This is a genomic window from Massilia scottii (assembly GCF_030846495.1).
Taxonomy (GTDB): domain Bacteria; phylum Pseudomonadota; class Gammaproteobacteria; order Burkholderiales; family Burkholderiaceae_D; genus Telluria_A; species Telluria_A violaceinigra.
Map to the genome: position 1 here is coordinate 57,672 of NZ_JAVCWM010000001.1, position 461,373 is coordinate 519,044.

Below are 461,373 nucleotides of genomic sequence, written 5' to 3' on the forward strand. Positions count from 1 at the left end.
CCGGCCGCGCCGGCGAAGAAATGCTGCTGCGTGCCGTGTTCGCGCCACTCCATCGGGCTGCCGTCGCGCCCCAGGCGCAAGGGCACCTGGCAGCGCTCGGCGTGCTTTTGCAGCACGCGCAGGTCGAACTGCACCACGTTCCAGCCGATGATGGCGTCCGGGTCGTGCGTTGCGAGCCAGGCATTGAGGCATTCGAGCATGTGCGCGTGGCTGTCGCAGTAGTCGAGGGCGAAGTCGAGCGTGAAATCGTGCACCTTGTCGCTGCCGTTCGGCGGCCCCAGCATGTACACCTGGCGCTGGCCGCAGCCTTCGAGCGCGATCGAATACAGCTCGCCGCGCGAGGTGGTCTCGATGTCGAGCGAGACCAGCTTGAGGCGCGGGCGGTAGGCCGGCGCTGGCTTCAGATGGCTGCCCAGCGCCACGCCCGCCTGGCCGCCGTCCGGATCGTCGTGGAACCAGACCGGCGCCGTGATGAAGCGCTCCATCAGGTAGCGCTCGGGCGGGCGGATGTCGGCTTCGTACACATCGATGCCGTAGTCGCGCAGGCGCTTTGCCTGCTTGAGCAACTGGCGGTAATGCTGGCAATACAGACCGAATACGGGGCGCCGCTGGAAGTCGACCAGATCGAGCTCACGCAGTTCGCAACCGCGTTCACCTTGCAGCAGTGCGGCGACCTGGGTGCGCCACTGCTCGGGAATGAATGCCACCGACGGCTGCGCCGCCAGGCGGATCTGGCGCGGGCCCTGGTCCGTCGCCAGCCAGAAGTCCACTTCCGTGCCGGCGGCGGTATCGCGCCAGTGTCGGGTCAGAAGAAATCCTTGCTGCGGTTGATTCAAGTGACTACCTCTGAAATGCTGATGGGGCGGGTGAATGTGCGCTGTGTGCAACGTGCCAGTTGCCGGACGGCTCCGTATACTAAGCGAATGTGACGCAACAACATAGAGCGCTGCAAGTTTCCTCGAATGGCGCCAGCTCCATTGGCACGCGGCCGGGCCGGCGTGATCATTGTCAAAGCCGCGATAACCCACATCACGATAATAAGAGCCAGTCTCGGCAGATTGGGCGACGTGACCGCAGTGCCGGGCGGGCCCATTCCGGCGACCACTCTTACCGCGCACCGCGCCCCCCTCCAATGAACACGGTGATGAACAGGCTGTACGCCGACTACCTCATGCCCACGCGCCTTCCGTTGTACGAGGATTTTATTCGCGCGGCGGGCAATGCGGGGTATGTGCAAACGTCGGTGCGCCAGTATGTGCATGCTTTGCGCGAACAAGGCCCGCGTCGCCAGCAGAAAGTCGTTATTCACCGCCACGACATCGATACCGATCTCAGGACTGCTAGAAAACTATTCGAGATCGAGAAAAAATATGGTATCAAGGCCAGCTATTATTTTCGGCTTTCCACGCTCGACTTCGCGCTGATGAACGAGATCGAGGAATATGGCAGCGAGGCCAGTTATCATTATGAAGAACTGGCTACCTTCGCCAAGAAGCACCACATCAAGGATCCCGCCGTCATCCAGGCGCGGCTCGGAGACATTCGCGACGATTTCGCCCGCAATGTTGGTTCGATCGAGGATCGTTTCGGGCGCAAGCTGACCACCGTGGCCAGCCACGGTGACTTTGCCAACCGCCGCCTGGAGTTGAGCAACACCGAGATTCTCAAGGACCGCGCATTGCGCGAGCGCTGCGGGATCGAATGCGAGACGTACGACCGCTCGCTGCTCGACAACATCGACATGTACATTTCCGACCGCCCGTTTCCGCAATATTACCGCCCGCTTTCTCCATTCGATGCACTCGGACAGTACGCCAGAATCTGTTTTCTGACGCATCCAAGGCAGTGGGAAACAAACTGGATTGAAAATACCCGGGACAACCTGTTTCGTTTGTATGAAGGCGTGACCTGGTAGTCCGGACATACGGCGCATGGATTCATATCAGCATTGGCATTAAGCCGGCTCAGACAGCGAGCTCGGCAATCCCCCCGGACTTATTCCTCATCAAGCACCGGCATGATCGCGCGGACCACACTGGCTTGTCAGCGGGGACGTCCGTCCCCCGACATACAACCTTGAGATACTCACTATGAAAGCAGACTTCACATTGTTGGGGCATGCCGGCTTCCTGATCGAGACCGATCACGAGATCCTGCTGATCGATCCCTGGCTGAGCGAGAACGGTGCGTTTTTCGGCAGCTGGCATCAATGGCCGCCGAACAGCCACTTGCTCGGCATGGTGCAGCAACGCTGCGCCGACCGGGTGCTGAACATTTTCCTGAGCCATGCGCACCAGGACCATTTCGATGCATCGACGCTGCGCGCTTTGTCGAATCATCCGCGTTGCACGGTTTTCATTCCGAACTATAAAGATAAATATCTGCTCGACACGCTGCGCGGCATGCAGCTCCAGACCGTCGAACTGTCCGAGGGCGACCAGGCGGGCATCGGCATTCGCTTGCGCGTGTTCATCGATGATGGCGGCATCAATCAGGATGCCGCCTTGTTCGTCAGCACGCCCGATTTCACCTTTTTCAATCAAAACGACTGCAAGATGTTTGACCGGCTGGCGATGCTGAAACAGGAACTCGGCGACATCGACTACTATTCGGTGCAGTTTTCCGGCGCCAACTGGCATCCGGCCTGTTTCGAGATGCCGGCGGAGCAGCGTCAGACTCTGTCCAGGAAAAAGGCACTCAGCAAGTTCCACAACGTCCTGGGTGGCGTCCGGACCCTTGCTCCGCGCTTTCTCGTGCCGGCGGCGGGGCCGTGCTTTTTCCCGTTTCTCGATCCCGCGCTCAGCCTCGGCAGCGGAACGATCTTCGTTCATCAGGACCAGCTCGATCACTACCTGACGCAGAAAGGAATCGGCAACATCCTTTATCCGCGGCCGGGCGAGCGCATTGACGAGAGCGCGAACCGGATTCCCATCGCCGCCCCCACGCCCGCCGAGCTCGAACGCTACCGGGCCGCGCATCAGGACGTGTGGGAACACACCGCCGACACTTTCTCGGCGACGCGATTTGCGCACGTGCTGCAGCGGCGGCTGGATATCATGGCCGACATGGCCGTGCCACCGGACACGCCATCGATCGCGTTCAACTGGGGCCCGGGCGACGCCGACTGGCTGCAGGTGGACCTGGTCGGCAAGGTGCTGGTGGCATCTCCCCAACCGCGCCCGCCCTGCATTGTCCTGACAGCGAGCACCACATATTTTTCGCTGATGTGCACAGAGGCGCGCTGGCAAGACCTTGCATTGAGCCTGCGCGCAAGGCTCCAGCGGCTGCCGGACGTGTACAACACGGTCGCCAACATTTTCCTGTTCGCCGATGAAGCGAACCTGGCCAGCTCCCTGGAGCACAATTTCAACCTGTCGCAAGAGCGCATCGTGATCGAACACCTGGGGCGGAAATACGAGATCAACCGCTATTGTCCGCATCAGGGCGGCGACCTGGCTTACGCCACCATCGACGAGAACCTGCACGTGGTCTGCCCGCGCCACAGCTGGCGCTTCGATTTGCAGTGCGGGGGCATGTGCAAGTCGTCGGGCATGGGCATTGCCGCGGTCAAACTTGGCGGGACGAGCGAGGACGGCCTGGCCGGCGGCGCCGAGCCGCCTGAGTGATGGTGTGAGAGCAGTGGGGCGGGAACCCGGCCGACAAGGTCGAGATCGGGGCCTGCATAGGCTAGTCGAGGTCCAGGTAGCCGCGTTCCCGCGCCAACTCCTGGTTGTCGAAAATAGCCATCGCCGTTTTCATGCGCCTGAATCCGAATTTTCGATAAAACGGTTCCTTGCCCGGCACCGCATACAGCAGGATCTTCTTGTGCCCGTGGGACAGCGCGACCAGCTTGGCGACGATTTGCTTGCCCAGGCCACTGCCCTGGTATTGCGGCAAGACCGCAACGTCGCACACGTAGGAGGTGTCGACGCCGTCGGCCAGGGCGCGTCCCACGCCGACGATGCGACCGTCCTCATGCACGAAGCAACGGTAACGGCTGTTGGTGAAAACGATGTTCAGATTGGCGGCGCTCTTGTCGCCAAGCGCGACCTTGTAAAGCGCCGACAGTTCTTCCCAATCGACTGCATCGAGCGAGTCGGTCCATTCCAGTGCCATGCGGTTCCCCCAGTGAATTGTTTCGAAAGTTCTCACATTAACGCAATTGCAAGTGTTGCGCCAAGTGGCTGAACACAGTCGCGATCCGCCGCAAGTATCTGGACTCGGTATGCGTCAGCAACCATAGCTCGGTCTGGCATTCGTCGAGTACCGGGCTCAATTGCCTGAGGTCCGGGCGTGCTTGCGCCAGGAATAGCGGCAGTACGCCCACGCCCAGACCCATGGCCGTGAACTCGGCCACTGTGAGGATGCTGTTGACGCGATAGCGCGGCGCGACCCTGGGAAAATGCCTGCGTCGCCACACTACCGACGGATGCTCGGGCATGGCGTCGTCCGGGGCAATCCAGGCCAGCGATCCGGCGCGGTCGGGATCGAACTGGGTTGGCGCGCCATCTGTCGCCCCGAACAGGGCAACCCTGATCGGCCCCACGTGCTTGCCCACCACATGCGGCGGGGGGCGCTTGGTGACGCGCACGGCAATGTCGGCGTCGCGCTGCGTCAGGTTGGCCAGCTCGTTGCCGGTATGCAGCTCGAAACCCAGCTTCGGGTGCAGTACGGCCAAGGGCTTCAGGGCGGGCGCGAGCAAGCCATGCAGGATCGTGTCCGTCGTGGTCAGCCTTACCGTGCCGGCAACCTCATCAGGCTGGCTCTGCAGCAGCGCACGGGCGGCCTCGACCTGGGTCTCGATGTGTTCGGCATGGAGGGCGACCTGGGCCGCCATGTCCAGTGGCACGCAGCCTTTGCGCGATCGCTCGAACAAGCGTTGGCCCAGCCCCTTCTCGATGCGCTGGAGCACGCGAAACACTGTGGAGGCGTCCACGTTCAGGCGCGCGCCAGCGCCGGCGATGGTGCCGGCGCGCGCCAGAGCGAGGATCACCTGCATGTCCATTGCACTGAGCTGGTATTGCGTTTCTGCATTGATAGTCTGCATGTTTGCCTATTTTCATTGCAAATTCGAATCGATATATTACCTGCATTCACCCATCCGGAAGGAACAACCCATGGAAACCCGACCTCATCAAAGCGCGGCCGCGTATGGCATGACCCTCTTGCGTATCAGTCTTGGCATCATGTGGATCGCCCACGCGCTGCTCAAGCTGTGGGTCTTCACGCTGGCGGGAACGGCTGCCTACTTCGCCAGCGTCGGCTTGCCATCCGTGCTGGCCTATCCTGTTTTTGCGGCGGAACTGCTGGGCGGCCTGGCGCTGGTCGGCGGCGTTTATGCGCGCCAGGTTGCGCTGGCGCTGACACCGATCATGACTGTCGCCCTGTGGCTGATCGGTGACGGCGCGCTTGCTGCCATGCGCAGCCCGTGCTTCACCCTGCGCTGATCGGCTTGCACGATGAATCCGACACTCACACTCATCAGCCACGCGCTCTGCCCATACGTGCAGCGCGTCGCCATCGTGCTGGCCGAAAAGGGCCTGCCGTTCGAGCGCCGCGCTATCGACCTGTCGGCCAAGCCGGACTGGTTTCTTGCCATCTCGCCGCTCGGGAAAACGCCGGTGCTGCTGGTCGATGGCCAGCCGATATTCGAATCGGCGGCCATCTGCGAATACCTGGACGACGACTATGATCCGAAAATGCATCCCCGGCACTCCCTGATCCGGGCCCGGCACCGGGCCTGGATCGACGTCGCGTCGGCAACGCTGGCCTCGGTTGCCGGCCTGTACGGTTGCGCCGCCGATGACGCCTTGGGGGGCCGGGCCGATGACCTGAAGGCAAAGTTCGGCACGGTCGAACTGGCACTGGCCGGCAGCGAGCGCGCCGGCCCCTTCTTTTCAGGCGCGGATTTCGCGCTGGTCGATGCCGCGTTCGCTCCGGTATTTCGCTACGTCGACCTGTTCGGCCATCTTCCCGGCCTCGATTTCCTGGGGGCGATGCCCGAGGTAAGCCGCTGGCGCCAGGCATTGCAAGCGCGGCTGTCGGTGCGCAATGCGGTGGCCGACGACTATCCGCAGCGATTGCATGCGTTTGTGCTGGGTAAGCATGGCGCCTTGTCGCGCGCGCTGCTGTTGGCCCCTCCTCCTGTATCGGGGCGAGGCGCTTGAGGTTGACGGTTGCCGCAGGCGGATGGCTGCGGCAAGTGTCCCAGCACCTGGCGCAGCGCGCCGTGCGCCATCGCCACCTCGGGCGAATCGTGCAGCAAGATCAGATACTTGGCGCGGAATGCGCTGGCGGCCGCAGTACCGGGTCCGACCAGCTCCTCGATCTGCCCACGCCAGCCGGCGATGGCCTCGGTGCTGGGCGTTTCCGGCTCGCGCCCGGACAGCTTGTCGCTGCCGAAGTAGGCCGCCATCTCGGCGGCAACTTCCGCCGGGATATAACGGTGGCCGGCATGCACGCGGTGGATCGCGTCGGCCAGGTTGAGCCGGATCGCGCATTTGAGCAGGTAACCGGCGGCGCCGGCGCCGGCGCCGAGCGCGCGCATGGCCAGCATGGCGCCGTGCCCGTCCAGCACCGGCATTTGCAGGTCCATCAGGGTCACGTCCGGGCGCAGGCAGAGGAAGCGCTCGATGCCACAGTCCCGTATCATGCTGGCATTTTTCGCAACATGGAGTTTTTATGGGGGTATTTCGACGCTGGCAGCAGCGGGCGCTGGCGGTGCTTCTGGCGCTCGCCGCGGCGCTTCCGGCCACGGCCGCCGGTCCCGCCGCGACAACCAGCGCGCCGCTGCCGCAAGTCAAGCCGGCCCCGGCGCCGGCCCCGGCAATCACCCTGCATCACAGCAGCTGGACCGCGCGCGACGGCGCCCCGACCATCATTTTCGCCATGGCGCAGTCGCCCGACGGCTGGCTGTGGCTGGGCGCCAGCACCGGCCTATACCGTTTCGACGGCGTGAAGTTCGAGCGCTACGCGCCGCGCACCGGCAGCCTGGCCTCGCCGGGCGTGTCGGCGCTGCTGGCCCTGCCGTCGGGCCAATTGTGGATCGGCTACCGCAGCGGCGGCGTCGGGCTGCTCAAGGATGGCGCGCTGCGCCATTACGGCAGCGCCGAGGGCATGCCGCCCTCGTCGCCGCATGCGATCCGGCGCGACGCGCAGGGCCGCATCTGGCTCGCCAGCAAAAGCGGCCTGTTCCGGCTGAACGGCGCGCGCTGGGAAAAGATGCCCGGTTTCGAGAAACTGGCCAACCAGCCGCAGGCGATGATGTCGGACAGCCGCGGCCGCTTTTGGGTCGGCAACGTCGAGACCGCCTTCGTGCTCGAACCGGGCGCGTCGGCATTTCGGCGCCTGCCCAATGTACTCGACCTGAGCGGCAATCTGATCGAAGCGCCCGACGGCACGATCTGGAGCAATGGCGGGCGCAACGACAGCCTCGAAGTGGTCGACCGGCAGCCGCTCGGCGCGGCGCGTTTTCGCCGCGTTGGCGGCGAATATTCCTCGCACATGCTGTTCGACGCCGAGGGCGAGCGCTGGCTGCTGCGGCGCGAAGGCGTCGAGCGCAGCTTCAGCGTCGACGGCCACACGGTCACCCAGCGCCTCACCCCGCAGCAGGGCTTGAGCGGCTACATCGTGTTTACCGCGCTGGAAGACCGCGAAGGCAATATCTGGGTCGCCAGCAACAGCGGGCTGGACCGGTTCCGCCGCACCAAGCTTGAAGCCGCCGCCTTGCCGCTGTACTACGGCGGCGAAGCGCGCGCGCTGGCCGCCGCCGGCAACGGCGCCGTCTGGACCGACGGCTTTTTCGTGCCGGGCGCGCGCGCGGTGCCGATTCCCGCGGCCGAGATGCCCTCGAACGGCATCGCCGAGCTGACCTGCCTGTACCGCGACAACGATGGCATTATCTGGGCAGGCGGCCATCGCGGCGTGTCCTACCTCGATGGCAAGACCTTCACCAAGCTGCTCACACCGCCCGACACCGAAGGGCGGCCGGTGCACGCCATCGCCAGGGAAGCGGACGGCACCATGTGGATCTCGTTTAACGGCGGTGGCGTCTACGAGCGCCGCGACGGCGAATGGCGCAAGGTCGTGCCGTATGCCGACTACGCCTCGCGCGGCGCGACCAGCGTCACCGCCATGGCCGATGGCCAGCTATGGCTGGGCTACATCGGCAACCGGATCGCGCTGCGCGAGCAAGGCAAGTTCCGCCTGCTCGGTCCCGCCGAGGGCTTGCAGGTGGGCGTCGTGTTCCAGGTCTACCGGCATGACAGCCGGACCTGGATTGGCGGCGATAGCGGGGTGGCGTACTTCGACGGCAAGCGCTTTCATCCGCTGCTTGGCGTGAATGACGAAAAATTCATGGGCGTGTCCGGCATCGTGGCCTCCGCCAGCGGCCAGTTGTGGCTCAACGGCAGCGAAGGCATCAGCGTGATCGACGCCGCCGAGCTCAAGCGTGCTGTGGCCGAGCCGGGCTATCGCGTGCGCTTCGTGCGCTACGACCAGGAAGATGGCTTGACCGGTACCGCGCCGCAGATGGTGCCGGTGCCGTCGGCGGTGGCCGCCAGCGATGGCCGCCTGTGGTTTACCACCGCCAACAGCGTGGTCTCGGTCGATCCGGCCCGGCTGCGCCGCAACCTGCTGGCCCCCCACGTGGAAATGCGCGGCGTGACCGTGGAAGGCCAGAACTATCCCGCGCGCGACGGCTTGCGCCTGCCGGCCGGCACGCAGCGCTTGCAGCTCGACTACACCGCGCTGAGCCTGTCGATGCCCGAGCGCGTGGCGTTCCGCTTCCGCCTCGAAGGACAGGACGCCGGATGGACCGCCGCCGGCCCCGGCCGCAGCGCTTTCTTTACCGGCATGGGCCCGGGCGAGTACCGTTTCCAGGTACAGGCGTCGAACCAGGACGGGGTCTGGAGCAACACCGGCGCCATCTTCCAGTTCAGCATCGCACCGACCCTCACCCAGAGCGTCTGGTTCCGTGCCGCCTGCGTGCTGCTCGCGCTGGGACTGCTGTGGGCGCTGTACCGCTGGCGCATGCGCCAGCTGGCCTCGCGCATCCAGGGCCGGCTGCAGGTGCAGGTGGACGAGCGCGAGCGCATCGCGCGCGAGCTGCACGATACCTTGCTGCAGGGCGTGCAGGCGCTGATCCTGCGCTTTCACATGGCGGCGACCAAGGTCGGGCCCCACGAACCGGTCAGGCAACTGATGGACAGCGCGCTCGACCAGGCCGAGCTGATGCTGCAGGAAGGGCGCGACCAGGTACAGGACTTGCGCGCGCACGACCATTTCCAGGCGGACATGGCGGGCATGCTCGAACGCGAAGGCCAGCGCATGGCGCAGGAACGCGGCGTGCAGTTTGCGCTGCGCGAGGCCGGACGGGTGCGCGCGCTGCCGCCGCTGGTGGCGCACGAGGTGTACCGGATCGCGAACGAGGCGATGCTCAATGCCTTCAAGCATGCCAAAGCGAGCAAGATCGAGGTGGAATTGCTGTACGAGCGCAAGGAACTGACGGTCGTGGTGCGCGACAACGGCTGCGGCTTGCCGGCCGAGGTGCTGCGCGACGGCGGCTTGCCGGGCCACTGGGGCTTGCCCGGCATCAGCGAGCGGGCCGAGCGCCTGGGCGCGAACGTGCGCTGGACATCGGCGCCGGGGCAGGGCAGCGAGATGCGCCTGAGGCTGCCTGGAACGCTGCTGTGGCCGATGTGACGCAGGCACATGCATTGCTGCACGGCGATGAAGTGGCGGTACTGGGCGATGCGGGATACCAGGGCGTTGAAAAACGCGAAGAGAATCTTGAAACTAAAGTGACTTGGCACGTCGCAATGAAGAGAACCAAACGCAAGGCGCTGCCTGCCAACAAACTCGGCCGCATGACGGAAAAGCTGGAGCACTTGAAGGCAAGCGTGCGGGCCAAAGTTGAGCATCCGTTCCATGTCGTCAAGAACCTCTTTCGTCATCGGAAAGCGCGCTACCGCGGCTTGAAGAAAAACACTGCCCAACTGTTCACCCGGTTCGGCTTCGCGAACTTGATACTCGCGGGCCGGCAATTTACGGTCTCGGAAACCCGAACTCCGTCCTGACAATGAAAGGGCGAGAAAAACGCCCTTGAAACGGAAGAATTGGCCGCCTCAACTGTGTAGATATCGCCGATGCGGCTCGTCAGAAACGCGGCATCAAAAACTTTGCACCGCCAGCCAGAATCGTCAATAGATCAGCGCTTCCCTAAGCCTGGAATTGAGGTATGGCAGAATAACGGAGTTCCAGCTGGTCAGGCCATAAGCCAAGTACATTTTCACGTAGCCGGTACTTTGCCAAGTGGAGGGACGGAGTTCGGCGATGTAGAGGAAATAAGTGTGGAGCAGACCGACAAAATTGCTAAGATATTCAACAGTAAAACACAATCATAAAATAGTGCGGAACATCGCGCTTCCATTTTCGGCCCAATGTAGTTGCGAGTGGAAGTTGACAGACCGCATTGCGCCTTTCTCAGAGCACGGCCGGCCTGCATGTCACAACCTCAACGGAGTTTTCGGTGTGGTCAAGGGCGGACGAAGCCCGGCGCAGCGCAAGTTCCACTCCCCGTATTACTCAGTCCGCGCAGCCCAGAGGCCCAATTCAGGCCCAAGCTTTTGTGTGCGCTTCTGAAATAATTCGTGCAATAGTTGATTACCATATTTTTGATTCATTCGAACGATAAAGTCCGGCTCCACATCCGACGCAAAACCTAGCAACCCTTGAAGGCGATAAATGTCGTCGTCCGGCAGACGATTCAGCGAAAACTTATGGATCAGCGCGCTTATCTCCCGCTTTCGATCCCGCCCAAGTGATATCTGAGCTTGGTTATTAATTACAAGGCCCGTAACGCGACGCTGAAATTTTTTCGATAAGTGGACAGTCTTTTGGTCATTAAGAGTTAGAACAACATGCTCTAGGTCGGCGATCACTTCACGCAACTTAGCCTCAATCTTCAAACAACTGCCCTTAGCATTCGTTGAAAATGTCAAATCATCTGCGTAACGAGTATACGATAACTGATTAGCCGCAGCCCAAGAACTAATGAGGTCATCAAATTCAAACATAATGGCATTTGAAAGCATCGGAGAACTTGGCGCGCCAACACTGAGACACAGAGTGTTTTGACCAACATGCTTAATACAGGAGGCTTGCGCCATCTTTGAGATATCGTTGGCGTCGAATGTATCCGACAGCCGATTGGTCAAGAAAGAAAGGACATGTTCATATTTGATAGAAGAGAAAAAATTGCTAAAATCAAATTTCGCTATATAGGAATTTGAAACGTGAACTAGTACGTTCGCTTTGATGCTTGCGCCTTTTTTGTACGCCGTGGCACATTCGTGAACCGCTAGTGTTGAAAACACGTTTTCAATTAACCATTTCTGAATGAATTTCGTCTCTTTTGCAGGCTGAGCAATAGTTCGATAGCCTCCGCTACGCTTTGGAATAGCATACGTCTTGTACGTATTAGGTGACCGCTGGATTAGCCTCTCTAACTGATATTCAGTAATTCCAAGGGAGATGTGAAGTAACTTCGATAAATTGAGCATCATCGTTGCAATCCTATCGCCGCCTGCTTAATAGCCCGCGATCGATTCCTTTGCTTTGGATGAGAATTGTAGAAGGCTAGGCATTCCATCTGGGTTCTGATAGCGTCATGATGTTCCCCTTCTTTGAGAGAGAGGCGAAGTCTATGGTACTTGGATTTACCTATCATATAGAATGTTGCATCACTGTATGTCTCTTTTTTTAGCAAGCGAAACTTTTCCAACAGGAATAATTTTCTTCGCAGTTCCTCTCGAGTTAGTTGTACTTCGAACGAAACCAGATATGCGAGAATTTCCGTTTCCTTGACTGCAGTAAACAAGCTCACGATTTCGCAAACCAGAACCACGATATGAGAATTAAGGCTGTTTTTGAAGACCGGGCTCTTCGGAATTTTTTCCAATTCCTCCTGAAGATCCGTAACCACATCTTTAATAATTTCAGCTGAAATAGACACTGGATTTGCAACGTTCCACGGATAGTTGCGGACTGCAGATTCATTGTCATCACGAATGAATTTCAAAATTCCCAAATTAATGAAAGATCTTAAATTTTCGGCAGTGTCAAAGTCACGCGATTTTATCGCAAAAATTTTCTTGCTGAGCTCGGGTAATTGAGAAAATGCGCCAAGTTCTGCAATAGCTCCTGGACTTTCTAAGACAATAGCTACCAATGAGCATATTCCCGCCAAATCCTCTTCAAAACTCATCAAATTCTTGAATATGCCATCCGCATGCCAGTCAGTTATATCTTCTGGTCGGTATGTTTCGTATTCCGAGGTTGCATGCGTAATCGCATGTCGAAGAGATACAATTGGGGGCTCTGGGTCTTCCGGACGCTCCTTGTACTTGACCTTGCCTCCACATAGCAACACTATGTGAGTCTCGGTGAATTCTAATCTCGTGGCGCTTAGATTTATCTTATCTAACAGAATGGGGCGGGGGTCTAGCAAGTCTGACACAGAAAAATGTTCTCCACCTAGAAAAGCCGCAGCGGCAATTTGCGGACCGGAGTGAGTGCAGCGAGTGTAGGGCCGGAAATTGTCGCTGCGGCTCAAGTCCAAGCAATTAAATAGAGTCTGGCTAAGCGCCCGACTAAACTGCAATCGATTTGATGCAATTTTATTCGCGTAAAGAACAGTTAATTTTCGAATGTTTCATGCTCCGTGTCAAGGTATTCTTAAATAGTCATAATTTCCATCGTGCAATAATTTAATTGGGATTTCCGGCCCTATGCCGTTTTGAGGAAGTTGACAGGTCGTATTTTCCCCGCCCCGATCCGTTGCTCATTGGCAAGCTGCCACAGCAGCGGCGTTTTCGGTGCAGTCAACGGCGGACGAAGCCCGGCGCAGCGAACCCTTGACGGCACATCGTGGCCGCGACCCCGTCTGGCGAAACGACTTCCCCGCGCTGGGTGGCAGGTTAGGGGGAAATTCACTCGATTTCGCAGCATCACGTTTCCACCGCCGTGTAAAGTTCCACTAAAAACGGCATAGAGCCAATTTTTCTCGTCTACCGCGAAGCGAAAGATGGTCCTCGGGTATTTGGGTTGCCCATTCAGTTTGTTCGTGAAATATCAGCCAGTCCTGAAGGCGTAACTTTAGATGTCGCATCACGCTGTGCGAAACAACCGGAGCTGACCCACGCTGGATGGCGCGCCGACGATCTGGCTCCCGCCATAATAGCCATTAGAGACATCGCCTCGAAGGCAACGGAGCGGAAGTCTGCTTTGGTGTTGTGGATGAGGCTGTGAAGGCGCCTGATACAGAAAGTTCGTTGAATCTATCCGTCTTTATCGGGAAGCTAGGTCTGAGGGGCAGGGGAATACACTCTCGCTTGTATGGCACAGTGGGTCGGGCATGCGTATTAATAGAGCCGATATGGCGGGTCAAGATTACGTGTGAAATTGAATAATTCAAGGGTCAGCAGACCGTCCAGCTGACGCTTGGCGGTCTGCTGAATATTTTCGTTCAACTGAACTTTGAGCGGCCGCAATGGGGCGGAAGCCGACGTACGCGGCCGCAGTCCGGGCATTAAGATGACGGCCGTGTTTGCAGCCGGACTGATGCCATGGCCCGAGCACTTCTTCCCGAAGACCTTTGGCCGCTTATAGAAGCTCATCTTCCAACTCACCATAGATCGCCGAAAGGTGGGCGACCGCGAATCAACGATCGTGCAGCCCTAACGGGAATCTTGTTTGTCCTCAGAACCGGAATACCTTGGGAGTACCTGCCGCGTGAGCTTGGGTGCGGCAGCGGCATGACGTGCTGGCGTCGCCTTCACGAATGAATGCAAGCGGGTGTTTGGCAGAGCGTCCACGAGGCAGTCCTGCATCGGCTCCGAGAGTTCGACCAGATCATCTGGGATCGAGCCTGCATTGACGCAGCTAGCGTGCCGGCACCGGCTGGCCGGCGAGCATACTGGTCGGAACCCGACTGACCGCGGCAAACTCGGCTGCAAACACCATTTACTAGTAGATCAGCGTGGACTACCCCTAGCAGCCCGAATCACAGGCGCTCAGGTCCATGATTCGCGCCCGCTCATCCCTCTCGTAGAATCGATCCCAGCAGTTAAAGGGCTATTAGGCCGCGCGCGCAAACGTCCAGGTAAGCTAGATGCTGATCGAGCGTACGCTTCAAGAGCGTATCGGGCCTGACTGCGCCGGCGAGGAATCTCAGCACGGATCGCACGCTACGGCGTCGAGTCACGCGAAAGGCTTGGCCAATGGCGTTGGGTCGTTGAACGCACGCTAGGGTGGCTGCACCGTTTTCGCAGACTGCGCATCCGTTATGAACGGCGAGCCGACATCCATCAAGCCTTTCTTTCGCTGGCCTGCTCACTCATCTGTTGGAGGTACGTCGAGAGGTTTTGTTAGGCGCTCTAAGTCTGCTAAGCTGCGGCTCCCAATCACGTTCCACGAAACAACGATGTCCATCAAACTGAACCAGGAAACGGAGGAGCGCCTGCTGTCCTCCCTGCAGCGCTATTGCATGAAGAATTTCGATGAAGAAGTCGGTGTGCTCAAGGCGCGCCTGCTGCTCGATTTCTGCCTGCGCGAAATCGGCCCGTCCATCTACAACCAGGCGGTGCAGGATGCCCAGGCGGTGATGCAGGAGAAGATTTCCGAAGTCGATACCAATTGCTACGAGACTGAATTTGCCTATTGGCAGAAAAAGTAGCGCGCCGCGGGACCGCCGCGGCAGCTTGTTCAGACCCGGCGGTCCGCGATTTTTTGCATCACCGCCATCAAGGCATGCATATCGTACGGCTTGTTCAGCACCAGATCGCCCGGCGCCACGCCGGGATGAATCTGCCCGGTGGCGAACACCACCGCCAGGCCCGGCAAAATTTCGCGCGCTTTTTCCGCCAGCACATTGCCCGGCAACCCCGGCAGGCCGACGTCGGTGATCATGACATCGAACGGCGTACGCGCCATCGCCTCCAGCGCCGCCTGCGCATCGGTAACGTATTCGACGCCATACCCCATCAGCTTGAGCATCTCGAAAGTGATCTCGCCCACCGCGGCCTCGTCCTCGACCAGCAGCACGCGCAGCGGCGCCGGGGGCAGTACGGCAGGCTGATCGGGCAACCCGGCCAGCAGCTGTCGTTGGTTGGCCAGCACGTGGCGGATTTTCCTGGCCAGCGCTTCGCGCGTGTATGGCTTGCCCAGCAGTTCGACCCCGGCGTCGAGCCGGCCGCCATGCACGATGGCGTCTTGCGTGTAACCCGAGGTAAACAACACCGCCAGTTGCGGCAAGCGTTCGCGCGCGCGCCGCGCCAGCTCGGGACTGCGCAGCGGCCCCGGCATGATCACGTCGGTAAACAGCAGGTCGACGTGAACGCCGCTGTCGATCACGGCCAGCGCGCTGGCGGCGTCGCTGGCCCTGAGCACGCGGTAGCCCAGCTCGGTCAGCATCTCGACCACGGTGGCGCGCACCTGGTCGTCGTCTTCGGCCACCAGGATGGTTTCGGTGCCGCCGACATACACCGCGTCGACCGGCCTGGCCTGCGCGTCTTCCTCGTTGAACGAGCGCGGCAGGTAGATCCTGACGGTGGTGCCGTGCCCGGCTTCGCTGTCAATCTTCACATGGCCGCCCGATTGCTTGACGAAGCCATACACCATCGACAAGCCCAGTCCGGTGCCCTTGCCCTCCGGCTTGGTGGAGAAAAACGGCTCGAAGGCGTGCGCCAGCACCTCGGGCGTCATGCCCTTGCCGGTATCGCGCACGGCCAGCGCCACGTAGTGCCCCGGCGCCACCTCCGGGTGGGCGCTCGCATACAGGTCGTCGAGCAGCGCGTTGCCTACTTCAATGGTCAGCGTGCCGCTGCCTTCCATCGCGTCGCGCGCGTTGATGGCCAGGTTCAGGAGGGCGTTTTCCACCTGGGCCGTGTCGACCAGGGTGTTCCACAGATCGCCTGCAATGACGGTGTCGATCTCGATCGCTTCGCCCAGGCTGCGGCGCAGCATGTCTTCCATGCCGATCACGAACTGGCCGATCTTGACCACTTTCGGTTCGAGCGCCTGGCGCCGGCCGAAGGCGAGCAGGTAGCTGGCCAGCCTGGCACCACGGTCGACGCCCGCCATCGCGTTCTGGACCCGCCGGGCGGCGCGCGGATTGCCTTGCACATCTTTCGACAGCAATTGCAGATTGCCCGAGATAACCTGCAGCAGGTTATTGAAATCGTGCGCCACGCCGCCGGTCAGCTTGCCGATGGTTTCCATTTTCTGGGCTTGCTGGAGCGCCAGTTCGGTCTGGCGCATGGCTTGCGCCGCCTGGCGCTCGGCGCTGATGTCGCGCCCCACCGCATGGATGAACTGCTGGTCCGGTGCCGCGCTCCACGACAGGATGCTGTAGCCGCCGTCGCGCCGGCGGTAGCGGTTTTCAAAACGGAAGGTCAGCGCCCCCGTGCCCAGCGACGCCACCTGTTCCAGGGTCGCGGCGCGGTCGTCGGGATGAACCAGTTCCATGAACGATTGTCCAACCACGGTATCGGTATCCCAGCCCAGCACGGCGCTGAACGCCGGGTTGACCGCGACGATGGCCGCGTTGAAGTCGGCCACCAGCATGATGTCGGTCGACAGGCGCCACATGCGGTCGCGTTCGGCGGTACGGGCACCGACCTGCTCGGCCAGCGTGCTGTTGAGCCGTTCGAGCGCCAGCGAACTTCCCTTGTGGTCGTCGATGTCGGTGTTGGTGCCGATCCAGCTGAGCAGCTCGCCGCTGTCGCTGAAAATCGGCAGGGCGCGCACCAGGTGCCAGCGATAAGCGCCGTCGGCGCGCCGGATGCGGAACTCGGTTTCGTAGACCTCGCGCTCGGCGAGGGCATGGGCCCAGCGTTGGGCCGCGTCGGCAATGTCGGGCTGGTACACGATGGAGGTCCAGGCATCGCCGTCGAGTTCGCCCTGCGCGGCGCCGCAGTAGGCGTACACGCGGTCGTTGAACCAGTCCAGGTAGCCGTCGGCGCGGGCCGACCATACGTGGTTGGGGACCGCTTGCGCCCACACGCGGAACTTGAGCTCGTTGGCGCGAGTCGTCCGTTCGGCGTGGACCCGTTCGGTCACCTCGGCGCCCTGCACGAACACGCCGTCGATGACACCCTTGTCGTCGCGTACCGGCTGGTACACAAAGTCGAGGAAGACCTGGCGTGCCGGGCTGGTGGCGGTGGCCGCAAACGTCAACGGCAGCGCGGCGCCGTTGAAGGCGATCCCGCTGCCGAACACGCGGTCGAGGTGGGCAATGTAGCCCTGTTCTTCCGCTTCCGGCAGCACCTCGCGCACAGTCTTGCCGAGCACGTCGCGTTGGCCGACCAGGTCGAGGTATGCCTTGTTGGCGAGCACGAATTCGTGTTTTTTTCCCGTCAGCAGGGCCATGAAGCCGGGCGCCTCGTGGAACATGCTGTGCAGACGGCCCAGTTCGCCGCGCGCGTGGCGTTCGGCCAGCACCTTGCCGGTGGTATCGATGACGATCGCGATCGCGCCGGCGACCTGGCCGGCGTCGTCCACCAGCGGGGAATAGTCGAGGTTCAGCCAGAAGTGCTCCGGCACGCCGTTGCGGGTCCACGTCAATTCCTGGTCGCGGTAGGTCAGGGTGCCGCCGCCGAGCACCACCGCCAGCACGTTCTGGTTGAAGGCGGCGACGTCCGGGAAAGCCGCGCATACCGGCATGCCCAGAATGCCGGGGTGGCGGGTGCCGGCAAAATGGGCATAGCCGGCGTTGTAGAGCATGACCCCTTGCGGCCCCCACAGGATCGTCATGGGAACGGGCGAGCGCAGGATCAGCGCGACGCCCGTTTTCAGGGCTTGCGGCCAGTTGCCGATCGGTCCGAGCGGTGTGGCGGCCCAGTCGAGCGCGGCGAACGCCGCGCCCATGCCACCCCCGTCCGAAAGGAATGGGGGAAGCGTGGACGGGGCAGGGAAAGCGGTCATGAGTGGTGATCGGTGATGTGGCGAAGCGCGCGCAAGAGGTCCGGAAAACGCGAAAATCATTCCTTTCGCAATGATCCTCGACTGTCGTGTTTGCGGAACGGAAAATGGGTGAGACGCGGCGGCGCGAGCGCGCCGCCGGCGTGGATCACGAGCGGCGCGCCGCAGCGGCGCGCGGTGGCCGGCATCAGGGCATGCGGTCGATCAGGTCCTTGATCGTGCCCGGATTGACCGGTTTGACGAAATAATGGTCGAAGCCCGCGCCGAGCGAACGCTGTTTGTCGTACGCCTGGCCGTAACCGGTCAGGGCGATCAGCACCGCCCCCGAGGTGTCCGGCAGGCGCCGCAGGTTTTCCGCCAGCACGTTACCGTTCATGCCGGGCAGGCCGATGTCGAGCACGCACACCTGCGGGCGCAGTTCGCGCGCCAGGTTCAGGGCCGCGTACGGGTCGGTGGCGATGGTCACCGCGTAGCCGCACAGTTGAAGATAGGTGCCGAGCGTGTCGGCCGCGTCGGCGTTGTCGTCGACGATCAGTATCCGGGGGCGTTCTGTTGCCGACGGCGTCGGACTTGTGGCAAGGGTTTGTGGCTGCACTGTGTACACCTTTTGGTCTTCGGTTCGATCACGAATCGGTCAGGCAGGGCGCTTGTCGCGGCACCATGCGCAGTTCCGTAAATTGATATGTCATAGGCAATCTCGCGGCGCCGGGCTTGTGCTTGGACGGTCGGCCAGCCAGAAACCTCAACAATGTTCTTATGTTACGCTTTTTTACAAAATTGTTGCGTTCGCTTGAGCACTGCTGTCGCGCCTGTCGAGAGGGCCGCACGGGCGCGCTGTCGGGCCAGCCGGTCATTCTCGTCACTGAACCGCTGTATGACGAACAAGGCAAGCTGATCTTCATGCTGGGCGGCGCCATCGACCTGCAGCGTCCGCGCTTTTTCGGCCAGCTCGCAGCGCTCGGATCGGGCGCGACCGGCTATCTGTTCATGCTGACCGGCGCCGGCACCATCATTCATCATCCCAACAAGGAGCGCATGTTGCAGCGCGTGCAGGACGAGGCCGGCGGCGCCGTGGCCTCGACCGTGGCCGCGCTGGGCGGTTTCGAGGGCTGGGTCGAAGGCCCCACCAAGCGTGGCGTGCGCGCCCTGATCACCTACAAGCGCCTGCGCAAGACCGACTCGATTGTGGGCGCCGTGTATCCGGTCGACGAAACGTTCACGCCGCTGATCCATATGCGCCCGACCGCGCTGCGCGGCCATGTGGCAGGCATCGTCGACGGCAGCGCCGGGACCGCTGTGTTCAATGTGCGCGGGCGCGCTGAATTTAGCGAGCTCAGCCGCGCGTCCTACACGCTCTCGCAGCAGCGCCGCCAGGCCGAACTGAAGCTGGAAGCCCAGGCCCGTACCGACATCCTGACCGGCATCGACAACCGCCGCATGTTCGAGGAAACCTTCGCCGCCGCCCGGGGACGGGCGGCGCGCGGCAACACCGCCACTGACCGCCACGGATAATGCTTGATTGCAGGTAACTCCGGCGGTAAGCTCTGCCTATCGGTTTTCATCTTCAAGGAATTTACATGAGCACAGAATGCGACGGTTGCCCGGCATGCGCGCCCTTGCGCGCCAGACTGGCTGAAAAAGAACAGGACATCCTGAACCTGACCGAGTCGCTCACGCGTCACGACATCCTGACCGGCGTGCTCAACCGGCGCGCCCTGACCGAGCTGGTGGCCGAAGAGCTGCAGCGCTCCTCGCGCACGGGCCAGCCGTTCTGCTTCGCCATGATCGGCATCGATCACATGAAGGACGTCAACCAGCAGTTCGGCCACGACATCGGCGACGCTGTGCTCCAGGGCATCACCCGCTCGGCCACCGAATTGCTGCGTACGCTGGACCGCTTCGGCCGCATCGAGAGCGACCAGTTCGGCGTGATCCTGCCGGCCACCTGGCTGCACCAGGGCGTGCTGGCGATGAACCGCCTCACCGCCAAGGTCGCCGCTTTCGGCTGGGACACGCTCACGCCCGGCACCACGGTCACTTTCTCGGCCGGCCTGACCACCAATGCGCCGGCCGAAACGGCCGAGATGATGATCCAGCGCGCCGAAAAAGCCATGGCCGAAGCCAAGCAGGAAGGGCGCAACCGGACCGTGCAGATCGAGCAGGAATTGCCCGCGGGGCTGTTCGCCGCGATGGACGATATGTAGTTGATTTGATGTAATTAATCCGGCTTGCGCAGGCGCGCCAGCTTGCTCTCGAGCGAGGCCGCCGACACGGCGCCGAGATGCGAATCGGCAAGCCGGCCGCTGGCGTCGTAAAACAGGGTGGTCGGCAGCGCGCCCGACCCCACCTCGCGACCCATGGCCGAATTGGCATCGAGCACCACGTTTTCCAGCGTCGGTGCGCTGCCGTTCACATACGCCCGTACGGTGTGCGCATCTTCGCCCTGGTTGACGAAAACAAACACCACATTGCGCTCGCGTTGCTGGGCGGCGGCGAGCAGCGGCATTTCTGCGCGGCAGGGCGGGCACCAGCTGGCCCACAGATTGACCACCACCGGCCGCCCTTGCGCCAGCGCCGCCAGCGTGACCGGCGCGCCGGTGGGCGTGCTCAGCGCCGTCACGGGCAAGGGCTTGGGTTCGCTCAGGTTCAGCAGCAGCGGCGCCCCCGACGTGAACCAGGCCAGCGCCCCCGCCAGCATGCCGGCCGCCAGCGGATTGCGCAGGCGCGGGTTCTTCAGCATGCGCCAGCCGCCGTACGCCAGGCCGGCCAGCATCACCGCCCATGGCGTAAAGCCGCCATCGCGGATATCGATGATCGATAGCGGCGCCGCGCGGTACTGGGCGAACCAGGTGGCCACGAACACGATCCGGCCCGCCACCAGCCCGACCAGCAGCATGTCGAGCAGCACCTTGCCGGTCCGGACCTTCTGATGGCGCCCAACCCAGTTGCCGAGGCCGCATGCTATAAGTAGCGATATGAGCAGCAGCAGGTGCGCCGTCTGGAAGCTGAAGGGCCCGAGGCTGACGGTCATGGCAAGGTTCTTTTCATGGGGCGGGTCTGGATAAATAAACGTCAACATTGTCGCGCACACAGATTAGGCCGGGGTTAACGCAGGAACCGCGCCGCCACTGGCATAATCCGGTTCGCCCTTGGGCGCAGTCCGGGAGGAAGCATGCAAACATCACCACTGACCTCGATGCTGGCCGCGCTGCTGCTCGCGGCCACGCTGTGCGGCTGCGCCGGCCTGCCCGCGCTCGATGGCCGCACGCCCAGCCACTACATCGCCGCCACCGCCGCCACGCGCCTGGGCACGGCGCTGGCGCCGCTGAACGCAGCCCATCCCGGCATGTCGGGCCTGTATTCGCTGGCCAACGGGCGCGACGCCTTTGCCGCGCGCGCCATGCTGGCCAACGCCGCCGAACGCACCCTCGACATCCAGTACTATATCTGGCGCAACGATACCACCGGCATGTTGCTGTTCAACGCCTTGCGCGAGGCGGCGGCGCGCGGCGTGCGGGTGCGCCTCCTGCTCGACGATAACAACACGCGCGGCCTCGACCCGGTGCTCGCCGCGCTCGACGCCGACCCCAACATCGAAGTGCGCCTGTTCAATCCCTTCGTCACGCGCGCGCACCGCGCCGTCGGCTTCCTGTCCGACTTTACGCGCCTGAACCGGCGCATGCACAACAAATCCTTCACGGCCGATAACGCGGCCACCATTATCGGCGGGCGCAATATCGGCGACGAGTACTTTGGCGTGGCCGGCAGCCTGCTGTTCATCGATCTCGATGTGATGGCGGTCGGACCGGTGGTGGAGGCCGTCTCGCGCGACTTCGACCGCTACTGGAATAGCCGCTCGGCCTATCCGGTCGCTCTGCTGGTGCCGGCGGCCGCCCCCGGCAGCGCGGACAAGCTGGCCGTACAGGCCGGGCAGGGGGCGGCGGGCGCCGAGTACGTGGCGGCGCTGCGCGCTTCGCCTTTCGTCGCGCAGCTGGTCAACCGCAGCCTGCCGTTCGAGTGGGCCACGACGACGCTGGTGAGCGACGACCCGGACAAGGTGCTCGGCAAGGAGGCGCCTGAGTCCAAGGTCGCTTACCAGCTGCGCAAGCTGTTGGGCGACCCGACCCGGACGGTGGACCTGGTATCGTCGTACTTCGTGCCCGGTAAAACCTGGGCCGCCAATTTCGCGGCGATGGCGGCGCGCGGCATGGACGTGCACATCCTGACCAATTCGCTCGAAGCGACCGACGTGGCAGTGGTCCACGCAGGCTACGCCAAATGGCGCAAGCCCTTGCTGGAAGCGGGTGTGACGCTGTATGAACTGCACCGCGGCGTTGGCGGCGAGCGTGCGCCCGAAGGGGCAAAGGGCGGTAAGCTTGGCAGCTCCGCATCGAGCCTGCACGCGAAGACGTTCTCGGTGGACCGCAAGCGCGTCTTCATCGGGTCCTTCAACTTCGACCCGCGCTCGGCCGACCTCAATACCGAGATGGGGTTTGTGATCGAGAGCCCCGACATGGCTGCCCGCATGGCGAAGGCCCTGCGCGAGCGGGTGCCGGCGCGCGCTTACCGGGTGCGCCTGGCCCCCGACGGCGCCCTGTACTGGACCGAGCGCGTGGGGGATACGGAAATCCGCCACGACACCGAGCCCGGTACCGGCTTCTGGAAGCGCGCGGCGGTGAGCGTGCTGTCGCTGCTGCCGATCGACTGGCTGCTGTAATCAGCCTGCCGTGCCGTGCGCGGCCTGCAGGCGCTCGGCAAAGCGCTGGGCCGGCACGAAGCCGATGATGCGCCCCTGCGGCACTTCCCTGCCGCTGGCATCGAACAGGATGATGCCCGGTGGCCCGAACAGGCTGAATTTTTTCATCAGCGCGCGGTCGTCGGCGTTGTTGGCAGTGACGTCGACCTGGATCAGGCGCATTTTCTTCATCGAGGCGGCCACCGCGCTGTCGGGGAACGTCATCCGTTCCATCTCCTTGCAGGCCACGCACCAGTCGGCGTAAAAGTCGAGCAGCACCGGCGTGGTGGTATCGGCCAGCGCGCGTTCCAGTTCGGCGACGGTGCGGATGCGCGTGAACTGCGGGCCCGTTTCAGCGTGGGCGAGCGCGGTGCCGCCACCGCCGCGCAAATGCGCCAGCGGCTGCAGCACATCGCGGCCCGAGCTGGCCGCGCCGGCCAGCTCGAACAGGCCGCCGACCAGCATCACCACGCCCAGCGCCTTGCCGGCGTAGGCACCGGCGCCGCTGTGCGGCGGCAGCGCCTGGCCCACATGCAGGAACAGCGCGCACAGGATCGCAAAGCCGCCCCACAGCGCCATCATCACCGGTACCGGGAACACCGGCGACACCATCCAGATCGCGACCGCGATGAGCAGCATGCCGAACACCTTTTTCACGCCATTCATCCAGGCGCCGGCGCGCGGCAGCAGGCTGCCGGCCGAAAGACCGGTCAGCAGCAGCGGTACGCTCATCCCGAGCGCCATCGAAAACAGGGCCCAGCCGCCGATCCAGGCGTTGCCGGTCTGGCTGATGTACAGCAGCGCGCCGGCCAGGGGGCCGGCCACGCACGGACCGACGATCAGTGCCGACAGCGCGCCCATGATGAACACGCCCACGAAGCGTCCGCCGCGCACCGCGCCGCCGGTGCTGGAAAGGCGGGTTTGCAGCGCGCTTGGCAGCTGCAACTGGTAGACATCGAACATCGACAGCGCCAGTCCGACCAGCAGCGCGCCGAACGTCAGCAGCACCCATGGCTTTTGCAGCGCCCCGGCCAGGCCTTCGCCCGCCAGCCCGGCGCCCACGCCCAGCGCCGTGTAGACCAGCGCCATGCCGAGACAATAGGCGGAAGCGAGCAGCAGGCCGCGGCTGCGCGAGACCGTCCCTTCGCCGACAATGATCGACGACAGGATCGGCACCATCGGCAGCACGCATGGCGTGAACGACAGCAGCAGGCCAAACAGCAGGAACGCGCTGCCGATACGCCACAGGCTGCCGCTTTGCAGGGTGCGCTGGGCCAGCGTGGTGTCGTCTTCAGGAGCGGCGGCGCTGGCCGCGCTGTTGGCCGCGACACTGGCTGCTGGCGGCGCCTCCGCCTGGGGTGTCAGCACGCCAGGTTTGGCCGGATCGACCAGATAGGTTTTGCTGACCGGCGCGTAGCACAGGCCGGCGTCGGCGCAGCCCTGGTAGGCGACGTTCAGGGTGAAGGGTTTACCCGGCGCTGGGGCTAGCGCGACATCGAGCTGGCCCTGGTAGGTTTCCATCTCCTTGTTGAAGTTCTCGTCGAACTTGCGGATGCCGGCCGGCAGCGCCGGTGCGGGAATCGGCGCGTCGCCGGCGGCGCTGGTGAACGCCAGCCGCTCGCGGTACAGGTGGTAGCCCGGCGCGATGCTCCAGCGCAGGGCGATGGCGCCGCCGTCACGCACTTCGGTACGCAGCACGAACGCTTGTTCGGGGTCGAGGAAGTCGTCGGCCGCGGCGGCCTTGCCCGCCCAGCCGGCAAAGGCGAGCATGGCCAGCAGCGACAGCAGCCATCTCAGGAAGGGTGCGGATTTCATGGTGGTTCTCCAGTAGTTAAATCGGTGGTGGTCTTACACATCCTTGCGGAAGCACTGGCCTTGCTGGTCGATGGCGAGGTAGGCCATGCCTGAGTTGTCGAGGAAGGCCAGGCCATCCTCCTGCATCAGCATGGCGATGGTGGAACAGCTGCCGGCGGCAATCGCCAGGGGGCCGAGCACGCTGACCGAGCGCCAGTGCGACACCGGCATGCCGCTGCGCGGGTCGAGCACATGGCAATAACGCTTGCCGGCGATGTCGATGAAGCGTTCGTAGTCGCCGCTGGTGGCGAGCGCGCCGCTGGCAATCGGGATCGCGCCGGCCAGGCGTTCGGTGTCGCGCGGGTCCTGCACGCCGATCTCCCAGGGGGCGCCGTCGGGGCGCGGGCCGATGATGCGCAGGTCGCCCCCCAGGTTGACGTAACCGTGGCGCACGCCGCCGGCCGCCAGCAGCGCGGCCGCGCGGTCGGCCGCGTATTCCTTGCCGAAGCCGCCGAAGTCGATTTCCATGCCCGCCTTGGCCAGGCGGATGGCGCCATGCTCGCGCTGCACGTGCTGCCAGCCGACCAGCGGCAGCAGCGCGTCGAGTGCCGCCTGCGCCGGCAGCACGGGACGGCGAAAGTCCCAGGCGCGCCGTAGCACGCCCGAGGTGATGTCGAACAGGCCGCCGCTGCTGGCGTGCAGCACGCGGGCGTAGTCCAGCAGCGCATTGGTCTCGTCGTCGCAGACCACCGGATCGCGCCCGGCCGCATGATTGATGCGGTTCACAATGCCGCCGGTGCGGTAGCGTGAATAGGTGGCCTCGATGCGCAACACCTCGTCGATGGCCACCTGCGCCAGGCGGGCGCCATCGACGCCCGGCGCGATGGCCAGGCGCAGCTCGCAGCGGCTGGCCATGGCCTCGAACGGGAACGCTTGCACGTCCATTACCACTGCCGCGTGAGGCCCAGCTGGATGCTGTGGGCGCGCAGCGGCTCCAGTCCCGGGCTGCCTTTGTCGAACAGGCGCCAGCTGCCGCGCTGCTGGTAGGCTTCCAGCTTGACGTCGACGATCCAGTCGCGGCTGAGCTGCTTGGCCACCTTGATCCCCAGCGTGACGGCGCCGAAGCCCGACAGGCGCTGGTCGGCCGACGACAGGGCGTCAGGGTTGCCGGCATAGCCGGGCCGGAACGGCTCGCCCAGCACGCCGTCGTACACCGGGTCGAAGTAGAAGCGCGCCGCGCGCTGCGAATACAGGCGCGCCGACGGCGTGATGATCCAGCCCTGGCCGGCCGGCTGCACGTATTCGCCGCCGAAGGTGTGGGCGCGGATGCCGTAGGTGTCGGTGTAATAACGGTACGAGAGGCGGCTGGTGCCCCCGGTGGCGGCGTAATGATGGTTCCAGCGCCCCATCAGGGTGCTCTGGTTGCGCTGGCGCGGACGGTTGTCGAACGCCTTGTACGGGTCCGAAAAATAGCCGTGGCCGCGGTTATGGGTCACGGTCAGCTGCGCCAGGTCGTTCGGTCCCAGTACCTGGGTCACGCCGGCGAGGAAGTTCACGGTCTGGCGCGACTCGTCGCGCACGATGAAATTGACCGGGTTGATCGCATCGTCCGAGCCGCCCACGCCGAGCGACCAGGTGGTGTTCTTGTCTTCGCTCGACATGGTGCCGGTTACGGACAGGGCGCGCGAGTCGTAGTCATGCTCGGTCGAATAGGCCGCGCCCATGGTCAGGCTGCCGCGCTGGAAGTAGCGCGTGACAGAGGCGTCGCCGGCCTTGCGGTCGTCGCTCATGCGCGAGGCGCCCGATACGGCCGTGTGGTAGCGCGGCGACGCGCCCGAGACATCGTCGGCCGTCAGCGAAGCGGCCACCGACCAGACGCCGGCCACGGGCGCGATCAGCGAGACCGATGGCGCGCGCACGCGGATGCGGTCCATGCTGGACTGGCTCTCTTCGTAACTGAGCAGCTTGACGCTGATGGATGCGTGCTCCGGCGGCGTTTCGGCGTGCACCAGGCCTGGCAGCATCAGCGCCGCCGCCAGGATGGCGTGGCCGAGGGCCGCGGGTTGTGCGGGGAGGAGTTGGGTGGTCATGTGCTTGTTCATTCCTCTCAGTTGCAACCGCAGCCGCCGCCGCCGACACCGCTGCCGCCGGACGCCGCCTCGCGGCTCGCATAAATATGTTCATTGAAGCGCGTTTCGAGTCCATCGCCTTCCATCAGCATTTCCGGCTTGGCCAGCGTGCCTTTTTCCCAGGCTTGCACCGGGGTGATGGCCGAGCAGCCGGTGGCGCCGGCGGCCAGCGCCGCCAGGGCGCCGGCGCGCAGCAGGGTCATGATCGTCATTGTCATTTTTTCGCTCCCAGTGCAGCCTTGATTTTGGTTTCCAGCTCCTCGCGGTCGGCCGCCTTGAAGCCGCTATGCTCGAACAGCACCTTGCCGTCCGCGCCAATGAGGACGCTGCTCGGCATGCCCTTGATGCCGTAGCTGCGCGGCGTGGCGCCGGCCGGATCGAAGCCGATCGCGAACCTGGCCGGCGTGCTTGCCAGGAAGGCGCGCGCGTCTTCCACCTTGGCGTCGACGTTGACGCCGACGATCTGCAGGCCCTGCGCGCCGTACTTGGCCTGCATGTCGTTCATCCACGGGAACGACTGGCGGCACGGGCCGCACCACGATGCCCAGAAGTCGACATACACCACCTTGCCGGCGTATTTATCGAGTTTGACCGCGCCATCGGGCCCCGCGAGGTCGAACGCCGGTGCGGGCTTGCCCGCTTCCAGCGCGCTTGCCGGCACCGCCAGCAGCGCCAGGACGAGGGACGCGGCCAGTGCGCGGGTATTACGTTTGAAGTTGTTCATGCCAGTTCCTAAAGTGATCGGTCAGGACTGCGCCGGATTGCGCCGGCGCCAGAAGAGGACGGCGGCCGCCATCAGGGCCAGCAGGGCCAGCATCGGATCGCTGCCGCCGCGCACCGACGAACAGCCGCCGCCGCCCCGGTTTTGTGCCGGCGGCGCGTTGACCGGCGTGGCCGCGGCCTGCCCGGCCAGCGCGATGGTCCAGCTGCCGCCGCCATCCGCCTGCAGCACGACGCTGCCGTTGCTGGCGCCCGCCGTGGCCGGGGTGTAGCCGATCACCAGGTCGCACGACGCCCCCGGTTGCAGCGCAAACGGCAAGGCCGGGCAGCCGCTGGCGTCAGCCACGCGCGCGAATGGCCCGCTGAAGTTCGCCGACGACAGGCTGATGGCCGCGGTGCCGGCATTACTGAGCGTGAAGCGTTTGGATCCCGCACCGGCGCCGAAGTCGAACGATTGCGGGGCCAGCGTGAGTGCCGGCGCCGCGGCGATGGCGGTGCCGGTACCGGTGAGCGGCAGCGAAAACTGCGTGCCGCCGTCGGTGACCAGCAGCAGGCTGGCGCTGCGCGCGCCCGGTGCGCCCGGCTTGAAGCTGGTATCGATGGTGCAGCTGCCGGCGGGGCTGAGCGTGCCGTTGACGGCGCACGAGCCGCCGAGGATAAAGTCGCCGCCATTGGCGCCATCGATCACCAGGGTCGCGATCTTGAGCGCGGCGGTGCCGGGATTGCGCAGCACCGTCGTGTGCGGCGCTGCGCTTTTACCGACCTGGATCTCGCCGAAGCCGATGGGACCGGCGTCCGACAGGGTTGGCGTGGCGACAGCGGCGGTGGTGCCGGCGCCGCTGACGGCCACCTGCACCGACCCGCCGTTGTAGCTGGCCACCAGCGTGGCCGACACCGCGCCTTCGGCCGCCGCCGCGAACACCAGCGGCACGCTGCACGTGGCGCCCGGCGCCAGCGCAGCGCCGCAGTGAGTACCCGGCGCCACGCTGATGGCGGAGGACCCATTGACGGCGATCGAGGAGAATGTGAGTGCCACGTTGCCGGTATTGGCCAGCGTGACGTTCTGCGTTGCGCTGGCCGCGCCGATGGTCTGGCTGCCGAAAGCGAGCACGCTCGGCGTGGCGCTTGCCGCCGCCGCCGCGCTGGCGCCGCTGCCGGCCAGGCCGATGGTCACGTTGCCGTTGGCGGCATTCGACACCAGGTTCAGATTGCCCGAGAACGGGCCGTTGGCGGTGGGCTGCGCCCGTACCGTCAGCGCGCAGCTGGCGCCGTTCGCAAGCGGCTTGTTCACCGCGCAGTCGCCGCCCAGCGTGAAGGTGGCGCCGCTGGCGCCCGCCAGCGTGATGGCGCTCAGGGTCAGCGCGGTCTGGCCGCTGTTACTGACCGTGATGCTCTGGGGTGCGGACGCCACGTTGGTGGCCAGTGCGCCGAAATTGACGCTGGTGGCCGACACGCCGATGGTGGACTGGGGCGATGCGCTGCCGGTGCCGCTCAGGGCCACGCTGCTGGTGCCGCCGGTGCCGTTGTGGGCCACCGCCAGAGTGGCGCTGCGCACGCCGGCAGTAGCCGGCTTGAAGCTGACCAGCACCGTGCAATCGGCGCCCGCGGCGACCGCGCCGCCGGGGGCGCAGGTGCCGCCGGCCACGCTGAAATCGGCGGCGGCGGCGCCGGTCACGCCGATGGTGTCGATAGTGAGCGCGCCGGAGCCGGTGTTGGCCAGGGTGGCGCTCAGGGAGCTGCTGGTCTGGCCAAGGACGGTGCCGCTGAAGGTGAGGCTGGACGGGTTCAGGCTCGCCACCGGCGCCGCGATCACGCCCGGGTTGCCGATAAAGGCCGCCAGGTCGGCCAGGTCGACGGCGCTGAATTTGCCGGCGTAGATATTGCCCATGCCGCCCCTGTTGGCGGCAATCGCGGCGCTGATGGCGGCCGGATTATCGGCTGCGCTCAGGATATTGCTGACGTTCGCTGCCGGCGAGGCGCTGTGGCAGCGGGCGCAGGCCGCGCCGCCGCTGGGCGGGCCGTTCAGGTACAGGCTTTTGCCGTGCACGGCATCAGCCGCGTGGGCCTGGCCGATTGCCATCAGTGCGCACAGTCCGGCGCCAAGGCCGGATTGGTTCAGTCGAAATCCCGTCATTGCTACTCCTGGTTGATAGTTTAATAGGTGCTGAAACTGCAAAAACTCAGTGCGAAACCGTTACATAGCGCGTGGACCAGGGCGCACAGCCGCCAGTCGCGCCAGCGGCGGTAAAGCAGTCCGGATGCGAGACCGGGCAACAACACCGCCGCCATCGCCTGCCAGCCCGAGGCCACGTGCAGCAGGCTGAATGCGAGCGCCGGCACGCCCAGGACCAGCGCCGCATGCCGGCGCCGGCGCATCAGCCATTCCTGCAGGCCGGCGCGCATAATCCATTCTTCCAGCAGCGGCGCGAGCAGCAGCAGGCGAAACAGGCTGGCCGCCGAGTGATCGAGCAATTGGGGGCCGCACAAAGCGGGGAGGGCAAGCAAAATGCGGATCCTTGGTCGGTCTTGAGGTGGTCTTGTTGCTCGGTCAATACGAGCCCGTGCATAAAAGGTTCAATGCTTTTACAGAATATTTTGTAAAAATAGCCACGTGTAGAATCGCTCCCAGGGCTGGAACGCCATATTTTTTTCTCGGCAGCATGAACCTTTTCGCCGCGAGCAAGTATTCACCGCATAATTGGAGAAAATCGCAGGATGCTTAAACAATGGAGAGCGCGGGTCGCGGGCGCGCCGGCCACGCCGGCCGGCAGCGGCGAGACGGCGTTGATTGCCCTGATCGCGGGAGGGGACCGGGACGCCTTCCAGGCCCTGTACCGGATCTACTTCGGACGGCTGGCGCGCTTTCTGGACCGGATGGTGCGCAACGGCGCGCTGATCGAGGAGATCGTCAACGACACCATGCTGGTGGTGTGGCAGAAGGCGCATACGTTCGACCATAGCTGCAAGGTGTCGACCTGGGTGTTCGCCATCGCCTACCGGCAGGGACTGAAGGCGGTCAACATGCGCGACGAGCCGGTCGAATCGAATTTTGAGCTGGAAGCGGGCGACGTGCGCCAGGAGCCGGAGCACGCCATCGCCCAGCAGCAGTTGCAGCAGGGGGTGGGCGAGGCGCTCAAGGCGCTCTCGCTCGAACAGCGGGTGGTTGTCACCCTCACTTATTACCACGACATGGGCTACCAGGAAATCGCCGAGACGATGGGTTGCCCGGTCAATACCGTGAAAACGCGGATGTTTCATGCGCGGCAGCGCCTCAGGGTGCTGCTGTCCGCACATCAGGAAGAACTCTTATGAACCTGAACCAAGAACCGACCAGCGCATCGCACCAGGCGATGCGTGATTTGCTGCCGTGGTTCGTCAACGGCACCCTGGACGACGCCGAGGCGGAAAGCGTGCGCGCGCACCTGCCGCACTGCGCCCAGTGCGCGGGCGAAGTGGAATGGCAGCGCCAGTTGCATGCGGCGGCGCCGGGCGAGCCGTCCGGCCTCGATCCGGAACGGGCGCTGGCGCGGCTGATGCCGCGTCTGGGCGCCCAGGAGCGCGCCGCACCTCCCGCTGCCAGCGGCTTGCGCGCCTGGCTTGGCGGCGGCTGGATGCCATGGGCGCTGGCGGGGCAGGGCGCGCTGATTGCGTTGATGGCTTTCCAGGTGATCGCGCCCGGCGCCAAGGACGACGGCTACCAGGCACTGAGTAACGGCGCGAAGGCGCCGGCCGGCGCCATGGTGGTGATGTTCCGTCCCGACGCCAGCCTGCGCGACGTGCAGCGCATCCTGCAGGCCAGCGGTGCGCGCGTGGTCGACGGGCCGACCGTCACCGGCGCTTTCGTGCTCGGCGCGCCGCAAGAACGCCAGGCCGGCGCGCTGGCGGCGCTCAGGGCTGATCCCGCGGTGCAGCTGGCCGAAGCGCTCACGCCGCGGAGCGCACCGTGATGCGTTATCTGCTGGCGGCGCTGCTGCTGACGATGACAGTGGCCTGCCGCGCCGGCGGGCAGGACGCGCCGCCGGTGCCAGCGGCACCGGCCGCGGAACAGGGCGAAACGCGCCAGATCCTCGTGATGCTGCATTTGCCGGCACCGCACTTCCGGCCCGACGTCTCCTACGGCGCCAACTATCGCGACGACGCCGGACGCCTGGCGCGGCGCCGCATCGCCGAAGCGCTGGCGCGCGAACATGGCCTGACCATCCTCGAAGGCTGGCCGATGCCGGCCCTGAACGTGGACTGCTACCGCATGGCCGAACCGGCCGGCGCCGAGCCGGGCAAGATCGTCGAAGCGCTCTCGCGCGACGCCCGGGTCGACTGGGCGCAAGCGATCAACACCTTTTCGGCCCAGGCCAACGACCCGCTGTATCCGGTGCAGCCGGCCGCGCTGCAATGGCAACTGGGCGAAGTGCGCAAGGCCGCCACCGGGCGCAAGGTGCTGGTGGCGGTGATCGACAGCGGCGTCGAGGCCGATCATCCGGACCTGGCCGGGCAGATCGCCTTCCAGGAAAACTTCGTCGACGGCCGGCCCTATGCCGCCGAAACGCATGGCACCGGCGTGGCTGCGGTGATCGCGGCGCTGGCCGGCAACGGGGTCGGGATCGAGGGCGTGGCGCCGGACGCGCGCCTGATGGCGCTGCGCGCTTGCTGGCAGATCGCCAGCGGCGCCACCCGCTGCAACAGCTTTACCCTGGCCAAGGCGCTCAACTTCGCGCTGATGCACGGCGCGCAGGTGATCAACCTGAGTTTGTCGGGGCCGGCGGACCGGCTGCTGCGCGAACTGATCGACGTGGCCTGCGCGCGCGGCGTGCGGGTGGTGGGAGCGGTGGACGCGGCCAGTGCCGACGGCGGCTTTCCGGCGTCGCACCCCGGCGTGTTCGCGGTGGCGGCCGACAGCAGCCGGCAGCTGTCCGCACAGGTGCTGATGGCGCCCGGGCGCGACATCCCGACGGCGGCGCCGGGTGCGCGCTGGGGCATGGTCTCGGGGTCCTCCTATTCAGCGGCGCATATCTCTGGCATGATGGCCGTGCTGAGCGAGCTGCGTCCCGGGCTCACCTTGCCGCAGGTCCGCTCGAGCATCGTGGTGCAGCCGGGCGGCATCAACCTCTGCGCCACCGTCACCCGCCTCACAGGAAAATGTACATGCGTTTGCGTCGAGGTCACGCCGCCAAAAATCGTCCGCCTGCCCTGAACCACGCCGCTGGGCGCGGGGGTGTCGTTGCGTAGATGGCGTCTGGCGCTCGCGCTTGCGTGCTGCGTGGCTGGCGCCGACGCGCGCGCCCAGGCCAGCGGCAGCATGTCGGTGGTCTCCGATTATTATTACCGCGGCGTCGGCTACAGCAAGGGCGACCCGGTCCCCCAGTTCAATCTCTCGTTCGACACGCGCAGCGGCTGGTATGCGGGCACGTTCGCATCCATGCTCAAGATGAGCGGCACCTCGCGCGGCCTGTACGCGATCGGCTACGCCGGCTATGCGCGGCGGATGGCGGCGGGCGGCTCGTGGGAAGCCGGCGGGACGAACCATACCTTCACCACCATGTCGGCCCTGAACTACCGCGAAGTCTACCTGGGACTGGGCAGCGACCGGCTAAGCGGCCGCGTGTCGTATTCGCCCGCGTACATGGGCACGGCGATGCGCACCGTGTACAGCGAAGTCAATGGCGGCCTGGCCTTGAGCGACGATGTGGGCCTGTTCGCGCGCGTGGGCTATTTGCGCGCGGTGTCGGCGGTGCCGCGCTATACCTCCGGCACGCGGCTCGACGGACGCATCGGCATCGGCGTGAGCATCGAGGCGTGGAAACTGCAGGCGGCGTGGGATGCGCTGCATGCGGAGCAGGGCGCCTACGCCAGAACGGGCGACAGGGTCCGCTCGCGCAATGGGCTGGTGCTCACCGTCACCCGCTCTTTCTAGATCGCCGATTCATAATAGAAAAAGGGTCCGGGGATTTCTCCCCGGACCCTTCGTCCTGACGAATTTCTGGTGCGGCTGGCAGGAATTGAACCCACGACCCCTTGGTTCGTAGCCAAGTACTCTATCCAACTGAGCTACAGCCGCATAAGCAAAGATTATAGCAGCGTATTTCGGATTTGCCAAATCTTCCCAAGCATCTTGCGGGAAACAGCCGAATAATAAAACGGCGCCGCAAAGAAAAAAGGCCTGCAAATTTCTTTACAGGCCCTTCATCATGACGAATTTTGGTGCGGCTGGCAGGAATTGAACCCACGACCCCTTGGTTCGTAGCCAAGTACTCTATCCAGCTGAGCTACAGCCGCGTAAGCGAATATTATAGCAGCGTATTTTTTATTTGCCAAATCTTCCGGAAGATATTGCAAGCAACAGCCGAATAAAAAAAGGCTCCACAAAGAGAAAGGGCCTGCAAATTTTTTTGCAGGCCCTTCGTCAATACGAATTTTGGTGCGGCTGGCAGGAATTGAACCCACGACCCCTTGGTTCGTAGCCAAGTACTCTATCCAACTGAGCTACAGCCGCATAAGCAAAGATTGTAGCAGCTTCACCTTGTTTTCGGAACCCTTGATTTGCTGGCTCGTTCTTCCTGGTGCTTCTACCACTCTTCAGATCGCTTGCATTTCCGAAGAAGGCGCTATTGTAGGGGCGCCTGGGTTGTTTGTCCAGAGGGGAAACATAAAGAGGACAACAGCAAGTAATTTTCATCCCCGGCCGGGCATCTGTTAGATTACTCCTATTGCTGTGTGGAATGCACGAATGAAGCTCCGAGTCACCACCCGCCCGAACGCGACGCTGCTCCGGCTGGCCCTTGCCTGGCTGCTGGGGGTGGCGTGCATTGGCGCGGCGCCGGCGTCCCCGGTGCGCAGCCTGCGCTTCGAGCATATCGGCCTCGAACAGGGCCTGTCGCAGGAAACGGTGCAAAGCATCCTGCAGGACCGCCAGGGCTTCATGTGGTTCGGCACCCAGGCGGGCCTGAACCGCTATGACGGTTACCGCATGACCGTCTTCAAGAACGACCCCGCCGATGCTGGCAGCATCGCCGACAACTACGTTTCCGCTTCCTACGAGGATGAGCAGGGCCGCCTCTGGTTCGGTACCAAGGGTGGCCTGATCCGCTACGAGCGCAGCACGCAAAAATTTGTCCGCTACGCCAGCGCCGGCAGTGCCTCGGCCGGCTTGAACAACCGCGTGGTGTCGGCCATCGTCAGCGACGGGCGCGGCGGCCTGTGGCTGGCCACCGGCGAAGGGCTCAAGCACTTCGATCCGGCCACCGGCCGCTTTGCCACCACGCGCCACGATCCGGCCGACCCGGCCAGCCTGAGCGACGACCGGGTCAACGCCCTGGCGCGCGATACCGACGGCAGCCTGTGGATCGGCACCGCGCGTGGCCTGGACCGGCTCGCGCCGGGCGCGCGGCGGTTCGAGCGCTTCACCCTCGCCGCGCCGCAGGAGGCTGCGCGCAACCAGGTGCTGTCGCTCTCGCTCGGACCGAACCGCACTTTATGGATCGGCACCGGCGCCGGCCTGCACGCGTGGCGGCTGGGCGGGGCCGCGCCGGCACGGCGCCAGATCGGCAAGGAAGACGGCGTCGGCGCGGTGCGCGTGGTGTCGCTGTATCACGATCCCAAGGGCGGCCTGTGGGTCGGCACCGAACTCGATGGCCTGCTCTGGCGCGATAGCGCCGGCGACAGGTTTGTCAGCTACCGCCACCAGCCGCTGGACCGCCATTCGCTGTCGGATAACCGGATTGCGGCCAGCTTCCTCGACCGCAGCGGCACGCTGTGGGTCGGCAGCTGGTTCGGCGGCATCAACCGGGTCGATATCGCCAGCGGCGGCTTCAACCGGCTTGCGCATATCGCGGACGATCCCGCCAGCCTCAGTTCGAACAAGATCCGCACCATTGCCGCCGACGGCAAGGATACCCTGTGGCTGGGCACCACCGGCGGCGGCGTCAACCGGGTGGACGTGGCCAGTGCGAAGGTCACGCGCCTGCTTCCCGGCCAGCTGGTGACCGCGCTGGCGGTGGCGCCCGATCGCGTGTGGGTAGGCACGCCCACCGGCTTGTCGTGGATGGACAAGCAAAGCGGGCGCTCCACGCCGCTGCCGATCGGCAGCGACGCCACCACGTCGTACATCCAGCGCCTGATGATCGACCGCGCCGGCATGCTGTGGGTGCTCACGCGCGGCGGCGTGCTGCGCTACGATCCGGCCACCGGCAACCGGAGCGGCTGGCACCACGATCCGGACAACCCGCACAGCCTGGGCGACAACCATGGCTTCGCGATGCTGGAAGACCGCCAGGGCTTCATCTGGATCGGCACCGACAACGGCCTCGAACGGCTCGACCGGGCCACCAGCCGCTTTACCCATTACCGCTACGACCCGGCCGATCCGGCCAGCCTGCGCCACAGCCGTATCTATTATCTGTTCGAGTCGCGCAAGGGCCAGCTCTGGGTGGGCACGGCGGGCGGCCTGCACCGGGTCGAAACCGGTGCGGACGGGCAGGTGCGCTTTCGCTTTTTCGCGCTCAATGGCGCGGCCGCTTCCGATCCGATCGGCGCCATCCTGGAAGACGATGCGGGCATGCTGTGGGTCAGCAGCACCGCCGGCATGGCGCGCCTCGACCCGTCCAACGGCCAGGTCAAGCGCTACACCTCCAAGGATGGCCTGACCGATGGCTCGTACTTTGTCGGCTCGGCGGCGCGCCTGGGCGACGGCAGCCTGCACTTCGGCGGCATCAACGGACTGACCTCGTTCCGGCCCGAGGCGATCCGCGAAAACCCCTACCCGCCGGCGGTGGCGATCACCGACTTCCTGATCTTCAACCGCCCCCTGCGCACGGGCCAGAAGCTCGATGGCATCGATTTCGACGGTCCGATCGAGGACGCCAAATCGATCACGCTGTCGTACCGCGACACGGTGCTGTCGCTCGAATTCGCAGCCCTGCATTTTGCCGATCCCCAGCGCAACCGCTACCTTTACCAGCTCGAAGGCTTCGACCAGGGCTGGGTCAGCACCGACGCCGGCAAGCGCTTCGCCACCTATACCAATCTCGATCCGGGGAATTACGTGTTCCGGGTCCGGGCCAGCAACAAGGATGGGGTATGGAGCGAGGCGCCCACCGCGCTGGCGATCACCATCACGCCGCCGGCCTGGAAAACGTGGTGGTTCCGCATGCTGCTGGCGGTGCTGGGGCTTGGCCTGGGCTATGCGCTGATGCGCGTGCGGGTGCGCGCGCTGGTGCAGCAAAAATCCCTGCTGGAGCGCCAGGTCGGTACGCGCACCGCCGAATTGCAGCTGCAGAAGGACTCGGTCGAACGCCAGAAGGTGGAAGTCGAACACGCGCACCGCAACATCGCGCTCCTGAGCGAGATCGGGCGCAAGCTGACCGCCAAACTCGATAGCGAATCGATCATGCTGATGCTGTATGCGCACGTCAATGAGCTGATGGATGCGAGCGTGTTCGGCATCGGCCTGTATCGTCCCGAGCGCGCCAGCATCGACTATCCGTTTGCGATCGAGGGCGGCAAGCGCTATGCGCCGTATTCGCGCAGCATGGACAATCCGAACCAGCTTGCGGTGTGGTGCATCGTGAACGAGCGCGATGTCTTCATCAATGACCTGGAAAAGGAGTACGGCAACTACATTACCGACCTGTCGCTCACGTCCAGCGAAGACAATCTGGGCACGCTCGAAGACGGCTCGCTGCCGACGCCACCGCGCTCGCTGCTGTACGTGCCGATCGCGGTCAACGGCCGCATGCTGGGGGTGGTGTCGGTGCATAGCTACGTCGAGAATGCCTACGAGCGCATTCACCTCGACATGCTGCGCACGCTCGCCTCGTACGTCGGCGTGGCCTTCGATAACGCCGACGCCTATCGCCAGCTGCAGGATGCGCAAACGCAGCTGGTGTCGCAGGAAAAGCTGGCGGCACTCGGTTCGCTGGTAGCCGGCGTGGCGCATGAATTGAATACCCCGATCGGCAACAGCCTGCTGATGGCCAGCACGCTGCAGGAAAAGACCACCGAGATCGCGCAGAAGTTCGACGGCGCCAGCATCCGCCGCTCAGAACTGAAGGTATTCATCGATGCGTCGCAGGAGGCGTCGGAGCTGATCATGCGCAGCCTGTTCAATGCGGCCGACCTGCTCAACAGCTTCAAGCAGGTGGCGGTGGACCAGGCCAGCGCGAAGCGCCGCCGCTTTCATCTGGAGCAGGCGACGCACGAAATCATCGCCACCATGATGAACCAGGTGCGCAAGGCCGGCCACACGCTGGAGCTGGAGGTGGAGCCGGACATCGAGATGGAGAGCTATCCGGGACCGTTCGGGCAGGTGATGATCAACCTGATTAATAACGCGATGCTGCATGCGTTCGAGGGCCGCAGCGGCGGGGCGATGACGGTGACGGCCACGCGGCAGGGCACGGAGCGGGTGCTGGTGACCTTCCATGACGACGGCGTGGGCATCCCGGCCGAACACCAGGCGCGCATCTTCGATCCGTTTTTCACGACCAAGATGGGGCAGGGCGGTTCGGGACTGGGTTTGAATATCACCTACAACATCGTCACGTCGCTGCTGGAGGGGAGCATCCGCGTCGAGAGCAGTGCCGAGCGGGGCACGACCTTCTTCATCGACCTGCCGCTGTGCGTGGCGCCACTGGCGGCATAGAATACGACAAGCACGACACCAACAAGGATTGCATGACCATCATCACGACGATTGAAGATTTGCGGGTACTGGCGCGCAAGCGCGTGCCGCGCATGTTTTACGACTATGCCGACGCCGGTTCGTGGACCGAATCGACCTACCGCGCCAACAGCGACGATTTTGCGAAGATCAAATTCCGCCAGCGGGTGGCGGTCAACCTGGTCGACCGCACCACGCGCACCACGATGGTGGGGCAGGAGGTGGCGATGCCGGTGGCGCTGGCACCGACCGGCCTGACCGGCATGCAGCATGCGGACGGCGAAATCCTGGCCGCGCGCGCCGCCGAACGCTTCGGCGTGCCGTTCACCCTGTCGACGATGAGCATCTGTTCGATCGAGGATGTGGCGGCCCATACCACCAAGCCGTTCTGGTTCCAGCTGTACGTGATGAAGGACCGCGAATTCATCAACCGCCTGATCGACCGCGCCAAGGCGGCGCATTGCTCGGCGCTGGTGCTCACGCTCGACTTGCAGGTGCTGGGCCAGCGCCACAAGGATATCCGCAACGGCATGACGGCGCCGCCCAGAATGACGCTGGCCAATATCGTGAACCTGATGACCAAGCCGCGCTGGTGCATGGGCATCCTGCGCACGCCGCGGCGCGGCTTCGGCAATATCGTCGGCCATGCCAGCGACGTGTCGGACATGTCGTCGCTGTCGGCCTGGACCTCGCAGCAGTTCGATCCGGCGCTGTCCTGGGCCGATGTGGAATGGATCAAGCAGCGCTGGGGCGGAAAGCTGATCATCAAGGGCATCATGGATGCCGAAGATGCGCGCCTGGCGCTTGACTCCGGGGCCGATGCGCTGATCGTGTCGAACCACGGCGGACGCCAGCTCGATGGCGCCCAGTCGAGCATCGGCGCGCTGCCGGCCATCGTGGACGCGGTGGGCAAGCGCATCGAGGTGCACATGGATGGCGGCGTGCGCTCGGGGCAGGATGTGATCCGCGCGCTGGCCCTTGGCGCCAAGGGCGTGTATATCGGACGGCCGTTTCTTTATGGGCTGGGAGCGATGGGCGAGCAGGGCGTGACCAAGTGCCTGGAGATCATCCGTAACGAACTCGATCTGACGATGGCGTTTTGCGGCCTGCGCGATGTGAATGACGTCGACAAGCGAATTCTGTTGCCGGGGACGTTTTAAGGCCGGTCGGTCCCGCGGCGCGTATCAGACCACGTTAAGCGGTTTGCCGGCCTCGAACGCCTCCACGTTATCGATCAGCATATCGGCCAGGGTCTGCATCGCGCCGGCGCTGGCCCAGGCCACGTGCGGCGTCAGTATGAAATTCGGCAGCCGCAAGGCCAGCAGCGGATTGTCCGGCGATGGCGGCTCCGTGCTCAGTACATCGAAGCCGGCGCCGCCCATCACGCCGTCGCTCAGCGCCCGGGCCAGCGCCGCTTCGTCCACCAGGCCGCCGCGCGCCGTATTGATCAGGAGGGCGCCAGGCTTCATGCGCGCCAGCTGCTCCGCGCCGATCATGTTGGCCGTCTGCGCGGTCAGCGGCAGGTGCAGGCTGACCACGTCGCTGATGCGCAGCAGTTCGTCGAGCGTGACCACCTCGACCTCAGGGTCCTCCACCTTCGAGCGCGAGACCACGCAGACGCGCATGCCGAAAGCGCGCCCGATGGCCGCCACCTTCTTGCCGAGCGCCCCGTAGCCGACGATGCCGAGGCGGCTGCCCGCCAGGTCGGCTATCGGATGGCCAAGCAGGCAAAACTGGCTCGACCTTTGCCAGTGCCCCGCATCCACGTCGGCACCGTACGCCTTCAGATTGCGGCGCAGGGCGAGAATGAGGCTGAAACAGTGCTCCGGCACCGACACCAGCGAATAATCGCGGATATTCGACACCACGATGCCGCGTGCGCGGCAGGCGTCGAGATCGACGTTGTTGGTGCCGGTGGCGGAAATGGCGACCATTTTCAGGTCCGGCAACTGCGCGATGTCGGCAGCCCTCAGCGCGACCTTGTTGGTGATGGCGATCGTGGCGCCGCGCAGTCGCTCCACCACATCGCCGGCGTCGGTGGCGGCGTGCTCGCGCCACACATGCCCGAACGCGGGGCGGCGCACATGGGCGTTGAGACTGTCGCGGTCCAGAAAAACGATCGTATGCATGTCAGAGCCTTTGCAGTTGGAGTTGTGGATAGGTGAGGAACAGGTCGGCGACCCATTCCACGAACACGCGCACCTTGGCTGACAGGTGGCGGTTCTGAGGGTACACCACGTTGATCGGCAGCGGGGTGCTGGTCCAGTCGGCGAGAACGATTTCCAGCGTGCCGGCGGCGACCATCGATTCGGCCATGAAGCTCGACATCTGCACCAGCCCGAGCCCCTGCATGCCCGCTCTCATATAGGCGGTCGAATCGTTCACGGCCAGGCAGGCGGGCGCCGCGATGTTGATCGCTTCATCGCCGCGCGCGAAATCCCAGTCGTAGGTCTTGCCGGTCTTGGTGGAAAAGTAGTTGATGCAGCGATGGCTGGCCAGGTCGTTCGGGTGAGTGGGCCGCCCGTGCTGGTTCAGGTAGGCGGGCGTGGCGCAGGTGACGAAATGCAGAACCCCGACACGGCGCGCGATCAGCGCCGAATCGGGCAGGTTGCCGCCGCGGATGGCGCAATCGACGCCTTCTTCGATCAGGTCGACCGGACGGTCGCTGCATCCGAGGTCGACGCGGATGTCCGGGTAGCGATGGAAAAAGTCGGACAGCGCGGGAATCAGGAGGTCGTTGGCGATGCCGCTCGATACATCCACCCGCAGCCGTCCGCTCGGATTGGCGCGGTTGCGCGAGAGCGATTCCTCGGCTTCGCGCACGTCCGACAGGATGCGCAGGCAGCGCTCGTAATAGGCGGCGCCGTCGGCGGTCACGCTCACATGGCGCGTTGTGCGGTGCAACAACTTCACTTCGAGCGCCAGTTCCAGCGCCTGCACCAGGGTCGAGACGGTGGCCTTGGGCAGCTGCATGTTTTCCGCCGCGCGCGTGAATCCCCCGGCGTCGACCACCTGCACGAACACCTCCATCGCTTGCAATTTATTCATATTCCTCCGTATTGTTCAGAATCCTGAACAATCAATTCGCTCTTGCCCTCTTTATCAGATTGTAGAACAAGTTTAAAGTGACCGTACTGCATCAAAGGATGTAGGGACAACTGGAAGGAAAGGGGAACTTTTTATGCGTTATCAAAAAGCAATCATGATGGTCGCGACACTCGCGATGGCGATGCTGACGCTGACAGGTACCGCCCTGACCGACCAGTTTCCGCAGGCGGCGAGCGCCGAGAGCGTCGGTTTTGACGCACTCGCACATGATTTGTTCGGCGGCGCGCTGATGGCCAGCGCCGATGAAGAAGCCGGAGTGGCGGAATGAATCCCGTGGACGCGCCGGTGCAGCTGAAAATCCGCGACCTGGAGGTTGCGGGGGCCGAAGGCCCGCTGGCTGCGCGTCTGTATGCGGGCGGCGACGCAGGCGCCAAAAAGGATGGCCTGATCGTGTTCTTCCACAGCGGCGGCTTTGTCGGCGGCGACCTCGATGACGCCGACGAATTCCTGCGCCACCTTGCCAGCTGCTCGACGCAGTACCTGGTGCTGGCATCGTGCTACACACTGGCGACCGAGCGGCCGTTTCCCGCCGCCGCCGAAGATGCGCACGCGGTGCTGGCCTGGGCCAAGAAGCACAAGGCCAAGCTGGGATGGAGCGGCAAGCGCCTGGTGGTGTCGGGGATCGAGGCAGGCGCCAATCTGGCCGCCGTGTGCACGCTGATTGCGCGCGACCGGGGCGGCCCGGCACTGGCCGGCCAGATCCTGATCATGCCGATGCTCGACCCGGGCCTGTCGACCTGCTCGATGCGCGAGATTCCGCAGGACGCCAGCCAGGCCGGCGTGGCCGACAGCTGCGCCGCGAGCTACCGCGGCTACCTGCCCAATGCCGCCGACCGCACGCACCCGTATGCGTCGCCGCTGCAATCGAGCCGGCTCAAGAACCTGCCGCCGGCCCTGATCCTGTCGGCCGAAGACGATCCATTACGCGACGAGGCTGAACAATACGGCGCCAAGCTGACTACCTGCGGCGTCACCACCACGGTCAAGCGGATGGCGCCAGCGCCGCTGCAAGACCCGGCCGCGCGCAACGAATGTGCCTGCAAGGCCGTTGCGCTGCATGAAATCGGACATTTTTTACGCGGCCTGGACGCCCCGCCCAGCCCATCCTGACATAGCGCGTCACCAGTAACGCCATCACCAGTTAATACCGTGCAGCTGCGCTGAGAGACCCTCGCCGCAGCGTACGGACCCTTTTCGCCTTTTGCAAGACCGCAGGTCGCTGTAGCCTCGCTTACCGCCTGATTCATTAAATATTTTCATCATTAAGAGGAATAACATGAAAACCACTAATCGATTAATGACCTTCGCCCGGCCGCTGGCCGCCGCGATGGCACTGGCGGGGCTGGCGGCGCTGGCCGGTTGTGAAGATGCGAACAGCAAGGCCCAGCCGGCCGCGCCGGCAGGCCCGCCGATCACCGCCGCCACCGTGATCGAACGCTCGGTCAACGAGACCCAGGAGTTTTCGGGCCGCCTGGAAGCGGTCGACCGCGTCGACATCCGGGCGCGCGTCAATGGCTTCATCACGTCGGTGAACTTCAAGCCGGGCAGCGTCGTCAAGAAGGGCGATATCCTGTTCGTGATCGACCCGCGTCCGTACCAGGCCGAAGCCAATCGCGCCGAAGCGGCCGTCAGCTCGGCCCGCGCGCGCGCCGACCTGGCCAAGCTGGAACTGGCCCGCGCCGAGCGCCTGCTGGGCGACAAGGCGATCGCGCAGCGCGAGTTCGACGAAAAGGCCTCGGGCCTGAAGGAACTGGACGCCAACGTGCGCGCGGCCCAGGCCTCGCTCGAAGCGGCGCGCCTGAACCTGAGCTACACCAATGTGCACGCGCCGATCGGCGGGCGCGTCTCGAAAGCCGAAGTCACCACCGGTAACCTGGTCGATGGCACGGTGATCCTGACCTCGGTCGTGTCGAGCAATCCGATCTACGCCACCTTCGACGGCGACGAAGATACCTACCTGCGCGTCGGCCGCGTGGCCCAGAAGGGCGCGACGGTGCCGGTCAAGATCGGCCTGGCCAACGAAAGCGGCTTTCCGCACGAAGGCAAGCTCGAATTCGTCGACAACCGCCTCGATTCGGCCACCGGCAGCGTGCGCATGCGCGCCATGTTCGACAATACCGACAACACGCTCGTTCCCGGCCTGTTCGCACGCGTTCAGCTGAGCGGCAGCGACAGCACGCAAGCGAAGACGGTCCTGATCAGCGACCGCGCCATCGGCACCGACCAGAACCGCAAATTCGTCTACGTGATCGGCGCCGACAGCAAGGCCGAATACCGCGCCGTGACGCTCGGCCCGTCCATCGACGGCCTGCGCGTGGTGCGCAGCGGCGTCAAGCCGGGCGAGAAGATCGTCGTCAACGGCCTGCAGCGCGTGCAGCCGGGCGCGCCGGTGACGGCCCAGATCGTGGCGATGGACCAGGACAGCAAGACGCCGCAAGCGAAGGCGGACGATACCAAGGCAGCGGAACCGAAATCCGCCGAGGTCAAGCCCGAGCCCGAGCTGAAGGTCGCCGACGCATCGGCTAAAACCAAGGAATAATTCACATGAACTTTTCACGATTCTTTATCGATCGGCCGATTTTCGCGGCCGTCCTGTCGATCATCATATTCGTGGCCGGCCTGCTGTCGATCTTCGCACTGCCGATCTCCGAATACCCTGACGTGGTGCCGCCATCGGTGGTGGTGCGTGCGCAGTATCCTGGCGCGAACCCGAAAGTGATCGCCGAAACCGTCGCCGCGCCGTTGGAAGAGCAGATCAACGGCGTCGAAAACATGCTGTACATGTCGTCGCAGAATACGTCCGACGGCTCGCTGATGCTGACCGTGACGTTCAAGGTCGGCACCGACGTCGAACAGGCCGAGTCGCAGGTGCAGAACCGCATCCAGCGTGCCTTGCCGCGCCTGCCCGAGGAAGTGCGCCAGATCGGCGTGACCGCCGTGAAAAGCTCGCCCAACCTGACCATGGTGGTTCACCTGGTTTCGCCAACGGGCCGCTACGACGACGTCTACCTGCGTAATTACGCGGTGCTGAACGTGAAGGACCAGCTGGCCCGTATCCCGGGAATGGGCGACACCCAGCTGTTCGGCGCGGGCGACTACGCCATGCGCATCTGGCTCGATCCGCAGAAGGTGGCGGCGCGCGGCATGACCGCGTCCGACGTGGTGGCCGCGGTGCGCGAACAGAACGTGCAGGTCGCGGCCGGCGTGATCGGCGCCTCGCCGTCGAAAGGCGCCGAGTTCCAGCTGACCGTCAACACCCAGGGCCGTTTGACCTCGGTCGAGGAATTCGGCGACATCATCGTGCGCACCGGTTCCGACGGCGCCATTACCCACTTGAAGGATGTGGCGCGGCTTGAGCTGGGATCGAATTCCTATTCCTTGCGCGCTCTGCTGAACAACAAGTCGGCCGCCGCCATCGGTATTTTCGAAGCGCCGGGCGCCAATGCCCTGCAGCTGTCGTCCGACGTACGCGCCAAAATGGCGGAACTGAAGAAAGATTTCCCCGAGGGCGTCGACTTCAGCGTGGAATACGACCCGACCCAGTTCGTGCGCGCATCGATCAAATCGGTGATCCATACCCTGCTCGAAGCGGTGGCACTGGTGGTGCTGGTCGTGATCATCTTCCTGCAGACCTGGCGCGCATCGATCATTCCGCTGCTGGCCGTGCCGGTATCGATCATCGGCACCTTTGCGGTGATGCTGGGCTTCGGCTTTTCGATCAACACGCTGTCGCTGTTCGGGCTTGTGCTGGCCATCGGTATCGTCGTCGATGACGCCATCGTCGTGGTGGAGAACGTGGAACGCAATATCGCAGCCGGCCTGACGCCGCGCGACGCGACGGTCCAGGCCATGAAAGAGGTGAGCGGTCCGATCATCGCCATCGCGCTGGTGTTGTGCGCCGTGTTCGTGCCGATTGCGTTCGTGGCCGGCCTGTCGGGCCAGTTCTATCGCCAGTTCGCGCTGACGATCGCCATTTCGACCGTGATTTCGGCATTCAGCTCGCTGACCCTGTCGCCGGCGCTTGCCGCCGCCTTGCTCAAGCCGCACCATGCGCCGAAAGATCGACTGACGCGCGTGATGGACAAGCTGTTCGGCCGTTTCTTCGCCTGGTTCAACCGCTTCTTCGGCCGCGCATCGACCAAGTATGAAGGTGGTGTGAATATCGTCCTGAAACGCAAGGGCATCTCGCTGATGGTGTACGCCGTGCTGGCCGTGGCCGCCGTGTTCATGTTCAAGGCGGTGCCGAGCGGCTTCGTGCCGGCCCAGGACAAGCAGTACCTGGTCGGTTTCGCCCAGCTGCCCGATGCGGCCTCGCTGGACCGTACCGATGCCGTGATCCGCAAGATGTCCGACATCGTGGCCAAGGTCCCCGGCGTGGAATCGTCGATCGCCTTCCCTGGCCTGTCGATCAACGACTTTACCAATGCGCCAAACGCGGGCATCGTGTTCGTCACGCTCAAGTCGTTCGAAGAGCGCACCGGCAAGGGCCTGTCGGGTCCCGAGATCGCGGCGGAGGTCAATAAGCGCCTGGGCGCCATCCAGGACGCCTTCATCATGGTGTTCCCGCCACCGCCGGTCAATGGCCTTGGCACGGTGGGCGGCTTCAAGATGATGATCGAGGACCGCGGCAACGTGGGCTACGACGAGTTGTACAAGGCGACGCAGGCGGTGCAGATGAAAGCCTGGCAGGACCCGCAGCTCGCCGGCGTGTTCTCGAGCTTCCAGATCAACGTGCCGCAGCTGTTCGCGGACGTCGACAAGGTCAAGGCCAAGCAGCTCGGCGTGCCGCTGACGACGATCTACCAGACCTTGCAGATCAATCTGGGATCGCTGTACGTGAACGACTTTAACCAGTTTGGCCGTACCTACCAGGTGCGCGTGCAGGCCGACGCGCCGTTCCGTTCGCATGCCGACCAGATTGCCCAGCTCAAGGTCCGTAACGACAAGGGCGAGATGATTCCGCTGTCGTCGCTGATGCGCATCAAGGATACCTATGGCCCTGACCGCGTGCAGCGCTACAACGCCTACGTGTCGGCCGACATGAACGGCGGCCCGGCTCCGGGCGTCTCGTCGGGCCAGGCGCAGGCTGCCCTCGAGAAGATCGTTGCCGAAGTGCTGCCGAAAGGCGTGTCGTACGAATGGACCGAACTGACCTACCAGGAGATTTTGTCGGGTAACACGATGGTGCTGGTATTCCCGCTGTGCGTACTGCTGGTGTTCCTGGTGCTCGCTGCCCAGTACGAAAGCTGGACCCTGCCGCTGGCGGTGATCCTGATCGTGCCGATGTCGATCCTGTGCGCACTCGTTGGCGTCAAGCTGACCGGTGGCGACAACAACATTTTTACCCAGATCGCGCTGTTCGTGCTGGTGGGGCTGGCGTCGAAGAATGCGATTCTGATCGTCGAATTCGCCCGCGAACTCGAAGACCATGGCCGCACCATCGTCGAAGCCGCGCTGGAATCGTGCCGCCTGCGTCTGCGTCCGATCCTGATGACGTCGATCGCGTTCATCATGGGCGTGGTACCGCTGGTGTTTTCGAGCGGCGCCGGTGCCGAGATGCGCCATGCGATGGGCGTGGCGGTCTTCGGCGGCATGCTGGGCGTGACCTTCTTCGGTCTGTTCCTCACGCCGGTGTTCTACGTGCTGCTGCGTACCTTCGCCAAGAAGATGGAAAAGAAATCAAGCGTGGCAGTGCCTGCGCATCTGGAAGGAGCAGTGTAATGACTGATATGACGAGAACTATCACCAGGCGCATCGCGCCCCTGCTGGCGGCGCTGCTGCTGGTGGCCTGTTCCAGCGTGCCGGAACTGAAAGCGCCGGCGCTCGACATGCCATCGAGCTTCAAGGAGTCGTCCGAACCGCTGCAAGCGGCCGACGGCACGCGCTGGAAGGTGGCGCAGCCGGCCGAAGGGCAGGCGCGCGGCGAGTGGTGGCTGGCGTTCAACGACGCCAACCTGACGGCGCTGATCAAGGAAGCGACCGACGCCAATGCCAGCCTGGCGGTGGCCGCGGCGCGCGTGAAGCAGGCCAGGGCGCTGGCCGGCCTGTCCGCGGCGGACCGTTCGCCGCAGGTGGGGGCGGGCATGGGTGCGCAGCGCAGCCGCAATTCCGGCGTGTCGCGCGGCCTGGCCGACGATGCGGCGGTCGCTCCTGGCAATGTGTACCAGGCCAGGCTGACGGCCAGCTACGAGCTCGATCTGTTCGGCCGCGTGGCCGCCAATGTCAGCGCCTCGCGCGCCGATGCCGAGGCGTCCGAGGCGACTTACAAGTCGGTGCTGCTGGCCTTGCAGGCCGACGTGGCACAGACCTACTTCAAGCTGCGCGAAACGGACGCCGAACTGGCGACCCTGGCGCGCACGGTCGACCTGCGCACGCAAAGCGTGAAGGTGAACCAGAGCCGTTACGACAATGGCGACATCGGCGAATTCGACCTGGCCCGCTCCAGGACCGAACTGTCGACGGTGAAGGCCGAGGCGATCGGCTTGCAGCGTCAGCGCGTGCAGTACGAACACGCTCTGGCGGTGCTGCTGGGGAAACCGGCGGCCATGTTCAGCGCCGACGTCAACCCGCTGGTGGAATCGGCGCTGCTGCCGGCCATTCCGGCCGGGCTGCCATCGAAGCTGCTTGAGCGCCGTCCCGACATCACCGCCGCCCAGCGCGCGATGATCGCCGCGAACGCCCGCATCGGCGTGGCCAAGACGGCGATGTACCCGTCCCTGAGCCTGACCGGCGGCCTGGGTACCGAATCCGGCAGCGGCGGCAATCTGTTCAACTGGAGCGCGCGTTCGTGGGTGCTGGGCGCGCTGCTGTCGATGCCGATCATCGACGGTGGCCGCAACAAGGCCAATATCGCGCGCAGCGAGGCGGTGCTGGAGGAGTCGGTTGCCACCTATCGCCAGAACGTGCTGGTGGCCTTTGCCGAAGTCGAGGACAACCTGGCCGGCCTGCGCATCCTGGCTGGCCAGACCGAGCAGATCGACGCGGCGGTGGTGTCGGCACGCCGTTCGGCCGACCTGGCGCAGAAGCTGTACCAGGCGGGCCGTTCGAGCTATCTGGACCTGCTCGACGCCCAGCGCAACCTGGCGGCGGTAGAACGCAATGCGGTCCAGCTGCGCGGCGACCGCGCCGTGACAACCGTGGCACTGATCCGCTCCCTGGGCGGCGGCTGGCAGTAAGCATCAAGTAAAATTCCCACCATCGCATTGCCGCGGCATTCACGCCGCGGCAATTGCGTATTCACAGGGCAGGCCATACAATGGCCGCACATGCCCGCCACCTTACAAGACGAGCAGCTGATGCTGCGCTACCGCGATGGCGACCTGGTCGCCTTCGAGGAGCTCTATCGCCGTCACCACGCGGGCCTGTACCGCTTCGTCGCCTGGCGTTCGCCGCGCGCGGACTGGGTCGACGAGATCGTGCAGGACAGCTGGATCAACCTGCATCATGCGCGCAGCCGCTATGAGCCGCAGGCGGCGTTTCGCACCTATTTGTTCCAGATCGCCCGCAATCGCCTGCTCGACCTGCTGCGCCAGCAGCAACCGCTGCTGGCCGCGGAACTGGGGAGCGGCACGGATGGCCGCGACGTATTTGACTCGCTGGCCGATGCGGCGCAGGATGTGGTTTCGCCCGAAGTCGCGCTGGAACACAAGCAGCAGCACGACAGCCTGCACCTGGCGCTGGCCGGTTTGCCGAGCGAGCAGAAAGAGGCGCTGGTACTGCAGCAGTTTTGCGGCATGAGCCTTGAAGATATCGCCGCCGTGGTGGCAGCGCCGGTGGAAACGGTCAAGAGCCGGTTGCGCTACGCCATGCGGAAACTGCGCGAAGGGAGCCTGAGTGAACAACGATGACATGAGCGACGAGCAGTTCGACGCCTTCCTGCGTGGGGAAGACGATCTGTCGCGCCGTCTGCAGGGGTTGACCCAGCCCGCTTCCAGAGCGCAGCTCGATGCGGCGATCCTCGGTTATGTGAAAGCCGGGCTGGCGCAAGAGGCGCGTCCGGCCGCGGCCAATGACGCCACCGGCGGCGAGGCGTCGCCACGGCTGGCGCCGGGCCTGGGCAGGCGCTGGCGCATACCGGCCGGAATTGCGGCGGGCGTGCTCGCCGGGGTACTGGGACACCAGCTGTACCGGGGTGGCGCGGCACCGATGGAAAACGCGATGGTGGCAGCGGAGGTGGAACACGAGCGGCCTGCCGCGGCGATGGCGCCAGAGCCACCGCCAGTGGTGATTGCCGAGATGACGCCCGTGCCGCCACAACCCGTGGCGCCTGCGGAGGCGCCGTCGGCGCGACCGGCAGCGCCGGTGGCGATTGTCGCGGCACCGGCAGCGGAGCAAGCGCCACCAGTGGTGAGTGCTCCCGCGCCGTCGTTACAATCAGCGCCGCCAACGATCGCAGCGGCGCCACCAGCGCCGCCGCCCGCTGTGGCGGAAGCCACGGCGGACCTGCCCCAAATGAAAGCAAAGGCTGCTCCGCCCTCGGAACGTGTGGTTGCCGACGCGGAGCGCAATTTCGCGACTCAGTCCGAGCGGATCGCCGGGAATGTTGCGCCGTTGAGCCGTACGGCACGCGCGGCAAAGGATGACGCGGCCGCGCCGCGCGCCGATCAGGAAGCTGCGCACGCCAAGCGTGCGCGCGACTGGCTGTCGGTGATCGACGCCATGCTCAAGGCCGACCTGAAAAACGACGCGCTGGCCGAGTGGACCAAGTTCCGCGCCGCCTATCCCAACCATCCAGTGCCAGACGAGATGCTGGCCCGGATCGCGGCAATCAAGCGCTGAGGCTCTTCAGGGATTGACCTCGAACTCACCGACAAACACCGTTTCGCTGCGCTCTTTCAGGCGCAGCGTAATGGACTGCTCTTTCTGGCGCGGCGTACCGAACGCGGTAAACAGCTTGACCTGCAAGGTCGTGGCGCCCGCCACCACCTGCTGGCTGTTGCCGTAGTAGTTTGCCTCGATCCGGTATTTTCCTGGCGCGGCGCGGCGCAGCGAAAACTCCTCCGGCCCGTATCCCCCCATGAAATCGTTCGACATGCGCGCGCCCTGGCTCGACATCCGGTTTTCATAGCTCGATCTTTCGCCATCCGGCGCCGTCACCCACAGGTCCATATCGCTGTTGTCGGCGTCCCACGTCAGCACCACGCGCAAGTCGAGCGGCAGGTTGGCGCGCAGGCGCGGATCGATGCGGCGCACGTCCAGCGGCTTTGCAGAAGCCGCGACAATGGCATTCATTTCAGCCAGGACGATGGTCTCGACATCCGGAAAACGGCCGTTCCACGGGCGCTCGACGACCTCGTACAGCGTGTCGATGGCTTCCTGAGTGCGGCCGGTGGCCGCCAGCGCCAGGCCGAGGTCGCGCCAGGACTGCGGTTCTTCACCGGCCAGGCGCAGCACCTTCTCGAATACCGGCACCGCCAGTTGCGGCGCACCGGCCTGAAGCAGGCGATAGCCGAGGATGCGCAGCACCGCGCGGTTTTCCAGGTCCATCTCGGCCAGGTTGGACAGCACCCGCAGCGCCAGGTCGCGCTGGCCTTTCTCCAGCAGGATGTCGGCCGCGTCGAGGTAAAACGCGCTGCTGTTGGCGTAGTCCGGTTTCTGGTCGAGATAAATGGCGTACGCGGTGCCGGGATCGGCGTCGCGCAAGCGCTTGATGTAGGGCGCGTTCGGCACCCATTTTTTCAGGCCCATGCCGATCGCGGGCACGTTTTTCTCCTTCATTTGTTCACTCGCCAGGCCTTGCAATGCCGGCTTGAACTCCATCTTTGCATCCGCTGCCGGTGAAAACCTCGCCAGTTCGCCCGATACATTTGCCGCCGGTGGCGCGGAAGCCGCTGGCGCCGCCATCGCAGGCCGCAGGTATCCCTGGCTGGACTCCGGCGCGGGCTTCGCCCGCGCGCGTGGGAACGTGGTATTCCACCATGCCGTACGGTTCTGGAAATTCATCACTACCTCGTCAAGGTGCTTCACCCGCGCGGCGCGCCGATCGGCGCTGAGGTGCTCCTTACGCTTGCGCCAGGCGTCAATATAGTCGGCCGGCGGCTCGATCTCGTAGCGCACATAGTCGTCAAGCGTCTCAAGCACGATCAGCGACGTATCCCGCGTCGGGATGCCGAAGCGGCGTCCGATGCGGGCAATTTCGGCGCGATGCAGGTCGGCGTCCGCTTCGAGCGCGCGCAGGCGCAGTGCCGCCCATGTCAATGCGGCCAGCGGATGCTGCGGCGCGTCGGCGCCCACCTGCAGTTTGACGGTGTCGGTCTTTGCCCTGTTTGCCAGCGTGACGGACAAGATGGCGTCGGGCGCAAGCAGGCGCCCTGCGATGCGCAGCATCCCGCCGTCGACCGTGCCCGTGCCGGCTTGAATGTCGGTCGCGCCGGTCGCCGACACATGTTCGACGCGCGCCGGCATGAACGTCAGCGCAGTGGTAATGCTTCCCGGTGCGCGCTGATCGATCCAGATGAACTGGCCGTTGTGGCGTTCAGCCAGCGCGGCAAGGCGGCCGGTATCGGCCGACGGCGACGAGGTCAGTGCAAACAGCGACTGGTGCGGCGCCAGCACGGGCGCTTTGCCCGGTCCGTAGTTGGACAGGCCGTCGCTGAAGAGCAGGTACTGGTCGACATCCGCTTCCGGTTTCCAGTCATTGAGTGCGCTGGCGCCGTCGTAACGGGTGCTTTCCAGCGCGCACCGCAGTGCGCGCCAGTCACCGCCGCGGATATCGAACACTTGGCGCGCTTCCGGGCGGTCGCGCAAACGTGCCAGGCGCACTTGCACCGATCCGAGCGCGCGGAAGTACTGATCGAGGCTGGCCAGTTCGGCGTTGATGTCGCGCTTCTCGGCCGATCCGGAGCTATCCCACAACAGCCCGATGATACGCGCCGGCGTACGCCGCTCCATGGCTTGCGCAACCGGTATCTCTGCCAGGAACCACGATTCGCCGAGGCGTTTCTCTGTGTAGACGCGCGCTTTGCTGCCGGTGGCGGTTTGGACAACGATGTTTCCGCTGGCAGTCACGTCCTGGCGCCGCATCCGGGCTTCATATGCGCCCGCCCTGGAGTCGAAATGCAGCCCGGTTTCAAGGCCGTCCACCACTGGCGCCGTGGCGGCGCCGTTCACGCGGATGGTCACGTCCATGTTGCGCACCTTTCCGTATTCAAGCGGCAGCCGGTAGGTAGACCGGCCGCCATGGTGTGGCAGCGCTTCACCGTAGGTCAGCTCCACCGTGCGCGTACTGCGCGCCATGATCGGATACACGCGCAGCTTGAAGTTGTTCCCCTGCGTGACTTCGAGCAGGGCCGGGTCGACGCGGCGGCGCACGATTTCCTCGAACACGGCGCGGCCACGCTCCTTTTCCACAGGAACCGCAGGGCGCATCTTGCCGCCGATGTCGAGGGCAAAAGCGTTGATCTGCTGGCCCTCGAGCAGGGGAAACTGCAGCGTGCCTTCGAGCTGGCGCGGGTTCGGGTTGTAGAACACCATGCGCACGGTCGTCCGGGCCATGTTGCCGCTGATGACGGCATTGACGGTCAGCTGCTGCAGCTCGATCGGCTGGGCCGCCGTTTGCGTGGGCATCAGGCGCACCGGCCGTGGTTCAGGCATGAACCGGGTTGCGTGGGTGAGGGGGCAGGCGAGGAACAACAGCGCCGCGCTGAGGAATCGGTTGAACATGGGAGGCTCCGGTTGGCCGGTCGTGCCGGCATTGCCTGTGAAACGGAGCATCGGGAAAAAAGGGGTTGGAAAAGGCTTACAAAAAGAGGCAAGGCACACACTTTACCGGCGAAAGCAGGTTTCCTTAGGGAATTTCGTGAGGGTGCGCATGAAAATCCGGACGAAAAAAAAGACAGGCGACCTGTCTTTTTCTTCCGACTACCGGGACAACTTACTTCATTGCTGCGTCTTTTTTGGCTTCTGCATTGTCGACAGCTTTGTCGGCTTTGGCTTCTGCCTTGGCTTTTGTAGCCTTGGCACGCGCTTTGGCTTTCGATTTGGTGGCATCGGCGTTGGCTTCAGTGACGTCCGACTTGGCTTCGGCCTGCGCTTTTTCTACTTTTGCATCGGCTTTGGCATCGGCTTTGGCTTCTTTTGCGTCGGCTTTGGCGACTGCTTTCGTTTCTTTTGCTTCAGCTTTGACTGCTGGTGCGGTAGCAGCAGGAGCGGCAGGAGCCTGGGCAAAAACCGAGGTAGCGAACAGACCGGCGACCAGCGATGCGATAACTTTTTTCATGGTGTTTCCTCAGTATGGTTATATGGTGGAGCTATTCTTGGGTGCTACAGAGTCACTAACGCGGCCACATCTGCATCAGTTGACGCGATTTACAACTACTTACAATCGGCTCAGTTAGCTGGCGAACAGTCGTTCGGCCCGCCTGGCTCTAGACTCGGCAAAAAAACACCAAGCAAAGGTCGCCGCCATGCCGGATGCATTGAAGGTCTATAAGTCCAAGCGCAACTTCTCGATTACGTCCGAACCGGCCGAAGGCGGCGAATCGGCACCCGGTGCGCTGACCTTCGTCATCCAGAAGCACTGGGCCAGCCGGCTGCACTACGACTTTCGGCTGGAACTGGACGGCACCATGAAAAGCTGGGCCGTGCCCAAGGGGCCCAGCTACGATACCAGGGACAAGCGGATGGCGGTCCACGTCGAGGACCACCCGATATCGTACTCCAGCTTCGAGGGTACGATCCCGGAAAAGCAGTACGGCGCCGGCAAGGTGATCATCTGGGACAAGGGCACCTGGCAGCCGCTCGACGATCCGCGCAAGGGTTACGAGAGCGGGAACCTCAAGTTCGAAATGCACGGCCATAAAATGCACGGCAAGTGGGTGCTGGTGCGGATGAAGGGCAAGGGCGAAAAGCAGGAGCCCTGGCTGCTGATCAAGGAAAAGGACGATTACACCAGGCCCGCCGCCGAGTTCTCGGTCGTCGACGAGCTGCCCGACAGCGTCAGCAAACTGCCCATGCCGGGCGCCAAAGCGGTCAAATCGAAGGCCAGATCGGCAGCCACGGCGCCAGCGCCCGCAAAAACGGCGCCGAAGGCCGGCAGCCGTGGCATGCCCGCAGAGGCGGTCAAGGCCGCGCTGCCGGAGACGCTTTCGCCGGAACTGGCCACCCTGGTCGACCAGCCGCCGTCGGACCCTGCCAACTGGATCTTCGAGGTCAAGTTCGACGGCTATCGCGTGCTGGCCCGGATCGAGGGGAAGCAGGTGCAGCTGTTCACCCGCAATGGCCACGACTGGACCCACAAGCTCGAACCGCTGCAAAAAGAACTTGTCAAACTCAAGCTGCCCGATGGCTGGTACGACGGCGAGATCGTGGTGCATGACGAGAACGGCCGGCCCAACTTCGGCCTGCTGCAGCTGGCGTTCGATGGCTCCAATACCGCCGATATCGTGTACTTCCTGTTCGATGCACCGTACTTCAAGGGATACGACCTGCGCGGGGTACCGCTCGAAGCGCGCCGCGCGCTGCTCGGCGCCGCGCTCGAAAAGGGGGCGTCCGAGGTGGTGCGCTTCTCAGGCGAATTCGGCACCGATCCCGAGGAGCTGGTCGTTGCCGCCTGCAAGCTGGGACTGGAAGGGGTGATCGGCAAGCGGCGCGACTCGCGCTACGTCACGCGCCGTTCGCCCGACTGGATCAAGCTCAAATGCGGCCAGCGCCAGGAATTCGTCATCGGCGGCTATACCGACCCGCAGGGTTCGCGCGCCGGCATCGGTTCGCTGCTGCTCGGGATCCACGACAAGGATGGCGTGCTGCAGTACGCCGGCAACGTCGGCAGCGGCTTTACCCAGACCGTGCTGCGCGACCTGAGAGACAAATTAAGCGCCCTCGATACCGACGAGAGTCCGTTCCCGCCCAAGGCGGTCGCGGGCCGCAAGCATCACTGGGTCAAGCCCACGCTGATCGCGGAGGTCAGCTTTGCCGAGTGGACCAGTGCGGGGGCAATCCGCCACGCGGTATTCCAGGGCCTGCGCAGCGACAAGCCGGCCAGGGACATCCGGCGCGAAGTGGCCAAACATATGGAGGATACGATGCAGACGCAAACAACGACGGCGGCCAAACCCAAGGCCAGGGCCGCAACCAGGAAGGCGGAACCGGCGGCGCCGGAGAACAAGCTGCCGGCCACCCTGAAGGTGACCAATGGCGAGCGGGTGATCGACGAGAAAAGCGGCACCACCAAGATCGAACTGATTCGCTACTACGCGCTGGTCGGCGCGCTGATGATGGAACACCTCAAGGGCCGCCCGGTGTCGCTGGTGCGCGCACCGTCCGGCGTGGGCGGCGAGCTGTTTTTCCAGAAGCATGCGGAGGTGGACAAGCTGCCGGGCGTGAAGCAGATGGACCCGGCGCTCGATCCCGAGCATCCGCCGATGCTGGAAGTAGGGAGCGTGGGCGGCATTTTGTCGGCGGCGCAGTGGAATGTGGTGGAGTTTCATACCCAGAACGCGATCGGCAAAAGCTACGAGACGCCCAACCGCATGGTGTTCGACCTGGACCCGGGCGAGGGCGTCGACTGGGCCGCCATCCAGGAAGCGGCGCAGCTGATGCACGCTTTTCTCGACGAACTGGGGCTGCCGTGTTTTCTGAAGACCAGCGGCGGCAAGGGCTTGCACGTGGTGGTGCCGCTCAAGGGCGGGCTCGATTGGGATACGGTGAAGGATTTTTCGCAGGAAGTGGTGCGCCATCTGGCGGCCACGCTGCCGGATCGCTTTGCGTTCAAGAGCGGGCCGAAAAACCGGGTCGGCAAGATCTTCATCGATTACCTGCGCAACGGGCGCGGCGCCACCACGGCATGCGCTTGGTCGGCGCGCGTGCGGCCGGGGCTGGGGATTTCGGTGCCGGTTGGGTGGGATGAACTGGCCGCGCTCAAGTCGGGCGCGCAGTGGACCGTGCAAACCGTGCACACGCGGCTCGATCACGGCAATGAACCGTGGGCCGGCTACGCCAAGGCCGCCAGGACGCTGACGGCCGCCATGAAGAAGCTGGGCTTCAAGACGGACTGACGGTTGCGCGCGGGCCTGGGGAGCCCGCGCGCATGGCGCTTACCTGATGTTCAGCGCGGCCCGTACGCCGGCGCCATAGGCGCTGTCGGCCTTGTCGAAGTGCGCCAGCTGGCGCTGCAGGATTTCGTCGTTGACCTGGCTGAGGGGCCCGGCCAGGTTGGCGCACAGGTTCAGTTTCTCTTGTGGCGTGAGAAGACGGAACAGATTGCCGGCCTGGGTGTAGTCGTCTTCCATGCCACGGCCATCGAAGCGTCCGGCGCCGCCGCGCAGTTCCAGTTCAGGTTCGCCGTGACCCATGCCGCGCGGTGCGCTGCCAACCGCGTTGACGGTGGCGTAATTCTGCGCCGCGCCGCCATTGTGCACCGCCATCGTGCCATCGCGCTGCTGGTTGTGGAACGGGCAGCGTGGCGCATTGACCGGCAGGTGCTGGTGGTTGGTGCCGACGCGGTACAGCTGGGCGTCGTGGTAGGCGAACAGGCGGCCTTGCAGCATCTTGTCCGGCGAGTAGCCCATGCCCGGTACCGCGTTCGCCGGCGAAAACGCCACCTGTTCGACTTCGGCGTGGTAGTTGTCGGGATTGCGGTTGAGTTCAAAGATGCCGACTGGGTGCAGCGGGAAGTCGCGGTGCGGCCAGACCTTGGTCAGGTCGAACGGATTCCAGCCGGTGCGCGCTTCCCAGTCGTCCAGCTGCTGCTCGGTCGCCACCTGGAGGCGCACTTCCCACTGCGGAAACTCGCCGCGTTCGATGGCGCCGAACAGGTCGCGCTGGGCGTAGTCCGGATCTTCGCCGGCGATGCGCGCCGCCTCGGCCGCAGAGAGATTCTTGATGCCCTGGCGCGTCTTGAAGTGCCACTTGACGTAGACACGTTCGCCGGCGGCATTGATCAGGCTATAGGTGTGGCTGCCGAAACCGTCCATGTGGCGGTAGCCGTCCGGGGTGCCACGGTCGGAAAACAGCATCGTCACCTGGTGCAGGCTTTCCGGGGCCTTGCTCCAGAAGTCGAACATCATGTGCGCCGACTTCAGGTTGCTGCGCGGGCAGCGCTTTTGGGTGTGGATGAAGTCGGGGAACTTGATCGGGTCCTTGATGAAGAACATCGGCGTGTTATTGCCAACCAGGTCCCAGTTGCCTTCCTCGGTGTAGAAGCGCAGGGCGAAGCCGCGCGGGTCGCGTTCGGTGTCGGCGCTGCCGCGCTCACCGCCAACGGTGGAGAAGCGGGCGAAGGTCTCGGTTTTCTTGCCGATTTCGCTGAACAGTTTCGCTTTGGTGAGGTGGCGGATGTCATGCGTGACGGTGAAGGTGCCGTAGGCGCCCGACCCTTTGGCGTGTACCACGCGCTCGGGAATGCGCTCGCGGTTGAAGTGCTGGAGCTTTTCGATCAGGTGGAAGTCCTGCAGCAGCAAGGGCCCGCGTGGACCGGCGCTGATGGAGTTCTGGTTATCGGCGACCGGAATGCCGGCGGCGGTAGTGATCTGTTGGTCTTGGCTCATGCTTGCAACTCCTCAGTGGTGATTCGATGCGAGGAGTGTAGATGAGCCAACTATTTAGTCAAAGGTAATTAAATATATCCTACCGATAGGTATAAGCAATCGACGACAATTCGGCGGCTATTCTTTCTCGACGACGATGCCGCGACCATATCCGCCATGGGCGCGCGACAGCACCATGCACACCATATAGCCTTTTTCGCCTTTCGCCATGGTCTCGACCACGTTGCGTTGTTCGGCGTATTCCTCCGTCGCGCGCAATTGTTCCGCCGTCTTGCCGGATTTTTTAACTTGTTCGGCCAGGCGTTCCTTGTCGACGCTCAGCTTGGGGCACTTTGCGAGGGCGTAGTCGCCCGAGGCCATCGCGGAGGCAACCTGGGCTTGAATGGCATCCTGCTCGGTGACGTCGGCAAGCGCCGCGCCGGTGGTCAATGAGAACAGCGCGGCGGCTGCCAAGGTGGTAAATTTCATGGTGATGTCCTGTTAAACGTTGGCAGCTTGTTATCGGCAACTGCGCTGCGAAGCAATTAACATTATCACATGAATATCGTTGGTGTCAGATAGTCAGGCATCCTCGTTCTTGCGAATACCGCGCACGTTGAGGGCGAGGAGCCCAACGTTGAGCGCGATGAGCGCCCAGGCCGCTTCGCCCCAGCCCCAGGCGATCCACATCAGGTTCCCGACGATGAGCATCGAGAACGCCACGATGCGCTTGCCGGGCTTTTTGGACCCCATCCACCATGCGGCGGCAAGGCTGATTGCCATGGCCGGCCACTCGAGTAAAGCGAAAATCTCTTCCATGCGGCTCCTGTTGCTATTCCTGTCGTTTTACGCGGCCTTGCGCCGCGCCGGCGCAGCCTTGGCCGGTGCCGCCTTGGTCTTGGCCGCCGGCTTCGCGGCCGTTTTCGCCGCGCTCTTGGCTACGGCCCTGGTGCTGGTGGTTTTCGATGCCGTCTTGCGCGGTTTGGCCGGCGGCGCTTCCTCGTCCTCGTCGCCATCATCCTCGTCGTTGGCCGCCTTGCCCTTGCCGGGCTTTTTGCCCAGGCTTTGCTGCAGCAGCGCCACCAGGTCGATGACGTTGCCTTTGCTGGCAGGCGCCTTTTCCTTCTCCGGCATGGTGATGGTCTTGGTCTGTCTGGCCTTGACCTTCTTCTCGACCAGCGCCAGGATGTCCTCGCGGTAGGTGTCGTGGTACTGCTCCGGCTCCCAGTCTTCGCTCATGCCTTCGACCAGCGCCATCGCCATCTTCAGTTCCTTGTCCGAGATGGCGGCGGCTTTCGACTTGGCGGTCGGGATCTTCAGTTCATCGGCCGGACGAATTTCGTCGCTGTAGCGCAGCGTGTTGAGCACAATCGTGTCGCCCTCGCACACCAGCGCCGCCAGATGCTGCTTGACGCGGATGACCACCGTGGCGATGCCGATCTTGCCGACCTTGCGCAAGGTTTCGCGCAGCAGCGCATACACCTTGTCGCCGCCCTTGCCGGGCGCCAGATAGTAGGGCTGCTCGTAATACAGCAGCGGCACCGTCTCGGCATCCACAAACGCTAAAATGTCGATGGTGCCGGTCGCCTCGGGGTTCGCCCGGCGCAGGTCTTCCTCGGACAGCACGACGTATTCGCCGTCGCTGTACTCGTAGCCCTTGACGATGTCGTCCCACACCACTTCCTTGTTGTTCCCCTTGTTATAGCGCTTGAAGCCGACCGGCGAGAAATCGCGGCGGTCGAGCATGGTCAGGTCGAGCGCGTTGTCGCGCACGGCCGGATACATCTCGACCGGAATATGCACCAGCCCGAAGCTGATGGCGCCTTTCCATAGACTGCGTCCCATATGCCGGTCCTTTCCTTAGCTGCCTACGCTGCCGGTGACCGGCAACACGATGCCGGTGATATAGCTCGAACACACCGCCGAGGCCAGGAACACATACGCCGGCGAGAGCTCCTCCGGCTGGGCCGGACGGCGCATGTCGGTGCTCTGCCCGAACTCGGCGATCTTCTCCGGTGGCTGGTCGGCCGGATTAAGCGGGGTCCATACCGGCCCCGGCGCAATCGCATTGACGCGGATGCCCTGGTCCAGCAGATTGGACGCCAGCGACATCGTGAACGCGTGGATCGCGCCCTTGGTGGCCGAATAATCGAGCAGCTTGCCCGAACCCTGCAGCCCGGTGACCGACCCGGTGTTGATGATCGCCGCGCCGCGCTTGAGATAGGGCAGGGCGGCCTTGGCCATGTGGAAGTAGCCGTAGATATTGGTGCGCATCGTTTCATCGAAGCGCTCCTCGGTCAGGTCCAGCAGCGACTCCGCATGTTCCTGGAAGGCGGCGTTATTGACCAGCACATCGAGGCGGCCGAATTCGGCCACGACCTTGTCGACGGCTTCCTTGCAGAACGCCATGTCCTTGACGTCGCCCGCCACCGTGATGCAGCGCTGGCCTTCAGCCTCGATGCAGCGCTTGGTTTCCTGCGCGTCTTCGTGCTCGTTCAGGTAGAAAATCGCCACATCGGCGCCTTCGCGCGCGAACAGCACGGCCACCGCGCGCCCGATGCCGGAGTCGCCGCCGGTGATGATGGCCGTTTGCCCCTGAAGCTTGCCGCTGCCCTTGTAGCCTTCGGCCATGAAGCGCGGCTTGAGTTCCATCGACGCTTCGATGCCGGGTTTGACCAGATGCTGCGACGGCAGCGGCGGCGCCGGCTGCACCGGGCCGCCCGTCTGCACCGCTTCCTTGCTTTCTTCCTTGCTGGCCGAGGCGTCTTTCTGATCCTGCCTGCTCTGGATCGCGCGCTGCTTGTCGGCGACCGCCTCGACCTGTGAATCGAGTCCGTTCTCATCCGTATTTGCCATGGTGCTTCCTCCGTTTGAACGAGAAGTATCTGACCAGGGCGCCGCACTGACGGTGCGCCCGCGCACACACCGCACGTGTTGCTGTTTGCCGCTCTGGTGCTTTATGGCAAACTGTACGTCGGGCGGACGCAAGGTATGTTGCCAATGCGTATTTCTGCCGCATGCTTTCGAGCTCAAGGAGACCCGATGTCGCAGCAGATTGGACTTTATCTGAATCCGGTAGGACAGCGTCGGGTCGATTTCCAGGGCATGTACGCCGACATGTTCGCGCGCCTGTTCATCGCCGACGGCACCGAGCAGGCCAACCTCCTGCTGGGCCAGGAGCGGGTCGACCTGCTCATCATCGACCTCGAACGGTTCGACAGCAGCTTCGATCTCGACGGGCTCGGTGAACTGATCGCGTGCCGCGCCGGTGCGCCGGTGCTGCTCCTGTGTCCTTTCATCAGCGCCGGCTGGCTGCCTGCGCTGATGAAATTCGGTCCGCTGGCCTACGCCATTTCGCCGCTCGACGATGCCGACCTGCGCGGGGCGATCACGGCGCAGCTGGACACGCCCAGCGTACCCGAAACGCATGCGGACGACCTGCGCTCGCTGCTGGCCCTGAGAACCCGGCTGCAACAGGCGCTGGTCGATGTGGACGACCTTACCAACGTGGCCGAACAGATTTGCGTGGCACTGTGCGACGCTTCCGGCGCCGTGCACGCGTCGCTGTTCCGGATGGATGTACCGGGTGACCTGCAGCTCGAAGCGCAGTATTCGCCCACCGGGCTCAATCTGGCGCGTGTGCTTCACCGCAGCGACAGGCTGCTGCAGTCGCCGCTGCGGCATGCCTTTCCGGGCCTGGTCGCCGCCTGCAGCAACGAGATGGCCTTGCTCGACGCGCCAGCCAAGGCCGGCGAGCCGGAACTGGCTCTGTCCCTGGTCGACAAGGGTGTCGAGATGGTCATCGGGCTGCCGCTGGGATCCGCGCCGGGCAGCGCCCTGGCCGGGTCGCTGTGCCTGATGTTCGGGCGCGCGCGCCAGTTCAGCGGGGAGGAACTCGATTCGTTCGTGGCGCTGGCGCAGCTGGCCGGCTTCGGCCTGCGCATGGCCGCGATGAGCCGCGAGAACGAAGCCTTGCTTGGGCGCGTGACGCACCTGGCGACGGTCGACGCACTGACCGGCGTGGCCAACCGGCGCCACGGCGAGCACCTGCTCGAACTCGAAATCAAGCGCGCCCGCCGCTACAAGGTGCCGCTCGCGCTGATCGGTTTCGACATCGACCGCTTCAAGGCCATCAACGACCAGTTCGGCCATCCGGTGGGCGATGCCGCGCTGCGCACGGTGGCGGAAGTGACCCAGGCGGTGCTGCGTGCCAGCGATGTGCTGATACGCTCGGGCGGCGAGGAATTTTTGATCATCGTGCCGCATAACAGCGCGATCGACGCACTCAAGATCGCCGAGAAGATCCGCCTGGCGGTGGCCCAGACCGATATCGCGGGCTGCGACCGCCTCACCATTTCGCTCGGCGTGGGACAGCTGGCCGACCAGGAAAGCGCCGATGGGCTGATGCTGCGGGTCGATGCGGCGCTGGGCCGGGCCAAGCGCGCGGGGTGCAACTGCGTGGAACTGGCGATGTCGTAGCCACCGAGGGAGCGACGCAGCGCTGCTGTATAATCCGCCATCACCGGCGCAAAGGATAAACAGATCAAGTGGGCATGCTGCAGTGGTTAAGAAACTACCGGCGCGCGTTGCTGCCCGGTGATATCAGCGCCGGCATCGTCGTCGCCCTCATGATGATCCCGCAGGGGATGGCCTACGCCCTGGTGGCCGGCCTGCCGCCGGTCGCCGGCATCTACGCCAGCATTCTTCCTCCCATTCTGTACGCGCTGTTCGGATCGAGCATGACCCAGTCGGTCGGCCCCATGGCGATCATCTCGCTCATGACGGCTGCCGCCCTGGCGCCGCTCGCCGCGCCCGGCTCGGGCCTGTATATCGTGCTCGCCGCCCAACTGGCCCTCGCTTCCGGCGCCGTGCTGCTACTGTGCGGCCTGCTGCGGCTCGGCTACGTGGCCAATTTTTTCTCGCGTCCGGTCATGAGCGGCTTTACCATCGGCGCTGCCATCGTGATCGCCTTCGGCCAGTTGAAGGTGCTGGCCGGGGGCGCGCTGCCGCAGGTGCACGTGCCGAGCGCACTGCTGGGCGGCGTGGCGATCGTCTTGCTGCTGCTGGCAAAATACTACCTGGCGGCGCTGCTGCGCCGCGCCGGCCTGCCGGCCGGCGTTGCCGATATCGGCGCGCGCCTCGCCCCCATGCTGGTGGTGCTCGGCGCCACGCTGCTGTCGGCCGTGATGGACCTGCCGGCGCTGGGCGTGCAGTGCACCGGCGAAGTCGCCTCCGGCCTGCCTGGCCTGAACCTGGCCACTTCCAGTGCCCACTGGCGCGCGCTGCTGCAGCCGGCGCTGCTGATCGGCTTCATGATCTTTTTGCTGGGGATGTCGGCCGCGCAAACGCTCGCGCTCAAGCGCCAGGAAAAACTGCAAAGTAATATGGAGCTGGTCGGCCTGGGTGTGGCCAACATCGGCAGTGCGCTCACGGGCGGCCTGCCGGTCACCGGCAGCCTGTCGCGTTCGGGCGTGAATTTCGCGGCCGGCGCCAACACGCCGCTGGCGAGCATCATCACCGGCGTGCTGCTGGCACTGGCGCTGGTCGCGCCGACCGGCTGGCTGGCGCTGCTGCCGCTGCCCGCGCTGGCCGCCACCATTATCGTGGCGGTACTCGGCATGCTGGAACTGGACACCTTGCGCACCGCATGGCGCTACGACCGCGGCGACGCACTGGCCCTGCTGGCGACGGCGGGCGGCGTGATCGCGCTGGGCGTCGACTACGGCGTCATCCTCGGCGTGCTGCTCTCGCTCGGCACCCTGATCTGGCGCGCCAGCCGTCCGCATATCGCGGTACTGGGCCGCATCGCCGGCACCGAGCATTTCCGCAATATCGAACGCTACCCGGCCGGCACCGTGCCCGACGTGCTGATGCTGCGCATCGACGCCAATCTCTTCTTCGGCAACGTGGAAGCGGTCAACGCCCGCATCGAAGACGAGCTGGCGCTGCATCCGGCCACCCGCCACCTGGTGCTGGTGATGACGGCGGTCAGCTCGATCGATACCTCGGCCCTGTTCGGGCTGGGCGAACTGAATCTGGCACTGCGCCAGCGCGGCATCGGCCTGCATCTGGCCGAAGTCAAGGGGCCGGTCATGGACCGCCTGAAATCCAGCGACTTGATTGGCGCGATTAACGGCAGGATTTTCCTGAGCGCGGCGATGGCGTCGGACGCGCTGGCGCTCAAATGAGAGCGCACTTCGGCCAGCTGGGCTATGCGCTGGCGCCCGATGTGCTGTCGCCGGCCGAATGCGCGCGGCTGGGCGAGCTGGTTCAGCCGGTTGCATCGGTCTCGGGCGGCACGCGCTGCCTGCTGTCGCAACCGTGGTGCGCCGCGCTGGCCGCGCGCCTGCGCGCCGATCCGGCGCTGGCCGCCTGCCTGGACCCCGATGCGCTGGCGGTGCAGTGCACCTACTTTGAAAAGTCGGCGGGCCGCAACTGGCTGGTGCCAATGCACCAGGACCTGAGCATTCCGGTGGCGGCGCGCGTCGACGCACCCGCTCTGCGCGGCTGGTCAGTCAAGGAAGGGGCCGTGTTCGTGCAGGCGCCGCCGGCGCTGCTGCGGGAACTGGTGGCCGTGCGCGTGCACCTGGACCCGTGCAGCGTCGGCGACGGCCCGCTGGTGGTGGTGCCGGGGTCGCACCGCGCGGGCGTGATTGCGCCAGCCGACCTGCCAGCCGTCCGCGCTGCAACCCCGGCCGTCGCCTGCATCGCCGGCGTCGGCGGCGCGCTGGTGATGCGCCCGCTGCTGCTGCATGCGTCGTCAAAGGCGCTCGGGCAGAGCCGGCGCCGGGTGCTGCACTTTGTGTTCGGCCCGCGCACCCTGCCGCACGGGCTGGAATGGAACGTCGCCGTGTAATCGGACTAGTGACCCGGCGGCGCGCCTTGTGTACTATGCCGGTATCAGAAAAACCAGATCCGGAGACCGACGTTGGACGACTTCATCGAGATTTACGACAATGCCCTGACGAGCGAGCAGTGCGCGGCCATCATTGCGCGCTTCGGCGCCAGCGGCAAGGCCGTGCGTGGCAAGACCGGCAACGGCGTCGACACGGCCAAGAAAGACAGCTACGACCTGACCATTTCGGCGCACGAGGAGTGGCAGGACGTGGCGGGCATCATGATGCAGGCGGTGCGCGAGCATCTGTGCGCCTACATGAACAAATACCGCATGATGCTGATCGGCGCATTGTCGCCCCAGGTGATCCATCCGGTCACCGGCGAGCCGGTGACGCTGTCGCCGGAAAATTTCGACGAATGCGGCACCGCCCATATCGATGAGCTGATGCGCACCATGTACCGCGCCGGCCAGATCAACGTGCAAAAGTACGCACAGGCCAGCGGCGGCTATCATCACTGGCATTCCGAGATTTATCCGCAGAACGCGAGCTGCGAGAGCCTGCACCGCGCGCTGCTGTTCCAGTTCTACCTGAACGACGTGGAAGAGGGCGGCGAGACGGAGTTCTACTACCAGAAGCGCAGGATCGAAGCGCGCCAGGGGCGCCTGATCATCGCGCCGGCCGGCTTTACCCATTCGCACAAGGGCCACGTGGCATGCAGCGGCGACAAATACATCGCGACCTCGTGGATCCTGTTCCAGCGCGCCGAGGTGCTGTATGGCGCATCCGCTTAGCTTCTCACGTCAACTTCATATCGTCACATCATGAACCAATTTTTGCGCTACCTGATCGCCCAGGCCTACAACAACGCCTGGGCCAATCACCGCTTGCTGCGTGCCTGCTCCGAACTGTCCCAGGAAGAGTTTGAACTGGCCACGCGCACCAGCTTTTTCCCGTCGATCAAAATGACGCTCAATCATATTCTGACGGTCGACTGGTTCTATATCGACGCCATGGAACGCGCGGCGCGCAGCGACGAGCCCCATCCGGACTATTGCGCAGCCTTTTTCGAGCCGGAAGAACCGTTTGCCACCTGCGCCGAACTGTGGGCCGCCCAAAAATTGTGCGACCAGCGCCTGATCGCCTATTGCCGCCAGCTCGACGAGGGCACCCTCGCACGCGACGTCGGCATCCTGCGCGACGACGGGCTCAAACTCGACACGCCCGCGCGCCTGCTGGCGCACCTGTTCCAGCACCAGATCCACCACCGTGGGCAGGTGCATGCCATGCTCGCCGGGACTGGCGTCGCGCCGCCGCAGCTCGACGAATTCTACAGCCGTGGCGAGAGCGAAGAGCGGGCGCCGGATTTCGCGGAACTGGGCTTTACCGAGGCCGATGTCTGGGGTACTTGACTACCGTGACAAGCGCTAATCACCGTGTTAAATTGAGCTTGTAACCAAAAGTAAATAAACTGGCGCGTGCCGGCGGATCGTTCGCCGGCGCGACGGCTCCCTGCAACTTATGACAGGCTTTCACATGCATCGACCCAGGCGTAAGCACTTTCACGCCGCTTTCACAGTTGCCGCCCTGGCGGGAACGCCGGCGTACGCGCTGGAGACCAACATCAGCGGGCGGCTCGGCTTCGGCGCGAGCTTTCGCACCGAGGCATCGGCGCCGCATTTACTGGTTCCATATAACGCGGCGGCCGTAGGCCTGTCCGGGGTCGCCAGCGCGGGCCAGAACAGCGACGACGCCAACCTGAACTTCCGGCGTGGCGATGCCGTCTCGCGCACGCTCAAGGGCTATGTCGACCTGACGGCCGGCGAGGGCAGTCTCAGTGCGCTGGTACGCGTGAAGGCCTGGCACGATTTCGCCCTGAGCGACCATGCGCGCGCCTGGGGCAACAGCATCAATGGCTACGCCGCCGGGCAGCCGCTCGATGACGCCGGCGGCGCACGCCTGTCGCGTTTTTCGGGCGTGGCGCTGGGCGACGTTTTCGTCCAGCACAGCGCGCAGGCCGATGGCGTGCGCATGCTCGCGCGCCTGGGGCAGCAGTCGCTGGCGTGGGGTGAGCGCGGCGGTTTTCCGGGCGGCCTGTCCGCGATTAACGCGGTCGACTTCCCTGCGCGCCGGCGCGCCGACGCCGTGCCGCAGGAGTCCCTGGTGCCCGCGCCCATGCTGTTCGCGCGCGCAGAGGTGTCCAGCGGTTTCGGGGTCGAGGGTTTTTATCAAACCCATTTCCGGCCGTCGGCGATGGACTTGTGCGGCACCTTCTGGGCTACCACAGACTACGTCGCGCAAGGCTGCAACCAGGCCTTTGCCGGACCGATGCCCGTCAGCGACCGGGCACGCCTGGCGCGCGGCGCTTTCGTCAAGCGCATGGACAATCCCGAGCCGGTCGACGAGCGCCAGTACGGCGCCGCGCTGACCTGGAAGTCGGCGCCGCTGGCCCTGGATGTGGGCCTGTATCATGCGCGCTACACCAGCCGCAACCCGCTGCCGGGCGTGCGCAAGGCACAGCGGACCGGCACAGGCCTGATCGCGGGCGACCCGGATGGCAAGAATATGCGCTACTTCACCGAATACGTGGGCGGTATCGCCATGACGTCGCTGACGCTCGCGCACCGGCGCGCGCACGGGATCCTGTTCGGGGAGCTGACCCACCGTCCCAATCAGCCGATCCAGCTGCCGCCCGGAGACACCTTGCCGGCATTCCTCAATCCTGCGATTGTCACCTTGCTGCGCAAGGATGTCGATGCGCTCGCGCCAGGCGCGCTGTATCACACCTACGACCGCTATCGCACCTTTCAGCTGCAGGCGGGCGTGCAGCAGGATTGGCCGCTGGTGGGGGGGATTGCCATCAGCACGCTGGGCGAGGTCGTGGTCAAGCACGTCGCCGGGCTGCCCGATCCGGCAGTGCGGCGCTATGGCCGCGCCGACCAGTATGGCAATGGTCCCGTCAAAGGGGCTTGCCCGGTCACCAGCAGCGACGCCGCCCGCCAGTGCAGCGCCGACGGCTACGTCACTCCCAACGCCCATGCCTACCGGGTGCGGATGGACGCGCGCATGGCGCAGGTGGTGAAAGGGCTGAACCTGCACGCCTGGGCGCAACTGCAGCATGAAGTGAAGGGATGGTCGTACGACTTCCTGCTCAGCGAGGGCCGCCGCACGATGAACGTCGGGATGCGGATGGAATACCTGAAGCGCTACGCGGCCGAGGTGGCGTACCTGCCGGTGTGGGGTGGCGTGTACAACACGCAGGTCGACCGCGATGTCCTGTCGGTGTCGATGGGCGTGAAGTTCTAGTGACACGCCGATAGCGCACCGAACGCACCAAGCCGGTGCGAGCGCGCCGTCGCGGTGCGCCTGATCACCGGTTGCGGGCGCGCCGCACCGTGAACGTGCCCCGCGTGCTGGCACGCATCCTGCTCTTTCGACAGGTATGCGAGATTGCCACCAGACCGATCCGACCCAGAGTGCATGGCAAGCCAGCCTGCGGCTGCGCTTCGCCGACGATGCGGGCACCACGCGCCTGCTGGAGCGTATCCACAGCGGGCCGCTGCGCGTGCAAAAACCGTTGTATCCGGAAGGCCCGCGCATCTGCCACGCCATCGTCGTGCACCCGCCCGGCGGCGTGGTGGGCGGCGACCGGCTGGCGGTGGGCGTGGCCGCGGGCGACGCCAGTCACGCCTTTCTCACTTCGCCCGGCGCCGCCAAATGGTATCGCGCCAACGGCAAAATCTCGCGCCAGGATGTGCTGATCGAAGCCGGCGCCGGCGCGGCCGTCGAATGGATGCCGCAGGAAGCCATCTTCTTCAACGGCGCTCACGTGGCGCTGGAACAACGGGTCGAACTGGCGGCGAACGCCTGCTACATCGGCTGCGACATCCTGTGCTTCGGCCGGCGCGCCTCGGGCGAAACCTTCGACAGCGGCACCATCACCCAGCACACGCAGATTCGCCGTGGCGGCAAGCTGCTGTGGTGGGAGCAGGGCGCGCTGCACGGCGGCAGCGCCGCGATGCACAGCCCATTGGGACTGAACGGCGCCAGCGTCTGCGCCACCCTGGTCGGCGTCGGCAAGCCGGCCGGCGGCGCCCTGATCGACGCCATGCGCGCGCTCGATCCGGCACTTGGCATCACCCAAATCAAATCGGTGTTCGTTGCGCGCTACCTGGGCAACGACAGCGAAGGCGCGCGCCGTGCCATTTTCAGCGTGTGGCAGTTATTGCGCCCGCACCTGCTCGGGTGCGCCGCGCCGCTGCCGCGCATCTGGACTACCTAGACAAGAGAACACGATCCATGGACCTGACCCCGCGCGAAAAAGACAAACTGCTGATCTTCACCGCCGCCTTGCTGGCCGAACGGCGCATGGCGCGCGGCCTCAAACTCAATTATCCGGAAGCCGTGGCCCTGATCAGCGCGGCCATCATGGAGGGCGCGCGCGACGGCAAGACGGTGGCGCAGCTGATGTCCGAGGGCGCCGCCATCCTGACCCGCGCCGAGGTCATGGACGGCATCGCCGAGATGATCCCCGATATCCAGGTCGAAGCGACCTTCCCGGACGGCAGCAAGCTCGTGACCGTCCACAACCCCATTCCCTGAGCGCGGAGATGACGATGATACCTGGCGAATACCTGCTGGCCGACGGCGACATTGAGCTCAACGCCGGCCGCGCCACCCGCACCGTGGTGGTGGCAAACAGCGGCGACCGGCCGATCCAGGTCGGCTCGCACTTTCATTTCTTCGAGGTCAATACCGCCCTGCAGTTCGCGCGCAGCGCGGCGATCGGCATGCGGCTCAATATCGCCTCCGGTACCGCCGTACGTTTCGAGCCCGGCCAGCAGCGCACCGTGGAACTGGTGGCGCTTGGCGGCGCGCGCATGGTATTCGGCTTTAACGGCCTGGTGATGGGCGAACTGCCCCCGCACGGAGGCAACTAGCATGCCCTCGATCAGCCGCCGCGCCTATGCCGACATGTTCGGCCCCACCACGGGCGACCGCATCCGCCTCGCCGACACCGACCTGTTCATCGAGATCGAGCGCGACTTCGCCATCCACGGCGAGGAAGTCAAGTTCGGGGGCGGCAAAACCATCCGCGACGGCATGGGCCAGTCGCAGCGGCTGCACGCCGACGTGATGGATACCGTGATCACCAACGCCGTCATCGTCGACCATTGGGGTATCGTCAAGGCCGACATCGGCCTGAAAAACGGCCTGATCGCCGCCATCGGCAAGGCCGGCAACCCGGACGTGCAGCCCGGCGTGACCATGGCCATCGGCGGCGCCACCGAAATCATCGCCGGTGAAGGCATGATCGTCACCGCCGGCGGGGTCGATACGCACATTCACTTCATCTGCCCGCAGCAGATCGAAGAAGCGCTCATGAGCGGCATCACCACCATGATCGGCGGCGGGACGGGACCGGCGACCGGCACCGCGGCCACCACCTGCACGCCCGGGCCCTGGCACCTGCACGCGATGCTGGGCGCGGCCGACGCCTTTCCGATGAACCTGGGCTTCATGGGCAAGGGGAACGTCAGCCTGCCAGGGCCGCTGCAGGAACAGGTGCTGGCCGGCGCCATCGGCCTGAAGCTGCACGAGGACTGGGGCAGCACCCCGGCCGCCATCGACAACTGCCTGGCGGTGGCCGAGCGCATGGACGTGCAGGTGGCGCTGCATTCGGACACGCTCAACGAAGGCGGCTTTTTGGAGACCACGCTGGACGCCTTCAAGGACCGCACCATCCACACCTTTCATACCGAAGGCGCGGGCGGCGGCCATGCGCCGGACATCATCGCCGCCGTCGGGCAGGACAACGTGCTGCCGTCGTCGACCAATCCAACCCGCCCGTTTACCGTCAACACGCTCGACGAACATCTCGACATGCTGATGGTGTGCCATCACCTGGACCCGGCGATTGCGGAAGACGTGGCATTCGCCGAGTCGCGCATCCGGCGCGAGACCATCGCCGCCGAGGATATCCTGCACGACCTGGGCGCGATCTCGATGATGTCGTCCGACTCGCAGGCCATGGGCCGGGTGGGCGAGGTGATCATGCGCACCTGGCAGACCGCCCACAAGATGAAGCAGCAGCGCGGGCCGCTCGCGCCGGATTCGTCGCGCAGCGATAACTTCCGCGTCAAGCGCTACATCGCCAAGTACACCATCAACCCGGCCATCACGCACGGCGTGTCGCACGCGGTCGGCTCGCTGGAAGTGGGCAAGATCGCCGATATCGTGCTCTGGAAGCCGGCCTTTTTCGGCGTCAAGCCGTCGCTGATCGTCAAGGGCGGCATGATCGCGGCGGCCCAGATGGGCGACCCGAATGCCTCGATCCCCACGCCGCAGCCGGTGCACTACCGCATGATGTTCGGCGCCTTTGGCGGCGGCCTGAAAAAATCCTTCACGTTCGTCTCGCAGGCCGCCTACGACGCCGGCATCGGCGCGCAACTGGGTTTGACCAAGACGCTCATTCCCGTGCACGGCATGCGCCACCTGCGCAAGCGCGACATGATCCATAACGGCGCCACGCCGTACATGGAAGTCGACTCCGAAACCTATGAAGTGCGCGCCGACGGCCAGCTGCTGGTCTGCGAGGCGGCCGCCGTGCTGCCGATGGCGCAGCGCTATTTCCTGTTCTGAGAGGCCCTACGATGATGACATTGCACACCAAGCTGGCGCACGCCGAGCGCGTCGACGATGAACTGGTGCTGGCCTACGACCAGCGCGAAAAATGCCGCCTGCGCGCACGCCTCGCCGGCGGCGACGAAGTGGCGCTGTTCATGGTGCGCGGCACCGTGCTGCGCGACGGCGAGCTGCTGACCGGCGCCGAAGGACGCGTGGTGCGCGTTGTCGCCGCCAGCGAACCGACCTACGTGGTCCACTGCGACAGCCCTTTGACCATGGCGCGCTGTGCTTTCCACCTGGGGAACCGGCATACGCAGGCGCAGATCGGCGACGGCTTCCTGCGCATCCGGGTCGATCCGGTGCTCAAGGAGATGGTGGAGGGGCTGGGTGCGCGCGTGGTGCAGGAGAGCGCGCCGTTCGAGCCGGAGGCGGGGGCGTATGCGGGTGGAGGGCACAGCCACGGCCATGAGGGTCATCTTCTGGCACCGGTGCCGCTGCGCCAGAAGATTCACCGGCCCGGCGATCCGGCACCGGCATGAACGCCAGCGCGCTGCTGCATTTGCTGCAGTTTGCCAGCCCGGCGCTGCCGATTGGCGGCTACAGCTATTCGCAAGGGCTGGAAGCGGCGCTGGAGGCGGGCCTGGTCGTTGATGCCGACAGCGGCCGCGCATGGATCGCACGCTACCTGGACGAAGTCGTCGCGCAGTGGGATGGGCCCCTGTTCTGGCGCCTGCTCAAGGCGTTCGAGGCGCATGACGACGCATCGGTCGCCCTGTGGAGCGAGCGTTTCCTGGCCTCGCGCGACAGCGCGGAGTTTCGCGCAGAGACGATCCAGATGGGCTACTCGCTCACACGCCTGATCGCGGAGCTGGGGGTGGCCGACGTGGCGGCGCTCGGGCCGGAGGTGGCGCTGCCGACGGCCTTTGCCTGCGCGGTCGACGCGCTCGGCATCCCGCACGAGGAAGCGCTGCTGGCGATGCTGTTCTCAACGGTCGAGAACCAGGTGCTGGTGTGCGTCAAGTCGGTTCCGCTCGGGCAGGTGGCGGGCCAGCGCATGCTGTTGTCGCTGCGCGGCGAGATCGAACAGGCGGCGCGCCGCGCGCAAACGCTGGGCGACGACGCCATGTCGAACTGGTCGCCCGGCCTGTCCTTGCTGTCGATGCGGCACGAGGCGCAGCACGGCAGATTGTACCGATCATGATTATCAAGGAAGAGAGAGACGGCATGACATCAAATCCCCTGCGGGTCGGCATTGGCGGCCCGGTTGGTTCCGGCAAGACGGCACTGTGCGAGATGCTTTGCAAAAGCATGCGCGACCAGTTCGACATGGCGGTCATCACCAACGACATTTACACCCGCGAAGACATGGAGATCCTGCTGCGCGCCGGGGCGCTGCCAGCCGAGCGCCTGATGGGCGTGGAGACGGGCGGCTGCCCGCACACGGCGATCCGCGAGGACGCCTCGATCAACCTGGAAGCCATCGCGCGCATGCAGGCCGACTTTCCCGACCTGGACCTGATCCTGATCGAGTCCGGCGGCGACAACCTGGCGGCGACCTTCAGCCCCGAACTGTCGGACCTGACCCTGTATGTCATCGACGTGGCCGGCGGCGAGAAAATACCGCGCAAGGGTGGCCCCGGCATCACGCGCTCCGATCTGCTGATCATCAACAAGACCGACCTGGCGCCGCACGTCGGGGCCAATCTCGACATCATGGCGCACGACGCGCGGCGCCAGCGCGGCGAACGTCCCTTCATCTTCACCAACCTGCGCAGCGGCGAAGGCGTGGAGGCCGTGGTGGCCTTCATCCGCGAACAGGGCCTGCTCGATGCCAAATCAGGAGAAAACACGCCATGAAAAAGACGCTCGCCCTCGCACTGTGCCTGCTCGCGCTACCCGCCGCAGCCCATTCCGGACACGACGCCGTTGCCGGTTTCGCGGCCGGCTTTGCGCATCCGTTCAGCGGCATCGATCATCTGCTGGCCATGCTGGGCGTTGGCTTGTGGAGCCGGCAGCAGGGCAGGGGCGTGCTGCTGCCGGTGTTTGTCTTGATGATGGCGCTGGGCGCGGCCGTGCAGGTGGGCGGGCCGAACGAGGCAGGGCTGGCGGCTACCGTGGTGCTCATCGGCGCGCTGCTGGCTGGCGCCGCGCGCGTGCCGGCCGCGCTGGCGATGGCGCTGGTGGCCGGCTTCGCGCTGCTGCACGGCCAGGCACACGGCCGCGAGCTGCTCGGCGTCGCCAGCGCCGCGGGCTTCCTTGGCGCCAGTGGAGTGCTGCTCGCTGCCGGCTATGCGGCCGGCAGTGCGCGCGTGACGCGGCTGGCCGGCGCGGCCATTGGTGCCACGGGCGTGCTGCTGCTTGCCGCGATGGCCTGACCTGCCCGCCCTCCAGGGCGGCTTGCGTCGATTCTATAATTCGAGTATTATTGAATGATCGAAGTTATGGATATCCCATCATGCAAACCAAACAGGCACTGGCGGCGCTGAGCGCAGTCGCGCAGGAATCGCGCCTGGCGGTGTTTCGCCTGCTGGTGCAGGCCGGACCGGCCGGCATGGCCGCCAGCCACATCGCCACGCAGCTGGGCATCGCGCCATCGTCGCTGTCGTTCCACCTCAAGGAACTGACGCATGCCGCCCTGGTCACGGCGCGCCAGGACGGCCGCTTCGTGATCTACGCCGCCGATTTTGCGACCATGAATGCGCTGATCGGTTTCCTGACCGAGAACTGCTGCAGCGGCGCGCCTTGCACTCCCCCGACACTTCCCGAAAGCCCTCAATGACCATCACCATCTATCACAATGCGCGCTGCAGCAATTCGCGCCGCGCCCTGGAACTGATACGCGCCAGCGGCGCCGAGCCGCATGTTGTCGACTACATCGCCGAGCCACCCACGCGCGCCGTGCTGGCCGACCTGATTGCGCGCGCAGGGCTTGGCGTGCGCGACGCCATGCGCACCAAGGAGGCGGAATACGCCGAGCTTGGCCTGGCCGATCCGGCCGTGAGCGGCGATGCCCTGCTGGACGCCATGGTGGCGCATCCGACCCTGATCAACCGCCCGTTCGTGGTCACGCCGCTTGGTGTGCGCCTGTGCCGTCCCGGCGACCTTGTACTCGACATCTTGCCACCGAAGGGAGCCTGAATGGATATGACCCTGCCCAACCTGAGCGAAGCGCAGTTCGACCTGCCGAACCAGGACAAACTGGCGCCGCCGGTGCGCTTCGACCATCCGCCGCGCATCCTGCTGCTGTACGGCTCCCTGCGCGAACGCTCGTTCAGCCGCTTTCTCACCGAAGAAGCGGCGCGCATCCTGGCGCACATGGGCGCCGAAGTGCGCATTTTCGACCCGCACGGCCTGCCGGTGACCGACAGCGAAGCGGCGACGCACCCCAAGGTGGCCGAACTGCGCGCGTTGTCGCTCTGGTCGGAAGGGCAGGTATGGTGCAGCCCTGAGCGGCATGGCGCCATCACGTCTGTGATGAAGAACCAGATCGACTGGATTCCGCTCGAAGTCGGTGCCACCCGGCCGACCCAGGGACGCACGCTGGCGGTGATGCAGGTATCGGGCGGCTCGCAGTCGTTCAATACCGTCAATACCCTGCGCCTGCTCGGACGCTGGATGCGGATGGTGACGATTCCGAACCAGTCGTCGGTGCCGAAGGCGTACGAGCAGTTCGACGAGGCCGGGCGCATGAAGCCGTCGCCGTATTACGACCGCGTGGTCGATGTGATGGAGGAGCTGTTCAAGTTCACGCTGCTGGTGCGCGAGCGCAGCGATTATCTGGTCGACCGCTACAGCGAGCGGCGCGACGCCGCCCAGCGCGAAGCCTAAAGCGCGCGCATCACATACGGCCAGAACGTCAGCGCGCCGATCAGCACCGCGCCGACGGCCGCGATCAGCACGCCGCCGGCCGCGATGTCCTTGGCATGCTTGACGGCGATCGCATAGCCCGGCGAGACTACGTCGCACACGTATTCGACGGCCGTGTTGATGGTCTCGGCCACCCATACCGCGACCATCGCCACCACCAGCCAGCGCCAGTCGGCCGCGCTGACCTTGAAATAGAACGCCAGGCCGGCCACGATCATGGTCGCGATCAGGTGCAGCCAGGCGTTGTGCTGGGTTTTGAGCATGAAGACGATGCCCGCGATGGCGTAGCCGAAGCTCTTGGAGCGCGCCGCCAGCGAAAAGGGCTCCGGCGTGCCGACGTTTTTGGTCTCGTTCATGGTGGGTCCGTAGGTTTGATCAAGCGCCAATTTTGGGCCTGGCCCGGCCGCCGCGCCGCCAGTGTCAGCCACGACTTTAATCCGATCGCGCCGCCGATGACAGCGGCAATGAGCACGCAGCACGCCATTATCCACCTCCTTGCGGCTGCACGTGCAGGCTTGTGCGCCCGTTGAGCGTCAAGTCGAAGCGCGCCTTGCCGCCGGCGTTGGCCGTGATGGGGATGCCGTTGGCAAGATAAGGTGCGTTCGGTTGCAGGCCGCTCAAGCCGATGGCGTGGACGCCGTCGGCGTAAAGCACCGCGCGCAGGGCCTTGTGGTCGGCGTGGGCGCTGGCGACCAGGATGGCGGGGTAGGCCAGGCTGTCCAGCTGCGGTCCCGTTACCGGCTTCGGTGCGGCGATGACATCGCGAAAGCCGTCGCGCGCGCCGGCACGCGCCATCAGTTCCACGCCATGGGCCCATACGGACGCCTTGCGGCGGTGGATCACGCCATCCCTGAGCACACTCGGGCATTCTTTTTCCAGCGCGTCCAGGCAGGCGCTGTAGACGGCGCTGTCGCCCAGTTCCGCGGCCGCCAGGGCGGTGGCACTGTAGGCGCTGGCGCGCGAGAAGCCGTAGTTGCCCGTATCGATAGGCCAGAAGGCGCGGCGGCGGAATGCGCCGCTGCGGTCGAACAGCTGGCGGCGCAGCAGCAGCCATTGGCGGCGCGCCAGGTCGGGGGCGATCACGTTGAGGAAGAAGCACGGCATCGCCAGCGGCATCACGCCGCCGACGGCCGGCAGGGCCAGGCCGGTGCGGGCCGACTTGCAGGGGATGTAGCGCCCGAAGCCGTCGAGGAACTCGGCTTCCAGGTGATGACGGAAGTCCTGCGCGCGGGCGGCCCAGCGCTGCTCGTGATGCTGGGCGTCGAAGGCCATGATGGCGCTCGCGCCGATGGTATTGCAAAGCGGGTAGACCCAATTCGGTTCGCACGCGATCAGATAGTAGGGCGAGGTGCTGTACTCGTGCTCAAGGCGCTGCACCAGCGAGGCGGCATCATGCGCGTAGCGTTGGCCCGACGGGTGAGTGAGGGTAAAGCGCCCTGTCTCCGAAAAGTCGCGGCGTCCCGTGCTGGCACTGAACAGCGCCATTTGCAGCGCCACGAAACCGGTGTACATGATGTTTTCGCGCGCCACCGGGTCGGGATCGGCGCTCAGATTTCCCCACAGGTTTTCCAGCTTCCAGTACGACCAGACCTGGTGCTGCGCCTGTTTGTCGAGCAGCGCGATCTGGGCTTCGTGCATGTAGCCGCGAAAGGCCGGCGTGAAACGGGCCTGGGTCAGCGCCACGCCGTACGCCAGGAAGTTCAGCTGATAGCGGGTGGCGGCGGTTTGAAACTGGTCGATTTTTTCGAAGCCATTGAACTGGTCGAGCGGTTGCAGTGCGCGGTCGAGCGCAAAGCGCAGGCGCTGGAGGTGTTCGAGCGACATTTCGGGCGCGTGAGCGGGGGAGCTTTTGGCGTCGAAGATCAGGCCAAGGCGGCCGGTCTGGCTGGCCAGATAAGCATTGTCGATCCGCCTTTGCCGGCGCCCCAGTGCGAACCAAGTGGCCATGGCGACCGCCGTGGCACCCATGGCCAGCGCCAGAGCGGCAAAGACCATGTCGACGGTGGATTCGCGCAGCGCGCCATGGCGCATGGTGGCGGCGCCGATGGCCAATCCCAGCCAGACCAGGGGCGGCGCAAGGATATTTCCCGTGCCGAACCAGATCATCAGCGAGAATCCAAAAGCGGCCATGCCGGCGAGAGCGGCGAGCAGGTGGCCGATGCCATTCTGTGTGCAGATGTCGGCATGGGCCAGGAAGCCGCCGCCTGGCACGATCAATCCCATGCCGAAGATGCGCAGGTTTTCCTGGTGCGACAGGAACAGGAATGCCGATCCGGCGCCGAATAAAGCCAGATACAGAACGCACAGACGAATGATCCTTGCCTGCGTCACGGGGCCGAACAGGCGTTCATACGGCGGCAGGAGGGCAATGTCGGTGGGGTGAAATCGCATTCCTGCAGGCCGGTTGGATAAAGTGGTCATTTTACTTGAAATGCTGCGGGGAAATATCGTATTGCCGTGGCATTCAGCGCGGATCAATTCCATCTCGCAATCAGCATGTGTGTCTGCTTATATGTGCAGTAGGAAATAAAATGTATTTACTCTAGATATTTTAATTTACAATAAGCAATTAGTGCGACGGTGGTGTTCGGACGACAAGCCAACTGTTGCATCGTTCAGATTGCCCTCCGGAGTAAGTAATGAATTTTCAAGAAGGCCCTTTCGCAGGGGGGCTGGAGACATTTTTCCTGACGCCGTCGATCACGCTGCGCTCGGGCGTGCCGGCCAGTTTGCCCAAGTCGCAATACTGGCGCGAGCGGCTCAAGCTGCATGCGCGGGCGCTGTTGCACCGCCGTGTCACCGGGCAATGGTTGCGCGTGCTGAATGCGCATCCGGTGTTTTGCGACCTGGTCCGCGATTCCCCCAAGCTGCTGTACAAGATTTATCGCCCCTACCTGAGCAATGCGCTGTGCGTGGAAGCGCGGCTGCGCGTGCTGGCGATCCATTACGGCTTCGTGTTCAGCCGCGGGCTGGGGCCGATGATCGTGGCCGCCGCGCGTGCCGGCGTGCCGCTCGGATCGGTTGAGGGGAAAACCGGCACCACATACGAGCTGCAATTGCGCGCCGTATCCACCATGGAACGGGAAGGCGAGCTGGTGCTGCAATTGTGCGAAAGTGGTACGCCGGTGTTTTCGCTGGCGTTCACGTTTGCCGAGGAGGCGGGGGCGGCGATTGTGTGTATCGGCTGCATCCAGGGGCCCAAGGGCGGCGAAGGGCTTGAATCGATCCGCACGGCAACGCGCGAGTTGCACGGCGTGCGGCCCAAGCATTTACTGGTGACCCTGGTGCGGCAGCTCGGCCATGCCTTCGGTTGCGGCCGCGTGCGGCTGGTCGGGAATGCGAACCGCGTGGTGCACGGCGCGATTCGTCGCGGCAAGGTGTTGGCCGATTACGACCAGATGTGGAATGAGCTGGGTGCCGAACGTCGTGCCGATGGCGATTACGCTCTTGCGTGCGAGCCGGTGCAGGAACCCGATATGGAGCAGATCCAGTCGAAAAAGCGTTCGGAAGCGCGCAAGCGGCATGCCGTGGTGGTTGAGCTGGCCGATGCGCTGGTGGCCAGCCTTGTCATCCCCCAGCGCGCATGACTTGGATTACATCGGCCTCAGACTCAATTGAGCAACATTTCTTAATTGAGGTCTGACCCCGGTTAGGCAATATTTCTTAATTGAGGTCTGACCCCGGTTGAGCGGGCACTCCGGGGCGCACCGGGGCTGCAGGGCAACCAGCCCAGCTGGTTCCCGCGGGGATATGCTCCCCCTTCATGACCAGGGTCAAGGGACCCAGGCGGGCGTTGTCGTCGACCTTGGCGCTGTAGAGCACGGCACTGCGCGGTCCCATCGTCACTTTGCTGCCGATCTCCACATGGTCGATCTTCATCACCCGGTCTTCAAGCAGGTGCGTCTGCGGACAGGCAAAGGCGTTGAGCTCGCTGTAGTCGCCGAACGATACGCAGTCGAACCCGGCAATATCGGTCGTGTCCAGATAGATGCCGCGCCCCATTTTGCAGCCCAGTAAGGCCAATGCCACCGGTAACCAGGGCGTGCCGCGCAGATAACGCATGAAATTGGGGACGGCAATGCCTTCGTACAGATTGGTCACGCCTTCCGACACCCACACGAACGGCGTCCACATCGGCGCCGAGCGCTTGCGGTAGCGGCCCAGCAACAGTCATTTGAATGTGAGCACGAACAGGTAATTGCCGATTCCATACACCAGACCGGCGTGGCGCCGCCGCCCAGCTGGCCGGCCAGGGCGGCGCTGGTGACCACGCCGACGGCACTGGCGTCGTCCACGCAGACGTCAAGCCGGTCGACCGGCGTAGTGGTTGGGCGGTGCGGAGGGACCTCGGCGCCAGGCGTCAAGATAGTATATTTCCTTCCGACCGTGTTGCCGCGCGGCTCTTAGCTAAGGGAAGCTTAAGTACGTGTTCGTGAAGCGCTCGTCAAGGCGGCAGCGCCGTTCCGACTAGGGCGTCGGGCATGGGGTCGTGCGCGACGGGCTGGAGGCGACTGCGTTGCAGGCGCGCCTGAGCGCCGTCGTCAGGTTCAGCAACAGCCAGCCGGCCGACAGGCACATCGCCGCAGCCGCCGGCCGCGCCAGCAGCGCCGGCCACCAGCAAGCCGTCACCAGCAAGGCCACGGCCGCCGCGTGCAGCCAGAACTGGCGCTGCGCGTCCTGGTCGGCGATCAGCGTTTTGATCGCCGGCACGCGCTGGCCGTCGGCGGCGCGCTCCTGCAAATCGCGCCAGAGCAGGAAGGGCACGATCTTGTACAGCATGCCATTGATGGTCGAGTACAGGAAGCCGACCAGCATCAGGACGCCCATCGCCAGAAGACGCCCATCACCGGCCACCTGCGCCGGTACCGCCCACAGCGCCGCGCAGGCCAGCATGCTGGCCATCGCCAGGCGCCAGAACAGGGTCATGGCGTCGGCCTGCGGCCGTTTGCGGCGCGCCAGCAGGCGCAGCGTGGCCAGCGCGAACAGCGCATAGGCGGCCAGCAGCAGTACGCTGGCCAGTGTGTCGATCCACGCCAGGCGCGCGCGCAGCGCCGCGGCGCTCACGGTCCACACGACCAGCAGCAGAAAAATCGTCACGCCCAGGATCTGCGGCAGCGGCTTGTCGTACAGGGGCGTCACCTGGAACATGGGCACGACCTGGAACGACACGCCAACGAGCAGCAATCCCGCCCAGCCGAACACGCCCCACAGCGCGTGCACGTCGGTGGCCAGCATCAGCGGCAGCAGCGCGGCCGATGCCGGCCAGGCAAAGGCGCCCGCCAGCAGGGCGCCGAGGCACACGGTGACCACCAGACTGCCGAGGGCCAGCCTGACCGTGGCGGTCATCGGCAGCGCGCCTGGCGGCGGCATCTGCCACAAGGCCAGCGTGAGTGCGCCGATCAGCCACGCAAAGCCGGGCAGCAGCAGGAGCAGCGCCAGTTGGAACAGCCAGGGACGCGTGAACAGGAAGGCGCCCGCCAACGCCGCCGTGCCGCCAGCGAGCAGCGCGTGCACGCCGGGAGCGAGGAGGCGCACGCGCGGCAGCGTGACGCCGGCCACCACGGGCAGGATCTGGATCAGCGCGCCGGCCATCGCCATGCCCAGCGTGCCAAGCGTCAGCAGGTGGGTCAGCGCCAGGGTGGACGGCGACCAGCGCGAAGCCAGCGCGGGGGCGCCTTGCCACAGCAGCAGCGCGCCGGCCAGCAGCGCGAAGAGCGGCGTGGCGAGGAAGTAGCGCAGCACCGCGCCCAGCGGCGGCGACTGTTCGAGCGAGAGGGTGCGCTGCATGCGTCAGGCGTCCGGCGCGCGGCGCCAGATCCGCACTTCATATTGATAGTCGGGCAAGACGGTGGTGCTGTGGCCATAGCCGTTGTGCGCGAGGATGCGGTACAGCGGGCGCGGTTCGCGTTCGATCAGCATGCACAGGTGGTCGCTGGCCGGCAGCGTCTCGAGCGCGTCGAGCACGCGTTCGAGCGGCTCGGGTGGTTCCAGGCCGCGTACGTCGAGGTGGTGGACGTGGGGCGTGCCGGCGTTCATGCGGCGCTGGCCATCTCGTCCATCGCGCCGAACGCCTGCATGGCCGCGACCAGCTTGTGGCAGCTTGGCGCCAGTACGCGTTCGATCATCGGATAGAGTACGCCTTCTTCCTTTTCGCTGTGCTGGTACAGCACAATGCCCAGGGTGTCGGCATGATCGAGGAAGGCCTCGTTGTCGCGCTCGCGCAGCGCATTGGACAGGCGCTGCACCACGCCGCGGATGCGCAGATGCTCGCTGCGCATCGATGCGGTGGGCGCGCTGGCTGCGCCAATGGCGTTCTCGAAAGCGGGGAAGACGATCCGTTCCTCCATCAGCAAATGGCGTTCGAGCGCGTGGCAGAATGTGGCGAAGGCTTGTGCCGCCTCGCGCCACAAACCCTTGCGCACGGCGTGGCGCGCGCTTCCGAAGAGCGCATCGCAACGCACATGGTCGGCTTCGAGGTAGCTGCCGATAGTCTCCATCGTGTCCTCCTGCTGTTTGTCCATGGCGCCATTGTCGCCGCTTCGCATGCCGAAAATCCTTGATGCAGGTCAAAGATTTCCGGCATGCCGTCGGGCTACAGTGCAGTCCCCACCTTACGACGAATGAACATGATGTCAAATACTTCCGACGGCGCCACGCCGTTTGAACTGGTGTGCCCGGCCGGCAGCCTGCCGGCACTCAAGGCGGCCGTGGACAACGGCGCCGACTGCGTCTACCTCGGCTTTCGCGACGCCACCAATGCGCGCAACTTCGCCGGCCTGAACTTCGACGAGGCCGCGATCGAACAGGGCATCGCCTACAGCCACGCGCGCGGGCGCAAGGTACTGCTCGCGCTGAACACCTATCCGCAGCCGGCCGCCGGCGCGCTGTGGCGGTGCGCCATCGACCGCGCCGCCGGCGCCGGCATCGACGCCGTGATCCTGGCCGACCCGGGCCTGATGCGCTACGCCGCCGAGCGCTATCCCGCGCTGCGGCTGCACCTGTCGGTGCAGGGTTCGGCCACCAACTACGAGGCCATCAACTTCTTCCACCGCCATTTCGGCATCGCGCGCGCGGTGCTGCCGCGGGTGCTGTCGGTGGCGCAGGTGGAGCAGGTGGTGCGCAACACGCCGGTCGAGATCGAGGTGTTCGGCTTCGGCAGCCTGTGCGTGATGGTCGAAGGGCGCTGCGCGCTCTCGTCGTATGCCACGGGCGAGTCGCCCAACACGCACGGCGTGTGCTCGCCGGCCAAGGCGGTGCGCTGGCAGCAGACCCCGGCCGGGCTGGAGTCGCGCCTCAACGGCGTGCTGATCGACCGCTACGCCGACGGCGAGCAGGCCAATTATCCGACCCTGTGCAAGGGCCGTTTCGACGTCGCCGGCGAACAGTTTTACGCGATCGAGGAACCGGCCAGCCTGAATACCCTGGAACTGCTGCCGCAGCTGATTGAACTGGGCGTGAGCGCGATCAAGATCGAAGGACGCCAGCGCAGCCCCGCTTACGTGGCGCAGGTAACGCGCGTGTGGCGCGAGGCGATCGACCAGTACCGCGCCAGTCCGAAGCGTTTTTCGGCCAGGCAGGCCTGGATGGCCGATCTGAACAAGGTGGCAGAGGGGCAGCAGCATACGCTGGGCGCCTACCACCGCTCATGGAAGTAAGGGAGGCACTATGATGAAACTGGCCCTCGGACCGGTGTTGTACTACTGGCCGCGCGATACGATGATGGCGTTCTACGAGTCGGTGGCGGCAAGCCCGGTCGATATTGTCTACCTGGGCGAAACGGTGTGCTCGCGGCGCCACGAGCTGCGCCTGCCCGACTGGCTGTCGCTGGCGGCCATGCTGGCCGACGCCGGCAAGGAGGTGGTGCTGTCGACCCAGGCGCTGCTCGAATCGGGCAGCGACCTGACCAACCTGCGCAAGCTGACATCGAACGGCCGCTTCGCGGTCGAAGCGAACGACATCGGCGCGGTGCACTGCCTCGATGGCGCACTGCCGTTTGTGGCCGGGCCGCACCTGAACCTGTACAACGAGGACAGCGTGGCCCTGATGGCGCAGCTGGGCGCGCGGCGCTGGGTCATGCCGCTCGAAATGGGCCGCGCGGCGCTGGCGACGATGCTGCAAAGCCGTCCCGCGGGACTGGAAACCGAGGTGTTCGCCTACGGCCGCATGCCGCTGGCGTTTTCGGCGCGCTGCTTCACGGCGCGCCACCGCAACCTGGGCAAGGATGACTGCCAGTTCAGCTGCATGGCGCATCCGGACGGGCTAGAGCTGCGCACGCGCGACGCCGACACCTTCCTGATCCTGAACGGCACCCAGATCCAGTCGCACCTGGTGTACAACCTGCTCGGCGAGATGGCCGACATGGAAGCGATGGGCGTGGACGTGATGCGCATCAGTCCCCAGGCGCAGCATACCGATGCCATCGTCGCCTTGTTCGACCGGGCGCGCCTGGGCCAGATCGGCAGCGCCCAGGCGCAGGCCGGCCTGGCAGCGCTGATGCCGGCGGCGCCCTGCGACGGTTACTGGCATGGCAAGCCGGGCATGGCGTTCGACAAGCGGGAGGCGGCATGAAAGCGCACGTTTATCCGATCCTGCCAAAGCCGCTGGCCCGGGCGCTTGGCCACCTGCCGCGTTTTCCCGGCTCGCTGTTGTTCGCCGCCGGCTTGAGCCGCGTGCTCGGGCCGCAGCTGCCGGGCGACGTGCGCGCCGCGCTGGAAGGGCGCTCGATCAGCATCGGCGTCACCGACGCCGGGGTGCGCTTCGATGTGAGCTGGCGCGGATCGCGCTTCGTCGCCCTGTCGGGGTCCGGCAAGGCCGACCTGTCGATCGGCGCCAGCGCGCGCGACTTCTTGCTGCTGGCGCAGCGGCGCGAAGATCCGGACACCCTGTTTTTTTCGCGCCGCCTGACCATGGAAGGCGATACCGAACTGGGGCTGCTGGTAAAGAACACGATCGACGCGATCGATGTGGCGCTGTTCGACCCGGCGCGCCTGCTGCCGTCGCGCTGGCGCCGTGCGGCCTCCAACTGAAGGAAAGTGATGATGGATGCGGACAGGGCGGCGCTGCCGCTGGTGTACTCATGTTCGGGTTGTTCGAGCGCGGCGCAGATGGCCAACCATCTGGCGCTGGCGCTCGACCGCAGCGGTGCGGCCGAAATGTCGTGCATCGCCGGGGTGGGCGGGGGCGTGGCGCCGCTGGTCAAACTGGCCCGTTCGGGCCGGCCGGTACTGGCCATCGACGGCTGCCCGCTGGCCTGCGCGCGCCAGTGCCTGGCGCAGCAAGGCGTGGTGCCGGACCAGCATGTGATGCTCAATGAACTTGGGGTGCGCAAGCGGATGCATGCCGATTTCGACCGCGAGCACGCCGCGGAGCTGGCGGCGCAGCTGCGCAGCGATGTTGAGGCACTAAGAAAAACCCCGGTCGTTCCCGCGTAGCGTCCAGTTTCAAGGAAACTCCTCGAATGTCTTGGAACTGTGCAAAGGCAGAGGCCGGTTTCCGATAGCGCTAACTTAGAGCGCCTGACAAGATCCTGCAGTTGCCGTGAAAGCAACACCGCGTACACTGAGCCGTTCCGGATGTTCGCTATCGGCCAGGAGTAGTATGAAATCGCGCTATCGTCCAGCGATACTGCCTTTCAAAGACACCCCTTGGAAGGAGCCCGCTTTGATGTCACCAGGGTCTGGAGAAATGATGATGCCTTCTAATAAGCACGATAACCGCGCTGGGCCGCTTCCTCCGAGCTGGCTGTTTTCATTAATCACAGGCGCACTGACGGTCGTCGCCGCAGTCTTTGGCATGTATCTCGACGCCTGCGGTGGGATTGGCAAGGCCATGGCTTTTACCTTGATTCTGTTCGTCCTTTTCATGCCCGCAGTTCCTCAGATACTGATCGGCGTGACTGCGATTGTGCTCGCGGTGACCCTCTGCGTGCGCTGGGCGTCGACAAACGTATGGATGAACGAGCGCATTAGCCTGCTCGTTTTTGTTTTGCCGGTTCTGGGTCTCGTCGTGGGAGTGATACACGGATGGCAAATACCCTCATCGAACGCTTGCGTGCTTAAAACCTGAGCGCCAGCGGCTGTTTCGTATGCGAGTTGCGTAAGCGTTTCACAGCGGGAGTATCACATCAAAAATTACGGACAGGCTGTTGTCACTGTTGAAGATGAAGTAAGGCCTTCTGTTCTTTTTGAACAAAACGTCCGGTAAGGGGCGGTACCAGCCGGTCATGTGCAGTCTGCCATCTCTTCAGTTCGGCAACCTGTTATGCTGACGCGAGCAGCAGAGTTCGGCCAGAAGCGGACAGTTACTTGGATATTCCTTCTAGCCGCAACATCATATTAAGGTACTGAAATGAAATGGCGGGAACCGTGGACCAACATGTTGCGTCGCCAGGGGCCGTTTGATCCATTCACCAAACACGAAGTTAAGGGTGGCTTAATCTGGGCGGGCACGCTACTCTTTCTTGGGATGTTTTCGGCGTTCGCAAAAGATGGAACAATGGGTCACGTCGAAATGGCGCCGATCATATTCCTGTTGGGTTTTGGAATTTCGCTATTCGTTAGCTTTGCACACTGGGCGAGCCCTCTAACAGTTTCCTCAGGGCCTAACGGTATTGTGAAATCCAAAGGCGAGACTCACGCGTTAATTCCATGGACCACGGTGCAGGAACACCGATTTTTAGGAAGGGATGGAGTCCTTGTGCTCGAACTGGCCGTTAGCTATCAGAGCGAACCTGAAATCCTTTACCTGCCAGTGCAGGTGAACACTAAGGAAATTTCAGACGAAATCAAACAAATGACAAGTTTTATTCACTGATCCGGGTCTCGATGGTCCGCTATGGGGAGAGAGGCTGCAATTGCCGCTGTTTCGCCCCCCTCCGCTTCGAAATGTGGCAATGCGCCATTGTCGCGAGTATGATTCTCCTGGTCCGGGCCCAAGCATGGCTCTACGGCCATGGCCCCGTGCTGTCGGCCATTAGCAGACGGGCGTGTTTGACTAAATTCAAAAATGGCAGGTATGGTTAAGATAGCTTTTCTATGGTTGACCCTTGTAGCCACTGGTCTTGCGCAGGGACAAAGCAAATCACCTGCTCAATCCTCGCATATGCGAGTTCCGGTGCTTCTGCCGAGTGAGGCGGTGAAGCTCGCTGCGAGATATTTAGTGCAGACAAAAAAAATCCGTAAAGATAAATTGCGCGTTAGCGATGTGCAATATCGATATTTCTCGACGACTCCGGCGCCCTCTGGGGTTATTGAAATCGGCTGGACCATTGGTTTTGAGTGCGTGCCAGAGAAATTGGATTGTGGTTTTATAGTGGGTGTGTCAAATTCTGAGACGCCGAAAGTTGTTATGTATCCTGTTCGCTGAAACGAAGTAATATGCTGGGACACACAATCGGCTGGAGTCGGCCAAGAGCTGCCGTTGGGTGAAGGTTTTTATACATTGGGGAGAGGTGTGAAAGTTATTATTTATAACGACGAAATGTCAACATTGAACCTGATATTCAAGGAATACCCAGCCGGTGACCTATCTGTGCTTTGCCCCCAATGCAACGAAGTGCTTACGTAAGGCGTGCCCTGAGGCACGTGCCGGCCAATAGCAGTCAACCGAAAAGAGTCCGTGACATATGGAACTTGATGATCAAATGAAGCGACAAATCGAGGACTTTGTCGGCAGGAGTGTTGTTCCAACTGACAGGGTCGATGGCCTACTTAACCTGTCCGACGAGGTTGCGAACGACATCATTCAACTTGCGTTACAATGGGGCGGGCGTATACCCGCAATTTCATATTTAAGATTTCTCAGCGGCTGTACATTGGCGGAAGCCGTTGAGTTCATTAGTCGTTAACAGCCTGTTCACGGCCATGAGGGGTCGCTCACGCCGCGCATCTGGAAGCAGATGTTCGCCTACCCAAAAATACCTGAAAAACTGAATGATCCCGACAAAGAAAATTTCGCTTACCCTCATCGAGTATGCTGACCCGCTCATTCAAGACCTTGAAGAAGGGTATTCCAAGAATGACTTGGAGGCGGTATTGAAGCTGGCTGCGTGCGTATGGAATGCCTGCGTGGTGGATCAATGGCACAAAACTACCGAGAATGTCACTGCAGTAAGGCACCAGCTTACACATGCGCATCCAATGTCGGCAGCAATCGTAGATGCATTGATAGCACGCAAGAAGCAATTATTTGAACTCGACGTCAGGGGCATTACGAACGAATGCGTAATGTTAAAAAACGGGGAATTTGTCGTGCGCGCCGAAGCAAGGCTCGATGTTGAGCATATCGGCATAAAAGGCAGCTCCCATTGAATTGCCACGGTCGATACTTGATTTCCAAGTTGCATAGACGGGCAGCCTTGCAGGTGCGTGCCGGTGCCGTGACCGCGTACAATCGGCCAGAAGCCGTTATTCGAGGTAACAAACAGAGACTCAATCGGATTAAGTTATGTATGCGCTGAAAGTTCAAATAAACGACGAGAAACAGATTATCGCAGGTACGGATGACCTAAGCGTGCTGACCGCTACGGTCAATTGTATCGGCAAACTCGGAGATAAAACCAGACAAGCCCGCGAAGATGAAAGTCCTGACTTATTCGTAACCGTTGGAGGTCTCACTTCAAGGGCTTCCGAACTCCCTGACGAACACCTACGCTGGCTGGAACAGCGGCAGTTGAAGATTGGCGATTGCGTCTCTGTGCAAATCATCGACTGTCCGACAGCGGACGCGCCAGCTGGTGGTACGGAAGCAGAAAAACGCAAGCACGACGAGCGTGAATACTTTGACCATTGCAAAAGGGTTTACTTCGAGTTACGCGAAAAATTTGAACTATGAGACGGATAAGCGCGTTTGAGCACAGCCGGCAGGAGCGGGCGTCTCCATTGCACATCGAAGGTTTGAAATCAAACAAAGCGTAGCGAACACACTGCGCGTGAATGCAACCGGCCAGCCATGAAACCAGGACAATTGAAGCCAAATGAATTTGAAGTCGCCGTCCTTGAACGCATATCAGATAACTTGCCATGCATTCAGCCTTTTATTTTGAAACTTCATGTACTGTAACTATTCAGCCGCTACGCGGCGAGCAGCATCGGCTGGCCGATAAATGCGCGGCGTAGCACGTCAAGCATGCTGTGGCCCTGCTTGCGAAACGTGTCGAGGCAAGAGCGGATGACGCAGAAATTCTCGGCTCCTGTGATCGTGCGGAAGCAACCCGAGATCTTCTGTTTGACCTTCGGCATGCGGACGGCTCGTTCCGCGATATTGTTCGAGAACGGGACGGCCGGATCGGCAATGAAGCGCAGGATGGCGTCGGCATGCAGGCGGAAGCGGCGCAATAGGTCGTGGGCGTCGGACTGCTTGCAGCGGCCGGATTGCCCGTCAGGTTGGAGCTTGCGGGGGTTGATCTGCTCGCCTTCTGCCACGATGGCGTGGTAGACGGTGCTGAAAGCGGCGATGCCATCAGCGTCAAGGGGCAGGTCCTGGCACCGTGCTGCTCCGCTAAGGCGCTGGGCATTGAGCAGCAGTTCTGTCATGGCGACCGGCCAGGTTTGACCGGTCAACTCGTGAACGTAGACCAGTTCGCGCAGCAAATGGGCATTGCACAAAGCGTGCACGCCATCGTCGAGTTTCCAATAAGGAGCCCAGCAATCGTGCACCAGAACGCCGATCCGTTTAGGCAGAATGCCATGCGCGTTGATGGCTTCCAAGCCGCGCTTGGCATGCATCCCGTACCCCCGAGTTCGACAGTTGAACGCGTAAGTTATTGATTCATATAGGGGCGCTGTTTAAAAATGCCACTACAAGAAGGTCAGTTGCGTTTCGATGGTCGGTTTTTTGATCGTGAGCGCGGCGAGAATGCCTGTCTGCTCCTTGTTAATTGTTGAGATCCCCGTGACCGATTCAGTACCGTTCAGCGTGACGCGGTGGTGTTGAATGCGACGCAGCTTTTCCAAGGCGCGCTCGGGCGAGAGTGACGTGTCGCTGGCGTGCAAACGGGTGCGCATGACGCGATACAGAATCAGTGCCATGAAGCAAATCGCTGCGTGAGCGCGGATGCGTTCAGGCAGTCGGTGATAGATCGGTCCGATCTCAATTTCGGATTTGAGGACCCGGAAACCGCGTTCAATATCGGCTAATGATTTATACCGTTTCACAACGTCGGCAGGTGCCAGATCGGCGGTGTTCGTGACCAGCAGCAGTTTGCCGTCCATCAGGCGCGCATGCGTCAGCGCGCGCTCGTCGATCGAGTACGTGAACAACTCACTTTTAAGGTCGACCCGGACGATGCGCGCCAAGTGCGCTTCGCACACCTCGTGATAGAAGCGGGCGCGTGCTCCGCCATCGGAGAGTTTGCGTCCGCGCTTGCGTGCGCCGCCTTCCTGTCTGTCGAGTTTGCCCACCCATTGCGCCGCCTTTTGCTCCAGCGATTCAATGATGAGGTCGCGTTTGGCGCTCGCAGCCAGCGCCACCTGTGGATCATGAGCGATGATCAGGCGCAGCTTGTCCCACTGTGCCTCTCCCAACACTTCCTCCTTAGCGTTGACGCAAGTGGCGTCGTGGAACGGCGTCAGGATATCGACGAAATCGTTGCAGCGCCGCCCGGGAACGGCAAGGATGAATTCAAGTTTCCCACCGCCCGGCAGGGTGATGGCCTGCAGATCGGCCAGGTTGTCCGTCGAGAGTAAGCCGCGGTCAGCGACGGCGATGACGCGCTTGACGGGGAAGCGCTGGACGATCTTTTCAATGATGGGCTTGATGGTGGTCACCTCGGCGGTATTGCCATCAAATACCTCGTGATAGAGCGGCAAACCATCGGCCGTTTGCACCACGCCGAGCATGACCTGGCGGGCAATCAGGCCCTCCTTCGACATGCCGAATTTACGGATGTCCTCTTCCTGCTGCGACAGCCCGTCTGCGCGGATAGTCGTCATGTCGTAGAACACGACGGCAAGATCCCGATCGACCATCGGCCGCAGCAAACCGGCAAGCACCTGGTCGACTTCGTCTTGATGCTCGGCCATGGCGTCCATCGCGCGCAGCAGTTGATGATGCTCGATTTTCTCGGCCATGATTCCGGGAAAGGTGACGGTTTCGACCCAGCGCAAGACACCCAGTTTCGAGTCCGGGTCGCACAACCGGTTGAGCACCATCACACGGATCAGCGCCTCAATATCGATCGTGTGCCGGGTGCGGCGAAACACTTGGCGCAGGCGATCGAATCCGAGCGAATTCCACAACTCGGTCAGGGCCCAAACGTCGCCGTAGTCACGTGCGGATTCGAACGTCAGCGATGGTGTCGGCGCCGCCGGCGGGGCCGGTTTCCCGGTCACACGCAGCAGTCCTGTGATGACTGATTCGAGCTCGGTATTGAGCTGATCGAGCCGTCCCAATGTCGCGACAATGCCGTAATCTAATTTTCCCGGACACCTCAATAGGTGGAAAATACACCACCTGAGGCGTAATACATGGCGACAATAAAACGGAAGACCTTCGACCCCAGCTTGAAGCTGGAAGTGGTCCGAATGATCAAAGAGCAGGGGCAGAGCATCCAGAACGTCGGCGAGAGCATGAGTTTCGGTCCGACCGCGATTCGCCGCTGACGTGGAAACGACGGCGCAGGACTAGGCAGGCCGCAGCACGAAGCTCTCGAAGCGGGCCGCGATGCGCGCCAGTGCCGCTTCGCCCATCACTACGCCGGCCGTCGCATTCAGGCCCGCATCGGCGCAGCCCTGCGCGCGGAAGGTCTGGATGGCGTAATTGCGCACGCCGGCGTCGGCCAGCGTGCCCGCCAGCGCTTCCACCTCGGCTTCGGACAGCAGGGCCGGATGCAGCGTGGTCCGGCATTCGTGCGCCACGCCGCTGTCGACGATCATTTCCATGCAGGCGCGGGCCGGTTCGCCGCTGCCGAAGACGCCCGTCACGCGCTGGTACGCGTCGAACGGCGCCTTGATATCGAAGCCCACCCAGTCCACCATCGGCAACACCGCCTTCAACTGGCGCGGGTAGATGCACGCGGTGTGCAGGCCGACCGCAAGCCCCATCTCGCGCACGGCCACCATGGCGTCCGGCAGCGCCGGATCCATGGTCGGCTCGCCGCCGCTGAACACCACGCCGTCGAGCAAATCGGCGCGGCGCACCAGCAGCGCCATGACCGAATCCCACGTCAGCGGCCCGTGCTGGCGCAGCTGCAGATGCGGGTTGTGGCAGTAGCCGCAGCGCCACGGGCATCCCTGGATGAACACCGCGGCTGCCAGCTTGCCGGGAAAGTCGGTCGCGGTGAAGGCGGTGATGCCGCCCACCCGCAGCTCGCCGGCACCCATCTCAGCTGCGCGCCGCAACGGCGCGCTCGGTAAACCAGGTACGCTCGTGGAACTCGCCCTTTTTTCCGGTATTGAAGGACGACACAGGGCGGTGATAACCCATCACGCGGGTCCAGACTTCGCAGGGCTGGCGCTCGGCGTCGGTCAGGGTGATGGTTTGGGGAGCAAAGAAAACGGTTTGGCTCAGGTCTGACATGGACTACTCCTTGGGTGGTTACGCAACTTCGCGTTGCTTGCGCGCGATCAGATCGAGATCGCATTTGGGACAAAACGGATGGCTGCCTCCGAGGTAGCCATGCTTGGGGCAGATTGAAAACGTGGGTGTGACGGTGATGTACGGCAGGCCGAAGCGGCTCAGCGCGCGCCGCACCAGCGAGCGGCAGGCGTCGGCCGTGGACAGCGGCTCGCTCATGTACAGATGCAGCACGGTGCCGCCGGTGTATTTGCGCTGCAGCGGATCCTGGCGTTCCAGCGCCTCGAACGGATCGTCGGTAAAGCCGACCGGCAGTTGCGAGGAGTTGGTGTAGTAGGGCATGGCGTCGGTGCCGGCCTGCAGGATGTCCGGATGGCGCTTGCGGTCTTCGCGCGCGAAACGGTAGGTGGTGCCTTCGGCGGGCGTCGCTTCCAGGTTGTACATATGGCCGGTCTGGTCCTGGAACTCCAGCATGCGCGCGCGCACATGGTCCAGCAGGCGCAATGCGAACGCATGGCCCCATTCGCTGGCGATATCGTGTTCGCCCCACGTGAAATTGCGGATCATTTCATTGACGCCGTTCACGCCCAGGGTCGAGAAATGGTTGCGCAAGGTGCCCAGGTAGCGTTTCGTGTACGGGAACAAGCCATTGTCCATATGCCGCTGGATCACCTTGCGCTTGATTTCCAGGCTGTCGCGGCCAAGGTCGAGCAGGCGGTCGAGCGCCTCGAACAGGCCATCCTCGTCGTCGGCATGCAGGTAGCCGAGGCGGGCGCAGTTGATGGTTACCACGCCGAGCGAACCGGTTTGCTCGGCCGATCCGAACAGGCCGTTGCCGCGCTTGAGCAGTTCGCGCAGGTCGAGCTGCAGGCGGCAGCACATCGAGCGGATCATGTTCGGTTTCAGTTCCGAATTGAGGAAGTTCTGGAAGTAGGGCAGGCCGTAGCGCGCCGTCATCTCGAACAGCAGCTCGGCGTTGGGGCTGTGCCACGCGAAGTCCTCGGTGATGTTGTAGGTCGGGATCGGGAAGGTGAATACGCGTCCCTTGGCGTCGCCGGTCATCATGATCTCGATGTAGGCGCGGTTGATCATGTCCATTTCCACTTGCAGATCGCCGTAGGTGAACGGCATTTCCACGCCGGCGATGAACGGCACCTGCTCGCGCAGGTCTTCCGGACACACCCAGTCGAACGTCAGGTTGGTGAACGGCGTCTGCGTGCCCCAGCGCGAGGGCACGTTCAGGTTGTAGATCAGCTCCTGGATGTACTGCTTGACGCTCTCGTAACTCAAGGCGTCGGCGCGCACGTAGGGCGCCATGTAGGTATCGAAGGAACTGAAGGCCTGGGCCCCGGCCCACTCGTTTTGCAGGGTCCCGAGGAAGTTGACGATCTGGCCGATGGCGCTCGACATGTGCCTGGGCGGCGACGATTCGATCTTGCCCGGCACGCCGTTCAAGCCTTCGTTCAGGAGCGTGCGCAGCGACCAGCCGGCGCAGTAACCGGCCAGCATGTCGAGGTCGTGGATGTGCAGGTCGGCGTTGCGGTGGGCCGCGCCGACGGCGGGCGGATAGACGTGATCGAGCCAGTAGTTGGCGATCACCTTGCCGGAGACGTTGAGAATGAGCCCGCCCAGCGAGTAGCCCTGGTTGGCGTTGGCGTTGACGCGCCAGTCGCGCTGCTCCAGGTACTCGTTCATCGACGCCTCGACGTCGATCAGGCTTTTGCGGTCGCGCCGCAGGCTGTGGTGCTGTTCGCGATAGACGACATAAGCGCGCAGGGTGGCGCGGTGGCCGGCCTCGAACAGGGCTGCCTCCACGGCATCCTGCACCTGCTCGACGCCGGGGGTATCGGTGCACAGTGCGGACAGCGTGGGCAGGACCGCGTTCCATGTCAGCAGATGGGCAGTGCCGGCATCGAATTCGCCGCTGGCCAGCGCGGCGCGCTGCATGGCCGATTCGATGCGGGTGGCGTCGAACGGTTTGACGGCGCCGTCTCGCTTGCGGATTTGGGTAGGGAAGTGTAGCGGTGGGATGGTCATTTGCTCTCCGTGAAACACAATATGTGGTGCATGCAGAGAGGTTATTGACTATATGTAGTGGGGTCAACGGCGTTTTGAACCGATCGTAAAATCCTTGATCCAGGTTGGTTTTTGCCCGCTGGCGTGCCTGTTCGGGGACGTCGGCGCAAGCGGCGTTGCGATTCCCAATATCGATTCGGGAAATGCTATTCTCCCTGGTTTTTACGACGATTCTTGATAAGAAAAGGTGCTCATGCGACCCTCACGCGTGCTGACGTCCAATCGAAGTGCCTTTTTCGCCCGCCATGCCGGCTGCCTGCTTCTGATGCCGCTTGTATCCCTGTTCCTGTCCGGGTGTGCGTCTTCCACGCGGACCGGTTTGGCGCCGGCGAATGTGCACGACACATTGAAAGTGCTTGCGGAAAAGCACCATGTTTGCGCTGTGGCGGTTGCCGTCATCAAGAACCGGCAGCTCGATTCAATCGATTCGGCGACGGGTTGCTTGCCAGCCTACACGCCGGATGCAGACAGCGTTTTTCAAGCGGCATCGCTGAGTAAGCCGGTCTTTGCGTATGCTGTGCTGAAGTTGGTAGAGCAAGGAAGATTGGCGCTTGACGCGCCGGTCGTGAAGTATCTGCCGCAGGGCTATCGGCACCAGTTCGATCCGTCGAAAGCGGAGCCTTCCGCTCTGGTGACCGACCCGCGACTTCAGGCAATTACCGTCCGGATGGTGTTGAACCACACGTCAGGATTGCCAAATTGGGCCTCCGGGACACTGAATGTCGACTCGGCGCCCGGGATAAAATGGAATTATTCAGGGGAAGGCTACGTGCTGCTGCAGCGGGCTGTGGAGGCGGTCGCCAGTCAGCCGCTGGATCAATTCATGACCTCGCAGGTATTCAAGCCCCTGGACATGAACGACAGCGACTACGTACGGAACGAACGAATCGAGAAACACCTTCTGCCTGGGACGAAAGCGAATGGAGCACCCAGGGCCACGCTGGATTTAAAAAGCCCGAACGCCGCTTTTTCCCTCCACACCAGCGCGGCGGATTATGGAAAATTCATCGTCAAGGTGCTTAACGATGACGATGTGATGAAACAGATAACCGCATCACCCGCCACGGTCGATCCAAAACTGGGTCTCGGGTGGGGATTGGGCTGGGGAATTGAGCACGGTCCCGATGACGATTATATTTGGCAGTGGGGTAACAATACGGGCTATCGCGCATTCGCCATTGCCTCTGTGCGAACGGGAGACGGCTTTGTCATGCTGACCAACAGTGAAAATGGATTGGAACTGGCGCAACCATTGGCTCAAAAAATCCTGCCCGGTGAGCATAAGCTCTTCCAGTCTTCCATACTGGGTGTCGATGTTATCAATTTTTTCTGCAATACAGTGCGTGTGTGCCTTTAACTGATATCCGTCTTATGAGTAGCCCCCTATTTAAGCGCCAGGCGGATCTGCGCAACGAAGGCCGGATCGGGAAGTGGGCTCAGTTGCGTGCTGCTGGCCAGCAGTTTGCCATTCGCGTCGAGCAGGCACACGCGCGTGGTGTGGTTGATTTCGCCGTTGGTGACGGCGCGGTACTTGATCTGCAAGGCGCCCGCCATGGCCCGTGTATGCGTTTCATTGGCAGCCACCGCCAGGCGGAAGATGGCGGGATCGAGTTTGTGCGAGCTTGCCAGCTGGGCCAGGGAGTCGGGCGTGTCGTACAACGGATCGAGGCTGACCATCAGCACCGCCAGGCGCCCGGGCGCGGGCTTGACCTGGTCTACCGTGCGGCGCAGGTTTTCAATGATGATCGGGCAGGCAGCATTGCAGTCGCCGTAAAACATCGTTACCAGCAGGGGACGGCCGGCCAGCGCGCGCCAGTCGAACTGGCGGCCCTGGCTATCCTTGAGCGGCACCGACAGGCGGTAAAGCGATTCGGCGGGGAGCGGGTTGGCATGCGCCAGCGGGAGCGCGATCATGCTGGCGGCAAGCGCGCTTGTGCGCAGCAGGAGGCGGCGCAGGGGGTTAAAGGTATTCATGGCGATTGTCTCGGTGTAGGTGTGTGGCTGGCGTCGCCGCGGGCGCAGCGAAAGCCCAGGTAGCCGCCATCCTGCGCGCCTTCCATCGCGGCCAGAAGAGCGATGCGCATCAGCACAGCGTAGTTGCGGCGGTCGCCGAGCGACAGCGCCGCGCCGCCGCAGTAGTCGAGCACCTTGCGCGGGTCCTGGCTGCGGCTGTCGGCGCTGACGAACAGCGCGCTGTAGTCCTCGACCCATTCCCACACCAGTCCATGCATGTCGTACAGGCCGTAATAGTTGGGCGCGCTGGCGCGCACCCGGGACGGCGGCGTGCTGGCCGGATGGGCATACCAGTTCAGGATGTGCTCCAGCCATTGGGGGTCTTCGCGCGCGTCGGCGCGCGTGGCGTTGGCCGCGGCGGCGTATTCCCATTCGTACCAGCGCGGCAAACGCGCTCCCTCGCTGGCGCAAAACGCGTTGGCCGCGTGCCAGCTGACGTTGGTCACCGGCGCATCCGGCGCCAGCGTGCCGTGATCGGCGGCGCCGCGCCACGCTGCCAGATAGGTGGGCGCGGCCAGCACGGCCGGCGCCTGGCCGCGCTGCCATTGCGGATGCGCGAGGACGAAGGCGCGGAACTCGGCGTTGGTGACCGCCGTGGCGCGCATCGAAAACGGCGCCACGATGGCCGGTGCTTCCTTGCCGTCGGCCGGCATCACCGAACGCAGCTCGGCGCCGGGCAGCGCCACGTACTCGCCGGCGCCGGCCGTCCCGCACAGCATCGCCGCGCAGGCGAAGGTGGTCAGGTGGTGTTTCATGGCGCGCTCAATTGGCCTTGATCTGACGCATCTGCTTGACCTGGGCCGGCGTGATGACGGTTTTCCCGGCATTCAGGTCGGTGCTCACGTAGTTGATGACGGCGGCGACATCATCGTCATTGAGGTCCTGTGGTGGCATGACCGAGTTGTAATGCTCGCCGTTGACGACCATCTCGCCGCTGCGGCCATGCAGCACGATATGGGCCATCTCGTAAGGTCGCTGCTGGAAAAAGTCGGAATTGGCCAGCGGCGGGAACACACCGGGAACGCCTTTGCCGTCGGGCAGGTGGCACGAGGCGCAGGTGCTGTCGTAAACCGCCTTGCCGCGCAGGCGTTGCGCATCGGTGGCGGCGGGTACCGCAGCCCTGGCGACGACAGGCGGCGCTTTGGTTCCGGGCAGGGCGGTCTTGATGCCCTTGCCGTAAATATCGGGCCGTTCCGGGCCGCTCACCGCCATCAGGCCCACCGCGCCCTTGTTGAAGGCGCGCGTGAGCGAGTGGTCGACCAGGGTGAGGTTGCCCGGCACGCGCGGCACGAATTCGACGATGGTCGAGCCGCCGGCCGGCACCAGGGTAGTCTGCACGTTTTCCTGGAAGCGCATGCCGCCTTCGGTGTAGACCTTGTCGAAAATGGCGCCGATGACGTGGAAGCTCGAGACGGTGTTCGGTCCGCCCACGCCGAAGAACATGCGCACCTTGTCGCCGGCGGCGGCGGTCAGCGTGCCTTTGCCGGTGAGGGCGCCATCGGCGCCGTTGAACAGCACGTACGTCGGCCGTTCGTCGATCGCCTTTTGCATGTCGAAACCCTGCAGGCCGGGCGCGCGGTAGGCGCCGGTGGTGTAGAAGTCACCCTGCATCACGTAGTATTCCTTGTCGACCCTGGACATGCCTTCCTTGGGTTCGACCAGGATCATGCCGTACATGCCGTTTGCGACGTGCATGCCGACAGGGGCGGTGGCGCAGTGGTAGACGTACAGGCCGGGGGCCAGCGCCTTGAAGGTGAAGCTGGCCTGATTGCCCGGTGCGATCAGGGTTTGCCCGGCGCCGCCACCGGGACCGGTCACCGCATGCAGGTCGATATTGTGGGGCAGCTTGTTGCCGGCCAGGTTTTGCAGGTTCAGTTCAACCGTGTCGCCTTCGCGCACGCGGATCATCTTGCCCGGGACGGTGCCGCCGAAGGTCCAGAAGGTGTAGCGCGTGCCCGGCGCGATTTCGCGTTCGATTTCCTCGACGGTCAGGTTGACGACCACGCGCGCCGGCGTCTTGCGCGTGATCTGCGGCGGCAGTGCCGGCGGGGCCACCAGTTCCTGAACGATGACAGGCAGCGCCGGCTGCGCGGCATTGGCGGAGACGGAGCACAGGACGATGAAGGCGGAAGCGGTGGCAAGGCAGGTGCCGGCGAGGCGGAGAGGAAGCGAGCGCATGATGTGACCTTTTCTTTTTCTGTTGGACGTCGCGGAAGCGGTCGTCAACAGAATGCTAAGGTTTGCGTTCTGTAAATTCCTTGATGTGCATTACATTTTGGGGTAATTGGCGGCGGGTGTCAGCCGACGATGAAAACCCGGCGCGTCAGCGCGACCGCGACGATGTAGGCGACGGTGAGCAGGGCCGCGCCGAAGGCGATGGCGCGCACCTGTTTCGGGCGGCCGGGCTTGAGCGCGACCGCACCGAGCATGATGTACAGTACCAGCGCCACCACCTTGGCGCCGAGCCAGGGCTGGACGAACGGGTACTGGCCGCTCCACACCACCATGGTCAGGGCACTGGCCAGCAGCACCGTGTCGACCAGGTGTGGCGCTACCTTCACCCAGCGCCGCGCCAGCTGCGGCGCGTCGTTCAGCATCCAGACGCCGCGCAGCACGAACAGGCCGATGCTGAGCGCAGCGCAGCTCATGTGCAGGTGTTTGACGGCGAGGTACTCCATGCGTGGTCCTTTTTGTTCAGGCGATCCCGAAGTCGATGATGATTTCGCCCGGCGCGCGCGCCACGTAGGCGATTGTCACGCGCGAACCGAAATGGGCCTCGATCTGCGCCAGCAGCGGCAGCGGATCGTGGTCGTTATAAAAGCGCATGGTCTCTCCCGGCTCCAGCGCGGCCAGCGCACCGAAAATGGCGGCGTGGCGAAAGCGCTTGGCGACGCCGCGCGCGTCGAACGGGTAGAGGCCAATCGAGGCGGCCGATGAATCAGCGTGTGTCATGTTGATACTCCTTGTGTAGTGTAAACGATACAGCCCCCGGCAGGAAGTCCCTGCCGGGGGGAAAGACGTCAACGCGTGGTCGGTGCTACCGAGCCGACGACGTAATTGCTGCCGCGTGCCCCGGTGGCGAGCTTGAAGGCGAACAGCGCCAGGAACGCGCAGCCGACCGAGAACACCACGTCACCCGGCACGCGCAGCCACACCAGCGTTTCCATCAGCTGCGAGTGGACCACTTCCGGCGAGCGCGCATACCAGGTGCCCTGCGTGACGCTGGCCCAGGCCTGGTAGATCCCGGCCGGCATCAGCGAAATGAACACCATCATCGCCAGGCCGATGTTCAGGCACCAGAACATCGGTGCGAGCAGCTTGTCGGACCAAGCGGCGCGTTCGGTCAGGCCGCGCAGGCAGAACAGCATCAGGCCGATGCCGAGCATGCCGTAGACACCGAACAGCGCCGCGTGGCCGTGGGCCGCCGTCATGTTCATGCCCTGCATGTAGTACAGCGCGATCGGCGTGTTGATGGCGAAACCGAGCAGCCCGGCGCCCACCACGTTCCAGAAACCGACTGCGATGAAGCACAGGATCGGCCATTTGTAGGCCTGCACCCATGGTGCCGCCTTGGAGCGCTTGTAGTTGCGCCATGCTTCGACGCCGATCATTGCCAGCGGAACGACTTCGAGCGCGGAGAACATGGCGCCGATGGCGATGACAAAAGTCGGCGTGCCCGTGAAATACAGGTGGTGCAGGGTGCCCAGGATGCCGCCGAACAGGAACACGATGGTCTCCAGGACGATGGCGCTGTTGGCGGTGCTTGCGGCGATCAGGCCAAGGCGGGTGAACAGCAGCGCGATGACGGCGGTGGCGAACACCTCGAAGAAGCCTTCGACCCACAGGTGGACCAGCCACCAGCGCCAGTATTCGACCATGGCGTAGTGGGTGCGCGGACCCCAGGTCAGCGAGGTGGCGTAGAAGCCGCCGATGCACAGGGCGGCCAGGAACACCATGGCGATCAGGCCGCGGCTTTCGGATGGCTTGCGCAGGGCCGGCAGCAGGCCACGTCCGAGCAGCAGGACCCAGAACAGCAGGCCGACGAACAGCAGGATCTGCCACACGCGTCCCATGGAGGTGAATTCCAGGCCCTGGTTGCCGACCCAGAAGGTGAAGTCGTTACCGAGGTGCTGCAGGGTGCCGAGCCAGCCGGAGATGGTGGAGCCGGCCACGATGAACAGCAGCGCGTAGAACAGCACGTTGACGCCGAGCGCCTGGTATTTCGGTTCGCGCCCGGAGATCGCGGGGGCGATATACAGGCCGGTGGCCAGCCAGGCGGTGGCGATCCACAGCACGGCGAACTGGGTGTGGATGGTGCGGCTGACGACGAACGGCAGGATCTGGCCGAGCGGGAAGCCGAAGAAGCTCTGGCCCTCGACCGCGTAGTGGGCGGTGACGATGCCCATGCCGACCTGCGTCAGGATCAGCGCGATGACGACGTAGAAGTACTTGCGGGTCGCGCGCATCGATGCCGTCGGCTTCATGTCGAACAGCGGGTCGGCCTTGGGCGGCACGGGGTCTTCGCCTTCGCCGGCGCGGCCGTGATAGAAGATCATGGCGGCGATGGCGGCGATCATCAGGATCACGCTGGCGATCGACCAGATGCCGGCGCCCGCGGTGGGGCCGTTGCCGACCAGCGGTTCATGCGGCCAGTTGCTGGTATAGCTGATCGCCGTTTCGCCCGGACGGTCGGTGGCGGCTGACCAGGAAGACCAGAAGATGAAGGCGGGCAGGGCGCGCAGGTCTTCCGGATTGGTCAGGCTGCCGGCGCTCATGGCGTACTGCTCGCGCAGGGCGTCGAGTTTGGGGTCGGCGCCGAACAGGGCGCTGTAATGGGCCGCCACTTCACGCACGGCTTGTGCGCGTTCGGGCGAGAGCAGGACGATGCCGGTGCGCGCGTCCCAGGTATTGGCGCGCATCTCGCGCTTGAGGCGGTCGCTCAGGGCTGCCTGCTGTTCGAAGTCCAGTTGGGCGAACGGTTTGCTGAACTGTTTGGTGGCGTAGATCTCGCGCAGGGCCAGCGCTTCGCGGTGCAGCCAGTCGGCCGACCAGTCTGGCGCCAGATAGCTGCCATGGCCCCAGACGGAGCCGAGCTGCTGGCCGCCGGCCGAGAGCCAGGCTTGCTGGCCGCGCTGGACTTCGCCTTCGGAGAACAAGACGTCCCCCTGGCGGCTGGTGACTTGCTGTGGAATCGGGGGAGCGCTCAGGTAGATCTCGGTCCCGACCCAGCCGAGGACGGCGAAGGACAGGACGCAGATGACCGCGAGCCAGGTCCATAGTTTGCGTGAGGCGTGCATGGCGTGGTTTCCTTGTTATTAGAACGGCGCGGTACAGTCCGCTCCGTTAAAGAAAGATTCTAGATACATCTATTTAAACAAGCAAGTTAAATACTTCTTTTACGTGCTCACGACGCCATCTGGATCAATAGATGTATACTGGATGCCTCATTTAACCTGTCATCCAACCATTCCGACGCCGATGCGACTGACCGCCTATACCGATTACACCCTGCGCACCCTGATCTACCTGGGCATGCACCGCGATCGCCTGGCGACCATCCAGGACATCGCCGACGTGCACGGGATCTCGAAGAACCATCTGATGAAGGTGGTGTACCAGCTTGGCTTGTCGGGCATGGTGGAGACGGTGCGGGGCCGCAATGGGGGGCTGCGCCTCAAGCTGGAGCCGGAGCAGATCAATATCGGCGCCGTGGTGCGCCACAGCGAAACCGATTTTTACATGGCCGAGTGCTTCGATCCGGCCAGTAACGCCTGCACGCTGGCGCCGGCGTGCGCCCTCAAGGGCGTGCTGGGGGCGGCGACGGCGGCGTACCTGCGGGTCCTCGATGGCGTGACGCTGGCGGACCTGATTGCACATGGCGCGCCTCCAGGCGGACGCGCGGACAAGGCAATCATCGTCTGGAAGTAGGGCGCCCGCGCGTAGCTATGCCTGCGCGGTGTACACCATCGCAAAGCCGCCGCCCGGCGTGCGGAAGTTGGTGGTCTGACCCTGGTACACGCGCGCGGCCGTCCATTGCACCTTGCCGTCGTAGGTATAGCTGCGGATATCGAACTTGAGTTGATCCGGCGCCTCGGCGCTGCCGCCGGTGCGCGCCGGCGGCGCCATGATCGCTTGCGCGACGTAGTCGCCATCGAGGATGTCCTGCCAGGCGCGCTTGGTGAGCTTGTCGCCGCGGTAGGCCGCACGGCCGCCGTAGCCGGCCACCGGCTTGAAGAACCACTCGCGCCGCGTGCGCCACAGGCGCTCGGCCTGGTCGGCCCGCACCTGCTCCGTATGCGGAATCGAGCGCAGCAGGATCGCGCGCGTCTCAGCGGGCACGCCCAGCGCCGCCAGGTGCGCCTCGTCGGTCAGCAGCGCCAGATTGCGTTTGTCGGCGTACAGCGCGTGCGCGCGCGGATGCGGCGTGAGCACCACGGCGCATGCCAGGTAGGCGTCGCGCAGCGCCGCGTGGCCGGGCGCCTCTAACATGAAGTCGGTCAGGCGGTTGTACACCAGATCGACAATCAGGTCGCCGCGCCACAGGCTGCCGGCTTCCCAGCGCAGCATCGACGGGTCGACGATCAGCGCTTCGATGTCGTGGCGTGCAAACAGCTGGCGAAACAGCAGGAATTCGGGATACAGGTACTGGTTCTCGGGGTCGTCGTCGACAATGACGATGGTGCGCAGCGGCGTGCTGCGCCCGCCCAGGCGCCACTCGGCGCGGAACATGTCGACGATGGCCTCTTCCAGCGCCAGCGCGCGCGCCGCACCGTTGCCGGCCTCGCTGATCGCGCTGCACCCATGGCCGGCCCGCGCCAACGCCGCATTGAGCAGGGCGCCGCCCGCATTGGTGTTGATTTCGATGAGACCGATGGCGTCTTCGCCCACGTGAAAATCGTAGCCGTAAAAGACGCCGCGCGCGCCCGGATCGTGGCGCGCGATGGCCGGTGCGTCGGCCAGTACCGCGGCCTGCCAGGCCGGCAGCGCGATCACTTCTTCGATCGCGCCGATCAATTGCGCCATGCGCGCCGACTGCTCAGGCGACACGAACACCGGCAATGCGGCAAACAGATGCGGACAGCGTTCGCTGATCAATGCAAGCACTTCCGGCCCGTCGCTGCCGTTCTGCAGCGCGTCGGCCAGGGCCGCGGCGGAGGGGCCGGCGCAAAAGCAGCTGGCATTGAGCTGGGCGGCATCCTGGGTGGCGCAGCCGGGTTCGCAGCTGGAATCGGGTGTTGCAATGTCTTGCATGGACGGCCTCACGTAGTCTTGGTCTGTCGTTATACCTCAAAATCCGCAAACGCATCATTGATTCATGTCAACACAGCTTTCCTGCCGTGTGATGTCTAGTTCTTTTGGGCTAGAAGACTAGCCAGATTGCCGGGGAAAACTCACCCTCAGGCTAATAGTCGTGCTTTACGGCAGCACGTAAGCTTCCTGTATCAGGTCATCGGTCCGGGAGAACAACGTGTCTAGCAAGAATCAACAACAAATAGCGGTGCTGGCAAGCAGTACTTTTGCCTTCACCATCTGCTTCGCGATCTGGATGATGTTCGCGGTGCTCGGCATTCCCATCAAGGCGCAGCTGGGCCTGAATGAGACCGAATTCGGCTTGCTGGCGGCAACGCCGGTGCTGAGCGGCTCGCTGGTCCGTGTTCCGCTCGGCATCTGGACCGACCGCTACGGCGGGCGCATCGTGTTTTTCATCCTCATGCTGGTCACCGCGCTGCCGATCTGGCTGATCTCGCACGCCACCGCTTACTGGCACTTCCTGGTGCTGGGCCTGTTCGTCGGCCTGGCCGGAGGCTCGTTTTCGGTCGGCACGCCGTATGTGGCGCGCTGGTTCGGCAAGGAACGGCGCGGGCTGGCGATGGGCATCTTTGGTGCGGGCAACTCCGGCTCGGCCCTGACCAAGTTCGTCGCTCCGGCCATCATCGCCGCCTTCGGCTGGCAGATGCTGCCCAAGGTGTACGCGGTGGCGATGCTGCTGACCGCTGCCGTGTTCTGGTTCGGCACGTACAGCGACCCCGCCCACAAGATGCCGGCCGGCGTGTCGTTCAGGGAACAGATGAAGGTGCTCAAGGATCCGCGCGTGTGGCGCTACTGCCAGTACTACTCGGTCGTGTTCGGCGGCTATGTGGGCCTGGCCTTGTGGATGACCAAGTATTACGTCACCGAATACGGCTTCGACATGGGCCTGGCCGCGCTGCTGGCGGCCTGCTTCTCGCTGCCCGGCGGCGTGCTGCGCGCGCTCGGCGGCTGGATTTCGGACAAGTACGGCGCCTACAAGGTCACCTGGTGGGTCATGTGGGTGTGCTGGGTCTGCTTCTTCCTGCTGTCCTATCCGCAGACCAACATGATCATCAAGACCGTGACCGGCAGCACCACGCTGCAGATCGGCCTCACGCCGGTGATGTTTACGGTGCTGCTGTTCGTGGTCGGCGTGGCCATGGCGGTCGGCAAGGCATCGGTGTTCAAGTTCATCGGCGACGACTTCAGCGACAACATCGGCGCCGTCTCGGGCGTGGTGGGGCTGGCCGGGGGCCTGGGCGGCTTCGTGCTGCCGATCCTGTTCGGCGCACTGGTCGACCTGACCGGCGTGCGTTCGTCTGCTTTCATGCTGCTCTACGGCACGGTATGCGTGTCGCTGGTGTGGATGCATTTCAGCTTCAAGGACAGTGCGCGGCCCGCCGCGCCGGCCCGGCTGGCTGTCGTCGCCTAATTTAAAGGAGAAATCAAATGAGTAAATATGTCATTGCCACCTGGGAGCCCGAAGTACCGGCCTTCTGGCAAAAGAGCGGCAAGGCGACCGCCAACCGCAACCTGTGGATTTCGATTCCGGCGCTGCTGTTCGCCTTCGCCGTCTGGATGGTGTGGAGCGTGGTCGTGGTCAACCTGCCCAATATCGGCTTCAAGTACAGCACCAACCAGCTGTTCTGGCTGACCGCGCTGCCGGGCTTGTCCGGCGCGACCTTGCGCATCTTCTATTCCTTCATGGTGCCGATTTTCGGCGGGCGCAAGTGGACCACGATCTCGACCGCCTCGCTGCTCATTCCCGCCATCGGCATCGGCTTTGCGGTGCAGGACGTCAACACCAGCTACCCGATCATGCTGATCCTGGCCTTGCTGTGCGGCTTTGGCGGCGGCAATTTTGCCTCGTCGATGGCGAATATCAGCTTTTTCTATCCCAAGGCGCAGAAAGGCTACGCGCTCGGCATGAATGCCGGCCTGGGCAACCTGGGCGTGTCGGCGGTGCAGTTCGTGGTGCCGCTGGTGATCACCGCCGGCGTGTTCGGCGCATTGGGCGGCGAGTCCCAGCTGTGGGTCAAGGGCGGCGCCTCGAAGGCCATGTGGCTGCAGAACGCCGGCTTCATCTGGGTACCGTTCATTGCGCTCACCGCGCTTGCCTCCTGGTTCGGCATGAACGACCTGGCCTCGGCCAAGGCGTCGTTTTCGGAGCAGGCCATCATTTTCAAGCGCAAGCATAACTGGCTGATGTGCTGGCTGTACACCGGCACCTTCGGTTCCTTCATCGGTTATTCGGCCGGCTTTCCGCTGCTGATCAAGACCCAGTTCCCGGATGTCAATCCGCTCGACTACGCTTTCCTCGGGCCGCTGGTCGGGGCGCTGGCGCGGGTGGTGGGCGGCGTGGTAGCCGACAAGCTGGGCGGCGCGCGCGTGACCTTGTGGACCTTCGTGCTGATGATCGGGGCCGTGATCGGCGTGATCCAGTTCCTGCCGCATGGCGGCGCGGCGGGCAACTTCATGGGCTTTTTCTGGATGTTCATGCTGCTGTTCGCCGGTACCGGCGTGGGCAATGCCTCGACTTTCCGCATGATTCCGGTGATTTTCCTCACCGAACGCCAGCGTGCCGCCGAAGGCAAGGGCCATGCCGCCAAGGAGCAGGCCATTCTCGACGCGAATAAGGAAGGCGCGGCGGTGCTCGGCTTTACCTCGGCGGTGGCGGCTTACGGCGCGTTCTTCATTCCCAAGTGCTACGGCACCTCGATCGCCCTGACCGGCGGTCCGGACGCGGCACTGTGGAGCTTCGTCGGCTTTTACGTCTCGTGCATCGCGGTCACGTGGTGGTACTACGCGCGGCGCCGTGCGGACATGCCGTGCTGATAGCCGGAGCGGTCATGGAAAAGACCCGATTTTCGCCCCAGACCTTCCTGGCGCGGCTGCCGCTGTTCGATGCGATGTCGCCAGGCGAGCTGGACGCCATCGCGGCCGGCACCAGCGAGCGCCATGTGGCGCGCGGCGACATCATCTTCCAGCGCGGCGATACCTGCCGCGGCTTTCACCTGGTCATTTTCGGCCAGGTCAAGCTGGCTGCCGGGGTGGCCAACGGCGCGGAAAAAATCATCGAGCTGATCGGCCCGGGGCACAGCTTCGGCGAAGCGCTGATGTTCATGGAAAAGCCCTACATCGTCTCGGCCACGGCGCTGGCCGATTCGCTGCTGCTGCATGTGACCAAGGAAGCGGTGTTCGACGGTATCGCGAACGACCCGGGCTTCGCCCGCAAGATGCTGGCCGGCCTGAGCCGGCGCATGCACGGGCTGATCTGCGACCTGGAATCGGTCGCCTTGCAGTCGGGCACCCAGCGTGTGATCGGTTACCTGCTGCAGGACGAGGCGACCGGACAGGGCGCGCAGGTGACGCTGCCGGTCAGCAAAGCGGTGGTGGCGTCGCGCCTGAACCTGACGCCCGAACATTTCTCGCGCATTCTGGGCGATCTGACCATGCATGGATTGATCGGCGTGCAGGGCAGGAATGTCACGATCATGAATATCGACGGCTTGCGCGAGCACGCCGGCTGAACGGAGCAGGACATGCAAGACATCGAAAAGTTCGTACGCGGTTTCAGCCGCTTCCAGCAGCAGTATTTCAGCGAGGACCATGGCGTCTACGACACCTTGCGCGGGGGACAGCGTCCCAGCACCTTGCTGATCGGCTGCTGCGATTCGCGGGTCGATCCGATGCTGCTGACCGGCAGCGGTCCGGGCGACATGTTCGTGGTGCGCAATATCGCCAATCTGGTGCCGCCCTGCACGCCGGACGCGCCACCGGGCGTCAGTTCGGCCATCGAGTTCGCCATCTGCAACCTGGAAGTGGCGCGGGTGATCGTGCTCGGGCATGCGCGCTGCGGCGGCATTCGCGCCTTGCTGGCGCCCCAGCCGCTCGAACCGGAGCAGCGCGAAACCGGCTTTGTCGAGCGCTGGATGCGCATCGCAGAACCGGTACGGGTGCGCGTCATGCGCGACCTGGCGCACAAGAGTTCGGAAGAGCGGCACAAGGCGTGCGAACAGGCCAGCATCCTGCAGTCGCTCGACAATCTGCTGACCTACCCGTGGGTCAAACGCAGGGTGGAGGAGGGCAAGCTGGTGCTGCATGGCTGGTATTTCGATATCGACAGCGGCGCGCTGATGGGCTATTCGGCGCGCCAGCAACAGTTTTTGCCGATGGTGTGCCCGATCGATGCGGTCAAAGGGCGGGTGCTGCCGGCCGGCACGCCGTAAGCGCTACGGGATCGTCGTTTCCGCAAGAATTCAAATGGAATTGGCTCCCCGGCGATAAGTTTTTCCATATTGCTTAATTTATCGATGTCTACAATGAATGATGGCGGCCCCAGCCGGGCGCTGGCCTGCGATTAAGATGGCGCAAACACCGGCATTGAACTCCACAGAATAATGGATGAGGGTGGTTGGCAGTATTCCCGCTGTTTCCAGAGGGTTTGCATCCAATCGCTCCCCATTTGCATGAAGCTTTTCCTAAAGAAAGCACATGCTAATCGCCATCTATTCTGAGGAGTATATTATGTGGATCGGATCAATCGGGTTGGTCGCGGCGACCAAAAATGTTCCTAATGCCGAAACCGATAACCTCGTGCAGGCTAGCATTTTAAGAAATGGAACGGAAATCCGGGTGCTCAACCTGGATTATGCGGAGGTGGATGACCACGAACGCGGCGACAGCCGCGGCTACACCTACAGCGGGCCGACCAAACTGCCCCGCCGAAACGACCTGACGCCGGAACTGCCAGCCGGCATAGGAACGATTCCGATGCCCTATCCGGGCTACGGGCTCGAGTTTTCACACGGCTTGAGCGGGCACCTGCAGATTAAGCTGCGGGTTAACGGCGACGACATGTGGATCAAGGATAACATCGACCTGTATGTCAAATTCATCCGCCTGCGCGCCATCGATTTCGATACCCTGGCCTGGCTGGAAGATACTAACTGGACTTATATTGCCAGCTGGACCCAGGACGTCGCATTATCCACCGATGACGATGAAGGCGTTCCCACCTGGACGCTCAATTTAGGGTAAAGCCTTGTCTGCTGTATGCCGGGCCAACGGAATTGCAATTCATCTCGCATGGCTGGGATCTTTATTGTCCCAGCCAATTCGATTCGATTTATCTGAAATTCATCACGCCATCTGATAACGCTGGTTTTCCGCAAAATGCATCGAGGTCCCCATGTCGCGGATAGAGGCGCCAGGCGACGCGCTATGCGGCGCGCTAGTTTGATCATTCAACTTTTTACCGATCCTGCCGTTAATCATAAACGAGCACGGCAAACTGCCGTCTTTTGCCTATGAAGATCTAACGTTACGGCGTGCAACGCGCCAAGAAGGAGAGGTCATGAGCATTACCATTTCGAATACAACCCCCTCAAACGGCGCCACGCCGATTGCGCCACGAGAAGCGGGCCGCCGGCCGAACGAGGGCGTTCAGGCTGACGGCAGCATCAAGACCGACAAGGTGACCCTGAGCGGGCCGGCCGAAGCGCCGCTGACCTATGGCGTGCCGCGTGCGGCCGCGGCGGCGGTCGATACGCTGCCCGACCTCGACGCCTTGCTGGCCGAGTCGGACCGCCAGGCGCAGGAAGTCATCAACCTGATCCTGCCCGCGATCGAACAGCAGGGGCTGAATCTGTCCAAGGTGGTCAGCGGCGAGCAAAAGCTCTCTGCCGATCCGGCAACCATCGAAGCGGCCAAGGCGGCCACGGCCGACGACGGCGAGTTCGGCGTTGCCCAGGTGTCCGAGCGCATCCTCAATATGGCCAAGGGAGCGATCGGCGACGACCCATCCAGGCTGGCCTCGATCCGGGCTGCCGTGCAGCAGGGCTTTGACGAAGCCGCCGAGGCCCTCGGCGGAACGCTGCCCGAACTGAGCCAGAAAACCCGTGACGCCATCATGGCCACTTTCGACCGCTGGGAGAAGGACGGCATGTCACCAGCTGAGCCCATCAAGGCGGCCAATGACGATTCCGGCACCGCCTGAGTGCACGCTACGGTGAGCAGGCCCGGCCGGCCGACACCCGGCTTCGGGCATCATGTTGCTCACTTTTAGTTTCTCTTGCCGTCTGCCGGCGTATTGAAGACAATGCGAGGCTTATTCGACGAGAGAAAACTGTACCGATGTCCTTTTCGCCCGCAGGCACGCGCTCATGACGCAGCGCCAACCAACACACCCGGAAAGGTTGGCTGGCGGCATCGTCGGCCTGCTGGTCGGCGATGCGCTGGGTGTTCCCTACGAGTTTCACAAGGCAGCCGATATTCCGCCTGCCGCCCTGATCGATTTCACACCTGCGCCGCAGTTCCAGCGCTCCCACCAGGCAGTGGCCCCAGGAACGTGGTCCGACGATGGCGCCCAGGCATTGTGCGAGCATGCAAACCAAGCCCGCCGCGTCCATGGGCAGGCCCTTCCATGATATTCCTGACGCTTTGCTCGATTTGGGCAATCATCTCGCACGTGCCGGTCCTGCTCACCGCCTATGTCGCACAGTCCCTTGGTGTCGTGGTGGAAGGGGTGACGCTTGGGTTTGGCCCGATGCTGTTGACGCGAAAAAACTGGATACTGCGCGCGATTCCCATGAACTCGTCGGTTCGGTTCAAGGTAACGGATTCCATGCCGCTGTTAACCGCGCATGAAAAGAAGGGTGCGCTCGATGTCCAGCCAGCGTGGGTGCAGCTGCTGGTGTCGGTCAGCATTCCCGCCTGCCTTCTCGCTATCGCGTGCGTGTTGCTCGGTGTTGACGCTCTGCGCTATTTTGCCGGCGGGTTTGCTCAATTGGTGAGCGGTGCGCTGGAGCCCTTCTCCAGCGCCCAGACCTATTTGGCTTCTTATCATGCGGCGCTGGCGGATCAGTCGTTCGGTTTCGTGCTCGGTTTGACGGCGGCGAAAATGGCGGCGTTCCATCTGCTTCCATTCAGCAGCGTGGGTGGCTTTCAACTGGTCTTGACGGTCGTGCAGGCGTTCAGCGCGCGCACGCTGACGTTTCCGCGCACGGAGCGCCTGGTGCTGTGGCTCACCTTGCTGCTGGTGGCATCGTGGGCGTTGGCGGTCGTCATCTACGTGATGGCGCCGCCTTGAACGGGACAAGCCGCGCGCGCAATCAAACGTCCTGCGCGCCGCGAGGGTGATCGTGAGCGGGCCGGCGCCGCCGGCTCGCCGGTCTACTCGGCGCCGATCAGCACCGGTGACGGTTTCTTCCGGGCCGCAAGAGTGCCGTTCTTCCTGGCCACAGGCGCTCGCGTAGCTGCATGGCCTTGCGTTCCCATCTCATCAACCTTGAAAATCTTGACGGTCTCGACCAGATTGCCGGCTTGCTCCTCCAGCGATTCGGCAGCGGCGGCTGCCTCTTCGACCAGCGAGGAATTGCTTTGCACAACGGCATCCATCTGGACGATGGCCTGGTTGACCTGCTCGATGCCCGATGACTGTTCCTGGCTGGCCGTCGCGATCTCGCCGACAATCGCGGAAACGCGCTGGATGCTGGCCACCACTTCGTTCATGGTCGTGCCGGCGTGATCGACGAGCTTACTGCCCAGGTCCACCTTGTCGACCGAATCGTTAATCAATGCCTTGATTTCCTTCGCCGCACCGGCCGAGCGCTGGGCCAGGTTGCGCACTTCCGAGGCCACGACAGCGAAGCCGCGACCTTGTTCCCCGGCGCGTGCGGCTTCAACGGCCGCGTTGAGCGCAAGGATATTCGTCTGGAACGCAATGCTGTCGATCACGCTGATGATGTCGACAATCTTGCGGGCAGATTCGTTAATCGACCCCATCGTATCGACCACCTGCGAGACGACCGTGCCGCCCCTGATCGCCACCTCGGACGCGGACGAGGCGAGCAGGTTCGCCTGCCGGGCATTGTCGGCATTTTGCCTGACGGTGCTGGTCAGCTCTTCCATGGAAGAGGCGGTTTCTTCCAGCGAACTGGCCTGCGATTCGGTGCGCGCGGACAGATCGGCGTTGCCGACCGCAATGTCGTGGGTGGCGGCCGATATTTCGTCGGAACTTTCCCGGATCTTTTGCACGGTCTGCCTCAGGTTAATGCTGATGGTGTTCATGCTTTGCAGCAGCTCACCGACTTCATCGCTGCGCTCTTCCGCGGCCTCGCCGTTCAGGTCGCCCGAGGCGATCTTGCTGGCGGTATCGATCGCGTGGGTGAAGCCGAGCTTGATGTGGCGGTAGATCATGAGGACGGTGACCAGCGACAGGCACAAGGACACGCCAAGCACGCCAACCGCCACCCAGAAGGCGGTATCGGCGCGGGCGGCGGCGACCCGCACTTCCTCGCCGGTGCGTTTGTCGAGCATGGCGAGGAACTCGTTGACCGGCGCCATGATGGTCGCCTTGTTCTTGTGGTAATTGGCGTCGTGCATGATCTTGCGCGCCATGTCCATGTCGGGTTCGCGCTTCTGCGTGAACTTGCCGGTGCCGTCATCGAACAAGCCTTTGACGGCGTTCATGGCGATCACTTCGGTCTTGACCAAGGCATCCGAGTTGTCCTGGGCCTGCTTGAGCTTGGCGAATTCGGCATCGGTGAACCCCGCCTTGCGCATCAGGTCGGCCAGCGCGATGGCTGGTCCGTCCGGCGTCGGCTTGTCGACGCCGGCGGCGACGAAATCCCAATAGATGCGTTCGTAGTTTTGCGGACGCGCCTTGGCGCCGTTGCGGATCGCGAGAATGTCCATGTACTGGCGTTCGTAGGCAGCATCGCCCGACACGACGAAGGTGCGGGCAAGGCGGGTCAGGTCGTCTGAGCTCTGGCGCAGCTCGTCGGCAAGCAGGAAGGACTGGTAGCGATTTTCGCTGGCGAGCATGGTTTTTTCCTGCTCCGTGGAGACGCGCGAGAAGGCCATCAGGGAGCACACCGACAGCGCCACGCTGACGAGAAGGAACGCGGTAAAAATGACTCGGATCGAATAATTTTTTAACATGGGAGCTCCCGATGAGTTCAAACTTGTTCTGAGAATCCCGACAAGATTTCGCTGCCGCGATATCGCTTCTACTGCAGTGATAGATGCAGTCTCGCGAACTCATTGATCCATGTCAACACGTTGCAGAATTAATGGTTCGCGGGGATCCGGGCGAGCGGGGATGAAAAACGGCCTGCCGCTTGCGCTTTGCCCCGTGCCGGTCGGGTTTGCGGAAGCGGGAGCGCAGGCCATTGTTTAATCTATTGCCATGAGGCGTCGGCACAACACCTGTCCTCGTTCGCCCTCGCATACGTGTTGCCGTGACGTTGACAGGCCGTCCGGCCGCGCGCGGCGCCAACGGTCATCAATCTTCGCACCAACGATCCAATTGACCGCGACGCCACGACTGGATAACATCTCGTTCCTTGTTGAAACTTATATAATCTTCCCGCAGGGATAAAAGGCGATCGCATGGCCCATTTGAATATCGCCACTGGCGCTCCCACTACTGACCTCGAACGCGTGCTGCAAGAATCGTTTGCCTCATGCCGGCGCCACTATGACAAACGCCTCACGCTGGAACGCGTGCTGATCCATGTGATCGAGGACGACGCCGCCCGCGCGATATTGAAAGAATGCATGCCGGCAGGGAAGGTGGCCGAGCTGCATGGGAATATGCGCACCGTTGTGGCTGATCAGCTTGCTGAAGGGGCAAAAGCCTACCACTGGCCAAGCGGCTGGGGAGCGCGCCTCGCGCAATGCGTGCCGATCTGGACCGCGAAGTTGGATGATTTGCTGGAACGAAGAATATTACCTAGCGAGCATTTGAAGCAGGCGCTGTTGGAGGCGGCGGGCCGCGCTATCAACATGGCGAAGCCGGTCGATCTCGGCGTCTTTCTATTTGCCGTCGTCCACGATCGCATCGGCATTGCAGCCAGTGCCCTGGAAGAGCATGGCCTTGATCGCTACCGTCTAGTCTGTCGCATCGCGCACGGTGCGGCCACCGATGGCGCGGAGCGGGACGACGCGCTCGCGCCAGTCAGCGATGAAGCGCGGCTGGTAATTTTTAATGACGACTACATGCGGATGGCATTCGTGGTCGAGGTGCTCGAATCGGTCCTGGCCATGCCGCCGGACCAGGCGCAGGCATGCATGATGCAGATTCATCAAGAGGGCCAGGCGGACTGCGGCGTGTTCCCGCTGGCAATCGCACGCGCCAAAGTGGACGACGTCCTGGCGCTTGCGCGGGACCGGTGCGAACCCTTGCGCGCAGGCCTGGCCAGCGCTTGATGGATTACCAACGGCCCCCGGCACGCCGCATGGGGCCTGGCCTTATCGCTTGATGCGCACGTCCGGAGCGACCGCGTCGCGATCGCAGCGAGCCCTATGCTTGTGCAAACTGGCGCAATTCCCCATCCCGCCCAAACGCCAGGAACTGCCCGATCTGGCCCGTGTGGATATAAGTCACCATCATATTGAGCGGCGCTTCCGCCTCGGTCGAGGCCGGCGGCTGTCCATTTCGCCCCGACATGGTGGTGACGAACACGATATCCCACTCCTTGCCGGTGTGCTTCGACTCGGCCACCAGATCGGCAAAGCTGCCCAGTTCGTCGGCGGTCTTGTCCACGCACATGACCGGGGCCAGCGCGCCGCCGCGCTGCTCGGCGAAACCGGCGCGCTGGTCGGCGCCTGCGTCGTCGGGCAACTCCGCCCGGGCAAAGGCAAACAGCAGGCGCTGCGGTTGCGGCTGGGCGCGCGCGGCGTGGATCAGGTCGTCATAACTGGTGATGTTCATCGGTCGTTCCTTCAGGTTCATGTTCAGATAGCGCATGTATACCGTATCCATCCGGCACCCTCCATAGCCACAAAGGACTAGGCAGCCTAGTCCTTGTCGCCGCGCCGCACCACCTTCTTGCCAATATGCATCATGACTGCCGCTGCGTAGACTGCTTTCATCGGGTTGCGCCCTTGTCGAAGGCGCCGCTCTCATTCAAGCGGAGGCAGCATGAGTCATTTTCTGGATCGTCTGAAGTTCTTCAATCGCCCCAAGGAGACGTTTTCCGACGGCCACGGCGCCGTCGTCCACGAGGACCGTACGTGGGAAAACGCCTATCGCCAGCGCTGGCAGCACGACAAGATCGTGCGCTCGACCCACGGCGTAAATTGCACCGGTTCGTGCAGCTGGAAGGTGTATGTCAAGAATGGCCTGATCACCTGGGAAACCCAGCAGACCGATTACCCGCGCACCCGTCCCGACCTGCCTAACCACGAACCGCGTGGCTGCCCGCGCGGCGCCAGCTATTCCTGGTACGTGTACTCGGCCCAGCGCGTCAAATACCCGATGGTGCGCGGCCGCCTGATGCAGATGTGGCGCGAAGCCCGCCTGACCATGGATCCGATCGCCGCCTGGGCTTACATCAGCCAGGACCCGGAACGCGCCAAATCGTACAAATCGATCCGCGGCCTGGGCGGGTTCGTGCGCGCCAACTGGGATGATGCCAACGAGATCATCGCCGCCGCCAACGCCTTCACCATCAAAAAATACGGCCCGGACCGGATCGTCGGCTTTTCGCCGATTCCCGCCATGTCGATGGTCAGCTACGCCGCCGGCACCCGCTACCTGTCGCTGATCGGCGGCGTGGCCCTCAGTTTCTATGACTGGTACTGCGACCTGCCGCCAGCGAGCCCGCAAGTGTGGGGCGAACAGACCGACGTGCCGGAATCGGCCGACTGGTACAACTCCACTTTCCTGATGGTGTGGGGCTCGAACGTGCCGATGACGCGCACGCCGGACGCCCACTTCTACACGGAAGTGCGCTACAAGGGCACGAAAACGGTGGCCGTTTCCTCCGATTTCGGCGAAATGGCCAAGTTCGGCGATATCTGGCTGGCGCCGAAGCAGGGCACCGACGCGGCGCTGGCGCTGGCCATGGGCCACGTCGTGCTCAAGGAATTCCACGCCGAGGGCGGTTCGGATTACTTCCGGGGCTATGCCAAGCAGTACACCGACTTTCCAATGCTGGTCATGCTCAAGGAAACCAACGGCGCCCTCGTGCCCGATTACTTCCTGCGCGCTTCGCACCTGGCCGACAATCTTGACGAAACCAACAATCCCGACTGGAAAACCCTGGTCATCGATGAAGCGACCGGTGCCATCTGCGCACCGGCCGGCTCCATCGGTTTCCGCTGGGGCGAGTCGGGCCGCTGGAACCTGGAACAGAAAGAAGGCACCAGCGGCAAGGCCATCGACCCGCTGCTCTCGCTGATCAAGTGCAGCGATGCCGTCGCCGAAGTCGGCTTCGCCTACTTCGGCGGCAAGGATGCGAGCGACATGCTGATGCGCCGGGTGCCGGTCAAGAAGCTGGTGCTGGCCGACGGTACGACCGCGCTGGTGACCACCGTGTTCGACCTGACCCTGGCCAACTACGGCATCGACCGTGGCCTGGGCGGCGGTAACGTCGCTACCAGCTACGACGACGATATTCCCTACACGCCGGCATGGCAGGTCAAGCACACCGGTGTGAAGGCCGCCGACGTCATCACCGTGGCGCGCCAGTTCGCCGAAAACGCCGACAAGACCCAGGGCAAGAGCATGGTCATCGTCGGTGCCGCGCTGAACCACTGGTACCACATGGACATGACCTACCGCGGCATCATCAACCTGTTGATGATGTGCGGCTGCATCGGCAAGTCGGGCGGCGGCTGGGCCCACTACGTCGGCCAGGAAAAGCTGCGTCCGCAAACCGGCTGGACCCCGCTGGCCTTCGCCCAGGACTGGAACCGTCCGATGCGCCAGATGAACGGTACCTCGTTCTTCTACGCCCACACCAGCCAGTGGCGCCACGAAAAGCTGCACACGAGCGAAATTTCCTCGCCATCGGCCGGGGACGACGTCGCGCCCATGTCGCTGATCGACTACAACGCCAAGGCTGAACGCATGGGCTGGCTGCCATCGGCGCCCCAGCTCGAGACCAATCCGCTGGAAGTGACGCGCGCCGCGGCGGCCGCCGGCATGGACCCGGCCGCCTACGCGGTCGGCCAGATCAAGGCCGGCAAGCTCAATTTTTCCTGCGACGACCCGGACAATCCGGCCAACTTCCCGCGCAATATGTTTGTATGGCGCTCGAACATCCTGGGCAGCTCGGGCAAGGGCCATGAGTATTTCCTCAAGTACTTGCTGGGCACCCAGAACGCGCTGATGAGCGACGAAACCCACTGCGTCAAGCCGCGCGACGTGAAGATCCGTCCCGCCGCCGAAGGCAAGCTGGACCTGGTGGTGGTGCTGGACTTCCGCATGTCGACCACCTGCCTGTACGGCGACATCGTGCTGCCGACCGCCACCTGGTATGAAAAGGACGACCTCAACACGTCGGACATGCATCCCTTCATCCATCCGCTGTCGGAAGCCGTGCAACCGCTGTGGCAGTCGAAGTCGGACTGGGAAATCTACAAGGGCATCGCCGAGAAGTTCTCGGAAATCGGCGGCGAGTACCTGGGCACCCAGCAGGATCTGGTGCTGACCCCGCTGATGCACGATACCCCGGGCGAGCTGGGCCAGCCGTTCGATCCGAAGGATTGGCGCGCCGGCGAGTGCGAGCCGATTCCCGGCAAGACCATGCCCAACCTGACCGTGGTGACGCGCGATTACAAGGAGGTGTTCAAGAAGTTCACCTCGATCGGCCCGCTGCTCGAAAAACTGGGCAACGGCGGCAAGGGCATTGGCTGGAAGACCGGCCATGAAGTGGAAGTGCTGCGTGGTATCAACCGCACGGTAACGGAAGAGGGCGTCTCGCAGGGCCAGCCGCGCCTCGATACGGCAATCGATGCCGCCGAAATGATCCTGTCGCTGGCGCCGGAAACGAATGGCCACGTGGCTGTCAAGGCCTGGGCCGCGCTGTCGACCATGACCGGACGCGACCACACGCACCTGGCGCTGCCGCGCGAACACGATTCGATCCGCTTCCGCGACGTGCAGGCACAGCCGCGCAAGATCATCTCGTCGCCGACCTGGTCCGGGCTGGAATCGGAAGAGGTCAGCTACACGGCCGGCTATACGAACGTGCACGAACTGATCCCATGGCGCACCCTGACCGGGCGCCAGCAGTTCTACCAGGATCACCGCTGGATGCGCGATTTTGGCGAGGGGCTGTGCGTGTACAAACCGGCCATCGACACCAAGACCACGGCGGCGATGCTGGGTGCGGCACCGAACGGCAATAAGGAAATTGCGCTGAACTTCCTGACGCCGCACCAGAAATGGGGCATCCACTCCACGTATTCGGACAACCTGCGCATGCTGACCCTGTCGCGTGGCGGCCCGCACGTGTGGATTTCGGAGATTGACGCAAAGAACGCCGGCATCGTCGACAACGACTGGATCGAGGTGTTCAACGTCAACGGCACCTTGACGGCGCGGGCGGTGGTCAGCCAGCGCATCCCGGAAGGCATGACCTTGATGTACCACGCCCAGGAAAAGATCATCAACACGCCGGGTGCGGAATTGTCGGGCAAGCGCGGCGGGATCCACAACTCGGTCACGCGCACCGTGACCAAGCCGACCCACATGATCGGCGGCTACGCACAGCTGGCGTGGGGCTTCAATTACTACGGCACGGTGGGCTCGAACCGCGATGAGTTTGTGCTGGTACGCAAGATGGACAAGGTGGAGTGGCTGGAAGGCCCCCTGGTAGAAGAAAAGAATGGAGCACACGTATGAAGATCAGAGCGCAAATCGGCATGGTGTTGAACCTGGACAAGTGCATCGGCTGCCACACTTGTTCGGTCACCTGCAAGAACGTCTGGACCAGCCGCGACGGCGTCGAATACGCGTGGTTCAATAACGTCGAGACGAAACCGGGCATCGGTTACCCGAAGGAATGGGAGAACCAGGATAAATGGAATGGCGGCTGGAAACGCAACGCCGCCGGCAAGATCGAGCCGCGCCAGGGCGGCCGCCTGAAAATCCTCGCCAACATTTTCGCCAACCCGAACCTGCCGGCCATCGACGAGTATTACGAGCCGTTCACCTACGACTACGAGCGCCTGCAGAATGCGCCGCTGTCGGAAACGCCGCCGACGGCGCGGCCGATCTCTGTCTTGACCGGCAAGAAGATGGACAAGATCGAATGGGGCCCGAACTGGGAAGACGACCTGGGCGGGGAATTCGCCGCCCGCAGCAAGGACAAGCTGTTCGACAACATGCAGAAGGAGATGTACGGCACCTTCGAGAATACCTTCATGATGTACCTGCCGCGCCTGTGCGAGCACTGCCTGAACCCGACCTGCGTGGCATCCTGCCCGTCCGGCTCGGTGTACAAGCGCGAGGACGACGGCATCGTGCTGATCGACCAGGATAAATGCCGCGGCTGGCGCATGTGCATTTCCGGCTGCCCGTACAAGAAGATCTACTACAACTGGTCGTCCGGCAAGGCCGAAAAGTGCACCTTCTGCTATCCGCGCATCGAAGCGGGCCAGCCGACGGTGTGCTCGGAAACCTGCGTCGGCCGCATCCGCTACCTGGGCGTGCTGCTGTACGACGCCGACAAGATCGAAGCGGCGGCGTCGGTGCCCGACGAGCGCGACCTGTACCAGGCGCAGCTGGGCCTGTTCCTCGACCCGCACGACCCGGCCATCATCGCCGAAGCGCGGCGCCAGGGCATTCCCGATGCGTGGCTGGAGTCGGCCAAGAAGTCGCCCGTCTACAAGATGGCGGTCGACTGGAAAGTGGCCTTCCCGCTGCATCCGGAATACCGGACCCTGCCGATGGTGTGGTACATCCCGCCGCTGTCGCCGATCCAGGCTGCGGCCGAGTCCGGCAAGATGGGCATGAATGGCATTTTGCCGGACACCAGCAGCCTGCGCATTCCGGTGCAGTACCTGGCCAACCTCCTGACTGCCGGCGACCAGCCGCCCGTGATCCGCGCGCTCGACCGCATGCTGGCCATGCGTGCCTACATGCGCAGCAAGAGCGTGGACAAGGTCGAGAACCTGACCGTGCTGGAACAGGTCGGCTTGACCAAGGATATGGTCGAGGACATGTACCACATCATGGCGATCGCCAATTACGAAGACCGCTTCGTGATTCCGAGCAGCCACAAGGAAATGGCGGAAGACAGCTTCAACGAAAAAGGCTCGTGCGGCTTCAGCTTTGGCAACGGCTGCTCGGACGGCGTGACGGAAACTAGCCTGTTCGGCAAGAAAAAGCAGGGTTCGGCCATCTTCATGGCGATGCCCAAGTCACGCAAGAAAAAAGACGTTCAGGAGGCATGATGAAAACGACTCAACACTACCAGGTGCTCTCCAGCCTGCTGCTGTACCCGGAACCGGAGCTGATCGCGGAGTTGCCCGCGCTGGCGAACGCGATAGCCCATTCGCCGGCACTGCACGCGCCGCTGCTGCCGCTGTTCGCTTACCTGAGCGACGGCGCCCTGATCGACCTGCAGCAAAACTATGTGATGACGTTCGACCGCAATCCGTCGCATTCGCTGCATCTGTTCGAGCATATTCATGGCGAGTCGCGCGACCGCGGCCAGGCCATGGTCGACCTGATGGAAGAGTACAAGAAGCACGGCCTGCACATGACGGGCGACGACTTGCCCGACTTCGTGCCGCTGTTTCTCGAATTCCTGTCGCAGCAAACCACGGAGGAGGCCGCCCGCCTGCTGTCGGACGCGGTGCACGTGCTGGCCCATATCGGGCGCAAGCTGGCCGCCAACGGCAGTGCCTACGCCGGCGTGTTCACCGTGCTGGAGCATCTCAGTCCGGTGGCGGCGGAGGAACTGAGCGAGCCGCCGGTGCGCGACATGGACGAGGCGCTGGAAACCTTCGGTCCTGGCATGGACGGGGTCGAACCCCTGCTCAAGCCGACCGGCGCACCCGGCACGCATCCGATCAATTTCTACCCCCGCACGGCGCGCGCCGCTGCCAGCGTGTAAAGGAAGCATCATGGACTACCTGCATCAATTTCTGTTCGGGATTTATCCCTACATCGCGCTGGCGATCTTCCTGCTCGGGAGCCTGATCCGTTTCGACCGCGAGCAATACACGTGGAAGTCGGAATCGACCCAGGTGCTGCACCAGGGCAGCCTGCGGGCCGGCAGCATCATGTTTCATATCGGGATCATCGGCCTGTTCTTCGGGCATATGGCCGGGCTGCTCACGCCCGTGTGGGTGTGGGATACGCTGGGCGTGAGCCATGGCCTCAAGCAGCTGGTGGCGATGGTGGCCGGCGGCGTCATGGGGCTGCTGTGCCTGGCCGGCATCGTGCTGCTGCTGGTGCGCCGCTTTGCCAACGAGCGCCTGCGCCATGCGACGACCTTCAAGGACAAGATCGTGCTGCTGTGGATCCTGGCGACCTTGCTGCTGGGCCTGTCGTCGATTTTCGTCTCGGCCGGCCACATGGACGGGCACATGATGGTGCTGCTGATGAACTGGGCGCAGCACATCGTGACCTTCCGCGGCGATGCGGCCGCCTTCATCATTGACGCGCCGCTGCTGTTCAAGCTGCATCTGTTCATGGGCATGTCGCTGTTCGTGATCTTCCCGTTCACCCGCCTGGTGCACGTGTGGAGCGGATTCGGCGCGTTGACGTATCTTGGCCGCGCTTACCAGCTCGTGCGTAGCCGTTAATCAGGAGAATCATCATGGGTATTTCAGTCAATGGCGTGGATATCGACGATGTCGCGATCGAGCAAGAGCTGCCGCATCATCAGGCAGCGGACAATCCGCTCAAGGAAGCGGTGCATGAACTGGTGCTGAGGACCTTGCTGCTGCAGCAGGCCGATACGCTGGAGATTACCGGGGAAGATGACGATGCCCGCATCGACGCCTTGCTGGCGCTGCAAATCAAGGTGCCCAAGGCCGATGAGGCCGCATGCACGACGTGGTATCGCAACAATGCCCAGCGTTACACCAGCGGCGACATGGTCGAAGCGCGCCATATCCTGTTCCAGGTGACGCCGGGCGCGCCGCTGGAATTGCTGCGCGCCACCGGGGAAGCCGTGCTGGAAGAGTTGCAGGCGCATCCGGAGCGCTTCGACGAACTGGCCGCGGAGTATTCGAACTGCAGTTCCGGCAAGGTGGGCGGCAGCCTGGGACAGTTGTCGCGCGGGCAATGTGTGCCGGAGTTCGAGGAACTGGTGTTCCGCCTGCGCGAAGGCGAGCTGGCCGGGCGCTTGCTGGAGACGCGCTTCGGCTTGCATATCGTGCAGGCCTTGCGCCGGGTGGAAGGGCGGCTGTTGCCGTTCGAGGCGGTAAAAAGCGAGATCGCGGCCTATCTCGACCGCCAGTCGAGCCAGCGCGCAACGCACCAGTATCTGCATATCCTGGTGGGGCAGGCGCAGATCGAGGGCTTGAGCATGGAAGGCGCGGACAGTCCGCTGGTGCAGTAAGGCGCCAGGCCGGTAGCCTTGCTAGCGGGCCTCGGATGCGTGCCGGATGCCGTTCTTGTCGATCCTGCACAGCCATGTGGCGTCCGGGCACCAGGGCGGCGGCACGGTTACCGGTTCGGCATGGCCATCGGCGATGAGATCGTCAAGATTGCCTTGCTCATCGGTATCTTCATCGAAGATGGCGACGGGCATGCCCCGGTAAAATGAGACCGGCGCGCCGCAGGAGTCGGTTTCTTCGTCGCGGCGCGATAGTACGACCAGGTTGTACTCCAGCATGTCGCCAAAGTCGACACGAATGCGCGCCGTGCGTCCAGGTGCGGCCTGCGGCCCGTTCGCGGCCACGCCATCGCCAGCTCGCGCACAGGTGGCGACGGGATCGAGTGCGCTTATATCGTCGTTGCGCGCATAGGTGACCCTGCTCTGGTCGTACGGCTCGCCAGCGCAGCCCTGCACATGGAAGCAATCCTGGCATTCCAGCACAAGCTGCCCGGTGCCGACGGTTTTGTACATATAGGCATCGGATTGGCCGCACACAGGACAACACTGTTCGACGTGCACAACGAGCAACTGCTCAATCGCATCGTGAAGAGTGACGACGATGGAGTCCAGGTCCGTTTTGACTTCATATTGGCCGATGCGGGTTTTGAAGTGCCGGAAGGCATCATCCCGCATCCCCGACTGTGCGACGGGATAGTCCGCGGCCTTCATGCTGAAGTATTGAGCGAAGCGCCGGTGCGAAAACGGTTTGCTGCTGAACTGGGCGCGGTATTTCCTGAAGCCGGCGACGAGCGTGCTGAAAATGCGTTCCGGCTCGGCGTTATCGTCCAGCTTGAGCAATTGATCGCGCAGATCGTGCCATTGGGTTTTCATCAGTCTGCGCATCAAGCTATCCTGTGCGTCGTTAAACGTAGGGGCGGCGCGCCGGGTTGAAGACGTGCGGGTGATCGTTGTCGTCGAGCAGGTCGAGTAACTCGCCGAGGCCTTCCTCGCTGTTCCTGGCGAGCGCGTACTCGCTCTCCGCGATCAGGTGCACGCACAAGGTTGCAATCTGATGGCCGCCATGTTCAATATGTTCGAACAGTTCGCGGTCGGTGCGGATGATGGGCGGCAGGAACAGGAAGGTTTGAAACGGGCAGCCCTCCAGCGGCGGGGCCGGCAACGGTACCGTGTGGCCCTGGCCGAACCAGGTGCGGTCCGTGTCGGGCAGTTTCGCCAGCCAGCGCAAGGTGGAAAAATAGGCTGGATTAAGATCCGGCACATACCAGACCAGCTCGGTCGCCAGGGACTCGTCCAGGTCTTCACCGTCCGGCCCGGTCATGATCCGGTCGCTCATGCCGGACGTCACCAGCACGTAGCCCTCCTGATCCTCGGCATCGACGTCGCATTCTTCGACGAAATTGCGGCCAAACGCATAAATGTTGACGCGGAATGCGCGGTCCTCGTCCAGATCGATGTGATCGGGTTCGCCCAGTTCGTCGGCCATGGCGCGCAAGCGCGTGGCGGCCAGGGTGTCGTCATTGGCTTCGGCAACGCCGAACAGGATCTCAGATTTCTCGGCCATGGCTCGCTTTGTTGAAGTGTCGATGGCTCGACTATACAACGCAGAAAGCAAACCGTCGATGCCCGGTGTGTGGCGTGCGTGTTTCTTAAAAATCAAGGTAAGTAAAACCGATCTCCCATGGCCGCTCGACAGGGAAGCGCCAGATGATTTCGTGGGTGCTCCTCGCTTCCACACAATAATCGACCACCCGCACTTCATAAAACGGATTCGACACACTGAAACACGCTGCCCAGACCAGCCCGCGAGGGTTCACCACCGCGACAAAACCTTCGTTCCCCATCACGCCTTCGCCGCAGATCGCGTAAGCGTCGGTGCCGGAGATCGGCGCGCGGTGGATATAGGGAGTGACTTCGGTAAAATAGTGTTCCGGATCTCCCAAAAAACTGTCGATCGAGGTGACGCCGGCCGGACGAATATCGTAGCGCGCACGCCTGTCGACGTAATCCTCCTTTTCCTCCATGGCGAGCATGGTCCCGTCACCGGCGATGATGCCGATAAAATCGGGCAATGAATCGGTCTTCCAGTGTTCGGCAAGTGCGGCGTGGAAATGTTTGGCGTTTACATCGATGTTCAGCATGGCGGGGAAGGGATGGGAGGATTGGCGGGAGGCGTCACGGCCGGTCGACGCCTCCCCTGGCTGCTTCTATTCTCTGATTTGCAGGTAGGTTTGCGGGTAGTTGGCTTTGAACTCGCTCGCTCTGGTGCTCCACACGTCGTCCAGCGAAAAAGACGTACTTCGCCAGAAGGCGTCGCTGCGTGGCACGGTGCTGTTGGCGGCGTTCGCAAAGTCGCTGTCGTTGCGCGTCTTGAACGAGGCGCTGCCGAAATTGGACGCTTCCAGCGCCAGGCGGTAATCCCGGTTGGCCTGGTAGCGGACAGTTTCGTCGCTGTTCCAGTCGGCTACCGCGCTGTAATGGCTGATGATGTCCGGCGCATGGAACTCGCCCCAGTTGCCGAGGAACTCGACACGCTTTTTGTCCTCGGCATTGGCGAAGCGGAAGGCGTGGGTGCCGGCGCCGTCCTTGTGGTAGACCACCAGCGGGTGGCCCTTATGGGTCTGCAGCTGGCCAATGGCGCGCGTGGTGTATTTTCCGTGGGCGCTGGTCGATACATGCGAGACGAAGTCGGGCTGGTCGTTCACTTTGCCGGTCCAGACAATGACCGTCTCCACGTCGTGCCGGTGGCCGCCGAGGAAGGTGAGGCCGATGGCCTGGTCTTTTTCAAAATACAGCTCGTAAAAATGGGCGCAGCGTTCGACTTTGTCGGCGCCTTCGACGCTGGCCTTGCATAGCTGCCGGTGTACGGTGTTGGCGTAGACGGTCCAGTCGGCGTCGCGGCATCCACCGGAAACGGAACCGGTCGCATTCTTGCCCGGATTCTGCCGCAGCTGCTCGTTGCGGTGAAATGGCGTGGCCGCGTAGCAGCCATCCGAATCGAAGTCGAAGGTCGGATGAAAGTTCCTTACCTGCTTTTCATTGTATTTGGTGATGGCCGCATTCCACTTCGGGAAGTCGTCGGCATGCGCCGCCACGGCGCTCAATGCGATGCCGGAGGCCAGCGCGGCTTTACACCATGCTGATATAGTCGTGTTGACCGAGTTCGATTTTGTATTCATGGGATGCGCCTTTAAAAGACTGCCAATGTCGCGTGAACGTCGCTTGTATTCCGTGAGGCCTGCTCGACTGAGTTGCGGCTCAACCGAACAGGGTGCCGGTAAATACTACAGAATGTTTGTTACCGTTTCTTGACTTGGAAATGCTCTTGCGTGCGCTGCACGGCCAGTGATGCCGACCCCGCGAGCGCTACTCGACGGGTACCGCGGCTGAGACTCCGCGCAGCTTCAGCGCGTTGGCCAGCTCGTCGGAGTAGTCCAGATAACCGCTGGAATCGACACCTTTTTCGCACAGGAAGTGACGCACGAAATCCGGGGCGGTTTTTTGAAACTCCGGAATGGATACATCCGTCTCGGCGGCAAATTCGAGGATGTAGGCGTCGCCTTCTTCACCCTCGGGTATGCCGAACAGGATGAAGCTCGCTCCCTCATCCGGATCACCGGCAACGAAGGCCGGCACTTCCTCGTAACGGCCGGTGTCGTCGAGCGTGAATTCGATTCCGTCCATCGCGCGTCCGAGTTGGCGCGCCGTTTCTTCGAGAGACGCGGCGGCGGGAATTTCGACGATCGCAAGCATGCTGTTGTCTGACATTTGTATTGATCCTTATTCGACTGGCGTGAAATAGTGAGGGGCGTCCGGTTTATTAGCGATTTGCCTCTCGGTAAACACCCTGAAGACAGGCAGCTCACTCTTCATCCCACTGAGCACTTCCTTGCCTTCCAGCGTGGTTCGCAGCTCACGGAACGTATCCTTCAATGATCTGTCCAGTTTGCTGATATCCTTGAAGAAGACGTTCTTCTTGAACCCTTTGGCCAGTGTATTGCTGACGACAAGGAAATCGACGTCATATCCTTGCTGCCCTGTGTACGGCTCGCCGTTTTTGGTGGCGACGTGACCGTCGAATGCGACCCGCTCTCCCTGCGGCCCAAGCTTCGTATCGTTTTTCAAGCCATCGACCAGGCTGCCCCGGAAGCCAACCCGCGCATTCGGATCGAGCGCCAGGATGCGTTGAATCGATGGCTGAACCGCCGCTTCGATTTCGGCGACGATCAGGGCACGCTTTTCGGCGCCATGGGCGATCAATATTTGCTCGAACGACATTCCCGTATGATCGGCGCCGCATTGGCACGGCGTCAGCCCGAGCGGATCGACCCATTGGGTCGGATTCGGGGCGTAGGCATGCAGATTGTTGCCACCCTGCAGACCGATCGGGTCGCACGACACAAAGCGGCCGACGTCCGGATCGTAGTAGCGGAAGCGGTTGTAGTGCAAACCGGTTTCGATGTCGTGGTATTGGCCCTGGAAACGGATTGCCTGGAACTGGTCCAAACCATCCGGCAGCGCTGCCGTTCGCGGCGCCGTCTCTTCCAGTACCGCGCCCCATGCCTTGAACGTGGCGCCCCACGCGAGCTCGCCATCGGGTCCGGTGGCTTCGCGCGGCGTGCCGAGGTGGTCGGTATGCAGGTAGTGAAGAACAGGCCGGGCCTGGGCACCGGTTTCGCCACCCGTCGGCGCAGCGATATCGAACTGCGCCACCGGCACGAACGAATCCGGCTCGTAAATGTAGGTGCGGCTGTGGCCTTCGCGCGATTCGCCGAGCAGGCGGTTGCCGTCCCAGGCGAAGCGGGTCGTGCCGGCCTTGTCGCGCTTGGCGATGCGGCGCCCGAACGGGTCGTACGCATACTTCACCGTGTGCACGGCCGGCTGATCGCCCTGCGCATTGCGCGTGATGACCGCCTTGACCAGCTGATGCGCGCCGTTCCACTCGAAGCGCATTTGCGTGTGGCTGCCGACCAGCTTCTCGCTCAGATTGCCGTGCGCATCGTACTCGTAGCGCTTGTCTTCGAACACGCGCACGCGGTTGCCTTCGACCCGGCCCACGCCGGCGATGGTGTCATCGAGCAGATTATGCGCGGGGTCGAACGCAAAGCGCTCGTCCGAGCGCGGCTGCACCGCCGACAGAATGCGTCCGATCACATCGTAGCTGTATGCCGTGCGGCCGTTGCGCTTGTCGTCGATGGCCAGCAGGTTGCCGCTGTCGTCATATTCGTACTGGCGCGCGATCACGGGACCGGCGCCTTCGCCCGCGCCGATCTGGCCGGTTACCTGCGACAGCAGCCGCCCCGCGGAGTCGTAGCGGAACTGGCTGGTCAGGGCGCCGTGGGTGCGGCTGACCGGACGGTGCAGCTGGTCGCGCTCGATGTCGGTGACGACCTCGCCATCGATATTGATCTGGTGCAGATGGCCCGAGCCGTAGAACAGGTTGTTGAGCACCCGGCCATCGGGCAGCACGGTCTGGATCCGGTGGCCCATCTCGTCGTAGGCATGGCGCAGCAGCGTGGTGCCAGCGTCGCTGTCGGTCCGCTCGGCCACCAGCCGGCCCAGCGCGTCGTACTGCAGCGACACCTGCGCATCGGCATTGGCGGCCTGCGTCATCCGGCCCAGCTCGTCGTAGGCGTAGCGCAGGCGCAGCTGTTCCGCGCGCGCTTCGCCGGTCACGCGCGAGATGATCTTGTCGACCAGCTGGCCCGCGCTGTCGCGCACAAAGCTGGTGTCGATGCGGGTGTATTCGGTGCGCGCGCCGCTGCCGTGTTCTTCCTTGGCGACCAGCTGCCCGCCGTCGTCGTAGCGGTAGCGCGTCAGGCGCGCGTCGAAGCCGGTTTCCTCGATCAGGCGGTCGAGCGCGTCGTAGACGAAGCGGTGCACGTCGCCGTTTTCGTTGATCAGTTCGGCCATGCGCCGCACGTCGTCGTAACGGTATGCGAGCACGCCGCCGCGCGCATCGATGCGCTTGCGCGGCTTGCCGTCTTCGTCGAGCTCGTAGCTGGTGCGGTTGCCGGCAGCATCGATGCGCGCCAGCAGGCGGCCCAGCGCATCGTATTCGTAGCGCTCGGTCGTGCCGTCCGCCTGTACCGCGCTCATCAATCGTCCGGCGGCGTCGTACGCATACGAGGTGGCGCCGCCGTTGGCATCGGTCACGCGCAGCAGGCGCCCGTCCAGGTCGTAGCTGTAGTAGCTGCTCTGGCCCGAGCAATCGGTGTAGCTGATCAGTTGCGCGGCGCGGTTGAACGCCAGCCGCTTGACGCCGCCGGCGGCGTCGACCACCTTCACCGGCAGACCCTGTTCGTCATACTGGTAGGTGGTGCGCTGGCCGAGCGCGTCGGTCACGCTGTGCAGGTTGCCGCGCTCGTCGTAGCGCAGCGCGGTCGTGGCGCCGAGTGCATCGGTGATCAGGGCCGGCTTGTCGAACACGGTGTCGTACACGATCCCGGTGCCCTTGCCGCCGCTTTCCACCCGCACCACGCGGCTGCGGCCGTCATAGCGGTAACTGGTGCTTTGCCCGCCCGGATGGACGATGCCGATCAGGTTGCCGTTGCTGTCGAGGCGGCGCGTGGTCTCGCCGCCGATGGCGTCGACCATGCCGGTGAAGCGCCGTTTCTTGTCGAAGCGGTAGTGCTGCTGGCGCCCCAGGTTGTCGGTGACGACCGTTTCGCCGGCAAGGTAGCGGAAATCCCACGACATGCCATTGTTGGTCCAGTTGCGCGTGACCTTGCCGGTCCATTCATATTCATCGTATTCGTAGCGCGACACCAGCCCGCCCGGCTGCGCGTGCTCGACCATGACGTGATTGCTGTAGGCGAACTGGCGCACGACCTGGCCCATGCGGTTGCGCACCTCGGACAGGTTGCCCAGTTCATCGTACGCGTACTGCACCAGCACCTCATTGGTCGCTTCCTCGTAATCGACCGGGTCGCGCTGCACGCTGACGCTGCCCAGACGCATCTGTCCGCGATGCTCGATGAAGTCCAGCACGAACACGCGGCCGGCGCTGTCTTCAATCGATTCGGGCATGTGCCGCGCGTTCCAGGCGATGCTGATCTTGTTGCCGTTGGCGTCGACCATGCCGACCAGCACGGCGGTGTCGTACGCGCGTCCGAGCATGGCGAACTGATTGCGCAAACCCTTTTCATCGATCAGCTCGAAGCTGCGTTCGCCGGTGCGCTCCAGGGTGATTTTTTCCGACAGCGAATACAGCGCATCGCCCACGCGCGGCAGCGAGAAGGTGATTTCGCGATGAAACGCGTCCAGCACGACCACCTGGCCGTCGCTGATGTGCAGCGCGTCCGACAGCGGCGTGCTCCAGCCCTGGCCAAGCCAGCCCGCCTTGCGCTGCGCCGAGCTGTAGATGCGTTGCCAGACCAGGGGCAGGGCGGCGGGCAGCGCAAAATCGCGTTCGCTGTTGCCGGCCAGGATCTTGCTGCCCGAGATAGGGTTGACCGGATTGGCCACCAGCAGGCACACCGGGCAGGACTCGGCGGCTTCGCCTTCCTTTCGGGGTTTTTCCTTGACCGGCGCCGGGTTGTTCACCGGTTCGCCCGCCTGCTTGCTTGCCGGCGGCGCAGGTTTGGCTTTGGCGGCGGCCGCGGCGGAGTCGACATCGGCGGCGGCGCTACGCGGCTGCAGGGCCGGATGGTTGACCAGTTTGTCGCGGTTGGCGCCAACCCAGCTGGAAAACCTGGGTCCCAGCTTGCTGTTGCTCAAATGCTGCAGCAGCATGGTCTGTTTGGCTTGTCCGCGCGACAGATACAGCGCGATGGCCGACAGGATCGCGATGAACAGCAGCATCGTGCCTTGGGCAAACGCATCGACCGACTGCTGCATCATGGTGGCGGACTGCGCGCGCGCGCTTTCGGGCAGGCGGCCTGCCTGCCAGGCGAGGGCAAAGCCTTCGATCATCTTGACGGCCATGTCGGGGATGGTCTTGCCGATGTGGATGACCAGTTCGCCCAAGCCCATCCAGACCAGGACTTCGGTGCCTAGCTGGGCACCCAGGGCGGTTCCGGCCGCCGCGCCCGGCACCGCGCCGATACCGCCGCCCAGCGCGCCAAGGCCGCCACCGATGGCGCCGCCGAGCACGGCGCCGCCGCCCACATACAGGGCCACTTCCTTGGCCGCTGCCCACAGCACCACCCACACCTGCGACAGGTCAAGGCCGGCCAGCTGGGCCTTGAGCAATTCCGTAAAACGGTGTTCGGACCGGTCGAGCGCTGTGGAAACAAACATGCCGCAACGCACACTTTCAATCTGCAGCGTGGCATCTCCGATGCGTTCGAGCGACTCGACCATGTGATTCGAGAGGCGCCGCAGGCGCCGGTGCATGTCGCGCCGTGCCTGGTCGCCCGCCATCTCGTAGCTCTGCTGCATTTTTCGCAAGGTACTATTGAAACTGGTCCAACCGTTTGAATCGAAATGATTTGTCATGCGGGCTCGTGCTTGGTCGTGGTCGTCGGAAGGCTGAATTCAGTATCTAAAAATCAACATAATCATGCTAGTATATCCAATTTCCAAAACGATAAGCTTCCTTTTTTTACATGTTGCGCGGCCGTTCGAGCCTGTGCTGCGGTCGGAATCGATCTGTTTTTCACACTTGCGGGAGCAACGCCGGATGTCCTTTCACGCACCAGATAGCAAGCCCGGCCGTCTCGGTCATTCGGCATGATCATGAATATCAGCAAGCAAGCGGTGTGGGATGCGCTGCCGCGTTTCATCCGGCCGTCGCTGCTGGCGGAAACGGCGGCGGAACTCCCGTCCGGCTTGCCGGTGCCGCCGCAATGGGTGGCGATCCTGCAGGCGCAGCAGGCGAGCGGGCGCCTGGAGGCATCCGCCGGCTGGCGTGATTTTTCGGCGCAATTGCCGAACGTGGCGGCCTTTTTCGACAAACAGGCCAGGCCGCTGCTATTGCTGGCCGATGTGGACCGTGCCGTGTCGCTGCTGTATCCGTTTACCGCCGGCGGCGAGCTGTATGGGTATCGGGGGCATCCGCCGCTGGCGGCCGCGCCTGAACAGTTCCAGGCGGTGTGGCCGCGCATTCCGCAACAGTTCCGCGACTTTTACACCACGGTGCATAACGGCTGGACCTTTTTGTCCGCCAATTCCATGGGGCCGCTGCCTGTCGGGGACTGGGCTTACCTGTCCGATGACCGCTTCGATATCGATGACGAGACGGCTGCGGGCATGCCCGTCGATATCGGCAAGGTCCTGACCGTTTTTCACAACGGCGGTGGCGATTACCTGTGTCTGGATTTCTCGGCGCCTGAGGGCATCGCGACGGGATTGATCTGGTGGCATGACGATCCGGGGCACCCCGAAGTGGTCAACTTCTGGGCAGCGCTCGATGCCTGGATCGGCGTTTTCTTTGAGGACGTCGACAGCGTCCAGGCAGGAGTGTCCGCTTGATGCATTCCCGCGCGGAAAGCGACCTCGGACGTGTCCAGTCCTTGCGCCTCGTTCTCTACCGCATTTTGTTCACGCATGAGGTCACCGATTTTGCCGGGCTGGCGCAAACCCAGGCAAGCCTGATCAGGGCCGATCACGACGATGAGACGCTCGAACGGATAGCGGCAGCGCTGGCGTGGGCGACCAATCGCCCCAACTTCGATTACAAATCGCTGCTCCCATACTTGCCGCACTCCAGTGCCCGACTCTATGACTATCTGTGCAAACTGGCGCGGGCGCTGGGCGTGGCCTGAGCTGCGTTTTGATCCGACTGGAGAGCCGACGCCGCCAATGTCACGCCATCCCACGCCACGCGCGCTCCGGTGCCGGCTGCGCAGTGCGGCGTCAGACGGTGATATTGCCTTCGATCGAGTCGTCGAGGGTCTTGCCGATCACGGCGCCCACCAGCATCTTCACGCCCGCGACGGCCTTGCCGTGCTTGTTATCCCAGTAGTAGCCCTGGCCTGGCGTCACCTTAATGGCCGTGATGCGCGGATCGTCTTCGCCTTCGGTGAACCAGGTTTTCAGGATGAAGGTCCACAGTTCCTTGATCCTGGCCTTGTCGCGCGTGATCGTGGCCACGCCGTCGAGGACGAGGAATTCGGAATTGGTCGAGCCCTGGAAATACAGCTTCACGGCCGGATCGGCGGCGATCTCCTTATTCTTGTGGCTGTCGTCGGCGCTGAGAAACCACAGGTTGCCCTGTTCATCCACCTGGCGCACGCTCATTGGCCTTGCACTGCCTTCATGCCGGGTGCAGAAGAAGCAGGTTTCCGCGCTGTCGACTACATCTTTCAGTTTCTCGAGCGCTGCGCTGCCGCCCAAATCCTTGTAATTATCTTCCGGCTGGTTCTTGTTAATCGAGTCCATGTCTGTCTGCGCTTTCAGTGTCAAGACGTTCGATGCGCTTCGGTAGCGAAGCAGGCAGACTTCATGGTACGTAACAACGGCGCGGCGGTATGTGGCGCACCTAACCTACAGGGCAGCACGGCACGCAGCGCTTGACACGTTAACATCGCAAGGCAGTCGTCGCCGTGCGCAGCCGCGCGCGGCGGGCGATGGCGATTTTCGCGTGCTCTCGTACCCCGGCGGCGCGCTGATCGTCCAGGCGATGCATCCGGCTGCGGCCTGCGCTGCGGGAGACTGCCGCGACGGCTGGCGCGCGGGCAGTTGGGCCGGCTTCAGCGACGCGTTTTCCGATCCGGCGCCCTGGTAACTCCGTACGCTCGCAAGCTGGCCCGGCCTGTTCAGGGATGGCGGCTTGAGCCTGGTGGACCTGCGCGAACCGGCACATCCGGAAACAGGCACGCCCCTGTCGCTGATCCTGATCGGCGAAACGGGCCGCCTGCCAGCGGCATGACAGCATGGCGGTTATAATTCAGGAAAGATTGCTGAAGTTTCAATTCTTCATGCGCATCGGGCAAACCGCCGCAATCTTTCCTATCTCAACGTACGCCATGGAGCACACATGCTGGTTTTTTCCGTAACACTCACCGCCAAACCGGATGCAGGGCCGGCCCTGATCGAACTCGCCGCCATGCTGGCGCCGCTCTCGCGTGCTGAGCCCGGCTGCATTCGCTACGATTTCCTTCAATCGCCGCATACCCCGAACAAGTTCGTCTTTTTCGAGCTGTGGAAGAGCCGGGCCGATCTGGATGAGCACTTCCAGACGTCGCATTTCAAGACCCTCGCCGAGCAGTTGCCTGCGCTGATCGACGGCGAAGCCGAAGCCGTGAGCTATGAAACCGAGGGGCCAAAACCTGGCTTCTGATCGCAGGCAGGAAGCGGCGCGTCCGCTACAGGCGCGCCTGGCATATCAGCGCGTGGTCCAGTGCCATGCCGGTTTTTCCAGCTCGCGCATGCCCACCACCCGGGTCGCGCCAAACTCCTTTTCCAGGCAAATCGACTGATAGCCGCGCTGGTTCTCCGGCGATGCGATCAGCCCGCTGGCGTGCAGCAGTTCGCGCTCGCCGCCGCCAGGTCGTGGCCATCGTCGCTCAGCACCGGCGTGTCTGCACCGGTGCGGCATCTAGTCCTTTATGACTAGTCCAGCTAGCCCGTCATGGGCACATTCAAACCCATCCCATCCCGCTACAATCAGCCTGTCATCAATCTTCAGGGAGTAGGGCCATGCTGCGCGACCGGTACGGGCGATCGATCGAATACCTGCGCCTGTCGGTGACGGACCGCTGCGACTTGCGCTGCAGCTATTGCATCCCCAAAGGCTTCAAGGGCTTCGAGGAACCGCAGCACTGGCTCACCTTCGACGAAATCGAGCGCCTGGTGGGCGCCTTTGCCCGTCTCGGCACGCGCCGCCTGCGCCTGACCGGCGGCGAGCCGCTGCTGCGCCGCAACCTGGCCGACCTCGCCGGACGGCTCTCCAGCCTGCCCGGCATCGACGACCTGTCGCTCTCGACCAACGCCACGCGCCTTGAGCACCACGCCGCCGAGCTGCGCGCGGCGGGCGTGTCGCGCATCAACGTCAGCCTCGATTCGCTCGACCGCGCCTGCATGCATCAGATCACCGGGCGCGACAGCCTTGGCATGATCCTCGACGGCATCATGGCCGGCAAGGCGGCCGGTTTCGATCCGATCAAGATCAACATGGTCGCCCTGCGCGGCGTCAACGAACACCAGATCGACGCCATGGTCGCCTTTTGCATCGAGCACCAGTTCGTGCTGCGCCTGATCGAAGCGATGCCGATGGGCGCCACCGGGCGCGACGCCACCTGGCTCGACCTTGGCCCGATCGAACGCCACCTGCGCCGCCATTTCGGCCTGATCCACCAGCCGGCCACCCTCGGCGGCGGTCCGGCACGCTACCTGGCCACGCCGGACGGGCGCACCAGCGTCGGCTTCATCACCCCCATGTCCCAGCATTTCTGCGCCGACTGCAACCGCGTGCGCCTGTCGGTCGACGGCACCCTTTACCTGTGCCTCGGCCAGGAAGACAAGGTCGAGATGCGGCCCTTGCTGCGCGGCGGCGCCAGCGATGCCGAGCTGGAGCAGGCGATCCGCGCCGCCATCGAACTCAAGCCCGAAAAACACGAATTTCGCGAGCAACCCGGCAAAATCATCCGCTTCATGTCGCAGACCGGTGGATGAGCGCCATACTGGCGGCAACATTTTGCAGCGCGGCAGCGTATCATGGCGTCAGCAAGGAGCACCCATGACCCTCGACACCCTCATTCCGTCCCGCCACAAGCTCTCGACCAAGATCGTCGGCGCGCTGGTGGGTTTCCTCGCGCTCGCCCTGTTCGCCATCGGCGTGACGCTGTACCTGTCCTGGCAGCTCGAAGGCAGCGCGGCCGCCATCAACGATACCGGCAGCCTGCGCATGAGCAGCTACCGGCTGGCAATCCTGTTGTCGCAAACGGACGAGGGCGACGCCGCGAACGATGCGCCGCGCCAGGCCAGCGCGGGGCAGCAGATAGCGCAGATCGACGCCACCCTGGCCCAGTTGCGCCAGGGTGACCCGCAGCGACCGCTGTTCCTGCCGCCCACCAGTTCCATCCTCGGCGAATTCGAGCGCATCAACACCGAGTGGCAGCGCGAACTGCGTCCCGCCGCCCTGGCGCTGGCGGCCGGCCACGGCGCCGGCGACGGCGCGCTGCAACGCTACCTGGCGCGTACCGACCGTTTCGCGGGCCGCGTCAATGCGCTGGTCCAGTTGGTCGAGCGCGACAGCGAAGCCCGCACTTTCTGGCTGCGCGCCTCCCAGCTGGCCTTGCTGGCCCTGGCCCTGGTCGGCACCGTCAGCCTGGTCTACCTCATGTTCAGCCTGATCATCGAACCTGTCACGCGCCTGCACGAAGGCATGCGCCGCATGAAAGACAAGGATTTTGAAGTGCGCCTGGCGGTCGACAGCACCGACGAATTCGGCCAGCTGGCGCAGGGATTCAACCAGATGGCCGACCGCCTGCAGGCGCTGTACGGCAACCTGGCCGGGCTGGTGCAGACCAAGACGGCCGCGCTGGAACACCAGAACCGCGAGCTGGCCCTGCTGTACGACAGCGCCGCCTTCCTGCAGCGTCCGCAGCCGCTGGAACCGCTGTGCCAAGGGTTCTTGCAGCGCATCAGCGACTATTTTCATGCCGACGGCGGCTCGGTGCGCGTGCTCGATACCGGCCGCGACAACCTGCACATGGTGGTGCACCACGGCCTGTCGCCGCGCCTGGTCGAGCGCGAACACTGCATGAAGGTCGGCGACTGCCTGTGCGGCGAAGCGGTCCAGAAAAAAGTGACGGTGATCCACGACCTGCGCAAGCTCGACAAGAGTTACGAACTCGAATGCCACCGTGAAGGCTTCGCCACCGTCTCGGTGTTCCATATTTATGCGCATCAGCAGCACCTGGGCTTTTTCAATCTGCATTTCCGTTCGGCGCGCGTGCTCGACGCGCGCGAGCAGGGCTTGCTCGAAACGCTGGGCCAGCTGCTCGGCACCGCCATCGAAAACCTGCGCCTGGGCGCGCGCGAACGCGAAATGGCGGTATCGGAAGAGCGCAATCTGGTGGCCCAGGGCTTGCACGACAGCATCGCCCAGGGCCTCAACTTCCTCAACCTGCAAGTGCAGATGCTGGAGCAGTCGGTCGGTGACGGCAAGTTCGGCGACGTGGAAGAGATCGTGCCGGCCCTGCGCGCCGGCGTGCAGGAAAGTTACGAGGATGTGCGCGAGCTGCTGCACAACTTCCGCAGCCGCCTGGTCGAGGGCAACCTGATCGGCGCGCTGGAAACCACGGTCGACAAGTTCCGCCGCCAGACCGGCATCGCCGCCGAGCTGGTGGCCGACGTGGACGGCGCTCCGTTCCCGCGCGAGCAGCAGCTGCAACTGCTGTTCATCGTGCAGGAAGCGCTGTCGAACGTGCGCAAGCACGCGGGCGCCAGCCGGGTGCTGGTGCGCCTCGAAGACAAGCACGATTTTTTACTCAGCATCGAAGACAATGGCGTCGGCTTCGAACCGGCGCTGGTCGAAGGCCGCGGCGACAGCCACGTCGGCGTTCACATCATGCGCGAGCGCGCCCAGCGCATCGAGGCCACGCTGGCCGTCACGTCCAGCCCCGGCGCGGGCACCACGATCGCATTGACCTTGCCGCAGGAACGCCGCCGCGCCGCCTGATACGAATATAGATAGAGGAATCATGGACACCACGAATAAACCGATCCGCGTGCTGCTGGTGGACGACCACAGCCTGTTTCGCAGCGGCATACGCTCACTCCTGCAGCGCCACGCCGAGTTTGCCGTCGTCGGCGAGGCGGCCGACGGCGTCGAAGGCATCAAGCGTGCCCGCCAGCTGCAGCCCGACGTGGTGCTGCTGGACTTGAACATGCCCGGCATGTCCGGCGTCGAAACGCTGCAGCTGATGCGGCAGGATTGCCCGGATACGGCCATCGTCATGCTGACCGTGTCGGAAGAGTCGCACGACCTGGCCACGGCGCTGCGCGCGGGCGCGAGCGGCTACCTGATCAAGAACATCGACACCGATTACCTGCTGCGTGCGATCCGCCGCGCGGCCGCCGGCGAAACCGTGGTGGCCGAGGCCATGACCGGCAAGCTGGTGGCGCAGTTGCAGGCTGGCGGCCCGGGCGACGCTCCCGCGTCCGAGCTCGACAAGCTGACCCCGCGCGAGAAGGAAATCCTCGAGAGCCTGGCGCGCGGCGAAAGCAACAAGTGCATCGCCCGCAACCTGGACCTGGCCGAAAGCACGGTCAAGATCCATGTCCAGAACGTGCTCAAGAAGCTGAAACTGGCCAGCCGCGTGCAGGCCGCCGTGTTCGCCGTCGAGCACCGCCTCAAATAGCGTTGGGCACGCTGATCTGATCGGCAATATGGGCGGCACGGCCGGTGCCGCCGGCGCCGAAGAGCACACCGGCTGCCGTATGCGCGCGCCGCCTGCGGCTCAGCCGCCGCAGCCGCCGCAGCAGCCGCCGCTGGCTGGCGGCGCCACCGTAAAGCCGGCGGCGGCCACGGCCAGGCGCAGCTGATCGGCCGAGGCGCGCGCCTCGTCGTAGCCGACCCGCGCGCTGCCGGTGGCCAGGGTCAGGTGCACGGTCTCGACGCCGGCGACCGCTTCGAGGGCTTGGGCCACGGCCAGTGCGGCGCTCTGGTCCTGCATGGCGGGAATGGTGAGTAGGGCGGTTTGCATACGTTCTCCGATGAGTGGCGTGGTTGATGCGAACAGCGTAAAGCGCCGCACCGCCAGCCGTCCAGAAGCCCGTGCGATTTGTTCGAAAAGCATAATCTGCATCAAGAATGGCGCACTTCCCGGACGCTGCGCCCGCTCCACCGTCGGAACGCGCGCGATAGTCGTTGCCCGGGGCGGCGCCGTAAAGTAGTATATTGAATATATCTTTAAACAGGTGATGACATGAGTCTGCTGACAATCGACGAACCGGCCGCGCCGGTCCACCATGCGCCGTGGAGCGCGCAACACCCCGTGTGGGCGCTCGGCTTTCGGCCTTTCTACATCCTGACGGCCGCGTTCGCGGCGCTGGCGGTACCCTTGTGGCTGGCGCAATATCTCGGCTGGCTGACGTGGCCGCACGGCGGCCTGGGCTGGCACGCGCATGAGATGGTGTACGGCATGGCGATCGCCGTCATCATCGGTTTCCTGTTCACGGCCGGGCGCAACTGGACCAATCTGCCGACCCCGCACGGCGCCCACCTTGCGGCCCTCGCCGGCGTGTGGCTGGCCGGCCGTGGCGCCATGCTGTGCGCGCCGCCGCTCGCCGCCGCCGTGGTCGACCTGCTGTTCCTGCCGCTGGCCGCCTGGCCCATGTACCGGGTGCTGAAACAGTCGGGCAACAAGCGCAACCTGTTCCTGATCGCCTTGCTCGGTTTGCTGACCGTGGCCAATGCGCTGTTTCACGCGGCCACGCTGGGCTGGATCGCCGTCTCGCCGCTCACGCCGGTGCATGCGGCGATCCTGGTGATCGTCATCATCGAAGCGGTGATCGGCGGGCGCGTCATTCCCATGTTCACCACCAATGGAGCGCCCGGCACCAAGCCGGTGGTACGGCCCCGGTATGACAAAGTCGCGCTGGGCCTGACGGCCGGCGCCAGCATTGCCTGGGTAGTGGCGCTGCCCGGTGCGCTCACGGCCGCGCTGATGATGTCCGCCGCCTGCGCCATGCTGCTGCGCCTGGCGGGCTGGCAGCCGCAGCGTACGCTGCATGTGCCGCTGCTGTGGATTTTGCACCTCGGTTATGCCTGGATCGCGCTGGGATTTGGCTTGCTGTCGCTGGCCGCGCTGGGCATCGGTACGGCCAGCGCAGGCTTTCACGCGCTGGCGGTCGGGTCGATGGCCGGGCTGATTATCGGCATGATGACGCGCACCACGCTCGGCCACACGGGCAGGGTGCTCAGGGCGGGTCGCTCCGAGCCGGTCATGTATTTTCTGATCCAGGCCGGCGCCGTGCTGCGCTTGCTGGCGCAGTTCGTTCCGGATGCGTGGCGCAATGGCGCGTTGCTGGCCTCGGGTGTGTGCTGGAGCCTGTCGTTCGTGCTGTTTTTGCTGGTCTACACGCCGTATCTGTGGCGCGCCCGCATCGATGGGCGCGAAGGGTGAGGCGAAATGGTAGGATGTGGGTCCGTTCCACCAACTGAAGTGATCAAGAAAAAATGACGACCGTATTTGCCATGCCCGTGTTCGATGCCACGGTAATCTTTGAAGGAAATGAACTGTTCAAGGGAAAAGGTTCGGCCAGCATGTGGGCCGAGAAACTCGCCGCCGAGATTGGCGGCGAGGTCGGCGTGCAGAAAATCGGCACCGGCTGGGTGTTAACCGGCCGCGTCGATGGCGACGACTGCCTGTGGGGCATCCACGGGCAGCGCCTCAAGCGCGTGGTCAGTGCGCCTGCGCAATAGCATCGCTACGCACCTTTAACGCTTTTTCCAGCCCCGGATCGCGTTTGTAGACGTCTTCCGGGAACAGGGCCAGTCCTTCGCGGTCGGTCACGGCCGTGGAGTAGAACAGCACGACCGGAATCGGCTTTTTCAGGCTGACAGTTTTCATCGGCGCCGGTTTCATCAGCGTTTCGATGGCTTCCGGAGTCATTTGCGGCTGGTCGCCGAACACGAACTTGGCCAGGCCGAGCGGGTTTTCGACCCGGATGCAACCGTGGCTCAGGTCGCGCCGGCCGCGCTTGAACAAGCTCTGCGCCGAGGTCGAGTGCAGATAGATATTGTCCGTGTTCGGCATCGCAAACTTCACCGCCCCCAGCGCATTGCGCGGACCGGGACGCTGGCGCACACGGTATTGGCCGGCGCGCAGGCCGTCCAGCGTCTCTGCATCGACCACCGACACCGGGGCGCCACCGCCCAGCGGCACCAGTTCCATGTCATTCTTGCTCAGGTAGCCGTGATCGCGCGCCAGCTTGGGAATGATCTCGCCTTTTTCTATACTGCGCGGCACGTTCCAGTATGGATTGAATTCCACGTAACGCATCGAGCCGACGAACAGCGGCGTCGGCGTCTTGACGGCCGCGCCGACGATCACGCGCATTTCGATCAGCGGGTTCTTGGCGCCCGGGCCCAGTTCCAGCGCCCACAGGCGGAACGAGGGCAGGTTGACGGCGATCAGGCGCCCGTCAGGAAAATCGGGCAGCCAGCGCAGGCGCTCCAGGCCCAGTTCGAGCTGGCGCACGCGGCGCGTCAGCGGCACGTTCAGCGCCGACAGCGTGCCGGCCCCGATCACGCCATCGTCATTGAGCGCATGGCGCGCCTGGAAATGCTTGACGCCTTCGGCCAGGGCCGCCGTGTAGACGCCGGCGCTGGCGGGCGGCTCGGCCGGGGCGGTGGCGCTCAGGTCGCCCAGCTGGATCAGGCGCGCGCGCAGGATGGCCGCGCCCGCGTACGGCGCGCCCGGTTCGAGCTTCTTGACGCCATCGGGCAGCGGCGGCAGCGCCGTGAATGGCTGCTCGGCCAGTTTGCGATAGGTCGCCAGGGTCGCCATCACGCGCCGGTAGAGCGGGATGCGCGGCTCGGAGGCTGCCACGGCCAGGTCCAGCCGCTGGCTCAGCAGTGCTGAACGCAGCTGGTCGACCGGATCGGTCCTGGTCAGGCGCGGGTCGGGCAGGGTGGTGTGGTATTCGGAACGCACGCGCCCGACGCGCAGGTCGGCCAGGTAGTGCAGCATGGCTTGCGTCATGGCGGCGTCGAAACGGGCGCTGGTGCGCGAGGCCGGATCGGCCAGTTGGCGCGCCAGCCCGTCAGTGTTGTATTCGGCAGGCGAGAGACCATGCAGAGATGCACTTTGCAGCAGGGCGATGGCGGCGCTGGCCTGTTTATGGCCGCGGTCCTGCCAGGCTGGCGTGTAGGCGCGCGCCACGTAAAAGCGGGCCAGCCAGTCGCGTTCGTCATAGGGGCGGGGGGTGCGCGTGGTTACCGCCGCCGCAGTGATCGCCAGCGTGCGCAGCTCGGCCGCGATGCCCGTCAACGCCGGCTGGGCGGCGGCCGCAACAGGGGCCGCGGGCGCCGGAGCAGCCGCGCTGGCGCCGCCGCAGGGAAGCCAGACCACCAATGCCATGGCGATTGCGCTAAGGCGGAAGCTTCGTTTGCCGACGATCATTTAAGTTTCCAGATAGTAAAAATCCGACCATCTTAATCGAACATGCACCGGGTGACATGACTGTTGCCGGAAAAGTTATAAAAAAGGTAGCGTCAGCGCAACAACCCGACTGCTTTGGGGGATTGGACCGGCTTGAACCGACAACAGCATGCGCCCATTTCCCCGTCCGGGCAACGGCGCGCGAGCGGTATGCCACATTGCCGGGGCGATGCATCGTCAAACGGGGCTTGAATTGGCCTGCAAGGACGGCGTCGATGGCACGCGCCGGGGCGAACAGGCAAGCGACACTATCGAGTTGATGCATGGGCCATGCCGATCTGGAATGCGTCGATCCATATCTTGAAATCTGGAAAGAAAGGCTTCGGCGTACTTGTGCAGATGCTATGATTGTCTGCTATCGCACTCACTCATAGAAAAGCATGGGCAACGGATTAGAACTGGGAACGTGTCCGACCGGTTGTACAAGGACGATGCGGTGCTGCGCCTCAATCGCGGCAACATGCTGTACTGCTTCAGCGGACGCTTTTCCATCCGCGAGCGCGGCGACGGCGTGTATGCAGCCGGCCAGTTGCGCGCCGCCTGCGGGCGGTTGATCAGCGTGCGGCGCGACGCCGGGGCGCGCTTGCGCCTGTTGCGCAAGAACTGCACGGCCATCAAGTTTGTGTACGACGCTTCCATGCAAGCGCCCGGTGTCATGTTTCGCGACATGGCCGGTGCCGCTCCACTCACCATCCCCGTCACCGACGGACACGCATTCGAGGACCAGACTATGGGTATCTACAAGGTTGCCATCTACAGTTTTGCCGATGGGCCACGCGACGGCGTCGTGCTGACGCCCGTGAAACCGGTCGCGATCGGAACCATCTATGAATAGGCGCAACCTGTTTATCGCGGCGCTGGCCACGAGCCTGTTGGCCGCCTGCGGCGGCGGGGGCGGGGGCGGTGCTGCGCCGCCAGCCGGCGATGTCGTGCTGGCGCCGGTGACCACGCTGGCGGCGGGCGTCACGCAAACGGCGCAGCCCGAGGTGGACCAGTACATGCAGGGGCAACTGCTCGAGCAGCGCATTCCCGGCATGACGCTGGTGGTGGTCCGGGACGGCACCGTTGTCTACGGCAAGGGCTACGGCTACGCCGACCGCGAGATGGCGCGCCCGGTGAAACCGGAGGACCGCTTCGAAATCGGCTCGATCAGCAAGTCGTTCGCCGCCACCGCCATCATGCTGCTGGTAGAGGAGGGCAAGATATCGCTCGACGACAAGCTCGACAAATTCATCGGGGCGGTGCCGCCGCAATGGAGCGGCATCACCATTCGGCACCTGCTGAACCACTCCTCCGGCCTGCCCGAATACCCGGACGATTCGACCTTTGCGGACATTTTCGCCAACAAGATCCTGGGAGAAGACGACATGCTGGCCAGGTTCAGGGCGTATTCCCTGAGCTGGGAGCCGGGCACCAAGTACCGGTACTGCAATGTCGGCTACGATATTCTCGGCATCGTCGTGCGCAGGGTCACCGGCAAGGGCTATTTCGATTTCTTGAAAGAGCGGGTGTTCACGCCGCTGGGCATGCACAGCGCGCGTCTCGTCGCGCCGAAACCGGCGCGCGCGGACAGCGCCATCGGGTACGAGCTCAAAGACGGGAAACATGTCCCGTTTGTCACGACCGACGCGATGTCGGTCTACCTGGGCATGGCAGCGAGCGGGATCGAGCTCAGTGCCATGGACATGGCGAAGTGGGATGCTGCGCTGTACACCGACAAGATCCTCAAGCAATCGACCCTGGCCCTGATGTGGACCAATAACGTGCTGGTGCAGGCGGCCAATGCCGACAATACCGGCATCTACTACGGGTTGGGCTGGCAGCTGCGGACCCAGAACGGGAAGCGCTGGGTGTACCACTCCGGCGGCATGCCCGGATACGTCACCGACTTCATGCGCTACCCGGATCAGAAGCTGACCATCATCGTGTTTACCAACCTGAGTGACCAGCATGCGAATGCCCGCAACATCGTGCGCGCGGTCGCGCCCATGTTCGGCCAAACGCTCTAGCAGTCGCATGTGATGTGGGCATTCACGCCCGCAGTATGAGGGCGACAAAAGATGAAGCTGACGTCGGCGCGGCAACATCAGCGTCTCGTCATCGTCAGATTGACACCACCGCCGAGATCGATCCCCGCTGGCAGCGGCCAGCTTAGCGCCCCAGATAGGGAAGCTGGCCGCCGACACCGCTTGATCGCGGCAGAATGCAGCAATGCTCTGACCGCTTTGCGCATGCCGTTGCAGACGGCTACGCCACGCCGCTTCCTTTGGGGTTTGAGATTGCAGGTTGTCCATGTCCATGTCCGGCTCCGTGCTGTTGAACTCGGAGGGGATTGTGCCGGCCTCATACACCTGAAGATGCAACACCGCTCAGGAACCGGTTACTGCGCAACGGCGGCGCCAGTCCGCCACGCTGCTTCATTCAGGCATCGTCCACCGCCCGCAGGCGTTTTTAACTTGCGGGTGTAGATGAAGTCGCCGAGATAGACGGTGCGTCCGGCCGGGGCGATAAAGGCCGTCGCCTTCCCGCTCGGCTCGCCGTCGAGCCGGCCGTAGGCATAGTTGCCGGCCGGTACGTCGAACCCCACATACTGCACCGGCCCTGGCACCGCTGGGATACTGCCCTCGGTCCGGTTATAAAACAGGCAGCCGCCGGGCGGGCGGAGGCAAGAGCTAGCGAGAAGAGGGCATGGGGTCCGTGACAGGCGGGAGGATGCGGCGGGGGTGCCGCTCGCTCCCGGTGCGCATTAGAGCACAGCTGCCGCGTGGAGCCTAGTAGCCGATCTCCCGCAAGTAATCGGCGCGGGCGGCCAGGGCGGTATCAGCGAAGTCCGAGAACACGCCGTCCACCCCGAGCGCATAGAACTGCTTGTATTCGAGCTTGGGGTCGCCCTTGTAGTCGAGCGGCAGGCGCCGCTTTTCGTTGCGGAAGGTGTAAGGATGGACCAGCAGGCCGGCCTTGTGCGCGTCGGCCACCAGGGTGGTCGGCGCGGTGGTGGTGGTATCGGCTTCATTGACCTTGCCGTCGTTATTGACGTCGACCAGCTTGCCGTCGGCGCCGGTGCTGCCTTTGGTGCTGACGATGTAGCGCTTCCATGGGCCGATGGCGTTGGCGTAGGTCTTGATCTCGGCCAGGCCGGCGGGCGTGACCATGGCGCTGAACAGGCGCTTGTCGCCCGCCACCGCCCAGTCGTAGGGACGGTCGAAGGGCGCGGCGTAGGTGAGGGCGCCGGTTTTCAGGTCGACATCGTCGGCGTCGATCAATTGCACCATGCGCACGGTCGAACCCTTGCTGCGCATGTATTTCAGGCTGCCTGGCTCGAACGATTGCACGAACACCGGCGCGGTGCTGCTGTTCCAGCCGGCGGCGCTGAGCAGGGCCAGCAGCTTGTCTTCCAGCGGCAAGCCGTTTTGACGGTGGAAGGTTGGATTCTTGGTTTCCGGATACATGACGATGTTGCGGCCGCTTTTCTTGATCATGTCGACGATTTCCTGGATCGTCGCGATCTTGTAGCGGCCGTTGAACTGCTGCGCTCGTTCGGCGTCGGTGGAGATGCCGCCCAGGGTCTTGATCTCGGCCAGGGTGAAGTCGCCGGCGAACCAGCCTTCCTCGACCAGGCCATCGACGTTCATCTTGCGCTTGCGGCTGGCAAACTCCGGATGCGAGGCGACATCGGTGCTGTAGACCAGATTGGGATCGTGGCGGGCGATCAGGACACCGTCCCTGGTCGACACCACGTCAGGCTCGATGGCGTCGGCGCCTTGCTCGATGGCCATGGCGTAGGCTTCCACGGTTTCCTCCGGCAGATAGCCGCTGGCGCCGCGGTGCGCCACCACCAGCGGTGCCTTGCCGTCGAGGGTGTTGAGAACGACCGGATCGTCGCCGCCGCACGCAGCCAGCGCCATGGTTGCCGCGCACATGACTGCCAGATTTCGTTTCATTGCCATTGCTGAGTCTCCCTGTATTAAAGGCGGAATTCTAGGTGGTGGAAATGACAAGCTGATGACTGGCCATGAGGGGAGGGGATGCGGCGGAGCAAGCCCTGCGCAGAACCGGTGATCAGTAAACATTGCTGCATCGCAATAGCAAATGGTTGAAGATCGCTACCATTTGGTTTCCAGTAGGCAATCATTCGCCGACGTTCTCTCGCAGAAGACAGGAAAACCATGCCGCTTCCCGCCGCCAGCAATGTCCCGTCGACTGCTCATTTTATGCGTGTCGCGCTGCTGTTCTTTGTCCTGGTGCATGGGCGTGGGCATGCGGAGAATGACCTGCCGGAGGGAACGCTCGGCTGGTGGTCTTACACGGCGGGGGTGCTCAATCGGGATCTTTATGTGCCCGACCCGGTTACTGCTTGTCAAAGAACAGCGAGAAATCACACCGGACAGCAGCTTGTCCTGATGCGGCCGTACAAAGGCCGGCGCGACTTTTTTCAATGCTATTACAGGCTTTCTTCAGGAGGCAGCGTTTCCTGGTATGCGAACACCCACCTGCAATGTGAGCCCGGATACAAAACTTACGAACAGGGCGTTTGTCGCAAGGCGGGGCGGGAGATTCCTGTTCCCCTGAAATGTGGAGAGGCAGCGGGAAACCCGGTCCAGTTTGCCAGCGGCGCCAAAATCCAGCATGAAACCGACTTGGGCGGAGGCGTCAATGATGCACTGCGTGTCCAGCGCACCTACCGCAGCGTGCGCGAAAACGCACTTGGCCAATCAGCCGGCATGGGCTGGTCGTTTTCGTTCGAGCGTGTCTTTTCCGCGCCGCGAACAACGGGGAGCGCGACCCGGCCAATAGTGAGGGGCGCCTTGAGCGACGGCAGCGTTTTTCGATTCTTGCGGAAGGCCGACGGTCGCTATGAGTCAAGCTACGACAAGGGCATGACCCTGGACGTGCAAGGCCCTGATGACACCGTTTGGCTCCTGACGACACCGGGTGGGACGGTCGAACGTTACCTCCGGATCGGCGACGATTTCAGGCTCGGCAGCGTACACGCCCGTCATGGCATGGCGACGCACTACACCTATGATGAGAAAAATCAGCTCAGTAAAATTGTTGACAGCAACGGGCGCAGCCTGACGATCGCATGGGAGGGGGACCTCATCGCGTCGATCTCCAGCGCGACGGGCAGCGTACGCTACGAATATGCCCCCGCCGCCTTCGCCGGCGGCGTGACGATCGAAGGAATGGAGCGCCTGATCGGTGTGCACTTCCTCGACCGCTCCGGTACCGAGATTGCATCGCGCGCGTACCACTATGAAGATGCCGACGATCGATTCCTGCTCACCGGAATCACCGATGAACATGGCAAGCGCTTTGCCACGTACGCGTACGACGGCGACGGACAGGCTGTGCTGTCGGAGCATGCCGGCGGTGCACAGCGCTACACTTTCGCCTATCCCAGCCGGACCGGCCGAATCGTCACCGATCCGCTCGGCAGCAGCCGCGGCATCGACCTTGCGTACGACGCCAATGGCAGGAGCCGGATTACTGCGGAGAGCCAACCCGCCGGCGCTGGCTGCGCTGCGAGCGCTAGCGCCACGACCTACAGCGCTGCGGGCGATGTGACAAGCCGTACCGACTTTAATGGAAACAAGACCTGCTTTATCAGCGACCCCATCCGTGGGACCGAACTGGCACGTATGACCGGGCTCGCCAAAGATGCTGCGTGCCCCGCGAGCACCGATACCGCGCTTCCGGCAGGCCAGCGCAAGACGAGTACGCGCTGGCATCCGGATTGGCCACTGGCCAGCGGTATCGCCTCGCCAGGGCGCATGGAAACGACGATCTATAACGGGCAGCACGATGCCAGTGGAAAAGTAGTGGAGTGTGCCGGAGGCGCAGTGCTGCCCAATGGGAAACCAATTGCCGTCGTGTGCCGCGCGACCGTCCAGGCCACCACCGACAACAACGGGGTGCGCGGCTTCGCGGCGGCGCGAACCGGTCCAGTTCAGGAGTGGCGCTACACCTACAACCGCACTGGACAGCTGCTGACGAGTACCGGTCCGGTTGCTGCCAACGGCAAGGCCGAATCGTCCAGCATAGTCTATTACGCCGATACCAGCGCAAGCCATCATCCGGGCGACCTTGCGAGTGTGCGCAACAGCATTGGCGAGGTCACCAGTTTCCTCGAATACAGCCCGAATGGCTTGCCCACCAAAATCCAGCGTTCCAATGGCCAGATCGTTGAACTGGAATATGGTCCGCGCCAGCGCTTAATGTCCAGCACCGTTCGCGCGACAAGTGGGCAATCCGAAACCACGCGCTACGAGTATGACGTCGCGGGTCAGCTGATCCGTATGACCTCGCCCGACGGCTCGGCGCTAAGCTACACGTACGACGACGCGCATCGTATGACTGGCTTGCGCGACCGCGCAGGTAACAGCATCCACTTTACGCTCGATGCCATGGGCAACGCCGTGCGCCAGGAAGTGAAAGACCCGAGCGGCAAACTGGTGGCGCAGACCACGCGCGCTTTCGACTCGCTCAACCGCTTGCAGCGAGAACAGCGCAGTGTCAAGGATCCGGGCGCGCGTTTTGAATACGATGCGGTAGGCAATCTGACATCGAGTACCGATCAAATGGCGCGCGTCAGCAAGGGAACTTACGACACGTTCAATCGTCTGATTCAACAGACGCTGCCGGCGGCGGACGCCACGGGCAAACCCGCACTGATCGGCTACAGCTACACGCAGCAGGATCAGCTTGCATCCGTGCTCGACCCGCGCCGCTTGCGGACGCGCTACGTTGTCAATGGACTGGGACAGCAAACGGCGCTCATCAGCCCGGATACCGGCACCACAACCACGCAGTTCGATGGAGCGGGGAACGTGATTTCGAGCACCGACGCGGCTGGACGCAAGACCGCCTATCGATATGATGCGGCGGGCCGCGTCACCGGGATCGGTACCGGCACGTTCGAATATGGGGTGGCCGGAAGTTCCGCAGCGGGCCGAGTGACGGCGATGACGGATGAGGCTGGAAAAACGGTGTATGCCTACGATGGCATGGGCAGGCTCGTGAGGAAGGAACAGACGAGCGGCCCGGCGTCCAGGCGCTTCGTGACCGCCTACACCTATGGCAGCGAAGGAAGTGCCTTCGGACATGTTACTTCGATGACCTACCCGAGTGGCAATCGCATCGACATCACTTACGACAGCAATGGCAGACCGTCCGCGTTGAGTCTGATGCGCCCCGGCGCCGCGCGCACGACGATTCTGAGCGATGTGGCGTACCAGGCGTTTGGCCCCGTGCGCTCATGGTTATGGGGTAATCACAGCGTGGGCAGTCCCAACAAATACGAGCGCCAGTTCGATCTTGAAAACCGTCTTGTCAGCTATCCGCTTGGTCACCTCAAGGTCGGCGGATCGATGCGCACGCTCAGCTACGATCCCGCTGGGCGGATCGTGGCCAGCACGCATGTCGGTAGCGCCGCGTCAGGGAGGTTGGACCAACGTTACAGCTACGATGGACGTGATCGCCTGATCAGCTTCACCAGCGCCATCGCCAGCCAACGCTTCGAGTACGACGCGAACGGTAACCGGACCAAAGTTATTCTGGGAGCCAATAGCTACCTCAACACGATAGATCCCGGCAGCAATCGATTGACTGCCACTTCCGGGCCGTTGCCGGCAAAACGCAATATGTACGACGCCACGGGCAACCTCATCAGCGACAATACGATACGTTTCCTCTACGGCAACAACGGGCGTCTGAGCAGCGCGTCAGGCGGCGGTGCTGCAGTTCAATATCGCTACAACGGACTTGGACAACGGGCGATGAAGTCGGATGCAGCCGGTACAACGAATTACCTTGTCTATGACGAGGCGGGCCGCATTATAGGTGAGTATGACAGCACAGGTACGCCGATGCAGGAGACGATATATTTTGAAAGTTTGCCCATTGCCGTGATCCAACCCCTTTCTGCTGGCGCCGGAGAGAATGTGTACTATATCTATGCTGATCACCTGGCAACGGCCCGGGTGATAACGCGGGCCAGCGATAGTAAGATGGTATGGCGATGGGATGCGGCAAGCCCATTTGGAGAGGATCACCCCGATGAAAAGCCAAGTCGTCTGGAGCGTTTTACCTACAATCTGCGCTTCCCAGGCCAATATTATGATCGTGAGACCAATCGCTATTATAACTATTTTCGAGATTACGATCCGCTAACCGGGCGATATATTCAGAGCGATCCAATTGGACTGGCGGGAGGTATCAACTCATACGGTTACGCCGCTGCAAATCCGATATCATTTACCGATCCGCTAGGGCTTTCGGTGGAAGACGTTCGATATATTTTCAATCAAATGAAAAGCACGTTCCACGATATTAAACCACAAGGCCAGGTAAAGCTCGGAGAAATTCCAAAGCAGGACTTGGGTGCAACTGAGACTTGGTCGGGAGATATTGTTATCCCTTTAGCATACGCTCCCAAGAAATGTTTATCTCAAGATGAATGGGAAAGTTTGTTCTTTACTCTATTTCATGAAGGTATGCATAGTACTGATGGGTTTTTAGTGCGGTTGAGTACTCGAAATGATATAAGTGATTCACATCATTTGAAAATTCACAATCGAGTGTCCTATGAACGAATACGCCCAGTAGGGCAACCGGGACCTATGTGGGGAAAGCCGCGGGCTCAGAAGATTAATCGAGCTCAGCTTTATCAGCAATACGCTCAAAACTCTCCAGATTGTAGGTGCGTCCGATGAGAAAGAAATTACTTTGGTGTGGTTTGATTGGTTTCGTCATCTGTGTTATCGCTATCGCGTTTGTCTTGACGCGACCTTTACTAGACTCGGACGAGGATGCATTCCGCTCTATGACGACTCATTCCAATCTCTCGTTAATTGGGGGAAGTATCGAATTCTGGAAAGGTCAGCATAAGCGCGCCCCTACTGATGAGGAAAATTTTTCTGTACTTGAGATGACAACTAACACACCTCCAGACGGTTGGGGTCGACCCCTTGTGTACAAAAACCTGGAAGTTATAGGACACGGAAAATTCTTACTATATTCACTTGGTCCCAATGGGATAGACGAAAACGGTTCTGGCGACGACGTTGTGTATCGATCCAAATAACTTCTCATTAGCGGGCCACTAAGGCCTGATGCAGAATATTAACGATCCCTGCTATACAGGGCCAAATGTCGGCACGTTGGCCAGGGCGACTGTCGGCGGGGGCTTGAGGGCCCGGTGTCAGCAGTTGCTTGGAGTTGCTCTTTTGCCGGATCCGTGTCGAGGCAGGTTGGTCAACGTGCCCTTCCTGGCGTCCCGGGAGCGTCAGTGTCGAGTGCTGCAAGTATCATCGGACCAACGATTGGCGAGCGAAACAGCATGTGGATGCAGATGATGACAGATACAGTGCGTTCATGCGTATATTTTCTGATGGGGCTAGGAAGTCTGGCGATGTCGTTTTATGCCGCTTCTTTAGCTATCTCGTTAACGGAAATTACCCAACATTATTCTTCGAGTTTGTCACTTCGATTGACCATTGCCATTGTTTTCATTTTGATAGGGGCGGTAAATTTTTACACGGCTTATGGGCTCAAATTTGGCACAGTGGATGAAGTCGTTGGGTCACTCGATTCGGCAATCTTTCGTCGTTCTGGTAAAAACGTGCGGGAGGGAGTTCGCATTCAGTTAGTTAGGATTCTTGGCACCGACGACTTGAGCTTAACTGATGATGGAAGGCGCTTCCTTTTCATAAGCGGCTGTCGTCCTTGGGTGCGCAAATTGAGTACATTTCATTGTCAAAAGCTGTAATTCCAGAGGCGTGAGGATGGAGGAGGGTCAGAGACTGTCTTCAATTGCAAGCTCTTTTGATAGTAAATTTCGGTTGAGGGCTGATCTGTAATAAAGGCTGCCGAGCCTCTAATGAGGCAGTTGATGAAAGGTAAGTAATGTACTTGCCAATATTCTTAACAATATTATTATCGTCAGTAGCTGCATTTTTATGTCGGCATCTTAAAAGCCAAGCAACTAGGATTTTAATGGTCGTAGCGGCGTCATTCTGCGTTCCATATGCTATTTACTGGATGCCTGTTTGGTTTGGTGCAGCGGACGATCAATACTCATCATGGGCGCCTTTGTTTATTGGCATTTGCTTTGCCGCTGGCACAATAACTGGCGGGGCTGGACTGGTGTTGATGAGGTGGGCAGGGCAGCGCGCCAAAATCAACGCAAAGAAACATACTAGCGATGCGAGCGAACCGACATGAGGAAGTACTTCGGTTTTGCCGTCAACAGAAATCCGCTCGTTCAAATCCGACAACTAATCAGCCCATTTGAACAATTAAACAAGTTATTTCGGAGAACCAGGACTCATTTATCCAGACGCGTGGAATCGGGTACCCATTCGTAGCCAACTGGTTTGCGTTTCCTGATGGTGAAAAATCTACAAACTGCGCTCAAGCGGCAGCTTGGGCATTATCTACGGGCGGTATAAAAGGTATCCCCTCCGGTGCCGCTGCATGGACTGACTGTGCCAACGGGGATCCGTTTCATTTGCACCGCGCTTTCGGCACAAATGAAAATCCCGCACGATGACGCGGGGCGCAGCCTGAAACCAGTATCAGGGACGAATCCTCACGTCAACCGAAATGGCTGGCTGACGACGATCGGACGATCTGACGGGCACCTGCACGCTCTCGGCAGGGTAGTAAACGCGTTCTACACGCACTGGTACCACGGGCCGCTCATCCCGATGCGATGAGTGCCGTGCGGGCTTGCACTTGCGTTTCTCCTTGTATTCGCCATTCTTCTCCATCTTGCGCTCTACCTTGCAGTCGCCGTCCCAAAATTCTTCCTTGAACTCATGGCGCTCGTGATGCTGACGTTTTCCTTTGCCGCTTTCGTCCTTCCAGTCGTCTGCCGAGACAGCGCTGAAAAGGGTCAGAAATGCCAGCGGCACCAACATTTTTGCGAGATGATTCATAGCGCTTCCCCTGATTTTTTGTCGGGCTTCTGGTACCTCAGGGTTAAACGGACCAGGGCGAGCATTGTGTTAGCAACTGTTACACGCGTTTGTTCAATACGCTATTTTGCTCACGTGCGCTCCATCACCGTTGTGCTCACTGCCCGGGATGGATCATGAAGGTGCGAAACGATCAGGAACCGGCATACCCGGAATTACCCGTAAATGAGGTGCGCGCGAGGTCAGCACAGGCTATGATATTGCTCAATACCAGCACTCATCCAGCCGGGCAGCGCCTGGCCTCGAAAGGGCGGACCTTATGAAGATACGGCGTTGCGCAGTACTGTTCATCGAACCGCGCGAAGACCTGGGCATCGATTGGACTGCCCTGTTTTCCGGTACGGGGGCGCTGAGCGCCTCGCTGCGCTGGGTGGCGCTGGCGCCGCACCTGGACCGCGAAACCACCATCGACGCCGCCCAGGTGGCCGCCCTGGGCGCCATCGGCCAGACCGCCTGGACCGAACGCCTGGATGCCGAGCGCCAGCTCGGCGCCGCCATGGTCGACAGCCTGCTCGCGCTCGGCCTCCTGCTCGACGACGGCGCAGGCGACAACCCGGCCCGCGAACGCGACGCGCTGCTGCGCGAGCAGCACTGGCGCCCGCTATCTGCCGCCGCCCACATGTTCAGCCGCTGGGACGGCATGCAGGTCGACAAGGGCATGCATTTTCCCAGTTTCGAGGAACTGGTGCAGTCCTACGGCGCGCCGCCGGCGCCGGCCATCGGCCGTGGCGATCCGGAGGCGGCGATCAAGCTGCCCCCGCCCGCCAGCGGCCCGCTCGACGCCCAGCTGATGCAGCGCTACACCGGCCGCAATTACGATCCCGACGCCGTGCTGCCGCTGGACGTGCTGGCGCGCCTGCTGCAGCGTACCTTCGGCGCCCAGGCCGAGCGCATGGTGGCCCAGGAAGCGCTGGTATTCAAAAAGACCAGTCCCTCGGCCGGCGGCCTGCATCCGACCGAAGCCTACGTGCTGGTGCAGCGCGTGCCGGGCGTGGCGCCCGGGCTGTACCACTATCATGCGCTCCACCACGCGCTCGAACCGCTGACGATGCTCGATGCGGCAGCCGCCAGCGAGCTGGCGCGCCAGTTCGTGGCCGACCAGCACTGGTTCGTCGATGCCCCGGTCATGGTGGTAATGGCGGCGCGGGTGGCGCGCAATTTCTGGAAGTACCGCAACCACGCCAAGGCGTACCGCGCCCTGATGCTCGACGCCGGTCACCTGTCGCAAACGTTCTATTTGCTGGCCACCGAGGCGGGCATGCCGGGCTTCGTGACGGCGGCCATTAATGAGATGGTGATCGAGCGCGCGTTCGGGCTCGATCCCTTGTCTGACGCGGTGGTCGCTGTATGCGGCTGCGGTGTCGCAGCTGCGGGGCAGACCACGCTGGAGTTGCGTTTCGAAGAGTGAAACGCGGTGAAAACCCCGGCTCAGGCGGTGCCGGACAAAAAGAACGGAATCGCGCCGGCAGCGCTGTCCAGCTTGGACATGAAGGCCATCCGGTCAAGGGCAATCGCATCCTTGGCCGGCAGGCTGCGCCGGGTTGGAATCTGTCCGGCGTCGAGCTCAATGCCGAGGCTGCCGAGGGCGCCCACCGGGTCGCCCAGCAGGCGTGCGCGGAATACGTCGTCGCTGGACAATTTATGAAGCAGGGAGTCCAGGTCGCTATGCAGGTGGGTTGTCATGGTAAGGGCCTTTCGTGTAGGAAAATGACGAGTCACGTAGGTAAAGCACTTAGCCATGGTAGGACACTTATTGATCAGTATCAAGGTTTAGAAATCATAGCTGTGTGTTTTTCTCCTGACTGTTGGCTCCATCCATCACCTCGTCGAACAAGTGTAGGAAACCAGGCAATATTTCCATTGCAGTCTTGCCATCCTTTGCCATCAGGCACTCTTCCAGCTCACCCGCGGCGCTGTACAACTGCTGCGCCGAAAGGTTGCCGGCCGCACCCTTGACCTTGTGCACCAGCAGCGCCGCGTTGTCCAGATCGCCACCGTCGACGGCTTGCGCGATGGCCTTGCGGGTGCCTGCAAAATCCTTGGCGAACATGGTCAGCAGGCGCGTGAGCAGCGGGCCGTTGTGGCCCAGGCGCGCCAGCGCCGCTTCGACGTCGATGCCGGGCAGGTGGTCGGGCACGCCGCCCACCTCGGGCTGCGGCGTGCTCTCGGCCGGTACCCGGGTCGGATCGGCATGGATCCATCCGGACAGCACGGTGTACAGGATGGCCGGTTCGATCGGCTTGGACAGGTAATCGTTCATGCCCATCGCCAGGCAGCTGTCGCGGTAGCCGGCCACCGCGTGCGCGGTCATGGCGATGATCGGCAGCTCGGCGTGGCGCGGGTTGGCGCGGATCCGCGCGCTGGCCTGGTAGCCGTCCATTTCCGGCATCTGGATATCCATCAGCACCGCGTCGTAGCCGGTCTGGTCGACCAGGCGCACCGCATCGACGCCGTTGCCGGCCAGGTCCACATGCACGCCGGCGCGGCGCAGGATTTCGCTGGCCACCTGCTGGTTGACCAGATTGTCGTCCACCACCAGCACGCGCGCGCCGCGAATGTGTTCGGCCGCCTGGGACGGGAAGGGCGCCGCGTCGCGCCCGGGCACGGCGGCGTCGAAGCCCATGGTCGCCAGCACGCTGTCGAGCAGCTGCGAGGCGGTGACCGGCTTGACCAGGAAGGCGCCGATGCCGGCTTCCTCGGCCGCCGCCTTGATATGGTCGCGCGCGAAGGCGGTGACCATGATGATCGACGGGATCGACGCCAGGGTCGGGTCGTCCTTGATGCGGCGCGCCGTTTCCAGGCCGTCCATGTCGGGCATGTTCCAGTCCATCAGCACCAGATCGTAGGGTTCGAGCTGCAGCGCGAACAGGGCGGCGGCGCCCGAGCCGACCGCGCTGGCGTCAAAACCGAAGCTGCGCAGCTGCAGTTCGAGCATTTCGCGCGTGGGCGCGCTGTCGTCCACCACCAGCACCTTCTTGCCGCGCGCCCCGGCGCCGGCCTGCAGGCGCGCCGGGCCCTGCGCCGGCGCCACGTTCAGGGTCAAGGTGAAGTGGAAGCGGCTGCCGGCGCCAAGTTCGCTGTCGACGCCGATCTCGCCGCCCATCTTGCGCACCAGCTGCTGCGAGATCGCCAGTCCGAGCCCGGTGCCGCCGTAGATGCGGGTGGTGCTGGCGTCGGCCTGGGCAAAGGCCTGGAACAGGCGCTCCTGCTGCTCAGGGCTGATGCCGACTCCGGAATCCTCGACCGAAAAGCACAGGCGCACCTGGTTGTCGTCGCCGCTCCAGTCCTTGGCGCGCTCCACGCGCAGCTGGATGTGGCCGTGCGCGGTGAATTTGAGCGCGTTGCCGACCAGGTTGATCAGCACCTGGCCAAGCCGCAGCGGGTCGCCCATCAGGATCTGCGGCACGTCGGGCGCGGCCCAGATCACCAGTTCGAGTTCCTTTTCGGCGGCGCGCCAGGCGAACAGGTCGACGATGTTGGTCAGCGTGTCGGGCAGGTCGAACGGCACCACTTCCAGTTCCAGCTTGCCCGCTTCGATCTTGGAAAAATCGAGGATGTCGTTGATGATGTCGAGCAGGTTGTTGCCGGCCCGGGCGATCTTGCGGAAGTAGTCGCGCGGCTTGGCGTCCAGCTCCAGGTGCGTGCCCAGGCCCGCGAAACCGAGGATGGCGTTCATCGGCGTGCGGATTTCATGGCTGATATTGGCCAGGAACTCGCTCTTGGCGCGCGTGGCCGCTTCGGCGCGCGCGCGCGCCTGTTCGATCAGGCGCAGCGCATTGGCCTTCTGAAAGGCCGACACGAACGGTTCCTTCAGGGCCTTGAGCAGTTCCAGGTCGCCTTCTTCGAGCGGCACCTGGGGCGCGCGGTTCTCGAACACCAGGAAGCCTTCGACGCGGTGCTCGATGCAGATGCGCACCGCCAGCTGCGCGTGGCCCGCGTGCCCCGGGATGACGCCGGCGCGGGTCAGGTAAATGTCGGTGGTGATCATCTCGCCCGCGTTGACATAGCGCGCTTCGGCCTCGATCAGGTCCATGCGCTCTTCGACCGGCGTGCCGCCGGCCCGGTCCCACACCGCGCGCACGGCCAGGGTGTCGGTGTCGGCTTCGCGCACCAGCGCCCAGGTGGCGTCGATGCCCTTGATGAACATCGATTCGCGCAGGATGGTGTGCAGCAGCGCGTCGAAGTCGAGCTGCTCGTTGATCGACTTGACGATGGCGTTGAGCTTTTCCAGGTGCTGGGTGCGCGAGTACACCAGCGCCTGCAGGGCCGCGCGGCTGCGCTGCAGCTGGCCGACGCGCCAGCGGTACAGGCCATACGCCGCCGCCGCGCCGGCCAGCACGTAGCTCAGGTAGGCCCACCAGGTCTGGTGCCAGGCCGGCAGCACGCGCACCCGGATCGACAGTTCCTCGTCGGCCCACACGCCGTCGCGGTTGGCGCCGCGCACGCGCAGGCGGTAGCTGCCGGGCGGCAGGTTGCTGTAGGCCGCCACGCGCCGGTTGGCGTCGTTCTCCACCCAGCTCTGGTCGTAGCCTTCGAGCAGGAAGGCGTAGCGGTTGCGTTTGGCGTCGGAAAAGTCGAGCGCCGCCACTTCGATCTCGAAGCCCTTGATCCCGGGCGGCAGGATCAGGCGGCTGTCGCGCTGGGCCAGCACCTGCGCGCCCGCCACCGGATGGCCGTCGGTGCGCAGGGAACTGATGGCCAGCGGCGGGCGGAATTCCCAGTTGGCCAGGCGCTCCGGATGGATCACCGTCAGCCCGCCGGTGGCGCCGAACAGCAGGTCGCCTTCCGGCGTGGCGGCGGCCGCGCCGATGAAGTAGGTCGGAAAACCCAGGCCCTCGGCCCGTGCCAGCGGACGCGCCTTGAGACTGCCGCTGTCGATCACGGCGATGCCGTTGCCGGTGGCGGCCCACATGCGCGCGCTGCGGTCCAGGCGCAGGGCCGACACCGCGGTGCTGGGCAGGCCGTCGGCGAGGCCGAGGCGCCGGAACACCGGCGCGCCGAGCGGGGTGCGCATTTCCAGCACATTGATGCCGCCGCCGTGCGTGGCCACCCACAATCGCCCGCGTCCATCCATGGCCAGCGCGCTGATCACCGGGTCCGACAGGGCGCTCTCGTTGCTCGGATTGGCGAGGATCTGTTCGATCTTGCCGGTGATGGGGTCGAGCCGGTTCAAGCCGTTGCGGGTGCCGATCCAGAGCGCGCCGCCCGGATCGGTCATCAAGGCCTGGATGCGGTTGTCGGACAGGCCTCCCGGGCCGGTGACGTACGACGTGAGCGTATTGGCCGCCGGGTCGTAGCGCAGCAAGCCCTCGAAGGTGCCCAGCCACAGCTGCCCGGCCTGCGGCGCGATGGTGCCGATGCGCGGATAGGGGTTCGCCTGCGGCAGCGCGACGCGCTCCACGCGCCGGCCCTGGTCGAGGGTGCGGTACAGCCCGAGCTGGGTGCCGATCCAGGCGTCTTGCGGGGTGGCCTCGGCCATCGCCAGCAGTACGCGGTTGGGCAGGGCGCTGTCCAGGCGCGCCGGGTCGGGGCGCAGGGCGGCGCTGCGCGTGCCGTCCGGGTCGACCAGGTCCACGCCCTGGTCGGCCAGGCCCAGCCAGACGCGCCCGCCGGAGTCGGTCATCAAAGCGGTGACGGCCGCTTCCGGCATGCCGTGGGCGCCGAAGACGGCGGCCACCGCGCGGTTGTTGGGATCATGGAAATCGACGCTGCGCTCGTTGCTGATCCAGATCAGGCCACTGCGGTCGCGCAGCATGGCGGCGGTGCGGTCGTTGGCCAGGCTCGATGGCACGGCCGCCTGGTGCAGGATGCGGCGCGCGCGGGCGCTGTCGGCCTCGATGTCGATGATGCCGCCGCCGTAGGTGCTGGCCCACCAGCGGCCGGGCACGATCTCGGTGATGGCCAGCACCATGTTGGCGTGGGGGTCGCTGACCCCCACCAGTTCCATCATCCTGCCGCGCGCGGCGCCGGCATCGACCACGCCGATGCCGCTTTTCAGGGTGCCGAAGGCGATCTGCCCGCGGCTGTTTTCGCCGAACGAGAGCACCGCGTCGCGCCAGGGAGCGTCGGCGCCGTCGGGGCCCACCGGCACTGCCGTGAACTGGCCGCTGACGGCGTCGCGCCGCGCCAGGCCGCTGCTGGTGCCGATCCACAGGTTGCCCTTGCGGTCCAGGTGCAGGGCGCGGATGCGGCTGTCCGGCAGGCTGCCGGGCACGCCCGGCTCGTGGCGGTAGTGGCGCACCGCGGTGCGCGCCGGGTCGACGTAATCGAGGCCCGAGGGCGTGCCGACCCAGACGCCGCCCATGCCGTCGCTGGCAATGGCATTGATGGCGGCATCGGCCAGGCCGTTGGCGCCGGCCGGAAAGCGGATGAAGCGCTCGTTGACCTTGTCGTACATGGCCAGCCCGCCGGTGGCGGTGCCGATCCACAGGCGCCCGCGCCGGTCCACGTGCAGGGCCTGGATGAAATCGGCGGGAATCGAATACGGGTCGCTTGCGTTATGCACGAAGGCGAGCATGCGGTAGCCATCCCAGCGGCCGAGGCCGCGCTGGGTGCCGATCCAGATGAAGCCGTCGCCATCTTGCGCCAGCGCCATCGCAACCGGATGCGGCAAGCCCTGCTCCAGGCCGATATGCTCGAACAGCGGGGTGGCCAGTTTTTCCCAGCGGTCGGGAGCGGCCGCCGCTGCCGTCGAACTTGCTGTAATGCAAATAAGAAGGTAGAGGGCGGCGATCAATGGCACCAGCCAGTGGCGCCCGTGCAGGCGGTGCGGGAGGGTGGTGGGCGTCATCGCTGATCCGCGCGCCATGAGCGGAGAGCGCGCCGGAGGGCGCGGGTATGGCGACGGACTGATGTGTCGTGGACGTTCAAGTCGGGACGCGCTCCTGTCGGTGGAATCGGATGCCGCGGCGTCCCCCGGACGGGCTCGCCTTTCCTGAAAGCATACGCACTTGTCCGGGCACTGTCTATTCGCTGAGCGGTTCGCATATTCCTTTGGCAATATTGCGCTGCCGTTTAGCGCCCAACATGTTGCGATAATCCAAAACGAAGTCATAACGGCAAGCACCGCGCGGCGCAACAGGTGAAATTGCCATCGGTTACTGCCGAAAAAAACCTCGAAGAAAATCCGAACCTTGGCGCTTGATGGGCCTCAAACCAAGCTTTCACGCTTTTGGAAGAGGAACTTCGCATGAGTAAGATTGCCATGATCACTTTGGAGCATCGCGCCGTGTTATTTGCCTGCAGCGGTTTTACCTTGTTACTTGGCGCCTGCGGTGGCGGCGGCGGGGAGAGCGAACGCGCTCCCGCTGCGGCCCCCACGCTGGCCCCCACGGCGGCCGCCAGCGTGCCCGCCGCCACGCCGCCGGCCGATCCCGTTCGTCCCGATCCGGCCGGCGTCGGCGCGGTCGACGCCGCCAGTGCCAGCGCGGCGCCGGTGCCTGACGTGGCGCCCGAGTCGTTCGCCATGTCCGGCTACGCGCCGGCCGACCAAGACCAGGCGCGCGCCACCGGCAAGCAGGGCCGCGCGCTGTATGTGTCGCCGCACGGCTCCGACGACAATGCCGGCACCGACACGCGACCCTTCCGCACGCTGGCGCGCGCCGCGCGCGCCGTTGCGCCGGGCGTGACCGTGTTCGTCGCCCCGGGCACCTACAGCGGCGGCATCCGCACCACCGCCAGCGGCCAGCCGGGCGCCCGGATTGCCTATGTGTCCACCGAACGCTGGGGCGCCCGGATCGTGCCGCCGGAGCGCTCGGCCAGCAAGGCCGCGTGGGACAACCGCGGCAACTACGTCGATATCGTCGGCTTCGACGTCGACGGCAGCGCGCACCGGGGCGGCACGCGCTGGAGCTCCGGCATCTACAACGGCGGCTCGCATGACATCATCCGCAGCAACCATGTGCATCACATCGCGCAGAAGGTGGCCTGCACCAGCAACGGCGGCGCCGCGATCGGCGTGGACGGGTATTATCGCGGCGTGCAGGCGCAAGTGATCGCCAACCTGGTGCACGACATCGGACCGGCCGGCTGCCGCTTCGTGCAGGGGATCTACGTCAGCACCACGGGCAGCGTGAAAAACAACGTGGTGTACCGCGTCGCCGAAGCGGGCATTCATTTGTGGCACGACGCGCGCAATGTGGTCGTGTCCAACAACACCGTGACCGGCTCGAACACCGGCATCGTCGTCGGCGGCGGCGACTTTTATCACACGTCCGGCCCGAACGACCATACGGCGGTGTACAACAACATCGTGTACGACAACAGGATGGGCATCTCGGAGCAGGGGCGCACGGGGCGCAACAACAGCTACCGCAATAACCTGGTCTACAAGAACAGCCGCTACGACTGGCGTCTGAAAAATGGGTTGACGCACAGCGGCACGGTCAGTTCGGCGCCGCTGTTCGTGGGCGACATCAAAGTCGCCTTGCCCAACTTCAGTCTCAGCGCGAGCTCGCCGGCGATCGGGCGCGCCACCCCGATGCACGCCGCCCCGACCGATTTTAACGGCCGTCCGCGCAATGTGTTTTCCGGCTTCGACATCGGCGCCTACCAGCATTGACTATGCGCGCCAGCGGCCATCGTCCCCGGCGGCGATGGCCGCTGGCGCACAATCCGCGTTCGATATTTTTCTTTACATCCGCTTCAAGGCCGGGTTAGTATCTGCGCCTTCGCAAGAAAACCTCACTACTGAATCGAGAACCTGACGTGCCTGTACACAGCCAACCTATCTGCTGACGATATCGGATTGACCTGCCCGGATTAGCGCCCGGTAGGCTGTGCATGCCGCTTTCCCACGACCGTTGCTGTCGTGGCGTAGTTCTCCCTTTGTCGTCAGCTCCTATCTACACCATGGAGCGCATCATGACGAACTTCGTTCACAATCTGGAATTACATAAATACCCTTCCACCCGTCACCTGGAAGGCTCGCAGCTGCAGCAAGGCGACGACGGTTTCGACAAACCGGGCAAACGCAACGATCCGCGCGCGGCCTATGCCGCGCTGGCCGGCCGCTATATCGTCGTCGAAGAAAAGCTCGATGGCGCCAATGCCGGCGTGAGCTTCAGCGAAGGCGCCGAACTGCTGCTGCAAAGCCGCGGCCACTACCTGGCCGGCGGTGGGCGCGAGCGCCAGTTCAGCATCTTCAAGCGCTGGGCCGCCGCCCACGAGAGCGCGCTGATCGAGCGCCTGGGCGAGCGCTACGTCATGTACGGCGAGTGGATGGGCAAGAAGCACAGCGTCTTCTACAACCATCTGCCGCACCTGTTCTGCGAGTTCGACATCTACGACCGCGAAAAGCAGGTCTTCCTGTCGACCGCCGCGCGCGCCGCCTTGCTCGATGACGCGCCGGTGCTGGCGGTGCCGGTGCTGTATGCCGGTGTCGCGCCACGCAAGCTGGCCGACCTGCTGGCATTGATCCGCTTTTCGCTGGCGAAGACTCCGGCGTGGAAGAACGACTTTGAAGCGACCGTCGCACGCGAAGGGCTGGACCTGGCGAAATGCTGGGCCCAGGCCGACAAGTCCGGCCTGGCCGAAGGCCTGTACATCAAGGTCGAGGAAGACGGCGTGGTCACGGCACGCTACAAATGGGTGCGCAGCGACTTCGTGCAGGCCATCCTGGATTCGAAGATGCACCACTCGCAGCAGCCCTACGTGCCCAATCAGCTGGCGCCCGGGGTCGACATTTACGCACCGCGCCTGACGACGACATGGGAAGACCTGGGCCTGGTAACCGAAGGAGGCAAGTGATGGACAATCTGACCTACAAGGCCATGGCGGCGCACGTGCCCGCGCCCGGCCAGACGCCCGACTGGGCCTGGTTCCTGCACGCGATTCCCGAACTGGCCTTGCTGGCATCGACGCCGCAGGACCCGTACTACCACGCCGAAGGCGACGTGTGGATTCACACGCGGATGGTGATCGAGGCGCTGATGCGCGGGCCGGACTACATCGACGGCAGCGACGAGGAGCGCTTCATCCTGTTCTACGCCGCGCTGCTGCACGATATCGCCAAGCCGGCGACGACTGTGATCGATCCGGACAGTGGCCGCATCGGGCAGCCGGGCCACTCGAAGCGCGGCGCGATCGATGCGCGCATCCTGTGCTGGCATGCAGGCGTGCCGTTCGCCGTGCGCGAGCATATCTGCCGCATCATCACCGTGCACCAGCTGCCGTTCTTCGCGCTGGCGGGGAACAAGAACGGCCAGTCGGCCGAGTTCCTGATCCGCAAGCTCTCGCATGAACTGGACCTGCGCCTGCTCTCGGCGATGGCGCAGGCCGACATGGAAGGGCGCTGGTACGAGAAAAAGGACGACTGCCTGGTCGATATCGAGCTGTTTCGAGAAATGGCGCGCGACGAAGGCTGCTACGGCACGCCCAAGACGTTTGCGGATACGCACACGCGCCTGTCGTACATGCGCGGCGCCGGCATCGCGCCCGATTTCACCCATCACCGGAACCCGGGATCGCGCGTGACGGTGATGTCGGGCTTGCCGGCGTCGGGCAAGAACCACTGGGTGGCGGCCAACCGGGCGCGCTTGCCGGTGGTGTCGATCGACGACGCGCGCGAAGAACTGGGGCTGCGCCACGGCGCCAACGAAGGCGCGGTGGCGCACCGGGCGGTCGATTTCGCCAAGGAGATGCTGCGCGAAAAAGCGCCGTTCGTGTGGAACACCACGCACCTGAGCGCGCAGATGCGCAAGAAGACGCTCGACCTGCTGTATGCCTACGATGCCGAGGTCGAACTGGTGTACCTTGAACAGCCGCCGCAGGTCATCTTCAAGCGCAATACGCAGCGCGATACCAGCCTGCCGAACAAGGCGATCGAGCGCATGCTGTTCAAGTGGGAGGTGCCGCTGCCGACCGAGGCGCACGTGGTGCGCTATTTCTCCTAGCTGTGCGCGACCCTGACGGCCGGCGCGCATGCAGGAAACAATGATGTCCCGGTCCTGCCTGACAAGCCGGTCACGGATTCATTCGAAGCCGCCGGCATACCCGACCACGGAACAACGTCGTGTTCACACGGCCAGCATCCAGTGAGGCGTGCATGAATATCCGAGCAGTCTGCGCGCACCGCTCGCCACAATCGCCGGCTCGTCCAGCGAGCGGTAAGCGGCGGCCAGTTCCAGCCCTGCCATGGCGGGAGCCAGGCGTTTGCGCAGCCGCGGCGACTGTGGCCCCAGATGTGCATGCGCCCAGGCGATCAATTCGGCGGTGGCAGGGGCAGGGGCCAGCGACAGGAAGAAGATCATCTGGCGCCACGCGTAAGCGGCGTTCTTGACCGCGCGCAGTTCAGCGTGGCTGTTGTCGCGCCGGACCTGCTGGTCGCGGCAGATCCACTCGAAGCATTGCTGCGCCATGCCGTAAAACCGCGGCCGCAGTTCGTCGACCAGTCCGAGCGACGATACCAGTGTGGCCAGGTTCTGGGTGGTGAGGATCTGCTGCTGCTCGATAATCATGGCATTGCCGGCCACGCGGCCATTGCCGTAGGGGATGCCCGCGCGCTCCTCGCACAGGCGAAGGAGCTCTTTTTTGTCGCTTGAAGCCTTGCCCGTCGCCTTGGCCGGCTTCACGAGTTCACGCAAGCGGCCGCGCTGCCGGACATCGATGCCGTAGTAGCGGCAGTACAAACTATCGTCCAGCAGCGCCGTCGCGTGCGCGGCCACCTTGGTGAATTTGGGCGAGAACGCGCCCTCGAATATATCGGCGGCCAGTTCATCCACCAGCGGCAAGTCCAGTCCCGCGTTCGCCGCCAGCGCGCTCATTTCCTGCAACAGCGGATTAGGGATCATCGTGTGGGGGAACGAAGTCAGTGTCAGCACGGTGATTTCTTCGAGCGTCCTGCGGGCGAGTGTCCGAGGCTGCAGGCCGTGCTGCCGCTCGGCGTTGACGGCGGCAAGCCACGGCAGCTCGTGCAGTTGCACCTGATGCTCCAGATTCTGCAACAGCAGGGAGCGGCGGCGACGGAATGCCTGGTACAGCGCGCCGTAAAGGTGTTTCAGCGAGGGGTCTTCGATCGCAGCGCCGTTGATGGCGGCGCTCAACTGCGGCAGCACGCAGCCCAGCGCCTCGGCCGAGCGGACGACGCCGCGTTCGACCAGCGCGGCGATGGTATCGATGTGGCAGCGCTGGAGCTTGGCCAGCAGGGAGGAAGGAATCGCGCTGCCGGCGCCTTCGCCGAGATTGGCCGCTTCCGCCGCGGTGACTGTCACGCCGACCGGAGCCAGATCATCGATTCCGCCTTCCTGCGGGTAGGCACGCAGGCGCTCGGCCAGTACGCCGGCCAGCAGATGGTGCGGCACGCCTCGCACCTGCCTGGCCTGCTCGCTGCGCAGCGCAGCGCATTGGGCCGATCCGGGAAGGCCGCGTTTGCCGATATACCTGGCCAGGATGAGACGGATCTTGCCGACGTCGCGCCCCGTCAGCGTGGCCGGTTCCTTCACGCAGATGCGCAGATAGTCGAGCAATTGCGCCACGCTGTCGTCTTTGTGCCGGGTCACGCTCTGCCCGTACCACTCGTGCAGCAGGGCCTCGCCGCGCGTGTGCCATTGGGCCGGATAGTGGCGGCACGGCCAGCCGCCGGCGATGCGGAATTTGCCGGTGACGCCGTCGCGCCATGCGCCGCTGGCATCGATATCGATCGACGGCGGCTCACCCTCGACGCTATCGATAAACAGCTGGACCACGCGGTCATACAGCGGCAGCAGCACGCGCACGGTATCGCGCTGCGTCATGATGCGGCGGTTCGGTGCGCGCCGTTCGTGCAAGGCCAGCGCCACCTCACGCACGGGCTTGAGAAAGACGCGCTCGCCGAAGCGGCGTGCTTGCGCAGCGGGCGCCGGAAAAAAGCGCAAGCGGTCGAACCAGGGCGCGATGGCACTGAGCACCTCGCGCGCCGCATCCGCTTTGCCATGGCGGGTGAGCCAGGCCACGACCAGCAGGGCGCCTTCCTCGGGCACGTTGACGTCGTAGCAGCCTGAGTCGAGCAGGGCGTACAGGTCCGCCATCCCGTCGTCGGTCAGCAGGCGCGCGTTGAGCCAACGGCGCGCATCGGGCGCGGGCGCCATACCGGCCGCGGCCAGTGTCTGCAGTTCGTGGTCGAGCAAGGCGCCGCCGGCCTTGAAATCGCCCGTGGCGAAGCCGCCCTTGACGATATCGGGCGTGACCCAGGCGGGAACCCCGGCCAGCGGAGTGCGCGAGCCGACGTCGATCGATCCCGTCAACATGCCGGCCATGACCTGCTCCCACTGCCGCGCCTTGTCGCGCGCGCGTTCGCGCACCTGCGGGTCAGGGTGGTCGGTGTTGGTACGCAGGGCGGCAGCCAGTTGCAGTGCCGCGTAGCCGGGCGCAATGCGGAGAGGTTCCGCGCCGGAAGCGTCGTTATCCACGTGGTATCCATTGAAATGAAGTGTTGGGGTCCGGAAGCTGGAATCGAACCAGCACCTACTCAGTTAAAAGCCGAGTTCTCTGCCATTGAGTTATTCCGGAATTGTTTGCATGGACGCGGCGCCCAGCAGCATTGATGAAAATCAATGCTCAGACGACCACACTAGCAGCTTTGCCAACTTTACTCAATGCACTGGCGAAAAATGTTTTGTTTTATGGCGCCGTTGAGTCGACCGGCGCATACAGTCCTGCCGCGCGCAGCGCCTCGCGCATGGCCATCACAGTGGCCATCTGATAACAGCTGATTTTGGAGTCGGTGCTGTTGTACGCCCCGTCCACGACGCGGATGCGGCAGCCGCTGAGATAGTCGCCGTCAAACGCGTCTTCTGCCAGCACGTGCTTGATGCTGCTGATTACCGCGTCGAGGAACATGACAGGAATCTGTTCCTCCGACACTTCCCAGCTTAATGTGCAGCCGTATTCCGGTACTGGTTCCAATACCAGATCGATCACGCCGAAACGCCCGGGAGGCCCCATCTGGCGCACGAACCTGCCGGTACCCGTGCAGCGCGTGTGCAGCGGGACGCCACGAGACCCTGGTGTAAGCAGGTAGATTTCCATCAATGCCGCTCCGCTGCCTGGCGCGACTCGATTGCCTGAACTCCGTCGCACAAAGGGCAAAACGAGGTGAAGGTGTCAAGCACGGCGTCGGCCGGCATGGCCGGGAAAATCGCCTTGATCAAATCGGACGGCGCATCGAACAGTTCCGCGAAGCCGCACTTGCCGCATCCGTGGATAAGCCAGGATGGGCGTTCCTTGATGTACTTCTCGCTGACCATCAGCGGGTGGCCGGTGCCGGTGGCGATGAAGCGGATCGATTGATTGATGCGCACCGTTTCCAGCTGCGTTGGAGCGATGATGACGCGTCCCGTAAAAATATCTCCCTCCACGCCGGTGATGGTCACCCAAGCGAGTTCGGGATGCGCACTGGTCATGCGCCGGCCGCCGTCGTGGATGATGACCTGAATGTCGTCCGGATGATTCGGATGAAGCTTGCCCGCCAGGGCGGGATGCGTGCGCCATTTCATGACGTTGTCTTTCTTATTAGTGCGATTGCAGCGCAAAGCGCGGAAAAAAGGGCCGGGAATCGCTTCCCGGCCCCGAAACTACTTTACACCATTGCTACGCGGCGATTGCCTCGGCGCGTTGCTGCATGCGCGGCGCGTGCCTTGCATACACCGCGCTGGCAAACGCGCGCCCTTGCGAGAGCGAACGCAAACTGGTCGTGTGGCCGAACAGATTCGCCAGCGGCACATCGGCAACCACTTCAACGCGGCCGGTCAGCTCTTCGATGCCGAGCACCTTGCCGCCGCGGCGCTGCAGGTCGCCAATGACATCGCCCGCATTCACGGCCGGTGCATCGACGCTCACCGTCATGACCGGTTCCAGCATCAGCGGATGTGCACGCTTCAGCCCGGCCAAGGTGCCTTCCTTGGCCGCCACCGTGAACGCCATGTCGTTGCTGTCGACCGCGTGGTAGTCGCCATCGAGCAGGGTCACCCTGACGCCCGTGACCGGGTAGCCGAGAGGACCTTGCGCCAGCGCCTGCCGCACGCCTTTTTCGATGGCCGGAATGAAATTCGCAGGCACAACACCGCCCTTGATCGCATTCTCGAAGGCAAACACGCCATCGAACTGTTCAACCCGCAAAACGACGCGTGCATACTGCCCGCTGCCGCCATTTTGCTTCGACACTTTGCCTTCCAGTTCCACTGCGGGCCCGGCGATGGTTTCGCGATAGGCAACCTGAGGCGCACCCACCGTGACTTCCACGCCCGTTTCACGGCGCACACGCTCCAGCACCACGTCCAGATGCAGTTCGCCCATGCCCCACAGCACCGTCTCGCCGCTGAGCGGATCGCTTTCGAGGCGCAAAGACGGGTCTTCGCGACGGAAGCGATCGAGCGCGGCGAGCATCTTGCCACGGTCGCCACCCTTGCCTGGTTCGATCGCCAGCGCCACCACCGGTTCACCTGCGTGAATGGTTTCCAGCACCAGCGGCACGGCTTTGGTCGACAAGGTATGCCCGGTCAACGCATCCTTCAGGCCGGCGATGGCAATAATACTGCCGGCCTGCGCCTGGGCGACGCCGGTACGGCGGTCCGCATGGATCACATACAGCCGGCCCACGCGCACCGTCGTTTCGAGCGACGCATTCCACAGCACATCGCCTTCGCGCAGGGTGCCGCCGTACAGCCGCACATACGACAGCGAACCGTGGTCGTCGTGCACCACCTTGAACACCAGCGCCGCCAGCGGGTCGCCGTCGCCGGTGCCAACCGTCACCGGTGCACCGTCCAGGCGCGCCACGGGGGCCGCGCGTTCGTCGGGCGAAGGCAGCCAGTCGATGATGGCGTCGAGCAGCGGCTCGATGCCGGCATTGCGGTACGCCGAGCCGGCAAGCACCGGCACCGCGCGCCGTGCCAGCGTCATGGCGCGCAAACCAGTGCGCACATCCGCCGGCGACAGCGTGTCGTGCGCCAGGAAGGCGAGCGTGAGCGCGTCGCTGGCATCGGCCGCCACTGCGGCGGCGTGTGCATAGGCTGCCTCGGCCGCAGCGTGCAGATGCGGGGGCAGGGCGCTTGCGGTCATCAGGCCAGCCGCATCCCAGGCGAGGAAACGCTTGCCGAGCACGTCGATGGTGCCTTCAAACGCATCGCCGGCGCCGACCGGAATGCTCAAAGGCACGGCCAGGGCGCCAAGGCGCGACGCGATCTGGCCCACCACGCGGCCGAAGTCGGCGCCGGTGCGGTCCATCTTGTTGATGAACACAATGGTCGGCACGCCGTGTTTCTGCGCCTGGCGCCAGACGGTTTCGGTCTGGGGCTGGATGCCGGCCACGCCGCACAGCACCGTGACGGCGCCGTCGAGCACGCGCAGCGAACGTTCGACTTCGATGGCGAAGTCGATGTGGCCGGGCGTATCGATCAGCGTGAAGGCGTGGCCGTTCCAGGCGCAGCGGGTGGCGGCCGCGCCGATGGTGATGCCGCGTTCTTTTTCCAGGTCCATGCTGTCCATGGTGGCGGTGCCCTCATGGACTTCGCCGGTGCGGTGGATCTCGCCGGTTTTCAGGAGAATGCGTTCGGACAGGGTGGTTTTGCCGGCGTCGATGTGGGCAATGATACCGAAGTTGCGCGAGTTGGCGCGAAGGACTGTAGCAGTCATGATGGTGCTTTCTAACATAGCGAGCGGTCGTGGATTGTCTTTGGGGACAAGCGCCGCGGGAGCCATGCGACCACCCTTGTTCAGTGATCCCGCGCGCGTTCTTCGTCGGCTAACTTCATGATATATATGCTCCTAAGCAACTACTGTGTGTGGGTGTGGCAAGCGAAACTGCAAAAACAAAAAAGGCCCGAAGTGGGCCTTTTTTTGATGGGTGCTCGTCAAGAGCGAATCAAGGGGCGCACTGTCGCGGCCCGGGACGTTGTGAGCAACGTGCCGGGAGGGCGAAGGTAAAAAAGAGGATGTCCATTGAGTTCATGGCCGCAAGCTTATTGCCCCGTTTGGGAAATGTCAAGCCATTATTGTGTTGTTGATTCGTCACGCGGAAGCGCATTCCAGACCGTCCCCGCTATGGTGGGACGGGTATTTTTTCAAAACATTGAATATAACCAACATTTCAGCGTGCTCTGATGTGAAAATACTGCTTTGTTGCACAATGAATATTTACGCTGGCGCGCACATGCCGCGCGAGTGCCCGACAACATCGCAAAACACAGCAGGAATTTGAATATGAAACACCTCTCCAGCCGCTATGCGTGCGGCCTGATCGCCGCGCTACTGCTCTCGGCGTGCGCCACGCAGGAAACCGGAACGGCAGATGCGGCATCGGCCGGTAACGGCGCGGCCCCGGGCAGCCTGGTCGCCAACGGAAAACTGACGCCGGAAGGTGAGCTGCGGCGCGAACGCGCGTTCAAGGCGTATCAGGCAGGGAACAAGGCGCTGGCGTATTCCGAATGGCTGGGGATCGCCGAGCAAGGCTTCGGCGAGTCGCAGTTCAATATCAGCGTGATGGAGAGCGATGGCGACACCGGCGCGCCCAACGTGGCCAAGGCCCTGACGTGGCTGCAGAAGGCGGCCGATGCCAATTATCCGGAAGCCCAGTTCCAGCTCGGCCAGCGCTACAACAAGGGCGATGGCGTGACCAAGGACGTGGCCAAGGCCGTGGCTTACTGGCGCAAATGCGCCGCGCTCGGCGAAAACCGCTGCGCGTTCAATGCCGCGGTGGCGCTGGCATCGGGCCAGGGCGTGCCGCAGGATCGTGCCGGCGCGATCGCGCTGTTCACCGAAGCGGCCAGCGGCCCGACGGCCCTGGTGCCGGCGCAGTCCGAACTAGGCAAGATGTATCTGCAGGGCAGCGACAAGGAGCGCGACTACGCCAAGGCGCGCCAGTGGCTCGAACTTGCCGCCGCCGGCAACGATACCGATGCCCAGTACAACCTCGGCGTGATGTATGGCCAGGGCTTCGGCGTCAAGGCCGACAAGCGCAAGGCTGTCGCCTTGTACCAGCGCGCCGCCAAGCAGGGCCATCCGATGGCATCGAATAACCTCGGCGGTGCCTACCGCTTTGGCGAGGGCCTGCCGAAAGACCAGAAAAAGGCCGTGGCCATGTTCAAGCAAGCCCACGACGGCGGCGACATGCAGGGTACCGTCAACCTGGCCGACATGACGTTCAAGGGGTGGGGCGTGCGCGCCAACAAGACGGCGGCAGTGGAACTGTACAAGGCCGCCGCCGATGCCGGCCATCCGGTCGCACGCTGCCGTTACGCGCAGGCGCTGCGCCATGGCGACGGCGTGGCGAAGAATGCCGGCCAGGCCAACCGTCTGCAGGAAGCGGCGAACAATGCGAATACGCCTTGCGACAGCGATGCGCCGCTCGGCGAGTGGGTGGTCAACCGCAGGACCAGCGGCCGCTCCTGAACGGCATGGATGAGCGCTGACGGCGGCGCGGGCAGGGCAGGGCGCATATGCAATCCGGTTGCATTTGCGCCCGTCTTGGGCTATGATTGTGTTTTGCAACACAGTTGCACCAAGCAGCGCGAGTCTGGTCAGGTCGATGATAAAACAAGTAATTGGAGTGGCGGACTACGCCGGCATGACGGCGGCCGCATTGTGCCTGCTGCACTGCCTTGGGCCGCCGCTGCTGATGGCCGCTTTTCCCCTCATGAACTGGTTTCCGCATGACGACGGCCTGCATGCCTGGCTGCTGGTCCTGGTCGCACTGCCGGCACTGATTGCCCTGGTAGCCGGTTTTCGCCAGCACCGGCGCGCGCTGGTGCTGGCCTTGGGCGCGTGCGGTTTCGCCTGCTGCTGCGCGGCGGTGCTGGTCGCCGGCCCCCGTTATGGCCACGGCGCCGAAGCCATTTTGACCAGCATCGGCGGCCTGTTCATCTTCGCCGCCCACCTGAAAAACCGTTCGTTCTGCTCCGGCTGCACGCTGGCCAAACAGCCCGGCTGCTGCTGACCGTTCAGTTGCGCGCGGCGGGAAGTCTCCGCCCGCGCAGCCAGTCCGGCAACGTCTCCGTCCCCACACCCCATTGCCTTGCCATGTAAGAAGCGAGTTGGACGCAGCTCTGCGTGTCGACGAACATTGATCGCATACAACGCCATGCTGCGACGAGGAATATGATCACACGAAACTAAACAGCTAACCATCCCGGCAGGCGCACGCATGCCGAAATCAGAAAATGAAACGCAGTATCCGGGATATGACATGCCACAGCGCTTTGGGAACATCGTTATCGCCGACTTCCGGTAGTTTGCCGGCGCCCGCAATCACGCTGCCTCCTTGCGCACGCCATGCTTCGCGACAGGCCGTTATCTGGCGGGTCGAGGCGGCCGCCGGGCAGGTGCACTGCGCGCACACGATGGCGCCGGACGCATTTGCCGTCCCGCAGCTAAGGCACGACCAGATGTAGTCAGGCATGTTGAGTGATCAGAAAAGAGAAGCTGCCGATGATACACGCTGGCGCCGGCAATACGGGCAAAGCGCTTATCCAGGCACCGTGCTTTCTTGTATCATGAGCGGCTTTGATTTTCCGGTCAGGATCGCCCCGATGTTTGCTTTAAAATTGAGCGCCGCTGGCGCCTTCTCCGCCGTGCTGTCGTGTGCCGCCATGGCGGCTGGCACGCCGGTGCGCCAGTCGTCCCTCGACCTGTACGACCACGCGCGCCACAACGATATGTTCGACGGCGGCAGCGAGGAACTCAAGGCACGCATCCTCGCTGAAATCGAAAAATTCTTGCAGAAGCAGGGCGGCTCCAATGGTGCGTGACAGACGCTGGATTGCCGCCGGATGTGTGATCGTGGTCGCGTGCGGCATGGCGACGCGTAAATATCCCTCGGTGTTGTCGCATTACTTCGGAAACTATCCGGGCGATGCGCTGTGGGCCTTGCTGGTGTTCCTGTTGTGGGCGTTTTGCCTGCCGCGCGCAAAAACCGGCACGCTGGTCGTGCTTGCGCTGGGCACAGCGTTCGCGGTCGAGTTTATGCAGTTGTACCAGGCGCCGTGGATCAGGCAGGTGCGCGCCACGAAAGTGGGGCATCTGGTCCTCGGCAGCGGCTTCGACTGGCGCGATCTGGTCGCCTACACTGTGGGCGTGAGCCTCGGCGGCTTGCTGGACCGGGCGCGTGCGATGCTGCGCTAGTGGCTGTGCGCCGCACCGCTTTTCTCTGTCGGAAGATCGTTGCCCGCGTTGGTGGCCCGCGACTTCGCCGCAACGGTGGCCAGTAATCAGGCCGGCGGCCCGGCCATTGTGACGGCGACGCTCATCCTCTGTCACAATGCGCCAATAACGCCCGGGCGCAACCCCGTCCCTAGCGGGCGGCCTTGCGCTTGACTGGCGGAACCTGCAGGCGCTGCTGCAAAAACGCCACCACGGCCGCTTCTTCCGGCTGCAACTCGTGCAGATCCTCCACCAGCTCGCGCCGTGTGCTCTCGCGCATCGCCTCGAGCACGGTGCCGTCCAGGTAAGCGTCGAGAATGGCCGGGTGCACATAGCACTTGCGGCAGATCGACGGTGTGTTGCCCAGCTTTTCGGCCACCGATTCGATCGCGCGCACGATGTTTTTCTTGGCTTGCGCTTCGGAATCGAAATTCTCGAACTCCTGCAATGCCAACGCCGCCAGCACCGTGCCCGACCAGGTACGGAAATCCTTGGCGGTGTAATCCTCGCCGGTAATGTCGCGCAGGTAGTCGTTCACGTCGGACGAGTCGACCGTGTGCGCGTTGCCGTCGTCATCTTCGTAATGAAACAGTTCCTGCCCCGGCAAGTCGCGGATGCGGCTGATGATGCGCGCCAGGCGCCGGTCTTCGACCTTCACATTGTGGAACACGCCGCTCTTGCCGCGGAAACGGAACTCGACCGCCTTGCCGTCGATGCGCACGTGGCGGTCGCGCAGGGTGGTCAGGCCGAAGGATTTGTTCTGGCGCGCATATTCCTCGTTACCGATCCGCATCATGGTCGCTTCCAGCAGGTACACGATGGTGGCGAGCACCTTTTCGCGCGGCAGGCCGGGGCGTTTGAGATCGGCGCCGACGGTGCGGCGGATAGCGGGCAGGGCCTTGCCGAAGCTGATCATGCGTTCGTATTTGACTTCGTCGCGCAGGTTGCGCCATTTGGCGTGGTAGCGGTATTGCTTGCGCTGTTTGGCGTCGCGCCCGGTGGCCTGCAGGTGGCCGTTGGCCAGCTTGCAGATCCACACATCGGTCCAGGCCGGAGGAATGGCGAGCGCGCGGATGCGTGCCAGGGTGTCCTCGTCGGTGACGGTCTCGCCGCTGGCGTCGAGGTAGATGAAGTGCTTGCCCTGCGCCTTGCGCGTGATGCCCGGTGAGCTGTCGCTGACGTAGCGCAATCCGGCGGATTTGGCGGCGGCGAGCACGTCGCCTGAGGGCGCCGGGGTCGGGGCGCTGGGTTCGTCTCTTTTCATGGTTGACTCGGGTGCAGTGGGAACATGCGCGGTGCTGTTAGTGGCATGCGAAATACTACACGCGGCTGGCCCGCTAAGCGGTTCGTTTCACACCCGGGCCGATGCGCCGCCGCCTTACCGTGCCGGGATGGACAGCATGGTGCGCAAGTGAACGCCTGACCGGTCGGTAAATTGCTAGAATCGCACCCCGCCCATGGCCGGCGCGCCGCTGGAGTTCGTGTAATGACGTCGATGTGAATCTGATAATGAGAATGCTAATGTCTAAAAAACGCTATTCGGGCTGGCCTTGATGGGTGCGGCGCTGTCCGCAAGCGCCGCGGGGCGTGCGGTTGCTGCTGACATCCGATGCAAGCCGTCGCCGCCAGAAGCAAGCCTCTTCACAGACGTGAAGTGTTCGCATGCGCATCGGCGAGCTTGACCTGAACGTCCGCTCGGCGGGCAGCGGTGCGCCTTTGCTCTGGGCCCACGGCATGATGTCGTCGATGGAAGCGGAAGACGCGCTCGGCATCCTCCAGTGGCAGCATTTTTCCGCCTCGCTGCGCCTGGTGCGCTACGACGCGCGCGGCCATGGCGCCAGCGCGGCATGCGCGCCCGCTACCTGGCACGCGCTCGGGCAAGACATGCTGGCCCTCGCCGACGCCCTCGGCGAAGACACCTTCATCGCCGGCGGCTGGTCGATGGGTTGCGCCAGCGCGCTGCACGCCGCGCTGCACGCGCCCGTACGCGTCGACGGTCTCGTGCTGATCTTGCCGCCCACCTTGTGGGAGGCGCGCATTGCCCAAGCCGCACTGTACCGGCGCGCCATCGCGCTCGCGCAGTCGGTGGGCGGCGCGCGCTACGCCCGGCTGATCGCCAGGGATGGCGGCGCGCTGCCGCCCTGGCTGCTGAAAGCCGCACCGCACCTGGCCGCAGCCGCCCGCTACGGCATGCGGGACCTGAGCACGCCGGGCATGCTTGCGCTGTATGAAAGCGCGGCGGTGTCCGACCTGCCGCCACGCGCGGCCCTTGAGGCGCTGTCGGGCACCCCGGCCCTGATCGTCGGATGGGCCGGCGACCCGACCCACCCGCTGGCCTCGGCACACGAACTGCATCGGCTGCTTCCCAATTCAAACTTGTTCATCGCACAAGACCATCAGGACGTGCTGACTATTCCCACCCGCCTGCGCGAGTTCGTCCAGGCAACCGCCGCCAGGCGTTGACCGTCTCGACTTGGCGTAGCGCAATTATCGCCACCCAAACTGTTGTTGTTGCGTCCCATGGTGATATTTTCCACGGGAAATAATGTACACTCAGGAGCATCAGTACGCTGGCGCCACACCTTTGCGCCGGCCGTGCACCGGAGGCGCCCGCACCAGGCGGCCCCCGGAATTTCCCCGGCCCAGCCCCGCCGATTCGTCGTCTTTACAACTAATCCGACAATCGCCACACACCTCATGTTTACCCGTCGCCGCTGGATTCCTGGCCCCGTGTCGCTCAAAGCGCGCTTTTCGCTGGCCGTTGGCATGCTGATCGTCCTGACCGCCACGGTGCTGACCGTCGCGGCGGTGCTGATCGTGCAGCGCGGCATCGAGACGGTGGTGGGCGAGCGCGAAGCGTCGCTGATCAGCCAGGTGGCGCGCGACCTGGACAACAAATTCCTGATCCGTCAGCAAGCCCTGATGCGGCTGGCGCACGACCTGGAAGTGCGTCCGCACCCATCCGCCGCTTTCCAGGACAAGCTGGAGCAGTATCACAGCATGGATGGGTTTTTTACCAATATGTCGGTGCTGGACGCCCAGGGCGAGCAGGTTGCCAACATGGACTATCCGGATACGCGCGGCCAGCTGAATTTTTCGACACGCGATTATTTCCTCGACACCATCCGCACCGACGGCCCGGTCATCTCGCGCCCGCTGCGCAGCCAGCTCAGCGGCCGGCCGGTGGTGATCATGACCGCGCCCATCCACGACAAGGGGGGCCAGATCAGCCATATCCTGGTCGGCACGATCGACCTGGCCAAGGACAGCTTCATCAAGGAACTGTCGATCGGGCAGGTTGGCAAGACCGGCTACTTCTATATCCTGAGCCGCGAGGGCGTGTTCGTCTCCCATCCGGACGAACGGCGCATCCTGCGCAGCATCGACGATGGCGGCAAGCGCGCGCCCTCGGTCGACCTGGCCCTGGGCGGCTACGAAGGCACGCTGCGCTCGGCCGCCGACAGCGGGGCCGACGCGCTGGTTTCCTACAAGCGCCTGGCCAGCACCGGCTGGCTGCTGTGCGGCGTGTATCCGTCCGCGGAAGCGTTCGCGTTCGCCAACAAGATGCGCTGGAACGCGGCCATCATCGCGGCCTTGCTGATGCTGGTGATCGGCCCGGTCGCCTGGTTCATGATCGGTCGCCAGCTGCGCCCGCTCAAGCGCCTTGGCGCGCGCATGGCGGCCGGGCGCGGCGCGGTGGCGCAGGACGAGCCGTATGCGGACGATGAAATCGGCGAACTGTGGCGCGCTTTCGACACCCTGATGGCCGAGCGCGACCAGGCCGAGCGCGCCGTCGCCGACAGCGAGCGCAACCTGCGCATGGTGGCCGACAACGTTCCCGCGCTGGTCGGCTATGTCGACAGGAACGAGCGCTTCGTCTTCGGCAACGAGCGCTACAGCGCCTTCTTCGGCATCTCGGCGCGCCAGATTCCCGGCAAGAGCGTGCGCGAGGTGATCGGCGAGGCGCTCTACAAGGCCAGCAAGGCTTACCTGGACGCGGCGCTGAGCGGGCGCGCGGTGCAATTCGAGCGCCAGGTCATGCGCCGCGGCGTGCCCCAGTGGGACCGGGTCGCCTACAACCCCGATATCGACGCGGCCGGCGTGGTGCAGGGCTACTTCGTGCTGGTCGACGACATTACCGAACTGAAGGCCACCCAGCAAGTGCTGGCGATGAGCGAAAAACGCATCCGCACCATCGCCGACAACATGCCGGCGCTGATCGGCTACGTCGATACCGAATACCGCTACACCTTTTGCAACCGCGCCTACGCCACCATCACCGACATTGCCCCGGAACAGATCGTCGGCCGCACGGTCAGCGACGTCTTCGGGCCCAAGGTGTTTGCGGCGGTGGCGGCCCAGATGGCGGCCGCGCTGGCCGGCAGGCGCGTGTCGTTCGAGCGTCCCGCCGCCGAGCTCAAGGGCGAACGCTACCTGCAGACCGAATACATTCCCGACATCGGCGCCGACGGCAAGGTGGCCGGGTTCTACACGATGGTGATGGACATCACCGAGCGCAAGGCGGCCGAACTGGCCCTGTCCGCCCAGCAGCGCCTGCTGCACACGGTGACCGACAACCTGCCGGCGCTGGTCAATTTCATGGACCGCGACGGCCGCTTCGGCTTCGTCAACCGGCATCACGAAAGCTGGTTCGGGCGGCCGCTGGCGCGCATCCACGGCAGCCTGGTGAGCAGCCTGTTCTCGCCCGAAGAGGCCGAGGTGCACCAGCGCGCGTTCGACGACGCCATGACCGGCAGCACCGTCAAGTTCGATTTCGCGCGCATGCAGGGCAACGAGCGGCGCCACTACCAGGCTACCTACATTCCCCAGGTCGACGCCGCCGGCAACGCGGTCGGCGTGACCGGCCTGGTCAACGATGTGACCGATTCCAAGCTGCTGGAAGAACAGCTGAGCGCGCTGGCGCGCTTCGACGCGCTGACCGGTTTGCCGAACCGCACCCAGCTGACCGAGCGCATCGGCCGGGCCCAGACCCGCAGTGCCCGCAACGGCAACGTGATGGCGGTGATGTACCTGGATCTGGACAAGTTCAAATCGATCAACGACAGCTTCGGCCACAGCGGCGGCGACACGGTGCTGGTCGAGTTCGGCCGGCGCCTGTCGGCCTGCGTGCGCCAGAGCGATACCGTGGGGCGCCTGGCCGGCGACGAATTCGTCATCCTGCTCGAAGGCTTGCAGGACGTGTCCGAGTGCGCCGTGGTGGCGCGCAAGATCATCAAGGTCATGGAAAAGCCGTTCGACATCGACGGCGTGGCGCGCATCGTCAGCACCAGCATCGGCGTGGCGACGGCGGAAAACGGCCGGGCCGGGGTCGACACGCTGCTCAAGCATGCCGACGACGCGCTGTACCGGGCCAAGGATTCCGGGCGCAACCGGTATGCCATGACCTCGGTAAAGTAGTAGCACAACATGCAGGATGGAAGAACTTTCCCCATGTCATGCCGCCGCGTTTCTTTGGCTTTCCCGCAGGAAAATCCGAAATCTGGCATTCTGCGATCTGGAATTCCATTTGCAGGCTGTGCATGAACTATCTCGCTCATATTTATCTGGCCCGTTACAGCGACGAGGCGATGCTGGGCGCCTTGCTGGGCGACTTTGTCAAGCCGAACTCGGGCGCGCAGTTCAGCCCCGACACCGAAGCCGAAATCCTGATCCACCGCAAGGTCGATACCTTTACCGACAGCCACCCGGTCGTACTCGCCGCCAAGGGTTTGTTCGACGGTCCGGGGCGGCGCTATTCCGGCATCCTGCTCGACGTCTTCTACGACCATGTGCTGGCCCTGCGCTGGGCGCGCTATTCCGACGTGCCGCTGGCCGACTTCATTGCGCGTTTTTACGGCGCGCTGGGCACCCACGCCGGCGTGCTGCCGCCCAACCTGGCCAGGATCGCGCCATACATGATCGAGCAGGACTGGCTCGGTTCGTACCAAAGCTACGCCGGCATCGACATCGCGATCCGGCGCATTTCGACGCGCCTGTCGAAAAACGGCGACGTGATGCGCGATGCGCTGCACGACCTGAAACGGCATGCCGAGGCCATCGCCGACGGCTTCGACCTGTTTTTCCCCGAATTGATCACTTTTGTAGAAAGCCAGCGCAATGAAAGACAATAAACACTATGCGGCGATTTGCCAGTTCTACGGCGACACCCGGGCCGAGCGCTCGGGCGTGCTTCTGATTGCGCATATCGATGAAGGCATTGCGCTGCTCGACGCCATCGGCGCACCGCTGCGGGCCATGGAAGCGTTCTGCATCCATCCGCTGGTGCAGGACGATGGCGCGCTGCTGGCCGCGCTCGCGCCGGAATCGGTGTTCCGCGCGCACCAGCCCGATGCCGCGGTGGTGGCGCTGGCGATGGAATACCGGCGCGTGGCCAATGCCTATTTACCGCACCATTGCGAACGGGCCGACGATGCGATCGAACTGAGCGGCGTGGACGAGGTGAACCAGATGCTGATCGCCGATAAGGTCCAGAACCGCAAGGATTTCGAGCGCCATCACCTCGGCAGGCATGCGCGCAGCGATATCTTGCAGCTGTACTTTGCCAACTGGCTGCGCCGGCTCGGCGTGTCGGAGGAACGCTACGCGCAGTTATGCGGGCGCGCCTCGGCTGCGGCTGCGGCGCCGCAAGGGCTTATTTCGGCCGAGGCGGCGGCAGAACCGGGTTGAATTCCATCGACCAGATCACCGAATTGATTTTCCAGCCGCCGGTGGTGCGCACCAGCTGCCAGCTCTCCTGGCCCCAGTTCGATTTGTAGCCGTCGGCCACATAGCTGTAGTCGAAATAGACCTGGGCCACATCGCCATTCGAGTCGATGCGCACATTGTCGAACGTTTCTTCCACCGGATGCGGACTCTCGACGATGTTGTCGATAAATGCGGTCGCGCTGCCGGTCCCGGAAATCTTTTTGATATCCGGTTTGGACTGGGCCTTGCGCCGCTCGTTCGCCATCTTGACGCTGTTATCGGTGACTACGCCGATCCACGGAATCGAGGGCGAATACAGCAAATCCATGAAGGCCGGTTTATCCTTCCTGATCACGGCGGTGCGAAACGTCTCGACCACTTTTTCGAGGGCCGCGATATCGGCTGTGGGTGTGGTGCTGCTGGCGGTGGCGGCGAATGCCGGCGCGGACGAGAAAACCAGTGCTGCGATGAACCAGTGTTTCATGTAATCCTTTACGTTGATATGGTCACCGCTAAATAGGCGGATGCCGGAACGGCAATGTAACACGGCAATCGACGGCAAGATTGGCCTTTCGATATGCATATCCGGCGGCTTATTTCAGCCGCACGCGATGCGAAAAATGGAGCGCCACGGCCAGCAAGCCAAGCGCGCCGCCCACCAGCAGCGCGGCTGCCCCGACGTGCGCGATGAGCAGGCCGGCCACGCCCACGCCCATGGCCTGGCCCATGAAAAAACAGGATGCGAACGCCGGCACCGCTGCGTGCCGGCGGCGCCCAGGTAGCTGGCGCCATGCGCCTGCGCGCAGCGCTACACTGGCGCAAACGTGCCATACATGGAGAAGGCGATGAGCTTACTGGGCGGGTGTTGTTGCGGAGCGGTGCGCTACGAAACGTCGGAGCAGGTATTTCATCAAACGATTTGCCACTGCCCGACGTGCCGGCGCGCATGCGGCGCGCCCAACGTGGCCTGGTTCAGCGTGGCGCGTTGGGAGTACCGCGTCACGGCTGGCACGCCGGCGCAGTTCCATTCAAGCACGGACGTCACGCGCACCTTTTGCGGCGCCTGCGGCACCCAGCTGACCTACGCCCACGACGGCAGTCCGGACGAGATCGACGTCACCACCTGCAGCCTCGACAACGCGGAAACGCTGGCCCCGCTCGACCATACCTTTACCTTCTACCGCCTGCCTTGGGACACTGGCGAGGACGGCACGCCGCAGTACCTGCGCACCCGCAGCGAAGGCTGATCCGGGCGGCGCTCAGAACGAATAGACGAGCGTGAGCGAGGTCTGGGTGTCGGTATTTTTCTTGTCGGCCGGCACATTCGTATCGTTACGCGCGATGAAGGCCGCCTTCATCTGCATGGTGCCGTTGATCTTGGTGCTCAGGGCCGCCTCGGCAATCGAGTGCGTGTTCGAGGTGCCGCGCTCGACGCTGACGATTTGCGAGAACAATGCGTTCTGGCTGACCTGCCAGCGCATGGCGGCGGCGCCGCGCACGGTAAAGCCGCTTTCGGGTTCGCCCGTGGCGCGTTCGCCGCTGAAATAGCCCGGACCGATTTCGATGTCGACGCTGGCCGCCGGCGAATCGTACCAGCGCGTGCTGCGCCCGACCGCCATGGTGCTGTACCTGCTGTAAGCGCCGAACTTGTCGCCCACGTGGGCCGCCAGCACGAACAGCTTTTCGTGGTCCTTGACCAGTTTGTAGGCCGCCTTGGCGGAGAGTGAATAGCGTTCGGCCGAGCGCCGGGAGGTACTGTTGCCTTCGCCGTCGCTCACTTCGTCTTCCTTGAAGTGACCGGCGGCGACGTACTGGTTGCTCCAGTCATCGAGTTCCTGGCGCACATCGATTTTCCCCGTGACCGAGTTGCCGGCGGTGTTGCCCGAGGTACTGATGGCGCCCAGTTCGGCGGAAGTGTGCCAGCTGGCGTCGGGGAGGTCGTCGGCGAAGGCCGGGGCGAAGGCCACGGCCAGCGCGAGAAGCGGTAGGAGTTTCATGAGCGTGTTGATGCGGGTGAAAGATTGCCGGCATTGTAACCGAGCTCGGGTTTGGCTGCCCGTCCCGCTGCCGCTCGTCTCGTCGTTCCAGCCGTCCAGCCCGGGCGCCCGCCGCGCGATCGGCGCAAAAAAAGATTGAACTTCATTTTTGCGCCGGTGGTCTATAGCCACTTTACTGTTGCTGTAATGCGTTCCTGACGGGGCTGCGTCTTTCTCGGTGGAGATCGACCTGCGTTCGGAAGTGAGGGGGGGCATGGCCACGGCACCATTTTTTTTGCGCCGCACGCCTACCGCTGGTTCTCAAGGCAGAAGTGGCCGCATCCGGGCTGGCCAGCTTGGCTATGGTTGACTCCTTCGTGGCTAGAAGCGGTATGAGTTTCATGAGGGTGTTGAGATCATTGCCTGATGTACGAATCAACGCAGCCGCAGGAAGTTATTGCGCCTGCATCTAAGGAGTCTGTCATGCCTATTTCGCTTGATCGTCCCATATCTCTCCCAGCGACGAAACCGCCCCCATTCGTCTTTTTCCCTACAGTACGCGCACACAGCTTTTGGCGGTATTTCTGGCCGTTTCAATCTGTAAAACAATTTATGTTAACTATCGCAGAAAGCCTGGTCGCGGCCATCATATGTATCTTACTGGCACCTCAGTCAACGCGGCCAGATGCCAGGGCCTTCCTTGCTGTCGGTTTTCTCCTAGCCGTACTACGCAAGAACGGGTGCGAGGCATTACCAAGCAAAATAACAATTGCAAGCACCCGCGGCCCAGCTCGCCAGTTGATGCCAATGATCGAGCAGATTTTTGTGGAGCGTGAATATACGCGTGCCCCTTTGCCCGCCAGTGGCGACCATATTCATTTTCTTCCGCCCTTGGCTGCCGGCCCAAGCTGGTTTTACTCACCTGAGCAGGATATCGAGTTAGCCGTAGTTTACGACAATATCATTGAAGTGCGAGGGCCTAAAAACACGCTTTACTCGATTGAGATGTTCCTGCGCTGGAAGCTGGAGGAATAACATGGCCACGGCACCGTTCTTTCGCGGCGCGCGCCTGACGTTGATTTTTCAAGCGGAGGTGGCCGAGTGCGGACTGGCCTGCCTTGCGGTGGTCGCCTCCTACCTTGGCTTGCGCACCGATCTGGCGACACTGCGCGGACGCTTCCGCACATCACTCAACGGCGCCAGCATGCTGACGCTGACCGAATACCGTCGTACGTACTGGCTTGCGATGAAAACCGCCACCATTAACCGCAACTGTGGATCCCACCATCCCCGGCGCGTCGAACGCGCCGTTTTTTACTGCAGACCTGCCAGACGCTGCGAGCGGGCCGACTGTGCGGCGCTGTCCTGCAACATCAGGCTATGGCGGGCCGCCTTGAGCGTGGCGATGTCGCGTGCCAGTCCGCCGCCGGCGCCGGGCTTGCGCACCACCGGCAGTTCGCGCCGCGGCAGCGCCGACTGCGAGGCGGTGTAGCGTTCGACAACAAGCGCCGTCACGGCCGCGGCCGCCGTCGATTCGCCGCTGACGATCGTCTGGCGCTCATCCTCGCCCTCGGCCTGAGGCTCGGCACTGGCCGGCTCGGTTCCGCTCGCCACCACCACCGCCACGGCCTGGGCCTGTTGCGGGCAATGCGCATCGGTCAGCGTGACCTTGCCGTCATGGTCGATGCACTTGACGATCGCGATCGCCGGATCGGCAAACACGGTCGATGAGAGCATCAGGCCGGCGAAGAAAATGCTGCGGGTAAGGGTAGGGTGAATCATGGTCGTGCTCCTGTTTGCGAATGAGTCCATTTTGCGCAGTTCGTCGTTCCCTATCTGTTCGTTACCACACGCTGTTGTTTTTACATTGAACTTTCGAATGGGAAATTATTATTCCTGCGCAAATCGGTGCGCACGGTTGGGCGCATCGGGCCACGGCGCGTATGAGGAAAGTACAATGTTTCACATAAGCGGGCTCAGCATCCGCACTTATGACAGGCGGCAATTCGCATGCGTATCCGGACCTATTTGTTCCTGATGGCCGCCGGCATCCTGGTGCCGGTGGTGGTGTTCGCCGGGCTGGCCCTCGGCATGCTGCAAAACGCCGAGCGCGAAGCCGCGCTGCGCGGGCTCAAGGAAACCTCGAACAGCATCGCCTTGCTGGTCGACCGCGAGCTCTACAGTGCCGAAGCGGGCCTGCGCGTGCTGGGCGGCTCGCCCTCGCTGGCGCAAGGCGACCTCAAGGGCTTTTATGCGCAGGCCCGCCGCGCCAACCGCGGCAGTACCGGTTGGACCGTGCTGCTCGACGAGCATGGCCAGCAATTGATCAATACCATCCTTCCCTACGGCAGCGCCTTGCCCTCGAACACCACTCCGGCGCTGGTGAAACACGTGATCGCGACCCAGAAAACCTATGTGTCGGACGTCATTCCCGGCCCCGTGGCCAAGGGTCTGGTGACCACGGTCAGCGTGCCGGTGCCGATCGACGAGGGCAAGCGCTATGTGCTGTCGGTGGCGTTTTCGACCGACCATTTCACGCGCCTGATCGCCAGCGTCGATATGCCGCCCGGCTGGCTGGTCGGCATCATCGACAGCCAGGGGCGCTTCATCGCGCGCAACCACAACGCGGACGGCCTGATCGGCAAGCCGGCCCGTCCCGAACTGGTCGCGGCGGCGCGCAAGGCGCACAGCGGGCAGATCCGCCACAACACGCTCGAAGGCACCGAAGCGTACGACGTGTTCACCCATTCGACCCTGTCCGGCTGGTCCCTGGCCGTGGCAGCGCCCGTGGAGCTGATCGAACGCTCGGCGCGCCACGCCGCCTTCGTGGCCGGCATGGGTTTGCTGGCGGCGATGCTGTGCGCGGGGGCGCTGGCCGTGTATTTCGGGCGCCAGCATGTGCGCTCGATCGCGCGCGCGGTCAAGGCCGCCACCGACCTGGGCGCGGGCAAGGCGCCGCGCCGGGTGCGCTCGCGCGTGGACGAGATGAACGAGCTGCACGACGCCCTGCATGCGGCGGGCGAGCAGATGCTGCAAGCCCAGGCCTACCGGCGCAACGCCGAGACCGAGCGCCAGGCCCTGCTGGACGCCGAAAAGACAGCGCGCCAGATGGCCGAGCAGCAAAACAGCGCCAAGGACCAGTTCCTCGCCATGCTCGGGCATGAACTGCGCAATCCGCTGGCCCCGATCAGCACCGCCGCCCAGCTGCTGCGCCTGCAGCCGGACGACGCCAAGCGGGTGCGCTACGCCAGCGACGTGATTTCACGCCAGGTCGAGCACATCAACAGCTTGCTGGGCGACATGCTGGACGTCTCGCGCGTCACGCGCGGGCTGGTCACCCTGAACATGGAAGAGATCGAACTCGACGCCGTCCTCGACCGCGCGCTGGAACAGACCCACAGCCTGGTCGAGGCGGCGCATCACCGGGTCGAGCTGGCCCTGCCGCCGACCCCGATCCGGATGCGCGGCGACAGGACGCGCCTGACCCAGATCTTCGCCAACCTGCTCAACAATGCGGCCAGGTACACGCCGCCCAACGGCCGCATCGGCATCGATGCCAAGGTCGATGACGGCCACGTCGTGGTGACGGTCAGCGACACCGGCGAAGGCCTGGCGCCGGAACTGGCGCCGCGCGTGTTCGACCTGTTTTCGCAGGGCGAGCGCAAGCCGGACCGCGCCCAGGGCGGCCTCGGTCTCGGCCTGGCGCTGGTGCAAAGCCTGGTCCGGCTGCATGGCGGCAGCATCACGGCGTCGAGCCCGGGACCGGGGCTGGGCAGCAGCTTTACCGTCACCCTGCCGTGCGAGCCCAGGGACAGCGCGCCGCTGCCGCCGCGGCGCCGGCGCGGCGACGGGCGCGGGCCGGCGCTGCGCGTGATGATCGTGGACGACAATGTCGACGGCGCCATCAGCCTGTCGCTGTTCCTCGAAGCGGCCGGCGGGCACAATGTGTGCACCTATTACGATGCCGGCGCGGCATTGGCCTGGGCCGCGTCGGAAGCGCCGGACGTGTTCATCCTCGACATCGGCCTGCCCGACATCACCGGCTACGAGCTGGCGCGCCGGTTGCGCGCCATGGCGCAGTTCCGCGACGCGCTGTTCATCGCGCTGACCGGCTACGGCCAGCCGCAGGACCGCGAACAGGCGCGCGAGGCCGGTTTCGACCATCATCTGGCCAAGCCGGCCGATCCGCAGCACGTGCTGGAACTGCTGAGCCGGCCACGCAAGGCGGGGGCGCGCCGCGCCGCCAGCGTGCGCAGTTAGCCGCCGAGCGGGCAATTTGTTACCATGTCGGCTCTTTCGTCATCCATCCATCCTCCCATGCCCAAAAACAAGCGCCCCGTTCCCCGCAAATCCCACGTCCCGGCGCAGGAGGATGACGATGTGCTGGCCCAGCAGCTGGCCGATCTTGCGCTCGCGCTGGCCGAACAGGAACACGATGACGATGGCGACGCCGAGGCGCTGCGCCTGAAGGACGTGGAATTTGGGCGCCTGCTGCGCAACGCCTTGCGCAAGAAGAACGACGAGGTGCTGTACGGCGCCATCGAACGCGCGCGCTATACCGATGCGGGCGCATACCAACTGCTGCGCGAGCGCACCGAAGAAGCGGCCGGCAGCGTCACCCTGCGCCGCGAACATGGCCCGGAAATGGAAATCAACGCCTTTGCGCTGCCGGTATTCGTGCACAGCACGGGCGGCCTGAAGGAAGCGCAAGGCTTTGCCGACGGCGACGCCTTCGAGCAGCTGGTCGAGAGCTTCAAGCAGGGCGGGCTGGAAAGCCCGCAAGCGACGGTGGTGATGATCAGCCACGCCTACGACCTCGATGAAGTCGATGCCATCACCTACAGCCACCTGAACGACATGGTGCGCGACGCGGCCGGCTCGATGACCGAAAAGAAACTGGTGGCGCGCCCCGCGCTCGAACGCAGCATGACCGGCTGGGCGCAAACGCATTTCGGCCCGGCCGACAAGGCGGTCGAACTGCGCTTCCTGCTGGGGTTCGCGATGAAGCGCGCCGACGACCCGTTTTACGCGGCCCCGGCCGACGAAGCGGCGGCCGATGCCTGGTTCGAGGCGCGCATGGAACGCTACCGCGCCTGGACGGTGCAAGCCGCGCCGCTGGTCAAGCGCTGCCTGGCGGCCGATCCGGCGGCGATCGAGCTGCACTTCTTGTACCAGGATCTGTTTTTCGGCGCCAAGGAGCAGGGCGTGGCGGAACTGGCGATGCTGCAGATGATCACCGACGTGAATGCGGCGCTGGAAGCGGGCGCGGTGCCCGCCGGCGAGGTGCGCGCGGTGGTCGGGCCGGCGGCGGTGGAAGATGAAATGGTGATGCGGGTCAATCTGAGCGACCCTGCGGGCGTGCTGCTGGCCTCGCTGGAAAAGCCGCTCGACGTGGCCGCCGACCTGCAGGGCGAGGTGGACGACCTGTGCGACGCCCTCGGTTCGCTCGGCATCACCGCCATCCAGGTGGCGCAGCGCTTCGGCGAGGATGGCCAGCCCCAGGGCGCCGTCGCTTACGCAGGCTAGGGGGCGCGCAACAGCCAGCCGAAGAACAAGAAGCGGTAGCGCAGCCTCCGAGGGGCACGCCCGGCGCCGTCAGGATCATCCGGCCGTCACGTCGTCAGCCGCGCTTGACCCACCAATAGTGATTCCCGTTGTGAATCACATGCACGTCGGCGCCGCCGTTGCCGACGACAACTGGCGCGATGCCCGGCAAGACCGTGTCGATGTGCACCGTGACGGCGGGCGCGTCGCCGTCCGGATAGAGCTCCCCCAGCACATGCTGCGTAATGATGTCGACCACGCGCGTGGTCGCCGGCAAATATCCCCCGCTGTCGACACCGGCGAGGTTGGCCTGTACCAGGGAGGCTCGTATCAGCGCCGCCTGCGCTCTGGTTATCTTCCTGCCCACCGCGTTCGCAATCGCGAAGATCAAACAGTTGTTCCCGTCAGAATCGCCATATTGCAGCGAACCTCCATAGTGCTGCGCCAGCCCCTCAACGGTTTTCTGCTTCTTTCCAGTTGGAAGATTTTTGTTCGTCACCAGATTCTCAAACTTTTTCTTGCCGAGACCGTCTAATGGCATGGCTTTTCCATGAGGCGACTCCGCGAAGTCCTGCAAAGCTTCGTCGTAGCGCCGGACCCGGGTCTTCGCCCGTTCCCGCTTCGGCTCTACACTGGCGAGCAATTTCTTCTTTTTGTTGAAAGTGTCGAAGTCCTTGGCTGTTTTCCGGAACGGGCCACGAAGGTGTTTCCTCAGCAAACCATGCCGCCCCTCCAGCATTCCCAACAATTTTTCATGCTTGCGTAAGGCGCGCCGTGCAGCCTTCAGTTCGCCGGCATCGTCGTTCTCCTTTGCCTCATTCATCCGTTCAAGGTCCATCAATATTTTGCGGTTCAGTATTTTTATTTCCAGGCCAAGCGTGTTCAGGAAAGTCTTGCGCTTGCGCTCCCGAGTGCTCAAGCTGTCCTGTTCGCTATATATCAACCCGGTATCATCCTCGCTGTCGGACGACGACGCTTCGTCGAGCGATTCGTCGTGGTCGCTGCGCTTCATGCGAAGCGCCTTGCGCAGATATCGATCCGTGTCCGTTGCCGTACTGCCTTCCTGCTCGGCGATCGTCTTCATGAACGAGTCGGTAAGGATACGCCGGCCCGACCGCGTACGCTTGGCTCCACGCTTCGCTCCAGCAGTGCGCTTTTCTTCTTCTTGCTCCGCAAGGTGAGCATCGAGGAGCATCTTTTTGTTAAGTAAAAAAATCGCCTTGTTTTGCGGGTAGGTGAACAAGGTTTTTTTCTCATTCGGAGGAAAGCCGATGTCAATCGGGCCGGGATAGATATGCCGCAGCCTCTTCATCGAGTCAGCTCCTTCCGGCAGCTGGGGTAACATGCGCGTCAAGCCTGCGCCTTTCGGCAATGCCATCCACTTCTTCGTGTTGTCCAGTTCTTTCTGGCGCCACGCATTTTCGTTCAGCCGCTTTTTGCTCACCAAGTTGGGCGGTGTATGGAAATTCTGAAACATCGACATGTGAAACGGGATCAGTTGCAGGTCCTGGTCAAGCGCGGGGTCGAGCGGGACCTGCCCATCGCGCAATGGGATCTCGGTGCCGGAGCGCACCGCCCCGTCGATTGCGTCTTGTTTTCCATCATGTCGTTTAAGCGCTGCATGCAAGGCCTTCGACATTTGCGCGTACGAATAATCGTTATCGCCCTCCTTGCTGATGTCTGCCAGCGCGCCCGTCCGCCGCCGCTTGGTCTTGCCTACCGTGGTATACACGCGCCTGGCTTTCTGGTCCGAGCGCACTGTGTATGTTTCCGCAGCCAAGGACTCATCGTTTGACTGTTCGTCCAGGGATTCCTCATCCGACGAATCACCATACGACGGTTCTTCCACGGATTCATCTTCCGACGACTCACCGCCCGGCTCTACTTCCATGGATTGCGAGTCGGACGACTCGTCCTTGTTCGACCGGTTCGACGGCTCTTCATCCTCTTCATCCGACTCGTCGTCACTGAACCGTTGCACCACCGCGCTGGCCGATCCCGTGATGGCCGTTCCTGGCTGGACATTGCGTTGTCCGCCGTCCACACCCGCGGATTGCAACTGCGCCGCCTTCGCGCCCATCACGTCGGCCTCGTGTTCGTGGGCCTTGTCGTCGTTGACGAGCACGCCGCCATGCATCTGCATCGTCGGCTTTACCCGTCCCTGCGCCTGCTGCACCACATGCCAGGCTTCATGGGGTAGATGCCGTTCCTGGCCCGGGGCGATGTGAATGTCCGTTCCCTGGGCATAGGCGTGCGCGTTGAGTTGGGCCGCTTTTCCGGAGTTGTAGTGCACGCGCACCCCATCCATCCTCATGCCCGACAGCGTTTCGATGCCAGTCTTGAGCTGGTCTGGCAGGCCGGTGCGGTTGGGTACCGCTGGGGCCGCGCCCTGCACAAAGGCCGTCGATCCTGTTGCGCCGCGTGGGGATGCCGCTTTTTCCAGCCGCTGTGCGGTTCCACCACGGATCATTGCCTGTTGCGACAGCTGCGCCGCCATCCTTGGGCTGTGCGAAATGAGATCCGCAAGCTGCCGTTGCACTACCGCAGCAGGGCGCTGATCGACCAGTGCCCCCGGCTTGGCCGGGGATGGAACCTTGGCAGCGGTAGCATCCTGTTGCTCTGCAGCGTGACTGCGCGTGAAAACGGCCATAGCTCCTCTCGTTACGTGGCACTGATGACTCGCAGGGCCCTCGACCAATGCCCGGAGCGGGTGCGCAGCGCGGATTGCGCAGCTGGAATGAAGCAATAGAAAAAGGCTACGTGGCATAAAAGACTACACGCTGCATCGCCCCCTGTCCACAAATCGTTGCCGTGCAATGTTGCCGCCCTGGCGCGGGGCGACGGTTCGCTGTCGACAGTGTCGCACCGCGGGTCGGCTATCTACCGATCCCGGCCGCAACGCGGCGCGCCAGCTCAGGGGGTAAGCGGACGCGGCTTTCCGACCCAGTACCCCTGCGCGAAATCGACCCCGATCGCCTTCAGGCTGGCCAGGATGGACGAGTCGGTCACGTATTCGGCAATCGTCTTGCGCCCCATCATGTGGCTGATATCGTTGGTAAAGCGCACCATTTCAAAATCGACCTGGCTGGACGACATCATCTGGATGAACGAGCCATCGATCTTGATGTAGTTCACCGGTAGCTGCTTGAGGTAGGAAAACGAGGTCATGCCGGTGCCGAAATCGTCCAGCGAAAAGCGGCAGCCGCGCGCCGCGAAGGCTTCGATGAAGGTAATCGTCTTTTGCATGTCGGCAATTGCGCCATTTTCCGTGATCTCGAAACACAATTTGTCGGCCGGCACGTCGGAAGCGTCGATCAGGTCCGCCGCGAACTTGTGAAAACTGGGGTCGCCCAGGGAGCGGCGCGACAGGTTGATGCTGCACGTTTCCAGCGCCTCCATATGCTCCGGATTGCTGGCAAGCCATTCGAGGGTGCGCTTCAGCACCCAGCGGTCGATCTTGACGATCACGTCGTAGCGCTCGGCGGCCGGCAGGAACACGGCCGGCCCGATCGGGCCATTGCGGCCATTGCGCATGCGCAGCAGGATTTCATAGTGGCGCGGGGCGTCGCCATCGTCGAGCGGCAGGATCGGCTGGTAGTACAGCTGCAGCTGGTCGTTCTGGAAGGCGTGCGTCAGGCGCGTGACCCAGTGCATGTCGCTGCGCCGCTGGGCAAAGTCGAGGTCGCCCTTGTAGTGTACGTAGATGCGGTTGCGCCCGCGGTCCTTGGCCAGGTAGCAGGCGTGGTCGGCGCGCCGCATGGCTTCCTCGACATTGATGGTGCCGGCGTCGATCGGGGTCAGGCCGATCGAGACGCCGAGCTGGAAGACGCGGCCCTTGCAGACGTAGCGGAAGGTGCGGGTGGCGTCGAGGATCTTTTGCGCCACCGCCGTCGCCTCATCGACATCGCAATGCTCGACGATGAGCGCGAACTCGTCGCCGCCGATGCGCGCCAGGGTGTCGCGTTCGCGCACGTGCTCGCTGTAAGTGCCGGCCAGGCGCTTGAGCAGGTCGTCCCCGGCCTGGTGCCCGCAGGTATCGTTGACCACCTTGAACTGGTCCAGGTCCATGTAGAGCAGGGCGGCGCTGGCCCCGCCCGGGTGCTGTGCGCGTTCGATGGCGCGCTCGAGGCGCAGCTCGAACTCGCGCCGGTTGACCAGGCCGGTGAGCGCATCGTGGCTGGCCTCGAAGCCGAGCCGGCGCAGCAGGCGCTTCGATTCGGTGACGTCGTGGATGATCAGTACCGTGCCGATCAGTTCACCGTCATCGAGGATCACCGGCGCCACGGCGTTCTCGACTGCGAAACGCTGGCCTTCCCGGCTGATCAGGGTGGCATGCGGCAAGGTGTCGGTGGTCAGGTGCTCGCCCAGGCAGCGCTCGATCGCGGCGAAGGTGGCGTCGCTGGCGCCGTATTCCTCGATCTGCAGCACATCGCGAAAGCGCAAGCCGCGCGCGGCCGGTTCCGCGATGCCGATCATGCGCTCGGCGGCGGGGTTGACCGACATGATGACGCCGCCGCGGTCGGCGGTGATCACGCCGTCGGTGATCGCGGCCAGGGTGACCAGGGCGCGTTCCTTCTCGGCGGCGGCCGCCAGTTCCATGTGTTTCCGCTTGCTGACGTCATGCAGCACGGCGATGGCCACCCGCGCCACGCCGTCGCTGTCGACGATGGCGGCGGTGGTGACGTCCAGGTGCAGGCGCTCGCCGTCGTCGCGCTCGTACACCAGGTCCTGGATGCGCGGGCTGTCCTGGCCGTTCACGGCGCGCCTCAGCGGCAAGTCTTCGGCCCGGATGCGGGCCCCGCTGGCGTCGACGAAGGCATAGCTGTCATAGTCATGGAAACTGTTAATGCCGGAAAAATCGCGCCCCATCATGCCGGCGGCGGCCCGGTTCTGGTAGGTCAGCCGGCCGGACGGGACGTCAGCCAGCACGATGCCCGAGGGCATTTGTTCAAGGATGTCGGCGAAGCGCGAGCGTTCCTGGCGCAGTTGCGTCAGCAGGCGCTCTTTTTCTTCTTCGGCCAGCTTGAGGTTGTCGATCCCCACGCAGGCGCCGAGAAACTGCATCGGGCCTTCATCGATACCGCGGTGCCAGTTGGCACGCAGAAAGAACCACTGGCATGCGCCATCGCGGCGCAGGAAGCGCAACTCGGTTTCGATGGGGGCAAGGCAGGGATCAAGCTGGGTCTTTTCCAGCAAGGTGCGAAAGCGGGCGCGGTCGTCGGGGTGCACGAACTCCAGGCAGGCATCGAAATCGAGCTCGCGCGCTTCGCCCTCGTGGCCGAGCAGTTCGAGCAGGTGGCGCGATACCTCGACCTGGCCGCTGCCGACATTCCACTTCCAGGTGCCGGCCTGGGCCGCATGCAGGATCAGGTCGATTTCCTGTTTTTCCTTTTCGCACTGTTCGAGCAGCCGGTGGTGGGTCAGGTCCATGGTGATCTTGGAAAAGCCCAGCAGTTGTCCGTCGTCGCCGCGCAGCGCGGTGAGCGCGATGTGAGCCCAGAACAGGCTGCCGTCCTTGCGCTTGCGCCAGGTTTCCTCGCTATAAAAACCCATCTCGGCCGCCTTGGCCAGGTTATGCTGGGGCCAGCCGCGTTCGCGGTCCTGCTCTGTATACAAGAGCGACAAATGGCTGCCGATGGCGTCGTCGGCCGTGTAGCCCTTCATATCCTGGGCACCCCGGTTCCATACGGTAATATATCCGTGTGGATCCATCAGGAATACCGCCACGTCGCGGATCCCGACCACCATCAGGCGGTAGAGCTCGGCAGTTTCGTGCTGCGGCAATGCGGAAGCCAGGAATCGTTCGGACATGCGATACCCCCACCTTAGGAAGGTGCAAAAAAGCTTAGATGGATGGGGCCGCCGCAAGTTCCCGGGTTTTTGAAATTTTTTATATGCTACACAATTGACTTTTATTCATCGTCGGCCTACATTGCCAGCTTGACCCTGGGCGACCGCCACGAGGCACATCGGACACCCCATGATCGACCAGAACAGCCAGTCAGAGAGCAAACCCAAAGGCAAAATCAACATCCTGCTGGTGGACGACCAGAGCGCCAACCTGACCGTGCTCGAGGCCGTGCTGGCCGACCTCGACGAGGTGCTGGTGAGCGTCACCTCGGGCGAACTGGCCCTGCGTGAATTGCTCAGCCGCGACTTTGCCGTGGTGCTCATGGACGTGCACATGCCGACCATGAGCGGGTTCGAGGCGGCCGCGCTGATCCGCAGCCATCCGCGCGCGCGCACGCTGCCGATCATCTTCCTGACCGCCGCCGGCGACGATCCCTGCCATGTCGAACAGGCCTACGCGCTGGGCGCGGTCGACTACCTGACCAAGCCGGTCAGCCCGGTGATCCTGCGCGCCAAGGTGGCCGTGTTTATCGACCTGTACCGCAAGACCGCCGAAATCGCCCTGCATGCCCAGGCCAGCCACCTGGAAGCGCTGCGCACGCGTGACGAGCGCATCCGTCTGATTCTCGACAACACCCGCGATTATGCCTTCATCGGCACCGATACCGATGGCATCGTCACCGAATGGGAGGGCGGCGCCGAAACCATCACGGGCTGGTTCGCGGCCAAGGCGTGCAGCCAGCCGAGTGCCGTCATTTTCACGCCCGAAGACCGCGCCGCCGGCGTGCCGGAACACGAAATGCGCCTGGCGCGCGACACCGGCCGCGCCGACGACAAGCGCTGGCACGTGCGGCGCGACGGCACGCGCTTTTTCGCCGATGGCGTGATGGTGCCGCTGCGCGACGAGTCCGAACGCCTGCGCGGCTACGCCAAGATCTTCCGCGACGCCACCCCCGAACGCCTGGCCGCCGAGCAGCTCGAAGCGTCCGAACAGCAGCTCGGCGAGTCGCGCCAGCGCTCCCAGCGCGCCGAGGAGGGCATGCGGCGCCTGGCGGCGGTGGCGGCGCAGTCGTCCGACTTCATCGGCATTGCCGGTTCGGACGCGCGCACCAGCTACGTCAACCCGGCCGGGCGCCGCCTGGCCGGACTGGCGCCCGACGCCTCGGTCGGCGAGTACGGCATCAGCGACTTTTTCGCGCCCGAGTGCCGCGCCTTCGTCGAGCAGGTGGTGCTGCCGGCCGTGCGCGGCGCGGAGGGGCGCTGGGAAGGCGAGTTGCGCATGCGCAACTTTGAAAACGACGCCACCCTGCCGGTGTACTACAAGGGCTTCGCCGTGTGCGACGACGAGGGCCGCAATATCGCCCTGGCCTCGATCACGCGCGACATCACGGCCCAGAAACAGGCCGAAAACGACTTGCGCCTGGTGGCGGCCGACCTGGCCGAGGCGGACCGGCGCAAATCCGAGTTCCTGGCCACCCTGGCGCACGAGCTGCGCAATCCGCTGGCGCCGATCCGCACCGGCCTGGACCTGATCCGCATGTCGTCGGCCCCGCCCCAGAGCATGTCCAAGGTGCACGAGATGATGGACCGCCAGCTGGGCCATCTGATTCATCTGGTCAACGACCTGCTGGACGTGGCGCGCATCACGCGCGGCAAGATCGAGCTCAAGCGCGAGGCCAGCGACGTCGCCACCCTGGTGGCCATGGCCATCGAAACGAGCATGGCGGCCCTGAACGCGGGCGGGCACAGCTTGAGCGTCGAAGTGGCCGGGGAAGCCTTGCCGCTCGACGTGGACGTCACCCGCATCGTGCAGGTGCTGAGCAACCTGCTCAACAACGCCGCCAAATACACGCCGGCCGGCGGGCGCATCGTGCTGCGCGCCGTGCGCGAGTGCGACGACGCCATCCTGTCGGTGCACGACAGCGGCGTCGGCATTTCGCAGGAAGACATGGGCACCCTGTTCGACATGTTCACCCAGGTCGGACGCAACCTCGACCGCTCGCAGGGCGGATTGGGCATCGGCCTGTCGCTGGTGCGCCGCCTGGTGGAATTGCACGGCGGCAGCGTCAGCGCCGTCAGCGATGGACGCGACCAGGGCAGCACCTTCACCGTGCGCCTGCCGCTGCGCAGCGGCGTGCTGGCGCCGCCGCCGCTGCCATGCGCCGGCGCGGTGCCGGCCGCCCTGCGCGTGCTGGTGGTGGACGATAACGTCGATGCCGGCAACAGCCTGGCGGCCCTGCTGCAGGCCCTCGGCCACAGCACCGACGTGGCCGCCGACGGCGAACAGGGCCTGCTGCTGGCATCGCGCCGCAAGCCGCACCTGGCCTTCCTCGACATCGGCATGCCCGGCATGAGCGGGCACCAGCTGGCGCGCGCGATGCGCGCCACGCCGGCGCTCGATGGCGTGCTGCTGGTGGCGCTGACCGGCTGGGGCGCGCGCGCCGACGTCGTCATGTCGCAGCAGGCCGGCTTCGACCGCCATCTGACCAAGCCGGTCGATATCGCCGCGCTCAACAGCGTGCTGGCCGCGGCCGCGATCGCCACGGCCACGCCGGCGCGGCGGCTGCCGTGACACGCGTGCAGACCGTCTCGTGCGGTACCCTGGTACTCAACCCGGCCGGCCAGCTGCTGCTGTGCCATGTCACCAATACGGCCAGCTGGGACATTCCCAAAGGCATGCAAGACCCGGGCGAGACCGAGCTCGAAGCCGCCATCCGCGAACTGCAGGAAGAAGCCGGCATCGCTTTCGCAGCGGAGCGTTTCGAAGACCTGGGCGGGTTCGCTTACCGCAGCGACAAGCGGCTGCACCTGTTTCGCGTGCGCGCGGGCGCGGAGCTGGCCAGCCTGACGCACCTGGCGTGCACCAGTTTCTTTCCGCATCCGGTCAGCGGCGAGCCGACCCCGGAAACGGACGCCTTCCGCTGGGCCGGCCGGCGCGACGTTGCCCGCCTGTGCTGGCCGCGCATGGGCAAGCTGCTGCTCACGCTCGACTGGTAACGGTACCGGCTCAGGCCGGGTCGTGGCGGCGCAAGTGGTTCGACAGCAAGTCGGCCACCGACGCCAGATCCACCGGCTTGGTCAGATGCAGGTCGAAGCCGGCGGCGCGGGTGCGCTCGCGGTCGGCGCTGCTGCCCCAGCCGTTCAGCGCCACCAGCAGCGCGTCGTCGTGCCGGTCGTCGGCGCGGAGGGCGCGCGCCAGTTCGAACCCATTCATCCCGGGCATGCCGATATCGAGGAACATCACCTGCGGACGGTGCGTGGCCGCCATGGCCAGCGCGCCGGCCCCGTCGTTGGCGACCTCGGCCGTGTGGCCGATCAGCGTCAGCAGTTCGGCCAGGGTGGAGGCGGCGTACACATTATCGTCCACCACCAGGATGCGCAGGGGCGCGCCGTTCGCCATGGCAGCGCCGGACTGCGCGTGGCGATCCGGCAGCGGCGCCGCCACGCCAGGGGGCGCCAGCGGCAGGCGCACGCTGAACACGCTGCCCAGACCGAGCCCGCCACTGGCCGCGGCGACGCTGCCGCCGTGCTGCTCGGCCAGGCTGCGCACCAGCGACAGACCGATGCCGAGCCCGCCGCACTGATGGTCCGCGCGCCCGATCTGGCTGAACATGTCGAATACGCCCGCCAGATCATCCGGCGCGATGCCGATGCCGTTGTCGGTCACCGAGATCAGCACGTCGGCGCCGCCCTGGCGCGCCGCCAGCGTGATGCGTCCTCCCTGCGAGGTGTACTTGGCGGCATTGTTGAGCAGGTTGCTGAGGATCTGGCGGATCCGGGTCGGGTCGGCGTACAGCGCCAGCGGCTGCTCCGGCACCAGCACCTGCAACTGGTGCGCCTTGCCATCGATCAATGGGCGGCTGGTTTCGATGGCGCCGGCGACGAGTTGCTGCACGCTGGTCCATTCGGGCTTGAGGTCGATCTTGCCGCGCGTGATGCGCGCCACGTCGAGCAGGTCGTCCACCAGCGCCACCATGTGGCCGAGCTGGCGGTCCATGATGTCCTGCATGCGCGCGGCCACGGCAGCGTCGCCGCCGCTGCGGCGCATCACCTGCAGCCCGCTGCGGATGGGCGCAAGGGGATTGCGCAGTTCGTGCGCCAGGGTGGCCAGGAACTCGGTCTTGCGGCGGTCGGCCTCGGCCAGGTCGGCCGCCAGCCGGCGCAGCTCGGCGTCGGCCGCGACGCGCGCGCTGATATCGGTAAACAGGACCGCGACCAGCCGGCTGCCGGGGCCGCCGACGCGGGTGGCGTACACGTCGTACCAGCGCTGCATGGCGCGCGCCTCGTCGATGAAGCGCACCGGCGTGCCGCTGGTGGCGACCTGGCCATAGATCGAAAACCAGTGGCGGTCGTGCCCGGGCACCATCTCGAGCATGGTCTTGCCGACCGCGTCGGCCAGGCCGGTATGGGCGACGAAGGCCGGGTTGGTTTCCATGAAGCGGTAGTCGAGCGCGGTGGCGCCCTCGAACAGCACCTCGATGATGCAGACGCCGGTGTCGATCGAATCGAACAGGGTGCGGTAGCGCTCTTCGCTGGCGCCGAGTCGTTGCTCGGCCCGTTTCTGGCGCGTGACGTCGATGACCACGCCGCGCAGGTGTTGCCCGGCACCCATGTCGGGCACGATCTGCCCGCGCGCGATGACGTTGTGATACTGGCCGTCGGCGCCGCGCACGCGGTATTCGACATCGTAGGGTTCGCCGCTGGCGAGGGCGGCGTTGATGTGGGCCGTGGTGTGGGCCAGGTCATCGGGGTGGAGCGCGTTCAGGTAGTGCTGCACCGGCCCGCCGGCGGCCACCTCGGGCGACAGGTTGAACAGGCGCGCCATGGCGGCGTCGGCGGTCACGCGGTTGGCCGAGACGTCCCAGGTCCAGGTGGCCAGCTCGGCGGCGGCCAGGGTGATGTCGAGCCGGGCGCGGGTATCGCGCAGGTCGGTTTCGCTGTGGCGTTGCTTGGCCGCCGTGCGATGCGCGTCGATGAAAAAGCGGATCTTTGCCTTGAGGGCCACGCTTAGCGCCGGGCTGGGCAGAACATCGATGGCGCCGGCCGCATACGCTTCCGCGACGGAAAAGGAAGGATCGTTTTCCGGCGCCAGCAGCATCACGGGCAGTCCTGCCAGGCCGGGCGCGGCGCGGACCTGGCGTGTGAGCGCGACGGCGCTGGCGCCATCCGCACTGGCATCGATGAGGATCAGCGCCAGCGCGGGAGTGGGGCGATGCCCGGACACGTCCGACGGGCTGATGCGCAGGACAGTTTCGCCTGGCTCGCTGATAAGATGATCGATTGCGGTATTGACAGCATCTTGCTGAGCGATCAGCAAGATGCTGGCGCCATTGCCCGCTCTCATCGGATAGTCCGTTCCTTGGGGGCGTACTGTGGGGGAACGAATGATGGCGGCATTGCTGGCTTTGCGGGCGTGATGAACAATCGGACAATGTAGGGCGTTGTACAACCAAAGTCAATCGAATGCAGCCTTCTGTGGCGAGACGGCATCGTCCGATGGCGCTTGGCGGACGGTGTTCGCGGGCTGGCTCCCGCGTGTGGGGGAGAGGTCGATGCCGAAGCGTAGGCGGTTTCAGCATGGGAAAGACGGGTGCCTGAACGCGCCGCCAAGCGGCGATGAGTCCAGGCAATAAAACCGGCTTATTTGGTGCCGGCCGGTGGCGGCGGTTCCGGATTGAGCTTCATCGACCAGATCACCGACGCGGTCTTCCAGCCGTCATCGGTGCGCACCAGGTGCCAAGCTTCCTTGCCCCGGTTCTCGCGGCAGTTGCCGGCCTTGAAGCGGTAGTCGAACCAGACCTGGGCCACGTCGGCGTCGGCGTCGATGCGCACGTTGTCGAAGGTTTCCTCAAGCGGTCCCGGTGACCTGGCAATGTCTTCGATGAATTCGCGCGGCGAGCCGCCGGAGATCTTGTTCGGGCGCGGCAGCGGTTTGTCGGTCCGGCGCGCCACGATCCGTTCCTTAGCCGTGCGTGATTGCCCATCTGCCGGCGCCAGCGTTCCGGCCACGGCGCCGGCCACATCGGCCCCAGGCGCCGGGTCTGGCGGCAAGGCGCCGATCCGGCGCGCACCGCCTTATTTGCCGGGGTCGGAACGCCGCCAGTTCTTGGCAATAATCGCCCACAGGATCAGGCAGTAGGAAAGCAGCCGCAGCAGGAAGTGGAAGGGCGAGTCTTCGCTCATCGCCGGCGTCAGGCTGGCGTAGATGCGGTGGCCGCCTTCGATCAGGAAAGAGAGCGCGAAATAGAGGAAAAAACGGTCGCCCGAACTGCGCCAGAAACGCAGGAAAAACAGGCCGATCACGATCGAGCCCATGGCACCGGCCCCGGCCAGCATCAAATCCATCGCTTACTCCTTTTCGTAAATCAGGCCGTACAGCAGCAGGGACACCGAGATCAGCGCCGCGACCAGGCGCAGCGTGAGCAAATCCACATGCGGAAAAATCAGCTTGTCGAGGATCAGAATCAGGTTGTTGAGGGTCATGCCGCCGAAGCACAGGCCGCTCCAGAACAGCAGGCGGTGACCGGTGCGCGCGTAGCTGGCCAGCAGCAGCCAGGCGCAGGCGAGCGAGGTAAACATGCAAAGACCGTAGATTGCTTCAGCCATTACGATTCCTTTCGCCAGGTGAACGCATCGGCAAACTGCTGTGCCTTGCGATCGAGTTTCGAGTGAATCAGATGGGTGACGTCGACCAGGCGGCGCGCGTACAAGTCCGCCAGCGCATCGATGACCTGGCCCAGCGCCGCCGTGGCGGGCTGGTAGCGGAATACCGGCTCGCCGCCGGCGTGACGCAAGGCGACGGTCATGCCGGCCCGCGACAGGTCGGCGAGCAGCCCGGCGGCCAGCTTGTCGCCGATATAGAGCCGCGAGGCCACCGCCTGCGTGGTCCAGTCCTGCTGCGCGCCGGTGCGCAATAGCAGCAGCGCCTCCAGGTGGGGCACGGAAGCAATGCTGGTCAGTACGAAGCGCCGTAGCTCTTCGGGAATCGGTTGGGGCACCATGTTGTCAAAGAATCCATTGCGCCAAGCTGAGCCAACGCGGTCCAAAATCCGTATTCTAGACGATTTTGCTTATCAAGTAAGCATCAGGTTTGTTGCAATCCTGCCTCCTATGCCATCGGACGCTGCTGGCGGCACGTTGCGCACCAGCTGGAACGCGGTCAGTGCGGCAACCACGATCAGCAGCAAGCCCATGGTGCGCGCCAGCACGATGGCAGCGCCGGGACGCCGTTCCAGCCAGCCGCCGGCACTGCCGCTCAGCAAGGCGAGGGCGCCGTACACGCCCGCCTGGGTCAGCGCGGTGATCGCACCCAGCACCGCCGACTGGGCCCACAGCGGTTGCGGGCCGGGATGGAGGAACTGGGGAAAGATGGCCAGCATGAACAGGTAGGCTTTCGGGTTGAGCAGGCTGGTGCCGAGCGCGCGGCGGAAGGTGGCGCCGGTGGCGCAGGCCGCGCCCGGTGTACGCGCAGGCCCCGGCGCGCTGCTGCGCAGGAAGCTCAGGCCGATCCACGCGGTGTACAGCGCGCCGGCGCCCAGCATCGCGTTGAACAGGGCCGGCCACAGCGCCAGTACCGCCGCCGCCCCCAGCGCGCCCATGGCCAGGTGGCAGAAGCCGCCGCTGACGATGCCGGCCACGGCGGCCAGTCCCGCGCGCCGCCCGCCCAGCACCGCGCTGCCCATGACGAACGCCATGTCCAGGCCGGGCAGGGCGACGATGCCGAACACCACCACGAAGTACAGCCAGAGGTTGGTGGCGTCGTTCATGCCGCCGCCATCGTGGCGGAGCGGGCCGGCGCGGTAACGCTGGCGGCGCTGGCCCAGCGCAGGCGCGAACCGCGGCCGGGGTCGAGCACCAGCAGCTCCGGCGGCGCGGCCAGCAAGCCGGTCCCGGCCAGTTCGCCGGCGGCGGCGTCGAACGCGGGGCGCAGGGCGGCCAGCGCGGCGTCGTCGCACAGGATGCCCAGCCAGACCAGGGCCGCTCCCGCGGCGCGCTCGCCGAGCGTGGTCAGGATGCCCGCTTCGATCACGCCGCTGCCATGGTAAGCGGCGAAACAGCGCTCGGCGGCGCGCTCGCAGGCATCCATCCGGCCTGGCGCCACATGGAAAAGCTGGGCGACGACGATGCCCTGCGCGTCGCCGCCCATGGGCAGTGGCGCGATGCCGGTATCCGGGTGGAGCGGCCTGAGCAAAAGGACCTCGGTGCGGGCGGGCACGGCGGCGTGCGCCTGTTGGTCGAAGGCGCGGCCGATCCTGGCGCACGCCGCCCGCGTGCGAAAGCCGCGCAGCCAGGCGAAGCCGTCCGGCCGGCCGCGTTCGCAAAAATGGCCGAACGCCATGCCGCCCAGGTGCTGGAAGGCGTGCGCCAGCGTGTCGTCGAAACGGCGCGCAATGCCGTCGCGCGCGCCGGGCGCCATCGTGTAGCGGCGCAATTCGATCACGGGGAAATCGTCGTTCTGTTTGGGGCTCGTCATGTTGTGCTCTCTTTCTTGTTGATGAAACATCGACAGGCGACAGCGTAGATTCAAAACAGGACAGAATTCGCCCTATTAATCTGATATCGTTACACCATGTACCATCCCACCACCCGCGTGCTGGCAGTGCTCGAACTGCTGCAAACCCATGGCCGCCTGAGCGGCGCCGAGATGTCGGCGCGCCTGGCCGTCGATACGCGCACCTTGCGCCGCTACATCGTCACCCTGGAAGAGATGGGCATCCCCATCACCACCGAGCGCGGGCGCCACGGCGGCTATGCGCTGATGGCCGGCTTCAAGCTTCCGCCGATGATGTTCACCAACGACGAAGCGCTGGCCCTGGCGATCGGCCTGCTGGCCGCGCGCAGCCTGGGCTTTGCCGAGGCCGCGCCGGCGGTCTCGAGCGCCCAGGCCAAGCTCGAACGCATCATGCCGGCCAACCTCAAGCAGCGCGTGCGCGCCATCGATGAAACCGTTCGCCTCGACATGATGCGCACCGTGGCCCCGACCGACAACGACGCCCTCGTCACGCTCAGTTCGGCCGCGCTGGCGCAGCAGCGCGTGCACCTGCGCTACCGCGCGCCCGACGGCAGCGAGACCGAGCGCGGTTTCGATGCCTACGGGCTGGCGTTTCGCGCCGGCTGCTGGTACGTGATCGGCATGTGCCACCTGCGCGCGGAGATGCGCTCGTTCCGGCTCGACCGCATCGTGAAGGCCGAGCCGCGTCCGGTCTCGTTTGCGCGCCCGTCCGGTTTCGACGCGCTCGGCTACCTGACCCGGTCGATGGCAACGATGCCGCGCGCGCATCCGGTCGAGGTGCTGCTGCGCACCGACCTGAAAACAGCCAGCGCGCATTTCTTCGACGCGCTCGGCGTGTTCGAGCAGATCGATGAAGGCGTGCTCCTGCGCTGCAGCACCGACCATCCCGACTGGTTCGCCGGGCACCTGGCGGGGATGCCGTTCGAGTTCGAGGTGCGCACGCCGGACGTGCTGCGCGACAGCGTGGCCAGATTAGGTGAACGGCTGCTTCGCATGGCGGGCGCGCTCCGCTAGAATGCGTCGCTCATCATTTCAATTTGGAAAACATGATTCAGAAAACATTGGCCGGCCTCGTCCTCGGATGGACGATGCTGGCAGCCGGCAGCGCATTTGCCGGCGGCTGCCCCGCACATTACGTCGACGGGCGCCTGCCCGAAATCCGCAATCCCAAACTGGCGAAAGCGACCACCGAACTTTGCTACGGCGTGTTCGGCGTCATGCATTCGGGGATCACGCGCACGCCGCTGTGGTCGGCCGAACGCTTGCGTCCGGAAAACCTGAAGCTGGCCAAGAAGCTCTCGCGCGACGATTCCTTCCACGCCGAGGAACGCCTGGCGCCGTCGCAGCGGGCCGAATTGTCCGATTACGCCCGCAGCGGCTTCGACCGCGGCCACATGGCACCGAACGGCAACATGCCGGACCGGCACACCCAGCACGAAAGTTTCACGCTGGCGAACATGGTGCCGCAGGACGCCGACAACAACCGCCACCTGTGGGCCGGGCTGGAAGGGCGTGTACGCGACATGGTCAGGAAGGAAGGCACCCTGTATGTGATCACCGGACCGGCCTTCATCGGCGGGCGCTTGAAAAAGGTGGGCAACGTGCTCGTTCCGAGCCATTTGTACAAGGCCGTGTATAGTCCGAGCCAGAAGGCGGGGGCGGCCTGGCTGGTGGAAAACCGTTCGACGGACGAGCTCGAGATCATGACCATCGCCGAACTGGAAGAAAAGATCGGCATCAACCTGCTGCCGTCGCTGAGCGCCCTGCAAAAGTCCGCGATGCTGGACTTGCCGCAACCGAAACAGAAGAAATCGCGCCGCTGGCCGTTTTGATATTCAAGGGAGACGCAATGAGCAGCAAGAAGCAGAGTTTTGTACCGTACGCCAACGAAGCCGATGTGGTTTCGGTCGGCAAGCTGATGATCGAAAACCGGCTCGACCGGATTACGCTCAGCGGCGATGTGGATCTGACCGCCGATAAAATTGGCCTGGCGCACGCGCGCCGGCTGCACGAGGTGCTGGGCGAGATCGTCGCCAAGCTCGAAACGATGAGCTTGCCCGCCGAGCTGCCGCCACCGGCAGTGGGCGAGGTGGACAACCCGTTCAACTGAGCGCATGACGGTTGCACTGGTCGTCACGCGGCCCGATACCGAACAATGGCCATGGTTCACGGAAGCTATCGCCGTGGAAGAGGTGTATCGGCGCGACTGGATGCCGGGAGCGGCAGCGACCAGGGCGGTCTGGCTGCCGCTGTTCCAGGCCGGATGCCCGGTCGAGGGCAAGGACTTTCCCGCGCTGACGATGGAATTGCTGACCTTGCGCGGGTGGGCATTGACGCAGCCGTTCGATGATGGCCGGCGCGAGGCACTCATCGGCAGGATCGATTCGCTGATCGATGCCTTGGGTGAACTGCTGGCCGGCACGGGCGGCGAGGTCGAGGTATTCATTGGCTAGGCGCACACAACGATGCCAATCGTGACGGCTGGCGCGAAAAAACCTTCATCGAAGGATTCAACATAATATGCATTCCCATTTTCATTTCTGTTTCTCAGAAGACCATTTGCTCACGTCATTCCTGCGTTACAGAAAGCAGCTGTGGTGGCGCCGGCCATTCGTGGGATTGAAATGGTTTCTGGCAGCGGTACTCGTTGCGCTCCTGGCGCTTGCCGTGTTCATGGGCTCGGTGATGCTTGGCGGGTTCGTAGGCGCCATCGTCGGGGCGCTGCTCCTTGGTTGGCCTATCGACGCCTGGCTTATTCGCAGAAGATTCAGAAAATCGCCATTTCACAATGACGACATTGCGTTCGTCATGTCGGAAAGCGGGTCGCATATTGTTGGCCGGGATAGTGAAGTGCGAATTGGGTGGGCGAGCTTTACAAAAGCGCGACGGTTCGCGGATGGCTTGCTGCTCTTTCAAGGACCTGGTTTTTTCAATTGGCTACCCGATTCAGCCGCTGTCGACAAGGCAGCGGTAGCGAACGCACAAGAACTGGCGCGTTTGCATATTCAGGACTATCGTGAAATCTAGTCGGGTCGTCCCCGCCGCATCCACTTCAGCTACGCAAACGACATCGTTCAGGGCGTAAGCAGTCGGTCGGCAACGACCGTGGCGATGCTGGTGTCACGCTTCCGGACGACGCAACGTTTCGCGTAACGTGCCTTAACGAACATCAATCGCGTCGTTGCCTGGCGTTGATATGGGGCTTGCTGCGCGAGGCAACTGGGTTACCGAAATGCGCACCTGCGCTGCAGCACATAGCTCTCGGGCACCGGGCCGAGTCCGGCCTCCAGCATCGCCTTTCGGTCATTGCCCCCAGAACGCGTCTTCTTGCTGTTGATCACTGGAGAACAGACGGACTTCGACGATCTTGCCGTCGTCTATGCGAATGAGGTCCACGCCAGCTTGCTTGAGCTTGATGCCGTTGGCTTCGCCAGCGAACTCCACGGTGATGGCGACCCAATCCCCGCTGGCCATGTAGTGCTCGGCCCGGGTGATCGCGAACGTGCCCTTGGAGACCTCCATCATCGCGCCCAGCATCGGGCCAACATTCGCCATGCCCCGATGGGTACCGGAAAACCGGTTCTTGCCCGCCTGGTCCGACCTGAGGTACAGGGCCAAGGAACAACTGCGACTCACCCATCGGTACGAGTTCCACACCTTGGTGTGCGTCACGCAGGGAAAATGCACCCAGATGGCCGACTTCAAGCCGGTCGCCTGCGAGCCGGGATCGCTGCTTGTGTTGCGAGCAGGGCAGGCCCTTAACTACGGACGGGATGAGGAGTGGGATGGCTGGAACGTTCTGTTCCGCCCTTCAGCTTGTGGAGGAACGCTTCGCACAGTGGCATCAGGTGGCTGACTATGCCAGCGAACCTGCCTCCTCAATTGCGGCTCTGCGCCTGGGGTTCTCCGGAACCTCAAGCTTAACCCGCGTTGCTTGAGGTCCGGCAGGTCAATACATGATGTCTAGCGCTGCAGCACATAGCTCCCCGGCGCCGGACCAAGGCCGTCCTGCGGCACGCGCGCGGGCACGCGCGGCTGGATCGACACGGTGCCCAGCCATTGGACCCATTCGGGCCACCAGGACCCATCGCGTTCGCTGGCCTGGTCCAGCCAGCGCTCGGGATCGATGTAGCAGTCGCCAGGCCGGCGGCGCGCCGTGTAGTAATGACGTCCACGGTGCCCCGGCTCGCTGACAATGCCCGCGTTATGGCCGCCGCTGGTCAGCACGAAATGCACGTCGCACGATGAAATCAGGTGGATCTTGTACACCGAGCGCCATGGTGACACGTGGTCCGTCATGGTCGCCACGGTAAACAGCGGCGCGCGCATGTCGCCCAGCGCGACCGGCCGCCCGTCCACCTGATAGCGCCCCGAAAACAGGTCATTGTTGAGGAACAGCTTGCGCAGGTAATCGCTGTGCATGCGATACGGCATGCGCGTGGTGTCGGCGTTCCAGGCCATCAGGTCGGTCATGGGCGCGCGCCGTCCCAGCAGATACTGGTTGACCGCCACCGACCACACCAGGTCGTTCGAGCGCAGCAGGCGGAAGGCGCCGGCCATCTGCCGGTTGTCGAGGTAGCCCTGCTGCCACATCAGGTCTTCGAGAAAGGCCACCTGGCTTTCATCGATGAACAGCATCAGCTCGCCGGCCTCGCTGAAGTCGGTCTGGGCGGCCAGCAGGGTCATCGAATTGATCAGCGCCTCGCCCTCGCAGCCGAGCGAAGCGACGGCGATCGACAGCAGCGTGCCGCCGAGGCAATAGCCGGCGGTGTTGATGCGCTGGCCGGGCGCAACCCCGCGAATATGGCCGAGCGCGGCCATGACGCCATCGCGCAGGTAGTCGTCCATGCCGAGCTCGCGGTCGCCGGCGTCCGGATTGCGCCACGAGATCATGAATACCGTGTGCCCTTGCCCGACGAGGTAGCGAACCAGCGAATTGCCTGGCGAGAGGTCGAGAATGTAATACTTCATGATCCAGGCCGGCACGATCAGCATCGGCTCGGCATACACGCTGGCGCAGCCTTCCGCCGGGGCGTACTGGATCAGTTCGATCAGGTGATTGCGGAACACGACCCGGCCCGGCGTCACCGCGACCTCGATGCCTGGCCGGAATGCCTCGCTGCCCTGCGGCGGCGAGCCCGTCAGGCTGCGCCAGACATCGTCCGTCAGGTTCACCGCGCCACGCACGAAATTGGCGCCGGCCTCGCGCACGGCGGCCTCGCTCACCTCGGGATTGGTGGCCACGAAGTTGAGCGGCGAGGCCAGGTCGAGCAGCTGGCGCGCGGTGAAGGCGACCACGTCCTCATGGTGGCGGCTGACGCCATCGATACCGGTGGTGGCGTTGTGCCACCATTGCTGGTTGAGCAGAAAAGCCTGCTGCATCAGGTCGTAGGGCCAGCGCTGCCAGGCCGCGCTGCGAAAACGCCGGTCCTGCGCCAGCGGTTCGATGCACGGCGCCGGCGCTTTGCCGAACGTGCTGCGGCGGGCATAGTCGAGCCAGCGCAAGTCCTTGGTCCAGGCTTTCTGCAGCAGGCGGTGCCACTTGCCGGGCGATTGCAGCAGGTTGAGCAGCCAGTCGGCATGCGCCAGCGCCAGGCTGGTCGGCGAAATGCCCTGCGTCGCTTGCGCCTGCATCGCGTGCAGGAAGCGGTCGAGTGGCGTGGGCGGTTCGATGTCGGGCGGCGCCGGTGCCTGCGGCACGCCGCCGCGTTCGGTCAGCTCGGTCAGGGTGATGGACGGCACTGCCATTGCGGTTTCCTCCTGAGCCCACATGCGGGCAAAACTCAAGCTTCGACTTTGTGGCCGATTAAAACTTGAGCAAGGTCAATGGTGCGCAGGGTCAGCGCGCTTTGCGGTACTCTGGTCCGCTCCTGCTGCAGCGTTTTTTCGAGGAGCGACATTCATGGCAACCGATTGTCCCGAAGCACCCGGCGAGCCCGACGGTGACACGCTGACCGTGGCGCTGCACCGCGAGGAACTGCAGGTGGGAACGCGGGTCGTCGATACCGGCCGCGGCGTGCGCATTCACAAGACCGTCAGCGAACATCCCCATCACATCGACGAAACTCTGCCATATGACGAGCTCGACGTCAGGCACGTGATCGTCGACAAGGTCGTGCCCCTGTCCGAGGCGCCGTCCACGCGCCAGGAAGGCGACACGCTGATCGTGCCGGTGGTCGAGGAAGTGCTGGTGACCGAACGGCGCCTGCGCATCAAGGAAGAAGTGCACATCACGCGCATCCAGCGCTCCCGCTCGCAATCGGGGACCGTCATGCTGCGTGCGGAAGACGTGGTCGTCGAACGGTTCGACGAAGGCCCTCACAAGGAAGCGAGTTCAACAATACGGAGGTAGTCATCATGGAACACACACTGGTAGCGGTATTCGATCATCGCAGCGATGCCCAACAGGCGCTCGACGACCTGGTCGGGTCGGGCTTTTCACGCCAAACCGTGCGCCTGAGCGATGGTGGCCCGGGCGAGCCGGGCCGCACGGCCGATGCCGGCGAGGACGAATCGCTCGTCGGGAGCATCAGGCATTTTTTCACCGACCTGTTCGGCGGTGAGCGCAGCGAACATGCGCGGATGTATTCCGACGCCGTTGCGCGCGGTCACTATGTGCTCACCGTCACGGCGCCGAACGAGCCCGAGGTGGAGCGCGCGGCCGATATTGTCGAGCGCTATGGACCGGTCGACATCGACGAGCATGCCAGCCAGTGGCAGGGTGCCATGCAGGGCGGCGACGCCATGCGCGGGCAAGCGATGTCGCAGCAGTCGACGTTCGGCTCGTCCCAGGGCGGCCCTGGCAGCGCCCAGGGCTCGGCCATGGCGGACTCGCAGCAGCGCGCGGCCGACACCACGGCCATTCCCGTGATCCAGGAAGAACTCAAGGTCGGCAAGCGCGAGGTCCAGCGCGGCGGGGTGCGGATCTACCAGCGCGTCGTGGAAACGCCGGTGAGCGATAGCATCGGCCTGCGCGAGGAGCACATCAACGTGGAGCGGCGCGCGGTGGACAAGATGGTCGACCCGGCCGACATTGCCGCCTTCCAGGAAAACACGATCGAACTGCGCGAAACGGCTGAGGAAGCGGTGGTCGAGAAGTCGGCGCGCATGGTGGAAGAAGTCATCGTCGGCAAGGAAGTGACGCAGCGCCGGGAGCAGATCAACGATACCGTGCGCCATACCGAGGTGGACATCGAACAGATCGCGCCCGACGACGAAGCCTACTTCCGTGGCCACTGGACCAGCACGTTTGCGCGCGAGGGCGGCAGCTACGACGACTACGCGCCGGCCTACCGCTACGGCACCAGCATCGCGGGCAGCGAAATGTATCGCGGGCGTCCGTGGGAGGAAATCGAGCCCGGACTGCGCACCGATTGGGAAGCGCGCAATCCCGGGTCGACGTGGGAAAAGATGAAGGCGGCGATCAGGCATGGCTGGGAGCGCATGACTTCCTGACCTCGCTGCGACGCGCCAGGCCGCGTCCCTCTCCGGACGCGGCCTGGCGCGCGCCTGAGTGCATCTTTACTCGGCGAACACCGCGCTGGCCGGGGTGATTTTGACTGCCTCGGGCTTGATGTTGAGCTTCATGCTGCCGATGACCTTGTCTTCATCGAGCAAGCTCTGCGGCTTGTTGCCGTCGTACTTGATCGTCGACACCGCGTCGGTCACCAGTTTTTCCTTGAGGCCAGCCGCATCCTTGGTGATGAATACGAGCGACAGGTTCCTGGTCGACAGGTGCTTCTTAATTGCGGCGTTGAGGTCGGCCAGGGTCAGCTTGCTCAAGCCATCGCGCATCATCTTGGTGAACTCAGGCGTGCCGTACCACTGGGAATCGAGCGCGTAACCGAGGTACTGGTCTTGCGTGGCCGTCATCACGAACACGTTCTTCATCAGGTAGCCGCGCGTGATCTCGAACTGCTGCTCGGTCAAGCCCTGCTGGATCACCTTGTCGAGTTCGGTCAAGGCGATGCGCAGCGCGAGGTGGGCGTTTTCCGGTGCGACCGGGCGAATCCAGACCTCGAACAGCTGGCCCTTGCGGCCGACGTTCGGGTTCGGGAAGAACTGGAACATGCCGCGCGGGAAAGCTTCGATGTAGGTGTAGTCGCCGTAGTTCATGCCGCGCAGCTCGCGGATGCGCTGGTACAGGTAGGCATTCGAGGCGCGGTGTTCGCCCAGGAAGGTCTTGGCCAGCCACAGCGCAGGGAAGTCCGGGTGGCCGCGGCGCACCTCGATCGGCAGGCCGAACGAGAGGGCGGTCGCGCGCGTGTTCTTTTCGATGATCTCGACTTCCAGGCCGTTCGGCATGCGGGCGACCGGCGCGCTGGTGACCGGCAAGCCGGCACCGGCCGGCAGCTTGGCCAGCGCCTGCTTGAGCGCGGCCGTCATGTCGTCGGACACGTCGCCGGAAATGCCGACCCGCACCGCGCCCTGGGTGTAGGCTTTTTTGTAGAAGTCCTTGACGTCGTCCAGGGTGATCGCGTCGATGCCCTTGGCCGTGCCGAGCACCGGATGGGCATACGGCGTACCGGCGAAGACGTTGGTCTGCAGGCGTTCCTTGCCCAGCTCTTCTTCGTTATTGTCTTTCAGGTCGACCAGCAGGGCATTCTTGAGCGAATCCTTGAGGCGGCGGAAATCTTCCTCGCGAAAGCCCGGAGAAACCAGCTGCGGCATGGCCACGCCCAGGTACTGCTTCCAGTTATCCTTGTGGATCGAGCCGGTGAAGGTGGTCATTTCCTTGTCGGTCTGCTCGGTGAACGAGCCGGCCAGCGGGAACAGGGCCTTGGTCACTTCGTCGGTCTTGCGCTCGCTCGAACCGGCCGAAGCGACCATCATCGCGGTCAGTGCCGCCAGTCCTTCCTTGCCTTTCGGGTCGTGCGCCGAACCGGCGGCGAACAGCAGCTTGAAGCGGATTTGCGGCAGCGCCGATTTTTGCACCAGCACGTCGACTTTGGCTTCGGCCGCTGGCGCCGCCAGGCTTGCCAGCGAGGGCAGGGTGGCCATCGTTTCCGGCAGCGCCTGGTTGGACAGGGTGGTGACGATCATGCCGTCGTCGACCAGGTATTTACGGGCGGCGGCCAGCAGGTCGGCCGGGGTCAGGCTGTCGGTGAGGCGGTAGAACTGGTTGAGCGTGCCGTAGGAACGGTTGTAGTGCACGTAGGACGCCAGCGTGCCGGCGATCTGTTCGGTGTTGTCGAGCGAGCGGATCAGGCCGTACTTCTGGGCCGATTTGGCGTCCGCCAGCGCTTGTTCGGTGACCGGCACGTTGCGCAGTTGCGCGACCGTTTGCAGGATCTGGTCGCGTACGTACACGGCATCCTCGGCCTTCTTCACGCGGGCGATGATGGTGGCCAGGTTCGCATCGACCCGGCCCGGCGTGTAGTCGCTGAACTGGTCGACCTTCTGTTCATCCTGCATCAGGCGCTTGTAGAGCGGCGAGGTGCGGCCGAACGAGAGCGACAGCAGCATCGACAGCGCGGCATGGTCTTTCGCGGTGGTCGAAAACGCCGGCGCGCGGAAACCGACCGTCACCAGCGGCGGCGTCTGCGTCGGCCAGGGCACATGCTTGTAGAGTGCGCCGCGCGCCGCCGGTTCCACCGGCACTTCGCTCTTGTAGCTGCCTTTTTGCCATTTGCTCCAGTATTTCTCGACCAGGGCGATGGCTTTTTGCGGATCGACATCGCCGGCAATGATCACCGTGGTGCGTTCCGGGCGGTACCAGCGGTCGAAGAACACTTTCGAGTACGCATACTGGTTCGGCATGTCCTCGATGTCCTTGATGAAGCCCATCGTGGTGTGCTTGTAGGTGTGCGTGGTGTAGGCCGTGTCGCGCTGCGCCTCGAACATTTTGGAGATCGGATTGGCGCTGTTCTTGTTGTATTCGCCCAAAACGGCGCGCGATTCGGTCTTGAACGCGTCTTCGCCGTACGACAGATTCTGGAAGCGGTCGGCCTCGACCTTGAGGATGGTTTCCAGGTCGTCCTTGGCGAAGGTGGTGTAGTAATTGGTCAGGTCGTCGCTGGTGTAGGCGTTCTGGCGCGCGCCCGACTTGGTGATGACGTCTTGGTATTTTTCAGGCGGATAGGCTTTGGTGCCCCGGAACATCATGTGCTCGAAAAAGTGTGCGAAGCCCGACTTGCCCGGCTCGATCTCGTTGCGCGAACCGGTCTGCACCGGAATCTGTACCGACACCAGGTTCGGAAAGCCGGTCGGGACGACGATGATCTTCAAGCCGTTGGCAAGGGTTTTTTCGGTGGCCTTGAACGGCAGCACATCGGCTTTGGCGCCTGCGCTGGCGGGCGCCGCCGGGCCGGCTGCCACGGCGTTCATGGCGAACGCGGGCAGGGCGAGCAGGGTAATCGGAATGAGTTTCGACACGTTGTCTCCTGAGGCTGAAAATGGTAGGCGCAGGATAAAAGAATCGGGCCAGAAAGGACAGAAGAAATTTGTGCATACGTGGAACGCCCACGACATCCCGAAAAATAGTCGTTTCAGGCGTTCCGCCAGTCCGCGCCAGCCGGCATTTTTCCTCTCCGGCGTGTCGGCTGTGCCGCCGAACATTGTCCCCGGCTTGATGTGGTCCCGGTCCAGCGGCAGCGGACGGCGATCCGGCGATCCGGCACACTGTAAAATGCTTGCAGGATACTCAATAGTTCATCGGACACGATGCCTTTACTTCACCCTGGCGGACACACGCTGTTTGCCCACACTACTCTTTTATGACCCCATCCTGGCAACATTTATCCCGTATTTCAGCATGTTCCATCGTGCTGCTCGTATCCATGCAGTCGGCGTACGCAGGGTGCTCTGCAACCAAGCGCACGCGGCCGACGAATGTTGTCGTCGACGAGGTACAAGCGATTTTCGAGAAAAAGGACTATAAAAAACTGGACGCCTTGTACGCCAGCTATCTGGAAGAAAAGTCGATGACTGCCGACAGCATCTCCACGCTGCAGGCGTTTTTCGAAGGCATTGAGCAGTCTTTCGATACCTGCGGTTCCGCCCCCGTGACGGAGGACACCGCACGGGCCCAGGAGGCCTCCTTGCGCGCCTGGCGCAAGGCGTCGCCCAGGTCGCCGGCGCCCAAGCTGGCGTTGGCGTTCTTCACCGCCAAACATGCCTGGTTTGCGCGCGGAACAGGTTACGGAGGTACAGTCAGCCCGGCGCAGTGGCAATTATTCAAGCGCCGCATGGCATCGGCCAGGGCGCAGCTCGATGCCCTCGCTCCGACCAACAAGACCAATCCGGCCTGGTATGCCGCCATGCTGAACGTTGGCCTGGCGCAGGGAGAGACGGCGCAAAAGTTCGATGCACTGTATGAGAAGGGGGTTGCGCTCGCCCCCTACTATATGGATCTGCACTATGAGGCGGCGCGCTACCACTCCGAACGGTGGCATGGATCCAGGGAGGAATTCAACGACGTCGTTGAGCGCGCGGTCCAACTGACCGAGGAACGACTCGGACAAACCATGTATACGCGCATGCACTGGACGCACTCGCAATCGCGGAACATGTTCATGTCCGGCGACGTCCACTGGCCGAGGATGAAGACCGGCTTCGAGGATATCCTGACCACGTTCGATGAAAAGCGCACAAGAAACTATCTCGGCACGTTTGCTTGCATCGCCGAGGATGCGAGCTATCTCAAGAAGCAGCTCGACGTGCTGGGCGCCGGCGTCGATCCGGCGTTCTGGGGAAGCAAGCGCAACTACGCCTACTGCATGGCGCTGGCCCAACACAGCGACACCGGCAGGCTGCCGGTCTGCGTCGAGAATATAGAATCCGGTGACGTGAAGTGCGATTGAACGTGGTCCGCTGCGACATCATGGCTTAGCGCAGCCATCCGGCTTCGTCAGGCCGCGCCGCGGGCCTGGCCGCGCAGCCATGCCAATGCCGAGTCGACATGCGGCTCGTGCAGACGGCCCGCACTTCGGACAAGGTGATAGGTATGCCCGGGGATGCTCGGGCCGAACGGCTGCGTCAGGCGCCCGGCGGCGATGTCGGCGGCCACCAGCTCAAGGCTCAGAAGTGCAATGCCCTGACCGGCCAGTGCCGCCTGGATGACATGGCCTTCATCCGAAAAAAGCAGCTGGCCGCGACGTGCCTTCCAGGGCAGGCCGGCTGCCGCGAACCAGTTCTTCCAGGTCGGGTTGAGCGGATGGTCGCGGGTCCACTTGAAATCGATCAACGGGACCTGGTCCAGGTCCGCCGGCGTTAATTGCCCGAGCCGGGGGCTGGACACTGGCGCGAAGCGGTCGGCGAACAGCGGCTCGGCCACCATGCCGGGATACGGCCCGCGCCCGTAGCGAATCGCTATGTCGGCCACGCCGGACTCCAGGTCGACTGCCTGGTCGGATGCGTACAGCTCCAGATCGATCTCCGGGTACATCTGTCGAAAGTCCGCCACCCGCGGCGCCAGCCAGCGCGCCATGAACGCATTGGTCGCCGAGATGATGACCCGGCGCCGTGCCTGGGCCGTTTCCAGGCGCTGCAGGACCGTCTCGAACGCATTGAAACCGTCGCGCAGCACCGGATACAGCTCCAGCCCGGCGTCGGTCAGGACGACTTTGCGCACCTGCCGCTCGAACAGCGTCATGCCGGTGTATTGCTCGAGAGAGCGAATCTGGTGGCTGATCGCGGTCGGCGTGACGGCGAGTTCATTGGCGGCTTGCTTGAAGCTGGCGTGGCGGGCCGCCGCTTCAAACGCGCGCAGTGCCGAGAGTGGTGGAAGTCGCCGCATTGCGCCTACAGATGAAAATAATTCACCTTATGCCTGACAAATGAGCGTTTGTCAACATGACGGCGCACGCCTATCGTCTCCCTGCGGCACGGACAGCGCCGACACTCATTCACCACCATGACAGAAGGAGCAAATCATGCTCGAACGAATTATTACTCAGCCAGACAACTACGCACCCTTCCTGCTATCTCAAGCGATCAAATTCGGCGATCTGCTATTCGTCTCCGGTCAGGCGGGCGCCGGCGACGATGGCAAGATTGTCGCCGGCGGTTTCCGCGCCCAGGGCGAGCAGGCGTTCGCCAACCTCAAACGCGCGCTCGAAGCCGGAGGCTCGGGCCTGGACGCCGTCATCAAGGTCACGATCTTCGTGACCGACATGGGCAACTTCAAGGAGGTTGTGGAACTGCGCCGCCGGTTCTTTGCGGCGCCCTATCCGGCCGACACGATCGCGGAGATCAAGGCCCTGTACGATCCCGCGGCCATGATCGAAATCGAGGCTATCGCCGCAGTCCGTCCGAACGCCTTGCTGTAACGCCTGAACCGGTCTTCTTCAGGCGCCGGTTCCTGCTCTGCCCGGGCGCCGGAGCCGCCTCGTCAAATCAGCGAGCGATGACAGGCTGGAATACGCTTTGCCCATGATCAGTCTCAATCGGATACTGAGGACATGGTTATGCGCTATTGGTCGGGTCTGTAACCATACGCTTGAGTCAACCAGCGCAAGCGCGACTCGACACGCGGCCAGGTTGCTGGCACTGGTGTAACAAGGCAATGACAACGTTGCGGCAAAGCCGGCACAACGTCAAGGAGACGATCATGAGTTGCCCAAGTTTTTTTAAGGAATATATAGAATGGGTTGCTGAATCACCCCGGCGCCAGCTTTGGTGTACGTTCACGTCAAACAGAACAAGCGGAGTGTGCAGTTACGCCGCTGGAAGTCTGCAATTTACCCCGGCTGCACTCGACAGGATCGGACCGCTGGTCATTCCACGGCTCGCTACTCTTGAAGGTAACATTTCCCAGGTATTCAGCGACCGCAGGAATGGGGCCGGACAGAACTTTTCAGGCGATGCCGCAGACTCGCTCGGCCTGCGAATAACGTTGTCAGACCCGCCCGGGGTACGCATCACCTTGCATAGTTGGGGCGGCGCGCGCTCCAGCTTTTCGGTCGAGTGCCGGGAAGGTGTGTTAGTGGGTACGATGCCCGGCACTGGCATTGTCATCAGTCTGCAAAAGCGTGAATTGCCAGCGTAAACATCGACGCCGCGGACGTGCACTGCCTGCTTTGCCGGACCCGGTGTGGCCATCGATGATGGCCGGGGGCAGGGCATCAGGACGCGTTCATGGCCGCGTGGCTGCCGGGCCGGGACGTGGCCGCTGCGTCCGGCTCGGTCGCCGGCAGGCTGATCCGGTTGCGGCCCATGTGCTTGGCGCGGTACAGGGCGGCGTCGGCCGTGGCCACCAGCTGGCAGGCGGTGGTGTCGCACGAGGCGATGGCGGTCGCCGCGCCGATGCTCACCGTCACGTGTTCGTTGGCGCCGCGCCCGTTCGGCACCTTGAGCTGCTCGACCCGGCGCCGGATGCGCTCGGCCACGATGGCCGCGCCCTTGAGCGACTGGTTCGGCAGGATCACCGCAAACTCTTCGCCGCCGTAGCGCGCCACCAGGTCGTTGGCGCGCATTTCGCTGGCCACGGCGCTGGCGATGCGCTTGAGGCATTCGTCGCCGCCCAGGTGGCCGTTGGCGTCGTTGTAGGCCTTGAAATTGTCCACATCGACCATCAGCAGCGACAGCGGCTGCTGCTGGCGCAGGGCGCGCGCCCACTCGGCGGCCAGGGTGTTGTCGAAACAGCGGCGGTTGGCCAGACCGGTCAGGCCGTCGAGCGTGGCCAGTTGTTCCAGCGCGACCTGGGCCGCCTTTTCCTCGGTGATGTCGCGCAGGGTCTGCACCACCGCTTCGAGCTTGCCGTTGTCGTCCAGGATCGGGATGGCGTCGGTGGCCAGGTAGCGCCGTTCGCCGCCGCGCGGCATGTCGCACCAGCTTTCGGCCCCCAGCTGGCCGGCCACGTGGATGCTTCTGGCGGCGTGCGGATACAGCGAATCGAGTTCGTCGCCGCGGTTCTGCAGCACCAGGTCGGCCAGGGTCGGGCGCGCTTCCCGGTAAAAGCTTTGCCAGTGATTCTGGGTGCCCAGCACTTCCTCGGCTTGCACCCCGGTCAGGCGCTCGCAGGCGCGGTTCCAGATGATGACCCGGCGGTTGGTGTCCAGCACAAAGGCGGGCACGGCCAGCATTTCCATGAGCTTGTAGGCAAACGCGCGTTCCTGGTCCGGGATGCCTTGCGGCGTTGCGCTGTGGAGTTTCATTCTGCTCATCATGTGCCGCCCCTTTAGATGTATCCTGAAGGCAAAATATTGACTGCCGACAAGACTCAATTTTGCCTCTGGCGGACAGCTATTCTATTGATAAAGCACAAGGGTGCGTGCGATCGTGCTTCAGTGTGCGGCAATTGCAACCGTCAAGGGGATCGATATCGACAGCATGGTGCCGTTGCCGGGCAGGCTATCGATGGCGAAACAGCCGCCGATCTCGCGCACCCGTTCGCGCATGCCGGGCAGCCCGCAGCCGCGCCCGTTGCCAATCGCCACCATGCCGACGCCATTGTCTTCCACCCGCAGCGTCAGCATGTCGCCGAAGCGATCCAGCTTGACGTTCACTTCGGTGGCGTGGGCATGGCGCGCCACGTTCGACAGCGCTTCCTGCACGATGCGGTACAGCATGGCGTCGCGCTCGGCATCGGGGGGCGCGTCGAGCGCCGTGGGGTCGGCCGTGAAGGCGTGGCGGATGCCGTGCATGCGCGTGAATTCGCTCAGCTGCCACTCCATCGCGCTCTGGAAGCCCGCTTCCAGCACCACCGGGCGCAGGTCGTAGATGATGGCGCGCAGCGACTTGATGGTGTTGTCGAGGTTGCCGATCATGCAGTCGACCTTCTGGGTGATCAGCGGATGGGCGCCGGTCGTGCTCACGTGCAGCAGTTGCAGGTCGATCTTGAGGGCCAGCAGATTCTGGCCGAGGTCGTCGTGGATATCGCGCGAGATCCGTTGGCGCTCGCTTTCGCGCACGGTTTCCTGCTGCTTGGTTAGCTGGCACAGCGACAGATGGGTGTTGGCCAGTGCCAGTTCGGCCACGTCGCGCGCATGGCGTTCGATGGACAGCTGCGCTTCCTTGTCGGAAAGCTGGTCGTCCAGGCGCAGGTGGCGTTGCAGCAAGGCGTAAAAGCCCCAGCCGATGAGCAGCATCCAGAGCAGGGCGAGTATGGCGGTTGGAGTGATATGCATAGGAGCCTTCCGAGAGATCTAACAAGACTAATCCGACAAATTCAAGCTGACTCCGATCAAGTTACTCCGCGTCATCTCCATGGATATTGTCTCTAATCAACTCTATTTCATTTGGGAATTTGTCTGTCGTAAAGGCATCATTTTTCGTGGTCGACGGCTGGTCCACGCGACCTTGCTATAATGGAGGGTTGACGATTAGGACAATCAAGTGACTTACAGCATTAAAGAGATTTTCTACACCCTGCAGGGAGAAGGCGCGCACGCGGGGCGTCCCGCCGTGTTTTGCCGTTTTTCCGGCTGCAACCTGTGGACCGGGCGCGAAAGCGACCGCGCCAGTGCCGTGTGCACCTTCTGCGATACCGATTTCGTCGGTACCGACGGTGAACGCGGCGGCAAATTCCCCACCGGCGCCGCCCTGGCCGGGCTGATCGACAGCCTGTGGCCCGCCTCCTATCCGCATAGTAAATATGTGGTCTTCACCGGCGGCGAGCCGCTGCTGCAGCTCGACGCGCCCCTGATCGATGCGATGCACGCGGTCGGCTTCGAGATCGCCATCGAAACCAATGGCACCCTGCCGGTGCCGCCCGGGGTCGACTGGATCTGCGTCAGCCCCAAGATGGGCTCGAAACTGGTGGTGGAGAAGGGCAACGAACTCAAGGTCGTCATTCCCCAGCTCAATCAGGACCTGGGCGCGTACGAAGGGCTCGATTTCGAGAACTTTTTCGTGCAGCCGATGGACGGCCCGCTCGGCGAACACAACACCCGTCTCGCCATCGAGACCTGCAAGCGCCATCCCAAGTGGAAGCTGAGCTTGCAAACCCATAAACTTTTACAGATACCTTAAAGCACTTCATGCTCACCATCACACGCAAGCTCGAATTCGATGCAGGGCACCGCATTCCCGACCACAAAAGCCAGTGCCGCAACCTGCACGGGCACCGCTACACGCTTGAAATCACGCTCACCGGCGCGGTCATCCATGCCGAAGGCAATTCCGATAACGGCATGATCATGGATTTTTCCGACATCAAGGCGCTGGCCAAGGAACATCTGGTCGACGTGTGGGACCATGCCTTCCTGGTCTACGAAAAAGACGACAAGGTGCGCGAGTTCCTCGCGTCGCTGCCGGGCCACAAGACGGTGGTGATCGACCGCATTCCAACCGTCGAAAACCTGGCCCAGATCGCCTTCGACATCCTCAAGGCCGCCTACACCGACCGCTTCGGCACGGGTTTGCACCTGCACAAGCTGGTGCTGCACGAAACCCCGAACTGCTGGGCAGAGATTACCGATGCCTGATCCAGCCTTCATGCAACTGGCGCTGGAACAGGCGCAACATGCATGGAGCCTGGGCGAAGTGCCGGTCGGCGCGGTGGTGGTGAAAGATGGCGAAGTGATTGCCACGGGCTTTAACCAGCCCATCGGCCGCCACGACCCGACCGCGCATGCGGAAATCGTCGCACTGCGCGCCGCCGCGGAGAAGCTGGGCAACTACCGCTTGCCCGGATGCGAGCTGTACGTCACGCTCGAACCGTGCGTGATGTGTTCGGGCGCGATGATGCACGCCCGCCTGGCGCGCGTGGTGTTCGGCGCGCCCGACCCCAAGACCGGCGCCTGCGGCTCGGTGCTCAATCTGTTCGAGCAGGAACAGCTGAACCACCATACCGAACTGGTCGGCGGCGTGATGGCGCTGGAAGCGAGCACCATGCTGCGTGCATTTTTCGCTGAGCGGCGCCAGGCCGCACAGGCCGCGCGCCAGGCGGCCCAGGCGGCCGCAAGCGCGCAGGACAATCCAGCGCCGTAGCGTCGTTGCAGGCTGACGCCGGCGCTTTGCCGCGAGCAGGGGGGGTGACGCACCGTATGCCAGCCGCCCCGCAAAAATGGTATGCTGGTTCGCGCTTCAATCAAATGCCGCGGCATCGTTTCGCCGCTGGCGGGGCGGCACGCATTGCGCGTGCCACGCGACCTTATCTATCACCAGCTGGCACACTGAGCATGCCTATTCTTACCGCCAACGGAATCCGGATCGCTTACGAAACAGCAGGCGACCCCAAGGACACGCCGCTGCTGCTGATCATGGGCCTGGGCATGCAGCTGACCGCCTGGCCCGACGACTTCGTCGATGGCCTGGTCGAGCTCGGGTTCTACGTGATCCGCTTCGATAACCGCGACAGCGGCCTGTCCACCAAATTCGACCACGCCGGCACGCCCAGCCTGCCATTGGCCTGGCTCAAGAAACTGGTGCGCTGGCCGCTGCGCGGCGCCTACACCCTGGCCGACATGGCGGACGACGCGCTCGGCGTGCTCAGCGCCCTCGGCGTGGCGCGCGCGCACGTGGTGGGCGCCTCGATGGGCGGCATGATCGCGCAGATCCTGGCGGCGCGCCATCCCGAGCGCGTCATCAGCCTGACCTCCATCATGTCCGACAGCGGGCGCCGCGGCTTGCCCGGGCCGACCAGGGAAGCGCGCGCAGTGCTGATGCGCCCGGCGCGCAATGCGCGCGACCTCGATAGCCTGGTCACGCACATGGTCCATATGATGCGCGTGATCGGCAGCCCGGCCTATCCCACCCCCGAGCGCCTGCTGCGCGAGCGCATCGCGCGTTCGATCAAGCGCAATGTCTGTCCGGGCGGCGTGGCGCGCCAGCTGGTGGCCATCGCGGCCACGGGCGACCGCAGCGAACTGCTCAAGTCGATCCGCGTACGCACGCTGGTCATTCACGGCGCGGCCGATCCGCTGGTGCCGCTGGCCGGCGGCCAGGACACCGCGCGCCTGGTGCCGGGCGCGCGCCTCGAGGTCATCGAAGGCATGGGCCACGACCTGCCGCCGCAATTGATCGAGCGGCTGATCGCCTTGATCGATGCGCACGCGCACGGTAAGATGAGTCCCGACTCCACAGCGCGGCTTTTTGAAAAACAGTGAACTCACAACCCATCGGCATCGCCATCGTCGCGCCGAGCGGCTACGGCAGCGACAACGCGGCCATTGAACGCGGCATCGCCGCCCTGGTCGCGCAAGGCCACACGGTCCACAACTACTTCGAGGCCGACAAGGTGTTCCAGCGCTTCGGCGGCACCGACGCGGCGCGCCTGGCGCAATTGAATGCCGCCGCGAGCGACCCGCAAGTGCAGGTGGTCATGGCGCTGCGCGGCCAGTACGGGCTCACGCGCCTGCTGCCCGAGATCGATTTCGCGCGCATGGCCGACAGCGGCAAGATCTTCGTCGGCTACAGCGACTTCACCGCCTTTCACATGGGCCTCATGGCCAGGACCGGTGCGCAAAGCTACGCCGGGCCGATGTTCTACAGCGACTTCGGCGCCGCCGAGCCGGTGGCCTTCACGCAGGACGACTTCTGGCGCTGCCTGCGCGGGCCGCGCCACGTGATTCGCGCCTGCGTCACCGGCAACCCGGAAGCGGAGGTGGAAGGCACGATCTGGGGCGGCAACCTGGCCATGCTCATCTCGCTGCTGGGTACCGACTGGTTTGCGCGCATCGACGACGGCATTCTGTTTGTCGAAGACATCAACGAGCATCCCTACCGCGTCGAGCGCATGCTGCTGCAACTGCTGCAGGCCGGCGTGCTGGGACGCCAGAAGGCGCTGGTGCTGGGCGACTTTTCCGGCTACCGCCTTTCGACCGCCGATAACGGCTACGATTTTTGCGCCATGCTGGCCTACCTGCGCGCCACGCTGCCGATTCCCGTGCTCACCGGGCTGCCGTTCGGGCACACGGCGCACCGCGCCACGATTCCGTTCGGCGCGCGGGCCCACCTGTGCTCCGACGAGGCGGGCTTCACGCTGACCATGAGCGGCTACCCGACCGTCGCCCATGGCTGACGCCCTCGGGACGGGCGACTACTACCGGGCTACCTCGCCCGGCGAGCACCATGCGCCGCTGGCTGGCCAGCATGACGCGGCCGTGTGCATCGTCGGCGCCGGCTTCGCGGGGCTGGCGACCGCCATCGGCTTGATGGAGCGCGGCGTGCGCGACATCGTCCTGCTCGATGCGCAGCGCGTCGGCCATGGCGCGTCGGGACGCAACGGCGGCTTTGTGTTCGGCGGCTTTTCGCAGGGCGAACGCAGCCTCGCCGCCAGCACCGGCGTGGAGGAAGCGCGCGCGCTGTATCACATGACGCTGGCCGCGGTGGAGCGCATCCGCCATCGCATCGCCCAATACGGCATCGACTGCGACGCCAGGGAAGACGGCGTGTACCTCGCCAACTGGTTCGACGACGCACGCCTGCTCGACGAGCAGCAGCGCTTCATGAGCGAGAGCATGGGCGTCGAGTGGCAGCGCCTCTCGCGCGCGCAACTGGCCGGCAAGCTCGATTCGGCGCGCTACTTCGGCGGCCTGTTCGAGCCGGCCGCGTTTCATTTTCATCCTCTGAAATATGCGCAGGGCCTGGCCCGCGTGCTGGCGCAGAACGGCGCGCGCGTGCATGAAGAGAGCAGGGTAGCGGCGATTGTCGCCGACGGCGAGGGCTGGCGCGTCACAACGGCCGCCGGCAGCGTCAGGGCGCGCGAGGTGGTGGTGTGCTGCGGCGGCTACATCGACAAGCTGCTTCCGACGCTGTCGCGCGCGGTACTGCCGATTGCCACCTATGTGATGGTCACCGAACCGCTGGGCGAGCGCCTGCACACGGCAATGCGCACCGGCGCGGCGGTCTACGACACGCGGTTCGCGTTCGACTACTACCGTCCGCTGCCCGACACGCGCCTGCTGTGGGGCGGACGCATCGCGGTGCGCGAGCGCAGCGGCGCCGATGTGGCGCGCCTGCTGCATCAGGATATGGTCAAGGTTTACCCGCAACTGGCGGGCGTGCGCGTCGACTATGCGTGGAGCGGCATGATGAGTTACGCGCGCCACAAGATGCCGCAGATCGGGCGCTTGCCGGACGGGCTGTGGTACGGCATGGGATTCGGCGGCCACGGCGTGGCGCCGACCACGCTGGCCGGCGAAGCCATCGCCGCCGCGATTGCCGGCGATGGCGCCGCGCTGGCGCGCTTTGCCGACTGGGGCTTGCCGTTCGCGGGCGGGCCGGCGGGGCTGGCTGCCGCGCAGCTGACGTACTGGTATTACGAACTGCGGGACTGGATGCGGCAATGAAGGCTGTGCGCTCGATGCGCATCGATACGCTGCGCGGGATTGCCGTCTTCGGTATTTTGCTGGTCAACGTCTGGGGCTTCACGTTCGGCAGCGGCCTGTCGCGTTACGGCGTTATCGGCGAGCACGCGGCGCTGGCCGACAAGCTGGCCGTGTTCCTGATTGCCGCCTTTGCGGAACAGAAGTTCTATCCCATTTTCGCCTTCCTGTTCGGCGCCGGTTTCGCGCTGCAGACGGGCGGGCGGCGCGCTCCGGGTGCGCAGCTCGATAACATCAAAATGACCTACCTGCGCCGCGCGACCTGGCTGCTGGGATGCGGCCTGCTGCATGGCACCCTGCTGTGGTTCGGCGATATTCTGACCGTGTACGCGGTCTGCAGCTTCTGGCTCGTGACGCAGGCGGGACGCAGGCTGGCCGATATCGTCCGTGCGCTGCGCTGGGTGGTTGCGCTCAATGTGGCGGCCATGCTGTTCACGGCGTCTTTCACCTACGAGCTGATGGCGATGACGCCGGACGTCATCGCCTGGGCCATGGGCGAGAGTGCACGCGCCCATGCCGTGTACACCCAGGGAACGCTGATGGCGATTGCGCAGGAACGGCTGGTCGATTTCCGGAACAACCTGGCCAGTTCGCTGTTTTTCCTGCCCAAGGTGCTGCTGCTGTTCCTCATGGGCGTCATCAGCGTGCGCCTGGGCTGGCTCACGCATCCGCAGCGCCACCGCGCACTGTGGCGCAAGGTGCTGCTGGCGGCGCTGTGGGTCGGCGTGCCGGTCAACCTGGTATGGGGCTGGGCCGCGCTGCGCGATGCGATCAATCCCATGGCCGGCGCGCCGTTGGCGGCGCTGGTATCGATGCTGGTCGAAGTAGCGGGCCCGCTGCTGGCGGCGGGCTACGTTGCCGCGCTCATGTGCGCTTCGGAGCGGGTGGTGGCGGCCCTGGCGCAGTGCTTCGGCGCCGTCGGGCGCATGGCGCTGACCAACTACCTGATGCAGTCGGTCTTGTGCGGGTTCCTGCTGCAAGGGGCGGGGCTCGGCCTCGGTGCGGTGCTCTCGCACGGCGCGCTGGTCGGCGTATGCGCGCCGATCATGATCGGGCAGGTGCTGCTAAGCCGCTGGTGGATGCGGCGCCATGCCCAGGGGCCGGTCGAGGCCCTGTGGCGCCGCTTTACGGCGGGTGCCTGCCAATAGGGCATCGGTCAGGCAAGGCTCATATGGCCGGCGAGGATTTGCCACTGGCCGCCATCGCCGGGCGCGCGCCAGGTGCGGGTGCAGCGCAGGTCGAGATTGAAGGGCGACTCGCCAAAACTGCCCACGAGGTTCATCCGCGCCGACATGACGCCAAGGCGCCCGTCCGCCACCACCTGCCGCCCGGCCGCCGCAATCGCGGTGAACTTGAGCAGGCCGGAACGGTGCATGTCGAGATCCTGCTCCTTGCCTATCACCTGGCCCATGTGGGTGGTAAACAGCAGGGCGGGTGAAATGAGGCGGTCGAGCGCCTCCACGTCGGCCGCGAGCATGGCGAGGCGCAGCTGTTCTTCCAGCGCGATGATGTGCTCTTGCGCTTCCTTGTTGTGCATGGTGGTCCCCGGATAAAAAAGCCAGGCATGACGCCTGGCGTGGTCGGTGTTTCAGAACTGGTAGCGGAATCCCGTCGAGATAACCGTGACCTTGGTTTTAGTCAGGCGCATCGCTTCCGCGTTGACCGACAGGTTTGGATTGAACCTGAAACTCACGCCGGCGCCGATACTCGGATCGGTTTCGTTATAATCGCTGTCGCGCGCGGAAAAGGCACGCATTTTAGTGCGGCCAATGCCCGCGCGGCCGGTCAGGCTGAAACGTTCGCCCAGGGGAATGGCGCCCGTGACGGCGACGCCATAATGGTCCTCCGGGTAATACTCGTTGGTCCGGTAGGCGCTAAACGGGTTGTCGATGAAGCTGAGCGTGGTATTGAATACTTCCATGCCCAGATAGGTGTTGAACTGATAGCCGGCGCGCAGTCCGAACGACAACTCGTCGCGCTCGAACTGGTTGTTCGACGAGGAAGCCTGGCCGATATGGGAGCTTGCATACGCACCGGCACCGTCCGGGGCCGCCGAAGCGGGCGTGGAGAAGCTGGCGGCCAAGGCCACGAGGGCGCCGCTGAACAGTAATCGCATAATTTATCCTGATAGGTTGGTGCGATAGCCGGACGAGTAATTGGCTATTGCTATCAAGAATTATAGCCCGGTTGATGGCGGAATTGTCAATTCTGCTATTAATGCAACATAATATGGGAAAATAAACGGTTTCCTGTCTGTTTGCCGGGTTCGTGTATGCATGAACCGGCGCTTTCGAACATTAAAAATCAGGACATCCGGGCAGCCGCGACCCGATTGTCGCGGCACGTGAAGGATCATATGAAGAAAATCGTCTCGCTGTTTCAACGCAACTACGATGGTGACCGCCAGGTGCGCGACGAGGTCGTGCCCGGCGCCGAGTGGGTCGCCGCCGGCGAAGGCATGGCAACGCGCAAGTGGGACGGCATGGCCGTCATGGTCGCCAACGGCGCCATCTTCAAGCGCTACGACGCGAAAGCGGGCCGCACGCCGCCCGCCGATTTCATGCCCGCGCAGCCGGCGGCCGATGAAGCGACCGGCCACTGGCCGGGCTGGGTTCCGGCGGTGGGACCGGACTCGGCGCGCATTATCGACGGGGTGGAGTGGGGCGTGCGTACGCTGTTCGGCGGCGGCCCGGTTCCCGATGGCACGTATGAAGTGTGCGGGCCGAAAATCGGCACCCGCCACGGTGCCAATCCCGAGGGCCTGACGGAACATATTCTGGTCCCGCATGGCAAGGACGAATTGCCGGACTGCCCGCGCACTTTCGGCGCCTTGCGCGACTATCTGACCGAGCATGTCATCGAAGGCATCGTCTGGCATCACCCTGATGGGCGCATGGCAAAGATCAAGGCGAGCGATTTCGGTATCAAGCGCGCGTAGTCGCAGGGCGAATCTCAGGCTAGAAACTATGGCGCATGCCAACATTAAATGCCCGGTCCCCGCCGCCGGCCTCGGTGGCATTACCAACGGTGTAAAAACCGATCGCGCCGGGGAGCGCATCGTTACGGATGCGCGCATAGGCAACATAAACGTCGCTGCGCTTTGATATGAAGTAGTTATAAGCCAGACCCAACTGCCTGGCGTCACGATTGGTCCGGCGGTCTTGCTTCATGATGGCTGAAGCCCGGATATTTCCCGCGCCTACCGGCACGGTCAGTCCCAGAATCGTATCGCGCGATTTCGCAGCCCGATTCGGGTCAACCCTGGTATTGACATTCACGGTGCCTTTATTGGAAGCGACGCCGAGGGATATTTTTACCACCTTAAAGTCATACACCCCGCCAATTAAGGTTGTTTTTCCTGTGGTAAGCGCCGTGGCCACGGGAATGCTATTGACGTTGGCGTAGCCCAGCCGCAGACTAAGCGGACCCCGTACGTATGCAAGCCCTGCGCCGAGCTGCCTTCCCGCGCTCGAATTGCCGGCTGTTTCGCCTAGCCCATAGGCAAGCTCCCCACTGAAGCCGTTCACCGGTGACGACGCGTACTTGACCGTGTTGTTCATCCGAATGCCCGCGTTGGACATCAGATTGGCGGCAGATCCGGCAGTGCTGAATGCTTGAAAGGGATCAATTGCCGACAGGGTAAGAAATAGGGGGGTATATTGACGGCCCAAGGTCAAGGTGCCAGCCTTGCTGCTCAACCCGACAAAGGCCTGGCGGCCGAACGCCAAGCCGCCCTGCGCGCTGGTGCCACTGTCGAGATTGATACCCATTTCAAGCGTAAATATTGCCGCCAGCCCGCCACCCAGATCTTCCGTGCCGCGGAACCCGATCCGGGATCCACCTTCCACACCGCCCACCATCTTGGTAACGCTGCCTGCAACACCGCCGGATTCCTTGACGAGAGCGGCGTCAGCCACGCCATACACTGTGACACTGCTTTGCGCCATGGCAACGTTGCAAAAAATTCCGCACACGGCGAAGACATACTTGTTCATGGTAGTTCCTTGCAAATAGGTTGGATATTTACTGGCACTGTTGTCCAGGTCTCGGCGACTTCTTCAGACAACCTCGTGCCGCGAGCGTAGGGCGGCCGGGAACGATGGCCTGACGAGCTTCATTGCGAGGTGAACGGGCCGGTGCGCCTGGCGCACCATGCATCTATCAGATTTGCCCGGCCTTTGCGCCAGCGGCACTATCCGGTGCGAGATGTGACGGCTATTTATAGATTCCGCTGGCGATAAGAACGTCACCAGACTTTTCGAGATACGTGGATTTCTTATCCACCTTTTTCGTCACGGGGTTAGGCCAGCTGTAATCGACCCATCCCTTTCCTTTGGTATTGGCCAGTTTAATAAAATCCTTGACCATGGTATTGCCATCGGCATCCTTCAGTTCGAGCACATTCTTGCCGATAATCTTGGCGTTAGCGCCGTTGGCCCACTCCAAACCGTCCATGTCGATGACGAAGATATACAGATCACGATCGACGAATGCGCCCTTCGGATTGCTGAAATCGGCAAATGCCTTGTCCTTGCCGTTGGCCTCGAGATAAGCGACCGCTTTCTTGACGAGAGCCGTTGCCTCTTCAGCGGTGCCGCGCTCGGCAGCGAATACCGAACTGTGCAAGCTCGCTGAAATTAGCAGGACACTGGCAGTGCGCAGAATACTATTCATAATCATGATTTCTCCACTATGTTACGGATCAAAACAAGGGCATGATACGTGCCCGTTGGGCGCGCCAATATCCATGTCTGCCGACGATGAATATCAGGAATCAGTAAAATTCATGAATGCCGTCAATCTCGGCGCTTATGCCGAAATCGATTGAGCTGGTATTGAACGGCAAGATGTTTCAGTCTTACATCTATCCCGGAAAATTGCGACAACTATGACGTTTACTGTTGTTTTTTTTGCCCGCCGGGGTGCGAAGGCGGTAAGCGGCCAGCAACGCTGACTGCATCCGTGATCGGCATCGCCGCAGCGCGCCTTGCGATTATTCAGGAGGCAAGCGGAATATATTTTCCGGGAGGTAATCAAAGGCTGGCATGCCCGACCCAGGAGTTGATGTCCTGGTAATATTGAAACAATCGCCAGCAGTAGACGCTGCTAAACATGTAGAAAGTAAATCTGGCTAGAAGTATAATGTTGAGATAAAATCAAACCCAAAATTTGACGGTCGGCAATTCTTGATCCATAGCGCGCTCCTGATGGCGTGATTGCCATTAATAACTAGCTTCCCTTCGTCCTTCCCCAGTCGTCCAGCCACCTCCGATCACCTGTATAGCAACCGTCTGAGCATCGTTTGTAAAACACAGTCGCTCCTACCCTGCATTTTTCTCGACGTTGTTTGTCAGCTCTTGTAACGGTGCAGATGTAGTCCATCCGCGTAGCGCTGGGAATGCACAGCTCGGTTACGCACTTTGGTGGATCTTGAGACCATTGCGCAAATGTCCTGGACGGCCCGCCATATTCTTTCCCGCTGCCGACACCACCCTCACCTGATGACTGGCGATCAAGCCCGCCACCACCCACGCCGTCGGCGGGCGCATTAACGATACAGGGAATCGGGCTGCGCTCTACGCAGCCGGTATGGCCTCCGCCGCCTTCACTTCTTTCCAGCTTCTGTTCTATCAGCGCTGAAATTCCCATTTCAATTGCGAAGTGGTTTCTCTGCTCTTGATGTTTTCGGTCCGTAACCATCGCCGGATTCTTCCCGAAAACAATCTTTCGGCCAGATCCATTTTCCAGTATTGCCTGAATGTTTCCGCTTTCATCGTAGATAGCCGTAAGTGCCCTTCCATCAGCGTATGTGATTCCTTGGAAGCGACCATCGTGGCCGTAAAGATATGTTCCGACACTGCCACCCGGCCGCGTCTCAGACTGAATCTTCCCATTTACAACCGTGCGTTCTATTTGTTGAGCCAGCTGAAGGGCGAGCTTGGCCGTTGTGTAAAAGAGCGCATCGTTTTCAGATGAGCGCTTCTCCTTTGTTTTGATGGTAAGCGCCGGACTCTCAACAGGCGTTACCGGGACGGCCCCAGCGCTTGCCAGACTGAGTGCCAGTAAAGGCGAAATAGTTTTCAACACCAATTTCTTGTTCATATCGACTCCCATTCAGAGCGTCATGTTCGCTCTTACAGAGCACGGATTTCTATCGTATTAAGCTGGAATAAGCGGGAGCTGTTCTCGAACAAAAGAATCTGGGGAACTTCTGCTATGCACGAGATGTCGCGCGACGCCGGAAATGTGAAGAACGGAAACGTCGGTTGAGCTGTGCGGATGTGCAGCACAGTCAAAAACCGAGGACGGCGGACTGGCGCGTCGGGGCAGGCACGGCGGAGGAAACACGGCCATGATCCTGGGGGAGCGGCCGGCCCGGGCCACGGCCGGGCAGCCCGCGCAGAGTGCGCGCCAGGTCATTGTTTTCGATGCGATGTACAGCGGCGGGCGGCGCCTATTGTATAATGGTCGATTAGCGCTCAGCGCCTGTTTCCATTCGCAAAAGACCCAATCCAGCATGCTATCAACCGCAAACATCACGATGCAGTTCGGCGCCAAGCCGCTGTTTGAGAACATCTCCGTCAAATTCGGTGACGGCAACCGTTACGGCCTGATCGGCGCGAACGGTTGCGGCAAGTCGACCTTCATGAAGATCCTCGGTGGCGATCTTGAGCCGTCGGGCGGCACCGTCATGCTCGACACCAACGAGCGCCTCGGCAAGCTGCGCCAGGACCAGTTTGCGTTCGAAAACATGCGCGTGCTGGACGTGGTCATGATGGGCCACACCGAGCTGTGGAACGCCATCTCCGAGCGCGACGCCATCTACGCCAACCCGGAAGCGACCGACGACGACTACATGCACGCGGCCGAGCTCGAAAGCAAGGTTGCCGAATACGACGGCTACTCGGCCGAAGCGCGCGCAGGCGAACTGCTGCTCGGCGCCGGCGTCTCGATCGACCAGCACCAGGGCCCGATGAGCGCCGTGGCACCGGGCTGGAAGCTGCGCGTGCTGCTGGCGCAGGCCCTGTTCTCGAATCCGGACATCCTGCTGCTCGACGAGCCGACCAACAATCTGGACATCAACACGATTCGCTGGCTCGAAGATGTGCTCAACGACCGCAATTCGACCATGGTCATCATTTCGCACGATCGCCACTTCCTGAACCAGGTGTGCACGCACGTGGCCGACATGGATTACGGCACGCTCAAGGTGTACCCGGGCAACTACGACGAGTACATGTTCGCCTCGACCCAGGCGCGCAACCAGCAACTGGCCAATAACGCCAAGGCGAAAGAAAAAGTCGCCGAGCTGCAAGACTTCGTGCGCCGCTTCGCCGCCAACAAGTCCAAGGCGCGTCAGGCCACATCGCGCGCCAAGCAGATCGACAAGATCAAGGTCGACGACATCAAACCGTCGTCGCGCGCCTACCCGTTCGTGCGTTTCGAAGCCGAGAAGAAACTGCACCGCCTGGCGGTGGAAGTGGAAGGCATTTCCAAGAAATACGATCGTCAGCTGTTCAAGAATTTCAGCATCATGGTCGAAGCCGGCGAGCGCATCGCGATCATCGGCGCCAACGGTGCCGGCAAAACCACCTTGCTGCGCTCGATCGGTTCCGAGCTGACCGGTTTGCAGCCGGATACGGGCCGCGTCAAGTGGGCCGAGAACGCCAACGTCGGCTACATGCCGCAAGATCCGACCGAAGAATTCGCTACCGATGCGGTGCTGACCGACTGGATCGGCCAGTGGACCAAGGAAGGCGACGACGACCAGGCCGTCCGCTCCATCCTCGGCCGCCTGCTGTTCGGCGGCGACGACGTGAAGAAATCGGTACGCGTGCTGTCCGGCGGTGAAAAAGGCCGCATGATGTACGGCAAGCTGATGCTCGGCCGCCACAACGTCATGCTGCTCGACGAGCCGACCAACCACATGGACATGGAATCGATCGAGTCGCTGAACATTGCGCTCGAAAAATACACCGGCACCCTGATTTTCGTCTCCCACGACCGCGAGTTCGTGTCCTCGCTGGCCAACCGCATCCTCGAAATCAAGGAAAACGAAATCGTCGACTTCCGCGGCAACTACGAAGATTACCTGACGAGCCAGGGTATCGACTAAGGCCGGGAGCGGGGCGCCCGGCGTCCCGTTCGGCTTTGTGGGGCAGGGCGGGCACCGAGGTGCCCGCGCGCCATTTCACGGCCGCCTCCTGCAACGATTTCTCTCTTGTGAGATAGTAACGACATGAACATTCTCCCTATCAAAACCGTCGAATACGAGCATCCTCAAGCCGGGCTGAGCTGCACCGCGCAAGCCTGGGCACGCACGCCGGCGGCGCCCTCCGCCGCCGAAAAAACGGCGCTCAAGGAACGCATCAAGCGCTTGCTGAAAGAACGCGAAGCGGTGCTCGTCGCCCACTATTACGTGGATGGCGATCTGCAGGACCTGGCCGAGGAAACCGGCGGCTGCGTCTCCGATTCGCTCGAAATGGCGCGCTTCGGCCGCGATCATCCGGCAAAAACGCTGGTTGTCGCCGGCGTGCGCTTCATGGGCGAGACCGCCAAGATCCTCAGCCCAGAAAAACGCATCCTGATGCCCGACCTCGACGCGACCTGCTCGCTCGACCTGGGCTGTCCGGCGGACGAATTCTCGGCCTTTTGCGACGCCCATCCCGACCGCACGGTCGTGGTGTACGCCAACACCAGCGCCGCCGTCAAGGCCCGCGCCGACTGGATGGTGACCTCGTCCATCGGCCTCGACATCGTGGCCCACCTGCATGCGCAGGGCAAGAAAATCCTGTGGGCACCGGACAAGCACCTCGGCTCCTACATTCAAAAGCAAACCGGCGCCGACATGCTGCTGTGGCAGGGCTCGTGCCTGGTGCACGACGAATTCAAGGGCGTCGAACTCGACTTGCTCAAGGCCGAGTATCCTGAAGCGAGGGTACTGGTCCATCCGGAATCGCCCGCCAACGTGGTCGCCCTGGCCGATGTGGTCGGCTCGACCACGCAGCTGATCAACGCCGCCCAAACCATGGATGCAACAACCTTCATCGTTGCCACCGACAATGGCATCTTGCACAAGATGCGCGCCGCCGCGCCGGGCAAGCATTTCATCGAAGCACCAACCGCCGGCAACAGCGCCACCTGCAAGAGCTGCGCGCACTGCCCGTGGATGGCCATGAACGGCTTGCAAAACCTGGCCGACGTGTTAGAGAGCGGCAGCAATGAAATCCATGTCGATCCGCAAGTCGGCAAGGAAGCCGTGCGCGCCATCGACCGCATGCTCGACTTCGCCGCCGCGAAAAAAGCCAAAGCCTTGCCGACCAGCGCGTTGGCCAACGAAGCAACCCTGTTTTCCGGAGTGGGCCCAGCATGAGCAATTTACGTAATCCTTACGCCGTTTTCGATGCGGCGCTGCAAACCGCCTTTGAATCGAACCTGCTGGCCGCCTTGCTCGAAGATGTCGGCAGCGGCGACCTGACCGGCAAGCTCGTGCCCGACGACACCCGCGTGCGCGCCCGCGTGATCGTGCGCGAAGAAGCCGTGCTCTGCGGCGGACCGTGGTTCGAAGGCGTGATGCTGGCCCTCGATCCGAGCATCGATGTTGACTGGCAATATGCCGAAGGCGACCTGATGAACGCCGGCAGCGTGGTCTGCACCATCGAAGCGCCACCGCGCGCCTTGCTGACGGCCGAGCGCGCCGCGCTGAACTTCATGCAGTTGCTTTCCGGCGTAGCCACCATCACGCGCGGTTACGTCGAGGTGGTCGAGGGCACGAAGGCATCCATCCTCGACACGCGCAAAACCTTGCCGGGCCTGCGCCAGGCGCAAAAGTACGCGGTGCGGGTCGGCGGCGGCAAGAACCAGCGCATGGCCTTGTACGACGGCATTTTGATCAAGGAAAACCACATTGCCGCGGCCGGCGGCGTGGGCAAGGCCCTGGCGGCGGCGCAAGCGCTGGACGCCGGCGTATCGATCCAGATCGAAGTCGAAACCCTGGCCCAGCTGAGCGAAGCGCTCGAAGCCGGTGCCACATCGGTCCTGCTCGATAACTTCGAGCTGGCCACCATGCGCCACGCGGTCGAGCTCAATGCGGGCCGCGCGCTGCTGGAAGCATCGGGCGGGGTGAATATGGACAGTGTGCGCGCGATCGCCGAAACGGGCGTGGACCGCATTTCCATCGGCAGCCTGACCAAGGACATCAAGGCCACCGATTTCTCGCTGCGGATTATTGACTGACCGGAGACTGGTCGACGTAAATCAGTTTCGAGGTATCGAAACCAAGCGCCTGGGCCTTAGCGACCAGGCGCTTTTTTGTTGCCTCATCCATTGTCGGGGTGCGCGACAACAGCCAGAAATACGATTTATCGGGGCCGCTGATCAGCGAATAGCTGTAATTCTCGCGATCCAGGTCGAACACGATGTACGATCCGTAAAAGGGACCGAAGAACGACACCTTCAGATAAGCGACGTCCGGCTTCTCGACAAAATACGCCTTGCCCTCCGACTGTTTCCATTCCTTTTTTTCAGCGTTATAGCCACGGTTGATGACCTTGATGCCGCCATCGTCGCGCATGCTGTACTCGGCGCTCACCCGGCTCAAGCCACGTTCGAACGAATGATCCAGCCGCGCGATTTCGTACCATTTACCGAGATATTTCGCCGACTCGAAATTGGCCACCGGTTCGATGTCCGCCGGCTTGGAAACACAGCCGGCGAGCAGGAACGCCATTACCACGAACAATGTTTTCATGATGAACTCCGCACTAAAGATGTCGAGTTCGATTGTAGCCCACGGGGTGGCACGCACCTTGCGCGATTGCTAAGCGAGACCGCCCAACACAAAGGCGATGGCGCCGGCCACGCCTGCCGCCTGCGCCAGTCGTGCGACCCGTTGCGGCGCGTAGGCCAGCAACATCATCAGCGCCAGTGCCGCCGCGGTCATCCCGCCCAGCCAGATCAGCGGCCCGTGGCCGCCGCCACCCTTGAGCTCCGCGGCCGCAAACGCCAGCACCAGCGCGCCCGCGCCGGCTGCCTGCAAACGCCGCCGCAACGCCGGCGGGGCTTCCTGCCCGCGTCCGTGCATGTCGGCGTAATGCCGCTGCATCGCCACGCTCAGCGCCCCGAAACCGGCGTAACTGAGCCCGAACACCGCAACCAGATAAAACACGCCGCTCATGATGCCGCTCCGATCCCGGGGTTTACCGCCGGCGCCTTGACTTCATTGGTCTTCACCTTGCCCCGGCCCAGCCGCAGCGCGCCGTAACCGAGCAACAGCCCCAGTGCCAGCACCGTGATGTCGAACCACGCCACCGCGCTCGGGCCATGGAACAGCGTTACGCCCAGGTGCGACGACGTCGTCAACGCATTGAGCAGCGGGATTGCGCCGAACAGGAACGCCCCGGCAGCGAGCTGCAAGCGCCACATGGCGCGGTCAGGCTTCACCTGCGCCAGCAGCGCCGCGGCGCCCCACGCGGCAAAGAACACCGCAATCTCGTTCTCGGCCCGCTTTTCCATCACGACAGGCAGCAGGCGATTGGCCCAGAAGTAGCAGGCAAACGCAATCGGCAAACCCGCCACCGCCCCGATGTTCAACGCCTCCACCAGGCGCGTGCCAACACCGATGGACGCACCGGCCTTGAGCGCCTTGGCCTGCGTCTGCCGGCTCTTGACCGCCCACAGGATCGCGCCGGTCGCCACCATCGCATAGCCGGCCAGTCCGGAAAGGAAGAACAATGCGCGCAGCAGCGGCTCGGCGAAGCGCGCCACGTGCAGGCCGTACATCACCCCGTGGGTGGCGGCCGGCGGCGCCAGCTGCTCGCCCGCGCTGGCCAGCAGCGCGCCATTGACGCCGTCGAACTGCATCGCCGGCTGCTTGTACGACAGCTCGCGCCCGCCCGCGCGCGTGACCGAGATGCTGGCGTTGGCGTGGTTCGGATGATTGACCGTGATCGAGCCGGCGTGGCTGCCGCCCCAACGGCGCTCGGCCTGTTCCAGCATCGGCCGCAGCGGCGCCATCACGGCCGCTTCACCGGGCTTTTTGGCAGGCTTGCCGGCGCTCGGGAAGACTTCTTCGGTAAATTTGTCGCGGTCGCCCTTGTATGCCACCTGGGCGGCGCCCGGCATGTACATGAACATCAACGTCACAAGGCCGGTGTAGGTGATCATCAGGTGAAACGGCAGTGCCAGCACCGCAGTGGCGTTGTGGGCGTCGAGCCAGGAACGCTGTCCCTTGTTGGGCCGGAAGGTGAAAAAATCCTTGAAGATGCGCTTGTGCGTGATGACGCCACTGATAATCGACACCAGCATGAACATGGCGCAAAAGCCCACGATCCAGCGCGCCGTCAGCGGCGGCATGTAGTGCAGGTCGAAGTGCAGGCGGTAGATGAATTCTCCGCCGCGGGTGTCGCGTGGCTCCGCCATGGCCGCGCCGGTGACGGGATCGATCAGGGCCGTCTGCAGGCGCTGGCGTTTGCGCGGCGCACCCTCGGGCGGCGGCGGCGCGGTCCAGGCGATGCGCACGGCGCCCCTGCGCTCGGTCGGCAGGTTGATGAACCAGCGCTGCGCATCCGGCGCGCGCTGCTGCAGCGCCTTGACGGCCATGTCGGCGGCATCGACGCTGCCGGCCTTGTGCGCGGCCACGCCATGCAGTTCCGGCTCCATCCACAAGGTGATTTCTTCCTGGTAGTAGCTGGCGGTGCCGCCGGCGAAGATCAGCAGCAGCACCCAGCAGACCAGGAGGCCCGACCAGGTGTGCAGCCAGGCCATGGACTGGCGAAGGTTTTCTTTCATGGGACGTTCCGGTACAGAAGAGTGACGATGGCGGCCATGCCTGCCGCCGGCAGCAGCAGGCCAAGCCAGGCGCGCGCGGCGCTGCGGGCGGCGAACACCCAGATCACGGCGCCGGCGTAGATGGCAAACGAGGCCAGGGTCGCGCCGATGACGGCGTCCGCGCGTCCGGTACCCAGCACGCGCGGCAGCAGCAGCGCAAGCAGGGCGCTGGCCGCCGCCGCCAGCAGGTAGCCGCCGAGGATGGCGGCCAGCGCGCGCGAGCCCACGCCGAGCCGGTAAGCGAGAGGGGCGGACAGGCGCATGTTACGGCGTATTGACGTTCGGTTTGGCCGCTGGCGGCGCCGCGATGGCAGTCGCGCCGGCCGTTTGCACCATGCTCATGGTGGTCACGTAGGTGGCCACGTCGTACGGTTTGCCGTCGCGCTGGCCCGCGGTTTTGTCGGTGTGGTGCGCTTCGAGCACATAGGTGCCTTTCCATGGCATGCTGAAGTTGACCATGCCTTCTTCATCGCTTTTCGCTTCCTTGGCCCAACCCGATTGCGCCACCACGCCAACCTTGGTTTTCGCCAGCGGCTTGCCCTGGTAGCTCAGCTGGAACTGGCCGGCTTTGCCGGTCGGGACGATGTCGAGCGTCAGGCGCGCCTGCTGCGCGGCGCTGCCGTTGACCAGCCGCGCGGCCGGGGTCCAGATCGAACGCACCACGGTGTCGCCGGTCTTTTTTTCAAAGGCCGGGTAGCTCGCTTCTTCGGCCACGATGCTCTGGCCTTCGGCGGCGCGCGCCGACAGCACGAACGCACCGGCGGTTTTGTCCAGTTTCAGTTTGCGGTCGGCGCCGGCGCCGATCAAGGTGGCGGTCGGGGCGACAAACTTGTCGAGCAGGCCGGGCGAGGCTTCGCGCAGGTTGTCGCCAAATTCGCCGAAGTAGACGGCGGCGGTCTTGCCATCCTGTTCGATCCAGATCTGGTGCGCATTCGCGCTGGCAAAGGCGCCGCACAGCAGCGTGGCGAGGAGGGTGGTTGCGAGGTTTTTCATGGAGTGTCCTTGTTGTGATTAATATTGATAGCGCAGATTGGCCGAGACCGACCGCGGCTCGCCGTAATAGCCGCCGTTGTAGAACCCCACCTTGCGGTAGTAGGTCTTGTCGAGCAGGTTGTTGATATTGACGCTGGCCGAAAGCTGGCTCGTGATCTGGTAGCGGCCCATCAGGTTGAGCAGCGTGTACGCGGCCTGGCTGGTGCGCACCTTGCCGGCCGGCCCGGTGGCCGTGGTGTAGATGTCGCTCTGCCAGTTCACGCCGCCGCCCACGGTCACATCGCGCCATTCGCCCGGCAGGCGCCAGGTGGTGCTGATGCGTACCATGTCGCGCGGCTGGATCGTATTGATCACCACATCCCTGGCGTTGCGCGACGTGCTGCGCGTGGCGCCGGCCGAGAGCTGCCATCCCGGCATCGGCGTGCCCGATACTTCGGCTTCCACGCCCCGGCTTTTCGTGCCTTTGCCGGTCGAGACGTACGGACGGGTGCCGTCGGGCAGGAGCACGCCCAGCGGCACCGAGCTGTCATCCTCGCCCAGATTGTCCTGTTTGGCCTCGAATACGGCGACGGCGGCGTTCAGGCGGCCGCCGAAAAATTCGGCCTTGACGCCGGCTTCCACGTTGCTGCCGGTGACCGGGTCGAGGAAGTTGTTATCCTTGTCCTTGTAGTTCTGGGGCTTGAACAAATCGCTGTAGCTGGCGTACAGCGAGGTAGTCGGCGCCAGGTCGAACACCACGCCGGCGTACGGCGTGAGCACGTCCTTCGAGGCGTAGCGCCCGGTGGCGTTAACGAACTCGCCGCTGGTGTTGACGTTGTCGGTGCGCGTCTTCCAGGTGCTCAGGCGCGCGCCGGCGATCACCTGCAGCGGGTCGGCCAGGCGCAGGCGCGCCGCCAGGTAGGCGCCCGACTGCTCCGTGACCGCCGCCGCGCTGGCGCCCGTGCGCCAGCTGACCGGCTGCGGCACCTTGCCGGTCCAGTTGCGAAAGTCTGGAATCAGCAGCGGGAACGGCAGCGGGGTTTCGGTGGCGATGGCCGGGGTCACGCCTTCGCGGCGCCAGCCGTTCCAGCCGGCCACCAGCTCGTGCTTGCGCCCGAACAGATTGAAGGCGCCGGTCGCGTACAGGTCCAGGTTATCCTGCGTTTCTTCGTACGGGAAGGTGCCGTTCCACACGGCCAGCCCGGTGCCGTCGCGGTTCGGGTAGCCGCTGCCGCCGTAGAACAGCGCGCCCTCGGAGGTCGAGTCGAGCCGGTTGTACGAGACCTTCACCTTCCAGTCGTCGTTGATGCGGTGTTCTAGGTTGGCATACACATTGCGGTAGGTGCGTTCCCAGCTGCTCCATTCGGCCGCCACGTTGAAGGAACGCGGCAGCTTGGCCGGCGTGCCGTCGCTGAAGAACAGCGGCGTGGTGCCCCAGGTCGTGCCTTTCGGCGTGTTGTGCTGGTAGTCGGCGCCCACGGTCAGCAGGCTGTCCTTGCCCAGGTCCGCTTCGACCAGCACGCCGCCCACGATCTTGCGCTCCTTGTACAGGTCCAGGTGCGAATGGCGGTTCTGCACCACGCCGATGGCGCGTCCGCGCACGCTGCCCGATGCGTTCAGGGCCGCCGAAATATCGGCTTCCATGCGCCGCATGTCCCATGAGCCGATACCGACCGAGGCCGATCCGCTCAATTCGCGCGTGGGGCGCTTGTGCACCATGTTGATCGTGGCCGACGGGTCGCCCGCCCCGGTCACCAGGCCTGTGGCGCCGCGCACCACTTCGATGCGGTCGTACAGGGCGGTATCGAACAGGGCGCTGTTGCCCGAGCTGTAGTTGGCGGCGACGCCGTCGACCTGGAAGTTACTGACCGTGAAACCGCGCGACGAAAAGCCGGTGCGCTCGCTGTCGTTTTCCTGCACCGTGATGCCGGGCGTTTGCACCAGCACGTCGGCGATGCTGGTCAGGTTCATGTCTTCCATGCGCTGGCGCGTGATGACGGTGACCGACTGCGGTGTTTCGCGCAGCGACAGCTTGAAGCGCGTGGCGGTGCTGGCGGCGCGCGCGCCGTAGGAGGTGCTGTCGTCCTGCTTGTCGGCGCGGATTTCGACCACGCTCACCGGTGACGCTTCGTCGAGCGGCGCGTCGGGGGCGGCGGCCTGGGCCACGCCCACCACGGAGAACAGCAGTGCCGAGCGGACGGCCAGCGCGAGAGGATGTAAGGTCATGTTCATTCAGGGGTACTTAAAAAGTGTAGCGGGCGGTCAGGGCGACGGCGCGGCGTTGGCCATAGAAGCAGTCGCCGCGGGCCAGGCAGGTCGAAATCTGGACTTTGTCGGTCAGGTTGGTGACGTTGAGCGTCACGCGCAGCGGTCCGCTGCTGTACGAGAGCATGGCGTCGAGCAGGGTGATGTCCGGCGTTTCGAGCTGATCGAGGCCGTCCATCGAAGAGCCGAGGTAGCGCACGCCGGCACCGGCACTGAAGCCATCCTGTTGCGCGATCGAGAAGCGGTGCGTCAGCCAGGCCGACACGTTGTGCTTGGGGATGCCGCTCAGGCGCTTGCCGTTGTCGGCGCCATTGCTGCGCGAAACGGTGGCGTCGGTATAGGCGTAGCCGGCGGTCCAGTCCCAGTCGCGGCCCAGCTTACCGGCGCTCTCCAGTTCGAGCCCGCGCACGTGCACTTCGCCGATCTGGATGCTGTTGAGCGGGTTGGCCGGATCGGCGGTCTTGCGGTTGGTGTCGCGCAGGTCGTACGCGGCCAGGGTGGTCATCAGGCTGCGGCCGGGCGGCTGCCATTTCAGGCCAGCTTCCCACTGTTCGCCGCGCTGCGGCTGGAAAGCCTGGCCGTTCAGGTCCACGCCGCCCAGCGGCAGGAACGATTCGGCATAGCTGACATACGGCGACCAGCCGCCGTCGGCAAGGTACAGCAGGCCGACCCGCCTGGTGTTGGCGCTGTCGTCGGTGCGCGCGGCAGCGCGGCCTTCGATATCGTTGGTCACGCCGTCGTGGCGCAGGCCCAGCACCGTCACCCAGCGCGGGCCGTATTTGATCTGGTCCTGCACGTAGTAGCCGTTCTGGCGCAGATTGGTGGTCGGCAGGCGGGTCAGGGCCTTTGGTACGGTGTAGTTGCCGTAGACCGGGGCGTACACGTCCAGCGGTGCGGCCACGCCGCGCCCGTTGGCCTGGCGCGTTTCCACCCGCTGCACGTCGGCGCCCAACAGGATCGTGTGCTGCAGCGCGCCGGTGGCCAGTTTCGCCTCCAGCTGGGTGTCGACCAGCAGCGTTTCCAGGTTGTTCAGGTTTTGCACCAGGTCGCGGTTGATGGTGCGCTGGTCGGCATTGAACACGGGCCGCGCCGGCCGGCCGGTGGCCGCAACGGCGGTGAAGCTGGTGTACGCGCTGCGGTAATCGACTTCGCTTTTGGTCTTGCGCAGGGTCTGGCGCACGCTCAGCGTATCGCTGAAGCGGTGGCTGAACAGGTAGCCGAGCGCGGTCTGTTCGGTGTCGTAGGCATCCCAGCCTGGCTCGCCGGTGAAGGTGCTGGTCGGGATCTGGCCGAACTTCGACGGCAGCAGGGTGGCCTGCCACGGGAAGAAGCCGATCATCGAGCCGCTGTGGTCTTCCTGGCGCAGTGCCAGCACGGTCAGCGATGTGCTGGCGTTGGGGGCCCAGGTCAGCGAGGGCGCCAGCAGCTTGCGGTCGTCGTCGACCATGTTGACTTGCGTGCCGCTGTCGCGGCCCACGGCCACGAGGCATGCCAGCCAGTGTCCGTCCGCATCGAGCACCTGGTTGATGTCGAGCGAGAGCTGCTTGCGGCTGTTGCTGCCGACTTGGACCTGGACTTCCCGCTGCGAGGTCGCCATCGGCCGCTTGGAAACCAGGTTGACCACGCCGCCGATGCCGCCCTGGCCGTACAGGACCGACGACGGGCCGCGCAGCACTTCCACGCGCTCCAGGGTGTACGGGTCGGGGCGCGTGGTGTTGTAGCTGCCGAAGTTCGATTGCACGCCATCCTGCAGCATGGCCGGATTGCCGCCGCGCGAAGTGACCGAATCGACCCGGCTGTCGAAGTAGCTGGAGACCAGGCCGGCGCTGTAATTGAGCGTCTGGCGCAGCGTTTGCGCGCCTTGCTCCTCGAAGCGCTCGCGCGGGATGACGCTGATCGATTGCGGCGTTTCGATCAGCGGCGTGTCGGTCTTGGTGCCGGCGCCGCTGCGTTTGGCGACGTAGCCGTTGTCTTCCCTGTTGCCGTCGACCGTGATCAGCGGCATCGCCACGGCATCGTCGGCGACCTCGCTGGCGAACGCCAGGGCGCCCGGGGCGGCCAGGGCTGCGAAGATGAGGGCCGAACGGACTGCGGCGGTCAAGGGAAGGGGAATGCAGTGCGCGGCGCCGGCGTACGCCGGGCCGAAAGGTGCGTAGTGCGCCATGGAGCCATCCTGAAAATGAGTGCAATGGCTGGCTAAGGTCGTGCTGGCTGGCTGTTGAATGAGAATTATTCTCAATTATAACGACGGGCAGCCAATTCGGCAAGGCAACATTCATGCGTGGCGCATGACTACCAGGAAGCCATCAAAACACTGCGCGTTTATTCGCTGGCAAACTGCTTGAGCAGAGCGGGGAGGGTACTTTCGGCGTTGGCTTCGACCTTCAACGATATCAATTCGTCGGCGCGGGTTTTGCCCAGGTTGATCGCGGCAATCGGCTTGCCTGAGTCGGCGGCCATGCGGCAAAAGCGAAAGCCCGAATACACCACCAGCGACGAGCCGATCACGAGCAGGGCGTCCGCGTCCATCATGCGGGCCAGCGCTTCGCGGGTGCAGTCGGCCGGCACACCGTCGCCGAAGAACACCACGTCCGGTTTCAGCGTTCCGCCGCAGTGCACGCAGTAAGGCAGGTGGAATTCGGCCAGCGCGTCCGGTTCCAGATGGGCGTCGCCATCCGGCGCGGGCGTGGCGACGGCACCAGCCAGCGCCGGATTGGCTTCGACCAGCAGGCCCTGCACAAAGGCGCGCGGAAAACTGGCGTGGCAGTCGAGACACACCACCTTGTGGATATTGCCGTGCAGTTCAAGTACGTCGGCGCTGCCGGCGCGCTGGTGCAGGCCATCGACGTTTTGCGTCATGAGGGCGCCGAGCCGTCCCGCCGCTTGCAGCCCGGCCAGCGCGGCGTGCCCGGCGTTCGGCGCTGCGGCCGACAAGGTGGGATAGCCGACCATGCTGCGCGCCCAATAGCGCCGCCGCACCGCTTCGAGCTTGCGGAAATCCGGCCCTTGCACCGGCGTTTTACCGCGCCGCACGCCATCGCGGTCGCGGTAGTCGGGAATGCCGGAGGCGGTGCTCATGCCGGCGCCGGTCAGCACCAGGATGCGCCGGTGGCGCTCCACAAAATCGGCCAGGGCGTCGCTGTCAGCAGTCATGGGAATGCACCACCAGCTCGTCGAAGCCGGACGCCGCGTCAAGCTCGCGCGCAAAACGGTGGTCGGGCAGCAGGGCGATGAGGATTTCGGCCGTGGTGCGGATGGTGCAGCCGGCCAGTACGTGGCCGCCCAGCACGCAGCCGGCGGCATCGGCCACGGACATGTGCAGATGCGGGCCGTCCGGCGAGAGCGAGCCCGCCAGGGTCAGTATTTCAATGTCGCCTTCGACCTCGGTGGCCTGGGCGGCGCCGGCCAGGCGCAAACGCGCGCCACGCAGGCTGCCGATCCCCTGCAGTACAAAACCGGCTGTCGTGCCATGCGCGGCCAGCACGCCGGCCAGGGCGGCGCGCAGGTCCTGCCCCGGAACCAGCCTGAGTGGAAGTGTCTTCATGTGCCCGATTTTACCCGGCCTTGCGGCGCGACGAGAACACGATCCCGCCGACGATCAGCGCAAACGCCACGCCGTGGTACAGATGCGGCAGTTCGCCGAGGAAGGCCGACGACATCATGGCGGCGAACAGCGGGGTCAGATTGGTGAAAAACGCGCCCACGCTGGGCCCCGCGCGCTGCACGCCGGCGCCCCAGCAGCGGAAGGCGATGATGGCCGGGCCGATGGCGACGTACAGCAGCGCCGCCGCGACGGTCCAGCTCCAGTGAACCGCCACGGCACCGCCGGCCCATTCGACGCCGGCGAAGGCGCCCGACCACAGCACGCCGTAGATGACCTGGGCCAGCAGGAAGGCGGCCCAGTCGGCCCGCACGGCGGGCGGATCTTTTTGCCGGGTCAGCAGCCAGCTGTAAAACGACCAGGCGATGGTGGCCAGGATCATGTACAGGTCGCCGGCGACCAGGCGCATCGCGGCCAGCTGGCTCCACTCGCCGCGGCACAGCACCACCAGCACGCCGACGATCGACATGGCCGCGCCGATGACTTGCTGGCGGCCGACCTTCACGCCGAAAAACAGCGCGCCGACCAGCAGCATCCAGACCGGCATGCCGGCCGCCACCAGCGTGACGTTGATCGGGGTGGAGCTTTGCAGCGCCAGGTACTGAAGGGAGTTATATAGCCCGATGCCGAGCAGGCCGAGAAGGGCGAAGCGGCGCCAGTTGCTGCGCAGCGCATCGCTGGCGAACAGGCGCCGTCCCAGCGGCAGCAGGATCAGCATGGCGATCGACCAGCGCAGCAGGTTGAGCGTCATCGGCGGCACCGCGTCGCGCACCAGCCGGCCCACGATGGCGTTGCCTGCCCACAGAAGCGGGGGCAGGGTCAATAAACCGATGGTCGCGGGCGTGAGCTTCTGGTTCATATCCGCGTCGTGCCGCGACCTGCGTTAGCGGCGCGGCGGGGTCAACACGCTTGGCAAGGCTTTCGGCAAGGTGTTCGGATAGTCGCGGCTGAAATGCAGGCCGCGGCTTTCGCGCCGCGTCAGCGCGCTGTTCACGATCAGCGAGGCCACGTCGACCAGGTTGCGCAGCTCCAGCAAATCGTGGGTGATGCGGAAGTTGCGGTAGTACTCGTCGATTTCTTCCTTGAGCAGCGCGATGCGGTGCTGCGCGCGTTCGAGGCGCTTGGTGGTGCGCACGATGCCGACGTAGTTCCACATGAAGCGGCGCAGTTCATCCCAGTTGTGGGCGATGACCACTTCCTCGTCGGCGTTGGTGACGCGGCTTTCATCCCAGGCCGGCAGATCGCGCGTTTCGCCTTTCGGCATGGCCGCGATTTCGAGCGCGCAGGCGCGTCCCACCACCAGGCATTCGAGCAGCGAATTGCTGGCCAGGCGGTTGGCGCCGTGCAGGCCGGTGCAGGCGGTTTCGCCGACCGCGTACAGGCCCGGCACGTCGGTGCGTCCGGCCAGGTCGGTGACGATGCCGCCGCAGGTGAAGTGCACCGCCGGCACCACCGGAATCGGTTCCTTGGTGATGTCGATGCCCAGCTCCAGGCAGCGCGCGTAAATGGTCGGGAAGTGCTCCTTGAGGAACTCGGGGCTCTGGTGGCTGATGTCCAGGTTGACGTAATCGAGGCCGCGCTTTTTCATCTCGAAGTCGATGGCGCGCGCCACCACGTCGCGCGGGGCCAGTTCGCCGCGCTCGTCGTACATCGGCATGAAGCGTGTGCCGGCCGCGGCGCCGGCTTCCGGCGGCAGCTTGAGCAAGCCGCCTTCGCCGCGGATCGCTTCGGTAATGAGGAACGACTTGGCGTACGGGTGGTACAGGCAGGTCGGGTGGAACTGGATGAATTCCATGTTCGAGACACGGCAGCCGGCGCGCCAGGCCATCGCGATGCCGTCGCCGGTGGCGGTGTCGGGGTTGGTGGTATACAAATACACCTTGCCGGCGCCGCCGGTGGCCAGCACCGTATGCTCGGCCTCGAAGGTCAGCACGGTGCCGGTTTTTTCGTCCTGCACGTACAGGCCGTAGCAGTGCGGCTGGCCGGCGCTGGCGGCGGCAGGCTTGGGCCCCAATTTGTCGGAAGTGATGACGTCGATCGCGCAGTGCTGCTCGAACAGGGAGATGTTCGGATGTGCGCGCACCTTCTGCTCCAGCGTGACCTGGACCGCGTGTCCGGTGGCGTCGGCCGCGTGGATGATGCGGCGCTGGCTGTGGCCACCCTCACGGGTCAGGTGAAAGCCCATTTCGGCGGTCGGGTCGCGCGTGAACGGCACGCCCTGGTCGATCAGCCATTCGATCGCTTCGCGCCCGTGTTCGACGATGAAGCGGGTCGCCGCCTCGTCGCACAGGCCACCGCCGGCCACCAGGGTGTCGTCGATGTGCTGGGCGTGGCTGTCGCCCGAGTCCAGCACCGCGGCAATGCCGCCCTGGGCCCAGTTGCTGGCTCCGTCGAGCAGCGCCCGCTTGGAGATGATGGCCACGGTGCGCGTTTGCGCAAGGTGCAGGGCAACCGACAGACCGGCCAGTCCGCTGCCGACAATAGCGACGTCAAATTTCATGTTGGGCGAGTATTTAGTGCAGAAGCATCACTATAGTCTATTTGGCTGCACTGTGTCTGGCCTTCAGGAAATGCCCGAAAATGCTTGTTCGTAGTCAATACCTCTTATGAGTCTGTAAGCGATTATTTACCACGCCGTGCTGCGGGCACGGACGCGACAAGTATCGCTGGCATGGAGGGACCGTGATCCGGATTTTCAGTCACTACGTATCCAAGATGGCGTTCGTGCTGCTGCTGCTCGAACTGCTCATGCTGCTCACTTCGGCCAGCGTGGCCTCGGCCCTGTGGTTTTCGGACCAGAACGGCCAGTTCCGCGCCGATAACCTGTATCTGTCGTCGCTGACGTTCGCGCTGGTGATCATCTTCAGCATGAGCGCACTGGGGATGTACCAGCACGGCTCGCGCGAGGGCATCCGCACCACCTTGATCCGCATCATGCCGTCGTTCGCGCTCGGCTTCGCGCTGCTCAGCGCCCTGATCGCGGTGCGCCCGGAGATCTATTTCGGGCGCGGGATCAGCAGCGTGATCTTCGCCATCGGCGCCACCGCCGTGGTGCTTACGCGCCTGGTGGTGTTCAAGTCGGCCGAGTCGGCGCTGCTCGAAGCGCGCCTGATTTTTGTCGGCAGCGGGCCGCTGGCGCGCGAGTGCATGGATCTGGCGCACAGCAAGAACGGCCTGCACCAGTTCAGCGTGGTGGGCTGCGTGCCGATCGCCGGCGAGGAAAGCTGCGTGCCTACCGCGGCGCTGCTGCCGGTGGGCGAGTCGCTGCTGGAGATGGCGCGCCGCTACGAAGCGCGCGAACTGGTGGTGACGGTGACGAACCGGCGCAGCAAGGAGTTCCCGGTGCGCGATTTGCTGGCCTGCGCGCTGGGCGGGGTGCGCGTGATCGATGCCGCCACCTTTTTCGAGCGCGAAGCGTGCCAGATCCGGCTCGATTCGCTGCAGCCGAGCTACCTGATTTTCGGCGGCGGCTTCGACCAGAGCTTCTGGCGCGCCAGCGTCAAGCGCTGCTTCGACCTGGTGGCCAGCGGCTGCATCACCGTGGTGTCGCTGCCGGTCATGCTGCTGGCCGCGGCGGCCATCAGGTTCGACGATGGCGGGCCGGTGTTCTACCAGCAGGAACGGGTCGGAAAAGATGGCCGCATCTTCAATGTGCTCAAGTTTCGCAGCATGCGCATCAACGCCGAGGCGCCCGGCGTGCCCACCTGGGCGTCGGCCAACGATCCGCGCGTCACCCGCGTGGGGCGCTACTTGCGCATGCTGCGCATCGACGAGCTGCCGCAGATGCTCAATGTGTTCAAGGGCGAGATGAGCTTCGTCGGACCGCGCCCGGAACGCGCCTTCTTCGTCGAGCAGCTGGCGCGCGATATCCCTTACTACAACGTCCGCCACAGCATCAAGCCCGGCGTGACGGGCCTGGCCCAGGTGCGCTACCAGTACGGCGCCTCGGTCGACGACGCCGTCCAGAAGCTGCAGTACGACCTGTATTACGTCAAGAACAACAGCCTGTTCCTCGATCTGCTGATCCTGATCGATACGGTGCAGGTGGTTTTGCTGGGCAAGGGAAGCCGCTGAACGTGAACCCTCTTTCAAGGAGCTGCACAATGGGCAAAAAGAAGCTGTTGGTGGTCGAAGACGACAAAGGCTTGCAGAAGCAGCTGCGCTGGAGTTTCGATGGCTATGATGTGCTCATCGCCGAAGACCGCGAGAGCGCGCTGGCGCAGCTGCACCGCCATCGCCCGGCGGTGGTGACGCTCGACCTGGGCTTGCCGCCCAATCCGGACGGCGCCACCGAGGGCCTGGCCACCCTGAAGCAGATACTGGCCGAAGCGCCCGGCACCAAGGTGATCGTCTTGTCGGGCAACCAGGAGCGCGCCCACGCGCTCAAGGCGATCGGCATGGGCGCCTACGACTTTCACCAGAAGCCCTTCGACGCCGATACCCTGGGCCTGGTGGTGGAGCGGGCGTTTTATCTGCACGCGATGCAGGAAGAGAACCAGCGCATGCTGCAGATCGGCGCCGACTCGCCGCTGGCGCGCATCGTCACGCGCGACCCCGCCATGCTGCGCCTGTGCCGCAGCGTCGAAAAACTGGCGCCGTCGTCGGCCACGGTGATGCTGCTGGGCGACTCGGGCGCCGGCAAGGAGCTGTTCGCGCGCGGCCTGCACGACCTGTCGGCGCGCCACGAAAAACGCTTCGTGGCCATCAACTGCGCGGCTATTCCGGCCGACCTGCTCGAGAGCGAATTGTTCGGCCACGAAAAGGGCGCCTTCACCGGCGCCGGCCAGCAAACCCTGGGCAAGATCGAGATGGCGCAGGGCGGCACCTTCTTCCTCGATGAAATCGGCGACATGGCGATGGCCCTGCAGGCCAAGCTGCTGCGCTTCGTGCAGGAGCGCGTGATCGAGCGTATCGGCGGACGCAGCGAAATCGCCATCGACGCGCGCATCGTGTGCGCCACCCACCAGGATTTGCCCAAGCTGGTGCGCGAAGGACGCTTTCGCGAGGATTTGTATTACCGCCTGAGCGAAGTGGTGCTGGCCATTCCGCCGCTGCGCGAGCGGGTCGGCGACGCGGTGCTGCTGGCGCACCACTTCAAGCACCAGGCCTGCCTGACGGAGCGGCGCAGCGTGCCGGCGTTCACCGACGACGCGGTGCTGGCGATCGAGCAGTATGGCTGGCCTGGCAACGTGCGCGAGCTGGAAAACTGCATCCGGCGCGCGGTGATCATGTCGGAAGGGCCGCAGATCAGCGCGCGCGACCTGGGCCTGGCCGAGGCGCCGCAGTCAGGCACGCCCGTCAATCTGCGCCAGGTGCGCGACGCCGCCGAGTACAAGGTGATGGTGACGGCGCTGGCGCGCACCAACGGGTCGATCGTCAAGGCGGCCGAGCTGCTCGGCGTGAGCCGCCCGACCCTGTACGACCTGATGCACCATCACGGCATCAGGATCTCACCATGACGCAATCCAGTTCGCGCTGATTTCCGCCACCGCGTCGCGCCAGGCGCGGCTGGCGAAGGTGCGGTCGGCGCCGGCGATGGTGACGCATTTGCAGCGCACCTCGTGGCGCTTGAGCAGGGCGTCCACGTGCTGCGCGCCCGGTTCGTCGCCGCCGAGAATCACCAGCGCCGCGCCGTCGAAGCCCGCCAGGCTGGCCAGCACGCGCTGCGGCAGCGGCAGGCTGGCGTCGGCCGCGGCGGCGCGCATGTTCTGGCGCAGCGCCGCCACGCTGGCCTGGCCGTCGCCGCTGTCGCTGGCCACGCGCTTCCAGAAATCGAGTTCACCCAGGCGCGCCAGCAGCTGCGGCAAGCCGTCCGCGCGCGGCGCGCTGCCGGGCGTGTGCATCCAGGGATTGAGCAGGACCACGCCCGAGACGCGCGCGTCGGACTGGGCATACAGCACGGCGGCCGTGGCGGCGTCGCCCAGGCCCCACAGCACCACGTCCTGCATGCCGGGCATCTGGGCGAAGAAGGCGCGCATGGCGGCCTGCGTGTCTTCGCCGAGCGCGTCGATGGTGCGCGCCTCGCCTTCGCTGTCGCCCATGCCGCGGTGGTCGAAGCGCATCACCGGGATGCCGCGCGCGGCCAGCAGGCGCGCCAGCAGCGTGAAATGGCGATGGTTGCCGATACGGTATTGCGGCGCGCTGGTGACGACCAGCACGCCGCGTGCCAGCGGCCGTTCGGGCAGGTCGAGGATGCCGACCAGTGAATTGCCGCCGCAGTTAAATTGTAGTGCGCGTTGGGTGGCTTCCATTATGCCTCCGGTGCGAAGACGGCACTGGTGGCGGCCAGCAGCGCAGGGCACTCGACGATGTCGTTGGCGCCCCAGAACGGCGCACCTTCGACCGCATGAAAATGCAGGGTGGCCCCGCGCGCGCTCCAGCGGCGGGCGATGCGCGCGGCGCTGGCGGCCAGCCGCGACGGAGCCGGCGAGGCGCTCGCGAACCAGTGCACCTGGCAGGGCGGCAGCGGCAGCGCCGCCGCGTCGCAGGCGTCGATGGCCTGGATCAGCGGCGCGGCCAGTTCGTAGCCGCCGACTTCGAGCATGCCGCGCGTGAGCAGGTCGGCGCGCAGCTGGCTGGTGGTGCCGAACAGGGCCGGGTCGCCGGCCTGCATGCGCGCCGCCAGGCCCTGGCGCAGGAACTGGTTGATGCAGGTGCGCCCGTTCAGGAAGGGCTGCCACAGGATGACGCCGTCGACCGGCGCGTTGCAGGCGAAATCGAGCGCCAGCAGGCCGCCCAGGCGGATGCCCCACAGGTGCATCGGTCCGCCGCCGGCGCGCTCGGCGAGCCAGGCGCGCGCGATCTCGAGATCGCGCTTCCACAGTTCCCAGCGCGCCGAGCTGAAATCGCCGCAGCTGTCGCCGCAGCCGAACATGTCGATCTGCAGTACCGCGTAGCCGGCGGCGGCGAAACGGCGCGCCTGCAAGGTGGCCATGCGGCGCGATTTGTTCAGTTCATCGGCGAACGGGTGCACGTACAGGATGGCGCCGCGCGTGCGCACCTGCGGCGCCGGCGCGTGATACAGGCTGAAACGGGTGCCCGGCTCGGCGTCGAAGAAAAACGGCAGCACGCGCGGAAGGGTCAGCAGGGGAGCATTCATGGTGTTCTTATCTCCTGTACGCACCCCGGGCTGGCCGGGACGCAAGATTGCGGGCGCACTGATGAAGGAATGGTCGGTTCCCTCGCCCCTGTCCTGTCCGCGGAACCGGTTTCATTAAACACCCCGCAAATTGCGGGCTTCTTGAGCGCGCACAAGAGGAAGAGTGCCGTCGCATTGCTTGATTCCCGTCAATGCCGACTGGGCCGTTTTTCTCAATCATGAATGCCATTGGGAAACAATTTATTCAGAGGAACATATGGCCCAGCTCTTGCACGATCTGATCAACGAGGCCGCCTGGCGCACGCCGCATGCGCCAGCCTTGCGCTATCTCGACCATAGCCTCAGCTACGAAGAACTGGCCTGCTGCGTCGAGGTGGCCGCGCAGGGCTTGCTGGGCCTGGGGCTGGCGCGCGGCGAGCGCGTGGCGGTGTTTCTCGACAAGTGCGAGGAAGCCGTGCTGGCCCTGTTCGGCGCGGCGGCGGCCGGCCTGGTGCTGGTGCCGGTCAATCCCTTGCTCAAGCCGGCCCAGGTCGGTCATATCCTGCGCGACTGCGGCGCCCGCGTGCTGCTGACCTCGCCCGGGCGGCTGGCCACGCTCGACCTGGAGCTGGCGCGCTGTCCGGACCTGTATTGCGTGCTGCAGACCGGGGCCGAGGATGGCATGCTGCCGGGCCTGGGCGTGCTGGCCTGGGATGGCTGGATGCGGCGCGCCGGTGTTGGCCCGGCGCGCGACGCCCATCGCTGCATCGACAGCGACATGGCGGCGCTGCTGTACACCTCGGGCAGCAGCGGCGCGCCGAAAGGCGTGGTCCTGTCGCACCGTAATCTGGTGGCGGGCGCCTGCAGCGTGGCCGCTTACCTGGGACACACGGCGCACGACCGCATCCTGGCGCTGCTGCCGCTCAGCTTCGACTACGGCCTGAGCCAGCTGACCAGCGCCTTTGCCGCCGGCGCCGCCGTGGTGCTGATGAATCCGTTGCTGACGCGCGACATTCCGGCCATGGTGGCGCGCGAGCGCATCACCGCGCTGGCGGCGCTGCCGCCGCTGTGGATCCAGCTTGCCGAGCTGCACTGGGATGCGCCGCACAACTTGCGCTACATCACCAGTTCCGGGGGCGCCATGCCGCGCGCGGCCCTCGACGCGCTGCGCCAGCGCCTGCCCGACACCCGGGTGTACCTGATGTACGGGCTGACCGAAGCGTTCCGCGCGACCTGCCTGGGGCCGGAGCAGCTCGACACCCGGCCCGACTCGATCGGCAAGGCCATTCCCAACGCCGACGTGCTGGTCTTGCGGCCCGACGGCCAGCCGTGCGCACCGGGCGAGCCGGGCGAACTGGTGTACCGCGGCCCGCTGGTGGCGCTCGGCTACTGGAACGATGCGGCGCGCACGGCCGAGCGCTTCCGGCCGCTGCCGGCGCAGCCCGGGCTGCCGTTCACCGAGACCGGGGTGTGGTCGGGCGACACCGTGCGGATCGATGAAGATGGCTATCTGTACTTCATCGGCCGCAGCGACGAGATGATCACCACCGGCGGCTACCGGGTCAGTCCGACCGAAATCGAGGAGGTGCTGTACGCGACCGGGCTGGTGGCCGAGGCGGCGGCGCTCGGGCTGGCCCACCCGGTGCTGGGGCAGTCGATCGCGCTGGCCGTCACGCCGCGGCGCGGCTGCCTGCTGGAGCCGGCCGTGCTGCTGGCCGCCTGCCGCGCGAAGTTGCCCGGTTACATGCTGCCGCTGCTGGCCCAGGTGCGCGAGGCGCTGCCGCGCGCTCCCAACGGCAAGTTCGACCGGCGCCTGCTGGCCGCCCAGATGGCGGCCGGCGCTTGACGTCAGGGGCGCGTGAACAGGTTGCCGGCGAGGCGCAGCAGGAAGGCGCCGCCGCCGGCGTGCTCGCACGGCGCGATGCGCGGCAGCGCGAACAGGTCGCTGCCGCTGCGGGCCGCGCCCGGGCCCATGCCGACGGCCGCCTGGAAGCCCTGGGCGCGCAGCATCAGGCCGTGACGATGCTCGAAATCCTGGCCCGGCTTGCCGCTGGGATAGGCGAACAGCCGCACCGGCGCCTGCAGGATGTCTTCGATGCGGCTGCGGCCCTCGGCGATCTCGGCGCGGGCGGCGGCGTTGGACAGGCTGGCCAGCGCCGTGTGGTGCAGCGGATGGGCGCCGATCTCCATGCCGGCGCGGTGCAGGGCCAGCAACTGGTCGGAACTGAGCATGGTCGGGGTGACGCGGCGCGCCATCGAGCGCGCGCGCGCCAGCCGTTCGTGCGGCGGCAGCAGGCGCAGGGCGGCCAGCAGCATCTCGATCACGGCGCGGCGGCGCTGCGGGCAGCCGATGTCGTAGCTGGCAAAGCCGCTGCGCGCCAGGTTCAGGCGCTCGCCGGGCGCGTTGCGCACCACCTCGGTGACGATGTCGCTCCAGGTGCAGCCGCCGTCGAGGTAGCTGGCGGCAACGAAAAACGTGGCCGGCACGCCGTAGCGCTGCAGCAGGGGCAGGGCCACGGAGGCGTGCTCGGCGTAGCCATGGTCGAAGGTGAGGCAGGCGCTGCGCGGCGGCAGGGTGCCGCCGGCCAGGTGCGCCACCGCGCGCGACAGCGGCATCAGGCGGAACCAGCGGGTCAGCAGGCGCAGGTGCTGCTCGAAGCGGCGCCCGTGCAGGCACTCGGGAAACAGCGGATCGGGCGCGGCCAGCACGCGCTGGTAGATCAGGATGGAAAGCGGTGCGCGCATGTGATTTTCTTTGGTGAAACTAATTGACTTCCCTCAATGAACCGCCTGTGCCCATCGGTACACTGGACTTTTAAGCTGAGGCAATACTAAATCAGCGCACGTGGCGGCTTGTTGAGCATTCTCATGCCGCCCGCGTTGCTGATGCCCTGGGGCCATGCCCCTGTTTGACAACGGAGGCGTGCATGCGTATCGGTATCTTGTCTTATCCCATGCTGTTCGAACGCGACGATGGCGTTCAGCAACAGGTCCGCGAAACCATCCGCGCGCTGGTGCAGCTGGGCGCCCAGGCTGACTCGTCGATCGAGGTGGCGGTGATCAATCCGCACGCCACGCGGATCGATGAATTCGACCTGATCCACGTGTTTTCGGCCACCCAGGGTAACCACAGGCTGGTGGACGCGGCCGCGGAGCAGGGCGTGCCGGTGGTGCTCACCCCGCTGATTTCGCCCGGCTGGGACCGCGCCAGCGGCACCAGCGCGCGCGCCGGCGACCACCGGCTGGGCAACCTGACGGCGTGGAATGTGCAGACCGGCTATGCCCGCACCCGGCGCGCGCTGCAGCAGGCCAGCCTGATCGTGGCGCTCGGCGAGGCCGAGAAACAGGCGATCGGCGCCGGTTTCCTGATCGATGGCCACAAGGTGCGGGTGCTGCCGAACGGGGTCAATCCAGCCTTGCTGGAGGCCGATGGCGAGCTGTTTCGCAAGCGCACCGGGATCAACGGGCCGTACGCGCTGATGGCGGGCCCCATTTCGCCGTACCAGAACCAACTGGCGATGGCGCAGGCGATGGGCGCGCTGTCGCTGCCGCTGGTGCTGGTGGGCGAGGCGGGCGAACGCGACCAGGATTACCTGCGCCAATTGCGCGCCGTGCGCGGGGTGACCTGCCTGGGCGCGCTGCGCCAGGATGGGCCGATGCTGGCCAGTACCTATGCGGCGGCGGCGGTATTGCTGCCGCCGGGCGAGGGGCAGGGCGCGCCGCTGGCGGTGCTCGACGCGCTGGCGGCCGGCACGCCGGTGCTGATGGCGCACGATACGCCCTTCAGCCTGGCCGGCGGCGAGTTCGCGCTGGTGCGGGTCGACTGGAACGATACCGATGCCCAGCAGCGCGCGGTGCTGCGCCTGCTGGTGACGCCGCCGCCGCGCGAGCAGGTGCGCGCGCTGGTGCGCGGCTGCACCTGGGAGCGGGTGGCGCGCCAGCTGGCCGCCTGCTACGCGGAAGTGGGCGCGCTGCGCCAGGCGGCGCTGGTCTAGGCCGGGACGGCAAGCCGGGGCGCGCTAGGAATGCGGCGCCGGCCCCGGGCACGGCCCGTGCGGATGGGTCAGCGCATCGTACACGCGCAGGTAGCCGCGCGCCATTTCCGGCAGGCTGTGGTTGGCGATGACGTGGCTGCGCGCGCGCATGCCGTGGCGCGCGCCCATGTCGGGGATGCGGCAATAGTCGGCGATGGCGGCCGCCATCAGCTCGGGCGAGCGGGGCGGCACCAGAATGCCGGTGAAGCCCGGATGCACCAGCACCGGATTGCCGCCCACGGCGGTGGCCACCACCGGCAGGCCGCTGGCCATGGCTTCGAGGATGGTGTTGGAACTGCCTTCGGCCAGCGAGGGCAGCACGAACAGGTCCATGGCGCGCAGCAGCTGGGCGATGTCGGTACGCTCGCCCGGCAGCCAGGCGCGGTGGGCGGCGCCGGCGCGGGTGAGGGTGTCGAGACAGGCGGCGCGCTGCGGGCCGTCGCCCACGATCAGGAGGCGCATGCGCTGGTGGGCCGGGTGCGGCGAGGCGATCAGGCGCAGGAAGGCTTCGACCAGGGTGCCGTAATCCTTGACTTCATCCATGCGGCCGACGCTGCCGATGACGAAGGCGTTATCCTGCATGAAGCCGGCCGGCCCGACCGCGGCCGGCGGGCCCAGGCGCGGATGGAACTGGATGCTGTCGACCCCGTTCGCGATCTGCGACACTTTTTGCGGTTCGGCGCCGACGCTGTCGATCAGCCAGTGTTCGAGGTCGGCGCTGACGGCGATGAAGTGGCCGATCAGCGGGCGCAGCAGGCGGCGCAGCAGCTTGTACTTGAGGCGCTTGCCGTACAGGTCGCTCATGTCGCGGCCATGCTCGCCGTGCACGCGCAGCTTGACCCCGGCCAGGGCGGCCACCAGCTGGCCTTCGATCCCGCACAGGTTGCGCGTGTGGATCAGGTCCGGCTGCAGCGCGCGCAGGGCGCGAAACAGGCGCAGGTAATGGCCCCAGTCCTTGCCTTCGCGCTTGTTCAGGCTGATGATCTCGACCCCGCGCGTCTTGATGTGGGCGTGATACTCCGAATAATCCTTGAGGCAGACGATGGCGTGCCGGTAGCGGTCCGGCGGCATGTGCTTGATCAGGTTGATCAAGCCGTTTTCGAGGCCGCCGATGTCGAGCTGGTGGATCAGGTGCACCACGAGACGGGGTGGTTCGAGGAAAGTGGTCATGGTCGACTCCGCAAAAGTTGATCGGGCGAACGGGGAGAATCGGGGCGGGCGCGCTGCCGGGCCGCACGCTGCGGGCCTGGTCCGGATGCCTGCGCCGGCAGCGGCTGGCGCCAGCGCCGGCTAGTCGTAATAGCCGTGGTAGTGCTCGCCCGGGAAGGCGCGCGCCTTGTTGCAAATGAGATCGACGCGGGCGCAATTGTCGAGTCGCGCCAGCGCCTCCTTGACCTGGCGCTGGGTGGTGGTTTCGGACTCGACCACCATCACCACCTGGCCCATCTGGGACGCCAGCACCCCCGCTTCGGTGGTCAGCAGCAGGGGCGGCGAATCGAAGATGACGATCCGGTCCGGATAGCGGCTGGCGATTTCGGAGAGCAGCTTGCTCATCGCGTGGCTGGCCAGCAGTTCGGTGGCGTGCTTGTTGTTGCGGCCCGCCGGCAGCAGGCTCAAGGTCGGGATGTTGGTCTTGAGGATCACTTCCGACAGGCTCAGGTCGTTTCCCAGCAAAATATCCATCAAGCCCAGTCCGGGCGCCAGACCCAGCACCCGCAGCACCGAGGGCCGCGCCACGTCGGCGTCGATCAGCAGCACCGTGTGGTCTTTTTCCATGGCGATGCTCATCGCCAGGTTGATCGCGCAGTAGGTCTTGCCTTCGCCGGGCAGGGCGCTGGTGACGACGATCAGGTTGCCGTGCCGCACGCCGCCGGAGACCGCCGCGCGCGCGTTGCGCAGCAGGGGCCGCTTGATGATGCGGAAATCCTCGGCCACGCTGGTGCGCCCGCCATCGTGGGTGACCATGCCCATCTGGTGCAGGCGCGCCAGGTTGATATCGACGTCGCGCGCCGGCTCGGCAGGATGGCCGTCGGCCGGCGCGGCGGCCGCAATGGGGGAACTGTCCACGTTGTACTCCCTGAGGGTTAAGCCGTAAGAAATCCGGATAGCATGACCGCGCCGTACAGGCTCAGCAGGCCAGCGAAAGCCAGCCCGAGCAGGTACTGGCCGCGCCGCAGCTTGCGCCGTTCGGCATCGGTCCAGCTCATCGAGACCGTGCCGATCACATTAAGCCCGGTGATTTCGCGCAGCGCGCTCGGGCTGACGAAGGTCGGACGGACCTGGCTGATCAGGAACGCCACGCCCAGCCCGGCGCACAGCGCGATGACCAGCACGCCGCTGTGGAACAGGCGGCGGTTGGGGCCGACCGGGGCCACCGGCATGGTGGGCGGATCGATAATGCGGAAGGTCATCATTTCGGTCGAGGAACTCAGGTCGCCGGACAGCTTGGCCGACTCGCGCCGCGCGATCAGCTTTTCGTAGTTATCCTTGTTGATTTCATAGTCGCGGTTGAGCTGGGCCAGCTGCGACTCGACTTCGGGCACGGCGTTGCTCTGCTCCTGCAGGCGGTCGTGGCGCACGCTGTATTCATGCACGCGCACGCGCATGGCGGCCACCTTGGCGTCCGCTTCGGTCAGGGCCACCTTGAGCTGCTGCAGCATGGGGCTGTAGAAACGGCCGGGGTCGCCGTCGCGCTCGGCCTGCTTGCTTTCTTCGATCTTGCGCGCTTCGAGCTGGGCCAGCAGGCGGCGCGCGGCGATCACGTCGGGGTGCAGGTCGGTGTACTGCAGGCGCAGGGTGTCGAGATTCTTGTTGATCGCGGCCATGCGCGCATCGATGTCGGGATTGACGATGGTGCGCGCCCGCGCGGCGGCGCCGGCCGGCTGCGGATCGCCATTGATGCGGGCCTGGATCGCCAGGCGCGCCTGTTCGGCTTCGAGCAGGTCGATGCGCGCGGTGCTGAGCGCGTCGCTGGCGATGGCCAGCTGGGCGCTGTAATCGACGCCCTGGCGCGGCAGCAGCGCGCTGTTGCGCAGCTTGAATTCCTTGACCGTGTTTTCGGCCGCCACCAGGCGCTGCTCGTAGTTCTTGATCTGGTCGTCGATGAACCGGATGGCTTGCTGCGAGTCGCCCTTCTTGCCCTTGAAGCTGCCTTCGAGGAAAATGGTCAGCAGCGATTGCACCACGTCGTGCACCTGCTTGGGATGATCGCCGCCGTAAGTGATCGAATAGATATCGTTGGTGCTGGTGCCGGTGATTTTCAGGCGCGCGGCCAACTCCTCGACCTGGCTTTCGCGCTGGCGCGGGGTCGTTGCGTCGACATCGAGGTCGACCATGCGCAGCACGCGCTCGAGGTTCGGACGGCTGAGCAGGGTACGGCTCATGATCGAGACCTGCTGTTGCACGTTCGGGATACTGGTCATGCCCGCCATCAGCGGCTTGAGGATGCTCTGGGTGTCGACGAACACCCGCGCCGAACTCTGGTAGTCGTTCGGCAGGCGCAGTACGACGATCCAGCCCGCGCCCGCCACCACCCACATGACGCCGACGGCGAGCCAGCGATATTTCCAGATGCCCCTTGCATGCAGCAGCATCTGGCTGATGAAGTCCTCCATATCGTGTGGGTCTCCGTAAGTCGGGCAGCGATCGGAAGGGCACCTGCCAGCTTCACTACGCGTTCGATTATATGTCTGAGGAAACAGTAAGATTCTGCTGATCACGGCCGCGTTGATTCGCGTCAAGGGCAGCAAAAGCGGATGTCCGCGCCGCCCTCGTGCAAAAAAAACAGCCCGGCCAGGAGCGCTCCTGACCGGAAAAATGCAGGCTGCCAAAGAGCCGTGCATCAGGGTCCCCGCCGGGCATCCGGCGCCCGCATCCCCGGCCGGCGCAGACGGCGCAGCAGCGGTTGCAGACCCTGCGATGGCTTCGGACGACCAAGCCATCTTCTTCTTGTTTGCATCGCGTTCGGCTTAATTGCGGCGGCTTAATTGCGGCGGCTTACTTGCGGCGCCGTGCCAGCAGCGACATGCCCAGCAGGCCGAGGCCGAAAATCGCCAGGCTGCCCGGTTCGGGCACCGCCACCGTATCCTGCAGCGCATTGGCCAGGGTGGTCTGGTTGATCGTCAGCTGGTACGTATCGAACTGGTTGAGCCAGGGCGTGACCGCCGAGAAGCTCATCTTGCCCGGGTTATAGGTCGACATGCCGGGGAAGCTGTCGGTGCGGCTGACATTGCCGAAGCTGTTCAGTTCGCCCGGCTGATAGGCGAACACGACCTGCCCGGTACTCATGTTCATGATGTTCATGCTCCACGACAGGCGCGCGATGGCATTGGTCTGCATGCCGGCGCCGGTGCTGGCATAGGCCTGGGTGAAAGGCGTGCCGTCGAAGGCGATGGTCATGGTCTCGCCCACGCCGAGGGTGAAGTTGAACGAGGTCGAGGTGCCCACGTCGGAGTCGCCGGCGGCCTCGCCATCGGTGGCAAGCGAGGCGTCGGCGCGCGTTTCGGCGCGCACCCCGGCTTCTGTCGTACCGATGGTCATGGCGCTGCCGGTCATGTTCTGGTCGGCGTAGCCGAAGGTGCCCGGCACTGGCGGCGGGCCGGAAAAGGCCGTGAAGTTGTTTTCGGCGCGGGGCGGATTGGGCAGTCCGACGAACTGATGGGCGACGTCGGGCGCGGTGCCGCTGAGGATGCCGCGGTTTTGCGGTTGCGCGGCCGAGATCATGCCGTTGAGGGAGGCGGTGGCATGGGCCGAATTGGTGCCGTCGAGCATGGTGAAATCCGTCGACTTGAAGGCAGCACCGCTGGAATGGAGCAGGCGGAAATTGTCGACAACGAGGACGGCCTGGGCAAATGCGTCGGCGCGCGCACCGTTCATGGCGGCCAGGCAAAGGCCGGCAATCGCCGCGTTTTTCAACAGTGATGTCGGGACTAGTTTCATAGTGAACTCTCCGGTGGGGATGAAGTGGGGAAGCGTCGACAGCTTGCGGCGCCGCCGTGCCTACCCTGTATGCAGCAAGCGTGCCAGCTCGCTTTTTCGCATCAAATCAACGACTTGCGAATTCCGACTCTGCAGTTGCGCCGGTTCCGGGCGGGCATGCCAAAATTCCCGACGGCGCGCGTTTGTCGCAGAACAATGGCGCGCGGGACTGCGTGAACTTCCGTACGGATGGCCCTGTCTGACTTACACAACTTTGCGCGCGGGCCGGCAGGCGGCACGCACGATCACGTGGAAGGAAAGAGAGCCATGTTTCAAGACGAGCTACCGATTGCAACGTTCGAGATGCCGGCGGGCTTACGCGAGCCGGACGGGGGCGTCGCCACGGCGACCGAGCCCGATCCGGGCCAGGCGATGCAGGAATTTCACATCCGCCTGGCCAACTCGGCGGGACGGCGCGAAGCCGCCAGCCTGCTGATCCGCAAGATGTACGGCTGGCGCGGCTATGCCTTCGAGCCCAGCCTGCATCACGACCCGCACAAGGTCACCCTGTACGCCGAGACGGGCGGGGTGCTGGTCGGCACAATGAGCCTGTGCCTGGACAGCGAATTCCGGCTGCCGGCCGATGACAATTTTCGCGACAAGCTCGACCTGCTGCGCAGCCAGGGACGGCGCCTGTGCGAACCGTCGCGCCTGGCGATCGACAAGGGCGTGACCAAGCGCGTGTTCGCTTCGCTGATCCATATCTCTTATCTGTACTCGCACAAGCTGCACGGATTCACCGATTACGTGATCGAGGTCAATCCGCGCCACGTGATGTTCTACAAACGCATGCTGGGCTTTAGCGACTTCGGCAGCGAGCGCCCGTGCCACCGGGTCGGCGCGCCCGCCGTGCTGCTGCGCCTGCCGCTGGCGGAGATGGGCGAGCAGATCCGCAAATGGGGCGGCCTGATGGAGCAGCATGGCGAGGAGCGCTCCTTCTATCCGTACTTCTTTCCCCAGCATGACGAGCCGGGCATTACCGCGCGCCTGAACGGCGGGTATCAGGCCAACGGAGGCCGCGATGCGTATTATTGAGGAACAAAAATTCCGACAAGAGCATCCCGATGCCGGCTGGAAGCGCGGCGTGCTGACGGCGCTGCGCCTCATCGTCGGCGCCGAGCACGCCGTCGACGACCCGGCCGCGCTGCGGCGCTACACCTGCAGCACGGCCGCGCGCAGCACCCTGCCGCTGGCGGTGGTGCGCCCGGGTTCGCAGGCCGAGGTGGTGGCGCTGGTGCGCCTGGCCGGGGAGCGCGCCCTGCCGCTGTATCCGCTCAGCACCGGGCGCAACTGGGGCTACGGCGACGCCTGCGCGGTGGGCGACGCCCAGCTCATCGTCGACCTGGGCAGGATGAACCGCATCGTCGACGTTGACGCCGAACTCGGCTACGCGGTGATCGAACCGGGCGTGACCCAGCAACAGTTGTCGGATTATTTGCACGGCGAAAAGCTGAACTGGTGGATCGATTGCACCGGTGCCGGCCCCGACACCAGCTTCATGGGCAATATCCTGGAACGCGGCTTCGGTCACTCGCCGTACGGCAACCGGCTGCAGCACGTGTCCGGCATGCAGATCGTGCTGGCCAGCGGCGAGGTACTGGCGACCGGCTTCGGCCACTATCGGCAGGCGCGCGCGACCCATCTGTTTCCTTACGGTGTAGGGCCGTTTCTGGACGGGATGTTCACGCAGTCCAATTTCGGCATCGTCACGCGCATCGGCATCTGGCTGCAGCCCGCCGCCGCCTGCGTGAACCATTTTCTGTGCACGATGTCCGACCATGAAGATATCGGTCCTGTGGTCGATGCACTGCGCCCCCTGCGCATGAACGGCACCCTGCGCAGCATTGTTCATATTGGCAATGACTTGCGCGTGATTTCGGGCGGGCGCGTGTTTCCCCGATCGCTGGCGCCGGACCGGTCCTGCCTGCCGCCGGCGGTGCGTGGCAACTTGCGCGAGGCGGCGGCGGTGGGCGCATGGACGGTGTCGGGGGCGCTGTACGGAAGTGCCGCGCAGGTGGCTGCTGCCCGCGCGGCAATCAAGGCGGCCTTGCGCGGCACGCGCGCGCGCACGGCATTCTTGAGCGAGCGCAAACTGCGCTGGGGCGCTGCCATGGCGAGGGTACTCGGATCGACGCGGGCGGGCTTGCGCTTGCGCGCGCAGGTCGGCCTGGGCGAGGCGCTGTTTGCCATGAATCGCGGCAAACCGAATGGGCGCTTCCTCGCCGGCGCTTACTGGCGCCGGCGCGAGGCGCTGCCGGCCGGCTTTCCGCACAAGGCCGATCCGGCACGCGATAACTGCGGCATGCTCTGGATTTCGCCGGTGCTGCCGATGCGCGGGAAGGATGTGCTGGACTTGCACGCGCTGGTCGAGCCGCTGTTCGCCGCGCACGGGTTTGATTTGTTCGTCACGTTCAGCATGATTAACGAACGCGCGCTGGGCGCGGTATTAACGATTGCCTACGACAAGGAGGATGCGGCCGAGGTGGCGCGCGCGAGGGAGTGTTACCAGGCAGTGTTCGACAGCGTGATGGAGGCAGGCTACATCCCTTATCGCGTCGGCAACCAGTCGATGGCTGCGCTCGATCCGGGCGGCGATGTGTACTGGAACACGGTGGCCCGGATCAAGGCAGCGCTTGACCCGGAAGGGCTGATCGCCCCCGGACGCTACGAGCCGGGCCGCGCGAAAGGGCTGGTGGCGGGTGGCGCGGGCTGAACGGATAGCTTGCCGTCCTTGTGAGGCCGCTCCACCGGCATGCCCGGCTGCGCACGGCCCGTGACTACAGCGTGCGCAACAGCGCGGCTGCCTGTTCGTGATGCGCTGAACGCTGCGGTTGCGCCAGCAAGCGCTCCAGTTCGCGCCGCGCTGCCCGTTTGTCGCCCGAGCGCGCCAGTGCCGTGCTGAAGTGGAAGTGGATATTCCCGGCTGCGGGCGCCAGCGCGCTGGCCTTCCGCAACAGGGGCAAGGCGCGCGCCAGATCGCCGCGTTCGGTGTAGATCCAGCCCAGGGTGTCGAGCACGGCAGGGTTTCCCGGCGCCAGCGCGTGAGCCCGTTCGGCGAAGGCTTGCGCGCGGCTGTCGCCGTTCTGCTGGCAAGCCCAGGCGAGGTCGTTGAGCGCGATGACATTGTCCGGCTCGACCTTGAGCACGGCTTCCAGATGGCCGATGGCAGCCTTGTAGTCGCCCGCGACGAGCTTGCTGCTGGCATAGTACAGCCGCGCCGGGACATCGGCGGGCCGGTCGCGGAACCAGTTGGCCATGCGGACATCGGCGTCGGCGGCGCGGCCGAGTTTGTTCAGTGCGCCGTGTATCTGGATCAGCAGAGCGCCATCGGACTGGCGTTCGAACGCGCGCTCCCACGCAGCGAGCGCGGCGGCGTGCTGGCCCTGGGCGGCGAGCGCGTCGCCTTCGAGCTTGTATCCGTTGGCCGATTCCGGTTTGCGCTGCTGGACACCACGGGCCAGCGCGCGCGCTTCGGCAAATTTTTGTTGCCTGAGCAGGATATTGAGCATGGTCATCTGTGCATCGAACAGGTTCGGGTCGATGGTGAGCGACTGGCGCAGGGAGGTGAGGGCGGCGTCATGGTCGCCCCGTTCCAGCTGCAGGCTTGCCATACGGACCAGCGGCATGGGCGAAGCCGGTACCAGTGCGGCGAGGCGCGAGTAAGCGTCGAGGGCCGCGCCCAGATCCTGGTTGAGCACGTAAATCTGGGCCAGCATGGCGGTCGCTTCGGGGCTGGCGGGATTGGCTGTTTCCAGCGTGCGCGCCAGCTGCAGCGCTTTGGCCTTGTTGCCCGCCCGCGCATACAGATCGGCAAGGCGCAATCCGAGCGGCAGGGCGTCGGGTTCGATCTCGCGGGCGCGCACGAGCCAGGCCACGGCATCGGCGGTTTTTCCCTCGCGCTGTGCCAGTCCGGCCAGCGCTTCAAGCAGCGCGCGGTTGCGTGGCGCGTTGGCGAGTGCGGCTTCGTAGCGCTTGCGGGCGTCGGCCGGTTTGCGCTCGGCCAGGTCGAGCTGCGCCAGGTTGGCCAGCGCGGGCAGATACAGCGGCTCGAGCGCCAGCGCGCGGTTGAAGCTGGCCCGTGCCAGGCTGGCTTCGCGGCGGGCCAGATAAACGCCGCCTTTCAAGTTCTGGACCAGCGGATTGTCGTCGCGCCGCTCCATTTCCTGCACGGTGGCAAGCGCCTTGTCCGTGTTCTTCGCCCGCAGATGCGCCATGACCAGCAGGATGCCGACGCGGGGCGCGTTGGCGTCGAGCGCGGCGGCGCGCTCCAGTTCGGCAACGGCGCGGCCGGTGTCGCCGCTGCCCAGACGGCTGAGCGCGAGCGAGGTCCGCAAGCCGGCGGCCTGGGGCTGCAGGGCGCTGGCCTGCTCGAAAAGGACGGTGGCGGCGCCGAACTGGCGCGCGCGCAGCCGCGCTTCGCCGGCCAGGGTCAGCAGTTCGACATCGTTCGGATGGTCGGCGAGCAGCGGCGTGAGCAGGTCGAGGGCGGCCTGGGGCGCATTCGCGCGCACCTGCAGCGAACTCATCAGCTTAGTGGCATACACATGGCGCGGATACGCCGCAAGAAACTTCTGCAGATGCTGTTCAGCCTGGCCGGTCGCGCCCAAGGCCGACTGCACCGCACCGGCCAGCAGAATCGCCGGGTAGTGGTCGGGCGCAACCCGCAAGACTTGCTGCACCGATTGCAGCGACGCCGCCAGTTTCTGCTCGCGGAAGTCGACCATGGCTTGCGCGTAGACGACCGCCAGGGACGCGCCGGCCACCTTGCGCGCCGCGGCAATGGCGTCGCGCGCGGCACTGAAGCGGCCGGCATCGAGGTGCAGATTGGCCACGTCCAGCCGGGCTTGTACATTGTGCGGCCGCTTGACCAGAATGCGCTCGTGCGCCGCCAGGGCCTGATCGGGCTTGCCGGCGGCGCGCAGCAAGTCGGCGTGAAAGCGCAGGCAATCGATATTGTCGGGATTGGCGGCAAGCGCGCGTTGCATCAGCCGCACCGCTTCGTCATGCTGGTTGGCGGCCACGGCCACGCGGGCCATGCCAAGCAGGGCATCCGGCAAGTCGGGATGCAGCGACAGCGCTTGTGCAAACAGCGCCGTGGCTTGGGCGGGATCGTCGGTCCCCAGCAGGGCATGGGCACGCAAGGCCAGGATCGCGGGACGCTGGGCCGGCGGCGCCGCCGGATCGACGTCGGCCAGCAGGCGCTCATACTGGCCCTGCATCAACAGCGCCTGGCCGATGAGCAAGGGGAGTTCAGGCAGGGCCGCACCGAGGTCGCGCGCGCGCCGCAACTCTTTTTCGGCCGAGGGGGCGTCGCCTTGCTCCAGGTAGACCTCGCCCAGCAGCAGGCGCGCGTCGCGGTCGGCACTATTTTTCTGTATTGCATTCTTGAGCACAATGACCGCCGCCCGCGCATCGCCCCTGGCGCGCAGCTCCCTGGCCTGCTTCAGCATGGCGGCAGGCTCGGTCTCTTTGCAGCCGCCGAGGAGGGTGGCGAACAGCAAGGCAAGGGCGACGGCAGTGGCGGCCAAGGGGCGCGGCCACCTGGATAAGTAGCGGGACATGACATTCTCCTGACGGGCCAGGGCACTGGCATCCCTCACAGGGTAGGGTGTCGGTACGGCAAGTCCTTGCGTCGCATCAACGTTTTTCGTTTGTGCGAATGACGGCCTCATCCGCATGAAGTTGCTGTAAATCAAAAGTTGACAGGCGGTGCTCCGTAGAATTTCTTTGGACGCCGTCGTGTTGCGGCCGTGCACTGCTTTGCAGAGTCCGAGTGTGCAAACGTGCGTTCCGCTGTTGCCGGCGCGGTTAGCCGGTTTCCCGATTATTGGCCTCGTGCCGGCCCCGGGCCGGAGCGACGCCGCAATACGCTGCAGACCGCGCCGCCACGGCGCGGTCTGCTCAGTCTGGAGACGTTGATGCCGAGCACCCCTGTAAATAGCCGCTATGAGCATGCCCTCGCCGGTCTGCGCGAGACGCAGCATCACTGGCTCATCACCGGCGTGGCCGGCTTCGTCGGGTCGAATCTGCTGGAAACGCTGCTCCGGCTTGGCCAGCGCGTCACCGGGCTCGACAACCTGATGACCGGCTACCGCGCCAACCTCGCCCAGGTGCGCGCCCTTGTGCCGGCGCACGCGTGGGCACGTTTCGACTTCATCGAGGGCGACATCCGCTGCCTGGACAGTTGCCGGCGCGCCTGCCGGGGCGTCGATATCGTGCTGCATCAGGCGGCGCTGGGTTCGGTTGGCCGCTCGATCGCCGATCCGATCCTCACCAGCGACGTCAACCTGATCGGTTTCCTGAACATGCTGGTGGCCGCGCGCGACGCCGGCGTGCGGCGCATCGTGTACGCGGCCTCGAGCGCGACCTATGGCGACCATCCCGGCTTGCCCAAGGTGGAAGACCATATCGGTCGCCCACTGTCGCCGTATGCGCTGACCAAGCACGTCAATGAAGTGTATGCGGAGATGTTTGCCCGCTGCTACGGTACCGATGCGATCGGCCTGCGCTACTTCAATGTGTTCGGCCCGCGCCAGGACCCGCGGGGCGAGTACGCCGCCGTCATTCCCCAGTGGTTCGATGCGATGATCCATAACCGCCCGCTGCGCATCAACGGCGATGGCGACAGCAGCCGGGATTTTTGCTTTGTCGACAATGCGGTCCAGGCGAACCTGCTCGCCGGCCTGGTGGACGATCCGGCGGCCGTGAACCAGGTGTACAACGTGGCGGTTAACGCGCGCACCAGCCTGAATGAACTGTTCGCCCTGATGCGTGCGCTGCTGGCCGGGCGATTTCCGCACATGGAAGGCTACCAGCCGGAATACGGCGCGTTCAGGGCGGGCGACGTGCGCCACTCGCAGGCCGATATCTCAAAAGCTGCGCGCCTGCTCGGCTACCACCCGACGCACCGTCTGGAAGACGGCTTGCATGAGGCGCTGGAATGGTATGTCGCCCATACGGGTGCGCCAGTAACATGAATGGAATGTCGCCCCGGCGCACTCGCTGTTGACGCGCGTGGCCGGATCACATCATCGTCAGAGTTTTCGCGCCGGCAGCACACGCACCACCCCGCGGAAGTCGACGGTGTGCAGCGTCACCGGGCGGCGCCATACCCTTTTCACGTAGTCCATCACGGTCTCCGCCTGCGGCAGTTCGAGGCCACGCCCGTCGCGCAGGTAATCGTGGTGCAGGGCCAGCGCGCCGTCGGGCCCGACCTGGCTGACCGCGATGCACGGCGCGCCATAGTTGAATTTCGGCGCCAGAATCGCCTCGCGGATCTGGTGAATGTCGCGGCTGGCAATCCTGGGGTCGCCATCCTGGCGCGTTTCATAGACGAAAAGGTCGAGCTTGTCGGCCAGCTCCTTGTCCAGGTAATTGCGCACGAAGCCAAAATCGTCTTCCTCGCGGCAAATCCGGCGCGCCTGCTCCAGGCCGTGCTTGTCGATGATGTGTTCCCACAACGAGAAACCGAGGTGGTACGGGTTGAGCGACAGCGCAAGCTGCTGGCCGCTGGCGAACGGGCGCACCACATCCGAATGCGATTTGATTGCCGATACGTACAGATCGTGCGGCAGGAAGGTGGCCTCGCGCAGCAGCCGGGCGTGCCAGTACGAGGCCCAGCCTTCATTCATGATCTGGCAGGCATGGATCGGGTGGAAGTAATAGGCTTCCTCTCGCACTGCCAGGAAAATGTCGCGTTCCCAGTCTTCCATCTCGGGCGCATACTGGGCGATGAACCACAGCAGGTCGTATTCGGGCTGGGGTGGCAGGGGCGTTCGTTGTGGCGGATCGTTGCGCGCCGGTTCGACATGCTCGCCGGGCAGCCGCGCGAAGCGGTCGTGGAAGTGATTGACTTCCGGACCGGTGCGCGGAGTGACGAATTCGGGATAGCGCGGCCGGTGCAGCGCTTGATTGATGTCGATATGCGTTTCGAGCGCAAGCGCGGCATCGAGCACCGCTTCGACCCGATCCTGTCCATGCGCGCCAAGCGCGCGTTCGAGGCGATGCGCCCGGGCCGCGCTTTGTTCGAGAATCTGGCCGCCCGCCATCGCCATGAAACGCGAAAACAACTGGTTGTTCTTGGCGAAATCCGCGTGGCCCAGCACATGCGCGGTGACCAGCGTATTTTCGGCCAGGGAGTTTTGCTCAAGCATGAACGCGTGGCAGGGGTCGCCAGGGAACATGACTTCAAATATTTTCGAGTGGCCCATGTGCTGGCGCACCAGCTGGTGAATGTAGCGTACGCCAAAGGACCAGTGCCGCATCCGGACAGGCAAACCATAAACAGCAATCTCGACCATAAAATTGCCGGGCACCAGATCGAAGTTGACCGGATAGAAATCCATGCCGAGTTCGATCGCCAGCGCTTCCAGGCGCGCGGAGTAGTCGGCAAGCATGGCGCTGGCATCGCTCATGGCGCTGCCTCCTTGGCCGCGTGCTCGCCTTCGCTGACAAAGAACTTGCGCAAGGCGCTCCAGACATCGTCCGGATTGCTGAGGACGGTGCTGCCGATGGCGACGCCGCGCCGTTGCAACTCATTGCACAGGCGCCGCATCTCGGTTTCCAGCGTGCGCGGCGCGCCAGGCAAGGTTTCGATGTAACCGGTGTAGTTCAACAGCTTGCCCAGTTCGGTCAGGGCGGCGCTGGTCGCGGTGCGGTCTTCGGTAAAATTTTCGCCATCGGATGCGTAGAACATATAGAGATTGTTTTGCGAAGGGTCGAGCTCGGTGCGTATCAGGTCCAGCACCAGGCGAAAGGCACTCGACGCCATCGTGCCGCCGGTGCCGGAGACCTGGAAGAACTCGCTCTCGGTAAATTCCCAGGCGTGGGTGGTATGGGCGATGAAGCGCGTTTCGACGCGGGCATACTGGCGCCGGATGCCTTGCAGCGCGAAGAAAAAGAAGGACTTGGCGAGCTTGCGTTCATGTTCGCTCATGCTGGCCGAGACATCGATGACGAACAGGATGGTCGCGCTGGTACTCGGGCGCAGCCGGGACACCAGTTGCCGGAAGCGCAGGTCTTCGTTGGTGAAGGGCACCGGATCGGCCTGCACGGCGCGCCGCTTGATCGCTTCCTTGACGGTACGGCGCCGGTCCAGGCGCGAGCGGGCGCCGCGCTTGTCCCAGCCTTCGCGCACCAGTTCCACCTCGTCGATGCGCGCGCTGTTCCTTGGCTTGAGCTCGGGCAGTTTCAGCTCTTCCCACACCCAGTCCATGACGTCGTCGATCGGCAATTCGAGCAGCAGCCGCACTTCGCCCTCCCGGTTGCCGCCTTCGCCCGGCGTGCCGCCATCGTCCCCTTGCTCCGGCGAACCGGGCTGCAGCACATCGCCCGGCTTGCCCACGCCCTGGCCGGCCCCGGTCTGGCTGCGGCTGTCGGCGAGGCGGAAGCGGGCGTGTTCGAGCAGGCGCACCGGCACCTGGACAGTGCGTTCCCGCGGACCGGTGATCAGGTCGGGACCGGCAATGAGCTCGGGCAAGTGGCTCTGCACGGCGTCGCGCACCTTGTCGTTGTGGCGCAGCCAGTCGCGCGCTCCGCGCGAGAACAGGTCGTACCATGCCGTGTTGATTGTCGCCGTCACGCCATCTCTCCATCTCTCCAGGACCCGGCTATTCTTGCGCCAGCAGGGTCGTTACATAGTTCAGCGCTTCGCGCGCGCTGTGGCTGTCGTAGCCGTATTCATCGACCAGCCGCTTCTCGACGGCGGAAATCTTGGTGCGGATGTCGTCGTCGGGACGCTTGGCCGAGCTGACCAGCCGCAGCACATCGCGCCGCTGTTCAAACAGATATTGCTGTACCGCGTCGTTCAGTTGAAGATGGCTTTCCAGGCTGAACCTGGTGCCGCGCTTGTAGGCGCCCATCGCCTTGCGCACGACTTCCTGCCGGAACGATTGCTTGCCGGATTCCGAAATATGGATCTTTTCCTCGACCGCGCGCAAAAAGCGTTCGTCTGGCCGCCGCTCTTCATTGGTGATCGGGTCCTTGATCTGGCGGTTGTCGAGCATGGCTTCAACCTCATCGAGATACTTGTTGAGCAAATCCTGGGCTTCCTGCTCGAACGAGACGAACAGCGCCTTGTGCACGTCTTCCTTGACCCAGCGGTTATAAAAATCCTTGCGCGTCAGCACCAGGTAATCGACCCATTTGCGCTTTTTCCTGGGGTCGATGCGGGCATCGCTCTCGATGCCATCTTTCAATGCCAGCAGCACGTCCATGGTCGACAGGCTCTTGCGGTTGGACTGGATGATGGCGTTCGACAGCGCATTGATCACGAAGCGAGGCGAGACGCCGGCCAGCCCCTCGTCCGGCGCCTTGTCCTTTTCTTTGACACGCCGGACATCGCCGCGGTTCACGCCTTCGACTTCTTCGTTGGCGTGAATGCGCACTTTCTTGACCAGCTCCACGTCTTTCTCGTCGCCATCCTGGATGCGGCTCAGGATGGCGAACACGGCCGCCGCATGCAGCACATGCGGGTCGAGGTGCACGTCGCGAAACGCCGGCGCCGCCGACGAAATGAGTTTTTTGTAGATGCGCGCTTCCTCCTTGTAGTTGAGCGTGTAGGGCACCTGGATGATGACCATGCGGTCGAGCAGCGCTTCGTTTTCGCTCTCTTGCAGGAATTTGCGGAACTCGGCCAGGTTGGTGTGCGCCAAAATGGTTTCGTCGAGGTAAATGAGCGGAAAGCGCGACACCTTGACATTCTTTTCCTGGGTCAGGGTGAGCAGCAGGTACAGGAATTCGCGCTTGACCTTGAGGATTTCGATCATTTCCAGCACGCCGCGGCTGGCCGCGTACACGGCGCCCGACCACGACCAGGCGCGCGGATCGCCCTCGTCGCCGTACTGCGCCACCTTGGACAGGTCGACCGAGCCGACCAGATCGGCCAGGTCGGCCGTGGTGGGGTCGTGCGGGGCGTAGGTGCCGATGCCGCTGCGCCCGGATTCGGACACGAAGAAGCGTTCGACCGGCATCTGCATGAAGTCGCCGGCGTACTGGTCTTCCAGCCGCGCGCGGCAATGCGGGCAGACTTCGCCGCTGATCTCGATGCCGTACGTGTTGCGGCAACTGGCGCGCATGGTGTGCGGCACCAGGTGCAGGGGCGACTCGTGCACCGGGCAGCCGGCGATGCCGTACAGCGCGCCCTCGTCGGTGTGGCTGTACTCTTCCAGAGCGCGCTTGAGCAAAATCACCAGGGTCGACTTGCCGCCCGAGGGCGGTCCGAGCAGCAAGAGCAGGCGGCGTCCGACCTCGGAACCGGCGGCGGCCGCCTTGAAGTAGTCGACCACCCGGTCGATGGCGTCGTCGATGCCGAACAGGTCTTCGCCGAACAGGCGGCAGCGGAAGTGGCCGTCGCCCTCTTCGGCACAGGTGGCGCGGATCATGTCCCAGATGTATTGGTGCGAGCTGCGCGCAACCTGATGCGGCGCGCGCGGCAGCACCTGTTCCATGAACTGGGCGAACGTGCCCGACCAGTGGCCAGCCCGGTGCTGGCGCGTGAAGAGGCCCAGGCTCTCGATGAATGAGGCATGCGGGTCCTGCGCGGTCGTCACTGGGTCGTCGCCGGAAATACTCACGTTGGCTCCTTGTTGGTCTTTTTTTAGTATCAGCGCGCGCTCAACGCGCAGACTGATACACATCAATGTGCGTCAGTGAACCTATGGAGAGTTTTTCGAGCTGATGTGTTGAACCGCATCTGACCCGTTGATCCGGCCATCGTGCGAGGTAAGTTCGCTTGCGCACAGAAGTGCTCGACCATTGCGATTACGATATAGTTTCTTAATAACCTAGAACAGCGTGAAGGAAAAGCCCATGTCAGCATTTACCCATTCCGATCAAGTGGCTGAACTCAGGTCCAAGGTCAAGTCGATTCGCTTCGCCATGTTCACCACCGTCAACGAGCAGGGGCGCCTCATCAGCCGCCCGATGACCAACCAGGAAACCGACAACGACGGCAACCTGTGGTTTTATACGTCGACCGATACCGAGCTGTGGGAAGACATCGTGTCGCGCCCGGAAGTGAACGTCAGCTTCGCCGAGCCGGAAGACCATGTGTATGTCTCGGTAAGCGGCCGCGCCGAGCGCATCGTCGACCGCGCCAGGATCAAGGCCATGTGGAACCCGGCGGTCCAGGCCTGGTACCCGCACGGTCCGGATGATCCGCATGTCGTGCTGGTGCGCGTTGTCTCGAGCAGCGCCGAGTACTGGGATTCCAGCGCCGGCAAGGTGGTCAGCCTGTTCGAGATGGCCAAGGCCGTGCTGACCGGCACGACTCCCGACGCCGATCCGGGCGAACACGGCAAGATCAAGCTCTGAGCCAGTTCCACTCCGTGCACGAAAGCGAGCAGCAGGCCCGGCTGACGCGCATGCGTCTGATCGCCACCGGCCTGCTGGTGGCGATGGCCGTGCTGTTTGTCGTCGCGCGCCTGCTGGAGCCGCGCCACGCGGCCTTCGCCTTCGTGGGCGCGTTCGCGGAAGCGGCGATGGTCGGCGCGATTGCCGACTGGTTCGCCGTCACCGCCTTGTTCCGCCATCCGCTGGGCTTGCCCATCCCGCATACCGCCATCATTCCCATGAATAAGGAAAAGATCGGCGAAAATCTGGGCAATTTCCTCGAAACGAATTTCATGAGCTACGACGTCGTGCATGCCGAACTGGTGCGCATCGACTTTGCCGGCTCGGCCGCGCACTGGCTGGCGCAGCCCGCCAACAGCCGCGCCGTGGCCGACCAGGCCGTCAGCGCGGTGCCGGTGCTGCTGCGCATGATCGACGACAAGGACGCCGCCGGCTTCCTGCGCGAAGCCCTCGCCGGCGCGCTGGAAGACGTCAAGCTAGCCCCCATCCTGTCACAGGTCTTGTCGGTGCTGGTGGCCGGGCGCCAGCACCATGTGTTGCTGGAGCGTTTGCTCGGGATCGTCTCCGGCGCGCTCGAATCGCACCGTCCGTATATCCGCCAGAAGGTGCACGAGCACAGCCCGCGCTGGCTGCCCCGGGCGATCGACGAGAAATTCTACGAACGCCTGATGGAAGGGGTGCAAAATACCCTGGAAGAAATCCAGGGCGAAGACAGCGAATGGCGCGTGCGTTTCCAGGCTGCCACCGAAGAGCTGATCGACAACCTGGCCCATTCACCCGAGTACGAAGCCAAGCTGCGCGGCCTGCTGGAAAGCAGCCTGAGCCATCCGCTGTTCCGCACCTACGTCGGACAGGTGTGGGAAGACGTGCGCGACCGTTTGCTGGCCGATGCCGAATCGGAAGATTCGCAGTTGTCCGCGCACCTGCAATCGGCGCTGCAAGCCTTCAGCCGCGCGCTGGAGCGCAATCCGGCGATCCAGCAGCGCATCAACGACTGGCTGCGCACCTTCGCCGCCGAGACCATCGTGGCCAAGCGCGAGCTGATCATCGCCCTGGTGCGGCGCGTGATCCGCAGCTGGGATGCGGAAACGATCGCGCGCAAGTTCGAGCTGCATGTCGGGCGCGATCTGCAGTACATCCGCATCAACGGCACCATCGTCGGCGGGCTGGTGGGCCTGGCGCTGCATAGCGTGTCGCTGCTGTTTTAGTACTGGCGCGCGGCGCCTGGCCGCGCGCCGCTTACTCCGCCACCACGCTGAAGAACACTTCCCCCTCGTAATGATCATCCCAGTCGCCCGACCAGTCGCGCAGGCCGAAAACGGCGTGCACGTTAACCCGGCGCGGCGCCAAAGGATCGATCTCCGTTTCCAGGCGTATTTCCAGATTGCCGAAATGGTGGTCGTCGCGCGGCGAAAACGCCGCATCGAAGCCGATCAGCAAGGCTGTGGCCTGCGTCACCGCCGTCGGAAACACAACTTCCGTACTTTCGCGCCGTGGGCCTTCGTTGCGCCTGCGGTTGAACGCGATATTGCCGTTGAGGATTTGCATGGCTTACTCCTTTGCGTCGTGAGAGGAAGGCTGCTTCAGATGCAGCAGGAATTGCCCGCCGCGCCGTACTTCGATGTCCCAGTTCTGGCTGCCCGGTCCGTGGCCGGCGTCGAGCATTACCGTACTGATCGTGTGAAACCCCGGACTGAGCGCACGCAGGTCGAGCGTGCCGCCGCGTCCGATTTCGGTGCCGCGATGGTCGTACCAGAACACCCGGGAGGCGGGCAGGGCCGCCCCACGCCCGGTGCGGACGCTCGCGCGCAGCAAGGCCGGAATCGCGACGGTGCCACTGGCCGCCGAGGACATGCCGGCCAGTCCGATCGTCACGCGCGCGGCGCGCAGGATGGGCGAGGGCGCCAACTGGCCTTCCCAGCGCACTTCGCCAGTGGCAATGCCGCTGCTGGCCAGCACCCGGATGCCGACCGCCTGCTGGCGCCCGAACACCCATTTCGGCACTGTCAGCGAGTTCGCGGTGGTGCGCGGTGCCAGCCCGCGCCAGGTGCCCGCGGCGTCGCGCCACTGCACCAGATACCAGAGCGGTTGATCGGCGGCGGCGCTCCAGCGCAGGCTCAGCGATGGCGCCAGCGCATCGGCGGCGCCGTCCACGACCAGTTCGAGCGGCGGCGCTTCGCCGATCTCGCGCTCGAACACCGGTTCGCCGCATTCGTAGATCACCAGCCGGGTGGCGGCCGGATCGAAGCCGATCGCTTGCCGTATGCGCAGCGGAAATGCGTCGTGCGCGCAGGCGCAGGCATCTTCATGCGCGGAGGCAAACAGGCAGGCATGCTTGAGCATATTGCCTTTGTCGTCCTGCAATTCGACCTCGAAGCTGGTCGGCATCGTCCCCAGCGGCTGCGGATAGGCGGGAAAATGAAAGGCCGGGCCCAGCCGGACCGCGCGCTTGCGCGTGATGCTCATGACCAGGAACAGCTGCGGCGTCTTGATCTTGATCCAGTCGCCGCGGTCCTCGTCGATGCGGCCGGCGGCGGCCGGCGATGGGCCGGCGACGGCCGGTATGCGGCTCAGCAGGGCCTTGTAGGTGTATGGACTGATCCACTTGTTGCCGGAGTAACCCATGATGTCGTGTGCGCTGGCGGGATCCTTGATGCTGCCGTCGGCGGTATCGACGCCGAACTCGCCGATGCTGTCGGAGTCGTATCCGCTGTAGCGTGGATAATCGTCGTCGGTATTGCGCGGCGTGGCGCAGCGCGTCACGTTGTCGCAGGGTGCGTGGTCGCGGCCCAGTGCATGGCCGAGCTCGTGGGCCACGGTGGCGCCGCGTCCGCTGCGCGCCACCGCGGCGCCGCCACCGCCGCAGCCGCCCACCGAGCCGGTGCGCACGCCCGTGTTGTACAGGCCGAGCACGATGTCTTCCGAATCGCCGCGCAGCTCGGCCACGGCGTCGAGCAGGTCGTCGAACTTGTCGCAGCCCTCGTTGATGTCGGACTCGATTTCTTCATCGTAGTTCATGGTCACGAAGCTGGTGATGCTCACTTGCGGAATCGGGAACAGCTTTTCGGTCGTCATCACCGTATTGACGAAGTCGACCAGGACCGGCGCGGCCAGGGAGGCCGGGGTGGCGCCATCGTTCACGTCCGGCCCGGTGTAATTGATGCCGACCGCCATCACCGGCAGCGCCGGAATGGCCTCGAAGGCCAGGGTGCGCTCGAACGTGGCCGAGAACTGGGTCGGGTCGAACGCGGAAAATACCCGGGCGCGCAGGGTCACCGTGCCCACCGAGCGTTCCTGCGCAATGATGAACGTCAAGGTATGGCCGGCCTGGCCGCGCGCAATCTGCGCGTCGCGCCGCGGCACGACCGGGGCCAGCGGGGTGAGCGTGACCGTGCCGCCGGGGCCCGTCACGTCGAGCGTGCCGGTCAGGCTGGGGATGGGCGCCAGGCCGGAACTGGCGTCGTAGTCGACGTACAGGCGCACGGCGGTCGGCTTGTCGGCCACCAGCCGGATCGAGTTGTCCGGAAACACGTTCGCGCTGTTCAGATGCGCGCTGCTGCGAAAGTGCTGGATGACCTGGCTGATCTCGGCGTCGACGATGATCAGGTCGCCGCGCGGATTGCCCGGCGTCGGCGGCGTGACCCGCTCCAGCTCGGCCAGCACGACGAACTGCAGGTTGCCGCTGTAATCGTCATCCCACTCGTTGGACCAGTCGCGCAGGCCGAAGGTGGCGCCGACCAGCACGCGCGTGTCGTCGGCCGGATCGATGGTGGCGCTCAGTTCGACGGTCAGGCGCCCGAAGTGGTGGTCGCCGTCGTCGAACGTGGCCGAGTAGCCGGCCATGCCGGCGGTGGCGCGCAGCACCCGCCGCGGAAACACCACGGCCGTTTCCGCCGTCTGCGGTCCCTCGTCGCTTGTGCGTGCAAAATTGAATGAACCAGGCCGGATCTCCATGACGATTTCCTCCGAATAACTGCCAGTCGTTGAACTCCCTGTCAGTCAGCGTAGGCGGCAAAGCCGGGCCCGGCACTGTCGAAGCGCAAGCGCGCCGCGCGTGGTCCTTCCACATTCCTTATTTCATTTGCTTGATCAGGCGCCACGCCATGAAGGAAAGCACGCCTACGCCGGCCAGCAGGGCGGCCCACAGGGCGAACATGCGGGTCCGGGCGGCAGCGGCTGCCTTTTCCGCAGCGCCGGGAGCGTCGGCGGCCCCCGCCTTGGCCGATGCCAGCGGCCCGGCCACCGCGCTTTCGAGCGCGGCAATTTCCGCCGGCGTGAAACCGGGCGCCACCTGGGCCAGCGCAGTGGCGCCGGGCTTGGCGTCGGCCCGCCCGAAAGCGAGCCGGTACGGCGGCTTGCCGTTGGCCAGGAACACCACGGTGGCCGGCGACCATGCCAGGCGCAGCGCCGGTGCCGCCGCACCCGCCGTCCCGGTGCGCAAAACCCACTCGGCCTGATGCGCTGGGGTAATGCTGATGTCGCCCGAAGCGCGCCGCTTGCCGCCCTGCGTCAGCTGATAGAAGGTGGCGGCCGCCAGCGGCTCGAAATGCCAGGTCGTCGCCCGGCCGCCCTGGCGGTCGGGCAATTCCACATAGCGTCCCAGCTGGGCCGGCAGTACCACGTTCTGCTCGCCCAGGTCGAGCCCGATGCGCTGCACGGGAATGGCCAGCGAGGAAGGATAGACATGGTCGTTGGGAAAACGGCCCGGCCTGGGCTGGATCACGAGGCGCTCCACGGCCGGCGCCAGCGCCGTATTCAAGGGCGATTCGGCGCTGATGGCGGCAAACTGCAGCGGCTTGCCCTGGCGCCAGCTCAGGCGCGCATAGCGGAATGAGCGTGCCTCGAAGTCCATGCGGTCGCTGGCCAGGGTTTCGGCGCGCTCGTTGACCAGCCACGAAAGATCGGTTTCGCCGACCGTATCCCAGCGCTTGAGATCGTCGCTCACTTCCAGTACCACGCGCGCGCTGTAGCTGCTCACCCCGGCTGGCAGGGTGAAACGCAGGGCATCGATGGTGACCGATGTTGCCGGCGGGCCAAGGTCGAGCACCAGCGTATCGATGCCGGAAGCGGCCGCCGCAGGGCGCGAACGCGTACTGACCGACAGCACCGAGCCGTCGCCGGAGCGCTGCACGTCGATGTCGATGTCCGCCGTGGAGCCGGCCGGACGCGCCGTCTGCAGCCCGAACAGGCGCACCGGCAGGTCGCGCCGCGAACGTTCGGCGCGCGCGGCCGGCTCCTGCAGGCTGAACGCCAGCTTGTTGCCCTGCGCATCGAACAGGCGCAGGTCGCGCAGGTCCGCCGTGCGGGCATGCAGGTACACGTCTTTCGGCAGGCGCAGCCGCACCACCGATTCCTTGCCGCTCACGCTCAGCGGCAGCGCGTGGCGGTAGTCGTCCGGCCTGTCGCTGGCCGGCGCCTCGGCCGCAGCCAGCGGGGCGGCCGAGGCAGCCAGTGCGGCCACGCAGAGGAAGGCCAGTGGTTTGTTCAGCATGGAGTCGGATCCTTGGTTCATGTTGCCGTCGCTTCCGGCGGCGTGTCGTGTTGCGTTGGGAACGGTGCAATATAGCCGATCACGACCATCAGCAAGCCGACGCCGACAAAACTGATGATGCGCGCCACGCCGCCCACGTTCGACAGGTCGACCAGGAACAGCTTGCCGACCACCAGGCCGAGCAGCACCGCGCCGACAATCCACTGCCTGCGCGATTCCTGCTTTGCCGCGCGCCACATCAGCAGCAGCGCAGACACGCTCCACACCAGCGACAGCATGGCCTGGATGAACTGCGACGCGAACAAGGTGTCGACGTTGTACGGGATGCCCAGATAATGCGCCGCCGTGCGCAGCAGCATCAGGTTGAACCAGGCGTAGCCGGCCCAGGCCAGCGCCGTGGGTACGCGCGCAAGGAATATCTGTTCGTTCTCGCCGGGCTGGTCCGCCAGGCGCATGCGGTAGCACACCACCGCCAGCAGCATGGCGAAGCCGCTGGTCAGGTCGAGCGGATTGAGCACCGGCAGATAGGGCAGGGGAGCCATGGCGCCGTCCTGGGTCAGGTTCCACACGGCGGCCAGCAGCAGCGACCAGCCGGTCGCCAGCGGGATCAGCACGCCCCGGTGCCAGCTGGCCGCGGGCGCTGCCGGCCACTTGCCGGCGCGCGCGCGGCCGCTGACCCAGACGATGGCCAGCATCATCAGCCAGGCCGGGATGAAATTCGCCCAGCTGCCGCTGGTTTGCCAGCCGGCCTGGCTCAGCAGGACCGCATCGGCGTCGTCGACGCCGTACAGCCAGCGCGATACCGCGATCGCGGCGGCCGGCCAGATCATCAGCCACGGACCGGCGGTACGCAGGGTGTGCAGGGCCTTGAGCCATGGCGCGGGGATGGCCCAGCCATTGAGCGGCCAGCGCTTGAGCAGGTATTCCGACGTCAGCCACAGGCTGGCCAGGGCAATCCCGGCTTCGAGCGCGATGGCGTAGCCTTCGTACAGTTCCACCAGAATGGACACGGTCGCCACCAGCAGCCCGGCCCAGCCGGCAACGCTGAGCCAGCGCAGCGTGTGCCACGCCAGCCGGCGTGCGGCGGCGGCAAACGCCAGCGCCGACAGCGCCACGGCCACGCCATATACCGACAGCAGGGACACGCTGGCCGACTCACCGCCGCCGATCAGCTGGTAGCGGCTGTTGAGCCAGGTGCAGAAAAACACCAGCACGGGCGCGAACCACCAGAGCGCCGACCATAGCAGCATGGCCCTGGACAGCTTGGGATACTGCTGCTCCGGCACGCGCTGCATGGCCCAGCTGCTGAAGATCGCACCGGCGAAGATGATCAGCGCGGCCAGGAACGGCGTGCGCCACAGGTCGGCCCGCGGCGAGTACGAGGTAAGCAAGAGGGCCAGCGTGAGCAGCACCAGGACGGCGCCGCCAGCCACCTGCACGCCCAGCGCCAGGCTGCGCGCCAGCGGCCATTGCATGCGTTTGGCGATGAGCGCCAGGATGACCGATGCCGCCAGCCCGCTCGCGGCCATCAGCGCGGCCTGCGTGCTGCCGCTGGTGCGCAGCATGACTTCGGTCCACGCGCCGCCCACCAGCCACAGCGCCGCGACCGTCAGGAACGCGCCGGCCAGCCAGGCTGGCAGCGGTGCAGGCAGGTCGCCGTCGCGCGAGCGGAAATTGGTGGCCATCAGGAAAGCGGTGCCGGTCAGCAGCAGGAAGCCGAGCCACAGATTAGCATTCGCGGCCTCGGCCTGGCCATCGATACCGCTGATGGCGGCAATAAACGAGATCCACGCACCGGCTTGCACCAGCAGGCCGAAGGCGCAGGTGAGCGCCTGGCGCTGGCGCAGGCCGACCCAGACCACGCCGGCGCCTTCCAGCGCCCATGCGGCCGAGGTCCAGCGGCCATCGAGCGCGAACGGCAGGGCCAGCGTGCCGAACACCAGGCCGAGGGCCAGGAACGATTCGACCAGCAGCCTGAAGTTTTGCGCGCCGCGCCGCCACATGGCCAGCGCCGCCGTGGTGTAGAACAGGCCCAGGCCGAGCGCCGAGAACGCCACGCCGAAACGGGTATCCTTGACCAGCCCGTACTGCAGGCCGAAGGCGACCAGCGGCACGCCGAACACCAGCGTGGCGTCGACATAATTCTTCAGCGCCGGCGCCTGGCGCGCGGCGAAAGCGATGGCGATGGCCACATAGAAGATCACGAAAACGATCAGGAACAGCTGGGTCGACAGGTAGTTTTCCGGCCCGTAGCGCAGCACGCCCCACGCCGTGCCGATCACGAAGGTGAAGGCGAAGCCGATCAGGTTCAGCGTGCGCCACGAGCGCTTGAGCGCAATGCCCAGGATGCCGGCATTGAGCAGTGCGTAATACGAGAACAGCGCGATATGGCTGCCCTGGCCGGTGGAGGTCATGATCGGCGCCAGGAAGCCCCCGGAAATGCCGAACACGGCCAGCCAGAAGGCATTTTGCAGCACTGCCAGCAGGCAGGTGAAGAAGGTCAGCGCGAACAGCAGGGCGAACGCCATGCCGCTTGGAATCAACTGGTACAGGCGGAACGCGCCGAAGGTCACCAGCATCAGGATACCCAGCGCGGCCCCCTGCACCGGCAGGCTGATGCCACGGCGCGTATCGCGGATACGCCAGCCCCAGACCAGCAGGGCAATATCGGCAATCACGATGCCCACCAGGCGCAGTTCGATCGGCACGGTGGTGCGCTCGGCCGCATACTTGAGGAGGAAACTGACGCCGATAAACAAAATGAGCAGGCCGAGCTTGGCAACCAGGTTGCCGGTAAACAGCCATTTCTTCGCTGCCAGCATCCACGCCGGGGTCGGCGCCAGTGGCGGATCGACACGCTCCGGACGGCGCATCGCTTGCGCGGGCGCGGCGGGCTCCGGCGCCGGCAGGGGATCGGCAGGCCTGAACGGCACTGGTGGAACAGGATGCGGCGCGGGCGCGCTGACCGGTCGCATCGCCACCGGCATATACGGTACCCTGGCTTCGTCGGAAGAGGCCTGCGCCGGCACGGGCGGCGCCGCGGGACGGGGCGCAAGCGGTGGCGCGGCAGCCGGCGCGGTAGCCGGCGTCGCGGATGGACCACGCGTCCTGTCTTCCTTGAGCGCGATCACCTCGGCGGTCAGTGCCGCGACGGTTTTCTCGAGCTCGTCGGCCCGCCGCGCCGCCGCCTTGCGAAAGCGCAGGAAGTGGTAATAGAACGCGAACGGCAGCAAAAACAGAATTACGTCCATCAATTTTCCTTGGGTTGCGAACTATGCAATTTTGCATGTTAGCATTCCAAGCGGAAATTGCTACCATTCGATGATTAGTCGCCTTTTACGCGCCTTGCAGTTTCAGTTCCCAGTACGCGACGTCGATCCAGCGTCCGAACTTGAAGCCGACTTCGCTGAAATGCGCGACCTTCTTGAAGCCGAGTTTTTCGTGCAGCGCGACGCTGGCCTCGTTCGGCTGCGCAACCCCGCCGATCACCATGTGCACGTCACACTGCGCCAGGCGCGCCAGCAATGCCTTGTACAGCGTGGCGCCATGGCCCTTGCCGCCCAGCTCCGGCGCCAGGTAGATCGAACTTTCGACCGCGAAGCGGTAGGCATGGCGCACCCGCCACTTGGTGGCGTAGGCGTAGCCGATGACGGTGTCGCCTTCGGTCATGGCAAGAAAGGGCAAGCCGGCTTGCTGGATATCGCTGATGCGGCCGGCCATTGCCTCCTCGCTGACGCTCTCTTCCTCGAACGAGATGCTGGTGGTCAGGATATAGTGGTTATAGATGGCGACGATTGCAGCGGCGTCGGCAGCCCCGGCATCACGAATATTCAATACAGACTCCCCCTGTTGGCTGTTCATTTTTATGGCAGCTCCGCGCTGGCGGCGCCGTCCCGCTACAATTGTATTAGTATTCATGTCTTGATGCAGGGCATGACTTCCGTTTCAGCGATTCGACCTGAGGTGTTATTTGAAGAGATTTCCAATTGCGGCACTGAGTTTGCTGCTGGCCTGTGCCGGCGCGGCGCAGGCTGCCATCCCCGTGTACGGCTTTGTGGTCAAGAACACGTATCCGCACGATCCGGACGCCTTTACCCAGGGGCTGTTCTATTCCGATGGCATTTTGTACGAGAGCACCGGCCTGAACGGAAAGTCGTCGGTCCGTAAAACCGACCTGAAAACCGGCAAGGTGCTGATGAAAACGGACATCGCGTCGGATTACTTCGGCGAGGGCATTACCGACATCGGCAACAACATCGTGAGCCTGACCTGGACCTCGCATGTCGGTTTCGTGTTCGATAAAACGACCCTGAAAATGAAGCAGACCTTTTCCTACCCCGGCGAAGGCTGGGGATTGGCGAACAACGGCAGCGACATTTTCATGAGCGACGGCACCTCTGCCATCCGCGTGCTCAATCCAAAAACGCTGGCGGAAGTGCGGCGCATCCAGGTCACGGCCGAAGGCAAGCCGGTCGACCGCCTCAACGAAATGGAATGGGTCGACGGCGAGCTGTTTGCCAATGTGTGGGGTTCCGACGTGATTGCGCGCATCGACCCTGCCAGCGGCAAGGTAGTCGGCTGGATCGACCTGGCCGGACTGCTCGACGAGAAAAGCCGGGCCGCCGGAACGGTCGATGTCCTCAACGGCATCGCTTACGACAGCAAGAAGCGGCGTCTGTTCGTCACCGGCAAGCTGTGGCCCAAGCTGTACGAAATCGAACTGGTGCGGCGCCAGGGGCGCTGAGCGTCAGGACACGGCGCTCAGGGGCCGATGGTCAACGCAAATTCGCCGCGGTCGGTAAAGTCGGGCATGCGCGCGGTGCGCAGCGCCATCAGCAGCGGCAAGGGCGAACAGGTAAAGCGCACGGTTTTCGGCTGCCCGTACATGCGCACCTGGTGCGTGGCCAGTTCGAACGCCAGCACCTCGTCCAGATGCGGAATGTGGAGCGCCTGGGTGCGCAGGAATTCGGCGAAATTGAGCGCTTCTTCGGTGGCAAACGGCTCCGGCGGCCGGGTTTTCCAGAATGCCTGCAACAGCGCGAGAAACGCCGTTTCGCCGAGCGTGAGCGAAATGAGGCGGTAACTGAGCGTCATCGAATCGACGATGGTTCCGCTGCGTACCGCCGCCACCAGCTGGCGCAGCACACGAATGCCTTCATCGCCATCGAGCGGCAGCGTGCAAGGCTCGTCCGCGGTGATTCCCAGCACTTTGCCAGCCAGCGCGCGTTCCCATTGCGGCGGTGACGGCAAGGCGCCATCGACTGCCGCCGCGTGGTGGATAACGCCGCGCGGCGCGGCGGCCGCCACCCGCAGGGTTGTCTTGCGCTGGTCCCACAGACGGTGCAACTCGTGCAGTTGCGCTGTCAGGTGGCGATGCGCGATCTCGCGCGCGGGCAGGTAGGCCGGCACAATTTCAAACATCAGCGCCTTGAGATTGGGCAGCCGTGGCAGCACCGCGTGGGCCAGTTGCATCAGGTCGGCCGGCACCAGCCCCGAATGCGCATCGAGATAATACCCGTCGAGATAATCGCCGCCCGCCAGATGAACTTCGCACACGCGTTCGAGCGGCATATCGTCGAGCGCCGCCAGCACGCTCTGGCGGCCATTGCGCTCGTTGCACCAGAGGTTATGCAGGTCGAGCAGGATGGCGCAGTCGGCTTCCTCGGCAATGGCGCCGAAAAACGCGCCGTCCGACATTTCGCCAGGCACCGGCTGCAGATAATTGACGCCGGTCTCGAACGCCAACGGCACCGGTAACCGGGAGCTCAGCGTCCGGATATTGGCCGCAGCCAGCGCCACCGTTTGCGCGGTTTGCAGCGGCGGCAGCAAGAAGCCGGTATTGAAGACGCCATCCGGTCCGCTGGCGCGCGAAAAACTCAGATGCTCGCTGGCCCATGCCGCGTCGAGCGCCTTGACCACATCGACAAACAGCGCCACTTGCTCGGGCTCCGGCGGCACGCTGCCGCCAATCGGAAAACCGACGCCATGCACCAGTCTGGGATGAGGATCGGCGCGCAATTGCGCCAATACGTCGGTATTGATTGCGTACGGCACCCCGGCGGCCGCGGATTTGAACCACACCGGCTGGGGCTCGATTTCGATGACGTCGATCAGGTCCTTATTGGCATCGATGAACGCTTCCAGGCCGGGAAGACAGACCATGCCAACGCCAGATTCCGGTAATTCCCGCATATTCAGGGCTCAGTTGCACTTGCGGCGGATCGAGTGCCCGGACCGCGAGATGGGCATTGACGCTGAGGCGGCGCTGGAAATCGTCACGGATATCGCATCCGGACATGCAGGCCTGGCAGCCTGGTTGCCCCGGCAGGTCTTTCCGGACGCGTTGGCACCAGCCCAGGTTGAAATACACCTGGGCCGGCAGGGAGGCGTTGACAGTGCGGTTGACGGATTGTGCAGCCAGGGTGGATCGCAGATCGTATTGGTATCCATTGCGTGACGCTCCTCGTGATGCCGGCGGTAACTTGTGCCCTCGGGAAATGCGGTACGTGTTCCCGGCAGCACTGTCTTCATCATTAATGCTGAGGCTGGCTGCGGATTAAAGTATAGGCATCACCCACCGTGCATCCGGCGTCAAGTGCACCGACTTTGCGCGGCATCAAAGGCGGACGCGGAACGTCCTTGATTTGCGACACCCAGCGGGCGGCGTTTTCGGCATAACCATTGTCAACGCTTGACCGAGGCACGCTCCAGTACCGCGAGAACGCGTTCGGCGTCGCAGCCGTAGATGCCTGCGCCCCACGCCGCGTTCTGCTCAACGCAGGCCCAGCCGCGCTCCTCGATGATGCCGACATCGACCACGGTGGCGGCGGGCAGATCGACGGCCGGGTCGGCCAGCAGCCGGGCAATGAATGCCTCCAGTTGCGCATCTTCTTCAGGAGTGCTGTGAAAGCCGGCATCGCGCTGCAGTTCGCCCCAGCGCGAATAGACCGAATAGGTGCACAGGGTCCGGTCGAGAATAAAGCAGCGAAACTCCATTTCCCATGTGACCACGCCAGAAACCAGGACCGGCATGGCGTCGTCATATTCGGCAGGCAGTTCCGATCCGCGATAGACGGCCGCCGGAAAGCTCTTGTCATTGGGCGGCTTGATGAATGCCGGCGCCGCAAGCTGACGCGCGGCGCCCAGCGTGGAGAGGGAAATGTCGCGTTTGCGGTAGTCGAAGGGAAGCTGCACCAGCCAGTCTTCGTCCGGATTGAGCAAGGCCAGGCCGAGCTGCTCCGCAAGGGTCGGGCCGAACAGCGCTTCACCGTACAGCACCGGATCGGCCAGCGATTGCAGCGCCGGCGGCACGCGCCAGGCGGCCAGCCGCTCCACCTGCCAGCCAAGGCGTGCCGCCGCCTTCCACAGTATGTGCGAATCGTCGGTATGGCGCGGGGTGAGGATCAGGGTGGGCATGGGGCAATCAGGGCGGGGAAAAGATCAGGGATTGTCATCATATAGCTAACCAGCGCGCAGATTGAAAGCGAAGTTCGATAATAGCCGGCAGTTGTCGCAGCGAAAATCGAAGGGTTTGCGCAGCGTCGTCGCCAGATGCCACGGTCCATCGCACAGCGGACAACGCCGTTGTGCTTCCAGCGCAGCGCTGCGGCCCTTGCCCCGGTACAGATAATAATAGAATGGCTTCCCGGCCCGGCCCGACAAGGTCGCGCAGCATGCGCGGCCTGCCGCCGACAGCGCGCTATCGATTGCCGACATCTGGCGCGTAGCCGATCTTTCCAGTACCGTGCAATTCATTTGCAATCGGTCGCATGACTGATAATCGGACTGCCACGAGATCACGTCGTAAAACTCGGTATCGGGCGGCGCTGTGTACCGGTACAGTGGCACCGGCCCAAAGCAGTCCATGCACCGCACCGGCGACTCCAGTGTCAGATAGGTGGTGAATAAAAGATAAGCGCTCGGGTCAGCACAGTCGCATGCCTTGGCGGAGTCGCATTCTTCCCCGATCACCGACCAGGCAAAGGTGATGCCTGCCTGCTGAGCGTCGGCGATACGTTGCCTGACGTAGGTGCCGTGATACCGCTCGTCGAGCGAATCCGCCGCGGGCGTCAATACGGTCGTGAAACAGCAGCCGTCGTCCATGACCATCGGCCATTCCCTGCCGCAGACCTGGCCGTTCTGCCTCAGCGCACCCAGAAACAGATTCAGATGCTCAGCCGGCTCGTCCGCAGGCGGCGGGCCGGCGAAGCGCATGTCAATTCGTAGAACGTGCATTGCCGTCCCTCCGTGTGCGACCGTGCTTACTGCGTGATCAGCGGGTCTTCATTGGCCTCGTCGGGCGGGGGCTGCGCAGGGCGCGGCCTGGTGTCCGCCGGCTCGGGAGCCGGCGGTGCCTGCCCGAATTCCCGTGAGGGCGGCGGAAACACCGGCGCTGGCGGGGAAACGAACTGGTGCGGGCGAAGCACGCGTGTGATCCGGACCGAATGCGTCACGCTGAAGAAGCGCGTGGTCGACGCTGGAAACGGTTTCGTTTCTCTCACCGCCTTGGCGACCGCGTCCTCGTAGCGCTGATCGCCCGATCCGCTCAATTTTTTCAGCGACTTCACCTTGCCCCGGGCATCGAGAAGAACTTCAAACTCGACCGATCGAAGGCCGGGCGCGGCATCCTTGTCGACCTTGTAGTCGATGCGCGCGCCGATCTCGTCGAGCTGGGCACGCGTCAGCGGCTCGCCCTGGGGGCGCGCCGTCCCGGGCGCGGTTGCGGGGTTCTTGTTCATCGCGGTGAGCAGGGGGGCGTAATCCTGTTCCTGGCCGAGCTTCGGAGGAGACGGCCTCCACGGAGCCTCGCTGAGCGACTCCAACGTGGGCGGCGGCGCGATCGGGATAGTGGGGGATTTCGATCTCATCGTGCTGAACAGGGTGGAAATCAATATCATCACGCCAATGATCCAGCCGTACGACGAGCCGGACTTTTCCGGTTCGCCCGCTTTTGCCCATTCGCTCTCCTTGACGGTGAGCGGCGCGCCGCTCTTGGCAGTCAGGCCGGCATATGCCTCGTGCCAGCGGCCGATAGCCTCCTCGTCGGCCATGATCCTCATCAACACCGGGAAACGCGCCATCATCGTCTGCAAATGCGGCATCATGCGGCGCACTTCGCCAAGCCGGGGCAGCGCCGCCCTGCGCAAGGCGGATAGCACTTCTTGCTGCCCGGCACGGTCGGCCTGGTCCTGGACGTGGAACATATTGCGCTCGTCAATGGCGCGGTTGACGATGGCGCCGGGATGTCCGAACCTTTCGAGGCGATGGCGGTCTGACATCCATCCAAACACACTGAGTGAGGCGAAGAACAGGGTTTCGTGACCAAGCTGGCGCGCGCCTGCCAGGAAATAGGTAATGCGCGCCTCGAATCCCATGCGGGCGGCGATATTGAGCAGGCGGTCGTCGTTCAGGCAGCGCTGCAGTTCGTCGGCCCAAAGGCCGTCGTCATAGAGCATGCGGCCTGCGCGCAGCGTGGTCAGCGCGTCCAGGAACTCCCGGAAGACGGCGCCGGCCAACTGCTCGGGATCGGTTTCGATGCCGGCGTCGCGGGAGGACGGCGCCACGTCCGCATCTGCCCGGTAGGTAGGAACGTTGTATGCCACCGGGGCCTGGGACGGCGCGTACGACGGCTGTTGTGGTTCGGGGCCGCCGTCGTTGGCGTGGCTGGGGTCGGCGCTGGCGCTGCTGTTATCGCCGCCGTCGCCGATGCGGTCGTCGATGCCGTCATCGTCATCGTCGTCATCGTCACCCTCGTCCTCGTGGCTGGCCCAGGACAGCCATGCCAGGGCCGATTCGTAATCCGTGCGCAGGATCTGGAAGCGGTCCGCTTCGGTTTCCTGGTCGATTTGTTTCAGCTGGCGGGCGTAGGCGCGCCGGATGGCACGTTCATCCGCGCTTCGGTCGAGGCCCAAACGGGCGAGAAAGGTGGGTACGAGGAGCATGATGAGGAAAGGAGGGTGCGCCGGAGCAGGCAAAGGGTGAGGCCGGGGCGCCGCTTGACGGCGGCGCCGGAGGCATCACAGGTCGGCGTCGCCAAAAGGGTTGCCGGCGTGCTGGTGTTCGACGTAATCGAGCACCTGCACGAAACGCTTGGCTGCGGCGTCGATGATGCGCTTGTCTTGGGTTTCCAGGTTGCCCTCGAAGCGCGTCATTTCCACCGACAGCTGATCGCGCACGCTGCCGCGCAATTGCTGATACAGGCGCTCGCCGCGGGCCAGCAGGGTGCGCATTTCGATGCGGTCGCGCGGGTGGATTTTAAGCTGCGACAGCGACGCCAGACGCTCCTTGATTTCCTGCGGCGACATCATGCCCGGATTGCCTTCGATAATCAGGACGGCGCTCTCGGCACCCTTGCGGGCGGTCGCCTCGACCTGCAGCAGGCCGTTGACGTCGTAGGTAAAACGCACCTCGACCGACCTGTCGTCGCGCGTGCCGGGTGGGACCGGAACGCTCAGGGTGCCCAGTTTGATGTTGTCGGCCACCATGCGCGCTTCGCCCTGGTAGACATTGATTTCGATAACACTTTGCTGATCGTGAATCGGCGAGTAGGTCTTGACGCGGCTGACCGGCACCACGGTATTGCGTTCGATTACGGGGTCGAAGTGGCCGCTGGAGTGGCCGCCCGATTCGTAGTGCATGGCGATTTCCACGCCCAGGGAGTAGGGCGAGACATCGGTCATGACGACTTCGTCGAGGGCGGCATCCTTGCTTTTCAGGCCGGCCTGGACCGCCGCGCCGAGCGCGACGACTTCGTCCGGATTGATGTCGCAGGCCGGAAAGCGCCCGAACATGCGCGCCACCATGCGCCGCACCACCGGCATGCGGGTGGCGCCGCCGGCCAGCACGATATTGTCGAGCTGGGCGCCGACCAGGTTGGCGTCGCGCAGGGCCCGTTCGACCGGGTGGCGCAGGCGCGCCAGCAAGGGCGCGCACAGCGTCTCGAAGGTGGGCTCGTCGAGTTCCATCGAAAAATTGTCGCTGCCTTCGGTGACGCGGATCAGCGCGCGCGCGGACGTGCTCAGCTCGCGCTTGGCCAGTTCCACCTGGGCGCCGAGGCGCTGCATGAAGTGGGCGTTCTCGCGGTAGTTCTTGTTGAGTTTGTTGTGCTCGAAGAAACGGTCGACCAGCGCGGTGACGAAATCTTCGCCGCCCAGGAAATTATCGCCCGCCGAGGCGCGCACTTCCATCACGTTTTCGAACAGGTCGAGCACCGAGACATCGAAGGTGCCGCCGCCGAGGTCGAATACGAGGAACCTGCTTTCGCTGTCGCGCAGGTGGATGCCGTAGGCGAGGGCGGCCGCGGTCGGCTCGTTGAGCAGGCGGTCGACCTTGAGCCCGGCAAGCTGGCCGGCGGCGCGGGTGGCCTTGCGCTGGGCGTCGGAGAAATAGGCCGGGACGGTGATGATGGCTTCCGTGACCGGCTGGCCGAGGGCGGCCTCGGCGTCTTCCTTGAGCGCGCGCAGGATCAGGGCCGACAGTTCTTCGGCGCGAAAGGCGCGCTTGCCGAGGGTGATTTTCTTGTCGCTGCCCATGTGGCGCTTGAAGGCGGCGGCACTTTGGGCCGGATGGGTTTGCAGGCGGTCGCGCGCGGCGCGGCCAACCAGGATCGTGCCGTCTTCGTCAACGCTGATGCAGGACGGGGTGAGGACATCGCCCAGCTGGTTGGGGATGAGGCGGGCGGCGCCGTTCTCCCAGACGGAGATCAGGCTGTTGGTGGTGCCGAGGTCGATTCCTACGATCATGCTAAATCCCATTGAGTGACGGTGAGGCGTCGCCGTGCGGCTAAACCTTTCAGTACAGCAATGATATCCGAAAACCGGAAGATCGTTGGCATTTGAGCAATCGATCATGCTCAAATTCATCTTGCGGCGCAACACTTTGGCGGCGTGGGAACGTAGGTGGAAGTGGAACAAAGGTAAACAAAAAAGACCTGCTTGCGGCCCTGATTGAGCAACTGGGGCGCCATCCGCATGGGGCGTCACGGATGGCTGATGACGGCAATGCGATGCGAATGGGGTGAACAGGGGAATGGGAAGAATCGGGCGATAAGCGCGAAAAGTATTGATTGGATTGAGCCGTCCGTCCGATTGGCCTATGCCCATTACAAGCCCTCGCCGGTAATTTCACGCTTTGCAACCCGAAATGGGTTACATTCTTTCAATAGTCATCTTGGAAATCCGATGCTTCATCTTCCGTCCGCTTCCCGGGCCGCTCCTGTCGCAAGACTCGCCGCCGAGCACCTGCTTCAGCTTTTCGAACAAGCGCCCAGTTTCATGGCGGTTCTCCTTGGTCCGCATCATGTGTTCGAGATGGCCAATGGCGCCTACCTCCAGCTGATCGGGCACCGTGACCCTCTCGGAAAGCCCGTGCGCGAGGCGCTTCCCGAAGTGGACGGGCAAGGCTTCTTCGAGTTGCTCGACAACGTCTATGCGACGGGGAAGCCCTTCGTCGGCCGGGGCCTTCGCATCGAACTGCAACGCGAGCCGAACGGTTCGGTCGAGGCGCGCTACCTGAATTTCGTCTATCAGCCCATCGTTGACGAGCAGGGCGCTGTCTACGGGATTTTCGCCGTGGGAAGCGACGTATCCGAGCTCTTCGAGGCGCAGGAGGCGTTGGCCGGTAAGGTTCTCACTTTGGAGCGGTTGGAAAAGCGCCAGGCGCTGCACCTTGAGCTGGCGGACGCGTTGCGTCCACTTTCATCCGACGAGGATATCGGTGCCGTCGCCGCGCGTCTGCTCGGGCGCGAGTTCGGAGCGCAAAGCGTGGCCCTGGTCGAAGTCGATGAAGGCTTGGGCGTTTTCGAGGCACGCGTTTTCGGCGGTAAAGCGCCCGCGACAGGGGAGATTCGACGCGGATTGCTCGACGAGTTCGGCGCGTCCGCGACGGGCTTGCTGGCCAAAGGTCATCCCTTCGTTGTCGCCGCGGGCCCGTTTGTTCAATCCCAGGGTAGCTCGATCCATGGTCTTCTGAGCGCCGACGAGTCAGCCTTAGTGATGGCGGTTCCCTTTGCAAACGACGGATGCCTTGCGCGGTTTCTCGCACTCGCGCGGCTCGCAGCCGCGCCGTGGGAAAAGGAGGATGTCGACCTCGTCAGGGCGATGGCCGAGCGCGTGTGGAGCTCCCTGGACACCTGCCGTGCCCAGTCGGCCTTGCAGGCCGAACGCGACGAGAGCCGCCACATCTTTCTGAACATGACCGAGGGCTTCGCGATCATCGGCTCCGATTGGCAAATGAAGCAGATAAACGCCCTCGGCTTGAAGGTAGGCCAAAGGGAGGCGCAAGTCGTCGTCGGCCGCTCCCTTTGGGACGTTTGGCCAGAGATCATCGGCACCGAGGTGGAGACGCGCTATCGGCGGGTCATGGGGTCGCGCAGCGCTGAAACATTCGAAGAGCTCGTGGCGTTTTCGAACGGGGAAAATGTTTGGCTGGAACTGCGGCTGCTGCCGATGCCCGACGGCGGCATGGCGGTCCTCTACCGGGACATTGGCGACCGTAAGAAAGTTCTTCAAGGGTTGCAGGACGCAGATCGCCGCAAGGACGAGTTCCTCGCCATGCTGGCCCATGAGCTGCGTAATCCGCTCGCCCCGATCGTCTCGGCCGCGCAGATGCTCGCCGTGGTCGCCGACAACGGCGCGCAGGTCCGGCACCTGGGCCAAATCATCGCGCGCCAGGCCAACCACATGACGAGCCTGGTGAGCGACCTGCTCGACGTCTCGCGCGTGACCAGCGGCTTGGTCAAGCTCGACAGCGAACGGGTAGACATGCGGCAAGTCGTCGACGAGTCGGTCGAGCAGGTCATGCCGTTCGTGGAGGCGAAACGCCACAAGCTGACGCTCTCGTCCTCCGCGCGATCGGCCCTGGTCATGGGCGATCGGAAGCGCCTCGTGCAGGTCGTCACGAACCTGCTGCAAAATGCCGCAAAATACACGCCCGACGGGGGCGAGATTTCGGTCGCTATCAAGGTGGACGGCGCGCGGATCGAGGTGTCCGTGCACGATGACGGCACGGGTATGGATGCGGAGCTGCTGCCGTTCGTCTTCGACCTGTTCACGCAGGAGCGGCGCTCGTCGGATCGGGCTCAAGGTGGCCTCGGTCTGGGCCTGGCCCTCGTCAAAAGCCTGGTCGCCCTGCACGGCGGCGAGGTGGAGGCGCTGAGCGCCGGGTTGGGGCGTGGCTCGACGTTCACGGTGTCGCTGCCGATGCTCCGCGCACTGCCGCAGGATCCCTTGTCGGACATGGGCAGCCTGTTGGTGTCGCCGAAGCCGCTAAAAATGCTGGTGGTCGACGACAACGTCGACGCGGCCGACCTGCTGGCCATGTTCCTGGAGACCTCGGGCCACGAGGTGGTCGTCCAATACAGCTCGACGGACGCCTTGGAGAAGGCCGCGGCCGAGAAATACGACGTGTTCCTGCTCGACATCGGGCTGCCCGACATGGACGGCAACGAACTGGCGCGGCGCCTGCGCGCGAGTTCCCAATCGGCCCATGCGACGCTCATCGCCGTCACAGGATATGGCCAGGAGTATGACAAGGAGAGCGCCATCGCGGCCGGCTTCGATTACTACTTCGTCAAGCCCGCCAATCCCAAGCTATTAGTGGAATTGTTGGCCGGTATCAATCCCGCATAGCGAGGCAAGCCTTCCTGGAACGCGGGCGCCAGACACTGTTGCTGCCACCGGTTCGAGCACGGTGACAGGAAGCAACTGACAAGCATTCTCGGCAGTCGCTTCATTCAGAGCGCCGAATTGCTTACGCCAGGTCGAATCAACCTGGCAATGCTGGAGTACCAGGGCAGGCGAACTACGCCACGATACGCCGAATGCAATAGCGTTTCAGCATCGGGACATCGTTCGTCCCTGGCGGCGCCAGGCGACTACTCCCAGCAAGGTCAGGCCGCCCAACATCATTCCATAGCTCGACGGCTCCGGAACTGCGGGCAATACGCCCGAGGTCATATCAAGGCTGACATTGCGGGTGTGGAGCGCCCATCCCGGGTAGTCCCAGGCGTCGGTGTACATGCGCACGGTGACGCCAGCGTTCCACTGGGCGCTGTCGAGAGCGGCATTGATGCCGGCGAAGTGCCCGGCGTTCGAGATCAGGGAGTAATTATCCGTCTTCCAATCGTGGTTGGCGCCGGCCACATGCAGCGTGTACAGGGCCGTATCTCCGGCAAACAGCCCTACATAGACGCCATTGGTCAGATCCTGGTTTCCCCATCCCTGGTCCCTCAGTGTCACTGACGTGTTGAGGCCGATGATGTCACCGACATCCGATTGCAGGGAAAAACGGCCGATTTCGAATTTTCCGGCGTTGACCCACGCATATTGGTCCGTTCCGGGCGAGGTCAGCGTGTACGTACCCGCCGCCGCCGATAGAGGCAAACTCAGTGCTGCAACGGTGAATGCGGTCAATAGCTTGTTCATGTACGACGTCATGACTATCTCCAGGAAAGTGTGCCAAATGGCGATACAAGTATGCGGAGAAATGACGTAATTAATAAATTGATAAAGCTAATCGAATCCTATCTGTCAATACAGACGCGATCCATATCCTGCCGAAAGGACAGGAATTTTTCTGGAAAATCCATGGAATTGCGAATGTGTAATAACTTATTGCTTGCCACGGCACGTTTTATTTCATCCAGCACAAAGAATGATATCAAGAGCAAGGAATGTTATTTCTCATTAACGGCATGCGTGCTGGCATTCAAACCGCGAACGAAATAAATATCACCGCTGTGGTAATTTGGCGTCATGCGCCTTCATCGTGCGCGCAACACTCTCGCAGATTAAACGCGTTCCTGCCCAGCAGGTTTCGGGAAACGTGGCAGGGGTTGCGATTGCTTATGGTAAATTCCGGGAAGTGCCTCGGCCTGCGCATCGCCATTTCAGGTAATGCGCAGGTACGTGTACCGGGCGGCCAGCTCGTCTCGCTGCGACGGCGTCAGGTCCACGCCATCGAGCCATAGCCGTTTCAACGACGTGATCGCAAACAGGAGCGGCAACAAGGTTTCGGCACGCATGGAAGGCAAGTGGTCGTACCCGCCGACGGACAGGTATTCGAGCTCGGGCAGTTCAGCGAGCAGAACGAGATCGGCTTCCGGGATGGATGTTGCCCACATATCAAGTTGGCGAAGCTGCTTCATGCCGCACAGTGATGCGAGGCCTGCGCGCGAGATGTTGGTTGCACCGACGCTCAGGCAGGTAATCGACGTGGACGCGCTCAGTTGCTCGGCCATCGTATCGTCGAAGCAGGAAGCCTCCAGGTCCAGCGATGCGAGGGCCGGCAATTGAAGAATTGCGTTTATCGCCTCTGAAGAAAGCTCCGCTCCCTGTGCGCCGAGTTCGCGCAGGGACTGACACCTGCAAATTTCAACGACGTCATTTGCGGACAGAGAGTGATTTCCTCTGAACTCCTCCAGCGTGGACGCCGCCGAAAACCCTTCCAGCCTGCCGGGTTTTACAATCCCGAGCACATCGAGGACGCGTAAGCCGGGAATCGACACGACATGGCGCATCGCGGTTCGGGTGATATCACCCCATAGCCATAATTGCTCCACTGACTCGAACGAGCGAAATCCTTGTGCGATGCGCTCCGTCACCAAAGGAATCGTGGTCAGCGACAGCTTCCCGACAGGACCACGTTTTGCATAACGACGCAGATCGGCCGAGGAAAAACTGCCCTCGATATTTATACAGTTGGATTCGGTCGTTTTACTATCCATGCAAGTTCATTCAGAGAGCGCCTTCGAATAAGAAACGCTCATCATAACAAACCGGCCAGCGGGCGATGCCTTCTTCAGCGTCACTGAATATGTGCGCCGACCATCCGGCGTAACGTGCCATCGCGGGCGAGAACATGGTGTTTCAGCGCCCCGGCGACGTGCAGCGTGATGACTGCGATGAGAAAGTAGCCAAGCCAGGCATGCATCAGTTGGGCTGCCTCGGCCCAGGCGGCGCTGTACGGAATCACTTGGCCGGGATGCACGGGGTCGTGCTGTTCGTGCACGACCGGGATACCGAAGATGCCGAAGCCATGTCCGCTCGCTCCGCTAAAGAGCATACCCGTCAGTGGCATGGCGAGCGTGCCGATGATCAGCATCCAGTGCACCGCCTTGGCAACGCCTTGCTCGATGCGCGAAGCGGCTCCGAGCGCTGGCAGCCAGCCTTGACGGATGCGCCAGGCGGCGCGCGCGAGCATCAGTCCTAACAGGATGACGCCGGCTGATTTGTGCCAGGGGTAGAAGCTCCACGCTTCAAAGCGCACCATGTAGAGGCCGACCCCGAGCATGGCCAGCATCGCCAGCGCGCAAAGCCAGTGCAATGCAATCGTGGTGTAGCTCAAGCTGAGTTTCTTGTCCATCGTCAGCGCGTCATCGTGACCGGCGTCACCGCCGGAATAAAGAAAAGTACATCCCAATGCGTGCCGAGCCGTCCCGCGGCGCCGGTGAGATATTCGTAACTGAACTGGGTCAGGTCGACCGGCGCGAGCGGCGTTAAACCGATGAGGGTTTTGCTCTCCTGCGCCAGGCGTTGCTCCAGGCTCTGGGCGGCAGGTGTCGGCACCGCCGCCGGTTTTCCGGAGACATATTCGAAAATCGTACCGCCAGCGGTGCTGAACTGCGCCACTTTATAGTCGCGTCCCCAGTGCCGGTGCATGACTTCGCCAGCTTGCAGGTTCGTTGGCGAGCGCTGAAACCCCCGTGCCACGTGCACGGTGTGCCCCCAAATCACCACTTTCTTGCCGGCGAAAAGATGATCGGCAAGCCAGATCGCGTTCGCGCCCATCTGGTTGTCACGCTGGTAGTCGCGGTCGCCACTCCAGTAGCTGGTGGCTTGGGCATGGATGCTGCGAACGACCTTGCACCACCAGGTACGGCCCTTAAACGCGGCGTCGTCCTGCTGGCATAAGTTCGATTCGAGCAGATTGGCGTGGCGCAGAAATGTCTCTCGCTCCGACGTCTGTGGCGCCTCGCGCTTCATCGCGAACAGCGCGTTGGCGATCTTCGCATAAGCGGTCCAGCCGGCCCCCTCGGCCAAGCCGGGTTGCTGCTTGCGCAGATAGGATTGCAAGTCCCCGATCAGTTCTCTCTGGCTAAGCTCACCGGTATGCTGACTGTCGATGCCGCCCAGTTGCATGGGTTTCCCGAGCGAGCGCTGGCGGTCCAGGTACTGCAGCATGCCGCGGCCCTCGGCGCTCTTCGCATACATGAAGAAAACATTGCCGGGCGCGCTTGCATCGAGCTTCTCACCGCGTTCCGCGCGCTCTGCCAGCCGTCCGATATCGTAAAAGCCGCTTTCAAGCAGTAACACGTCAAAGCCCATGCGCTGATGCAGGAATTTGAGCAGGCGTGTTTTCAACAGATACTCTTCGCGCGCGCCGTGAGTTTGCTCGCCCAGCGCGACAATGCGCGCATTTCCGATGGCGTCGGCAAAAGGCTTCAAATCACTGAAGTCGTCGTTATCGGGATCGACGTCGGCGATCGGCCATTGCAGCGCAGGCAGCGGCGTTTTTGCAGGGGAAGTGGGCGCTTGAGCGTATGCCGGTCCGGCCGCAACGGTAAGCAGCAGGGCGGCAATGGGTGCGAGCCGGTATAAATGTGACAAGCTTGTTCCGATCAGTATGGGGGAGGAAGCACGCCTATATGCATGCCAAATAGGTACCAATTATGCTTTCAAGCATACCTATTAAATACCAATCGCGCAAATTGTTTTGTATGAAGGATTTGGAACGACCACCACCCGGTATCTCGCTAAGACGTCGCCGGCGGTGGCGGTGGAGGGCGCCAGCATGTTTCCGACGGGGGTTGCGCGCAAGCGGGCGTGAGCGACATGCTGGCGATTCGGAGCGCCTTATCGTAATGCCGACGATCCGTCGCCAGGCGTGCCAAGCGCCCCGGCGGCGTCCACTTTCGTGACAGCGGCAACCGGCGCTACCGCCTTGACCTTGGGCGGCTGAATGTCGGGCCTGCCGTTTTGTGCCGCAAACGGACCGGTGTTGACGTTATAGGCCGCGATGGCGGCGGCAATCGCCGGGTCGCGCGCGGCCAGCTGCGCCTGGTCAGGCGCCGGGATCGCCGGTGGCTGCGGTGTGATGTTCGGGTCCGCGTTCTGGTCCTGGATTGCTGACCGGGCCGTCGTGGCCGTCCGCACGGCAGCGGCCGGCCGCGAAAACTGATCTGGCGCGACGGGCGCGGCTGCGGCTTGCGCCAGCTGGTCCGCGCGACGCTGTTCCATGCTTCTTTCCACGTTGAGCTGGTCGACTCTGAGGGCGTCGCGCTTGGCGATGTCCTCGGCCAATGCGGCACGTACTGCGTCGCTGGCGCCGGCGATTTTCTCGTCGAGCTCGCGTGCCGCCTCGCGTTCCGCCTGCAACTGTTGCGCCAGAACGCGAGCCTGTTCCGCCACGCTGACGGCGTTGCTTGCCGTGGTGTCGGGTTCGGAGATCGTGGTCGTCGCCGGCGTGGTAGCGGTCGAGACCGGCTGGAACCGGTCTTCCGTACTCAGCGTTGCCGCAACTGGTGGCGCTGCGGTTGCGGCTGGCGCTGCCGTTGCAGTTGGCATTGCAGGTGCAGTTGGCGCTGGCGCCACTATTGGCGTAGCGAGCGCTTCGACCAGGGTGGCATTGGCGGCGAGCGCTTGTGCGTCTGGTTCTGCCGGCAGCGAGGCCAGGCGCGCGCCTTGGGCCTGTGCCTCTGCTTCCGGCGAGGGGACCAGGTCGATCTGCACCGGAAAGTCGCGACCCTCGCCCAGGTCGCCTTGGGCAATCGACTGCGGGAACCCGGTTGCGCGTTCGTCAAGCTGCACGGTTTCATTGCGCGGCGACAAAAACCGGGGGCGCGGCGCCGATCACGCTATCGTCGGAAAGGAAAGAGACGCCGGCCGCCTGTGCCTGGACTTGCGTGCTGACCACGCCGAAGAAAGCGTTAGCGGCGCGCTCCAGCAATGCCGACGTGGCGACCGGGTCTTGGCGAAACGCGTCCCGCAGCGCCGTCTCGTCCATACTGAGCGTGCCGGGGGTGGTGCTGGTCGCTGGCGTAAAGCTCAGGCCGATGGCAGCCAGGCTGGCGTCGGCATCCTGCGGCGTGCCGCCAAACTGCTGGAAAAATTGCGATTGCAGCGATTGGTCGCCCAGCGTGTCCATCGCCGCGCCGGTATTGTCGACCGCGCTGGTCTGCAATTCGTTGAATATGCTGGCCACGGCTGCCGCTGCAACCGTCACGTCGGCAAGCTGCTTGGATGCATCCGTGTCGGCAGCAACAGCGTTTTGCAAGTCCAGCATCTTTTTCTGGAACAACGAGGCCAGCGACAGGAAGCGCCCCGAAGTCGACAGGTCCACCGTGGTGGGGGCGACCGCCGCCAACGGCAGGCTCTGGACCTGTTCGATGGCCAGCGTGTGTGTTGGCGCGAGGGGAGCAATCAGGCCTGTGCTGCGTGCCGAAAGCGGCGTGATCTGGGGGGTATCCATGATGAACCTTCCGCCTTCGGCGTATCTGATTGGTCAATTATGGCCCTTATTTGCCCCCGGCACTGTTAGGACTGTTAATAAATCCCGCCCGACTGGTTAGCCGTCCGCCAGGCTCTGTGCGCATGCCTCGAACTGCTGTGTAATGAGCTCGTCCAGTTCCTTCCCGGGGAAAATATCCTCGTCGCCCGAAAAATTGGCGACCTCGAGAAGCGTTTGGGCGCGCCGTTCTTGGCGCGACAGTGGCGGATCCTCCGGCGGTACGATATTGCCCAGCGTTTCGAGCTTCCATACGTTATGGCCGCCTTCATCCTGGTCGAAATGCAGGCATCCGAACAGGCCGTTGCGGTCGAAATACCAGTAATCGTAAACGTCGTCGCTGATGATGCGCTCGCCGAACACCACGTAGTTCTCATTGACGATCTTCGCCAGCTCGGGATCGATCACCTCAAGCTCCGTGCGCCCGCCCCAGGAGTCATGAATATAATTAAGAAGCCCCATAGCCGGCGCCGCATCGCCGCCCGCACGCAGCCGTTCCAGCAGCCTGCTCGCCGAGCGCACCTCGATCGTCTGCCAGGACGATCCGTATGACGCGTGCCCGAAGGCGCCACACTGCTGGTACAGCGCCTTCAATGCGTCGGGAATGCCGAATCCAAGAATGCCCTCCAACGCCGCAATATCTTCCGCCGAATCGGGCTCGGAGAAATTGAGCGCAAACCAGTCGTCATCGTCGTCCTCATCATCCTCATCCTCGTCAACTCGGACGAGGCGCTCGTTCAATTCTTCGATCTGGTCCCGGGTAATCATGGCTAAGCATCCACGTTATTAAACACCTATTATATGCGCCGGCATTGCTGGTGGAGACGGATCGCGCCGGTGCGCCCATTGATACAGCAGCGGCAGCACCAGCAAGGTCAGCAGGGTGGACGACAACACCCCGCCGATCACCACGGTCGCCAGCGGACGCTGCACTTCAGCCCCCGTACCGGTCGCCAGCGCCATCGGCACGAAGCCGAGCGAGGCCACCAGCGCTGTCATCAAGACCGGCCGCAAGCGCGTCATGGCGCCGCTTTCCACCGCTTGCGCCAGCGGCATGCCTTGCGCGCGCAAGCCTCGGATGAAGGAAATCATCACCAGCCCGTTGAGCACCGCCACGCCCGACAAGGCAATGAACCCGACCGCCGCCGAAATCGACAGCGGAATGCCGCGCATCCACAGCGCCACGATGCCCCCCGTCAGCGCGAACGGCACGCCGGTAAACACCAGCAGCCCGTCGCGCACATTCCCGAACATGACGAACAGCAGCATGAACACCAGCGCCAGCGTGGCCGGCACCACCAGTTGCAGCCGGCTGGTGGCCGATTGCAGCTGTTCGAACGTCCCGCCCCAGGTAATCCAGTATCCGGGCGGAATCTTGACCTGCTGGCCGATGGCCGCCCCGGCGTCGGCCACGAACGAGCCGATATCGCGTCCGCGCACATTGGCCGTGACGATCACCAGCCGCTTGCCGTTTTCGCGGCTGACCTGGTTCGGCCCGGGGCTCATGTCCAGCTGCGCCACGTCGCCCAGCGGCACGTAGGCGGCCGGCTGATTGCCTTCGCGCACAGCCACGCGGATCGGCAGGCGCCGGATGGCGTCCAGGTCGGCGCGCAACGCTTCCGGCAGCCGCACCACGATATCGACCCGGCGGTCGCCCTCGAACAGCGAACCGGCAGTGGCCCCGCCAATGGCGGTGGCGATGGTCTGCTGCACGTCGCCAACATTGACGCCAACGCGCGCTGTGCGCGCACGGTCGATGCGGATCGTCAACATCGGCAAGCCCGTGGTCTGCTCGACCTTGACGTCGGCCGCACCGGGGATGGTTTCCAGCACGGCGGCAATCTGGTCGGCGCTACGGCCCATGACCTCGGTGTCGTCCCCGAACACCTTGATCGCCACATCGCTGCGTACGCCCGACAGCAACTCGTTAAAGCGCATCTGGATCGGCTGGGTGAACTCGTAGTTATTGCCCGGCACCTTCGCGACCGCCTGTTCCAGTGCGGCGAGGAACTGTTCCCTGCTGCGCGCCGGCTTGGGCCACTCGGAATGGGGTTTGAGCATGATGAAGGTATCGGCCACGCTCGGCGGCATCGGGTCGCTGGCGATTTCCGCCGTGCCCATCTTGGAAAACACCGTATCGACCTCGGGAAACTGCTTGATGGTGCGTTCGAGCGCGAGCTGCATCTGGACCGCCTGCGACAAACTCGTGCCCGGAATGCGCAGCGCGTGCATGGTGATGTCGCCTTCATTGAGGCTGGGCACGAATTCGCTGCCCAGGCGCGTGGCCAGCAGCGCCGACAGGGCGATCGCCACGCCGGCGATCACGATCACCGGCCCTTTGTTGGCGTTCGACAAGCGCAGCAGCGGAAGGTAAGCACGGCGGGCCCAGCCCATGATCCGGCTATCGTGCTCGTTGACCTTGTTGCCGATCATCAGCGCCACGGCGGCCGGGATGAACGTGACCGACAGCACCATCGCCGCCACCAGCGCGGCCACGACCGTGAACGCCATCGGATGGAACATCTTGCCCTCGACCCCGGTGAGGGCAAAGATCGGCAGGTACACCACCATGATGATGAGCTGGCCGAACAGCAGGGGGCGGCGCGCTTCGCCGGCGGCGGCGAACACTTCGCGCAGGCGCTCCTCGCGCGTGAGCGGGCGGCCGGCGGCGGCCTGGGCGTGAGCGAGGCGCCGCACGCAGTTTTCCACGATGACCACGGCGCCATCGATGATGATGCCGAAGTCGAGCGCACCCAGGCTCATCAGGTTGGCGCTGACGCCGTTGGCGACCATGCCGCTGAAGGTGGCCAGCATGGCCAGGGGAATCACCAGCGCCGTGATCAGCGCCGCGCGAATATTGCCGAGGAAGACGAACAGCACGATGATGACCAGCGCCGCGCCTTCGAGCAGGTTCTGGCGCACGGTGGCAATCGCCTTGTCGACCAGGTCGGTGCGGTCGTAGACGGTACGGGCCAGGACGCCCGGCGGCAGGGTACGGTTGATCTCGCCCAGTTTCTTATCGACCGCGGCCGACACCGCCCGGCTATTTTCGCCGATCAGCATGAATACGGTGCCGAGCACGACTTCCTGGCCATTCTCGGAGGCGGCGCCGGTGCGCAATTCCTTGCCCACGCCGACCTCGGCCACATCGCGGATGTGCAGCGGCACCCCCTGGCTGGAGCGCAGGATGATGCCGCCGATATCCTCGGCCGAGCCAACTTGGCCCGGCACGCGCACCAGGTATTGCTCGCCGCCACGCTCGATGTAGCCGGCGCCGACATTGCTGTTGTTGCGTTCGAGCGCCTCGACGATGTCGGCCAGCGCCAGGCCGTGCGCCACCATCTGGCCGGGATTCGGCGCCACGTGCAGTTCCCTGGCGTAACCGCCGATGGTATTGATCTCCGTCACGCCGGGCACGTTGCGCAGCTGCGGCTTGACGATCCAGTCCTGGATCTGGCGCAAGTCGGTGGAATCGTAGGGCGTGCCGTCGGTTTTCAGCGCACCGGGCTTCGCTTCCACGGTCCACATATAGATCTCGCCCAGGCCGGTCGACATCGGCCCCATGGCGGGCGAGGCGCCGTCGGGCAGGCTGGCACGCACTTGCTGCAAGCGTTCGTTGACGAGCTGGCGCGCGAAATAGATGTCGGTGCCATCCTTGAAGATCACCGTCACCTGCGACAGGCCGTAGCGCGAGAGCGAACGGGTCTGTTCCAGATGGGGCAAACCGGCCATTGCCGTTTCGATAGGAAACGTAATGCGCTGTTCGGCTTCCAGCGGCGAATAGCCGGGCAGGGCGGTGTTGACCTGCACCTGGACGTTGGTGATGTCGGGCACGGCGTCGATCGGCAACTGGCGGTAGCTGTAGACGCCGAACACGGCCACGAAAGCGGCCAGCATCAGCACCAGCGACCGCCGTTCGATGGAAAAGCGAATGAGGGTATCGAACATGGCGGCTCCTTAATGGTCGTGGCTGGCGCCGGCTTTGCCGAGGTCGGCCTTGATCAGGAAGCTGTTCTTTGCCGCATATTTTTCGCCGGGCAGCAAGCCGCTGACGACCTCGACCGACTCGCCATCGCTGCGCCCGAGCACCAGCGGGCGTGCTTCGAAATGGTCGCCATAGCGGCCGAACACGGAGGGCAATTCGTTCACGTTCTGGACCGCTTCGACCAGCACCGCGACCGGCACGGTGACCTCGGCGGCAACTACATCCACCGTGACCGGCAGGCCGGGCCGCCACACGCCCTTGGAATTGGGCAAGACCACGCGGGCCTTGGCGGCGCGCGTCTGCTCGCCGACCAGGGCGCTGACGTAGGAAATGGTGCCGCTGGCCACGGTATCGGCGGCGCCCGCGCGTACGGTGGCGCTCTGGCCCTGGCGGATGGTTTCGAGGTCGCGCGCGCTCACGGAGAGCTCGGCCCAGACGGTCGACATGTCGGCCACCACGAACAGGCTGGCTTCTTCCTTCACCGATTCGCCGGCGGCCACGGTTTTCTGGGTGATCACGCCATCGATCGGGGCGCGCACTTCATAGCGCGCCAGTTGTTTCAGACTGCCGGCGCCGACGCCGAGCGCGTCGAGCTTCTGGCGCGCGCTCTGCGTGGCGATCTCGGCTTCCTGCAGGGCGGCGCGGGCTTGCTGGTAATCCTGTTCCGCCGTGATTTTCTGTTGCCACAGCGTGCGTTCGCGCTCGAACACGCTGCGCGCCAGTGCCAGGCGCTGCTGCGCCGCCAGCAAGGCGCTGCGTTCGCCCGCCAGGGCCTGGCTCGACAGCACGGCCAGCACCTGGCCCTTGCGCACCGTCTGGCCCGCGTTCGCGCTGACCGACTCCACCATCCCGGCCAGGCGCGGGGCCACGTGGACCGTGCGGTCGGCGTTGAGGTGGATCTCGCCATTGAGTTTCAGCACGCTCTTGATGCGTGCCGGGCCGGCGGTGTGGACGTCGATGCCGTTCTGCGCCGTTTGCGTTTCCGACATCGTCACCCGCGCCTCGACCTGATCGTAGGCGAAACGGTAGGTCTTGCCGCCGGACTGGGCCGCAACGGCCACCTTGAAGGAATGCGGCTCGCCGACGATGGCGTCGCCGCGCAGATAATCTTCCTCGCGCGCGAAGCGGATGGTTTGCGGCGAGCGTCCCAGGCGTTCCAGGGTCAGCTGGGCCTTGGTGGCCGAGGGATCGAGCGGTTTGCCATCCTGATAGGTATAAAGCCGGAACTGCGGACCGGTGCTGTGGTCCAAGATAGTGACCTCCAGGCCGTAGTCCTGGCTGACGAACAGTTTGCCGCCGTGGGGGCCGCGCGCGGGAACGGCGTCTTCATGGTGGGGCTTGCCGCCGTGGTCGACCTGGGCGCTGTCCGCATGAGCGCCGTGTTCGTCGTGGTCGTCGTGCTGCGCCTGGCCGGGCTTGCGCGCCACGATCAGGACCGCCAGCACAACGCCGATGAGCAGGGCGACGATCATCACAATGGTCTGTTTTTTGTCGAAAGGATATTTCATGCATTACTCCACTGTCTGGGTGGCACCGGGGGCGCCGAGGATGCTGTCGATGTCGGCAGCGGCGCGATGGGCGTCCGCCAGGGCGCGCAGGTGCTGGGTGCGGGCTTGCAGCAAGGTTCGCTGGGCGTCGATCACATCGATGAAATTGAACTTGCCGTACTCGAAACCGGTACGGGCAGCCTCGTAGGCGCTTTGCGCACCGGGCACGATATCGTCGTTCAGCAGCTGGGCCTGTTCACGGGCGACGGTCAGCGCTTCGTGGGCCTGCGCCAGCTCGTTGGTCAGGCGCGCGCGGGCGCCATCGAGTTCGGCGCGGGCTTTTTCGCTGCGTCGCAGCGCTTCGTGCAGCTTGCCCTGGTTGCGGTCGAACAGGGGCAGGGGAATGGCCAGGCCAAAAACAGCCTGGTTGCGGCCCGCTTGCTGGTCGCGCTTGGCGCCGATGCTGAGGGTAAGGTCGGGCACGCGGCCGGCACGTTCGACCTGCGACAGGGCCTGGCGGCGCGCCAGTTCGGTCCGCGCAAGCCGCAACGCCGGTGCGGCCTTGAGTTGCTCCATGAGATGGGGCAGGGAAGCTTGCGCGGGCAGCCGGTCGAGGTGGCCATCGGCGCGGCCGATGTCGCGCCCGGTCCCGCCCCAGAGCGCGGCAAGGCGGCTTTTTGTACCGGCCAGTTCGCCGGCTGCCTGGGCCAGGTCGACCTTGACGCTGGAGGCGGCGATGCGGGCGCGCGTTTCATCGACCGGCGAGTTCTTGCCGGCCAGGACGCGCTTGGCCGCAACAGCGAGCGCGCCGATGGCGAGGGTGAGCGATTCGCCGGCGATGTGCTGCCGTTGCTGGGCGGCGAGCAGGTCGTAGAAGGCGGCGCGGGTTGCGGCGAGCACGGCATTGCGTTTGACGGCCAGGTCGGCGCCGGCGGCGTCGTGGCCGAGTTGGGCGGCGTTGACGCGCGCCGTGCGCTTGCCGCCGAGTTCAATCGGCACGTTCAGCTGGACCGTCGTGGTGCGGGTCGATTCGCGCGCATCTTCGACCAGGGTGGACAGTTCCGGATTAGGCGCGACGCCGGCCTGCATGACGGCGCCGGACTGGGCGTCGATTTCCAGAATGCCCGCGCGCAGGTCGGTGTTCGCTTGCAGGACGCGCGACAGCGCGCCAGCCAGGGACAGAGGAGCGGCAATGTTTGCGGCATCGGCAAACGCCCGCCCGGCGTTCGCTGGTGCCGGTGGAATGCTGGCGTCGTTCGGCAGATCCGGCAACGGTTGCTCCGTGGTACCCGCGCCAGGACGGCGCTCGGCGGGGTCACGCGCCGGATTCTGCACGCCCGAGCTCAATGACGAGCCTGGGTTTTGTTGGGTAACTGCTGACGCCCCGGTCAATGCGGGCGCAGTCAGGTTCTGGGCCTGCGTATGGCAGGGCCACGCCACGGCAATAGCCAGTGGCAAGACGAGTTTGTACATCGAATTCTCCTGATTAAAATGACAAGGGAATCCGGCGAGGCGCGCTAGCGCTGTGCGTGTTGTTTACGGCAGTGATGAACCGCGGTAAGCGGATATCAGGAAAGCGGCAGCGGCAGCCGGATCAGGCGGCGCGTTGCCATTTGGGACGTTCGGGGCGGGCCGGCCGCAGCGTCGTCAGGCAAACCGCGTCGGCTGCATCGGCGTACGACGTGGGTGGCGGCATATTGCTATCGCCGAGGGTGCTGGTGATGCCAACACTGGTGAAATGGCAGTCGCCGCAGTCGATGTCGAAACCGAAGGGAGAGTCGTCCGGGGCGGCGTGGTTGTCCGGCGCATGCTGATGGTGGCCCGGATGGGCGACGGTTGCGGCAGGTTCATGCCCACAATAGGCGCTCGCCGCCGCCCAGCTCACCTGGAGCGGAAAGACAAACAGCAAGAGAATAATCAGCAGGCGTCGCATCGCCGGATTGTAACAGCAGCAGGCCACATGCGCTGAAGCGGGATCGATGTCCATGCATAAAGAATGAATCATATGCAACGACCATAAGTTCGCTGCAAATAGCAAAAGACCATGAATTTAGGTCCAAAATACGTATTTACACGCATTGCCGCAATGTTGTAGTCCTGCTACCATCGTCGGTTGTTCGTTTCCTGGCTGCCCCGCAGCCGGCGCGGTTCCGATTACTTTAAGACCCCTGGGATTTATGTTCTCTGCTGTTAAAACTACTGTCACCCTGACACTGCTTCTCTCCGCATTCGCGGCCCACGCCATCGATATCAGCGGTGCCGGTTCGTCCGCAGCGCAGCCGCTGTACGTCAAACTTGCCGACGTCTACGGCAAATCGCAGAACGTCAAGCTCACTTATCAGCCGAGCGGTTCGAGCGAAGGTCTCAAGCAAGCCAAGGCCAAAACCGTTGAATTCGGCGCCACCGACATCGCTCCGTCCCAGGCCGATCTCAAGGCCGGCAAGTTGATCTGCTTCCCGAGCGCGGTCTCGGGCGTGGTACCGGTAGTTAATCTTCCCGGCCTCAAGCGCGGCGAAGTGCAACTGACCGGCGAACTGCTGGCCGACATTTTCTCGCGCAAGATTACTAAATGGAACGATCCCAAGCTGACCGCCGCCAACCCGGGCGTGGCCTTGCCGGATCTGCCTATCGCCGTGATCGCGCGCCAGGATGGTTCGGGCACCACGTACAACTTCAGCGATTATCTGAGCAAGGTCAGCCCCGCGTGGAAACAGGCTTACGGCCGCAACTTCACGGTTGCCTGGGCGAATGGCGTCACTCAGGTGAACGGCAGCAACGGTGCGGTCAACGCGCTCAAGCAGACCCCGGGCGCGATTGCGTACGTGGATTATCAATACGTAATGCAGGACAAGCTGACCTACACGCGCCTGAAAAACCGTGACGGCAAGGTGGTTGCGCCGGGCGCGGAGGGCTTTACGGCCGCGCTGCTGAACAGCCCGTGGGTTGCCCAGGCCAAGTATGAAGAAATGCTGACCGACCGCGTCGGTCCGGCCACCTGGCCGATCACGTCGGGCACCTTTATTGTGGCGGCCCAGGCGACCAACAATCCTGAAAAGACGATTGCCGCCCTGAAGTTCTTTGCCTGGGGTTTCGCGAATGGTGACGCGATTGTCGGCAATGCCAACTTCGTGCGCCTGCCGGACAGCATGCAAGGCCGCATCATCGGCGACCTGACCACCATCACCGATGCCAGCGGAACACCGCTCAAATGGTCGCTGGCCGAGGCGCTGAACCTGCGTTAAGCTGCCGCCGTTGAGTAGATAGCAACCCGCCCGCGTGATGCGCCGGCGGTTTTTTTTCGCTCGCCGGCCGCAGCGCCCAAGACCAGGAATCAGGCCCGGCTGGCAAAGGCCCGGCGCAGGCGGGAATCCAAGTTCAATGAGTCGCCTGCAACTGCGCTACGGAATTGGATTCCCGCCTGCGCGGGAAGTCATTTCTGCCAATGGCAGGAATGACGGCGCTTGCGTAAGTGCGTCGCCCATCAAGGTCATGCATGTCCGACCGTAGCGGATTGGCAGCAGACCGCCCGTACATGGGTGCGCAGCCAGCGGTGGGCGGGATCGGCGTCGAGCCGGGGATGCCAGAGCATTGACACGGTGAATTCGGGCACGGGGAAGGGCAGGGCGAAGCTGTGCATGCCGCTGCGCAGGCGGCCGGTGTGGCGTTCCGGGACGGTGGCGACCAGGTCGCTTCCCCATGCCAGCGCCAGCGCCTGGGAAAAGCCGGCAGCCGTGGTGACGATGGTGCGTTCCAGGGCCAGCGGCAGCAAGGCGTCATCGACCGGGCCTTTTTCCATCCCCTCGCGCGCTATGCCGATGTGCTCGCCCGCCGCATAGCGCGCCGGCGTGAGATCGCCTTCGGCCAAGGCATGGCCGGCCCGCACCACGCCGACGAAGCGGTCACGGAACAGGGCCTGGGTACGCACTTCGGGGCCGGTGGACTTGCCGATGACGCCCGTTTCGAGGTCGATACTGCCGTCGCGCAAACCCGTGCTGTCCTTGTCCGGCTTGGGCAGAAAATGCAGGCGCACGCCGGGCGCCTCGGCGCGCAGGCGCGTGATGAGTTCCGCACCGAAATTTTCGACGAAGCCTTCGCGCGTGCGGATCGTGAAGGTGCGTGCGAGCTGGGGCAGGTCGAGCTTGTCGACGGGGCGCAGTACAGCGACGCTATCGTGCACCAGCTGGCTGACCTGTTCGCGCAGTGCGATCGCGCGCGGCGTGGGCACCAGGCCGCGCCCGGCCCGCACCAGCAGCGGGTCGCCGGTGGCGTCGCGCAGGCGGGCCAGCGCGCGGCTCATGGCCGAGGGGCTGAGATGCAAACGGCGCGCCGCACGGGCGACGCTGCCTTCGGCGAGCAATACGTCAAGGGTAATGAGCAGGTTCAGGTCGGGCAGGGACATGCGCTTACGATAACGCAATTTGCGCCTGGCGTGGCGTCAGACGCACGATTATGGCGTCACCGGGTGCGTAGCGCGCCATGTGAATACGGCGGCCAGATGGGGTTTCTGCCGCTGGCGCGCCCCGACGTTCGCCGCCGGCTCCGCCCGTTGTCAGGGTTGGCGCTGCGCCTGCCGGAATTCGCCGCGGGCGAGGCTGGCGGGGGTGTTGCCTGCGCCATCGGCCGCTTTCATGTCCGCGCCGCGCTCGACCAGGGCTTGCAGGATCTCGCTACGCTGGAACAAGGCCGCGTACATTGCCGCCGTCTGCCCGGCATGATTGCGCTGGTTCGGCTGGCAGGCGGTATCGGCCAGGCGGCGCGCAATGCGCAGCTCGCCTTTGAAAATCGCTCCCATCAGCGCCGTGTTGCCGCGCTTGTCGCCCGCGCACGGGTCGGCGCCGGCGCCAACGAGCAGGTCCACCGCGGCGCCCTGGCCATGGTAGGCGGCCAGGATCAGCCCGGTGTAGCCTTTCTCGTCGCGCGTGTTCAGGTCGTAGGCCGCGCTGGTGAATTCCTTGAGCATCGCAACATCGCCACGCCGGGCCGCGTCGAAGTAATAGCCTTTGAGCTGGTCGGCCAGGCGCGCCGGATCAGGCGGGGCCGCGTGCGCCAGTTGCGCCATGGCGAGCGCGGCAATTGTGATCAGGTATTTCATGGCAGTCTCCCAAACGGCCGCCCGCAGGCGGCCGTTTTCTCATCAGTCGGCCAGGGCTGCGGCGCGCGAGGCAACTTGCGCGACCTTGTCGTTCAGCGCGGCGGCGAGCGCCGTTCCGTAGGCGGCATCGGCCTTGTAGAAGTGCGACAGCATCGTGTAGCGCACTTCCTCATCCTTGACCTGTCCAAGATCGCCGGCCAGGTTGGCCACCAGGTTCTGCTGCTGCTGCGCAGGCAAGGAGCGGTAGAACTCGCCCGCCTGGCGGAAGTTCAGCGTCTTGGTGATGCGCTGCTGCACTGTGCTGCCCGAGAGGGGAAGCTGGCTCGGCTTGAAGTCGGCGTTGACCGCCAGCGGCGACTGGCGGCTCGGCTCGTAGTTGATATTGCCGGTGCGCTTGCCGGCATTCATCGCGCCATCCTGGTGGTGATTCACTGCCGCCACGCGCGGCTGGTTGATCGGCAATTGCAGGGCATTCGGGCCGAGGCGGTACATCTGGGTGTCGGCGTACGAAAACACGCGGCCTTGCAGCAGCTTGTCTTCGGACGGCTCGATGCCGGGTACCAGGTTCGATGGCGCAAAGGCGCTTTGCTCGGTTTCCTGGAAGATGTTGGCCGGGTTGCGGTTCAGGGTCATCGTGCCGAGCTTGGTTTCCGGCACGCCAGTCCAGATTTTGGTGGCGTCGAGCGCGTCAAAGTCGAACCTGCCCAGTTCCGACGGCTTGAGCACTTGCACATACAGTTCCCAGCGCGGAAATTCCTTGCGCTTGATGGCGTTGATCAGGTCGTTGCTGGCGTGATTGAAATCCTTGCCCTGCACGGCCGATGCTTCGGGGCCGGTCAGGCTCTGGATGCCTTGCAGCGATTTCCAGTGGAATTTGACGTAGTTGACCGTGCCGGCGGCGTTGACGAATTTATAAGCGTGCACGCTGTTGCCGTCCATGAAGCGGTAGCCTTTCGGCGTGCCGAGGTCGGAGTACACCTGGGTCAGCATGTGGGTCGATTCCGGCTGGTGCGAGAAGAAGTCGAAGAAACGGTTCGGGTCTTGCACATTGGTCTCGGGCGCAGGCTTGAGCGAGTGGACCATGTCCGGGAACTTGACGGCGTCGCGGATGAAGAAGATCGGCAGGTTATTGCCGACCAGATCCCAGTTGCCTTCGCTGGTGTAGAACTTGGTGGCAAAACCCCGCGGGTCGCGCAGGGTTTCGGGCGAGTGGCTGCCGTGGATCACCGTCGAGAAGCGCACGAATACCGGTGTTTCGGTGCCTTTGGCAAATACTTTGGCCCGGGTTAACCCCGACACATCGCCGCTGGCGACGAAGACGCCGTGCGCGCCGGTGCCGCGCGCATGAACGACACGATCAGGAATCTTCTCGCGGTCGAAACGTTGCAGTTTTTGCAGCAGGTGAACGTCTTGCAGCAGGGTCGGGCCGTTCTGGCCGGCCGTCTGCGAGTTCTGGTTGTCGCCCACCGGTGCGCCGTTGTCGCGGGTGAGCTGCGGCGCCGCCGAGGTAAACGGGGAGAACAGTGCTGCAATGGCGAATGCCACAGCAGAGCGTGCCGCGCGGCGTTCTCCGGAAGTGCGCAGCTGGGTTGTGTTAATCATTTTGATTCCTTTTTTTGTAAATGTGTTTAAACAATAAGGAAATCGAGGCGATATGTATACGCAATTGTAAATATCGATACGATAGCTTTTGGCTATATACATGTCAGTTGAGTGGCGTCAAGCGCAACGATATAGTGCAAGCCGTGCGTCTTCCGCCATGTTGTCCAAGCGGCTAGACTGGGTTTGGGTGCCGACGCTCGGCATGATCAGACAAGGACAGCTATGGACAGGGACTTTTGGCATCGCAAGTGGGCAATCAACGAGATCGGTTTTCATGAGCGGGCGGCCAGTCCGCTCATGGTGGCGCATATCGGCCGGCTGAATCTGGCCCCTGGCAGCCGGGTGTTCGTGCCTTTGTGCGGCAAATCGCTCGATCTGCATTGGCTGCTGTCCGAAGGCTTTCGCGTGGCGGGCGCCGAGTTGAGCCGGATCGCCGTCGACCAGCTGTTTGCCGATCTGGGCCTGACGCCAGAGGTCCATCAGACGGGAGAACTGCTTCACTACCGCGCGCGGAATATCGATATTTTTGTCGGCGATATTTTTTGCCTGGATGGCGAGACGCTCGGCCCGGTCGACGCGGTGTACGACCGCGCGGCTTTCGTGGCGCTGCCGCAAGCGATGCGCGCGCGTTACGCCACCCATCTGACGCAACTGGCGGGGCGCGCGCCGCAACTGCTGATTTGCTACCAGTACGACCAGTCCCTGATGGACGGGCCGCCGTTTTCCATCGGCGATGACGAAGTGACGCAGCGCTACGGCCACGCGTATGCGTTGACCTTGTTGACCAAAACCGACGTGGCCGGCGGCTTCAAGGGCCGTTTTCCGGCGACGGAAGCGGTGTGGCTGCTTCAGTGAGCCCGCGGCCGGCTGCGCAGCGGCGCTGGACGCTGGCCGCGCTGTCGCTGTCGATGCTGCTGTCGTCGCTCGGCACCAGCATCGCCAATGTGGGCTTGCCGACGCTCGCGCAGGCGTTCGGCGCCACGTTCGCACAGGTGCAGTGGGTCGTGCTGGCCTACCTGCTGGCGATTACCACGGTCATTGTCGGCGCCGGACGGCTCGGCGACCTCGCGGGTCGGCGCCGGCTGCTGCTGGCCGGGATCGCCCTGTTCACGGCGGCATCGGCCTTGTGCGGCATGGCGACGGCGCTGCCCTGGCTGATCGCCGCGCGCGCGTTGCAGGGACTGGGCGCGGCGGTGATGATGGCGCTGACCATGAGCTTCGTTACCGAAGCCGCGCCAAAAGATGGCACCGGAAGCGTGATGGGACTGTTGGGAACGATGTCCGCCATCGGCACCGCGCTCGGACCGTCGCTCGGCGGCCTGCTGATCGCGGCGGTTGGCTGGCGCGCGCTGTTCCTGATCAATGTGCCGCTGGGGATGCTTACCTTGCTGCTGGCGTATCGCGCGCTGCCCGGGGACGTTCGGCGGCCGGCGGTGTTCGACCATGTGGGCACGTTCCTGCTGGCGGTGACGCTTGGTGCGTATGCGCTGGCCATGACGGCGGGCGGCGGCAGGTTCGGGGCAGTCAATCTGGGCTTGCTGCTCGCCGCAGCGGCGGGAACGGGCCTGTTCATGCTGGCCGAATCGAGGGCCGCGTCGCCGCTGATTCCGCTGGCGCTGCTGCGCGACCGGCTCCTCGGTGCGCGCCTTGGCACCACGACGCTGGTGTCGACGGTGATGATGGCGACCTTGATCGTGGGGCCGTTCTATCTGGCGCGCGCGCTCGCACTGGCGCCGGCCGCCGTCGGCATGGTCTTGTCGGCGGGGCCGCTGGTATCGGCGCTGTGCGGCATGCCGGCGGGGCGGATCGTGGATCGCGCCGGGACCCCGGGCGTCACCATCGCCGGGTTGATGCTGATGCTGGCGGGGACGCTGCCATTGGCAGTGCTGCCGGCATCGGTGGGCGTGCCCGGCTACCTTGGGCCGCTGATCGTCATCACCATCGGGTATGCGCTGTTCCAGGCGGCGAACAATACGGCGCTGATGGCCGATGCAGGCGCCGATCAGCGCGGCGTGGTATCGGGCATGCTCAATCTGGCGCGTAATCTGGGGTTGGTCACCGGTGCGTCGCTCATGGGCGCGGTGTTTGCGTTCGGCTCGGCGGCCGCCACGACGGCGCCGGATGCGGCGGCGGCAGGCATGCACCGAACGTTCGCGCTTGCCGCCGTGCTGCTGGCGGCCGCGCTGGCCATTGCATGGCGCGCGGGGAGGGCGCAAAAACAGCAAGCTTGAAATTTCTGCTATGTTGTCAGATCACTTTGACACGCTTTAAAGGATACTGCCATGGACGACCTGTCGACATTCCCGATCACGAAAAAATGGCCTGCCCGGCACCCCGAGCGCATCCAGCTCTATTCGCTGCCGACGCCGAACGGCGTGAAGGTATCCATCATGCTGGAAGAAACCGGGCTGGCCTACGAGCCGCATCTGGTGCGCTTCGATCACAACGACCAGCTGACGCCGGAATTCATGTCGCTCAACCCGAACAACAAGATCCCGGCCATCATCGATCCGAATGGCCCCGACGGCAAACCGCTGGCGCTGTTCGAGTCGGGCGCGATCCTGATTTACCTGGCCGAGAAGAGCGGCCAGTTCCTGCCGCCCGACGCCGCGGGGCGCTACGAGACGATTCAGTGGTTGATGTTCCAGATGGGCGGCATCGGACCGATGTTCGGCCAGCTCGGCTTTTTCCACAAATTCGCTGGCAAGGAGTATGAAGACAAGCGGCCGCGCGACCGCTACGTGGCCGAATCGAAGCGCCTGCTCGGGGTGCTCGATGAACGGCTGGCACAGCGCACGTGGATCGTGGGAGATACGTACACCATCGCGGACATCGCCATCTTCCCGTGGGTGAATAACCTGATTGGATTTTACGAGGCGGGCGATCTGGTTGGCATTGCCGATTTTCCGCATGTGACGCGGGCGCTGCAGAACTTCATGGGGCGGCCGGCGGTGGCGAAAGGGCTGGAGATTCCCAACCGGGATGGTACGGCCTGAGCGAGCAGACGCGCTCGCCGTAACGCTGTCTTGATGGCATGCCCAACGTGTGACATCCGGATTCCGGTATCACCTTCCATTCCATGCTTGCCGTTCAAATTGGAACGGCAAGCATGCGGAAATCGAAATCAAGCCACAAGGCTGCGATTCAGGGAGCGCTTACATTATTACGGATTAGCTACCATGTCGAATTTGATCAACTTGGATCCAGATATGTAATACAGGTTGCCAGTTTCATCAATATCCACCGAATTGACACCGCCCTTGACAAGCAACTCCGCAACCTTGGTAGCCTTCTCAGGTGTTTTTATTAATACGCGGTACAAGTTGTCATTAAATGAAATATACACATAGCCGTTTTTAGCCTCGACCATCTTGGCTGCCTTCCACACAATCTTCCAGGCCGCGTAGCTTAAATCAAATAATTCGTGTCGCGAAATGGGATCAATAGCATTATCCGGATCGTAAATAAACAACGTATCTTCCGCCAATCCCCAGATTTTACCTTGAACATTAATCAATGTTGTGATGGCTTGTTTGTCCGCTACCGGATTGATGAATGTAGCCTTGGCAGGGTCCGAAATATCGAACATGAACAATTTTGCGGTTTCAGCATTGCCGTTTTCATCTTTACCGGGCAGGTCATCAAAAGCCCCCCATGCGGAGGTTCCGCCATAAATCACATTTTTGATATTGGTCAGCGTCAGAATGCTCTGGCCTTTGACAAAATTATCTTTGATAACCGGTGCGGGCAGGCCTGACACTGCATCAAGCGAAAGAATCGCCAGAGTTCCGCTAGGATGGCCACCTTGTGGCACGGTTCCAATCACAAGCTTATTCACAGGTGCGGGGATGGCCAACATGGCAAAAGGCCGGTCCTGCTTGTGATCGCCACTCAAATCCAATAAGTCTTTCCTGTTTCCGAGACCGGTTGATAACATATCATAGGATTTTATTTTGGCATACTGATACAATCCGGTGTATAACTTGTTGTTTAATACCGCGAGACCTTCTGGCTGGCCCTTTTCATCCGTAAATTTTACGGTAGGTGTTGCGGCGGGATCGTATGTGCCGATACCACCATTAAGAAAGCCACCGGTGTACACTTTAGGATTAAGACCCGGCCCAACAGTCAATGTCCTGAGGCCTGTCGCAACCACCGGACTTACAAAATTGGTAGTTACGGAAGTCTTGGCCGTATAATTGTACTTCACGATAACACCATGCCCTGGAGAGCCCTCACGCACACATGCTATCACTTCGTCAGCATTGGGAAACATGAATGCCGCACTTTGGCTCATCGGGGTTAGTTTATTTTCTGTATTGGTTGCAATATTGTATGAGTATAAATGTGAAGCTTTGTTTATATGCTCTGGATCTGGCTTGGTGTAAAAGACCAATTTCCCGTTGGGCGCAAGCCCGCTGATCCCATATGAATTAATTTGATTGATTATCGGCGGGGTAGGAGTTGGCAGGGCCGGATCCAGCACCAGTGTTTGATTGAGACCGCTGCCCGTTATTCGTGCGAATAATTTTCCGCCCACATAGTCAGTGTGGTAAGCATAATCCCAGTTTCCACCTTTCGTAATGCCGTAAAGTAAGTTTTTCGGGTTATTTCCGGCCAAATCAGTCTGATACACAGCTGCAGGTATTCCAAGTCCCCAATATAGTTTTTCGTTGGTTGTATCAACCGCAAGCGCATGCACATTCGTCGCCACGTCTACCGGACCCGTGAGCGGGGTAAGTCTACCATCGTGTGTGTTGTAAGTGAACGCAGTCGTACTCGTCGATCCGCCTCCATAGATCATCCCATTCGAACTTGGCCTCAGTATCGCAATTGCTCCGGAATCAGATTTCCCGACGAGTTTGATATTTTTAAGTCCGGGAATATGGTGGTAAAGCCGACCGGAGGCAGTTCCTACATACACCTCATGGTCAGCCGCAACAGCGACGCTCAATACTTCTTCGGGTTGCGGAAATTCAATTTCATAGCGGCTCTTTCCATCGTTAACGTTGTATGCAATGAATTTCGCTGGATGGCCAGTTGCGCCCACATACAAGAAATCACCGTCAAATGCCGCAGCAGAAACGAGAGAGCGTGTTATCTGATCTCCTTTGTCCTGAATATCGGGAGTAGTGAAGCTGATATTGTCGAAGTATGCGGTTGCAGCCGCCGCATTTGCGGTAAACAGCAGAACCGACGCATGTGTCGCACCTGCCGGAGCAATAACGGAAAGCGATGTCGGCAACCATTGATCGTTATTGCCGACAGCACCCATCGACCTTGGATCAGGTAACAGCGTGGTACCGGCATAGAACTTAATGCCCAGCATAACGCTTCCAGGGCTGGCGGTGTTCTCCAGTTTTATCAGGGCGGAGAGATCGATTTGTGTTCCCGCCGTTACAGAAACCCGCTCACTTTCGAATGCCGCCGCGACATTGGCGCCCGGGTCAGCCAGTTTTATGGCGCCTGAATTTTCGTATCCGCCGGTGGCGGACCATGTGACCAACTGCGTATTGGGAACCATCCAGCCCGACACGCCTATCGGGTTTGTCGTGAACTTCGGATTGGTCAGTTTGAGACTGGTCGCGGCTTGAGCTGCCGACATTGCTGCAATCGACCCGATAGAAAGCAGTAAGAGCTTTCCTATGAACTTGCTTGCCTGCTTAGGTGAACGAAAATATATCGTCATACGTACTCCCGGGTGTCCGATTAATAAATACTTGTTTAAAGAAGATTTAGCATTTAAATAGTAGCGATAGCAACTTTTAACAGCCGCGGCAATAATATATCAAATGTGATAAGATTGATATAAATTTCATACATTGCGCGTTATGTGCCGAGGGAAATCGGAGTGGATTTGTGGCAATTGATTGGCCGAAGGGCAATTCTCTCAAGTCGACGTGAGAGCCAACACCGAGCCTCAGCGCGACGCGACGGTTGACGACAAATCGGCAATTAAACCGGCATCGCCGGATCGGGTGATGGTTGCAGCGCGGATCGCGTTGGCGCCCAGCCGCTATTCCGTCGGAATATAGCCCAGCCCGGAATCGTCCTGACAGATCGATTCGCCGATAAAGAACCAGTAGGCCAGTTCGCTCAGTCGCTGGTACGCGGCATCGAGGTAGTCCTGGCCTAACTCGTTGCGAAATGCCGGTGACGACGAGAGTTCCCTGACCATATTGTCGTGTAGCCAGAAGCCTTCGGCGATCCAGCGCTCAAGACGTTCGCCGTGGTCGGCGCTCTCCAGATAGCACTGCATGGCGCCGACGAGGCGCGCAAATGCGGGCTTGTTCCAGCGGGCGAAGCAGCGCAGTTCGGCCAGAAAGCCGTCTTCGGACTGGAATTGCTCTCTGAGCGCATCGATCGGGTCGGGCGAAGTCGTCATGGCGAACGTTTCAGCAGGGTCCATGCGAAAGGCGTCTCGGATACGGTTGGCATGACGCTGCGCACGGTCAACGACGGCACGGCGCCGTCGAGACGTTCGGCGCACAGCGCGAGCAGGTGGTCGGGCGTGGGCTGGATTTGCCAGAAGCGCCAGCGCGCGGCCTCATCGCCCAATTCCGGGTCGACGGCAAGGGCGACGCTGCGCTCGTCGGGAAAACGGAAGCTGAAGCGGTCGAGCGGAATCGATAATCCCATGCCGCGTGCCTTGATGTAGGCTTCCTTGAAGGTCCAGTATTCAAAGAAGCGGGCCTGGCGCCGCTGTTCCGGCACGGTGGCCAGTTCCGCCACCTCGGCCGGCGCGAAAGAGTGCTCGGCGATGCCCGCGGACACCTGGCGCGTAGCGAGGTTTTCGACGTCGACGCCCAGCACGCGGTCGCGCGTGACGGCCAGCGCGATCAGGCCGCGCGTGTGCGAGACATTGAAATTGAGCGAACGGGCTTCGGCGTGCGCGTTGCTGATGGCGGGGCGTCCGTAGTCGTTGGGGATGAAGGTCCAGTCGGCCGGAGCCACCGGGGCGTAGCGCGAGAGGGTGGTGCGCACCAGCGCGCGCGTGGCCAGGTAGCGCAGGCGGTCGTCCGGACGGTAGAAGCGGATTTGCTGCTGACGCTCGGTGTCGTTGAGCAGTTCTAGCAGGGCGGCCTGCAGTTCGGGGCCGGTGATGGTCTGGTAGAACATCAGCCAGATGTCGATGTGCTGGCTGGTGAGCGGGTGGTGTGGAGTCATCGGGTAGGCGAATAAACTTGGGTTCCCGCCGGCGCGGGAACGACGATGGCGAAATCAGGTGCGCACCAGCGCGGCCAGTTCGGCGGCGCTGAGGGCGCCGTGAAAGAGGCGGAAATCGTCGATTTTACCGTTCAACCATGGATCGGTCGGAAATTGCGAGCGGCCGAGCCAGTTCTGGTTGGTCGGTCCAAGACGGAACGGCGCCAGCGCCAGGGCGCTGTTGCGGCCCACTTCGACGCCGTTGACGTACAAGATCCCCATACTGCCGGATAAGGTAACCGCCACGTGCGCCCACTGCCCCACGGGCAGTGCCGCGTTGCCGGAAATGCCTTGTTCGCCGGCGGGGAAGTTGGTGGTGATGCCGAAGCGGACCACGCCCTTGTTGTTGCGCGGCGTGAGCATCATGTAGTGCCCCGGTCCGCTGCCGAAGTCGAACACGCGCGACCACGGCGTGGACGCATTCAGGTACACCCAGGTGGCCACGGTGAAGTCGGCCAGGTCCGCAACGAGGTTGTGGGGCAGGCTGACATGGCCAGCCACCCCGTCGAACGCGACTGCGTTGCCGGTACGGCCTGTCGTCCACGTGGCGCCCCTGGCCAGGGTGCCGGCGTGGCGATTGCCGCTGGCGTCCGCCGCGACCGTACCTGACGCTTCGTCCATTCGCAGGCGCGTGTGCGGCGTCAGTCCCGTGACGACGCGCACTGCGGCGGAGGGCGCGCTTTCCTTGCCGGCGATATGCGCTGTCACCACGTAGTAAAAGGCGCCGGCCGGCATGGCCGCATCGGAGTAACTAAGCAGGTCGCTGATGCCGCTCGCCAGCACCTTGTACGGACCGCCCAGGGCAGTGGCGCGCTTGACGGTGTAGCTGCCGGCGTGGGCGCAGCCCCACCAGCTGAGAACGACCTTTCCCGCAGCAAGACGCGCCGTCAGGCCGCTCGGGACGCTGCCGCTCATGGGTTCGCGGGTAAACGTCAGGGTGCCGAAACCAAGCTGGTCGCCGTTGCCGCCATCGCCTTCGGGGCGCGTTTGCAGCGCTTGCGCGCCGGTGTAGGGGGCGGCCAGGCCACGCCGGTTGACGTAGTGCTGGTGCACCATTTCCCATACGGGGCGGCGGATTCCCTGCGACTCGGGCGACAAGACTGGCTGGTAGGCGTTGATGTTCCGGTAAGGCGTGTAGGGCACCGGATGGAAGGCGCCGGCGGCATCGCGCAGGTTGGATTTGGCGACGTATTCGGCGCCGGCCAGGAAGCGGTTGTTGTCGTAGCCGTACATGTCGTCGCCCTGGTTCCACGCCATTTCGCAGAACACGCCGGCCAGGCCGATGCCGAGCGTGGCATGGCCCTGGTCGCGGCCACTTTCCTGCCACTGGCCGAGGTGGCCGGGGTGGATATGATAAACAGCCTGGGAGCTGGCGCCATTGCCGGGGCCCGTCATGTAGTACTTCAGCGCCTCGTTGTACAGGTCTTCGCGGTCGCACAGCACGCCGATGGCGAGGATGGATGCCAGGGTGCACTGGTCCCAGGCGGCCCAGTAGTTGGTGATCTCGGCGCCGTTATGCTGGATCAGGAACTGGTGGTTGAGCGGATAGAACACGGTGAGCATCATGTGCTGGAAGCGCGCAAAATCGGCCGGCGCCCAGCCGGCATAGGTGCGCATGATTTCGGCGGCATTGGCGAACTGGTAGCCGTAGATGCCGGCCGCGAGGAAGCGGTCGGCGTTGCCGCTGATGGTGGTGAGCGTGGACGACCAGGCGTTGAGGAAGGCGATGGCGCGTTCGGCATAGGCGACGTCGCCGGAGATTTTCCAGCGCAGCGCGAGCTGGTAGGCGCGGGCGATGTCAATGTACATCTGCGCGAAGTTTTGTGCCTCGCCGCCGCGGATGACGGTTTTCAGAGGGCGCGGCGTGGCGTTCAGCTGGGAGCGGCCATTGGCGATGAGTGCTTTCCAGCCGCTGGCCCAAGGTTCGGCGTGGGCGCCGACTTTGGCGCGCATGCGCTCGAAGTCGGCGGCGGTGTGCAGCAGGCCGGGGTGGACGAAGCGGCGCGGCGCGGCAGGGCGGATCGCATCGGAACGCTTCGATTCGGTGACGCTGATGGAGCTGCCGGCGGCGTCCACGCCGCCGCCGCAGGCGCTCAGGCTTAGCGAACCGAGTGCCGCAAGACTGACGCCCCCGGCGCAGAATTGGCGGCGCTTGGGTAGAAATGCCGGTTTGCTATCGGACATGGAACTCCTTCGGGATAAATGCCACCGGCCACCGGCCGCCGTACGGACGATGATTGTACCGCGTCGCTCAATGGCCCATGGCCTGCCTGCCATTTCGCGAATTAATCAAGGCGCGAACGGCAAAAATGGCGCCGTGGATCCGCGTTCCTTCGGCTATAATATTCTCCATGATCAACATTGCAAAGCGACAAACACTGCATATCTGGATCGCCATGCTGGCCATCCTGTTCAGTACGCTGGCGCCCGGAATGGCGCGTGCGATGTCTGCTTCCGGCGCTCCCGCCGGCACGATGGAAATCTGTACCGCCAATGGCTACAAGCTGGTCAAGGTCGGTGACACCGACGCCAGCAAGACGCCGGGGTCGGCACAGCACGGCATGGAGCATTGCGCATTCTGTCTCACGCACGGCGGCTCGCTCGGCTTGAGCGGCACCCTGCCCGAAAGGCTGGCGTTCGATGCCGTGCGCGATGTTTATCCGCCGCTGTTCTACTCAGCACCCCGATCCCTGCATGCCTGGTCCACGGCCAATCCGCGCGCGCCTCCCAACCTCGTCTGACCGACCGCTGCGGCGCACACGCGTGCGTCCGCGCGGCCACACATCCAGTTACAGCCCGGCCCGCCGGTGCACGCTGCCGCCTTGTCGCGGCCATCTGAAACCTGTTTGACGAGCATTCCATGAATCCATCGATTTTTGCCGCGCGAGCAAGCCTGGCCATCTTCCTGCGCACGCTGCGCTGCTTTAATGCCGCCGCTTTTGTCGCGCTGGCGTTCTTCTATTTCGCTTCGCATTGCCTGCCGCCGTTGCCGGCCTTTCCGATGCAGCTCATTGCGCTGACCCAGCCAGTGCACTGATTTCGCGCGGCAGTCGTCGCAATCCGGATGCATCGATGCTGGCCGCGCTGCGGCCCGCATCGTGACCAGCTTCGTCGATTTTCCGTTGCATCAGCATTTTTGACTTCACAACACATCACTTATCAGGGAATTACCATGAAACCGCTTTATCTGTCCGTCTGTCTGGCCGCCGCCGGCGGCGCCGGCCTGAACGCGCACGCCCAGAGCGACGCCGTACAGGAGCTCGCGCCGCATATGAAAGTCATCGTGTCGGCAATCGGCGCGGGCTTGCAGCCGCGCAGTTCCGGCGCCGGCGACACGGCGCTGCTGCTCAGTGCCACGCCAGGCTACAGCGTGGCGCAGGGCGGCGGCGTATCCGGCCTGCCGTTCGTCAATGGCCTGGGTGACGACCGCCTCAAGATTCGCATCGACGGCATGGAAATCACCTCGGCCTGCGCCAACCATATGAATGCGCCGCTGTCGAACATCGCCCCCAGCCAGGTCAGCCGCATCGAGGTGCTGGCCGGCGTGACGCCAGTGAGCGCCGGCGGCGACAGCATCGGCGGCACCATCACCGTGAAGTCGGCGGCGCCCGTGTTTGCCAAGGCGGGCGAAGCGTTGCACACCGGCGGCAAGCTGGTGTTGAGCGGGCGCAGCAACGGCGAGGCGGTTAACGCGGGGGTGTCGGCCACAGTCGCCAGCGACAGCATGAGCTTCGGCTACAACGCGGCTTATGCGCACGGTCATAGCTACGAGGATGGCGACGGCAGGCGCGTGGCGGGCAGCCTGTACGAGAGCATCAACCAGTCGGCCGTGCTGGCCGTGCGCGACCGGAACCAGCAGCTGACAATGCGCGTCGGCACCCAGCGGATTCCCTACCAGGGTTTTCCCAACCAGTTCATGGACATGACGGGCAACGACGGCAAGTTCGCTAACGCGGGCTATGCCGGCAGGTTCGGCTGGGGTGAACTCGACGCCAGCGCCTACTGGCATAGCACCGACCACGAGATGGGTTTTTTCTCGCCTGAGCGGCCGGGCAACATGCCGATGTTGACAGAGGGCCGTAACGCCGGCTACGCGCTGCAAGCTACTCTGCCCGTGAGCGATGCCAGCACGCTGCGCTTGGGCCAGGAGTTCCACAGGTTCCGGCTGGACGATTTCTGGCCGGCCGTGGCGGGTTCGATGATGATGGGCCCGAACACCTATATCAACATCAACGGCGGCCGGCGCGACCGGGTTGCGCTGTTCGTCGAAGCCGAAACCCGCCATGATGCGCAGTGGACTACGCTGTTGGGCGCACGCTGGGAATCGGTGCGCATGGACGCGGGCGCGGTCCAACCGTATGCCAAGAACATGATGAATGCGGCGGATGCCGCCGCAGCAGCAGCCTTCAATGCGGCCGGACGCAGCCAGCGCGACAGCAATCTGGATCTGACGGCATTGAGCCGCTTCAAGGCCGGCGCGGGCAGCACGTACGAACTGGCGGCGGCGCGCAAGACGCGTTCGCCCAACCTGTATGAGCGCTACTCCTGGGGCCGGGGCACGATGGCGATGACGATGACCAATTGGTTCGGCGACGGCAACGGCTATGTGGGCAAGGTCGACCTGAAACCGGAAACGGCGAACACGCTGAGCTTTACCGCGCACTGGCACGGCGCCAGCGGCCCGTCCGGCTGGTTCGTCAAGCTCAATCCGTATTACAACCGGGTGCAGGATTACATCGACGTCGATGTAGTTGGCCAGTTTACGCCATACCGGGTCGCGAACGCGCGTGGCGCGCTGCTGCGCTTCGCCAATCACGACGCCAGGCTGTACGGCGCCAATCTGTCGTGGAGCATGCCGGTGGCGAGCAGCGGCACCTTGGGCTCACTGAAGTTCGCCGGGAATGCCGCTTATACGCGCGGCAAGCGCGCGGACGGCGGCGATCTGTATCACATGATGCCGTTCAACGCCTTGCTGACACTGGAACACGGCATTGGCGCCTGGAACAGCGGCATCGAGAGCAAGCTGGTGGCGCGCAAGGAGCGGATCGATGCGCGCCGCCTGGAACCGCAAACCGCCGGCTATGCGCTGCTGGGTGCCCGGACCAGCTACCAGATGCGCAAAAACGTCCAGTTGACGGCTGCCGTGAGCAACCTGCTCGACAAGGCGTACGCCGATCCGCTGGGCGGTGTGTATCTGTCCGGGCTGCGTGCCGCCGGCGCGCTGCAGCCATTGCCGGGTCACGGACGCTCAGTCGAACTCGGTCTGAGTGTGGGGTTTTGACGTCGCGTGCTGGCGCATATCGCCGATCATCCAGCCGCCACGGTAGATGATTTTTCGCCCTGAAACTAAAGTTCACCAGTAGCCCTTTTCGATGACGCCGCTTCCAAGGGGGGCGGCGCCATCATCGATCACTTGCCGTCGTTGAAAGTACTCGTAGTTCTTGCCAAGTTATAGGAACAATGCGAAATCGCCAATTATCCATTGGGCGCATCTGTGTCTGTGAGACTGGCATGGCTTCAACTTGCTTTCTCCATCAGGCGGTCCCATTCCCAATCGTCTCCGTCCTTGCGTCGAACCTTTTCAATATATTCGTCGAGGAAAAGAAGACGTGTTCCTCCATATGGTGAACTGAAATGCACATAGGCTTGGGGCGTGCGGTAGACGTTGATCCGCGGTTGAAATATGGTGAAGGTCTTTCCCGGATCGGCGTGCTCGTCGTACCAGGTCGCGATTGGTGGCTCACCGTTTAATCGAAAAAGTGCTGATATTTAAATCATGGGAACGGCCACGCTGGCCAGTGCCGCCCCCGAAGCTTAGCCATGTCGTGTGCAGTCCAGCATCGCTGACCATCCGGTGATCTCAGCCAGGGTATGTCGACTGAATTCATAGGAGCCAGATCGTAAAGAAGTCGTGGCCGTGCTTGTTGCATCGTACTGCATCGGCACGGAAATCTTTTTTTACCAGTTGATCGCGCCGCATGCCGGGTAATGCCGCTATTGCTGCCTTTGTTGGTTGGCCAGCTCGCGCTGCTGGCGCAACTCGGTTTCGAGCACGGTCAGTTGACGCATCAGCGTCTGTTTTTCCTGCGTTCCGGCATGCGCTTCGCTTTCGGCGATGGCGAGGCGCGATGCGGCGATTTCCGCCTCGCGCGCCCGCACCGCCAGGGCAATCCTGCTGTCGCTCAGTTCGCCCTGCATGGCATCGTGCCGGGTCTGCAGCTTGTCGAGCTGGGCCGACAGGGCGGCGACCTGGAACGCGGCGCGTTCGGAAGCGGTGCGTTCGCGCGCGGCCTCGCTGTGCGCAGCCTCGGCAACCTGGTGCAGGCGGGCGTTTTCGGCCCCGGCCTGGGATAGCTGGCCGGCGAGCTGCGCGGCCTGGCCTTTGTGGTGCAGCAATTGCTGGCGCAAGGTCACCAATTCCCGGTCGACCAGGGCGGCGCGCTGTTCAAACCCTTGCCGTTCCTCGGCGCGCTGGGCAGCGGTGGCCGCGTGGTAATGGTCGAACTGGGCGCGCGCCTGCGTCAGCTGGGCGTTGAGCGAGGCAACTTCCGCCGCACGGTCGGCAAGGCGCTGCTGCAGGCCAGCCTGTTCGCTGCGGGCGCCAGCCAGGTCGACCGTCAGCAGGTGGTTGGCCTGGTGGGCCTGCGCAATGGTGGTGTTTGCGCTGGCGAGGTCGCTTTCGAGTGCCTTCACACGTTGTTCCAACGCGGCCTGTTCCGTGCGCGACTGTTGCAACTCGTCGGCGAGCTGCTCGAGCCCGGCCGCGTGGGCGAGCTTTTCCACGTCCAGATTCTGCTGGAAATCCGTTTTGATCGACTCATACACCCCCTTTACCGCCTGCAGCAAGCTGGGCGGCACGCCGGGGGTGGCGGGCGAGGGCGCCTGCTGGTGTTCTTCCTTCCAGCGCTTGAGCATGGGCGCGATGGTGCTTTTGCTGCCCGTACCGCCAAGGGCTTCGCGGACGGTGTCGACAGTGGGGTTCTTGTTATCGGCAGCGAGACCGGCAGCGGCGGCTGCAACATGGGAATAGAGGATGCCGGCGCGTGCCATTTGGGGACTCCTGAATAAGGTAACGTATTACGTGTTACGTAATATTATCTTAAATTACGTTAAAGCGCATCTCGTCAGTTCATTTTTGTTGATCGCGATAAGAGTTGTTATCGTGAGTTATCCGCCGTCCCGCCGTGATATGCTGCGTAATACCCGTTACAAATCGCGTTTTCCCGCGTCTCGCCATGTCTGATGAATTCGTTTCCGTTCCTGTCGCGCCCGCAAGCTCTCCCGCGCCGCTGCGTAACGCCGTTACGCCCCTCGATGCCGAACTGAGCGCGCAGCACCGCGCTTTCCTCGCCGCGGCCACCTCGGAAAACACGCGCCGCACCTACCGCTCCGCCATCAAGCATTTTCTGGCGTGGGGCGGCGTGCTGCCTGCCGACGAGCCGACGATGATTCGCTACCTGCTGGCGTTCGCCGCCTCGCTCAATCCGCGCACGCTCGCGCTGCGCCTCACCGCGCTGTCGCAGTGGCACCTGCACCAGGGCTTTGCCGACCCCGCGTCCACGCCGACCGTCCGCAAAACCCTGGCCGGCATCACGCGCACCAACGGCAAGCCGAAAAAGAAGGCCAAGGCACTGCCGCTGGAAGACCTGGAACGCATCGTTGTGCAGCTGGCGAACCTGGAAACGCTGAAAGCCTTGCGCGACAACGCCCTGCTGCAGATCGGATTTTTCGGAGGATTGCGCCGCAGCGAGCTCGTGGCCATCGAGGTGAGCCACATCGGCCTGCAAACGGAAGGCATGACCATCACCCTGCCGCGCTCCAAAACCGACCAGATGGGGGAGGGCATCGTCAAGGCGATTCCCTACGGTGACGGCGCCTGCTGCCCGGCCACGGCGCTGCGCAACTGGCTGGACGTGGCCGGCATCGCCAGCGGCCCGCTGTTCCGCCCGATCAGCAAATGGGGCGAGGTGTCCGCGGCCGCACTTCACGAAGGCAGCGTCAACACCATCCTCGAACAATGCGCGCGCCTGGCTGGCCTGGACTACGTTCCCGACCTGTCGAGCCACAGCCTGCGGCGTGGCATGGCCACCAGCGCGCACCGCGCCGGCGCCAACTTTCGCGACATCAAACGCCAGGGCGGCTGGCGCCACGACGGCACCGTGCAAGGCTATATAGAAGAAGCCGGCCGCTTCGAGGACAACGCCGCCGGTACCTTGCTCAGGTCAAGTCAGCGGCACGACCGCGAGAAATGATGGTCGGGAGTGGGTTTCCGTGCTGACGGGAATGACGGAGCTAAGCCTCAGGGCAACAATGGCCTGATTCAACCGCATTCGTGCACAAGCCCCGATTTTCTTCGAGCTGGTCGTTCAGATAGGATTGTGCCGCCCGCCTGCCGGGCGTACCATGAAACGGCATGTCGTTTCGGTACGCAAGCCCACCCTGCGGGAGGTACTTGACCATGGTTCGCCGCTCATTGAAGCACTGGCCGCTCGCCATCGTGCTCGTCCTGCTCCTGGTAATCGTGGTGCCGCCGCTGGCACTGTCGCTGTTCCGCCATCAGCAGGCATCGGACGCCGACCCTGGACGCGGCGCCGCCACCGTCGCCCACGACGTGTTCGGCGACAGTTTCACCAAAGTAACTTACCTCGAACAAAACTGGCGGCCGCAGGACAGCCTGTGGTTCTACACCACCACGCAGGGCTCGAACCTGCTGCCTTACGATTTCTTCATGGCGCTCGAACAGCCTGGCTCAACGCCCCTGGCCGCAGCGCCCCCGTTCCGGGCCAACGAGCACATGAACAGCTTGCGCTACCTGCCGCAGCGGGCGACGGCATCCAATCCGGACGCGCTGCCGGTCGGCTTCGTCAAGGACCGCTATCTCAACAAGAACTACGTGGGCCTGACCTGCGCCGCCTGCCACACAGCGCAGATCAACTACCGCGGGCTGGGCATGCGCATCGACGGCGGACCTGGCGGCGCCGATATGGTCGGCTTCCTCACATCCCTGACCACGGCAATGCAGGCGGTGCGCGACGATGCGGCGGTCCGGGAGCGCTTCGTCAAGGCGGTGCTGGCGCGCGGCGAGTATGCCAGCGCCGACGACATCGTCAAGGACGTCGGGGTCTACACCCAGCGCCTGGTCAGCTACAACATCATCAACCACAGCGCCACCAACTATGGGTACGCGCGCCTGGATGCATTCGGCCGCATCTACAACCGCACCCTGCAACACCTGCTCAACCGAAGCCAGCTTGAAGCCGTGCTGCGCAACATTTTCACGCCGGAGCAGGTTGCCGAGGCGCTGGCCGGGATCGGGAACACCCTCAGCTCGGCCCAGCGCGACCAGGTCATCGCACGGGTTGCCAGGACGCCGCGCGACATCGCCTGGCTCAGGCGCGAACTGTTCATCAAGGCCGACGCGCCCGTCAGCTATCCCTTCTTGTGGGACGTGCCCCAGCACGACGTGGTGCAGTGGAATGGGATCGGCAACAATGCCGGCCTGGGGCCGCTGGGCCGCAACGCCGGCGAAGTGATCGGCGTGTTCGGCACGCTCGACTGGCACGAAGCGGACACCTATTCGCTGTCCTCGCTGCTGGCCGGCCAGGGTTTCAAACAACGCACGATCCGCTTCGACTCCTCCGTCAACGTGGAAAACCTGCGCCTGATCGAGAGCCGCCTGGCGTCGCTGCAGTCCCCCCAATGGCCACGCAGCGTGTTCGGCGCCGCCTCGATTGACGCAGCGCGGGTACTGCGCGGCGAGCGCCTGTTTAATAACCACTGCGCCAGCTGCCACGCCAGCATCGATCGCAGCTCGCCCGAACGGCGCATCGTCGCCTACATGTCGAAGGTCGAGGAAGTGGGCACCGATCCCACCATGGCCGACAACAGCGTCAAGTACCTGGGCTACTCCGGCATTTTGCGCAACCAGTACGTCGGCGCGGGCGTGGGCAGCATCCTGCTCGACAAAAAGGCGCCGATCGCCGCCTTGCTTACCAAAGCCACCACCAGCGTGCTGGAAACGCGCGATCCCGACAAGTCGTTCGTGCAGCGCTGGGCCGAATGGCTGCGCAACATGGCCAAAGCCTTCTTCGGCAACGAGATCAAGGCGTCAAACAAGCAGGGCAACTACACGATCGACACCACCATTGCCCCCTACGCGTCCTTGCGTGCCTACAAGGGGCGTGCGCTGAACGGCATCTGGGCCACGGCGCCGTATCTGCACAACGGTTCGGTGCCGACGCTGTACGACCTGCTGCTGCCGGCGCAGTGCCCGGCCGACGACAAGCAGGCCGAATGCCGGCCCGCCAAATTCCAGGTCGGCTCGCGCGAATTCGATCCCGTCAAAGTGGGAATGCGAAGCGAAGGCTACGACGGCTTCACTTTCGACACCCGGCTGCCAGGCAACAGCAACGCCGGCCACGAATACGGCATGGTCGCCGTCATGAAAGGCGATAAAACCGTGCCGCCGCTGACCAGGGAAGATCGGCTCGACCTGCTCGACTACCTGAAAGCGCAGTAAGGCCGGCGGCGCGGTTGCTGTCATTGTCTGCCCGGCACAAGCTGGTTTGGCTCGCCGCAGCCCGTGTTTTTTCAGGCCGCCTCCTGTCCGCGCGCGGAGCACCTATAATGAGGGCTCGTGTAGTCATCAAAACAGGAGAATTTAAGATGGCAATTAGTCTGACCAAGGGTGGCAACGTCAACCTGAGCAAAGAAGCGCCCGGCCTGACGAAAATGGTAATCGGTCTGGGCTGGGATGCCCGGTCCACCAGCGGCGTCGAATTCGACCTCGACGGCTCGGTGTTCTTGTTGAAGGCCGACGGCAAAGTCCGCACCGACACCGACATGATTTTCTATAACAACCTCAAGTCCGTCGATGGCAGCGTGACGCACTCCGGCGACAACCGCACCGGTGCGGGCGATGGCGATGACGAAAGCCTCACCGTCGAACTGAGCCGCATACCTGCCGACATCGAGAAAATTTCGGTGTGCGTCACCATCCACGACGCCGCCGCGCGCAAGCAGAACTTCGGCATGGTATCGAATGCTTTCATTCGCTGCATCAATGCGGCCGACAACACGGAAATCGCGCGTTTCGATTTGTCCGAAGACGGCTCGACCGAAGCGGCCATGATTTTCGGCGAAGTCTACCGCCATGCCGGCGACTGGAAATTCCGCGCGGTCGGCCAGGGCTTCAATGGCGGCCTGGGTCCTCTGGCATCCTCGTTCGGCGTCAACGTTTAAGCGGATGAGCCGTCACCCCACGCTGATGGGGGGGCGAAGCACTGTCGCTACGCCGGTTCGGCTCAGCGGTGCTGCCGGACCGTCTCGTGAGTTGGTCCATACGAACCCAGCAGGACCGGCAAACCCGACAGCGCTTCGAGCTGCGCCACGAACGACCCGGCGTCGGCCACGCGCTCGCCCGCATAGTGCGGGGTGGCGCGCGCAAGCAAATGCCCCAGCCGCTCCTGATGCGCCAGATCGTGTCGGGCGCCGGGCAGGATCGCACCGATCCGACCCGAGTCCGGGTCGCGCGTACACAAGGCATCGTCAGCCGCATCGGCCTCGTAGCTGATGCACCAGCGCAGAGCGCGTTCGCGTCCGAATACATCGAGGTGACTGACCAGCAGGCCGTCGAGCGGGCCCGCCACCTTCAGCGCGTAGCGCAGCAGCAGCGCATCGGGATGGCCGCGCCGGAAACGCCCTTGCCAGCCGTCTGACGTATTATGCGGCTCGGGCAAGTGATCGAGCCGCGCATCGTGGGTCGGCAGCGGCCCGTTGCCGTGGCGCGTCATGTACGAACGCAGGATGCCCAGGTGTTCGATGCGCGCGTGCTGGCCCGCGTCCCTGGCCACCGCCTGCACCGACGCCGGATGGATGCTGCTCCACGTCGTATGCGGATGAAAGCCGCGCCATTCGTCGAGCAGCACGCCCTGCGCACCCTCGAACAGCACGCAGCCGGGCAGGTGCAGCTGCTGCGCCACCTGCGCATGCGAGGCCGGTGGCGCCTGGCGTGTCAGCTCCGCCACGCGCTCGAGCCAGCGCGTGGCCATCGTGGCGTCGTCCAGCACCGCCAGTTCGGCGTCGTAGGCATCCTGGCTGGCCGGCTCGGCGCAGCGCTGCCCGAATGCGGCGCGCAGCGTGCGGCGCATCAGTTCCAGCTTCGCCAGCGCCACTGCCGGCTGCATCAGGTCCGCGTAACGCACAATCTGGTCCGGATGGTCGATGCCATGGCCGGCCGTCTCGCCCACGCCGACCCCGCAGCTGCCGTGCGCCGCCACCCCGCGCTGCAATTCGCGCATGCGTCCCGCCGCCTGGTGAAACGGCGTGGTGACGCGGCAGCGGCCATCGATCAGGATGCGCGCAAGGGCGTCATCCACCCCGGCGCGGCGCAGGTACGCGTCTTCCACCAGCAGCGCCGTCGGATGCACGATGACCGGGTAGGCCAGCAAGGTGACCACGCCCGGCACGAAGCTGCCCGCGCCGAACTGCGCGAAGGTGTGATGCCGGCCGTCGGGCAGAACCACATTGTGGCCGGCCTGGGCGCCGCCGTTAAAACGCACCACCGTATGCGCGCCCCAGTGCCGGCACAGGTAATCGGTGAACAGGCCCTTGCCGCAATCGCCAAAGCCAAGCCCCAGCAGGGACACCAGACGGGTCGAAGACATGGCCATCCTTATGCGAACATGCGCTTCCACCACGCCGACAGAACTGCCGGCGTGCCCGCCGCAGGCACGTGCATCCGCGCGGCGGCATTCGGATCGAGCAGGTCGGCGTACGGACGCAGGGCACGCACGATGGCCGACACGCGCTGCGGCGCGACGGCGTTGGCGCCCAGCGTGGCCACCAGCGCAGCCATGTCGGGAATGGCGCGCTCGGTCAGGCCGACGATGGCGGCGGCCACCGCGCAGGCGTCGCCCGGCTCCTCCATGCAGATCACATGGTCGCCCAGCAGGTCGCGCCAGCGCTTTTCGCAGCGGCCACGCCGGCCCAGGTCGGGAATCAGGAAAAACACGTGGTACGTTTCGGCCGCAGCGGCGATGGCTTCGGCGATCGGCACATCCGCATCGAGCGTGTCGCCTACCAGGCTGCCGATCTGGTGACGCGAAACCGCCGGATACGGCAGCTCGTCGCCGGTGATGAACAGGTAGCCCTTCTTGCGCCGCTTGACCCAGCAATCCATGTCGGTATGCTGCGCCACCATGTAAAAGGCCAGCTCGTAGCTCTCTTCGCCGCTGCCACCGCCGCCGCCTTCCAGGTAGCTCCAGGTGAGCCACTGGTCCATCAGCTCCGCGGTCGACTCGAACTGGCCGACCTGCAGCGGCGCATGGTCGGACGTGGCGTCGCCGATGGCCATGAACAGCAGTTGCGGATCGGCGACGCCGACCGCGTTGAGCAAGGCCATGAAGGTGGGCAGTTCCTTGGTGGCCAGGCTTTGCGGGATGTCGCCCATCGACCCGGTGACGTCGAGTGCGAACACGATTCCCAGCGAATTGGGATGGTCGTCGCTGTCGCGCGATTCGCGGATTTTCAGGCCGTGGGGATTCATCAGCGGGTGGCATCCGCGCTGGGTGAACACTTCGTTGCGGGATGCCGACGCGCGGTCGGCGACCAATGCTGCGTGCGCAGCGTGGGAGTAATTACCTTGACCCATGATGGTTCCTTTGTTTGTCTAGATTGATGGGGTGGGACTGAAGTCGATGAATCTGGCCGGACCGAAAGCGTCTTTCGCCGCCCCGCCGACCGCCTGGCGCATGCCTTCCGCGCCCAGCGCCGCGCACCATGCGGCATCGAGGCTGGCACGCTCCAATAGCCGCGCCAGCGGTGGCGGCGTGGTGCGCGAGATGGCTGGCTCGCCGGGTGCGTCCGCCAGCATGGCGCGCATCGCCCAGGCCAGCTGCATCAGGTCGCGCCCCTGGGCGGTGCCACCATCGTGCCGGCTGCGGCGCGCGCCGGACCAGCCGATGATCAGCACGCCGTGGTCGGCCGGATGCACCAGCAGGTGTTCGGGCGCCAGGCGGCCGTGGCTCCAGCCGCCGGCGTGGACGTAGGCCAGCACTTCAAGCACGCGGCGCCACATCCATACGGCGTGGCGCGCGTCGATCGCGCGTCCGTACGCAAGCCGCACGTCGGCCAGGCTGCCCCAGAATCCCGTGGGGTGGCGCAGCACCAGTACCTCGCGCTGCTGGCCGTCCGCGCTGGCGTTGCTGCCCACGGCGACTGCCTGCGGAAGGCGCTGGGTGAAATAGGCGGCGCCGGGCAAGCCGTCGTCCTGCAACTGGTCGAGAATCGCTTTTTCGCGCGCCAGCTGGCCGGCGGGCGCACCGGCGTGGGCGATTTTCAGCACCACGCGCCGTGGCATGGCGCCGCTGCGCTCGGCCAGCGCCAGTGTGGCGCTGCCGCCGGCACCGAGGTGGGCGATGGTCTTGTAGCGCTGGCCGCCGCAGGAGATGTCGGCGTCGCTCTCGCCGGCCCGCGAGCGCAGGTAAGCCTCGTGAAAGTCGGCGGCGCGCACCAGCTCTTCGCTGCGCGTCACGTCCGCCCCGCAATACGTGCAGGTGACGATGCGCCACAGCGCCTGCCGGGGCAGCGGGCTGCCGCACTGCGGACAGAGTAGGGTGAGCGGAGTCATGTCGATGTCAGGCCAGGATGCGTTTTTTCTCGGCGTCGAATTCGGCGTCGGTCAGGATGTTCTGCTCGCGCAGGGCCGCCAGGTCGCGCAGCAGTGCCATGCGCTGGGCCGGCGCGTCGGGCGCGATTACCCCCGCCATCTGACCGACGCTCGCGCCTAGCGTGCCGCCCAGCGCGAAGCCCATGCCGGCACCGAGCACCGTTCCGGCGCTGCCTTCATTGCGGGCGGCCGCCTGCAGCACGTCGAAACGGCGTTCTTCCTGGTAGTCGAAGCCGATGATGTTCATTTCGGCGCGCCGCGCCAGCGCCGCCTTGAGCTTCTGGACGGCACTGTCGGTCTCCGGCACATTGATCGATTCGATGCTGAACTGGGTCAGCGCCACGCCGTACTGCGCGGTTTCGCCGGCCAGCGCCTCGCCGATCGTGGCGGACAACGCATCGAGCCGGGTCGAAATCTCCAGCACCGACACGCCGCTGGCGCTGATCGCGCCGGCGATCGCGGTTTTGATGCGGGTCGTGTTCATGGCGCGGAAGTAGTCGGCCAGGGTGGCCGCATCCATGCTGCGCGCGGTGCCGACCAGTTTCATCAAGAACAGCTTGGGATCGGCCACCTCGATGGCGTACTGGCCGAAGGCGCGCACCGGCACCATGATGCCGAATTTCGGGTCCTGCAGCTGGATCGGGTCCGGTGTGCCCCAGCGTACGTCGAGCGTGGTGGCCAGGTTCACGAACCAGACTTCGGCCGAAAACGGCGACTGGCCGCCGAACGGCAGGCCCACCAGCTTGCGCAGCAAGGGCATGTTGCCGGTGGAGAGCGTGTGGCGGCCGGCGCCGAACGGGCCTTCGTACACGCCGTCGCGCACCACGAAGGCGACCTGCGACTCGTTGACGATCAGCTGCGTCATCGTCGAAAGCTCCTGCGAGGGGTATTTCCATGCCAGCTGGCTCGCTCTGCCGTCCCACTTCACCCTGTCGATAATGGCCATGATCGTGTTCTCCTTGGTTGATTGGTCAGAGGCCGCGCTTGAGCAGCCCGAGGCGGTCGCGAAACTGCGGACGCAACCGGTACAACTGCGCCGGGCGGCTGGGGCTCGACGCATCCATGTGTCCTTCGGCCGCTTCCAGCACGTCCAGCTCGGCCATCTTGCGGCGAAAGCTCACCTTGTTCAGCGGTTCGCCCATCAGCGCTTCATACACGCGCTGCAGCTGCGGCAGCGTGAACAGTTCGCCGACCAGGAAGCACGGCAGCGACGAATACTGGCTCTTGCTGCGCAGCCGCTCGACCGCCGCCGCCACGATCGTGGCGTGATCGAAGGGCAGGGTAGGCAGCCGGTCGACGCCGACCAGCTTCACGCCCGGATGGCCCGCCGCGGCGATGACCGCGTGCGGCACCAGCGCGTAATAGGCGAGCGACACCGACCAGCCGCGCGGATCGCGCGCCGCGCCGGAAAAGGCGGCCAACTGTTCGAGATAGGGCACGTCGATGCCGGTCTTGGACTTGAGCACGCGCAGGGCGGCGTCGACACCATGGCGGTCCTTGTCGGTGTGGATGTAGCCGCCGGGCAGGGCGGCCACGCCTTTGTAAGGCTCGCGCTCGCGCTTGAGCAGGGCGACCGCCAAACCGTCGTCGGCAAGGGTGAGCAGGACGGTGTCGACGGTGCAAATGACCTCATTCACGCTGGGCTCCTGTGGAAGGTTGGATTGAGTTGACATGTTTGCATTGTACTTAGTTTCAAAATGAAACCGCAAGCTGTTTTCAACACGATCCTGTAAATCGTTTGAATAGAATGATTAGTTTCAAAGCGATACTTTATCGGCGAAATCTGCCAAGACGCACTGATGCGACGAGATTCGGGATAGCAACTGAAGGAACGAGAGGAAGGCGACGCGCGTAGCGGGCTGGGTGAGGTGAGGGCAGGTCAAGCACCGGCGGACCGGTGGCGCTACCTGCAGCTGCAAGCCGGCACCTGACAGGAACGGGTTGCCGGATACGGCTATGATGTCAGTCTTGGAACAGCCACTGCATCCGCAAGGAGTTTCATTGGACAGTCTTCAGGCACCGGTCGCATCGAAAAACGCTTTGGTCATGGCCGGCGCTCCGGGAATCCCTCACGCCTGGGAAACGCTGTTCTCGCGGGCGCTTGTGCTCATCGGCGAAATCGCGAAGCAAGGCTGTGACAACCCGTTCTGGACCTTCGGCGGCGGCACCGTGCTGATGCTGCGATACGGCCACCGCTTCAGCAAGGATATCGATATCTTCGTACCTGATCCGCAGTCGCTAGGCTTTGTCACGCCCCGACTGAGTGACGTCGCCGAGTCGATCACCGGCGACTATGTGGAAGCGGCCAACTACGTCAAGCTGTATCTTCCCGAAGGCGAAATCGATTTTGTAGCAACGCCCAATCTGACCGGAGCGAGTCTTTGAAAAAGCAGTTTGAAGCTATCGATGCCCTCCAATTTCACCCGACCTTCGATACCGCCTGCCTGACGCTACGCAAAATGCTGCACACCATTCGCTTTGGGGAAGGAGACATCAAGGACTCCCACGGGAGGGACGCGGACGATATGCCGGCGTAAGATGCCTGACCACGCTCGTTGAACGTATCGGTCCGATAGCCGGCAATTTCTTCCGGCGGCCTCGCTCTTCGTCACCAGACTGTGCGGCATACATACCACTGCTTCGCCCACAGTCTCAGATTCTTCATGATTTTCTTTGCCGGCACCTCTGGCGTAGCCGCTTCGCTAACTGCTTTCACTACGACAGATAGCGGGGTCTCATCCAGCAGCGCCATCAGGTGTGGGTGGAATTTTTCAGGCGCCTCGCCCGAACGAAGCATCTCCGCCAGCATGTCTGGCGTGAGTACATCCTTGTAGCTGGTGCTGACGCTGCGCGCGGCGACCGCCAGCGCACTTCTCATTCCGGAAGGTTGTACTGTTTCGATGTCGAGGCCCAAAATATCCATCACTGACTTCAGTCTGGTGTAGCCGAGCTCCTTCAATGTCCCATTCTCCAGCTGGTTAATTGTCACCCGGGAAAGTCCGGCAAACCTGGCCACGTGCTCCTGCAGCAAGCCAGCCTCGACGCGCCTCTTTTGAATTTCGCCGCCAATTTGCGCAAGATTCATTCCCGCACCAATTAATGTTAAGTATACTTAACATTATAGAGTCGGTTGACTCGAGTTCAAGGCATTTTGCTCAAGGAGATTGGCTTATTAGGCGGTTCATTCAGGAAGCCTGACTGGGTACGCAAGCATTGCTGTATTCGCGGGAGCTTGAGCGTGCTGGAGCGTGAAAATTCGCTGGCGGCAAGTTCAGACCTCAGCGCGTACAATACTGGCGCGCGACCATGAAGGATCGCAGCTCCTTTCATCAACCAGACAAACAGCCAGCCGTATGCACTCCGACATTTCCAGCAACACAGGTGACTATTCTCTTCTCGCGCGCCAAGTGAGCAGCATTCTCGACGGCGAGCGCGACCTGACCGCCAACGCGTCGCAATTCTCCGCCCTGGTGTACTCCACCATTGCGGACCTGAACTGGGCCGGCTTCTACCTGCTCCGTCCGGGCAAGAAGGAGGGCGCCCAGGAACTGCTGGTCGGCCCGTTCCAGGGCAAGGTCGCGTGCGCGCGCATTCCCCTGGGCCGTGGCGTGTGCGGCACCTCCGCACAGGAGCGCCGCACCATCGTGGTCGCCGACGTGCACGCGTTCGAGGGCCACATCGCCTGCGACAGCGCCTCGAATGCCGAAATCGTCATCCCGCTGCTCAAGGACGGCCAGCTGTACGGCGTGTTCGACATCGACAGCCCGCTGCTGAACCGCTTCAGCGAAGAAGACCGCGTCGGCCTCGAGGCGATGGTCCAGGCCTTCCTCGACGCGACCGACATGCATTGATCAAAAACGCGGCAGCTTGTCCAGCGTGATCACGTTCGGATGGCTGTACACCTTGCGCTTGTGCGCATTGGTGTTGTAATACTCGCCGGTCCAGAAGTTACTCGGACTGGTGACGCCGGCCGGGCCGTCGCCGTCGTTCCACACCATGAACCACAGCCACCAGGCCTTGTCCGCGGCGATCTTGTCCGGATCGGGGATGAAGCTGTTTTCGCTCAGTGCGACCGGTTGCGTTCCACCGGCGTGTTCAACGCCTGCTGGTAGGTCGCCAGCTGCGAGCCGTAGGTCTTGTTGTCGCTGCCGTCGTAAATATCGTGGCTGACGATGTCGACCACGTCGTCGCCCGGATACCACGCCGGATCCTGCCCGTTCCATACCCAGATCAGGTTATGCAGGCCATGCCGGTGCACCAGGCGGTCGAACATGTGGCGCCACAAAAGGATGTTCGCGTACGCCTGCGGCACGCCATCGGTACGGGTGCGGCCCCACCAGAACCAGCCATCGCCCTTGTAGCCCGAAGCTTCATGCAAGGGCCGCCACAGCACGGTCACGCCCGCATCGGACAGCTTTTTGAGCTCCACCGCCACCATGTCGATGCCGTCGTTGATCTGCTGGTAAGCCGGGCTGCTCTTGTCGAGCGCTCCACGGGCCATGGGAATCATGAAGTTGGTGTTTTTGCTGGCGTCGCTCTCGCGCGCATAGAAGTTGGCGTTGTTGACCTGGGCCGTTTTCAGCAGCGCCGGGTCGCGCCAGTGCCACGCGAATGTGACCAGGCCACCCTTGCCGGCGAAGGCGATCGCTTCCTCGGTCTGGCGCCGGCCCTCCACCCAATTGGCCGTCAGCCCATAGTTCATGAAATCGTATCCCATCAGCGCAGGGGACTTGCCGGTATCGGCGCGTACCCGTTCGGCCATGTCGATCGCGTCTTTCCAGGTCAGGTCGGCCTGGCCGGCGATGACCTGCTTGCCCCAGACGCTGCGCAGATAGCTGAATACCGCGCGCGTTTTGGCATTCGCATTGTTGTCGACCGGTGCGCTGCGGGCGGCCGCCGGCGGCATGCTGGTGCAAAAACTGCGCGCGATGCAGTAGTTCCCGCGTTCGACGCCCCAGCCATCGTTGTCGTTAGCGCACAGCGGCCAGGTTTGCTGATTGACGGTGCAGGTGTCGTTGTCGGCCGCCTGCGAATGAGCGGGCAGCGTCAGGGCCGCCATCATGGCGATCAGACGGGCAAGCAGGCGGATGCCCGCCGTGCGTGGGTAGGTCATGTGTTTCTCCAGCGGTGAGGGAGCACCAAAGGTAGCCTTGTGCGCGCTGCTTTTCAACGATGCACTGTATTGACAGGCTTCTTTAGTCAGCAGCGCGCAACTGGGGCCGTGTTTAGTGCGTCACCTCGCGTGCGTCACCTCCTCGGCGCACTGGTGGCACAGCCCGCGTTCGTCGAGCGCCACCCTCAGGTAGTCGCGGCAGCGGCCGCACCGGTGCGGACGAACGGCGCTCTTGCCGGCACGGACCGGCAGCGCGTCGCCGGCCGGACCGGCCTCCCAGGCGTCGAGCGCGTTCGCCTCGTCTCCCTGCAGTACGAAACAACCGGGGAACAGGGCGCGCAGCCGGTCTTCGCTTTGCGGGTCATGCTCGCCCTGGAACGCCAGGCACACGGGCATGCCCTTGTCGACCAGGGCGCGCGCGCGTTCGACCAGCGGCTGCAGCGAGCGGCGCCAGGCCAGCATCGCCTCGGTGTGGCGCAGCGCCGGGTCCATGCCGGGCTGCTCGTCCTTTTCCGGCAGTTCGTGCAGGAACAGCGACGCCCGAGGGTGGCCGGGCCAGGCCAGGTACGCCTCCTCGCAGGCGAACGGCATCACCGTCGCCAGCATCTGCGCGCACAGCAGGAACGATTCGCGCAGCGCCCATTGCACGCTCACCAGCGCCGCGCTGCCGCTTTTTGCGCAGTACAGGGTGCGCTTGGACAGCTCGAACCACTCCGCACTGGCCCACTGGCGGAACTGCGCAAGGCAGGTGAGCGCCTGGTAGAAGCGGCCACCCTCCATGCATGCATGCCACTGGTGGCGCGCCTCCTGCAATTTGCGCAGCGCCAGGCGGTCGAGCTCACGCAGGCTGTCCGGACGAGGAGCAGCGGGATCGTCCTCCATGTTCGCCAGATGAAAGCGCAGGAAGCTGCGCCAGTCCCTGGCATCCTGTGTGGCCTGTTTGAGCGAGGTGCCGGACCATTTCATCTCGTCGCCCACGTCCTGGCTGCAGACCCACAGACGGAACACATCGGCGCCGCACTTGGCGAACAGCGCCTTGTGGTCCGGCGTGCCGCCGTCGGACTTGGAAAACTTCATGCCCTTTTCATCGACCACGAACCGGTGCGTCATCACCTTTTTGAAAGGCGGCAGGGCGCTTTTGAAGGCATGCAGCAGGAACGAGGACAGGAACCAGCCGCGCGTCTGGTCCTGGCCCTCGACCGCCAGGTCGGCCTGGCCGCAGCCATCTTCGGCCGCGCTGTGCCAGGCGGCGCCGGCGTCGAACCAGACATCGACGCTCTGGGTACTCTTTGTGTAGCCGGGCGGGGTGTCGAAGGCTTGCCAGGCTTCGACGCCGCCACTGCGCACGCGCTGCACCAGCTCGCGCCACATGGCGGCGCTATCGGGATGCAGTTCGCCGCTCGCCTCATGGCGGAAGAACGGCAGCGGCAAACCCCACAGGCGGTCGCGCGACAAGGTCCAGAAGCGGCGCGTCGACATCATCAGGGCCAGCGGCGCGCGCGCCTTTTCGTCCGGTACGAACACAGTGTGCCCGAGTGCGGCCATGGCGCGCTGCGCCAATCCCTCCGGGCAGCCGTCGAAGGGTTTGTGCAAATCGAGCGCCCACTGCTGGCTGGCGCGGTAGAACACCGGCTTCTTGTGGCGCCAGCACATCGTGGTTTCAACGCTCCTGCGCTCGACGTGCACCAGCCGGCCGGACTGCGCCAGCAAGTCGCATGACACCTGCGACCCCACGTCCAGCGAGGCGCCACGCAGCGCGTCTGGCATGGCGACCGTGCCGACGTCCATCAGGCGGCCATCCTTGCCGACATGGCAGTCGAGCCGCACGCCATCGGTTTCGTGGAGCACGAAGTCGTCCGGTCCGAACGCCGGCGCCAGGTGCACGAAGCCGGAGCCTTCGCTTTCGCTGGCAAACGCCGCCGCCAGCAGGGGCGCCGCGAGGCCGGTGAGCGGACTGACCGCCGCCAGCCGCAGCGCGCCGAGCTGGGAGAAGTCGAGGGCACCATCGAATTCGCGGCCGGCGTCACCGAACATCGCCGGGTAGTCGCACAGCAGACGGTCACGCGCCTGCACCGCGAGCACGACGCGCAGGCCATTGTGGAGCGTGGCGACGCTTAGCGCGCCCGCCTGGGGGTGGCCGAAACCGGCATTGGCCCAGAGTGTCCACGGCGTGGTGGTCCACGACAGCAGGTGCAGCGGGCCGGCCGGCCAGGCCGCCCCGTTCTGGCGCGCTCCTTGCTCCAGCGCCTGGCAGGAGGCGGGCGCGAACGGCACGCTGAAGAAGGTCTCCATGCGCTCGCGGGTGGTTTTTTCCAGTTCGCTGGCGGCGAGCGCGCTTTGGCACGCCGGGCACCAGTGCACGGGCGAATGCCGCTCCACCAGCAGGCCGGCCTGCCACATCTCGAGCAATAGCGACAGCGAGGCCGCCTCGCGCTCGGGGTCCATGGTCAACCAGGGCTGGTCCAGGTCCGCCATCAGCCCGGCGCGCGACATCGATAGCGCCTGCTGATCCTTCCAGCGCGTCGCTTCATCGCGGCACTGCCGCATGAACAGGGGCGCGTCGTCCTTGGCGCGCGCGCCGTGACGCTTTTCGACCGCCAGTTCGAGCGGCAGTCCGTGGCAATCCCAGCCGGCACGCCAGGTGACCCGCTGGCCGCACACGCTGGCATAGCGGGCGTGCACGTCCTTGAGCGTTTTGTTGAGCAGATGGCCGAGATGGGCGTCGCCGTTGGCGTACGGCGGACCGTCGAGCAGCCAGTAGCGCGGCTTGGCCTGGCGGGCGCTATCGAGCTGCTGGCGCTGGCCGGTGGCGCGCCAGTGGGCCAGCAGGCGCTCTTCCATGGCCGGGTTGGGGGTGTTCCAGAAGGCGGGCTGATTGAGCCGCAATGCGTAGCTTGGCGCGGCGGACGTGCCGGTGGCGTGGTCCTGCGATGGGGAAAACGAGGTATGCATGAAGTGCTCCGATAAAGTCGGGAGCAAAGCTGGATGAGACTTGCGCGGAACGCTTCGCGAATTACCGCCAAGTGCTCGCTTGAAATTTATCCGACGACCGAAACACGAAAGCGAGCGACGTGTGTGGCCGCTCGGATAATTCGTGCAGCACCCGCGTCCAGGCGCAGACCGGCAGCGGCATCGAGTGCCGGGCGGGTGCGAGGGAGAGGGGCGTTGTGCGGGTTCATGGCTTCAATATATTGCACTTGCACATTTTACGCAAGGGCGTGTTGAAACCAGTTACAGCCCGTCGCGCTCGTGCGTCGCGTAGACTTTGCCGCTGGCCTTGTCGTAGACTTGCACACGGTCGAGCCGGCCAAGCAGCCCGGTGCCATTGATCTTGTCGAGGGAAGGCGCGATACGTGTCGTGGACTCACTTTCCTCATAGCTGAACAGGTAAGGCGCTTCCAGCGACGCCACGGCAATGCACCCGAACGGGCTTTTTTTCGCGCGCGCCTCGGCGGCCGGCATGGAAACGGCGGTGGTGTAGTAAATGAACTCGTAAGCGTAGGGCATGACCGTGGCGGTATAGTTGCCGCGAACCACTGCCCCAGCTGGTTCGTACATCGCACCTGACGGAACACCCAGCGCGAGCTCCGATAAGTCCGTGTACGTCACCATGCTCCTCGCGCCATAAGCATTCTGCGTGGCGGATTTGCTGCTCTCGATAACATCGGACTTGCCCGGCACCGCATCGATCTTGCGCTTGACCCAGGCGAACACCTGTTTTGGATCGTTGCGGGCATAGGCCGTGGGCGGCACTGCCGGATCCCAGTGCACCGGGGCGAAGGAGCGATCAGCCGCCTTCGCACCCGGGCTGCTCTTTTTAGCCGGCGTTTGCGCCGGTGCGTTGGCCGCACCGAGCGCCATGCTCTCCGGTCACTATATTGCCAATTCCTGTTTCGAGGGCACGGAGATGCCGTCGTCGAAATCGAGCGTATCCGGGTCGCTGTCGCCGGCCTGGGGTTTGCCGAACATCGTCAGCCACGCGAAGCCGATCACGCCGGCAATCAGGGAGGCCAGCAGAATCGCCATCTTCGACGCGTTCACCACCTCGGGCTGGCCCACGAACGCCAGATTGGTAATGAAGATCGACATCGTAAAGCCGATGCCGCCCAGCAGTCCCGCGCCGAATACATGGCGCCAGCCGAGGTCGAGCGGAAGCCGGCACATGCCCATTGCCACCGCTGCGAAACAGAACAAGGTGATTCCCAGCGGCTTGCCGATCACCAGGCCGGCGAGAATGCCGAGGCTATTGGCCGACATCAGCTCCTGGGTCCAGCCGGACGCAATCAGAATGCCGGTATTGGCCAGGGCGAAGATCGGTAAAATGATAAACGCAACCGGCTTGTGCAGGATATGTTCAAGCCGGTGCGATGGCGAATCCTGGTCATCCTGCTTCGCGGAAAACGGAATGGCGAAGGCCAGCAGCACGCCGGCAATCGTCGCATGCACGCCCGACTTGAGCATCAACACCCACATCACGGCGCCGCCCACCAGATACGGCGCCAGCGCCATGATGCGCAGCACGCGGTTCATGCAGACCAGCACGACGAACATGGCCACGGCCGCCAGCAGATACGGCACCGACAGCTGGGCCGTATAAAAGACCGCAATCACGATGATCGCGCCCAGGTCGTCCATGACGGCCAGCGCGGTCAGGAAAATCTTCAGCGAGGCCGGCACGCGGCTGCCCAGCAAGGCCAGCACACCGAGCGCGAAGGCGATATCGGTGGCCATCGGAATGCCGATACCGGGCTGCGTGGGCGAGCCGTTATTGAAGCCGAAGTGGATCAGCGCCGGCACGCCAATGCCGCCCACCGCCGCCACGATGGGCAGCAGCGCGTTCTTGAAGTTGGACAGCTCGCCGTTATACAGCTCGCGCTCCAGTTCCAGGCCGATCAACAGAAAGAAGATGGCCATCAGCGCATCGTTGATCCAGTGCTCGATGCTCAGGCCGGCCAGTTTGAGGTGCCAGAACTGCAGGTAGTCGCCGCCGACAGGGGAGTTCGCAAGCACCAGCGACACCACGGTGCAGACGATCAGGACAATGCCCCCGGCTTTGCTCGAGGCAAAGAACTCCTTAAAACTGTTCGACAGACCGATTGCGACAATTGCCATGTGATTCCTTTCGCCAAGATTGGCACGGTGGTTGGATCAGGAAAAGCGGGTATCTGGACGAGCGAGAGGAAGCACGCGGCATGCAAGGATGCACCGCTCAAACGGAGAGAAAAGCTGGAAAGCGAGGGAAGATGGGGTCATGGGTCGTCAAAAAGCAGCGTGGCGGCCCGACCATCGCAAAACCTGCCACACGAACGTGTGGTCACCCAAGGGTCAGTATAACCGATTCGTACCCCGTCGGGAACCGGGTGGCGCCGCATCGCATGCCCGCTGACAAAAAGGGCGCCGGATAGACATGCTGTCCGGCGCCCAATTCATTTACCACGCGTGCGAAAAATTACAGTGACTTGAGGAATGCCAGCAAGGCTTCGCGCTCTTGCGCCGACAGGTTTTCAAAGCGCTGGCGCGAGCGCTCCGCCTCGCCGCCGTGCCACAGGATGGCCTCGGTCAGGTTGCGCGCGCGGCCGTCGTGCAGGTAGCCGGCTTTGCCGTTCTTGCCCATGACCATGTCGGTGTAACCGATGCCCCACAGCGGCGCGGTGCGCCACATGGTGCCTTTCGCCTGGCCTTCGGCAAACTTGTCGGCCAGTCCCGCACCCATGTCATGCAGCAGCATGTCGGTGTAAGGACGGATGGTCTGGTTGCGCAGCTCGGCGAACAGATGGCCGGCGCCGGTCTTCATCTGCACGGTATGGCAGGCGGCGCAGCGCATGCCCTGGAACAGCTTGCTGCCTGCGCTGACCTGTTGGGCGTCGACGCGGTGCTCGTCGAGCGGCGCGACGCCCTTCGGAAAGCCGCTGGCGACGCTGCGTTGCGCCGGCACGCCAACCAGTGCCAGGTAGTGCGCGATCGACTTGAGGTCGGCGTCAGGAATGCCTTTCTGCGTTCCGCCTGATGCGCAACCGGCCGGATTGGCGCCGCAAGTGCGGTTCGGATAGAGCGGCGAGGTGACCGACATGTCGAGCAGCAGCGCGTCGGCGCTCTGGTGACGCAGCGTCGCTTTCGATGCCTTCCAGCCGAAGCGGCCGAGGCGCACCGCACCGGTTTCCGGATCGAACACGAAGTTGGCCGTGCCCTTGACCCCGTCGGCGTCCTGCGGCTGGGCCGCGCGCGCCAGGATGTCCGCTTCCGGAATGGCTTCGAGCAAGCCGGTGCCGATCATCGGCTGGGCCGCGCGCAGCGAGAAGGCGTCCGGGACCGGCCCTTCGAAGCCGAGCGTGGGCTTGCGCAGTTCGACCATGGTGCCGTCGGCCAGCTTGACCGAACGGGTCTCGAAGCCCGCCACGCGCACCCCGCTGCCCCAGTTCTGGGCGCTGCCGGTGGGCGAGACGGCGTTCATCTGGACCGCCGTGCCATACAGCGGATGCGGCAGTTGCTGGCCCGTCGGGCTGGTCGAGGCGACGCGCACCGACATGCTGTCCAGACGCTGGTTGAGCGCGCTCGGCGCCGGGCTGCGGCCGTTGTTGACGTGGCAGGCGATGCAGGCGGACTGGTTATAGCGCTGCCCTTGCAGACCCACCGCGGGCAGGTAACGGTCGTTGCCCGGCTCGTTATGCTCGCCTGTCAGGAAATTCGTGTGCAGCAGGCGCCGGCCTTCGACAAAGCGCTGCATGTTTTGCATGCCCACATTGTTATGCGGCTGCTGGAACATGAACAGGCCGTTGTCGGTGTAGTTGTACGAGATCGATCCCTGGCCGCCGGACAAGGTTTCTTCCGGCAGCGGCACCGAGTTCAGGCGCGGCTGCACGCCGTACCACGGCTTCAGGCCGGCGCCGACCACGTAGACCCACTCGTACGAGTAATAGCGGATGCCGCCGGTGTCGCCCTTCGCGGCCATCGATTCCCTGGTCGAGAAGAACGAGGGCGACACTTCGATGATATCGCCGGCGACCAGCGCACGTCCCGCGACGCTCTTTCCATTCGGCATGCCATTCGCATCGATGCCGCCATGACCCGGGTAGCCCTTGACCAGCAGGGTGCAGGCGCCGTTGATGCCGTTGGCGCTGGTCAGCTTGCTGTTGGCAGGGTAGGGGATCGGCGCGCACTGGGCCACGCTGCGGTCGACCAGTTCGCCGGGATTCATCCAGCCGTAGCCGGTCACGCCGGGCCGGTCGAAGGCGCGGAAGAAGGCCACGCCGCCGGACAGGAAGTCGGTCTGCGTGTACTGGTTCACGATCAGCTGCGGCTTGGTCACGCCGGCCACGCGGCTGTTGTCGATGATCTCGACGCCCCAGGTGCGGTTCTTGAAGTACTGCGGCACGAACGTGAGGTAATTGCCCGGGCCTTTATCGACCGCCAGGCCGGTTGCCGGATCGACCGTTTCGTTGGGACCGTGGCCGATCTCGTTCCAATCCTCGCCGCGCTCGCGGCCGTGGCGCGCCAGGCCGCGCGCGCCGAAGCGGGTGACCAGGGTGCCGTCGGGCAGCGTGAACTGCAGCGTTTCGAGCGGTTCGGCCGAGGTTGGCAGTGGGGGCAGGCCATTGCCGTTGGCGGGGAAGGGATGGGCCGAGGTGACGGACGCGGGCACGGTGTTGTCGCTGCCGGGGGTCTTGAACTCCACCTCGAACAGCGAGTAGCCGTACTGGGTGGCACGGGCCACGCCCTGCAGGCGGATAAAGCGGGCGTTGATGCCGAGATTGAAGAATTCCTCGGTGCCGCCGCGGCCGTTGCTCACATTGCGCACCTGGGTCCAGTTCTGGCCATCGTCCGACACGCGCAGTTCGTACTGTTTGCCGTAGGCGTTTTCCCAGAGCAGCTTCATGTAGCCGACCGGGGTCCTGGCGCCGAAGTCGAACGCGATCCAGGCGCCGTCTTCGGACTTGCTGGCCCAGCGCGTCGCCGCTTTGCCGTCGATCGTCATGGCGGCCGACATGGCCTGGTTTTCAAGCGGCGAGGAACTGGCCGCGACCGGCTTGATGGCCACGCCCGGCTGGCCCGGTTCATTTGGGGCGGGCACAGGGACCGGTAGCGGATTCGTGCCCACCGGCGCGCCCGAAAAGGCCTGAATCTGGAAGATGGAGTAGCCGTACCGGGTCGAGCGCTTGACGCCCTGCATGCGCAGATAGCGGCCTTTGCCGTTCAATCCGGTGATGTCCTCGGTGCCGCCCTGGCTGTCGTTCACGGCCCGGATGGTGGTCCAGCTGATGTTATCGTCCGACACTTGCAGCAGGTATTGGCTGGCGTGGGCGTTTTCCCAGTCGATGCGCACGCGGCTGATGAATTCGGACTTGCCGAAGTCGAGCGTGAGCGATTCGCCGTCCGAAAATCCGCTGGCCCAGCGCGTGTTCTCATTGTGGTCGATGGCGGCCGTGCCCGCCAGGTCGGGCCGCTCGGCCGAACTGGCGCTGGCGCCGAGCGGCGTGAGCGCCGCTTCCGTGCTCGGCCCGGCGCCGGCCAGCATGCGCGACGTGCCGCTCATGCTGCCCTGGGCGGGCGGGGGAGACTCGCCGCCGCCGTTGCCGCCGCAGGCGGCCAGCAGCAGCGTCAGGGCGAGGGGAAGCCCCTGGGCCGACAGCTTGCGCAACTGTCCCGGCGTTGCCCCATTGCGCGGCGCGCCCGATGTTGAATACCTCATGTTGACCTCGTGATTGTCGGACTTCATTAAAATGATGCAGCCGGGTTGGACCGGCCGGCATGCTTCTCTTGATGGCCAGGCAGCGTCGGCAGCTCCGCCGTCGTGCGGTTTCGTGATTGCACCGCCTCCTGTTTGCATCTTTATAACATGCACATATGGCAATCTGGAAACGTTACCAGCACCGGGGACGTTTTTTTGCGTTGAAGTGTTGGACCAGCGCTACGCCCGGGGGAATCGTGTTTACACCAGGCGCGCCCGGGGCAGCGCTGAGTTGCTACAGATGCTATACTGTACGTTAACACAGTACTCGACACTTCCCGCATGCACAAATTCACGCCGATCAATCTGGAACCGGTGCCGCGCAACGGCCCGGTACCCAGTGACACCAAGCGCCCGGACATCGGCATTTTCCACGTGGCCGACGACGCCATCACCAACGCCAGCACCGACAGCGAAATCGCCCGCGAGTTCATCGCGCACGGGGAACTGAGCGAAAAGTCGATCGCCAACACGCAAAAGGAACTGTTCCGCTTCCTCACCTGGTGTCGCGAGGAAGCAGGCAGGTCGTTCCACCAGCTCAGCGTGGCGGACCTGAACCTGTACAAGGAATTCCTGAAAAATCCACCGCCCGACTGGGTGGCGACGACCAAGTGGCCGCGCAGCGACCCGCGCTACCGCCCGTTTACGGGGCCGCTGTCGGACGCCAGCCGGCGCCAGGCGATGATCGCCGTCAAGGGTTTACTGGCGTTCGCCGAACAGACCGGCTACATGCGGCGCAATCCGGCGCGGCTGGTCAAGAACGTCAAGGCGCCGGGCGCCAGCCGCATCACGCGCTACCTGACGCCGCACGCCATCGCGCTGGCGCTGGCCACCGTCAGCGCGCGCGCCGCGACTACCCTGTCGTCGTTCAGGCAGCGCGAACGGGACCGCTTCCTGCTGGTGGCGTTCACCCATACCGGCGCGCGCCTGAACGAAATCGTCAGCGCAAGCATGGGGGCGATTTATACCGAAGGGAACGCTCGCTGGTGGCTCGACGTCATGGGCAAGGGAAACAAGCCACGCCGCCTGCCGGTCCCGCCGGAGATGCTGGCGGCGTTTCGCGACTACCGCCATGCCTTCGGCTTGCTGCCGCAGACGCATCGGGGCGATAGCACGCCGCTGGTGCTATCGAGCCGCAGCATTGAACGCGTGCGCATCACCGACGAAGCCGCCGCGCAAGCCCTGAAAGCCGTGTTCGGCGCCGCCGCATCGGCCGCCGCGGCCCAGGGCGATACCGAAACGGCCGCGGTCTTGCGCCAGGCATCGCCGCACTGGCTGCGCCACAGCATGCTGACCAACCATGCCAACAACGGCGTGCAGCTGAAAACCCTGCAGGACACGGCCGGGCACGCGAACATCGCAACCACGGCGGCGTATCTGCACAAGACCGACAACGAGCGCCACGACGAGATCATTGCCTCGGTGAATGGCAGAGGTGCGGTGTAAGCGAGCCGCGGGCCACACCCCGGCACAAAATTCGCGGCACGGCCATCAACGATACGCACCTGGTTCAGCATGCCCGCCGGGTGTCATGGCGCCGCCAGCGTCAACTCGCGCACCGCGGCGCCCTCGCTGCCGCACCTTCCCGGCGAGGGCATGCCACCAGCCCCGCACACCCGAACGTCACGCGCAAGGCGCCCGGATGCTTGCGGGCCAGCCGATCGTCGTGTCCGTCTGGTTGGCCGGCATCGCGCCGGAAAATGCGGCAGTGAGGGCGTCAACCGGGGCCGCGCTAGCGGCGCCGGAGCGGACATCGGGCCGGCCATATCGCTTGTGCCGTTGCCGGGCAAAGGCTTGCATTTGCGGCCATCGACATCGGTATTGAGTCGAAGTTGCACCTTGAACCAAGAACGACATCAACACCAGCGCGAAAGGGCCGCCCTAGAATGATGGATTAATGCGGTACGCCTCCTGCTCGATGGTACTTGACACTGCATTTCCGGAGACAGCAGGGCAGGCCGCAGCGGATAAGGGCATGTGGCGTTCATCAAGCCCCGGCGCGGCCATTGTCTCCGCCAGGGTGTGAAAACAAGGTCTCGGCAACGGCGCCCGGCGCCGGTTCGCGGCCGCCAGGCCACACCGTCCAGCAGCTCAACATGACCACGAGAGGAACAAGCAAATGACTTCTACACCTAAATTACTTGCCATGGCAAGTGCCTGCGTCATGGTCCTGGGCGCCGCTCCGGCCCTGACCCTGCCCGCCCATGCGCAAACCGGCGCCGCGCAGCCAGCCAGTGCCCGGACGAGCGGCGACGTGCAGGAACAGATTGCCAGGTCGGCGGCGGCGATCGAGCAAATGAAGGCCGACCCGAAGGTGGCGCCCCTGCTGAAGGTGGCGCGGGGAATCTTCGTGGTGCCGGCCTATGTGCGTGCCGGGCTGGGCGTGGGCGTGCGCGGCGGCGAGGGCATCCTGCTTGTCAGGCAGGGGCAGGAATGGACCTCGCCTCTGTTCTACAACCTGGGCGGGGTCAGCATCGGTTTGCAGGCGGGAGCGGAAACCGGTCCTGTCGTGATGCTGCTCATGAACGATAAAGCCGTCAACGAATTTCGCAAGGAAAACAATTTCGCGCTCAATGCCGATGCCGGGCTGACGCTGGTGAACTATAACGCCTCGGCGCGCGCCGGCGCCGGCCAGGGCGACGTGATTGTGTGGACCAACACCCGCGGCGCTTTCGCCACTGCGGCGGTCGGGGTTGTGGACATCCACTTCGACGATGCCGACACCCGGGCCTATTACCGCAAGTCCGTCAAGGCAGCCGATGTCCTCAATGGGAGTGTGAAAGACACGCAGCCGGGCGTGCTGGCGCAAAGCCTGAAAGCGGCGACTGCCAAATAGCAGTCCACCTTGCTGGCTGGCCCGGTACGCGCACCCGCGTGCAAAGCGCAGGCGCCGGGCGCGGGGGGACGGTAACGTGCAAACGGGATAACCGTTTCGGCCACGGTAGGTACCCGACCGGACATCCCAGTCACGCTTGCGCTCGCTGCCAGGCGTGCTGTGCCATCGCCCGGCTGCAAGCACCCGCCCGGCAATACCCGCGACTTGTGCCTGTCCCCGGGCCCGCCGTTCCCGTGGCAGGCCGGGCCCTATCTGAGCTGGAAAAGCAGGTACAGCCCGCCGATATAGCACAGCAGGATGACGATCGAATCGACGCCGAAGCGGGCGATCGTGCGGTTGCTGCGTTCGATCAGGCCGATCAGGTAAATGGTCCCCATCAGAATGCACAGCAAGGTGGCAAGGAGGGTGAAATTGCCGACGATGCCGAGCACGGCCGGTCCGGCATACAGCGCGTCGATGAGCGCGATCAGCACCAGGTTGAACATGCTGGTGCCCTGGATGTCGGCAATGGCCATCTCGTATTGGCGCAGGCGCAGCGCCGCCGTCACCGTGCTCAGTTCGGGCAGCGAGGTGGCCAGGGCAAGCAGGATGGCCCCGACCAGGTTGCGGCCCAGTCCGGTCTGCCCGGCCAGCACGTCCGCTATCGTGCTCAGGAAGTAGCCGGCAATGAAGATCAGCACCGCGGCCACCCCGGTGCCCATGGCAAGGCGCGGCAGTGAGGCTGTCGAGGCCGGGTCCGGGCCGGGCGCGGAGGGGGCCGGCAGGACCGGCTTCCCGTCGCGCAGCACGGCCCAGGCCGGGCGCTTTTCCGCCGCGGCGATGGTCCAGACCGAGAACCCATAGGCGGCCAGTATGAGCCAGGCCCACAGGCCCACCCCGGCAATGGTGGTATCGCCGGCGACCATGGCCATTGCCACCAGCACCAGGAGCAGGATGGCGAACACGGCCTGGAGCAGCAAGCCGGGCGAGGCCACGATCACCGTCAATGCCTCCTTGCCGATGAAGCCATCGGCGCCGGCAAGAATCGCCTTTTGCATGGCGATGCCGCCCACCAGGTTATTGACCGCCATCGCCGGCGCGCCGCTCAGGGCGGCGAACACCGCGACAGCCATTTCAGGCAGCGAAGTGATGCCCCCAAGAAGCACCAGGCCGATGACGGCACGTCCGATGCCGGTCCTGGTGGCGATCTGGTCGGCGTAGTGCGTCAGGCGCGTTCCGGCACGCCAGACCACGCCCGCCGCCAGCCCGAACAGCAACAGGTTGATGGGAATGGCATTTCCCGCAAAGTTCAGTAGTTGCATATTGCTTCCCGGGCTGATCTGGCGCACCGGGCTGGCTGGCCCGCGCCGCAGGGCGTTGTTGGGTACTCGGGTAATAGACGCGCGGGCGCGGCGAAAGTTCGGCCGCTCGCCGCCGCCGCCGCCGCGGCGGGCAAGCGACATGACGCGGCCCTGGCACCTCTACGTGTCGGTCTTGCCGCCGGCGGCGCTGGCCCGATGGTGCGCCACGCGGTCCAGTTTCGCATGAATAAGCAGGGTGATTTCCACCAGGTGGCTCGAATACAACAGCGCAAGGGTATCGATCAGCTTGCGCAACTCCTCGCGCCGCGGGCTGAACAAATAGCTCGACGCCGCGGCGCCGGCACGCAGCATTCCCGCGCGGCGCAGGTAGTCGAGCACCTCGCGCGCCTCGGCGGGCGCCACGTACAGGCGCTGTGCGAGGTCCGGCGCGGACCACGACGCAGGCGCGCTTGCTTGCAGCAGCATCAGTGCTTCAAGGTGTGGAACGGACGGAAGGCTCCTCGATATCAGGCGGCGCACGTCGGGAGGAATCTGTTTTTTCGCCATTGTCGCAGTGGGTCGGAGCGATCGAGATTGCCGTCCGTAACTATTAATGGGCGGTAATTCTATATCAACAAGATGCCGGTGCGAACGGCAATTTCGTGCAAAAATGACCTGGTTGGAGAATCGGCGAAAAGCGGCCCCCCACTAAGTATTCGCTAAGTGTCGACCTCTACCATTGCTGAGCCGGCGTCCACGACGATGCTGCGCATCAACACGCTCATCACGCGGAGGAGAGCATATTGTCTCAACAGCTACGCGCTGGCAGCCCGCCATGCTGGTCTTGCGTCCTGCCTGTCATCGCCATGGCCATGGCCATCGTATGGCCGGACAGCGCCATCGGCGCAGCGGCATCATCGACAACAGCGCCGGCGGCCGACGTCGGCACGCAGCTGCGCGTGCTTGCGCAGCAACGGCCATGGACCTGCCCCGACCAGCAAGCCACGCCCGCGCCGGGACCCGCTGTGAGCGGGGGCGTGGCCGAATGCGCATGGCAGAACCGCTTGCGCATGCGGCGCTGGAGCGGGCAGGGTGGCGTCAAGCCCGGCGCCTGCGTCAGTGCGCAAGCGCAATGGTGGGCCTGGGCCCGCGCCGGCACGGCCGCGCCGGTGTGGCGCAGCGCGTGGACCAGCCAGAGCGTCATTGACGAGCACGGAGCGCAGAAGCGCATCGTGACGATGCGGCGCCTGGCCGACGGCGAATGGAGCTTGACGGAGTGGCGCTGGGACCCGTCCGAACGCGCCGCCACCCGGCGCTGGCAGGAGCAGCGCTGGGCACTGCTGGCGGCCAGCGCCGCCAAGCTGCGCTCGCATCCCGAGCCGGCCTCCGGACCGGTCGAGGAGCGCATGCTGCACAGCGTCCTCGAAGCGCACCTCGCGCAGCGGAGCGGCGAAATCGGCGGCCAGACCTGGCAGTGGCAGGCGCAGCGCTTGTGCCTCACCGTCGATGCCCTGGGACTCGGGCAGCAACTGATGCAACTGCCTTACGCGGCCGACGACAGCCGCCTGGAGCAGCGCGCCGCCATGCAACTGCAACTGGCGCGGCGCTATCCGAAGGCGACCTGGCTCCTGCCGTTCAGCCTGGTGCCGACGGCGCCCCACGCCCGCGGCGGCGCCAAATTCCATGCCGTGTGGATGGAAAACACCACCCTCAAGGGGCAGGTATGGATTCCGACCAAGGGCAGCGGCCCCCTGGTCAGGCTGCGTATCACGACCGTGCTGCCGCCGAGCCAGGCAGGCCAGGCCGACGCGCAGGCCGTCGCGCGCGCCGAGCAGGTGCTGCAAAACGAATTGCGGGCGCTGGCCGCGCGCTGGGCGGTCGAGCATGAATGAGGACGTCTCCACGCTTCCCCTGTGGCTGCTTTCGCCGCTGGCCGTGGTCGGCGCCGGATTGCTGCTGTCCCAGGTGATCGGGGTGCTGATGCAGTCGCGCGGCTGGCCCAAGCTGTATGGCGCCGTCATCGCCGGACTGATCCTTGGCGTCAGCGGCCTGGGCCTGGTCGATGCGGCGCTGCTGTCGCAGTTCCAGGAACTGTTCAACGCCGCTTCGGCACTGGTCCTGTTCGAAGTGGGCCGCAAGATGGACCTGGCGTGGCTGTGGCGCAGTGCGCGCCAGGGCGGCTCGCTGGTGCTCGGCTGCGTGCTGCGCGGCATGGGCGCGTGGGCGGTGCTGGCCGCCTTCGGCCTGGGCTGGGGCGAAGCGGCGTTCATCGCCGCCATCCTGATCGCCGTCAATCCGGTCGTGTTCACGTCGATGGTGTCGGACTCGCACGCCAGCGGGGTGGCGACGTATGCCGCGGCCAACACGGTCGGCATCAGCAACCTGGTCGCGCTGCTCGCCCTGTCGGGCTCGCTGGCGTGGATGCGCAGCCACGGCATCAACGCCGAATTCGGCTTTTCCGGCGAACTGTTGCGGCAGGGCAGCCAACTCGCGCTGGGCGCAGCCATTGCGCTTCTCTGCTATGGTTTGTATACGATCGCGACCCGTATTTCGAAAGCACAAGCCGGATTGCGCCCGGGGATCCTGCTGGCGGCCCTGATGATGGACCTGGGACTGTGTTCGGTCAGTTCGGCCAGCGCCCTGTTGTCGCTGCTGTTGATGGGATTGTTGCTGCGTAACGCGGAAACGCGCGACAACGTATTCCAGGCGCAGGTCAAGACGGCCCAGGATATCGGCTACGCGCTGCTGTTCATGATGTCGGCCGCGCTGGTCCAGCTCCAGCATCTGTTCCAGTGGATGCCCTTGCTCGCGGCGCTGCTGGTATTCGCCGTGCGCGTCGGCCTGACCCGGCTGGCCCTGATGCCGAGCGGCGCCTGGAGCCGGGACAAGAAGCACGCCATCGCCCTGTCGCTGTGCTCGCTGGTCAGTTTCGGCTCGCTGGTGGTCGACAATTCGATGAGCGGGGCCGCGTACATGAGCGAGGCCGCGGCCAGCATCATGGCGGCCCTGCTGGCCCTGAACGTGCTGGTCGGGCCCGGCCTGACCTGGTGGGGATTGAAGCTTGCAGACGAGACACACGAAGGAGATGAACATGGCTGACGCCACCCTGGAACAAGAGCGCCTCGCCGCCGCCCAGGCGCTGGCCGTGGCCGGGCAGGGTCCGGCCTACCTGCCGCCGTTTGCGGTCTCGCAGCTGGGCAGCATGGGCATCGAGCTCGAACTGATGGTGCTCGACCGCCTCACCTACGACCTGATGCCGGCCGCGCCGGACATCCTGCGCCTGCTCGACATGCAAAGCAAGAAATGGATCGCCACGCCGGAAATCACCACGTCCATGCTGGAAGTGGCCAGTTCGATCCTCGGCAGCTACGCCGAAGCGGCCGCCGAGATCGAGGAAATCCGTTCCAGCGTCCAGCACGCCGCCTTCCGGGTCGGCGCCGCCATTTCCGGCGGCGGCGCGCACCCGTTCCAGAAATGGAACGAGCAGCGCATCTATCCGAAGGAACGCTACCGCGAGTCGGCCAAAAAGTACGGCTATCTCGCGAAAATGTTCACGGTGTTCGGCATGCACGTGCACATCGGCGTGCCCAGCGCCGACGAAGCCGTGCGCCTGTGCGCCTGGCTGACCCAGCGCGCGCCCCTGTTCATCGCGCTGTCGGCCAACTCGCCCTGCTGGCAGGGCGAGGAGTCCGGTTTTTGCAGCGCCCGCAGCAATGTCGTCGGGGCCTTCCCCATGAGCGGCACCATGCCCGCCCACATCCGCACCTGGCACGATTTCGAGCTGCACTTCGCGCGCCTGGCCGGCCATGGCATTGTCAACAGCATCAAGGATTTTTACTGGGACGTGCGGCCCAAGCCCGAATTCGGGACCATCGAGCTGCGCGTGCTCGATACCCCGCTGCACCCGTCCTACGCGGCCGCGCTGGCCTGCTACGCGCGCGAACTGTGCATCGAGGCGTTCGAGGCGCCGGGCACATGGCCGCTCGACGATTCGCGCGAGCTGTACGCCTGGAACCGCTTTAACGCGGCCAAGGACGGGGTCGAGGCAAGCTGGATCAATCCTTGCACCGGCGTCGGCCTGCCGGTCAGGCAGGTGGTCATGGACGACCTCGACCGCCTGGCGCGGCGTTCGCGCGATCCCGGCTTCGGCCAGGCTTGCCGCATGATCGGGGAACTGATGCGCGACGGCGGCCAGGCGCGCTGGCTCACCGCCCATCTGGACGCCGGTTCCGGCATGAATGACCTGTCGCGGGTGGCCAGCGAGATGTTCGAACGCGCGCCCGCCGGCGCGGCGCCGGCCGGGGCGCCGGCATGAGAGTGCTGCTGGTCGAAGACGATCCGATGATCGGCAACGTGGTCCAGCAGGAATTGCGGGACGCCAGTTACGCAGTCGACTGGGTGTGCGACGGCCAGGCCGCGCTCACCAGCATCGCGGCGGCGCAGGGCTACTCGCTGGTATTGCTCGACCTGGGCTTGCCCAGGAAAGATGGCATGGAGGTGCTGCGCGCGATCCGCCTGGCCAGGAACGACGTGCCGGTGCTGGTGCTGACCGCGCGCGACGCCACCGAAGACCGCGTGGCCGGGCTCGACAGCGGGGCCGACGACTACCTGGTCAAGCCGTTTGCCATGAGCGAGCTGCTGGCGCGCATGCGCGCGCTCACCCGGCGCAAGGAACATGCGGTCGGCCCCAACCTGTCGAACGGCGTCGTCACGCTCGATCCGGCCACCCACGAAGCGCGGGTGGGCGCTGTCGAGGTGCGCCTGACGGCGCGCGAATTCTCGCTGCTGCAATCGTTGCTGCTGCGTCCGGGCGCGATCCTGTCGCGCGCGGAGCTCGAGAACCGGCTGTATGGCTGGAACGAAGAGGTGGAAAGCAACGCCGTCGAATTCCTGATCCATAGCCTGCGTAAAAAGCTCGGCGCCGACGTCATCAAGAATGTGAGGGGAGTGGGATGGATGGTGTCGAAGGGCCGGTAGGCGCCTCGCTGCGCTGGCGCCTGTCGATGTGGCTGTCGCTGGCGATCATTCTCATCGCCGCCGCCGCCGGCGTCATCTCCTTCGTCTGGGCCACCGATGAAGCGCACAAGCTGCAGGACCTGCAACTGCGCCAGACCGGCTACCTGATCAGCCGGCTCGATGCCGTACCGTCCTCGCCGCTGGCGCGCGAGCGGGCCGGCGACGTCGACTTCGATGCGCGCGTGGTCGTGCGTTTCCTGCGCACGGGCAACGGCTTGCCGGCACCCCTGCCTGCCCGTCCGCCGGTGTTTTCGAGCCTGCTCGGCGACGGACTGCAAACGGTGTTGGTCGGCAATGAACAATGGCGCGTCTTCGTCAAGACCAACGCCAGGGGCGTGAGGGTGGCGGTCGGCCAGCAGACCACGGTGCGCGACGCCACGGCGCGCGCCAGTGCCGTGCGCACGCTGATGCCGATCCTGCTGCTGGTGCCGGTGCTGGTGTTGCTGGTGGGCGTGCTGCTGCAACAAATGTTCAAGCCGTTCGAGACGCTCGCCGGCGAACTCGCAAGCCGGACCGAAGCCGATCTCGGCCCCCTCGATCACGCCGGGCTGCCTGCGGAAGTGCGGCCGTTCGTGGTGGCGATCAACGCGCTGCTGGTGAGGATGGGACGGTCGCTGGCCGTGCAGCGCAGGTTCATCGCCGATGCCGCCCATGAGCTGCGCTCGCCGCTGACGGCCATGTCCCTGCAGGCCGAACGCCTGGGCGCGGCCAACATGCCGCAGGAGGCGCGCTCGCGGCTCGGTGCCTTGAGTGCCGGACTGCAACGCACGCGCATCCTGCTCGACCAGCTGCTGACCCTGGCGCGGACCCAGGAAGCGCCGCGCGACGCGGCGGGCAAGGTCTCGCTTGCGCACGTGATTCGCGAGGTGCTCGAAGACATGATCCCGCTGGCCGAAGCGAAAAAGATCGACCTGGGCGTGATCGGCGAGGCCGACGGTGAAGTCCAGGCCCGCTTCGTCGACCTGAAAGTGCTGGTCAAGAATTTGCTCGACAATGCCGTGCGCTACACGCCCGAAGGCGGCCGGGTCGACCTGACGGTACGGCGCGAGGGCAGGGCGGTCACCCTGCAGGTGGACGACACCGGCCCGGGCATCGCCCCCGCCGAACGCGAGCGCGTCTTCGACCCGTTTTACCGGGTACTGGGCAATGGCGAAATCGGCTCGGGCCTGGGCCTGTCCATCACGCGCACCGTGGCCGAGAGCATGCAGGCGACGATTGCACTATCCGATTCATGCCCCCCGGAAACGGGACTACGGGTCCTTGTCACCTTCAGGCAAGCCGCTTGATCGGCTTTCCGACCAACCAGGGGCGGCGCGGCCGCCGATGACCTCATGAAAATTTCTCTCCCCGCCATGATCGGCGCGGCGGCAATGGCGCTGGCATTGCTGGCGTTCCTGGCAATTCCGGCGCAGGCGCGCAGCGCACAGGCTGGCGCCGGCGCGGTGGCGAAAAGCGTGCGCCATGCCCAGGCCAGGCCGAAGGCAAGGCACAAGGCCAGGCCCAAGGCAAGGCACAAGGCCAGGCCCGCAAAACGGCGCGCGGCGAGCGGCGCCAGGCCGGCAAAGCGCTATCGGGCCGACTCGGCGCGCCACGCGACGCTGGCCGCGCTCAGGTCGAGCGCCGTGCTGATCGTCGATCCCGCAGCGCACAAGGTCTTGTACGAAAAAAACGCGGACGCGGTCATGCCGATTGCCTCGGTCACAAAACTGATGACCGCGCTGGTAGTCATCGAAGCCGGGCAGGACATGGATGAGGTGCTGACCGTGGCCGACGCCGATGTCGACCGGCTCAAGTATTCCTCGTCGCGCTTGCGGGTCGGCACCGGCCTGGCGCGCTCCGGCATGCTGCATATTGCGCTGATGAGTTCGGAAAACCGCGCGGCATCGGCCCTGGGACGCCATTATCCCGGCGGCACGCCCGCATTCGTGCTGGCGATGAATGCCAAAGCGCGCGCCCTGGGCATGCATCGCACGCGCTTCGTCGAGCCGACCGGTTTGTCGAGCCTGAACGTGTCGACGCCCGAGGACCTGGCCAGGCTGGTCATCGCAGCGCAACAGCAAGCCCTGATCCGGGCCTATTCGACCGATCCCGACCATACCATTGCACAAGGGCGCCAGGCGACCGTGTACCGCAATTCCAACCGCCTTATTGCCAGCCCGGGCTGGCACATCGGCACCCAAAAGACCGGGTATATATCGGAAGCGGGCCGCTGCATGGTGCTGCACGCGAAGGTGAAAGGGCGCGCGGTGGTGATGATCTTCCTCGACGCACAAGGGAAATTCTCGCGCGCCCGCGATGCCAACCAGGTCCGCTCCTGGCTGGCGCGCGCGCAACGCTGACGGCGGCAGCGTTCGGCTACCGGGATGGCGCCTGCCGCAACCTGCCTGGCATTGCAAGGACCGGCGCAGGAACCGGCGCGCGTTTTTGCGATCGAATCATACTCGCCCGTGTTTTCGGGCCGATTCGTATCGTGACCTATGGAGAAAACCATGAAGCTTGCCAGAGCACTCAAATTGACCGTCATCAGCGCCATGCTCGTTGCCCTTGCAGCGGGATGTGCGTCGGAACCGACCGACCGGCGCATCGGTGTCGCCATCGAGGATACCGCCATCAGCGCCAGGGTGAAAGCGGCGCTCGCCGGCGATCCGGACGTCAAGGCCCGCGACGTGCAGGTCGAGACTTTCCGCGGCGTTGTCCAGTTAAGCGGATTCGTCGACTCGCCTGAAAACGTCCAGCGTGCCCTGGATGTAGCGCGCCGTGTCAATGGCGTGCGCGAGGTAAACAACGCGCTGATCGTGAAATAGCGCGCGCCGCATTCCTGGCCCATGTCGGGCGCTTGCAGCCCGTCCGGGAACCCGGGAGCGCAAATGCCATCCAACGTTGGGGCGTCGTCGGCAGCCAGCCGGCTGCCGCGCCCCGCATTGGATGACTACGGGAGGGCATCATGCACACACACTGGATTCATCGATTTACCATGTTGGCCGCGCTGGCGGCGGCCCCGGCAATTGGCATGGCCGATGGCGCGGCCGGCAGCGGGCAGGCGCGAGCGCCGGGGAACCAGACCGGCGCCGCTGCGCAAGGCGGCAATTCCCAGGGCGGAAAAGCGGGCGCCGCCACTGAGGGGCAGCAAGGGCAGGGCGCGCCGGCGGCCGGCCGGGTGGTGCTGCCGGCCACCATCTTCATGCTGGTCCCGGTCGCTGCCGCCAGCAAGGACAATGCCATGAAATCCGGCTGCTGGGCCCGGATATATTCGGGCAAGAACTACAGCGGCGACACGCTCACCCTGGCAGGGCCGCTCGACATCGCCGACATGAGTGGCCCGTTCGGGCTCAATTGGGATGACAAGGTCGACAGCGTCGAAATCGGCCCCAAGGCGACCCTGACCGTGTTCGACAACCAGCAGTTCGCCGATCAGGTTGCGCAGTTCAAACCCGGGCAAAAGGTACCCGATATCAGCAAGCCATTGGGTTTTTTCGACGAGTTCGCTTCGGTACGCCTGAGCTGCGCGAAGGCCTAGTGCCGGGCTTTTTGAGTACGCACCCCCGCGCCTCCATGCGCGTGGCGCGGGGATGCGATTGACATCATTGGAAACCGGAGGCAAATAATGAACCAGAGACAATTTGATTCCTGCATCGAGGCATGTCACTCCTGTGCAACGGCATGCGACGAATGCGCCAGCGCCTGTCTGCAGGAAGACGACGTGAAGATGATGGCGCGCTGCATTGCTCTCGATATCGACTGCGCCCATCTTTGCCGGGCCGCTGCCGGATTCATGGCCCGCGGCAGCCAGTTCGCCCGCGCGCTGTGCCAGGTGTGCGCAGACGTCTGCGACGCCTGCGGCGAAGAATGCGCCAGGCACCAGGCTGCGCACTGCCAGGCCTGTTCGCAGGCATGCCGCCGTTGTGCGGACGAATGCCGCCGCATGGTGGCCACTGCCGCATAAGCGCTGGCACCCAGCCAGGTGGCGCCACGGCCGCTGGCGCCGGGTGGGTGCCGAATCATCGGCGCGCCGATCTCGGGCGCGCCGATCTCGGGCGCGTTGATCTCGGGCGCGCTGATCCCGGGCGCGTTGCGGCGCCGCCCGAGTGCATCGGTGCGGGGAAACGCCGGGTGCACCGCCTGGCGATCGCATCGACGTCAACGGCTCCGCATGTGCCGCGGCCGTCCCGGATGCGGCCCGGCTGCGGGGCGCGCGCCGACATGAGCCGATTTTTCCGGGCACTCAGCGATCCCGGTGCCGGGCCGGGTTGCGCCTGGCAGGTGCAGCCCGTGCCGGCCCGCCGTCCGCATCCGGTTCCGGTTCCGGTTCCGGACCCGGTCCGCATACCGGCCCCGCCTCGATGGTCGAGCGGCGGCCGACCAGCTTGAAATTGCGCTCGATCCAGCCATCGGCGGCGGCGTACCCGACGTCGTGCAGGTAAGACAAAAAGTCCCACGCGGCATTCAACTTGCTCGACACGCTCAGTTGCAGCACGGCGTCGTCGGCGCTGATCCGATGCAGGCGCGTATCGGCGAAGCGGACGTGCGCCTGATTTTCCTCGTCGATGAGCCGCTTGAGCAGGAGGATGGAACTGATTTCCCGGACCAGGCTGGCGTTGAAGGTGATTTCGTTGAGCCGGTTGGCGATCTCGGCGGCGGTACGCGGCAGCTCGTTGCGTACCACAGGATTGATTTGAATAATCACCAGGTCGCGCGGGCAGGATTCGTCAATCAGTGGAAACAGCACCGGGTTTCCCATGTAGCCACCATCCCAGTAGGCCTCGCCGTCGATTTCCACTGCCTGAAACAGCTGTGGCAGCGACGCCGACGCCATTACCTTGTCGATATCGAGTTCATGCCGGCGAAAAATCCGCGCCCGTCCCGTGCGCACATTCGTTGCAGAGATAAACAGTCCCAGCTCGTCACAGGCACGGACGCGCTCGAAATCGATCAGTTCAGCCAACAGGCTGCGCAAGGGATTGATGTTGAAAGGATTGAATTCATAGGGCGACACCATGCTGGTCGCCATCTGGAAAAACGCGTACGCCGGCGAACTGTCAAGCGTCCAGCGCCCCATCAGATGGTCGAGCGGGGTACGCTGGAACGGACTGAGACGGGCGGCATGGCTGAGCGCCCGCCAGAAGGTGGCCAGCGCGCGGCGCGCGCCGGCGCGCCCACCGCCGCGGGCGAACCCGTCGGCCAGCACGACGGCGTTCACCGCACCGGCGCTGGTGCCGCTGATCCCCCTGATCGACAGGCGTTCGTCCTCCAGCAAACGGTCGAGCATTCCCCAGGCGAGCGCACCATGCGCACCGCCGCCCTGCAGCGCAATATCAATGTGTTTCGCGTCTGTCGCACACATGGTTCCTCCGTTTGCGGCCGGGCCTGAAGCGAACGCATGCGACCGGCCCCGTTTTCGCATGCACACGCTGCCTTATAGACCCGTGCGGCGAGCACTTGGTTCGGCCCCGATGCGGCCTTCGGCAAATGTGATGCACGCGAGCATCCGGCAAGCGTGTGCGCTAAAAGTTGCATGACCGACCAACGCGTACATCAAGGAGAGATGCGGTGCCGATCCTAGAATAGGGCTCTGGAGGACGATGCGCGCCGGATCGGCGCCGGTTCTTCTGTTTCAGCCAACCTGTTTCAGCCAACCTGAAGGGACGGAGATGAGCGCGGACAAACCGATTGTCTTGATCACGGGATCGGAGGGCAGAATCGGCACCGCGATTGCCGCCCGTCTGTCCGATGCCTACCGTGTGGTGGGCCTCGAGCGGCAATGCAAGGGCCCGGACTGCATCGACGCCGACATCACCTCGGAGGCGGCGCTGGCGCAGGCCTTCGATACATTGCGGTCGAGCTACGGCGGGCGGATCGCCTCGGTCATCCACCTTGCCGCGTTTTATGATTTCTCCGACGAACCCGATCCGCTGTACGATGAAGTCAATGTGAAGGGCACGCAGAACTTGCTGCGCGCCTTGCAATCGTTCGAGGTCGGCCAGTTCATTTACGCCAGCACGATGCTGGTTCATGCCCCGAGCTCACCCGGGCGCCTCATCACCGAAACGTCGCCGCTGGCACCCGCGTGGCCGTATCCGCAATCGAAACTGGCGGCCGAACGCATCGTCGAAGCCGAGCGCGGCACGACCCCGTCGGTGATTTTCCGCATTGCCGGGGTGTACACGGACGATTGCGAGCTGCCCTCGCTGGCGCACCAGATCGAGCGCATCTTCGAGCGCCAGATGCTCAGCCGCGTCTTCCCGGGCGATGCCTCGCATGGGCAGGCCTGCGTCCATATCGACGACGTGGCGGCGGCATTTCGCGCCGCCGTCGACCGGCGCGCGCGGCTGGCGCCGGAAACCACGATGCTGATCGGCGAAGCGGGCGCGGAAAGCTACGAAACGCTGCAAAACCTGATCGCCTGGCTGCTCCATGGCGAACCATGGGAGACCCGGCGGATTCCCAAAGCCCTGGCCGCGGCCGGCGCCTGGTTCCAGCAAAAAGCCGAGATCGTGGTGCCGGACGCGATCGACCGCGGCCAGGCACCCTTCGTCAAGCCGTTCATGGTCCGCATGGCCGACGAGCACTACGAGCTCGATATCTCGCGGGCCCAGACCCTGCTCGATTGGCGGCCCGCGCATTCCCTGCGGCGCAGCCTGCAAACCATCATCGCGCGCCTGCGTGCCGATCCGCCCGGCTGGTACCGGCGTAACAAGCTGACCCTGCCGCTATGGCTGGAAGACGTGCGCGACGCCGGCGAAGCCAGCGCCCGGATGATTGCCGACTACAGCATGATGGCCCGTGCCGAGCACCGCCAGACGCTCTGGTGCCATTTCGCCAATATCGGATTGGGCATGTGGCTCGTCGCCAGTCCGTTCGCGTTCGGCCTGGCGCAGCAATGGATGCAGGCCGGCGCCACCGTGGCTCCGAGCGGCCGCGGCCTGGCTTACAGCGCATCCTGGATGACCGCCAGCGACATCGCCGCGGGGCTGCTGGTGATTCTGTTCGGCCTGCTCTCGCTCTCGCGCGATTTCGGCTGGGCGCGCTGGAGTACGGCGGCGGTAGGCCTGTGGCTGCTGTTCGCGCCCATTCTTTTCTGGACCAGCAGCCCGGCGGCCTATGCCAACGATACCCTGGTGGGCACCTTGCTGATCCTCTTCGCGGTCGCGCTGCCGGCGCCGCCCGGGATCACACCGGTGGCACGCATCAGCGGCCCGGACGCCCCGCCGGGATGGGATTACAGCCCGTCCGGCTGGTCCAACCGCCTGCCCATCATCGCGCTGGCCCTGGTCGGCCTTGTCATCTCGCGCTACCTGGCGGCATTCCAGCTGGGGCACATCGACGCGGCATGGGACCCGTTCTTCGGCGACGGGACCGAGCGCATCGTTACTTCATCGGTATCGGAAGCGTGGCCGGTGTCCGATGCCGGGCTCGGCGCATCGGTCTATGTGCTCGAAATCGTCACCGGGGTCATCGGCGACAAGCGGCGCTGGCGCACGATGCCCTGGCTGGTCTTGCTGTTCGGCGTGCTGATTGTGCCGCTGGGCGCGGTCAGCGTATTCTTCATCATCATCCAGCCGATCGTGATCGGCACCTGGTGCACCCTGTGCCTGATCGGCGCGCTGGCGATGCTGTTGCAGATTCCCTATTCATTCGATGAAATCCTGGCCACGCTGCAGTTCCTCAAGGCGCGCCGGCGGCAGGGGAGGCCCCTCTGGTACGTCACGCTGCGCGGCGACACGATGGATGGCGGCAGCGCCGACTATTCGGACAACTTCGAAGCGCCGATCGGGGCCATTCTGCGCGAAATGCTGCTCAGCGGAGTGAGCGTTCCCTGGAACCTGCTGGCCAGTATCGCCATCGGGGTGGCCTTGATGTGCACGCGCCTGCTGTTCGGCACGGCGGACCAGGCTGCCGACAGCGACCACATCATCGGTTCGCTGGTCGTCACGTTTTCCATCATGGCATGGGGGGAGGTTGCGCGGCCGCTGCGCTTCGCCAATATCGGATTTGGCGCATGGCTGCTGGCCGCCCCCTGGCTCCTTGCCGGCTATTCCAGTGCCGCCGCGATCGCTTCAGTATTGCTCGGCATCGCCTTGATCGTCCTGGCGTATCCCCGGGGGAGGATTGTGAACCACTATGGCAGCTGGGACAAAATTGCCCATGCGACGATTGACTTTTCCGCCAAACGCGCGGGCAGGGCAGAGGCCTGAGATCTGCGGTGGAACATGGGGCTGCTAGGCACACGCATGTTTGCGCCTGGCGTAATCACCGATGATCGGCCGTAGGAACCGGCCCGGCTATCTGGCCGCTACCGTTAGCGTCCGCCTCTATTCCCCATGTGCTCGTCACCCGGAGAAGCAGCGCGATTTCGGCGTCGGCGAGCTTTTCGTCAGCGTAGACCAATTGCCACATAGCCTTCCATAGGCCTAGGCGTAAGTCAGGTCGCACAATTTCCGCCAGCAACTGATCAATCATTTCTGTCTCAACCTGTACCAGGCCGTCAGGCGTTGTCGGGAGATCAGCGCACATCTCGTGAAGCACCTGGTCGAAAACATCTTCCTGAATCCCAGCATAGTCAAGAATCCCAAGCCGGTAAGTGGCCGCAATCTCAAGCGGCGAGCCGCCACCGTCAATAATGACGCTCAAAGCTAGCAGTCGGGAAACAGCCTGCGGGCTATTAGGCGGGTAGGAACGCATCGTCTTATCCTTGTTAGACATGGTTGGAAAATACTCACATCGGCGTCCGAACAGCCGAGCTGTGAAGGGGAAAGACCGCTGGACGGCCGATTGTCGTGGCGTTGCGCCGCCCGAGGTGCAGCTGAACGTAAGCGTTGCACAGCACCTCGGACCCCAACTTTACTCTGAACTGCGGTGTCGGGTACGATTTGAACAAATTTCGTCGGCCGGCGGCGGCTGTGCGAGCCGGTTCAGCGTTCTCAGTTGCTAGTCCGCAATGCGTTTAGCCCTGCGCTTCGGAATCCTGCGCAATCACTGGCTCATCGGCGGCCTGGAACTGAGCATCTTGCCGCAGGATGCCGTATTGCCTTGCACTGTCGGCTACTACTACAGGCGCCCCTGTGGGTCGTTGATGAGTTTCGAAAGCGAGTCGTTCGCTTGCGGCGAGGTGCGCACAAGGCCAATACTCCCGCGCTTTGGCTTCCCTTGCAGAACGTTGACCTTGGCGTGACGAAGCTTATGGTCTCTGAAACGCTTGATTCCTATTCATTTCTGCAACATCAACGTAGAATCGCTATCGCCGCAGCGAGCATCGATAGCACGAGCGGCAATATCTGGAGTATCAACATGAAGAGTAACTTGCAATATATTTTCGATAAGATCACACAAAACGCCGCTGAGCCAGAAGCATGGGGGAAATTGGATAGAGCGGCTTTGATCGACTTGGCTATTGCAATTGGCGCTGCCGATCGCGGTGTGGCCATCACCGCTGACAAGGCGCGCTTGGTCGCAGAAGCCGTCTTGGCCGTCCGCCCAGGCGGCCAAGCCGATTTACGCCAGCTACGCGCTGGTTTGAACCACGCTGCCAAATTTCCCTCGGTAGCGAATGAACCGCATCCACCGACCAGCGCCTTGTCCGGTGGACGTGAACGCACGGGAGCGAAATAATTTTTTCTCAAAAATAACGCTCAGGCCTGCCTGCTGTGCAGCGGTGCTCAGCCACGCTGCCTGGCCCCAAACATTTTAAAGCGGGCGTTAACTGGTCTGCGACGCGTTGGACATGGCCATCCAACAGCGCAAGCCGGCGCAGGGGCTTCCTGAACCTCACGATATACGCCAATCACGCCAAGGCCAAGGCCGATATCACCGACCAGCATTGAGCAATCTGCCGCCCGCTGTCTACGAACGAAAAATGGCATCACCGGAACCTATCGTGGTGTCCGAAATTACTTGGCCACAGCAGTCATCGAGCTCAGCGTTGGTGCGGGCGGCGAGGGTCCCAAAGAAGCGCAGCGCTAGCTTTTTCGCCAGCACCATTGCCAACATTGCGCCGACGGCAATCGCCAGCGCGATGCCCCACGCGACAAGGTGATTGTCCAGGAAGGTATGATTCATGAGCTGTCCTTCTCAATAGCCGGCGCCGCAGGATGCGTAGGCGCCGCGCGTGGCGGAGCAGCGCGCCAGTACATTTCATAGGGAGCTGCCGCATGCTGGCAGCGCAAGATAAACTCCCGCATGCCATCATCGGCCCCCAACAGGACCGCACTTGGGAGGCATAGTGGCGCAGCAGCCCCATTTTTGCTGCGAGACCTACCGGGCATGAAAATCGCACTACGGCCACCGGATCAGCGAGCCGTAGCGGGTCCGCGCGACATCAAGAAGGCGCTGGGCCAGCCCGAGGTCACCCACCATCGGGTTGGCGGCCAGCGCGGCCACATGCAGCACTTCGCAACAGCCGACCGCGGCGCACGCGCTAAGGCGCTGGTACTTTTCCAGGCGTACAGCCAGCTCGCAAAACGAGTCGGGCAGGGAAGGGGCCGCAATGTGCTCGATACCGTGGCGCGAGACCTTGACATGCGTTTCGATGACGGTATCGTCGGCGAACCATCGGGTGGCGCCCGCATTGGGCAGGTTCAGGATCAACTCGCACGGATGGTCGGCACAGAGGGCGCCGATGACGGTTACCGCCATGTCGCAGAAGCCGCCGGCGCCACGAAAAAGACGCAACTGGGGGTGAGCCAAGTCGGCCTGCTCGGCGAAGTGGGCATAGTAATGCGGCAGCGAGGCGGCCACCACGTCGCTGCGCGGGCCGGCTTTGCGCGCTTGCTCGACGAAGGCATGCGGGAACACGTAGTAGGGTAGATAGGAATTCGGCCAGCTTCCGCTTGCTTCGGCCTTGGCCAACTGCAAGCTGTACGCAAAGCGCAATTCATGCTCGTCGTCAAATTCTTGCGGCGCTTCGAGCTCGTTGGGCAAATCGCATAACGCCACGCCATCGAACGCCAGTTCGCTATACCAGGTTGCATGGTTCAGGCCGTTGCAGCGGCATGCGGGCAGCCCGGGGCGTCCCATCGCCTGTCCCAGCGCTTCGAGGTCTTCGTCACTCTGGCCGCACATGCCTATTACTTTCACCTTGCCGTGATCGACCAGCGCCTGGGTCACGATATTGCTGGGATTAGTGAGATTAAGAAGGATTGCTCCCGGCGCCAGCGCGGCCATGGCATCGGCCACCCGCAGCGCCTCAGGCACCGAGCGCAACGCATAGAAAAATCCCCCCGGGCCCACGGTCTCTTGTCCGGGAATGCCGAATTCGAGCGGCAAAGTCTCGTCGATCCGGCGTGCGACGAGGCCGCCGGGACGGGTTGAGTTCAGCACCACGCCGGCCCCTTGCAGCGCATCCTCCAGGGTGCAGGCCGCCTCGACGACGAAAGGCGCTTGAGCGCTGCGCGCCATACCGGCGCACAGACGGCTGACAACATCTAGCCTGGCCTGGTCTACGTCGTACAAGCGCACGTTGCGCAACGGCAAAGCCGAGGCCTGGCGGATCAACGACTGGACCAGACCCGGGGTGTAGGCGCTGCCCCCGCCCAGGATTGTCAGTGTTTTCATAGGATCTCCTTGGCCAGCGCCTCAATCCTGCACGCATCCTGCCACCGGTCGGCTCGACCATCTGGCTGGCGGCGCAAACCCCGACGGTCAGTGCGCAGGCGGCCCGCTGGGAGCGGATCAGTACCGCAGCAGCGCGGGGCACAAGGCGTCGCCCGACTACCTGCACCGGCGGCCAGGCGGCGCTGACGCTTCGCCCTCGAGCTTTCAAAACGCGCCAGCGACCCCGAACAGTGGCGTTCCTGCAACACGCATTGACGCTGCAGGGACGAGCGCGCTACGGCGCGTACTAGCGCTTGCAAGCCGGGCCAGCGCCTGGCGATCTCGTCCTGCAGTGGCTGCATCAGGCGCAAGTCCCCGTACACGACTGTGGCGCCGATGTCGGCGATGATGTAATGGGGCCGCGGCATGGTCGAGTCGATAAGCACGGGCATGAAGGACTTCAGCCTGCGGGGCGGCACGAAGACGATCCGCGCCCATGGCAGGCCGCCGCTGAACAGGTCGCAGATGTGGCGCGGGGTTTCGGGGGAACCGGCAGGCAAGATACCGTCGAGATCGGTGGCCAGGACCACAGTGCACGTAACGGGGGCAGTGCTACATCGATCGGTTTTTACCATGTGCATAGCAATTCTTTCTTGGTCTTATTTGCGGCATGCGCGTGCCAAGCCAACAGTGGCAGCCAACCGTGCGTGGCAAACAGCGCCGTTTGCCGGTCAAAGGCGTGGCAGCGCCAGACGTCGAGGAGGGAGGCTGATGCAATCTCGACAACACAGGTCCAAGATTAGCAAGCATTAATTAGCTGCACCTTAGTGTGCATCTCGGACACATGGTCCGAAGCCGGCGCGGCATGGCTGCGTTAGATTGAAAACTGAGTATTTGCTAAGTTACAAGGGATACGATGGCAAGACTGCATTCAGAAACGCATCGAGCATTGGTCTGGGTACTTGCGTCACTCGTGTCGTTTCAAGCCGACCGAAAAAACCAGGAGATAGACATGACGAAGACAAATTTAGCCGCTCTTATTGCCGCGACGTCGCTTCTCAGCGCATGCAGTACCCCGTGGGGGTCAGGGACGCCCCTGCGCAACGGCCGCTGGCCGCCACTGTGGTCCGGGCTCCACCGCCTGGCGGGACCATGCTGCCGCCTTCAGACTCCGTCGATCCATTAACCGATGTGAACGGGGTGCTGGCCAAACGCAGCATATTCTTTGACTATGACGATTACTCGGTCGGCGAGCAGGGCAGGCGGGTCATCGAGCATCACGCTGGCTACCTCAATCAAAACAGGGGGCGCCGGATTGTCATTCAAGGACACACCGACGAGCGTGGCGGCACCGAATACAACCTCGCGCTGGAACAACGGCGGGCCGAGGCCGTGCGCAGGTCGCTGTCTGCGCTGGGCGTGACGGCAGGTCAGATGGAAGCGGTGTCGCTGGGAGAGGTCAAGCCGCGGGGGATCGGCAGCGGCGAGGCCAACTGGTCGCAAAACCGGCGCGCCGACATTGTGTACTGATCGTTGAAGCCAGCCGGAACTGCAGTCGGCACCGGCTGCTTTGCAACTGGGAAGCGAGAAGCGAGGCGCCGAAATCGAGCGCCTTGTCGGACCACGGCCGCGCCTCCCACTCGGCGAACGTAATGCGGCGCGAGCGTTCCAGGTCGCTTCGAAATATCGCAGCCTGGCGCTCAGCGAAGCCGGCATCGCAAATATTCAAGTTTGCTTCGTCGTTGATGGAGAAAGACCGGGCATCGAAACTGGGCTGGTACTCGTAGAGCTCGACCCCGCCCTGGAGCAAACGGCCCCAGGCAGTCCGCGACGCGCGCCGCACCACTTCCCAGTCCTGGTATTTTTCAGGCACGATAATCCGCACCTTGACGCCGCGGGCAACCGCGGCAATCAGGGAATTGACGGCCACGGTGTCGGGCACGAAATAGGAGGCGGAAAAACTGGTGAATACCCGGGCACTGTGGGTACCTGCGGGCGTCAACGCCGGGAGGTAGATTTCGCCGTGCAAGACCTCGCCTGTTGCCTGCATCCAGTTGTCGATGAATGCCGACTGCATCTGGCCGACCACAGGTCCCCGGACCTTGAACGCGTCGATTTGCTCCTTCAGTTCACGCTCGGCCTTTTGCATGCGCTCGTAGCTCATTGCCTTGTGGCGCGATGCGTTGGCCTTGATCTTGGTGCCATCGACGCCGATCATGCCCAGTTTGACCAAGCCGCACTCTTTCGCCATCTTCACTACCTGGACGAACAGGTCCGACAGTTCCTTCAAGTGGAACGCGCGGAAATCGCAAATCGTTCGATGCGCCGGGTAATTGTCAGCAGCGAGCATACGCAACGCCACGTCCTCATGCAGCTTTCTGGCCAACTTGCGTGATGAGAACACACCGGTTGCATAACCGTACACAAGTACCTTGACCATCATCGCCGGATTAAATGGCTGATTGCGTGGGCCGCCGCCCGCATATCGCGCGTGAAAGGCCGACAGATCAAGCGAATCGACCGTGTCGCTGATGAAGTAGGCAAGGTGGCCCTCGGGGAGCCAGTCTTGCAAAGCATGGGGAAGCAGCATCTGCTGATGCTGATCGTATGGAAGGAAGCTCGCCGTCATTTGACAAGTTTACCTCGTCTCCATTTGGATTGCATCTGTTCTGCCGCGCAGACTCCTAGCACCGCCGGGTGCGATGGACGCACTGTTGGGCATGGATGCAGGCAGGCAGCGCAAGCTTGCAAGGTCCCGCACCGACTACTAACGTACGTCGCCGAATCGAGCCGGGCCCTATACTGGATGCATCAGCTCGGCTGCGCGCCGCCTATGAACTGCGGCCTTCGCGCGGTGCGCGCCAGGCTTCACACCTTGCACCGAAGGAGCGATCCATGCAACGCATCAAGTGGATTTGGACGACCTTGCGCGCCAGTTTCTGGTTCTTGCCGTACCTGATCGTCAGCGCCTATATCGGAGCCGCGGTGGTACTTACCCACTTGCGCCCTGGCACCTCGGATCTCTGGCTGTCGGCCTTTCCTCAACTGTTCAGTGTCAGCGCCGCCGGCGCGCGCGACATGCTCTCCACCATTGCCGCCTCAATGATCTCGGTGGTGGGGATTGTCTTTTCGATGACCCTGGTGGCCCTGGCACTGGCTTCGAGCCAGTACAGTTCGCGGGTGCTGCGCACCTTCATGCGCAGCCGCCTGACGCAAGCGTCGATCGGCGTGTTTGCCGGCCTCTATGCGTATTGCCTGATCGTTCTGCGTGGGGTAAAAGGACAGGACGACGAACTGGTTGTGCCGGTGACCGCCGTCACGCTGGGGGTGGTGGGCGCCGTCGCGGCGGTCGGCTTGCTGATTTTTTTCATTCATCACATTGCCGTTTCGATCCAGGCCTCGACGATCTTGGCAAGCATTGCCGGCGATACCATCGCGACCATTGAACACATGTTCCCGAAGCAGGACGACGACAGCACCAAACGCGAGCGCGATGAGGCCGAGGCGGCCGCGCGGCCGGCAGCCTGCGTCCAGAGCGTGCCCGCCACAATCAGCGGCTACGTCCAGAGCATCGACGAAGCGGCGCTCGTCGCGTATGCGTGCAAGCACGACACCATGCTGCGCATGGAGCTGGGCGTCGGACAGTTTGTCGTTGCCGGGGCCTGTCTGGTGACCGTTGAACAAGCGCAGTGCCTGGCCCCCCGCACGTTGCAAGCACTGCGCGACACGGTCCGCATCAGCGCCTATCGCACGGTGGAGCAGGATCCCGCCTTTGGCGTGCGCCAGATCGTCGACGTCGCATTGCGCGCGTTGTCGCCGGGGATCAACGATACGACCACGGCGGTGATGAGCATCGACTATCTTGGGACAATCCTGGCCGCGCTCGCGCCGCGTGCCTTTCAGTCGCCGTACCGGCGGGCTGGCGGCAGCTTGCGACTGGTAACTGTTCAACCCAATTTTGCCGCCATGGTGCATGAAGCGTTCGACCAGATCAGGCGCGGCGCCAACGGCAACGTGTCGATCATCTTGCGCATGACCGAGATGATCCATGTCGTCGGCAAGCTTTTGAGCCTACCGGATCGCGCGCGCGCGATGTCCGAGCAGCTCGACTTCCTGGATGAATTGAACGCGCGCACTGTCGAGGCCGAGCTCGACCGCAGCGCCATCGGGCGGCGTATCGGACAAGTGCGCAGCGCCCTGGCCAACGGCAGGCAGGCTGCAGCCGGGTGCGGCGGAGTTTAGTTGCCAGCTTAGTTTCGAGCCGTATTTGCCAGGCGTAATGGCGGTGCTATCGTCCGCACCGCCGTCCGCACCGCCGTCCGCCTGCTGTCCCGGCTCCCCCGGCCAGCCCTCGCGCTGCCGCTGGCGGTCGCCGTCCGACCCTTCAGTCTGGTCGTGGAACAGCACCTGGTGCGTGGGGTAGGGCAGGTCGATGCCGTGACGGGTCAGCTCACCTTTCACCCTAGACAGAACCTCGTCTTTCATCGCCAGTGCGTCCGCGCGCCGAGGCGGTGTGATCCACCAGCGCATCCTGATCTTCACGCCATAGTCTCCGTAGTCGATGACAAGCGTGTCGGGCGCTGGATCCTTCTCAACCCCTGCCAGGCCGGTCAAGACGCCCAGCATGATCGCTTTCGCGGCCGCGATATCATCGCCATTGCCGATTGTTACATCGTATTCCAGCCGTCTTGCCGGGAACGCGGTGTTGACAATGAAGGAGCCCTTGAATAACTCCGCATTTGGAATGACCACCAGCCGGCCATCGTAGGTGCGCATCATTGTCGCCCTGGTCTCGATGCGCTCGATCGTGCCTTCGAAGGAGCCGAAGATAATCTGGTCATCGATCTTGAAAGGCTCGGTGGCCAGAATCAAAATCCCCGCCAGGAAATTTTCGAAGATGTCCTTGAATGCGAAACCGATCGCGATGCCGGTAATTCCCAGCGCGCTGATCAGGTTGGCCGGCGTAAACGATGGGAAGGCAATGGTGATGGCTAGTAGCATTCCCAAAAAAATCATGCCCCACTGGGCAAGGCGTCCGAGCACCAGGACCAGATTGTGGTGGAATCGCCTGGCGTTGATGTGCTGCACCAGCTTGCGGGTCCAGTGCGCCGCTGCGAGGAACAGCATGAACACCACAATGGCGATGCCCAGGCCCGGCAGCAGGATCAGGGCCTCGGCTGCCAATTGCTCGAAACGCTGATACGCGAGCGAAATTTGTGGGTTCACGTGTTTGGTCGTCCAATCCGGTTACCGATACTCGGCTTGCAACAATGATGCTTGTATAGGGAAACCCGTGTCGCCCGCTTCAGATCGGTCCTCGAATAATTCGCGCCAGCAAGCTAGCGCCGCCGGAAGCCTCATACGTGCAAGATCGGGGTACCAACAACGCGAGGAGAACCTGATGAATCACGCTGAATTCGACGCTTGTATCGAGGCCTGCAATGCCTGCGCGCTTGCCTGCGACCGCTGCGCCAGCGCATGCTTAAAGGAAGATGACGTGAACATGATGGCCGACTGTATTGCCAGTAATATCGACTGTGCGGAGATTTGCCGGGTTGCGGCGGTCTTCATGGCGCGCGGCAGCGATCTGGCCAGCGCCGTGTGCCAGGCATGCGCCACGGTGTGCGACGCTTGCGCCGACGAGTGCGGCAAACACCAGGCGCAGCACTGCCAGGACTGTGCGCAGGCTTGCATGCGCTGCGCGCAAGAGTGCAGGCGTATGGCCGGCGCTGGTCCCGCAAGCGCGACGAGCGGGGCGCACGCCGGGGCTCATTAGCAAAGTACGCTTAGCCGATGTTCGCGGATGCCGAAAACCTGACACGCAGCGCGGTTGCATGGCTGCGCCTGGGCGTCGAGACGCTTGGCGCCCTCGTCATCGCGGTGGGCATCCTGGTCGCGCTGACTGGCTTCGCGCGCCATCTCATTGCAAGCAGAGCCGGTGGTTTCAACCCCGTGCGCCTGCAACTGGCGCGCTACCTCGGCCTGGCCCTCGAGCTCCAGCTGGCGGCCGATATTCTGTCGACGGCCATCGCTCCCAGCTGGGAACAGATCGGCAAGCTCGCCGCAGTGGCCATCATCCGTACCGGATTGAACTACTTCCTGATGATTGAAACCCGGCAGGAGGAGGGCCGCAGCGAGCAGGCCCGCCCGGCTCCAGTAGCCAAAGAGAGTCAGACGTAGCCGCGCTCGGAAGGGTTCCGCCGTCACCTCACGATCACGAGCGCGGCCAAATCCAGGCGCGCCTGTGCAATGACCGAACATGCTACGGACTAGGCCAGGCCAGGCCGCCCACGATGGCAGCGACCGCTAGGCCCGGCAGTACAGAATCGGTTGCCGCTATCTGCCGGCTCGGGTCTATGCCTTGTGGGAAAATGGCTGGGCGCTCACCGAATCCAGAGGAAATGATGGAAGGGACCCACTGATGCCAGTCGCATCGATTGTAAGAGAGGCGGCTTGCCTTGTGATACAGGCGGCTAGCGCCTTCCGGCGGGATCGGATGATGGTGCATGCGGAGGCGCTCGCGTTTCGTATTTTGCTGTCGATGTTCCCGTTCGTCCTATTTTTTTTGGCCTTGCTAGTATCGCTGCAGCGGCCCGAATTCTTTGACTGGATGATGCGCCAATCCCGCATCATCCTTCCGCCATCGGTGCTGGGCCTTGTTGAGCAGGCCATCAGCGAACTGCGAGCACCGCAAGCAGGGTTCCTATCAACCGGTGCAGTCGCTGCCCTCTGGATCGCATCGGGCGCCGTACGTTCCTTGATGAACGCACTCAATCTCGTGTTCGGTGCGACTGAATCGCGCCCGTTTTGGACGCGTTACCCGATGTCGATTCTGTTTACCCTGGGAATGGCCGTGATGCTGGTTTCGGCCGCGCTACTGTTGTCCGTCGGGCCAAATGCCATGCGCTGGCTGGCTGAAGAACTTGCGCTGGGCGCAGATTTCGTAGCTCCCTGGTCCTGGCTACGCCTACCTGGCGCGTTTGCCCTCTTGACCCTCGTCGTGGCGATTGCATACCACGTGTTGCCCAACGTGAAGCACCGGTTTCGGCTGTTTTCCCCCGGTGCCGGGTTTGCTGTGTTGATCTGGTTCAGTGCATCGTTCGCTCTTGCTAGCTACATTCAGGTCTTCGCTAACTACAGCGTCATGTATGGCAGCACTGGTGCGGTGATCGTACTGCTGATGTACTTGCACATCTCAACCGCGGCTCTGTTGCTGGGCGCCGAAATGAACGCCGTCGCCGCCCAGCAACGGTTGGCGACCGGAATGTGTCAATCGATTTGAAACACCTGGGTTAAATTTCTGAGAGTCTAAACCTCATTTTCAGGCTGCTTTTTTCTCCATGATCGGCGGGTTAATCCAGGCAGCCGTCGGCAGCCTGTGGGGCTGTGGTAGCCGGTTTGCCGTGGGCTGTCCCAATGGGTCGCCCCCCCGAACAACGCACCTATTTCGGCTTTGCTACCGCAGCGCCGATATAATCTGGCTCCGATGCAATGCTCTCCGAAATGACTCTCTCATAGGCCGAAGCCGTCAAATGTACGCGGCAGTACTTTTCAATCGAGGGGACGATCCTCTCGACATAGTCCACGTCGAAATACACGGTTTCGGGCTTGCCGCGCTTGGTCTGGCCGACGACGTAATAGATAAATTTTGGTTTGAGGACCTCATTCATTGCCAAATAGTCCTTGCAAGTTGTCATTACGATGGGTTTCTTGCTCTGCATGTCGGCCGCTTGCGCGGGGTTCAGAGTGGATATATGGTCACCGCGGCGGCCATGGTAATGATTCGAAGTACTGATTTCATCTAAATTCCTTTCTAGGTTCGTTGCAGAAGGGCAGATCAAAATTTAGGAGCAGGTGCTTAACAAGACTGCATCGATTGCAGCCATGTTGCAATTTACGTCTGTATACTTAGCTGGAGGTTAGCTTTATCCTGCCATTCATGCGTTTTCGGAGGTACGGCTACCTCACTGTTTCCTGGCTGCTGTACCCAAGAGTTTGAAATTCGCAATCTTGGCAACCTGACCCGTGCTCGAAAATCCCGGGAGCTGGAAAAATGATGGCGCCTTGACTGAGCTAGTCAGTTACTGTTTGCTCTACGGAGATCGTTTCGGGAGACGTACGCTCAAGAGCGCGTACCAAATCAAGCGCGTCCTGGTCTGTATAAATCATCGTCGTGTCGGCACTGGCAGACCAAGGAGACTCGCCACTTCTCGCATCGACTGCCCTTTTAAGAGGACTGCCTTTGCAAACGTGTGGCGCAGCCAGTGCGGCGAGGCCTTCTCAAGCTCCGCAGCGAGGTCCACCTGGCCAGAGCCGGTCAGGAAAACGTGCGCCAGGGCCAAGCGTTCCTTGACGATCTTGTACAAGCCCTGTCGGGTCGCGATCGCATGCCAGGCGCCAAAGAAGCGCCTGTCGTTGACATGCTTGATCTTCTTGTCGCCGACGTGCACCACCTTTGTCCGCGAAGAGAGCAGCAAGGGCGTATCGTCGCCGTGCGCGGGCAGGGCAGGCTACTGTGCTACTTGAATCGAACGCACGACGAGCGGTCGAAGGCTGCCAGCATAGCTTTGCGCTTTGGCCGAGGAAAGAGCCGTCAGAAGGAAGATCCAGGTTCTTGGCTGTCCAGTTACGACGAGCACATTGGCAAAAGTTTAAACGTCGATTTTATCGAGATCGAGGAATCCGATGGTTGATGAAGCCACTGAAATTGGTTTTCAGGAAATATCTTGGCGGGGGAGGTTCCTCGTAGCGGCGGCGGGCTCCCCAGGCGCGGTCATCACTTACATGGTCGCCGATTCCCAGCAGGCGTTCTTTGGCGCGACCAGCCTTGCGATCACAATCGACTAGCCGGCCAATTGGGCCGATACCTTGGTGCGTATCGCAAATCGGGATCGGGCATAGGCCGACACAAAACCCGTATCGGAAGACATCGCCACGCGAATCGGCTTAGGCACAACATCTTTCAACGTCACACAATTGCTGCCATACCCACCTTTGAGTCGACATTACCAAACATATTGTCGACTTTGCTTTAGCGGGTGGAATGTGCCATTCGCGAATTCCCGTTGACGACGCCGGCTAGTCGAGACCCCGGCCGACCGCGCTTTCGAACGACTCGCCCTGAATGAACCGCTGGGTGATCAAATCCTCGAGGCGGATCATCGCCGGCCGAAGATGCTCCCATCGCGCTTGTTCCTGTTTCATTTCGCTGACCGATATCGTCGATATGGAACTTCCGTTCAGCATGGCCAATTCTCTTGCTGCGGCCCAGAACATGTGCGCCGCGTACACTTCCTTGATTGTGGTGAGCGGGAGCTGATAGGTCGAAACAAGATGGTGAATGACGGCGAGCCCGTATCCCTGGCGCCGGAACGCTTCATCGATCCCGATGTCAAAGATGTAGACCATGTCGAAAAGTGGCGACAGTGCATACGTGACATAGCCGACTCGCGCACCGTCCTTCGCATAAACGGAAGCCTGTTGATCGGGATTGGGCGACGTGAAGCATTTCATGTAGTTCACGAACACGTCCAGGACGATCTCCGGGAGCGCGACGTTGCTGGCTTTCGTCCGGCGCGGTTCAGCTGCCGACCGCGCCGGAACGCAGTTTGTTGGGTCGCATATCCTCGGACCATCGGCACAGGCAGGTGCTCGACGGTGGAAAATGGACGGAGGATTGTGTCGACGTGGTGTGGGCTGTAGACAATCGGACAGAGGTACCGACGACAGCGTCAGCTTCATCCTTTATTTAACATAATATAGATTATGCGAATTCAAGGTAGTGCTGGTAGGTTTCCAAAATGGAATACCAAGCTGCCGTGTGGCGATGGCCCCTGGTCTGCACACGCGCCGGCCAAATACACCAGCAAACGCTACTACACCTTCCTGAACGAAGCGCTTGTGCCTGCGGACTGGGTGCTGAACCTGTTATGTAGCCCATGTCGAATCCCGGCATGGGCTAAGCGTGCGAGCGCCAGTGTCACTTCGGCGGGACGGAGTATTTCACGGTGTAGCTTCCGGAACCCGAATACGATTTCACTTCGATGTAGTAATAGCCTGCGGTTCCCACATAGTTGATCGATTCGCTGGATGTGTTGCCTCGGCTGACCGCGACTCTGCTCCAGCCGGTGCTCAGCGATTTGTAGAGGGACAAATCGAAGTCGGTGCCGGCCGGTCCGGTCAATTGCACGTTGTAGGTGCCACTGCCCGCTTGAATGTAACCCGGGCTTGTGTTTGGCGCGTAGGCGATGCCGCCACTGCCCAGCGTTCCGGTTTGGGTAACGGCGGTATACTTGCCGAACACCGTCTTCACCAGTCCTTCATTGACTGCGTGCCAAGGATAACCGAGGGTGCGCATACGTGAATTTTCGGTTGGGCGGTAGATACCGCTTGAACAGTATTGCCCCCCTTGGAACACCCCTACCGTGCCGTTCGCAACGCTACCGACCGTGGTTGGTACCGGCGTGGCGGCGGCGATCTTGCTGCCCCATTTGACGTTACGCGTGCGGTTGAGCGACACATTGCCTTCCGTCGGCTCGGAACTCAGGTCGCATGTGCCGCCTTCGTACTCGTCCGCCAGCGCAAATGCGGTATGGCCGATTTCGTGCAAAGCCACTTCGACCGACGAGGTGTTCATCGACGCGGTGGCGATCGCCCCGCCCGAACCACCGTAGCGGGTCGAGTTGGAAATGACGACGATGACGTCGCGCTGGTCCGGAGCAAGAACCGAGCCGACAATGTTATACACCTTGGTCTCGTTGACGCACAGAAGGCGCTCGATGTTATAGCAGTAGAATTCGCCATCCATGGCGGTGTCGCGATAGATGCCTTTATCGATCTCATCGACCCCGGATTGATTGCTCGCGATATCGACGCGGCGGACATTCATATTGGCGCGATTGGCCGCGAACAAAGGATCGGCCATGAAGCCGTCGATCACCTTCTTCGCATCGGCTTGCCATTTGCTCATTTCGGCCGCGGTATAACCATCGCCGATGAACACATAGTCCATGCGCGCGTTGGACGGGCCAGTGTTGACGACCGTGGTGACGCTCGCCGCTGGCGCCGCGGCGGCCATACTCTGGGTGCGCATCAGCTTGCTGGCGCCCACCTTTTTTTCCAGTGACGCGCGGTCGAATTTTGCCAGCGGTGCGGTAACGGCCTTGATGCCCACATTGGTCGACGCTGGCGCCAGTACGTCGACGCTGGCGACTGCTGCGCTAAACGGCAAGGACACCTCAAAAACGCTGTCAGCTTGCTTCACCCGGCGCGACATATCGATGGCGCCGGTTTTCGGATCGAATACTTCAACGTGCCTTTGCTGGGTGTTTTTGATCGCCACTTCATGCACTACCGTACCTGCGGCATTGCGTGCGACGACGCGCCACTGTTGGCCCTGGGCGTGGCCGGGCAGGCTCGGGGTCAGCGCAAAATCACCCACTTCGGCGTGAATCGGCGCAAAATTGACGCCGGTTCGTCCTTCGCTGACGCTCACGCGCAGGGAGATATTTTGCGCCTGTGCCGCGACTGTCAGGCTTGCCAGGGTCACCAATGTAAGCGATAAAGATGTGAGTAGTTTCATTGTCGTCCTCGTTCGAGTTTATTGTTTTCGAACAAGGAGTTTGTTTCCATTTTGGAAACGTCGCGCCTTCAATCCTGCTCATATTGCATAAAACTGCTGCTGTAACGCGAAGCGTGGCCAAACAAAATGATGTCGCCGTTTATGTTGCAGTTCGGTGTTGTTGGCGGAAGATCGTGGGCGACATTCCGTACTGCGAGGAAAATGCACGAGAGAAATGGCTGGCATTGGTAAAGCCGCATTCCTGCGCGATATCCAGAACGCGCGCTTGCTCCGACAGTAGCGCCGCGCAGGCCCGTTCCAGGCGCAGCTTCATCATGTATTGGTGTGGCGGCAGTCCGACCGCGCGCCGAAACTCGCGTGAAAAGTGAGCCTCGCTCATGCCGCACAGTGCGGCAAGTTCGGCATTCGATACCGACTCAGCCGAACTTTGCGCAATGTGCCGAAGCACGCTGCGCAGCCGGCTGCCGCCGAGGCCGCTCCTCTCGGGCAAGCTGTTTGGCTGGGTATAGTGCTCAAGCAAATAACACACAAGGACCGTAATCAAGCCGTCGCACGCCTCTTGCGCAAGCTGTCCCGCCAGCGCTGCGGTATTGAGCATTTTATGCACGAGGTCGAGCACGATCCGGTCCTGCACAAACACGTTGGCCACCAATTTATTGCTGGCGGCGTCATTGCGCAGGCCGCCAAGATGATCGACCAGGTCGACCGGAATGAAGATATTGACGATGTCGCAAGCGCTCATCTGGGTCCACTGACCACATTCGCCGGGCGGGGAAATCCGAAAACGGTTCGCAGCGATCATGCCACCCCAGACCGGCTTGTTGCCGGCCCAGATCCGTGCCTCCAGAGGAGAAAGCATGAGGGAAAGCCGATAACTCCCAGGATGCGGACTCACGGAACGGACCACGTGTTCGGCATGGCCGCTAGACCAGCGTCCCAAAGCGGCTTTCGAACGTGGCAATGGACCAATGCACAGGTCCAATGGCGAGGCCACCCCGCTCTGCACGAACCAGCGCCGTAGATCCTCGGTGCTCTTGATCATCGGCGTGTCGCTTTCGGTGTGAGGGGCCAATTCCAATTCCATTGATTGTCATTTTATCATCTATTTTAAAGCACCTTTGTGTGCATTTCCTTATGCAATATGCATAAATCGGCATGGTCGTTGACCTTAGGCGACGCTGCCTTGTCGCCCTCGAAACCGGTCAGACTCGCATTGGCCCAGTTGGAGCAGACCCCGAGTCAGCGCGCGCGCCGGTAATGCATGGCGACGGCGCCGCTGCGCAGTGGCTTCGCCGAGATCAACTCGAGCCGTCGCGTGCTGGGCAGTCCGCTGCCGTACAGGGTCGGGCCGTGGCCGGCAATCCTGGGGTGCACGAGGAACTTGTACTCGTCGATCAGATCCAGCCGGTCCAGCTCGGTCGCGAGCTTGCCGCTACCGAGGAGTACCCCGTTCGGGGTTGCGTCCTTGAGCTTCTGTACGCCCGCTTGCAAGTTGCCGGCGATGTGGTGGCTGTTGATCCAGGGGAAGGCCGTTCGCGTCGAGGACACGACGTATTTCGGCTTGGCCTCCAGCTTGACCGCCCACTCGCGCATCGCCGCCGGTGCCTCCGCGGCGCCGCTGGCGACCGCTGGCCAGTAGCTCTCCATCATCTCGTAGGTGACGCGGCCCCACAGCATCGCCCCGCCCTCGTCCATGAGGCGGGTGAAAAAGGCGTGTGTCTCGTCGTCGGCGATTCCTTCCTGGTGGTCGACGCAGCCGTCCAAGGTGACGTTGATACTGAAGGTTAAGAGTCCCATCATGTCCTCCATTCGAGATATGCAACGAGCCGCTCGCCGTCGCTGCTAAACGGTCATGCCTGCCTGACGCGGCGGCGGCGCGCGGCGGCAACACCGGCCAGGCCCAGGCCCAGCAGGGCCAGCGAACCGGGTTCCGGAATGGCCGCGACGGCTGGACCGGTCAGCTCCAGGTCGTCAACCAGGAAGTAGTCGCCAAAGTCCAGTACCAGCGAATCGAGCTTGCCGGCATAGCCGGAAAAATACCTGAAGCTCGAGGTCAGGTCGACGCGTGACGAAAATACCAGCACCTCGTCTTGATACCCGCGAATCAAGCCTGTACGGTCGGCCTGCCTGTCCCAGGTTTGCGCCCACAGGCCGCCCAGTGTGAAATCCGAACGGTCCTGCATCATGACGGCGATCGGGCCGCCGAAGAGGTTGAACAGGGTGAATTTACCGCTGTGCGCGCCATAATTGTAGGGCGAATCGACGGTGTTGATCCAGTGCGAAGGATCGTTGAACTGGAAGCCGTGGTACGGAGTCGGAATGGGCTCGTGTTCGAGGCCGGGGTAATACTCGTCGATGTCGTCGAAGGTCAGGACGATGGCGTTGGCGTTCAATCCTGCCACCGACAGCAATGCTGCGAGCAATATGCGTTTCATGTGAATCCTTTGTCAAGGTTAATCAATTTATATTTGATATGCAGCAATATCCATGCCTGTTAAAAAATCATGAACGCATTCAATGACCTGCATCGGCGCATGGCAAGTTCGCTGGAACATATGTAAAGATTGTCGACATCCTTGACCAGATGAAATGGATTGCTCTGCCTTGGCTTAGTCGACCAGCCGAGTATCATTGCGCACCCAGGGCCTGACCCATATGACAATTTTCCTGGGCCCGGCCAGCCTGAAAGTACGGATGGGCACCCTCTCCCATCCCGCCCTCGCCCGCTTCGTTTGCGTCTCATTGATCGTCTTGGGCGACGCCGCTGCGGCCACGTCCGCGCAGCGCAAGAACGCGCCGACCGCCCTCCCCGACTTTGCCTGAAGAGAGTTAGGGTATACTCCAGGTTGATGCTCAGAACGTCTTTATCTACGCACCAACATCCGCGCTACATCTTTATAACCAGGCAGGACTGGCAAAGTCTGCCTCTTGCCTGACTCCCGCAAAAACGAATGATAAGACAACGACTTCTCCACCCCGCTCGCATTGTCGCATTCGCATTTCTTGTAGCAATCCTTATTGGAACAGCTCTTTTGATGATGCCGTTCGCGCGGGAAGGAGGCGGTTCAGTGCCATTTCTCACGGCGCTTTTCACTGCAACGTCGGCAGTGTGCGTCACCGGCCTCGCCATCGTCGATACCGGCACGTACTGGTCATCGGCAGGCCAAGCTACCATCATGCTGCTGTTCCAGATCGGGGGCTTTGGCATGATGACCGGCGCGACTTTACTTGGTTTGATGGTCAACCGTTCGCCCCGGCTACGGCTCAAGCTCATCACCCAAACCGAGACCCATACCCTGGGGCTTGGCGACGTCGCCAATGTCGCCAAACTTGTGCTCACTGTGACGATCGTGTGCGAGTTCATCGTTGCTTTGGTCTTGACGTTGAGATTTCGCCTGGGCTATGGCCTGGAATGGCAGCAGGCTGCCTGGAGCGGACTGTTCCATTCAGTTTCGGCGTTTAACAACGCCGGCTTCTCGATCCATGCGGACAGCGTCATGCGCTACGCTCCTGATGCGCTAGTCCTCCTTCCGCTGATGCTGGCAATCTTTATTGGGGGTATCGGATTTCCCGTGTTGATGGACCTGCGGGACAAAACGCGATCGCCGCGTAGCTGGTCGCTGCATACAAAGCTGACCCTGGCCGTGACCGGTTTCTTGCTGGCCCTGGGCTTTCTCGGCATCCTGATTTTCGAGTGGCATAACGCAAAGACCCTGGGCGCAATGGCGCTTCCCGAGAAAATCCTGTCGGCGGCGTTCACGTCGGTCTCGGCGAGAACTGCCGGGTTCAACACCATTGATCTTGCCGTTGCCAGCAGAGAAACCTGGTCACTGCACTATCTGCTCATGTTCGTAGGGGCCGGTAGCGCCGGGACCGCCGGTGGCGTCAAGGTAGGCACGGTCGCCATTCTGTTCTTGCTGGTCCTGGCAGAGATCCGGGGCCATCCCGACAGCGAAGCGTTTGGTCGGCGTGTCGGCGGGGCCGCCCAGCGCCAGGCAGTCACGGTCCTGGTACTCGGAAGCGCGACGGTCATATTGGGCACTACAATATTGCTATCGGTGAGTGACGCCACGACTGATCGGGTCATTTTCGAAGTGATTTCTGCCTTCGGGACGGTGGGACTATCGACCGGAATCACAGCCGATCTGCCGGCGGCAGGGCAGTTTGTACTTGTTGCATTAATGTATTTAGGCCGCATAGGAACCATCACCTTAGCGACATCACTCATACTCGGTGAGCGGCGTATGCCGTATCGCTATCCAGAGGAGCATCCAATTGTTGGGTAGAATTTTCACAGAGCAGTTTGCGTTTTCGGCAAGCGACAGTGTCCTGGTTATCGGCTTGGGCCGGTTCGGTAGCGCAGTTGCCCAGTCGTTGGTCCGGCTGGGCCATGACGTCATGGGCGTGGACAACAATAGCGAGCGCGTCCAGACCTGGGCAGACAAGCTGACCCACGCAGTGCAGGCCGATTCCACCAAAGAGAGCGTGATGCTCCAGCTTGGTGCGGCCGACTTTTCGCATGCGATTGTCGCCATCGGTACCGATATTGCGTCAAGTCTATTGACCCTGATGGTGCTGACCGAACTGGGGATCAAGGACATATGGGTCAAGGCACTCGACCACGACCACGGTCAGTTGGCGAAAAAGATGGGGGCCCATCACGTCGTCATGCCAGAGGCAGACATGGGCGAACGCGTGGCCCACCTGGTGACGGGACGTCTGATCGACTTCCTGGAGTTTGACGATGGCTTTGCCATCGCGAAGATTCACGCTCCCACCCTCACGCACAATAAAACGTTGACCGAGTCACGGGTGCGCGAGCAGTTTGGCGTAACCGTGGTAGGCGTTAAGCGTGCCAATACAGACTTCCAGCACGCCACCCCCGAAACATCCGTAGAACCTGCGGATCTGCTCATTGTTTCTGGTCCCACACGCAAGATCGAGTTGTTTGCAAGTGCTACAAAAGTAAAAAAATAGCCGGCTTCAGTGTCAAGACCAAGGCTGACCGGCATCCGTTCCGGCAGCGCTTGGCTTGGGGCTTGAAGGTGCGGGCGACTGTCACCTCAGCGCAAACCTGCTTATCTCGCCAGCGCGATCTTTCTGAAAGGGTCGAGCCGATGTGGCGCGCCGCGGTACATCACCCGCACAAGCCCGATCCGTAAAAGCACCCTTCCCGTCGGCGCCTGTGCACTTGACGATCCCGGCAACTGCGGATGCGGATGCACGAAGCAAAACGGAAAATGCGGCGATACCAGGAATCTTTACGATCTGGCCGCAGCATTGGCCCGTGCGGTGTGCGCTTTCCTGTAGCTGTCGATCAGACGTTCGTGCTTATCGAGCCCTTCCAGTTTCATACTCGTCGGCGTCAAACCGAAGAAACGCACACTGCCGTCCACCGACCCCATGACCGCGTCCATCCGGGCGTCGCCAAACATCCGGCGGAAATTGACCGCGTAATCGTCCATTTCCAGGTCCTCATCGAGCAGCACCTCAAGCACGACATGCAAGGCCTGGTAAAACAATCCCCGTTCGACCGTGTTGTCGTTGTACTGCAGGAAGGCTTCCACCAGCTCCTTCGTCTCCTCAAACTGCTGTAAGGCGAGATGAATCAGCAGCTTCAACTCCAGCGTCGTCAGCTGTCCCCAGACCGTATTTTCGTCGAATTCGATCCCGATCAGGGTAGCGATGTCGGCGTATTCGTCAAGCTCGCTGTTCTCCAAGCGCTCGAGCAGTGATTCGAGGCTGGCATCGTCGAGGCGATGCAGGTTCAAGATATCGGCGCGGAACAACAGCGCCTTGTTCGTGTTATCCCAGATCAAATCTTCCACGGGGTAGACTTCCGAATAACCCGGCACCAGAATGCGGCAGGCAGCGGCACCTAAATTCTCGTACACCGCCATGTACACCTCTTTACCCATGCCTTCGAGAATGCCGAACAGGGTCGCTGCCTCCTCGGCATTGGCGTTCTGACCCGGGCTGCAAAAATCCCACTCAACAAAATCATGATCGGCCTTGGCACTGAAAAAGCGCCACGACACGATACCGCTCGAATCGATGAAGTGTTCAACGAAATTATTGGGCTCAGTGACGGCGTTACTGACGAAGGTAGGTCGAGGCAGATCGTTCAAACCTTCAAAACTGCGACCCTGCAGCAATTCCGTCAGACTGCGTTCCAGCGCCACCTCGAAGCTCGGATGCGCGCCGAACGAGGCAAACACACCGCCCGTGCGCGGGTTCATCAAGGTGACGCACATCACCGGATACGCCCCGCCCAGCGACGCATCCTTCACCAGCACCGGAAAGCCCTGCTCTTCCAACCCCTGGATGCCGGCCAGAATGCCGGGGTATTTCGCCAGCACCTCGTGCGGCACATCGGGCAAGGCGATTTCACCTTCCAGGATGTCGCGTTTGACCGCCCGTTCGAAAATCTCCGACAGGCATTGCACCTGCGCTTCGGCCAGCGTATTACCGGCGCTCATGCCATTGCTGACATAGAGGTTTTCGATCAGGTTGGATGGAAAATAGACCACCTTGCCGTCCGACTTGCGCACGTACGGCAGCGAACAGATACCGCGCTGCACATTGCCGGAGTTGGTGTCGATCAGATGCGAGCCACGCAGCTCGCCATCGGGATTGTAAATTTGCAGACAGTACTCGTCCAGGATGTCGGCCGGCAGCGCATCTTTGCGGCCAGGCTTGAACCAGCGCTCGTCGGGGTAATGTACGAACGCCGCGTTGGCGATGTCTTCGCCCCAGAACGTACCGCCATAGAAATGATTGAAATTCAATCGCTCGATAAACTCGCCCAAGGCCGACGCCAGCGCGCTTTCCTTGGTCGATCCCTTGCCGTTGGTAAAACACATCGGCGAGTGCGCATCGCGGATATGCAGCGACCACACATTGGGAACGATATTGCGCCATGAAGCGATTTCAATCTTCATGCCCAAACCGGCCAACACGCCGGACATATTGGCGATGGTTTGCTCCAGCGGCAGGTCCTTGCCCGCAATATAGGTGCTCGCCTCGGACGCCGGTTTCAAGGTCAGCAACGCCTGCGCATCGGCGTCCAGATTATCCACCTCGTTGATCACAAACTCGGGCCCGGCCTGTACCACTTTTTTCACCGTACAACGCTCGATGGAGCGAAGGATACCCTGGCGGTCTTTATCAGAGATATCCGCCGGCAACTCGACATCGATCTTGAAGATCTGCTGGTAACGGTTTTCCGGATCGACAATATTGTTCTGCGACAGGCGAATATTATCGGTAGGAATATTGCGCGTTACACAATACAACTTCACGAAGTAAGCTGCGCACAAAGCCGATGAGGCCAGGAAGTAATCGAACGGACCAGGCGCGGAGCCGTCGCCCTTGTAGCGCACAGGCTGGTCGGCGACCACTGTGAAATCATCGAACTTGGCCTCAAGACGAAGCTTATCGAGAAAGTTGACCTTAATTTCCATGGGGAATTCTAATGAGTGTGCAAAATGGCGGAGTCGACATTATCGTCGCTTTTGCCCTCCCAGCATAGCTGGAGGCGGGAGTAATCAAGGCAGCCGCGCTAACACCCGGGCAAGCGCCTTCCGTCGGGGAACACTTCTGTACGGAGTCAAGCTCATTGCCGTCTCGGAGTACGGCATCACGCCCTGCCGTCAAGCTCCGGGCGTCAAGCATTTGCCAAGGTCGGTGCTCAGAGCGCTGTGCTTGGCTCTATACACCGTTCAGCGCAAAAACTTGCTGCGGTCTGTGTTGTCGGCTGCATCACGCAAGCGCTTCATTTCCTGCACCCCCTGCCACTCGGCGCTGCCCTTGGACGTGTATGCCGCGATCGCCTGGTCGAGGGCTGCGACATAGACGCCCACATCCTTTCGGAAGACCGCGACCTTGTCTGACGGAAAATGTTCCGACTCCAGGCGCGCGGCGTTGTTAAGTAGCGTAGCGCGCACACGGCCAAAATACGTGCTTCGCAGTTCCGCCGACTCGAACGTGATACCTGAAAAGGATGGTGTAGCAGGCTGCGAAAGGAAAGGCCCAAGGTCTGCCGCCTGAGCGCCGTGCGTTGCGAAGCCCGGCATCGGCAGCAGCGGCACTGTCGCCGGTGCCTGCATAGCCGTCTGTGCCGCCGTCACCGGCGACGCTGGGCGCTCCCGGGCCTGCGCGCGCAGCGCCTGGTCGAGCCGCGCCTGCCGCGCCTGCGCATTGGCAGCATCCCGCTCGGCGGCCGCATGGTCGTTCTCCGCGGCCGCCTGCCGCTCCAGCGCGGCGAGCAGGCGGCCGAGCTTGTCGCGCTCGACGACGATCTCCTGCGGGGCTTGCCGGGAGTCCGTTCCTCCTTTCGCCTCGATTTGCGCGATCAGTGCGCGCACCCGATCCGCAAGCTCGGCGGTGGTCAGCGGAACCGGGGTCGTGGCGCGACGCACGTCGCTTTCGAGCAGCATGATATCCTCGTCGTCCAAGCCATATTCCACCAGCTTCGCGTGTGACGGCAATTGGTTGTTGTGTTCCCGGATGTAGCGGCTTAGTTCGGCCGAGCGCGCGGCGACGCGCGCCGATTCCCAGCCCATTTGCATCGCTGCGGTCCAGCCCTGGATGGTCCACGCAAGCACCGTCCCGCCGCCGCCCGTAAGCTCATCCGTAAAGTGCAGCCCCTGCGCCGCGATGTCGACCAGCGCAACGCCGACGGTGCCCACGCCCATGACGATGTCGCCGTGCCCGATGTCCTTGACGCCCGTGATGACGTCGGGCACGGAGAAGGCGGCGCCGACGACCGGGATCGCGGCATTGGCAAGGCGTCTGCCCGTCGCCCTCATCGCCATCGCCGAGAACGCCTCCGCTGCCGCCTTCCACGCCTGCTTGCCTTCGACGCGCACAAGTTGCGTCGCCACGCCCTCCCCCAAGCCTTCGAGCATCGCCTTGGCGGCACTGGCCTCCTCGCGCGCCGCGAGGGTTGTTGCCGCAGCCGCTTCCAGGCCAGGGGCGACGTTTGGCGTGGGCTTGACGCCCGGCGGCGTGGGACCCTGGTTCTGCGCCAGCGCAAGCCGCACGCGCGTGTGTTCGCCGCGCGTCATCAGCGACGCCATGTGGTCCGGCGGCGGCGTGCGCGGCTCGAACGGTACTTCGGACTGCAGCAGCGCATCCTTGTAGGCGGTCTTGGCGGCGACCGGCAGGTCGGGATTGACCTTGCTCATGCGCATGGGCGTGACCGTCCTCAGGCTACCGGCGGCGGTGAAGTCCTTCCATTCTTTCAGCAGCGGCGAGCAGGTGCCGGGGCATGGATCCTGGTCGATCATCAGCACCGTGTAGTTGACCTGCGCGCCGGAGGCGATCATCGCGCGGATCTCCGCCTCGACCAGCTGTTCGGCATGGGCGACGCCGCGCGCATTCATCCTCTCGATGGTGGCGATGCGCTTGCCCTCGCGGTCAAACACCGCCGCGACCGCGCCGACGCGCGTGCGAAAACCACTGGCGCTCATCGCCTCCTCGGCGCTCCGCTGGGCGTTCAAACGGCCGAACAGTTCCCGCGCAAGCTCTTCGTTGTAGGGCGAGACATAAGGCGTGTCCTGACGCGCGATCGAGCGCGCGGCACCCGCCCCCTGCTGAATGACGTGCGCCAGCTCGTGCGCGAGCAGCCGTTTGCCATCGCCTGTCGCGGGCGCATATTCGCCCGCGCCAAACACGATATCACTGCCGAAGGTGTAGGCGCGCGCCTGTACGCCGCGCGCCGCGCTCGCAGCCTCGCTGCCGGCGTGTATCCGCACCTGGCCGAAATCGTGCCCGAAGCGTGGTTCGAAATAGGAGCGCACCTCCTGCGACAGCGGTGCGCCGCCGCTGGACGCGGCGTCCACGGCACCGCCGGTATCGAGCCCGGCATCCGACTGCGCGGACGGCGCTTGCCTGGGCTGGATCGTCTTTCCATGCTCCTGGCCTGAGCGTGCCGGTGCCGCACTATGCATCACCTTGTGCGCGACCTCGTCTGCCTCGCGCTCGGAGGCGTCTCCCCGAGAGCTGACAGTTGACTTTCGTTGAATCGGGCGCGCTGTGAAGGAAGAAGCAGCGGAAGTGCAGCGCGGGCAAGCACCGCCGCAGGCGCACGCCGGCGTATGCGGAACGGCGCCAGGCACTGCATGCGATAGCCCGGCCTGAGGTCGCGGCTGATGCCGTGAACCCTGCGCGCCGGCTTGATTTCGGCTGCCGGGCGGAATCTTGGCGGACTGGGCGGCTCTCACGGGCGGCTCCTTTCAAGGTTGACATCGCAGCGCTGGCAGGCCTGGCTTTTGGCCCGCCCGAATTGCCGTACCGATGGCTTTGAACGGCAGCGCGTTGCCTGCCGCTTTGAGTAACCATGCCATCGTTTCCATCTTCACCCCAAGGCGCCCACCGGGAATTGACGATTTTAGTTCACAACTTTCGGCATGATCAGGTTTGCTTCAAATTTCCATGACCACATCCGCCAATGACCAAAAACGCAACACGATCACATCAACGACTGGCGATGCTTGCCAAGTGTTCGCCGGCGCCGGCTGGTACGGTGCCGCCGGCAAGGGGGCCGCCGGCGGGTAGCCGACCGTCTTGCTGTCATTGCCGCCCGCGCGGGAGAGCCATACGATCCGGGTGGCGATTTTTGCAGCGTTGCTAGTGCAATAACTTAGCACTGGTGTTACGATCTGTACATGGGTAATTGCTGCGCTGCGCCAACTACAGTCGATCGCAATGCGTCGGTACATATGGCGGCTTCACCACAATCCAATCGACTGCGAAAGGAACGTGCATGGTTGCTTTGACGGTCCGTCTGTTTGGCCGCTTCGGCATTTTTTGTGGAGATCAGGCGAACCCCGCCTTGAACAATCGGGCAGCGCGCGAACTGCTCTGCTATCTGGTTCTGCATCGTAACCATCCGCAGCGGCGCGAGACGCTCGCCGACTTGTTCTGGGAAGACTCGCCCCCTGAGCAGGCGAGAAAGTACCTGCGTCAGGCCTTGTGGCGAATTCAATCCGCTTTGCGTCCCGTCGCCGATTGCGGTGGCGTACAGGCCCTTGAGGTCGATCCTGAATGGATCCAGTTGAACAGCTGCGACCAGCTGCAGGTGGACGTGGCCCAGTTCGAGGAGGCGATGCGTTGCTGTCACGGCATTCCTGGCGCTCAACTCGACGACATCGCCAGGCGTCGCCTGGAGGATGCGGTCGGCTTATACCGTGGCGACCTGCTGGAAGGCTGGTACCAGGACTGGTGCGTGGTCGAACGGGAGCGATTCCAGAACGAATTGCTCGACGCACTCGAAAAGCTGGTTTGCTGGTGCGAGTCGCGCCACGACAGCGAGCGCGGACTGGCCCATGCCAAACGCATGCTTGCGCTCGATCCCGCGCGCGAGCAAGTGTACCGCCACATGATGCAGCTGCACGTGCTGGCAGGCAATCGCACCCAGGCGCTGCGTGAGTTCCAGCGTTGCGAACGCGTGCTCATGCAGGAGTTGGGCGTGAACCCATCGCAGCAGACCCGCGCACTATACGAGTCGATCCGCGATGGCCGCGCCGCCAGCCCCGGGCCCGATTCGGGCGTGAGCTGGGCGCCTGCCAGCGCATCCGGATCTCCGCTCGAGCCGCTACCGGCGCTCGACGAACTGCTCAAGCGTGCGCTGCACCTGTTCGCCGGGATCGAGACCCGCTTTCGGCAGGACATCGCGGCCGCCGCGGGCCGCCCCATCGAACCCGACTGAATAAGTACGCACAGCCCGGTGACGGCGCGACAGACGCCGACGAGACGCCGCTGCGACCCCCGCTTCGGTCGCAACTTCGATGATGTGCTCATCCACACGGGCCCGCAGGCCGACGCGGCAGCGGCCAGCGTCCAGGCGCGCGCCTTCACGGTGGGACGCCACGTGGTGTTTGCGGACGATCAGTACCAGCCCGCGACGAACGACGGGCGGCGGCTGCTCGCGCACGAGCTCAGCCATGTTGTCCAGCAGGGCGGCGAACGGCCGCTCGGGCACGGCGCAGCGGTGCCGGGCCTGCAACGCCAGGCCGATCCGGCGCCTGCGACGCGCCCGGGCTTGCTGCGGGGGACGCCGGTTCGAGGCAGCTGCAGCCTCGCCTCCGGGGCCTTCGCATGGGCGATTGTTCCGGGCAGCGGAAGCCTGGGTGCGTGCTTCAGGGTCCAGATCGTGTTCTTTCCGGGCAGGATAGATGTGTTACGCGCAGGCACTGGTTTCTTGAGTCCGTCGGTCGGGGCGAGATGGGTGCCGGACGCACGACCGGTCGCTCTCGTCCAAACCGTCGCGGCGCTCCAGGGCGGCTTCGGCCAGCAGCCTGCCGTCGATGCAACGTCCCGAAACACCGCCCCCTATTACGGGGCGCGCTGGGACAGCGCCGGCAGCGCGTGGGCCGATGAGCCGACGGCGACCCAGGATGGATGCCCCTCTCTTCCCGAAGCCGTCGCCAGCAGCGGCTACTCCGGCGGCAGCCGCTTTTCGCGCGCGGGCTCGTATGGCGCGGTGATCAACGACAGCCCGATGACAAACGTCGGCGAGCGCAAGGACTTCCAGACCACCGCCGTGGTCATGCAATCGGCTCAGCCGCTCGGGAGCCTCGCCTGGTCCGTCATGCATGACGGGACGAGCGCCGTGGTCGGTAGCGTCACCTGCCACGATAATCCGCAGCGCAACGTGCCCTTCGGCACGCCGGGGCATCACGAAATGCTGGACGACTTCTATCGATCGTCACCCCGCTCGGTCGTCGACGGATTCGCGAGCGATCCGGCCAGCCTGGCGCGGCACAGCGCCGCCCTGGCGACGCGGACGGTCAATACGGCCCAGCTTGAGCTGGCCCGTGCGTATCAGGTCGAAGCGAAGCGGGTGGCCGCCAAGTATGGCGATGGCCATCCGCTGGCGCGGGCCCTGGCCGCGCGGGCCCAGGCCGGGGCGCAGGTCAGCCGGGTCCTGGCGCCGATAGCCGAAGTGCTGACCGTGAACCCGCCGGACTCGCCGCGCGAGGGAGCGACGCTGTCCGGGAGGGTCGTCAACGATCGGGGCCTTGGCTTGGGCGACCACACGATCGAGCTGCTGCGTGCCAACGCCACGCCGGTGGAAACGGTGGGCCGCACCGACGCTTCGGGCTACTTCAGCGCCGGCTACGATGCCCGCCACACCGCGCTGCTGCAAAAAGAGGGCAAGCTATATGCGCGCGTGCTCGACCAGTCCGGCCGCGAAGTGCTGCGCGACCAGGTCGCCCTCGAATTCGGACCCGGAGCGCAGTTGCAGCTCACCTTGGTGGTGCCGGTGCGGGCGGTGCCCCGGTCGGTGGCCGTGACCGGTGCGCTCATCTATGCCGCACAGGCGCCTCTGGCGCACACACCGGCTGCCGTGCCGCGCACACCGCTCGACAAGCTCGGACTCGATGACGCAACCCATCAACAGCTGTGGACAGGTGGCGTCAATGACGTCGAGGCCATCCTCGAAGCGGCGCCCGAAAAGCTCACAGCCTTGGCCGGCGGCGAGGAGAAGGCGCGCGCGCTGACCGATGCGGCGCGCCAGCTGCTGGCAGGTGCATCCGGGCCGGTCGCCGTCGGCGCGTCCACGCCCAGGAAGAACACCACCAGGAAACCGAAATGAGTCTTGAGGACGGTGCCTCCTCGGAGCGTCGATGGCGCCAGCGCAGGTCAAGGATCGAGGGCATGCATGATCGCCGTCGACGGTTCGGATTGGCATGACAGGCGTGAGCACAGTGCCATACCAAAGGAAGGTAATGGGAAGTTCGCCTCTCGCGCAGGTCGAGAGCACTCAGCGGCAGCGAGGAAAAGCAAGGTTTCACGCCTATCAGCCGACGCCAGGTGTATTTTCAAACGTACATATTTTTTACGGCAGTGTGGCGTCACCCGCTGCAACATCGACGTGAAGTGACAATTTTCAGAGATGGGCCACGAATGAACAGCGCAACGCTTGTCAACCTGCTTGGGTCGTCGCCGCAATTCCTGCTGGCGTGTTCACACATCAAGAAAGTTTCACGGGTCGATGCCACCGTCTATATCGAAGGGGAAACGGGCACCGGCAAGGAGCTGGCGGCCAGGGCAATCCACTACCAGGGCTTGCGCTGCGACGGGCCCTTCGTGCCCGTCAATTGCGGTGCCCTGCCCGAAACCTTGATCGAAAGCGAATTGTTCGGTCACGAGCGCGGCGCCTTCACCGATGCGAAAGTGGCCTCGCCCGGCTTGGTGAGCGAGGCCCATTGCGGCACCCTGTTCCTCGACGAGGTCGATGCGCTCAGCATGAAGGCCCAGGCATCCCTGCTGCGTTTCTTGCAGGACCGCAGCTATCGCCGGGTGGGCGGCGGCGCCACGCGCCAGGCCGACGTGCGCGTCATTGCCGCCAGCAATGCCAACATCCACGAGATGGTCGAGCAACGGCGCTTTCGGCGCGACCTGCTCTACCGCCTTAACGTGCTGTCCCTGCGCATGCCCGCTCTGCGCGAGCGCGGCGACGATGCAATCGAACTGGCGCAGGCTTTCCTGGCACGCTTCAATCATCAATACCGGTTGGCGCCCAAATACTTGCATGCCGATTCGATCGCATTCATTGCAGAATATTCCTGGCCGGGCAATGTGCGGGAGCTGGAGAACGTGATTCATCGCGAGTTCCTGATGTCGGAACACAGCGAGCTGCGCTTCCAAGGAACGCTGCCACATCTCGACGTCCCAGCCGGCGGCGACGACACCTCCTTCAAGTCGGCCAAGGCACGCGCGGTCGCCGATTTCGAACGGCGCTATGTGGGCGAGGTATTGCAGCGCGCCAATGGCAACATCTCGCGTGCCGCGCGCATTGCCGGTCAGGATCGCAGCGCTTTTGGCAAGCTCGCGCGCAAGCACGGGCTAAGACCATCGGTCTGTGTGACTGCCCTCGAAGCCGCCGATTAGGTCCGCTAACCCGACATTCACGTGACTATCGATCGACAACTCGTCATTTTCGTTGCGGCCCATATCCGCGACTATTTGTCACGTCGCCCCCTTGCCAGCGACACGGCAGAGGGCATCCACCAGTGGTGGATCTGCTGGCTCACGACCCCGGAGGCCATCTCGGTAACAATGGCCGCGCTTGAACTACTGGAAACCGATGGTCTTCTCGAGCGGCGCAAATCCGGCACCCGCATATTGTGGCGTCGCAGCCAGCCTCCGTTCGGTCGAGGACACACCTTTGACGGCTCGTTCCGCCGTTGTTAGCCAGCGGGAGTGGCCTGGCGCGAAGGGTACAGCGAGTAGCCGCCCTTGCCCATCGCCGGATCGATCGAGCGCACAGCTTCTGCCCGCCGTCGCGGCAGCGATGACAGAGCGCTTACTGTGCCGGAATACGCCTTGCAAGCGCCTATCCCCGCGCAGGGCAACGTGCCGCGACCAGCGCTGTGGTCCGGCTCGGCATGGGGTGATTTCATCCCGCTCGGGAAAAAATTCACCACGCGGGCCCTCGTGTGGCACTGCGGGCTCGAAGCAGAGATAGCGGCCAGCGGGCCGAGGATATCTTGTCCTGGTTGCCCCGCACGCGCTTTTTTCGATTCCCTTCTCAATCAATGTCATCGCCGCAGGTTCTCAGCTGGCACGGATATTGATACAGATAAGGAAGATGGCCCTGAAGGAACGACCAAGCGGCCCCAAGGCGCTCGTAATGACAGGCCCGTTAATCTGTCATTGGATATGTGCTTCATTGATGCACGCGTAGCGCATGCCGGGAAGAATAATGTGGGGATATCACAGGTAACTGTTGCGCGTATGTCCTGCTAAGGAGGTTTCGAGATGATGTCGGATCGTAATTTCAGCTATGCAATGGGGGCCGTCGATGCTGGCGCGGCCGGTTTGTCGATGCTTGCCACCCAGTACAGTGGAACCACCGCCGCCAGGTTGGGCATCAGCAGTGGCGCGTTATGGACAGGTAGCATCCTGAACGAGCGAACCAATCGAGAGGAGAAAACCGGTCAGAGATATTTGCAAAGGGGTATAAACGCCTTGAATTTCGCTGCAGGCGCTTCCAACACGTTTGGTACGGTGGAGGCCAGCACTGGCGCGAATTTCGTTTCGGGAGCAGCCTGGATGGTGGGCGCGGGGCTTACCGCATTCCAGGGCGCCCAGAAAGCTTGGTATTCCACTGGAAAAAAGCGCCTCAGCGGCGGGCTCAAGGCCCTTGGCGGCGTAGCGAATGCAGCAGCCGCAGGGTTCAGCGTCGCCGCTACTCGCGCGCAGTTGGCGGGGAAGGACGCGGATGCTACGAACAATGCCGTTATCTCTTCCTGGCTCTGGATGGGCGGCGCAATCCTAGGGGGGGCGTCGACCTGGGTTGAGCCTGATCCCCTCCCCGCGGTGGACGCCCAGCCGGATTTATCTCGCGCCTCATCCGGGCCGAGTTCCCCGTCCGCATCGGATTTTTCAGGCTCGTTCTTGTCCAATTCGAGCGCGCCCCGCCCATCAGCAGACCCTCATTCCCTCGCCGAGCCGCTGCTTGCGAATCCTAAGCAGAAATACGGAAATTATAGTTTGGTGCGCCCGCGTCCGGCATCCCAAGACCAATCGGATTCTTCCAGCTCGATCTCGTCCAATTCGAGCGTCCACCGCTCATCACCCTCCACGTCAAAGCCGTTTCCCGCGATAGTCTCAGCACGGCATGGCTCCCAACCTTCGCCCGATCCCCAGGCGCGCCGTTCATCAACCGCAGGATCAGTGCTCCCGGCCATCGTTGGATCGCAGCCTGTACGCTCTCGTTCCTCCAGTTTAATTGAGCAAAGCAGAAGTGCATCCCCCAACTCGGGTCGCTCGCGTTCGGCATCGCCAGACCAGCAATCGCAGTCTTCCATGGACGCTCCGCCGGGCTCATCTCGATCCCCGTTCAAACACGGGTCGGATTTCCCGACCTCCATATTGCAGCACCCACCCTCGGTTTCCCTCAGTTCGCCGGCGCACGCCCACATGGTCGTAGGGCAGCCGTTTCCTCCAATAGCCGCCGTCCGGCAAGCGCGCTCAACTTCCACCAGCCAGCGGGCGCCCGGCCTGGCTGTGGCGCTGCAGCCGTCCCTGCGTTCGCGGAGTAAAAGTTTTCCAACTTAAAAAAATAGTGCGACGTCGAGCGCGCTGGATCAGGCAGCTTCGAAGCCAGTTACCCCGGCGCGTAGGGCACCAGCAGTTCGCAGCACGCACCCTGCGCGGCTAGTCAACCCCTTGGGCAACGGTTCTGGCTATGGCCCGGCGGACCATTACTTGGGCGAGGCCGCACAGTCTTGTCAACGCTATGCAGCCATTTCGGCGGTCAAATCTTACCCAGCAGTGGGTAATTTTTTGCTCATTAAAACGCGCAGTATGGGCCTCCTCCACTGCGAGCGCCAAGGCGCGGGTAGGCGCCATGACTGGCATGAAATATGCGAACACATCCAGACAATCCGGACCAGCATCTGCAGCAACTGCACGCGGCTATTAACTAACCCGCGATTTTCACGACCAACCGAGGGGTGCAAAAAAAGTGAAACCTCAAACTGGACTTCATTTGTTCTGGATCGCAAAAAAGCAACGTTTACAAAGTGTGAACTTACGAAACCTACTTTCCTGGGCGACACTCATAATCCCAACCGCACAGCGGCAACCGTCGCGCAAGGCAGTCCGCCGCGACAACTCTCAGGGACAGAACGAATGAATAGCCCATCGCGTGTCAACCTACTCGGATCGTCGCCGCAATTCCATTTGGCGTGTGCACAGATCAAGAAGATTTCACGGGTCGACGTCACCGTCTATATCGACGGTGAGACGGGCACTGGCAAGGAACTTGCGGCCAGGGCGATCCATTACCAGGGCTTGCGCTGCGACGGCCCTTTTGTTCCGGTTAATTGTGGCGCCTTGCCGGAAACGCTGATAGAAAGCGAACTGTTCGGACACGAGCGTGGGGCGTTCACCGACGCCAAGGTTGCCTCGCCCGGCTTGGTCAGCGAAGCCAATGGCGGCACGCTGTTCCTCGATGAAGTCGACGCGCTCAGCATGAAAGCACAGGCTTCCCTGCTGCGTTTCTTGCAAGACCGCAGCTACCGCAGGGTCGGCGGCGGTACCCCGCGCCATGCCGACGTGCGTGTCATCGCTGCCAGCAATGCCAACATCCACGAGTTGGTCGAGCAACGGCGCTTTCGGCGCGACCTGTTCTACCGCCTCAATGTGCTGACCTTGCACATGCCCGCCCTGCGCGAACGGGGTGGAGATTCGGTCGAGCTGGCGCAAGCATTCCTGGCACGTTTCAATCATCAATACGGGATGGCCCCCAAACGCTTGCACGCCGATGCGGTCGCATTCATCGCCGAGTATCCCTGGCCGGGCAACGTGCGCGAACTAGAGAATGTCATTCATCGCGAGTTCCTGATGTCGGAAGACAGCGAGCTGCGCTTTCCAGGCAAGGTGTCTCATCTCGACGTCAAGACCGGCGGCGAGGGCACCTCCTTCAAGGCAGCCAAGGCACGCGCGGTCGCCGATTTCGAACGGCGCTACGTGGGCGAGCTGTTGCAGCGGACCGATGGCAATATCACGCGCGCCGCGCGCATTGCCGGCCAGGATCGCAGCGCTTTTGGCAAGCTCGTGCGCAAACACGGTCTGGCACAATCGGCATGCGTGTCCGACCTCGAAGCCGGCTAAGCACCATGCTGACCCTGCATTCGCCGCGCCATGGATAAGCAACTCGTCATCGCTGTTGCCGCGCAGATCCGCGATTATCTGTCGCGTCGCCCCCATGCCAGCGACACGGCAGAGGGCATCCATCAATGGTGGATCTGTTGGGACACCACCCCGGAAGCGATCTCGGTCACGATAGCCGCGCTGGAACATCTGGAATCCAAAGATCTTATTGCGCAATGGAAATCCGGTAACCGCATGATATGGCGCCGCAGCGTAACGCGGCAGTCGAATGGCCCTGCCTTGCCAGATCGCATGAAAACCATGGGGGAAATATGAGCTCATCGTCTGGCAGCAATGGAAACAGTGGCAGGAAGCCATATACAACTTGGGCGCCCCCAAAGTTAGACAGCTTTGCGGCTGCCCAAGAACTGAGCCGAACGAAAGCAAAAGAACGCTGGGAAGCAAGCAACGCTGCCAATAAAGCGGGAAACACCGAGGAAGGGGGACGCAACGCTGCCTTTGCAACGGGATACGAGGTGGAAGCAGATGTCACCAGTCGCATATCAAGCTTCGGCCCTCCGGGATTCACTCATGTCGCAAGCCAGGTGCAGTTTCGGGGTGCGCTCCCCAGCCAGGCGATCGTCAATGGCTACCGCATTGCATATCGCGAAGCGGACCATATCGTGGAGTCCGCTTCTGAGCAACTCCATATGAATGAAATAAAGACTGCAAAGATTACTGATAGTGCCTTAGACCAGCTGATCGATTTGAGTATGGCCACGACATACAATGATAGGAATTTGCACAGCTTAACCGTGCTCTTTGGGGCCGGGAGCCAAAATGCCGAGTTGGATAAACTGGATCTTGTCCACAGGTATTCGCAGACACATGGGGGAGTTCCCGTCCTGGTTCGAACCAATTCGATGAGGAGTTTGCCAGGAGCGCTTACGGTCCCCGATGCGCTTAAATGGAGGGCGGGCCGCTACCCGGGAAGCCCCCATGCCGGAATGGCAGCGCGAACGTCGCCGCAGGTCGAAAAAAATACAGGATATGATAGATTAGAAAAGCACGTAAAGGAAATAAGCGACGCCGAATTTGCGAGGAAGTACCACGCAGAAAGAGGCTTTCAAGCTACATCTACAGCCGCCAACATGAACACGGGCGCCCAGCGGCCCACAGCTGCTACGAAGCCCGGGCATGCCCCCCCAGTGCAACATCCCCACGCCCCGTTATATTACGCTGCCGCGTCAGGGCTGCCCCCGCCTGGCAATGCCCAGGCCCACAACAGAGTGGAAAAGCCTTCAGCCGCAGGCACAGAAGAGCGGCGCGACCACCACGCCCAACTGGCACAATTTGCAGCCGAAGGGCAAGCCCGAATGGCTGCCTATCAAGACGCCGTACGAAATATCCACACGCCGCTGCCGCCGCTTGATGTGGCAAGACCGCTAAGTTCTCATAACCCCCAGTCCTTCTCTAGCAACGCCGTGACTTCAACAGGCTCTACATCGAGATTCTTGCCGAGCGACCAATTGGTTTCGCATACGCACTCGACAACGATGTCGAGCCACGTGTTATCAACACCGGCATCGTCATCATTCAGCTCCCCGCAGATGCGGTCGACCTCAGCTATCGACCTTACGCTCTCGCCCGAATCGAGGATTGCAGCGTCCTCCCCAGGCCCGCATGCGCCAAAACGAACAAATTCGCCAACCAATCCAAACAAGCGTAAGCACGTAGCGGACGACGCCGAGAGAAACGATACTGAAACGAGGACCTCTTCGTCGAGCTCGTCGTCGACCTTCGCCCCCACACATTCGCCCCAGCAGCGTACTAAATTTACCGCCAATCGATCGCCCGTCAACAATCGCGTACAGAGCAGTTCGTCATCCAGCGGAGCTGCGCCGCGCTTCCCTCCGCAAATATCGCCAATGAGGTCAACCAATCAGACGACATCTAGTACTTCCGGATTCGATGCTACGCCAAACGCCACGGCAAGGATGGGCCCATCGTCGCAGATGCGGTCGACCACAGCGACAACGCCACCATCGCACGATTTGAGCAATTCGGTGCCGAGCAAAAAGCCCCGCCAGGACAATTACAATATCGCTTTGCCCCCCCCATCGGTCACGGCGCCGCATGCGTCGCCGCACACCCCATTTGAACGATTTACACCCACCGGCAGCAACCATTCACCGGGATTGGCCAGCTTTTTCCCCAATTGGAAGTCGCCAACGCAATCTACGGCAAACCAGTCAGTTCGGAATGTAGGTGGCCGCGGGTCGGAGACCAAGCCGAAGTAAACGCACGGGGACAGAAAACAAGCGTGCCGCCGCCTCGACCGGAGTGGTCGCCGCTCGCCGATACGGTTGAATAACTTTCTGGTGCGCGCCGACCAGTTCTTCCTGGCCGCTTGCCTTATCTTGCCAGAAACACCGAAGCGAATTGTGCGGTCACGACGATGCCGCCTTCACCGATGCGAAGACGGCTTCGCTCGGTCTTGTAACCACGCTTGGTTCACCCTCTACGGCCTGCGTTCCATTTCCCCCTCCTCGTTCTATCGTTAGCGTGCTGCATCTGACGCCCCCGCTTGTTCGCGCAAGCGGTGAATTCATCTCCATGGGGCGTGAAAATCTACCCCATGCCTCGCGCTCGGTAGCAACGACGACTGCACGGAAAAAACGCAGCCAGGCGCGCCGTCGTGTGAGCAGTTTTTACCCTACGGCATCCAGGGTGATTCCATCATCTCGTTCCGAATCAAGGATTTAGCCGCACGTCCGCACCTGGCACGCTTATTGATATGAATAAGGAACACGATCCCGGCACAAGACCTGCCGGTAACAGACGAGATCGTCGGCAACCCCAACCTGGTGACGAGGAAGCGAGACTAGAGATGACTGAAAGCATACAAAAGAAACTGCTGCGGGTCCGGCCCCCGCGCGTGCGCATTACCTACGACGTCGAAACGGGTGGCGCGATGGAGAAACGCGAGCTGCCCTTCATCGTCGGCATCCTGGCCGACCTGTCCGGCGACCGCGCCGACGATGCGACCCTGCCGCCGATCAAGGAACGGCGCATGATCGACATCGACCGCGACAAGTTCAACGACGTACTCAAGTCTTGCAAGCCGCGCGTATCCCTGCTTGACGCGCTCAAGGCCGACGCCCAGCTTGGCGCGCTTCTGGCCACGCCGCAAGACCGGGCACTGACCATGCAGTCGCTGAGCGACTTCGAACCGATGCGGATCGTGCAAGCGCTGCCCTCGCTGAACGCCATGTACACGGCGCGCGGACAGATCCGCGCATTGCAGGCACGGGTGGAAGCGGACGATGCGATCGCCGCCATGGTCGACGCCTGGGTGATCGGCGACGATCCGAAAGCGCCGGACAACGACGCCAGGGTCGGCCAATTGCGCACTGAACTGATCAAGGCCCTTGCCGGCGGGGGGGCGCCGGACAAGTCGGCGCAGATGCGCGCAGTCGTACGCCTGCTCGATCAACTGGCCCCGGCATGGAACGCTGCATCGGCCATTGCGGCGGCGCCTTCCGATGCCGAATTGGCGGAACTGCGCTCGGCCGGCTTGCTGGCCCAGGGCGATGCCGCTCCGCAAGCCCGGGCACTGGCGCAGGCCCGCATCCGCGCCGCAATCATCGTGTCGGCGCTGTCGAAGGAAAATAGCCTGACCAACCGGGTCAAGGCCCAGCGTTTGCTTGGAAAGAGCGCCGAAGGCGCCGAGCCGGGAGCGTTCGACGCTAGCGATGCGGGCAAGACCCGATCGGCGGCATTGATCCCGCTCGGGGAAGAAGGACAGGACTTCGGCGTCGTCATCGCCGCCGCCAACACTGCGCAGCAGGACGATCCCGTTTGGGCCAAGGCCTTGCTGTTGCTTGGCCTCGCCGCTGTCCAGGCCGACACGATCGCCATCGTCGACTCGAAAGCGCAGCAACAAGCGGCAATGGCAGCCGACGCCCGCGACCGCATGCTCGATTTCGTCGCCTATCTCGGCGCCCAGGCCGACCAGCAAGACCTTGCCGGCGAATCCATCTTCCGCTTGATCGAAGCTTGCCTGCCCGACGAAGCCGGCAAGACGCTGCTACGCCTGCATCATCTGGCGACCCAAGTGTTGGTCCGCCTGCAGGACGCGGACGATGCCGGCAACGCGCTCCTGCAAAGCAGCGCACGGCGCGGCGGCGCCGCCGCCGCCATCGACGAGCGGGTGGTGCAGATCGACCAGATGCTGAGCACGGCGCTGTCGGGCATCATGCATGCCGAAAGCTTCCAGCGCATGGAAGCGACCTGGCGCGGACTCGGATATCTGGTCTTCAACACCGAAACGAGCACGATGTTGAAGCTGCGGGTCTTCAATGCCACCAAGGAGGAACTGCTCAAGGACATGGAGAGAGCGGTCGAGTTCGACCAGAGCGCGATCTTCAAGATGATCTACGAGCGCGAATACGGCTCCTTCGGCGGCACGCCGTATAGCCTGCTGGTGGGCGACTACCGCATCGGCAGTCTGCAGGCCGATATCGACTTTCTCAAGAAAATTTCCGAAGTGGCGGCAGCGGCGCACGCGCCCTTCCTGGCCGCCGCGTCGGAGCAATTGTTCTGCCTGCCGGCCTTTAACAGTCTCGACAAGCCGCGCGACTTGAAAAAAATTTTTGAAGGCGACGACATGGCGGCCTGGCGCGAATTTCGGGAGATGGAAGACGCGCGCTACGTCTCCCTGGTGCTGCCGCGCGTGCTGTTGCGCCTGCCTTACGGACAGCCGGAAAAACGCAACACCATTCCTTGCGACGGTTTGAATTACGAAGAGATCGTGGCAGACGCGGGCCCGATCTTGTCGCCCTCGGGCAATGTCATCTACGCCGACCCGCGCAATAACAACTTCTTATGGGGCAATCCGGCCTACATGCTGGCTGAACGCATCACGAATGCCTTCTCGCTGTACAACTGGACGGCGGCAATCCGCGGCGTCGAAGGCGGCGGACTGGTGGAAGGCCTGCCGCTGTACACCTATTCCTCCGATACCGGCATGATTGAAATGTTCTGCCCCACGGAAGTGGCCATCACGGACAGGCGCGAGAAGGAGTTGAACGACCTCGGCTTCATTTCCCTCTGCCATTGCAAGGGGGCCGGCAAGGCGGCCTTCTTCGGCGGACAAACCACCAACCAGCCGAAGAAATATTTCTCGGACGACGCCAACGCCAACGCGAGGATCTCCGCCATGCTGCCCTACATCCTGGCCGCCTCGCGCTTCGCGCACTACATCAAGGTCATCATGCGCGACAAGATCGGCAGCTTCCTGACCCGCACCAACGTCGAAGCCTATCTGAACTCGTGGATCGCCAACTATGTTTTGCTCGACGACAACGCGGCACAGGACTTGAAGGCGGCCTTTCCTTTGCGCTCTGCTTCGGTCGTCGTAACCGATGTACCCGGAGAACCCGGCGCTTATCGCGCAACGGTGTTCCTCAAGCCGCATTTTCAGCTGGAAGAGCTGACCACGTCGATCCGGCTGGTCGCCAATCTACCCAAATAATCGCGCTGCAGCACAACGACAACATCAACAGGAGAGCATATGGATCTGATCCTTTTACAGCCCGGCAGGCCGGACGTATTTGGCGGCGCGAACAATTGGAAGAACGGCGGCAGCCTGATCGACGATAAATGGCGTGCCGACGATTTGCAGCTCGGCCAGTGCATCGAGCTCATATCGATGCACCAAGGCATGAAACAGCAGATCACAACCGACGTCAGCAATTCCGCGCGCACGTCCGGCCGACCCGTCATCACCGAATTTACCTGCGTAAAGTACGTCGACAAGACCTCGGTCAAGCTCTACGACTATTGCCTGAGAGCCCTGCCGCTGGGCGCGGGGATACCCGAACCGACCAAACTATACGTGATGCGCAATTCCGGCGAAAAGACCGCCAACATCATCACCATTTCTTTGCGCGACGCCATTATCAGCGAGATCCAGCTACAGACCCACCCGGACGATATGCCGACCGAACAGTTCAAACTCAATTTCACCGAAATTCTTTGGACTTACACCGTGCAGGCGGCCGACACCACTACGCCTGGAAACTTGTCAACCGGCTGGTCGATCGCCCGCAATCGTCCCATCGGGCAGTTCACCGACTAAATCCTAACCGGAGCCACGCATGCAGTTTCTCTTCGAACGACTTGCCACCACCGTGAGCGCATCGACAGGTCGGGCCGAGCCGTTCGACCTGGCCAGCGCCGTGGCGGCGCAGATCGGTCGCCTCGTCGCCGTGCGCGCCACGGCGCCCGGCGACGAAATCGACCTGCTCAATTTCGGCATGCCGCAAGTGGTCGAGCTGGCGCACTCCAGCCGCACGCAACTGGAACGTTACGCGTGGCACCTGACGCGTCTGATTGCGCATTTCGAGCCGCGCCTGACGCATCCCGCTGTCAGTCTGGAACCCCGGCGCGATAGCTTGCAGCCCTATCGCCTGGTGGTCAGCGGCACGCTCGATAGCGCGCCCGACACCCACACCTTCCGTTTCGACTTGCCTGCGCACTGAGGAAAGATGACCATGCAAGCGCCCCAGATCACGGGAAACAAACTGAAGAGCTTTTACGAGGCCGAGCTGTCGGCCCTGCGTACCGAAGCGGCCGCCTTCGCCACCAACCACCCGGCGGTAGCCGGTTCACTTGGGCTGGGCCGCCAGCGAGGGCCGTCCACCGACGCCCAGGTCGAAATGCTGATCCAGTCGTTCGCCTTCCTCACCGGGCGCTTGCAATACCAGCTGGAACAGGACCAGGCGGCCTTGCCGAATTCCTTGCTCAGTTTGCTTTACCCCCACCTGGAGGCGCCGCTGCCATCCATGCTGATAGCCCAGATCAGTGTCAAGCCGGACGGCGCCAATTTCGCCAAGGAGCAATTGCTGCAGCGTGGCCGCTATGTCAAGGCCGGTGCGTCGGACGAGCAAGGCCGCAAGGTCGATTGTCGCTTGCGCACCTGCTACGAGACGCCGCTGCTGCCCTTGCACGTGGCCGAAGTGCAGGCGATGCCGGCGTCGGCCTATTCTTTCCTGCGCGGCGATGGCGCGGTCCATGCGGTGATCCGGGTGCGCGTGCGCGCGGACCGGGCCGGCGCCCTGCAGGGCGCGGGACCGGCGCGTCTGCGCTTCTATATCGACAACACCGAGCAGCACGCCTATCAATTGTTCGAGGCGCTGGCGCTGAACCTGGCCGGCCTGGCCGTCTACTTTCCTCGGCCGGGCGACGGCGCGTCCTACGATGGCGCGGCCCAACTCCACCTGAAAGGGGGCGAGTCCCTGCGATGGCTGGGCATGGGCGACGATGAAGCGATGCTCGAACCGAGCCCGCATACCCATCCCGGCTACCGGCTGTTGCAGGAGTACTTCCTGTTTCCCGAAAAATTCCTGTTCTTCGACGTCGCCAACCTGTCCTTCAACTGCACCCAGGACAGCTTCGACTTGCTGTTCCTGCTGGACATGCCGATGCAGAAGACGACCCTGTTCACGCCGCAGGTGCTGCGTCTCAATTGCGTGCCACTGGTAAATCTGTTCGTTCAACGGATCGACCCGGTCGCACTCGACCACCGCCACTACGAGTATCACCTGCTTGGCGATCTGGACAACCACAGGCACTGCGAAATCTACGCCCTCAAGTCGCTCGAGTCCATCCGGCCGGACGGCAGCGTGCGCCCGATCGCCCCCTATTTCACCATGGACGAAGTCGACGCGATGGAGCAGCAGGATTACTTCTACATCCTGCGCCGGGAGGCCAGCATGGGCGCGGGCATGGCTGGCAGCGAGCTGTTCGTGTCGTTCCTGGACAGCCGCTTCGACCTGACCCAGCTCGACGACGAAACGGTGGGCGGGCGCGCCTTGTGCACCAACCGCCGCCTGCCGGAAAAGCTGATGAGCGGCGATGTCTTGCAGCTCGAAGGCGCCGGCCCGGTCGACACGATACGGGTGTTGACCAGGCCCACACCCCACCAGAGCCCGGCCCAGGTGGGCGCCCGGCCATGGGCGCTGGTGTCGCAGCTGGCGCTCAATCATTTGTCGCTGTCGGACCGTCCCGAGGCGCTGTGCGCGCTCAAGGAAATCCTGCTGCTGCACACCGGCGCGGACAAGCGGCGCAGCCTCAAGCAAATCGACGGCATCGTCCGCATGGGATGCCGCCAGATCATGCGCCATGTCGGCAGCGACGGCTGGCGCGGCTTCGTGCGTTGCATACAAGTCGATCTGGAAATGGATCGCAACCACTTCACGGACGCAAGCCCGGTACTGTTTCACAAGGTGCTGCGCCACTTTCTGACCCTCTACGCGGCGGTCAACACCGTGGTCGAAGTCTCTCTCGAAACGCAAGATATCAAAGGAAACAGAAAACAATGGCAACCCATGAGCGGCGCACGCCCCATCCTCTGATCGATACCATTGCTGAGCATTACGGCAGCTTCAACGTGTTCCAGTTGCTGCGCTTGCTCCAATGGCAGCGCCGCAGCGCACTGCCGGAGCGCCAACTGCGCTTTCGCGCCGCATTGTCGGGCGCCTTTCCAGGCCGCGAAGTGAGCGGCATGCGCTGGCGCAGGGCCGCGCCGGGGAGCGCCGCGGCCGACATCGTCGACATTGCCACGCCCAACTATTGCGTGGCCAGCGCGCTGGGGCCCTTGCCCGAACCGTATCTCGACTGGATGCGCGATTTGCGGCGCATGCGCGAACACGCCATGCCTGATTTCCTCGACCTGTTCAATCAGCGCCTCCACGTGCTGCGCCACGCGCTCAAGGCGCGCCAGACGATCGGCTTGAACCACCAGCATCCGAAAGACACGCCGCAGGCGTTCTACCTGGCCTCGCTCATTGGCATGGGCCAGGCGGCGCTGGTGCAACAACTGCCGGTGCCGGAACGGGCCTGGCTGGGCATCGCCGGCCTGTTAGCGAACAGGCGCCGCAACGCCACCACGGTCGGCCACGTGCTGGGCTTGTTCCTGGGCGTGCCGGCCGCGGTCGAACAACTGGCGGGCGCCTGGCAGCACATCGAGGCGGAAGACCGGATCGCGCTGGGCCAGCGCAACCATCGGCTCGGTGTGCATAGCCCGCTTGGCGCGCGCGTATGGGACCAGGCGGCGCGCATCCGGGTGCGCATCGCGCCGCTGCCGTATGAGCGATTTTGCAGCCTGTTGCCGGCCGACGGCGCGCACCCGCCCGGCGCCGCGTTTGAACCCTTCGCCGCCTTGCTCGGCCTGCTGCTCGACGGCGCCTGCGATTGCCAGGTGCAACTGCGCCTGCGCGCCGACGGCATGGCGCGTTCGTCCTTGCGCACCGGCGCCGGCGAGCGCGGTTTGCGCCTGGGCCGCACGGCATGGCTGAGCACTGCCCCGGCCCCAGCCGGGGACAGCGCCAAGGACAGCTGCGTCCACTATGTGGTGCGCGCATTCGAGCACGGCCAGGCACGGGGGGCGGCATGACGCTCCTGGCGAGCCCTGTCGGGCGCACCCGCATCGAGGCGATCGAGCCGGCCCCGGCCTTGTTTCTTCACTGCGCATTTTTCCTCACCGGAAGCCGCTTGCTCAGTGATGAAACATTTCGCCTTGTAAATTTTCAAGGACAGGAAAGCGCCTCCGAACCGTTCGAATTTCAGCTCGAGCTGCACGCCAACAGCGCGTCGTGGAAAGGAACGCCGCTCGTCATCGACGAGGTGATCGGACGCCCGGTGACGGTCGGCATCGCGTATCCCGAGTGCGATCCCGAGTCGGCCCCGTCGCGTACGAGCTACACGAACGCACAACTGCAAGCGCGTTTCCAGCGCGCAGTGCGAGGCGCGGGCTGCGGCAAGGAATTGTCGCTATTTAACGGCATCGTCACCGCGTTTTCGATTGATATCCCCGGCGTCTATCGCGCGACGATGAAACCGGCACTGTGGAAGCTCACGCTGGCGAACCACTACCGCGTCTTTCGCCAAAGAAATGTGCGCGACACGATCGCCGACCTGCTCGATCGATACCGGATCGCTTATTCGATGGACGCGATTTCGGGCCAGGACAATCCCGCGATCGCGCGCATCCAGGATTGGCTGCAAGCCGGGGAAACAGACTTCGATTTCCTGCGCCGCCTGATGGGAAAAGCCCATCTCTATTACTACATCGTTCACAGCGGAAATGCGCACAAGTTGGTATTTGCCAACCGTCCTGCCTATCCGCCCGTCCTGCCCGGCAATACGCCGCTGCGCTATGCCTGCACGGGTGAAGACGAGCTGGGAATGGCGCAAGCGGACGTGGTGTATCAATACAATTACCAGCAGTCGCTCGTCCCGTCCTGCGTGCGCGGCATTTTTACACGTCAGGAAGCGGCCTGGGAGGACGATGCCGTGGCCCGCTTCCAATCGTTCGTGGCCCAGGATAGGCCCGAGGACGGCGAGCGCCCGTTCAATCAATACAAGATCTACCAGTACGGCTGCAGCACCGAGGAAGTGCGCTTCCATACCGATAAGACCAGCTTGGCCATGCAGAGTTCGGCAATCCAGCTGTCCGGCTCCAGCTACTGCGCCCACTTTCGTGCGGGGCACCAGTTCGGCCTGGTCGACGACGCCAGCGTCGAGCGCGGCCGCGATGGACCGATTCGTCCATCCTTGAAAGAACGGCGCTTCGTGCTGACCATGGTCAAACACCAGGCCAGCGCCGACGGCGCTTACCAAAACGACTTCCAGGCCACCGACGCGCAAGGCCTGATCGCCGCCTTCTCCGTCCAGGAAACGCAGCTGGGCAACGTGCTGGCCAAGGTGGTCGCCCACAGCGCCGTCGCTTCCGAGGATTGGCGCTTCTACACGACCGGCATGTTCGATCCCGAAACGTCGACCTTGAGCGACACGGAAAGCGCCAGCGCCAGCTTGCGCGCCATGGGTGTGCTGGTGCGCTTTTCAACCGACCCCGAGGATGCGGAACCGGTCTGGATCAAGCTCGCGCCGCACATGCAGGTCGTGCCCGAAGTGGGCACCACGGTCAATATCGTGCGCTCGCAAGACGAGTCGGAACTGCCGGAAGTGCAAAGCATTGTGCAAAGCAACGGCAGCATGGTGGTCATGCCGTCCGGGTGGACCGCCAATACCCACGTCGGCAGCAACTACTCGACCAGTTACGGCGACGGCAAGAGCATCCGCTTCGGCAAAACCTCGTCGGCCAACCTCGACAATGCGGTGGGCATCGTGTGCGGCCCCTACGACACTGGCCTGTACAGCAACACCAGTTATGCGCAGGGCGCCAGCTACAGCTTCTCGGCGGCCGTGTCGAGGGCCGGTACCGCCGCTTGCCTGCCCGACGTCTACGGGCCCTACGGCGGCCAGGGCCAGGGCGATCTGCTGAGCGCGTCCGAAGCGTTCGGCTCCACCTTCCACCGCCAGGAGGCGACGGTGACGTCAAGCGTGTCCACGGTCGGCACCGCCTATAGCAAGTCGACGGTGGATCTGAGCGACAACCACTCGGTGACGACCACGCAAAATCACACTTCCTCGGTTGAAACGAGCAACAGCACGTCGTCGATCGAGAACAACAACAGCAGCTCGACCGTCGGCGCGAGCGACACCAGCGAAAAGATCGGCCGCCAGAACAGCGAACAGACGATAGGCGAGAGCAAGTCAAGCACGTCGACCGGCAAGCAGAACCATAGCGCGACGGTCGGCGTGAGCCAGCACCTGTCGCTCAACGGCGTCGCCGATGCCATCCAACTGACGGGCGCGAGCAACTCCGTCTCGCTGACCGGCATGGCCAATTCGGCCAGCGCCATTGGCACGCGCATGAACGCCGAGGCGGTCGGGATGAGCGTCAACGCCTCCATGACCGGGGTGCACCTGAACGAATCGCTGGTCGGGATCAGCAACAACGCAGCGCTGACCGGCCTGGCCAGCGACGAGAGCATCACCGGCGCGAGCGACCGTCTCAGCGCCACCGGCATCAGCGCAAGCATCAACTGCGTCGGGATCAAGAGTGACATCGACTGTACCGACGCTGGTACCCACATATCGCTCAAGGGAATCGACCTGGTCATCCAGGCGGTCATGAATGGCGTGCACCTCGACATCGGCCCGGAAGTGGTGCGCAACAAGGTGTCCGGGCCGGAAATCCACATGCCCATCATCTTGCTGATCATGTGAGGCCGCAATGAAAATCGTCAAACCCCTCACCCTGGGCGTGCTGCATCGCCCCTATCGCCACCGCGGCGCGCATCGCTTCGTGATCGCCGCACTGGGATTTTTCCGGCTGGGCGCGGATCACCCGCGTTTCCTGACAGAGAACCTGCAGTGGCCCAAGGTCATGCAAAGCCTGCCGAGCGGCCGTCCGCTCGACGACATCATGCCCAAGCAGCGCGCCGAGGCGCTCCTTGCCGGCCAAGCCTTCGCCCCGGCGGGCAAGGCGCTGGGGCAGATGCACGTGCGCCTGCGCGTCGGCCAGATCGACAAAAGCTTGCGCGTGTGGGGCGAGCGGCAATGGCGCTACGGCTTACTCCCGCGCTATGCGGTATCGCAGCCGCAACCTTTCCTGTCCATGCCGCTGGTATACGAGCGCGCTTACGGCGGGGCCCACTACCCGGCCAATCCGACCGGCCGCGGCCCGTCCGCCGCGTGGTTCGCGGGGCTGCGCGGGCGCACCAGTGGCCCGATGCACAATCTCGATTATCCGCAGTCTTGCGTGCTCAGCCGCGCCAAACCGGCCCGCCCGGCCGGCTTCGGCGCCATCGACCTCGGATGGGCGCCGCGCAAGGACAAGCACGGCAGCTTCGACCAGCGCTGGCTCAGGGAAGACGCGCCGGGTCTGGCGCGCGACATCGACTGGTCGATCTTCAATGTCGCTCCCGCCGACCAGTGGCAGGACGGCTATTTCAGTGGCGGCGAAGCGTACCGCCTCGAAGGCCTGCATCCGGCGCTGCCGGTGATCGAAGGCCGCTTGCCGCGCTCGCAAGCGCGCGCCTTCGTCGTGCGCGACGGACAAAGCGCCGCCCAGGCCGAGGAAGTACCCCTCAACTTCGACACCGTGTGGTTCTTTCCGGAGCATGAACTCGGTTGCGTTCTGTTCCACGGCCAGACCACGATCGGCGACAGCGACGCGCTCGACATCGACGCCCTGATGATCGCCTACGAGCACGCGGGCCAGCCGAAATCGGTCGAGCACTATCGCCATGTCTTGGCGTTGCGGCTCGATCCGCGCGAAGGGTCGCTGCACGCGTTTAACGAATCGCAGTTGGCGCCCGAACATACGCCCGTCCATCTGGCCGAGCGCAGCGCGCGCAAGCTGGTCGAACAGGCGGCGCACACCGCGCGCCAGCAAGCCGTGCTCGACGAGATGAGTGCCGATCACTGGGCCCGGTCCGGCACGGCCGCGCCGGCAGGCTACCAGGCGCCGCGCGCTGGCGCGTCGGCGCTGGACGGTATTTCCTTGCAAGACATCCGCGACGGCGACTTCGACCTGTGCCAATTGATGGAGCAGGCGCGCGGGGCGGGCGCCCAAGCCAAGGCAAGAGGGGCGGCGGCGCTGGCCGCCCTGCGCGAGCAGCAAGCGGCGCTGCCACCGGCCGCGCCGCCAGATACCGCCGCGACCCAGGCCGGGGCTTTCGACCGGGCCAGCGTGGTGGCCGGCGACCTGCTGCCCGCGGGGACCGCAGGCGGCGCCATGCTCGAGCCGCAACTCGCCGCACTGCTGGGCACGCTGAGCAGCGCCGCAACGCCCGAGCAGACGGCGCAGTTGCGCAAGGCCCTCGCCAGCCTGCCGGCGCTGCGCCGGCGCGGGCGGAACGCCGCCATCACGCCCGCCTTCCCCGCCGTGCCGCTGGCGCCGGAGCAAGCGGCCTGGCTCGGCGAACAGATCCGGCAATGGCAGCAGGGCGGCGCCTTCCTGGCCGGCCGCGACTTGGCCGGTGCCGACCTGCGCGGCGCCGATTTCAACGGTGCCGACCTGCGCGAAGTGCTGCTCGAACAAGCCGACCTGCGCGAAGCGACCTTCGTCGGCGCCAACCTGAGCGGTGCGGTGCTGGCCGGCGCCAGAATCGACGGCGCCGACTTTTCCGGCGCCCGGCTGGACAAGGCCAATTTGTGCCACAGCCACGGGACGGGCGCGCGTTTCGCCCGCGCCGACCTGAGCCACGCGCGCGCGATCGGCGCCGTCTGGCCGCGGGCCGACCTGAGCGAGGCGATCCTGGCCGACCTGATCGCGCTCAATATCGACCTGAGCGGGGCGCTGCTCGACCGCGCCCAATTACTGCGCTGCGCCCTGCTCAACGCCAAGGCGCCCGCCAGCAGCTGGAACGGTGCCCACCTCGACAAAGTCGTCGCGTTCAATGCCGACCTGGCGGCCGCTGATTTCAGCGGCGCAACCCTGGTCAAGGCGGTGCTGCTCGACGCACAGCTGTGCGCCAGCGTATGGCGCAGGGCGCGCCTGAACGGCATCTACGGCGGGGGCAAGGCCGACTGGAGCGGCGCCGACCTGAGCGGAGCGCGGGCCGACGCCTGCGGCTGGCACGGCGCCAATCTGCGCGGCGCCAGCCTCACAGGCGGGCAATTCCTGCGCTGCGACTTCGGCCAGTGCGACATGCGCGATACCGATCTCAGGGGCGCTCTGTTGGCGCGCTCGCTCTTCATGCGCACCAGCTTGCGCAATGCCAAAGCCAACGGTGCCGATTTTTTTCAGGCGCTATGCCGCAAAGCCGACTTCAGCTGCGCCGACCTGCGTCACGCCAGCCTGGTGCAGGCCGAGTGCGGCGGCGCGACGTTCGAGCACGCCTGCCTGCAAGGCTTGCACCTGGAACGCCACCGGAGCCTCGCATCATGACCACCAGCGCGACCAGCGCCGCCAGCTGGATCGAGATCAACAAATGCCTGCGCCTCAAGCGCCCCATCCACGCGCGCGACTTGAGCGCGCTCGACCTGCGCACGAGCATGCTGGGCGAGGCGGTTTTCCATCGCTGCCGGCTGGCCGGCGCCCGTTTCGACGGTAGCGACCTGCGCCGGGCCAAGTTCATCGAGTGCGACCTGGAAGGCGCCGATTTCGGCCAAGCCATGCTCGACAAGAACATGTTCGTCAAATGCGCCATGCGCCGCGCGCGCTTTCCCGCCAGCGTGGACGGGGCGGCGCTCGATGGCGTGCATTGCGTCGAATCGGACCTCGCCGGCAGCAGCTGGGCCGCCGGGTTTCTACGCCTGTGCACGTTTACCCGCTGCGACCTGTCCGGCGCCGCATTCGCACTGGCCCGCTTCGAACGGGTGGCGCTGACCGAATGCGGGCTGGAGGCGGCCGACCTGTCGCACTGCACGCTCGACCAGAGCGTCATGTACACGGTGGACTTGCGCACGGTGCGTATGGACGGCTTGAACGCCGATTCCACCGTGCTGATCGGGGCCGACATGCGCGGCAAGGCGCTGGCCGGCGTGCGGATGGTGCGCTGCCTGCTGCAAGACGCCGATTTCAGCGGCGCCGACCTGTCCGGCGCCGACCTGACCGAATCGAACTGCCATCGGGCGCGCTTCGCCGCCACCCGCATGGCCGGTCTGCGCGCGCCGCGCGGCCTGTTCCTCGAGGCCAGTTTCGAGCATGCCGACCTGACCGGGGCCGTGCTCGAAGGCGCCGTATTCCAACAAGCGGCCGCTGCGCACACCCGCTTCGACCGCGCCGATTTGCGCAAGAGCGTCTGGGACGCGAGCCGCCTGGCCGGCGTGTCGTTCGCCGGCGCCGACATGCGCCATAGCCGCTTCGACCACGCGCGCGGCGACGGCATCGATTTCGACCACGCCAGACTCGACGGTGCGCGCTTTCACGACGCCCGCCTGCACCACACCAGTTACCGGGGCGCCAGCCGGCGCTATCTCGTCGCCACCGACGGCGCCTTGCTCGCCGCCCAAGCGCGCACCTTGTCCGCCACCGCATTCCCAGGAGAAAATTAAATGCACATCGATAAAGATGCGACCGCCGTCGCCCTCGCCACCCAACCGTCCTGGGCCGAAACCCAGGTGGTGGTCGAACTGTCCTCGGGCCAGTACCTGACCGACGACGGACGCCTCGCCTCGCAGGCCAGTTCGTGCGTGATCCGGCCCGCCGTCGGCGACTGCGTGCTGGTCGCCACCGGCAAGGACGGGGTCAACTACATCGTCCACCTGCTGCGCCGCAGCGCCGACGCGGTCGCCTGCTTGTCCGTGCCGGGCACCGACCGCCTGGTGATCGAGCAGGCCAACGTCGCGCTGCACGCCAGCGCGAGCATTGCACTGCGCTCGCTGTGCGATGTCGACGTGTGCGCGGCCACCGGGGTGTTATCGCTCAACGCGCGCAATCTATTTTCCAACGTCGACGAATCGCTGGTCGAAAACCTGGGCAACTATATAGGCCGCGTGGGGCAGTACCTGCTCGACGCCAGCGAGTTACTGCGCCTGCATGGCCGGCACGCCAGCATCACGGCGGAGCAGGATGTCAAAGTTGATGCCGAGCGCATCAGCATGGGCTGACCATGTTTGCCAACAATAGCCTCGGCGTGCTCAATTTCGCCTTTCCGGACGTGGCCCTGGTGCCGGCGGCGCCGAAGCCGGTGCCGACCCCGTTTCCGAACCAGGCCTTCTCGAGCGCGCACATTCCCTCGGTGCTCAATGTGATCTTCGGCGGCGGCTTGGCCGAGAACCTGCTCACCACCGGCACCGTCAGCAGCGGCGACGAAGCAGGCGTGCTGCTGGGCGTGATCTCGAAAGAAGGTGCCGGACCGGACCGCCCCTTCGTGGGCAGCTTCAAGATCCTGATCGGGGCGATGTTCGCCACCCGGATGACGACCATCACCGGCCAGAACGGGATGGTGGCCAACGCGGTCGGCGTGTCCCTGACGCCAGGCCAGGTCCGTGTCATCTTGCTCAGTTAAGGAAACCGCATCGATGAAACCCGCCTCGCACCGCAACACCCTGGCCGCCATCGGCGTGGCGCTCGTGCTGGCCGCCTGCGGCGCGCCGACCACCAGGCTGGCGGGTATCAATATCGCCGCCGCGAGCGACGCCAACGCCAACAGCGCCACCGCGCTCGACATCGTGTTCGTATACCACAGCGACGCGGCGGCGCTGTTGCCCAGGACGGGACCCGGATGGTTCGACAAGAAAGCCGCGCTGATGGCCGGGCTCGCGAGCGGCATCGACGTGGTCTCGCTCGAACTGCCGCCAGGCGCGCTACTGGCGGCGCCGCTGCCGCCGCGCTACGGCAAGGCCATCGCCGTCTACAGCTATGCCAATTACATTCCGCTCAAGGGTCAAGCAATGGGCAACCTGACGCCCTTGAAGCGCATCACGATCAGGCTCATGGCCGAGACCATCGTCTACGAGGGCAAGTAAGGCGCCCGCTCAAAGAAAGCACGCATGAACGACATCCTCCAGCTGCCCGATCCGGTGCAATGGTCCGAAGGCATGTTGCTGTCACCGCAGCACTTGCAGCAAAACGATATTTATTGGCACCGCCAGCTCGGCCACCGGCTCGGCTGCGTCACGCCGCACTACTGGGGCGTGCAAACGCTGCGCCTTGGCAGCGCCAATCCGGTGGCCGGCATCGTGGCGATCGACGCGCTCGAATGCGTGCTTGCCGACGGCACCGTGGTGCAATTTCCCGGCAATTACGCCGGCCACCGCTTGCAGGCGGACGTCAGCACCGTGTGCAAGAAGCCGGGCGACAAGGCCTGGATCTGGCTGATCGTCAATGCCCGCAGCGACGCGGCCGCCAACGGCCTGAATCAACGGCGCCGCTTCGACTCCCTCATGCCCATCAATATACGGGACGAAAACACCGGCGATGGCGACGTGCCGGTCGGGCGCCTGCAGTTGCGCATCAGCCTGGCAGCCTCTGAGGTCAGCGACACGCCGCCCCAGACCGACTGCGCCTATCCGCTGCTGCAGGTGGAAACCGATTCCCAGCACCATGTGCACTTTTCGGCCTACCATCCGCCCATGTTGCAACTGGCCGCGTCCGCCTTTCAGCGCACCGTCAGCCTGCAGCAGCAATGCCGCGACATCGTGCAAGCCCTGTGGGACAAGATCCGCGAGCTGGCCGGCGAGCGCCACGGCGACATGCCCGACGAGCACGCCCAGGCCAACGTCGAGAACGAACGCCATCTGGCCATCGCGCGCGGCCTGGCCAGCGTGTTGCCGGCGCTCGACATCGCCTGCGCCGCCGACGACACCCATCCAGGCCGGCTCTACGACGTCTTCGCGCACGCCGTCGGCCAGGTGGCCGGCATCGGTTCGGACCCGGTGCCCCTGAAAATGGCGCCCTACGATCACGCCAACTGCATGCCGCAATTCCAGGCGGTGCTGCGCTACGTCGACGCCAAGCTGGCACTGGTCAATGCGCGCTACTATTTCCTGCCCTTCGCCCGCCTGCCCGAGCGCGACGGCTATGCCGGATTCGCACGCCGCTTGCCCGACGAGGCCGGCGACGAAGTGCTGGTCGAGCTCAAGCGCGGCGACGACCAGTCCGAACAGGCGCTGGCCGATTGGATCGGCGACGCCCATATCATCGCCGAGAGCATGCGCGAGGACGCCAGGATGCGGCGCATGCGCGGCGCGGCGCGCGTCTTGTTGACGGCGCAGGAACTGAAGGAGCGCGGCCTGCGCCCGGGTGCCACGGTCATGCGCATTAGCAATCTGCGTATCGAGGTGAGCAACAAGGGCGAACAAGACGTGATCCAGCCTGGCCAGTCCTTGCTGATCCTGTCGACCTCGGGCCTGGCCGCGCCGGTGTCGCTGGCGCTGATCGCGCAACGACAAGCCAGGCGCGCCGACCGGCCGACGATGGATGCACACCATGCCGACTGAGCCAACCGCCGCCTTGTTCTTGCTCGGTCACTTCTCCGAATTCTACGAAGAGGTGGCATCGATCAAGCAAAGTTTTCTCGACGGTACCTTGCTCAGTTCGCTGGCCTTGGGCGACGAGGCGCCGCCCAGCCATCCGTCCGATGTGGCCGCGCGCGTGGCCGGCGGCCTGCTGGCCATTCTGGCGCGCCAGTCGCGCCAAGTGCAAAGCCATGCCTCGGCCATGGAGGCCCAGGCCTACGCCTGCGCGCAGTACGCGATGGCGGCGCTGGCCGATGAGATTTTCGTGCTCGAACTGGCGTGGAACGCGCGCGACGCCTGGCTCGACACGCTGCTTGAGAGCCGCCTGTTTGGCTCACGCTGCGCCGGCCAGCAGTTGTTCGACCAGATCGACCATGTGCTGGCCAACCGCGAGCGCAGCACCTTGCAAAGCGATCTGGCGGCGGTCTACCTGTTGACCTTGCAGCTTGGTTTTCGCGGCATCCATCGCGGCCCGTCCGGCGCGCAGCTGGTGCAAAGCTACCGCGAACAGTTGTTCCGCCTCGTCAATGGCGCGCGCGCCGGCGCGGAAAACGACCTGGCCTGCCCGCAAGCCTATCAGCATGTATTGGTCGGCAAGACCGACGCCCGCCTGGCCCCGCTCGCGCCCTGGATTGCCATGGCGCGCCTGGGCACGATCGGCTACGCCGTCCTGTCGAGCGCGGGCTGGATCGCGCTGGTGTGGCCGTACGCCAAGTATTTCTTCAACTGAGACAGGAGAGCTGGTGGATCCGTTATATATCGCCATCATCGTCGCCGCCGTGCTGGTCGGCTTGCTTGCCGCGCGGATGGTCTGGACGGCAAGCAAGGCCAAGCCGCCGGCGGCCTGCTGCGACCACACCCCCGGCGCCGATGTCGCCCAGGTTCCCGCCGAAGCGCGCGCGCCGTGGCGCGAGCGCCTGCGCGACACCTTCGACTATCTGCGCGCGCGGCGCGAATGGCGCTACCAGACACCGTGGGTCATGCTGCTGGGCGAGCGCGGCGCCGGCAAATCGAGCCTGACCGCCTCGGTGCGCGCCGAGCATCGCCAACTGCCCGACCCGCGCCAGAGCGAACTGGCTGACGCCTTGGGGCACGAGCATGTGCGCTTTTGCTTTTTGCGCCAGGGCGTATTGATCGATGTCGACGGCCAGCTGCCCAACGCCACGCCCGATTTCAAGCGCCAGCGGGGCGAGGCGACGAAGTGGCGGCGTCTGCTCGACAAGATCGATGCCATGCGGCCCGAACGGGCCCTCGACGCCTTGATGGTGGTGGTCTCGGCCGCCACCCTGGCAGGCGCCGCGGCCGAACAGCGGCGCCTGCTGGCCGAAAACGTCTACCGCCAGCTGACGACGGTGCACGACCGCTTCGATTTTGCGCTGCCGGTGTACGTGGTGGTGACCGGGGCCGACGCCATTCCCGGGTTTGCCGCTTTCTGGCGCACCCAGCCGAACAGCCGGCCCGGCATGTTCGGCTGGTCGCTGCCGGCCCAGGCGGCCAGTGAAACGCCCGCGCAATGGGTCGACCAAGTGTTCGACGGCTTGGGCGAGCGCCTCAAGGCCTTGCAGATCGCGGCGGCGGCCAGCCAGGACTACATCGCCGACGCCGACCGCTTTTTCCTGTTTCCGCGCCACTTCCTGGCCTTGCGCGCGCCGATGAAGCATTGGTTGTCGGTGGTGTTCCTGGCCGACGCGTGGCGTGCCGGCTTCCTGTGTCGCGGCGTCTATTTCACAGGCTGCCTCGACGCCGACGCGGGGCGGCCCGGGGAACTGTGCGAAGCGGTGCACTTCGTCGACGACCTGCTCACCAAGAAAGTGTTGGCCGAGCCGCACCTGGCCCGCCCGACGCGCGACGGTATCTGGTCGCGCAACAAACTCATTCGCACGCTGCAACGGGCAGGCCTGGTCCTGTCGGTGGGCGGACTGGTCTGGCTCGGCTACGGGGCCTGGCAACTGCACCGGCAAATCGCGACCCTGAGCTACGCCGAAGAGCTGGTGCGCCAAACCAGCGCGACGCCCGAACCGGGCCAGAGCTGCATGGACAGGGCGCGGGTATTCGATTTGGCCGAACGGGTCGCCCGCATCGGCGGCGATCTGCGCTACCTGTCCATGCCCTTGTCCTACATGGTGCCCAAAGCGGGCGCCATCAGTTCGAGCTTGATCGCCAACCATGCTCTGGAAGTAGTGATCTTGCCGGCCATCGCCTGCCGCCTCGGCCTCAAGGCCAAGCAGCTGGTGGCTGTCAATTCGCGCCTGTCGGCCGGTGATCCCGCGGCCGTCAAGGTCAAGGCCGGCCCGCAGACCTTGGAACAGGCGCAACTTACGCTACTGACCCAGTTGACGAATATACACGCGCTCGAGACCAACTTGCTGCGTTTAAAGAATATTTCAACCTCACAGTCGGTCAAGGGGGCGGACCGACTACAGGAACAATTCATCGGATTGCTCGAATACAGCTACGAAGCGAACGCCCCGTCGAGCCTGCGCGATGCCGGCAGCGCGCTGTCCAATGCGCTGGCCATCGTCGGCTACAGCGATAGCCCGCCGCTGCCGCCGGAAATGCACGAGTTCCTGGAAAGGCAGCTCGGCGAACTCGACGCGGCACTATGGAAGACGCTCGAGCGCGAAACCGCAGCCGGCCAAGGGTTGCTGGCCGAGCTGGAGAAGACCGAAGCCCCGGCGGCCGACAGCATCCGCCGCTTCGCCGCCTGGCTCGTCTGGGTGAAGGATGCGTGGTACGGATCGACCCCGACCCGCAACCCCTGCGAGACCATCCGGCTCGCGCTGAACGACCATGTGAGCGCACTGATCCGCGATCACCACTACTCGTCCAAACTGTCGGCCATCCCAGGCCACTTCAGTGCCGCCGCATGCTACCGGCCGTTGATCAACAAGTTGACGGCGCTGCGCGTGGCGCCCAACGACACGATCTTCTTTCTCGAAAAAGACGTGCTCAAAGTCGAGCCGGCCCTGGTGCCCGAACTGCAAGGCATGGCTTCCCTGGTCGAGCTCGAGTTCATGCAAGCGCCCGACTCGCCCACCTTCTATTGCCAGCCGGGGCTGGGCGGATGGCGCCCCGAGAAACTGGTCCAGGCCTCCAATTACATACGCGAATACCAAGCCTTCGCGCGCAACCGGGGATTGCCGGGGGGCGGTGCCGGGCGCGCCCGCCAGCCCCTGTACGACAAGCTCGCGCGGCGTCAGTTGATGTCCGTGCTGAACCAGTCGATGCGCGACGCGCAATTGGCCAGCCAGTCGGCCTCGCCGTTGCAGCGCGCCAGCTTGAGCCTGGACGCGAGTGCCCTGCCGGACCAGATGCTGAGCCAGGAGAGCGCGGACTTTGCCAAGGCGGTCGACCCGATGCTGGGCATGCTGCGCACATTCGCCCAGGCCGGTTTCGCCGACGATATCAAGCCGATCGAACTGTGCGCGCGCGACTACGCAGCGAGCAACCTCGGGCGCATTGAGCAGCTCGTTGGCAGCACGCGCCTGTACCGGCCCGACGCTGATGGCAGCGCCGCCCCCTTCTTCAACCTGGGGCCACTTCCGGTAACCAAGGACTACCTGGCGCGCCAGGTCGCGCGCACCGGGGTGCTGACCGGCTACGCCGCGCCGTTCCTGGCGCTGCTGCAAAACACCGAGCCGCACAACGACGCCCAGCGCCCCAGGGGGCAAACGGCAGACTACTGGAACAACAGCATCGCCGAACTGCACCGTTACACCCGCGCCCAGGAACAGAACGGCCAGGTGGGCCACCTGCATGACTTGTTCCTCAAGACCCTGGCCGGCATGGATGCGGCCGGATGCGGCAAGACGCTGGCGGCCTACCGGCCAGCCGAGCCCGGCAACGATCTGTTCAGCGAGCACCGCCAGCAGCTCGAAGCACGGGCGCGCTGGCACTGCGATGACCGCGGCCACGCGCGTGGCTATGAGATGGTCGAGGCGCTCGCCGCGCGCTTCAGGCGCGAACTGCAGGGCCGCTACCCGTTCGCCGCACTGGACGCAGCGGACGCGCAGCCGGCCACGGTCAGGCGCTTCTTTGCCGATTACGCGCAAGAGCGCGGCGCGCTGCACCAGATGCTCGACGGCCTGAGCGGAGCCCAGTGGCGCGACACGCGCCACTTCGTCGGCGAGCTCGACGCGGCATCCGATTTCTTCAATGCCACCTTGGGCGCGGGGGACGGCGGCCAGGCGGTCAAGCTCGACATCACCTTCCGCGCCCTGCCCGCCTCCTCGGCGGGCAGCGAAGAAATCGTCAACTGGAGTTTGGCCAGCGGCGCCAGGACGATCAGCTACCCGAACCGGCTCGGCCCGTTCGAATGGTCCATCGGACAGCCGATCGTGCTCGACCTGAACTGGGCCAACCTCTCGCGCTGGCGGCCGATCGACGAGCGCGAGCAACGCGACCTGCACACCGAGGGCGGCACGGCATCGTTTTCGGCCAGCGGCGAATGGGCCTTGCTGCGGATGATAGAACGGCACCGCGCGCGCGCCACGCCGTCCGCCGGGGGCGCTCTGGAGCCGGGCCGCCTGTTCCTCGAGTTCGGCATCCCGGTCGCCGCCGTCAACGCCGGCGCCGGTACGACGCCGACCGGGCGCGCCCGGGTCTACCTGTCGCTGACGATGTCGGGCATCGATGCCAAGACGCAGGCGCCCGTACCAGTGCGCCTTCCGGCGTCCTTCCCTCGCCACGCACCGCCGTTTCCCTCCAACTCGCAGCAAACCGCCAGGAGCAGCCATGGATAGCACCTTCGTAATGAGCCCGTCCGATTATTTCCTCGACCAGTTCGGCATTTCCTTCGCCGCCCTGGTCGCCCCCATCGACGCGGCCATGCCGTCGGGCAGATCGGTGCGCGGCAAGGACATCTACAACACCATCGAGCAGGCGCGCCGCCAGGACGATCCCAGCCTGCCGATGGGCACCTGGGAACACGACCTCAAGCGCGCCGACTGGGACAAGGTGGCCAATGTGGCGGTCGATGCGCTGGCGCACCAGAGCAAGGACTTGCAGATCGCCGTGTGGCTGCTCGAAGCGCAGATCAACAAGGCGGGCTTCGCCGGCATCGCGCCGTGCATGCTGCTGATGCAGACGCTGTGCGAGCGCTTCTGGGACGACATCCACCCGCAAGCCGAGGATGGCGACATGGAGTACCGCGCCAACATCATCCGCTGGGCCGACAAGAAGCTGTTGGCCGCGCTGCGGCTGGCCGACATGAGCACGTGCGCTCGCGAGCGCGAATATTGCTGGGCTGATTGGGAACTGGCGCGCAGGAATGACCAGGTGCGCGCGGCACCTGACAAACGCAAGACCGCGCCCGAAGGCGTCAGCGCCGCCGAGGTGCTGGCGGCGATGACGGCCACGCCGACCGAGGCGCATGTGCGGCGCTACCGCGTGTTGGCCGATGCGCTCGAAGCGATCGCCGCGCTGCTCGAGGCGCTCGACGAACGCTTTGGCCGCGAGGCGCCGAGCCTGATCGAGCTGTCCGAATTGCTCGAACAGATACAGAGCTTCATCGGCGCCGAGTTGCACAAACGGGGATTGCGCGTGAATATCCCGCTCGCCCTGCCCGAGTTGCCGGAGGTGGGGCCGGCGCTCCTCGGGTGCGCGCCGGCCGATGCCGAGCCGGTGGTGGCCGAGCGCCCGATCCGCGACCGGGCCGAGGCCTACGCCAGGCTGGCGCTGATCGGCGACTTCCTGATGCAATTGGAGCCGCACAGCCCGGTGCCCTATCTGGTGCAGCGGGCGACCAGTTGGGGCCAGATGAACACGGCCCAGTTGTACCAGGAACTGTTTCTCGATCTGGGCGGGCAGTTGAATATTTTCGAGATGCTAGGCCTCGACCCCAAAGGGGAACAAGCGCGTTCCTGAGAGCGTTCCAGTGACCACAGCAATTCACATGAGAGGAATATACGATGAACGGCATTCGGCAAAAGCTCAGAAAGTGGCGCGACGAGCGTACCGGCGCGGCCTTTCGCACCAACCCGTCCGTTTTTCTACCAGAGCACACGGTCAACAGCTTCTGGCAGGAAACGCAAGGGATACCTGTGAGGGATCGCGCATGTTTGCCATGATAGCCAACAACGAAGCCGCCTGTTTTCCTATGCCGTCCGATACAGGCCCAGCGCCGTTGCCGCGCATTTGGGACGAACTGGCCGCATGCGACTGGCGGCCGTCCGCACTGGCCCGGCGTCTGCCGGGTCTGGTACGGCAGGCCGGGACGCTTGCGCCGCGTGACCGCATGGACTGGTTAAGCCGTTTGCACGACGTGTGGAATCGATATGGATGGGCGCTCGGACTTTCCGCCCGCGCGGCCTTGCTCGAACTGGCCGCTGCATGGTCAGCATGGCCGCTGGCGGTCGCCGTAGGCGAGTCGCTCCACCGCGAACATCGACTGGACGGGGCTGGCACCAAATACTTGATCGACGCTTGCACCAGTCTTGGCGATACCGATTTCGCGATCCATATTGCCGTTTCGATGCAGCTGGCGTACCCGGCGCAGCGCGTTTATGCGCAAATCCATCGCGATCTGATCGCCTGGCGCGACTGGCGCGACGCCCCCGCGCAATTGGCCGGCGCGGCCCTGGAAGACAAGAACCTGATATTGGAGCCGCTGGGCCACCACCATGTCGCCTCCTTTGCCTGGCAATACGACGACCCCGCGATCGCCGAACTGTGCTGCTTGCCGCGGTTCGAGGACGACGCCAGTTGGCACCGTTGGCTCGAGAGCATCTACGCGTGCGGCGACCAACGGATATTTGCGGTGATGCACCGCGAATGGGGATGCATCGGTTGCGTCAGCCTCATCTTGCACTGCAGGATAGGCTTCTTTTTTTACTGGATCGGCCCCGACTTCCAGGGCGCCGGCTTCGGCCCGCGCGCAGCCTCGCTGATGCTGGAAGGCGCGCGCCAGTTTTTTGATATGCGCTGCTGTTATGCCAAAGTGTATGACTTTAACTCCCCGTCGCTGAAAGCCCTTGCAAGAATCGGTTTCGATGATCTTGGCATTTGCGGGGCCCCCCCCGACAACGATCAGGTGTTTTATCGCTTGGGTGAGCCGCAGTCGCGCGAGCGCACGGTGCATGATCTGCATGACCTCATGGATTACATGGGGTCGGATATACGCATAGCAATGCCACTTATGTCCCCATAGGCGCCTTCGAGTCGTATTGATTGAAATTATTGTTAGACATTTAAAAGGAGTCTGATAATGTCATCCTCATCAAGCAGCAAGAGAGCGCAAAAGGTGTTCAGTGGAACATTCTCTACGCATCACTCCCAGTCGGAGCCGCAGAAACTTCGCCGCGAAGGCAGTTTTTACGAGCACATCATTGCAACGCAGGCAGGCGAGGAAGTTGGCTATTTGAAGCTGGAGCACTCAGGAACAACAAGAGTCACTACCATAACCACCATGCAAAACTCGAAGCCCGACGAGATAAGCGGCACGGGAACTGCGCTGTTTAAGCGTGCCGAGCAAACCGCGCGAGCAGCCAAGGCAACCCAGTTACAGACCTCACTGACGGCCAAGGACGCCCGTGGCTTCTATACCAAAATGGGCATGGCGCCGGATCCCAACTTGGTCCAGAGATTTAAAAAAACATACGAAGACGCAGGTATGAAATTTAGCGATGCGCAAATCCAGGAAAAGGTGCCGACCTGGGTAAAGAACTTAGCCGGCCCCACATCTCACCTTTCAAGCTCGTCCGACATTGAAATGATGCCGCTCAGAACCCGAGCCCAGGGAAGCACAACTGCATCGCCGGGAGGCGCCGTTTCAAGTACACACTTCCCGCTGTCAGGTTCCCGGACACTTCCCTCGACGAGTACACCGAGCGGTGGGACATTTAGCTCCAGCAGCGCATCGACGCCTCCAATCAATTCAACGACGCCCAGCACTGGGGCCTCAAGGAGGAGCCTCTCGCCACAACCGGCAAGTAAACCGACAAGCGGCACACCCAAGTAGTGCAGAAATATCGATTCATTTCATGGAAACGGCCAACAATACAGGCTGCGGTACCATATCGCATTTGCGCGTCCCCGCTATCGAGGCCATGAATATACGGCGCCCAAGATTCTAATGAACGCAAGGGCGCATCCTGTTGGAGACCCGGGCCATTGCGCTGGGGGGATTGGACTATTCCAGCGAAAGGAAGGCAGTGGCCAGAATCTACCAAAGCGCGACGATGGGCGACGCCGATGTGCTCGTCGCCATCGTCGACGCGCAGGGCATGGCGGACTTGCTCGTGCACCGCGTGAGCAGCTGGGGTCTCGCCCATGGCGACGCACGCTGGTTCATCACGCGCGACAGGCAGGATGCTACTGCGGTTGTGCACTTCACCAGTCCGGGATTCGCGCAAGTGAACGTCTGCTTCGTCGCGAGCTACGGCGAAGCCGGCTGGCAAACCGATAGCAAATTTCGCGGACGATTCGGCTAGGCATGTGCGCCATAGCCGCACCCGGCGAAGCCGCCGAAACTGTCTGCGTACGCCTAAGCGTTCGGCTTGGGCGGCGCCGGCAGCAAGATCAAGGGCGTTGGTTCCGTGAAGCCCAGCTCGCGCGCGAGCGGCACCCGCGCCGCCCTGGCTTCATCCGCGCTGGCATAAGGCCCTGCCGCCACGACAGTCCAACGCTTGCCGGCCTGGTCGACGATATCGAGCGTTGCCGTCGGCAACTTCAATGTCTTGATCCGCGCAGCAAGCTCCTTGGCCTGCTCGGGATTCGCGAACTGCCCGAGTTGCAAGCCGAAACGCGCATGATCCGGCAATGGCGACGCGATCAGCAGAGCTTCCGAAGCAATGGGATCGGCCTGCACCGCCTCGGGCGGCGCGGTGGCCGCCGCAGCGGGCGGCGTCGCTGCGGCGCTTGCCGGGCCCACACCCAGCCCAGTGAGCGCAGTCAATTCGCTCTTCGCGCGTGCCGCGCCGTCTTGTATCGACGTTCGAAACGATGGCGGCGCCAGCAAACCGGCGACAAACATCAGCGCACCAAACAAGGCCAGCGTGAACAAGAATCCGAATTTCGCCATCGTAAAACCTCCATGGTGCCTGCTGTCCGTGCGCGCTGATCATACCCCGTTTCGCGTACTTCCGGATAGAACACGGCGCCTGCTTGGGAGACCAGATGCCAACGCGCGAAAAAGTGGAAGATACCCTCAACATTGCCAAAACCCTTGACCTGCTGGACGAGGGCGCCGCCGCCGAGATGCTGGCCGCCTGGTCCCGGTCGACATCGCATTCGGTCCCCTGGTCATCGACGGCGAAACCAGCGGCTGCGATTTGCGGCCGAGCGCCCCCTCACTCGGCCCGGCCCCGCCAGCCTGCGGAACACGCTGCGCCAAGCCGTCATTGAGCGGCAAATCCTTATTTCACAAACGGAAAAACTGTTTCACCAAAAGTGCAAGCTTGTGTTGTAATCAAGTGTTTTTTATAAATGTAAATACTTAACAATTACATGGAGACACCTTGAACAAACCTCAGCACACTATCTTGCCGTCCCGCCTGTCCAGGCGGGGACCCTGCGCCCTCGCCTGCATGCTTGCCTTCACCGTCGTCCTGAGCGCCTGCGGCGGTGGCGGAGACGGCGGAGGCGGTAAAGATACGATCGGCAACAATCAGGACAACAAGGTCCGCGTGTCCGCCAATCCAACGGATAACTGGACGCTCGTTCCAGCGGCTGAGGTCGGTATGGATGGTGCCTTGCTGGCCGCTGGCGTCGCCTCGCTGTCCGATGCCAGCACCCATGGCATGTCCAGCATGCTGGTGACGCGCCGCGGCAAGCCTGTGCTGGAACAATACTGGAACGGTTACGACAAGGACACCCTGCACGACCTGCGCTCGGCGACCAAGAGCATCACCTCCCTGCTGATGGGCGTGGCGATCGACCAGCGCCTGGTCGGCGGCGTGGGCGATACCCTGAGCAGCTACCTGAACCCGCTGTATCCGAACGCGCCAGCCTACCGCCTGGGCCTGAAGCTGGAAGACATGCTGACCATGCGCAGCGGCCTCGACTGCGACGACTGGACCCGCAGCTCGCCGGGCAACGAAGAAAACATGTACCAGCAGACCGACTGGGTCAAGTTCTACGTCAACCTGCAGGCGCCCAACGCACCCGGCCGTGTGACGCGCTACTGCACCGGCAATCCCATGGCGCTGGGGCGCGTGATCGCCGTGGCCAGCAAGAAGCCGATTCCGGCGTTTGCCAAGGAATTCCTGTTCGGCCCGCTGAACATCCAGAGCGCCAGGTGGGCCGAGTTCGATAACCGGAACCAGACCGATACTGGCGGCCACATCCACATGCGCCCGCGCGACATGGTCAAGCTGGGCCAACTGGCCTTGCAAAAGGGGCAATGGAATGGAAAACAGCTGGTCTCGGCGGCATGGATGGCGGAATCGACGCGCCAGCATACGCAATTCACCTCGCTGCCCAACCGCAACGGGTATGGCTATTTCTGGTGGCGCAGCGTCGAAACCGTGAAAGACGTCCCCTACGACGTCATTTTCGCCGACGGCAATGGCGGCCAGTACATCATGATCGTCCCCGCGCTCGATATCGTCGCCGTATTTACGGGAGAAAACTACAATTTGAAGAAGGCGGAATTTTCATTCAGCGTGCTTAATCGCTACATCCTGCCGGCAGTGAAATAAGCTGGCAAACGCGGAGCGGGCGCCCTGGCGGCCGCTCCGCGGTCGCTGGAAAAGTAGCGCATTGCCTGCCAAAACACCGAGTACACGATGAATGACATCACGCTGTCCGCAACACCCCTGCTGGAGATCAGCATCTATAACGGTGGCCACGACGAGCTTGCCCGTGAAATTTCCGAGCGTTTTCAGAACGGGCGTGCGCAGGAAGTGGTCGACTTCATCGCCGAATGCGATGTTTACACATTGGGGATCGTGGGATTTGCCCGACGCGCATCCTGCGTCTGGCGGCAAGACGCCAGCATGTGGCGCACGTTCGCGCGCTTGACGGGAAAGCGTGGCGTCTTGTGGGGCGGGGCTGACGACTTCATCTATCGCGACGCCGCTTTTTCCGAGGAAATACATGCGATGGGCCGGCAGTGCATTGCCAGCGCCGGAGCGGATCCGCTTGCGCTCGCGGCGGCGCGCGAATTCATGCTGAGCTGCGTCACATCGCGCCTCTCCTATCCGGGCATTGCGCGCGACGAGGTACTGGCCCTGATCGAGGCCCATCTGGCATTGCGCCGGGAGGCGGGGATCGAGGATGATGCCAATGGGCAATCGAGCCTGGGGCCCCTGCTTGAGTGCCTGAGCGACCCGGCCGATCTGATCGCCGTGGCGGGCAAGACAGAACATTTCTTCCGCCAAGCCGTGTGGGCTTACGGGCAAGGCAGCAAGCAGTACAGCGCGCGCCAGCGCTGGCTGCCGTGGCATGACTTCTTTCGCCAGCACCCGGGCTACCTGGACCGCCATCACGAGCGGGTGGCCGATCCGGCATTGATCATGCGGCGCTGGCCTCACGTCACCCCGGCACTGCGTTGGAAAATGACGCAGACCCTGCTGTCGGCGATGCCGTACAGCGCCGGCGACGACCAGGACTATTTCTTCGACGCCATCGATTGCATCATCCGCCACGACCAAGCCAGCTTCGCCGGGAATTTACGCAAACGAACTGTACGTCTCGACGGCGGGCTGGCCAGCCTGATATGGCGGGAACAGTATCCGCAATTGCTGCCTGAGCTGTTCCCGCTGATCATGTGCGCACGCCATTCCCTCGACACGCTCAGCGCACCCCTGAACTTCATCCTTGCCAGCGAGCCGGCACTTTTGCTGACCGGAAGGGATGACAGCCTGCCGCGCGCCATCGCCGTCCTGAACACCGAGGTCTTGCGTGGCGTCTTGCCAGCACTGGCCACGCTGATCGGCAACGGTGCGTCGGCGGCGCTGCGCGCGGCCGTGGTCGAGGCAGCGAAAAAGCTCGAGCCGGCCGACATTGCCGACGCCGGCTGGCTGGGGTCCGGCGACGAGAACCTGCGCGCTGCATGCCGGGAAATTCTGCTGGCCCATCCGGACCAGGCCGGTGCTTCGGCCCTGCTGTCCAGGTACTGAAACCCACGGGCGGAACGCCACGCCCATCAAAAAAGAAATATTTACAATAAAATCATCCCGTTTTGCAATTTCGATGTGGCAATATAGAGAAATTCGCCAGGCCAGCCGCGCCCGCATGTTCCGTTGGCCCGCTGCTCCTGCATCCCATCACTCTTTCAAGGATCGACCATGGCCACGGCAAGTGCATACACGAAAGTAGCGCAAGAACTGTATATTTCCTATTTTGGCCGCCCCGCCGATAGCGCCGGGCTCCAGAGCATGACCGCCGCGCTGGCCGCGGCCGGCGCGCCGACCACGACCTCCGACCTCGACGCCGCCTATTCATCGAACCCAAGCGTTCGCGCGCTGCTGGACAGTTTCGGCAAGAGCGCCGAGTCGACCGTCCTGTACGGCTCTGCTGCGGCCGGCTTCGTCACCGCACACTTCGTGACCGAAGTCTTCCACTACCTGTTCGGCCGCGCGCCGGCCGAGAGCGGCCTGGCATTCTGGACCAATGCGATCGATACCGGCTCGCTGACCCTGGCCGCCGCCGCCCACTCGATCCTGACTGGCGCCATCGTCGCCAATGGCGCCGATGCGGCGCTGATCGCCAAGAAAGTCGCCGTCGCCACCAATTTCACGAACGCCCTCGACACCGTCGAGGAAGTCGGCGCCTACCACGGCGCCGTCGCCGCCCAGATAGGGCGCGACGTGCTCGCCGGCGTCAGCGCGACCACCGACCCGGGGACGTACCAGGCAGCTGTGGTCGGCACGCTCGCGCAGATGACCAGGGCGATCCCGCTGACTACCGGCGCCGACAGCGTCGTCGGCGTCAGCGGCGCCAACCTGTTCGTCGCCAACGTTGCAGGCAGCAGCAACACCTTGCAGTCGGGCGACCGCATCAGCGCCGGCGACGGCGTCGACACCCTGCGCGCCAACGTCGGCGTGTTCCAGGCGAGCGCGCTGACGCCGGAAACCCAGGGCGTCGAGAACATTGTCGTGCGCGCCGACGGCAGCATCAGCACGACCGCGCCGATCGACATCAATGCCGCGCTGATGAAGGGCGTGACGCGCTGGGAAAGCAATCACAGCCGCGGGGACCTGGTCATCGACCGCGCCGGCATCGCCAGTTCCCAGTTGCCGGAAAACGTCACCGTCGCCATGGTCGGCACCGATGCCGGCAATGTCGACTTCGGCGTGTACTTCGACACGGCCGCCCTGCGCGCGCTCAATCCGACCGTCGGCGGGCAAACCTTGCGCCTGCAGCTGATGGATACCCGCTCGGCCGACGCCAACGGCGCGCCCCTGAAAGAAAATCCCTACGACGGCTTCGCGTTCACGTTCAACGGCAAGCAGGTACAGGTGCGTTCGCCCGCGATCGACCAGGCCCAGACCTATCCCGAGCTGCTCGCCGCGATCCGGGCGCAGGTCGCCGTCGTGCCGGGCCTGGAAAAGCTGGTGGTGACCCTGGGCGGCACGTTCAACGCCTACGACACCCGATCCGGCCACCTGCTCAGCGGGACGGAAATCCTGATCACCAATCCGGGCACCGGCACCATGACCACCGACAACACCTCGGGCTGGCTGTCACCGCTGATCCCCAGCGATGACCACATGCACAAGGCGATGCCGATCGGCCCGACCGCGGCCGGGCGTGCACTCATTACCAGCACCGTCGTGCTCGATGGCGTCGGCCGCGGCGGCACCGGCGGCGACCTGGTCATCGGCGCCAAGGCGACCAGCGCACTCGCCCAGCCCGGCGTGGAAGCATTCAATATCACCGTCGAAAACTCGAGCCGCCTGCAAACCATCAATTCGACCTACAACAAGCTCGAATCGGTGAACCTGGTCAATGGCGCGGCCAAGGGCGACGTGGCGGTGCGCGGCAGCACCGGCAGCGACGACCAGCCCCTGCCGGGCCTGGCCAGCGAGCGCACCGGTTCCCAGCACGGCGACACCTACGGTTTCCACGATGTGCGCCAGGTCAACGCCGGCGCCATGAAAGGCAAGGTCGATATCGAGGCCGTGGTCGGCGACCTGGCGGTGGCCAAGTACATCGGCCAGCCCGGCAGCCAGACCGGCGCGCTGACCGAGAGCGTGGATTTCATCTACCTTGGCGGCAACAACGATGACAATCTGATGCTGGACATCACCTCGAACATGGCTGCCAAGCACGGCACCCGCGCCGCCGGCGTGCCCGATTTCCGCTTCAAGATGGCTGGCGGCGCCGGCGACGACCTGGTGACCTTGCGCATCCTGCCTTCCGTGCAAGGCAACGACGCCTGGATGGTGAACCAGGACTTGAACCACAACATCACCCTGAGCGGTGGCGACGGCAACGATACGATTCGCAAACCCGGTGCGGGCGATGCCGTGCTCGACGGCGGCAATGGCAACGATGCCATCTACGCCGAGAACACCGGTTTGCAGGGAGTGACCCTGTCGACCGAGGCGAAGCCAACCGCGACGTCGACCACTTACCTTGGGGCGCAGTGGGTATTCAACACCGCCGACCAGATCGGCTTGCTGGCGCCGGCCCGCAATCTCGGCTCCCTGAAAAGCGACGCGCTCGATACCTACAAGCTGGTCGGCACCAAGGTCGGCGTGACCTTCCAGGGCATCAACAGCACGGTGACGGTGGGAACCCAGTTGACAATGACCATGCCGACCGACAAGGATATCAACGAAGCCATCAAGCATGCCATCAATGACGACGCGGTGCTGAGCCGACTGATCCATGTCAACGACGGTCCGGGCAGCGCGCTGATCGTGCGCTCGCTGATCGACGGCGTCATGAGCCCGGCCGACCTGAACATATCGCTGCAATCGCTGGACCCCGCCAGCCTGACCGAGGCGCAGGTCAGCGCCTGGTCCGCGGCCTATGGGCTGACCGGCGGCGCGGTATCGACCGACAGCCTGCTCAACGTGATCCACACCTCGCTGGCCGCCTTCAATGCGAACGGCGACTATGCGAGCGCCATGGCGGTCGACCACGGCGCCGTGCACAGCATCACCGGTGCGAACAGTACCGCGGCCAGCGACAACCTGATCCTGCCGGGCATGGGCAACGATGTGGTGGTCCTGGGAACGGCGGCGGGGGCGACCAAGGCGGTGTCGAGTAACGATACCGTGGTGTTCGACAAGAACTTCGGCAACGACACCATCGTCCGCTTCAGCGCGGCGGGCGCCGGCATCGATCACCTGGACTTCACGGCACTGGGCGGCAGGACGCTCACGGCCGACCTGGCGACCGACAAGTCGATCACCATCGTCGCGGCGGGCACGACCAACGACACGCTGGCGAAGATCAGCGCCCTCTTCAACGGCCACAACGCCGAAACCATGACCCACGTGGTGGCGGTCGTCGACGGCACCACCAATGCCGCGCTGATCTACTCGATCGAGGATGTGGCGGGCGCGGACAATGGCAAAGCGACATTGGAGGGCCGGATCGACCTGGCCACCGTGAACTGGCACAGCGCACTGACGCAGGCGAACTTTGTCGATGCGAAGGGTGTCGGTTTCAACCAGGCCGAAGGCGCGGCTGGCATCGCGCCGACGCCCGTGCAGCTGGTCGGCATGACGCTGCCCGACGACGGCGCACTGCCGGGGGCGAGCGGCCTGACGGGCGCATAAGGGACTGACGAAGGCCAGGGACGGCGTGCGCCGTCCTTGTGTTCCCCGGAGTAATCTTCATACGGCGTGGGCGCGCACTGTGCCCCGCCACTGTCTGTTCCCATCGACCCGGGCGCCCTGCCCGGCTGGTCCCGCTCCTTGACGCCACAATCGCCGCGGCAAGGCAGCAGGTCCTGAACGCGGCTCACCGGATTTCTTGCAAAAATGGAAGTAATTACTGGCGCTGGCAGCCCGCATCGATCGCGCGCGCCGCCAGCAGGGACGGTGACGTGGGTAGTTAATGCAGCGCGGTCACCGCATAGCCTTTTTCGGCGATCTGCTCGTTGAGACGTTCGATATCGTAGTCGGGCAGCTGGTCGGCCTCGTCGGCGATCTCGAAGGCCCTGGCCTCCACTTCCCAGTCCGTATTGGTGGCCTCATTCGGAATATTGCGGTCTTGCGGAACTGCCAGGTAGGAGTACTTGCCGTCGTGTTCGGCCCTGCGGTAGATGTCCAAGCGCATGATGGTGTCCTATAGAAATGAGAAGACGAACTCCTGCTTTCCGCATGGAGGCAGTGTCCGTGCCTAAATGTAGGGTAGCCGCGCCGGTCCGTCTGTTAGGTATTCAACATGAGATGTCTTTTTTGTGCCAACGTTTGTCGAGTACGCCCTTAGTTTTGCTGCATATTAGGATCGATAAAGCTATGATGGATCCATTGATTGCGTAGAGCAACATTCAAGACGCAATCCTGATTCACCTTATTAAAGGAATTATCATGTCCTCGCAATCGATACTCGGCAGGCTCAAGGTGTGGCACACGTATCTGATCCTGAGCGTGATCGGGGTCGTGGTGGCGGGCATCCCGACCTACCTGTACATCAAGGAAGCCAGCAAAGCCCTGTCCGCGTATTCGTCCGAACAGGAGGGCATGCCGGGTGTGGCGAACGTGCTGCACATGATCCAGTTTACCCAGCAGCACCGGGGCCTGTCGGCGCTGGTGCTGGGCGGTTCAGGCGACGCCGGCGAGAAGCGCGCCGCCAAGCAGAAAGAGGCCGACGCCGCCTACACGGAAGTCGACGCGCTCATCGGAAAGCTCAACGATCCGGCCATCGCGCAATTGTGGTCGGGCCCCAAGCGCGATTGGGAAACCTTGCGCGCCGGCGTCTCCGGCAAAACGATTACCGTACCGCAGAGTTTCACCGCGCATACTGCCTTGCTGGCCAAATTGCTGAAAGTAAATGAACTGGTCGGCGATTACTACGGTCTCAGCCTCGATCCGGACAAGGATTCCTACCAGCTGATCCAGGCCATGTACTATCAGCTGCCGTATTTGACGGAAGAGCTCGGCCAACTGCGGGCCAAGGGTGCCGGTTTGCTCGGCAAGAAAGAAGCCAGCCAGGAAGAACGCCAGATCATTTCATCGATGATCGGCCGCATCAACGACCGCGTGCTGCAGACCACGAATGCCTTCGGCAAGGCGGCGGCGTACAACCCGGACATCGGCAAAAACCTGTCCACCCTGATGAACGACGCGGTGTCGATGTCGGCCACGATCACCGAACTGGCCACCGCCCAGATTCTCAAGCCGGAAACGCTCAGCTACAGCGCGAGCGAGTACGTGGCGGCCGCCACCCGCGCGATCGATGCCCAGTTCACGCTCAACAGCGCCGCCAAGGCCGATCTCGATGTCATGTTCGTCGCCAAGATCGGCAACTTCCACACCGAGCGCTGGACCATGCTCGGCACCATGCTGGCCCTGCTGGTTGCCGCCGGCTACTTTACGGTACTGGTGACGCGGGCGGTCACGGTGCCGCTGAACAATGCGGTCGCGGTGGCGCAAAGCGTCGCCGGCGGCAATCTGGTCAATGACTTCGATGTCGGCGCCGACAATGAAGTCGGAAAAATGCTGCGTGCGCTCAAGGACATGAACGATAGCCTGCGCGGCATCGTCGGCGATGTGCGGATCAGCATCGACAACATCAGCGCGGCCACGCGTGACATCGCCTCCGGCAACAACGACGTCTCGTCGCGCCTGGAATCGCAGGCGTCGAACCTGGAAGAAACGGCATCGTCCATGGAAGAACTCACCTCCACGGTCAAGCAGAATGCCGACAACGCCCATCAGGCCAACGAACTCGTCCTTGGCGCATCGCAGGCCGCGACCAAGGGTGCGGCGGTGGTGTCGCAGGTGGTGCAGACCATGGGCGACATCAACGATGGCTCGCGCAAGATTGTCGACATCATCGCCGTGATCGACGGCATTGCCTTCCAGACCAATATCCTGGCGCTGAATGCCGCCGTGGAAGCGGCCCGCGCCGGCGAGCAGGGCCGCGGGTTTGCCGTGGTGGCCAGCGAGGTACGCAACCTGGCCCAGCGTTCCGCCTCGGCAGCCAAGGAAATCAAGGTCTTGATCAGCCATAGCGTGGGCCAGGTCGAAGCGGGCAACCAGCTGGCCAACGAAGCCGGCACGGCGATGGGCGAGATCCTGAGCAGCGTCACGCGCATCACCAGCATCATGGCGGAGATTGCGGTGGCCTCGGCCGAGCAAGGCGCCGGCATCGAGCAGATCAATCATGCGGTCACCCAGATGGATGACATGACCCAGCAAAACGCGGCCCTGGTCGAGCAGACGGCCGCGGCGTCGAGCAGCTTGCAGGAACAGGCGGCCACACTGGTGCAGGCGATGAGTATCTTTAAGCTTGGAAATGAAGCACTGCAGGCCGCGGCGCGCCATCCCGCACCGGCCCGTCCCCTTGCTTCCGCCGCGCCGCGCCGCGCCGGTGCCAAGCGTCAGGCATTAAAACAGGCATGACGCGCCGGCACCGGGCAAGCGCGCTGCGCCCGGCTAGCGCCCCGGGCTGCTGCGCAGCACGCGCGCCGGCAACATGACGATGGCGCGCAGCAGCTCGAAGACCGCTTCCACGCCGATACCCACCAGGCGAAACGGCAACAGCAGCAGCCACACCAGCGGATACAGCAGCAGCGCAAGCAGCGCCAGGGGCCAGCACAGGAAGAGGACCACGAGCCACAGCAGGAAACTCAACATCGTTTTCTCCGTATCGGAAAAGTTCAGGTGAGCTCACTGTAAGGACATGGCGCGGATGCGGCAATGCAGCTGCGACCAAGCGCAGGCTGGCACGCGCAAAGCGCAAAAAACGCGGATAAACGGGATTTACTGGCCGACGCAGATGATCTTGGTGGCGTACTCGTGGGCGTTGGATTTCTTGTTTGTTGCCCAGTCGATTACTTCCTGGGCTTGCCCGACGGTCATGATCGTGGCTTTTTCCTTGTTCTTGATAAAGGAAACGCCCTCGAACTTGCCTTCCTTGCTACGCATGACTTTGGCGAACACGGGCGGTTTCAGCGCATCATCGCTGAGTTTGTTTTGCTGGACGAGGTAACGCTGGTCAATATTTTCCATGGGGCACTTAAATAAACGGTTGAAGCCGCCATTTTACGGGCTCGCCTGCCGCGCGGCAAATGGATCGGCCAGGATGGCGGGGCGGCCTCGGCCAGACCCCGCCACGGGTCAGCGGCATCAGGCGTAGACCCGGACCCGTTCGACGGTTTCCGGCACCACCGCGTGCAGCACGTCGACCCGGATCGCCGCTTCGAGCGAGGGAATCGAACCGCCCGCGCGGTAATGGAAACTGACCTGCAGCACGTCGCCGGCCTTGCATTGCACGCCCTGTTGCAGCGGCAAGGTCATGTAATGGTTCAGCCAGTCGATGGTGGCGTTTTCTTCGCTGACGACCGCCAGCACATTCTTGGTGATGAAACGCATCGCGTTGACGACGCCATTCTTCTCCACCAGGAACTTGCCTTCCCACGCAATGCGGGTGTCGAGCGGCTGGCTGAAGTCGAGAATGCTGTACACCGACGGCGGCGCCAGTTCCACCGTGCCGGGATGGATCACCGTGGTTTCCTGGAACTGCACGATGGGTGCGTAAAAGCCTTCAAAATCGTATTCCTGCTGCAGCGGCTGCACCGCCATGATCACCGCTTCCGGCAAAAAGCGCGGCAGCGGGCCGCCAAAGCGCGCCAGGTAGCGTCGCTTGAACGATTCGATCACTTCCACCTGTTTTTCGCGCAGCATGCCGACGTGAATCATTTCGCAGATCACGATATCGACCGGCTCCGGCGGCAGGTATTCGAAGGCGTCGGCATGCACCACCTCGACCTTGTGGCCGTTGGGGTTCATGGACATCATCTTGCGCGCTTCCTTGACCATGTCGGGATTGAACTCGACGCAGTAGACTTTTTCGGCCTTGGCGGCCGCAAACCAGGACAGCACGCCGGTGCCGCCGCCGAGCTCAAGCACCTTGGCGCCAGGGAAAACCGCGTAATGGATCGCCGACTTGAAACCGTGCATCCGGTTTTGGTCCATCAACATATTGTGGTGATAATGGACAGGAATGAATTGCCCCAGATAGCAGCTTTCGATTTCGCGTTCGTTCAGCATGAATTTTCCCTTTGATGTGGCGCCCCGGATGCCCTGCGCCGTTGCTTGGCTTGATCAGTACGACGTAATCATTATCAACAACATGGGTGCAATTTGATGCCGCGAGATAACTCGCTTTTCCGTGCCAGTTCGGCGCTTGCACGCCGCCGCAAACCCTTACAGGCCCTTGCGGCTGAGGGAAAGATGGGCGTTGATGGCGTCGGCGATGCGCGGCTTGTCGGCGCGCACGGCGATCTGGGCGGCGGTCAGGCTTTCATTATTCTTCAGCGTGGCGTCGGCGCCCTCCTGCATCAGCAGCCTGGCGGCCGATTCGTGGCCTTCGCGCGCGGCGATCATCAGCGGGGTCAGCTTGCTGGGCGTTTCGGCATCGATATAGGCGTGGTGCTCGAGCAGGATGCGGACGATCTCGTCGTCGCCGCTGGCGGCCGCGTAGTGCAGCGCCGTCCAGCCGGGATAGGTGACGATCGCGCCCTTGGCCAGCATGGCCAGCACCGCCGGCTTGTTGTGCTTGAACGCCGCCATCATCAGGGCGCGGTTGCCGTTCGGCGCGGCCCGTTCGAGGTCGATGCCGGGCTGGGCCAGCAACACATTGACGACGTCGTCGGCGCCCTCGCGCAGCGCGAGGATCAGCACGGTCTGGCCGGTGATCGGGTCGACCGTATTGGGGCTGCCGCCGTTTTTCAGCAGTTTCTTGACCATGGACGCGTTGTCCATCTGCGCGGCGACCACGAAATCGCGCACCGGATCGGCCGCCGCGTTCGCGCCAGCAATGGCGAGCAAGGCGGCAAGCAGCAATCGGTTGATCAGATTGAACATGAAGTTGACTCCCTACTGCCTTGAAAACATTGAGAAAACTATCTACACGCGCGGAACTGCGCAGTTACCGCCGAAAGCTCTGATTCAACGCGAACTTAGCTCCGTACCACCTTGAAAAGATTGAAGAAATTGTCGGTCGTCCGCTGCGCCACCGTTGCCAGGGGCACGTCTTTCAACGCCGCAAGGTACTCCGCCACATGGCACACGAATCCCGGTTCGTTCATCTTGCCCCGGTGCGGCATGGGCGCCAGATACGGCGAATCGGTCTCGATCAGGATGCGATCGAGCGGTACGGCGCGCGCCACGGCTTGCAGATCCTTGGCGCTCTTGAAGGTGACGATGCCCGAAAACGAGATGTAAAACCCCATCGCGATGGCGGCCTCGGCCACTTCCAGCGATTCTGTAAAGCAATGCATGACACCCGCCGCGCCACCTTTGTCGGTTCCCGCGCCCTCTTCCTGCATGATGCGGATCGTGTCCACGCTGGCGGCGCGGGTGTGAATGATCAAGGGTTTACCCGTGATGCGTGAAGCACGGATGTGCACGCGAAAGCGCTCGCGCTGCCATTCCAGGTCGCCCTGGAGACGGAAATAGTCGAGACCGGTCTCGCCGATGGCGACGATTTTCGGATGCTTTGATAATTCGACCAGCTGCTCGACCGAAGGTTCCGGCGTGTCCTCGTAATCGGGGTGCACGCCGACCGAGGCGTAGATGTGGGGATATTCCTCGGCCAGGGCCAGCACCTGGGGAAAATCCGGCAGGTCGACCGACACGCACAGGGCGTGGGTGACCTTGTTCTCGGCCATTTTGGCGAGGATCTCGGGCATGCGCGCGGCAAGCTCGGGGAAATTGATATGGCAGTGGGAGTCGATATACATCCCGCCATTGTAAACGCTAGCCGATACGCTTGCCCAGAATGATCAGGTCGCGCTCGATGCCGTCCAGCTTGGCCACCCGCGGCAGCTTGGCCCAGGTATCGAAGCCGAACTTCTTGAACAAGGCCAGGCTGGGCACATTATGGCCAAAAATGAAGCCGAGCAAGGTGTGCACGGCAATATTCGGGGCGTAGGCAATCGCCTGTTCGAGGCAATAACGCCCGATGCCCTTGCCGCGCCAGCTTTCCGCGATATAAATCGACAGTTCGGCGGTGCCCGAATACGCCGGGCGGCCGTAAAAGTTGGAATACGACATCCAGCCGATCACGGCCGGGCTGGCGCTATCGTCGTCTGCCGCGTGCAGCACCCACAGCGGGCGGCGCTCGGGGTCATGGTCGTCGAACCATTGCTGGCGCGACGCCACCGACACCGGCTCGGTATCGGCGGTCACCTCGCGCGAGGCGATGGTCGAATTGTAAATGTCGACGATGACAGGCAAGTCGTCGGGACGGGCAACGCGGTGAACGAAAGACGGCATACGGCGAACGGTGACAGTCAGGTTAAAAGGTCGGGCTCTACAGCGTGTGCGTGGCGCGCGAGGACCGCAGGGCGGCGCCCAGGATCTCTTCGATACGCAACTTGGCGCGCTGGCCGGTTTCGTCGTCGGGGAAATGCACGCCGATGCCTTGTGCCTTGTTATTGTTTGCGCCCGCAGGCGTGATCCAGGCAACCTTGCCTGCGATCGGGTATTTGTTGGTATCGTCCATCAACGCCAGAATCAGGTAAATCTCATCGCCGATCTTGTACGGCTTCACGGTGGGCACGAACATGCCGCCGTTGCGCAGGAAAGGCATGTACGCGGCATACAGCGCCGCCTTTTCCTTGATGGCAAGCGACAGGACCGAAGGACGCGTGATTTGCGGAGCGCTCGGGTCAGTAGGGTTGCCAGACATTAAAATCCTTTCAGGTACAGCATGCAGTGTAATCAAGCAACAGGTCTTCGACAAACAATTTCGGCGACAGCGGATGGTCCGCGATCGCGCGCCGGTCGTTTGCATTTTTTATCGCGCGCAGCAGGTTCGCCGTGTGCACTTTGCCAGCAAGCACGGCGATTTCCTTCTGGTAACGTGGATAATACCGGATACTGTTCGATAGTTTGTAGGAAAACAGATCGTAAAGCCAGCGCTGCGTCCAAGAAACCAACGTCGCCAGGGGTGCTTTGCTCAATTTCTCGGCAGTACGCAGCGCGCCATCGACGCTGGGATGCGCCAGGCATTGCAATAATGCTTCCAGATCGTCGCGGTTCCCGGTCTCCGATTGCGCCAGCGCGGCCAGCGGCGCGCCGCCCTGCTCGCGCAGCCAGCTGTCGGCGTCGGCCAGTCCCTGCTCCTTGAGCCAGGCCAGCGCCGCCGTCTCGTCGGGCATTGGCAGGGCAAACTTGCGGCAGCGCGACAAGATCGTCGGCAGCAGCCGGTCCAGGCTGTTCGACGAGAGCAGGAACACGGTGCCCGGGGGCGGCTCTTCCAGGGTCTTGAGCAAGGCGTTCGAGGCCGGCATGTTCAGCGCTTCGGCCGGATACAGCACCACCACCCGCAGCCCCTGGCGGTGGGTCGAGATGTTCATGAAGTCGGCCAGCGCGCGGATCTGCTCGATCTTGATCTCTTTCGACGGCGCCTTGGTCGACTTGGCTTTCTTGCCGCCATCGGACTCGGCACCCTCCTCGCCCTCGCCCGGCGGCTCGTCTTCCAGCGCTTCGGGACGCACGCGGCGGTAGTCGGGGTGGTTCTGCTGCGAAAACCAGCCGCAGGAACCGCACGCGCCGCAGGCGTGGCCGTCCGCACGCACGTCTTCGCACAGCAGGGACTGGGCAAAGGCTTCGATGAAGTCAGCCTTGCCGGTGCCGGCGGCGCCGTGGAACAGGATCGCGTGCGGCAAGCGCTCGCGCATCAGCTGCAATTGCTGCCACGCGCCGGCCTGCCAGGGATAAATTGTATTACTCATCGCGACATTCTTAGTTTAATCAATCACTTACAGCAGTTTTTCGAGAATGCCGCTTAGGGTGGCCTGGATGTCCGCAATCGATTGCGTGGAATCGATGACAACAATTCGATGGGGAAACTGAGCAGCGCGGCGCAGATACTCGTTGCGGCATGCCGCGAAAAAATCGGCCTTTTCCTGCTCGAACTTGTCCAGGGTACGGGTGGCGTCCAGGCGCGCCCGCGCGACGTCGAGCGGCACGTCGAACAGCAGGGTCAGGTCCGGCTGCAGATGCGGGTGCACCCATTGCTCCAGCGCCTCCATCTTGGCACGGTCCAGGCCGCGCCCGCCGCCCTGGTAGGCGAAGCTGGCGTCAGTGAAGCGGTCCGAAATGACCCAGTCGCCGCGCTCCAGCGCCGGCGCGATGACCTGGGCGATGTGCTCGCGGCGGCTGGCGAACATCAGCAGCGCCTCGGTTTCCAGGTGCATCTTGTCGTGCAGCAGCATGTCGCGCAGCTTTTCGCCGAGCGCGGTACCGCCCGGTTCGCGCGACGAGACAACCCGCTTGCCCTTCGCTTCCAGGGTCGCGGCCACGAAGGCGATGTGGGTGGACTTGCCGGCGCCGTCGATGCCTTCAAAGCTGATGAACTTGCCTCTTGAGGCGGTACTGTCGGTCATGGAACGGGAAACGCCTATCGTTGGTATTGATTCACTGCCCGGTTATGGTCGGACAAATTGCTGGAAAACTGGCTGGTGCCATCCTTGCGCGCCACAAAATACAGGGCGTCGGTCTTGGCCGGGCCCAGCGCCGCCGCCAGCGATTGCACGCCGGGCAAGGCGATCGGGGTCGGCGGCAGGCCGGTGCGCGTATAGGTATTGTAAGGCGTGTCGGTTTCGAGGTCGCGTTTGCGGATATTGCCGGCATATTTGTCGCCCATGCCGTAAATCACGGTCGGGTCGGTCTGCAGCATCATGCCCAGGCGCAAGCGGTTCACGAACACGCCGGCGATCATGGCGCGCTCCGACTTCTGGCCGGTTTCCTTTTCGATAATCGATGCCATCACCAGCGCCTGGTACGGATTTTCGTACGGCAAGCTCGGGTCGCGCTTTTCCCAGGCCGCGCCCAGGCGGCTGAGCAGCAAGGCGTGCGCCTGCTTGTAGATATGCAAGTCACTCGATCCCTTGGCGAACAGATAGGTATCCGGGAAGAACAAGCCTTCCGCCGCCTTGTAGTCGGTGGTGATCTTCGCCAGCAGTTCGGTATCGGACAGCTCCACCGTATCGTGCTTGAGGCCCTTGTTGGCGGCCACCGCCTGGCGCATCTGCTTGAATGTCCAGCCTTCGATGATGGTCAGCGATTCCTGGGCGAACTCGCCGCGCACCAGCTGGTCGAGCAGCCTGCGCGGCGAGGTGCCGGGTTTGAGCTCGTAGGTGCCGGCCTTGATCTTCGACGCGGTCTGGGTCGCGCGCGCCAGCATCGACAGCATGGTCGGGTTGACCGGTGCGCCGGCCTCGGCGATCTGCTGGGCTGCGGCGCCGACGCCGCTGCCGGACTCCACGGTAAACGGGATCGGATCGCCGTCCGTGGTGATCGGCTCCTTGGCCCAGTGGAAGAAGTACGTCATCGCTGCGGTGCACAGCAGGAGCGCCAATATGAGTAATTTTTTGAACAAGTGCGTACTCGATTCTGTGGTTTTCGCCGTTGCCGGCGCGATTTTCGCGACATCTCTATAATGAGGCCGTAATGATAAAGCTTAAATCGGGAAATATTTGGAATTTATGAACAACTGGAATGAATATCTCTCGTCCCGGGGCGCCCGCCTCGCGCAAGATGGCAGCGGCCATGTGCCTGACTTCGGCCAACCGCTGGGCGTCGCCGACCTCGCACCGGGCTTTGTCGCGCCCGTTACCGACCAGGGCCTGATCGCCGTCACCGGCGACGATGCCGCCGGCTTCCTGCATAAGCAGCTGACCAACGACGTCGAACACCTCGGCCTGGCCGAAGCGCGCCTGGCGGGCTACTGTACGCCCAAAGGCCGCTTGCAGGCGACGTTCCTGGTGTGGCGCACCAGCGACGCCGTCTTCCTGCAGCTGGCGCGCGAACTCCAGCCGGCGCTGCAAAAGCGCCTGTCCATGTTCGTGCTGCGCGCCAAAGCCAGGCTGGCCGATGCCGGCACCGGCCAGGTGCTGCTCGGCATCGGCGGCGCCGCGGCCGAGGCCACGCTGGCGCCCTTGTTCGGCGCGCTGCCGCCAGCGCCCTATTCCCGCATCGATCACCCGCTCGGCACCTTGATCCGCGTGGCCGATGCTTTCGGCAGTGCCCGCTACCAGTGGCTGACGGCGCCCGAGGCGGCCCACACTGCCTGGCCGGCGCTGGCCGCTGCCTTGCGCCCCGCCGGCACCGATGCCTGGCGCCTGGCCGAGATCCACGCCGGCGTGCCACAAGTCACGCTCAAGACGCAGGAACAATTCGTTCCGCAGATGGTCAATCTTGAACTGCTCGGTGGCGTGAACTTCAAGAAAGGCTGCTACCCGGGCCAGGAAATCGTTGCCCGCAGCCAGTATCTGGGCAAGCTCAAGCGCCGTACGGCCTTGGTGAGCATCGATGCGCCTGCCCAGGCCGGCGACGAAGTGTTCGCCGTGGACGACCCCGACCAGCCTTGCGGCATGATCGTCAACAGCGCGCCGAACGGCAGCGGCGGTGTCGACGCACTGGTGGAAATGAAACTCGCCGCGCTTGAGCAAGGCGACATACGCCTCGGCTCGGCCAGCGGCGTGCCCCTGCGCTTGTTGCCCATGCCCTACGCGCTCGACGCCCTCGACCTGTAGCCTGCCATGGTTGACCTTTATATTTACTACAAGGTGCGCGACGAGCACGCGCAGCAGCTTGGCCCGCGCGTGCGCGCCATGCAGGCCGCGCTGGCCGCCCAAGCCGGCGTGGCGGGCACGGTCAAGCGCCGTCCCGGCGCGCCCGATGGGCGCCAGACCTGGATGGAAATCTACCTTGCCACCCCGGACGGGTTCGACAACGCACTGGCGGCGGCGCTCCGGCATGCCGGACTCGACCAGTTCACCGATGGCCCGCGCCACACGGAAGTTTTTACGGATATAAGCACATGTGCCTGATCGTTTTTGCATGGCAGGTCGTTCCCGGCGTGCCCATGATTGCCGCCGCCAACCGCGACGAATTCTATGACCGCCCGACCGCCCCGGCCGGCGTCTGGCCCGAGCAGCCGAACATCTATGCCGGGCGCGACCTCAAATTCGGCGGCAGCTGGATGGGTATCACCCAGGACGGCGCCAACGGCCCGCGCTTCGCGGCCCTGACCAATATCCGCGCACCGGAAGAACGCCGCACCGATGCGCCATCGCGCGGGGCGCTGGTGGTCGATTATCTGGCAGGCACGATGACGGCCGCCGAGTACATCGCGCAGATTGCCGACGGCAGCGCCGCGTACAACGGCTTCAATCTGGTGCTGGGCGACCGTACGGGCATGTACTGGTTCTCGAATCGCGGCGGGAGCGATGCGCGCAATGGGCAGGCGCTGGAACCGGGGATTTACGGCATTTCCAACAGCTTGCTCGATGCCCCGTGGCCGAAGGTGGTGCGTACCAAGGCGCAGTTCGCCAGTTTGCTGTGCCAGGGCGCGCCGGAAGACGCGTATTTCGAGATGCTGGCCGATACCACGCGGGCGGCCGACATGCGTTTGCCGGATACGGGCATCGCGCTCGACCTCGAACGCGGGCTGTCGGCGGTGTGCATTGAGATTCCGGGCTACGGCACGCGCACCTCGACCGTGGTCAAGCTGTATGACGACGCGCCTGCGGAGTTGCACGAACGCATGCTGGCATAGCTGCCTTGCCTGTCTGCACGCACTAAAGCCGATTTTCCGGGCTTCGTCCTGTCAATCAGAAGGCGCTTCCATCGACGCGCCATGCAGAGCTGGCGCAAAGGTGTCAGGTTGCGCTGAACCGCCAATCGGTTTAAGCTGAACTTCTGAACGGAGGCGTACCATGAGTATCAAGGATACGGGCAAGCGTCCGGCTGCCCCCCAGACCGCGCGTCAGCCTTCCAACGCTGTAGCACTGGAAAGCGGCGCGGCAGGCCGGGACGATCAAAACGGTTTCGCCAGTCTCCTGCGCGATCTGACCTCGAACCAGCGGCGCGCCATCGACGCAATCCGGCTAGGTTTCCCGGCAACGCTGTTGAAAGACACCGCTATCTATTTTGACGTCTCCGCCGGCCGCATTCGATCGATCGTCCGCCTTCCCGAGACAACGGCGCACGCGTTGGCAAAACGTGGCGCCAACATGGATGCGGCGGCCTCGGAGCGGCTCTGGCGCCTGGCGCACCTGGTCGCGATGGCACAGGATGTGTTCGAGGACGATGAAGCGGCCAAGACGTGGCTGCGCAGTCCCAACCGCGTGTTCGGTGATGCGGCCCCGATGGATTATCTCGATACGGAGCCCGGCGCCATGTCGGTGCGTCAGGTGTTGAATGCGATCGCCACGGGCGGCGCAGCGTGAGATTGTGGCACGTCCATCGCCATCTGCGCCCTGGAAAAATTCGTACACCTTGGCCCGGCGCCTCTGCCGCCGCTGGTTCTGGTTGCGGTGGACATTCCAGACCATTGCTCGCTGTACGATCCCGGCATGGCAGCGCTGCCAGCCGGGTGGGATGCCATGCCAACATCGGATACGGCGCAGGCTTTCGGAGGCGCCTGGTTGTCGCGCCGCGCCGAGCTGGCGATGAAAGTGCCCTCCGCTATTGTTAACGAAGAAGCCAACGTCATCCTCAATCCCCACCATCCGGGCTACCCGGACGTCGAACTGAACGTCATCCGGCCATTCACGTTCGATGACCGCATGTTCAAATAAAGCCGCGCGCGTTCTCCGCTGACGAGAAACCACCGGTCCCGCCAATGACGGAAGCAATGGTTGTCGAGGCCGGACAGAAGTTGACGCAATCAAGCCCCACCCGACCGCATTGCCCCCCCCCTACCCCTTCATCTTCGCGCGCAGCATGTCGCGGATATGCGGCGCCGCCTTGTACGGATCGCCAGGATTCATCCCCTTGACGATCTCCTCCATCCGCTCGCCCACATTGCCCAGCGCACCCGGATGCGAATAGATGTAGAACTGCCCGTCCCGGATCGCATCGAACGTCATCTGCGCGACGTCGCCCGCCGAGACCTTGCCCGACTCGACCGCCTTGACCGTCATCGCCTGCGCCGCCTTCTGGCTCGCCGTCGGCCCGCCCGTCATCTTCACATCCTCGGGCCGGTTGCGGTGCGACTGGCTGATGCCGGTCGGAACAAAATACGGACACAGCACCGACGCCCCGATTGGTGCCTCCACCAGCTGCAGGTCGTGATACAAGGTTTCCGACAAGGACACCACCGCATGCTTGGACACGTTGTACACGCCCATGGTCGGCGCGTTCAGCAGCCCCGCCATCGAGGCCGTGTTGACGATATGCCCTTCATACGCCGGATCGTCTTTCGCGCACTCCAGCATCAGCCTGGTGAAGATGCGCACGCCATGAATCACGCCCCACAGATTCACGCCGAGCACCCACTCCCAGTCGGCCTCGGAATTCTCCCAGATCAAGCCGCCCGACCCCACACCCGCATTGTTGAACACCAGATGCACCGCGCCGTAACGCGCCATGGTGGCGTCCGCCAGCGCCTGGACTTGCTCGCCCTTGCGCACGTCGCACAGCATGGCCAGCACCTGGGCACCCTCGCCTTCGAGCTCGGCTCGCGTCGCATCGAGCGCATCCTGCTGCACGTCGGCCAACACCAGCTTCATGCCCAGGCCGGCGGCACGTTTCGCGAATTCGCGGCCGAGACCGCTCGCGCCGCCGGTGATCACGGCGACTTTATCTTGGAAGTTTTTCATGTCAGATGAGCTTTACCAGTTGTTTGCCGAAGTTGCGGCCCTTGAGCAGGCCGATGAATGCTTCAGGTGCCGATGCCAGGTCCGGCGCCACCGTTTCGCGGTACTTGAGCTTGCCGCTGGCCACCAGTGCGCCGAGTTCGCCCAGCCCTTGCGGCCACAGGTCGAGGTGCTCGCTGACGATGAAACCGCGAATCGTCAGGCGGCTGGTCAGCATGTGGCGCATATTGCGGATCGACACGTCTTCGCCGTTGTAGCCGGCGATCATGCCGCACAGCGCAACCCGGCCGAAAGCGTTCATACGCGGCAAGGCGGCGTCGAAACCGGCCCCGCCCACATTCTCGAAAATGGCATCGATGCCGTCCGGCGTGGCCGCCGCCAGGTCATCCACCAGGTTGCCGGCCTTGTAGTCGATACAGGCGTCGAAACCGAGTTCATTGACGACATAGGCGCACTTGTCCGGCCCGCCCGCGATGCCGACCGCGCGGCAGCCCTGCTGCTTGGCCAGCTGGCCAACCACGCTGCCGACCGCGCCGCTGGCCGCCGAGACCAGAATGGTATCGCCCGCCTTCGGCTTCATGATGTGATTGAGCCCGTACCAGGCCGTCATGCCCGGCATGCCCGCCACGCCCAGGAAGGCCGACAGGGGAATGTGCGTGGTATCGACCTTGCGCAGGGTGGCGCCGTCGGCCACGCCCATCTCCGCCCAGCCGAGCATGCCGACCACCATGTCGCCCACGGCAAATTTGGGATGCTTCGAGGCCAGCACTTCGCCAGCCGTGCCGCCGATCATGGTCTCGCCGATGGCCTGGGTCGCCGCATAGCTTTTCGCTTCGCTCATGCGCCCGCGCATGTACGGGTCGAGCGAGAGGTAATGATTGCGGATCAGTACCTGGCCGTCGCCAAGCTGCGGCAGTTGCGCGCTCTCGAGGCGGAAGTTGTCGGGCTGGACTTCGCCGCGCGGACGCGACGCCAGGACGATGCGCTGATAGGTGCCGGCCGTCATACCGCGGACACTCCGCCGTCCACCGCCAGGGTCTGGCCGGTGATGTGCTTGCCCGCGTCGGACGCGAACAGTAACGTTGCCCCTTTCAAATCCTCATCGTCGCCGATGCGGCCCAGCGGCGCATCCTTGGCCAATGCTTCGACGCCGAAGGTTTCCAGCACGCCCTTGGTCATCTTGGACGGGAAAAATCCCGGCGCGATGGCGTTGACGGTGATGCCATACGCCCCCCATTCGCCCGCCAGGGTACGGGTGAAGTTCACCAACGCGCCTTTCGAGGTGTTGTAGGCGATGGTTTTCATGGTCCCCGGCGCATTGCCCGCCAGGCCGGCGATGGACGCGATGTTGACGATGCGGCCGTATTTGCGCGGAATCATGGACGCCTTGCCGACCGCCTGCGTCACCAAAAAGATGCTGCGGATGTTCAGGTTCATCACCTTGTCCCACGCCTCGACCGGATATTCCTCGGCCGGCGCGCCCCAGCTGGCGCCGGCGTTGTTGATCAGGATATCGATGTGGCCGAGGCGCTTCATCGCTTCGTCCACCATCGGCTGGATATGCGCGTCCTGCGCCAGGTCGGCGGCGATGGCGGTCGCGTCGATGCCGCGCTCTTTCAGGTGAGCACAAGCTTCGTCCAGGTCAGCCTGCTTGCGCGAGGAAATGACGATCCTGGCGCCCTGCTCGCCCAGCGCTTCGGCCATTTGCAGGCCAAGCCCGCGCGAGCCGCCGGTGACCAGTGCCGTCTTGCCGGCGAGGGAAAACAATTCTTGCGTAGTGCGCATCGGGGAGTCCTTGTCAGTCAGCTGTCGTTATCAGATGGTGTAATCCATGCATTGGCGCGCTTCACGAATGGCGCCAAAGAATGGTTTGAGTGCGTGGTGGGTCGGATGCTCGCCGTAAGCCTTCAAGGCTTCCTGGTCGGCGAACTCCGAATACAGCACCACGTCGTAGGTTGCTTCCAGGCCCGGCTGGGCCAGCGCCACTTCAAAGGCGAACATGCCCGGCACGATGTTGGCGCAAGCGTCGAGCTGCTCCTTCATCTTGCGCGCGTTGGTGGCGCGGTCGGCGCCTTCGGCGAAGTCTTTCAGCTTCCACATGACGATGTGTTTGATCATTGATTAGTCGGTCCTCAGAACCACGCATCCTGCATGTCGAGCGTGGTGGTGTCGATGCTGGCCAACAGGTCGAGCTGTTGCTGGACCTTGGGCAGCTCCCAGTGGAAGAAATAGCGGCAGGCTTGCAGCTTGCCGTTGTAAAAATTGCTGTCGTCAAGCGACGGCGACGCGCCGGCCAGCGCATGCGTGGCCACCAGCGCCTGTTCCAGCCAGATCCAGGCGATCACCGTGTGGCCCACCGCTTCCAGGTACAGGCTGGCGTTGGCCAGGGTCTTGTTCATGTCGCCGACGGCGTACAAGGTCTTGGTGACGGTGGCGATGCGCTGCCATTCTTCTTCGAGCAGGTCGGCATTGGCGTGCAGGTCGACCGACACATCGGCCGCGCGCACCCTGGCAATCGTCGCGGCAATTTCGCCGCCGATGGCCTTGAACAGCGCGCCTTCCTGGATCGACGCCTTGCGCCCCAGCAGATCGAGGCCGTGGATGCCGTGCGTGCCTTCGTGGATGGCGTTGAGGCGGTTGTCGCGGTAGAACTGTTCGACGTTGTACTCGCGCGTGTAGCCGTAGCCGCCGTGCACCTGGATCGCCAGGCTGTTCGCCTCCACGCACCACTGCGACGGCCACGACTTGGTGATCGGCGTAAGAAAATCGAGCAGGCGCCCGGCGTGGGCGCGCGCCTCGGGGTCGGGTGCGGTGCGCTGCTCGTCGACCAGGCGCGCCGAATACAGCACCAGTGCCATTGCGCCTTCGGCATAGGCTTTTTGCGCCAGCAGCATGCGCCGCACATCGGTATGCTCGATGATGGCCACCTGCGGCTTGACCGGGTCTTTCTCGGCCGGGTGGCGCCCCTGTGGACGGCCGCGCGCGTAGTCGAGCGCGTGCAGGTAGCCGGTCACGCCCAGCACGGCCGCGCCCAGACCGACCCCGATGCGCGCTTCGTTCATCATGTGGAACATGTTCGCCAGGCCCTGGTGCGGCTGGCCGACCAGATAGCCAACGGCGCCGGCCTTGCCGAGCGGCTTGAAGCGTCCTTCGCCGAAGTTGAGCAGGCAGTTGGTGGTGCCGCGGTTGCCCATTTTGTGGTTCAGGCCGGCCAGCACGACGTCGTTGCGCTGGCCCGGCTCGCCATCGTCGCCCACCAGGAACTTGGGAACGATGAACAGCGAGATGCCTTTGACACCGGGAATCAGGCGCCCGTCCGGGCCGGGGATCTTGGCCAGCACCAGGTGCACGATATTGCCGGCGAGGTCGTGTTCGCCGGCGGAAATCCACATTTTGTTGCCGGCCAGGCGGTATTGGCGCTCGCCGTCGGGGCCCTCGACCGGGTCCGGCTCGGCGCGGGTGGCGATGTCGGACAGGCTGGAACCGGCCTGCGGCTCGGACAGGCACATGGTGCCGAAGAATTTGCCGGCGTACAAAGGCCGCACGAAACGCTCGATCTGCTGCGGCGTGGCGGTCTTGAGCAAGGTGTTGGCGTTGCCGATGGTCAGGAAAATGTAGGCCGAGGTGGCCACATTGGCTGCGGTGAAGTACGCGGTGACGGCTTTTTCCATCACGCATGGCAATTGCATGCCGTCGAACTCGTAGTCTTGCCCGGCCGCCATCAGGCCGGCGGCGGAAAAGGCGTCGAGCGCGGTCTTTACTTCGGGAATGATCGTCACGGTTTGCCCGTCGAAATGCGGCTCGTGCTGATCGTTCTTCTTGTTATGGGGCGCGAACAGGTCGGTGGCGATCTGTTCGGCGGTATCGAGCGCCGCGTTGAATGTTTCGCGGCTGTGGTCGGCAAAGCGCGGACGCGCGGTCAGCGCCTCCACGTCCAGCCATTCGTACAGCAGGAAGTCGAGGTCGCGGCGCGACAGAATTTTGGATTGCATCTTGGGCCCCGGGGAAGACAGCGAAGAAGCGGGGCGGCGCCGGAGCGGCGCGCCCCGGCGTGGATCAGACGACTTCGAACAGGCCGGCTGCGCCCTGGCCGCCACCGATGCACATCGTGACCACCACGTACTTGACGCCGCGGCGCTTGCCTTCGATCAGCGCGTGACCGACCAGGCGGGCGCCGGAGACGCCGTATGGATGGCCGACGGCAATGGCGCCGCCGTTCACGTTGAGGCGGTCCATCGGGATGCCGAGGCGGTCGGCGCAATACAGCACCTGGACCGCGAACGCTTCGTTCAGTTCCCACAGGCCGATGTCGGCAACCGACAGGCCGGCCTTGTGCAGCAGTTTAGGAATCGCGAACACAGGTCCGATGCCCATTTCATCCGGCTCGCAACCGGCCACGGCAAAGCCGCGGAAGATGCCGAGCGGCTGCAAGCCGCGCGCTTGTGCCACGTTGCTGCTCATCAGGATGGAAATCGAGGCGCCGTCCGAGAACTGGCTGGCGTTACCTGCGGAAATCACGCCGCCCGGCACCGCGCTGCGGATCTTCGACACGGCTTCGAGCGTGGTGTCGGCGCGGATGCCTTCATCGGCGCTGATGGTCACTTCGCGCGTGAGCAGCATGCCCGAGGCCTTGTCGGCCACGCCCATGGTGGTGGTCATCGGCACGATTTCGGCGTTGAACAGGCCGGCGGCCTGCGCATTGGCGGCGCGCTGCTGGCTCTGCACGCCATATTCATCCTGGCGGTCGCGCCCGATGTTGTAGCGCTTGGCGACGGTTTCGGCCGTTTGCAGCATGGGCCAGTAGATTTCCGGCTTGTGTTCCATGAGCCATGGATCGGCCAGCATGTGCTGGTTCATTTCCTGCTGCACGCAGGAAATCGACTCGACGCCGCCGGCGGCGTAGATGTCGCCCTCGCCGGCAATGATACGCTGCGCCGCGAGCGCGATGGTTTGCAGGCCCGACGAGCAGAAACGGTTGACCGTCATGCCGGCCGTGGACACCGGGCAACCGCCGCGCAAGGCGATCTGGCGCGCGATATTGGCGCCCGTGGCGCCTTCCGGATTGGCACAGCCGATGATGACATCCTCGACCTCGCCCGGCTCGATACCGGCGCGGGCGATGGCAGCCTGCAGCACGTGGCCGCCGAGAGTGGCGCCGTGCGTCATGTTGAACGCACCTTTCCACGATTTGGCCAGGCCGGTGCGGGCGGTCGATACGATGACGGCATCTATCATTTGTGTCTCCTGAGTTGGATTAATATGCGCATAGCGCTGTGTTGATCGCTACGAGAATAGCACATTTTAGTACGGTCGTTCGCAAAATTATTTGCACCCGTCGCCCCCTGTCCCGAGGCCTTGAAGAACCTGACCATGAGCATAGCCGAAGAAGTGAAAAAGTTACTCGCGCCGTTGGCCGATCCCGCCAGGGCGGCGGCCATGAGCGCCTACATGCGCGAGCAGTTTGCGTTTTACGGCATTCCCACGCCGGCCAGGCGCGCCGCGCTCAAGCCGCTCGTGCTCAGCCTCAAGGGCGCGCAGGCCGGCGTGCTGCTGGGCGCGGCCGCGGCGCTGTGGCAGGAGCCGCAGCGCGAGTTGCAGTACGCCGCCGTCGACCTGCTCGCCGCGCATGTGAAGCAGCTCGACGGCGGGCATATCGAGGCGCTGCTGGCCCTGGCGCGCCAGGCGTCGTGGTGGGATACGGTCGATGCGCTGGCGGTCGTGATCGGCACGGTCGTGCGGGCAGACCGCTTGCTGCGCCAGCCGCTCATGGACGAGGCCGTACGCCATGCGGATCTGTGGACGCGCCGCGTCGCCATGCTGCATCAGCTGGGCTGGCGCGCTGACACCGATCCGGGCCGGCTGTTCGCTTACGCCGAAAGACTGGCGCATGAAGAGGATTTTTTCATCCGCAAAGCCATCGGCTGGGGCCTGCGCGACTATGCGCGCCACGACCCGGAGGCTGTGCGTGATTTCCTGCTGGCGCAGGGCGATGCCTTGTCCGCCCTGACCCGGCGCGAAGCGGCCAAACATCTGGATAAGCAATAGTGAGCTGATGATAAGATTGGCTTTCTGAAAACTTTCCCGGTAAGCCATGTTACGACAGCGCCGCCTTGCCATTCCGCTTGCCGCACTGACCGCGGTCGGCATGCTCGCCTCCGACCTGTACCTGCCGGCGCTGCCCAGCATGCAGGCCCAGCTGCGCGCATCGATGACCGCCGGGCAAGGCACGATGGCCATTTTCATGCTGTCGCTGGCCTTGTCGCAATTCGCGTGGGGCTGGCTGGCCGACCGCCATGGCGACCTGCGCGCGATCATGGCGGGCACCGTCCTGCTGGCCGCCGGCAGCGTGCTGTGCGGCCTGGCGCCGGACATGGCCAGCTTGCTCGTCGGCCGCCTGATTCAGGGACTGGGCGCCGGCGCGGCGACGGTGGCGGTGCCGGCGCTGATCCGGCGGCGCTTTTCCGAGGCCGACAGCGTGGGCGCGATGGCGCTGGTGGCAACCGTCGAGTCGACCGTGCCGGCGATCGGGCCGGTGCTGGGCGCGGCGATCGTGCTGCACCTGGACTGGCGCGTGTCGTTCTACCTGATTGCTGCCGTGGCCGTGGGCCTGCTGCCGCTGGTGTCGCGCATTGTGGGAAACACGGCGCCGGCTGCGGGCAATGCCGCGCCTGTTGCGGGCGCGCAGCAGGCATGGATGACATGGGGCTTCGTGCGGCACGCGCTCAGCTACGCGGCCATGTTCGGCGCGCTGCTCATGTACGTGGCCAGCGCGCCGCATCTGGTGACGGCATGGATCGGCACGGGCGTCGGCGGATTCGCCGTGCTGCAGCTGTGCGGGGTCGGCGCCTTCATGGTGGCGGCCGCATGCGGCGCGAAGCTGGCCGCGCGTTACGGTGTCGAGCGGGCCATGCTGGCCGGCGCCGGCCTGCAAATGCTGGCAGCGGCCATGATGATGGCGCAGGCGTCGGCCGGCCTGCGTTCGCTGGCCTTGTTGATTGCCGCGTGGGCCGTATTTTGCGCTGGGCTCGGCCTGCGCGGGCCGTCCCTGATGTCGCGCGCGCTGTCGCTGGCGGTGAGCAATCCGGGCAAGGCGGCTGGCGTCGTGATGACGGCCGCGTTCGGCATGACGGCGCTGGCGACAATGGCGGTTGCCCCTTTTCTGACGGACGGATTGCTGCCGGTGGCGTTTGGGGTGGCAATCCTTGTGACGTTGAGTATTCTGCTGGTGCCGGATGCTCTCCGTTTGCACCGTCAACAACACGCCGCGAAACGGACCTGACAGGCAGTCCAGCCCAAGCAGCAAGGGGCGCGTCGTATCCGGATGGCGCAGTCGCCCGGCCCGGTTACGCGACTGACGGCTCGAGTCGTCATCGCATGATGGGCTTCGGATCGCAACTCTACTGCAAGTGCGAAGCCGAGCAGACGATGCGGGGCAGGTCGTCTCCGCATGGAATGCAGGGGAAATTCCGGTGTTCGTCTCGGTGCGCGGCGATAACGCCGAAGCGCTTACCCGCTACTGGGATGCCCTCTCGGAGGGCGCGGCCATCGTGCAGCCGCTCGGGCCGTTCAGCTACACGCCGCTGTACGGCATGCTCAAGGACCGCTTCGGCGTCACCTGGGTCCTGGACCTGGCGGTGGAATACGCTCCAGGGTAAGCCATGCTTGCCGGGCGGCATCCTGCCAGTGGCGCGACCAACCATGGTGACAGTGCAACGGCGCCGGTATGATGACGAGCATGTCCAGATCCGAACGCCTCCTGACACTGTTACAAGTGCTGCGCAGCTACCGTCCCCCCGTCAGCGGGCATGTGCTGGCGCGCGACACGGGTGTGAGCATCCGGACCTTGTACCGCGATATCGCCAGCCTCCAGGCCCAGGGCGCCGCCATCGAAGGCGAGCCTGGCGTGGGCTATGTCATGAAGCACAGTTTCATGCTGCCGCCCATGATGTTCGCTCCGGAAGAGCTTGATGCCCTGGTGCTCGGCATGCGGCTCGTGGCGGAGCAAGGCGACAAGGGGCTGGCGCAGGCAGGCAAGTCGACACGCACGCCGTCGACATCGACCTGTTGCGGCGTGCGATACGCAACGAGCGCAAACTGAGGATCACCTATCGGACTCCCTCGGGCCCCATGTCCGAGCGGATCGTGTGGCCGTACGCACTGGTCTATTTCGACCTGACCCGCGTGTTGATGTGCTGGTGCGAACTTCGTAGTGCGTTCCGCAACTTCCGGACCGACCGCATCGACGCGTCCGAACTCCTTGAAGAGCGCTATCCCAAAAACAGGCAAACGCTGCTCATGGAATGGCGGCGCTCGGAATTTGTCGCCGGGCGCAGCATTCTGCCCGAGGCAGACCAGCGATAAGCGAGCCGCCCCGGCGCAGAATGCTTCGGCCGCCGCGCGTTGATACTGCCGATCAGACATTATTTTACGTACCGTCCCGTTTCTTCTCCTCATTTCTTCTTTTTATTTTTCCGCGTCCACATCTCCGGTGTTTCCACTCTATAAATACATGATTGTATTTACACAAAACACCTGTCTTTTCGATATCCAAAAAGTAAGTTTCATGTAAGTTCCAAGCAAGCATTGCGTAAGTTTCGGAGTCCACACTCAAATCCAGCTGGATACATACGGCTATTCCGATGACGCAATAACTATATTAAACACGGAGACTCACATGGCAATCACACCCGGCATCACAACCGACGGGCGCAAGGGGATACCCGTCGACGCGGGCCTCACCAAGGAAGAGCGCAAGGTCATCTTTGCCTCCTCCCTGGGCACGGTATTCGAATGGTATGATTTCTACCTGTACGGCGCGCTCGCTCCAATTATCGCCAAGCAGTTTTTTGTCGGCGACCCGACCACCACCTTCATTTTTGCACTGCTGGCCTTCGCCGCCGGTTTCATCGTGCGTCCGTTCGGCGCGCTGGTGTTCGGCCGCCTGGGCGACATGATCGGCCGCAAGTACACCTTCCTGGTCACCATCCTGCTGATGGGCGCCTCGACCTTCCTGGTGGGTCTGTTGCCGAGTTACGCCAGCATCGGCATTGCCGCACCAATCATCCTGGTCACCCTGCGCATCCTGCAGGGCCTGGCACTGGGCGGCGAGTACGGCGGTGCGGCGACCTATGTCGCCGAACATGCGCCGCACGGCAAGCGCGGCTTTTTCACCTCCTGGATCCAGACCACCGCCACGATGGGCCTGTTCCTGTCGCTGCTGGTGATCCTGGGTACCCGTACCGCCATGGGCGAAGACGAGTTCACCGCGTGGGGCTGGCGCATTCCGTTCCTGGTGTCGGTGCTGCTGCTGGGCATTTCGGTCTGGATTCGCCTGTCGATGAACGAATCGCCAGCGTTTGCCAAGATGAAAGCCGAAGGCAAGACTTCCAAGGCCCCGCTGTCGGAAGCCTTCCTCAAGCCTAAGAATGCCAAGATCGTCTTCCTCGCACTGGTCGGCCTGACCATGGGCCAGGCCGTCGTGTGGTACACGGGCCAGTTCTACGCCCTGTTCTTCCTGACCCAGACGCTCAAGGTCGACGGCGCCGTCGCCAACATCCTGATCGCCATTTCGCTGCTGCTGGCCACGCCGTTCTTCATCGTGTTCGGTACGCTGTCGGACAAGATCGGCCGCAAATGGATCATCCTGCTCGGCTGTGCCATTGCCGCCTGCACCTATTTCCCTATCTTCAAGGGCATCACCCACTACGCCAACCCGGCGCTGGAAGCTGCGCTGTTAAGTTCGCCAGTGGTGGTCGTTGCCGATCCGGAATCGTGCCACTTCCAGTTCAACCTGACCGGCACCAAGAAGTTCCCATCGTCGTGCGACATCGCCACCGGCATGCTGACCCAGTCGTCGGTCAGCTACACGAAGGACGATGCGCCACCGGGAACGGTTGCCAAGGTGCGTATCGGCGACAAGGAATACACGTCGTTCAACGCAGTGATGACCCCGGACGGCCTGAACTTCGATGCCGACAGCAAAGCCAAGGAAAAAGCGCTGAAAACGGAAATCGGCGCAGCGATCAAGGCGGCCGGCTATCCAGCCAAGGCCGATACCGAGCAGATCAACAAGCCGATGGTCGTGCTGCTGCTGTTCATCCTGGTGCTGTATGTGACGGCCGTGTACGGCCCGATCGCGGCCATGCTGGTTGAAATGTTCCCGACCCGCATCCGCTACACCTCGATGTCGCTGCCTTACCACATCGGTAACGGCTGGTTCGGCGGCTTGCTGCCAACCACCGCGTTCGCACTGGTTGCGTACAAGGGCGATATTTACTACGGCCTGTGGTATCCGATCATCGTGGCGCTGGTCACGGTGGTCATTGGCGGCTTGTTCGTCAAGGAAACCAAGGATAACGACATCTACGCTTCCGACTAAGCTGCTGCCGCTGTCGTAAAAATGCCGCTCTCAAGAGCGGCATTTTTTTCGCCGGCTTGCGGGCACCGTGTCAGTAAGCCAAGGCGCCGCGCTACCCGTCGAACAGGGTCCATACGCCCTCATGATGGAATATCCAGACGGCTTTCGAGCCGATACCGACAATCAAGGTGTCGCCATTGAACATCATCACCCCGTGCCGCTCACGGTAGGCCCCGACGAAGTCGCGCAGATCGTCGCGGTGCACCGCAAAGGCGCCGACTTTCCTGCAGTACGATTCCTCGGTAACGACGTACAGCTGTTCAGGCAAAAAAAAGGATTGGTCGACCAGGCCGACTATCTCCAGGTCGCCCATGTTCTCCGGCCTATCCAGACGCTGCCACCGGCCTGGCGGTCCCAGATGCTCGATGAACGCCGTGAACGATGACGCCTTCAATCCGAACGCCGTATTGAATTGCGCCAGCAGCGCGTCGAGCGCGATCATCGGCGGCGCGCCGCAGCCGGAACGCGCGGCATGGGACAGATTGCCGCTTTCACACGCTGGCCAGATAGTTGTTTTTCACGCGGACATAATGCTCCGCCGAGTATTTAAGGAAGGCCAGCTCGGCGTCCGTCAGGGCGCGCACTTTCCGTACCGGGCGGCCGACATACAAATAGCCGCTTTCCAGCACTTTTCCCGGCGGGACCAGGCTGCCGGCGCCGACCATCACCCTGGCCGAAATGACGGCATCGTCCATCACGATGGCGCCCATGCCGATCAGGCATTCGTCGCCGATCGTGCAGCCGTGCAGTATGGTGTTATGCCCGATGGTGACGTAGTCGCCGATGATCAACGGCGAACCGAGCGGCTTGTTGGCATTCTTGTGCGAGACGTGGCACATCACGAAATCCTGGATATTCGAGCAGCGCCCGACCACGATGTGATTGACGTCGCCGCGCACCACCGCATTGCACCAGACCGAGGAATCGTCGCCCAGGTTCACGTCGCCGATCACCTGCGCCGAGGCGTGGACATAAATGTGCTCGCCCAGGCTCGGATGGGTATCGAGATAAGAAGACAATGGCATGCTCAGGCCCCCTTCTGGATCAGCATCGCCATGCGCTGCAGGTCGATATTGCCGCCCGAGACAATCACGCCGACCCGCTTGTTCTTGAAGTCGTTGCGGGGATTGAGCGCAAGGGCCGCGCCCAGGCAACCGGACGGCTCCACGGTGATCTTCATGTGCCCGGCGAAAAACTTCATCGCTTCGACCAGCTCGGCATCGGACACCGTCAAAATATCATCGACGCGCTCGCGGATCACCGCAAACGTGTGCTTGCCCAGATGCTGGGTCTGGGCGCCGTCGGCGATGGTATCGGGCGTGGCGATGTGGACGATCTCGCCGCTGCGAAAACTGCGCTGGCCGTCGTTGCCCGCTTCCGGCTCCACGCCGAACACGCGGCAGTCCGGGTTCATTGCCTTGGCCGCGGTCGCGCAGCCCGACAGCAGGCCGCCCCCGCCCAGCGGCACCAGCAGCACGTCGAGCGGGCCGGCATCCTCGATCAATTCCTTGGCGGCGGTGCCCTGCCCCGCCATCACGTGCACGTGGTCGTAAGGCGGAATCAGGGTCAGGCCGCGCTCCAGCGCCAGCGCGTTGCCGATCGCCTCGCGGTCTTCGGTGTAGCGGTCGTACGTCACGACCTCGGCGCCGTAGCCGCGCGTGGCCGCCACCTTGATGGCGGGCGCATCGAGCGGCATGACGATCACCGCCTTGATGCCGAGCAGCTTCGCCGCCAGCGCAATGCCCTGCGCGTGGTTGCCGGACGAAAAGGTCACGACGCCGCAAGCGCGCTGTTCGGCTGTGAACTGGGCCAGCGCGTTGTAGGCGCCCCGCATCTTGAAGGCGCCGGTGCGCTGCAGGTTTTCGCACTTGAAGAAAATCTGCGCGCCGCTCAGGGCGTTGGCGGTCGTGGATGTGAGCACCGGCGTGCGATGGACCGCCCCGGCAATGCGCTCGTGCGCGCGGGCGACGTCGTCAAAGGAAATGGGAAGCTGGATCATGGCGATGGATCTTTCTGTGGAAGATAGGAGTAAACGGTAGGCCGCGCGACGCCGAGCATGGACGCCACGACCGCCTGGGCGTTTTTCAGGTCCATCAGGCCGGCGTTGGCGAGCTGCTGCACGGCTTCGCGGCGCTGGGCCGGACTCAGGGCGTGCGGGGTCTTGTTCAGTTGCGCGGCAAAGCGTTCCAGGGTGGTGCGCAACTCGTCCAGGCGCGGCGAGGCCAGCGATTCGCGGATCGGCGTTTGCACCGGCTCGGTTTGCGCCAGCTGCGACAGGCTGGCGGCGACACTGGTGAGCATCGACACGTCCACATTCAGGCACAGCGCGGCGACGTACTCGCCTTCGCTGTTGCGCAGGCCGATCGAGGTGCTTTTGGCCGGGCGCCCGTCAGGAAACTGGTTCGGGTAGTTTTGCAGGATGTCGGGGAAATTCGGGTCCGTGATCCGCGCCAGGCCGATGACGGTGGTGGGATCGCCCACCTCGCGGCCGGACAGGTTGTTCGATATCGCCACGATGGACGATGCCGGGCGCGTGAGGTCGTGCAGCACCACCTCCACCATGGGCGCGAGCGTGCGGCCCAAGGCTTCGACGATCTTTTTTCCCTCGCGCAGGAGCAATTCATTTTCGGTGATGGTCATGACTGACATTATGTCACTGATCGACAATATGTCAATTCAATCCTCCATACCTCAAGGTATTGACGGCTTGCGCGCGGAATGCCATCATTGTGGCCATACCATGGAGTATGGTGACGTGCGGCAGCCCGCCGCGCGCTTGACGCGAAAGGATTCACCGATGGGCATTACCTGGAAACACGCCGCGGCCGCCGCCCTGCTGGCACTCGGCCTGCTGCACATTCTGTTCGGCCTGGCACGGTTCCATCCCGCGCTGACCGCAGCCTTGCACGAAGGCCTGGTCAACCGCTTCGGCACCGATGACGAGCGCCGGCTGGCCTTCTGGTTCATCGCCTTCGGCCCTCCGATTACCCTGTGCGGCCACCTGGCACTGCGCGCAGCGGCGGCCAACGACCTCCCGACCCTCGGGCTGATCGGCCTGTACGGCTGCGCGATGGGCGTGGCGGGAATTGTCGCCTTTCCCCAATCGCCTCTGTGGGGCCTGCTCGCCGTGTCCATCGTGCTCGTTGCCGTCGGCCGGGGATGGCTGGTCTAGCGCGTCAGCCTTGCGCTTTGCCCGGCGGCGTCAGCAACTGCACCACCGTGCGAATCTCGGCCTCGCTCATCTCCGGCGCGCCGATGGCGGCATGCCCGATGAAGGCGCAGTAATTCCAGCGCGCAATTACCGGCGCCTGCTCGGGCGGCCAGCCGATATCGGTCAGCAGCCTGGCCACGTAATCGACCCGCTTGCGATCGACACGCTGCTGCACTTCCCTGACCTGGTCATTGGTCATGGACCATGCGCGGATCGCCCGGCCCAGGGTAAACAGGTGCGGCGGACCGCCGGTGAACAACTTCGCCAGCTTGCTGCCGACGTCGATATCTTCCTGGTCGACAATATCCATCACGCGCTGCGTGTGAACCTGCTCCCATTCTTCCATCACAGCGGATTGATAGTCTTCCAGATTTTTGAAATGCCAGTAAAAACTGCCTTTCGTGACTCCCATCTTTTGCGCAATCGTCATGATGCGCAAACCTTCGGGGCCATCGTCAGCCAGTGCCTGCAAGCCGGCGCTAAGCCAGCTTTGTCGGTTCTTTTTATCGTCCATGCGCCATCATACCGAATGGCCTTGACAAGTCCAATGCCTGGTGTGAAGCAAACCGTACTTTGCGGTATGGAGAAACGCAAAGATGAGTTCCTGGACAACGCAATTGAACGCTGCAATGTCAGCTCAGTCGCCATAGAAGCAAGAGCATGATAAAACCGCCCAATATCACGGCGATCCACGAGGGCGGTTCGCCCTCAAGCATGAAGTCGCGGGGTTTGTCCGGGTCGTAAATGACCCGCACCGGCTTGCCGGCCTCAAGATCAGGCAGCAGCTCTTCTGGAAAAGAGCGAGTCCTGACAACCTTGGCGCCGGTCTCCGTAGTAAAGTGGAAGACAGCTTTGTACGTCGTCGTACTGCGCAATCGATGTACCGTGTGCCCTTGAATCGGTTCGATAACGGCAATGCGGCCGACCGAATGCAGATAGGTCCATTTCCCACTCAGCGCGAAGCCGAATGCAATAATGGCGATGGCCGCCAGATAGCCGAGCACCTTGCACAAAGTCCTTTCGATTTTCACTGCACTCCCTATATTGTTGAGGACCGGCGCGCTTGCGCGGCCCTTGGCTTTCTGATGGTCAAGTAATTAAATCGAGGGCCGCCTGACCGCTCACTCCAGGCGCAGGGAGAGGATGTCGATCTGGTCCGCCTTGTCGAAGCCGATGTGCACCAACGTCGCCAGGTTCACGAACCTGACGCGGTAGCGGTAGCGTCGCGCTTCGCCGTCGGTTTCGCGCGACAGCAGTTCAACCGAGCCCACGGCCCCCCATTCACGGCCTTCGGAGCCGAACATTTTCAGTCGTTCCGGCGTCATCAGTGCCGCGGCCTTGGGATTGAGTCCCGCGGGCATGCGGCCCAGGCTTAATTGTTGAACCACCTCGCCGACACGGGCGCTCACGGCCGGCTCGGTCTCTGGAATTGCCTTGGCCAGTTTGGGCGCGAGCGCAGGCACATAGTGCGCGGCCACAATGTCGGCGAATTTGCCCGGCCGCGCCGCCGCCGAATTGGCCAGCACGACAACGGTGAGCTTGTCATCGACATACCGGCTCATCTGCGCCTTGAATCCCTGCCACGAGCCGCCATGGCTGATGACGCGGTGTTCGTTGCGCGAACCGAGCTGCCAGCCATAGCCGTACGGCGCGGTTTTGCCATCGTTGAGCTTCACGGGCGTCCAGCTGGCCTCGCGGATGCGCGCATTGAGGATCTTGTCGCCATACAGCGCCAGGTCCCACAGCGCCAGGTCGCGCGCGGTCAGGTACAGGCTGCCGTCGGCCGTGGTATTGAGGCGCGGCGCAACCCATTCCTGGTTCTTCAATACGCCATCGACCCGCGCGTAGCCACGGGCGCGGTGCGGAACGATGTCGCTCTCGCTGATAATGCGCGTGCTCATGCCCAGCGGTGCGAAAATCCGCTCGCGCAACTGGTCGCCATAAAACTTGCCGCCCGCCTTGTTGCAGATAAATCCCAGCAAGTGGTAGCCCATATTGCTGTAGGACCACTTCTCGCCGGGCGCGAACAGGGTCGGGATGGTCGCTTCCAGGGCGACCAGTTCCTCATCCGTGTAATCCTTGCGCATGTCCAGCTTGGCGTACGGGTCGCCCAGGCCGGAGGTGTGCGTCAGCAAGTGGCGGATCGTGATCGCTTCCCATGCCTTGGGCGTATTGGGCAGATGGCGCGAGATCGGGTCGTCCAGCGACAGTTTGCCGTCTTCCGCGAGCAGCATCACCAGTGCGGCCGTGAATGTCTTGCCCACCGAACCGGACTGGAAGACGGTACGCGGCGTTACCCGCACGCCGTTTTCGACATCGGCGTCGCCGTACCCCATTTCCTTGATGATTTTGCCGTTCCGCACCACTGCAATGCCGATGCCGGGCACGTGGCTGCGCTTCATCTCGACGACGATGGCGTCGTCGAGCGGATCGGCATGGACCGAGCCGGTGCTGAACAGGGCGGCGACCAGAAACACCAGCGTAGTGCGCATGGATTGTGTCCTTTTGGAATTATTAACGTACGGACATTCTAGCAGTGCTTGCCGGAGAGATTGCCGGGCGGACGCATCAACAACCGGTCGGCACTCGCTTTCAAACCATGATCGGGGATGAATTGGTCGGAGACAGTCAGGATGGCATAGAGATTGCGCTTCAGCTCATCGGCTGAAAGCTCGCCGTCTCTCAGCGCCGTTTGCAGCAGGTGGAGAGCCATGTCCGCAAGCAGTATCCGCTGTTTTTCCGCCCAAGCCGGGTCGCCGCGCGTTGACGTGTGCTCCCGGTAAGCAGACTCGGTCAGGTCATGCGCCTTTCGGGCTAAGCCGACAATCTCCTGCTTCATCGCCTCATTCATCATAATCAACCTTCTTCAAGGACTTAAAGCGGCCCATCCGGTCCGAAGGGCCCACCCTGATTGCGCTGCTCGACAATGACATGCAGACGCTGCTTTGCCCGGTCGCGCACCTCGGTAAGCTCGGCAATACGCTGTTCGATCTCGTCCACCTTGCTTTGGTAAAGCCGGATCACATCAGCACAGATGAGCTTTTTCGGACGTGCATCGAGCATCGACGTGACGGGGCGAATTTCATCGACAGTGAAGCCGTTGCGAAGCAGCACCCGAATGCGCAGGACATGTTCCACCGCCGCTTCCTCAAACTGGCGATAGCCATTCCCGCTACGTTTGGATAACAACAGGCCACACTGTTCGTAGTGGCGAATCACACGCACGCTGCACAGGGTTCTTTTTGCCAGCTCACCAATTAACATCACGATAGCTCCACGAGTATGCAAGACCGGTCGCGCCTGCAATGAACAGACCGGTCCGAGGTGCCGAAGTGTAGCTCAATCCGGACCGGCTATTTAAACCCTTCGACGGCATCGGCGCTGGTTATCGGATGGTCGGCGGTCTCGCTGTCCCAGGTTGCCGACAGCACGCACCAGCGCTGCCCATCGTTCAAGAGCTGGAAACTGTTGATCCCGCGCCCCTGCACAGGGCCGTCCGGATGTTCGCGCGTTTCGTAGCCGCTCCAGACATGGGCAATGTGGCCGAATCGTTCAACGCGCTGGAAAATCTCGCGTTCATGAAAGCCACGATGGGCGAACAGCCGCTTGTTGAGCTCAATGAATTTTGAGAGCGCTTGCGGCGCCGCGGCGAACGTACCGGTACTGCGATGCTGGGTCGGAGTAATGACGGCGCCAGGTGCATGAAGGCGCTCCAGGCGGGCCCAGTCATGCGTGCTATTGGCCGGTCCGGAGACGATGTCGTAGAGGGCCCTGACCAATGTGTCCGGGTTGGCTGCGGCGGGGTCGGCCGGCTGCGTGCCGCAGGCTGGCTGTTCGGCCCGTGTTTCATCCCCGGCGTGTGCGGATGCCGGCAAAGCGGTCAGCAAGGAGAGCAGCAACAGCGATGCCGGCCATCGTGCAACGATGCGGCTGGCGTGGAGTTTGATTATTTTCATCAGATTGACCCTGTGTTCGTTCAGGCGGAACTTGCCCGACTCGTAGTACAGGCTAAAGCCTGACACCTGTGTCAAGGTCAAGTCCCACGGCACGGCCGCGTCTATTCGATGATACATTTGCAATTTAAGCAGGCCAGCCTGCTTCCAACCTACTCCTGGATAATCACCGCATGAGCACTATTCATATTCGTCAGGCCGTACTCGCCGATATCGACGCGTTGTCAGTTTTATTTGATGGCTACCGCCAGTTCTACGGACGCGAAAGCGATGTCGAGGCGGCAAAGGAATTTCTGCTGGACCGGTTCAATCACGGCGAGTCAGTCATGTTTATTGCGCATGAAGGATCCGATCCCATCGGTCTGGCGCAGTTATATCCGAGCTTTTCGAGCGTTTCGCTCGGGCGGATCTATATCCTGAACGATCTGTTTGTCACCGAGTCGGGACGTCGCAAGGGCGTTGGAGCCAAACTCCTTTCCGCTTCCGTCGATTTCGCCAAGGCGGTCGGGGCAATCCGTCTTGCGCTCTCAACCGCGAACACGAACACCAAGGCGCAAGCACTTTATGAGACGCAGGGCTGGGAGCGTGACGACGATTTTTTCTATATTTATCCGATACCGAAGTCTTAGAACGCCTAACAAAACCGATGGCCTGTCCTAGGAGCAACACCATAGTACAATGAGCCATTGTGACCGGCAGCCAAGGGCTTTGCTATTCTTAATTTCAGCTCCAAAGTTTACGATATGTTTTCCAGTCCACGCCCTCTTTTTAGACGTATTCTCAAGGAAACCGGGAATCCTGTTGCTGCCATTCGTGCCGTTCGAGAAGTTTTTGGCCTCTCGCTCGCCGAAGCGAAGGCGGTGTGGACGGATTCCATAGGTCAGACAGGGGAGTTATCGGATCATCAGTACGAACTTGCGGCAGCAGAGCTGCGTGTTGTATGTCCACGGTGTCTGTTACCAGACCGGGTGATCCGCAAACTCCACACCTTGCCGTCGGGATTGGCGCAAACTGAGGCAACTTCCACGGCTCAGATATCCGAACGATTTGTGAATGGTTTTTGGTGCAGCTCGTGCGAAGTCGCTTTCATTCCTGACCATCTTCTCGGCGAGTTGGGGCTAACAAAATATCGCACGATCTAGGACCGCGTGCGGCCAGGAGCGGTCATTCAGGATGGGACAAGACGCGGTCGCAAGGTCCGGCTAGATGAACAGACGTAGGACTTTTGGAAAACACAGGTAATGGTAATGAAGAAACTCTCCGGCGATTTGCTCCAACTTGCCATCGATGGCCAATTTGACGTGATCATTCATGGATGTAACTGCCAATGCCAAATGGGCAAAGGCATCGCGCTGTCGGTCAAGCGCCAGTTTCCGGAAGCGTACGACGCCGATTGTCAAACCGCAAAAGGC

At 63.7% G+C, this 461,373-nt stretch carries 407 protein-coding genes, 4 tRNA genes and 8 pseudogenes (2 of these 419 running past the window's edge); 212 read left to right on the top strand and 207 right to left on the bottom strand.

Going from position 1 to position 461,373, the window contains the following annotated elements; genetic code table 11:
* Positions 1–836, bottom strand: partial view of a DNA polymerase II gene (locus RBA41_RS00220; protein ID WP_306619829.1) — the 5' portion only. The gene continues 1,543 nt to the left of window position 1, outside the view; only the first 836 of its 2,379 coding nucleotides appear in the window; it begins with the start codon at positions 834–836; the stop codon falls past the left edge of the window.
* A 308-nt stretch (positions 837–1,144) separates the two neighbouring features.
* Between RBA41_RS00220 and RBA41_RS00225 the strand changes: the two genes are divergently transcribed.
* The gene (locus RBA41_RS00225) at positions 1,145–1,915 is read left to right on the top strand and encodes a polysaccharide deacetylase family protein (RefSeq protein ID WP_306619831.1); all 771 of its coding nucleotides are present in this window, start codon (positions 1,145–1,147) and stop codon (positions 1,913–1,915) included.
* Between the two features lie 175 nt (positions 1,916–2,090).
* Positions 2,091–3,626 carry an MBL fold metallo-hydrolase gene (locus RBA41_RS00230; RefSeq protein ID WP_306619833.1) on the top strand — a complete coding sequence of 512 codons (1,536 nt, stop codon included), beginning with the start codon at positions 2,091–2,093 and terminating at the stop codon, positions 3,624–3,626.
* A 61-nt stretch (positions 3,627–3,687) separates the two neighbouring features.
* Here the strand turns inward: RBA41_RS00230 and RBA41_RS00235 are convergent, their stop codons facing one another.
* Both RBA41_RS00235 and RBA41_RS00240 read right to left on the bottom strand, forming a co-directional pair.
* Positions 3,688–4,116: a GNAT family N-acetyltransferase gene (locus RBA41_RS00235; RefSeq protein WP_306619834.1), complete on the bottom strand. Its 429-nt coding sequence runs from the start codon at positions 4,114–4,116 to the stop codon at positions 3,688–3,690.
* A 37-nt stretch (positions 4,117–4,153) separates the two neighbouring features.
* Positions 4,154–5,038 carry a LysR family transcriptional regulator gene (locus RBA41_RS00240; protein WP_306620620.1) on the bottom strand — a complete coding sequence of 295 codons (885 nt, stop codon included), beginning with the start codon at positions 5,036–5,038 and terminating at the stop codon, positions 4,154–4,156.
* Positions 5,039–5,117: 79 nt separating this feature from the next.
* Here RBA41_RS00240 and RBA41_RS00245 point away from each other — a divergent pair, with 79 nt between their 5' ends.
* Positions 5,118–5,447, top strand: a complete 330-nt coding sequence (locus RBA41_RS00245) for a DoxX family protein (protein WP_306619836.1) — start codon at positions 5,118–5,120, stop codon at positions 5,445–5,447.
* Between the two features lie 12 nt (positions 5,448–5,459).
* Positions 5,460–6,167, top strand: a complete 708-nt coding sequence (locus RBA41_RS00250; protein ID WP_306619837.1) for a glutathione S-transferase family protein — start codon at positions 5,460–5,462, stop codon at positions 6,165–6,167.
* On the opposite strand, the gene RBA41_RS00255 is transcribed toward RBA41_RS00250, so the two are convergent.
* Positions 6,068–6,652: a hypothetical protein gene (locus RBA41_RS00255; RefSeq protein ID WP_306619838.1), complete on the bottom strand. Its 585-nt coding sequence runs from the start codon at positions 6,650–6,652 to the stop codon at positions 6,068–6,070. The genes RBA41_RS00250 and RBA41_RS00255 overlap by 100 nt on opposite strands.
* A gap of 2,108 nt (positions 6,653–8,760) precedes the next feature.
* Between RBA41_RS00255 and RBA41_RS00260 the strand changes: the two genes are divergently transcribed.
* Together RBA41_RS00260 and RBA41_RS00265 are read left to right on the top strand one after the other, a co-directional pair.
* On the top strand, positions 8,761–9,702 hold the full coding sequence (locus tag RBA41_RS00260; RefSeq protein ID WP_306620622.1) for an ATP-binding protein: 942 nt from the start codon (positions 8,761–8,763) through the stop codon (positions 9,700–9,702).
* A pseudogene (locus RBA41_RS00265) lies at positions 9,690–10,076 on the top strand (transposase); the annotation flags it as partial. The gene RBA41_RS00260 and the pseudogene RBA41_RS00265, both read left to right, overlap by 13 nt.
* Before the next feature lie 504 nt (positions 10,077–10,580).
* Here the strand turns inward: RBA41_RS00265 and RBA41_RS00270 are convergent.
* The 3 genes from RBA41_RS00270 to RBA41_RS00280 all read right to left on the bottom strand — a co-directional run bounded on the left by RBA41_RS00270 (position 10,581) and on the right by RBA41_RS00280 (position 13,676).
* Positions 10,581–11,564: a retron St85 family RNA-directed DNA polymerase gene (locus tag RBA41_RS00270; protein WP_306619839.1), complete on the bottom strand. Its 984-nt coding sequence runs from the start codon at positions 11,562–11,564 to the stop codon at positions 10,581–10,583.
* Positions 11,561–12,613, bottom strand: coding sequence for a retron St85 family effector protein (locus tag RBA41_RS00275; protein ID WP_306619841.1), 1,053 nt, complete (start codon positions 12,611–12,613; stop codon positions 11,561–11,563). Before RBA41_RS00275 ends, RBA41_RS00270 begins: the two co-directional genes overlap by 4 nt.
* An 808-nt stretch (positions 12,614–13,421) precedes the next feature.
* The gene (locus tag RBA41_RS00280; RefSeq protein ID WP_306620649.1) at positions 13,422–13,676 is read right to left on the bottom strand and encodes a hypothetical protein; all 255 of its coding nucleotides are present in this window, start codon (positions 13,674–13,676) and stop codon (positions 13,422–13,424) included.
* On the opposite strand from RBA41_RS00280, the pseudogene RBA41_RS00285 reads away from it, so the two are divergent.
* Positions 13,626–14,430, top strand: a pseudogene (locus tag RBA41_RS00285) (IS5 family transposase). The gene RBA41_RS00280 and the pseudogene RBA41_RS00285 overlap by 51 nt on opposite strands.
* A gap of 52 nt (positions 14,431–14,482) precedes the next feature.
* Positions 14,483–14,734, top strand: a complete 252-nt coding sequence (locus RBA41_RS00290) for a DUF2164 domain-containing protein (RefSeq protein ID WP_306619843.1) — start codon at positions 14,483–14,485, stop codon at positions 14,732–14,734.
* A gap of 29 nt (positions 14,735–14,763) precedes the next feature.
* Here RBA41_RS00290 and RBA41_RS00295 read toward each other — a convergent pair whose 3' ends face one another.
* Both RBA41_RS00295 and RBA41_RS00300 read right to left on the bottom strand, forming a co-directional pair.
* Positions 14,764–17,925, bottom strand: a complete 3,162-nt coding sequence (locus RBA41_RS00295; protein ID WP_306619845.1) for a hybrid sensor histidine kinase/response regulator — start codon at positions 17,923–17,925, stop codon at positions 14,764–14,766.
* Between the two features lie 241 nt (positions 17,926–18,166).
* Complete coding sequence (locus tag RBA41_RS00300; protein WP_306619847.1) at positions 18,167–18,574, bottom strand: response regulator; 408 nt, start codon at positions 18,572–18,574, stop codon at positions 18,167–18,169.
* Positions 18,575–18,759: 185 nt separating this feature from the next.
* Between RBA41_RS00300 and RBA41_RS00305 the strand changes: the two genes are divergently transcribed.
* Both RBA41_RS00305 and RBA41_RS00310 read left to right on the top strand, forming a co-directional pair.
* Positions 18,760–19,491 carry a cache domain-containing protein gene (locus RBA41_RS00305; RefSeq protein ID WP_306619849.1) on the top strand — a complete coding sequence of 244 codons (732 nt, stop codon included), beginning with the start codon at positions 18,760–18,762 and terminating at the stop codon, positions 19,489–19,491.
* A 65-nt stretch (positions 19,492–19,556) separates the two neighbouring features.
* Entirely contained in the window at positions 19,557–20,183 is a 627-nt protein-coding gene (locus RBA41_RS00310; protein WP_306619850.1) for a GGDEF domain-containing protein, read from the top strand.
* A gap of 14 nt (positions 20,184–20,197) precedes the next feature.
* On the opposite strand, the gene RBA41_RS00315 is transcribed toward RBA41_RS00310, so the two are convergent.
* Entirely contained in the window at positions 20,198–21,010 is an 813-nt protein-coding gene (locus tag RBA41_RS00315) for a TlpA disulfide reductase family protein (protein ID WP_306619852.1), read from the bottom strand.
* Between the two features lie 141 nt (positions 21,011–21,151).
* Here RBA41_RS00315 and RBA41_RS00320 point away from each other — a divergent pair, with 141 nt between their 5' ends.
* Entirely contained in the window at positions 21,152–22,696 is a 1,545-nt protein-coding gene (locus RBA41_RS00320; protein WP_306619854.1) for a phospholipase D family protein, read from the top strand.
* Here the strand turns inward: RBA41_RS00320 and dsbD are convergent, their stop codons facing one another.
* The 7 genes from dsbD to mrtJ are packed head-to-tail and all read right to left on the bottom strand — an operon-like array spanning position 22,697 to position 29,862.
* The gene (dsbD, locus tag RBA41_RS00325) at positions 22,697–24,529 is read right to left on the bottom strand and encodes a protein-disulfide reductase DsbD (protein ID WP_306619857.1); all 1,833 of its coding nucleotides are present in this window, start codon (positions 24,527–24,529) and stop codon (positions 22,697–22,699) included. It lies immediately after the preceding gene.
* A 33-nt stretch (positions 24,530–24,562) separates the two neighbouring features.
* Positions 24,563–25,453, bottom strand: coding sequence for an FAD:protein FMN transferase (locus tag RBA41_RS00330; protein WP_306619859.1), 891 nt, complete (start codon positions 25,451–25,453; stop codon positions 24,563–24,565).
* Positions 25,453–26,598, bottom strand: a complete 1,146-nt coding sequence (locus RBA41_RS00335) for a DUF3570 domain-containing protein (protein WP_306619861.1) — start codon at positions 26,596–26,598, stop codon at positions 25,453–25,455. Before RBA41_RS00335 ends, RBA41_RS00330 begins: the two co-directional genes overlap by 1 nt.
* A 17-nt stretch (positions 26,599–26,615) precedes the next feature.
* Positions 26,616–26,855, bottom strand: a complete 240-nt coding sequence (locus RBA41_RS00340; protein WP_306619863.1) for a DUF4266 domain-containing protein — start codon at positions 26,853–26,855, stop codon at positions 26,616–26,618.
* Positions 26,852–27,361 (bottom strand): TlpA family protein disulfide reductase, encoded by a 510-nt coding sequence (locus tag RBA41_RS00345; protein WP_306619865.1) that lies wholly within the window; start codon positions 27,359–27,361, stop codon positions 26,852–26,854. Before RBA41_RS00345 ends, RBA41_RS00340 begins: the two co-directional genes overlap by 4 nt.
* A gap of 21 nt (positions 27,362–27,382) precedes the next feature.
* A complete protein-coding gene (locus RBA41_RS00350) occupies positions 27,383–29,491 on the bottom strand; it encodes a choice-of-anchor D domain-containing protein (protein ID WP_306619867.1) in 2,109 nt (702 codons plus the stop codon).
* A gap of 20 nt (positions 29,492–29,511) precedes the next feature.
* Positions 29,512–29,862: a JDVT-CTERM system glutamic-type intramembrane protease MrtJ gene (gene mrtJ, locus RBA41_RS00355; RefSeq protein WP_306619868.1), complete on the bottom strand. Its 351-nt coding sequence runs from the start codon at positions 29,860–29,862 to the stop codon at positions 29,512–29,514.
* Between the two features lie 210 nt (positions 29,863–30,072).
* Here mrtJ and RBA41_RS00360 point away from each other — a divergent pair, with 210 nt between their 5' ends.
* The 4 genes from RBA41_RS00360 to RBA41_RS00375 are packed head-to-tail and all read left to right on the top strand — an operon-like array spanning position 30,073 to position 33,265.
* Positions 30,073–30,669 carry an RNA polymerase sigma factor gene (locus RBA41_RS00360; RefSeq protein WP_306619870.1) on the top strand — a complete coding sequence of 199 codons (597 nt, stop codon included), beginning with the start codon at positions 30,073–30,075 and terminating at the stop codon, positions 30,667–30,669.
* Positions 30,666–31,304 (top strand): zf-HC2 domain-containing protein, encoded by a 639-nt coding sequence (locus tag RBA41_RS00365; protein WP_306619872.1) that lies wholly within the window; start codon positions 30,666–30,668, stop codon positions 31,302–31,304. Before RBA41_RS00360 ends, RBA41_RS00365 begins: the two co-directional genes overlap by 4 nt.
* A complete protein-coding gene (locus RBA41_RS00370; RefSeq protein WP_306620624.1) occupies positions 31,304–32,545 on the top strand; it encodes a S8 family peptidase in 1,242 nt (413 codons plus the stop codon). The genes RBA41_RS00365 and RBA41_RS00370 overlap by 1 nt, the downstream gene beginning before the upstream one ends.
* A 27-nt stretch (positions 32,546–32,572) precedes the next feature.
* Positions 32,573–33,265 carry a TorF family putative porin gene (locus tag RBA41_RS00375; protein ID WP_306619874.1) on the top strand — a complete coding sequence of 231 codons (693 nt, stop codon included), beginning with the start codon at positions 32,573–32,575 and terminating at the stop codon, positions 33,263–33,265.
* A gap of 67 nt (positions 33,266–33,332) precedes the next feature.
* On the opposite strand, the gene RBA41_RS00380 is transcribed toward RBA41_RS00375, so the two are convergent.
* The 3 genes from RBA41_RS00380 to RBA41_RS00390 all read right to left on the bottom strand — a co-directional run bounded on the left by RBA41_RS00380 (position 33,333) and on the right by RBA41_RS00390 (position 33,844).
* Positions 33,333–33,409 (bottom strand) — tRNA-Arg (locus tag RBA41_RS00380).
* Between the two features lie 141 nt (positions 33,410–33,550).
* A tRNA-Arg gene (locus RBA41_RS00385) sits at positions 33,551–33,627 on the bottom strand.
* Positions 33,628–33,767: 140 nt separating this feature from the next.
* Positions 33,768–33,844, bottom strand: a tRNA-Arg gene (locus RBA41_RS00390).
* Between the two features lie 234 nt (positions 33,845–34,078).
* Here RBA41_RS00390 and RBA41_RS00395 point away from each other — a divergent pair.
* Together RBA41_RS00395 and RBA41_RS00400 are read left to right on the top strand one after the other, a co-directional pair.
* The gene (locus RBA41_RS00395) at positions 34,079–37,990 is read left to right on the top strand and encodes a two-component regulator propeller domain-containing protein (protein WP_306619876.1); all 3,912 of its coding nucleotides are present in this window, start codon (positions 34,079–34,081) and stop codon (positions 37,988–37,990) included.
* A gap of 32 nt (positions 37,991–38,022) precedes the next feature.
* Positions 38,023–39,168 carry an alpha-hydroxy acid oxidase gene (locus RBA41_RS00400; RefSeq protein ID WP_306619878.1) on the top strand — a complete coding sequence of 382 codons (1,146 nt, stop codon included), beginning with the start codon at positions 38,023–38,025 and terminating at the stop codon, positions 39,166–39,168.
* A gap of 24 nt (positions 39,169–39,192) precedes the next feature.
* Here the strand turns inward: RBA41_RS00400 and RBA41_RS00405 are convergent, their stop codons facing one another.
* Complete coding sequence (locus tag RBA41_RS00405) at positions 39,193–40,137, bottom strand: D-2-hydroxyacid dehydrogenase (RefSeq protein ID WP_306619880.1); 945 nt, start codon at positions 40,135–40,137, stop codon at positions 39,193–39,195.
* Position 40,138: 1 nt separating this feature from the next.
* Positions 40,139–41,056 (bottom strand): LysR family transcriptional regulator, encoded by a 918-nt coding sequence (locus RBA41_RS00410; RefSeq protein WP_306619882.1) that lies wholly within the window; start codon positions 41,054–41,056, stop codon positions 40,139–40,141.
* A gap of 133 nt (positions 41,057–41,189) precedes the next feature.
* Here RBA41_RS00410 and RBA41_RS00415 point away from each other — a divergent pair, with 133 nt between their 5' ends.
* The 7 genes from RBA41_RS00415 (at position 41,190) to RBA41_RS00445 (ending at position 49,894) form a co-directional block, all read left to right on the top strand.
* Positions 41,190–41,384 carry a hypothetical protein gene (locus RBA41_RS00415; protein WP_099878658.1) on the top strand — a complete coding sequence of 65 codons (195 nt, stop codon included), beginning with the start codon at positions 41,190–41,192 and terminating at the stop codon, positions 41,382–41,384.
* Positions 41,381–42,226 (top strand): alpha/beta hydrolase, encoded by an 846-nt coding sequence (locus tag RBA41_RS00420; protein WP_306619886.1) that lies wholly within the window; start codon positions 41,381–41,383, stop codon positions 42,224–42,226. Before RBA41_RS00415 ends, RBA41_RS00420 begins: the two co-directional genes overlap by 4 nt.
* Positions 42,227–42,392: 166 nt before the next feature.
* Complete coding sequence (locus RBA41_RS00425; RefSeq protein ID WP_306619888.1) at positions 42,393–43,655, top strand: efflux RND transporter periplasmic adaptor subunit; 1,263 nt, start codon at positions 42,393–42,395, stop codon at positions 43,653–43,655.
* Between the two features lie 5 nt (positions 43,656–43,660).
* Positions 43,661–46,837 (top strand): efflux RND transporter permease subunit, encoded by a 3,177-nt coding sequence (locus RBA41_RS00430; protein ID WP_306619890.1) that lies wholly within the window; start codon positions 43,661–43,663, stop codon positions 46,835–46,837.
* Between the two features lie 8 nt (positions 46,838–46,845).
* Positions 46,846–48,291, top strand: a complete 1,446-nt coding sequence (locus RBA41_RS00435; protein ID WP_306620626.1) for an efflux transporter outer membrane subunit — start codon at positions 46,846–46,848, stop codon at positions 48,289–48,291.
* Between the two features lie 90 nt (positions 48,292–48,381).
* Entirely contained in the window at positions 48,382–48,963 is a 582-nt protein-coding gene (locus tag RBA41_RS00440) for a sigma-70 family RNA polymerase sigma factor (protein ID WP_306619892.1), read from the top strand.
* Positions 48,950–49,894 (top strand): hypothetical protein, encoded by a 945-nt coding sequence (locus RBA41_RS00445; RefSeq protein WP_306619894.1) that lies wholly within the window; start codon positions 48,950–48,952, stop codon positions 49,892–49,894. Before RBA41_RS00440 ends, RBA41_RS00445 begins: the two co-directional genes overlap by 14 nt.
* Positions 49,895–49,900: 6 nt before the next feature.
* Here the strand turns inward: RBA41_RS00445 and RBA41_RS00450 are convergent, their stop codons facing one another.
* Together RBA41_RS00450 and RBA41_RS00455 are read right to left on the bottom strand one after the other, a co-directional pair.
* Positions 49,901–52,777, bottom strand: coding sequence for a DUF2135 domain-containing protein (locus RBA41_RS00450; protein ID WP_306619896.1), 2,877 nt, complete (start codon positions 52,775–52,777; stop codon positions 49,901–49,903).
* 211 nt (positions 52,778–52,988) lie between these two features.
* Entirely contained in the window at positions 52,989–53,333 is a 345-nt protein-coding gene (locus tag RBA41_RS00455) for a hypothetical protein (protein ID WP_306619898.1), read from the bottom strand.
* Positions 53,334–53,520: 187 nt separating this feature from the next.
* On the opposite strand from RBA41_RS00455, the gene ligD reads away from it, so the two are divergent.
* Positions 53,521–56,109 carry a DNA ligase D gene (gene ligD / locus RBA41_RS00460; protein WP_306619900.1) on the top strand — a complete coding sequence of 863 codons (2,589 nt, stop codon included), beginning with the start codon at positions 53,521–53,523 and terminating at the stop codon, positions 56,107–56,109.
* A gap of 39 nt (positions 56,110–56,148) precedes the next feature.
* Here the strand turns inward: ligD and RBA41_RS00465 are convergent, their stop codons facing one another.
* From RBA41_RS00465 to RBA41_RS00485, 5 genes are all read right to left on the bottom strand, one after another.
* On the bottom strand, positions 56,149–57,600 hold the full coding sequence (locus RBA41_RS00465; RefSeq protein ID WP_306619902.1) for a catalase: 1,452 nt from the start codon (positions 57,598–57,600) through the stop codon (positions 56,149–56,151).
* A gap of 117 nt (positions 57,601–57,717) precedes the next feature.
* Positions 57,718–58,068: a hypothetical protein gene (locus RBA41_RS00470; protein WP_306619904.1), complete on the bottom strand. Its 351-nt coding sequence runs from the start codon at positions 58,066–58,068 to the stop codon at positions 57,718–57,720.
* Between the two features lie 93 nt (positions 58,069–58,161).
* Complete coding sequence (locus RBA41_RS00475; protein WP_306619906.1) at positions 58,162–58,398, bottom strand: hypothetical protein; 237 nt, start codon at positions 58,396–58,398, stop codon at positions 58,162–58,164.
* Positions 58,399–58,425: 27 nt separating this feature from the next.
* The gene (ku, locus tag RBA41_RS00480; RefSeq protein ID WP_306619908.1) at positions 58,426–59,424 is read right to left on the bottom strand and encodes a non-homologous end joining protein Ku; all 999 of its coding nucleotides are present in this window, start codon (positions 59,422–59,424) and stop codon (positions 58,426–58,428) included.
* A 15-nt stretch (positions 59,425–59,439) separates the two neighbouring features.
* Positions 59,440–60,435, bottom strand: a complete 996-nt coding sequence (locus tag RBA41_RS00485) for an SDR family oxidoreductase (RefSeq protein WP_306619910.1) — start codon at positions 60,433–60,435, stop codon at positions 59,440–59,442.
* A 186-nt stretch (positions 60,436–60,621) separates the two neighbouring features.
* Here RBA41_RS00485 and RBA41_RS00490 point away from each other — a divergent pair, with 186 nt between their 5' ends.
* From RBA41_RS00490 to arsH, 17 genes are all read left to right on the top strand, one after another.
* Positions 60,622–62,058: a GGDEF domain-containing protein gene (locus RBA41_RS00490; protein ID WP_306619912.1), complete on the top strand. Its 1,437-nt coding sequence runs from the start codon at positions 60,622–60,624 to the stop codon at positions 62,056–62,058.
* Positions 62,059–62,132: 74 nt separating this feature from the next.
* Positions 62,133–63,767 carry a SulP family inorganic anion transporter gene (locus tag RBA41_RS00495; RefSeq protein WP_306619914.1) on the top strand — a complete coding sequence of 545 codons (1,635 nt, stop codon included), beginning with the start codon at positions 62,133–62,135 and terminating at the stop codon, positions 63,765–63,767.
* Positions 63,764–64,435 carry a phytanoyl-CoA dioxygenase family protein gene (locus RBA41_RS00500; RefSeq protein ID WP_306619916.1) on the top strand — a complete coding sequence of 224 codons (672 nt, stop codon included), beginning with the start codon at positions 63,764–63,766 and terminating at the stop codon, positions 64,433–64,435. The genes RBA41_RS00495 and RBA41_RS00500 overlap by 4 nt, the downstream gene beginning before the upstream one ends.
* Before the next feature lie 72 nt (positions 64,436–64,507).
* Complete coding sequence (locus tag RBA41_RS00505; protein WP_306619918.1) at positions 64,508–65,209, top strand: 2OG-Fe(II) oxygenase; 702 nt, start codon at positions 64,508–64,510, stop codon at positions 65,207–65,209.
* Between the two features lie 30 nt (positions 65,210–65,239).
* Entirely contained in the window at positions 65,240–65,827 is a 588-nt protein-coding gene (locus tag RBA41_RS00510; RefSeq protein ID WP_306619920.1) for a DinB family protein, read from the top strand.
* Positions 65,828–65,951: 124 nt separating this feature from the next.
* Entirely contained in the window at positions 65,952–67,721 is a 1,770-nt protein-coding gene (locus RBA41_RS00515; RefSeq protein ID WP_306619922.1) for a DUF1302 domain-containing protein, read from the top strand.
* Positions 67,722–67,857: 136 nt separating this feature from the next.
* Positions 67,858–68,697, top strand: a complete 840-nt coding sequence (locus tag RBA41_RS00520; protein ID WP_306619924.1) for an urease accessory protein UreD — start codon at positions 67,858–67,860, stop codon at positions 68,695–68,697.
* Positions 68,698–68,714: 17 nt separating this feature from the next.
* On the top strand, positions 68,715–69,017 hold the full coding sequence (locus RBA41_RS00525; protein WP_306619926.1) for an urease subunit gamma: 303 nt from the start codon (positions 68,715–68,717) through the stop codon (positions 69,015–69,017).
* A 14-nt stretch (positions 69,018–69,031) separates the two neighbouring features.
* Complete coding sequence (locus RBA41_RS00530; protein WP_306620628.1) at positions 69,032–69,355, top strand: urease subunit beta; 324 nt, start codon at positions 69,032–69,034, stop codon at positions 69,353–69,355.
* A gap of 1 nt (position 69,356) precedes the next feature.
* Positions 69,357–71,057, top strand: a complete 1,701-nt coding sequence (gene ureC, locus RBA41_RS00535) for an urease subunit alpha (protein WP_306619928.1) — start codon at positions 69,357–69,359, stop codon at positions 71,055–71,057.
* Between the two features lie 11 nt (positions 71,058–71,068).
* Positions 71,069–71,581 carry an urease accessory protein UreE gene (gene ureE / locus RBA41_RS00540; RefSeq protein WP_306619930.1) on the top strand — a complete coding sequence of 171 codons (513 nt, stop codon included), beginning with the start codon at positions 71,069–71,071 and terminating at the stop codon, positions 71,579–71,581.
* On the top strand, positions 71,578–72,243 hold the full coding sequence (locus tag RBA41_RS00545) for an urease accessory protein UreF (RefSeq protein ID WP_306619932.1): 666 nt from the start codon (positions 71,578–71,580) through the stop codon (positions 72,241–72,243). Before ureE ends, RBA41_RS00545 begins: the two co-directional genes overlap by 4 nt.
* Positions 72,244–72,266: 23 nt before the next feature.
* Positions 72,267–72,899, top strand: a complete 633-nt coding sequence (gene ureG / locus RBA41_RS00550) for an urease accessory protein UreG (RefSeq protein WP_306619934.1) — start codon at positions 72,267–72,269, stop codon at positions 72,897–72,899.
* Positions 72,896–73,417, top strand: coding sequence for a HupE/UreJ family protein (locus RBA41_RS00555; RefSeq protein ID WP_306619936.1), 522 nt, complete (start codon positions 72,896–72,898; stop codon positions 73,415–73,417). The genes ureG and RBA41_RS00555 overlap by 4 nt, the downstream gene beginning before the upstream one ends.
* A gap of 80 nt (positions 73,418–73,497) precedes the next feature.
* The gene (locus tag RBA41_RS00560) at positions 73,498–73,821 is read left to right on the top strand and encodes an ArsR/SmtB family transcription factor (RefSeq protein WP_099878710.1); all 324 of its coding nucleotides are present in this window, start codon (positions 73,498–73,500) and stop codon (positions 73,819–73,821) included.
* Positions 73,818–74,180, top strand: a complete 363-nt coding sequence (gene arsC / locus RBA41_RS00565) for an arsenate reductase (glutaredoxin) (protein ID WP_306619939.1) — start codon at positions 73,818–73,820, stop codon at positions 74,178–74,180. The genes RBA41_RS00560 and arsC overlap by 4 nt, the downstream gene beginning before the upstream one ends.
* A 6-nt stretch (positions 74,181–74,186) precedes the next feature.
* Positions 74,187–74,870, top strand: coding sequence for an arsenical resistance protein ArsH (gene arsH / locus RBA41_RS00570; protein ID WP_306620630.1), 684 nt, complete (start codon positions 74,187–74,189; stop codon positions 74,868–74,870).
* Here arsH and RBA41_RS00575 read toward each other — a convergent pair.
* Both RBA41_RS00575 and RBA41_RS00580 read right to left on the bottom strand, forming a co-directional pair.
* On the bottom strand, positions 74,867–75,265 hold the full coding sequence (locus RBA41_RS00575; RefSeq protein ID WP_306619941.1) for a diacylglycerol kinase family protein: 399 nt from the start codon (positions 75,263–75,265) through the stop codon (positions 74,867–74,869). The genes arsH and RBA41_RS00575 overlap by 4 nt on opposite strands.
* A 127-nt stretch (positions 75,266–75,392) precedes the next feature.
* On the bottom strand, positions 75,393–77,300 hold the full coding sequence (locus tag RBA41_RS00580) for a linalool dehydratase/isomerase domain-containing protein (RefSeq protein ID WP_306619943.1): 1,908 nt from the start codon (positions 77,298–77,300) through the stop codon (positions 75,393–75,395).
* A gap of 248 nt (positions 77,301–77,548) precedes the next feature.
* On the opposite strand from RBA41_RS00580, the gene RBA41_RS00585 reads away from it, so the two are divergent.
* The gene (locus tag RBA41_RS00585) at positions 77,549–78,496 is read left to right on the top strand and encodes a VirK/YbjX family protein (protein WP_306619945.1); all 948 of its coding nucleotides are present in this window, start codon (positions 77,549–77,551) and stop codon (positions 78,494–78,496) included.
* A 76-nt stretch (positions 78,497–78,572) separates the two neighbouring features.
* On the opposite strand, the gene RBA41_RS00590 is transcribed toward RBA41_RS00585, so the two are convergent.
* The 4 genes from RBA41_RS00590 to RBA41_RS00605 all read right to left on the bottom strand — a co-directional run bounded on the left by RBA41_RS00590 (position 78,573) and on the right by RBA41_RS00605 (position 81,454).
* Entirely contained in the window at positions 78,573–79,076 is a 504-nt protein-coding gene (locus tag RBA41_RS00590; protein WP_306619946.1) for a hypothetical protein, read from the bottom strand.
* Positions 79,077–79,376: 300 nt separating this feature from the next.
* Positions 79,377–80,696: a permease gene (locus tag RBA41_RS00595; RefSeq protein ID WP_306619948.1), complete on the bottom strand. Its 1,320-nt coding sequence runs from the start codon at positions 80,694–80,696 to the stop codon at positions 79,377–79,379.
* A 3-nt stretch (positions 80,697–80,699) separates the two neighbouring features.
* A complete protein-coding gene (locus RBA41_RS00600) occupies positions 80,700–80,945 on the bottom strand; it encodes a DUF2249 domain-containing protein (RefSeq protein WP_306619950.1) in 246 nt (81 codons plus the stop codon).
* Entirely contained in the window at positions 80,942–81,454 is a 513-nt protein-coding gene (locus RBA41_RS00605; RefSeq protein WP_306619952.1) for a hemerythrin domain-containing protein, read from the bottom strand. Before RBA41_RS00605 ends, RBA41_RS00600 begins: the two co-directional genes overlap by 4 nt.
* Positions 81,455–81,535: 81 nt before the next feature.
* On the opposite strand from RBA41_RS00605, the gene ubiU reads away from it, so the two are divergent.
* From ubiU to RBA41_RS00650, 9 genes are all read left to right on the top strand, one after another.
* The gene (gene ubiU, locus RBA41_RS00610; RefSeq protein WP_374709467.1) at positions 81,536–82,564 is read left to right on the top strand and encodes a ubiquinone anaerobic biosynthesis protein UbiU; all 1,029 of its coding nucleotides are present in this window, start codon (positions 81,536–81,538) and stop codon (positions 82,562–82,564) included.
* Positions 82,565–82,577: 13 nt separating this feature from the next.
* Positions 82,578–83,477, top strand: coding sequence for a ubiquinone anaerobic biosynthesis protein UbiV (ubiV, locus tag RBA41_RS00615; RefSeq protein ID WP_374709471.1), 900 nt, complete (start codon positions 82,578–82,580; stop codon positions 83,475–83,477).
* A complete protein-coding gene (gene ubiT / locus RBA41_RS00620) occupies positions 83,474–83,935 on the top strand; it encodes a ubiquinone anaerobic biosynthesis accessory factor UbiT (protein ID WP_306619957.1) in 462 nt (153 codons plus the stop codon). Before ubiV ends, ubiT begins: the two co-directional genes overlap by 4 nt.
* Positions 83,936–83,947: 12 nt before the next feature.
* A complete protein-coding gene (locus tag RBA41_RS00625) occupies positions 83,948–84,340 on the top strand; it encodes a putative zinc-binding protein (RefSeq protein ID WP_306620633.1) in 393 nt (130 codons plus the stop codon).
* 166 nt (positions 84,341–84,506) lie between these two features.
* Complete coding sequence (locus RBA41_RS00630) at positions 84,507–84,974, top strand: hypothetical protein (RefSeq protein ID WP_306619959.1); 468 nt, start codon at positions 84,507–84,509, stop codon at positions 84,972–84,974.
* 282 nt (positions 84,975–85,256) lie between these two features.
* A complete protein-coding gene (locus RBA41_RS00635; RefSeq protein WP_306619961.1) occupies positions 85,257–85,721 on the top strand; it encodes a hypothetical protein in 465 nt (154 codons plus the stop codon).
* Positions 85,722–85,913: 192 nt separating this feature from the next.
* Positions 85,914–86,273, top strand: coding sequence for a hypothetical protein (locus RBA41_RS00640; protein ID WP_306619963.1), 360 nt, complete (start codon positions 85,914–85,916; stop codon positions 86,271–86,273).
* Between the two features lie 566 nt (positions 86,274–86,839).
* Complete coding sequence (locus RBA41_RS00645; RefSeq protein WP_306619965.1) at positions 86,840–87,217, top strand: hypothetical protein; 378 nt, start codon at positions 86,840–86,842, stop codon at positions 87,215–87,217.
* A 136-nt stretch (positions 87,218–87,353) separates the two neighbouring features.
* Complete coding sequence (locus RBA41_RS00650; protein WP_306619966.1) at positions 87,354–87,740, top strand: hypothetical protein; 387 nt, start codon at positions 87,354–87,356, stop codon at positions 87,738–87,740.
* Positions 87,741–87,979: 239 nt separating this feature from the next.
* On the opposite strand, the gene RBA41_RS00655 is transcribed toward RBA41_RS00650, so the two are convergent.
* Together RBA41_RS00655 and RBA41_RS00660 are read right to left on the bottom strand one after the other, a co-directional pair.
* Complete coding sequence (locus tag RBA41_RS00655) at positions 87,980–88,633, bottom strand: IS66 family transposase (protein ID WP_306619968.1); 654 nt, start codon at positions 88,631–88,633, stop codon at positions 87,980–87,982.
* A 72-nt stretch (positions 88,634–88,705) separates the two neighbouring features.
* A pseudogene (locus RBA41_RS00660) lies at positions 88,706–90,328 on the bottom strand (IS1634 family transposase); the annotation flags it as partial.
* Positions 90,329–90,373: 45 nt separating this feature from the next.
* On the opposite strand from RBA41_RS00660, the gene RBA41_RS00665 reads away from it, so the two are divergent.
* On the top strand, positions 90,374–90,508 hold the full coding sequence (locus RBA41_RS00665; protein WP_306619970.1) for a hypothetical protein: 135 nt from the start codon (positions 90,374–90,376) through the stop codon (positions 90,506–90,508).
* Positions 90,509–90,529: 21 nt separating this feature from the next.
* Here RBA41_RS00665 and RBA41_RS00670 read toward each other — a convergent pair whose 3' ends face one another.
* Positions 90,530–91,228, bottom strand: a complete 699-nt coding sequence (locus RBA41_RS00670) for an anaerobic ribonucleoside-triphosphate reductase activating protein (protein WP_306619972.1) — start codon at positions 91,226–91,228, stop codon at positions 90,530–90,532.
* Between the two features lies 1 nt (position 91,229).
* Positions 91,230–93,458 (bottom strand): annotated as a pseudogene (locus tag RBA41_RS00675) (ribonucleoside triphosphate reductase).
* A gap of 232 nt (positions 93,459–93,690) precedes the next feature.
* Between RBA41_RS00675 and RBA41_RS00680 the strand changes: the two are divergent.
* The gene (locus RBA41_RS00680) at positions 93,691–94,854 is read left to right on the top strand and encodes a serine hydrolase domain-containing protein (protein ID WP_306619974.1); all 1,164 of its coding nucleotides are present in this window, start codon (positions 93,691–93,693) and stop codon (positions 94,852–94,854) included.
* A gap of 26 nt (positions 94,855–94,880) precedes the next feature.
* Here RBA41_RS00680 and RBA41_RS00685 read toward each other — a convergent pair whose 3' ends face one another.
* The 6 genes from RBA41_RS00685 to RBA41_RS00710 all read right to left on the bottom strand — a co-directional run bounded on the left by RBA41_RS00685 (position 94,881) and on the right by RBA41_RS00710 (position 100,807).
* Entirely contained in the window at positions 94,881–95,471 is a 591-nt protein-coding gene (locus tag RBA41_RS00685; RefSeq protein WP_306619976.1) for an SCO family protein, read from the bottom strand.
* Positions 95,468–96,265, bottom strand: coding sequence for a formylglycine-generating enzyme family protein (locus RBA41_RS00690; RefSeq protein WP_306619978.1), 798 nt, complete (start codon positions 96,263–96,265; stop codon positions 95,468–95,470). The genes RBA41_RS00685 and RBA41_RS00690 overlap by 4 nt, the downstream gene beginning before the upstream one ends.
* 7 nt (positions 96,266–96,272) lie before the next feature.
* Positions 96,273–97,688: a copper-containing nitrite reductase gene (gene nirK, locus RBA41_RS00695; protein WP_306619980.1), complete on the bottom strand. Its 1,416-nt coding sequence runs from the start codon at positions 97,686–97,688 to the stop codon at positions 96,273–96,275.
* Between the two features lie 119 nt (positions 97,689–97,807).
* Complete coding sequence (locus RBA41_RS00700; RefSeq protein ID WP_306619982.1) at positions 97,808–98,188, bottom strand: SirB2 family protein; 381 nt, start codon at positions 98,186–98,188, stop codon at positions 97,808–97,810.
* 16 nt (positions 98,189–98,204) lie between these two features.
* Positions 98,205–98,462 (bottom strand): DUF2249 domain-containing protein, encoded by a 258-nt coding sequence (locus tag RBA41_RS00705; protein ID WP_306619984.1) that lies wholly within the window; start codon positions 98,460–98,462, stop codon positions 98,205–98,207.
* Positions 98,463–98,530: 68 nt separating this feature from the next.
* A complete protein-coding gene (locus RBA41_RS00710) occupies positions 98,531–100,807 on the bottom strand; it encodes a nitric-oxide reductase large subunit (RefSeq protein WP_306619986.1) in 2,277 nt (758 codons plus the stop codon).
* A 181-nt stretch (positions 100,808–100,988) separates the two neighbouring features.
* On the opposite strand from RBA41_RS00710, the gene RBA41_RS00715 reads away from it, so the two are divergent.
* Positions 100,989–101,438 carry an RrF2 family transcriptional regulator gene (locus RBA41_RS00715; RefSeq protein ID WP_306619988.1) on the top strand — a complete coding sequence of 150 codons (450 nt, stop codon included), beginning with the start codon at positions 100,989–100,991 and terminating at the stop codon, positions 101,436–101,438.
* 15 nt (positions 101,439–101,453) lie between these two features.
* Here the strand turns inward: RBA41_RS00715 and RBA41_RS00720 are convergent, their stop codons facing one another.
* Positions 101,454–102,761, bottom strand: coding sequence for a hypothetical protein (locus RBA41_RS00720; RefSeq protein ID WP_306619990.1), 1,308 nt, complete (start codon positions 102,759–102,761; stop codon positions 101,454–101,456).
* Positions 102,762–102,978: 217 nt separating this feature from the next.
* Between RBA41_RS00720 and RBA41_RS00725 the strand changes: the two genes are divergently transcribed.
* The 8 genes from RBA41_RS00725 to RBA41_RS00760 all read left to right on the top strand — a co-directional run bounded on the left by RBA41_RS00725 (position 102,979) and on the right by RBA41_RS00760 (position 109,890).
* Positions 102,979–104,232 carry an MFS transporter gene (locus RBA41_RS00725; protein ID WP_306619992.1) on the top strand — a complete coding sequence of 418 codons (1,254 nt, stop codon included), beginning with the start codon at positions 102,979–102,981 and terminating at the stop codon, positions 104,230–104,232.
* Positions 104,233–104,249: 17 nt separating this feature from the next.
* Complete coding sequence (locus tag RBA41_RS00730) at positions 104,250–105,635, top strand: NarK family nitrate/nitrite MFS transporter (protein ID WP_306619994.1); 1,386 nt, start codon at positions 104,250–104,252, stop codon at positions 105,633–105,635.
* A 14-nt stretch (positions 105,636–105,649) separates the two neighbouring features.
* On the top strand, positions 105,650–106,330 hold the full coding sequence (locus tag RBA41_RS00735) for a Crp/Fnr family transcriptional regulator (RefSeq protein ID WP_306619995.1): 681 nt from the start codon (positions 105,650–105,652) through the stop codon (positions 106,328–106,330).
* Positions 106,331–106,342: 12 nt separating this feature from the next.
* Positions 106,343–107,029, top strand: a complete 687-nt coding sequence (locus tag RBA41_RS00740) for a carbonic anhydrase (protein WP_099878759.1) — start codon at positions 106,343–106,345, stop codon at positions 107,027–107,029.
* Between the two features lie 265 nt (positions 107,030–107,294).
* Complete coding sequence (locus RBA41_RS00745; RefSeq protein WP_306619998.1) at positions 107,295–107,840, top strand: hypothetical protein; 546 nt, start codon at positions 107,295–107,297, stop codon at positions 107,838–107,840.
* 316 nt (positions 107,841–108,156) lie between these two features.
* Positions 108,157–108,798: a hypothetical protein gene (locus tag RBA41_RS00750; RefSeq protein WP_306620000.1), complete on the top strand. Its 642-nt coding sequence runs from the start codon at positions 108,157–108,159 to the stop codon at positions 108,796–108,798.
* A 166-nt stretch (positions 108,799–108,964) separates the two neighbouring features.
* A complete protein-coding gene (locus RBA41_RS00755; RefSeq protein WP_306620002.1) occupies positions 108,965–109,228 on the top strand; it encodes an ADP-ribosylglycohydrolase family protein in 264 nt (87 codons plus the stop codon).
* A complete protein-coding gene (locus tag RBA41_RS00760) occupies positions 109,225–109,890 on the top strand; it encodes a zinc metalloprotease (RefSeq protein ID WP_306620004.1) in 666 nt (221 codons plus the stop codon). The genes RBA41_RS00755 and RBA41_RS00760 overlap by 4 nt, the downstream gene beginning before the upstream one ends.
* 83 nt (positions 109,891–109,973) lie before the next feature.
* Here the strand turns inward: RBA41_RS00760 and RBA41_RS00765 are convergent, their stop codons facing one another.
* A complete protein-coding gene (locus tag RBA41_RS00765; protein ID WP_306620006.1) occupies positions 109,974–111,743 on the bottom strand; it encodes a methyl-accepting chemotaxis protein in 1,770 nt (589 codons plus the stop codon).
* Positions 111,744–112,193: 450 nt separating this feature from the next.
* Between RBA41_RS00765 and RBA41_RS00770 the strand changes: the two genes are divergently transcribed.
* The gene (locus tag RBA41_RS00770; RefSeq protein ID WP_306620008.1) at positions 112,194–113,012 is read left to right on the top strand and encodes an ATP-dependent Clp protease adaptor ClpS; all 819 of its coding nucleotides are present in this window, start codon (positions 112,194–112,196) and stop codon (positions 113,010–113,012) included.
* Between the two features lie 94 nt (positions 113,013–113,106).
* Here RBA41_RS00770 and RBA41_RS00775 read toward each other — a convergent pair whose 3' ends face one another.
* Positions 113,107–113,568 carry a ribonucleotide reductase subunit alpha gene (locus RBA41_RS00775; protein WP_306620010.1) on the bottom strand — a complete coding sequence of 154 codons (462 nt, stop codon included), beginning with the start codon at positions 113,566–113,568 and terminating at the stop codon, positions 113,107–113,109.
* Positions 113,569–113,727: 159 nt separating this feature from the next.
* Here RBA41_RS00775 and RBA41_RS00780 point away from each other — a divergent pair, with 159 nt between their 5' ends.
* The 5 genes from RBA41_RS00780 to RBA41_RS00800 are packed head-to-tail and all read left to right on the top strand — an operon-like array spanning position 113,728 to position 121,111.
* Positions 113,728–117,438, top strand: a complete 3,711-nt coding sequence (locus tag RBA41_RS00780) for a nitrate reductase subunit alpha (RefSeq protein WP_306620012.1) — start codon at positions 113,728–113,730, stop codon at positions 117,436–117,438.
* Positions 117,435–118,991, top strand: a complete 1,557-nt coding sequence (narH, locus tag RBA41_RS00785) for a nitrate reductase subunit beta (RefSeq protein WP_306620014.1) — start codon at positions 117,435–117,437, stop codon at positions 118,989–118,991. The genes RBA41_RS00780 and narH overlap by 4 nt, the downstream gene beginning before the upstream one ends.
* The gene (gene narJ / locus RBA41_RS00790; protein WP_306620016.1) at positions 118,991–119,656 is read left to right on the top strand and encodes a nitrate reductase molybdenum cofactor assembly chaperone; all 666 of its coding nucleotides are present in this window, start codon (positions 118,991–118,993) and stop codon (positions 119,654–119,656) included. Before narH ends, narJ begins: the two co-directional genes overlap by 1 nt.
* A 10-nt stretch (positions 119,657–119,666) precedes the next feature.
* Complete coding sequence (gene narI, locus RBA41_RS00795) at positions 119,667–120,350, top strand: respiratory nitrate reductase subunit gamma (protein ID WP_306620018.1); 684 nt, start codon at positions 119,667–119,669, stop codon at positions 120,348–120,350.
* A 14-nt stretch (positions 120,351–120,364) separates the two neighbouring features.
* Positions 120,365–121,111 (top strand): peptidylprolyl isomerase, encoded by a 747-nt coding sequence (locus RBA41_RS00800; RefSeq protein ID WP_306620020.1) that lies wholly within the window; start codon positions 120,365–120,367, stop codon positions 121,109–121,111.
* 21 nt (positions 121,112–121,132) lie between these two features.
* On the opposite strand, the gene RBA41_RS00805 is transcribed toward RBA41_RS00800, so the two are convergent.
* The 6 genes from RBA41_RS00805 to RBA41_RS00830 form a co-directional block, all read right to left on the bottom strand.
* Entirely contained in the window at positions 121,133–121,993 is an 861-nt protein-coding gene (locus RBA41_RS00805; RefSeq protein WP_306620022.1) for a hypothetical protein, read from the bottom strand.
* Between the two features lie 19 nt (positions 121,994–122,012).
* The gene (locus RBA41_RS00810; RefSeq protein WP_306620023.1) at positions 122,013–122,672 is read right to left on the bottom strand and encodes a suppressor of fused domain protein; all 660 of its coding nucleotides are present in this window, start codon (positions 122,670–122,672) and stop codon (positions 122,013–122,015) included.
* 85 nt (positions 122,673–122,757) lie between these two features.
* Complete coding sequence (locus RBA41_RS00815; RefSeq protein ID WP_306620025.1) at positions 122,758–123,249, bottom strand: hypothetical protein; 492 nt, start codon at positions 123,247–123,249, stop codon at positions 122,758–122,760.
* Positions 123,250–123,315: 66 nt separating this feature from the next.
* Positions 123,316–124,287: an NPP1 family protein gene (locus RBA41_RS00820; RefSeq protein WP_306620027.1), complete on the bottom strand. Its 972-nt coding sequence runs from the start codon at positions 124,285–124,287 to the stop codon at positions 123,316–123,318.
* 187 nt (positions 124,288–124,474) lie between these two features.
* Positions 124,475–124,861 (bottom strand): hypothetical protein, encoded by a 387-nt coding sequence (locus RBA41_RS00825; RefSeq protein ID WP_306620030.1) that lies wholly within the window; start codon positions 124,859–124,861, stop codon positions 124,475–124,477.
* Between the two features lie 27 nt (positions 124,862–124,888).
* Complete coding sequence (locus RBA41_RS00830; protein WP_306620032.1) at positions 124,889–129,547, bottom strand: DUF6861 domain-containing protein; 4,659 nt, start codon at positions 129,545–129,547, stop codon at positions 124,889–124,891.
* A gap of 240 nt (positions 129,548–129,787) precedes the next feature.
* Here RBA41_RS00830 and RBA41_RS00835 point away from each other — a divergent pair, with 240 nt between their 5' ends.
* The gene (locus tag RBA41_RS00835; RefSeq protein ID WP_306620034.1) at positions 129,788–130,522 is read left to right on the top strand and encodes an SMI1/KNR4 family protein; all 735 of its coding nucleotides are present in this window, start codon (positions 129,788–129,790) and stop codon (positions 130,520–130,522) included.
* A complete protein-coding gene (locus RBA41_RS00840; protein WP_306620036.1) occupies positions 130,519–130,815 on the top strand; it encodes a hypothetical protein in 297 nt (98 codons plus the stop codon). The genes RBA41_RS00835 and RBA41_RS00840 overlap by 4 nt, the downstream gene beginning before the upstream one ends.
* Positions 130,816–130,906: 91 nt before the next feature.
* Here the strand turns inward: RBA41_RS00840 and RBA41_RS00845 are convergent, their stop codons facing one another.
* Positions 130,907–131,431 (bottom strand): pyridoxamine 5'-phosphate oxidase family protein, encoded by a 525-nt coding sequence (locus tag RBA41_RS00845; protein WP_306620038.1) that lies wholly within the window; start codon positions 131,429–131,431, stop codon positions 130,907–130,909.
* 202 nt (positions 131,432–131,633) lie between these two features.
* Here RBA41_RS00845 and RBA41_RS00850 point away from each other — a divergent pair, with 202 nt between their 5' ends.
* Complete coding sequence (locus RBA41_RS00850) at positions 131,634–131,777, top strand: hypothetical protein (protein ID WP_306620040.1); 144 nt, start codon at positions 131,634–131,636, stop codon at positions 131,775–131,777.
* A 252-nt stretch (positions 131,778–132,029) separates the two neighbouring features.
* Complete coding sequence (locus RBA41_RS00855) at positions 132,030–132,332, top strand: putative quinol monooxygenase (protein ID WP_306620042.1); 303 nt, start codon at positions 132,030–132,032, stop codon at positions 132,330–132,332.
* Positions 132,333–132,377: 45 nt separating this feature from the next.
* Here the strand turns inward: RBA41_RS00855 and RBA41_RS00860 are convergent, their stop codons facing one another.
* The gene (locus RBA41_RS00860) at positions 132,378–132,590 is read right to left on the bottom strand and encodes a hypothetical protein (RefSeq protein ID WP_306620044.1); all 213 of its coding nucleotides are present in this window, start codon (positions 132,588–132,590) and stop codon (positions 132,378–132,380) included.
* A 101-nt stretch (positions 132,591–132,691) separates the two neighbouring features.
* Here RBA41_RS00860 and moaA point away from each other — a divergent pair, with 101 nt between their 5' ends.
* From moaA to RBA41_RS00875, 3 genes are all read left to right on the top strand, one after another.
* Complete coding sequence (gene moaA, locus RBA41_RS00865; RefSeq protein ID WP_306620046.1) at positions 132,692–133,666, top strand: GTP 3',8-cyclase MoaA; 975 nt, start codon at positions 132,692–132,694, stop codon at positions 133,664–133,666.
* Positions 133,667–133,730: 64 nt separating this feature from the next.
* Positions 133,731–135,677: a type IV pili methyl-accepting chemotaxis transducer N-terminal domain-containing protein gene (locus RBA41_RS00870; RefSeq protein ID WP_306620049.1), complete on the top strand. Its 1,947-nt coding sequence runs from the start codon at positions 133,731–133,733 to the stop codon at positions 135,675–135,677.
* Between the two features lie 22 nt (positions 135,678–135,699).
* A complete protein-coding gene (locus tag RBA41_RS00875; protein WP_306620051.1) occupies positions 135,700–136,359 on the top strand; it encodes a response regulator in 660 nt (219 codons plus the stop codon).
* A gap of 99 nt (positions 136,360–136,458) precedes the next feature.
* On the opposite strand, the gene RBA41_RS00880 is transcribed toward RBA41_RS00875, so the two are convergent.
* On the bottom strand, positions 136,459–136,704 hold the full coding sequence (locus tag RBA41_RS00880) for a heavy-metal-associated domain-containing protein (protein ID WP_306620053.1): 246 nt from the start codon (positions 136,702–136,704) through the stop codon (positions 136,459–136,461).
* Positions 136,705–136,926: 222 nt separating this feature from the next.
* On the opposite strand from RBA41_RS00880, the gene RBA41_RS00885 reads away from it, so the two are divergent.
* Positions 136,927–138,126, top strand: coding sequence for an NnrS family protein (locus RBA41_RS00885; RefSeq protein ID WP_306620055.1), 1,200 nt, complete (start codon positions 136,927–136,929; stop codon positions 138,124–138,126).
* A 53-nt stretch (positions 138,127–138,179) separates the two neighbouring features.
* Positions 138,180–138,425 carry a hypothetical protein gene (locus RBA41_RS00890; protein ID WP_099878816.1) on the top strand — a complete coding sequence of 82 codons (246 nt, stop codon included), beginning with the start codon at positions 138,180–138,182 and terminating at the stop codon, positions 138,423–138,425.
* Here the strand turns inward: RBA41_RS00890 and RBA41_RS00895 are convergent.
* Positions 138,406–140,085, bottom strand: a complete 1,680-nt coding sequence (locus RBA41_RS00895; protein WP_306620058.1) for a L,D-transpeptidase family protein — start codon at positions 140,083–140,085, stop codon at positions 138,406–138,408. The genes RBA41_RS00890 and RBA41_RS00895 overlap by 20 nt on opposite strands.
* Before the next feature lie 487 nt (positions 140,086–140,572).
* Between RBA41_RS00895 and RBA41_RS00900 the strand changes: the two genes are divergently transcribed.
* Both RBA41_RS00900 and RBA41_RS00905 read left to right on the top strand, forming a co-directional pair.
* Entirely contained in the window at positions 140,573–141,001 is a 429-nt protein-coding gene (locus RBA41_RS00900) for a hypothetical protein (protein ID WP_306620060.1), read from the top strand.
* Complete coding sequence (locus tag RBA41_RS00905; protein ID WP_306620062.1) at positions 140,994–142,175, top strand: serine hydrolase domain-containing protein; 1,182 nt, start codon at positions 140,994–140,996, stop codon at positions 142,173–142,175. Before RBA41_RS00900 ends, RBA41_RS00905 begins: the two co-directional genes overlap by 8 nt.
* 117 nt (positions 142,176–142,292) lie before the next feature.
* On the opposite strand, the pseudogene tnpA reads toward RBA41_RS00905, so the two are convergent.
* The 3 genes and pseudogenes from tnpA to RBA41_RS00915 form a co-directional block, all read right to left on the bottom strand.
* Positions 142,293–142,466: pseudogene (gene tnpA, locus RBA41_RS33570) on the bottom strand (IS66 family insertion sequence element accessory protein TnpA); the annotation flags it as partial.
* Positions 142,467–142,546: 80 nt separating this feature from the next.
* Positions 142,547–142,753 (bottom strand): hypothetical protein, encoded by a 207-nt coding sequence (locus tag RBA41_RS00910; protein WP_306620064.1) that lies wholly within the window; start codon positions 142,751–142,753, stop codon positions 142,547–142,549.
* 184 nt (positions 142,754–142,937) lie between these two features.
* Positions 142,938–144,113 carry a glycerophosphodiester phosphodiesterase gene (locus RBA41_RS00915; RefSeq protein WP_374709468.1) on the bottom strand — a complete coding sequence of 392 codons (1,176 nt, stop codon included), beginning with the start codon at positions 144,111–144,113 and terminating at the stop codon, positions 142,938–142,940.
* Between the two features lie 219 nt (positions 144,114–144,332).
* On the opposite strand from RBA41_RS00915, the gene RBA41_RS00920 reads away from it, so the two are divergent.
* A complete protein-coding gene (locus tag RBA41_RS00920; protein WP_306620066.1) occupies positions 144,333–148,877 on the top strand; it encodes an RHS repeat-associated core domain-containing protein in 4,545 nt (1,514 codons plus the stop codon).
* A gap of 575 nt (positions 148,878–149,452) precedes the next feature.
* The gene (locus RBA41_RS00925; RefSeq protein ID WP_306620069.1) at positions 149,453–149,932 is read left to right on the top strand and encodes a hypothetical protein; all 480 of its coding nucleotides are present in this window, start codon (positions 149,453–149,455) and stop codon (positions 149,930–149,932) included.
* Positions 149,933–150,740: 808 nt separating this feature from the next.
* Here the strand turns inward: RBA41_RS00925 and RBA41_RS00930 are convergent.
* The gene (locus RBA41_RS00930; RefSeq protein ID WP_306620070.1) at positions 150,741–151,103 is read right to left on the bottom strand and encodes a hypothetical protein; all 363 of its coding nucleotides are present in this window, start codon (positions 151,101–151,103) and stop codon (positions 150,741–150,743) included.
* A gap of 298 nt (positions 151,104–151,401) precedes the next feature.
* On the opposite strand from RBA41_RS00930, the gene RBA41_RS00935 reads away from it, so the two are divergent.
* Positions 151,402–152,550: a putative peptide maturation dehydrogenase gene (locus RBA41_RS00935; protein ID WP_306620072.1), complete on the top strand. Its 1,149-nt coding sequence runs from the start codon at positions 151,402–151,404 to the stop codon at positions 152,548–152,550.
* A gap of 20 nt (positions 152,551–152,570) precedes the next feature.
* On the opposite strand, the gene RBA41_RS00940 is transcribed toward RBA41_RS00935, so the two are convergent.
* Both RBA41_RS00940 and RBA41_RS00945 read right to left on the bottom strand, forming a co-directional pair.
* Positions 152,571–152,825: an NHLP-related RiPP peptide gene (locus RBA41_RS00940; RefSeq protein WP_306620075.1), complete on the bottom strand. Its 255-nt coding sequence runs from the start codon at positions 152,823–152,825 to the stop codon at positions 152,571–152,573.
* 94 nt (positions 152,826–152,919) lie between these two features.
* Positions 152,920–157,932: a hybrid sensor histidine kinase/response regulator gene (locus RBA41_RS00945; RefSeq protein ID WP_306620077.1), complete on the bottom strand. Its 5,013-nt coding sequence runs from the start codon at positions 157,930–157,932 to the stop codon at positions 152,920–152,922.
* 399 nt (positions 157,933–158,331) lie between these two features.
* On the opposite strand from RBA41_RS00945, the gene RBA41_RS00950 reads away from it, so the two are divergent.
* From RBA41_RS00950 to RBA41_RS00960, 3 genes are all read left to right on the top strand, one after another.
* Positions 158,332–159,702 (top strand): DUF1565 domain-containing protein, encoded by a 1,371-nt coding sequence (locus tag RBA41_RS00950; RefSeq protein WP_306620079.1) that lies wholly within the window; start codon positions 158,332–158,334, stop codon positions 159,700–159,702.
* A gap of 302 nt (positions 159,703–160,004) precedes the next feature.
* Entirely contained in the window at positions 160,005–160,889 is an 885-nt protein-coding gene (locus tag RBA41_RS00955; protein ID WP_306620080.1) for an RNA ligase family protein, read from the top strand.
* An 8-nt stretch (positions 160,890–160,897) separates the two neighbouring features.
* Positions 160,898–162,034 carry an AAA family ATPase gene (locus RBA41_RS00960; protein ID WP_306620637.1) on the top strand — a complete coding sequence of 379 codons (1,137 nt, stop codon included), beginning with the start codon at positions 160,898–160,900 and terminating at the stop codon, positions 162,032–162,034.
* Between the two features lie 123 nt (positions 162,035–162,157).
* On the opposite strand, the gene RBA41_RS00965 is transcribed toward RBA41_RS00960, so the two are convergent.
* The 5 genes from RBA41_RS00965 to fusA all read right to left on the bottom strand — a co-directional run bounded on the left by RBA41_RS00965 (position 162,158) and on the right by fusA (position 167,750).
* Positions 162,158–164,527, bottom strand: a complete 2,370-nt coding sequence (locus RBA41_RS00965; RefSeq protein WP_306620081.1) for a hypothetical protein — start codon at positions 164,525–164,527, stop codon at positions 162,158–162,160.
* A 28-nt stretch (positions 164,528–164,555) separates the two neighbouring features.
* Positions 164,556–164,627: transfer RNA gene (locus RBA41_RS00970), tRNA-Lys, on the bottom strand.
* Between the two features lie 111 nt (positions 164,628–164,738).
* The gene (locus RBA41_RS00975) at positions 164,739–165,146 is read right to left on the bottom strand and encodes a hypothetical protein (RefSeq protein WP_306620082.1); all 408 of its coding nucleotides are present in this window, start codon (positions 165,144–165,146) and stop codon (positions 164,739–164,741) included.
* Positions 165,146–165,613, bottom strand: a complete 468-nt coding sequence (locus tag RBA41_RS00980) for a hypothetical protein (RefSeq protein ID WP_306620083.1) — start codon at positions 165,611–165,613, stop codon at positions 165,146–165,148. The genes RBA41_RS00975 and RBA41_RS00980 overlap by 1 nt, the downstream gene beginning before the upstream one ends.
* 94 nt (positions 165,614–165,707) lie before the next feature.
* Positions 165,708–167,750 (bottom strand): elongation factor G, encoded by a 2,043-nt coding sequence (fusA, locus tag RBA41_RS00985; protein ID WP_306620086.1) that lies wholly within the window; start codon positions 167,748–167,750, stop codon positions 165,708–165,710.
* Between the two features lie 567 nt (positions 167,751–168,317).
* Here fusA and RBA41_RS00990 point away from each other — a divergent pair.
* The 4 genes from RBA41_RS00990 (at position 168,318) to RBA41_RS01005 (ending at position 171,233) form a co-directional block, all read left to right on the top strand.
* Positions 168,318–169,505 (top strand): SEL1-like repeat protein, encoded by a 1,188-nt coding sequence (locus tag RBA41_RS00990; protein WP_306620089.1) that lies wholly within the window; start codon positions 168,318–168,320, stop codon positions 169,503–169,505.
* Between the two features lie 136 nt (positions 169,506–169,641).
* Positions 169,642–170,049 carry a MerC domain-containing protein gene (locus RBA41_RS00995; RefSeq protein WP_306620091.1) on the top strand — a complete coding sequence of 136 codons (408 nt, stop codon included), beginning with the start codon at positions 169,642–169,644 and terminating at the stop codon, positions 170,047–170,049.
* Positions 170,050–170,641: 592 nt separating this feature from the next.
* A complete protein-coding gene (locus RBA41_RS01000) occupies positions 170,642–170,860 on the top strand; it encodes a hypothetical protein (protein WP_306620093.1) in 219 nt (72 codons plus the stop codon).
* A gap of 46 nt (positions 170,861–170,906) precedes the next feature.
* Positions 170,907–171,233 (top strand): ribosomal maturation YjgA family protein, encoded by a 327-nt coding sequence (locus tag RBA41_RS01005; RefSeq protein ID WP_306620095.1) that lies wholly within the window; start codon positions 170,907–170,909, stop codon positions 171,231–171,233.
* 169 nt (positions 171,234–171,402) lie between these two features.
* Here the strand turns inward: RBA41_RS01005 and RBA41_RS01010 are convergent, their stop codons facing one another.
* The gene (locus RBA41_RS01010; protein WP_306620097.1) at positions 171,403–172,515 is read right to left on the bottom strand and encodes a DNA topoisomerase IB; all 1,113 of its coding nucleotides are present in this window, start codon (positions 172,513–172,515) and stop codon (positions 171,403–171,405) included.
* Positions 172,516–172,913: 398 nt separating this feature from the next.
* On the opposite strand from RBA41_RS01010, the gene RBA41_RS01015 reads away from it, so the two are divergent.
* The 4 genes from RBA41_RS01015 to RBA41_RS01030 all read left to right on the top strand — a co-directional run bounded on the left by RBA41_RS01015 (position 172,914) and on the right by RBA41_RS01030 (position 177,938).
* The gene (locus RBA41_RS01015; protein ID WP_306620099.1) at positions 172,914–173,714 is read left to right on the top strand and encodes an alpha/beta fold hydrolase; all 801 of its coding nucleotides are present in this window, start codon (positions 172,914–172,916) and stop codon (positions 173,712–173,714) included.
* 234 nt (positions 173,715–173,948) lie between these two features.
* The gene (locus tag RBA41_RS01020; RefSeq protein ID WP_306620101.1) at positions 173,949–176,669 is read left to right on the top strand and encodes a sensor domain-containing diguanylate cyclase; all 2,721 of its coding nucleotides are present in this window, start codon (positions 173,949–173,951) and stop codon (positions 176,667–176,669) included.
* 122 nt (positions 176,670–176,791) lie between these two features.
* The gene (locus RBA41_RS01025; protein ID WP_306620103.1) at positions 176,792–177,382 is read left to right on the top strand and encodes an acyl carrier protein phosphodiesterase; all 591 of its coding nucleotides are present in this window, start codon (positions 176,792–176,794) and stop codon (positions 177,380–177,382) included.
* A complete protein-coding gene (locus RBA41_RS01030; protein ID WP_306620105.1) occupies positions 177,369–177,938 on the top strand; it encodes a hypothetical protein in 570 nt (189 codons plus the stop codon). Before RBA41_RS01025 ends, RBA41_RS01030 begins: the two co-directional genes overlap by 14 nt.
* On the opposite strand, the gene RBA41_RS01035 is transcribed toward RBA41_RS01030, so the two are convergent.
* Positions 177,904–178,440 carry a Cif family virulence factor gene (locus tag RBA41_RS01035; RefSeq protein ID WP_306620107.1) on the bottom strand — a complete coding sequence of 179 codons (537 nt, stop codon included), beginning with the start codon at positions 178,438–178,440 and terminating at the stop codon, positions 177,904–177,906. The two genes, RBA41_RS01030 and RBA41_RS01035, sit on opposite strands and share 35 nt — an antisense overlap.
* Before the next feature lie 109 nt (positions 178,441–178,549).
* Complete coding sequence (locus RBA41_RS01040; protein ID WP_306620109.1) at positions 178,550–178,711, bottom strand: hypothetical protein; 162 nt, start codon at positions 178,709–178,711, stop codon at positions 178,550–178,552.
* A 90-nt stretch (positions 178,712–178,801) separates the two neighbouring features.
* Here RBA41_RS01040 and RBA41_RS01045 point away from each other — a divergent pair, with 90 nt between their 5' ends.
* Entirely contained in the window at positions 178,802–179,203 is a 402-nt protein-coding gene (locus tag RBA41_RS01045; protein ID WP_306620111.1) for a GFA family protein, read from the top strand.
* 12 nt (positions 179,204–179,215) lie between these two features.
* Here the strand turns inward: RBA41_RS01045 and RBA41_RS01050 are convergent, their stop codons facing one another.
* Positions 179,216–179,953 carry a DUF481 domain-containing protein gene (locus tag RBA41_RS01050; RefSeq protein WP_306620113.1) on the bottom strand — a complete coding sequence of 246 codons (738 nt, stop codon included), beginning with the start codon at positions 179,951–179,953 and terminating at the stop codon, positions 179,216–179,218.
* Between the two features lie 462 nt (positions 179,954–180,415).
* Between RBA41_RS01050 and RBA41_RS01055 the strand changes: the two genes are divergently transcribed.
* Together RBA41_RS01055 and RBA41_RS01060 are read left to right on the top strand one after the other, a co-directional pair.
* Positions 180,416–180,967 carry a hypothetical protein gene (locus RBA41_RS01055; RefSeq protein ID WP_306620115.1) on the top strand — a complete coding sequence of 184 codons (552 nt, stop codon included), beginning with the start codon at positions 180,416–180,418 and terminating at the stop codon, positions 180,965–180,967.
* 1 nt (position 180,968) lies between these two features.
* A pseudogene (locus RBA41_RS01060) lies at positions 180,969–181,178 on the top strand (cysteine peptidase family C39 domain-containing protein); the annotation flags it as partial.
* Positions 181,179–181,246: 68 nt separating this feature from the next.
* On the opposite strand, the gene RBA41_RS01065 reads toward RBA41_RS01060, so the two are convergent.
* On the bottom strand, positions 181,247–181,714 hold the full coding sequence (locus tag RBA41_RS01065; RefSeq protein WP_306620117.1) for a hypothetical protein: 468 nt from the start codon (positions 181,712–181,714) through the stop codon (positions 181,247–181,249).
* Positions 181,715–181,942: 228 nt separating this feature from the next.
* Between RBA41_RS01065 and RBA41_RS01070 the strand changes: the two genes are divergently transcribed.
* Together RBA41_RS01070 and RBA41_RS01075 are read left to right on the top strand one after the other, a co-directional pair.
* A complete protein-coding gene (locus RBA41_RS01070; RefSeq protein WP_306620119.1) occupies positions 181,943–184,192 on the top strand; it encodes a hybrid sensor histidine kinase/response regulator in 2,250 nt (749 codons plus the stop codon).
* Positions 184,193–184,249: 57 nt separating this feature from the next.
* Entirely contained in the window at positions 184,250–185,458 is a 1,209-nt protein-coding gene (locus RBA41_RS01075) for a hypothetical protein (protein WP_306620121.1), read from the top strand.
* 94 nt (positions 185,459–185,552) lie between these two features.
* Here RBA41_RS01075 and RBA41_RS01080 read toward each other — a convergent pair whose 3' ends face one another.
* Together RBA41_RS01080 and RBA41_RS01085 are read right to left on the bottom strand one after the other, a co-directional pair.
* Positions 185,553–188,126 carry an eCIS core domain-containing protein gene (locus RBA41_RS01080; RefSeq protein WP_306620123.1) on the bottom strand — a complete coding sequence of 858 codons (2,574 nt, stop codon included), beginning with the start codon at positions 188,124–188,126 and terminating at the stop codon, positions 185,553–185,555.
* A gap of 263 nt (positions 188,127–188,389) precedes the next feature.
* Positions 188,390–191,287 (bottom strand): bifunctional diguanylate cyclase/phosphodiesterase, encoded by a 2,898-nt coding sequence (locus RBA41_RS01085; RefSeq protein WP_306620125.1) that lies wholly within the window; start codon positions 191,285–191,287, stop codon positions 188,390–188,392.
* A gap of 169 nt (positions 191,288–191,456) precedes the next feature.
* Between RBA41_RS01085 and RBA41_RS01090 the strand changes: the two genes are divergently transcribed.
* Together RBA41_RS01090 and RBA41_RS01095 are read left to right on the top strand one after the other, a co-directional pair.
* Positions 191,457–193,898 (top strand): hybrid sensor histidine kinase/response regulator, encoded by a 2,442-nt coding sequence (locus RBA41_RS01090; protein WP_306620127.1) that lies wholly within the window; start codon positions 191,457–191,459, stop codon positions 193,896–193,898.
* Positions 193,895–194,323 carry an NUDIX hydrolase gene (locus RBA41_RS01095; RefSeq protein ID WP_306620129.1) on the top strand — a complete coding sequence of 143 codons (429 nt, stop codon included), beginning with the start codon at positions 193,895–193,897 and terminating at the stop codon, positions 194,321–194,323. Before RBA41_RS01090 ends, RBA41_RS01095 begins: the two co-directional genes overlap by 4 nt.
* A 10-nt stretch (positions 194,324–194,333) precedes the next feature.
* Here the strand turns inward: RBA41_RS01095 and RBA41_RS01100 are convergent, their stop codons facing one another.
* From RBA41_RS01100 to RBA41_RS01130, 7 genes are all read right to left on the bottom strand, one after another.
* Positions 194,334–196,670: an ATP-binding protein gene (locus RBA41_RS01100; RefSeq protein ID WP_306620131.1), complete on the bottom strand. Its 2,337-nt coding sequence runs from the start codon at positions 196,668–196,670 to the stop codon at positions 194,334–194,336.
* 296 nt (positions 196,671–196,966) lie between these two features.
* Complete coding sequence (locus RBA41_RS01105) at positions 196,967–197,377, bottom strand: nuclear transport factor 2 family protein (protein WP_306620133.1); 411 nt, start codon at positions 197,375–197,377, stop codon at positions 196,967–196,969.
* 24 nt (positions 197,378–197,401) lie between these two features.
* Positions 197,402–197,671, bottom strand: a complete 270-nt coding sequence (locus tag RBA41_RS01110) for a DUF5985 family protein (protein WP_306620135.1) — start codon at positions 197,669–197,671, stop codon at positions 197,402–197,404.
* Between the two features lie 3 nt (positions 197,672–197,674).
* Entirely contained in the window at positions 197,675–197,932 is a 258-nt protein-coding gene (locus RBA41_RS01115) for a DUF5985 family protein (RefSeq protein ID WP_306620137.1), read from the bottom strand.
* The gene (locus RBA41_RS01120; RefSeq protein ID WP_306620139.1) at positions 197,932–198,327 is read right to left on the bottom strand and encodes a hypothetical protein; all 396 of its coding nucleotides are present in this window, start codon (positions 198,325–198,327) and stop codon (positions 197,932–197,934) included. Before RBA41_RS01120 ends, RBA41_RS01115 begins: the two co-directional genes overlap by 1 nt.
* Before the next feature lie 72 nt (positions 198,328–198,399).
* On the bottom strand, positions 198,400–199,092 hold the full coding sequence (locus RBA41_RS01125) for a LysE family translocator (RefSeq protein ID WP_306620141.1): 693 nt from the start codon (positions 199,090–199,092) through the stop codon (positions 198,400–198,402).
* Positions 199,089–199,799 (bottom strand): hypothetical protein, encoded by a 711-nt coding sequence (locus RBA41_RS01130; RefSeq protein WP_306620143.1) that lies wholly within the window; start codon positions 199,797–199,799, stop codon positions 199,089–199,091. Before RBA41_RS01130 ends, RBA41_RS01125 begins: the two co-directional genes overlap by 4 nt.
* A gap of 96 nt (positions 199,800–199,895) precedes the next feature.
* Between RBA41_RS01130 and RBA41_RS01135 the strand changes: the two genes are divergently transcribed.
* The 5 genes from RBA41_RS01135 to RBA41_RS01155 all read left to right on the top strand — a co-directional run bounded on the left by RBA41_RS01135 (position 199,896) and on the right by RBA41_RS01155 (position 202,865).
* Entirely contained in the window at positions 199,896–200,852 is a 957-nt protein-coding gene (locus RBA41_RS01135) for a helix-turn-helix transcriptional regulator (protein ID WP_306620145.1), read from the top strand.
* A 32-nt stretch (positions 200,853–200,884) separates the two neighbouring features.
* Positions 200,885–201,670: a DNA/RNA non-specific endonuclease gene (locus RBA41_RS01140; RefSeq protein WP_306620147.1), complete on the top strand. Its 786-nt coding sequence runs from the start codon at positions 200,885–200,887 to the stop codon at positions 201,668–201,670.
* A gap of 17 nt (positions 201,671–201,687) precedes the next feature.
* Complete coding sequence (locus RBA41_RS01145; protein ID WP_306620149.1) at positions 201,688–201,948, top strand: hypothetical protein; 261 nt, start codon at positions 201,688–201,690, stop codon at positions 201,946–201,948.
* Between the two features lie 4 nt (positions 201,949–201,952).
* Positions 201,953–202,291: a hypothetical protein gene (locus RBA41_RS01150; RefSeq protein ID WP_306620151.1), complete on the top strand. Its 339-nt coding sequence runs from the start codon at positions 201,953–201,955 to the stop codon at positions 202,289–202,291.
* A gap of 106 nt (positions 202,292–202,397) precedes the next feature.
* Positions 202,398–202,865: a hypothetical protein gene (locus RBA41_RS01155; RefSeq protein WP_306620153.1), complete on the top strand. Its 468-nt coding sequence runs from the start codon at positions 202,398–202,400 to the stop codon at positions 202,863–202,865.
* A 276-nt stretch (positions 202,866–203,141) separates the two neighbouring features.
* On the opposite strand, the gene RBA41_RS01160 is transcribed toward RBA41_RS01155, so the two are convergent.
* A complete protein-coding gene (locus tag RBA41_RS01160; RefSeq protein ID WP_306620155.1) occupies positions 203,142–203,543 on the bottom strand; it encodes a nuclear transport factor 2 family protein in 402 nt (133 codons plus the stop codon).
* On the opposite strand from RBA41_RS01160, the gene RBA41_RS01165 reads away from it, so the two are divergent.
* Positions 203,530–203,694, top strand: a complete 165-nt coding sequence (locus RBA41_RS01165; protein WP_306620157.1) for a hypothetical protein — start codon at positions 203,530–203,532, stop codon at positions 203,692–203,694. The genes RBA41_RS01160 and RBA41_RS01165 overlap by 14 nt on opposite strands.
* 107 nt (positions 203,695–203,801) lie before the next feature.
* Here the strand turns inward: RBA41_RS01165 and RBA41_RS01170 are convergent, their stop codons facing one another.
* Positions 203,802–205,586 (bottom strand): PHA/PHB synthase family protein, encoded by a 1,785-nt coding sequence (locus RBA41_RS01170; protein ID WP_306620159.1) that lies wholly within the window; start codon positions 205,584–205,586, stop codon positions 203,802–203,804.
* Positions 205,587–205,740: 154 nt separating this feature from the next.
* Here RBA41_RS01170 and RBA41_RS01175 point away from each other — a divergent pair, with 154 nt between their 5' ends.
* Complete coding sequence (locus tag RBA41_RS01175; RefSeq protein ID WP_306620161.1) at positions 205,741–206,190, top strand: YsnF/AvaK domain-containing protein; 450 nt, start codon at positions 205,741–205,743, stop codon at positions 206,188–206,190.
* A 5-nt stretch (positions 206,191–206,195) separates the two neighbouring features.
* Positions 206,196–207,293, top strand: coding sequence for a YsnF/AvaK domain-containing protein (locus tag RBA41_RS01180; protein WP_306620163.1), 1,098 nt, complete (start codon positions 206,196–206,198; stop codon positions 207,291–207,293).
* Between the two features lie 66 nt (positions 207,294–207,359).
* Here the strand turns inward: RBA41_RS01180 and RBA41_RS01185 are convergent, their stop codons facing one another.
* Positions 207,360–210,212, bottom strand: a complete 2,853-nt coding sequence (locus tag RBA41_RS01185; RefSeq protein WP_306620165.1) for a M16 family metallopeptidase — start codon at positions 210,210–210,212, stop codon at positions 207,360–207,362.
* Between the two features lie 389 nt (positions 210,213–210,601).
* Here RBA41_RS01185 and RBA41_RS01190 point away from each other — a divergent pair, with 389 nt between their 5' ends.
* Positions 210,602–211,639, top strand: a complete 1,038-nt coding sequence (locus RBA41_RS01190; protein WP_306620167.1) for a DUF4034 domain-containing protein — start codon at positions 210,602–210,604, stop codon at positions 211,637–211,639.
* Between the two features lie 47 nt (positions 211,640–211,686).
* On the opposite strand, the gene RBA41_RS01195 is transcribed toward RBA41_RS01190, so the two are convergent.
* Positions 211,687–212,574, bottom strand: a complete 888-nt coding sequence (locus RBA41_RS01195; protein WP_306620169.1) for a LysR substrate-binding domain-containing protein — start codon at positions 212,572–212,574, stop codon at positions 211,687–211,689.
* A 136-nt stretch (positions 212,575–212,710) separates the two neighbouring features.
* Between RBA41_RS01195 and RBA41_RS01200 the strand changes: the two genes are divergently transcribed.
* Both RBA41_RS01200 and RBA41_RS01205 read left to right on the top strand, forming a co-directional pair.
* Complete coding sequence (locus RBA41_RS01200; protein WP_306620171.1) at positions 212,711–213,106, top strand: RidA family protein; 396 nt, start codon at positions 212,711–212,713, stop codon at positions 213,104–213,106.
* A 281-nt stretch (positions 213,107–213,387) separates the two neighbouring features.
* Positions 213,388–213,825, top strand: a complete 438-nt coding sequence (locus RBA41_RS01205) for a hypothetical protein (protein WP_306620173.1) — start codon at positions 213,388–213,390, stop codon at positions 213,823–213,825.
* A 76-nt stretch (positions 213,826–213,901) separates the two neighbouring features.
* Here the strand turns inward: RBA41_RS01205 and RBA41_RS01210 are convergent, their stop codons facing one another.
* Together RBA41_RS01210 and RBA41_RS01215 are read right to left on the bottom strand one after the other, a co-directional pair.
* The gene (locus RBA41_RS01210; protein WP_306620175.1) at positions 213,902–214,933 is read right to left on the bottom strand and encodes a sensor domain-containing diguanylate cyclase; all 1,032 of its coding nucleotides are present in this window, start codon (positions 214,931–214,933) and stop codon (positions 213,902–213,904) included.
* 129 nt (positions 214,934–215,062) lie between these two features.
* Complete coding sequence (locus RBA41_RS01215; protein WP_306620177.1) at positions 215,063–215,905, bottom strand: sensor histidine kinase; 843 nt, start codon at positions 215,903–215,905, stop codon at positions 215,063–215,065.
* 208 nt (positions 215,906–216,113) lie between these two features.
* Between RBA41_RS01215 and queE the strand changes: the two genes are divergently transcribed.
* The 7 genes from queE to RBA41_RS01250 all read left to right on the top strand — a co-directional run bounded on the left by queE (position 216,114) and on the right by RBA41_RS01250 (position 222,195).
* A complete protein-coding gene (queE, locus tag RBA41_RS01220; protein ID WP_306620179.1) occupies positions 216,114–216,749 on the top strand; it encodes a 7-carboxy-7-deazaguanine synthase in 636 nt (211 codons plus the stop codon).
* 8 nt (positions 216,750–216,757) lie between these two features.
* Positions 216,758–217,204: a 6-carboxytetrahydropterin synthase QueD gene (queD, locus tag RBA41_RS01225; RefSeq protein ID WP_099878933.1), complete on the top strand. Its 447-nt coding sequence runs from the start codon at positions 216,758–216,760 to the stop codon at positions 217,202–217,204.
* Complete coding sequence (gene tadA / locus RBA41_RS01230) at positions 217,197–217,709, top strand: tRNA adenosine(34) deaminase TadA (protein ID WP_306620182.1); 513 nt, start codon at positions 217,197–217,199, stop codon at positions 217,707–217,709. Before queD ends, tadA begins: the two co-directional genes overlap by 8 nt.
* 191 nt (positions 217,710–217,900) lie before the next feature.
* Complete coding sequence (locus tag RBA41_RS01235; protein ID WP_306620184.1) at positions 217,901–218,827, top strand: alpha/beta fold hydrolase; 927 nt, start codon at positions 217,901–217,903, stop codon at positions 218,825–218,827.
* Positions 218,824–219,741, top strand: a complete 918-nt coding sequence (gene ldcA / locus RBA41_RS01240; protein WP_306620186.1) for a muramoyltetrapeptide carboxypeptidase — start codon at positions 218,824–218,826, stop codon at positions 219,739–219,741. The genes RBA41_RS01235 and ldcA overlap by 4 nt, the downstream gene beginning before the upstream one ends.
* A complete protein-coding gene (locus RBA41_RS01245) occupies positions 219,734–221,011 on the top strand; it encodes an NAD(P)/FAD-dependent oxidoreductase (RefSeq protein ID WP_306620188.1) in 1,278 nt (425 codons plus the stop codon). Before ldcA ends, RBA41_RS01245 begins: the two co-directional genes overlap by 8 nt.
* The gene (locus tag RBA41_RS01250) at positions 221,008–222,195 is read left to right on the top strand and encodes a DUF418 domain-containing protein (protein ID WP_306620190.1); all 1,188 of its coding nucleotides are present in this window, start codon (positions 221,008–221,010) and stop codon (positions 222,193–222,195) included. The genes RBA41_RS01245 and RBA41_RS01250 overlap by 4 nt, the downstream gene beginning before the upstream one ends.
* 8 nt (positions 222,196–222,203) lie before the next feature.
* Here the strand turns inward: RBA41_RS01250 and RBA41_RS01255 are convergent, their stop codons facing one another.
* Both RBA41_RS01255 and RBA41_RS01260 read right to left on the bottom strand, forming a co-directional pair.
* Positions 222,204–222,584, bottom strand: coding sequence for a nuclear transport factor 2 family protein (locus tag RBA41_RS01255; protein WP_306620192.1), 381 nt, complete (start codon positions 222,582–222,584; stop codon positions 222,204–222,206).
* Positions 222,585–222,635: 51 nt separating this feature from the next.
* Positions 222,636–223,163: a porin family protein gene (locus RBA41_RS01260; RefSeq protein WP_306620195.1), complete on the bottom strand. Its 528-nt coding sequence runs from the start codon at positions 223,161–223,163 to the stop codon at positions 222,636–222,638.
* 240 nt (positions 223,164–223,403) lie between these two features.
* On the opposite strand from RBA41_RS01260, the gene RBA41_RS01265 reads away from it, so the two are divergent.
* Positions 223,404–223,985, top strand: coding sequence for a hypothetical protein (locus RBA41_RS01265; protein WP_306620198.1), 582 nt, complete (start codon positions 223,404–223,406; stop codon positions 223,983–223,985).
* A gap of 19 nt (positions 223,986–224,004) precedes the next feature.
* Here the strand turns inward: RBA41_RS01265 and RBA41_RS01270 are convergent, their stop codons facing one another.
* The 3 genes from RBA41_RS01270 to RBA41_RS01280 all read right to left on the bottom strand — a co-directional run bounded on the left by RBA41_RS01270 (position 224,005) and on the right by RBA41_RS01280 (position 227,149).
* Positions 224,005–225,042, bottom strand: coding sequence for a porin (locus RBA41_RS01270; protein ID WP_306620200.1), 1,038 nt, complete (start codon positions 225,040–225,042; stop codon positions 224,005–224,007).
* Between the two features lie 220 nt (positions 225,043–225,262).
* Positions 225,263–225,727, bottom strand: coding sequence for a cache domain-containing protein (locus RBA41_RS01275; RefSeq protein ID WP_306620202.1), 465 nt, complete (start codon positions 225,725–225,727; stop codon positions 225,263–225,265).
* Positions 225,728–226,276: 549 nt separating this feature from the next.
* Positions 226,277–227,149, bottom strand: a complete 873-nt coding sequence (locus tag RBA41_RS01280; protein WP_306620204.1) for a hypothetical protein — start codon at positions 227,147–227,149, stop codon at positions 226,277–226,279.
* Positions 227,150–227,564: 415 nt separating this feature from the next.
* Here RBA41_RS01280 and RBA41_RS01285 point away from each other — a divergent pair, with 415 nt between their 5' ends.
* The 3 genes from RBA41_RS01285 (at position 227,565) to nadC (ending at position 231,283) form a co-directional block, all read left to right on the top strand.
* Positions 227,565–229,163 carry an ABC-F family ATPase gene (locus RBA41_RS01285; RefSeq protein WP_306620206.1) on the top strand — a complete coding sequence of 533 codons (1,599 nt, stop codon included), beginning with the start codon at positions 227,565–227,567 and terminating at the stop codon, positions 229,161–229,163.
* Between the two features lie 123 nt (positions 229,164–229,286).
* Positions 229,287–230,420 carry a quinolinate synthase NadA gene (gene nadA, locus RBA41_RS01290; protein WP_306620208.1) on the top strand — a complete coding sequence of 378 codons (1,134 nt, stop codon included), beginning with the start codon at positions 229,287–229,289 and terminating at the stop codon, positions 230,418–230,420.
* The gene (gene nadC / locus RBA41_RS01295) at positions 230,417–231,283 is read left to right on the top strand and encodes a carboxylating nicotinate-nucleotide diphosphorylase (RefSeq protein ID WP_306620210.1); all 867 of its coding nucleotides are present in this window, start codon (positions 230,417–230,419) and stop codon (positions 231,281–231,283) included. The genes nadA and nadC overlap by 4 nt, the downstream gene beginning before the upstream one ends.
* Here nadC and RBA41_RS01300 read toward each other — a convergent pair.
* The 11 genes from RBA41_RS01300 to nadB form a co-directional block, all read right to left on the bottom strand.
* Positions 231,273–231,797 (bottom strand): lipocalin family protein, encoded by a 525-nt coding sequence (locus RBA41_RS01300; RefSeq protein ID WP_306620212.1) that lies wholly within the window; start codon positions 231,795–231,797, stop codon positions 231,273–231,275. The two genes, nadC and RBA41_RS01300, sit on opposite strands and share 11 nt — an antisense overlap.
* 69 nt (positions 231,798–231,866) lie before the next feature.
* Entirely contained in the window at positions 231,867–232,223 is a 357-nt protein-coding gene (locus tag RBA41_RS01305; protein ID WP_306620214.1) for a DUF3325 domain-containing protein, read from the bottom strand.
* Positions 232,220–233,836 carry a PepSY-associated TM helix domain-containing protein gene (locus tag RBA41_RS01310; RefSeq protein ID WP_306620216.1) on the bottom strand — a complete coding sequence of 539 codons (1,617 nt, stop codon included), beginning with the start codon at positions 233,834–233,836 and terminating at the stop codon, positions 232,220–232,222. Before RBA41_RS01310 ends, RBA41_RS01305 begins: the two co-directional genes overlap by 4 nt.
* Positions 233,833–234,138, bottom strand: coding sequence for a DUF3649 domain-containing protein (locus tag RBA41_RS01315; RefSeq protein WP_306620218.1), 306 nt, complete (start codon positions 234,136–234,138; stop codon positions 233,833–233,835). Before RBA41_RS01315 ends, RBA41_RS01310 begins: the two co-directional genes overlap by 4 nt.
* 1 nt (position 234,139) lies before the next feature.
* Positions 234,140–234,868: a DUF4198 domain-containing protein gene (locus tag RBA41_RS01320; protein WP_306620220.1), complete on the bottom strand. Its 729-nt coding sequence runs from the start codon at positions 234,866–234,868 to the stop codon at positions 234,140–234,142.
* An 18-nt stretch (positions 234,869–234,886) separates the two neighbouring features.
* Positions 234,887–237,073, bottom strand: coding sequence for a TonB-dependent siderophore receptor (locus RBA41_RS01325; protein WP_306620222.1), 2,187 nt, complete (start codon positions 237,071–237,073; stop codon positions 234,887–234,889).
* Positions 237,074–237,089: 16 nt separating this feature from the next.
* On the bottom strand, positions 237,090–239,276 hold the full coding sequence (locus tag RBA41_RS01330) for a TonB-dependent siderophore receptor (RefSeq protein ID WP_306620224.1): 2,187 nt from the start codon (positions 239,274–239,276) through the stop codon (positions 237,090–237,092).
* A 158-nt stretch (positions 239,277–239,434) separates the two neighbouring features.
* The gene (locus RBA41_RS01335) at positions 239,435–240,265 is read right to left on the bottom strand and encodes an NAD-dependent protein deacetylase (RefSeq protein WP_306620226.1); all 831 of its coding nucleotides are present in this window, start codon (positions 240,263–240,265) and stop codon (positions 239,435–239,437) included.
* Positions 240,255–240,656 carry a PPC domain-containing DNA-binding protein gene (locus RBA41_RS01340; protein WP_306620228.1) on the bottom strand — a complete coding sequence of 134 codons (402 nt, stop codon included), beginning with the start codon at positions 240,654–240,656 and terminating at the stop codon, positions 240,255–240,257. The genes RBA41_RS01335 and RBA41_RS01340 overlap by 11 nt, the downstream gene beginning before the upstream one ends.
* Positions 240,657–240,666: 10 nt before the next feature.
* The gene (locus RBA41_RS01345) at positions 240,667–241,572 is read right to left on the bottom strand and encodes a DMT family transporter (protein ID WP_306620230.1); all 906 of its coding nucleotides are present in this window, start codon (positions 241,570–241,572) and stop codon (positions 240,667–240,669) included.
* Between the two features lie 24 nt (positions 241,573–241,596).
* Positions 241,597–243,213, bottom strand: coding sequence for an L-aspartate oxidase (gene nadB / locus RBA41_RS01350; protein ID WP_306620232.1), 1,617 nt, complete (start codon positions 243,211–243,213; stop codon positions 241,597–241,599).
* Positions 243,214–243,395: 182 nt separating this feature from the next.
* On the opposite strand from nadB, the gene RBA41_RS01355 reads away from it, so the two are divergent.
* Positions 243,396–244,787, top strand: a complete 1,392-nt coding sequence (locus tag RBA41_RS01355) for a TIGR03013 family XrtA/PEP-CTERM system glycosyltransferase (protein ID WP_306620235.1) — start codon at positions 243,396–243,398, stop codon at positions 244,785–244,787.
* 29 nt (positions 244,788–244,816) lie between these two features.
* On the top strand, positions 244,817–246,172 hold the full coding sequence (gene prsR / locus RBA41_RS01360; RefSeq protein WP_306620237.1) for a PEP-CTERM-box response regulator transcription factor: 1,356 nt from the start codon (positions 244,817–244,819) through the stop codon (positions 246,170–246,172).
* Here the strand turns inward: prsR and RBA41_RS01365 are convergent.
* Both RBA41_RS01365 and RBA41_RS01370 read right to left on the bottom strand, forming a co-directional pair.
* Positions 246,164–246,964: a hydrolase 1, exosortase A system-associated gene (locus tag RBA41_RS01365; RefSeq protein WP_306620239.1), complete on the bottom strand. Its 801-nt coding sequence runs from the start codon at positions 246,962–246,964 to the stop codon at positions 246,164–246,166. The two genes, prsR and RBA41_RS01365, sit on opposite strands and share 9 nt — an antisense overlap.
* The gene (locus RBA41_RS01370) at positions 246,964–247,812 is read right to left on the bottom strand and encodes a hydrolase 2, exosortase A system-associated (protein WP_306620241.1); all 849 of its coding nucleotides are present in this window, start codon (positions 247,810–247,812) and stop codon (positions 246,964–246,966) included. Before RBA41_RS01370 ends, RBA41_RS01365 begins: the two co-directional genes overlap by 1 nt.
* Positions 247,813–248,068: 256 nt before the next feature.
* Here RBA41_RS01370 and RBA41_RS01375 point away from each other — a divergent pair, with 256 nt between their 5' ends.
* Positions 248,069–249,637, top strand: a complete 1,569-nt coding sequence (locus RBA41_RS01375; protein WP_306620244.1) for an acyl-CoA ligase (AMP-forming), exosortase A system-associated — start codon at positions 248,069–248,071, stop codon at positions 249,635–249,637.
* A gap of 2 nt (positions 249,638–249,639) precedes the next feature.
* Here RBA41_RS01375 and RBA41_RS01380 read toward each other — a convergent pair whose 3' ends face one another.
* Positions 249,640–250,536 (bottom strand): polysaccharide deacetylase family protein, encoded by an 897-nt coding sequence (locus tag RBA41_RS01380; RefSeq protein WP_306620246.1) that lies wholly within the window; start codon positions 250,534–250,536, stop codon positions 249,640–249,642.
* A 182-nt stretch (positions 250,537–250,718) separates the two neighbouring features.
* On the opposite strand from RBA41_RS01380, the gene RBA41_RS01385 reads away from it, so the two are divergent.
* Positions 250,719–251,786, top strand: coding sequence for a glycosyltransferase (locus RBA41_RS01385; protein ID WP_306620248.1), 1,068 nt, complete (start codon positions 250,719–250,721; stop codon positions 251,784–251,786).
* A 24-nt stretch (positions 251,787–251,810) separates the two neighbouring features.
* Here RBA41_RS01385 and RBA41_RS01390 read toward each other — a convergent pair whose 3' ends face one another.
* The 4 genes from RBA41_RS01390 to RBA41_RS01405 all read right to left on the bottom strand — a co-directional run bounded on the left by RBA41_RS01390 (position 251,811) and on the right by RBA41_RS01405 (position 256,763).
* The gene (locus tag RBA41_RS01390) at positions 251,811–252,995 is read right to left on the bottom strand and encodes a TIGR03088 family PEP-CTERM/XrtA system glycosyltransferase (RefSeq protein WP_306620250.1); all 1,185 of its coding nucleotides are present in this window, start codon (positions 252,993–252,995) and stop codon (positions 251,811–251,813) included.
* A gap of 120 nt (positions 252,996–253,115) precedes the next feature.
* Positions 253,116–253,892 carry an XrtA-associated tyrosine autokinase gene (locus RBA41_RS01395; RefSeq protein WP_306620252.1) on the bottom strand — a complete coding sequence of 259 codons (777 nt, stop codon included), beginning with the start codon at positions 253,890–253,892 and terminating at the stop codon, positions 253,116–253,118.
* Positions 253,893–253,909: 17 nt separating this feature from the next.
* A complete protein-coding gene (locus tag RBA41_RS01400) occupies positions 253,910–255,439 on the bottom strand; it encodes an XrtA system polysaccharide chain length determinant (protein WP_306620254.1) in 1,530 nt (509 codons plus the stop codon).
* A 382-nt stretch (positions 255,440–255,821) separates the two neighbouring features.
* A complete protein-coding gene (locus tag RBA41_RS01405; RefSeq protein WP_306620257.1) occupies positions 255,822–256,763 on the bottom strand; it encodes an EDSAP-1 family PEP-CTERM protein in 942 nt (313 codons plus the stop codon).
* A 306-nt stretch (positions 256,764–257,069) separates the two neighbouring features.
* Between RBA41_RS01405 and RBA41_RS01410 the strand changes: the two genes are divergently transcribed.
* The gene (locus RBA41_RS01410; protein WP_306620259.1) at positions 257,070–257,837 is read left to right on the top strand and encodes an N-acyl amino acid synthase FeeM domain-containing protein; all 768 of its coding nucleotides are present in this window, start codon (positions 257,070–257,072) and stop codon (positions 257,835–257,837) included.
* Positions 257,824–259,515: an FAD-binding oxidoreductase gene (locus RBA41_RS01415; RefSeq protein WP_306620261.1), complete on the top strand. Its 1,692-nt coding sequence runs from the start codon at positions 257,824–257,826 to the stop codon at positions 259,513–259,515. The genes RBA41_RS01410 and RBA41_RS01415 overlap by 14 nt, the downstream gene beginning before the upstream one ends.
* Before the next feature lie 64 nt (positions 259,516–259,579).
* On the opposite strand, the gene prsT is transcribed toward RBA41_RS01415, so the two are convergent.
* Positions 259,580–262,363 (bottom strand): XrtA/PEP-CTERM system TPR-repeat protein PrsT, encoded by a 2,784-nt coding sequence (gene prsT, locus RBA41_RS01420; RefSeq protein ID WP_306620262.1) that lies wholly within the window; start codon positions 262,361–262,363, stop codon positions 259,580–259,582.
* Between the two features lie 357 nt (positions 262,364–262,720).
* On the opposite strand from prsT, the gene RBA41_RS01425 reads away from it, so the two are divergent.
* A complete protein-coding gene (locus RBA41_RS01425; protein WP_306620264.1) occupies positions 262,721–263,779 on the top strand; it encodes an SDR family oxidoreductase in 1,059 nt (352 codons plus the stop codon).
* A gap of 57 nt (positions 263,780–263,836) precedes the next feature.
* Here RBA41_RS01425 and RBA41_RS01430 read toward each other — a convergent pair whose 3' ends face one another.
* Genes RBA41_RS01430 through RBA41_RS01440 form a run of 3 tightly spaced genes read right to left on the bottom strand, consistent with a single transcriptional unit; the run spans position 263,837 to position 268,375 of the window.
* Entirely contained in the window at positions 263,837–265,216 is a 1,380-nt protein-coding gene (locus RBA41_RS01430; RefSeq protein ID WP_306620266.1) for a SpoVR family protein, read from the bottom strand.
* On the bottom strand, positions 265,213–266,382 hold the full coding sequence (locus tag RBA41_RS01435) for a DUF444 family protein (protein WP_306620268.1): 1,170 nt from the start codon (positions 266,380–266,382) through the stop codon (positions 265,213–265,215). The genes RBA41_RS01430 and RBA41_RS01435 overlap by 4 nt, the downstream gene beginning before the upstream one ends.
* Before the next feature lie 28 nt (positions 266,383–266,410).
* Positions 266,411–268,375 carry a serine protein kinase gene (locus RBA41_RS01440; RefSeq protein ID WP_306620269.1) on the bottom strand — a complete coding sequence of 655 codons (1,965 nt, stop codon included), beginning with the start codon at positions 268,373–268,375 and terminating at the stop codon, positions 266,411–266,413.
* 235 nt (positions 268,376–268,610) lie between these two features.
* Between RBA41_RS01440 and RBA41_RS01445 the strand changes: the two genes are divergently transcribed.
* Both RBA41_RS01445 and RBA41_RS01450 read left to right on the top strand, forming a co-directional pair.
* Positions 268,611–269,114, top strand: a complete 504-nt coding sequence (locus RBA41_RS01445; protein ID WP_306620270.1) for a pyridoxamine 5'-phosphate oxidase family protein — start codon at positions 268,611–268,613, stop codon at positions 269,112–269,114.
* Between the two features lie 50 nt (positions 269,115–269,164).
* Positions 269,165–270,361 (top strand): DUF445 domain-containing protein, encoded by a 1,197-nt coding sequence (locus RBA41_RS01450; protein ID WP_306620271.1) that lies wholly within the window; start codon positions 269,165–269,167, stop codon positions 270,359–270,361.
* A gap of 31 nt (positions 270,362–270,392) precedes the next feature.
* Here the strand turns inward: RBA41_RS01450 and RBA41_RS01455 are convergent, their stop codons facing one another.
* The 5 genes from RBA41_RS01455 to RBA41_RS01475 all read right to left on the bottom strand — a co-directional run bounded on the left by RBA41_RS01455 (position 270,393) and on the right by RBA41_RS01475 (position 278,505).
* Positions 270,393–270,701: a hypothetical protein gene (locus RBA41_RS01455; protein WP_099879018.1), complete on the bottom strand. Its 309-nt coding sequence runs from the start codon at positions 270,699–270,701 to the stop codon at positions 270,393–270,395.
* Positions 270,702–270,704: 3 nt separating this feature from the next.
* Positions 270,705–273,035, bottom strand: coding sequence for a zinc metalloprotease (locus RBA41_RS01460; RefSeq protein WP_306620272.1), 2,331 nt, complete (start codon positions 273,033–273,035; stop codon positions 270,705–270,707).
* Between the two features lie 190 nt (positions 273,036–273,225).
* Positions 273,226–274,644, bottom strand: a complete 1,419-nt coding sequence (locus RBA41_RS01465) for a DUF3999 family protein (protein WP_306620273.1) — start codon at positions 274,642–274,644, stop codon at positions 273,226–273,228.
* A 17-nt stretch (positions 274,645–274,661) separates the two neighbouring features.
* A complete protein-coding gene (locus RBA41_RS01470; protein ID WP_306620274.1) occupies positions 274,662–277,895 on the bottom strand; it encodes a DUF2339 domain-containing protein in 3,234 nt (1,077 codons plus the stop codon).
* Positions 277,896–277,980: 85 nt separating this feature from the next.
* On the bottom strand, positions 277,981–278,505 hold the full coding sequence (locus RBA41_RS01475; protein ID WP_306620275.1) for an arsinothricin resistance N-acetyltransferase ArsN1 family B: 525 nt from the start codon (positions 278,503–278,505) through the stop codon (positions 277,981–277,983).
* 109 nt (positions 278,506–278,614) lie between these two features.
* Here RBA41_RS01475 and RBA41_RS01480 point away from each other — a divergent pair, with 109 nt between their 5' ends.
* Positions 278,615–279,388 (top strand): glutaminyl-peptide cyclotransferase, encoded by a 774-nt coding sequence (locus RBA41_RS01480; RefSeq protein ID WP_306620276.1) that lies wholly within the window; start codon positions 278,615–278,617, stop codon positions 279,386–279,388.
* A 17-nt stretch (positions 279,389–279,405) separates the two neighbouring features.
* On the opposite strand, the gene RBA41_RS01485 is transcribed toward RBA41_RS01480, so the two are convergent.
* Positions 279,406–280,806, bottom strand: a complete 1,401-nt coding sequence (locus tag RBA41_RS01485; protein ID WP_306620277.1) for an MbnB/TglH/ChrH family RiPP precursor modification enzyme — start codon at positions 280,804–280,806, stop codon at positions 279,406–279,408.
* Between RBA41_RS01485 and RBA41_RS01490 the strand changes: the two genes are divergently transcribed.
* On the top strand, positions 280,805–281,101 hold the full coding sequence (locus RBA41_RS01490; RefSeq protein ID WP_306620279.1) for a hypothetical protein: 297 nt from the start codon (positions 280,805–280,807) through the stop codon (positions 281,099–281,101). The genes RBA41_RS01485 and RBA41_RS01490 overlap by 2 nt on opposite strands.
* Before the next feature lie 227 nt (positions 281,102–281,328).
* Here the strand turns inward: RBA41_RS01490 and RBA41_RS01495 are convergent, their stop codons facing one another.
* The 4 genes from RBA41_RS01495 to RBA41_RS01510 form a co-directional block, all read right to left on the bottom strand.
* Positions 281,329–282,060 (bottom strand): ATP-grasp domain-containing protein, encoded by a 732-nt coding sequence (locus RBA41_RS01495; RefSeq protein ID WP_306620281.1) that lies wholly within the window; start codon positions 282,058–282,060, stop codon positions 281,329–281,331.
* A 45-nt stretch (positions 282,061–282,105) separates the two neighbouring features.
* The gene (locus RBA41_RS01500; RefSeq protein ID WP_374709469.1) at positions 282,106–282,858 is read right to left on the bottom strand and encodes a DUF2310 family Zn-ribbon-containing protein; all 753 of its coding nucleotides are present in this window, start codon (positions 282,856–282,858) and stop codon (positions 282,106–282,108) included.
* Between the two features lie 47 nt (positions 282,859–282,905).
* On the bottom strand, positions 282,906–284,585 hold the full coding sequence (locus RBA41_RS01505; RefSeq protein ID WP_306620285.1) for a TonB C-terminal domain-containing protein: 1,680 nt from the start codon (positions 284,583–284,585) through the stop codon (positions 282,906–282,908).
* Positions 284,586–284,660: 75 nt separating this feature from the next.
* A complete protein-coding gene (locus RBA41_RS01510) occupies positions 284,661–286,385 on the bottom strand; it encodes a molecular chaperone HscC (protein ID WP_306620287.1) in 1,725 nt (574 codons plus the stop codon).
* Positions 286,386–286,823: 438 nt separating this feature from the next.
* On the opposite strand from RBA41_RS01510, the gene RBA41_RS01515 reads away from it, so the two are divergent.
* On the top strand, positions 286,824–289,271 hold the full coding sequence (locus RBA41_RS01515; RefSeq protein WP_306620289.1) for a hybrid sensor histidine kinase/response regulator: 2,448 nt from the start codon (positions 286,824–286,826) through the stop codon (positions 289,269–289,271).
* Between the two features lie 204 nt (positions 289,272–289,475).
* Here the strand turns inward: RBA41_RS01515 and RBA41_RS01520 are convergent, their stop codons facing one another.
* From RBA41_RS01520 to RBA41_RS01570, 11 genes are all read right to left on the bottom strand, one after another.
* On the bottom strand, positions 289,476–290,078 hold the full coding sequence (locus tag RBA41_RS01520) for a PEP-CTERM sorting domain-containing protein (protein ID WP_306620291.1): 603 nt from the start codon (positions 290,076–290,078) through the stop codon (positions 289,476–289,478).
* Between the two features lie 452 nt (positions 290,079–290,530).
* Positions 290,531–291,367: a leucine-rich repeat domain-containing protein gene (locus tag RBA41_RS01525; protein ID WP_306620293.1), complete on the bottom strand. Its 837-nt coding sequence runs from the start codon at positions 291,365–291,367 to the stop codon at positions 290,531–290,533.
* A gap of 80 nt (positions 291,368–291,447) precedes the next feature.
* Complete coding sequence (locus RBA41_RS01530) at positions 291,448–292,005, bottom strand: cytochrome b (RefSeq protein WP_306620295.1); 558 nt, start codon at positions 292,003–292,005, stop codon at positions 291,448–291,450.
* A gap of 2 nt (positions 292,006–292,007) precedes the next feature.
* Positions 292,008–293,249 (bottom strand): erythromycin esterase family protein, encoded by a 1,242-nt coding sequence (locus tag RBA41_RS01535; RefSeq protein ID WP_306620297.1) that lies wholly within the window; start codon positions 293,247–293,249, stop codon positions 292,008–292,010.
* 246 nt (positions 293,250–293,495) lie between these two features.
* Positions 293,496–294,449 carry a hypothetical protein gene (locus RBA41_RS01540; RefSeq protein ID WP_306620299.1) on the bottom strand — a complete coding sequence of 318 codons (954 nt, stop codon included), beginning with the start codon at positions 294,447–294,449 and terminating at the stop codon, positions 293,496–293,498.
* A gap of 4 nt (positions 294,450–294,453) precedes the next feature.
* Positions 294,454–295,110 (bottom strand): hypothetical protein, encoded by a 657-nt coding sequence (locus RBA41_RS01545; RefSeq protein WP_306620301.1) that lies wholly within the window; start codon positions 295,108–295,110, stop codon positions 294,454–294,456.
* Between the two features lie 96 nt (positions 295,111–295,206).
* Positions 295,207–295,914 carry an SMI1/KNR4 family protein gene (locus RBA41_RS01550; protein ID WP_306620303.1) on the bottom strand — a complete coding sequence of 236 codons (708 nt, stop codon included), beginning with the start codon at positions 295,912–295,914 and terminating at the stop codon, positions 295,207–295,209.
* Positions 295,915–295,932: 18 nt separating this feature from the next.
* Positions 295,933–299,094: an efflux RND transporter permease subunit gene (locus RBA41_RS01555; protein ID WP_306620304.1), complete on the bottom strand. Its 3,162-nt coding sequence runs from the start codon at positions 299,092–299,094 to the stop codon at positions 295,933–295,935.
* 9 nt (positions 299,095–299,103) lie between these two features.
* Positions 299,104–300,639 (bottom strand): efflux RND transporter periplasmic adaptor subunit, encoded by a 1,536-nt coding sequence (locus RBA41_RS01560; RefSeq protein WP_306620306.1) that lies wholly within the window; start codon positions 300,637–300,639, stop codon positions 299,104–299,106.
* Positions 300,640–300,642: 3 nt separating this feature from the next.
* Positions 300,643–301,890: a TolC family protein gene (locus RBA41_RS01565; RefSeq protein ID WP_306620308.1), complete on the bottom strand. Its 1,248-nt coding sequence runs from the start codon at positions 301,888–301,890 to the stop codon at positions 300,643–300,645.
* A gap of 322 nt (positions 301,891–302,212) precedes the next feature.
* Positions 302,213–302,605, bottom strand: coding sequence for a hypothetical protein (locus RBA41_RS01570; protein WP_306620310.1), 393 nt, complete (start codon positions 302,603–302,605; stop codon positions 302,213–302,215).
* 190 nt (positions 302,606–302,795) lie between these two features.
* Between RBA41_RS01570 and pstS the strand changes: the two genes are divergently transcribed.
* Positions 302,796–303,860: a phosphate ABC transporter substrate-binding protein PstS gene (pstS, locus tag RBA41_RS01575; protein ID WP_306620311.1), complete on the top strand. Its 1,065-nt coding sequence runs from the start codon at positions 302,796–302,798 to the stop codon at positions 303,858–303,860.
* Between the two features lie 245 nt (positions 303,861–304,105).
* On the opposite strand, the gene RBA41_RS01580 is transcribed toward pstS, so the two are convergent.
* The 3 genes from RBA41_RS01580 to RBA41_RS01590 form a co-directional block, all read right to left on the bottom strand.
* Entirely contained in the window at positions 304,106–305,017 is a 912-nt protein-coding gene (locus tag RBA41_RS01580; protein ID WP_306620313.1) for a LysR family transcriptional regulator, read from the bottom strand.
* Between the two features lie 150 nt (positions 305,018–305,167).
* Positions 305,168–305,710 (bottom strand): ankyrin repeat domain-containing protein, encoded by a 543-nt coding sequence (locus RBA41_RS01585; protein WP_306620316.1) that lies wholly within the window; start codon positions 305,708–305,710, stop codon positions 305,168–305,170.
* A gap of 42 nt (positions 305,711–305,752) precedes the next feature.
* Complete coding sequence (locus tag RBA41_RS01590) at positions 305,753–307,312, bottom strand: catalase (protein WP_306620318.1); 1,560 nt, start codon at positions 307,310–307,312, stop codon at positions 305,753–305,755.
* Between the two features lie 183 nt (positions 307,313–307,495).
* Here RBA41_RS01590 and tmpT point away from each other — a divergent pair, with 183 nt between their 5' ends.
* From tmpT to RBA41_RS01605, 3 genes are read left to right on the top strand one after another with little or no spacing between them, the layout of a single operon-like run.
* Complete coding sequence (tmpT, locus tag RBA41_RS01595) at positions 307,496–308,167, top strand: thiopurine S-methyltransferase (RefSeq protein WP_306620320.1); 672 nt, start codon at positions 307,496–307,498, stop codon at positions 308,165–308,167.
* Entirely contained in the window at positions 308,152–309,543 is a 1,392-nt protein-coding gene (locus RBA41_RS01600; protein ID WP_306620322.1) for an MFS transporter, read from the top strand. The genes tmpT and RBA41_RS01600 overlap by 16 nt, the downstream gene beginning before the upstream one ends.
* A gap of 51 nt (positions 309,544–309,594) precedes the next feature.
* Positions 309,595–310,308 (top strand): glutathione binding-like protein, encoded by a 714-nt coding sequence (locus tag RBA41_RS01605; protein ID WP_306620323.1) that lies wholly within the window; start codon positions 309,595–309,597, stop codon positions 310,306–310,308.
* A gap of 167 nt (positions 310,309–310,475) precedes the next feature.
* Here the strand turns inward: RBA41_RS01605 and RBA41_RS01610 are convergent, their stop codons facing one another.
* From RBA41_RS01610 to RBA41_RS01625, 4 genes are all read right to left on the bottom strand, one after another.
* Entirely contained in the window at positions 310,476–313,001 is a 2,526-nt protein-coding gene (locus RBA41_RS01610; protein WP_306620324.1) for a hypothetical protein, read from the bottom strand.
* Between the two features lie 327 nt (positions 313,002–313,328).
* The gene (locus RBA41_RS01615; RefSeq protein ID WP_306620326.1) at positions 313,329–313,697 is read right to left on the bottom strand and encodes a hypothetical protein; all 369 of its coding nucleotides are present in this window, start codon (positions 313,695–313,697) and stop codon (positions 313,329–313,331) included.
* A complete protein-coding gene (locus RBA41_RS01620; RefSeq protein WP_306620329.1) occupies positions 313,694–314,479 on the bottom strand; it encodes a 4'-phosphopantetheinyl transferase family protein in 786 nt (261 codons plus the stop codon). The genes RBA41_RS01615 and RBA41_RS01620 overlap by 4 nt, the downstream gene beginning before the upstream one ends.
* Positions 314,480–314,533: 54 nt before the next feature.
* Positions 314,534–316,702 (bottom strand): LamG-like jellyroll fold domain-containing protein, encoded by a 2,169-nt coding sequence (locus tag RBA41_RS01625; RefSeq protein WP_306620331.1) that lies wholly within the window; start codon positions 316,700–316,702, stop codon positions 314,534–314,536.
* 167 nt (positions 316,703–316,869) lie between these two features.
* Here RBA41_RS01625 and RBA41_RS01630 point away from each other — a divergent pair, with 167 nt between their 5' ends.
* The 3 genes from RBA41_RS01630 (at position 316,870) to RBA41_RS01640 (ending at position 319,799) form a co-directional block, all read left to right on the top strand.
* Positions 316,870–317,259, top strand: coding sequence for a DUF2946 domain-containing protein (locus RBA41_RS01630; protein ID WP_306620333.1), 390 nt, complete (start codon positions 316,870–316,872; stop codon positions 317,257–317,259).
* A 119-nt stretch (positions 317,260–317,378) separates the two neighbouring features.
* Positions 317,379–317,555, top strand: a complete 177-nt coding sequence (locus tag RBA41_RS01635; RefSeq protein WP_306620335.1) for a hypothetical protein — start codon at positions 317,379–317,381, stop codon at positions 317,553–317,555.
* A gap of 135 nt (positions 317,556–317,690) precedes the next feature.
* Positions 317,691–319,799, top strand: a complete 2,109-nt coding sequence (locus RBA41_RS01640; RefSeq protein WP_306620337.1) for a TonB-dependent receptor plug domain-containing protein — start codon at positions 317,691–317,693, stop codon at positions 319,797–319,799.
* 713 nt (positions 319,800–320,512) lie between these two features.
* On the opposite strand, the gene RBA41_RS01645 is transcribed toward RBA41_RS01640, so the two are convergent.
* On the bottom strand, positions 320,513–321,568 hold the full coding sequence (locus tag RBA41_RS01645; RefSeq protein ID WP_306620339.1) for a DNA-binding protein: 1,056 nt from the start codon (positions 321,566–321,568) through the stop codon (positions 320,513–320,515).
* Positions 321,569–321,753: 185 nt separating this feature from the next.
* Between RBA41_RS01645 and RBA41_RS01650 the strand changes: the two genes are divergently transcribed.
* From RBA41_RS01650 to RBA41_RS01660, 3 genes are all read left to right on the top strand, one after another.
* Complete coding sequence (locus tag RBA41_RS01650) at positions 321,754–322,770, top strand: site-specific integrase (RefSeq protein WP_306620341.1); 1,017 nt, start codon at positions 321,754–321,756, stop codon at positions 322,768–322,770.
* A gap of 206 nt (positions 322,771–322,976) precedes the next feature.
* On the top strand, positions 322,977–325,037 hold the full coding sequence (locus tag RBA41_RS01655) for a di-heme-cytochrome C peroxidase (RefSeq protein WP_306620343.1): 2,061 nt from the start codon (positions 322,977–322,979) through the stop codon (positions 325,035–325,037).
* 146 nt (positions 325,038–325,183) lie between these two features.
* Positions 325,184–325,759: a TerD family protein gene (locus tag RBA41_RS01660; protein ID WP_306620345.1), complete on the top strand. Its 576-nt coding sequence runs from the start codon at positions 325,184–325,186 to the stop codon at positions 325,757–325,759.
* Positions 325,760–325,821: 62 nt separating this feature from the next.
* Here RBA41_RS01660 and RBA41_RS01665 read toward each other — a convergent pair whose 3' ends face one another.
* The 5 genes from RBA41_RS01665 to RBA41_RS01685 are packed head-to-tail and all read right to left on the bottom strand — an operon-like array spanning position 325,822 to position 330,823.
* Positions 325,822–327,183 (bottom strand): adenylosuccinate synthetase, encoded by a 1,362-nt coding sequence (locus tag RBA41_RS01665; RefSeq protein WP_306620347.1) that lies wholly within the window; start codon positions 327,181–327,183, stop codon positions 325,822–325,824.
* A gap of 8 nt (positions 327,184–327,191) precedes the next feature.
* Positions 327,192–328,169: a VWA domain-containing protein gene (locus tag RBA41_RS01670; protein WP_306620349.1), complete on the bottom strand. Its 978-nt coding sequence runs from the start codon at positions 328,167–328,169 to the stop codon at positions 327,192–327,194.
* Positions 328,170–328,187: 18 nt separating this feature from the next.
* A complete protein-coding gene (locus RBA41_RS01675) occupies positions 328,188–329,147 on the bottom strand; it encodes a lipopolysaccharide kinase InaA family protein (protein ID WP_306620351.1) in 960 nt (319 codons plus the stop codon).
* 7 nt (positions 329,148–329,154) lie between these two features.
* Positions 329,155–330,132, bottom strand: coding sequence for an SPFH domain-containing protein (locus tag RBA41_RS01680; RefSeq protein ID WP_306620353.1), 978 nt, complete (start codon positions 330,130–330,132; stop codon positions 329,155–329,157).
* A gap of 25 nt (positions 330,133–330,157) precedes the next feature.
* The gene (locus RBA41_RS01685; RefSeq protein ID WP_306620355.1) at positions 330,158–330,823 is read right to left on the bottom strand and encodes an NUDIX hydrolase; all 666 of its coding nucleotides are present in this window, start codon (positions 330,821–330,823) and stop codon (positions 330,158–330,160) included.
* A 364-nt stretch (positions 330,824–331,187) separates the two neighbouring features.
* Here RBA41_RS01685 and RBA41_RS01690 point away from each other — a divergent pair, with 364 nt between their 5' ends.
* Entirely contained in the window at positions 331,188–331,571 is a 384-nt protein-coding gene (locus RBA41_RS01690; protein WP_306620357.1) for a nucleotidyl transferase AbiEii/AbiGii toxin family protein, read from the top strand.
* Positions 331,568–331,723, top strand: a complete 156-nt coding sequence (locus RBA41_RS01695; protein WP_306620360.1) for a hypothetical protein — start codon at positions 331,568–331,570, stop codon at positions 331,721–331,723. The genes RBA41_RS01690 and RBA41_RS01695 overlap by 4 nt, the downstream gene beginning before the upstream one ends.
* 71 nt (positions 331,724–331,794) lie before the next feature.
* Here the strand turns inward: RBA41_RS01695 and RBA41_RS01700 are convergent, their stop codons facing one another.
* Positions 331,795–332,271, bottom strand: coding sequence for a helix-turn-helix domain-containing protein (locus RBA41_RS01700; protein ID WP_306620362.1), 477 nt, complete (start codon positions 332,269–332,271; stop codon positions 331,795–331,797).
* A 268-nt stretch (positions 332,272–332,539) separates the two neighbouring features.
* Here RBA41_RS01700 and msrC point away from each other — a divergent pair, with 268 nt between their 5' ends.
* A complete protein-coding gene (msrC, locus tag RBA41_RS01705; RefSeq protein ID WP_306620364.1) occupies positions 332,540–333,037 on the top strand; it encodes a free L-methionine (R)-S-oxide reductase MsrC in 498 nt (165 codons plus the stop codon).
* Here the strand turns inward: msrC and RBA41_RS01710 are convergent, their stop codons facing one another.
* The 6 genes from RBA41_RS01710 to RBA41_RS01735 form a co-directional block, all read right to left on the bottom strand.
* Positions 333,038–333,184, bottom strand: a complete 147-nt coding sequence (locus tag RBA41_RS01710) for a hypothetical protein (RefSeq protein WP_306620366.1) — start codon at positions 333,182–333,184, stop codon at positions 333,038–333,040.
* Positions 333,185–333,249: 65 nt separating this feature from the next.
* Positions 333,250–334,299: a glycosyl hydrolase gene (locus RBA41_RS01715; protein WP_306620368.1), complete on the bottom strand. Its 1,050-nt coding sequence runs from the start codon at positions 334,297–334,299 to the stop codon at positions 333,250–333,252.
* Between the two features lie 120 nt (positions 334,300–334,419).
* Positions 334,420–337,251: a class I tRNA ligase family protein gene (locus RBA41_RS01720; RefSeq protein WP_306620370.1), complete on the bottom strand. Its 2,832-nt coding sequence runs from the start codon at positions 337,249–337,251 to the stop codon at positions 334,420–334,422.
* Between the two features lie 279 nt (positions 337,252–337,530).
* Positions 337,531–338,160: a hypothetical protein gene (locus tag RBA41_RS01725; RefSeq protein ID WP_306620372.1), complete on the bottom strand. Its 630-nt coding sequence runs from the start codon at positions 338,158–338,160 to the stop codon at positions 337,531–337,533.
* A 12-nt stretch (positions 338,161–338,172) separates the two neighbouring features.
* Positions 338,173–339,411 carry a Na+/H+ antiporter NhaA gene (gene nhaA / locus RBA41_RS01730; RefSeq protein WP_306620374.1) on the bottom strand — a complete coding sequence of 413 codons (1,239 nt, stop codon included), beginning with the start codon at positions 339,409–339,411 and terminating at the stop codon, positions 338,173–338,175.
* 337 nt (positions 339,412–339,748) lie between these two features.
* The gene (locus RBA41_RS01735; protein WP_374709472.1) at positions 339,749–342,829 is read right to left on the bottom strand and encodes a di-heme oxidoredictase family protein; all 3,081 of its coding nucleotides are present in this window, start codon (positions 342,827–342,829) and stop codon (positions 339,749–339,751) included.
* A gap of 477 nt (positions 342,830–343,306) precedes the next feature.
* Here RBA41_RS01735 and RBA41_RS01740 point away from each other — a divergent pair, with 477 nt between their 5' ends.
* Both RBA41_RS01740 and RBA41_RS01745 read left to right on the top strand, forming a co-directional pair.
* Positions 343,307–344,470, top strand: a complete 1,164-nt coding sequence (locus tag RBA41_RS01740; RefSeq protein WP_306620379.1) for a tyrosine-type recombinase/integrase — start codon at positions 343,307–343,309, stop codon at positions 344,468–344,470.
* A gap of 673 nt (positions 344,471–345,143) precedes the next feature.
* Positions 345,144–345,860 (top strand): lipid-binding SYLF domain-containing protein, encoded by a 717-nt coding sequence (locus RBA41_RS01745; RefSeq protein ID WP_306620381.1) that lies wholly within the window; start codon positions 345,144–345,146, stop codon positions 345,858–345,860.
* Between the two features lie 248 nt (positions 345,861–346,108).
* Here the strand turns inward: RBA41_RS01745 and RBA41_RS01750 are convergent, their stop codons facing one another.
* The gene (locus RBA41_RS01750; RefSeq protein WP_306620383.1) at positions 346,109–347,161 is read right to left on the bottom strand and encodes a sodium:calcium antiporter; all 1,053 of its coding nucleotides are present in this window, start codon (positions 347,159–347,161) and stop codon (positions 346,109–346,111) included.
* Positions 347,162–347,320: 159 nt separating this feature from the next.
* Entirely contained in the window at positions 347,321–347,626 is a 306-nt protein-coding gene (locus RBA41_RS01755) for a hypothetical protein (RefSeq protein WP_306620385.1), read from the bottom strand.
* 386 nt (positions 347,627–348,012) lie between these two features.
* Here RBA41_RS01755 and RBA41_RS01760 point away from each other — a divergent pair, with 386 nt between their 5' ends.
* The 9 genes from RBA41_RS01760 to RBA41_RS33595 all read left to right on the top strand — a co-directional run bounded on the left by RBA41_RS01760 (position 348,013) and on the right by RBA41_RS33595 (position 356,099).
* Positions 348,013–349,032, top strand: coding sequence for a hypothetical protein (locus RBA41_RS01760; RefSeq protein ID WP_306620387.1), 1,020 nt, complete (start codon positions 348,013–348,015; stop codon positions 349,030–349,032).
* Complete coding sequence (locus RBA41_RS01765) at positions 349,025–350,239, top strand: cation:proton antiporter domain-containing protein (protein ID WP_306620388.1); 1,215 nt, start codon at positions 349,025–349,027, stop codon at positions 350,237–350,239. Before RBA41_RS01760 ends, RBA41_RS01765 begins: the two co-directional genes overlap by 8 nt.
* Entirely contained in the window at positions 350,232–351,455 is a 1,224-nt protein-coding gene (locus tag RBA41_RS01770; protein WP_306620390.1) for a YbdK family carboxylate-amine ligase, read from the top strand. Before RBA41_RS01765 ends, RBA41_RS01770 begins: the two co-directional genes overlap by 8 nt.
* Complete coding sequence (locus RBA41_RS01775; RefSeq protein WP_306620392.1) at positions 351,452–352,117, top strand: response regulator; 666 nt, start codon at positions 351,452–351,454, stop codon at positions 352,115–352,117. Before RBA41_RS01770 ends, RBA41_RS01775 begins: the two co-directional genes overlap by 4 nt.
* On the top strand, positions 352,093–353,442 hold the full coding sequence (locus tag RBA41_RS01780; RefSeq protein ID WP_306620394.1) for a sensor histidine kinase: 1,350 nt from the start codon (positions 352,093–352,095) through the stop codon (positions 353,440–353,442). Before RBA41_RS01775 ends, RBA41_RS01780 begins: the two co-directional genes overlap by 25 nt.
* Before the next feature lie 45 nt (positions 353,443–353,487).
* A complete protein-coding gene (locus RBA41_RS01785; RefSeq protein WP_306620397.1) occupies positions 353,488–354,495 on the top strand; it encodes a serine hydrolase in 1,008 nt (335 codons plus the stop codon).
* A gap of 150 nt (positions 354,496–354,645) precedes the next feature.
* A complete protein-coding gene (locus RBA41_RS01790) occupies positions 354,646–354,960 on the top strand; it encodes a BON domain-containing protein (RefSeq protein ID WP_306620399.1) in 315 nt (104 codons plus the stop codon).
* A gap of 140 nt (positions 354,961–355,100) precedes the next feature.
* A complete protein-coding gene (locus RBA41_RS01795; RefSeq protein WP_306620400.1) occupies positions 355,101–355,673 on the top strand; it encodes a beta/gamma crystallin domain-containing protein in 573 nt (190 codons plus the stop codon).
* An 87-nt stretch (positions 355,674–355,760) separates the two neighbouring features.
* Positions 355,761–356,099, top strand: coding sequence for a four-helix bundle copper-binding protein (locus RBA41_RS33595; protein ID WP_510184547.1), 339 nt, complete (start codon positions 355,761–355,763; stop codon positions 356,097–356,099).
* A 279-nt stretch (positions 356,100–356,378) separates the two neighbouring features.
* Here RBA41_RS33595 and RBA41_RS01805 read toward each other — a convergent pair whose 3' ends face one another.
* Positions 356,379–357,497: a patatin-like phospholipase family protein gene (locus tag RBA41_RS01805; protein WP_306620403.1), complete on the bottom strand. Its 1,119-nt coding sequence runs from the start codon at positions 357,495–357,497 to the stop codon at positions 356,379–356,381.
* A gap of 307 nt (positions 357,498–357,804) precedes the next feature.
* Between RBA41_RS01805 and RBA41_RS01810 the strand changes: the two genes are divergently transcribed.
* Positions 357,805–360,348: an NAD-dependent epimerase/dehydratase family protein gene (locus RBA41_RS01810; RefSeq protein ID WP_306620405.1), complete on the top strand. Its 2,544-nt coding sequence runs from the start codon at positions 357,805–357,807 to the stop codon at positions 360,346–360,348.
* Positions 360,349–360,403: 55 nt separating this feature from the next.
* Here the strand turns inward: RBA41_RS01810 and RBA41_RS01815 are convergent, their stop codons facing one another.
* Complete coding sequence (locus tag RBA41_RS01815; protein ID WP_306620407.1) at positions 360,404–360,835, bottom strand: TerB family tellurite resistance protein; 432 nt, start codon at positions 360,833–360,835, stop codon at positions 360,404–360,406.
* Positions 360,836–361,300: 465 nt separating this feature from the next.
* Between RBA41_RS01815 and RBA41_RS01820 the strand changes: the two genes are divergently transcribed.
* Positions 361,301–361,762 (top strand): hypothetical protein, encoded by a 462-nt coding sequence (locus tag RBA41_RS01820; protein WP_306620409.1) that lies wholly within the window; start codon positions 361,301–361,303, stop codon positions 361,760–361,762.
* 231 nt (positions 361,763–361,993) lie between these two features.
* On the opposite strand, the gene RBA41_RS01825 is transcribed toward RBA41_RS01820, so the two are convergent.
* The 3 genes from RBA41_RS01825 to RBA41_RS01835 form a co-directional block, all read right to left on the bottom strand.
* The gene (locus tag RBA41_RS01825) at positions 361,994–362,209 is read right to left on the bottom strand and encodes a hypothetical protein (protein WP_306620411.1); all 216 of its coding nucleotides are present in this window, start codon (positions 362,207–362,209) and stop codon (positions 361,994–361,996) included.
* A gap of 216 nt (positions 362,210–362,425) precedes the next feature.
* Entirely contained in the window at positions 362,426–363,703 is a 1,278-nt protein-coding gene (locus tag RBA41_RS01830) for a family 4 glycosyl hydrolase (protein WP_306620413.1), read from the bottom strand.
* The gene (locus RBA41_RS01835; protein WP_306620415.1) at positions 363,700–364,323 is read right to left on the bottom strand and encodes an HAD family hydrolase; all 624 of its coding nucleotides are present in this window, start codon (positions 364,321–364,323) and stop codon (positions 363,700–363,702) included. The genes RBA41_RS01830 and RBA41_RS01835 overlap by 4 nt, the downstream gene beginning before the upstream one ends.
* A gap of 511 nt (positions 364,324–364,834) precedes the next feature.
* Between RBA41_RS01835 and RBA41_RS01840 the strand changes: the two genes are divergently transcribed.
* A complete protein-coding gene (locus tag RBA41_RS01840; RefSeq protein WP_306620417.1) occupies positions 364,835–365,212 on the top strand; it encodes an OmpA family protein in 378 nt (125 codons plus the stop codon).
* Here RBA41_RS01840 and RBA41_RS01845 read toward each other — a convergent pair.
* Entirely contained in the window at positions 365,142–365,759 is a 618-nt protein-coding gene (locus tag RBA41_RS01845; RefSeq protein ID WP_306620641.1) for a phospholipase D-like domain-containing protein, read from the bottom strand. The two genes, RBA41_RS01840 and RBA41_RS01845, sit on opposite strands and share 71 nt — an antisense overlap.
* 30 nt (positions 365,760–365,789) lie before the next feature.
* A pseudogene (locus RBA41_RS01850) lies at positions 365,790–366,311 on the bottom strand (transposase); the annotation flags it as partial.
* 266 nt (positions 366,312–366,577) lie between these two features.
* Between RBA41_RS01850 and RBA41_RS01855 the strand changes: the two are divergent.
* A complete protein-coding gene (locus tag RBA41_RS01855) occupies positions 366,578–367,924 on the top strand; it encodes a DUF2254 domain-containing protein (RefSeq protein ID WP_306620419.1) in 1,347 nt (448 codons plus the stop codon).
* Between the two features lie 198 nt (positions 367,925–368,122).
* Here the strand turns inward: RBA41_RS01855 and RBA41_RS01860 are convergent.
* Positions 368,123–368,809, bottom strand: a pseudogene (locus RBA41_RS01860) (mechanosensitive ion channel family protein); the annotation flags it as partial.
* Between the two features lie 274 nt (positions 368,810–369,083).
* Between RBA41_RS01860 and RBA41_RS01865 the strand changes: the two are divergent.
* From RBA41_RS01865 to RBA41_RS01875, 3 genes are all read left to right on the top strand, one after another.
* Complete coding sequence (locus RBA41_RS01865; RefSeq protein WP_306620421.1) at positions 369,084–369,458, top strand: four-helix bundle copper-binding protein; 375 nt, start codon at positions 369,084–369,086, stop codon at positions 369,456–369,458.
* 17 nt (positions 369,459–369,475) lie between these two features.
* On the top strand, positions 369,476–369,862 hold the full coding sequence (locus tag RBA41_RS01870) for a DUF1622 domain-containing protein (RefSeq protein WP_306620423.1): 387 nt from the start codon (positions 369,476–369,478) through the stop codon (positions 369,860–369,862).
* A gap of 241 nt (positions 369,863–370,103) precedes the next feature.
* Positions 370,104–370,964 (top strand): YihY/virulence factor BrkB family protein, encoded by an 861-nt coding sequence (locus tag RBA41_RS01875; RefSeq protein WP_306620425.1) that lies wholly within the window; start codon positions 370,104–370,106, stop codon positions 370,962–370,964.
* 160 nt (positions 370,965–371,124) lie between these two features.
* Here the strand turns inward: RBA41_RS01875 and RBA41_RS01880 are convergent, their stop codons facing one another.
* Positions 371,125–371,523: an HdeA family protein gene (locus tag RBA41_RS01880; protein WP_306620427.1), complete on the bottom strand. Its 399-nt coding sequence runs from the start codon at positions 371,521–371,523 to the stop codon at positions 371,125–371,127.
* 324 nt (positions 371,524–371,847) lie between these two features.
* Positions 371,848–372,159, bottom strand: a complete 312-nt coding sequence (locus RBA41_RS01885) for a hypothetical protein (RefSeq protein ID WP_306620430.1) — start codon at positions 372,157–372,159, stop codon at positions 371,848–371,850.
* A gap of 208 nt (positions 372,160–372,367) precedes the next feature.
* Between RBA41_RS01885 and RBA41_RS01890 the strand changes: the two genes are divergently transcribed.
* Complete coding sequence (locus RBA41_RS01890; protein ID WP_306620432.1) at positions 372,368–372,529, top strand: hypothetical protein; 162 nt, start codon at positions 372,368–372,370, stop codon at positions 372,527–372,529.
* Positions 372,530–372,760: 231 nt separating this feature from the next.
* Here RBA41_RS01890 and RBA41_RS01895 read toward each other — a convergent pair whose 3' ends face one another.
* From RBA41_RS01895 to RBA41_RS01915, 5 genes are all read right to left on the bottom strand, one after another.
* Positions 372,761–373,195 (bottom strand): GNAT family N-acetyltransferase, encoded by a 435-nt coding sequence (locus RBA41_RS01895; RefSeq protein ID WP_306620643.1) that lies wholly within the window; start codon positions 373,193–373,195, stop codon positions 372,761–372,763.
* Positions 373,196–373,661: 466 nt separating this feature from the next.
* Positions 373,662–375,263, bottom strand: a complete 1,602-nt coding sequence (locus tag RBA41_RS01900) for a M64 family metallopeptidase (protein ID WP_306620434.1) — start codon at positions 375,261–375,263, stop codon at positions 373,662–373,664.
* Positions 375,264–375,402: 139 nt separating this feature from the next.
* Entirely contained in the window at positions 375,403–376,347 is a 945-nt protein-coding gene (locus RBA41_RS01905; protein ID WP_306620436.1) for a helix-turn-helix domain-containing protein, read from the bottom strand.
* Positions 376,348–376,502: 155 nt separating this feature from the next.
* A complete protein-coding gene (locus RBA41_RS01910; RefSeq protein WP_306620438.1) occupies positions 376,503–377,063 on the bottom strand; it encodes a dihydrofolate reductase family protein in 561 nt (186 codons plus the stop codon).
* 50 nt (positions 377,064–377,113) lie between these two features.
* On the bottom strand, positions 377,114–377,698 hold the full coding sequence (locus tag RBA41_RS01915; RefSeq protein WP_306620440.1) for a PEP-CTERM sorting domain-containing protein: 585 nt from the start codon (positions 377,696–377,698) through the stop codon (positions 377,114–377,116).
* Between the two features lie 220 nt (positions 377,699–377,918).
* Between RBA41_RS01915 and RBA41_RS01920 the strand changes: the two genes are divergently transcribed.
* From RBA41_RS01920 to RBA41_RS01930, 3 genes are all read left to right on the top strand, one after another.
* The gene (locus RBA41_RS01920; protein ID WP_306620442.1) at positions 377,919–378,086 is read left to right on the top strand and encodes a hypothetical protein; all 168 of its coding nucleotides are present in this window, start codon (positions 377,919–377,921) and stop codon (positions 378,084–378,086) included.
* Between the two features lie 128 nt (positions 378,087–378,214).
* A complete protein-coding gene (locus RBA41_RS01925) occupies positions 378,215–379,549 on the top strand; it encodes a TrkH family potassium uptake protein (RefSeq protein WP_306620444.1) in 1,335 nt (444 codons plus the stop codon).
* Complete coding sequence (locus tag RBA41_RS01930; protein WP_306620446.1) at positions 379,539–380,240, top strand: potassium channel family protein; 702 nt, start codon at positions 379,539–379,541, stop codon at positions 380,238–380,240. The genes RBA41_RS01925 and RBA41_RS01930 overlap by 11 nt, the downstream gene beginning before the upstream one ends.
* A gap of 284 nt (positions 380,241–380,524) precedes the next feature.
* Here RBA41_RS01930 and RBA41_RS01935 read toward each other — a convergent pair whose 3' ends face one another.
* The 3 genes from RBA41_RS01935 to RBA41_RS01945 form a co-directional block, all read right to left on the bottom strand.
* Complete coding sequence (locus RBA41_RS01935; protein WP_306620448.1) at positions 380,525–382,726, bottom strand: OsmC domain/YcaO domain-containing protein; 2,202 nt, start codon at positions 382,724–382,726, stop codon at positions 380,525–380,527.
* Positions 382,727–382,984: 258 nt separating this feature from the next.
* On the bottom strand, positions 382,985–385,108 hold the full coding sequence (locus RBA41_RS01940) for an eCIS core domain-containing protein (protein WP_306620450.1): 2,124 nt from the start codon (positions 385,106–385,108) through the stop codon (positions 382,985–382,987).
* 582 nt (positions 385,109–385,690) lie between these two features.
* Entirely contained in the window at positions 385,691–385,987 is a 297-nt protein-coding gene (locus tag RBA41_RS01945) for a hypothetical protein (protein WP_306620451.1), read from the bottom strand.
* A gap of 44 nt (positions 385,988–386,031) precedes the next feature.
* Here RBA41_RS01945 and RBA41_RS01950 point away from each other — a divergent pair, with 44 nt between their 5' ends.
* The 4 genes from RBA41_RS01950 (at position 386,032) to RBA41_RS01965 (ending at position 390,467) form a co-directional block, all read left to right on the top strand.
* Positions 386,032–386,976: an AfsR/SARP family transcriptional regulator gene (locus RBA41_RS01950; RefSeq protein ID WP_306620454.1), complete on the top strand. Its 945-nt coding sequence runs from the start codon at positions 386,032–386,034 to the stop codon at positions 386,974–386,976.
* Positions 386,977–386,994: 18 nt separating this feature from the next.
* Positions 386,995–388,866, top strand: a complete 1,872-nt coding sequence (locus tag RBA41_RS01955; protein WP_306620457.1) for an eCIS core domain-containing protein — start codon at positions 386,995–386,997, stop codon at positions 388,864–388,866.
* A 311-nt stretch (positions 388,867–389,177) separates the two neighbouring features.
* Entirely contained in the window at positions 389,178–390,164 is a 987-nt protein-coding gene (locus RBA41_RS01960; protein WP_306620459.1) for a sigma-54 interaction domain-containing protein, read from the top strand.
* A gap of 21 nt (positions 390,165–390,185) precedes the next feature.
* Entirely contained in the window at positions 390,186–390,467 is a 282-nt protein-coding gene (locus RBA41_RS01965) for a hypothetical protein (RefSeq protein ID WP_306620461.1), read from the top strand.
* Positions 390,468–391,762: 1,295 nt separating this feature from the next.
* On the opposite strand, the gene RBA41_RS01970 is transcribed toward RBA41_RS01965, so the two are convergent.
* Positions 391,763–392,086 (bottom strand): hypothetical protein, encoded by a 324-nt coding sequence (locus RBA41_RS01970; protein WP_306620463.1) that lies wholly within the window; start codon positions 392,084–392,086, stop codon positions 391,763–391,765.
* Positions 392,087–392,912: 826 nt separating this feature from the next.
* On the opposite strand from RBA41_RS01970, the gene RBA41_RS01975 reads away from it, so the two are divergent.
* Together RBA41_RS01975 and RBA41_RS01980 are read left to right on the top strand one after the other, a co-directional pair.
* The gene (locus tag RBA41_RS01975; protein ID WP_306620465.1) at positions 392,913–393,896 is read left to right on the top strand and encodes a sigma-54 interaction domain-containing protein; all 984 of its coding nucleotides are present in this window, start codon (positions 392,913–392,915) and stop codon (positions 393,894–393,896) included.
* A gap of 30 nt (positions 393,897–393,926) precedes the next feature.
* On the top strand, positions 393,927–394,211 hold the full coding sequence (locus RBA41_RS01980) for a hypothetical protein (protein ID WP_306620467.1): 285 nt from the start codon (positions 393,927–393,929) through the stop codon (positions 394,209–394,211).
* Positions 394,212–395,328: 1,117 nt separating this feature from the next.
* Here RBA41_RS01980 and RBA41_RS01985 read toward each other — a convergent pair.
* Positions 395,329–395,817 carry a hypothetical protein gene (locus RBA41_RS01985; protein ID WP_306620469.1) on the bottom strand — a complete coding sequence of 163 codons (489 nt, stop codon included), beginning with the start codon at positions 395,815–395,817 and terminating at the stop codon, positions 395,329–395,331.
* Between the two features lie 948 nt (positions 395,818–396,765).
* Between RBA41_RS01985 and tssC the strand changes: the two genes are divergently transcribed.
* The 18 genes from tssC to RBA41_RS02075 all read left to right on the top strand — a co-directional run bounded on the left by tssC (position 396,766) and on the right by RBA41_RS02075 (position 421,126).
* Entirely contained in the window at positions 396,766–399,411 is a 2,646-nt protein-coding gene (gene tssC / locus RBA41_RS01990) for a type VI secretion system contractile sheath large subunit (protein ID WP_306620471.1), read from the top strand.
* 39 nt (positions 399,412–399,450) lie between these two features.
* Positions 399,451–400,017: an Hcp family type VI secretion system effector gene (locus RBA41_RS01995; RefSeq protein WP_306620473.1), complete on the top strand. Its 567-nt coding sequence runs from the start codon at positions 399,451–399,453 to the stop codon at positions 400,015–400,017.
* Between the two features lie 19 nt (positions 400,018–400,036).
* Positions 400,037–400,420: a type VI secretion system baseplate subunit TssE gene (gene tssE / locus RBA41_RS02000; protein WP_306620475.1), complete on the top strand. Its 384-nt coding sequence runs from the start codon at positions 400,037–400,039 to the stop codon at positions 400,418–400,420.
* Between the two features lie 12 nt (positions 400,421–400,432).
* Positions 400,433–402,295 (top strand): type VI secretion system baseplate subunit TssF, encoded by a 1,863-nt coding sequence (gene tssF / locus RBA41_RS02005; protein ID WP_306620477.1) that lies wholly within the window; start codon positions 400,433–400,435, stop codon positions 402,293–402,295.
* Positions 402,259–403,335 carry a type VI secretion system baseplate subunit TssG gene (gene tssG / locus RBA41_RS02010; protein ID WP_306620479.1) on the top strand — a complete coding sequence of 359 codons (1,077 nt, stop codon included), beginning with the start codon at positions 402,259–402,261 and terminating at the stop codon, positions 403,333–403,335. Before tssF ends, tssG begins: the two co-directional genes overlap by 37 nt.
* Complete coding sequence (locus RBA41_RS02015) at positions 403,332–406,013, top strand: contractile injection system protein, VgrG/Pvc8 family (protein WP_306620481.1); 2,682 nt, start codon at positions 403,332–403,334, stop codon at positions 406,011–406,013. Before tssG ends, RBA41_RS02015 begins: the two co-directional genes overlap by 4 nt.
* A gap of 7 nt (positions 406,014–406,020) precedes the next feature.
* Positions 406,021–408,681, top strand: a complete 2,661-nt coding sequence (locus RBA41_RS02020) for a DUF2169 family type VI secretion system accessory protein (RefSeq protein ID WP_306620483.1) — start codon at positions 406,021–406,023, stop codon at positions 408,679–408,681.
* Positions 408,678–409,790, top strand: coding sequence for a pentapeptide repeat-containing protein (locus RBA41_RS02025; protein ID WP_306620485.1), 1,113 nt, complete (start codon positions 408,678–408,680; stop codon positions 409,788–409,790). Before RBA41_RS02020 ends, RBA41_RS02025 begins: the two co-directional genes overlap by 4 nt.
* Positions 409,791–410,345 (top strand): DUF3540 domain-containing protein, encoded by a 555-nt coding sequence (locus RBA41_RS02030; protein ID WP_306620487.1) that lies wholly within the window; start codon positions 409,791–409,793, stop codon positions 410,343–410,345.
* Between the two features lie 2 nt (positions 410,346–410,347).
* Positions 410,348–410,746: a DUF4150 domain-containing protein gene (locus RBA41_RS02035; protein WP_306620489.1), complete on the top strand. Its 399-nt coding sequence runs from the start codon at positions 410,348–410,350 to the stop codon at positions 410,744–410,746.
* A 13-nt stretch (positions 410,747–410,759) separates the two neighbouring features.
* On the top strand, positions 410,760–411,206 hold the full coding sequence (locus RBA41_RS02040) for a hypothetical protein (RefSeq protein ID WP_306620491.1): 447 nt from the start codon (positions 410,760–410,762) through the stop codon (positions 411,204–411,206).
* Between the two features lie 24 nt (positions 411,207–411,230).
* Positions 411,231–412,679 (top strand): type VI secretion system baseplate subunit TssK, encoded by a 1,449-nt coding sequence (gene tssK / locus RBA41_RS02045; RefSeq protein ID WP_306620493.1) that lies wholly within the window; start codon positions 411,231–411,233, stop codon positions 412,677–412,679.
* Entirely contained in the window at positions 412,669–413,427 is a 759-nt protein-coding gene (locus tag RBA41_RS02050) for a DotU family type IV/VI secretion system protein (RefSeq protein WP_306620496.1), read from the top strand. The genes tssK and RBA41_RS02050 overlap by 11 nt, the downstream gene beginning before the upstream one ends.
* 13 nt (positions 413,428–413,440) lie before the next feature.
* Positions 413,441–417,439, top strand: a complete 3,999-nt coding sequence (locus RBA41_RS02055; protein ID WP_306620498.1) for a type VI secretion system protein — start codon at positions 413,441–413,443, stop codon at positions 417,437–417,439.
* Entirely contained in the window at positions 417,432–418,562 is a 1,131-nt protein-coding gene (gene tssA, locus RBA41_RS02060) for a type VI secretion system protein TssA (RefSeq protein ID WP_306620500.1), read from the top strand. Before RBA41_RS02055 ends, tssA begins: the two co-directional genes overlap by 8 nt.
* A 190-nt stretch (positions 418,563–418,752) precedes the next feature.
* A complete protein-coding gene (locus RBA41_RS02065; protein WP_306620502.1) occupies positions 418,753–419,844 on the top strand; it encodes a GNAT family N-acetyltransferase in 1,092 nt (363 codons plus the stop codon).
* 57 nt (positions 419,845–419,901) lie between these two features.
* Positions 419,902–420,654, top strand: coding sequence for a GNAT family N-acetyltransferase (locus tag RBA41_RS02070; protein WP_306620504.1), 753 nt, complete (start codon positions 419,902–419,904; stop codon positions 420,652–420,654).
* A gap of 193 nt (positions 420,655–420,847) precedes the next feature.
* Positions 420,848–421,126, top strand: coding sequence for a 7(1) septoil knot domain-containing protein (locus RBA41_RS02075; protein WP_306620506.1), 279 nt, complete (start codon positions 420,848–420,850; stop codon positions 421,124–421,126).
* 53 nt (positions 421,127–421,179) lie between these two features.
* Here RBA41_RS02075 and RBA41_RS02080 read toward each other — a convergent pair whose 3' ends face one another.
* Complete coding sequence (locus RBA41_RS02080) at positions 421,180–421,716, bottom strand: SPOR domain-containing protein (protein ID WP_306620509.1); 537 nt, start codon at positions 421,714–421,716, stop codon at positions 421,180–421,182.
* Positions 421,717–422,152: 436 nt separating this feature from the next.
* Between RBA41_RS02080 and RBA41_RS02085 the strand changes: the two genes are divergently transcribed.
* The 3 genes from RBA41_RS02085 (at position 422,153) to RBA41_RS02095 (ending at position 428,371) form a co-directional block, all read left to right on the top strand.
* On the top strand, positions 422,153–423,334 hold the full coding sequence (locus tag RBA41_RS02085; protein ID WP_306620511.1) for a serine hydrolase domain-containing protein: 1,182 nt from the start codon (positions 422,153–422,155) through the stop codon (positions 423,332–423,334).
* An 87-nt stretch (positions 423,335–423,421) separates the two neighbouring features.
* A complete protein-coding gene (locus tag RBA41_RS02090) occupies positions 423,422–424,756 on the top strand; it encodes a hypothetical protein (protein WP_306620513.1) in 1,335 nt (444 codons plus the stop codon).
* Positions 424,757–424,924: 168 nt separating this feature from the next.
* On the top strand, positions 424,925–428,371 hold the full coding sequence (locus RBA41_RS02095; protein ID WP_306620515.1) for a hypothetical protein: 3,447 nt from the start codon (positions 424,925–424,927) through the stop codon (positions 428,369–428,371).
* Positions 428,372–428,648: 277 nt separating this feature from the next.
* Here RBA41_RS02095 and RBA41_RS02100 read toward each other — a convergent pair whose 3' ends face one another.
* Positions 428,649–428,873 carry a DUF6139 family protein gene (locus tag RBA41_RS02100; protein WP_099879147.1) on the bottom strand — a complete coding sequence of 75 codons (225 nt, stop codon included), beginning with the start codon at positions 428,871–428,873 and terminating at the stop codon, positions 428,649–428,651.
* Positions 428,874–429,127: 254 nt separating this feature from the next.
* Here RBA41_RS02100 and RBA41_RS02105 point away from each other — a divergent pair, with 254 nt between their 5' ends.
* On the top strand, positions 429,128–431,164 hold the full coding sequence (locus RBA41_RS02105; protein WP_306620518.1) for a methyl-accepting chemotaxis protein: 2,037 nt from the start codon (positions 429,128–429,130) through the stop codon (positions 431,162–431,164).
* Between the two features lie 33 nt (positions 431,165–431,197).
* Here the strand turns inward: RBA41_RS02105 and RBA41_RS02110 are convergent, their stop codons facing one another.
* The 10 genes from RBA41_RS02110 to mltG form a co-directional block, all read right to left on the bottom strand.
* Positions 431,198–431,398: a hypothetical protein gene (locus RBA41_RS02110; RefSeq protein WP_054264522.1), complete on the bottom strand. Its 201-nt coding sequence runs from the start codon at positions 431,396–431,398 to the stop codon at positions 431,198–431,200.
* A gap of 126 nt (positions 431,399–431,524) precedes the next feature.
* Positions 431,525–431,773 carry a hypothetical protein gene (locus RBA41_RS02115; RefSeq protein WP_099879151.1) on the bottom strand — a complete coding sequence of 83 codons (249 nt, stop codon included), beginning with the start codon at positions 431,771–431,773 and terminating at the stop codon, positions 431,525–431,527.
* 117 nt (positions 431,774–431,890) lie between these two features.
* Positions 431,891–432,814 carry a class I SAM-dependent methyltransferase gene (locus RBA41_RS02120; RefSeq protein ID WP_306620526.1) on the bottom strand — a complete coding sequence of 308 codons (924 nt, stop codon included), beginning with the start codon at positions 432,812–432,814 and terminating at the stop codon, positions 431,891–431,893.
* Between the two features lie 156 nt (positions 432,815–432,970).
* Complete coding sequence (locus RBA41_RS02125; RefSeq protein ID WP_306620528.1) at positions 432,971–433,630, bottom strand: ankyrin repeat domain-containing protein; 660 nt, start codon at positions 433,628–433,630, stop codon at positions 432,971–432,973.
* A gap of 95 nt (positions 433,631–433,725) precedes the next feature.
* Positions 433,726–434,508 carry a TatD family hydrolase gene (locus tag RBA41_RS02130; RefSeq protein ID WP_306620530.1) on the bottom strand — a complete coding sequence of 261 codons (783 nt, stop codon included), beginning with the start codon at positions 434,506–434,508 and terminating at the stop codon, positions 433,726–433,728.
* A 16-nt stretch (positions 434,509–434,524) separates the two neighbouring features.
* Complete coding sequence (locus RBA41_RS02135; RefSeq protein WP_306620532.1) at positions 434,525–435,043, bottom strand: GNAT family N-acetyltransferase; 519 nt, start codon at positions 435,041–435,043, stop codon at positions 434,525–434,527.
* A 37-nt stretch (positions 435,044–435,080) separates the two neighbouring features.
* A complete protein-coding gene (locus RBA41_RS02140) occupies positions 435,081–435,458 on the bottom strand; it encodes a PilZ domain-containing protein (RefSeq protein ID WP_054262511.1) in 378 nt (125 codons plus the stop codon).
* A gap of 10 nt (positions 435,459–435,468) precedes the next feature.
* Positions 435,469–436,506, bottom strand: a complete 1,038-nt coding sequence (locus tag RBA41_RS02145) for a DNA polymerase III subunit delta' (protein ID WP_306620536.1) — start codon at positions 436,504–436,506, stop codon at positions 435,469–435,471.
* A 27-nt stretch (positions 436,507–436,533) separates the two neighbouring features.
* Complete coding sequence (tmk, locus tag RBA41_RS02150; protein ID WP_306620538.1) at positions 436,534–437,160, bottom strand: dTMP kinase; 627 nt, start codon at positions 437,158–437,160, stop codon at positions 436,534–436,536.
* Between the two features lie 14 nt (positions 437,161–437,174).
* Positions 437,175–438,155 (bottom strand): endolytic transglycosylase MltG, encoded by a 981-nt coding sequence (mltG, locus tag RBA41_RS02155; RefSeq protein WP_306620540.1) that lies wholly within the window; start codon positions 438,153–438,155, stop codon positions 437,175–437,177.
* 106 nt (positions 438,156–438,261) lie between these two features.
* Here mltG and ygfZ point away from each other — a divergent pair, with 106 nt between their 5' ends.
* The 5 genes from ygfZ (at position 438,262) to RBA41_RS02180 (ending at position 441,360) form a co-directional block, all read left to right on the top strand.
* On the top strand, positions 438,262–439,311 hold the full coding sequence (ygfZ, locus tag RBA41_RS02160; protein WP_306620543.1) for a CAF17-like 4Fe-4S cluster assembly/insertion protein YgfZ: 1,050 nt from the start codon (positions 438,262–438,264) through the stop codon (positions 439,309–439,311).
* Positions 439,312–439,317: 6 nt separating this feature from the next.
* Positions 439,318–439,608: a DUF4936 family protein gene (locus tag RBA41_RS02165; protein WP_306620545.1), complete on the top strand. Its 291-nt coding sequence runs from the start codon at positions 439,318–439,320 to the stop codon at positions 439,606–439,608.
* Positions 439,599–440,336, top strand: coding sequence for an NRDE family protein (locus RBA41_RS02170; RefSeq protein WP_306620547.1), 738 nt, complete (start codon positions 439,599–439,601; stop codon positions 440,334–440,336). Before RBA41_RS02165 ends, RBA41_RS02170 begins: the two co-directional genes overlap by 10 nt.
* A 160-nt stretch (positions 440,337–440,496) precedes the next feature.
* Positions 440,497–441,009: an Xre family toxin-antitoxin system antitoxin gene (locus tag RBA41_RS02175; RefSeq protein ID WP_306620549.1), complete on the top strand. Its 513-nt coding sequence runs from the start codon at positions 440,497–440,499 to the stop codon at positions 441,007–441,009.
* A 15-nt stretch (positions 441,010–441,024) separates the two neighbouring features.
* Positions 441,025–441,360, top strand: coding sequence for an RES family NAD+ phosphorylase (locus RBA41_RS02180; RefSeq protein ID WP_306620645.1), 336 nt, complete (start codon positions 441,025–441,027; stop codon positions 441,358–441,360).
* 120 nt (positions 441,361–441,480) lie between these two features.
* Here the strand turns inward: RBA41_RS02180 and RBA41_RS02185 are convergent, their stop codons facing one another.
* From RBA41_RS02185 to RBA41_RS02210, 6 genes are all read right to left on the bottom strand, one after another.
* Positions 441,481–442,383: an SDR family oxidoreductase gene (locus RBA41_RS02185; RefSeq protein WP_306620551.1), complete on the bottom strand. Its 903-nt coding sequence runs from the start codon at positions 442,381–442,383 to the stop codon at positions 441,481–441,483.
* Between the two features lies 1 nt (position 442,384).
* Positions 442,385–443,386: an NADP-dependent oxidoreductase gene (locus RBA41_RS02190; protein WP_306620554.1), complete on the bottom strand. Its 1,002-nt coding sequence runs from the start codon at positions 443,384–443,386 to the stop codon at positions 442,385–442,387.
* Positions 443,383–444,165 (bottom strand): SDR family oxidoreductase, encoded by a 783-nt coding sequence (locus tag RBA41_RS02195; RefSeq protein ID WP_306620556.1) that lies wholly within the window; start codon positions 444,163–444,165, stop codon positions 443,383–443,385. The genes RBA41_RS02190 and RBA41_RS02195 overlap by 4 nt, the downstream gene beginning before the upstream one ends.
* Positions 444,166–444,195: 30 nt before the next feature.
* Positions 444,196–444,498 carry a Dabb family protein gene (locus RBA41_RS02200; RefSeq protein WP_306620558.1) on the bottom strand — a complete coding sequence of 101 codons (303 nt, stop codon included), beginning with the start codon at positions 444,496–444,498 and terminating at the stop codon, positions 444,196–444,198.
* A 14-nt stretch (positions 444,499–444,512) separates the two neighbouring features.
* Complete coding sequence (locus RBA41_RS02205) at positions 444,513–446,372, bottom strand: acyl-CoA dehydrogenase (protein WP_306620560.1); 1,860 nt, start codon at positions 446,370–446,372, stop codon at positions 444,513–444,515.
* A 64-nt stretch (positions 446,373–446,436) separates the two neighbouring features.
* Positions 446,437–447,615, bottom strand: coding sequence for an acetyl-CoA C-acyltransferase (locus tag RBA41_RS02210; protein ID WP_306620562.1), 1,179 nt, complete (start codon positions 447,613–447,615; stop codon positions 446,437–446,439).
* A 135-nt stretch (positions 447,616–447,750) separates the two neighbouring features.
* Between RBA41_RS02210 and RBA41_RS02215 the strand changes: the two genes are divergently transcribed.
* The 6 genes from RBA41_RS02215 to RBA41_RS02240 all read left to right on the top strand — a co-directional run bounded on the left by RBA41_RS02215 (position 447,751) and on the right by RBA41_RS02240 (position 452,758).
* Positions 447,751–448,425, top strand: a complete 675-nt coding sequence (locus RBA41_RS02215) for a DNA alkylation repair protein (protein WP_306620564.1) — start codon at positions 447,751–447,753, stop codon at positions 448,423–448,425.
* A gap of 46 nt (positions 448,426–448,471) precedes the next feature.
* Positions 448,472–449,659: an MFS transporter gene (locus tag RBA41_RS02220; RefSeq protein ID WP_306620566.1), complete on the top strand. Its 1,188-nt coding sequence runs from the start codon at positions 448,472–448,474 to the stop codon at positions 449,657–449,659.
* 127 nt (positions 449,660–449,786) lie between these two features.
* A complete protein-coding gene (locus RBA41_RS02225; RefSeq protein WP_306620568.1) occupies positions 449,787–450,035 on the top strand; it encodes a VOC family protein in 249 nt (82 codons plus the stop codon).
* An 80-nt stretch (positions 450,036–450,115) separates the two neighbouring features.
* Complete coding sequence (locus RBA41_RS02230) at positions 450,116–450,478, top strand: helix-turn-helix transcriptional regulator (RefSeq protein ID WP_306620570.1); 363 nt, start codon at positions 450,116–450,118, stop codon at positions 450,476–450,478.
* On the top strand, positions 450,445–450,741 hold the full coding sequence (locus RBA41_RS02235) for a helix-turn-helix transcriptional regulator (RefSeq protein ID WP_306620572.1): 297 nt from the start codon (positions 450,445–450,447) through the stop codon (positions 450,739–450,741). The genes RBA41_RS02230 and RBA41_RS02235 overlap by 34 nt, the downstream gene beginning before the upstream one ends.
* 313 nt (positions 450,742–451,054) lie before the next feature.
* Complete coding sequence (locus tag RBA41_RS02240; protein WP_306620575.1) at positions 451,055–452,758, top strand: MFS transporter; 1,704 nt, start codon at positions 451,055–451,057, stop codon at positions 452,756–452,758.
* A gap of 91 nt (positions 452,759–452,849) precedes the next feature.
* Here the strand turns inward: RBA41_RS02240 and RBA41_RS02245 are convergent, their stop codons facing one another.
* From RBA41_RS02245 to RBA41_RS02260, 4 genes are read right to left on the bottom strand one after another with little or no spacing between them, the layout of a single operon-like run.
* Positions 452,850–453,239 (bottom strand): hypothetical protein, encoded by a 390-nt coding sequence (locus tag RBA41_RS02245; protein WP_306620577.1) that lies wholly within the window; start codon positions 453,237–453,239, stop codon positions 452,850–452,852.
* A gap of 49 nt (positions 453,240–453,288) precedes the next feature.
* Positions 453,289–453,822 carry a gamma carbonic anhydrase family protein gene (locus tag RBA41_RS02250; protein WP_306620579.1) on the bottom strand — a complete coding sequence of 178 codons (534 nt, stop codon included), beginning with the start codon at positions 453,820–453,822 and terminating at the stop codon, positions 453,289–453,291.
* A 2-nt stretch (positions 453,823–453,824) separates the two neighbouring features.
* Complete coding sequence (locus RBA41_RS02255; RefSeq protein ID WP_306620581.1) at positions 453,825–454,796, bottom strand: threo-3-hydroxy-L-aspartate ammonia-lyase; 972 nt, start codon at positions 454,794–454,796, stop codon at positions 453,825–453,827.
* Complete coding sequence (locus tag RBA41_RS02260) at positions 454,793–455,437, bottom strand: helix-turn-helix transcriptional regulator (RefSeq protein WP_306620583.1); 645 nt, start codon at positions 455,435–455,437, stop codon at positions 454,793–454,795. The genes RBA41_RS02255 and RBA41_RS02260 overlap by 4 nt, the downstream gene beginning before the upstream one ends.
* A gap of 157 nt (positions 455,438–455,594) precedes the next feature.
* Between RBA41_RS02260 and RBA41_RS02265 the strand changes: the two genes are divergently transcribed.
* Complete coding sequence (locus RBA41_RS02265) at positions 455,595–455,969, top strand: DUF6463 family protein (RefSeq protein WP_306620585.1); 375 nt, start codon at positions 455,595–455,597, stop codon at positions 455,967–455,969.
* A gap of 4 nt (positions 455,970–455,973) precedes the next feature.
* Here RBA41_RS02265 and RBA41_RS02270 read toward each other — a convergent pair whose 3' ends face one another.
* From RBA41_RS02270 to RBA41_RS02295, 6 genes are all read right to left on the bottom strand, one after another.
* Complete coding sequence (locus RBA41_RS02270) at positions 455,974–456,522, bottom strand: TetR/AcrR family transcriptional regulator (RefSeq protein ID WP_306620587.1); 549 nt, start codon at positions 456,520–456,522, stop codon at positions 455,974–455,976.
* 118 nt (positions 456,523–456,640) lie between these two features.
* Entirely contained in the window at positions 456,641–457,039 is a 399-nt protein-coding gene (locus RBA41_RS02275; protein WP_306620590.1) for a DUF3592 domain-containing protein, read from the bottom strand.
* 90 nt (positions 457,040–457,129) lie between these two features.
* On the bottom strand, positions 457,130–458,500 hold the full coding sequence (locus tag RBA41_RS02280) for a serine hydrolase domain-containing protein (RefSeq protein ID WP_306620592.1): 1,371 nt from the start codon (positions 458,498–458,500) through the stop codon (positions 457,130–457,132).
* Between the two features lie 38 nt (positions 458,501–458,538).
* Positions 458,539–458,862 carry a hypothetical protein gene (locus RBA41_RS02285; protein ID WP_306620594.1) on the bottom strand — a complete coding sequence of 108 codons (324 nt, stop codon included), beginning with the start codon at positions 458,860–458,862 and terminating at the stop codon, positions 458,539–458,541.
* A 20-nt stretch (positions 458,863–458,882) separates the two neighbouring features.
* Positions 458,883–459,272 (bottom strand): MerR family transcriptional regulator, encoded by a 390-nt coding sequence (locus RBA41_RS02290; RefSeq protein WP_306620596.1) that lies wholly within the window; start codon positions 459,270–459,272, stop codon positions 458,883–458,885.
* Between the two features lie 89 nt (positions 459,273–459,361).
* Entirely contained in the window at positions 459,362–460,039 is a 678-nt protein-coding gene (locus RBA41_RS02295) for a hypothetical protein (RefSeq protein WP_306620598.1), read from the bottom strand.
* 95 nt (positions 460,040–460,134) lie between these two features.
* Between RBA41_RS02295 and RBA41_RS02300 the strand changes: the two genes are divergently transcribed.
* Both RBA41_RS02300 and RBA41_RS02305 read left to right on the top strand, forming a co-directional pair.
* A complete protein-coding gene (locus RBA41_RS02300; RefSeq protein ID WP_306620600.1) occupies positions 460,135–460,590 on the top strand; it encodes a GNAT family N-acetyltransferase in 456 nt (151 codons plus the stop codon).
* Positions 460,591–461,208: 618 nt separating this feature from the next.
* Positions 461,209–461,373, top strand: the beginning of a protein-coding gene (locus RBA41_RS02305; protein WP_306620602.1) for a macro domain-containing protein. 291 nt of this gene lie beyond the right edge of the window; only the first 165 of its 456 coding nucleotides appear in the window; it begins with the start codon at positions 461,209–461,211; its stop codon lies beyond the right edge, outside the window.

Bases quoted from the DNA above. Each gene is read 5' to 3' on its own strand.
- RBA41_RS00360 (WP_306619870.1), top strand. From the start codon at position 30,073: ATGCTTAAACAATGGAGAGCGCGGGTCGCGGGCGCGCCGGCCACGCCG.
- RBA41_RS01120 (WP_306620139.1), bottom strand. From the start codon at position 198,327: ATGGTGCCCCAACCGATTCCCGAAGAGCTACGGCGCTTCGTACTGACC.
- RBA41_RS01075 (WP_306620121.1), top strand. From the start codon at position 184,250: ATGCCCAAAAACAAGCGCCCCGTTCCCCGCAAATCCCACGTCCCGGCG.
- RBA41_RS01000 (WP_306620093.1), top strand. From the start codon at position 170,642: ATGTTTGCTTTAAAATTGAGCGCCGCTGGCGCCTTCTCCGCCGTGCTG.
- RBA41_RS00245 (WP_306619836.1), top strand. From the start codon at position 5,118: ATGGAAACCCGACCTCATCAAAGCGCGGCCGCGTATGGCATGACCCTC.
- RBA41_RS00895 (WP_306620058.1), bottom strand. From the start codon at position 140,085: ATGGCATTGGTGGTCTGGCTTCCCTGCGGCGGCGCCAGCGCGGCTGCT.
- RBA41_RS01760 (WP_306620387.1), top strand. From the start codon at position 348,013: ATGGCCATCGTATGGCCGGACAGCGCCATCGGCGCAGCGGCATCATCG.
- RBA41_RS01235 (WP_306620184.1), top strand. From the start codon at position 217,901: ATGCCTATTCTTACCGCCAACGGAATCCGGATCGCTTACGAAACAGCA.
- RBA41_RS00295 (WP_306619845.1), bottom strand. From the start codon at position 17,925: ATGGGCGCGGCGTTCGCCGCGCTCGACTGGGCCGCCACACCGCTCGGA.
- RBA41_RS01045 (WP_306620111.1), top strand. From the start codon at position 178,802: ATGAGCTTACTGGGCGGGTGTTGTTGCGGAGCGGTGCGCTACGAAACG.
- RBA41_RS00365 (WP_306619872.1), top strand. From the start codon at position 30,666: ATGAACCTGAACCAAGAACCGACCAGCGCATCGCACCAGGCGATGCGT.
- narJ (WP_306620016.1), top strand. From the start codon at position 118,991: ATGAAAACGACTCAACACTACCAGGTGCTCTCCAGCCTGCTGCTGTAC.
- RBA41_RS01545 (WP_306620301.1), bottom strand. From the start codon at position 295,110: ATGGATACCCCCCAGATCACGCCGCTTTCGGCACGCAGCACAGGCCTG.
- RBA41_RS01365 (WP_306620239.1), bottom strand. From the start codon at position 246,964: ATGGAAGCCACCCAACGCGCACTACAATTTAACTGCGGCGGCAATTCA.
- RBA41_RS01260 (WP_306620195.1), bottom strand. From the start codon at position 223,163: ATGCGATTACTGTTCAGCGGCGCCCTCGTGGCCTTGGCCGCCAGCTTC.
- nhaA (WP_306620374.1), bottom strand. From the start codon at position 339,411: ATGGCAATTGTCGCAATCGGTCTGTCGAACAGTTTTAAGGAGTTCTTT.
- RBA41_RS01630 (WP_306620333.1), top strand. From the start codon at position 316,870: ATGATCAACATTGCAAAGCGACAAACACTGCATATCTGGATCGCCATG.
- RBA41_RS01900 (WP_306620434.1), bottom strand. From the start codon at position 375,263: ATGAAACTACTCACATCTTTATCGCTTACATTGGTGACCCTGGCAAGC.
- RBA41_RS00980 (WP_306620083.1), bottom strand. From the start codon at position 165,613: ATGAAATGGCGCACGCATCCCGCCCTGGCGGGCAAGCTTCATCCGAAT.
- RBA41_RS00955 (WP_306620080.1), top strand. From the start codon at position 160,005: ATGACGAACTTCGTTCACAATCTGGAATTACATAAATACCCTTCCACC.
- RBA41_RS01610 (WP_306620324.1), bottom strand. From the start codon at position 313,001: ATGACGATATATTTTCGTTCACCTAAGCAGGCAAGCAAGTTCATAGGA.
- RBA41_RS01920 (WP_306620442.1), top strand. From the start codon at position 377,919: ATGACAATTTTCCTGGGCCCGGCCAGCCTGAAAGTACGGATGGGCACC.
- tssG (WP_306620479.1), top strand. From the start codon at position 402,259: ATGGCAACCCATGAGCGGCGCACGCCCCATCCTCTGATCGATACCATT.
- RBA41_RS00340 (WP_306619863.1), bottom strand. From the start codon at position 26,855: ATGACAATGACGATCATGACCCTGCTGCGCGCCGGCGCCCTGGCGGCG.
- ligD (WP_306619900.1), top strand. From the start codon at position 53,521: ATGCCGGATGCATTGAAGGTCTATAAGTCCAAGCGCAACTTCTCGATT.
- ureE (WP_306619930.1), top strand. From the start codon at position 71,069: ATGATGACATTGCACACCAAGCTGGCGCACGCCGAGCGCGTCGACGAT.
- RBA41_RS01555 (WP_306620304.1), bottom strand. From the start codon at position 299,094: ATGTTCGATACCCTCATTCGCTTTTCCATCGAACGGCGGTCGCTGGTG.
- RBA41_RS00860 (WP_306620044.1), bottom strand. From the start codon at position 132,590: ATGCCGCACCGGTGCAGACACGCCGGTGCTGAGCGACGATGGCCACGA.
- RBA41_RS00425 (WP_306619888.1), top strand. From the start codon at position 42,393: ATGAAAACCACTAATCGATTAATGACCTTCGCCCGGCCGCTGGCCGCC.
- RBA41_RS02040 (WP_306620491.1), top strand. From the start codon at position 410,760: ATGAAACCCGCCTCGCACCGCAACACCCTGGCCGCCATCGGCGTGGCG.
- RBA41_RS02020 (WP_306620483.1), top strand. From the start codon at position 406,021: ATGAAAATCGTCAAACCCCTCACCCTGGGCGTGCTGCATCGCCCCTAT.
- RBA41_RS01590 (WP_306620318.1), bottom strand. From the start codon at position 307,312: ATGATTAACACAACCCAGCTGCGCACTTCCGGAGAACGCCGCGCGGCA.
- RBA41_RS01945 (WP_306620451.1), bottom strand. From the start codon at position 385,987: ATGTACCGACGCATTGCGATCGACTGTAGTTGGCGCAGCGCAGCAATT.
- RBA41_RS01215 (WP_306620177.1), bottom strand. From the start codon at position 215,905: ATGCATATCACTCCAACCGCCATACTCGCCCTGCTCTGGATGCTGCTC.
- RBA41_RS01200 (WP_306620171.1), top strand. From the start codon at position 212,711: ATGCTCGAACGAATTATTACTCAGCCAGACAACTACGCACCCTTCCTG.
- RBA41_RS01975 (WP_306620465.1), top strand. From the start codon at position 392,913: ATGAATAGCCCATCGCGTGTCAACCTACTCGGATCGTCGCCGCAATTC.
- RBA41_RS00580 (WP_306619943.1), bottom strand. From the start codon at position 77,300: ATGCGATTTCACCCCACCGACATTGCCCTCCTGCCGCCGTATGAACGC.
- RBA41_RS00545 (WP_306619932.1), top strand. From the start codon at position 71,578: ATGAACGCCAGCGCGCTGCTGCATTTGCTGCAGTTTGCCAGCCCGGCG.
- RBA41_RS01845 (WP_306620641.1), bottom strand. From the start codon at position 365,759: ATGCAGTCGGCATTCATCGACAACTGGATGCAGGCAACAGGCGAGGTC.
- RBA41_RS01780 (WP_306620394.1), top strand. From the start codon at position 352,093: ATGGATGGTGTCGAAGGGCCGGTAGGCGCCTCGCTGCGCTGGCGCCTG.
- RBA41_RS00515 (WP_306619922.1), top strand. From the start codon at position 65,952: ATGCATCGACCCAGGCGTAAGCACTTTCACGCCGCTTTCACAGTTGCC.
- RBA41_RS00720 (WP_306619990.1), bottom strand. From the start codon at position 102,761: ATGCAAGACATTGCAACACCCGATTCCAGCTGCGAACCCGGCTGCGCC.
- RBA41_RS02290 (WP_306620596.1), bottom strand. From the start codon at position 459,272: ATGTTAATTGGTGAGCTGGCAAAAAGAACCCTGTGCAGCGTGCGTGTG.
- RBA41_RS01430 (WP_306620266.1), bottom strand. From the start codon at position 265,216: ATGAGCGATGCCAGCGCCATGCTTGCCGACTACTCCGCGCGCCTGGAA.
- RBA41_RS00520 (WP_306619924.1), top strand. From the start codon at position 67,858: ATGCGAGATTGCCACCAGACCGATCCGACCCAGAGTGCATGGCAAGCC.
- RBA41_RS01500 (WP_374709469.1), bottom strand. From the start codon at position 282,858: ATGCGCTTCGCCGGCCCGCCGCCTGCGGACGAGCCGGCTGAGCATCTG.
- RBA41_RS00835 (WP_306620034.1), top strand. From the start codon at position 129,788: ATGAATATCAGCAAGCAAGCGGTGTGGGATGCGCTGCCGCGTTTCATC.
- RBA41_RS02195 (WP_306620556.1), bottom strand. From the start codon at position 444,165: ATGCGCACTACGCAAGAATTGTTTTCCCTCGCCGGCAAGACGGCACTG.
- RBA41_RS02215 (WP_306620564.1), top strand. From the start codon at position 447,751: ATGAGCATAGCCGAAGAAGTGAAAAAGTTACTCGCGCCGTTGGCCGAT.
- RBA41_RS00935 (WP_306620072.1), top strand. From the start codon at position 151,402: ATGAAGATACGGCGTTGCGCAGTACTGTTCATCGAACCGCGCGAAGAC.
- RBA41_RS00350 (WP_306619867.1), bottom strand. From the start codon at position 29,491: ATGACGGGATTTCGACTGAACCAATCCGGCCTTGGCGCCGGACTGTGC.
- RBA41_RS01085 (WP_306620125.1), bottom strand. From the start codon at position 191,287: ATGTCCGAACGATTCCTGGCTTCCGCATTGCCGCAGCACGAAACTGCC.
- RBA41_RS02170 (WP_306620547.1), top strand. From the start codon at position 439,599: ATGTGCCTGATCGTTTTTGCATGGCAGGTCGTTCCCGGCGTGCCCATG.
- RBA41_RS00765 (WP_306620006.1), bottom strand. From the start codon at position 111,743: ATGTTAAAAAATTATTCGATCCGAGTCATTTTTACCGCGTTCCTTCTC.
- RBA41_RS00485 (WP_306619910.1), bottom strand. From the start codon at position 60,435: ATGGCAAATACGGATGAGAACGGACTCGATTCACAGGTCGAGGCGGTC.
- RBA41_RS02245 (WP_306620577.1), bottom strand. From the start codon at position 453,239: ATGATCGCGCTCGACGCGCTGCTGGCGCAATTCAATACGGCGTTCGGA.
- RBA41_RS01470 (WP_306620274.1), bottom strand. From the start codon at position 277,895: ATGGACGTAATTCTGTTTTTGCTGCCGTTCGCGTTCTATTACCACTTC.
- RBA41_RS01030 (WP_306620105.1), top strand. From the start codon at position 177,369: ATGAAAGACAATAAACACTATGCGGCGATTTGCCAGTTCTACGGCGAC.
- RBA41_RS01910 (WP_306620438.1), bottom strand. From the start codon at position 377,063: ATGATGGGACTCTTAACCTTCAGTATCAACGTCACCTTGGACGGCTGC.
- RBA41_RS33595 (WP_510184547.1), top strand. From the start codon at position 355,761: ATGAACCAGAGACAATTTGATTCCTGCATCGAGGCATGTCACTCCTGT.
- RBA41_RS01750 (WP_306620383.1), bottom strand. From the start codon at position 347,161: ATGCAACTACTGAACTTTGCGGGAAATGCCATTCCCATCAACCTGTTG.
- RBA41_RS01770 (WP_306620390.1), top strand. From the start codon at position 350,232: ATGGCTGACGCCACCCTGGAACAAGAGCGCCTCGCCGCCGCCCAGGCG.
- RBA41_RS01950 (WP_306620454.1), top strand. From the start codon at position 386,032: ATGGTTGCTTTGACGGTCCGTCTGTTTGGCCGCTTCGGCATTTTTTGT.
- RBA41_RS01640 (WP_306620337.1), top strand. From the start codon at position 317,691: ATGAAACCGCTTTATCTGTCCGTCTGTCTGGCCGCCGCCGGCGGCGCC.
- RBA41_RS02130 (WP_306620530.1), bottom strand. From the start codon at position 434,508: ATGTATATCGACTCCCACTGCCATATCAATTTCCCCGAGCTTGCCGCG.
- RBA41_RS01195 (WP_306620169.1), bottom strand. From the start codon at position 212,574: ATGCGGCGACTTCCACCACTCTCGGCACTGCGCGCGTTTGAAGCGGCG.
- RBA41_RS00685 (WP_306619976.1), bottom strand. From the start codon at position 95,471: ATGAATACCTTTAACCCCCTGCGCCGCCTCCTGCTGCGCACAAGCGCG.
- RBA41_RS00655 (WP_306619968.1), bottom strand. From the start codon at position 88,633: ATGCATGCCAAGCGCGGCTTGGAAGCCATCAACGCGCATGGCATTCTG.
- RBA41_RS00400 (WP_306619878.1), top strand. From the start codon at position 38,023: ATGACCATCATCACGACGATTGAAGATTTGCGGGTACTGGCGCGCAAG.
- RBA41_RS02185 (WP_306620551.1), bottom strand. From the start codon at position 442,383: ATGAAAAACTTCCAAGATAAAGTCGCCGTGATCACCGGCGGCGCGAGC.
- RBA41_RS00890 (WP_099878816.1), top strand. From the start codon at position 138,180: ATGACGACCGTATTTGCCATGCCCGTGTTCGATGCCACGGTAATCTTT.
- RBA41_RS02205 (WP_306620560.1), bottom strand. From the start codon at position 446,372: ATGCAATCCAAAATTCTGTCGCGCCGCGACCTCGACTTCCTGCTGTAC.
- RBA41_RS01205 (WP_306620173.1), top strand. From the start codon at position 213,388: ATGAGTTGCCCAAGTTTTTTTAAGGAATATATAGAATGGGTTGCTGAA.
- RBA41_RS02125 (WP_306620528.1), bottom strand. From the start codon at position 433,630: ATGTTCAATCTGATCAACCGATTGCTGCTTGCCGCCTTGCTCGCCATT.
- RBA41_RS02090 (WP_306620513.1), top strand. From the start codon at position 423,422: ATGAATGACATCACGCTGTCCGCAACACCCCTGCTGGAGATCAGCATC.
- RBA41_RS00450 (WP_306619896.1), bottom strand. From the start codon at position 52,777: ATGTTCAACCGATTCCTCAGCGCGGCGCTGTTGTTCCTCGCCTGCCCC.
- RBA41_RS01755 (WP_306620385.1), bottom strand. From the start codon at position 347,626: ATGCTGCTGCAAGCAAGCGCGCCTGCGTCGTGGTCCGCGCCGGACCTC.
- RBA41_RS01740 (WP_306620379.1), top strand. From the start codon at position 343,307: ATGCACAAATTCACGCCGATCAATCTGGAACCGGTGCCGCGCAACGGC.
- RBA41_RS01010 (WP_306620097.1), bottom strand. From the start codon at position 172,515: ATGAAAAGAGACGAACCCAGCGCCCCGACCCCGGCGCCCTCAGGCGAC.
- RBA41_RS00990 (WP_306620089.1), top strand. From the start codon at position 168,318: ATGAAACACCTCTCCAGCCGCTATGCGTGCGGCCTGATCGCCGCGCTA.
- RBA41_RS01810 (WP_306620405.1), top strand. From the start codon at position 357,805: ATGAGCGCGGACAAACCGATTGTCTTGATCACGGGATCGGAGGGCAGA.
- RBA41_RS02025 (WP_306620485.1), top strand. From the start codon at position 408,678: ATGACCACCAGCGCGACCAGCGCCGCCAGCTGGATCGAGATCAACAAA.
- RBA41_RS01490 (WP_306620279.1), top strand. From the start codon at position 280,805: ATGCCAACGCCAGATTCCGGTAATTCCCGCATATTCAGGGCTCAGTTG.
- RBA41_RS01250 (WP_306620190.1), top strand. From the start codon at position 221,008: ATGAAGGCTGTGCGCTCGATGCGCATCGATACGCTGCGCGGGATTGCC.
- nadC (WP_306620210.1), top strand. From the start codon at position 230,417: ATGAGCAATTTACGTAATCCTTACGCCGTTTTCGATGCGGCGCTGCAA.
- RBA41_RS01510 (WP_306620287.1), bottom strand. From the start codon at position 286,385: ATGATCGTAGGAATCGACCTCGGCACCACCAACAGCCTGATCTCCGTC.
- RBA41_RS00915 (WP_374709468.1), bottom strand. From the start codon at position 144,113: ATGGCAATGAAACGAAATCTGGCAGTCATGTGCGCGGCAACCATGGCG.
- RBA41_RS00500 (WP_306619916.1), top strand. From the start codon at position 63,764: ATGAGAGCGCACTTCGGCCAGCTGGGCTATGCGCTGGCGCCCGATGTG.
- RBA41_RS00225 (WP_306619831.1), top strand. From the start codon at position 1,145: ATGAACAGGCTGTACGCCGACTACCTCATGCCCACGCGCCTTCCGTTG.
- ygfZ (WP_306620543.1), top strand. From the start codon at position 438,262: ATGAACAACTGGAATGAATATCTCTCGTCCCGGGGCGCCCGCCTCGCG.
- RBA41_RS01710 (WP_306620366.1), bottom strand. From the start codon at position 333,184: ATGGTGTGGAACGACGGCGACGGCCCGGCCGGCGTCACCAGTCCGAGT.
- RBA41_RS00335 (WP_306619861.1), bottom strand. From the start codon at position 26,598: ATGACCACCCAACTCCTCCCCGCACAACCCGCGGCCCTCGGCCACGCC.
- RBA41_RS00905 (WP_306620062.1), top strand. From the start codon at position 140,994: ATGAATAGGCGCAACCTGTTTATCGCGGCGCTGGCCACGAGCCTGTTG.
- RBA41_RS00560 (WP_099878710.1), top strand. From the start codon at position 73,498: ATGCAAACCAAACAGGCACTGGCGGCGCTGAGCGCAGTCGCGCAGGAA.
- RBA41_RS01245 (WP_306620188.1), top strand. From the start codon at position 219,734: ATGGCTGACGCCCTCGGGACGGGCGACTACTACCGGGCTACCTCGCCC.
- tssF (WP_306620477.1), top strand. From the start codon at position 400,433: ATGCAAGCGCCCCAGATCACGGGAAACAAACTGAAGAGCTTTTACGAG.
- RBA41_RS01650 (WP_306620341.1), top strand. From the start codon at position 321,754: ATGTCTGATGAATTCGTTTCCGTTCCTGTCGCGCCCGCAAGCTCTCCC.
- RBA41_RS00950 (WP_306620079.1), top strand. From the start codon at position 158,332: ATGAGTAAGATTGCCATGATCACTTTGGAGCATCGCGCCGTGTTATTT.
- RBA41_RS02070 (WP_306620504.1), top strand. From the start codon at position 419,902: ATGTCATCCTCATCAAGCAGCAAGAGAGCGCAAAAGGTGTTCAGTGGA.
- RBA41_RS01390 (WP_306620250.1), bottom strand. From the start codon at position 252,995: ATGACCACTTTCCTCGAACCACCCCGTCTCGTGGTGCACCTGATCCAC.
- RBA41_RS00995 (WP_306620091.1), top strand. From the start codon at position 169,642: ATGATAAAACAAGTAATTGGAGTGGCGGACTACGCCGGCATGACGGCG.
- RBA41_RS00830 (WP_306620032.1), bottom strand. From the start codon at position 129,547: ATGACAAATCATTTCGATTCAAACGGTTGGACCAGTTTCAATAGTACC.
- RBA41_RS00775 (WP_306620010.1), bottom strand. From the start codon at position 113,568: ATGGATACGGTATACATGCGCTATCTGAACATGAACCTGAAGGAACGA.
- RBA41_RS01615 (WP_306620326.1), bottom strand. From the start codon at position 313,697: ATGACGACTTCGCCCGACCCGATCGATGCGCTCAGAGAGCAATTCCAG.
- RBA41_RS01840 (WP_306620417.1), top strand. From the start codon at position 364,835: ATGCTGCCGCCTTCAGACTCCGTCGATCCATTAACCGATGTGAACGGG.
- RBA41_RS01055 (WP_306620115.1), top strand. From the start codon at position 180,416: ATGCCTATTTCGCTTGATCGTCCCATATCTCTCCCAGCGACGAAACCG.
- RBA41_RS01145 (WP_306620149.1), top strand. From the start codon at position 201,688: ATGAGCAGCAAGAAGCAGAGTTTTGTACCGTACGCCAACGAAGCCGAT.
- RBA41_RS02220 (WP_306620566.1), top strand. From the start codon at position 448,472: ATGTTACGACAGCGCCGCCTTGCCATTCCGCTTGCCGCACTGACCGCG.
- RBA41_RS01660 (WP_306620345.1), top strand. From the start codon at position 325,184: ATGGCAATTAGTCTGACCAAGGGTGGCAACGTCAACCTGAGCAAAGAA.
- RBA41_RS01550 (WP_306620303.1), bottom strand. From the start codon at position 295,914: ATGATTACCCGGGACCAGATCGAAGAATTGAACGAGCGCCTCGTCCGA.
- RBA41_RS01725 (WP_306620372.1), bottom strand. From the start codon at position 338,160: ATGGCGCTCGGTGCGGCCAACGCACCGGCGCAAACGCCGGCTAAAAAG.
- RBA41_RS01585 (WP_306620316.1), bottom strand. From the start codon at position 305,710: ATGAAATACCTGATCACAATTGCCGCGCTCGCCATGGCGCAACTGGCG.
- RBA41_RS00945 (WP_306620077.1), bottom strand. From the start codon at position 157,932: ATGACGCCCACCACCCTCCCGCACCGCCTGCACGGGCGCCACTGGCTG.
- RBA41_RS01280 (WP_306620204.1), bottom strand. From the start codon at position 227,149: ATGAACAAGAAATTGGTGTTGAAAACTATTTCGCCTTTACTGGCACTC.
- RBA41_RS00705 (WP_306619984.1), bottom strand. From the start codon at position 98,462: ATGACACACGCTGATTCATCGGCCGCCTCGATTGGCCTCTACCCGTTC.
- RBA41_RS01325 (WP_306620222.1), bottom strand. From the start codon at position 237,073: ATGACCTTACATCCTCTCGCGCTGGCCGTCCGCTCGGCACTGCTGTTC.
- RBA41_RS01475 (WP_306620275.1), bottom strand. From the start codon at position 278,505: ATGAACAGCCAACAGGGGGAGTCTGTATTGAATATTCGTGATGCCGGG.
- RBA41_RS00405 (WP_306619880.1), bottom strand. From the start codon at position 40,137: ATGCATACGATCGTTTTTCTGGACCGCGACAGTCTCAACGCCCATGTG.
- RBA41_RS00475 (WP_306619906.1), bottom strand. From the start codon at position 58,398: ATGGAAGAGATTTTCGCTTTACTCGAGTGGCCGGCCATGGCAATCAGC.
- RBA41_RS02300 (WP_306620600.1), top strand. From the start codon at position 460,135: ATGAGCACTATTCATATTCGTCAGGCCGTACTCGCCGATATCGACGCG.
- RBA41_RS01570 (WP_306620310.1), bottom strand. From the start codon at position 302,605: ATGGACATCGATCCCGCTTCAGCGCATGTGGCCTGCTGCTGTTACAAT.
- RBA41_RS00735 (WP_306619995.1), top strand. From the start codon at position 105,650: ATGGAAAAGACCCGATTTTCGCCCCAGACCTTCCTGGCGCGGCTGCCG.
- RBA41_RS02265 (WP_306620585.1), top strand. From the start codon at position 455,595: ATGGGCATTACCTGGAAACACGCCGCGGCCGCCGCCCTGCTGGCACTC.
- tssC (WP_306620471.1), top strand. From the start codon at position 396,766: ATGACTGAAAGCATACAAAAGAAACTGCTGCGGGTCCGGCCCCCGCGC.
- RBA41_RS00645 (WP_306619965.1), top strand. From the start codon at position 86,840: ATGATCCCGACAAAGAAAATTTCGCTTACCCTCATCGAGTATGCTGAC.
- RBA41_RS02250 (WP_306620579.1), bottom strand. From the start codon at position 453,822: ATGCCATTGTCTTCTTATCTCGATACCCATCCGAGCCTGGGCGAGCAC.
- RBA41_RS00650 (WP_306619966.1), top strand. From the start codon at position 87,354: ATGTATGCGCTGAAAGTTCAAATAAACGACGAGAAACAGATTATCGCA.
- RBA41_RS01665 (WP_306620347.1), bottom strand. From the start codon at position 327,183: ATGTCTTCGACCCGTCTGGTGTCCCTGCTGGGGCTTGGCTTTGGCGAT.
- RBA41_RS00755 (WP_306620002.1), top strand. From the start codon at position 108,965: ATGACGCAGCGCCAACCAACACACCCGGAAAGGTTGGCTGGCGGCATC.
- RBA41_RS01445 (WP_306620270.1), top strand. From the start codon at position 268,611: ATGTCAGCATTTACCCATTCCGATCAAGTGGCTGAACTCAGGTCCAAG.
- RBA41_RS00680 (WP_306619974.1), top strand. From the start codon at position 93,691: ATGCGACCCTCACGCGTGCTGACGTCCAATCGAAGTGCCTTTTTCGCC.
- RBA41_RS01150 (WP_306620151.1), top strand. From the start codon at position 201,953: ATGACGGTTGCACTGGTCGTCACGCGGCCCGATACCGAACAATGGCCA.
- RBA41_RS01070 (WP_306620119.1), top strand. From the start codon at position 181,943: ATGCGTATCCGGACCTATTTGTTCCTGATGGCCGCCGGCATCCTGGTG.
- tssK (WP_306620493.1), top strand. From the start codon at position 411,231: ATGAACGACATCCTCCAGCTGCCCGATCCGGTGCAATGGTCCGAAGGC.
- RBA41_RS00700 (WP_306619982.1), bottom strand. From the start codon at position 98,188: ATGGAGTACCTCGCCGTCAAACACCTGCACATGAGCTGCGCTGCGCTC.
- RBA41_RS01175 (WP_306620161.1), top strand. From the start codon at position 205,741: ATGGCAACCGATTGTCCCGAAGCACCCGGCGAGCCCGACGGTGACACG.
- RBA41_RS01375 (WP_306620244.1), top strand. From the start codon at position 248,069: ATGGCCCAGCTCTTGCACGATCTGATCAACGAGGCCGCCTGGCGCACG.
- RBA41_RS01515 (WP_306620289.1), top strand. From the start codon at position 286,824: ATGCTTCATCTTCCGTCCGCTTCCCGGGCCGCTCCTGTCGCAAGACTC.
- RBA41_RS02110 (WP_054264522.1), bottom strand. From the start codon at position 431,398: ATGTTGAGTTTCCTGCTGTGGCTCGTGGTCCTCTTCCTGTGCTGGCCC.
- RBA41_RS00670 (WP_306619972.1), bottom strand. From the start codon at position 91,228: ATGGGTGCCGGCGAGCTGCGGGTGGGCGGCATCACCGCCTTCACCGCG.
- RBA41_RS00760 (WP_306620004.1), top strand. From the start codon at position 109,225: ATGATATTCCTGACGCTTTGCTCGATTTGGGCAATCATCTCGCACGTG.
- RBA41_RS01890 (WP_306620432.1), top strand. From the start codon at position 372,368: ATGGTTGATGAAGCCACTGAAATTGGTTTTCAGGAAATATCTTGGCGG.
- RBA41_RS01310 (WP_306620216.1), bottom strand. From the start codon at position 233,836: ATGAAAGAAAACCTTCGCCAGTCCATGGCCTGGCTGCACACCTGGTCG.
- ureC (WP_306619928.1), top strand. From the start codon at position 69,357: ATGCCCTCGATCAGCCGCCGCGCCTATGCCGACATGTTCGGCCCCACC.
- nirK (WP_306619980.1), bottom strand. From the start codon at position 97,688: ATGCGCTCGCTTCCTCTCCGCCTCGCCGGCACCTGCCTTGCCACCGCT.
- RBA41_RS01210 (WP_306620175.1), bottom strand. From the start codon at position 214,933: ATGAAACTCCACAGCGCAACGCCGCAAGGCATCCCGGACCAGGAACGC.
- RBA41_RS02030 (WP_306620487.1), top strand. From the start codon at position 409,791: ATGCACATCGATAAAGATGCGACCGCCGTCGCCCTCGCCACCCAACCG.
- RBA41_RS00870 (WP_306620049.1), top strand. From the start codon at position 133,731: ATGACCCTCGACACCCTCATTCCGTCCCGCCACAAGCTCTCGACCAAG.
- RBA41_RS00235 (WP_306619834.1), bottom strand. From the start codon at position 4,116: ATGGCACTGGAATGGACCGACTCGCTCGATGCAGTCGATTGGGAAGAA.
- RBA41_RS01735 (WP_374709472.1), bottom strand. From the start codon at position 342,829: ATGAGCGGCACGTCGCGCATGCTGGCCGGCGCCGGGCCGAGCACGGAA.
- RBA41_RS00345 (WP_306619865.1), bottom strand. From the start codon at position 27,361: ATGAACAACTTCAAACGTAATACCCGCGCACTGGCCGCGTCCCTCGTC.
- ku (WP_306619908.1), bottom strand. From the start codon at position 59,424: ATGGGACGCAGTCTATGGAAAGGCGCCATCAGCTTCGGGCTGGTGCAT.
- RBA41_RS01015 (WP_306620099.1), top strand. From the start codon at position 172,914: ATGCGCATCGGCGAGCTTGACCTGAACGTCCGCTCGGCGGGCAGCGGT.
- RBA41_RS01645 (WP_306620339.1), bottom strand. From the start codon at position 321,568: ATGGCACGCGCCGGCATCCTCTATTCCCATGTTGCAGCCGCCGCTGCC.
- RBA41_RS02080 (WP_306620509.1), bottom strand. From the start codon at position 421,716: ATGGCGAAATTCGGATTCTTGTTCACGCTGGCCTTGTTTGGTGCGCTG.
- RBA41_RS01100 (WP_306620131.1), bottom strand. From the start codon at position 196,670: ATGAGAGCGGGCAATGGCGCCAGCATCTTGCTGATCGCTCAGCAAGAT.
- RBA41_RS02260 (WP_306620583.1), bottom strand. From the start codon at position 455,437: ATGACCATCACCGAAAATGAATTGCTCCTGCGCGAGGGAAAAAAGATC.
- RBA41_RS00920 (WP_306620066.1), top strand. From the start codon at position 144,333: ATGCCGCTTCCCGCCGCCAGCAATGTCCCGTCGACTGCTCATTTTATG.
- RBA41_RS00495 (WP_306619914.1), top strand. From the start codon at position 62,133: ATGCTGCAGTGGTTAAGAAACTACCGGCGCGCGTTGCTGCCCGGTGAT.
- narH (WP_306620014.1), top strand. From the start codon at position 117,435: ATGAAGATCAGAGCGCAAATCGGCATGGTGTTGAACCTGGACAAGTGC.
- RBA41_RS00780 (WP_306620012.1), top strand. From the start codon at position 113,728: ATGAGTCATTTTCTGGATCGTCTGAAGTTCTTCAATCGCCCCAAGGAG.
- tssE (WP_306620475.1), top strand. From the start codon at position 400,037: ATGCAGTTTCTCTTCGAACGACTTGCCACCACCGTGAGCGCATCGACA.
- RBA41_RS02200 (WP_306620558.1), bottom strand. From the start codon at position 444,498: ATGATCAAACACATCGTCATGTGGAAGCTGAAAGACTTCGCCGAAGGC.
- RBA41_RS01270 (WP_306620200.1), bottom strand. From the start codon at position 225,042: ATGAACAAGTATGTCTTCGCCGTGTGCGGAATTTTTTGCAACGTTGCC.
- RBA41_RS00250 (WP_306619837.1), top strand. From the start codon at position 5,460: ATGAATCCGACACTCACACTCATCAGCCACGCGCTCTGCCCATACGTG.
- RBA41_RS01700 (WP_306620362.1), bottom strand. From the start codon at position 332,271: ATGAATCTTGCGCAAATTGGCGGCGAAATTCAAAAGAGGCGCGTCGAG.
- RBA41_RS01980 (WP_306620467.1), top strand. From the start codon at position 393,927: ATGGATAAGCAACTCGTCATCGCTGTTGCCGCGCAGATCCGCGATTAT.
- RBA41_RS00625 (WP_306620633.1), top strand. From the start codon at position 83,948: ATGGATGCGGACAGGGCGGCGCTGCCGCTGGTGTACTCATGTTCGGGT.
- RBA41_RS00575 (WP_306619941.1), bottom strand. From the start codon at position 75,265: ATGAACGAGACCAAAAACGTCGGCACGCCGGAGCCCTTTTCGCTGGCG.
- RBA41_RS01635 (WP_306620335.1), top strand. From the start codon at position 317,379: ATGAATCCATCGATTTTTGCCGCGCGAGCAAGCCTGGCCATCTTCCTG.
- RBA41_RS01275 (WP_306620202.1), bottom strand. From the start codon at position 225,727: ATGATTATGAATAGTATTCTGCGCACTGCCAGTGTCCTGCTAATTTCA.
- RBA41_RS00710 (WP_306619986.1), bottom strand. From the start codon at position 100,807: ATGCACGCCTCACGCAAACTATGGACCTGGCTCGCGGTCATCTGCGTC.
- RBA41_RS01335 (WP_306620226.1), bottom strand. From the start codon at position 240,265: ATGACTGCTGACAGCGACGCCCTGGCCGATTTTGTGGAGCGCCACCGG.
- RBA41_RS02115 (WP_099879151.1), bottom strand. From the start codon at position 431,773: ATGGAAAATATTGACCAGCGTTACCTCGTCCAGCAAAACAAACTCAGC.
- RBA41_RS00825 (WP_306620030.1), bottom strand. From the start codon at position 124,861: ATGCTTGCGATCGTCGAAATTCCCGCCGCCGCGTCTCTCGAAGAAACG.
- RBA41_RS00930 (WP_306620070.1), bottom strand. From the start codon at position 151,103: ATGAATCATCTCGCAAAAATGTTGGTGCCGCTGGCATTTCTGACCCTT.
- tadA (WP_306620182.1), top strand. From the start codon at position 217,197: ATGCCTGATCCAGCCTTCATGCAACTGGCGCTGGAACAGGCGCAACAT.
- RBA41_RS01520 (WP_306620291.1), bottom strand. From the start codon at position 290,078: ATGACGTCGTACATGAACAAGCTATTGACCGCATTCACCGTTGCAGCA.
- RBA41_RS00810 (WP_306620023.1), bottom strand. From the start codon at position 122,672: ATGGCCGAGAAATCTGAGATCCTGTTCGGCGTTGCCGAAGCCAATGAC.
- RBA41_RS01425 (WP_306620264.1), top strand. From the start codon at position 262,721: ATGCCGAGCACCCCTGTAAATAGCCGCTATGAGCATGCCCTCGCCGGT.
- RBA41_RS00635 (WP_306619961.1), top strand. From the start codon at position 85,257: ATGAAATGGCGGGAACCGTGGACCAACATGTTGCGTCGCCAGGGGCCG.
- RBA41_RS01165 (WP_306620157.1), top strand. From the start codon at position 203,530: ATGGCCGACTTCAAGCCGGTCGCCTGCGAGCCGGGATCGCTGCTTGTG.
- RBA41_RS01285 (WP_306620206.1), top strand. From the start codon at position 227,565: ATGCTATCAACCGCAAACATCACGATGCAGTTCGGCGCCAAGCCGCTG.
- RBA41_RS01560 (WP_306620306.1), bottom strand. From the start codon at position 300,639: ATGAAATATCCTTTCGACAAAAAACAGACCATTGTGATGATCGTCGCC.
- RBA41_RS00370 (WP_306620624.1), top strand. From the start codon at position 31,304: ATGCGTTATCTGCTGGCGGCGCTGCTGCTGACGATGACAGTGGCCTGC.
- RBA41_RS01675 (WP_306620351.1), bottom strand. From the start codon at position 329,147: ATGACTCCGCTCACCCTACTCTGTCCGCAGTGCGGCAGCCCGCTGCCC.
- RBA41_RS01620 (WP_306620329.1), bottom strand. From the start codon at position 314,479: ATGACTCCACACCACCCGCTCACCAGCCAGCACATCGACATCTGGCTG.
- RBA41_RS01765 (WP_306620388.1), top strand. From the start codon at position 349,025: ATGAATGAGGACGTCTCCACGCTTCCCCTGTGGCTGCTTTCGCCGCTG.
- RBA41_RS00320 (WP_306619854.1), top strand. From the start codon at position 21,152: ATGCAAACATCACCACTGACCTCGATGCTGGCCGCGCTGCTGCTCGCG.
- queD (WP_099878933.1), top strand. From the start codon at position 216,758: ATGCTCACCATCACACGCAAGCTCGAATTCGATGCAGGGCACCGCATT.
- RBA41_RS01655 (WP_306620343.1), top strand. From the start codon at position 322,977: ATGGTTCGCCGCTCATTGAAGCACTGGCCGCTCGCCATCGTGCTCGTC.
- RBA41_RS00770 (WP_306620008.1), top strand. From the start codon at position 112,194: ATGGCCCATTTGAATATCGCCACTGGCGCTCCCACTACTGACCTCGAA.
- msrC (WP_306620364.1), top strand. From the start codon at position 332,540: ATGCACTCCGACATTTCCAGCAACACAGGTGACTATTCTCTTCTCGCG.
- RBA41_RS01605 (WP_306620323.1), top strand. From the start codon at position 309,595: ATGGACGACCTGTCGACATTCCCGATCACGAAAAAATGGCCTGCCCGG.
- RBA41_RS01775 (WP_306620392.1), top strand. From the start codon at position 351,452: ATGAGAGTGCTGCTGGTCGAAGACGATCCGATGATCGGCAACGTGGTC.
- RBA41_RS01385 (WP_306620248.1), top strand. From the start codon at position 250,719: ATGCGTATCGGTATCTTGTCTTATCCCATGCTGTTCGAACGCGACGAT.
- RBA41_RS01135 (WP_306620145.1), top strand. From the start codon at position 199,896: ATGTACCATCCCACCACCCGCGTGCTGGCAGTGCTCGAACTGCTGCAA.
- RBA41_RS00665 (WP_306619970.1), top strand. From the start codon at position 90,374: ATGGCGACAATAAAACGGAAGACCTTCGACCCCAGCTTGAAGCTGGAA.
- RBA41_RS00440 (WP_306619892.1), top strand. From the start codon at position 48,382: ATGCCCGCCACCTTACAAGACGAGCAGCTGATGCTGCGCTACCGCGAT.
- RBA41_RS00270 (WP_306619839.1), bottom strand. From the start codon at position 11,564: ATGATGCTCAATTTATCGAAGTTACTTCACATCTCCCTTGGAATTACT.
- ubiV (WP_374709471.1), top strand. From the start codon at position 82,578: ATGAAACTGGCCCTCGGACCGGTGTTGTACTACTGGCCGCGCGATACG.
- RBA41_RS00455 (WP_306619898.1), bottom strand. From the start codon at position 53,333: ATGAAAAAAGTTATCGCATCGCTGGTCGCCGGTCTGTTCGCTACCTCG.
- RBA41_RS01370 (WP_306620241.1), bottom strand. From the start codon at position 247,812: ATGAATGCTCCCCTGCTGACCCTTCCGCGCGTGCTGCCGTTTTTCTTC.
- RBA41_RS01505 (WP_306620285.1), bottom strand. From the start codon at position 284,585: ATGCTCCTCGTACCCACCTTTCTCGCCCGTTTGGGCCTCGACCGAAGC.
- RBA41_RS01080 (WP_306620123.1), bottom strand. From the start codon at position 188,126: ATGGCCGTTTTCACGCGCAGTCACGCTGCAGAGCAACAGGATGCTACC.
- RBA41_RS02165 (WP_306620545.1), top strand. From the start codon at position 439,318: ATGGTTGACCTTTATATTTACTACAAGGTGCGCGACGAGCACGCGCAG.
- RBA41_RS00975 (WP_306620082.1), bottom strand. From the start codon at position 165,146: ATGGAAATCTACCTGCTTACACCAGGGTCTCGTGGCGTCCCGCTGCAC.
- RBA41_RS02285 (WP_306620594.1), bottom strand. From the start codon at position 458,862: ATGATGAATGAGGCGATGAAGCAGGAGATTGTCGGCTTAGCCCGAAAG.
- RBA41_RS02280 (WP_306620592.1), bottom strand. From the start codon at position 458,500: ATGCGCACTACGCTGGTGTTTCTGGTCGCCGCCCTGTTCAGCACCGGC.
- RBA41_RS00605 (WP_306619952.1), bottom strand. From the start codon at position 81,454: ATGCGAAGCGGCGACAATGGCGCCATGGACAAACAGCAGGAGGACACG.
- RBA41_RS01935 (WP_306620448.1), bottom strand. From the start codon at position 382,726: ATGGAAATTAAGGTCAACTTTCTCGATAAGCTTCGTCTTGAGGCCAAG.
- RBA41_RS01835 (WP_306620415.1), bottom strand. From the start codon at position 364,323: ATGCACATGGTAAAAACCGATCGATGTAGCACTGCCCCCGTTACGTGC.
- RBA41_RS00845 (WP_306620038.1), bottom strand. From the start codon at position 131,431: ATGGACTCGATTAACAAGAACCAGCCGGAAGATAATTACAAGGATTTG.
- RBA41_RS00690 (WP_306619978.1), bottom strand. From the start codon at position 96,265: ATGAAACACCACCTGACCACCTTCGCCTGCGCGGCGATGCTGTGCGGG.
- RBA41_RS01960 (WP_306620459.1), top strand. From the start codon at position 389,178: ATGAACAGCGCAACGCTTGTCAACCTGCTTGGGTCGTCGCCGCAATTC.
- RBA41_RS00260 (WP_306620622.1), top strand. From the start codon at position 8,761: ATGCCCGAGCGCGTGGCGTTCCGCTTCCGCCTCGAAGGACAGGACGCC.
- RBA41_RS00715 (WP_306619988.1), top strand. From the start codon at position 100,989: ATGCGACTGACCGCCTATACCGATTACACCCTGCGCACCCTGATCTAC.
- RBA41_RS01140 (WP_306620147.1), top strand. From the start codon at position 200,885: ATGATTCAGAAAACATTGGCCGGCCTCGTCCTCGGATGGACGATGCTG.
- RBA41_RS01525 (WP_306620293.1), bottom strand. From the start codon at position 291,367: ATGGATAGTAAAACGACCGAATCCAACTGTATAAATATCGAGGGCAGT.
- RBA41_RS01670 (WP_306620349.1), bottom strand. From the start codon at position 328,169: ATGGGTCAAGGTAATTACTCCCACGCTGCGCACGCAGCATTGGTCGCC.
- RBA41_RS00800 (WP_306620020.1), top strand. From the start codon at position 120,365: ATGGGTATTTCAGTCAATGGCGTGGATATCGACGATGTCGCGATCGAG.
- RBA41_RS01745 (WP_306620381.1), top strand. From the start codon at position 345,144: ATGACTTCTACACCTAAATTACTTGCCATGGCAAGTGCCTGCGTCATG.
- RBA41_RS01170 (WP_306620159.1), bottom strand. From the start codon at position 205,586: ATGGCAGTGCCGTCCATCACCCTGACCGAGCTGACCGAACGCGGCGGC.
- RBA41_RS01720 (WP_306620370.1), bottom strand. From the start codon at position 337,251: ATGCATACCTCGTTTTCCCCATCGCAGGACCACGCCACCGGCACGTCC.
- RBA41_RS01380 (WP_306620246.1), bottom strand. From the start codon at position 250,536: ATGCGCGCACCGCTTTCCATCCTGATCTACCAGCGCGTGCTGGCCGCG.
- RBA41_RS02140 (WP_054262511.1), bottom strand. From the start codon at position 435,458: ATGTCTGGCAACCCTACTGACCCGAGCGCTCCGCAAATCACGCGTCCT.
- RBA41_RS01410 (WP_306620259.1), top strand. From the start codon at position 257,070: ATGTTTCAAGACGAGCTACCGATTGCAACGTTCGAGATGCCGGCGGGC.
- nadA (WP_306620208.1), top strand. From the start codon at position 229,287: ATGAACATTCTCCCTATCAAAACCGTCGAATACGAGCATCCTCAAGCC.
- RBA41_RS01580 (WP_306620313.1), bottom strand. From the start codon at position 305,017: ATGTCCCTGCCCGACCTGAACCTGCTCATTACCCTTGACGTATTGCTC.
- RBA41_RS00880 (WP_306620053.1), bottom strand. From the start codon at position 136,704: ATGCAAACCGCCCTACTCACCATTCCCGCCATGCAGGACCAGAGCGCC.
- RBA41_RS00750 (WP_306620000.1), top strand. From the start codon at position 108,157: ATGAGCATTACCATTTCGAATACAACCCCCTCAAACGGCGCCACGCCG.
- RBA41_RS00470 (WP_306619904.1), bottom strand. From the start codon at position 58,068: ATGAAATTTACCACCTTGGCAGCCGCCGCGCTGTTCTCATTGACCACC.
- RBA41_RS00595 (WP_306619948.1), bottom strand. From the start codon at position 80,696: ATGCAGCGCACCCTCTCGCTCGAACAGTCGCCGCCGCTGGGCGCGGTG.
- ureG (WP_306619934.1), top strand. From the start codon at position 72,267: ATGACATCAAATCCCCTGCGGGTCGGCATTGGCGGCCCGGTTGGTTCC.
- pstS (WP_306620311.1), top strand. From the start codon at position 302,796: ATGTTCTCTGCTGTTAAAACTACTGTCACCCTGACACTGCTTCTCTCC.
- RBA41_RS02035 (WP_306620489.1), top strand. From the start codon at position 410,348: ATGTTTGCCAACAATAGCCTCGGCGTGCTCAATTTCGCCTTTCCGGAC.
- RBA41_RS01265 (WP_306620198.1), top strand. From the start codon at position 223,404: ATGAAGAAAATCGTCTCGCTGTTTCAACGCAACTACGATGGTGACCGC.
- RBA41_RS01025 (WP_306620103.1), top strand. From the start codon at position 176,792: ATGAACTATCTCGCTCATATTTATCTGGCCCGTTACAGCGACGAGGCG.
- RBA41_RS01035 (WP_306620107.1), bottom strand. From the start codon at position 178,440: ATGAAACACTGGTTCATCGCAGCACTGGTTTTCTCGTCCGCGCCGGCA.
- RBA41_RS02050 (WP_306620496.1), top strand. From the start codon at position 412,669: ATGCCGACTGAGCCAACCGCCGCCTTGTTCTTGCTCGGTCACTTCTCC.
- RBA41_RS02230 (WP_306620570.1), top strand. From the start codon at position 450,116: ATGTCCAGATCCGAACGCCTCCTGACACTGTTACAAGTGCTGCGCAGC.
- RBA41_RS01110 (WP_306620135.1), bottom strand. From the start codon at position 197,671: ATGGATTTGATGCTGGCCGGGGCCGGTGCCATGGGCTCGATCGTGATC.
- RBA41_RS00510 (WP_306619920.1), top strand. From the start codon at position 65,240: ATGAACCAATTTTTGCGCTACCTGATCGCCCAGGCCTACAACAACGCC.
- RBA41_RS00745 (WP_306619998.1), top strand. From the start codon at position 107,295: ATGCTAATCGCCATCTATTCTGAGGAGTATATTATGTGGATCGGATCA.
- RBA41_RS00630 (WP_306619959.1), top strand. From the start codon at position 84,507: ATGAAATCGCGCTATCGTCCAGCGATACTGCCTTTCAAAGACACCCCT.
- RBA41_RS01795 (WP_306620400.1), top strand. From the start codon at position 355,101: ATGCACACACACTGGATTCATCGATTTACCATGTTGGCCGCGCTGGCG.
- RBA41_RS01065 (WP_306620117.1), bottom strand. From the start codon at position 181,714: ATGATTCACCCTACCCTTACCCGCAGCATTTTCTTCGCCGGCCTGATG.
- RBA41_RS01330 (WP_306620224.1), bottom strand. From the start codon at position 239,276: ATGGCGCACTACGCACCTTTCGGCCCGGCGTACGCCGGCGCCGCGCAC.
- RBA41_RS02270 (WP_306620587.1), bottom strand. From the start codon at position 456,522: ATGGACGATAAAAAGAACCGACAAAGCTGGCTTAGCGCCGGCTTGCAG.
- RBA41_RS01970 (WP_306620463.1), bottom strand. From the start codon at position 392,086: ATGGAAGACTGCGATTGCTGGTCTGGCGATGCCGAACGCGAGCGACCC.
- RBA41_RS02210 (WP_306620562.1), bottom strand. From the start codon at position 447,615: ATGATAGATGCCGTCATCGTATCGACCGCCCGCACCGGCCTGGCCAAA.
- RBA41_RS00420 (WP_306619886.1), top strand. From the start codon at position 41,381: ATGAATCCCGTGGACGCGCCGGTGCAGCTGAAAATCCGCGACCTGGAG.
- RBA41_RS01815 (WP_306620407.1), bottom strand. From the start codon at position 360,835: ATGCGTTCCTACCCGCCTAATAGCCCGCAGGCTGTTTCCCGACTGCTA.
- RBA41_RS00255 (WP_306619838.1), bottom strand. From the start codon at position 6,652: ATGATACGGGACTGTGGCATCGAGCGCTTCCTCTGCCTGCGCCCGGAC.
- RBA41_RS01005 (WP_306620095.1), top strand. From the start codon at position 170,907: ATGGCGACGCGTAAATATCCCTCGGTGTTGTCGCATTACTTCGGAAAC.
- arsH (WP_306620630.1), top strand. From the start codon at position 74,187: ATGACCCTGCCCAACCTGAGCGAAGCGCAGTTCGACCTGCCGAACCAG.
- RBA41_RS01895 (WP_306620643.1), bottom strand. From the start codon at position 373,195: ATGAAATGCTTCACGTCGCCCAATCCCGATCAACAGGCTTCCGTTTAT.
- arsC (WP_306619939.1), top strand. From the start codon at position 73,818: ATGACCATCACCATCTATCACAATGCGCGCTGCAGCAATTCGCGCCGC.
- RBA41_RS00490 (WP_306619912.1), top strand. From the start codon at position 60,622: ATGTCGCAGCAGATTGGACTTTATCTGAATCCGGTAGGACAGCGTCGG.
- RBA41_RS01300 (WP_306620212.1), bottom strand. From the start codon at position 231,797: ATGAAAACATTGTTCGTGGTAATGGCGTTCCTGCTCGCCGGCTGTGTT.
- moaA (WP_306620046.1), top strand. From the start codon at position 132,692: ATGCTGCGCGACCGGTACGGGCGATCGATCGAATACCTGCGCCTGTCG.
- prsT (WP_306620262.1), bottom strand. From the start codon at position 262,363: ATGTCCCGCTACTTATCCAGGTGGCCGCGCCCCTTGGCCGCCACTGCC.
- RBA41_RS01315 (WP_306620218.1), bottom strand. From the start codon at position 234,138: ATGCGCCTGTCCGCCCCTCTCGCTTACCGGCTCGGCGTGGGCTCGCGC.
- RBA41_RS00600 (WP_306619950.1), bottom strand. From the start codon at position 80,945: ATGAACGCCGGCACGCCCCACGTCCACCACCTCGACGTACGCGGCCTG.
- RBA41_RS00805 (WP_306620022.1), bottom strand. From the start codon at position 121,993: ATGCGCAGACTGATGAAAACCCAATGGCACGATCTGCGCGATCAATTG.
- RBA41_RS00940 (WP_306620075.1), bottom strand. From the start codon at position 152,825: ATGACAACCCACCTGCATAGCGACCTGGACTCCCTGCTTCATAAATTG.
- RBA41_RS01680 (WP_306620353.1), bottom strand. From the start codon at position 330,132: ATGGCCATTATCGACAGGGTGAAGTGGGACGGCAGAGCGAGCCAGCTG.
- tmk (WP_306620538.1), bottom strand. From the start codon at position 437,160: ATGACCGACAGTACCGCCTCAAGAGGCAAGTTCATCAGCTTTGAAGGC.
- RBA41_RS01415 (WP_306620261.1), top strand. From the start codon at position 257,824: ATGCGTATTATTGAGGAACAAAAATTCCGACAAGAGCATCCCGATGCC.
- RBA41_RS00430 (WP_306619890.1), top strand. From the start codon at position 43,661: ATGAACTTTTCACGATTCTTTATCGATCGGCCGATTTTCGCGGCCGTC.
- RBA41_RS00280 (WP_306620649.1), bottom strand. From the start codon at position 13,676: ATGAGCTTCTATAAGCGGCCAAAGGTCTTCGGGAAGAAGTGCTCGGGC.
- RBA41_RS01020 (WP_306620101.1), top strand. From the start codon at position 173,949: ATGTTTACCCGTCGCCGCTGGATTCCTGGCCCCGTGTCGCTCAAAGCG.
- RBA41_RS01790 (WP_306620399.1), top strand. From the start codon at position 354,646: ATGAAGCTTGCCAGAGCACTCAAATTGACCGTCATCAGCGCCATGCTC.
- RBA41_RS01485 (WP_306620277.1), bottom strand. From the start codon at position 280,806: ATGGTCTGTCTTCCCGGCCTGGAAGCGTTCATCGATGCCAATAAGGAC.
- RBA41_RS01925 (WP_306620444.1), top strand. From the start codon at position 378,215: ATGATAAGACAACGACTTCTCCACCCCGCTCGCATTGTCGCATTCGCA.
- RBA41_RS01115 (WP_306620137.1), bottom strand. From the start codon at position 197,932: ATGGCTGAAGCAATCTACGGTCTTTGCATGTTTACCTCGCTCGCCTGC.
- RBA41_RS01125 (WP_306620141.1), bottom strand. From the start codon at position 199,092: ATGAACGACGCCACCAACCTCTGGCTGTACTTCGTGGTGGTGTTCGGC.
- RBA41_RS00875 (WP_306620051.1), top strand. From the start codon at position 135,700: ATGGACACCACGAATAAACCGATCCGCGTGCTGCTGGTGGACGACCAC.
- RBA41_RS01345 (WP_306620230.1), bottom strand. From the start codon at position 241,572: ATGAACCAGAAGCTCACGCCCGCGACCATCGGTTTATTGACCCTGCCC.
- RBA41_RS01875 (WP_306620425.1), top strand. From the start codon at position 370,104: ATGCCAGTCGCATCGATTGTAAGAGAGGCGGCTTGCCTTGTGATACAG.
- RBA41_RS01180 (WP_306620163.1), top strand. From the start codon at position 206,196: ATGGAACACACACTGGTAGCGGTATTCGATCATCGCAGCGATGCCCAA.
- dsbD (WP_306619857.1), bottom strand. From the start codon at position 24,529: ATGAAATCCGCACCCTTCCTGAGATGGCTGCTGTCGCTGCTGGCCATG.
- RBA41_RS01405 (WP_306620257.1), bottom strand. From the start codon at position 256,763: ATGAAACTAGTCCCGACATCACTGTTGAAAAACGCGGCGATTGCCGGC.
- RBA41_RS02135 (WP_306620532.1), bottom strand. From the start codon at position 435,043: ATGCCGTCTTTCGTTCACCGCGTTGCCCGTCCCGACGACTTGCCTGTC.
- RBA41_RS01715 (WP_306620368.1), bottom strand. From the start codon at position 334,299: ATGACCTACCCACGCACGGCGGGCATCCGCCTGCTTGCCCGTCTGATC.
- RBA41_RS01805 (WP_306620403.1), bottom strand. From the start codon at position 357,497: ATGTGTGCGACAGACGCGAAACACATTGATATTGCGCTGCAGGGCGGC.
- RBA41_RS01530 (WP_306620295.1), bottom strand. From the start codon at position 292,005: ATGGACAAGAAACTCAGCTTGAGCTACACCACGATTGCATTGCACTGG.
- RBA41_RS01825 (WP_306620411.1), bottom strand. From the start codon at position 362,209: ATGAATCATACCTTCCTGGACAATCACCTTGTCGCGTGGGGCATCGCG.
- RBA41_RS01305 (WP_306620214.1), bottom strand. From the start codon at position 232,223: ATGAGCGGCGTGTTTTATCTGGTTGCGGTGTTCGGGCTCAGTTACGCC.
- RBA41_RS01340 (WP_306620228.1), bottom strand. From the start codon at position 240,656: ATGAAGACACTTCCACTCAGGCTGGTTCCGGGGCAGGACCTGCGCGCC.
- RBA41_RS00585 (WP_306619945.1), top strand. From the start codon at position 77,549: ATGAATTTTCAAGAAGGCCCTTTCGCAGGGGGGCTGGAGACATTTTTC.
- RBA41_RS01865 (WP_306620421.1), top strand. From the start codon at position 369,084: ATGAATCACGCTGAATTCGACGCTTGTATCGAGGCCTGCAATGCCTGC.
- RBA41_RS02015 (WP_306620481.1), top strand. From the start codon at position 403,332: ATGACGCTCCTGGCGAGCCCTGTCGGGCGCACCCGCATCGAGGCGATC.
- RBA41_RS01255 (WP_306620192.1), bottom strand. From the start codon at position 222,584: ATGCACAACAAGGAAGCGCAAGAGCACATCATCGCGCTGGAAGAACAG.
- RBA41_RS00885 (WP_306620055.1), top strand. From the start codon at position 136,927: ATGAGTCTGCTGACAATCGACGAACCGGCCGCGCCGGTCCACCATGCG.
- RBA41_RS01455 (WP_099879018.1), bottom strand. From the start codon at position 270,701: ATGCAAATCCTCAACGGCAATATCGCGTTCAACCGCAGGCGCAACGAA.
- ubiT (WP_306619957.1), top strand. From the start codon at position 83,474: ATGAAAGCGCACGTTTATCCGATCCTGCCAAAGCCGCTGGCCCGGGCG.
- RBA41_RS02120 (WP_306620526.1), bottom strand. From the start codon at position 432,814: ATGCTGAACGAACGCGAAATCGAAAGCTGCTATCTGGGGCAATTCATT.
- fusA (WP_306620086.1), bottom strand. From the start codon at position 167,750: ATGACTGCTACAGTCCTTCGCGCCAACTCGCGCAACTTCGGTATCATT.
- RBA41_RS01785 (WP_306620397.1), top strand. From the start codon at position 353,488: ATGAAAATTTCTCTCCCCGCCATGATCGGCGCGGCGGCAATGGCGCTG.
- RBA41_RS01465 (WP_306620273.1), bottom strand. From the start codon at position 274,644: ATGCTGAACAAACCACTGGCCTTCCTCTGCGTGGCCGCACTGGCTGCC.
- RBA41_RS00315 (WP_306619852.1), bottom strand. From the start codon at position 21,010: ATGACCGTCAGCCTCGGGCCCTTCAGCTTCCAGACGGCGCACCTGCTG.
- RBA41_RS00555 (WP_306619936.1), top strand. From the start codon at position 72,896: ATGAAAAAGACGCTCGCCCTCGCACTGTGCCTGCTCGCGCTACCCGCC.
- prsR (WP_306620237.1), top strand. From the start codon at position 244,817: ATGGGCAAAAAGAAGCTGTTGGTGGTCGAAGACGACAAAGGCTTGCAG.
- RBA41_RS01130 (WP_306620143.1), bottom strand. From the start codon at position 199,799: ATGACGAGCCCCAAACAGAACGACGATTTCCCCGTGATCGAATTGCGC.
- RBA41_RS01830 (WP_306620413.1), bottom strand. From the start codon at position 363,703: ATGAAAACACTGACAATCCTGGGCGGGGGCAGCGCCTACACCCCGGGT.
- RBA41_RS01400 (WP_306620254.1), bottom strand. From the start codon at position 255,439: ATGGAGGACTTCATCAGCCAGATGCTGCTGCATGCAAGGGGCATCTGG.
- RBA41_RS00310 (WP_306619850.1), top strand. From the start codon at position 19,557: ATGAGCACAGAATGCGACGGTTGCCCGGCATGCGCGCCCTTGCGCGCC.
- RBA41_RS01870 (WP_306620423.1), top strand. From the start codon at position 369,476: ATGTTCGCGGATGCCGAAAACCTGACACGCAGCGCGGTTGCATGGCTG.
- RBA41_RS00230 (WP_306619833.1), top strand. From the start codon at position 2,091: ATGAAAGCAGACTTCACATTGTTGGGGCATGCCGGCTTCCTGATCGAG.
- RBA41_RS01320 (WP_306620220.1), bottom strand. From the start codon at position 234,868: ATGAAAAACCTCGCAACCACCCTCCTCGCCACGCTGCTGTGCGGCGCC.
- nadB (WP_306620232.1), bottom strand. From the start codon at position 243,213: ATGAAATTTGACGTCGCTATTGTCGGCAGCGGACTGGCCGGTCTGTCG.
- RBA41_RS00465 (WP_306619902.1), bottom strand. From the start codon at position 57,600: ATGAGCCAAGACCAACAGATCACTACCGCCGCCGGCATTCCGGTCGCC.
- RBA41_RS00435 (WP_306620626.1), top strand. From the start codon at position 46,846: ATGACGAGAACTATCACCAGGCGCATCGCGCCCCTGCTGGCGGCGCTG.
- RBA41_RS00525 (WP_306619926.1), top strand. From the start codon at position 68,715: ATGGACCTGACCCCGCGCGAAAAAGACAAACTGCTGATCTTCACCGCC.
- RBA41_RS01915 (WP_306620440.1), bottom strand. From the start codon at position 377,698: ATGAAACGCATATTGCTCGCAGCATTGCTGTCGGTGGCAGGATTGAAC.
- RBA41_RS02145 (WP_306620536.1), bottom strand. From the start codon at position 436,506: ATGAGTAATACAATTTATCCCTGGCAGGCCGGCGCGTGGCAGCAATTG.
- RBA41_RS00640 (WP_306619963.1), top strand. From the start codon at position 85,914: ATGGCAGGTATGGTTAAGATAGCTTTTCTATGGTTGACCCTTGTAGCC.
- tssA (WP_306620500.1), top strand. From the start codon at position 417,432: ATGGATAGCACCTTCGTAATGAGCCCGTCCGATTATTTCCTCGACCAG.
- ubiU (WP_374709467.1), top strand. From the start codon at position 81,536: ATGATGTCAAATACTTCCGACGGCGCCACGCCGTTTGAACTGGTGTGC.
- RBA41_RS01450 (WP_306620271.1), top strand. From the start codon at position 269,165: ATGCGTCTGATCGCCACCGGCCTGCTGGTGGCGATGGCCGTGCTGTTT.
- RBA41_RS00330 (WP_306619859.1), bottom strand. From the start codon at position 25,453: ATGGACGTGCAAGCGTTCCCGTTCGAGGCCATGGCCAGCCGCTGCGAG.
- RBA41_RS01625 (WP_306620331.1), bottom strand. From the start codon at position 316,702: ATGTCCGATAGCAAACCGGCATTTCTACCCAAGCGCCGCCAATTCTGC.
- RBA41_RS00740 (WP_099878759.1), top strand. From the start codon at position 106,343: ATGCAAGACATCGAAAAGTTCGTACGCGGTTTCAGCCGCTTCCAGCAG.
- RBA41_RS02095 (WP_306620515.1), top strand. From the start codon at position 424,925: ATGGCCACGGCAAGTGCATACACGAAAGTAGCGCAAGAACTGTATATT.
- RBA41_RS00395 (WP_306619876.1), top strand. From the start codon at position 34,079: ATGAAGCTCCGAGTCACCACCCGCCCGAACGCGACGCTGCTCCGGCTG.
- RBA41_RS00410 (WP_306619882.1), bottom strand. From the start codon at position 41,056: ATGAATAAATTGCAAGCGATGGAGGTGTTCGTGCAGGTGGTCGACGCC.
- narI (WP_306620018.1), top strand. From the start codon at position 119,667: ATGGACTACCTGCATCAATTTCTGTTCGGGATTTATCCCTACATCGCG.
- RBA41_RS00290 (WP_306619843.1), top strand. From the start codon at position 14,483: ATGTCCATCAAACTGAACCAGGAAACGGAGGAGCGCCTGCTGTCCTCC.
- RBA41_RS01050 (WP_306620113.1), bottom strand. From the start codon at position 179,953: ATGAAACTCCTACCGCTTCTCGCGCTGGCCGTGGCCTTCGCCCCGGCC.
- RBA41_RS02190 (WP_306620554.1), bottom strand. From the start codon at position 443,386: ATGACGGCCGGCACCTATCAGCGCATCGTCCTGGCGTCGCGTCCGCGC.
- RBA41_RS02065 (WP_306620502.1), top strand. From the start codon at position 418,753: ATGTTTGCCATGATAGCCAACAACGAAGCCGCCTGTTTTCCTATGCCG.
- RBA41_RS01495 (WP_306620281.1), bottom strand. From the start codon at position 282,060: ATGCCCACCCTGATCCTCACCCCGCGCCATACCGACGATTCGCACATA.
- RBA41_RS00820 (WP_306620027.1), bottom strand. From the start codon at position 124,287: ATGAATACAAAATCGAACTCGGTCAACACGACTATATCAGCATGGTGT.
- RBA41_RS02100 (WP_099879147.1), bottom strand. From the start codon at position 428,873: ATGCGCTTGGACATCTACCGCAGGGCCGAACACGACGGCAAGTACTCC.
- RBA41_RS00855 (WP_306620042.1), top strand. From the start codon at position 132,030: ATGCTGGTTTTTTCCGTAACACTCACCGCCAAACCGGATGCAGGGCCG.
- RBA41_RS00415 (WP_099878658.1), top strand. From the start codon at position 41,190: ATGCGTTATCAAAAAGCAATCATGATGGTCGCGACACTCGCGATGGCG.
- RBA41_RS02240 (WP_306620575.1), top strand. From the start codon at position 451,055: ATGGCAATCACACCCGGCATCACAACCGACGGGCGCAAGGGGATACCC.
- RBA41_RS00730 (WP_306619994.1), top strand. From the start codon at position 104,250: ATGAGTAAATATGTCATTGCCACCTGGGAGCCCGAAGTACCGGCCTTC.
- RBA41_RS01995 (WP_306620473.1), top strand. From the start codon at position 399,451: ATGGATCTGATCCTTTTACAGCCCGGCAGGCCGGACGTATTTGGCGGC.
- RBA41_RS00815 (WP_306620025.1), bottom strand. From the start codon at position 123,249: ATGCTGAACATCGATGTAAACGCCAAACATTTCCACGCCGCACTTGCC.
- RBA41_RS01855 (WP_306620419.1), top strand. From the start codon at position 366,578: ATGCAACGCATCAAGTGGATTTGGACGACCTTGCGCGCCAGTTTCTGG.
- RBA41_RS00530 (WP_306620628.1), top strand. From the start codon at position 69,032: ATGATACCTGGCGAATACCTGCTGGCCGACGGCGACATTGAGCTCAAC.
- RBA41_RS01090 (WP_306620127.1), top strand. From the start codon at position 191,457: ATGATCGACCAGAACAGCCAGTCAGAGAGCAAACCCAAAGGCAAAATC.
- RBA41_RS02105 (WP_306620518.1), top strand. From the start codon at position 429,128: ATGTCCTCGCAATCGATACTCGGCAGGCTCAAGGTGTGGCACACGTAT.
- RBA41_RS02175 (WP_306620549.1), top strand. From the start codon at position 440,497: ATGAGTATCAAGGATACGGGCAAGCGTCCGGCTGCCCCCCAGACCGCG.
- RBA41_RS01905 (WP_306620436.1), bottom strand. From the start codon at position 376,347: ATGGAATTGGAATTGGCCCCTCACACCGAAAGCGACACGCCGATGATC.
- RBA41_RS02255 (WP_306620581.1), bottom strand. From the start codon at position 454,796: ATGATCCAGCTTCCCATTTCCTTTGACGACGTCGCCCGCGCGCACGAG.